This window comes from Tardiphaga sp. 841_E9_N1_2 (assembly GCF_051811065.1).
Lineage (GTDB): Bacteria > Pseudomonadota > Alphaproteobacteria > Rhizobiales > Xanthobacteraceae > Tardiphaga > Tardiphaga robiniae.
This window is the reverse complement of record NZ_JBPWQC010000001.1, coordinates 5408029-5861256: the sequence shown is the minus strand read 5'-3', so window position 1 is coordinate 5861256 and position 453228 is coordinate 5408029. Positions and strand designations below refer to the sequence as shown.

At 62.0% G+C, this 453228-nt stretch carries 441 protein-coding genes, 1 tRNA gene, 1 pseudogene and 1 riboswitch (2 of these 444 cut by a window edge); of the genes and pseudogenes, 200 read left to right on the top strand and 243 right to left on the bottom strand.

All coding sequences use genetic code 11. The features are described from left to right. Together AB8A50_RS28105 and AB8A50_RS28100 are read left to right on the top strand one after the other, a co-directional pair. Positions 1 to 672, top strand: partial view of a leucyl aminopeptidase family protein gene (locus AB8A50_RS28105; protein ID WP_439079641.1) — the final stretch only. 711 nt of this gene lie to the left of the window's left edge; only the last 672 of its 1383 coding nucleotides appear in the window; its start codon lies beyond the left edge, outside the window; it ends in the stop codon at positions 670 to 672. After that, on the top strand, positions 665 to 1516 hold the full coding sequence (locus AB8A50_RS28100; protein ID WP_439079640.1) for a C40 family peptidase: 852 nt from the start codon (positions 665 to 667) through the stop codon (positions 1514 to 1516). Before AB8A50_RS28105 ends, AB8A50_RS28100 begins: the two co-directional genes overlap by 8 nt. Here AB8A50_RS28100 and AB8A50_RS28095 read toward each other — a convergent pair. From AB8A50_RS28095 to AB8A50_RS28065, 7 genes are all read right to left on the bottom strand, one after another. Continuing rightward, entirely contained in the window at positions 1500 to 2156 is a 657-nt protein-coding gene (locus AB8A50_RS28095; RefSeq protein WP_439079639.1) for an NUDIX domain-containing protein, read from the bottom strand. The genes AB8A50_RS28100 and AB8A50_RS28095 overlap by 17 nt on opposite strands. Before the next feature lie 6 nt (positions 2157 to 2162). Further along, positions 2163 to 3800 carry an ABC transporter ATP-binding protein gene (locus tag AB8A50_RS28090; protein WP_439079638.1) on the bottom strand — a complete coding sequence of 546 codons (1638 nt, stop codon included), beginning with the start codon at positions 3798 to 3800 and terminating at the stop codon, positions 2163 to 2165. A 9-nt stretch (positions 3801 to 3809) separates the two neighbouring features. Further along, positions 3810 to 4988 (bottom strand): ABC transporter permease, encoded by a 1179-nt coding sequence (locus tag AB8A50_RS28085; protein WP_439073907.1) that lies wholly within the window; start codon positions 4986 to 4988, stop codon positions 3810 to 3812. Next, positions 4988 to 6094, bottom strand: a complete 1107-nt coding sequence (locus tag AB8A50_RS28080) for a microcin C ABC transporter permease YejB (RefSeq protein ID WP_068736211.1) — start codon at positions 6092 to 6094, stop codon at positions 4988 to 4990. The genes AB8A50_RS28085 and AB8A50_RS28080 overlap by 1 nt, the downstream gene beginning before the upstream one ends. Position 6095: 1 nt before the next feature. Further along, positions 6096 to 7952 carry an extracellular solute-binding protein gene (locus AB8A50_RS28075; RefSeq protein WP_439079637.1) on the bottom strand — a complete coding sequence of 619 codons (1857 nt, stop codon included), beginning with the start codon at positions 7950 to 7952 and terminating at the stop codon, positions 6096 to 6098. A gap of 14 nt (positions 7953 to 7966) precedes the next feature. Further along, positions 7967 to 9868, bottom strand: a complete 1902-nt coding sequence (locus AB8A50_RS28070) for an extracellular solute-binding protein (protein ID WP_439073909.1) — start codon at positions 9866 to 9868, stop codon at positions 7967 to 7969. A 234-nt stretch (positions 9869 to 10102) separates the two neighbouring features. After that, positions 10103 to 10651 carry a c-type cytochrome gene (locus AB8A50_RS28065; RefSeq protein WP_068736206.1) on the bottom strand — a complete coding sequence of 183 codons (549 nt, stop codon included), beginning with the start codon at positions 10649 to 10651 and terminating at the stop codon, positions 10103 to 10105. Between the two features lie 208 nt (positions 10652 to 10859). On the opposite strand from AB8A50_RS28065, the gene AB8A50_RS28060 reads away from it, so the two are divergent. Both AB8A50_RS28060 and AB8A50_RS28055 read left to right on the top strand, forming a co-directional pair. Beyond that, positions 10860 to 11600 carry a 3-deoxy-manno-octulosonate cytidylyltransferase gene (locus AB8A50_RS28060; protein WP_439073910.1) on the top strand — a complete coding sequence of 247 codons (741 nt, stop codon included), beginning with the start codon at positions 10860 to 10862 and terminating at the stop codon, positions 11598 to 11600. Positions 11601 to 11645: 45 nt separating this feature from the next. Continuing rightward, entirely contained in the window at positions 11646 to 12494 is an 849-nt protein-coding gene (locus AB8A50_RS28055; protein WP_068736325.1) for a prephenate dehydratase, read from the top strand. Positions 12495 to 12503: 9 nt separating this feature from the next. Here AB8A50_RS28055 and AB8A50_RS28050 read toward each other — a convergent pair whose 3' ends face one another. The 3 genes from AB8A50_RS28050 to AB8A50_RS28040 form a co-directional block, all read right to left on the bottom strand. Beyond that, positions 12504 to 12914 carry a YciI family protein gene (locus AB8A50_RS28050; protein WP_093759237.1) on the bottom strand — a complete coding sequence of 137 codons (411 nt, stop codon included), beginning with the start codon at positions 12912 to 12914 and terminating at the stop codon, positions 12504 to 12506. 78 nt (positions 12915 to 12992) lie between these two features. Next, positions 12993 to 13436, bottom strand: coding sequence for a VOC family protein (locus AB8A50_RS28045; RefSeq protein WP_170849736.1), 444 nt, complete (start codon positions 13434 to 13436; stop codon positions 12993 to 12995). Between the two features lie 42 nt (positions 13437 to 13478). Continuing rightward, positions 13479 to 14495 (bottom strand): LLM class flavin-dependent oxidoreductase, encoded by a 1017-nt coding sequence (locus AB8A50_RS28040; RefSeq protein WP_439073911.1) that lies wholly within the window; start codon positions 14493 to 14495, stop codon positions 13479 to 13481. A gap of 411 nt (positions 14496 to 14906) precedes the next feature. Between AB8A50_RS28040 and metF the strand changes: the two genes are divergently transcribed. From metF to AB8A50_RS28025, 3 genes are all read left to right on the top strand, one after another. Further along, complete coding sequence (gene metF, locus AB8A50_RS28035) at positions 14907 to 15806, top strand: methylenetetrahydrofolate reductase [NAD(P)H] (RefSeq protein ID WP_175365661.1); 900 nt, start codon at positions 14907 to 14909, stop codon at positions 15804 to 15806. A 4-nt stretch (positions 15807 to 15810) separates the two neighbouring features. Continuing rightward, complete coding sequence (metH, locus tag AB8A50_RS28030) at positions 15811 to 19656, top strand: methionine synthase (protein ID WP_439079636.1); 3846 nt, start codon at positions 15811 to 15813, stop codon at positions 19654 to 19656. Between the two features lie 634 nt (positions 19657 to 20290). After that, positions 20291 to 20539: a hypothetical protein gene (locus AB8A50_RS28025; protein ID WP_089261574.1), complete on the top strand. Its 249-nt coding sequence runs from the start codon at positions 20291 to 20293 to the stop codon at positions 20537 to 20539. 86 nt (positions 20540 to 20625) lie between these two features. Here the strand turns inward: AB8A50_RS28025 and glpK are convergent, their stop codons facing one another. From glpK to AB8A50_RS27985, 8 genes are all read right to left on the bottom strand, one after another. Beyond that, positions 20626 to 22125 carry a glycerol kinase GlpK gene (gene glpK / locus AB8A50_RS28020; RefSeq protein WP_439079635.1) on the bottom strand — a complete coding sequence of 500 codons (1500 nt, stop codon included), beginning with the start codon at positions 22123 to 22125 and terminating at the stop codon, positions 20626 to 20628. 91 nt (positions 22126 to 22216) lie between these two features. Then, positions 22217 to 23398 (bottom strand): FAD-dependent oxidoreductase, encoded by a 1182-nt coding sequence (locus AB8A50_RS28015; RefSeq protein WP_439080048.1) that lies wholly within the window; start codon positions 23396 to 23398, stop codon positions 22217 to 22219. Between the two features lie 362 nt (positions 23399 to 23760). Beyond that, positions 23761 to 24531, bottom strand: a complete 771-nt coding sequence (locus AB8A50_RS28010) for an SDR family NAD(P)-dependent oxidoreductase (protein WP_309947373.1) — start codon at positions 24529 to 24531, stop codon at positions 23761 to 23763. A gap of 208 nt (positions 24532 to 24739) precedes the next feature. Further along, the gene (gene pimD, locus AB8A50_RS28005) at positions 24740 to 25882 is read right to left on the bottom strand and encodes a pimeloyl-CoA dehydrogenase small subunit (RefSeq protein ID WP_089261584.1); all 1143 of its coding nucleotides are present in this window, start codon (positions 25880 to 25882) and stop codon (positions 24740 to 24742) included. Positions 25883 to 26095: 213 nt separating this feature from the next. Beyond that, positions 26096 to 27283, bottom strand: coding sequence for a pimeloyl-CoA dehydrogenase large subunit (pimC, locus tag AB8A50_RS28000; RefSeq protein ID WP_089261586.1), 1188 nt, complete (start codon positions 27281 to 27283; stop codon positions 26096 to 26098). Between the two features lie 28 nt (positions 27284 to 27311). Further along, positions 27312 to 28499, bottom strand: coding sequence for an acetyl-CoA C-acyltransferase (locus AB8A50_RS27995; RefSeq protein WP_089261588.1), 1188 nt, complete (start codon positions 28497 to 28499; stop codon positions 27312 to 27314). After that, positions 28496 to 30199 carry a dicarboxylate--CoA ligase PimA gene (gene pimA, locus AB8A50_RS27990; RefSeq protein ID WP_120288680.1) on the bottom strand — a complete coding sequence of 568 codons (1704 nt, stop codon included), beginning with the start codon at positions 30197 to 30199 and terminating at the stop codon, positions 28496 to 28498. Before pimA ends, AB8A50_RS27995 begins: the two co-directional genes overlap by 4 nt. 166 nt (positions 30200 to 30365) lie before the next feature. Then, positions 30366 to 32450, bottom strand: a complete 2085-nt coding sequence (locus tag AB8A50_RS27985) for a 3-hydroxyacyl-CoA dehydrogenase NAD-binding domain-containing protein (protein WP_120288679.1) — start codon at positions 32448 to 32450, stop codon at positions 30366 to 30368. Between the two features lie 161 nt (positions 32451 to 32611). Between AB8A50_RS27985 and AB8A50_RS27980 the strand changes: the two genes are divergently transcribed. The 7 genes from AB8A50_RS27980 to AB8A50_RS27950 all read left to right on the top strand — a co-directional run bounded on the left by AB8A50_RS27980 (position 32612) and on the right by AB8A50_RS27950 (position 39770). Further along, entirely contained in the window at positions 32612 to 33478 is an 867-nt protein-coding gene (locus AB8A50_RS27980; protein ID WP_093759245.1) for an IclR family transcriptional regulator, read from the top strand. Between the two features lie 63 nt (positions 33479 to 33541). Beyond that, positions 33542 to 34354: an ABC transporter ATP-binding protein gene (locus AB8A50_RS27975; protein WP_093759246.1), complete on the top strand. Its 813-nt coding sequence runs from the start codon at positions 33542 to 33544 to the stop codon at positions 34352 to 34354. Further along, entirely contained in the window at positions 34351 to 35064 is a 714-nt protein-coding gene (locus tag AB8A50_RS27970; protein ID WP_116663743.1) for an ABC transporter ATP-binding protein, read from the top strand. Before AB8A50_RS27975 ends, AB8A50_RS27970 begins: the two co-directional genes overlap by 4 nt. Positions 35065 to 35074: 10 nt before the next feature. Next, positions 35075 to 35953 (top strand): branched-chain amino acid ABC transporter permease, encoded by an 879-nt coding sequence (locus tag AB8A50_RS27965; RefSeq protein WP_439079634.1) that lies wholly within the window; start codon positions 35075 to 35077, stop codon positions 35951 to 35953. A gap of 2 nt (positions 35954 to 35955) precedes the next feature. Beyond that, positions 35956 to 36984, top strand: a complete 1029-nt coding sequence (locus AB8A50_RS27960; protein ID WP_089261602.1) for a branched-chain amino acid ABC transporter permease — start codon at positions 35956 to 35958, stop codon at positions 36982 to 36984. Between the two features lie 6 nt (positions 36985 to 36990). Continuing rightward, entirely contained in the window at positions 36991 to 38220 is a 1230-nt protein-coding gene (locus AB8A50_RS27955) for an ABC transporter substrate-binding protein (RefSeq protein WP_184513957.1), read from the top strand. Positions 38221 to 38564: 344 nt separating this feature from the next. After that, positions 38565 to 39770: an ABC transporter substrate-binding protein gene (locus tag AB8A50_RS27950; RefSeq protein ID WP_231081190.1), complete on the top strand. Its 1206-nt coding sequence runs from the start codon at positions 38565 to 38567 to the stop codon at positions 39768 to 39770. Positions 39771 to 39828: 58 nt separating this feature from the next. On the opposite strand, the gene AB8A50_RS27945 is transcribed toward AB8A50_RS27950, so the two are convergent. From AB8A50_RS27945 to AB8A50_RS27905, 9 genes are all read right to left on the bottom strand, one after another. Continuing rightward, positions 39829 to 40302 carry a hypothetical protein gene (locus AB8A50_RS27945; RefSeq protein ID WP_439079633.1) on the bottom strand — a complete coding sequence of 158 codons (474 nt, stop codon included), beginning with the start codon at positions 40300 to 40302 and terminating at the stop codon, positions 39829 to 39831. A 135-nt stretch (positions 40303 to 40437) separates the two neighbouring features. Beyond that, positions 40438 to 40755 (bottom strand): hypothetical protein, encoded by a 318-nt coding sequence (locus tag AB8A50_RS27940; protein ID WP_439079632.1) that lies wholly within the window; start codon positions 40753 to 40755, stop codon positions 40438 to 40440. Positions 40756 to 41365: 610 nt separating this feature from the next. Further along, positions 41366 to 42364: a M23 family metallopeptidase gene (locus AB8A50_RS27935; protein WP_439079631.1), complete on the bottom strand. Its 999-nt coding sequence runs from the start codon at positions 42362 to 42364 to the stop codon at positions 41366 to 41368. Between the two features lie 46 nt (positions 42365 to 42410). Next, a complete protein-coding gene (locus AB8A50_RS27930) occupies positions 42411 to 43547 on the bottom strand; it encodes a helix-turn-helix transcriptional regulator (RefSeq protein WP_439079630.1) in 1137 nt (378 codons plus the stop codon). A gap of 45 nt (positions 43548 to 43592) precedes the next feature. Continuing rightward, complete coding sequence (locus AB8A50_RS27925) at positions 43593 to 44939, bottom strand: HlyD family type I secretion periplasmic adaptor subunit (RefSeq protein WP_231077868.1); 1347 nt, start codon at positions 44937 to 44939, stop codon at positions 43593 to 43595. 11 nt (positions 44940 to 44950) lie between these two features. After that, positions 44951 to 46621, bottom strand: coding sequence for a type I secretion system permease/ATPase (locus AB8A50_RS27920; protein WP_184513951.1), 1671 nt, complete (start codon positions 46619 to 46621; stop codon positions 44951 to 44953). A gap of 128 nt (positions 46622 to 46749) precedes the next feature. Continuing rightward, on the bottom strand, positions 46750 to 48159 hold the full coding sequence (locus AB8A50_RS27915) for a calcium-binding protein (RefSeq protein WP_120288671.1): 1410 nt from the start codon (positions 48157 to 48159) through the stop codon (positions 46750 to 46752). A 549-nt stretch (positions 48160 to 48708) separates the two neighbouring features. Next, positions 48709 to 49050 carry a hypothetical protein gene (locus AB8A50_RS27910; protein ID WP_439079629.1) on the bottom strand — a complete coding sequence of 114 codons (342 nt, stop codon included), beginning with the start codon at positions 49048 to 49050 and terminating at the stop codon, positions 48709 to 48711. A 31-nt stretch (positions 49051 to 49081) separates the two neighbouring features. Next, positions 49082 to 50143, bottom strand: coding sequence for a class I SAM-dependent methyltransferase (locus AB8A50_RS27905; protein WP_439080047.1), 1062 nt, complete (start codon positions 50141 to 50143; stop codon positions 49082 to 49084). Positions 50144 to 50355: 212 nt separating this feature from the next. Here AB8A50_RS27905 and AB8A50_RS27900 point away from each other — a divergent pair, with 212 nt between their 5' ends. Further along, complete coding sequence (locus AB8A50_RS27900; protein ID WP_439079628.1) at positions 50356 to 51276, top strand: alpha/beta hydrolase; 921 nt, start codon at positions 50356 to 50358, stop codon at positions 51274 to 51276. Between the two features lie 7 nt (positions 51277 to 51283). On the opposite strand, the pseudogene AB8A50_RS27895 reads toward AB8A50_RS27900, so the two are convergent. After that, positions 51284 to 51909, bottom strand: a pseudogene (locus tag AB8A50_RS27895) (IS5 family transposase); the annotation flags it as partial. Positions 51910 to 52106: 197 nt separating this feature from the next. Here AB8A50_RS27895 and AB8A50_RS27890 point away from each other — a divergent pair. Continuing rightward, positions 52107 to 53504 (top strand): DUF1254 domain-containing protein, encoded by a 1398-nt coding sequence (locus tag AB8A50_RS27890; protein ID WP_439079627.1) that lies wholly within the window; start codon positions 52107 to 52109, stop codon positions 53502 to 53504. A gap of 369 nt (positions 53505 to 53873) precedes the next feature. Here the strand turns inward: AB8A50_RS27890 and AB8A50_RS27885 are convergent, their stop codons facing one another. Continuing rightward, positions 53874 to 54059 (bottom strand): hypothetical protein, encoded by a 186-nt coding sequence (locus tag AB8A50_RS27885; RefSeq protein WP_170849737.1) that lies wholly within the window; start codon positions 54057 to 54059, stop codon positions 53874 to 53876. Positions 54060 to 54096: 37 nt separating this feature from the next. Between AB8A50_RS27885 and AB8A50_RS27880 the strand changes: the two genes are divergently transcribed. The 9 genes from AB8A50_RS27880 (at position 54097) to AB8A50_RS27840 (ending at position 60304) form a co-directional block, all read left to right on the top strand. After that, positions 54097 to 54297, top strand: coding sequence for a hypothetical protein (locus AB8A50_RS27880; RefSeq protein WP_439079626.1), 201 nt, complete (start codon positions 54097 to 54099; stop codon positions 54295 to 54297). 61 nt (positions 54298 to 54358) lie between these two features. Beyond that, on the top strand, positions 54359 to 55159 hold the full coding sequence (locus AB8A50_RS27875) for a FadR/GntR family transcriptional regulator (RefSeq protein WP_439079625.1): 801 nt from the start codon (positions 54359 to 54361) through the stop codon (positions 55157 to 55159). Next, positions 55149 to 55646, top strand: coding sequence for a 2,4'-dihydroxyacetophenone dioxygenase family protein (locus AB8A50_RS27870; protein WP_439079624.1), 498 nt, complete (start codon positions 55149 to 55151; stop codon positions 55644 to 55646). Before AB8A50_RS27875 ends, AB8A50_RS27870 begins: the two co-directional genes overlap by 11 nt. Next, positions 55646 to 56422 carry an SDR family NAD(P)-dependent oxidoreductase gene (locus AB8A50_RS27865; RefSeq protein ID WP_439079623.1) on the top strand — a complete coding sequence of 259 codons (777 nt, stop codon included), beginning with the start codon at positions 55646 to 55648 and terminating at the stop codon, positions 56420 to 56422. Before AB8A50_RS27870 ends, AB8A50_RS27865 begins: the two co-directional genes overlap by 1 nt. A gap of 115 nt (positions 56423 to 56537) precedes the next feature. After that, positions 56538 to 57359, top strand: coding sequence for an ABC transporter permease (locus tag AB8A50_RS27860; RefSeq protein WP_439079622.1), 822 nt, complete (start codon positions 56538 to 56540; stop codon positions 57357 to 57359). After that, complete coding sequence (locus tag AB8A50_RS27855) at positions 57356 to 58162, top strand: ABC transporter permease (protein ID WP_439079621.1); 807 nt, start codon at positions 57356 to 57358, stop codon at positions 58160 to 58162. The genes AB8A50_RS27860 and AB8A50_RS27855 overlap by 4 nt, the downstream gene beginning before the upstream one ends. Continuing rightward, complete coding sequence (locus AB8A50_RS27850) at positions 58159 to 58917, top strand: ABC transporter ATP-binding protein (protein WP_439079620.1); 759 nt, start codon at positions 58159 to 58161, stop codon at positions 58915 to 58917. The genes AB8A50_RS27855 and AB8A50_RS27850 overlap by 4 nt, the downstream gene beginning before the upstream one ends. After that, positions 58914 to 59246, top strand: a complete 333-nt coding sequence (locus tag AB8A50_RS27845) for a hypothetical protein (protein ID WP_439079619.1) — start codon at positions 58914 to 58916, stop codon at positions 59244 to 59246. The genes AB8A50_RS27850 and AB8A50_RS27845 overlap by 4 nt, the downstream gene beginning before the upstream one ends. Before the next feature lie 2 nt (positions 59247 to 59248). Then, complete coding sequence (locus tag AB8A50_RS27840) at positions 59249 to 60304, top strand: ABC transporter substrate-binding protein (RefSeq protein WP_093759258.1); 1056 nt, start codon at positions 59249 to 59251, stop codon at positions 60302 to 60304. 122 nt (positions 60305 to 60426) lie between these two features. Here the strand turns inward: AB8A50_RS27840 and AB8A50_RS27835 are convergent, their stop codons facing one another. The 5 genes from AB8A50_RS27835 to AB8A50_RS27815 all read right to left on the bottom strand — a co-directional run bounded on the left by AB8A50_RS27835 (position 60427) and on the right by AB8A50_RS27815 (position 65070). Next, the gene (locus tag AB8A50_RS27835) at positions 60427 to 61173 is read right to left on the bottom strand and encodes an SDR family NAD(P)-dependent oxidoreductase (protein ID WP_439079618.1); all 747 of its coding nucleotides are present in this window, start codon (positions 61171 to 61173) and stop codon (positions 60427 to 60429) included. A gap of 136 nt (positions 61174 to 61309) precedes the next feature. Further along, on the bottom strand, positions 61310 to 62227 hold the full coding sequence (locus tag AB8A50_RS27830; RefSeq protein WP_439080046.1) for an MBL fold metallo-hydrolase: 918 nt from the start codon (positions 62225 to 62227) through the stop codon (positions 61310 to 61312). 139 nt (positions 62228 to 62366) lie between these two features. Further along, positions 62367 to 63572, bottom strand: coding sequence for an NAD(P)/FAD-dependent oxidoreductase (locus AB8A50_RS27825; RefSeq protein WP_439079617.1), 1206 nt, complete (start codon positions 63570 to 63572; stop codon positions 62367 to 62369). Between the two features lie 122 nt (positions 63573 to 63694). Next, positions 63695 to 64024: a hypothetical protein gene (locus AB8A50_RS27820; protein ID WP_139285859.1), complete on the bottom strand. Its 330-nt coding sequence runs from the start codon at positions 64022 to 64024 to the stop codon at positions 63695 to 63697. Positions 64025 to 64125: 101 nt separating this feature from the next. After that, entirely contained in the window at positions 64126 to 65070 is a 945-nt protein-coding gene (locus AB8A50_RS27815; RefSeq protein ID WP_439079616.1) for a helix-turn-helix domain-containing protein, read from the bottom strand. 479 nt (positions 65071 to 65549) lie between these two features. Here AB8A50_RS27815 and AB8A50_RS27810 point away from each other — a divergent pair, with 479 nt between their 5' ends. Together AB8A50_RS27810 and AB8A50_RS27805 are read left to right on the top strand one after the other, a co-directional pair. Beyond that, positions 65550 to 66395 (top strand): tetratricopeptide repeat protein, encoded by an 846-nt coding sequence (locus AB8A50_RS27810; RefSeq protein WP_439079615.1) that lies wholly within the window; start codon positions 65550 to 65552, stop codon positions 66393 to 66395. 85 nt (positions 66396 to 66480) lie between these two features. After that, positions 66481 to 66912 carry a hypothetical protein gene (locus AB8A50_RS27805; RefSeq protein WP_439079614.1) on the top strand — a complete coding sequence of 144 codons (432 nt, stop codon included), beginning with the start codon at positions 66481 to 66483 and terminating at the stop codon, positions 66910 to 66912. A 116-nt stretch (positions 66913 to 67028) separates the two neighbouring features. On the opposite strand, the gene AB8A50_RS27800 is transcribed toward AB8A50_RS27805, so the two are convergent. Then, positions 67029 to 67403 (bottom strand): Imm63 family immunity protein, encoded by a 375-nt coding sequence (locus AB8A50_RS27800; protein WP_309947340.1) that lies wholly within the window; start codon positions 67401 to 67403, stop codon positions 67029 to 67031. A gap of 186 nt (positions 67404 to 67589) precedes the next feature. Here AB8A50_RS27800 and AB8A50_RS27795 point away from each other — a divergent pair, with 186 nt between their 5' ends. Next, on the top strand, positions 67590 to 67823 hold the full coding sequence (locus AB8A50_RS27795) for a hypothetical protein (RefSeq protein ID WP_439079613.1): 234 nt from the start codon (positions 67590 to 67592) through the stop codon (positions 67821 to 67823). Here the strand turns inward: AB8A50_RS27795 and AB8A50_RS27790 are convergent. Then, positions 67820 to 68287 carry a low molecular weight phosphatase family protein gene (locus AB8A50_RS27790; protein ID WP_439079612.1) on the bottom strand — a complete coding sequence of 156 codons (468 nt, stop codon included), beginning with the start codon at positions 68285 to 68287 and terminating at the stop codon, positions 67820 to 67822. The two genes, AB8A50_RS27795 and AB8A50_RS27790, sit on opposite strands and share 4 nt — an antisense overlap. Positions 68288 to 68437: 150 nt before the next feature. Here AB8A50_RS27790 and AB8A50_RS27785 point away from each other — a divergent pair, with 150 nt between their 5' ends. From AB8A50_RS27785 to AB8A50_RS27770, 4 genes are all read left to right on the top strand, one after another. Next, entirely contained in the window at positions 68438 to 68875 is a 438-nt protein-coding gene (locus tag AB8A50_RS27785; RefSeq protein ID WP_231077876.1) for a hypothetical protein, read from the top strand. Positions 68876 to 68985: 110 nt separating this feature from the next. Then, the gene (locus AB8A50_RS27780; RefSeq protein WP_439079611.1) at positions 68986 to 69150 is read left to right on the top strand and encodes a hypothetical protein; all 165 of its coding nucleotides are present in this window, start codon (positions 68986 to 68988) and stop codon (positions 69148 to 69150) included. A 120-nt stretch (positions 69151 to 69270) separates the two neighbouring features. Then, a complete protein-coding gene (locus tag AB8A50_RS27775; protein ID WP_068731389.1) occupies positions 69271 to 69489 on the top strand; it encodes a hypothetical protein in 219 nt (72 codons plus the stop codon). A gap of 122 nt (positions 69490 to 69611) precedes the next feature. Next, positions 69612 to 69800: a hypothetical protein gene (locus tag AB8A50_RS27770; RefSeq protein WP_068731284.1), complete on the top strand. Its 189-nt coding sequence runs from the start codon at positions 69612 to 69614 to the stop codon at positions 69798 to 69800. A 44-nt stretch (positions 69801 to 69844) separates the two neighbouring features. Here AB8A50_RS27770 and AB8A50_RS27765 read toward each other — a convergent pair whose 3' ends face one another. After that, positions 69845 to 70819 (bottom strand): VOC family protein, encoded by a 975-nt coding sequence (locus AB8A50_RS27765; RefSeq protein ID WP_439079610.1) that lies wholly within the window; start codon positions 70817 to 70819, stop codon positions 69845 to 69847. Between the two features lie 208 nt (positions 70820 to 71027). Here AB8A50_RS27765 and AB8A50_RS27760 point away from each other — a divergent pair, with 208 nt between their 5' ends. Further along, the gene (locus AB8A50_RS27760) at positions 71028 to 72890 is read left to right on the top strand and encodes a tannase/feruloyl esterase family alpha/beta hydrolase (RefSeq protein WP_439079609.1); all 1863 of its coding nucleotides are present in this window, start codon (positions 71028 to 71030) and stop codon (positions 72888 to 72890) included. Between the two features lie 157 nt (positions 72891 to 73047). On the opposite strand, the gene AB8A50_RS27755 is transcribed toward AB8A50_RS27760, so the two are convergent. Both AB8A50_RS27755 and AB8A50_RS27750 read right to left on the bottom strand, forming a co-directional pair. Then, positions 73048 to 74667: a hypothetical protein gene (locus AB8A50_RS27755; protein ID WP_439079608.1), complete on the bottom strand. Its 1620-nt coding sequence runs from the start codon at positions 74665 to 74667 to the stop codon at positions 73048 to 73050. Positions 74668 to 74720: 53 nt separating this feature from the next. Then, entirely contained in the window at positions 74721 to 76013 is a 1293-nt protein-coding gene (locus tag AB8A50_RS27750; protein ID WP_089261652.1) for an adenylosuccinate synthase, read from the bottom strand. 473 nt (positions 76014 to 76486) lie between these two features. Here AB8A50_RS27750 and AB8A50_RS27745 point away from each other — a divergent pair, with 473 nt between their 5' ends. The 4 genes from AB8A50_RS27745 (at position 76487) to AB8A50_RS27730 (ending at position 80893) form a co-directional block, all read left to right on the top strand. Continuing rightward, on the top strand, positions 76487 to 77008 hold the full coding sequence (locus AB8A50_RS27745) for a FecR domain-containing protein (protein ID WP_439062394.1): 522 nt from the start codon (positions 76487 to 76489) through the stop codon (positions 77006 to 77008). A 37-nt stretch (positions 77009 to 77045) separates the two neighbouring features. Further along, the gene (locus AB8A50_RS27740; protein WP_439079607.1) at positions 77046 to 78935 is read left to right on the top strand and encodes a CHASE2 domain-containing protein; all 1890 of its coding nucleotides are present in this window, start codon (positions 77046 to 77048) and stop codon (positions 78933 to 78935) included. A gap of 201 nt (positions 78936 to 79136) precedes the next feature. Continuing rightward, on the top strand, positions 79137 to 80489 hold the full coding sequence (locus tag AB8A50_RS27735; RefSeq protein WP_439079606.1) for an HWE histidine kinase domain-containing protein: 1353 nt from the start codon (positions 79137 to 79139) through the stop codon (positions 80487 to 80489). An 11-nt stretch (positions 80490 to 80500) separates the two neighbouring features. Further along, positions 80501 to 80893: a response regulator gene (locus AB8A50_RS27730; protein ID WP_231077883.1), complete on the top strand. Its 393-nt coding sequence runs from the start codon at positions 80501 to 80503 to the stop codon at positions 80891 to 80893. An 8-nt stretch (positions 80894 to 80901) separates the two neighbouring features. On the opposite strand, the gene AB8A50_RS27725 is transcribed toward AB8A50_RS27730, so the two are convergent. Then, positions 80902 to 81093, bottom strand: coding sequence for a hypothetical protein (locus tag AB8A50_RS27725; RefSeq protein WP_439057403.1), 192 nt, complete (start codon positions 81091 to 81093; stop codon positions 80902 to 80904). Positions 81094 to 81267: 174 nt separating this feature from the next. Then, on the bottom strand, positions 81268 to 81477 hold the full coding sequence (locus AB8A50_RS27720; protein ID WP_068731259.1) for a cold-shock protein: 210 nt from the start codon (positions 81475 to 81477) through the stop codon (positions 81268 to 81270). Positions 81478 to 81745: 268 nt separating this feature from the next. Here AB8A50_RS27720 and AB8A50_RS27715 point away from each other — a divergent pair, with 268 nt between their 5' ends. Continuing rightward, positions 81746 to 82447, top strand: a complete 702-nt coding sequence (locus AB8A50_RS27715; protein ID WP_439079605.1) for a class I SAM-dependent methyltransferase — start codon at positions 81746 to 81748, stop codon at positions 82445 to 82447. 6 nt (positions 82448 to 82453) lie between these two features. Here the strand turns inward: AB8A50_RS27715 and AB8A50_RS27710 are convergent, their stop codons facing one another. Beyond that, on the bottom strand, positions 82454 to 83365 hold the full coding sequence (locus AB8A50_RS27710) for a PhzF family phenazine biosynthesis protein (RefSeq protein ID WP_439079604.1): 912 nt from the start codon (positions 83363 to 83365) through the stop codon (positions 82454 to 82456). A gap of 269 nt (positions 83366 to 83634) precedes the next feature. Here AB8A50_RS27710 and AB8A50_RS27705 point away from each other — a divergent pair, with 269 nt between their 5' ends. Together AB8A50_RS27705 and AB8A50_RS27700 are read left to right on the top strand one after the other, a co-directional pair. Continuing rightward, complete coding sequence (locus AB8A50_RS27705; RefSeq protein WP_439079603.1) at positions 83635 to 84414, top strand: alpha/beta fold hydrolase; 780 nt, start codon at positions 83635 to 83637, stop codon at positions 84412 to 84414. A gap of 107 nt (positions 84415 to 84521) precedes the next feature. Continuing rightward, positions 84522 to 85769: a cupin domain-containing protein gene (locus AB8A50_RS27700; RefSeq protein WP_439079602.1), complete on the top strand. Its 1248-nt coding sequence runs from the start codon at positions 84522 to 84524 to the stop codon at positions 85767 to 85769. 50 nt (positions 85770 to 85819) lie between these two features. On the opposite strand, the gene AB8A50_RS27695 is transcribed toward AB8A50_RS27700, so the two are convergent. Together AB8A50_RS27695 and AB8A50_RS27690 are read right to left on the bottom strand one after the other, a co-directional pair. After that, entirely contained in the window at positions 85820 to 87379 is a 1560-nt protein-coding gene (locus AB8A50_RS27695; protein ID WP_439079601.1) for a serine hydrolase domain-containing protein, read from the bottom strand. 111 nt (positions 87380 to 87490) lie between these two features. Continuing rightward, the gene (locus tag AB8A50_RS27690) at positions 87491 to 88612 is read right to left on the bottom strand and encodes an HPP family protein (RefSeq protein ID WP_184513896.1); all 1122 of its coding nucleotides are present in this window, start codon (positions 88610 to 88612) and stop codon (positions 87491 to 87493) included. 203 nt (positions 88613 to 88815) lie between these two features. On the opposite strand from AB8A50_RS27690, the gene AB8A50_RS27685 reads away from it, so the two are divergent. The 3 genes from AB8A50_RS27685 to AB8A50_RS27675 all read left to right on the top strand — a co-directional run bounded on the left by AB8A50_RS27685 (position 88816) and on the right by AB8A50_RS27675 (position 90258). After that, the gene (locus tag AB8A50_RS27685) at positions 88816 to 89340 is read left to right on the top strand and encodes a carboxymuconolactone decarboxylase family protein (RefSeq protein ID WP_184513895.1); all 525 of its coding nucleotides are present in this window, start codon (positions 88816 to 88818) and stop codon (positions 89338 to 89340) included. Positions 89341 to 89363: 23 nt separating this feature from the next. Beyond that, positions 89364 to 89837, top strand: a complete 474-nt coding sequence (gene ybaK, locus AB8A50_RS27680) for a Cys-tRNA(Pro) deacylase (RefSeq protein WP_439073958.1) — start codon at positions 89364 to 89366, stop codon at positions 89835 to 89837. Positions 89838 to 89955: 118 nt separating this feature from the next. Then, positions 89956 to 90258, top strand: a complete 303-nt coding sequence (locus AB8A50_RS27675) for a DUF3551 domain-containing protein (RefSeq protein ID WP_175367561.1) — start codon at positions 89956 to 89958, stop codon at positions 90256 to 90258. Positions 90259 to 90363: 105 nt separating this feature from the next. Here AB8A50_RS27675 and AB8A50_RS27670 read toward each other — a convergent pair whose 3' ends face one another. The 4 genes from AB8A50_RS27670 to AB8A50_RS27655 all read right to left on the bottom strand — a co-directional run bounded on the left by AB8A50_RS27670 (position 90364) and on the right by AB8A50_RS27655 (position 96132). After that, complete coding sequence (locus AB8A50_RS27670) at positions 90364 to 90549, bottom strand: hypothetical protein (protein ID WP_120288642.1); 186 nt, start codon at positions 90547 to 90549, stop codon at positions 90364 to 90366. After that, on the bottom strand, positions 90546 to 91658 hold the full coding sequence (locus tag AB8A50_RS27665) for a PepSY-associated TM helix domain-containing protein (protein WP_439080045.1): 1113 nt from the start codon (positions 91656 to 91658) through the stop codon (positions 90546 to 90548). Before AB8A50_RS27665 ends, AB8A50_RS27670 begins: the two co-directional genes overlap by 4 nt. Positions 91659 to 91844: 186 nt before the next feature. Continuing rightward, the gene (locus AB8A50_RS27660; protein ID WP_439079600.1) at positions 91845 to 94148 is read right to left on the bottom strand and encodes a TonB-dependent siderophore receptor; all 2304 of its coding nucleotides are present in this window, start codon (positions 94146 to 94148) and stop codon (positions 91845 to 91847) included. A gap of 274 nt (positions 94149 to 94422) precedes the next feature. Beyond that, positions 94423 to 96132, bottom strand: coding sequence for a methyl-accepting chemotaxis protein (locus AB8A50_RS27655; protein WP_439079599.1), 1710 nt, complete (start codon positions 96130 to 96132; stop codon positions 94423 to 94425). A 367-nt stretch (positions 96133 to 96499) separates the two neighbouring features. Between AB8A50_RS27655 and AB8A50_RS27650 the strand changes: the two genes are divergently transcribed. Beyond that, positions 96500 to 97414 carry a DMT family transporter gene (locus tag AB8A50_RS27650; protein ID WP_439080044.1) on the top strand — a complete coding sequence of 305 codons (915 nt, stop codon included), beginning with the start codon at positions 96500 to 96502 and terminating at the stop codon, positions 97412 to 97414. A 48-nt stretch (positions 97415 to 97462) separates the two neighbouring features. After that, on the top strand, positions 97463 to 98266 hold the full coding sequence (locus AB8A50_RS27645; protein ID WP_439079598.1) for a sugar phosphate isomerase/epimerase family protein: 804 nt from the start codon (positions 97463 to 97465) through the stop codon (positions 98264 to 98266). Positions 98267 to 98328: 62 nt separating this feature from the next. Here the strand turns inward: AB8A50_RS27645 and AB8A50_RS27640 are convergent, their stop codons facing one another. Together AB8A50_RS27640 and mbfA are read right to left on the bottom strand one after the other, a co-directional pair. Beyond that, a complete protein-coding gene (locus AB8A50_RS27640; RefSeq protein WP_089263582.1) occupies positions 98329 to 98622 on the bottom strand; it encodes an antibiotic biosynthesis monooxygenase in 294 nt (97 codons plus the stop codon). A 153-nt stretch (positions 98623 to 98775) separates the two neighbouring features. Further along, complete coding sequence (gene mbfA, locus AB8A50_RS27635; RefSeq protein ID WP_439079597.1) at positions 98776 to 99747, bottom strand: iron exporter MbfA; 972 nt, start codon at positions 99745 to 99747, stop codon at positions 98776 to 98778. A gap of 407 nt (positions 99748 to 100154) precedes the next feature. On the opposite strand from mbfA, the gene AB8A50_RS27630 reads away from it, so the two are divergent. Together AB8A50_RS27630 and AB8A50_RS27625 are read left to right on the top strand one after the other, a co-directional pair. Continuing rightward, complete coding sequence (locus tag AB8A50_RS27630) at positions 100155 to 101141, top strand: Bug family tripartite tricarboxylate transporter substrate binding protein (RefSeq protein ID WP_439079596.1); 987 nt, start codon at positions 100155 to 100157, stop codon at positions 101139 to 101141. A 309-nt stretch (positions 101142 to 101450) separates the two neighbouring features. Beyond that, positions 101451 to 102806 carry an esterase-like activity of phytase family protein gene (locus AB8A50_RS27625; protein WP_439079595.1) on the top strand — a complete coding sequence of 452 codons (1356 nt, stop codon included), beginning with the start codon at positions 101451 to 101453 and terminating at the stop codon, positions 102804 to 102806. A gap of 242 nt (positions 102807 to 103048) precedes the next feature. On the opposite strand, the gene AB8A50_RS27620 is transcribed toward AB8A50_RS27625, so the two are convergent. The 6 genes from AB8A50_RS27620 to AB8A50_RS27595 form a co-directional block, all read right to left on the bottom strand. Next, complete coding sequence (locus AB8A50_RS27620; protein ID WP_093759290.1) at positions 103049 to 104734, bottom strand: methyl-accepting chemotaxis protein; 1686 nt, start codon at positions 104732 to 104734, stop codon at positions 103049 to 103051. A 179-nt stretch (positions 104735 to 104913) separates the two neighbouring features. Beyond that, positions 104914 to 106602 (bottom strand): methyl-accepting chemotaxis protein, encoded by a 1689-nt coding sequence (locus AB8A50_RS27615; RefSeq protein WP_439079594.1) that lies wholly within the window; start codon positions 106600 to 106602, stop codon positions 104914 to 104916. Positions 106603 to 106894: 292 nt separating this feature from the next. After that, on the bottom strand, positions 106895 to 108574 hold the full coding sequence (locus tag AB8A50_RS27610) for a methyl-accepting chemotaxis protein (protein ID WP_120288635.1): 1680 nt from the start codon (positions 108572 to 108574) through the stop codon (positions 106895 to 106897). 201 nt (positions 108575 to 108775) lie between these two features. Beyond that, positions 108776 to 110365: a phosphoglycerate dehydrogenase gene (serA, locus tag AB8A50_RS27605; RefSeq protein ID WP_089261694.1), complete on the bottom strand. Its 1590-nt coding sequence runs from the start codon at positions 110363 to 110365 to the stop codon at positions 108776 to 108778. Between the two features lie 190 nt (positions 110366 to 110555). Then, on the bottom strand, positions 110556 to 111728 hold the full coding sequence (locus AB8A50_RS27600; protein WP_439079593.1) for a phosphoserine transaminase: 1173 nt from the start codon (positions 111726 to 111728) through the stop codon (positions 110556 to 110558). A 105-nt stretch (positions 111729 to 111833) separates the two neighbouring features. After that, on the bottom strand, positions 111834 to 112076 hold the full coding sequence (locus AB8A50_RS27595) for a hypothetical protein (RefSeq protein WP_439079592.1): 243 nt from the start codon (positions 112074 to 112076) through the stop codon (positions 111834 to 111836). 385 nt (positions 112077 to 112461) lie between these two features. On the opposite strand from AB8A50_RS27595, the gene AB8A50_RS27590 reads away from it, so the two are divergent. Then, on the top strand, positions 112462 to 112707 hold the full coding sequence (locus tag AB8A50_RS27590; protein WP_439079591.1) for a hypothetical protein: 246 nt from the start codon (positions 112462 to 112464) through the stop codon (positions 112705 to 112707). 11 nt (positions 112708 to 112718) lie between these two features. Here the strand turns inward: AB8A50_RS27590 and AB8A50_RS27585 are convergent, their stop codons facing one another. The 6 genes from AB8A50_RS27585 to AB8A50_RS27560 all read right to left on the bottom strand — a co-directional run bounded on the left by AB8A50_RS27585 (position 112719) and on the right by AB8A50_RS27560 (position 117991). Further along, positions 112719 to 113183, bottom strand: a complete 465-nt coding sequence (locus tag AB8A50_RS27585; RefSeq protein WP_439079590.1) for a GNAT family N-acetyltransferase — start codon at positions 113181 to 113183, stop codon at positions 112719 to 112721. After that, entirely contained in the window at positions 113180 to 113761 is a 582-nt protein-coding gene (locus AB8A50_RS27580; protein ID WP_093759296.1) for a glutathione S-transferase family protein, read from the bottom strand. The genes AB8A50_RS27585 and AB8A50_RS27580 overlap by 4 nt, the downstream gene beginning before the upstream one ends. Positions 113762 to 113866: 105 nt before the next feature. Then, complete coding sequence (locus AB8A50_RS27575) at positions 113867 to 114703, bottom strand: outer membrane protein (protein ID WP_184513871.1); 837 nt, start codon at positions 114701 to 114703, stop codon at positions 113867 to 113869. Between the two features lie 153 nt (positions 114704 to 114856). Then, entirely contained in the window at positions 114857 to 115726 is an 870-nt protein-coding gene (locus AB8A50_RS27570) for an outer membrane protein (protein ID WP_068731233.1), read from the bottom strand. A gap of 470 nt (positions 115727 to 116196) precedes the next feature. Continuing rightward, positions 116197 to 117543 (bottom strand): phosphoglucosamine mutase, encoded by a 1347-nt coding sequence (gene glmM / locus AB8A50_RS27565; RefSeq protein ID WP_089261706.1) that lies wholly within the window; start codon positions 117541 to 117543, stop codon positions 116197 to 116199. 250 nt (positions 117544 to 117793) lie between these two features. Then, the gene (locus AB8A50_RS27560; protein ID WP_439079589.1) at positions 117794 to 117991 is read right to left on the bottom strand and encodes a hypothetical protein; all 198 of its coding nucleotides are present in this window, start codon (positions 117989 to 117991) and stop codon (positions 117794 to 117796) included. 123 nt (positions 117992 to 118114) lie between these two features. Between AB8A50_RS27560 and AB8A50_RS27555 the strand changes: the two genes are divergently transcribed. After that, positions 118115 to 119254, top strand: a complete 1140-nt coding sequence (locus AB8A50_RS27555) for an alpha-hydroxy acid oxidase (protein ID WP_184513869.1) — start codon at positions 118115 to 118117, stop codon at positions 119252 to 119254. 7 nt (positions 119255 to 119261) lie between these two features. Here the strand turns inward: AB8A50_RS27555 and AB8A50_RS27550 are convergent, their stop codons facing one another. The 10 genes from AB8A50_RS27550 to AB8A50_RS27505 form a co-directional block, all read right to left on the bottom strand. Then, positions 119262 to 120065, bottom strand: a complete 804-nt coding sequence (locus AB8A50_RS27550) for an alpha/beta hydrolase (RefSeq protein ID WP_439079588.1) — start codon at positions 120063 to 120065, stop codon at positions 119262 to 119264. Between the two features lie 25 nt (positions 120066 to 120090). Then, complete coding sequence (locus AB8A50_RS27545; protein WP_175367570.1) at positions 120091 to 120720, bottom strand: hypothetical protein; 630 nt, start codon at positions 120718 to 120720, stop codon at positions 120091 to 120093. Between the two features lie 72 nt (positions 120721 to 120792). After that, a complete protein-coding gene (locus tag AB8A50_RS27540) occupies positions 120793 to 121638 on the bottom strand; it encodes a shikimate dehydrogenase (RefSeq protein ID WP_184513865.1) in 846 nt (281 codons plus the stop codon). Positions 121639 to 121780: 142 nt separating this feature from the next. Next, complete coding sequence (locus AB8A50_RS27535; protein WP_089261716.1) at positions 121781 to 123520, bottom strand: SulP family inorganic anion transporter; 1740 nt, start codon at positions 123518 to 123520, stop codon at positions 121781 to 121783. 55 nt (positions 123521 to 123575) lie between these two features. Next, positions 123576 to 123863 carry a helix-turn-helix domain-containing protein gene (locus AB8A50_RS27530; RefSeq protein WP_439079587.1) on the bottom strand — a complete coding sequence of 96 codons (288 nt, stop codon included), beginning with the start codon at positions 123861 to 123863 and terminating at the stop codon, positions 123576 to 123578. A gap of 64 nt (positions 123864 to 123927) precedes the next feature. Beyond that, positions 123928 to 124437, bottom strand: a complete 510-nt coding sequence (locus AB8A50_RS27525; RefSeq protein ID WP_439079586.1) for a hypothetical protein — start codon at positions 124435 to 124437, stop codon at positions 123928 to 123930. Positions 124438 to 124448: 11 nt separating this feature from the next. Next, complete coding sequence (locus tag AB8A50_RS27520; RefSeq protein ID WP_439079585.1) at positions 124449 to 126512, bottom strand: elongation factor G; 2064 nt, start codon at positions 126510 to 126512, stop codon at positions 124449 to 124451. A gap of 184 nt (positions 126513 to 126696) precedes the next feature. After that, positions 126697 to 127173, bottom strand: coding sequence for a DUF992 domain-containing protein (locus AB8A50_RS27515; RefSeq protein WP_068731211.1), 477 nt, complete (start codon positions 127171 to 127173; stop codon positions 126697 to 126699). 179 nt (positions 127174 to 127352) lie between these two features. Next, positions 127353 to 127883, bottom strand: a complete 531-nt coding sequence (locus tag AB8A50_RS27510) for a DUF992 domain-containing protein (protein ID WP_068731210.1) — start codon at positions 127881 to 127883, stop codon at positions 127353 to 127355. A 119-nt stretch (positions 127884 to 128002) separates the two neighbouring features. After that, positions 128003 to 129205, bottom strand: coding sequence for a pyridoxal phosphate-dependent aminotransferase (locus AB8A50_RS27505; RefSeq protein ID WP_068731379.1), 1203 nt, complete (start codon positions 129203 to 129205; stop codon positions 128003 to 128005). A gap of 217 nt (positions 129206 to 129422) precedes the next feature. Between AB8A50_RS27505 and AB8A50_RS27500 the strand changes: the two genes are divergently transcribed. From AB8A50_RS27500 to AB8A50_RS27485, 4 genes are all read left to right on the top strand, one after another. After that, positions 129423 to 130649 carry a glycosyltransferase family 87 protein gene (locus tag AB8A50_RS27500; RefSeq protein WP_439079584.1) on the top strand — a complete coding sequence of 409 codons (1227 nt, stop codon included), beginning with the start codon at positions 129423 to 129425 and terminating at the stop codon, positions 130647 to 130649. 181 nt (positions 130650 to 130830) lie between these two features. Next, entirely contained in the window at positions 130831 to 131484 is a 654-nt protein-coding gene (locus tag AB8A50_RS27495; protein WP_439079583.1) for a glutathione S-transferase family protein, read from the top strand. 140 nt (positions 131485 to 131624) lie between these two features. Next, positions 131625 to 131798 (top strand): hypothetical protein, encoded by a 174-nt coding sequence (locus AB8A50_RS27490; RefSeq protein WP_175367576.1) that lies wholly within the window; start codon positions 131625 to 131627, stop codon positions 131796 to 131798. Between the two features lie 82 nt (positions 131799 to 131880). Next, positions 131881 to 133044 carry a PQQ-dependent sugar dehydrogenase gene (locus tag AB8A50_RS27485; protein ID WP_439079582.1) on the top strand — a complete coding sequence of 388 codons (1164 nt, stop codon included), beginning with the start codon at positions 131881 to 131883 and terminating at the stop codon, positions 133042 to 133044. A gap of 10 nt (positions 133045 to 133054) precedes the next feature. Here the strand turns inward: AB8A50_RS27485 and AB8A50_RS27480 are convergent, their stop codons facing one another. Next, positions 133055 to 133411 carry a DMT family protein gene (locus AB8A50_RS27480; RefSeq protein ID WP_068731204.1) on the bottom strand — a complete coding sequence of 119 codons (357 nt, stop codon included), beginning with the start codon at positions 133409 to 133411 and terminating at the stop codon, positions 133055 to 133057. 207 nt (positions 133412 to 133618) lie between these two features. On the opposite strand from AB8A50_RS27480, the gene AB8A50_RS27475 reads away from it, so the two are divergent. The 3 genes from AB8A50_RS27475 (at position 133619) to AB8A50_RS27465 (ending at position 136331) form a co-directional block, all read left to right on the top strand. Continuing rightward, the gene (locus AB8A50_RS27475) at positions 133619 to 134215 is read left to right on the top strand and encodes a PAS-domain containing protein (protein ID WP_439079581.1); all 597 of its coding nucleotides are present in this window, start codon (positions 133619 to 133621) and stop codon (positions 134213 to 134215) included. A gap of 223 nt (positions 134216 to 134438) precedes the next feature. Further along, positions 134439 to 135293, top strand: a complete 855-nt coding sequence (locus tag AB8A50_RS27470) for a lysophospholipid acyltransferase family protein (RefSeq protein ID WP_439079580.1) — start codon at positions 134439 to 134441, stop codon at positions 135291 to 135293. A 96-nt stretch (positions 135294 to 135389) separates the two neighbouring features. Further along, complete coding sequence (locus AB8A50_RS27465) at positions 135390 to 136331, top strand: aldo/keto reductase (protein ID WP_439079579.1); 942 nt, start codon at positions 135390 to 135392, stop codon at positions 136329 to 136331. 217 nt (positions 136332 to 136548) lie between these two features. Here the strand turns inward: AB8A50_RS27465 and AB8A50_RS27460 are convergent, their stop codons facing one another. Continuing rightward, positions 136549 to 137775 (bottom strand): DUF1501 domain-containing protein, encoded by a 1227-nt coding sequence (locus tag AB8A50_RS27460; RefSeq protein WP_439079578.1) that lies wholly within the window; start codon positions 137773 to 137775, stop codon positions 136549 to 136551. Continuing rightward, positions 137772 to 139265, bottom strand: coding sequence for a DUF1800 domain-containing protein (locus tag AB8A50_RS27455; protein WP_439079577.1), 1494 nt, complete (start codon positions 139263 to 139265; stop codon positions 137772 to 137774). Before AB8A50_RS27455 ends, AB8A50_RS27460 begins: the two co-directional genes overlap by 4 nt. A 122-nt stretch (positions 139266 to 139387) precedes the next feature. Between AB8A50_RS27455 and AB8A50_RS27450 the strand changes: the two genes are divergently transcribed. Then, positions 139388 to 139591 carry a cysteine-rich CWC family protein gene (locus tag AB8A50_RS27450; protein ID WP_439079576.1) on the top strand — a complete coding sequence of 68 codons (204 nt, stop codon included), beginning with the start codon at positions 139388 to 139390 and terminating at the stop codon, positions 139589 to 139591. 53 nt (positions 139592 to 139644) lie between these two features. Here the strand turns inward: AB8A50_RS27450 and AB8A50_RS27445 are convergent, their stop codons facing one another. The 3 genes from AB8A50_RS27445 to AB8A50_RS27435 form a co-directional block, all read right to left on the bottom strand. Beyond that, positions 139645 to 141117, bottom strand: coding sequence for a diguanylate cyclase domain-containing protein (locus AB8A50_RS27445; protein WP_439062361.1), 1473 nt, complete (start codon positions 141115 to 141117; stop codon positions 139645 to 139647). Between the two features lie 171 nt (positions 141118 to 141288). After that, positions 141289 to 141984 (bottom strand): glutathione S-transferase family protein, encoded by a 696-nt coding sequence (locus tag AB8A50_RS27440; RefSeq protein ID WP_439079575.1) that lies wholly within the window; start codon positions 141982 to 141984, stop codon positions 141289 to 141291. A gap of 22 nt (positions 141985 to 142006) precedes the next feature. Continuing rightward, positions 142007 to 142717: a glutathione binding-like protein gene (locus AB8A50_RS27435; RefSeq protein ID WP_439079574.1), complete on the bottom strand. Its 711-nt coding sequence runs from the start codon at positions 142715 to 142717 to the stop codon at positions 142007 to 142009. A gap of 214 nt (positions 142718 to 142931) precedes the next feature. Here AB8A50_RS27435 and AB8A50_RS27430 point away from each other — a divergent pair, with 214 nt between their 5' ends. Together AB8A50_RS27430 and AB8A50_RS27425 are read left to right on the top strand one after the other, a co-directional pair. Continuing rightward, complete coding sequence (locus tag AB8A50_RS27430) at positions 142932 to 144044, top strand: MBL fold metallo-hydrolase (RefSeq protein ID WP_439079573.1); 1113 nt, start codon at positions 142932 to 142934, stop codon at positions 144042 to 144044. Between the two features lie 47 nt (positions 144045 to 144091). Then, entirely contained in the window at positions 144092 to 144688 is a 597-nt protein-coding gene (locus tag AB8A50_RS27425; RefSeq protein ID WP_439080043.1) for an SCO family protein, read from the top strand. A gap of 53 nt (positions 144689 to 144741) precedes the next feature. On the opposite strand, the gene AB8A50_RS27420 is transcribed toward AB8A50_RS27425, so the two are convergent. Next, on the bottom strand, positions 144742 to 145518 hold the full coding sequence (locus AB8A50_RS27420) for a DUF4394 domain-containing protein (protein WP_439079572.1): 777 nt from the start codon (positions 145516 to 145518) through the stop codon (positions 144742 to 144744). Positions 145519 to 145671: 153 nt separating this feature from the next. On the opposite strand from AB8A50_RS27420, the gene AB8A50_RS27415 reads away from it, so the two are divergent. Beyond that, positions 145672 to 146250, top strand: coding sequence for a sigma-70 family RNA polymerase sigma factor (locus AB8A50_RS27415; RefSeq protein WP_231077916.1), 579 nt, complete (start codon positions 145672 to 145674; stop codon positions 146248 to 146250). After that, positions 146247 to 147011: an anti-sigma factor gene (locus tag AB8A50_RS27410; RefSeq protein ID WP_439079571.1), complete on the top strand. Its 765-nt coding sequence runs from the start codon at positions 146247 to 146249 to the stop codon at positions 147009 to 147011. The genes AB8A50_RS27415 and AB8A50_RS27410 overlap by 4 nt, the downstream gene beginning before the upstream one ends. 68 nt (positions 147012 to 147079) lie before the next feature. Here AB8A50_RS27410 and AB8A50_RS27405 read toward each other — a convergent pair whose 3' ends face one another. Continuing rightward, complete coding sequence (locus tag AB8A50_RS27405; RefSeq protein ID WP_439062355.1) at positions 147080 to 148450, bottom strand: hypothetical protein; 1371 nt, start codon at positions 148448 to 148450, stop codon at positions 147080 to 147082. Next, positions 148411 to 148713, bottom strand: a complete 303-nt coding sequence (locus AB8A50_RS27400; protein ID WP_439079570.1) for a hypothetical protein — start codon at positions 148711 to 148713, stop codon at positions 148411 to 148413. The genes AB8A50_RS27405 and AB8A50_RS27400 overlap by 40 nt, the downstream gene beginning before the upstream one ends. A 145-nt stretch (positions 148714 to 148858) precedes the next feature. Here AB8A50_RS27400 and AB8A50_RS27395 point away from each other — a divergent pair, with 145 nt between their 5' ends. From AB8A50_RS27395 to uvrB, 3 genes are all read left to right on the top strand, one after another. Beyond that, a complete protein-coding gene (locus AB8A50_RS27395; RefSeq protein ID WP_439079569.1) occupies positions 148859 to 149902 on the top strand; it encodes a hypothetical protein in 1044 nt (347 codons plus the stop codon). A 120-nt stretch (positions 149903 to 150022) separates the two neighbouring features. Then, entirely contained in the window at positions 150023 to 150412 is a 390-nt protein-coding gene (locus tag AB8A50_RS27390; RefSeq protein WP_439079568.1) for an EF-hand domain-containing protein, read from the top strand. Between the two features lie 40 nt (positions 150413 to 150452). After that, on the top strand, positions 150453 to 153473 hold the full coding sequence (gene uvrB / locus AB8A50_RS27385) for an excinuclease ABC subunit UvrB (RefSeq protein ID WP_439079567.1): 3021 nt from the start codon (positions 150453 to 150455) through the stop codon (positions 153471 to 153473). Between the two features lie 98 nt (positions 153474 to 153571). On the opposite strand, the gene AB8A50_RS27380 is transcribed toward uvrB, so the two are convergent. Both AB8A50_RS27380 and AB8A50_RS27375 read right to left on the bottom strand, forming a co-directional pair. Continuing rightward, a complete protein-coding gene (locus tag AB8A50_RS27380) occupies positions 153572 to 154930 on the bottom strand; it encodes a hypothetical protein (protein WP_439079566.1) in 1359 nt (452 codons plus the stop codon). Positions 154931 to 155495: 565 nt separating this feature from the next. Then, the gene (locus AB8A50_RS27375; protein WP_439079565.1) at positions 155496 to 156320 is read right to left on the bottom strand and encodes a transporter substrate-binding domain-containing protein; all 825 of its coding nucleotides are present in this window, start codon (positions 156318 to 156320) and stop codon (positions 155496 to 155498) included. Positions 156321 to 156533: 213 nt separating this feature from the next. Between AB8A50_RS27375 and AB8A50_RS27370 the strand changes: the two genes are divergently transcribed. Further along, a complete protein-coding gene (locus AB8A50_RS27370; RefSeq protein WP_439079564.1) occupies positions 156534 to 157238 on the top strand; it encodes a GrlR family regulatory protein in 705 nt (234 codons plus the stop codon). Between the two features lie 106 nt (positions 157239 to 157344). Here AB8A50_RS27370 and AB8A50_RS27365 read toward each other — a convergent pair whose 3' ends face one another. Further along, the gene (locus AB8A50_RS27365) at positions 157345 to 158367 is read right to left on the bottom strand and encodes a S1C family serine protease (RefSeq protein ID WP_439062347.1); all 1023 of its coding nucleotides are present in this window, start codon (positions 158365 to 158367) and stop codon (positions 157345 to 157347) included. A 197-nt stretch (positions 158368 to 158564) separates the two neighbouring features. Here AB8A50_RS27365 and AB8A50_RS27360 point away from each other — a divergent pair, with 197 nt between their 5' ends. Beyond that, on the top strand, positions 158565 to 159887 hold the full coding sequence (locus AB8A50_RS27360) for a dicarboxylate/amino acid:cation symporter (RefSeq protein WP_120288607.1): 1323 nt from the start codon (positions 158565 to 158567) through the stop codon (positions 159885 to 159887). 9 nt (positions 159888 to 159896) lie between these two features. On the opposite strand, the gene AB8A50_RS27355 is transcribed toward AB8A50_RS27360, so the two are convergent. Continuing rightward, positions 159897 to 160142, bottom strand: a complete 246-nt coding sequence (locus AB8A50_RS27355) for a (2Fe-2S) ferredoxin domain-containing protein (protein ID WP_439079563.1) — start codon at positions 160140 to 160142, stop codon at positions 159897 to 159899. A gap of 103 nt (positions 160143 to 160245) precedes the next feature. Next, positions 160246 to 160425: a hypothetical protein gene (locus AB8A50_RS27350; protein WP_089261775.1), complete on the bottom strand. Its 180-nt coding sequence runs from the start codon at positions 160423 to 160425 to the stop codon at positions 160246 to 160248. A 144-nt stretch (positions 160426 to 160569) separates the two neighbouring features. Here AB8A50_RS27350 and AB8A50_RS27345 point away from each other — a divergent pair, with 144 nt between their 5' ends. The 4 genes from AB8A50_RS27345 to AB8A50_RS27330 all read left to right on the top strand — a co-directional run bounded on the left by AB8A50_RS27345 (position 160570) and on the right by AB8A50_RS27330 (position 163100). Continuing rightward, the gene (locus AB8A50_RS27345) at positions 160570 to 160845 is read left to right on the top strand and encodes a hypothetical protein (protein WP_089261777.1); all 276 of its coding nucleotides are present in this window, start codon (positions 160570 to 160572) and stop codon (positions 160843 to 160845) included. A gap of 193 nt (positions 160846 to 161038) precedes the next feature. Further along, positions 161039 to 161470 carry a nuclear transport factor 2 family protein gene (locus AB8A50_RS27340; RefSeq protein ID WP_439079562.1) on the top strand — a complete coding sequence of 144 codons (432 nt, stop codon included), beginning with the start codon at positions 161039 to 161041 and terminating at the stop codon, positions 161468 to 161470. 121 nt (positions 161471 to 161591) lie between these two features. Next, positions 161592 to 162488: a hypothetical protein gene (locus AB8A50_RS27335; protein WP_439079561.1), complete on the top strand. Its 897-nt coding sequence runs from the start codon at positions 161592 to 161594 to the stop codon at positions 162486 to 162488. 171 nt (positions 162489 to 162659) lie between these two features. Then, positions 162660 to 163100, top strand: coding sequence for a hypothetical protein (locus AB8A50_RS27330; protein ID WP_089261783.1), 441 nt, complete (start codon positions 162660 to 162662; stop codon positions 163098 to 163100). Between the two features lie 354 nt (positions 163101 to 163454). Here the strand turns inward: AB8A50_RS27330 and AB8A50_RS27325 are convergent, their stop codons facing one another. The 3 genes from AB8A50_RS27325 to AB8A50_RS27315 all read right to left on the bottom strand — a co-directional run bounded on the left by AB8A50_RS27325 (position 163455) and on the right by AB8A50_RS27315 (position 164674). Continuing rightward, on the bottom strand, positions 163455 to 163598 hold the full coding sequence (locus tag AB8A50_RS27325; protein WP_170849743.1) for a hypothetical protein: 144 nt from the start codon (positions 163596 to 163598) through the stop codon (positions 163455 to 163457). Positions 163599 to 163723: 125 nt separating this feature from the next. Beyond that, positions 163724 to 164206 carry a MaoC family dehydratase gene (locus tag AB8A50_RS27320; protein ID WP_320447013.1) on the bottom strand — a complete coding sequence of 161 codons (483 nt, stop codon included), beginning with the start codon at positions 164204 to 164206 and terminating at the stop codon, positions 163724 to 163726. Between the two features lie 9 nt (positions 164207 to 164215). Further along, complete coding sequence (locus AB8A50_RS27315; protein WP_439079560.1) at positions 164216 to 164674, bottom strand: MaoC family dehydratase; 459 nt, start codon at positions 164672 to 164674, stop codon at positions 164216 to 164218. Positions 164675 to 164853: 179 nt separating this feature from the next. On the opposite strand from AB8A50_RS27315, the gene AB8A50_RS27310 reads away from it, so the two are divergent. Beyond that, the gene (locus AB8A50_RS27310; protein ID WP_068731168.1) at positions 164854 to 165177 is read left to right on the top strand and encodes a DUF4282 domain-containing protein; all 324 of its coding nucleotides are present in this window, start codon (positions 164854 to 164856) and stop codon (positions 165175 to 165177) included. A gap of 128 nt (positions 165178 to 165305) precedes the next feature. On the opposite strand, the gene ychF is transcribed toward AB8A50_RS27310, so the two are convergent. From ychF to AB8A50_RS27290, 4 genes are all read right to left on the bottom strand, one after another. Further along, on the bottom strand, positions 165306 to 166403 hold the full coding sequence (ychF, locus tag AB8A50_RS27305; protein ID WP_439079559.1) for a redox-regulated ATPase YchF: 1098 nt from the start codon (positions 166401 to 166403) through the stop codon (positions 165306 to 165308). A 9-nt stretch (positions 166404 to 166412) separates the two neighbouring features. Then, positions 166413 to 167036 carry an aminoacyl-tRNA hydrolase gene (gene pth, locus AB8A50_RS27300; RefSeq protein WP_439079558.1) on the bottom strand — a complete coding sequence of 208 codons (624 nt, stop codon included), beginning with the start codon at positions 167034 to 167036 and terminating at the stop codon, positions 166413 to 166415. Positions 167037 to 167057: 21 nt separating this feature from the next. Further along, complete coding sequence (locus AB8A50_RS27295) at positions 167058 to 167768, bottom strand: 50S ribosomal protein L25/general stress protein Ctc (protein ID WP_068731165.1); 711 nt, start codon at positions 167766 to 167768, stop codon at positions 167058 to 167060. A 241-nt stretch (positions 167769 to 168009) separates the two neighbouring features. Further along, positions 168010 to 168261 (bottom strand): accessory factor UbiK family protein, encoded by a 252-nt coding sequence (locus AB8A50_RS27290; RefSeq protein WP_089261793.1) that lies wholly within the window; start codon positions 168259 to 168261, stop codon positions 168010 to 168012. Positions 168262 to 168437: 176 nt separating this feature from the next. On the opposite strand from AB8A50_RS27290, the gene lgt reads away from it, so the two are divergent. The 5 genes from lgt (at position 168438) to AB8A50_RS27265 (ending at position 173106) form a co-directional block, all read left to right on the top strand. Continuing rightward, positions 168438 to 169289: a prolipoprotein diacylglyceryl transferase gene (lgt, locus tag AB8A50_RS27285; RefSeq protein ID WP_439079557.1), complete on the top strand. Its 852-nt coding sequence runs from the start codon at positions 168438 to 168440 to the stop codon at positions 169287 to 169289. 1 nt (position 169290) lies between these two features. Further along, complete coding sequence (locus AB8A50_RS27280) at positions 169291 to 170415, top strand: class I SAM-dependent methyltransferase (protein ID WP_439079556.1); 1125 nt, start codon at positions 169291 to 169293, stop codon at positions 170413 to 170415. Beyond that, positions 170412 to 171179 carry a peptidoglycan editing factor PgeF gene (gene pgeF, locus AB8A50_RS27275; RefSeq protein WP_439079555.1) on the top strand — a complete coding sequence of 256 codons (768 nt, stop codon included), beginning with the start codon at positions 170412 to 170414 and terminating at the stop codon, positions 171177 to 171179. The genes AB8A50_RS27280 and pgeF overlap by 4 nt, the downstream gene beginning before the upstream one ends. Positions 171180 to 171377: 198 nt before the next feature. Beyond that, complete coding sequence (locus AB8A50_RS27270) at positions 171378 to 171986, top strand: hypothetical protein (protein WP_439079554.1); 609 nt, start codon at positions 171378 to 171380, stop codon at positions 171984 to 171986. Positions 171987 to 172152: 166 nt separating this feature from the next. After that, on the top strand, positions 172153 to 173106 hold the full coding sequence (locus AB8A50_RS27265) for a ribose-phosphate pyrophosphokinase (RefSeq protein WP_089263589.1): 954 nt from the start codon (positions 172153 to 172155) through the stop codon (positions 173104 to 173106). A gap of 11 nt (positions 173107 to 173117) precedes the next feature. On the opposite strand, the gene AB8A50_RS27260 is transcribed toward AB8A50_RS27265, so the two are convergent. Further along, positions 173118 to 173630 carry a 6,7-dimethyl-8-ribityllumazine synthase gene (locus AB8A50_RS27260; protein ID WP_089261803.1) on the bottom strand — a complete coding sequence of 171 codons (513 nt, stop codon included), beginning with the start codon at positions 173628 to 173630 and terminating at the stop codon, positions 173118 to 173120. Between the two features lie 422 nt (positions 173631 to 174052). Here AB8A50_RS27260 and AB8A50_RS27255 point away from each other — a divergent pair, with 422 nt between their 5' ends. From AB8A50_RS27255 to proC, 3 genes are all read left to right on the top strand, one after another. Beyond that, a complete protein-coding gene (locus AB8A50_RS27255) occupies positions 174053 to 174553 on the top strand; it encodes a YbjN domain-containing protein (protein WP_439079553.1) in 501 nt (166 codons plus the stop codon). Beyond that, the gene (locus AB8A50_RS27250; protein WP_439079552.1) at positions 174550 to 174981 is read left to right on the top strand and encodes a GNAT family N-acetyltransferase; all 432 of its coding nucleotides are present in this window, start codon (positions 174550 to 174552) and stop codon (positions 174979 to 174981) included. Before AB8A50_RS27255 ends, AB8A50_RS27250 begins: the two co-directional genes overlap by 4 nt. Positions 174982 to 175051: 70 nt before the next feature. After that, the gene (gene proC / locus AB8A50_RS27245) at positions 175052 to 175885 is read left to right on the top strand and encodes a pyrroline-5-carboxylate reductase (protein ID WP_439079551.1); all 834 of its coding nucleotides are present in this window, start codon (positions 175052 to 175054) and stop codon (positions 175883 to 175885) included. On the opposite strand, the gene AB8A50_RS27240 is transcribed toward proC, so the two are convergent. From AB8A50_RS27240 to AB8A50_RS27230, 3 genes are read right to left on the bottom strand one after another with little or no spacing between them, the layout of a single operon-like run. Beyond that, the gene (locus AB8A50_RS27240) at positions 175886 to 177274 is read right to left on the bottom strand and encodes an ATP-binding protein (RefSeq protein ID WP_089261811.1); all 1389 of its coding nucleotides are present in this window, start codon (positions 177272 to 177274) and stop codon (positions 175886 to 175888) included. Positions 177275 to 177292: 18 nt separating this feature from the next. After that, positions 177293 to 178018, bottom strand: a complete 726-nt coding sequence (locus tag AB8A50_RS27235) for a response regulator (RefSeq protein WP_089261813.1) — start codon at positions 178016 to 178018, stop codon at positions 177293 to 177295. Continuing rightward, positions 178015 to 178581: a MarR family winged helix-turn-helix transcriptional regulator gene (locus tag AB8A50_RS27230; RefSeq protein WP_089261815.1), complete on the bottom strand. Its 567-nt coding sequence runs from the start codon at positions 178579 to 178581 to the stop codon at positions 178015 to 178017. The genes AB8A50_RS27235 and AB8A50_RS27230 overlap by 4 nt, the downstream gene beginning before the upstream one ends. Positions 178582 to 178818: 237 nt before the next feature. On the opposite strand from AB8A50_RS27230, the gene AB8A50_RS27225 reads away from it, so the two are divergent. Further along, positions 178819 to 179931, top strand: coding sequence for a branched-chain amino acid aminotransferase (locus tag AB8A50_RS27225; protein ID WP_439079550.1), 1113 nt, complete (start codon positions 178819 to 178821; stop codon positions 179929 to 179931). Positions 179932 to 179989: 58 nt separating this feature from the next. Here the strand turns inward: AB8A50_RS27225 and AB8A50_RS27220 are convergent, their stop codons facing one another. From AB8A50_RS27220 to uvrC, 6 genes are all read right to left on the bottom strand, one after another. Next, entirely contained in the window at positions 179990 to 181387 is a 1398-nt protein-coding gene (locus AB8A50_RS27220) for an MATE family efflux transporter (protein WP_439079549.1), read from the bottom strand. A gap of 145 nt (positions 181388 to 181532) precedes the next feature. Next, on the bottom strand, positions 181533 to 182570 hold the full coding sequence (gene prmB, locus AB8A50_RS27215; protein ID WP_439079548.1) for a 50S ribosomal protein L3 N(5)-glutamine methyltransferase: 1038 nt from the start codon (positions 182568 to 182570) through the stop codon (positions 181533 to 181535). Then, a complete protein-coding gene (locus AB8A50_RS27210; protein WP_439079547.1) occupies positions 182570 to 183052 on the bottom strand; it encodes a molybdenum cofactor biosynthesis protein MoaE in 483 nt (160 codons plus the stop codon). The genes prmB and AB8A50_RS27210 overlap by 1 nt, the downstream gene beginning before the upstream one ends. A 24-nt stretch (positions 183053 to 183076) precedes the next feature. Beyond that, on the bottom strand, positions 183077 to 183328 hold the full coding sequence (moaD, locus tag AB8A50_RS27205) for a molybdopterin converting factor subunit 1 (protein WP_068731149.1): 252 nt from the start codon (positions 183326 to 183328) through the stop codon (positions 183077 to 183079). Then, positions 183325 to 183936, bottom strand: a complete 612-nt coding sequence (gene pgsA / locus AB8A50_RS27200; RefSeq protein WP_089261825.1) for a CDP-diacylglycerol--glycerol-3-phosphate 3-phosphatidyltransferase — start codon at positions 183934 to 183936, stop codon at positions 183325 to 183327. The genes moaD and pgsA overlap by 4 nt, the downstream gene beginning before the upstream one ends. A gap of 121 nt (positions 183937 to 184057) precedes the next feature. Continuing rightward, positions 184058 to 186151 (bottom strand): excinuclease ABC subunit UvrC, encoded by a 2094-nt coding sequence (gene uvrC, locus AB8A50_RS27195; protein WP_439079546.1) that lies wholly within the window; start codon positions 186149 to 186151, stop codon positions 184058 to 184060. A 319-nt stretch (positions 186152 to 186470) separates the two neighbouring features. On the opposite strand from uvrC, the gene AB8A50_RS27190 reads away from it, so the two are divergent. Further along, a complete protein-coding gene (locus AB8A50_RS27190; RefSeq protein WP_068731146.1) occupies positions 186471 to 187091 on the top strand; it encodes an outer membrane protein in 621 nt (206 codons plus the stop codon). 151 nt (positions 187092 to 187242) lie between these two features. Here the strand turns inward: AB8A50_RS27190 and AB8A50_RS27185 are convergent, their stop codons facing one another. From AB8A50_RS27185 to AB8A50_RS27170, 4 genes are all read right to left on the bottom strand, one after another. Then, positions 187243 to 187458 carry a cold-shock protein gene (locus tag AB8A50_RS27185; protein WP_068731145.1) on the bottom strand — a complete coding sequence of 72 codons (216 nt, stop codon included), beginning with the start codon at positions 187456 to 187458 and terminating at the stop codon, positions 187243 to 187245. A gap of 253 nt (positions 187459 to 187711) precedes the next feature. Beyond that, positions 187712 to 188572 (bottom strand): 23S rRNA (adenine(2030)-N(6))-methyltransferase RlmJ, encoded by an 861-nt coding sequence (locus AB8A50_RS27180; protein WP_439079545.1) that lies wholly within the window; start codon positions 188570 to 188572, stop codon positions 187712 to 187714. A gap of 32 nt (positions 188573 to 188604) precedes the next feature. Further along, positions 188605 to 189291: a ribonuclease T2 family protein gene (locus tag AB8A50_RS27175; protein ID WP_439079544.1), complete on the bottom strand. Its 687-nt coding sequence runs from the start codon at positions 189289 to 189291 to the stop codon at positions 188605 to 188607. Between the two features lie 86 nt (positions 189292 to 189377). Then, positions 189378 to 189848 (bottom strand): hypothetical protein, encoded by a 471-nt coding sequence (locus AB8A50_RS27170; RefSeq protein ID WP_439079543.1) that lies wholly within the window; start codon positions 189846 to 189848, stop codon positions 189378 to 189380. 167 nt (positions 189849 to 190015) lie between these two features. Between AB8A50_RS27170 and AB8A50_RS27165 the strand changes: the two genes are divergently transcribed. From AB8A50_RS27165 to AB8A50_RS27155, 3 genes are all read left to right on the top strand, one after another. Next, positions 190016 to 190309 (top strand): hypothetical protein, encoded by a 294-nt coding sequence (locus tag AB8A50_RS27165; protein ID WP_068731365.1) that lies wholly within the window; start codon positions 190016 to 190018, stop codon positions 190307 to 190309. 47 nt (positions 190310 to 190356) lie between these two features. Beyond that, the gene (locus AB8A50_RS27160) at positions 190357 to 190902 is read left to right on the top strand and encodes a DUF3617 domain-containing protein (protein ID WP_439079542.1); all 546 of its coding nucleotides are present in this window, start codon (positions 190357 to 190359) and stop codon (positions 190900 to 190902) included. Between the two features lie 115 nt (positions 190903 to 191017). Next, on the top strand, positions 191018 to 191809 hold the full coding sequence (locus tag AB8A50_RS27155) for a thioesterase family protein (RefSeq protein WP_439057342.1): 792 nt from the start codon (positions 191018 to 191020) through the stop codon (positions 191807 to 191809). Positions 191810 to 191813: 4 nt separating this feature from the next. Here the strand turns inward: AB8A50_RS27155 and AB8A50_RS27150 are convergent, their stop codons facing one another. Continuing rightward, the gene (locus AB8A50_RS27150) at positions 191814 to 192020 is read right to left on the bottom strand and encodes a tautomerase family protein (RefSeq protein ID WP_093759344.1); all 207 of its coding nucleotides are present in this window, start codon (positions 192018 to 192020) and stop codon (positions 191814 to 191816) included. A gap of 39 nt (positions 192021 to 192059) precedes the next feature. Continuing rightward, the gene (gene hisS / locus AB8A50_RS27145; protein WP_439079541.1) at positions 192060 to 193565 is read right to left on the bottom strand and encodes a histidine--tRNA ligase; all 1506 of its coding nucleotides are present in this window, start codon (positions 193563 to 193565) and stop codon (positions 192060 to 192062) included. A gap of 184 nt (positions 193566 to 193749) precedes the next feature. On the opposite strand from hisS, the gene AB8A50_RS27140 reads away from it, so the two are divergent. From AB8A50_RS27140 to AB8A50_RS27125, 4 genes are all read left to right on the top strand, one after another. After that, positions 193750 to 194343, top strand: a complete 594-nt coding sequence (locus AB8A50_RS27140) for a phage holin family protein (protein WP_439079540.1) — start codon at positions 193750 to 193752, stop codon at positions 194341 to 194343. Next, positions 194343 to 195470, top strand: coding sequence for a YihY/virulence factor BrkB family protein (locus tag AB8A50_RS27135; RefSeq protein ID WP_439079539.1), 1128 nt, complete (start codon positions 194343 to 194345; stop codon positions 195468 to 195470). The genes AB8A50_RS27140 and AB8A50_RS27135 overlap by 1 nt, the downstream gene beginning before the upstream one ends. A gap of 153 nt (positions 195471 to 195623) precedes the next feature. After that, positions 195624 to 197099, top strand: coding sequence for an EAL domain-containing protein (locus tag AB8A50_RS27130; RefSeq protein WP_439079538.1), 1476 nt, complete (start codon positions 195624 to 195626; stop codon positions 197097 to 197099). A 14-nt stretch (positions 197100 to 197113) separates the two neighbouring features. Beyond that, positions 197114 to 197968 carry a TIGR01459 family HAD-type hydrolase gene (locus AB8A50_RS27125; RefSeq protein WP_439079537.1) on the top strand — a complete coding sequence of 285 codons (855 nt, stop codon included), beginning with the start codon at positions 197114 to 197116 and terminating at the stop codon, positions 197966 to 197968. Between the two features lie 1171 nt (positions 197969 to 199139). On the opposite strand, the gene AB8A50_RS27120 is transcribed toward AB8A50_RS27125, so the two are convergent. Further along, positions 199140 to 199535: a response regulator gene (locus AB8A50_RS27120; RefSeq protein ID WP_089263591.1), complete on the bottom strand. Its 396-nt coding sequence runs from the start codon at positions 199533 to 199535 to the stop codon at positions 199140 to 199142. Between the two features lie 260 nt (positions 199536 to 199795). Here AB8A50_RS27120 and AB8A50_RS27115 point away from each other — a divergent pair, with 260 nt between their 5' ends. The 8 genes from AB8A50_RS27115 (at position 199796) to AB8A50_RS27080 (ending at position 209626) form a co-directional block, all read left to right on the top strand. Next, complete coding sequence (locus AB8A50_RS27115; protein ID WP_093759349.1) at positions 199796 to 200767, top strand: bifunctional riboflavin kinase/FAD synthetase; 972 nt, start codon at positions 199796 to 199798, stop codon at positions 200765 to 200767. Continuing rightward, positions 200764 to 201324 carry a sugar O-acetyltransferase gene (locus AB8A50_RS27110; protein ID WP_439080042.1) on the top strand — a complete coding sequence of 187 codons (561 nt, stop codon included), beginning with the start codon at positions 200764 to 200766 and terminating at the stop codon, positions 201322 to 201324. The genes AB8A50_RS27115 and AB8A50_RS27110 overlap by 4 nt, the downstream gene beginning before the upstream one ends. 179 nt (positions 201325 to 201503) lie before the next feature. Continuing rightward, a complete protein-coding gene (ileS, locus tag AB8A50_RS27105) occupies positions 201504 to 204500 on the top strand; it encodes an isoleucine--tRNA ligase (RefSeq protein WP_439079536.1) in 2997 nt (998 codons plus the stop codon). Continuing rightward, positions 204473 to 204994, top strand: coding sequence for a signal peptidase II (gene lspA / locus AB8A50_RS27100; protein WP_089261855.1), 522 nt, complete (start codon positions 204473 to 204475; stop codon positions 204992 to 204994). Before ileS ends, lspA begins: the two co-directional genes overlap by 28 nt. A 100-nt stretch (positions 204995 to 205094) precedes the next feature. Next, a complete protein-coding gene (locus AB8A50_RS27095) occupies positions 205095 to 205808 on the top strand; it encodes a hypothetical protein (RefSeq protein WP_089263592.1) in 714 nt (237 codons plus the stop codon). A gap of 144 nt (positions 205809 to 205952) precedes the next feature. Next, complete coding sequence (locus AB8A50_RS27090) at positions 205953 to 207350, top strand: M16 family metallopeptidase (RefSeq protein WP_439079535.1); 1398 nt, start codon at positions 205953 to 205955, stop codon at positions 207348 to 207350. 29 nt (positions 207351 to 207379) lie between these two features. Beyond that, complete coding sequence (locus AB8A50_RS27085; protein ID WP_439080041.1) at positions 207380 to 208714, top strand: M16 family metallopeptidase; 1335 nt, start codon at positions 207380 to 207382, stop codon at positions 208712 to 208714. A gap of 9 nt (positions 208715 to 208723) precedes the next feature. After that, positions 208724 to 209626, top strand: coding sequence for a ketopantoate reductase family protein (locus tag AB8A50_RS27080; protein ID WP_439079534.1), 903 nt, complete (start codon positions 208724 to 208726; stop codon positions 209624 to 209626). Here AB8A50_RS27080 and AB8A50_RS27075 read toward each other — a convergent pair. Beyond that, on the bottom strand, positions 209623 to 210306 hold the full coding sequence (locus AB8A50_RS27075; protein ID WP_439079533.1) for an ROK family protein: 684 nt from the start codon (positions 210304 to 210306) through the stop codon (positions 209623 to 209625). The genes AB8A50_RS27080 and AB8A50_RS27075 overlap by 4 nt on opposite strands. Before the next feature lie 155 nt (positions 210307 to 210461). On the opposite strand from AB8A50_RS27075, the gene arfB reads away from it, so the two are divergent. From arfB to mutL, 3 genes are all read left to right on the top strand, one after another. Then, positions 210462 to 210878: an alternative ribosome rescue aminoacyl-tRNA hydrolase ArfB gene (arfB, locus tag AB8A50_RS27070; protein WP_089263593.1), complete on the top strand. Its 417-nt coding sequence runs from the start codon at positions 210462 to 210464 to the stop codon at positions 210876 to 210878. Positions 210879 to 210926: 48 nt separating this feature from the next. Continuing rightward, a complete protein-coding gene (locus tag AB8A50_RS27065) occupies positions 210927 to 211322 on the top strand; it encodes a VOC family protein (RefSeq protein WP_439079532.1) in 396 nt (131 codons plus the stop codon). Between the two features lie 104 nt (positions 211323 to 211426). Continuing rightward, complete coding sequence (gene mutL, locus AB8A50_RS27060) at positions 211427 to 213247, top strand: DNA mismatch repair endonuclease MutL (RefSeq protein ID WP_439079531.1); 1821 nt, start codon at positions 211427 to 211429, stop codon at positions 213245 to 213247. Between the two features lie 111 nt (positions 213248 to 213358). Here mutL and AB8A50_RS27055 read toward each other — a convergent pair whose 3' ends face one another. The 3 genes from AB8A50_RS27055 to AB8A50_RS27045 form a co-directional block, all read right to left on the bottom strand. Next, positions 213359 to 213748 carry a VOC family protein gene (locus AB8A50_RS27055; protein ID WP_089261869.1) on the bottom strand — a complete coding sequence of 130 codons (390 nt, stop codon included), beginning with the start codon at positions 213746 to 213748 and terminating at the stop codon, positions 213359 to 213361. 23 nt (positions 213749 to 213771) lie between these two features. Then, positions 213772 to 214326: a 16S rRNA (guanine(966)-N(2))-methyltransferase RsmD gene (gene rsmD / locus AB8A50_RS27050; RefSeq protein ID WP_439079530.1), complete on the bottom strand. Its 555-nt coding sequence runs from the start codon at positions 214324 to 214326 to the stop codon at positions 213772 to 213774. A 209-nt stretch (positions 214327 to 214535) separates the two neighbouring features. After that, a complete protein-coding gene (locus tag AB8A50_RS27045) occupies positions 214536 to 216878 on the bottom strand; it encodes a pseudouridine synthase (RefSeq protein WP_439079529.1) in 2343 nt (780 codons plus the stop codon). A gap of 160 nt (positions 216879 to 217038) precedes the next feature. Here AB8A50_RS27045 and AB8A50_RS27040 point away from each other — a divergent pair, with 160 nt between their 5' ends. Next, positions 217039 to 217485: a nucleoside deaminase gene (locus AB8A50_RS27040; RefSeq protein WP_439079528.1), complete on the top strand. Its 447-nt coding sequence runs from the start codon at positions 217039 to 217041 to the stop codon at positions 217483 to 217485. Here the strand turns inward: AB8A50_RS27040 and AB8A50_RS27035 are convergent. The 6 genes from AB8A50_RS27035 to AB8A50_RS27010 form a co-directional block, all read right to left on the bottom strand. Further along, positions 217456 to 217710 carry a DUF6894 family protein gene (locus tag AB8A50_RS27035; RefSeq protein ID WP_093759362.1) on the bottom strand — a complete coding sequence of 85 codons (255 nt, stop codon included), beginning with the start codon at positions 217708 to 217710 and terminating at the stop codon, positions 217456 to 217458. The two genes, AB8A50_RS27040 and AB8A50_RS27035, sit on opposite strands and share 30 nt — an antisense overlap. A gap of 68 nt (positions 217711 to 217778) precedes the next feature. Next, complete coding sequence (gene purD, locus AB8A50_RS27030) at positions 217779 to 219062, bottom strand: phosphoribosylamine--glycine ligase (protein WP_439079527.1); 1284 nt, start codon at positions 219060 to 219062, stop codon at positions 217779 to 217781. 103 nt (positions 219063 to 219165) lie between these two features. After that, positions 219166 to 219669: a DUF6622 family protein gene (locus AB8A50_RS27025; protein WP_439079526.1), complete on the bottom strand. Its 504-nt coding sequence runs from the start codon at positions 219667 to 219669 to the stop codon at positions 219166 to 219168. Positions 219670 to 219690: 21 nt separating this feature from the next. Then, positions 219691 to 219993: a winged helix-turn-helix domain-containing protein gene (locus AB8A50_RS27020; protein ID WP_120288568.1), complete on the bottom strand. Its 303-nt coding sequence runs from the start codon at positions 219991 to 219993 to the stop codon at positions 219691 to 219693. A gap of 1 nt (position 219994) precedes the next feature. After that, a complete protein-coding gene (locus tag AB8A50_RS27015) occupies positions 219995 to 220546 on the bottom strand; it encodes a hypothetical protein (protein ID WP_244528355.1) in 552 nt (183 codons plus the stop codon). A gap of 4 nt (positions 220547 to 220550) precedes the next feature. Further along, positions 220551 to 221537: an alpha/beta fold hydrolase gene (locus AB8A50_RS27010; RefSeq protein ID WP_093759366.1), complete on the bottom strand. Its 987-nt coding sequence runs from the start codon at positions 221535 to 221537 to the stop codon at positions 220551 to 220553. A 122-nt stretch (positions 221538 to 221659) separates the two neighbouring features. On the opposite strand from AB8A50_RS27010, the gene xseA reads away from it, so the two are divergent. Together xseA and AB8A50_RS27000 are read left to right on the top strand one after the other, a co-directional pair. Next, positions 221660 to 223258, top strand: coding sequence for an exodeoxyribonuclease VII large subunit (gene xseA / locus AB8A50_RS27005; protein WP_439079525.1), 1599 nt, complete (start codon positions 221660 to 221662; stop codon positions 223256 to 223258). A gap of 121 nt (positions 223259 to 223379) precedes the next feature. After that, positions 223380 to 223607 carry a DUF2093 domain-containing protein gene (locus AB8A50_RS27000; RefSeq protein ID WP_439079524.1) on the top strand — a complete coding sequence of 76 codons (228 nt, stop codon included), beginning with the start codon at positions 223380 to 223382 and terminating at the stop codon, positions 223605 to 223607. A 118-nt stretch (positions 223608 to 223725) separates the two neighbouring features. Here the strand turns inward: AB8A50_RS27000 and lpxK are convergent, their stop codons facing one another. The 6 genes from lpxK to AB8A50_RS26970 form a co-directional block, all read right to left on the bottom strand. Then, positions 223726 to 224736: a tetraacyldisaccharide 4'-kinase gene (gene lpxK / locus AB8A50_RS26995; RefSeq protein ID WP_439079523.1), complete on the bottom strand. Its 1011-nt coding sequence runs from the start codon at positions 224734 to 224736 to the stop codon at positions 223726 to 223728. Continuing rightward, positions 224729 to 226033, bottom strand: a complete 1305-nt coding sequence (locus AB8A50_RS26990; protein WP_439079522.1) for a 3-deoxy-D-manno-octulosonic acid transferase — start codon at positions 226031 to 226033, stop codon at positions 224729 to 224731. Before AB8A50_RS26990 ends, lpxK begins: the two co-directional genes overlap by 8 nt. Continuing rightward, positions 226026 to 226739, bottom strand: a complete 714-nt coding sequence (locus AB8A50_RS26985; protein ID WP_089261893.1) for a lysophospholipid acyltransferase family protein — start codon at positions 226737 to 226739, stop codon at positions 226026 to 226028. The genes AB8A50_RS26990 and AB8A50_RS26985 overlap by 8 nt, the downstream gene beginning before the upstream one ends. Beyond that, complete coding sequence (locus AB8A50_RS26980; RefSeq protein WP_068733639.1) at positions 226736 to 226981, bottom strand: DUF4170 domain-containing protein; 246 nt, start codon at positions 226979 to 226981, stop codon at positions 226736 to 226738. Before AB8A50_RS26980 ends, AB8A50_RS26985 begins: the two co-directional genes overlap by 4 nt. A 61-nt stretch (positions 226982 to 227042) precedes the next feature. Beyond that, the gene (locus AB8A50_RS26975) at positions 227043 to 227852 is read right to left on the bottom strand and encodes a 3'(2'),5'-bisphosphate nucleotidase CysQ (protein ID WP_439079521.1); all 810 of its coding nucleotides are present in this window, start codon (positions 227850 to 227852) and stop codon (positions 227043 to 227045) included. Beyond that, positions 227839 to 229239: a TldD/PmbA family protein gene (locus AB8A50_RS26970; RefSeq protein ID WP_439079520.1), complete on the bottom strand. Its 1401-nt coding sequence runs from the start codon at positions 229237 to 229239 to the stop codon at positions 227839 to 227841. The genes AB8A50_RS26975 and AB8A50_RS26970 overlap by 14 nt, the downstream gene beginning before the upstream one ends. 285 nt (positions 229240 to 229524) lie before the next feature. On the opposite strand from AB8A50_RS26970, the gene AB8A50_RS26965 reads away from it, so the two are divergent. Next, complete coding sequence (locus AB8A50_RS26965; RefSeq protein ID WP_439079519.1) at positions 229525 to 230049, top strand: DUF6101 family protein; 525 nt, start codon at positions 229525 to 229527, stop codon at positions 230047 to 230049. A gap of 27 nt (positions 230050 to 230076) precedes the next feature. Here AB8A50_RS26965 and AB8A50_RS26960 read toward each other — a convergent pair whose 3' ends face one another. From AB8A50_RS26960 to AB8A50_RS26930, 7 genes are all read right to left on the bottom strand, one after another. Continuing rightward, the gene (locus tag AB8A50_RS26960) at positions 230077 to 231519 is read right to left on the bottom strand and encodes an FAD-binding oxidoreductase (protein ID WP_439079518.1); all 1443 of its coding nucleotides are present in this window, start codon (positions 231517 to 231519) and stop codon (positions 230077 to 230079) included. A 20-nt stretch (positions 231520 to 231539) separates the two neighbouring features. Continuing rightward, positions 231540 to 232535, bottom strand: coding sequence for a Bug family tripartite tricarboxylate transporter substrate binding protein (locus AB8A50_RS26955; RefSeq protein ID WP_439057289.1), 996 nt, complete (start codon positions 232533 to 232535; stop codon positions 231540 to 231542). A 115-nt stretch (positions 232536 to 232650) separates the two neighbouring features. Then, the gene (locus AB8A50_RS26950; RefSeq protein WP_439057287.1) at positions 232651 to 233247 is read right to left on the bottom strand and encodes a thiamine pyrophosphate-dependent enzyme; all 597 of its coding nucleotides are present in this window, start codon (positions 233245 to 233247) and stop codon (positions 232651 to 232653) included. After that, on the bottom strand, positions 233235 to 233777 hold the full coding sequence (locus tag AB8A50_RS26945; RefSeq protein WP_092139105.1) for a thiamine pyrophosphate-binding protein: 543 nt from the start codon (positions 233775 to 233777) through the stop codon (positions 233235 to 233237). Before AB8A50_RS26945 ends, AB8A50_RS26950 begins: the two co-directional genes overlap by 13 nt. A gap of 147 nt (positions 233778 to 233924) precedes the next feature. Next, positions 233925 to 234863 carry a LysR substrate-binding domain-containing protein gene (locus AB8A50_RS26940; RefSeq protein WP_439079517.1) on the bottom strand — a complete coding sequence of 313 codons (939 nt, stop codon included), beginning with the start codon at positions 234861 to 234863 and terminating at the stop codon, positions 233925 to 233927. Positions 234864 to 234896: 33 nt separating this feature from the next. Then, on the bottom strand, positions 234897 to 235829 hold the full coding sequence (ubiA, locus tag AB8A50_RS26935; RefSeq protein WP_439079516.1) for a 4-hydroxybenzoate octaprenyltransferase: 933 nt from the start codon (positions 235827 to 235829) through the stop codon (positions 234897 to 234899). A 25-nt stretch (positions 235830 to 235854) separates the two neighbouring features. After that, entirely contained in the window at positions 235855 to 236565 is a 711-nt protein-coding gene (locus AB8A50_RS26930) for a hypothetical protein (RefSeq protein WP_374725691.1), read from the bottom strand. A gap of 202 nt (positions 236566 to 236767) precedes the next feature. On the opposite strand from AB8A50_RS26930, the gene AB8A50_RS26925 reads away from it, so the two are divergent. The 5 genes from AB8A50_RS26925 to AB8A50_RS26905 all read left to right on the top strand — a co-directional run bounded on the left by AB8A50_RS26925 (position 236768) and on the right by AB8A50_RS26905 (position 241762). Further along, positions 236768 to 237529 carry a 16S rRNA (uracil(1498)-N(3))-methyltransferase gene (locus tag AB8A50_RS26925; RefSeq protein ID WP_439079515.1) on the top strand — a complete coding sequence of 254 codons (762 nt, stop codon included), beginning with the start codon at positions 236768 to 236770 and terminating at the stop codon, positions 237527 to 237529. A 113-nt stretch (positions 237530 to 237642) separates the two neighbouring features. Next, positions 237643 to 238809, top strand: coding sequence for an ATP phosphoribosyltransferase regulatory subunit (locus AB8A50_RS26920; protein ID WP_439079514.1), 1167 nt, complete (start codon positions 237643 to 237645; stop codon positions 238807 to 238809). Further along, complete coding sequence (gene hisG / locus AB8A50_RS26915; protein WP_439079513.1) at positions 238806 to 239783, top strand: ATP phosphoribosyltransferase; 978 nt, start codon at positions 238806 to 238808, stop codon at positions 239781 to 239783. Before AB8A50_RS26920 ends, hisG begins: the two co-directional genes overlap by 4 nt. 93 nt (positions 239784 to 239876) lie before the next feature. Further along, a complete protein-coding gene (locus tag AB8A50_RS26910; protein ID WP_439080040.1) occupies positions 239877 to 240920 on the top strand; it encodes a glycosyltransferase family 2 protein in 1044 nt (347 codons plus the stop codon). Next, on the top strand, positions 240917 to 241762 hold the full coding sequence (locus tag AB8A50_RS26905; protein WP_439079512.1) for a ChbG/HpnK family deacetylase: 846 nt from the start codon (positions 240917 to 240919) through the stop codon (positions 241760 to 241762). Before AB8A50_RS26910 ends, AB8A50_RS26905 begins: the two co-directional genes overlap by 4 nt. Here the strand turns inward: AB8A50_RS26905 and AB8A50_RS26900 are convergent. Further along, positions 241759 to 242727: a tripartite tricarboxylate transporter substrate-binding protein gene (locus AB8A50_RS26900; RefSeq protein WP_093759382.1), complete on the bottom strand. Its 969-nt coding sequence runs from the start codon at positions 242725 to 242727 to the stop codon at positions 241759 to 241761. The genes AB8A50_RS26905 and AB8A50_RS26900 overlap by 4 nt on opposite strands. A 75-nt stretch (positions 242728 to 242802) precedes the next feature. Further along, positions 242803 to 243876: a tartrate dehydrogenase gene (locus AB8A50_RS26895; RefSeq protein ID WP_439079511.1), complete on the bottom strand. Its 1074-nt coding sequence runs from the start codon at positions 243874 to 243876 to the stop codon at positions 242803 to 242805. A gap of 134 nt (positions 243877 to 244010) precedes the next feature. Here AB8A50_RS26895 and AB8A50_RS26890 point away from each other — a divergent pair, with 134 nt between their 5' ends. Together AB8A50_RS26890 and AB8A50_RS26885 are read left to right on the top strand one after the other, a co-directional pair. Beyond that, positions 244011 to 244916, top strand: a complete 906-nt coding sequence (locus AB8A50_RS26890; RefSeq protein WP_439079510.1) for a LysR family transcriptional regulator — start codon at positions 244011 to 244013, stop codon at positions 244914 to 244916. 136 nt (positions 244917 to 245052) lie between these two features. Next, entirely contained in the window at positions 245053 to 245859 is an 807-nt protein-coding gene (locus AB8A50_RS26885) for a DUF2076 domain-containing protein (protein WP_439079509.1), read from the top strand. A 261-nt stretch (positions 245860 to 246120) separates the two neighbouring features. Here AB8A50_RS26885 and AB8A50_RS26880 read toward each other — a convergent pair whose 3' ends face one another. Beyond that, positions 246121 to 246912, bottom strand: coding sequence for a L,D-transpeptidase (locus tag AB8A50_RS26880; protein WP_439062890.1), 792 nt, complete (start codon positions 246910 to 246912; stop codon positions 246121 to 246123). 296 nt (positions 246913 to 247208) lie between these two features. Between AB8A50_RS26880 and AB8A50_RS26875 the strand changes: the two genes are divergently transcribed. Next, positions 247209 to 247982, top strand: coding sequence for a protein phosphatase CheZ (locus AB8A50_RS26875; RefSeq protein WP_439062889.1), 774 nt, complete (start codon positions 247209 to 247211; stop codon positions 247980 to 247982). 29 nt (positions 247983 to 248011) lie between these two features. Here AB8A50_RS26875 and AB8A50_RS26870 read toward each other — a convergent pair whose 3' ends face one another. Next, positions 248012 to 249220 carry an MFS transporter gene (locus AB8A50_RS26870; protein WP_439079508.1) on the bottom strand — a complete coding sequence of 403 codons (1209 nt, stop codon included), beginning with the start codon at positions 249218 to 249220 and terminating at the stop codon, positions 248012 to 248014. Positions 249221 to 249282: 62 nt separating this feature from the next. Continuing rightward, positions 249283 to 249810 (bottom strand): hypothetical protein, encoded by a 528-nt coding sequence (locus tag AB8A50_RS26865; protein ID WP_068733601.1) that lies wholly within the window; start codon positions 249808 to 249810, stop codon positions 249283 to 249285. 311 nt (positions 249811 to 250121) lie between these two features. Here AB8A50_RS26865 and AB8A50_RS26860 point away from each other — a divergent pair, with 311 nt between their 5' ends. The 3 genes from AB8A50_RS26860 to AB8A50_RS26850 all read left to right on the top strand — a co-directional run bounded on the left by AB8A50_RS26860 (position 250122) and on the right by AB8A50_RS26850 (position 253633). Then, positions 250122 to 250418 (top strand): co-chaperone GroES, encoded by a 297-nt coding sequence (locus tag AB8A50_RS26860; RefSeq protein ID WP_089261928.1) that lies wholly within the window; start codon positions 250122 to 250124, stop codon positions 250416 to 250418. Between the two features lie 150 nt (positions 250419 to 250568). Continuing rightward, positions 250569 to 252224: a chaperonin GroEL gene (gene groL / locus AB8A50_RS26855; RefSeq protein ID WP_068733597.1), complete on the top strand. Its 1656-nt coding sequence runs from the start codon at positions 250569 to 250571 to the stop codon at positions 252222 to 252224. A 200-nt stretch (positions 252225 to 252424) separates the two neighbouring features. After that, positions 252425 to 253633: a hypothetical protein gene (locus AB8A50_RS26850; RefSeq protein WP_439079507.1), complete on the top strand. Its 1209-nt coding sequence runs from the start codon at positions 252425 to 252427 to the stop codon at positions 253631 to 253633. 194 nt (positions 253634 to 253827) lie between these two features. On the opposite strand, the gene AB8A50_RS26845 is transcribed toward AB8A50_RS26850, so the two are convergent. Together AB8A50_RS26845 and AB8A50_RS26840 are read right to left on the bottom strand one after the other, a co-directional pair. Then, on the bottom strand, positions 253828 to 254223 hold the full coding sequence (locus AB8A50_RS26845) for an META domain-containing protein (RefSeq protein WP_374725702.1): 396 nt from the start codon (positions 254221 to 254223) through the stop codon (positions 253828 to 253830). Positions 254224 to 254390: 167 nt separating this feature from the next. Beyond that, positions 254391 to 256058, bottom strand: a complete 1668-nt coding sequence (locus AB8A50_RS26840; RefSeq protein WP_089261934.1) for an L-lactate permease — start codon at positions 256056 to 256058, stop codon at positions 254391 to 254393. 277 nt (positions 256059 to 256335) lie between these two features. Here AB8A50_RS26840 and AB8A50_RS26835 point away from each other — a divergent pair, with 277 nt between their 5' ends. Beyond that, on the top strand, positions 256336 to 258081 hold the full coding sequence (locus AB8A50_RS26835; protein ID WP_439079506.1) for an ABC transporter ATP-binding protein/permease: 1746 nt from the start codon (positions 256336 to 256338) through the stop codon (positions 258079 to 258081). A 16-nt stretch (positions 258082 to 258097) separates the two neighbouring features. Here AB8A50_RS26835 and AB8A50_RS26830 read toward each other — a convergent pair whose 3' ends face one another. The 6 genes from AB8A50_RS26830 to AB8A50_RS26805 form a co-directional block, all read right to left on the bottom strand. Next, entirely contained in the window at positions 258098 to 258610 is a 513-nt protein-coding gene (locus AB8A50_RS26830; RefSeq protein WP_439079505.1) for an HPP family protein, read from the bottom strand. Positions 258611 to 258679: 69 nt separating this feature from the next. Continuing rightward, positions 258680 to 259672 (bottom strand): TorF family putative porin, encoded by a 993-nt coding sequence (locus AB8A50_RS26825; protein ID WP_439079504.1) that lies wholly within the window; start codon positions 259670 to 259672, stop codon positions 258680 to 258682. Positions 259673 to 260140: 468 nt separating this feature from the next. Continuing rightward, on the bottom strand, positions 260141 to 260722 hold the full coding sequence (locus AB8A50_RS26820) for a hypothetical protein (protein WP_439079503.1): 582 nt from the start codon (positions 260720 to 260722) through the stop codon (positions 260141 to 260143). A 100-nt stretch (positions 260723 to 260822) separates the two neighbouring features. After that, positions 260823 to 262136 (bottom strand): glycolate oxidase subunit GlcF, encoded by a 1314-nt coding sequence (gene glcF, locus AB8A50_RS26815; RefSeq protein ID WP_439079502.1) that lies wholly within the window; start codon positions 262134 to 262136, stop codon positions 260823 to 260825. 12 nt (positions 262137 to 262148) lie between these two features. Beyond that, positions 262149 to 263387, bottom strand: coding sequence for an FAD-binding protein (locus AB8A50_RS26810; RefSeq protein ID WP_439079501.1), 1239 nt, complete (start codon positions 263385 to 263387; stop codon positions 262149 to 262151). A gap of 208 nt (positions 263388 to 263595) precedes the next feature. Then, positions 263596 to 265089 (bottom strand): FAD-linked oxidase C-terminal domain-containing protein, encoded by a 1494-nt coding sequence (locus AB8A50_RS26805; protein WP_439079500.1) that lies wholly within the window; start codon positions 265087 to 265089, stop codon positions 263596 to 263598. A 203-nt stretch (positions 265090 to 265292) separates the two neighbouring features. Here AB8A50_RS26805 and cycA point away from each other — a divergent pair, with 203 nt between their 5' ends. Beyond that, complete coding sequence (gene cycA, locus AB8A50_RS26800; protein WP_115034028.1) at positions 265293 to 265688, top strand: cytochrome c-550 CycA; 396 nt, start codon at positions 265293 to 265295, stop codon at positions 265686 to 265688. 68 nt (positions 265689 to 265756) lie between these two features. Here cycA and AB8A50_RS26795 read toward each other — a convergent pair whose 3' ends face one another. From AB8A50_RS26795 to AB8A50_RS26775, 5 genes are all read right to left on the bottom strand, one after another. Further along, positions 265757 to 266431, bottom strand: coding sequence for a TetR/AcrR family transcriptional regulator (locus AB8A50_RS26795; protein WP_092139147.1), 675 nt, complete (start codon positions 266429 to 266431; stop codon positions 265757 to 265759). A gap of 171 nt (positions 266432 to 266602) precedes the next feature. Continuing rightward, positions 266603 to 266920, bottom strand: coding sequence for an AzlD family protein (locus AB8A50_RS26790; protein ID WP_439079499.1), 318 nt, complete (start codon positions 266918 to 266920; stop codon positions 266603 to 266605). Next, positions 266917 to 267666 (bottom strand): AzlC family ABC transporter permease, encoded by a 750-nt coding sequence (locus AB8A50_RS26785; protein WP_439079498.1) that lies wholly within the window; start codon positions 267664 to 267666, stop codon positions 266917 to 266919. Before AB8A50_RS26785 ends, AB8A50_RS26790 begins: the two co-directional genes overlap by 4 nt. A gap of 111 nt (positions 267667 to 267777) precedes the next feature. Then, positions 267778 to 268902, bottom strand: coding sequence for a ribonucleotide-diphosphate reductase subunit beta (locus AB8A50_RS26780; RefSeq protein WP_439079497.1), 1125 nt, complete (start codon positions 268900 to 268902; stop codon positions 267778 to 267780). 144 nt (positions 268903 to 269046) lie between these two features. Next, the gene (locus tag AB8A50_RS26775) at positions 269047 to 271977 is read right to left on the bottom strand and encodes a ribonucleoside-diphosphate reductase subunit alpha (protein WP_439079496.1); all 2931 of its coding nucleotides are present in this window, start codon (positions 271975 to 271977) and stop codon (positions 269047 to 269049) included. 119 nt (positions 271978 to 272096) lie between these two features. Beyond that, positions 272097 to 272311, bottom strand: a riboswitch (cobalamin riboswitch). Positions 272312 to 272500: 189 nt separating this feature from the next. Between AB8A50_RS26775 and AB8A50_RS26770 the strand changes: the two genes are divergently transcribed. Further along, a complete protein-coding gene (locus AB8A50_RS26770; protein ID WP_139212495.1) occupies positions 272501 to 272686 on the top strand; it encodes a hypothetical protein in 186 nt (61 codons plus the stop codon). 5 nt (positions 272687 to 272691) lie between these two features. Here AB8A50_RS26770 and AB8A50_RS26765 read toward each other — a convergent pair whose 3' ends face one another. Beyond that, complete coding sequence (locus tag AB8A50_RS26765) at positions 272692 to 273657, bottom strand: GlxA family transcriptional regulator (RefSeq protein ID WP_439074036.1); 966 nt, start codon at positions 273655 to 273657, stop codon at positions 272692 to 272694. A gap of 166 nt (positions 273658 to 273823) precedes the next feature. Here AB8A50_RS26765 and AB8A50_RS26760 point away from each other — a divergent pair, with 166 nt between their 5' ends. After that, positions 273824 to 274465, top strand: coding sequence for an HD domain-containing protein (locus AB8A50_RS26760; RefSeq protein ID WP_439079495.1), 642 nt, complete (start codon positions 273824 to 273826; stop codon positions 274463 to 274465). Here AB8A50_RS26760 and AB8A50_RS26755 read toward each other — a convergent pair. From AB8A50_RS26755 to AB8A50_RS26680, 16 genes are all read right to left on the bottom strand, one after another. Further along, positions 274437 to 275633 (bottom strand): glycosyltransferase family 87 protein, encoded by a 1197-nt coding sequence (locus tag AB8A50_RS26755; protein WP_439079494.1) that lies wholly within the window; start codon positions 275631 to 275633, stop codon positions 274437 to 274439. The genes AB8A50_RS26760 and AB8A50_RS26755 overlap by 29 nt on opposite strands. A gap of 166 nt (positions 275634 to 275799) precedes the next feature. After that, positions 275800 to 277716 (bottom strand): ATP-dependent zinc metalloprotease FtsH, encoded by a 1917-nt coding sequence (ftsH, locus tag AB8A50_RS26750; protein ID WP_093759402.1) that lies wholly within the window; start codon positions 277714 to 277716, stop codon positions 275800 to 275802. A gap of 233 nt (positions 277717 to 277949) precedes the next feature. Beyond that, on the bottom strand, positions 277950 to 278981 hold the full coding sequence (tilS, locus tag AB8A50_RS26745) for a tRNA lysidine(34) synthetase TilS (protein ID WP_439079493.1): 1032 nt from the start codon (positions 278979 to 278981) through the stop codon (positions 277950 to 277952). A gap of 98 nt (positions 278982 to 279079) precedes the next feature. After that, positions 279080 to 280087, bottom strand: coding sequence for a tol-pal system protein YbgF (gene ybgF / locus AB8A50_RS26740; RefSeq protein ID WP_439079492.1), 1008 nt, complete (start codon positions 280085 to 280087; stop codon positions 279080 to 279082). Positions 280088 to 280251: 164 nt separating this feature from the next. Beyond that, entirely contained in the window at positions 280252 to 280746 is a 495-nt protein-coding gene (gene pal / locus AB8A50_RS26735; protein ID WP_068733555.1) for a peptidoglycan-associated lipoprotein Pal, read from the bottom strand. A gap of 264 nt (positions 280747 to 281010) precedes the next feature. Further along, positions 281011 to 281751 carry an N-acyl amino acid synthase FeeM domain-containing protein gene (locus tag AB8A50_RS26730; protein WP_374725695.1) on the bottom strand — a complete coding sequence of 247 codons (741 nt, stop codon included), beginning with the start codon at positions 281749 to 281751 and terminating at the stop codon, positions 281011 to 281013. Positions 281752 to 281912: 161 nt separating this feature from the next. Beyond that, positions 281913 to 284240 carry a putative bifunctional diguanylate cyclase/phosphodiesterase gene (locus tag AB8A50_RS26725; RefSeq protein WP_089261975.1) on the bottom strand — a complete coding sequence of 776 codons (2328 nt, stop codon included), beginning with the start codon at positions 284238 to 284240 and terminating at the stop codon, positions 281913 to 281915. A gap of 186 nt (positions 284241 to 284426) precedes the next feature. After that, positions 284427 to 285776 carry a Tol-Pal system beta propeller repeat protein TolB gene (gene tolB / locus AB8A50_RS26720; protein WP_439079491.1) on the bottom strand — a complete coding sequence of 450 codons (1350 nt, stop codon included), beginning with the start codon at positions 285774 to 285776 and terminating at the stop codon, positions 284427 to 284429. A gap of 44 nt (positions 285777 to 285820) precedes the next feature. After that, entirely contained in the window at positions 285821 to 286852 is a 1032-nt protein-coding gene (gene tolA, locus AB8A50_RS26715) for a cell envelope integrity protein TolA (RefSeq protein WP_439073096.1), read from the bottom strand. A gap of 52 nt (positions 286853 to 286904) precedes the next feature. Beyond that, positions 286905 to 287378, bottom strand: a complete 474-nt coding sequence (locus AB8A50_RS26710; protein WP_093759405.1) for a biopolymer transporter ExbD — start codon at positions 287376 to 287378, stop codon at positions 286905 to 286907. Between the two features lie 37 nt (positions 287379 to 287415). Further along, a complete protein-coding gene (gene tolQ / locus AB8A50_RS26705) occupies positions 287416 to 288129 on the bottom strand; it encodes a protein TolQ (protein WP_089261977.1) in 714 nt (237 codons plus the stop codon). A 385-nt stretch (positions 288130 to 288514) separates the two neighbouring features. Further along, positions 288515 to 288994, bottom strand: coding sequence for a DUF2852 domain-containing protein (locus AB8A50_RS26700; RefSeq protein ID WP_089263604.1), 480 nt, complete (start codon positions 288992 to 288994; stop codon positions 288515 to 288517). Positions 288995 to 289101: 107 nt separating this feature from the next. Next, positions 289102 to 289806, bottom strand: coding sequence for a TetR/AcrR family transcriptional regulator (locus AB8A50_RS26695; protein ID WP_439079490.1), 705 nt, complete (start codon positions 289804 to 289806; stop codon positions 289102 to 289104). Positions 289807 to 289968: 162 nt separating this feature from the next. After that, a complete protein-coding gene (locus tag AB8A50_RS26690) occupies positions 289969 to 290394 on the bottom strand; it encodes a YciI family protein (protein WP_439079489.1) in 426 nt (141 codons plus the stop codon). Positions 290395 to 290421: 27 nt separating this feature from the next. Continuing rightward, the gene (locus tag AB8A50_RS26685) at positions 290422 to 290838 is read right to left on the bottom strand and encodes a YciI family protein (RefSeq protein WP_439079488.1); all 417 of its coding nucleotides are present in this window, start codon (positions 290836 to 290838) and stop codon (positions 290422 to 290424) included. A gap of 265 nt (positions 290839 to 291103) precedes the next feature. Continuing rightward, positions 291104 to 292090: a LysR family transcriptional regulator gene (locus AB8A50_RS26680; RefSeq protein ID WP_244528360.1), complete on the bottom strand. Its 987-nt coding sequence runs from the start codon at positions 292088 to 292090 to the stop codon at positions 291104 to 291106. A gap of 31 nt (positions 292091 to 292121) precedes the next feature. Between AB8A50_RS26680 and AB8A50_RS26675 the strand changes: the two genes are divergently transcribed. Next, a complete protein-coding gene (locus AB8A50_RS26675) occupies positions 292122 to 292715 on the top strand; it encodes an isochorismatase family protein (protein ID WP_093759408.1) in 594 nt (197 codons plus the stop codon). A gap of 136 nt (positions 292716 to 292851) precedes the next feature. Further along, positions 292852 to 293613 carry a pirin family protein gene (locus tag AB8A50_RS26670; protein WP_093759409.1) on the top strand — a complete coding sequence of 254 codons (762 nt, stop codon included), beginning with the start codon at positions 292852 to 292854 and terminating at the stop codon, positions 293611 to 293613. A gap of 47 nt (positions 293614 to 293660) precedes the next feature. On the opposite strand, the gene AB8A50_RS26665 is transcribed toward AB8A50_RS26670, so the two are convergent. Together AB8A50_RS26665 and AB8A50_RS26660 are read right to left on the bottom strand one after the other, a co-directional pair. After that, on the bottom strand, positions 293661 to 294026 hold the full coding sequence (locus tag AB8A50_RS26665) for a nuclear transport factor 2 family protein (RefSeq protein WP_092139185.1): 366 nt from the start codon (positions 294024 to 294026) through the stop codon (positions 293661 to 293663). 5 nt (positions 294027 to 294031) lie between these two features. Further along, entirely contained in the window at positions 294032 to 294679 is a 648-nt protein-coding gene (locus AB8A50_RS26660) for a glutathione S-transferase family protein (RefSeq protein ID WP_439079487.1), read from the bottom strand. A gap of 331 nt (positions 294680 to 295010) precedes the next feature. On the opposite strand from AB8A50_RS26660, the gene AB8A50_RS26655 reads away from it, so the two are divergent. The 3 genes from AB8A50_RS26655 (at position 295011) to AB8A50_RS26645 (ending at position 300520) form a co-directional block, all read left to right on the top strand. After that, a complete protein-coding gene (locus AB8A50_RS26655) occupies positions 295011 to 297191 on the top strand; it encodes a TonB-dependent siderophore receptor (RefSeq protein ID WP_439079486.1) in 2181 nt (726 codons plus the stop codon). Between the two features lie 71 nt (positions 297192 to 297262). Further along, a complete protein-coding gene (locus AB8A50_RS26650; protein ID WP_439079485.1) occupies positions 297263 to 298090 on the top strand; it encodes an SDR family NAD(P)-dependent oxidoreductase in 828 nt (275 codons plus the stop codon). A gap of 180 nt (positions 298091 to 298270) precedes the next feature. Next, on the top strand, positions 298271 to 300520 hold the full coding sequence (locus tag AB8A50_RS26645; RefSeq protein WP_439079484.1) for a TonB-dependent siderophore receptor: 2250 nt from the start codon (positions 298271 to 298273) through the stop codon (positions 300518 to 300520). A gap of 32 nt (positions 300521 to 300552) precedes the next feature. Here the strand turns inward: AB8A50_RS26645 and AB8A50_RS26640 are convergent, their stop codons facing one another. The 7 genes from AB8A50_RS26640 to AB8A50_RS26610 all read right to left on the bottom strand — a co-directional run bounded on the left by AB8A50_RS26640 (position 300553) and on the right by AB8A50_RS26610 (position 305977). Further along, positions 300553 to 301035 (bottom strand): anthrone oxygenase family protein, encoded by a 483-nt coding sequence (locus tag AB8A50_RS26640; RefSeq protein WP_120288527.1) that lies wholly within the window; start codon positions 301033 to 301035, stop codon positions 300553 to 300555. Between the two features lie 40 nt (positions 301036 to 301075). Then, entirely contained in the window at positions 301076 to 302275 is a 1200-nt protein-coding gene (locus AB8A50_RS26635; RefSeq protein ID WP_439079483.1) for a multidrug effflux MFS transporter, read from the bottom strand. A 254-nt stretch (positions 302276 to 302529) separates the two neighbouring features. Further along, positions 302530 to 302937, bottom strand: coding sequence for a VOC family protein (locus AB8A50_RS26630; RefSeq protein WP_068733526.1), 408 nt, complete (start codon positions 302935 to 302937; stop codon positions 302530 to 302532). A gap of 15 nt (positions 302938 to 302952) precedes the next feature. Next, positions 302953 to 303354, bottom strand: coding sequence for a DoxX family protein (locus AB8A50_RS26625; protein ID WP_439062269.1), 402 nt, complete (start codon positions 303352 to 303354; stop codon positions 302953 to 302955). 173 nt (positions 303355 to 303527) lie between these two features. Beyond that, positions 303528 to 304862, bottom strand: coding sequence for an RNA polymerase sigma factor (locus AB8A50_RS26620; RefSeq protein WP_439079482.1), 1335 nt, complete (start codon positions 304860 to 304862; stop codon positions 303528 to 303530). Continuing rightward, complete coding sequence (locus AB8A50_RS26615) at positions 304859 to 305224, bottom strand: YciI family protein (RefSeq protein ID WP_439079481.1); 366 nt, start codon at positions 305222 to 305224, stop codon at positions 304859 to 304861. The genes AB8A50_RS26620 and AB8A50_RS26615 overlap by 4 nt, the downstream gene beginning before the upstream one ends. Positions 305225 to 305314: 90 nt before the next feature. After that, positions 305315 to 305977, bottom strand: a complete 663-nt coding sequence (locus AB8A50_RS26610) for a TetR/AcrR family transcriptional regulator (protein WP_439079480.1) — start codon at positions 305975 to 305977, stop codon at positions 305315 to 305317. Between the two features lie 99 nt (positions 305978 to 306076). Between AB8A50_RS26610 and AB8A50_RS26605 the strand changes: the two genes are divergently transcribed. Beyond that, on the top strand, positions 306077 to 306727 hold the full coding sequence (locus AB8A50_RS26605) for a glutathione binding-like protein (RefSeq protein WP_231077995.1): 651 nt from the start codon (positions 306077 to 306079) through the stop codon (positions 306725 to 306727). Here AB8A50_RS26605 and phnE (AB8A50_RS26600) read toward each other — a convergent pair whose 3' ends face one another. The 4 genes from phnE (AB8A50_RS26600) to phnC form a co-directional block, all read right to left on the bottom strand. Next, on the bottom strand, positions 306728 to 307576 hold the full coding sequence (gene phnE / locus AB8A50_RS26600; protein ID WP_439079479.1) for a phosphonate ABC transporter, permease protein PhnE: 849 nt from the start codon (positions 307574 to 307576) through the stop codon (positions 306728 to 306730). After that, positions 307573 to 308457: a phosphonate ABC transporter, permease protein PhnE gene (gene phnE, locus AB8A50_RS26595; protein ID WP_439079478.1), complete on the bottom strand. Its 885-nt coding sequence runs from the start codon at positions 308455 to 308457 to the stop codon at positions 307573 to 307575. The genes phnE (AB8A50_RS26600) and phnE (AB8A50_RS26595) overlap by 4 nt, the downstream gene beginning before the upstream one ends. A gap of 80 nt (positions 308458 to 308537) precedes the next feature. After that, the gene (gene phnD / locus AB8A50_RS26590; protein ID WP_439079477.1) at positions 308538 to 309476 is read right to left on the bottom strand and encodes a phosphonate ABC transporter substrate-binding protein; all 939 of its coding nucleotides are present in this window, start codon (positions 309474 to 309476) and stop codon (positions 308538 to 308540) included. Between the two features lie 113 nt (positions 309477 to 309589). Then, entirely contained in the window at positions 309590 to 310399 is an 810-nt protein-coding gene (gene phnC / locus AB8A50_RS26585) for a phosphonate ABC transporter ATP-binding protein (protein WP_089262019.1), read from the bottom strand. Positions 310400 to 310623: 224 nt separating this feature from the next. Here phnC and AB8A50_RS26580 point away from each other — a divergent pair, with 224 nt between their 5' ends. The 3 genes from AB8A50_RS26580 to AB8A50_RS26570 are packed head-to-tail and all read left to right on the top strand — an operon-like array spanning position 310624 to position 313180. After that, positions 310624 to 311274: a chloramphenicol acetyltransferase gene (locus AB8A50_RS26580; protein WP_439079476.1), complete on the top strand. Its 651-nt coding sequence runs from the start codon at positions 310624 to 310626 to the stop codon at positions 311272 to 311274. Then, positions 311271 to 312458 (top strand): alpha-D-ribose 1-methylphosphonate 5-triphosphate diphosphatase, encoded by a 1188-nt coding sequence (locus AB8A50_RS26575; protein ID WP_439079475.1) that lies wholly within the window; start codon positions 311271 to 311273, stop codon positions 312456 to 312458. Before AB8A50_RS26580 ends, AB8A50_RS26575 begins: the two co-directional genes overlap by 4 nt. Positions 312459 to 312478: 20 nt before the next feature. Next, positions 312479 to 313180 carry a DUF1045 domain-containing protein gene (locus tag AB8A50_RS26570; protein ID WP_439079474.1) on the top strand — a complete coding sequence of 234 codons (702 nt, stop codon included), beginning with the start codon at positions 312479 to 312481 and terminating at the stop codon, positions 313178 to 313180. 4 nt (positions 313181 to 313184) lie between these two features. Here the strand turns inward: AB8A50_RS26570 and zigA are convergent, their stop codons facing one another. The 10 genes from zigA to AB8A50_RS26520 form a co-directional block, all read right to left on the bottom strand. Further along, on the bottom strand, positions 313185 to 314396 hold the full coding sequence (gene zigA / locus AB8A50_RS26565) for a zinc metallochaperone GTPase ZigA (RefSeq protein ID WP_439079473.1): 1212 nt from the start codon (positions 314394 to 314396) through the stop codon (positions 313185 to 313187). A gap of 181 nt (positions 314397 to 314577) precedes the next feature. Continuing rightward, positions 314578 to 315726 carry a GGDEF domain-containing protein gene (locus tag AB8A50_RS26560; protein WP_089262027.1) on the bottom strand — a complete coding sequence of 383 codons (1149 nt, stop codon included), beginning with the start codon at positions 315724 to 315726 and terminating at the stop codon, positions 314578 to 314580. 235 nt (positions 315727 to 315961) lie between these two features. Further along, complete coding sequence (locus tag AB8A50_RS26555; RefSeq protein ID WP_439079472.1) at positions 315962 to 317539, bottom strand: gamma-glutamyltransferase family protein; 1578 nt, start codon at positions 317537 to 317539, stop codon at positions 315962 to 315964. Between the two features lie 9 nt (positions 317540 to 317548). Further along, positions 317549 to 317851, bottom strand: a complete 303-nt coding sequence (locus tag AB8A50_RS26550) for a hypothetical protein (RefSeq protein ID WP_439079471.1) — start codon at positions 317849 to 317851, stop codon at positions 317549 to 317551. 24 nt (positions 317852 to 317875) lie between these two features. Further along, positions 317876 to 319903, bottom strand: a complete 2028-nt coding sequence (locus tag AB8A50_RS26545; protein WP_439079470.1) for a primary-amine oxidase — start codon at positions 319901 to 319903, stop codon at positions 317876 to 317878. Between the two features lie 64 nt (positions 319904 to 319967). Further along, the gene (locus AB8A50_RS26540) at positions 319968 to 321578 is read right to left on the bottom strand and encodes a dipeptide ABC transporter ATP-binding protein (RefSeq protein WP_439079469.1); all 1611 of its coding nucleotides are present in this window, start codon (positions 321576 to 321578) and stop codon (positions 319968 to 319970) included. Next, entirely contained in the window at positions 321575 to 322465 is an 891-nt protein-coding gene (locus AB8A50_RS26535; RefSeq protein ID WP_439079468.1) for an ABC transporter permease, read from the bottom strand. Before AB8A50_RS26535 ends, AB8A50_RS26540 begins: the two co-directional genes overlap by 4 nt. Continuing rightward, positions 322462 to 323406, bottom strand: a complete 945-nt coding sequence (locus AB8A50_RS26530; protein WP_439080039.1) for an ABC transporter permease — start codon at positions 323404 to 323406, stop codon at positions 322462 to 322464. The genes AB8A50_RS26535 and AB8A50_RS26530 overlap by 4 nt, the downstream gene beginning before the upstream one ends. A gap of 10 nt (positions 323407 to 323416) precedes the next feature. Continuing rightward, positions 323417 to 325009: an ABC transporter substrate-binding protein gene (locus AB8A50_RS26525; RefSeq protein ID WP_439079467.1), complete on the bottom strand. Its 1593-nt coding sequence runs from the start codon at positions 325007 to 325009 to the stop codon at positions 323417 to 323419. Positions 325010 to 325044: 35 nt separating this feature from the next. Further along, positions 325045 to 326244, bottom strand: coding sequence for a serine hydrolase domain-containing protein (locus AB8A50_RS26520; RefSeq protein ID WP_439079466.1), 1200 nt, complete (start codon positions 326242 to 326244; stop codon positions 325045 to 325047). A gap of 210 nt (positions 326245 to 326454) precedes the next feature. On the opposite strand from AB8A50_RS26520, the gene AB8A50_RS26515 reads away from it, so the two are divergent. Next, a complete protein-coding gene (locus AB8A50_RS26515; RefSeq protein WP_439079465.1) occupies positions 326455 to 327462 on the top strand; it encodes a helix-turn-helix domain-containing protein in 1008 nt (335 codons plus the stop codon). Between the two features lie 4 nt (positions 327463 to 327466). On the opposite strand, the gene AB8A50_RS26510 is transcribed toward AB8A50_RS26515, so the two are convergent. From AB8A50_RS26510 to AB8A50_RS26500, 3 genes are all read right to left on the bottom strand, one after another. After that, complete coding sequence (locus tag AB8A50_RS26510; RefSeq protein ID WP_439079464.1) at positions 327467 to 328480, bottom strand: NAD(P)H-dependent flavin oxidoreductase; 1014 nt, start codon at positions 328478 to 328480, stop codon at positions 327467 to 327469. A gap of 88 nt (positions 328481 to 328568) precedes the next feature. Next, positions 328569 to 331721, bottom strand: a complete 3153-nt coding sequence (locus AB8A50_RS26505) for an efflux RND transporter permease subunit (protein WP_439079463.1) — start codon at positions 331719 to 331721, stop codon at positions 328569 to 328571. Between the two features lie 5 nt (positions 331722 to 331726). Continuing rightward, a complete protein-coding gene (locus AB8A50_RS26500) occupies positions 331727 to 332935 on the bottom strand; it encodes an efflux RND transporter periplasmic adaptor subunit (protein WP_439079462.1) in 1209 nt (402 codons plus the stop codon). A 199-nt stretch (positions 332936 to 333134) separates the two neighbouring features. Between AB8A50_RS26500 and AB8A50_RS26495 the strand changes: the two genes are divergently transcribed. Together AB8A50_RS26495 and AB8A50_RS26490 are read left to right on the top strand one after the other, a co-directional pair. Beyond that, a complete protein-coding gene (locus AB8A50_RS26495) occupies positions 333135 to 333815 on the top strand; it encodes a TetR/AcrR family transcriptional regulator (protein WP_439079461.1) in 681 nt (226 codons plus the stop codon). Positions 333816 to 333910: 95 nt separating this feature from the next. Beyond that, positions 333911 to 334333, top strand: coding sequence for a hypothetical protein (locus AB8A50_RS26490; RefSeq protein ID WP_439079460.1), 423 nt, complete (start codon positions 333911 to 333913; stop codon positions 334331 to 334333). Between the two features lie 10 nt (positions 334334 to 334343). Here the strand turns inward: AB8A50_RS26490 and AB8A50_RS26485 are convergent, their stop codons facing one another. Next, complete coding sequence (locus AB8A50_RS26485) at positions 334344 to 335555, bottom strand: glycosyltransferase (protein WP_439079459.1); 1212 nt, start codon at positions 335553 to 335555, stop codon at positions 334344 to 334346. A gap of 260 nt (positions 335556 to 335815) precedes the next feature. Between AB8A50_RS26485 and AB8A50_RS26480 the strand changes: the two genes are divergently transcribed. The 9 genes from AB8A50_RS26480 (at position 335816) to AB8A50_RS26440 (ending at position 345401) form a co-directional block, all read left to right on the top strand. Then, the gene (locus AB8A50_RS26480) at positions 335816 to 336754 is read left to right on the top strand and encodes a LysR family transcriptional regulator (RefSeq protein WP_068733475.1); all 939 of its coding nucleotides are present in this window, start codon (positions 335816 to 335818) and stop codon (positions 336752 to 336754) included. Between the two features lie 104 nt (positions 336755 to 336858). Further along, positions 336859 to 337749, top strand: coding sequence for a shikimate dehydrogenase (locus AB8A50_RS26475; RefSeq protein ID WP_439062249.1), 891 nt, complete (start codon positions 336859 to 336861; stop codon positions 337747 to 337749). Between the two features lie 60 nt (positions 337750 to 337809). Then, complete coding sequence (locus AB8A50_RS26470) at positions 337810 to 338952, top strand: ABC transporter substrate-binding protein (protein ID WP_439079458.1); 1143 nt, start codon at positions 337810 to 337812, stop codon at positions 338950 to 338952. A gap of 183 nt (positions 338953 to 339135) precedes the next feature. Beyond that, positions 339136 to 340011, top strand: coding sequence for a branched-chain amino acid ABC transporter permease (locus AB8A50_RS26465; RefSeq protein ID WP_093759434.1), 876 nt, complete (start codon positions 339136 to 339138; stop codon positions 340009 to 340011). Then, positions 340008 to 341003, top strand: a complete 996-nt coding sequence (locus AB8A50_RS26460; RefSeq protein WP_089262043.1) for a branched-chain amino acid ABC transporter permease — start codon at positions 340008 to 340010, stop codon at positions 341001 to 341003. Before AB8A50_RS26465 ends, AB8A50_RS26460 begins: the two co-directional genes overlap by 4 nt. Further along, positions 341000 to 341743, top strand: a complete 744-nt coding sequence (locus AB8A50_RS26455; protein WP_439057239.1) for an ABC transporter ATP-binding protein — start codon at positions 341000 to 341002, stop codon at positions 341741 to 341743. The genes AB8A50_RS26460 and AB8A50_RS26455 overlap by 4 nt, the downstream gene beginning before the upstream one ends. Positions 341744 to 341755: 12 nt before the next feature. Next, positions 341756 to 342496, top strand: a complete 741-nt coding sequence (locus tag AB8A50_RS26450) for an ABC transporter ATP-binding protein (RefSeq protein ID WP_439057238.1) — start codon at positions 341756 to 341758, stop codon at positions 342494 to 342496. Continuing rightward, entirely contained in the window at positions 342493 to 343545 is a 1053-nt protein-coding gene (locus tag AB8A50_RS26445) for a Gfo/Idh/MocA family protein (protein ID WP_439079457.1), read from the top strand. The genes AB8A50_RS26450 and AB8A50_RS26445 overlap by 4 nt, the downstream gene beginning before the upstream one ends. Further along, positions 343542 to 345401, top strand: coding sequence for a bifunctional sugar phosphate isomerase/epimerase/4-hydroxyphenylpyruvate dioxygenase family protein (locus AB8A50_RS26440; RefSeq protein ID WP_439079456.1), 1860 nt, complete (start codon positions 343542 to 343544; stop codon positions 345399 to 345401). The genes AB8A50_RS26445 and AB8A50_RS26440 overlap by 4 nt, the downstream gene beginning before the upstream one ends. Before the next feature lie 15 nt (positions 345402 to 345416). Here AB8A50_RS26440 and AB8A50_RS26435 read toward each other — a convergent pair whose 3' ends face one another. Genes AB8A50_RS26435 through mnmA form a run of 3 tightly spaced genes read right to left on the bottom strand, consistent with a single transcriptional unit; the run spans position 345417 to position 347692 of the window. After that, complete coding sequence (locus tag AB8A50_RS26435) at positions 345417 to 345788, bottom strand: hypothetical protein (protein WP_439079455.1); 372 nt, start codon at positions 345786 to 345788, stop codon at positions 345417 to 345419. Positions 345789 to 345839: 51 nt separating this feature from the next. Further along, entirely contained in the window at positions 345840 to 346478 is a 639-nt protein-coding gene (locus AB8A50_RS26430; protein WP_089262053.1) for a class I SAM-dependent methyltransferase, read from the bottom strand. 17 nt (positions 346479 to 346495) lie between these two features. Then, complete coding sequence (gene mnmA / locus AB8A50_RS26425; RefSeq protein WP_439080038.1) at positions 346496 to 347692, bottom strand: tRNA 2-thiouridine(34) synthase MnmA; 1197 nt, start codon at positions 347690 to 347692, stop codon at positions 346496 to 346498. A 320-nt stretch (positions 347693 to 348012) separates the two neighbouring features. Here mnmA and AB8A50_RS26420 point away from each other — a divergent pair, with 320 nt between their 5' ends. The 8 genes from AB8A50_RS26420 to flbD all read left to right on the top strand — a co-directional run bounded on the left by AB8A50_RS26420 (position 348013) and on the right by flbD (position 355992). After that, positions 348013 to 349536 (top strand): flagellar hook-length control protein FliK, encoded by a 1524-nt coding sequence (locus AB8A50_RS26420; protein ID WP_439079454.1) that lies wholly within the window; start codon positions 348013 to 348015, stop codon positions 349534 to 349536. 10 nt (positions 349537 to 349546) lie between these two features. Next, positions 349547 to 350263, top strand: coding sequence for a flagellar hook assembly protein FlgD (locus AB8A50_RS26415; RefSeq protein ID WP_184513616.1), 717 nt, complete (start codon positions 349547 to 349549; stop codon positions 350261 to 350263). 146 nt (positions 350264 to 350409) lie between these two features. After that, positions 350410 to 350685 carry a CtrA inhibitor SciP gene (gene sciP / locus AB8A50_RS26410; RefSeq protein ID WP_002714638.1) on the top strand — a complete coding sequence of 92 codons (276 nt, stop codon included), beginning with the start codon at positions 350410 to 350412 and terminating at the stop codon, positions 350683 to 350685. A gap of 171 nt (positions 350686 to 350856) precedes the next feature. Continuing rightward, entirely contained in the window at positions 350857 to 352470 is a 1614-nt protein-coding gene (gene fliF / locus AB8A50_RS26405) for a flagellar basal-body MS-ring/collar protein FliF (protein WP_120289119.1), read from the top strand. Positions 352471 to 352475: 5 nt separating this feature from the next. Continuing rightward, a complete protein-coding gene (gene fliG, locus AB8A50_RS26400) occupies positions 352476 to 353567 on the top strand; it encodes a flagellar motor switch protein FliG (RefSeq protein ID WP_089262059.1) in 1092 nt (363 codons plus the stop codon). Continuing rightward, the gene (locus AB8A50_RS26395; protein ID WP_175366387.1) at positions 353567 to 354187 is read left to right on the top strand and encodes a FliH/SctL family protein; all 621 of its coding nucleotides are present in this window, start codon (positions 353567 to 353569) and stop codon (positions 354185 to 354187) included. The genes fliG and AB8A50_RS26395 overlap by 1 nt, the downstream gene beginning before the upstream one ends. A 21-nt stretch (positions 354188 to 354208) precedes the next feature. Next, on the top strand, positions 354209 to 354553 hold the full coding sequence (fliN, locus tag AB8A50_RS26390; RefSeq protein ID WP_089262063.1) for a flagellar motor switch protein FliN: 345 nt from the start codon (positions 354209 to 354211) through the stop codon (positions 354551 to 354553). Positions 354554 to 354606: 53 nt separating this feature from the next. After that, complete coding sequence (gene flbD, locus AB8A50_RS26385; protein WP_068733445.1) at positions 354607 to 355992, top strand: sigma-54-dependent transcriptional regulator FlbD; 1386 nt, start codon at positions 354607 to 354609, stop codon at positions 355990 to 355992. Here flbD and AB8A50_RS26380 read toward each other — a convergent pair whose 3' ends face one another. Both AB8A50_RS26380 and AB8A50_RS26375 read right to left on the bottom strand, forming a co-directional pair. Next, a complete protein-coding gene (locus AB8A50_RS26380; RefSeq protein WP_093759441.1) occupies positions 355993 to 356175 on the bottom strand; it encodes a hypothetical protein in 183 nt (60 codons plus the stop codon). It lies immediately after the preceding gene. Next, positions 356172 to 356558, bottom strand: coding sequence for a DUF4345 domain-containing protein (locus AB8A50_RS26375; protein ID WP_439079453.1), 387 nt, complete (start codon positions 356556 to 356558; stop codon positions 356172 to 356174). Before AB8A50_RS26375 ends, AB8A50_RS26380 begins: the two co-directional genes overlap by 4 nt. A gap of 174 nt (positions 356559 to 356732) precedes the next feature. On the opposite strand from AB8A50_RS26375, the gene AB8A50_RS26370 reads away from it, so the two are divergent. From AB8A50_RS26370 to AB8A50_RS26345, 6 genes are all read left to right on the top strand, one after another. After that, a complete protein-coding gene (locus AB8A50_RS26370) occupies positions 356733 to 357842 on the top strand; it encodes an ATP-dependent DNA helicase (RefSeq protein ID WP_068733440.1) in 1110 nt (369 codons plus the stop codon). 117 nt (positions 357843 to 357959) lie between these two features. Then, the gene (locus AB8A50_RS26365; RefSeq protein WP_439079452.1) at positions 357960 to 358349 is read left to right on the top strand and encodes a BA14K family protein; all 390 of its coding nucleotides are present in this window, start codon (positions 357960 to 357962) and stop codon (positions 358347 to 358349) included. A gap of 215 nt (positions 358350 to 358564) precedes the next feature. Continuing rightward, a complete protein-coding gene (gene msrA / locus AB8A50_RS26360) occupies positions 358565 to 359281 on the top strand; it encodes a peptide-methionine (S)-S-oxide reductase MsrA (RefSeq protein ID WP_120288505.1) in 717 nt (238 codons plus the stop codon). A 41-nt stretch (positions 359282 to 359322) separates the two neighbouring features. Further along, positions 359323 to 359736, top strand: coding sequence for a peptide-methionine (R)-S-oxide reductase MsrB (msrB, locus tag AB8A50_RS26355; RefSeq protein ID WP_439079451.1), 414 nt, complete (start codon positions 359323 to 359325; stop codon positions 359734 to 359736). Positions 359737 to 359901: 165 nt separating this feature from the next. Beyond that, positions 359902 to 360282 carry a hypothetical protein gene (locus AB8A50_RS26350; protein ID WP_139285870.1) on the top strand — a complete coding sequence of 127 codons (381 nt, stop codon included), beginning with the start codon at positions 359902 to 359904 and terminating at the stop codon, positions 360280 to 360282. Positions 360283 to 360528: 246 nt separating this feature from the next. After that, positions 360529 to 360813 carry a hypothetical protein gene (locus AB8A50_RS26345; RefSeq protein ID WP_068733430.1) on the top strand — a complete coding sequence of 95 codons (285 nt, stop codon included), beginning with the start codon at positions 360529 to 360531 and terminating at the stop codon, positions 360811 to 360813. Between the two features lie 38 nt (positions 360814 to 360851). Here AB8A50_RS26345 and AB8A50_RS26340 read toward each other — a convergent pair whose 3' ends face one another. Then, positions 360852 to 361373, bottom strand: a complete 522-nt coding sequence (locus AB8A50_RS26340; protein WP_439080037.1) for a DUF4112 domain-containing protein — start codon at positions 361371 to 361373, stop codon at positions 360852 to 360854. A gap of 170 nt (positions 361374 to 361543) precedes the next feature. Between AB8A50_RS26340 and AB8A50_RS26335 the strand changes: the two genes are divergently transcribed. Further along, positions 361544 to 362056, top strand: coding sequence for a PAS domain-containing protein (locus AB8A50_RS26335; protein ID WP_089262075.1), 513 nt, complete (start codon positions 361544 to 361546; stop codon positions 362054 to 362056). Positions 362057 to 362061: 5 nt separating this feature from the next. Here the strand turns inward: AB8A50_RS26335 and AB8A50_RS26330 are convergent, their stop codons facing one another. Together AB8A50_RS26330 and AB8A50_RS26325 are read right to left on the bottom strand one after the other, a co-directional pair. Continuing rightward, positions 362062 to 363291, bottom strand: coding sequence for a GGDEF domain-containing protein (locus AB8A50_RS26330; protein WP_439079450.1), 1230 nt, complete (start codon positions 363289 to 363291; stop codon positions 362062 to 362064). 275 nt (positions 363292 to 363566) lie between these two features. Continuing rightward, on the bottom strand, positions 363567 to 364394 hold the full coding sequence (locus tag AB8A50_RS26325) for a lytic murein transglycosylase (protein ID WP_170849748.1): 828 nt from the start codon (positions 364392 to 364394) through the stop codon (positions 363567 to 363569). 909 nt (positions 364395 to 365303) lie between these two features. Between AB8A50_RS26325 and AB8A50_RS26320 the strand changes: the two genes are divergently transcribed. Both AB8A50_RS26320 and AB8A50_RS26315 read left to right on the top strand, forming a co-directional pair. Next, positions 365304 to 365540 carry a hypothetical protein gene (locus AB8A50_RS26320; protein WP_068733419.1) on the top strand — a complete coding sequence of 79 codons (237 nt, stop codon included), beginning with the start codon at positions 365304 to 365306 and terminating at the stop codon, positions 365538 to 365540. A gap of 110 nt (positions 365541 to 365650) precedes the next feature. Further along, positions 365651 to 366277 carry a P-loop NTPase fold protein gene (locus AB8A50_RS26315; protein ID WP_439079449.1) on the top strand — a complete coding sequence of 209 codons (627 nt, stop codon included), beginning with the start codon at positions 365651 to 365653 and terminating at the stop codon, positions 366275 to 366277. Positions 366278 to 366462: 185 nt separating this feature from the next. On the opposite strand, the gene AB8A50_RS26310 is transcribed toward AB8A50_RS26315, so the two are convergent. Together AB8A50_RS26310 and AB8A50_RS26305 are read right to left on the bottom strand one after the other, a co-directional pair. Then, positions 366463 to 367410: a restriction endonuclease gene (locus AB8A50_RS26310; RefSeq protein ID WP_439079448.1), complete on the bottom strand. Its 948-nt coding sequence runs from the start codon at positions 367408 to 367410 to the stop codon at positions 366463 to 366465. Between the two features lie 138 nt (positions 367411 to 367548). After that, positions 367549 to 367956, bottom strand: coding sequence for a DUF4345 domain-containing protein (locus AB8A50_RS26305; RefSeq protein ID WP_439079447.1), 408 nt, complete (start codon positions 367954 to 367956; stop codon positions 367549 to 367551). Between the two features lie 171 nt (positions 367957 to 368127). On the opposite strand from AB8A50_RS26305, the gene AB8A50_RS26300 reads away from it, so the two are divergent. Beyond that, positions 368128 to 368754, top strand: a complete 627-nt coding sequence (locus AB8A50_RS26300) for a hypothetical protein (RefSeq protein WP_439079446.1) — start codon at positions 368128 to 368130, stop codon at positions 368752 to 368754. A gap of 261 nt (positions 368755 to 369015) precedes the next feature. Here AB8A50_RS26300 and AB8A50_RS26295 read toward each other — a convergent pair whose 3' ends face one another. The 3 genes from AB8A50_RS26295 to AB8A50_RS26285 all read right to left on the bottom strand — a co-directional run bounded on the left by AB8A50_RS26295 (position 369016) and on the right by AB8A50_RS26285 (position 371456). After that, positions 369016 to 369363: a hypothetical protein gene (locus AB8A50_RS26295; protein ID WP_439079445.1), complete on the bottom strand. Its 348-nt coding sequence runs from the start codon at positions 369361 to 369363 to the stop codon at positions 369016 to 369018. Next, positions 369360 to 370289 carry a Ku protein gene (locus AB8A50_RS26290; RefSeq protein ID WP_439079444.1) on the bottom strand — a complete coding sequence of 310 codons (930 nt, stop codon included), beginning with the start codon at positions 370287 to 370289 and terminating at the stop codon, positions 369360 to 369362. The genes AB8A50_RS26295 and AB8A50_RS26290 overlap by 4 nt, the downstream gene beginning before the upstream one ends. Positions 370290 to 370484: 195 nt before the next feature. After that, a complete protein-coding gene (locus AB8A50_RS26285; protein ID WP_439079443.1) occupies positions 370485 to 371456 on the bottom strand; it encodes an alpha/beta hydrolase family protein in 972 nt (323 codons plus the stop codon). 120 nt (positions 371457 to 371576) lie between these two features. On the opposite strand from AB8A50_RS26285, the gene AB8A50_RS26280 reads away from it, so the two are divergent. After that, positions 371577 to 372401 carry a LytTR family DNA-binding domain-containing protein gene (locus AB8A50_RS26280; RefSeq protein ID WP_439079442.1) on the top strand — a complete coding sequence of 275 codons (825 nt, stop codon included), beginning with the start codon at positions 371577 to 371579 and terminating at the stop codon, positions 372399 to 372401. Positions 372402 to 372587: 186 nt separating this feature from the next. Here the strand turns inward: AB8A50_RS26280 and rpoD are convergent, their stop codons facing one another. Together rpoD and dnaG are read right to left on the bottom strand one after the other, a co-directional pair. Beyond that, on the bottom strand, positions 372588 to 374717 hold the full coding sequence (rpoD, locus tag AB8A50_RS26275; protein WP_089262093.1) for an RNA polymerase sigma factor RpoD: 2130 nt from the start codon (positions 374715 to 374717) through the stop codon (positions 372588 to 372590). 280 nt (positions 374718 to 374997) lie between these two features. Further along, positions 374998 to 377028, bottom strand: a complete 2031-nt coding sequence (gene dnaG, locus AB8A50_RS26270; protein WP_089262095.1) for a DNA primase — start codon at positions 377026 to 377028, stop codon at positions 374998 to 375000. A gap of 365 nt (positions 377029 to 377393) precedes the next feature. Here dnaG and AB8A50_RS26265 point away from each other — a divergent pair, with 365 nt between their 5' ends. From AB8A50_RS26265 to AB8A50_RS26250, 4 genes are all read left to right on the top strand, one after another. After that, positions 377394 to 377948 carry a chlorite dismutase family protein gene (locus AB8A50_RS26265; protein ID WP_320446877.1) on the top strand — a complete coding sequence of 185 codons (555 nt, stop codon included), beginning with the start codon at positions 377394 to 377396 and terminating at the stop codon, positions 377946 to 377948. Between the two features lie 101 nt (positions 377949 to 378049). After that, positions 378050 to 378349: a BrnT family toxin gene (locus AB8A50_RS26260; protein ID WP_439080036.1), complete on the top strand. Its 300-nt coding sequence runs from the start codon at positions 378050 to 378052 to the stop codon at positions 378347 to 378349. Then, entirely contained in the window at positions 378318 to 378638 is a 321-nt protein-coding gene (locus tag AB8A50_RS26255) for a BrnA antitoxin family protein (protein WP_439079441.1), read from the top strand. Before AB8A50_RS26260 ends, AB8A50_RS26255 begins: the two co-directional genes overlap by 32 nt. Positions 378639 to 378794: 156 nt before the next feature. Further along, positions 378795 to 380012 (top strand): MFS transporter, encoded by a 1218-nt coding sequence (locus AB8A50_RS26250; RefSeq protein WP_439079440.1) that lies wholly within the window; start codon positions 378795 to 378797, stop codon positions 380010 to 380012. On the opposite strand, the gene AB8A50_RS26245 is transcribed toward AB8A50_RS26250, so the two are convergent. Continuing rightward, the gene (locus AB8A50_RS26245) at positions 380009 to 380404 is read right to left on the bottom strand and encodes a gamma-glutamylcyclotransferase family protein (protein ID WP_439079439.1); all 396 of its coding nucleotides are present in this window, start codon (positions 380402 to 380404) and stop codon (positions 380009 to 380011) included. The genes AB8A50_RS26250 and AB8A50_RS26245 overlap by 4 nt on opposite strands. Before the next feature lie 8 nt (positions 380405 to 380412). After that, positions 380413 to 381321, bottom strand: a complete 909-nt coding sequence (locus AB8A50_RS26240) for a transglutaminase family protein (protein WP_309948006.1) — start codon at positions 381319 to 381321, stop codon at positions 380413 to 380415. Between the two features lie 126 nt (positions 381322 to 381447). Between AB8A50_RS26240 and AB8A50_RS26235 the strand changes: the two genes are divergently transcribed. Continuing rightward, positions 381448 to 382251 (top strand): N-formylglutamate amidohydrolase, encoded by an 804-nt coding sequence (locus AB8A50_RS26235; RefSeq protein ID WP_439079438.1) that lies wholly within the window; start codon positions 381448 to 381450, stop codon positions 382249 to 382251. A gap of 39 nt (positions 382252 to 382290) precedes the next feature. On the opposite strand, the gene AB8A50_RS26230 is transcribed toward AB8A50_RS26235, so the two are convergent. After that, positions 382291 to 383265 (bottom strand): DUF3592 domain-containing protein, encoded by a 975-nt coding sequence (locus tag AB8A50_RS26230; RefSeq protein WP_439079437.1) that lies wholly within the window; start codon positions 383263 to 383265, stop codon positions 382291 to 382293. 80 nt (positions 383266 to 383345) lie between these two features. Beyond that, positions 383346 to 383963, bottom strand: coding sequence for a LysE family translocator (locus AB8A50_RS26225; RefSeq protein ID WP_175368816.1), 618 nt, complete (start codon positions 383961 to 383963; stop codon positions 383346 to 383348). Positions 383964 to 384180: 217 nt separating this feature from the next. Between AB8A50_RS26225 and AB8A50_RS26220 the strand changes: the two genes are divergently transcribed. Continuing rightward, complete coding sequence (locus AB8A50_RS26220) at positions 384181 to 384702, top strand: SRPBCC family protein (RefSeq protein ID WP_439079436.1); 522 nt, start codon at positions 384181 to 384183, stop codon at positions 384700 to 384702. A gap of 234 nt (positions 384703 to 384936) precedes the next feature. On the opposite strand, the gene AB8A50_RS26215 is transcribed toward AB8A50_RS26220, so the two are convergent. Continuing rightward, positions 384937 to 386547 carry an acyl-CoA synthetase gene (locus AB8A50_RS26215; protein ID WP_439079435.1) on the bottom strand — a complete coding sequence of 537 codons (1611 nt, stop codon included), beginning with the start codon at positions 386545 to 386547 and terminating at the stop codon, positions 384937 to 384939. A 200-nt stretch (positions 386548 to 386747) separates the two neighbouring features. On the opposite strand from AB8A50_RS26215, the gene AB8A50_RS26210 reads away from it, so the two are divergent. Next, positions 386748 to 387593: a DUF1499 domain-containing protein gene (locus tag AB8A50_RS26210; RefSeq protein WP_439079434.1), complete on the top strand. Its 846-nt coding sequence runs from the start codon at positions 386748 to 386750 to the stop codon at positions 387591 to 387593. A 24-nt stretch (positions 387594 to 387617) separates the two neighbouring features. Here AB8A50_RS26210 and AB8A50_RS26205 read toward each other — a convergent pair whose 3' ends face one another. Further along, on the bottom strand, positions 387618 to 388859 hold the full coding sequence (locus AB8A50_RS26205; protein ID WP_439079433.1) for a PLP-dependent aminotransferase family protein: 1242 nt from the start codon (positions 388857 to 388859) through the stop codon (positions 387618 to 387620). 159 nt (positions 388860 to 389018) lie between these two features. On the opposite strand from AB8A50_RS26205, the gene AB8A50_RS26200 reads away from it, so the two are divergent. From AB8A50_RS26200 to AB8A50_RS26185, 4 genes are all read left to right on the top strand, one after another. Next, the gene (locus AB8A50_RS26200; RefSeq protein WP_439079432.1) at positions 389019 to 390746 is read left to right on the top strand and encodes a cation:proton antiporter; all 1728 of its coding nucleotides are present in this window, start codon (positions 389019 to 389021) and stop codon (positions 390744 to 390746) included. A 272-nt stretch (positions 390747 to 391018) separates the two neighbouring features. Continuing rightward, complete coding sequence (gene ribB / locus AB8A50_RS26195) at positions 391019 to 392110, top strand: 3,4-dihydroxy-2-butanone-4-phosphate synthase (RefSeq protein WP_089263618.1); 1092 nt, start codon at positions 391019 to 391021, stop codon at positions 392108 to 392110. Positions 392111 to 392234: 124 nt separating this feature from the next. Beyond that, positions 392235 to 393449, top strand: a complete 1215-nt coding sequence (locus AB8A50_RS26190) for an acyl-CoA dehydrogenase (RefSeq protein ID WP_120288483.1) — start codon at positions 392235 to 392237, stop codon at positions 393447 to 393449. A gap of 261 nt (positions 393450 to 393710) precedes the next feature. Next, the gene (locus AB8A50_RS26185) at positions 393711 to 394646 is read left to right on the top strand and encodes an MBL fold metallo-hydrolase (protein WP_439079431.1); all 936 of its coding nucleotides are present in this window, start codon (positions 393711 to 393713) and stop codon (positions 394644 to 394646) included. Between the two features lie 215 nt (positions 394647 to 394861). On the opposite strand, the gene AB8A50_RS26180 is transcribed toward AB8A50_RS26185, so the two are convergent. Together AB8A50_RS26180 and AB8A50_RS26175 are read right to left on the bottom strand one after the other, a co-directional pair. Beyond that, positions 394862 to 396013, bottom strand: a complete 1152-nt coding sequence (locus tag AB8A50_RS26180) for a lactonase family protein (protein WP_439079430.1) — start codon at positions 396011 to 396013, stop codon at positions 394862 to 394864. Between the two features lie 92 nt (positions 396014 to 396105). Continuing rightward, the gene (locus tag AB8A50_RS26175; RefSeq protein WP_439079429.1) at positions 396106 to 398403 is read right to left on the bottom strand and encodes a TonB-dependent receptor domain-containing protein; all 2298 of its coding nucleotides are present in this window, start codon (positions 398401 to 398403) and stop codon (positions 396106 to 396108) included. A gap of 95 nt (positions 398404 to 398498) precedes the next feature. Between AB8A50_RS26175 and nikR the strand changes: the two genes are divergently transcribed. Beyond that, a complete protein-coding gene (gene nikR / locus AB8A50_RS26170; RefSeq protein ID WP_439079428.1) occupies positions 398499 to 398939 on the top strand; it encodes a nickel-responsive transcriptional regulator NikR in 441 nt (146 codons plus the stop codon). A 213-nt stretch (positions 398940 to 399152) separates the two neighbouring features. On the opposite strand, the gene AB8A50_RS26165 is transcribed toward nikR, so the two are convergent. Then, on the bottom strand, positions 399153 to 399971 hold the full coding sequence (locus AB8A50_RS26165) for an aldo/keto reductase (RefSeq protein ID WP_439079427.1): 819 nt from the start codon (positions 399969 to 399971) through the stop codon (positions 399153 to 399155). 125 nt (positions 399972 to 400096) lie between these two features. Here AB8A50_RS26165 and AB8A50_RS26160 point away from each other — a divergent pair, with 125 nt between their 5' ends. The 5 genes from AB8A50_RS26160 (at position 400097) to AB8A50_RS26140 (ending at position 405383) form a co-directional block, all read left to right on the top strand. Further along, positions 400097 to 400222, top strand: coding sequence for a hypothetical protein (locus AB8A50_RS26160; protein WP_256461202.1), 126 nt, complete (start codon positions 400097 to 400099; stop codon positions 400220 to 400222). 109 nt (positions 400223 to 400331) lie between these two features. Beyond that, positions 400332 to 401582 (top strand): sarcosine oxidase subunit beta family protein, encoded by a 1251-nt coding sequence (locus AB8A50_RS26155; protein ID WP_439079426.1) that lies wholly within the window; start codon positions 400332 to 400334, stop codon positions 401580 to 401582. Positions 401583 to 401588: 6 nt separating this feature from the next. Next, positions 401589 to 401849, top strand: a complete 261-nt coding sequence (locus tag AB8A50_RS26150) for a sarcosine oxidase subunit delta (protein WP_439079425.1) — start codon at positions 401589 to 401591, stop codon at positions 401847 to 401849. After that, positions 401846 to 404812 (top strand): sarcosine oxidase subunit alpha family protein, encoded by a 2967-nt coding sequence (locus AB8A50_RS26145; RefSeq protein WP_439079424.1) that lies wholly within the window; start codon positions 401846 to 401848, stop codon positions 404810 to 404812. The genes AB8A50_RS26150 and AB8A50_RS26145 overlap by 4 nt, the downstream gene beginning before the upstream one ends. After that, complete coding sequence (locus AB8A50_RS26140) at positions 404805 to 405383, top strand: sarcosine oxidase subunit gamma (protein ID WP_439079423.1); 579 nt, start codon at positions 404805 to 404807, stop codon at positions 405381 to 405383. The genes AB8A50_RS26145 and AB8A50_RS26140 overlap by 8 nt, the downstream gene beginning before the upstream one ends. 168 nt (positions 405384 to 405551) lie before the next feature. On the opposite strand, the gene AB8A50_RS26135 is transcribed toward AB8A50_RS26140, so the two are convergent. The 6 genes from AB8A50_RS26135 to AB8A50_RS26110 all read right to left on the bottom strand — a co-directional run bounded on the left by AB8A50_RS26135 (position 405552) and on the right by AB8A50_RS26110 (position 412408). After that, on the bottom strand, positions 405552 to 406490 hold the full coding sequence (locus AB8A50_RS26135) for a 2-hydroxyacid dehydrogenase (RefSeq protein WP_439079422.1): 939 nt from the start codon (positions 406488 to 406490) through the stop codon (positions 405552 to 405554). A 19-nt stretch (positions 406491 to 406509) separates the two neighbouring features. Next, a complete protein-coding gene (locus tag AB8A50_RS26130; RefSeq protein ID WP_439079421.1) occupies positions 406510 to 408129 on the bottom strand; it encodes an ABC transporter ATP-binding protein in 1620 nt (539 codons plus the stop codon). Next, on the bottom strand, positions 408129 to 408968 hold the full coding sequence (locus tag AB8A50_RS26125) for an ABC transporter permease (RefSeq protein ID WP_093759485.1): 840 nt from the start codon (positions 408966 to 408968) through the stop codon (positions 408129 to 408131). The genes AB8A50_RS26130 and AB8A50_RS26125 overlap by 1 nt, the downstream gene beginning before the upstream one ends. After that, positions 408965 to 409936 (bottom strand): ABC transporter permease, encoded by a 972-nt coding sequence (locus AB8A50_RS26120; RefSeq protein ID WP_439079420.1) that lies wholly within the window; start codon positions 409934 to 409936, stop codon positions 408965 to 408967. The genes AB8A50_RS26125 and AB8A50_RS26120 overlap by 4 nt, the downstream gene beginning before the upstream one ends. A gap of 84 nt (positions 409937 to 410020) precedes the next feature. Beyond that, positions 410021 to 411568, bottom strand: a complete 1548-nt coding sequence (locus tag AB8A50_RS26115; protein ID WP_439079419.1) for an ABC transporter substrate-binding protein — start codon at positions 411566 to 411568, stop codon at positions 410021 to 410023. A 66-nt stretch (positions 411569 to 411634) separates the two neighbouring features. Then, positions 411635 to 412408, bottom strand: a complete 774-nt coding sequence (locus AB8A50_RS26110; RefSeq protein ID WP_439062705.1) for a class II aldolase/adducin family protein — start codon at positions 412406 to 412408, stop codon at positions 411635 to 411637. Positions 412409 to 412546: 138 nt separating this feature from the next. Between AB8A50_RS26110 and AB8A50_RS26105 the strand changes: the two genes are divergently transcribed. The 4 genes from AB8A50_RS26105 (at position 412547) to AB8A50_RS26090 (ending at position 417133) form a co-directional block, all read left to right on the top strand. After that, positions 412547 to 413245, top strand: coding sequence for a GntR family transcriptional regulator (locus tag AB8A50_RS26105; protein WP_439079418.1), 699 nt, complete (start codon positions 412547 to 412549; stop codon positions 413243 to 413245). Next, on the top strand, positions 413242 to 414267 hold the full coding sequence (locus tag AB8A50_RS26100) for a histone deacetylase family protein (RefSeq protein WP_120288468.1): 1026 nt from the start codon (positions 413242 to 413244) through the stop codon (positions 414265 to 414267). The genes AB8A50_RS26105 and AB8A50_RS26100 overlap by 4 nt, the downstream gene beginning before the upstream one ends. Before the next feature lie 270 nt (positions 414268 to 414537). After that, a complete protein-coding gene (gene gabT / locus AB8A50_RS26095; RefSeq protein ID WP_439079417.1) occupies positions 414538 to 415815 on the top strand; it encodes a 4-aminobutyrate--2-oxoglutarate transaminase in 1278 nt (425 codons plus the stop codon). 28 nt (positions 415816 to 415843) lie between these two features. After that, on the top strand, positions 415844 to 417133 hold the full coding sequence (locus AB8A50_RS26090) for an ArgE/DapE family deacylase (RefSeq protein WP_439079416.1): 1290 nt from the start codon (positions 415844 to 415846) through the stop codon (positions 417131 to 417133). A 229-nt stretch (positions 417134 to 417362) separates the two neighbouring features. On the opposite strand, the gene AB8A50_RS26085 is transcribed toward AB8A50_RS26090, so the two are convergent. Then, positions 417363 to 417752, bottom strand: a complete 390-nt coding sequence (locus tag AB8A50_RS26085; RefSeq protein WP_439079415.1) for a hypothetical protein — start codon at positions 417750 to 417752, stop codon at positions 417363 to 417365. A 228-nt stretch (positions 417753 to 417980) separates the two neighbouring features. Between AB8A50_RS26085 and AB8A50_RS26080 the strand changes: the two genes are divergently transcribed. Beyond that, positions 417981 to 418388 (top strand): hypothetical protein, encoded by a 408-nt coding sequence (locus AB8A50_RS26080; RefSeq protein WP_439057197.1) that lies wholly within the window; start codon positions 417981 to 417983, stop codon positions 418386 to 418388. Between the two features lie 290 nt (positions 418389 to 418678). Here the strand turns inward: AB8A50_RS26080 and AB8A50_RS26075 are convergent, their stop codons facing one another. Further along, positions 418679 to 419116, bottom strand: a complete 438-nt coding sequence (locus AB8A50_RS26075; protein WP_439079414.1) for a VOC family protein — start codon at positions 419114 to 419116, stop codon at positions 418679 to 418681. Positions 419117 to 419382: 266 nt separating this feature from the next. Between AB8A50_RS26075 and AB8A50_RS26070 the strand changes: the two genes are divergently transcribed. The 5 genes from AB8A50_RS26070 to AB8A50_RS26050 all read left to right on the top strand — a co-directional run bounded on the left by AB8A50_RS26070 (position 419383) and on the right by AB8A50_RS26050 (position 424005). Next, entirely contained in the window at positions 419383 to 420606 is a 1224-nt protein-coding gene (locus AB8A50_RS26070) for an ABC transporter substrate-binding protein (protein WP_175368796.1), read from the top strand. Positions 420607 to 420785: 179 nt separating this feature from the next. After that, a complete protein-coding gene (locus AB8A50_RS26065; RefSeq protein ID WP_068733337.1) occupies positions 420786 to 421640 on the top strand; it encodes a branched-chain amino acid ABC transporter permease in 855 nt (284 codons plus the stop codon). A gap of 1 nt (position 421641) precedes the next feature. Then, positions 421642 to 422571: a branched-chain amino acid ABC transporter permease gene (locus AB8A50_RS26060; protein ID WP_089262167.1), complete on the top strand. Its 930-nt coding sequence runs from the start codon at positions 421642 to 421644 to the stop codon at positions 422569 to 422571. After that, positions 422568 to 423311 (top strand): ABC transporter ATP-binding protein, encoded by a 744-nt coding sequence (locus tag AB8A50_RS26055; RefSeq protein ID WP_184513545.1) that lies wholly within the window; start codon positions 422568 to 422570, stop codon positions 423309 to 423311. Before AB8A50_RS26060 ends, AB8A50_RS26055 begins: the two co-directional genes overlap by 4 nt. Continuing rightward, positions 423298 to 424005, top strand: a complete 708-nt coding sequence (locus AB8A50_RS26050) for an ABC transporter ATP-binding protein (RefSeq protein ID WP_439079413.1) — start codon at positions 423298 to 423300, stop codon at positions 424003 to 424005. The genes AB8A50_RS26055 and AB8A50_RS26050 overlap by 14 nt, the downstream gene beginning before the upstream one ends. Before the next feature lie 160 nt (positions 424006 to 424165). Here the strand turns inward: AB8A50_RS26050 and AB8A50_RS26045 are convergent, their stop codons facing one another. Next, positions 424166 to 425374: a DUF3419 family protein gene (locus AB8A50_RS26045; RefSeq protein ID WP_439079412.1), complete on the bottom strand. Its 1209-nt coding sequence runs from the start codon at positions 425372 to 425374 to the stop codon at positions 424166 to 424168. A gap of 169 nt (positions 425375 to 425543) precedes the next feature. Here AB8A50_RS26045 and AB8A50_RS26040 point away from each other — a divergent pair, with 169 nt between their 5' ends. After that, positions 425544 to 426236, top strand: coding sequence for a class I SAM-dependent methyltransferase (locus tag AB8A50_RS26040; RefSeq protein ID WP_439079411.1), 693 nt, complete (start codon positions 425544 to 425546; stop codon positions 426234 to 426236). 1 nt (position 426237) lies between these two features. Here AB8A50_RS26040 and AB8A50_RS26035 read toward each other — a convergent pair whose 3' ends face one another. Beyond that, complete coding sequence (locus AB8A50_RS26035) at positions 426238 to 427116, bottom strand: lysylphosphatidylglycerol synthase transmembrane domain-containing protein (RefSeq protein ID WP_439079410.1); 879 nt, start codon at positions 427114 to 427116, stop codon at positions 426238 to 426240. A gap of 320 nt (positions 427117 to 427436) precedes the next feature. Between AB8A50_RS26035 and AB8A50_RS26030 the strand changes: the two genes are divergently transcribed. Beyond that, positions 427437 to 427658 carry a hypothetical protein gene (locus AB8A50_RS26030; RefSeq protein WP_092139391.1) on the top strand — a complete coding sequence of 74 codons (222 nt, stop codon included), beginning with the start codon at positions 427437 to 427439 and terminating at the stop codon, positions 427656 to 427658. A gap of 16 nt (positions 427659 to 427674) precedes the next feature. Here AB8A50_RS26030 and AB8A50_RS26025 read toward each other — a convergent pair whose 3' ends face one another. The 6 genes from AB8A50_RS26025 to AB8A50_RS26000 form a co-directional block, all read right to left on the bottom strand. Then, positions 427675 to 428502, bottom strand: a complete 828-nt coding sequence (locus tag AB8A50_RS26025; protein ID WP_439057191.1) for an NAD-dependent protein deacetylase — start codon at positions 428500 to 428502, stop codon at positions 427675 to 427677. Between the two features lie 419 nt (positions 428503 to 428921). Then, positions 428922 to 429308 (bottom strand): hypothetical protein, encoded by a 387-nt coding sequence (locus AB8A50_RS26020; protein ID WP_439079409.1) that lies wholly within the window; start codon positions 429306 to 429308, stop codon positions 428922 to 428924. A 215-nt stretch (positions 429309 to 429523) separates the two neighbouring features. Next, entirely contained in the window at positions 429524 to 430324 is an 801-nt protein-coding gene (locus tag AB8A50_RS26015; RefSeq protein WP_244628390.1) for an ABC transporter permease, read from the bottom strand. Positions 430325 to 430345: 21 nt separating this feature from the next. After that, positions 430346 to 431230, bottom strand: a complete 885-nt coding sequence (locus AB8A50_RS26010; RefSeq protein ID WP_093759510.1) for an ABC transporter permease — start codon at positions 431228 to 431230, stop codon at positions 430346 to 430348. Positions 431231 to 431241: 11 nt separating this feature from the next. Beyond that, complete coding sequence (locus tag AB8A50_RS26005; RefSeq protein ID WP_439073180.1) at positions 431242 to 432297, bottom strand: ABC transporter ATP-binding protein; 1056 nt, start codon at positions 432295 to 432297, stop codon at positions 431242 to 431244. Positions 432298 to 432394: 97 nt separating this feature from the next. Continuing rightward, positions 432395 to 433558: an ABC transporter substrate-binding protein gene (locus tag AB8A50_RS26000; RefSeq protein ID WP_176454477.1), complete on the bottom strand. Its 1164-nt coding sequence runs from the start codon at positions 433556 to 433558 to the stop codon at positions 432395 to 432397. A gap of 255 nt (positions 433559 to 433813) precedes the next feature. Between AB8A50_RS26000 and AB8A50_RS25995 the strand changes: the two genes are divergently transcribed. Next, positions 433814 to 434824 carry a Gfo/Idh/MocA family protein gene (locus AB8A50_RS25995; RefSeq protein ID WP_439079408.1) on the top strand — a complete coding sequence of 337 codons (1011 nt, stop codon included), beginning with the start codon at positions 433814 to 433816 and terminating at the stop codon, positions 434822 to 434824. A gap of 112 nt (positions 434825 to 434936) precedes the next feature. Continuing rightward, positions 434937 to 435662: a FadR/GntR family transcriptional regulator gene (locus AB8A50_RS25990; protein ID WP_439079407.1), complete on the top strand. Its 726-nt coding sequence runs from the start codon at positions 434937 to 434939 to the stop codon at positions 435660 to 435662. A 1635-nt stretch (positions 435663 to 437297) separates the two neighbouring features. Here AB8A50_RS25990 and AB8A50_RS25985 read toward each other — a convergent pair. Together AB8A50_RS25985 and AB8A50_RS25980 are read right to left on the bottom strand one after the other, a co-directional pair. Next, complete coding sequence (locus AB8A50_RS25985) at positions 437298 to 438197, bottom strand: hypothetical protein (protein WP_439079406.1); 900 nt, start codon at positions 438195 to 438197, stop codon at positions 437298 to 437300. A gap of 78 nt (positions 438198 to 438275) precedes the next feature. Continuing rightward, positions 438276 to 438352, bottom strand: a tRNA-Pro gene (locus tag AB8A50_RS25980). 93 nt (positions 438353 to 438445) lie between these two features. Here AB8A50_RS25980 and AB8A50_RS25975 point away from each other — a divergent pair. The 3 genes from AB8A50_RS25975 to AB8A50_RS25965 are packed head-to-tail and all read left to right on the top strand — an operon-like array spanning position 438446 to position 441363. Further along, entirely contained in the window at positions 438446 to 439429 is a 984-nt protein-coding gene (locus AB8A50_RS25975; protein WP_439079405.1) for an L-threonylcarbamoyladenylate synthase, read from the top strand. A 51-nt stretch (positions 439430 to 439480) separates the two neighbouring features. Continuing rightward, entirely contained in the window at positions 439481 to 440938 is a 1458-nt protein-coding gene (locus AB8A50_RS25970; RefSeq protein WP_439079404.1) for an FAD-binding oxidoreductase, read from the top strand. Next, a complete protein-coding gene (locus AB8A50_RS25965; RefSeq protein WP_089262327.1) occupies positions 440935 to 441363 on the top strand; it encodes a GNAT family acetyltransferase in 429 nt (142 codons plus the stop codon). Before AB8A50_RS25970 ends, AB8A50_RS25965 begins: the two co-directional genes overlap by 4 nt. 1 nt (position 441364) lies before the next feature. Here the strand turns inward: AB8A50_RS25965 and AB8A50_RS25960 are convergent, their stop codons facing one another. Beyond that, on the bottom strand, positions 441365 to 442120 hold the full coding sequence (locus tag AB8A50_RS25960; RefSeq protein WP_439073185.1) for an SOS response-associated peptidase: 756 nt from the start codon (positions 442118 to 442120) through the stop codon (positions 441365 to 441367). Positions 442121 to 442181: 61 nt separating this feature from the next. Between AB8A50_RS25960 and AB8A50_RS25955 the strand changes: the two genes are divergently transcribed. The 4 genes from AB8A50_RS25955 to AB8A50_RS25940 all read left to right on the top strand — a co-directional run bounded on the left by AB8A50_RS25955 (position 442182) and on the right by AB8A50_RS25940 (position 444230). Further along, positions 442182 to 442697: a hypothetical protein gene (locus AB8A50_RS25955; protein WP_068733299.1), complete on the top strand. Its 516-nt coding sequence runs from the start codon at positions 442182 to 442184 to the stop codon at positions 442695 to 442697. Next, positions 442651 to 443124 carry an NUDIX hydrolase gene (locus AB8A50_RS25950; RefSeq protein ID WP_439079403.1) on the top strand — a complete coding sequence of 158 codons (474 nt, stop codon included), beginning with the start codon at positions 442651 to 442653 and terminating at the stop codon, positions 443122 to 443124. The genes AB8A50_RS25955 and AB8A50_RS25950 overlap by 47 nt, the downstream gene beginning before the upstream one ends. An 80-nt stretch (positions 443125 to 443204) precedes the next feature. Further along, positions 443205 to 443579, top strand: coding sequence for a TIGR02301 family protein (locus AB8A50_RS25945; RefSeq protein ID WP_439079402.1), 375 nt, complete (start codon positions 443205 to 443207; stop codon positions 443577 to 443579). Between the two features lie 15 nt (positions 443580 to 443594). Further along, positions 443595 to 444230: an HAD family hydrolase gene (locus tag AB8A50_RS25940; RefSeq protein WP_439080035.1), complete on the top strand. Its 636-nt coding sequence runs from the start codon at positions 443595 to 443597 to the stop codon at positions 444228 to 444230. Positions 444231 to 444348: 118 nt separating this feature from the next. Here the strand turns inward: AB8A50_RS25940 and AB8A50_RS25935 are convergent, their stop codons facing one another. Then, the gene (locus AB8A50_RS25935) at positions 444349 to 445623 is read right to left on the bottom strand and encodes an acyl-CoA dehydrogenase family protein (protein ID WP_439079401.1); all 1275 of its coding nucleotides are present in this window, start codon (positions 445621 to 445623) and stop codon (positions 444349 to 444351) included. 146 nt (positions 445624 to 445769) lie between these two features. On the opposite strand from AB8A50_RS25935, the gene AB8A50_RS25930 reads away from it, so the two are divergent. Then, complete coding sequence (locus AB8A50_RS25930) at positions 445770 to 446549, top strand: enoyl-CoA hydratase-related protein (RefSeq protein WP_320446737.1); 780 nt, start codon at positions 445770 to 445772, stop codon at positions 446547 to 446549. An 11-nt stretch (positions 446550 to 446560) separates the two neighbouring features. Here AB8A50_RS25930 and AB8A50_RS25925 read toward each other — a convergent pair whose 3' ends face one another. From AB8A50_RS25925 to AB8A50_RS25915, 3 genes are read right to left on the bottom strand one after another with little or no spacing between them, the layout of a single operon-like run. Beyond that, on the bottom strand, positions 446561 to 446935 hold the full coding sequence (locus AB8A50_RS25925) for a DUF6285 domain-containing protein (protein WP_093759524.1): 375 nt from the start codon (positions 446933 to 446935) through the stop codon (positions 446561 to 446563). 58 nt (positions 446936 to 446993) lie between these two features. Beyond that, positions 446994 to 447992 carry a phosphotransferase family protein gene (locus AB8A50_RS25920; RefSeq protein ID WP_439079400.1) on the bottom strand — a complete coding sequence of 333 codons (999 nt, stop codon included), beginning with the start codon at positions 447990 to 447992 and terminating at the stop codon, positions 446994 to 446996. Between the two features lie 3 nt (positions 447993 to 447995). After that, the gene (locus tag AB8A50_RS25915) at positions 447996 to 448790 is read right to left on the bottom strand and encodes an enoyl-CoA hydratase/isomerase (protein ID WP_068733289.1); all 795 of its coding nucleotides are present in this window, start codon (positions 448788 to 448790) and stop codon (positions 447996 to 447998) included. Between the two features lie 218 nt (positions 448791 to 449008). Here AB8A50_RS25915 and AB8A50_RS25910 point away from each other — a divergent pair, with 218 nt between their 5' ends. Beyond that, on the top strand, positions 449009 to 449800 hold the full coding sequence (locus AB8A50_RS25910; protein ID WP_439062187.1) for an SDR family NAD(P)-dependent oxidoreductase: 792 nt from the start codon (positions 449009 to 449011) through the stop codon (positions 449798 to 449800). 125 nt (positions 449801 to 449925) lie between these two features. Here the strand turns inward: AB8A50_RS25910 and AB8A50_RS25905 are convergent, their stop codons facing one another. Continuing rightward, positions 449926 to 451587, bottom strand: coding sequence for a flavin-containing monooxygenase (locus tag AB8A50_RS25905; protein WP_439079399.1), 1662 nt, complete (start codon positions 451585 to 451587; stop codon positions 449926 to 449928). A gap of 211 nt (positions 451588 to 451798) precedes the next feature. Between AB8A50_RS25905 and AB8A50_RS25900 the strand changes: the two genes are divergently transcribed. Continuing rightward, on the top strand, positions 451799 to 452932 hold the full coding sequence (locus AB8A50_RS25900) for a nitronate monooxygenase (RefSeq protein WP_439079398.1): 1134 nt from the start codon (positions 451799 to 451801) through the stop codon (positions 452930 to 452932). Positions 452933 to 452949: 17 nt separating this feature from the next. Next, positions 452950 to 453228, top strand: the beginning of a protein-coding gene (locus AB8A50_RS25895) for an acetyl-CoA acetyltransferase (RefSeq protein ID WP_439079397.1). 1239 nt of this gene lie beyond the right edge of the window; 279 of the gene's 1518 nt are visible here — the first part of the coding sequence; it begins with the start codon at positions 452950 to 452952; its stop codon lies beyond the right edge, outside the window.

Sequence of the window (453228 nt, the reverse complement as noted above, 5' to 3'; positions counted from 1 at the left end):
GATCTCAAGCCATCGAGCGGCATGCTGATCATGAAGAAGGATATGGGCGGCGCCGCCAATGTCCTGGCGCTGGCGCTGATGGTAATGGACGCCAAGCTGAAAGTGCGGTTGCGCGTGCTGATCCCTGCTGTCGAGAACGCCGTGGCCGGCAATGCTTTTCGTCCGCTCGATATTTTCAAATCGCGCAAGGGTCCGACGGTCGAAATCGGAAACACAGACGCCGAAGGTCGCCTGGTGCTGGCCGATGCGCTGGCCTATGCCGATGAGGAGAAACCGGACCTGCTGGTCGATCTGGGCACACTGACCGGCGCTGCACGCGTAGCGCTTGGTCCAGATTTGCCGCCCTACTACACCAATGACGAAACGCTGGCGCTCGACGTTGCGCGCTGTGCGAAGGAGCAGAACGATCCGCTCTGGCGACTGCCGCTCTGGGCGCCCTACGATGCCTGGCTCGACTCCAAGGTCGCCAATATCAACAACGCACCATCCGGCGGTTTTGCCGGCTCGATCACCTGCGCGCTGTTTCTGCAGCGTTTCGTCGAAGCCGCGAAGAGCTGGCTGCATGTTGATATCTATGGCTGGACGCCATCGGCGAAACCGGCGCGCCCCGAAGGGGGCGAGTGCCAGGCCGCACGCGCAATCTATCAGCTCTTGAGCCAACGCTATGGATAAACGAGATCCCAGGCTCACACCCGCGCGACCAGACGTGGCGGCGCGATATCTTGAAGGTCAAGTCGAGGCCGCGCGCTTCGTCGACGGCGAAGAATTCGAGGTTGCCGATGGCGTCGCCTCCATGCGGCTCCAACCATTCTCCGGCGCAGAAATGAATACGCAGGCCTTGAAGGGCGAGCGCTTCACCATCTACGACCGCAACGACGAAGGCTGGGCCTGGGGCCAACTCAATGGCGACGGCTATGTCGGCTGGCTCTCGGATCTCGCACTCTATCCACCCGGGCCGACGCCAACACACAAAGTGACCGCGCTCCGGACGTTCCTTTTTCCTGGGCCCTCGATCAAGCTGCCGCCGACAGATACGCTGCCGCTGGGCGCGCGCCTGGCCATCGTCAAGATGACCGACGCATTTGCCATGACGAGCGCCGGACATTGCGTGCCAAAGCAGCATATCGCGGAGATCGATGCGTTCGAGACCGACTTCGTTGCCGTGGCCGAGCGCTTCATCGGCACGCCCTATCTCTGGGGCGGCAAGAGCAGCCTCGGTATCGATTGCTCCGGCCTGGTGCAAATCGCACTAACCGCCGCGGGAACCGGATGCCCCCGCGACAGCGACATGCAGGAGAGTGGCCTCGGCCGCGCCTTGTCAAACGCCGAGATGCAACATCTGAAGCGCGGCGATATGATCTTCTGGAAAGGGCACGTCGCCATCGTTCGCGATGCCGACACCATCGTGCATGCCAATGCGCATCACATGGCGACGGCCATTGAAGACACGAAAGGCGCCATTGCGCGGATCAAGGCGGCAGGCAGCGACGTGACCAGCATCAGACGACTGGGCTAGGCACCGCGCGCTCGTAGTAATCCCGCAGTCGGTCACGATGCAGCGCCAGCCATTGCAGGGCGCTAACCATCAAGCCGTTGTAAACTGCGCCGCTATCCAGCGCCGCGATCGCCTCGTCGATGGAGACCACGAAAGGCCGGGTATCCTCCGTCTCTCCGACGAGGCCGCCCCGAACAGGCACCTTGCTGCTGTCGACGAAGCCGAGAAAGAACGTGATATATTCGTCGGTACAGCCTGGCGTCGGTAGCACGCTATAGAGTTCAAACAAACGCTGCGGCGTTACGCCGATCTCTTCCGCGCATTCTCGCGCAGCGGCAGCGAGCGGCGTTTCATCGCCATCGATCAGCCCGGCGACGATCTCGACCATCTCGCCACGCCCCGTGGCTAGATGCGCCGGCAAACGGAACTGGTGGATCAGTACGATCTTGCCGCGCTCCAGATCGATGGGAATTACTGCTGCCACCTTGCTCGCACGCAGCACGTCGCGCTGCTGCCGCAACGTCTCATCGTCCGCGCGAATGATCGCGATATCGTACCGTTCGTAGGTCATGAAGCCGCGTCCGACCACCGTCGGGGCCGAGACAGCGACATCGGCAGCACGGTCCGTAATGGTGGGACGGTGATCGTTGTCTTTCGTCATCGTGTCCTACTGCGCAGCATCCCCGCCCGGTGCCGTTTCGATCCTGAACGCTGCGGCAAACAGCGCGCGGGTGTAATCGCTCTTCGGGTTCTTGAACAGCTCGGCCGCCGGCCCTTCCTCGACCACCTTGCCATGGCGCATCACGATGAGATGGCTGGCCAGCGACGCGACCACGCGCAGGTCATGCGAGATGAACATATAAGTGAGATCGCGCTTGCGCTGCAGCTCGCGCAGGAGGTCCACCATCTGCGCCTGGAACAACATGTCGAGCGCGCTGGTCGGCTCGTCCAGCACAACGAAGCTCGGCTCCAGCACGGCTGCGCGCGCGATGCTGATGCGTTGGCGCTGGCCGCCGGAGAACTCATGCGGATAGCGGAACCGCGTCTTGGGATCGAGCCCGACATCCTGCAGCGCCTTGATAACACGCGCCTCGCGGTCTTCCACAGAGAGAGAGGGCTGATGCACGCTGAGCCCCTCGGCGACGATATCGCCGACTGACATACGCGGCGACAGCGCCCCGAACGGATCCTGAAACACAATCTGCATGTCACGCCGGATCGGCCGCATATCCTTGAACTGCAGTCCCTGGATATCCTTGCTCAGGAACACGATCGGTCCTTGCGAGGAGATCAGCCGCAGCAACGCGAGCCCCAACGTCGTCTTGCCCGAGCCGGACTCGCCGACCACCCCCAGCGTTTCGCCCTGCCGTACCTTCAGACTGACGCCGTCCACGGCCTTCACGTGACCCACCGTCTTGCGCAGCAATCCACGCTTGATCGGAAACCAGACCTTGAGATCGTCCGTGGACATCACCACCGGCGCTTCCGGCCGCGGCGGCGCGGGGTCGGGCTTCGGTTCGGCCGCAAGGAGTGCCCTGGTATAGGGATGCTGCGGCGCCGTGAACACCTGCTCCACCGGCCCCTGCTCGACGATCTTGCCGTTGTTCATCACGCACACCGTATCAGCGATACGGCGGACGATGCCGAGATCGTGGGTGATGAAGAGGAGACTCATGCCGAGCCGCTGACGAATGTCAGCCAGCAATGCGAGAATCTGCGCCTGCACCGTGACGTCCAGCGCGGTGGTCGGCTCATCGGCGATCAGCAGATCGGGCTCGTTCGCGAGCGCCATCGCGATCATGACGCGCTGGCGCTGACCGCCAGACAGCTGATGCGGATAGCTGGCGAGACGCGTTTCCGGATCGGGAATGCCGACTTGCGTCAGCAATTCCAGCGTTCGTTCGCGCGCCTTGCTGCCGCGGATGCCGTTATGGAGTTGCAGGATCTCGCCGATCTGCGCACCGATCGTGTGCAGCGGGTTCAGCGAGGTCATCGGTTCCTGGAAGATGATGGAGATATCGTTGCCCCGGATGCCGCGGATCTCGCGCTCTGACATGCTCAGGAGCTCATGGCCCTTGAAACGAATATGGCCGGACGGATGTGACGCCGTCGGATAGGGCAGCAGCCGCAGGATCGACATGGCGCTGACGGATTTGCCCGAGCCGGACTCGCCCACAAGCGCAACGCACTCGCCCCGTTTGATCTCGAACGACACCCTGTCGACAGCGACCGACGTATTGCCGCCATGGTGGAAGGCGACCGAAAGATCGCGCACATCGAGCAGCGGCTGGTTGATGGCATCCATGCTGCGGCCCTACCTGAACGTCTTGCGCGGATCGAAGGCATCGCGCACGCCCTCGCCGATGAAGATCAACAGCGACAACATGATCGCCACCGCGAAGAAGCCGGTGAAGCCGAGCCACGGCGCCTGCACATTGGCCTTGCCTTGCGACAGCAGCTCGCCGAGCGACGGCGAGCCTGGCGGCAGGCCGAAGCCCAGGAAATCCAGCGCGGTCAGCGTCATCACCGAGGACGAGACGATGAACGGCAGGAAGGTCATCGTGGCAACCATGGCATTGGGCAGCAGATGCCGGATCATGATCTTGGCGTTGGATACGCCGAGCGCCCGCGCCGCCATGATATATTCGAAGTTGCGCCCGCGGAGGAATTCGGCGCGCACGAGACCTACGAGCGATACCCATGAGAACAGCAGCAGGATCCCAAGCAGCACGAAGAAGCCAGGCACCAGCACGGACGACAGGATCAGCAGCAGATAGAGTGACGGGATCGCACTCCAGATTTCGATGAAGCGCTGGAAGGCCAGATCGACCCAGCCGCCGAAATAGCCCTGCACACCGCCTGCCGCGATGCCGATAATCGACGAAACGATCGTGAGCGCGAGACCGAATAGCACCGAGATGCGGAAGCCGTAAATTAGCCGCGCGACGACATCGCGGCCCTGATCGTCCGTACCGAGCCAATTATATTCGAGATCGCGGCAGCTCTTGAGGCCTTTCTTCTCGACCACCGACTTGCACTGTTCTTCGGTCAGCATCCATGTCGGCTTTGACGGCGCCGGCGTCGGCAAATCGAGATTGTGGGTATCGTAGGAATAGCGGATCAGCGGCCAGAGGATGGTGCCGTTCTTCTCGGCGATCAGCTTCTGCAGGAAGGGATCGCGATAGTCCGCAGCCGTCTCGAAATCACCGCCGAAGGTCGTCTCCGAATAGGTGACGAAAGCCGGGAAATACATCTTGCCGTCGAACTTGATGAAGAACGGCCGGTCATTGGCGATCACCTCGGCGAACAGCGAGATGAAGAACAGGAACAAGAAAATCCAGAACGACCAGTAGCCACGGCGATTGGACTTGAAGTTCTGCCAGCGACGCTGGTTGAGCGGCGAGATGCCGAGCGGGTGACGCGACGGTGGCACGGCTTCGCCGAGCGGCGACAGCGTGGTGGTTTCGACGGGCACGGGCGCGGTGATGGTCATCAGACTTCTCGCGCCTCAAAGTCGATCCGCGGATCGATCCACATATAGGCCAGATCGGACAGGAGGTTCACGACAAGACCGACCAGCGAAAAGATAAACAGCGTGCCGAACACCACGGGATAATCGCGGTTGAGCACGCTCTCGAAGCCGAGGAGACCGAGGCCGTCGAGCGAGAAGATGGTTTCGATCAGCAGCGAGCCCGAGAAGAACGCGTGAATGAACGCGCCCGGGAAACCGGCGATGACGATCAGCATGGCGTTACGGAAAATGTGATTGTAGAGCACCTGCCGCTCATTGCAGCCCTTGGCGCGCGCGGTCATCACATATTGCTTGCGGATTTCATCGAGGAACGAGTTCTTGGTCAGTAGCGTCATGGTGGCGAAGGCACCGAGCACCATCGAGATCAGTGGCAGCGTCATGTGCCAGAAATAATCGATGATCTTCCAGTACCACGGGAACTGGCTCCAGCCGTCCGAAGTCAGGCCGCGCAGCGGGAAGATGCTCCAGAACGATCCGCCGGAAAACAGGATGATCAGCAGGATCGCGAACAGGAAGCCGGGGATGGCGAAACCGACAATGATGACGGCCGAGGTCCAGGTGTCGAAGCGCGAGCCGTCCTGCACCGCCTTGCGGATGCCGAGCGGGATCGAGATCAGGTAGGTGATTAGCATCATCCAGATGCCGAGCGACATCGAGACCGGCAGCTTCTCCTTGATCAGTTGCAGCACTGTCGTGTCACGGAAGTAACTCTTGCCGAAATCGAAGCGGGCGAAGTTCCACAGCATCAGCGCGAAACGTTCCGGCGCAGGCTTGTCGAAGCCGAACTGCTTTTCCAGGCTCTTGACGAAATCCGGATCGAGCCCCTGCGCGCCGCGATATTTCGAGTTCACCGCATCGCCTGCGGCGCCCGGCTGCGCACGGTTACCGAAGTCACCACCAGATGAACCGGAAACGCGCGACGCGCCTGTATCGGCGCCGCTGAGTTGCGCGATCACGCGTTCGACGGGACCACCGGGCGCAAATTGCACCACGACAAAGGACACGAACAGGATTCCCAGCAGCGTGGGAAACATCAGCAGCACGCGCCGTGCGATATATGCGCCCATGCTATTTAGCCTGCTCGCTTGAAGGTTTTGCGGACGCCCACCACAGATCGGGCGCACCGACGCCGATATATTTCGGCAGATTGGCGGGATGGCCGAACACATCCCAATAGGCCACGCGATGTGAGGCCGCATACCATTGCGGCACCCAGTAGCGCCCGGCACGGATGACACGATCCAGCGCTCGCGCCGCGAAAACCAGCTTGGGCCGCGTATCGGCGGCGATGACTTCGTTCATCAGGGCATCGACGACAGGATCGGAAATGCCGGCTAGATTGTTCGACCCCTTGGTGGCTGCCGACTGCATCGAGAAGAACGAACGCAGGGAATCGCCGGGAATGGTGGAAAAGCTGAAACGTTCGATGGCTGAGTCGAAGTCGAAATCGTCGCGGCGTGCGCGGAATTGCACGGGATCGACAAGGCGTACACTGGCCTCGATACCCAGCGTGCCGAGATTCTTGATATAGGGCATGTGATGCGCCTGGAAAGCAGGCTCATCGAGCAGAAACTCGATCTTGAACGGCTCACCCTGCGCCGTCATGCGCTTGCCGTCCTTCATTGCGCAACCTGCGTCGTTCAGGAGCTGGATGGCCTTGCGCAGCAGCGCACGGTCCTGACCTGATCCATCCGATGTCGGTGGCAGATAGGGCGCTCCGAAAACCTCGGCCGGCACCTTGTCGCGGAATGGCTCCAGCAATGCGATCTCTTCCGGCGACGGCGCGCCGGTCGCCATCAGGTCAGAGTTCTGGAACGGCGACACCGTGCGCACATAGGCGCCATACATGATGGTCTTGTTGGTCCATTCGAAATCGAATGCATTGCCCAGCGCCTCGCGCACGCGCGGATCCTTGAACTTGGCGCGGCGTGTGTTGAGGAACCAGCCCTGCGCACCGGACGGTGTGTCGTCGGGCAGCATCTCCTGCTTGACCCGGCCATCCTTCACCGCCGGGAAATCGTAACGCGTGTTCCAGATGCGCGAGGTGAACTCCTCGCGATACAGATAATTGCGACCGGTGAAACCTTCGAAGGCCACGTCGCGGTCGCGATAGAAATCGAACCGCACTGTATCGAAATTATAGCTGCCGCGATTGACCGGAAGGTCCGCGGCCCACCAGTCCTTCACACGGTCGAATTCGATATAGCGCCCGACCTCGAAGCGGCCGACCTTGTAGGGACCGCTGCCGAGCGGCGCCTCCAGCGAGGACTCGTCGAATGCGCGCTTGTCGTAATAGGCCTGCGAGAAGATCGGCATGCCTGCAACGAACAACGGCACGTCGCGGCCGCGCTTCTCGGCAAATGTCACCACCAGCGTCAGGTCGTCCGCAGCCTCGGCCTTGACCATGTCACGCATCTGCTGCGTGATGATGGGATGGCCCTTGGTCTTGAGAGCCGTCAACGAGAATGCCGCGTCACGTGCAGTGAGTTTGCTGCCGTCGTGGAAGCGCGCTTCCGGTCGCAGCGTAAAACGATAAGTCAGACCATCGGCAGAGATCTGCACGGACTTCGCCACCAGCCCGTACATCGCGTCTGGCTCGTCGCCCGCACGCACCATCAGCGGGGCGAAGGTCATACCCATGCCCTGCGCGCCGTCGCCCTTCAGAACATAGGCGTTCAGCGAATTGAAGGTCTGGAACGACTGGTTGAATGCACGGCTCGACGGCACCGTCGAGAAGGCGCCGCCCTTCGGCGCCTTGACGTTGACGTAGTCGAAATTCGGAAAATCGGCCGGGTATTTCAGATCGCCAAAGGCGGAGATGCCGTGGGCTTCGCTCGGCGCTTGCGCCAAAGCGGGGCTGAAGCGTGACGCCGCGATAGCGCCGATCCCGAGACCCAGCACGTGCCGACGATTGAGCTGCGCCATGCGCGATGTGCTCCTCAAGAGCGCTTGCCGATCTTGGCGGCCTTGTCGACGTCGTACCACCAGATGGCGGGGAAACCCGACTGCCCGTATTTCGGCGGCTCAGGCGGACGACCGAAGCGATCCCAGCGCGCCGTGCGGACCTTGTTGTAGGTCCATTGCGGCACCACGAAGTTGTTCCACAGCAGCACGCGATCCAGCGCCTTGGTCGCAGCGACGAGATCGTTGCGGTCCTTGGTGAAGATCACGCGATCGATCAGCTTGTCGATCGCAGGATTCTTGATGCCGACGATATTGCGGGAGCCGGCCATATCGGCGGCTTGCGAACCCCAGAATTCACGCTGCTCGTTACCGGGCGACAGCGACTCCGGCCAGGACGACACGACGATGTCAAAATCCCAGGTCCGCAGCCGGTTCTCATATTGCGTGGCATCGATGGTGCGGACCGACACGCCGATGCCGAGACGTTCGAGCGATGGCTTGAAGAACAGCATCACGCGCTCGAAGGAGGGATCTTCGCCGAGCAATTCCAGCTCAAACGGCGCACCGGTCTTGGCATTGACCAGTTTGCGATCACGGACTTCGTAGCCCGCTTCCTTGAACAGTTGTAGCGCTTCGCGAAGATTGCCGCGCACATTTTCAGCACTGCCACCGACCGGATTCGTATAGGGCTTGGTGAAAACCTCCGGCGGCACTTCGGCACGCACCGTCTCCAGAATCTCCAGCTCCTTGCCTTCCGGCAGGCCTGACGATGCCAGTTCGGTGCCGTCGAAATAGCTGGAGATGCGCTTGTACTGGCCGAAGAAGATCTGCTTATTCATCTCCTCGAAGTCGAACGCATAATTCAGCGCGCGACGGACGCGCGGATCCTTGAACTTATCGCGGCGAATGTTGAGCGCGAAGCCCTGCATGATGCCCGACGAGCGATTGAGGAATTCCTCGAGAACAACGCGCTTCTCGGCCACCGCCGGAAAGTCATAGGCCGTCGCCCAGTTCTTCGCGCTATTTTCGGTGCGCCAATCCACCTGGTCGCCCTTGAAGGCTTCGAGCGCAACGGTACCGTCGCGGAAATATTCGTAGCGCAGCTCGTCGAAATTATTGCGACCGACATTCACGTTGAGGTCGCGCCCCCAATAGTCCTTCACACGCTCCACCGACACCGAACGGCCCGGCACGAAATCCCTGATGCGATAGGCGGCACTGCCGAGCGGCACTTCCAGCGTCGTGCTACCGATGTCGCGCTTGGCGCCGGAAGCGTTCGTGCCCTCCCACCAATGCTTGGGCAACACCGTGAGCTGGCCGACGATCTGCGGCAATTCGCGATTGCCGGGCGCATCGAAGGTGAACTTGATTTCGCGCTCGCCGACCTTCTCTGCCTTCACCACATGGCGGTAATAGGCAGAATATTGCGGGTGATATTTCTTGAACGACTCCAGCGAGAAGATCACATCCTCCGGGGTCACCGGCTTGCCATCATGCCACCTGGCATTCGCACGCAACCGATAGGACACCCAGGAGTAATCCTCGGGATGGCTGACGGCTTCCGCGAGCAGGCCATATTCAGTCGAGACCTCGTCCAGCGATCCTGTCGTAAGGGACTCGTAGATCAGTCCGACTGCACCGGCGATGTTGCCCTTCACGCCGGCCACCGCGATGTTGAAATTGTCGAAGGTGCCGATGGCGATCTGGCGGACGGTGCCGCCCTTGGGAGCTTCCGGATTGACGTAGTCGAAGCGCTTGAACTCCGCCGGATACTTGATCTCCCCGAACAGGGACAGCGCATGGCGCCATTCTGCACCTTTTGCCGCAGACTGGGCACTTGCTGCATCGATGACGGAGAGGCTGCCCGTACCACCGATGACAGGGGCAAGTGCGGCGAAGGCGCTGGTCTGGAGAAGGCGGCGTCGGGAAATCGTCAATGTGCTGAATCCTGTGAACCGAAGCAGTCTATTAGAACGGTCATATAAGGCGAGGGTTCGACCAATTATGCCGGCTTTTCCGCAGGATACCACCCGTCACGCTGGTTGCATCCTAACGCGTTGCGGCCAAACGTCCCGCTTAAGCTTTGGTAATGCAGATACGAAAACGGCCAGGCTGAGCCTGGCCGTTTAATCGATGATAAATTACCAAGGAACAGCGTTACGACACCGTCCTCATTTCGCTGCAGTGGGCAGCGGCACCGGCTTATCGGCGAGAGTTGCCAGATAGGCGATCACGTCGGCGCGCTCGCTATCCTTTTGAATGCCGGCGAAGCCCATGGCCGTGCCCGGCACGGTGCCCTTCGGATTGGCGATGAACTTGTTCAGCTCCTCGAAGGTCCAGGTGCCGCCCTTGGCCTTCATGCCCGCCGAGAAGTTGAACCCGGCCTTGCCTTCGCCCACCTTCTCATTGACGACGCCGAACAGGTTCGGGCCAACGCGGTTCGGGCCGCCCTTTTCGAAAGTATGGCAGGCGGCGCACTTCTTGGCTGCGGTTGAGCCCTTCTCGACCGAAGCGGTCTGCAGCAGCTTTTCGATCGGTTCGGACGGCGCTGCAGCAGCCTTGGCACCACCGGCAGCCTCTTCCTTCACGGCAATATCAAAGCCGGGCTTTTCCATATGCTTCGGTGAAAACACGGCCTGGGCGGTGAAATTCGTCACCATCAGAACCAGGCAGGTGCCGAGAATGGCGCCCATAATCTTGTTGAGTTCGAAGGAGTCCATAGTCGAAAAGCCCCACGCCGTTTTAGGTCATTGGAAGGCCGCTCCAACGGCCTCGACACACTCAGGAATCACGTTCCTGCGGCCCTCGGGCCTGCCGTTTTGAGATAACGGTTTGCCCATCCTCTGGCAACCCGTATAAACGCCGCGCCCTTTGATGTGCATCATACTTTTCGGGGGGAAGATCACTGGAATCCAAGCCGATTTTGACATGACAGACACACGCACCCTGGTGCTCATTCCCGCCCGCATGGCCGCGACCCGCCTGCCCGGCAAGCCGCTGCTCGATATTGGCGGGCTGCCGATGATCGTGCATGTGGCGCGACGCGCCAAAGAGGCCGGTCTGGGCCGTGTCGCCATCGCCACCGATACGGCCGACATCGCGGACGCCGTTAAAGCCCACGGTTTCGAGGCGGTCATGACCTCCCCGGACCATCCATCAGGGTCCGACCGGATATTTGAGGCCCTGTGCAAACTGGACCCGGCCGGACACGTCCAGACCATCGTCAACGTCCAGGGCGACCTCCCCACTATTCCGCCGGGCGACATTAGCGCCGCGGTCCGCCTGCTCGACAACCCCGCGGTCGACATCGCGACCCTGGCGACCGAGATCCACAAGGATGACGAACATACCAATCCGAGCGTGGTGAAGCTGATCGGCTCGCCAGCCGGGCCTGACCGGCTGCGTGCGCTGTATTTCACTCGCGCCACGGCGCCCTATGGCGACGGGCCCCGCTACCATCACATCGGGCTTTATGCCTATCGGCGCGCCGCACTCGAGGCCTTCGTCAAACTCGCCCCCTCCACGCTGGAGCTCCGCGAAAAGCTCGAACAGCTGCGCGCGCTCGAAGCCGGCATGCGGATCGACGCCGCCATCGTCGATAGCGTCCCGCTGGGCGTCGATACGCCCGCGGATCTCGAAACCGCCCGCCGGCTACTGGCAAAAACCTGAGTGACTGATACAAGGCCCGCCATGACCATTCCCAAAAATCAGATCATGAAGATCGCATTCCAGGGCGAGCCCGGCGCCAATTCCCATATCGCCATTGTCGAGGCGTTTCCGAATGCCGAGCCGCTGCCCTGCGCCACTTTCGAGGATGCGCTGGCCGCGATCACCTCGGGCGAGGCCGATCTAGGCATGATTCCGATCGAGAACTCGATCGCCGGCCGCGTCGCCGACATCCACCATCTGCTGCCGCAGTCAGGCCTGCATATCGTCGGTGAGTGGTTTCTGCCCATTCACCACCAGATGATGGCGCTGCCCGGTGCGAAGCTCACCGACATCAAGACGGTGGAAAGCCACGTCCACGCGCTCGGCCAGTGCCGCCGCATCATCCGCAAGCTGGGGATCAAGGCCATCGTCGCCGCCGATACCGCCGGCTCGGCCCGCGCGATTGCCGAACGCGGCGACAAGAGCTGCGCCTCGCTGGCCTCGCGGCTCGCGGCAGATATCTACGGGCTCGAAATTCTCGCCGAGGACGTCGAGGACGAGGATCACAACACCACGCGTTTCGTCATCCTTTCCAAAGACGCCAAATGGGCGCCGCAGGGCTCCGAACCGCTGGTCACCAGTTTTGTTTTCCGCGTCCGCAACCTTCCTGCGGCGCTCTACAAGGCACTCGGCGGCTTCGCTACCAACGGCGTCAACATGACCAAGCTGGAAAGCTACATGGTCGACGGCGAGTTCTTCGCCACGCAGTTCTACGCCGATGTCGACGGTCATCCGGATGACCGCAACCTCGCTTTCGCACTCGAAGAACTGAAGTTCTTCTCACGCGAATTCAGGATCGTCGGCGTCTATCCGGCGCACCCTTTCCGCGCGACCTTCGGCGAACCGACCTCGTAACCAGCAAGTTCAGGACGACGCCGGCCGGACGTGATCGGTCAGCGCATGCGTCGCCGCCATAGGCGAACCGGGCAGAAATAGCTGAACCGGACGGATTTCATAGACCGCAGTCGGATTGACGCGGCGCAGATCGCGCGCGGTTGCGACGGCGTCCTCACGGGTCGCACAATCGACCACATAGAAGCCGAGCAACTGCTCCTTGGTCTCAGCAAAGGGGCCGTCGATGACCACGCCAGCGCCGGGTCCGCGCAGGGTGAATGCACCCTTAGTGCCGCCCAGCCGCGCAGCCGGCCCCATCCGGCCGTCGGCCGTCAGCTTCTCGTGAAGCTCATGAAGATTGGCCATCACCGCAGTGTCTTCGTCGGCCGTCCACGACACGACGACGTCTTCGACGTGATAGGCCAGGATTGCATAGAGCATAGGTTTTACCTCGTGTGGTGACGGCGCCGATCCAAGGACGTTTCGGTAGTCCCGATCCCGACATTGCCTTTCGAAACTTTACGACGCCTCGCAAATTGACGCATCCACCGCAACCAACTCGACGATATTGCCGTCCGGATCGGTGACGTAAATGGAGCGCCAGCCGATCCATCGGTGTTCGTAGGTGTTCGGCTTGAAACCCGCCTTCGTCAGGGCATCGAGAGCAGGCTGATAGTCCGATAACGCAATCTCCAGCGCAAGGTGATGCAGAGTGGGTGCCCGCAAATCGGGAGCAGACCATTTCGTGTCGTCACGATTGGACGGCTGATCGGCCCTGAAAAGACCGATAATCCGGTGATGGCCTTCAAAGCCATCTTCCACTTTGAGAAATACAATCCGATCGTCGAAGGCGCGCAGCACACTGAGGCCAAGGACATCTCGATAGAAACTGACCGCGCGCGGCATATCGCTGACACGCAGAACAACTTCGCCAAGGCCACGCGGTGTTACCAGAGGCGCCATCATCCCCTCCCATTGTCGCGGCGCTCGCAAAGCTCGCTGCGCCTAGGCTGCTGCTCTCTGCAATTGAAATACATCCGCCAACAGATCATAGGACCGCTTCCGCGCCTCATGATCATACATCGCGGTAATGACCATCAACTCATCGGCCTGGCATTCGCTAATGAGCGGCTGCAGCTTTTCCATGACTGTCGACGGGCTGCCGACGAACAGTCGCGAACGGTTGCGTGCGACCTTCATCTTCTCGCTGTCGCTATAGGGATAGGCCAGCGCCTCCTCTACGCTTGGCAGCGGCGCATATTCGCCGCGGTCGCGGCGCAGGCGATTGAGATCGGCTGACGAGGCCAGCCGCTCGGCCTCGGCATCCGTCTCCGCACAAATCACTGCGACGGCGAGAATCGCATGCGGCACCTGTCGCCAGCCGGATGATTTGAAGCGCGCGCGGTAATGCACCATCGCATCCGCCGCATCATGGGATGCGAAATGATGCGCGAAAGCGAAGCCCATGCCAACCTGCGCGGCCAGATCCGAACTGTAGTCGCTGGAGCCGAGCAGCCAGAGTGGCGGCAGCGGGACGTCATTGGGCATCGCCACGACGTTGTTATAGGGATGATCTGCCGGGAATTGCCGCGTCTCCCACAGTACCAGTTCGCTCAGCCGCTCGAGGAAATCATCGCCCTCGCGGCCGGCAAGACGGTTGCGCAACGCATAAGCTGTGGCACCATCGGTCCCCGGCGCACGGCCAAGGCCGAGATCGATCCGGCCGGGAAACAGCGCCTCCAGCATCTTGAAGCGCTCGGCCACCATCAGCGGCGCATGGTTCGGCAACATCACGCCGCCGGAGCCGACGCGGATATGCTGCGTTACCGCCGCGATCTGCCCGATCATGATCTCCGGCGCCGGACTCGCGACCGATGCCAAATTGTGGTGCTCGGCCAGCCAGTAGCGGACATAGCCGAGGCGATCGGCATGTTTGGCCAGATCGATGCTGTTGCGGAGCGCGCCCGCGGGCGGCGTGCCTGACGTGACGACCGAGAGGTCGAGAATGGACAATGGGATCATGGCGCCAAGCTAGTGCCTGCGCCGGAGAGGGCAAAGAGCGTTTTGGGCCACCGACGCCTCCCCCAAACGCCGACGGCAACGAGGGCCGGCACTCGTGGGACAAATTCCGATATAAGAATAATTACACGACATTTGCCCACATACACCGTCCATAGATCGAAGTGGCTACATTGGCTATTTAAAGCCATATTCTGGTAGTTTTGCGGGAAACCGGCGCTGCCCACTTATATTCCAACGAGGGAAATTACGCGGAGATATCTGCCCTTAGTTGGGCCAATTCCCACCCTAAAACCGCTCCAGATGGGCTATTTCAGTCACCGACCATAGCCTATCTTTGTGCAGTGCAGCCAAAGTCCCCGGGCTTGGCGCCAGAGACAACCGGTACCGCTTCATGCGGTGGAGTTCGACGCGATGACCGAGATCAACCCGGCCACCCCCACCAAGCTTCCCAATATCTCCTTCGAGTTCTTCCCGCCGAAGACCGAGGAGATGGACCGCACCCTGTGGGACACCATTGAGCGCCTGGCGCCGCTGAACCCGTCCTTCGTGTCGGTGACCTATGGCGCCGGTGGGTCGACCCGCGAGCGCACCCACGCCACCATCGTCCGTCTGCTCAAGGAGACCGCCCTCACCCCGGCGGCGCATCTGACCTGCGTCGGCGCGCCGAAAAGCGAAATCGACGATGTCGTGACCCGCTATCATGAGGCGGGCGTCCGCCACATCGTGGCCCTGCGCGGCGATCCGACCACGGGCATCGGTACGGAATATATACCTCACCCCGACGGTTACAAGACCTCCGCCGATCTGGTCGCCAGCATCCGCAACCGCTATCCCGATATCGACGTCACCGTCTCCGCCTATCCGGAGAAGCATCCCGAGAGCGCCGACTTCGATGCTGACATCGATACGCTAAAGGCGAAAGTCGATGCCGGCGCGACTCGCGCCATCACCCAGGTGTTCTTCGATAACGACCTGTATTTCCGCTACCTCGACAAGGTCCGCGCCCGCGGCATCGATATCCCGGTGCTGCCCGGCATCATGCCGATGCATAATTTCAAGCAGGCGAGAGCCTTCGTCACCCGTGCTGGCACCACAGTGCCCGACTGGCTCGCCGCCAAGTTCGACGGCCTCGATAACGACGCCGAGACACGCAAACTGGTAGCCACCACCGTGGCCGCCGGCCAGGTGCAGAAGCTCGCCAAGCAGGGCGTCTCCGATTTCCATTTCTACACGATGAACCGCGCCGATCTCGTTTTCGCCATTAGTCACCTGTTGGGCTTCCGGCCGAACGGCGCGCAGAAAGCTGCCTGATCTCATGTCCGTACCCGTTTCGCCGAAGCGTACCGAACTGCTTGCCGCCGCTGCCGAGCGCATTCTCGTGCTCGACGGTGCCATGGGCACTATGATCCAGGGCCTGCAATTCGACGAGGCCGCATTCCGCGGTGAGCGCTACAAGAATTTCCACCGCGACCTCCGCGGCAACAACGACCTGTTGATCCTGACGCAGGCCGACGCCATCGAGGACATCCACGCGCAATATCTGCGCGCCGGTGCCGACATCGTCGCCACCAACACCTTCTCCTCGACCTCGATCGCGCAGGCCGATTACGACCTGCAGGACATCGCCTATGAGATGAGCCGCGAAGGCGCGCGCCTCGCCAAGAACGCCGCGATCACCGTCGCTGCCGAGGACGGCAAGCCGCGCTTCGTCGCCGGCGCCATCGGCCCGACCAACCGCACCGCCTCGATCTCGCCGGATGTCGCCAATCCCGGCTATCGTGCGGTGACCTTCGACGATCTGCGCATCGCCTATAGCGAGCAGATCAACGGTTTGCTTGACGGCGGCGCCGACTTGCTGCTGGTCGAAACCATCTTCGACACGCTGAACGCCAAGGCGGCGCTCTATGCCATTGCCGAAATCTGCGAGGCGCGCGGCATCGACGTGCCGGTGATGATCTCCGGAACCATCACCGACAAGTCCGGACGCCTGCTGTCCGGCCAGATGCCCGAAGCGTTCTGGAATTCGGTGAAGCACGCCAGGCCCGCGACCATCGGCTTCAACTGCGCGCTCGGCGCCGAAGACCTGCGCGCGCATATCGCCGATATCGGCCGCGTCGCCGATACCCTCGTCTGCGCCTATCCGAATGCCGGCCTGCCCAACGAATTCGGCCAGTATGACGAGAGCCCCGAATTTATGGCGGGGCTGATCGGCGAATTCGCCGCCAGCGGCCTCGTCAATGTGGTCGGCGGCTGCTGCGGCACCACGCCGGACCATATCGCGGCCATCGCCAAGGCCGTCGCGCCGCACAAGCCGCGCGTTGTACCGGAGATCGCACCGCTCCTGCGCCTGTCAGGTCTGGAGCCATTCGAACTGACGTCGGCGATTCCCTTCGTGAATGTCGGCGAGCGCACCAACGTCACGGGCTCCGCGAAATTCCGCAAGCTGATCACCGCCGGCGACTACACCGCCGCGCTGCAGGTGGCGCGCGACCAGGTCGAGAACGGCGCACAAGTCATCGACGTCAATATGGACGAAGGCCTGCTGGATTCCGAGGCGGCGATGGTCGAGTTCCTCCATCTCGTCGCCTCCGAGCCGGACATCGCCCGCGTCCCGGTGATGGTCGACTCGTCGAAATTCAACGTCATCGAAGCCGGCCTGAAATGCGTTCAGGGCAAGCCGATCGTCAATTCGATCTCGATGAAGGAAGGCGTGGAGAAGTTCATCCATGAGGCCAAGATCGCGCAGCGCCATGGCGCCGCCGTGGTCGTGATGGCCTTCGACGAGGTCGGCCAGGCCGACACATTCGCGCGCAAGACCGAGATCTGCAAACGCGCTTACGACATTCTGGTGGGTGAGCTGAACTTCCCGCCGGAAGACATCATCTTCGATCCGAACATCTTCGCCATCGCGACCGGCCTCGAAGAGCACAACAATTACGGCGTCGACTTCATCGAAGCAACACGCTGGATCCGCCAGAACCTGCCGCATGCGCATATTTCCGGCGGCGTCTCCAACTTGTCCTTCTCGTTCCGCGGCAACGAGCCGGTGCGCGAGGCGATGCATTCGGTGTTCCTGTATCACGCCATCAAGGCGGGCATGGACATGGGCATCGTCAATGCCGGCCAGATGATCGTCTATGACGACATCGATCCCGAGCTGCGCCAGGTCTGCGAGGACGTCATCCTCAACCGCGATCCCGGCGCCTCCGAACGGCTGCTCGAACTCGCCGAAAAATTCCGCGGCCAGACCAAGCAGGCCAAGGAACAGGATCTCACCTGGCGCGAATGGCCGGTGGAGAAGCGGCTGAGCCACGCGCTGGTGCACGGCATCACCCAATATATCGACGAGGACACCGAAGCCGCGCGCCTGACCGTGGCGCGCCCGCTGCATGTCATCGAGGGCCCACTGATGGCCGGCATGAATATCGTCGGCGACCTGTTCGGCGACGGAAAGATGTTCCTGCCGCAGGTGGTGAAGTCGGCCCGCGTGATGAAGCAGGCGGTGGCTTACCTGATGCCGTTCATGGAGCAGGAGAAGGCCGACAATCTCGCCGCAGGTATCACCGGCGATGGCCGCAAGAATGCCGGCAAGATCGTGCTCGCCACGGTGAAGGGCGACGTTCACGACATCGGCAAGAACATTGTCGGCATCGTGCTCCAGTGCAACAATTTCGAGGTCATCGATCTCGGCGTCATGGTGCCGGCCTCGAAGATCATCGATACCGCCAAGGCCGAAGGCGCCGACATTATCGGTCTGTCCGGCCTGATCACGCCGTCATTGGACGAGATGACGTTCCTGGCCGGCGAGATGGAACGGCAGGGTCTGAAAATGCCGCTGCTGATCGGCGGCGCGACGACCAGCCGCGTGCATACCGCGGTGAAGATCGATCCGAACTACCGCGCCGGCGCCGTGGTGCATGTCAACGATGCCAGCCGCGCCGTGGGCGTCGCCTCGTCGCTGCTGTCGCCTGAGAAGAGCGTCGCCTATGCGGCCGAGGTGCGCGCCGATTATGCGAAGATCTCCGCGGCGCATTTCCGCGCCCAGCAGGACAAGAAGCGGCTGTCGCTCATCGCAGCGCGCGCCAATGCGCATGTCGCGGACTTCAGCAAGACGGTGCGCAAGCCGACCTTCCTGGGCATCCGGACCTTCAGCGATTATTCGCTCGAAGAGCTTGCTGCCTATATCGACTGGACGCCGTTCTTCCAGACCTGGGAACTGTCCGGCCGTTTCCCCGGCATCCTCACCGACAGCGTGGTCGGCGAAGTCGCGACGTCGCTCTATGCCGATGCGCAGAAGATGCTCAAGCAGATCGTCGAGGAGAAGTGGTTCACGGCGAAGGCAACCATCGGCTTCTGGCCGGCCAATGCCGTGGGCGACGATATCCGCCTCTATGCGGATGACACCCGCTCAACCGAGATTGCGACGCTCTACACGTTGCGCCAGCAGCTCGAGAAGCGCGAGGGTCGCTTCAACGCCGCGCTCTCCGACTTCATCGCGCCGAAGACCTCGAATGTGCCGGATTATATCGGCGGCTTCGTCGTCACCGCGGGCATCGGCGAGGATATTATCGCCGATCGCTTCAAGAACGCCAATGACGACTACTCGTCGATCCTGTGCAAGGCACTGGCCGACCGTCTCGCCGAAGCCTTTGCAGAACGCATGCATGAGCGCGTGCGCAAGGAGTTCTGGGCCTATGCGCCGGACGAGAACATCTCGACCGACGATCTGATCCTTGAAAAGTATCAAGGCATCCGCCCTGCTCCCGGCTATCCCGCACAACCCGATCACACCGAGAAGGCGACGATCTTCAAATTGCTCGATGCGGAGAACACTGCGGGCGTAACACTCACCGAAAGCTACGCCATGTGGCCGGGCTCGTCGGTGTCCGGGCTCTATTTCAGCCATCCCGAGAGCTATTATTTCGGCGTCGGCAAGATCGAGCGCGATCAGGTCGAGGAATATGCCGCGCGCAAGAACATGAGCGTGGCCGAGGTGGAACGTTGGCTGGCGCCGGTGCTGAACTACATTCCGGGTGCCGGTGCCGAGCCTGCGCCGGTCGCCGTACCCGCGCCTGCCAATGACGAACTCGCGACCCATCCGCCGGGATGTAACTGCGCGGTGCATCTGATGTATCGCGGCAAGAAGGTCGGAGCGAAGTAGCGCTTTGCAAGTCGCAGGATGTGCTTGTCAAACAGCCACGCTCTCGCATTCTCGCGGCGCTTGCGCGTCCGAGGTGTGAGCAGTCCCCCTCAAACGATGAGGGGCGGCAGCGCGCCTGACGACGCGAAATGGTGGTAATTTTCGCGATCCGCTCCGCCGGAACGCCGGCAAGCTGCAACCGCGCAACGCCATCCGGCGCGCCACCGCGGCGATTTCTGTCCCCGGGACCGTTCTTCCGGGCAAAGGCGCAGAGCTCCGCACTCCGCTGATCCCGACGGTTTCCCGCCGTTCACCAATGCCACGTCCAGCCAGCATCAGTGGCAGACCCCCGTAGTGGGGCCGGACGGTGACCCAAGGCCTCCCGAGTGCGCAGGGTACGTCACCCCACACCCGCAGGCGCCGCATCCCAGTCCCACTTCAAGACGCCTCTAGAAGCGCCCCTCGCGAACGGGATAAAAGGCATATAGACCCATATAGGATTTTCGTCAATAGAGCGCGAGGGATTATTTTCTCTCTACCACTGCCGCGACGAATTCCGGTCCCGGCAAAGTTATCGTTTCAATCCCGTGGCGACGGAACGATCAGGAAGGCCGCAGCTTGTCGTATGCGCAATATTTGCTTTTGGAGGGTTGAAATGAAACGTACCATGATCGCGACGGCAGCCGCGGCACTCCTGGGTCTGGGCCTGATGCTTCCAGCGAACGCCATGCCGGTCGGTGGGCTTGCACCTGCGAGCACCGCCAGCGACATCATCCAGATTCGTGGCCATGGCGGCGGACATCACGGCATGCACCGCGGCGGGCGTGGACATCATTACGGCTGGGGCCGCGGACGCGGCCATCATTATGGCTGGTCGCGCGGACGGCATCGCGGCTGGCGCTAACAACCAACAACAGGCACGGTCAGCCTGACATGACCATTATAGGAGCCGCCCGCACAGGCGGCTCTTTCTGTTTGGTGAGCAAGCTTTCAATCTTTCCCCGGATCGCTCGCCAATACGCCCTTCACTGCCTGCGCCCAGCCCTTCAGTTTTCGTGTCCGTGTGGCTTCGCTCATGGCCGGCTTGAAGCGGTGTTCGAGCCGCCAGTTGTCGGCGAATTTGGCAGGCTCCGGAAATACGCCGGCCGTGAGACCGGCGAGATAGGCAGCACCCAGCGCGGTGGTTTCCTGGATCATCGGGCGATCGACTGGTGCATTCAGGAGATCGGCGAGACGCTGCATGGTCCAGTCCGATGCGGTCATGCCGCCATCGACGCGCAGCACGACAGTCGCAGCGGAGACATCGGGCCAGTCAGCACGCATCGCCGCGTAGAGATCGCGCGTCTGATAGCAGACGCTTTCCAGCGCGGCATGGGCGAGTTCGGCCGGGCCGGTGTTGCGCGTCAGTCCGAACAGCGCTCCGCGCACATCGGGATTCCAGTAAGGCGCGCCGAGGCCAACGAAAGCCGGAACCAGATAGACCGACTGCGAGGAATCGTTCTGATCCGCGAGCGGCCCGCTTTCGGCAGCGCTCTTGATGATGCCGAGCCCGTCGCGCAGCCACTGCACGGCGGAGCCGGCAACGAAGATCGAACCTTCCAGCGCATAGGTGCGCACGCCGTTGAGTTGATACGCCACGGTTGTGAGCAGCTTGTTCTTCGATTGCACCGGCGTCGTGCCGGTGTTGAGCAGCGCAAAACAGCCGGTGCCATAAGTCGACTTGATCATGCCGGGCGCGAAACAGGCCTGCCCGATGGTTGCTGCCTGCTGATCCCCGGCAATACCGCCGATCATGATCGTGCCACCAAACAGATCGGTGCTGCCGAAATCGGACGATGAATCCTGCACCCTGGGCAGCATCGCCTTGGGCACGCGCAGCAGCTTGAGCAGCTCATCGTCCCATTCACCGGTGTGGATGTTGAAGAGCTGCGTGCGCGAGGCATTGGTGGCGTCGGTGGCATGCACCTTCCCCGCCGTCAGCCGCCACAGCAGATAGCAATCGACAGTGCCGAACAACAATTCGCCGCGCTCGGCGCGGTCGCGCGCGCCAGGGACATGATCGAGAATCCACGCCACTTTGGTGCCGGAGAAATACGGGTCGATGATCAGACCTGTCTTTTGCGTGATCAACGGCTCATGGCCGTCGGCCTTCATCTGGGCGCAGATCTCCGCGGTGCGGCGGTCCTGCCAGACGATGGCACGGTGCACGGCCTGCCCGGTGACGCGATCCCACACCACCACGGTCTCGCGCTGATTGGTGATGCCGATCGCGGCAATATCCTTCGCGGTAACGTCGGCCTTCTTCATCGCCTCGCGGCAAACGGCCAGCGTCGAGGTCCAGATATCCTCCGGCTCATGCTCGACCCAGCCGGAGGCCGGGAAATGCTGCGGGAATTCCTGCTGCGCGGAGGCCGCGATCGAGATGTCGGCGCGAAAGATCATCGCGCGCGAGGATGTGGTGCCCTGATCGATGGCCATCACGAAAGACATGACGTTTCTTCCCGAAAGATTGTGGTCGCGTTATGTTGGGAGGCGCAGGCAACCGGATTAGCGCGGGCGCGTCAAGCGGCAGCGCCGGCGGTCAGGTCGCCGAGTCGATCATCATGACCAGAGCGGACGCGACCATCGCCAGTTCGCGCGGCAGCGTCTCGCGGGCCCGCCGCACCATGCCCTCGCCCAGCCGGCCGAAGAAACGTGCCCAGCGCTGTGTGCGCCAATACAGCGAATTCTCGACAGTGACTGAGCGCAACTTGAACGCCTTGCCGGTGGCCCAGGCGTCGCATTCCAGCTTCAACGGATCGGCGTAATATTGCGCGATCTTGCTCGCGCCCATGCCTGAAGTCGCGAGCCAGTTCGGGATATGCACGCTGCAGAGCTGCGCCACATCGGTGAACACCTTGTCGGTGCCGGTGCCGCTGCCCGGGCACGGCGAGGCAAAGGCATCGCCCACCAGCACGACACCGGGCTGGACCACGTTGTCGCTCTCATAGAGATCGATGGGGCGGATCCTGATATCGCCGGATATCTTGTAGTCGCCGATCAGCGCACGCAGTTTCGGCAGGCAGGCATCCAATGCTGCCTCCGGCGTGCGCCGCATCTGGCGAATCCAGGGATCGTCGGTCTCGCGATAGACGAACAGGTTGCCGCGCATGGTCTTGCCAATGGGAAACAGCGTGACATAGGCGGTGCGATGAACCGTCGTTTCCGCGAAATAAGTGAGCGCCGGAAAGGCAAAACGTTCACGGCTGACGGGCGCGATATCGAAACCCACCGAGATCGAATGATTGGCCGAGATGACCGGGCGGCCGATATTGAGCTGATTGCGCAGGCTGACACTGGCGCCGTTGGCGAGCACAACGAGACGCGCGGAAATCTCCTCGCCATTGGACAGGCCGATGGTCTGACGGTCATCCGATGTGGCGATCGACGTCGCCTTGGCGTGAATGGTCTCGACAGATGACGGGATCTGGCCACGCACGGTATTGACCAGCGTGTCGTAGAGAAAGCCGTGCTGCTGACTGGGGCGCTTGTCGATCACGCGGCCGAAACGCGCGATCCAGATCTCGTCGTCATGGGTGGCGGCACCGAGCACCGCATCGACGAGACCCGTCTTGCGGAGCCGCTCGAGCTGGACGCCGCCGCTGATCTTCTCGCAGCGGAGTTCGGGCGGATGGACCTGATGCGGCTCGATCAGGATTGCAGACACACCGGCGCGACCGAGCATCGCCGCAGCCGTCGACCCGGCGAGGCCGCCACCAATGATCGCGATATCCGTCTGCCGGGAACTCTCCAGCTGCGGCTATCCGTGCGCCCTAAGTGTTAAAAAACGGGAAAGGATTGAGGCAGGCGGTGGGGAGTTACCGCGGGAGAATTGTTTCGAGCGACTTCACGTGCCGTAGTCGGGACGGAGCGCAGCATTCACGTCCGTCATTCCGGGGCGCGGCCGGCGCGAGCCGGACGCGAACCCGGAATCCCTGAGTGGCTTGGCTCGACGGAGACTCCGATGTCGAGATTCCCCGCCATTCCAAGTGGAATGGCTGAGGTTCGCGATCGCCTAACGGCGCTCGCGCCCTCAGCCGCTCCAATTGGAGCGGCGGGGAATGACGAACGTGGGTCGGGCGATACTTACACGGACGCCGTCGTCACGCCGCCATCGATAACGATGGTCTGGCCGGTCATGAAGGTGGAGGAATCCGAGCCGAGATAGGCGACGGCGCCGGCGATCTCGTGGGGCTCGCCGATCCGGCGCAGCGGCGTGGTCGCGGTGCGGCGCTTGAGATTGGCCTCGTCTTCCCACAGCGCCTTAGCGAAATCCGTCTTCACCAGCCCAGGCGCGATGCAGTTGACGCGCACGCCCTTCGGTCCCCATTCGCCGGCGAGGCTGCGACACAGGGAGAAGTCGGCAGCCTTGGAGATGCCGTAGGCGCCAATCACCGTGGACCCGCGCAGACCGCCGATGGATGAGATGATGACCACCGAGCCCTTGCCGCGCTCGGCCATGGCCGGGATCGCCTTGGCGCAGAGCCAGATGTTGCTCTTGACGTTGGATCCCATGATCTTGTCGAAGGCTTCATCGGCGATATCGAGCAGCGGACCGTAATAGGGATTCACTGCGGCGTTGCAGACGAGAATGTCGATCGGGCCGTAGTGTTTCACGGTGCCGTCGATCAAAGCTTCGACCTCGTCGCGGCGCGAGATGTTGCAGGGAATGACATGGGCATCACCGCCACTGGCCTTGATGCCATCGACCACAGCCTGACAGGCATCGGCCTTGCGGCTGGAGACGACGACCTTGGCGCCGAGTTGCGCCAGCAGTTCCGCGGAGGCCTTGCCGATGCCGCGGCTGGACCCGGTGATGACGGCGACCTTACCGGTGAGATCGAATGGATTTTTCACGGGCGGTCTCCTTGTTGTTGATTGATTTTAGCGACGGCGCATTCCTTCTCCCCGCATGCGGGGAGAAGGTGGCTCGAATGCGCGTAGCGCGTTCGAGTCGGATGAGGGGGACTCTCCACGAGTTCATGAGCGCGTGGAGAGTCCCCCTCACCCGGATTGCTTCGCAATCCGACCTCTCCCCGCAAGCGGGGAGAGGTTAAGAGCAGAGTTACTCCGTGATCCCGCCCGCCTGCGCGACGCGGCGGAGGTGATAATCGGCGTCGCCGAACTGCTGCTCGATCATGGTCAGCCGCTTGAAGTAGTGGCCGATCTTGTACTCCATGGTCACGCCGACGCCGCCATGCAGCTGCACGCCGCCCTGGCCGACGAAGCGCGCGGAACGGCCGATCTGCACCTTGGCAGCGGCGACCGTCTTGGTGCGTTCGTCGAGATCGGTGAAGCTTGATGCCATCGAGGCCAGGAACGACATGCTGCGCGCGGTCTCCAGCGCGGTGAACATGTCGGCCGCACGGTGCTGCAGCGCCTGGAACGAGCCGATGGCGACGCCGAACTGCTTGCGCTCCTTGATGTATTCGACGGAGATCTTCAGCGCTTCTTCCATCGCGCCGACCGCTTCGGCGCACAGTGCGATGCGCGCGTCATCGACGACCTGATTGACGATCGACAAGCCATCCTCGGCATTGCCGATCGCGGCGTCAGCGCCGACTTCGACATTGTTCAGCTTGATATCGGCGGCGCGGCTGCCGTCCTGCGTCTCATAGCCCTTGATGTCGACGCCCTTGGCATTGGCGGGCACCAGGAACACGCCGACGCCCTTGGCGTCGCGCTGGCCACCGGCGGTGCGCGCGGTGACGATCAGCGTATCGGCAGTATCGCCGTGACCGACGACGAACTTCTCGCCGGACAACGTGTAGCCCGAACCGCTCTTCTTGGCCGACGTCTTGATGTCCCCGAGGTCATAGCGTGAATCACGCTCGACCTGTGCGAAAGCCATGGTCTTGGAGCCGTCGATGATCCCGGGCAGATGCGCAGCACGCTGCTCCGCCGAGGCGCGGCGCAGGAAACCGCCGCCGAGCACCACCGTGTCGAGATAGGGCTCGACCACGAGATTACGGCCCAGCGCTTCCATCACGATCATGGTCTCGATCGGACCGGCGCCGAAGCCGCCATCGTCCTCGGAGAACGGCAGGCCGAGCAGGCCCTGTTCGGCAAACTTGCCCCAGACGTCGCGGCTCCAGCCACCCTTCTCGGCGCGATACTTCTTGCGAGCCTCGAATTCGTAGGACGATTTCAGCAGGCCGTCGACGCTGTCCTTGAGGAGGCGTTGCTCCTCCGACAAATCAAAATCCATGGTCTTTCTCTCTCGGATCGCGCGTAACGCGCGTGTGAATGTGTTTAAGCTCCCTAACCTCTCCCCGCTTGCGGGGAGAGGTTAGGGCGAGCGAAGCGGAGCCTTCGGGTAAGGGGGACTATCCGCGGGCCCCGAGCCGGCGGAGGCTCCCCCTCATCCGTCGCGGACTACGTCCGCGCCACCTTCTCCCCGCGCGCGGGGAGAAGGTAAAACTTACAGCCCCAGCACCGCTTTCGCGATGATGTTGCGCTGGATCTCGTTGGAGCCGCCATAGATCGACACCTTGCGGTAGTTGAAATAGGTCGGCGCGATCGGCGAGGCCCAGTCGCCCTCCTCGTTCTGCCCCTCACCTTCCGGCATGAACGGCAATGCGAACGGGCCGGTGACTTCGAGCAGCAGCTCGGTGAGCGTCTGCTGGATTTCCGAACCCTTGATCTTGAGGATCGACGAGGCCGGATCCGGCTTGCCCTTGCCGTGCTTGCCTTCGGCCGCGACGACGCGCATCTGCGTCAGTTCGAGCGCCTTGAGCTCGATCTCGGTAGCCGCGAGCTTCTGGCGGAACTGCGGATCCTCGATCAGCGGCTTGTCACCGGACATGACGCTGGACGCCAGCTCCTTGATGCGGCGGATGCGCTCCTTCGACATGCCGACGCGCGCGATGTTGACGCGCTCGTTGCCGAGCAGGAATTTCGCGTAGTCCCAGCCCTTGTTCTCTTCACCAACCAGATTCTCGGCCGGCACCACGACCTCATCGAAGAACACTTCGTTGACTTCGACGCCGCCATCGATGGTCTGGATCGGGCGGACGGTGATGCCCTTCGACTTCATGTCGATGAGGATGAAGGAGATGCCCGACTGCTTCTTCGCATCGGGATCGGTGCGACAAAGGCAGAAGATCCAGTCGGCATGTTGCGCGAGCGTGGTCCAGGTCTTCTGGCCGTTGACGATATAGGTATCGCCCTTCTTCTTCGCCGTGGTCTTCAGCGAGGCGAGGTCCGAACCCGAGCCCGGCTCCGAGAAGCCCTGGCACCACCAATCGTCCATATTGGCGATGCGCGGCAGGAAGTGCTTTTTCTGCTGCTCATTGCCGAAAGTGTAGATCACCGGACCGACCATGTTGACGCCGAACGGCAGCGGCGGCGGCGCCGGGGTCTTCTGCAGCTCTTCCAGGAAGATGTACTGCTTCGCGGCGCTCCAGCCGGTGCCGCCATATTCCTGCGGCCAATGCGGGACGGCCCATCCCTTCTTGTTGAGCGTGCGCTGCCAGTTCACCAGATCGTCTTTGCTGGTGTGATGACCTTCCTGCAGTTTCTTGCGCACCGCCGGGTCGAGGCTTTCGCGGAAAAAGGTGCGCACCTCGTCGCGGAATGCTGTTTCTTCTTTGCTGAAGCTCAGATCCATCGGATCCTCCTTGTGAGCAGATGTGTAATTACTGAACGATTTCGAGCAGGCCGGCGGAGCCCATGCCGCCGCCGACGCACATGGTGACAACGGCATACTTCGCCTTGCGGCGACGGCCTTCGATCAGTGCGTGACCGGCGAGACGTGCGCCCGACATGCCATAGGGATGGCCGACCGAGATCGCGCCACCATTGACGTTGAGCTTTTCCGGATCGATGCCGAGCTTGTCGCGGCAATACAGAACCTGCACGGCGAAGGCTTCATTGAGCTCCCAGAGATCGATGTCCTCGATCTTGAGACCATGGCGCTTCAGAAGGCGCGGCACGGCGAACACCGGACCGATGCCCATCTCGTCCGGCTCGCAGCCGGCAGAGACGAAGCCGCGGAAGATGCCGAGCGGCTTGAGGCCCTTCTGTGCGGCGAGCTTGTCGCTCATGATCACGGTGGCGCTGGCGCCGTCCGAGAGCTGCGACGCATTGCCGGCGGTGATGGTGAAGCCATCGCCGCGCACAGCCTTCAGGCCGGCGAGACCTTCAGCGGTGGTTTCCGGACGCGGGCCTTCATCCTTGGACAGCGTGATATCCTTGAACGAGACTTCGCCGGTCGCCTTGTCGACGACGCCCATCCTGGTCGCGATTGGCGCCAGTTCGTCGTTGAACTTGCCGCCCTGCTGCGCGGCCGCGGTGCGGCGCTGGCTCTCCAGCGAATATTCGTCCTGGCGTTCGCGCGAGATGTTGTAGCGCTTGGCCACCGTCTCGGCGGTGTCAAGCATCGGCATATAGACGTCGCCCTTGATCTTCATCAGTTCGGGATCGACGGTGTGGAACTTGTTGGCGTGCTCGTTCTGCACCAGCGAGATCGACTCGCCGCCGCCGCCGACCGCGATCTCGACGCCGTCGAAGATCACCGAACGCGCAGCCAGTGCAATCGCCTGCAGGCCCGAAGCGCACTGACGATCGATGGTGGTGCCGCCAACCGTGACCGGCAGACCGGCGCGGAGCAGCGCCTTGCGTGCGATGTTGCCGCCGGTCGCGCCCTGCTGCAGGGCTGCGCCCATCACGACGTCCTCAACTTCCTTGGGATCGATGCCGGCGCGCTTGACGGCATGCTCGATCGCATGGCCGAGCAGCGTCGCGCCTTCGGTGGCATTGAGGGCGCCGCGAAAGGCCTTGCCGATCGGCGTACGGGCGGTGGAAACGATAACGGCTTCGGTCATGGGCGGGGTCCTCCAGAGGCGGTTTGTTGTTGCGAGGTTGTTTCTTGGTTCATGATGGGCGTGGGTTGCAACCCGCGCAAGGCGTGGCGCGAGAGTTTTCCGACCGCGGTGCGCGGCAAGTCGTCGACGAAGTCCAAAGCTGCCGGCAGTTCATGCTTGCCGAGCTTGCCGGTGAGAAACGCGCGCAGCTCGTCGATGGTGAACGGCGCTGCGCCATTGCGCAGCCTGATAAAGGCCTTGGCCGCCTCGCCGCGATACTGATCGGTGACACCGATCACGATCACTTCCTGTACGGAGGGATGTTCGTAAATCGCCTGCTCGATCATCTGCGGATAGACGTTGAAACCGCCGGAGATGATCATGTCCTTCTTGCGATCGACCAGATAGAAGAATCCGTCTTCATCCATGTAGCCGATATCGCCGGTGAGGAAGCGATCGCCGACGAATGACTCGGCACTCTCCTGCGCGCGGTTCCAGTAGCCTTTGGTGACGTTCGGCCCCTTGATGCGAATTTCGCCGGTCTCGTTGACACCGAGCACCCTGGTCGGGTCATCGAGCGACACCACGTCAATCTCGATCCCCGGCAGCATCAGGCCGATCGAGCCCGGCTTGTCGAGACCGCCGGGCGGATGGCTGGTGCCGGGCGAGCAGGTTTCGGTCATGCCCCAGCCGCTCTTCAGCGACAGGCCCGTTTTACGTTCGAACAGACGCGCCACTTCATCGGGCAGCGGCGCACCGCCGGAGGCCGCCGACACCAACGACGACAGATCGCGCGTCTCAAGCGACGGATCGGCCGCGATGGCGATCCACATAGTGGGCACGCCGGGAAATACGGTGGCTTTCTTTTTCTCGATATCGTCGAGCACGCGGCTAACATCGAAACGCTGATGCAGCGAAATGGTGTCGCCGAGGCTGATGCGGCTCAGCAGGATCACGGTCAGTGCATAGATGTGAAACAACGGCAAAACACAGATGACGCGCTCGATCCGATTGCGCCCGGCGCGTGCCGGCGCGCCCCATAGATTATAGATCGAGACCGCCGAGGTCAGATTGCCGTGGCTGAGCATCGCGCCCTTGGGCAGGCCGGTGGTGCCGCCGGTATATTGCAGCAGCGCCACATCATCCGCTGAAATCTCGGGCCACTGCGTCGGCGGCGTGGCGCCTGCGGTAAAATTGCGGAAAGTGACGATGGCGGGATTTTCCGGCAGCGGCAGCTGCGGATTGTTGACGGGGCCCCAGTCGTCATCCTCGCAGACGATCAGGCGATCGAGCAGGCCTTTGTCGAGAAACTTCAGTGCCATCGGCAGCAACGCCGCGAGGTTGCTCGTCACCAGCACGCGTGCGCCGGAATCCTTGAGCTTGTGCGACAGCGCGATCTCGCCATCGAGCGGCGACAGATGCACGAGCCGCGCGCCGGCCTTGAGACCGCCGAAGAAATGCACCGGATGATCCGGCGTATTGCCGAGGAAGATGCCGATGGAGGAGCCCTTGCCATAGCCGGCGCGCATCAGCGCGGCAGCGACGATATCGACGCGCGCCTGCAGATCATTGAACGAGATCGGCTGATCCCGAAATTCGATGGCGGTGCGGTCGCCATGTTTTGCAACGGAGTCGGCAAGCAGACCCGGCAGCGACCCACGCGCAATCGGCGCGTCCCAGGTAACGCCCGGTGGGTAGTGCTGTTCGCCCGGATGGGTCATGGCGTGGCCTGCTTACATAAGGAGCGCACGGCGCCAATATTCCCTCCCCCCTTGCGGGGGAGGGTCAGGGAGGGGGGTAAGCCACAAGTGACGTCGCCCGGGGACCCCCGCCCCCGGCCCCTCCCCGCAAGGGGGAGGAGAGCACATCGTGCTCGCGTCACCACAACTAGCCCTTCGCCAGTGACGCAAACGTCTTGCCTTCATCCGCCAGCTTCTTCAGCAGCGCAGCCGGCTCCAGCGACGGATCGTTGGTCTGCTTGGCATAGAACTGCAGGCGCTCGACGATCTGCTTGAGACCGACCTGATCGGCATAGAACATCGGGCCGCCGCGATAGATCGGCCAGCCATAGCCATAGAGCCAGATCACGTCGATATCGCTCGGGCGCGAGGCGACCTTCTCTTCGAGGATGCGGGCACCCTCGTTGATCATCGGATACATCATGCGTTCCAGAATTTCCTGGTCGCTGACGGCGCGACGGGTCAGGCCCAGGCTCCGGCAGGTATCGTCGATGAGCTTCTCGACTTCCGGATCCGGCACCGGCGCGCGGGAGCCGGCTTCATACTTGTAATAGCCCTTGCCGGTCTTCTGACCGAAGCGGCCGGCTTCGCAGAGCGCGTCGGCGATTGGCGAGGTGATGCCGCGATCCTTGCGCGAGCGCCAGCCGATATCGAGGCCAGCGAGATCGCCCATGGCGAACGGACCCATCGGCATGCCGAACTTGGTGACGACGGCATCGACCTGCTGCGGCAGCGCGCCCTCGAACAGCAACTTCTCGGACTGCTTGGAGCGGGCCGCTAGCATGCGGTTGCCGACGAAGCCGTCGGAGACGCCGACCACGGCCGGCACCTTGGCGATCTTGCGGGCGACAGCGACAGCGGTGACGAGCGCATCCGGCGCGGTCTTGTCGGCGCGGACGATTTCGCACAGCTTCATGACATTGGCTGGCGAGAAGAAGTGCATGCCGAGCACGTCCTGCGGACGCTTGGTGACAGCTGCGATCTCGTCGATGTTCAGATACGAGGTGTTACTGGCGAGGATGGCGCCCGGCTTGGCATAGGCATCCAGCGCGGTGAACACTTCCTTCTTGATCGCCATGGTTTCGAACACGGCCTCGATCACCAGATCGACATCCTTGACGTTCTCAAGGCCAACGACGCCGTTGATCAGCGCCATGCGCTTGGCCGGCGCATCGGCAGGAATGCCGCCGCGCGCTGCAGTCGCCTCGTAATTCTTCTGCATGATACCGAGACCACGCTTGAGCTGCTCCTCGCCGGTCTCGATCAGCGTGACGGGAATACCGGCATTGGCGAAGGACATCGCAATACCGCCGCCCATGGTGCCGGCGCCGATGATGGCGACGCGCTCGACCGGACGCGGCTTGACGCCTTCCGGCACGTTCTGGACCTTGGCAGCTTCTCGTTCTGAGAAGAACGCGTAACGCTGTGCCTTGGACTGGTCGTCGGCGACCAGCTTGAGGAACATCTCGCGCTCCTTCTTGAGCGCCTCGTCGAACGGCACATCGAGCGTCCAGCTGACGGCTTCGGCGCAGGCCAGCGGCGCATTCATGCCGCGGTTCTTCTTGTTGGCGGCTGCGGCGGCGTTGGTGAAGATGGTGCGATCGGCGCGAGCGGCGGCGAGCTTGGAATCGTCGTTACGCAGCAGGCGCAGCGGACGCTTTTCGGCGATCACCTTGCGCGCGAAGGCTTCTGCGCCCGAGGCCGGACCTTCGACGATCTCTTCGATCAGACCGTTCTTCAAGGCTTCAGCAGCGCTGATCGGATCGCCGGTGACGACCATCTTGACGCCGAGTTCAGGACCGACTGCGCGCGGCAGGCGCTGCGTTCCGCCGGCACCCGGCAGGAGGCCGAGCTTCACTTCGGGCAGACCGAGCTTGGCTTCTTTTGTCGCCACGCGGAAATGACAGCCGAGTGTGAGCTCGAGGCCGCCGCCGAGCGCGGTGCCATGGATCGCGGCGATCACCGGTTTGGAACAATTCTCGATTTCCGAGATGACTTCGCTCAATCCGGGCGACTGCGGCGGCTTGCCGAATTCGGTGATGTCAGCGCCGGCAACGAAGGTACGGCCTGCGCATGCGATGACGATCGCCTTCACGGCAGGATCGGCAGCGGCCGTTTTGACGTTCTCAAAAATGCCGCGGCGAACCGCCGCACTCAGCGCATTTACAGGGGGAGAGTTGATCGTGACGATGGCGACTTCATCATGACGTTCAAGCTTTACGACATCGCTCACGGCATTCTCCTTGGCTACGTTTACCGGTCTGATTTTCTTAGTTTCGCACTGCGAAATTTAATTCCACATCTTGACACGGAGGGTTATTTTGAAGAGCGTCCCTTGTCAACGAGGGCCGTGGTGCAATCGTATGAAACTGACAAAACCAAATTTCGGGAAGCATGAAACGTCCAGCGAAGAATGTGGCGACAGATCGCAATTTCGTCGTCGCATTGGCTCGCGGCCTGGATGTCTTGCGTGCATTTCGCCCCAATGACGGGCTTCTCGGCAATCAGGAGATTGCCGCCCGCACCAAATTGCCGAAGCCAACCATCTCGCGATTGACTTACACACTCACGAAGTTGGGCTACCTTACACCCGTGCCACGCTTCGAGAAGTATCAACTCGCGCCAGCAGCCATGGCCCTGGGGTATGCTGCACTTGCGAACTTAGGCGTTAAGCATCTCTCGGAATCATTTCGCGACGAATTGATGCGGCAGACCGGCGGTGCCTGCGCAGTAGGCGCGCGCGATCGATTGAGCATGATCTATTTCGGGCAGAGCCGTTCCAGTCTCACTGTCGGCGTTCAACTCGACGTCGGCTCGCGCATTCCCATTGCAACCACGGCGATGGGCCGCGCTTATTTCTGGGCATTGCCTGCGGAAGAACGTGCCCAATTATTGCGCGAATTTCGCGAACATTACGGACATCGCTGGTCGAAGATGCGTGATGGACTCGAACGTGCGGGCGAAATGGTCGCACGCCACGGCTTCGTCATCTCGGCTGGCGAGTGGCAGGACGATGTGCACGCTGCCGGTGTTGCGATGACATTGAATGACGGCACCGGTCCTTATGCCTTTAATTGCGGCGCGCCCGCGTTCCGTTTCACGGAAGAGCGCTTGCTCAACGATATTGGACCTCGGCTATTGGCGATGGTAAGAAACATCGAAGCGGCGCTCGGGGGAACAGCTGCACCACAATCCAAAAAACTCGACAGCAAAAAAATCAAATCAGGAGGGAAAGTTGCACGCATTGTTGAAGGGCTCTGACAGCCTTCATCGTCGTGACCTGCGCAAGACTTCGCCGCAGCCGACGATCGAGGATCACCGCACATGACACAGGCACAACTCGCAGAGCGCGCGCCCGTCGCATCGACGGCGCCGCTGCTTTCGGTTCGCGACGTCAGCGTTGTGTTCGGTGGCATCATCGCGTTGAACGGCGTCTCGTTCGACATGCAGAAGGGTCACATCCTCGGCCTCATCGGACCGAACGGCGCCGGCAAGACCACGCTGTTCAATTGTCTCAGCCGGCTCTACCAGCCGAGCAAGGGCGATATCCTGATGGACGGCCAGACGATCCTGAATCGTCCGGCCCACAAGATTTCCGAGATCGGCATCGGCCGCACCTTCCAGAACGTCGCGCTGTTTCCGAACCTGACCGTGCGTGACAATGTCCGCGTCGGCAAACATGCGCGCACCAACAGCGACATCATCAGCGACTCGCTGAAGCTGCCATGGGTTCGATCAGGCGAAGCTGCGATCAACAAGGACGTCAACGACATCCTTGATTATCTCGATCTGCACAGCGTTGCCGATACGATCGTCAGCGGTCTTCCGTTCGGCACGCAGAAGCGCGTCGAACTCGCGCGTGCGCTCGCCGCCGAACCGAAGATCCTGCTGCTCGACGAGCCCGCAGGCGGTCTCAACCATGAGGAAGTCTACATTCTTGGCGACCTGATCCGCCGCATCCGCGACGATCGCGGCGTGACGGTGCTCCTGGTCGAGCATCACATGGGTCTCGTGATGTCGATCGCCGACCATGTCGTCGCATTGAATTTCGGCAAGAAGCTCGCTGAAGGCACACCTGCTGCCGTCCAGAAAGACCCTGCTGTGATCAAGGCCTATCTGGGAGACAAAGACTCATGACCGCGATGCTTCACGTAAAAGACCTGCGTGCGTATTACGGCCAGGTCCAGGCACTGCACGGCCTCGAATTCGAACTGCAGGAAGGCAGCCTCACCACCCTGCTCGGCGCCAACGGTGCCGGCAAGACCACCACGCTGCGCTCGATCTGCAACATGATCCGCTCCACAGGCTCGATCGAGTTCGAGGGCAAGAAGCTCGACAACAAGTCGACCGAAAGCATCGTGCGGCTGGGCATCGCCCATGTGCCGCAGGGCCGCGGCACCTTCACCACCATGACGGTGGAAGAGAACCTGCAGCTCGGCGCGATCAGTCGCAAGGATACCAAGGCGATCGGTGACGACATCGAGCGAATGTATGCCCACTTCCCGGTGCTCAAGCAGCGCCATACCCAGCAGGCCGGCACGCTGTCCGGCGGTGAACAGCAGATGCTCGCGGTCGCCCGCGCGCTGATGCTGCGTCCCCGCCTGATGCTGCTGGACGAGCCGTCCTTCGGCCTTGCGCCCCTGATCGTGCGGGATCTGTTCAAGATCCTCGGCAAGATCAACCGCGAGGACAAGGTCAGCATTCTTGTCGTCGAACAGAACGCGCAGCTCGCGCTCGAGCTCGCCGACAAGGCCTATGTCATCGAAACAGGACGCATCGTGATGTCCGGCACCGCCGACGAGATCGCGAACAATGAAGACGTCCGTAAATCGTATCTGGGATATTGAGGGGGCGGCCATGGAACTCTTTACCAACCAAGTCCTGGCTGGCATCGCCACCGGCGCGATCTACGCCTGTATGGCGCTCGCCGTGGTCATGATCTACCAGGCGATCGACCACCTGAACTTCGCCCAGGGCGAAATGGCGATGTTCTCGACCTTCGTCGCCTGGCAGATGATGCAGTGGGGCATACCCTATTGGGGCGCATTCGCGCTGACGCTGATTTTCTCCTTTGTCGGCGGCATCGTCATCGAGCGGGCTTTGTTCAAGCCCCTCGCCAAGGCGCCGGTGCTGACCCACGTCGCCGGTTTCATCGCGCTGTTCGCCATCATCAACAGCGTCGCGGGCCTGACCTGGGACTTCACCATCAAGCAGTTTCCCTCGCCGTTCGGCTCGTCGCCCTTCCTGGGCAGCCAGCTGATCTCGACGCATCAGGCCGGCATGATCGGCGTGACGATCATCCTGCTCGCCCTGCTGTTCATCTTCTTCCGCTACACCCGCGTGGGCCTCGCGATGCGGGCAGCTGCGTCGATGCCTGAATCGGCGCGGCTGGTCGGCATCAACACGTCATGGATGATTGCACTCGGCTGGGGCATGGCGGCCGCGATCGGTTCGATCGCCGGTATGCTGATCGCCCCCGTCGTGTTCCTCGAGCCCAACATGATGGGCGGCGTGCTGATCTACGGATTTGCCGCGGCCGTCGTGGGCGGGCTCACGAGCCCACTGGGTGCTGTCATCGGTGGCTTCCTCGTCGGCGTCTTCGAGAACCTCGTCGGCACCTATATCCCGGGTGTCGGCAATGAGCTGAAACTGCCCATCGCCCTGGCGCTGATCATCACCGTGCTGGTCGTCAAACCCAATGGCCTGTTCGGCCGTGCCATCGTGAAGCGAGTTTGATCATGAGCACCGTTCAAGACGTCTCCGCCGCTCCCGCGGTCGCTGCCGTTCCCAAAAAGGCAATGGCGCTCGGCCCGCTGGCATCGCTGATCATCCTGGCGCTGCTCATCGTCACACCACTGTTCGTGAAGAACTTCATCATCTTCCAGATGACGATGTGGCTGATCTACGCCATCGCGGTTCTCGCGCTGAACATCCTGACCGGCGCCAGCGGCCAGTTCTCGCTCGGCCAGAGCGCGTTCTACGCCCTCGGCGCCTATACGTCGGCCATCCTGATGGAACATGCCGGCGTCAATTACGCGCTGACGCTCCCTGTGGCCGGTCTGGTCTGCTTCATCGCCGGCTTCCTGTTCGGCCTGCCGGCGCTTCGGCTCTCCGGCATCTACCTCGCGCTGGCGACCTTCGCCCTCGCGGTGGCGATGCCGCAGCTCCTGAAGCTCGGCGTGTTCGAACACTGGACCGGCGGCGTGCAGGGCCTTGTCGTCACCAAGCCTGATGCACCGGAAATCCTGGCCTCGCTGGGTCTGAAAGTGTCGCAGGACATGTGGCTGTACTTCTTCACCCTCGCGGTCACGATCCTGATCTACATCCTCTCGGTCAACCTGCTGAAGTCGCGGTCGGGCCGAGCCATGATGGCGATCCGTGACAACGAGATCGCCGCCTCGGCGATGGGTGTGGACGTCTCGCTCTACAAGACGCTGGCTTTCGGCGTTAGCGCCGGCATCACCGGCGTTGCTGGCGGTCTCGGTGCCATCGCTGTGCAGTTCGTCGCGCCCGATGGCTATACCATCCAGCTCGCTATTGCGCTGTTCCTGGGCATGGTCGTCGGCGGCGTTGGTTGGCTGCCGGGCTCGCTGGCCGGCGCGGCTTTCATCGTCTTCGTTCCGAATATTGCGGAACACGTCTCGAAGGGTCTGTCTGGCGCCGTGTTCGGCGTCATCCTGATCATCATCATCTTCCTGCTCCCGAACGGGGCCAGGCAACTCGCCTATTTGGCACAGGGCTTGATAGGCAAACTACGTAAACACTGAGGACCTATGAACTGCAGAAACTTTCTGCGCACCGCCGCGCTCTCGAGCGCGGCGTTTGCGTTTCTCGCCTTCTCAACTTCCGCGAATGCCCAGAAGAAATACGATACCGGGGCGAGCGATACCGAGATCAAGATCGGCAACATCATTCCCTATAGCGGCCCGGCTTCGGCCTACGGCATCATCGGGAAGATGGAAGAAGCCTACTTCAAGATGATCAACGATCAGGGCGGCATCAACGGCCGCAAGATCACCTTCGTCAGCTATGACGACGCCTACAGCCCGGCCAAGGCCGTGGAACAGACCCGCAAGCTGGTCGAATCCGACGAAGTTCTGTTCGTGTTCGGTCCGCTCGGCACGCCGTCGAACACGGCGATCCTGAAGTATCTGAACGCCAAGAAGGTGCCGCAGCTGTTCGTCGCCACCGGCGCGACCAAGTTCGGCGAATACAAGACCGCGCCATGGACGATGGGCTGGCAGCCGGCCTATCAGAGCGAAGGCCGCATCTTCGCGCAATACGCGATCACCGAGAAGCCGAACGGCAAGATCGCCGTGTTCTACCAGAACGACGACCTCGGCAAAGACATGCTGAAGGGCCTCAAGGACGGTCTCGGCGAGAAGGCTTCGATGATCGTGGCTGAAGACAGCTATGAAGTGTCCGAGCCGACCATCGACTCGCACATCGTCAAGATGAAGGCCTCGGGCGCCGACATCTTCGTCTCGATCTCGACGCCGAAATTCGCGGCGCAGGCGATCAAGAAGGTGGCCGAGATCGGCTGGAAGCCGATGTTTTTCCAGAGCAATGTCGGCTCCTCGGTCGGCGCAGTGATGCGTCCGGCGGGTATCGACAACGCGCAGGGCGTGCTGTCGCTGGCCTATGCCAAGGATGCCATCGATCCGCAGTGGAAGGACGATGAGGGCATGAAGAAGTATCTCGACTTCCTGGCCAAATACGCCCCCTTCGCCAATCCGGCCGAAAGCTCGGCTGCCTATGGCTACGGCCAGGCGCAAACCGTGGTGCAGGTGCTCAAGCAGGCCGGCGACGACCTGACGCGTGCGAACATCATGAAACAGGCCGCCAGCCTGAAGGACTTCGCACCCGACACGCTGCTGCCGGGCGTCAAGATCAACACCTCGGCGACCGACTTCTACCCGATCGAGCAACTGCGCATGATGCGCTTCACCGGCGAGAAGTGGGACGTGTTCGGCCCGCCGATCGACAGCAAGCTCGGCGGGTAATCGTTCACAAAAATGCGACCGTCTTACGCTCCGTCATGGCCGGGCTTGTCCCGGCCATCCACGCCTTCTTAGCTTGTAGCCAAGACGTGGATGCCCGGGACAAGCCCGGGCATGACGACTGGGAAGACAGCGACAAAGCGCGCTGCAACAACTCGCGCTGGAACATTAAAACTGCTTAATAAAACAGCCCCTTACGACGAAAGTCGTGAGGGGCTTTTTCTTGCTAGTTGCAGCGGAAAAGTATTCAATCCGACGCGCCGCAGCATTCAACAAAAAACAAGAATACGCGCGGCTTCATCAAATGATCAGGGAGATCAGAAATGCCTTCATTCAGCTCGCGTGCAATGACGTTCACGGTTGCCGCAGCCCTCAGTGCGGCCCTTGGCGGTACTGCCTTCGCCCAGAAAAAATACGACACCGGCGCCAGCGATACCGAGATCAAGATCGGCAACATCATGCCCTATAGCGGGCCCGCCTCCGCCTATGGCGTGATCGGCAAGATGGAAGAAGCTTATTTCAAGATGATCAACGATCAGGGCGGCATCAACGGCCGCAAGATCAATTACATCACCTATGACGACGGCTACTCGCCGCCGAAGGCCGTGGAGCAGGCCCGCAAGCTCGTCGAATCCGACGAAGTGCTGTTCATCGCCAGCTCGCTCGGAACCCCGTCGAACTCTGCCATTCAGAAATACATGAATGCCAAGAAAGTGCCACAGCTGTTCGTGGCCACCGGCGCGACCAAGTTCGGCGACTACAAGGACTTCCCCTGGACCATGGGCTGGCAGCCTGCCTATCAGAGCGAGTCCAGGATCTATGCAGCCTATCTGCTGAGGGAAAAGCCTGACGCCAAGATCGCGGTCATGTATCAGAACGACGATTTCGGCAAAGACATGCTGAAGGGTCTGAAGGATGGTCTCGGCGCCAAGGCGGCATCGATGATCGTCGCCGAGGAAAGCTATGAAGTGTCGGAACCGACCATCGAGTCCCACATCGTCAAGCTGAAGTCGACCAATGCCGACACCTTTGTCAGCTTCACCACGCCGAAATTCGCTGCGCAGGCGATCAAGAAAGTGGCGGAGCTCAGCTGGAAACCAACCTTCATCCAGAGCAATGTCGGCTCTTCGGTCGGCGGCGTGATGAAGCCGGCGGGTTACGAGATCGCCCAGGGCATCCTGTCGGCGAACTACGCCAAGGACGGCGCCGATTCCAGCTGGGACAATGACGAGGGCATGAAGAAATTCTACGCCTTCCTCGCCAAATATGCACCCACCATGGACAGGAGCGACGGCTCGGTCGTCTATGGCTATGGCCAGGCGCAGACCATCGTTCAGGTGCTCAAGCAGGCCGGTGACAACCTGACTCGCGCGAACATCATGAAGGAAGCAGCCAACCTCAAGGAATTCGCGCCCGACACATTGCTGCCCGGCGTGACCATCTCGACCTCGGCGACCGACTTCTACCCGATCGAGCAGCTGCAGATGCAGCGCTTCAAGGGCGAGAAGTGGGAGCTGTTCGGCCCGATCATCGCGGGCAAGATCGACGGTTGATGTTCTGATCTCTCCCCGCCGGTCGAAGCCAAGCTTCGCCAGGCGGGGGGGATCGAGATCAGTAATAATCCCGGAACGCATCCGCGAGACTGTCGGGCTGCCAGTCGATCTGGTCCGACGCGATCGGATCGTCCGAGAGCAGCGCACTCGCCTGCGTCTTGTAGTCCGGCGCCACATAGTCCGCCTGCGGCAGGCCACGGCGCACGATATCCTGATAGTTGAGATAGTTGTCGCGATTGCCGACGAAGGTGCACATGCATTTGGCGGGATCGGCATAGAGATAGCGCGGCCCGTTCGGCGTATTGTGGACGACGAAGCGATAGGCCGGCAATTTGCTTAAGGCCGCCTTCCCTGCGGCATCGTTGACGAAGCGCGCCTTGAAGCCGGCGGACTCCATGTCGAATCCGACCTTCTGCAGCACTGGCACGCTCGGCAATTCGCGCGCCGCCAGCAGCGTCACATCGAGCAGCGCCAGCACCGCGATGACAGCGAGCGCAATACTGCGCGGGCGCAAAGGAGAAAGCGTCGTCATCGTTACTGCGCGCATGTCGCGAAACCCCGGCTATGAGCGCGCATCGCCACGCTCTGTTGCGGGCGACACTAACGGACCCCGCAAGCGGTGTCACGGTAGCGCTGCCGCAGCGCGCGATGCCGGTTAACAAATCCATCACGCCGCCTCGCTGGCGATGAGCGCCTCCAGGACGCGCCAATACATTTCGTCCAGCATCGCTTGCTGCTGCTCTGCATTCAGAACCCGCCGTCGTTGAAACAGAAGACAGATCGGCCGGCTGCCTGTGCAATGGTGTGCACGATGACAGGCCTTGATAATGCAAGTGCGATGGGTGCGCAGGATGTTCGCATTACCGCGCTCGATCTCTTCGATGCAGGCGGCGACGATCATGTCCGACAGCCGCTTGGCCGCCAGGTCGCTCTTGTCCCTGGCGCGCTGCGCGAGATGCCAGGCGTCGTGTTGCGAGATGATCATGTGAACTCCCGTTGTGACGATGATGACTGGATATGAGTGACTTGGGTGACGGTCACGCGCCGTCCTTGCCCGCGCCTGTGCGCGTGCGTGGCGGTCCCGGTGGTCTCCCTCGAAAATGAGGGAGATGAAGCGCCGAAAGGCGCAACTTGGTAACAGTGCCGCAGCGTAGTGTCCCGGATCGCCGGACAGCAGAGGCCGCGGAAACGCCTTTCGACGCTCCATCGTGGCGATTTCTGTCCCCGGGACCGTTCTTCCGGGCAAAGGCGCAGACCTCCGCAGTCCGCTTATCCCGACGGTTTCCCGCCATTCACCGATGCCACGTCCAGCCAGCATGAGTGGCAGACCCCCGTAGTGGGGCCGGACGGTGACCCAAGGCCTCCCGAGTGCGTGAGGGAACGTCTCCCTCCCGCCCGCAGGCGCCACATCCCGCCCCGCGCTAACAAGCGTCCCTGGCAACGCCCCTCAAAGTGGGACGGGATGCAGGAGAATATAATCTCCTCGAAACAGCGTCAAGGATTATTTTCAGAATTCTTCGGAGGCACCCGCCACCTCCTGAGAGAGCGACGCAGATGTACAGATGAATATAGAGGCGTGATAGAAAACGGACCCGCTAACGCAGATCATGACGAAATACCTGGTTCAACATCGGCGCGCCGTTACGCCCGACGATATATGTCGCGGAATATACTCCGCCTGGCCAAGGTTCGGTGGACCGCTTTTTTCCGATGAAGAGAAGCGTCTGGGCCTGATTTTGCGCAACTGCAACTGGACCCTTCTCGGCGATGATCCTGCCGTCGGGATCGCGCAGCGTCAGTGACTGTTCGTCGCCCGTCTTCAAGCCAATTGTCCGAACATAAACGACAAGGGCTTCAGATTTCGTAGTTGGCTTGCGCTGAGAGACAGCGTCAACCTCGATCATATCGTTCGTGACCGCTTCGGTAGCGAATCCGAAGTTCAAGACTGCGCGCGGTGAATAGGCCAGACGAACCCGAGCATCGTCCGTCCATTCACTTTCAGTATGACTGCCGCAAGCGCCAGGCATCAAGCCTGTTCCAAAGGGATCGATGACCTTCCCTTCTCGCCGCACAATAAAGTGTAGATGCGGATACTCAGTTAGCCCCGACATGCCGACGGCACCGAGAACTTGGCCAGCGCGGACTGTATCTCCAGCTCTTACCAAGATGCTGTCTTTGGCCATATGGCAGTACTGGGTTTCGCGATCTCCGGAATGTCTGACAACAACGCCATTGCCGCATTCATTTCCTTTGGCTGCATTGCGCCTGTCGCCTTTCACAGGGCTGTCCGCTAGGCCATCGCGAGTTCGCAGCACCGTGCCCTCGGCGGCTACGACGACGTGAACCGGCTTCTGCTGTCTGCCATGTAACGTTAATCGAAAATCGACGCCGTTATGGCCGTCATAGGTCAATGTCCCGCACATGTAGTCCTTGGCCGAGGGACTATCGTCGATGTCTACGTAATTCTGGATGAAACACGTGCGACCAATGTCGCACGATAACGGTATGATCAAATCTCCAGCAGTCGCCGCGTGCGATATTCCTATAACGAGGGGCAGCGCTAACAATATCCCAATCTGTTGCCGATGCGCCATCTGATCACGTCTGGATGCCCGCGGGAACTCCACGATTTTACATGGATTAAGATGTGGTGATGTAGGGTGCCCCGGGCTGTCGCAACTTGAACGGTGAGAATGTTCGACTGTGCAGAACGAAAAATTCCGATTGGCGATTGATTCCAACTTTCAGCATGACGCGTTTGATGTAAGTCCGTACGGTTTCTTCCGTGAAACCAAGTTCCAATCCGATGGCGCGTGGACAGCGCCCGCGGAGAATACAGCGAACAATCCGCGCCTCCACCCAACTCAAGCCAAACGCGAGAGCAATGCGCTGGGCACCGGCCTCCTCATTGAATTGAGGAACGTAGATGAGAGCAAGATTGGGATCGGTATTTCCAGGGATTGAACCGATCACAGCAAACAAAAATCGCTGCTCCTCTTGCGAGATGAGCACGGTCGATCCGACGTTCTTTTGGTTTGGATCCGGAATGATAGCGGCTCGAACAGCGTCCCTGAGCTGGGTGGTGATGAGGGGGGTCGATCCCGAGAGTGTACCACCATCGAGAGTGATGACACCTTCGCCGACAAGTCGCCGAAACCCGCTGTTCATGCTCCGAACGATCAGATTTTCGTCAATGGTCAGGGCGGGTGACTCAATGTCATCCAGCCACATTTGATGAGACTGCAGTGTGGTCTTTGTCAGATCAGCGACCGCATCCCATAGGAGCTCGATCGCGCGCCTAGCGGTAGCGAATTCTGCATCAGGAATCTGCACCTGCCACCATCCCGCAATAAAGATGGCAGTATCCCCAGAGACCGTACATACACGTCCAATGACCGAGTGGTGCCCGTAGACCGGGCGCGTTCCGATCAGCCGGCGTGCAAACCCGTTTGGCGACGTAGACGACTGATATATGAAATTGCCGTCTCCGTTGAAAGTCTCCGAGATGGATCTCGCCAACGCTTCCGATGCGGGACTGGGCGCGGGTAATCCAACTGAAGTCTGATCGAGTAGATCTCCTTCTGGAGACAAGAACGCAGCGTAGCAGCGTTTGCATTCGAGCAGTCGGGCTAAGGATCGCGCAAACCACAGGTTTTGTGGCGCACTGGAGTTGCGGCTGGAGCGGGGCAATGGATTCGCCGGAGTAGCTCGAAGCCTGAAGGCCAGTGAGCCGATGGTGTCAGAGCGGTCGTTTTCCTGTTGGTATCCTTGCTGCATAAATGCCTCCCAAAGAATTTGTGTGTTCAATATTCCGCCAAGGCGTCAACTCTCCCGGAAGGCACGGTGGACGCGTAGGCGCAGCGGCTGAATTAAGTACTCCGCAAATGTTCTTATGCCTGTTTCAACAAAGACTTCGACCGGAAGGCCGGGCTTCAAAGTCGTGAGATGAGGTTCGACCTCCGGTGATCGCTGCAAATCAATTTCTGCCATGTAGGATGTGACGCCGCTCTTCGTGTCAGTGAACGCATCCGCCGCGACAGCAGTCACCTGGCCTTCCAGCATGGGTCGGCGGCGAATGTTGAGGGCAATGATGCGGATACGAGCGTTCTGCCCCGCCATGACTTCCTCGCGATCCTGCGGCCGCAGGGATGCCTCGATGACGAGGCGATCCTCGATGGGCACGATCTCCATGAGTGTCTCTCGAGGCGCTAACACAGTGTTCAATTCCCTGCTGTTGAGGCGAACAACCCGTCCCGACTCCGGTGCGCGTAAATCAGTCCGCGCCAGTTGTTCACGCAATGCGCCAATCCGATGTCTGAGATCGCCGATCGATTCTCGCGTTGCGTGACTCTGTTTTGCGATATCCTGACTTTGGTTGAGACCCAGCTGTTTTCCACGATCGACGAGTTCTGCGATTTTCCCGCGTGTTTCTGCTTGCTGGGTCAGATTGCGCGTGAGTTGGGCCTGCATGTCCGCTTCCGCCCTCTTCAACGCAAGTACGCGTGGCTTTCGTGCGAGCCCTTTTTCCAATAGCGATGCTGTATCTCGTATTTCTTCCTGAAGAAACTGAAGTTGCTCTTGCAGGCTTGTCCTGCTGTTTTCGAGGCCATGGGCCGTTTCCATGAGTTGTCGGGTCTGCTGATCGATCAATTTCCGCTCGCCGGTCAATGCACTTGATCGCGTCGCGAACTCCGTCTCCTGGGTCTGAATTGCCGTCTTTGCTTCGGGGCGAGGAGAATTCCGTAATTCGTCAGGAAATGAAATAGCGGTGGACTGCATTTGTTCAGCGAGTAACCGTGCATCCAGCGAGAGATCAGCAAACAATTTTGTCTCTAATACGCCAAGGCTTCCCTCAACTTGGGTCGTATCGAGTTTTGCAACGATCTGACCGGCCTCGACTTGCTCGTTCTCGCGGACATAAATGGTCTTCAATATCCCACCGTCGAAATGTTGCACCGCCTTCCGCTTAGATTGGACCTTTATGATACCGGGAGCGATGACGGCGCTGCGCAGCGGGACGAATGTAGCCCAAAGGCCGAATCCGCCGAATTGAATCGCTAAAAGGAAGGCTCCCCATTTTATGAGTCGTCGGGCATCGGACCTGGGTTTCTCCAGGATTTCGTGGCTGCTCGTTGCACCGAGTAAAAGTTCGTGGACGTGAGTTGTCACAATTCCTGCTCCTAGCCAGATAGCAGTTGCGGGCGGTCGGGCTGACGCGGACCCCGGCGTGAAGGGAGCCCCGCTGTGTTGCTGGGTAGAACTTCCGAAACGGGACCGAAGGCGACCTGCGTGCCGTCGCGGAGCAGCAATACGTGATCCGCAATCGTCAGGAGGCGTGGCCGGTGGGTCACGATCAGGAAGGTTGCGCCCTGCGATCGTGCGCTCAATATCGCAGTGCACAGCGCTGCCTCGCCATCCGGATCGAGATTTGCGTTGGGCTCGTCGAGCAGTATCAGTTTACGGTTGCCGAAGAAGGCTCGTGCCAAGCCAATGCGCTGTCGCTGGCCACCAGAGAGGCGATGACCGTCGCGACCGATCTGCGTTTGATACCCGGCCGGCAGTGCCAGAATCATCTGATGCGCGCCAGCCAGAGTTGCTGCCATGACGATATCTTCGTCGCGCGGACTCTCCTCAAATCCCGAGATCGCTTCAGCAACGGTACCGGCGAGCAATTCGACATCCTGAGGAAGATAGCCGATGTAGCTTCCGAGCTGATCGGGGTGCCAGCTCTCCAGCAACGCGTTGTCGAGCCGGATTTCACCGACGCTGGGCTTCTCCAAGGCGGCCGCCATCCGCAAGAGAGTGGACTTGCCCGCGCCGGTCGGACCAACGACCACGACGATCTCGCTGGGCCTGCATCGGAAGGCAATACCTCTCAGGATCGAACGTCTCGCCTGCGGAATGGTGAAGCCGACACCATTGAGTTCCAGTAAGCCATTTGGGGCAGTGAGGCGGGTCCGATGAGGTTGCTTCAACACCCATGTCGCCGCGGCGCTGACGCGCTTCCATGCCTCCTGCGCCGCGGTCACCCCGCGCCAGGCAGAGATAAGGCTCTCCATCGGTTGCAGGGTTCGGCTGACCATGATCGAGCTCGCGATCAGGCTGCCGGCGAGTACCTCGTTTTGCAGTACAAGCCAGGCACCACATCCGATAGATAGAACTTGCAGGGTAGACCTCACCATGCGTGCCGCCGACGCGATCGCGGCGACCCGTTCGCTGGCGCGAACGACAGGAGATAACGCCTCATCATTGGCGCGCATGAAGGCGCGGATGGCGCCTCCAGTCCAGCCCATGGCCCTGATGAAGTTGCCGTGTCGAACGATGCCATCCATTAGCATCTGACAACGTGCGGCTGCACCGCTCGCTTCATTGACCTCCGCCCGGGCAATACAGCTACTCACATATCCCATGATCGACAGAACGACCGCGCCAGTCAGCGCAATAGCGCCGTAGTAGGGATGGATGAGAAAGAGGATAAGTATGAAGACGGGAAGAAACGGGGCATCGACCAACGTAATGACAGCGCCGCCTGAAAAGAAGTTCCGTAGCTCCCGAACTTTCACCAGATCATGCGTCGAGCCTTCGCGGCGTCGCGCCGGATCGGCAATGGTTGCCTCCAGGATGAGCGGTGCGACGCGCTGTTCGAAGGTGACGGCGAACCGGCTGAGCAATCGAAATCGAATGACGTCGAAGAAGGCGCTGAAGATCAACGCCGCAATTCCGAGGGAGGTCAGGCCGATGAGAGTCTCGATGCTTCCGCTGCTGATGACCCGGTCGAAGACCTCGATGGAGTAGAAGGGTAACACAAGCAGAAGGATGTTGGCCGACACGCTGAAGACGACGACCCACACGAGCGTGGTTCGCCCTGGAACGGCGCTGACAACAGATTCTGCTCGGGCCGAGTGAGCCAGACGCATAGTGACTGCCTAATTGCGCAGAATGCGTAGGGCGGCAACGTGCCGCCCTACGTCGTCAATAATCAGACAACTTCGATAGCCGTGTAACCCGCTGCGTTATTTATGTCCTCGATCGAGGCATAGGGGGTTCCTCCGCCCGTAATGCCATCGAGGGTGATGGTTCCGAAGCCGAAATCCAGCGTGGTATTGGTACCATCGTCGTCGACGACCACCGTTGTCGGGTCATAGCCAGGCGCCGCATCGATGCTGATGGTGTCACCGTCAGCGAAACTAAGATCGGTAACTTCGTCATCACCGAAGTCCGCGCCCGTACCATCGCCAGCGTTGATCGCGTCGGTTCCGGCGCCTCCTGTAAGCACGTCATCACCGATACCGCCGTTCATCGCGTCAGCGCCGTTACCGCCGCTCAGCTCATCGTCGCCCGCTGCGCCGTTGAGCGTGTCATTTCCTGCACCGCCGGCCAGCGTATCGTCACCGTCGCCGCCTTCAAGCGCATCCGCTCCATTGCCGCCGGCAAGCGTATCGTCGCCTGCATCGCCGTTTAACGTATCGACGCCGGTGCCGCCGGACAGTTCGTCTGCCCCGTCGCCACCATTAGCGACGTCATCGCCAGCGCCGCCTTCGATTGTGTCGTCACCAGCGTCACCTGCCAGCAGGTCGTTACCCGCACCGCCATCCATGACGTCGTCGCCCGCTCCACCATTAAGTGTGTCGTTTCCGGCGTCGCCGTTCATGATATCGTTCCCGTCATCGCCATTGAGGGTATCGATACCATCGCCTCCGTTCATGGTGTCGTTACCGGCACCGCCATTCAGTGTGTCATCACCGAGACCGCCATTCACCGTATCATCACCTAGGCCGCCACTGGCGGTATCATTGCCGTCGCCGCCTTCCAGCGTGTCATTGCCGAGCCCGCCGGTCAGGGTATCGTCGCCGGCATCACCATTGATGGTATCATCGCCCACCCCGCCAGACAGGACGTCAGCACCATCACCACCATTCAATGTGTCATCGCCAGCAGCGCCTGCGAGTGTATCATCGCCTGCGCCCCCCGAGAGAACGTCATTTCCAGCACCGCCGTCGACGTTGTCATTTCCGTCGCCGCCATCGATCGTATCCGCCCCGGCGTTGCCGGAGAGATCATCATTCCCTGAGCCGCCATTGATCGTATCGTCCCCCGCGTCGCCGCTAGCCGTATCATCTCCAGCGCCACCGTCGATCGTATCAATGCCAGCGCCGCCACTGATCTGGTCGTTTCCGTCTCCTCCGAGAATGGAGTCGTCTCCCGCGTTGCCGTTCAAGGTGTCGTTGTCGACGCCACCATCGATCGAGTCGTTACCGGCTCCACCGTTGATCGTGTCATCACCGCCGAGGCCTGAGAGAGTGTCATTACCCGGGAGCCCATTGATCGTATCCGCAACTGGGGTTCCGTCCAGAATGTCGTCACCTGGTGTACCATTGATCAGTGCCATGATTGCCACTCCATGATGATGTCGCGCTTCTAACGCGACTACGCTTCGCGCTGAACATAGATGCATGATCCTAGCTATCCCCTCGACAACCGGAGATCGCTGACACCGAGCGTGTCGATCGAGCGAATTTTGCGCAATCCCCATGTGGGGACAAAATGCAGCGCGTGATAGGGAAAGCTATTGCGTAAATGTTCGCTCAGGATTCATCTGAAGGACAGCCCTGCTGCCGTAACTCAAGTTCGACAATAATGCTCTGAGGCCATGATTAAGCGCGTCGAGCGTGCAATCTGAAGATGAAGGGCAGAGCAGAACTCTAACTATACGGTATTCTTACGGATTACAGAGTGCTCTCGCGCGTGGCTCGTGACGACTGCTCCATCGAGCCGAGAGCCTTCGTCTACTTCAGCCATAATCTCGTTAATCGTCTCAATAGGTCTTGCAGAAAGGAAGGATGACGCGAAGCTCATGTGCGTGAAACTGGCTTAACGCCAACAATGTGCAACGCCCGTCCCAAGTATATTATCCTGGAATCGATTTATCCTACGAGTGTCACATGTAATCGGCATCGTGTCGCACATCGACGAGCTGCTCGACCGCAACATCGGTGCCGGGTATCCAATTGGTCGATTTGAAGCCGCTCACGCATGCGGCAATCCCTTGCGACATTAAGATAGCTCGCGTCCGCTTCTTGCGCCAAACCGACAATCGGTAACGGACGATGTCGGCCGCTTGCCATGAGCGAGACAAGACCTTCGTGGCGGTCAACTTACTCTGAACTACACTTTCGAGAGATTTTTGCAGCGGCTCCTTTTCGAATCTGCAGCGCTCCTGTCGACAGGTGACATCAATCCAGAGCGACGCAGCCCCTAGAAGCCGCATTTCCCGCGGCATCCGGGTCGCTCCGCACCGTTGATCTGATCGATCAGGAACGCACTTCGAAGATCATATTGAAGGGCGTCTCAGTCGCGCGGCGGAAGCGCTTGAATCCTGCCTCAGTCGCGACCTGACGCAATTTGCTTTCACCTGCCTGGGCACCGAGCCCCAAGCCCACCTCCTGAGAGAGCGACGCAGGTGTACAAATGAATGTCGAGGCGTGATAGAAAATGGACCCGATCGGGTTGAGATTATCCTTGAGATTGTCATGAGCAAATGGCTCGACGATCATCCACGACCCGTCTTTGGCCAGTGTTTCCTTGACATGCTTGCCCGCACCAACGGGGTCGCCCATGTCATGCAGGCAATCGAAGAAAGCGACGAGATCGTAGTCTTTTGCCGGAAAATCCTTGGCACTGGCCTGCGCGAATTCAATTCGGTCTCCGACCCCCGCTTCCTGGGCCAGGACCTTCGCGCGATCGATCGAAGGCTTGTGGTAATCAAACCCGAAGAACCTGGATTTGGGATACGCCTGGGCCATCACGATGGTCGAGGCGCCGTGGCCGCATCCGACATCGGCCACCTTGGCGCCCGCTTTCAGCTTGGCTTCGACGCCTTCGAGCGTCGGAATCCAGTTTGAGACCAGATTGGCGTTATAGCCCGGCCTGAAGAAGCGTTCGGTGCCCGAGAAAAGGCACTTCGAATGCTCATGCCAACCGACGCCCTTTCCTGTTCGAAATGCTTCGGCGACCTTGGGTTCGTCGAGATAGGTGGACTGCACGACATCGAATGCACCGGCGAAGAAAGCTGGCGACCCCTCCTCGGCGAATGCCATCGCTTGTTCGGCCGAGAGCGAGAACGCGTTCTTTTCAGGGTGGTAATCGATGTAACCAGAGGCGGCCTGGCCGGAGAGCCACTCGCGGACATAACGCTCATGCAGACCGGTCTTCTTGGCAAGCGCTGAAGGCGTGAAGATATCTCCATCCGCCATTGCCTTGTAGAGGCCAAGACGATCGCCGAGCAGTATACTGGCACCGCCCAGTGAAATGCCGAGGTCGTTGACCAGCTTTCCTACGAGTGCGTTCAGCTTTTCAGGATTTGGTTCACGCATTGCAGCATCCTCCACTTTGTGAAGAACAGCCCTCGTTCTAGTTAAGCACGACTGGCGAATTACAAGTGGGAGCCGAGCGCCACGCGATGTCAGATTCAGAATTATGCGGAATTGTCCGCTGCTGGCGCAATCCCCGCGTTCCCTCTAGACTTGCTTCTGCGAAGTTTTGAAATTGCCGCTCAATTTTCACGAATTTTCGGGGGAAAGTATCCTTGGCCGAAAGTGGGATTGCGAATATTCGCGCGGTACTGTTGTCAAAGCCCCGCCCGGTCGGGTGGGATCAGCGCCGGCAGCGACTTGATGAAGTCGGGTCGATCTGGCCGGTGGCCGACGATGTCGCGTTGCGGACTGTCGATTGCGGAAATGTCGCGGGGGAATGGTCCTTCTCACCGGGGGCAGATACGACGAGCGTGCTTCTGTATTTTCATGGCGGCGGTTTTTGTTCGGGATCAATCCTCAGTCATCGACGCCTCGTGACAGAGGCAGGGCGGGCTGCTGGCATAAGCACCCTGGCGATTGACTATCGGCTCGCGCCGGAAAACCCGTTTCCTGCCGCTCACGACGACGCGATGAGCGCTTGGCGATATCTGCGCCAGCAGGGCATAGACGCCGGCAATATAGTAGTTGCCGGTGACAGCGCTGGCGGCAATCTTACAATTACCCTGATCAACGCCTTGCGCGGAGCCAATGAAGAGTCGCCGGCATGCGCTTGGCTTATTTCGCCCTGGACCGATCTTTCAATGTCCGGGACGACGCTGCAAAGCAAGGATCAGATCGATCCGATCATCCACCGTGGCTACCTCGAGGAACTGGCTGACGCCTTTGCTCCGGCATCGCTCGACCGCAGGAGCCCGTTTCTGTCTCCGCTGTTCTCGGACCTCATCGGATTTCCACCAACACTCATTCAGGTCGGGTCAGCCGAAACTTTGCTCGCAGACTCGACGCGTTTCGCGGAGGCTGCCGCGATAGCCGACGTCGCGACGACGTTGGAGGTATGGCCCGACATGATCCATGCATGGCCTCTGTGGAATGGCGGTCTTACAGACGCAAGGTTGGCGCTCAGGTCAGCTGGACAATTCATCAAGCATCGATTGTCTGATCTAGGACGTGGACTCATAAAGGCGCAGCCATAGCCTAATTGACCCGGTTGCGGGCGCGATAGAGGTAGAGGCTGAAGCCGATCGGATCGGTGCGATTGCTCTTCGGCGGGATGTGGCCCACGCGCCCTTTTTCGTGGCAAGCTCTCTGATCCAAACCGCATCATAGCCACGGTCAGCAAGCAGCATTGAGCCGCATTTCAGTCGAGACAGCAGTTTTCTGGGAAGTCTAACGTCGTGCGCTTCAGCGGGGCTCAACGCCAGCGACACCGGCAGACCATTGCTATCGACCAATGCGTGAATCTTGCTCGTCAAGCCGCCACGAGACCTTCCTATCGATTAACGCCGGTTCCGGTTGATGCAGGCTCCATGCTAATGCACGCGGACGATGGAGGTGTCGATCATCTGGACAGCGGCATCGTGAGCAGCGGCCAGCCCGTCTATGATACGGCCCCAGACGCCAGCTCGCCGCCACCTGACGAAGCGGCTATAACAAGTGGTGTACGGGCCAAACGCTTTCGGCAGATCACGCCAAGGTGCTCCTGATCGCAAAACCCAGAAGATGCCATCGAGGACGCGGCGGTCGTTCAACCGCGGAACGCCTCGTGGCTTATTCGGCAGCATCGGCTTAATGGCGGTCCATTCATAGTTGGCGAGTTCGTAGCGCATGATTCGTCCCCCCAGTTTTGGAGTTGAATCACGGCGATCTGGCCCAGTGCAACGCCGGCCCCTGCTGCGGCGCTTACGGACGGAAGCGGGCATCAACCATCTGGGCATCCCCGCCCAAATCGTCGAAAATGCCCCAAACCGGACGTTGACCTGCCGCACAATTCACCTACGTTTTACGTCAAAACGGGAGCATTCCCATGCGACAGTTGGCAATCTCGGCCCTCCTTTTCCATTGCCTTTTGACGGTTCCCGCTCTTGCACAAACTCCACCAAATAAAATGCCAGCCGATCAAGCGCGCGAAGAGCACGCTTACGCTATCGGTATTCAAACAGCGATCTGGGGGCGTCCTTTCGTAGACAACGTCCACACGCTCTATGCTGGGCTCAAGGCTGGCGCTGTCGGGCTAAACTACTTCCGCAAGTTCCCAAATCTGAAGACCGCCGCCGACAAGTTTGTCAACACGCCAAACAATGTCTCAATCGACGGCTATGCCTGTGCTGATCTCGGCAGCGAACCGGTTGTCATTCGCGTTCCTACTCTCAGCCAGAGCCGCTGGTACATCGTCCAGATCGGCGACTACTATGATCAGGTCGTCTACAACATCGGCGGCAGTAAAGGACCGGAACCCGGGTTGTTTCTCCTCACTGGGCCGGACTTCCACGGCGCAATACCTTCGGGCATTAAGCAGATCAAGGTCCGTACGCAACTGGGCGTGATCGCCAACCGTGTGTTCGTCAATGGTGACGCCGACCTACCTGCGGCTCGCGAGGTTCAGGCAGGTTTCCTGGCGCTGCCGCTATCGGTGTTCGAGAAGCAGGGCCTGCGATTTGAAGTCCCGAACCAATACGAGTACGCGCGTTTTGAGCTCAAGCCAACGGCCCCCGAAGCTCTTCGCATGTTCGAGACGATTGGCTTCGGCATGAAGACGTTTCTGTCGCGCAGTGACGACTTCGGCGACGCCGATGTTGCCGCTGCTCACCGGATCGGCCTCAGTGTCGCAAACGGATTTGATTGGCAGAGTCTCGACGAGCCAACCAAGCGTGGTCTCGCACGAGCAGCGACGACAGCAACGGCGATCATCGAGGACACCTACGCGAATGCGGCTGAGAACGTCAGGGGCTGGCGCTACACGATGGGTGGGGGTCGAGCCGGTTTCGACTACGCCTTGCGTGCAGCCATGGCGGCGAACCTGACGGGGGCAAACGTACCAGAGGAAATTCTCTATCCAAACACCCGCGTAGACGATCAGGGCGCTGCGCTCTCTGGCGCGAACAAATACGTCCTTCAGTTCGACAAAGACAAAATCCCGCCAGTGTCGGTGTTCTGGAACCTCAACATGTACGACGAGAAGGAGTTCTTCATCGAGAATGAATTCAAGCGCTACAGCATTGGCAGCACGACTGATGGATTGAAGAAGGGGGGCGACGGTTCGATTACAATCTACATCCAAAAAGATAATCCCGGCCCGGACAAGCAATCGAACTGGCTACCTGCTCCCGCTGTCAACTTCAATTTGACGATGCGGCTGTACGGGGCACAAACCCCCATCTTGGACGGTTCGTACCGACTGCCGGGAGTAAAGCGAGTACCGTAAGTCTGCTATCGGCCCAGCGCGTCATCTGCTGCGGCTGCACAAAGCGGTCGCTATCAGCGCAAAGCGGACATCGCCAGCGTTCATGAGTATGCGCCCTAGTTCCGTAGGGGCTGCGCAAGGATTGCGACCCAGTCGTCTGCGTTCGTAAATATCAGGGTACGATAACGACCGGCAACAAAGCCGTCCGCCTTTGGCGCAAAGCGGTCGTTGGCCAAGCTTGCTTATTATTTGTCCAATGATAGCTACGCACGTGTGGGCTTTTTCTTATCGACGATCGGTGGCGCTGCGATGAGCAGAACCGTTCATTCTGTTTTGCCGCCACGACGCTACGGACGGTACCACGCGCATTTGCAAGGCGGCGTCGCAACCTCAGCTCTGATGCGGACCTTGCATGATCTTCATGGCATCCTTCACGTGGCGCCACTCGTTGGCTTCTTCCACCTGACCTTTTTGCTCGCATGTCAGTGCATTCTGAGCGGCATGAGCGATGGCCACGGCGCCGTGCCGATCAAGCATCTGCCGAGCGATGGTGTGGACTTGAGTTTCGGACATCATTTGCTCTCTCCTGATTTACCCGAGCCAAGGAGAACCGGTGCTGCTGGAACAGAACCGGCCCGGTGTCTCTGAAAACGGTGGAACAGCCAATCTCGTTCCCGGAAAAAACAACCGGCCGCGCGCTGGCATGGGCCGGCCATCTATCGCCACCGCTTTGCCACGAATTTCAAACTCGAATTGCGATCGGGCAAAGCATTGTGCACCGCAAATCAATCATCCGATGTTAAACATCGGATGATTGCATTCGCTCTGAAAACGTGAGATAGGCCACTGAGCAAACAAGCGGGGAAAGAACACTCGTGGCACGAAGTCCTACAAAATCGCTGGAGCGGGGAAGCAAGCCAGGTCGTATCAATTCGGTCTTGACCACGCTCGGCTGCGAAATCGCGCAGGACATTATCCCGATTGGCGCGACCCTCCCCCCCGAGCCGGAATTGGAGGCGCGCTTCGGTGTCGGGCGCGGCGTCATCCGGGAAGCGATCAAGACCCTTGCTGCGAAAGGAATGGTCAGCGTGCGTCCGCGTTACGGTACGCACGTCTTGCCGCGCCGCGACTGGAGCCTGCTCGATCGCGATGTGCTGGGATGGCTGGTCGGCGGCGGCGAACCGGACCGCGATCTTCTGATGGCCATTCAGGAAGTCCGCCTGATCATCGAGCCGGCGGCAGCCGCGCTCGCGGCAACGCGGAGCACCAAGCGGGACAGGTTGCGCATCGAAGCCGCGCTGGTCGGCATGGAAACCTCGCACGATCAGGAAAGCGCCATCAAGGCAGACAAGGCATTCCACCTCGCCATTCTGGATGCGACGCATAACCCCGTGTTGCAGGGTTTTCGCGGCGCCATCGATACCATTCTGAGCGCGGTATTTCTTGTCGCGGTCGGCAGCCCCGGCTGGTTCGAAGACAATCTGCCAAACCACGCGGCCGCTGCGCGCGCGATTTCCGCGGGCGATGCAAAGAAGGCCAAGACCGCCATGGAACAGGTGCTTGGCTACACGCAATTCAAACTCTCGAAGCGTCGCGCGACTGCGACGCCTGAAGGCATAACGCGGGTCTCAACCGCGACGGCGAAAAAAAGAAAGAGGAAGCCCCATGTATCGTGACATGATTGGATCGACGCACGTCCTTGCATCACCGGAAATCGCCGTCGTCGCTATTCCCGAGGATGAGTGCGTCTGGGTGCCGCAGGCTCCGGATGTCTGGTTTCGTCCGCTGATGCTGAACACACGACAAGGGCAGTGGTGTAATCTGCTGCGCGTGCGACGCGCCGGCGTATTATCGCGGCATCTGCATCCCAATCCGGTGCATGGCTTCGTGTTGCGCGGCAAGTGGTTCTACCGCGAACACCAGTGGGTGGCGACGGAAGGTTCCTACGTGTTCGAGCCTCCGGGTGAGATCCACACGCTGGTCGTCCCAGAGGACGTTTCCGAGATGATCACCTTCTTCAACATCCAGGGATCGATGCTGTATCTCGATGAGAACAACAAGCACGTCGGTTATGAGGACGTCTTCACCAAGATCGATATGTGCCGCGCCCACTACGAGTCCGTCGGCCTTGGCCGTGACTACGTCGATCAGTTCGTGCGCTGATGGCAGACGGTGCCAACATGATCGAGGAGATGCCGTCGGCCGCATGGGCGTCGATCTGGTACGCGGGAAAACGCGTGCTGGTGACGGGCGGAACGTCAGGGATCGGCGCGGGCCTCGCGCGCGGCTTCGTTGAGGCCGGCGCGGAGGTCATCGCGACTGGCGTGAATGCTACGGAGATCGAGCGGGCACGTTCGGATTCGGTGCTGCGCGAGGCTCAGTCGCATCAGCTCGACGTCCGCGACGACAGCGCGATCAAGTCCCTTGTCGGCTCGCTCGGCGAACTCGACGTGATCGTCAATTGCGCCGGCGTCATTCGTCGCAGCGAAGAACTCGACCCCGCGGTTTTCCAGTCGGTGGTCGATATCAATCTCAACGGCACCATGCGGATTTGCGCCGCCGCGAGGCCGCTGCTGGCACGCTCCAAGGGTGCGATCGTCAATCTGGCATCCATGCTGTCGTTCTTCGGCGGCGGTCTCGTTCCCGGTTATGCCGCCAGCAAAGGCGGTATTGCACAACTGACGAAATCGCTGGCGATCGCCTATGCGAATGACGGCATTCGCGTCAACGCGATCGCGCCAGGCTGGATCGCCACGCCGTTGACGACCGATCTGCAAGCCAGCCCGGAACGTAGCCAGGTCATTTTGGGACGCACGCCGTTGGGCCGTTGGGGCAAGCCGTCGGACCTTCTGGGGGGCGTGCTCTATCTGTGCTCGCCGACGGCTTCTTTCGTGACGGGGACGATCCTCGTCATCGACGGCGGATATGCCGTGACGTGATCAGGCGGCGGCGAAGTGCCGCCGTTCGCAGACGAGATTTGAGTACTAAACTGCGTAGCCGAGAGCCTCGCAGATAAAAACAAAGCGGCCAGAACGCTGGTCAAAGGGAGGTCGCGTGCTCGTTGCGCCCGGTCAAAAAGTGCGGTCCCGCGTCGCCTGGCGCGGCATGAACTCGCTGGTGGGCGCAGCCTTGTTCGTGGCGCCCTTGCTGGTGCTCGTCGCCATCTGGGCGATCGTGGTCCCGCTGTTCAACGTCAATCCGCGGATTTTCCCGTCGGTCGGCTCGGTGGCCGAAGCAGCGGTTGCGGCGATCGGCGATGGCTCACTCATCCACCATATCGGCGCGAGCATGCTGCGTGTCGGATTGGGCACGTTTCTCGGCGTACTCGTCGCTGTTCCGCTTGGCGTCGCCATGGGCGTGAGCCCTGCGGTCTCGGCGTTCCTGACGCCGCTGTTTCGCTTCTTCTCGGTGCTTGCCGGCATCGCCTGGATACCGATCGCAACGTTGTGGTTCGGCTACGGCTTCGGCGCCATCATCTTCGTGATCTTCAACGCCGTCTTCTTTGTGGTCGCCTACAACACGCTGCTCGGTGTCTCCACCACTCCGATGACGATCCGCAATGCCGCCGCCTCGCTCGGTGCCGGACGATGGGCCTTGCTCACCGAAGTGCTGCTGCCGGGTGCGCTACCCAATATCGTGACGGGCGTGCGCACCGGGCTCGGCTTCGCGTGGCGCGGCCTGATCGCGGCGGAGATGATCGCGACCAATGTCGGGCTTGGCTACATGCTGTTCGTCGCCCGTGACTTCTATCGCACCGAAGTGATCGTGCTCGGCATGATCGTCATCGGCGTGTTGTGGCTATTCATCGACCGGTTGCTGCTCGTTCCGCTGGAACGCGCGACGATCGAGCGATGGGGACTGGTGAGGCGCGCATGAACATTGCACTGAAATTCTGGAGCGGTTACGTGCGCACGACGCATCGGTGGCCAATTATCGCGACCATCGTGCCGTTTATTCCCGTGGTGGCGATCTGGAGCATTGTCGCCAATTCAGGCATGTTTCCGCGCGCCTTCTTCCCGGCGCCGGTGGATGTGATACGGTCGTTCATCTCCCTCACCTACAAGGGAATTTTGCCGGACTATCTGCAGGACAGTCTGATCCGGCTGCTGTTCGGCGCAACCATCGGCGTCGCGCTGGGCATTCCGCTCGGCATCCTGATCGGCTCCAGCCGCCTCGCGCATCGCATCTGCTGGCCGGTGCTGCTGTTCTTTCAAGCCATCGGCGATATTGCGTGGCTGCCGATCCTGCTGATCTGGTTCGGCTTCGGCCTCACCACCATGACCTTTGTCATCGTCTACACCGTGCTGTTTCCGATCGTGCTGAGCACCGTGCTCGGCGTGCAGTCGGTCCATCGCGATCTGGCCCGTGCGGCGCAGAGCCTCGGCGCTTCGCCGATGCGAGTGTTGTGGGAGGTGACGCTGCCCGGTGCGTTGCCGAATATCATTACCGGCCTGCGCAACGGCCTCGGCTATGGCTGGCGCGCGCTGATCGCGGTGGAGATCATCGTCGGCACCAGCGGCATCGGATTCATGATGTTCGATGCACGTCGTGCCGGCTCAACGGTCGAGATCCTGCTCGGCATGATCGTTCTCGGCACTCTTTGGTGCATCGTCGATGCCTGGATCCTTGCGCCGATCGAGCGCGCAACGGGCCAGCGGTGGGGATTGGTTACGTCATGAAAACGCTGTCGCTCAAAAATCTTCGCAAGACCTATTTCGATCCCTATGCGGGATCGCAGGTCACCGCCGTTCAGGATGTCTCGCTTGATGTCGAGCAGGGTGAATTCGTCTCCGTCGTTGGTCCCTCCGGCTGCGGCAAAACAACGATCCTGAACATGATCGCGGGCTTCATCCCCTATACGGGCGGTGAAATCCTGATTGACGGCAATCTCGTCAAGGGACCGGGTCCAGATCGCGGCGTGGTTTTCCAGTCGTTCGCCCTCTTCCCGTGGAAGACGGTGCTGGAGAATGTCGGCTTCGGCCCGAAGATGCGGGGCGTACCAAAGGACGAGCGCGACCGCACTGCCCGGCAATATCTCGCGCTCGCCGGTCTCTCGCATGCCGCGGATCGCTACCCGAACGAATTGTCCGGCGGCATGCAGCAGCGCGTCGGCGTCGTCCGCGCGCTGGCCAACAATCCGGCCGTGCTGCTAATGGACGAGCCGTTCGCCAGCGTCGATGCGCAGACCCGCATGACACTGCAGGAGGAGCTGACGCGTATCTGGCAGGAGCGCAAGCCGACCGTCATTTTCATCACACATGATGTGGCCGAGGCCGTGTTTCTTGCGAACCGCGTTGTCGTGCTGTCCAAGGGCCGCGTGCTCGATCAGATCAAGGTCGATCTTCCGCGTCCGCGCGTCTGGGATCAACTGATCGAAGATGAAACGTTCAAGCGTCTGTCGGCGCAGGTTCTGCAAATGGTGCGGGCCGCATGAGCATCGCGCGAGATGTCATTCGTTCGACACGCGGGCGTGTGGTGCTCGCTGTCGTTGTCGTGTGGGCCGCGTTTCAGGGCTGGCTGAGCATCGAGGCGCCGAGCAAGATTTCCAAGGAGCTCGCCGGCGCGTCCGACAAGGTCAATATCCAGATCGATATGCCGTTTACGCCGGAGCGTTTTCACGTTCTGGCGTTTCAGAAGTATGGGCGGATCGCCGGAGCCGACGATCATTCCATCGGACTAAGGGGTGTGAAACGAACGGACCTCAACGCGGTTGCCCGGCCTTACTGGGTCACGAGCGTGGGGCCAATCAAGGAGGAGGACTGATTTTGAAACGCATATTATGGGCTTTAACTGCCGTGATGCTGGCCTGCGTGCCCGCACAATCGCAGACATTGACGAAACTGAATGTCGGCATGGTCAGCGCCATCGACATGCTGGCGATCCCGGTGGCGCTGGAGCGCGGTTACTTCGAGAAGCAGGGTCTCGATGTCACCATTGCGCGCCCCTACGCAACCGGCGTTGATGCGCTGAACGCGCTGCAGGCTGGCGAGACGGAGATCCTGCAGGTCGGCGTTCCGATGATCGGCGCCGTGCTACGCGGCATGGATCTCGTGGCGCTCGGCAATTACAGCGGCAGCGCCACCAAGTCCGGTTCGGACGCGACCATGGCGATCATTGCCCGTGAGGGATCGGGCATCGTCAAGGGCGACCTCAAGAGCCTCAAGGGCAAGAAGATTGCGACCTCCTTCGGCACCATCAACCATCTCTATATCCTGGCCCTGCTGGAAAAGGCCGGGCTCAAGCCCGACGACGTCCAACTGGTCAACACGCCGCCGCCGGATATGACGGTCGCGCTGCTCGCCAAGGGCATCGATGCGTTTTCCGGCTGGGATCCGTGGCCGATCATCGCGCAGAAGGACGTCCCCGGTGCCTTCGAAGTGATCCGCGGCGGCGATGTCATCGCCTATCTCGGCTATGTCGTCTCGCTTCGGTCCTGGGTCGAGAAAAATCCGGAATCGACGGAGAAATTCCTGGCCGCGACCTCACAGGCCGACCAGTGGATGCGCAAAAATCCCAAGGCCGCCGCGCAGATCGGCACCCGCTGGATTCCCGGCCTGAAGCCAGAGATCGCCGAAGCCGCGATGGAATTCAATGTCCAGCAACTTGATCGACGTCTTTCGGCAAATAGCTACAAGGCACTCTGGAGCGCGCAGGACCGGCTTCAGCGGCTGGGCGTGCTGAAGGCGACATTCGACGTCAACAAGAACATCGACGCCAAGCCGATGCTGAACGTCATGAAGAAGCATCCCGAACTATTCGCCGATCTACCACCCATTCCGGCGGACGTCGCGCTCGGACCGGACTTCACGTTCAAGCCATGAATAAAGGAGGCGGTCTGCCCAATTGTGGACCGCCTTTTCTCATCGATGCATCATTCGAAAACACTAGCTAGCAGCGTCGTGCTTTGCGACTGGCTCACTTTTACCCGCAACGTCAACGGCAACTAAGCCAGTCCCAGGCCGCCATCAACAGCAACAACCTGGCCCGTCATCCATTCCGAAGCGGGACTTGAAAGCCTCACGACCCATTCCGCCAGGTCGTCAGGAACGCCGCGCCGCCCGAGCGGTATGCGCGCCCGCTCCTGTTCCTTGATTGCCGCAGCCTGTTCCAGGGAGAGCCCCATCATGCCCGTCAGCGCGCCCGATTCCGTAGGTCCTGCCGCCACGGCGTTCACGCGTATGCCGAGTGGTGCAAGCTCCAGCGCCCAGCAGCGGGTCAAATGCTCCAAAGCCGCCTTGCTGGCGGCGTAATGAGACAGTCCAGCCACCGGCTTGTGACCGAAAGTGCTCGAGACATTAACGATCGTGCCCCGTGTTGCCTTTAGGTGAGGAAGCACAGCGGCGGCAAGGAGACTTGGGCCGAGCACATTGACGGAGAAAATGTCCATGATCCGATCGGCTGTCGCATCTGCCAGCGGAAGGATGGCACCTGCGCCCGCGTTGTTGACCAGGGCATCAACCCTGCCCCAAAGATCGACCGTCTTGGCGATTGTGCGCTTGGCATCTTCGGCGGAGGCTGCATCCGCCACCATGCCGGCTATGTTCGCATGCTCGGCAATCGTTTCTTCGATAGGGCCGGGACGGCGGCCGGTCACGAATACCTTGTTGCCTTCCCTTGCGAAGCGCAGCGCCGCCGCCTTCCCTATGCCGGAGCTGCCGCCCGTTACAATCACGACCTTTTCACTCTGCATTTTCAATCTCCTTCTTGCCAAGATGACGCGGCTTGGCCCCACTACTCTGCAGTCCATCTGAATCCGCACTGCTATAACCGGGGCGCGCGCGCATGAACGCCACGCGGGCGCGCCCCGGTCCTCATCCGACTAGCGATCAGTAGTCCCAGACGATCGGAACCCAGCGAAACGCGTCGCCATCGATCGCCACGTGGCCGGCGGACGGGAATGGCAGATGAGTCGCGACCAACAATTCGCCTGTTGCCGCCAGCTCCCGCAACAGACGGGTCCGAACGCGCGCTGCCTCCTCGGGGTCGTGCTCGAAACCGTTGTGCCAATCGGGTTGGTCAAACCCGACCGTGAACACGGCGTCGCCGGCGAAGGTTAGCGCGTCACCGCCGGATGCCAGGCGGACAACACTGTGTCCGGGCGTGTGGCCGCCGGTCCGACGCACGATGACTCCCGGCGCCAGTTCGTGCTCGTCCGTGAATGTCCGAAAATGCTTTCCATATTCGGCCATAAACCGCTTGGCGGTTGCCCGCAGCGCGTCCGGGAATCCCGGCGGCATTTGGGTGTGAGAGAAATCGGGCGCTTTCCAGAATTCGACCTCGGCGGCAGCGACGTGGATCCGCAGATCCGAACGTAGTTGATCCTTCACCCCTTCGACGAGAAGTCCGCCGATATGGTCCATATGCAAGTGCGTCAGCACGATATCGGTGACGCATGCAAGATCGATCTCGGCAGCGGCCAATCGCTGGATCAGTTGTCCGGCCCGCGGCAAATGCAGGTCCGGGTCCAATCCCAGCCCGGCGTCGACAAGAATGGTCTGCTCGCCGCTCTGCACCACGACCACGTTCAGTGGCCAGTCGAAAGCGTCCGGCGGCAGGAACATGTCGCGCATCCAGGCGGCCCGGACGGCGGGGTCTGCGTTATGTCCCAACATGGAGGTTGGGAGTGGCAACACGCCATCGCTGACCACCAGCACGTCGATGTCGCCGATCTTCACTGCATAGCGCGAGGGGACCAGTTCGTTACGCCCCGACTTGACGGGGGCTGATGTCGTATCAAGGTTCATGTGTTTCTCCTTCTGGGTATTTTGCTGGGTATTTTTCCGAGCGGCTTGAATCGTCTGTGTCATCTGTGGGTCCTCCTGGTTGATCGTGAGAGCTGGCCGCGCTCCTGCATGGAGCGCGGTTCTTTCTTGTGTGGAGCGGCTAGACTTCGGTCACATGCTCCGGATCGGCCGAGGCGAGAGCGGCGGCACGCTCGGGCTTCGGCGGATAAATCCAGACGGTGTTGATTTCCTTCTTGGTCTTCTTGGCGACGTCGCCAACCATCTCGACCTTGCGATCCCAGCCGCGCGTGAACAGTGCGCCGGCTTCGCCGAGGTCGAGACAGGTGACGTAGCCCTTCTGGTGATATGGCCTGGTCGCCATGCGCAATAATTCGGCGGCGGCATTGTTGCCGGCAAAGGCGCCCATCCGCGTCGCATGCTGGCACGACATCAGCGCGTAGTTACCGACATCGTCGCTGGCCGCTCTGGCGGCATCGCCCGTGGCAAAGACGCCCGGCACCGAGGGTACGCGCAAATCGCGGTCAACCAGCAGCCGGCCGAAATTGTCGCGCTCGGCGGGGATCTGCGTGGTCAGCGGCGCGGCGCGAATGCCTGCTGCCCAGATCACCGTCTCGGTTTCGATACGTTCGCCGTCGGACAGTGTGATCCCGGATGCATCCAGCGAGGCAACACCGGCACCGAGTCTTGTCTCCACACCGAGCTTGCGCAGCGCTTCCTCGATGATGGGACGTGGACCCTCGCCCATATCGGGGGCGATCGCACTGTTTCGTTCGACAATGATGACGCGCGGCCGGGCGTCCTTGCCGAGGATCGCGCGAAGGCGTGCCGGGATTTCGGTCGCGGCTTCGATTCCCGTGAAGCCGCCGCCGGCTACGACGATGGTGTCGCGTCCGTTCGATGCCGGCCGATCGGCCAGGCCATGCAGATGCTTGTCGAGCGCGATCGCATCGTCGAGATTGTCGACGCTGAAACCATGCTCCGCGAGGCCGGGAATATTCGGACGGAACAACCGGCTTCCGGTCGCCACGACCAGCCGATCATAGGAGAGCGACTGTCGCTTATTGTTGGCGGTCGCGACCTGCACGATGCGGGATGCGGTGTCGATCGTCTCGGCGCTGCCTTTGATATAGACGACGTCGACGGCCTTGAGGACATCCAGCAAAGGCGCCGTCAAGGTTTCGGGCTTCGGCTCATAGAGCCGCGGCCGAATGACCAGTGTCGGCTCGGGTGCGACCAGTGCGATCTCGAGCTCTTCGGGCGAAACGCCCTTGATGTCGCGCAGGCGGGCTGCGGACAATGCGGCGTACATGCCGGCGAAGCCGGCGCCTATGATGACTATTCGCATGTGATGTTCTCCTTGGGTTTAAGTTGCTCGGCAGTACGCGCGTCACCGCCGCCGCTTCTCACCTGCGGCAAATTTGTTGCGATCAACGATGACGCGAAGACGGGAAACGACGAGGTGAGCCCCTATGGAGGGGTACAGTCCAGCATCGACGCCAGTTGCATGGGACGTTCACATTCGGCGCGGCAGATTCGCGGAACCAGCGGCCGGTCACGATGAAAGATGATCGGCTGTGCGAACGTCAGCGGCCGGTCGTTCAAAGCCTGGATGTCATCGCTCACGATGATGGACAACGAGGGGGTGCTGTCTTGGGCGGGCTGCGCTGGCTTCTCGGCCTCTTCGCCCGTCGATGTCGTCAGTCGAATGGTCAGTGAAAGTCCATATATCAGAGAGCTCGTGACGACCCTCCGTCGCGGTATCATTGCAAGTGGGTCGACGAAGGTCTTCCAGGCCATTGTCTGTCTCCGTCCGTTATTGGCGTGGGCACGGTGATGATCTAGCCGATCGGATCTGCAACTGCCCCAGAGCGATTGACGTACCTGTCGAGAGATTGCGGCTAACGCGTCCGTCGGCGCCAATCGCTTGGACTTTCGCCGGTCAGCTTCCTGAACGCCGCTGCGAAGGCTGTCTGCGAGGCATAGCCAAGCGCCGCTGCCACCGACACGACCGATGCGTCGGTGTCGCGCAGCATGTTCATGGCCTGCTCGAGCCGGTGTTGGCGCAACCAGGCATGTGGCGAAAGCCCGGTGCTTTCCTTGAAAGCGCGGCAGAAGTGAAAGCGCGACAGGCCGGCATCCGAGGCCAGGGCGGAAAGAGAGACGTCCGTATCGCTGTCCGAGCGCAAACGTTCGATGGCACGTAGCAGCGTCTTCGGCGCCAGCCCGCCCATGGTCTGCTGGAACGTGGTTGGCGCGCCGGTGTGCGCAGCCAGTAGGCGCGTGGCCAGAAGATCCGTCACTTGCTGCCTGAACAGGGCATCCAGGGCCGCATTGCCCTCCAGGACGTCCGCCGCACTTATGAGCAACCGCGATGTGATGGGATCGGGATGCGCCGTTCGCTCCAGAAGGTCGCCAGGAGCGGCGATGTCGGCTTCGTGGGCAACGCGCTCGAGTATTCTGTGCGGAAGATAGAGCTGAACGACATCAACAGGTTTCGGAATATCCCATCGGGAGCTTGATCCTTCTGGAATGATGATCACAACACCGGGGCGAAACGTTCCAATCGCAACCGATCTTCCCGACCGCCGCTCCATGCGCTGCATCGAACCGTTGTAAGCCATGATGACGTGATGGGTCATGGGCTCGACGACGTCGTGCAATGGCTCATGTTTCCAGTGGGTGATTCCGGCACCGGAGGAATCCAAAGCCATATGAAATGGTGTGGTCCCGAGCACGCGGGACATCTCCGCACCGGCAGAAGGCCGCTCGGCATGGGACGGAGTTTCCTGGGGCGCCTCTGATGCGGCTGCCGGGTTATTCGGACGATCGTGACGCTTGGTCATGGACGTGCACCCGCAGCAAGGGTTCGTGTGCGTCCGATGAGACCCGTACCGCCCATGACGATAATCCTCATGACTTTCCTCCGATTGTTCGGGCCATCCGTGGCCTTGCTCCTGAAAGCACTGCCAGAATGCGCGCGGACGGGCCGGAAAGCCTTGTAGGCACCTTGAATTGCCGTTGAGTTTTCCTTGGCTTCTTGTGCAATCGACACGCGTACGTGCAGTTTTCATTCAAAAATGATTGCCTGGACGCCGATCAGCCCGAGCTCAAGCGAGGCGCCCGAACTCGTCGCTGCTGGACCGAAGCCGTTCGATCTGCTGCTCTTTCCGGTCTCGAACAATGACCCGAAGCGGAAACCGAGGATCCAATCATCGCTGATGAACTATTTGATCTGCGACCCCGACCAAGGGACAAATGAGCGTCCGAGGAATGGCGGTCGGGTATCCCGGCTGCTCCGGACAACGTGCGGAGACCACATGCGATGCAGATGCGCTTCTCAACATACCGGTTGTTCGCCTGCATGGCCGTGGTGCTTCTCGCCGGGTCGCCGCGCGTGGCTGCCGCAGACGAGTGGGATTCCTGCGTAAAGCTATCAGATGACCTCGCGGTCGCGGGGTGCTCGCGCGCCATCGACTCGCGCCAATACACGGGGCGAAGCCTCGCGCGGGTCTATGCGCGTCGCGGCGGGGCGTACCGGGCACAGGGCGACCTCACCCGCGCCATGGCGGATTACAACGAGTCGATGCGGATCGATCCGACCTATCCGTCTGCCTACAACAGTCGCGGCAACGCTTGGTACCACAGCGGAAAATTCGATCGGGCCATCGCAGACTATAACCAAGCGATCCGGCTCGATCCGAAATATGGCTACGCCTACGCCAACCGCGGCAGCGCCTGGGGCGCCAAGGGCGACTTCGACCGGGCCATCGTGGACTTCGACCAGGCGATCCAACTCGATCCGAAAGATGCTGAAGCCTACTACAACCGCGGCAGCGCCTGGAGGGGCAAAAGTGACCTCGATCGGGCCATCGCGGACTACGATCAGGCGATCCAGCTCGATCCGAAATATGGGGCTGCCTACGTCAACCGCGGCAACGCCTGGGGCGCCAAAGGCGATTTCGACCGGGCCATCGCGGACTTCAACCAGGCGATCCAGCTCGATCCGAAAGATACCAAAGCCTATTACAACCGCGGCATGGCGCGGGAGATGAAACGCAGTCTGAAAGAGGCATTGGCTGACTTCAAGATGCACGCTCAACTCGCTCCGTCCGATCCGGACGGCCAGAAGGCTCTGAAGCGCGTATCGAAAGAATTGAGCGCAATATGACGGGGCGGCGCTGACATGGCTTGATGTCTGAAAGCGGCACATTCCAAGCGTCATGCCTCCGACGTCTCCCATTCCCGCACCACCGATGTCCCGCGTCTCGCGATGCCTGATCGACATCGGGCGCATGATCGTCGGCCTGATCGCGGCGATTATCATCGCGCCTTTGGCCATGGGAATTCTGCTGCAGCTCAGCCTTCGGCCCACCGGCGGAATCGCCGCGCATCTCGGCGCGGTCGTCACGACGGCTCTGCTGACTCTCGTTTTCGGCGTGGCGGGTTCATTCAAGGCCACCGTTTTCATCGCCCTGCCCGGAATCCTCTTTGCGCGATGGGTCGGGATCATGTCGCCCGCGATGTGCATGATCGGCGGCGCCATCACCGGCGGCGGCTTCTTCGGCATCAGCGCCTCCGTTGGCTCCTCACTGCCGACCGAATGGGGGCTGATCGGCGCAGCGGCGTGCGGCGGAAGCGTTGCCGCGCTCGCTTACTGGTGGCTCGCGGAGCGTCACATCCGGTGACCCTCGCGGCACCGCCAATGAGAACAATTGGCCTGTTTTGGGATCAACCGACATAGCGAAGCCTGACGTGCCGCCTATTGCTCACATCACATCTGCTTCCGAGCGATGCATGCCGATCAACGCCCGTCGACATAAGGATGACGCGAGAGGATATCATCGAGTCCGGCGCGGCAGCGATCCGCCCATGCAGGATCAAGCCGGCCCAGCAATGCGAGCTGATGCGCAAAACGCAGGCGCCTGATATCGCCGGCGTTGGAATTGCGGTGCATGAGTTCATAGGTTCCGGCCATCGCCGAGGTGATGGTCTCGAAAGTCCAGTACATCAGCTCATCTAGATCATCGGTGGTCCGCATGTCGTATCGCTCGCCGCGTTCGACGAACATGTAGTGGAAGTGCCCGTCATGCTCGATCAGCGCACGGCCGGAATCGACATGCCGATACCCCGGCAGCAGCTCTTCGGGCGCATGGATGCGTGCGGCAAGCACGCGCATGCGGTGATCGACTTGCTCAAGGGGTGTCAAGGCAGCGGCCTCGTGATTAGCCAATGCGGCCGTGGGACGGTGGCGATAAGTCGGGATAACTGCGCACCAGGTTCACGCAACAAGGCGCCAAGCGGCCGCAATACGGCTGAACCCGATCGTCGCGCTCGCCGACATATTGGACGAGGAGCCACATCGATGTCCGAGCCAAGTCCCCTTCTGGAATTCATCATGCAGGCGCTGGCATCAAAGCCGGAGGAGCGTGGCGGCCTGTTCTACGCCGTGCTGACACTCACCGTCGGCATCGCCATTGCTGTTACATGGCCATTTGGCGGCACGCCGGCCGACGTCCTGACCGGCTACGGGATCGTGGTGGCGGCGGTCGGCAGCGGCATGTTGCTGGTGAAGTGGTTCTTTCACAGTATCAATTAAGTAGTACCGGCACAGCTGCCCTCTCGCACATTCGCAAGCCGTTGCACCAAGGCCGCTACGAGCGCCTTCAGCTCGCCCAGCGCGACGTCGGGAGGCGCCACGTCGATGTCATGCACGTGCCAATAGGTCACGCGATCTTCCCAACCCGGAAAGCGCGTCGCCAGCAAGGTGCGGTGCTCGGCTTCCTTCACGGCCACGACCATATCGGACGCTTCCAGTGCATCATGCGTGCAGGGTGCCGGCATCCGCGACGCGCCAAGGGGCGAGATGCCATCGACGGTCAGTGCGTCGATGGTCTGCCGCGCCATCGGGCCGACATTGTCCTTGCCCCGCTCGATGGCCAGGGCGTGAGACGTCGCCTCCCAGTCCAGACCGGCACGGCGCGCCAGGTGATTGAAGAGTTCTTCCGCATAGCGGCTGCGATAGTAGTTGCCGGTGCAGAGGAAGAGGACGGTCCTGGCCATGGCCGAGTGTGTTTGGTGGGGCCTGCATTTGTCAATTGCAGCGCCCTCGCCGCCCGCGCAGCGCCGAAGGCCCATGGACCCCGCGGCCATTTTGCTGAATTGTGCCGGCCTCGCCTTGCGCCAACGAATCATCCCTCGGAGGACACCCCCATGTCGCGCTCGCTTTTCCGCACCACCCTCGTCGTCGCCCTCGCCTTGATCGGCGCAAGCCTGTCCTCCGCAGCTTTCGCCGATAGCGGCACGATCCGCATCAATGTGCTGAAGGGCGGCTGGTTCATCGGCGCGTCGGGCGGTTCGGGCACGCTGACCTTTCGCGGGCGGACCTATCCGCTGTCGATCGGCGGCTTGAGCGCGGGTCTCGTCTTCGGCGCGTCGCAGACCTATCTGTCCGGCCGCGTCAGCCGCATCAACAGCCCGGGCGATGTGGCCGGCGTCTATGGCGCAGGCGGCGCGGGTGCTGCCGTCGGCCGCGGCGTCAGCGCCATCGTGCTCACCAACGAAAAGGGCGCGCTGCTGGAATTGAGCGGCCGCCAGACCGGATTGATGGTCAATGCCGATCTCTCGGGCCTCGCCATCTCGCTGAGGTAAGCGGCGAGCCCATAAGCAGAGCACGGACGCCTTGCTGCAAGGCGCCCGTGCAAACACATATCCGCGAACCGACGCCCCGGCGCGCGATAGGCCGCATTCGGGAATGGCGCTTGATCAAGCCCCCATTCAGCGAAATGGCAGGGGGGTCATCGATCGCGCGAATGTGCACGCGACGTCATCGCGGCTTCACACTTGCTAAAGATTTTATCGATCTTTTTTTGCGCGCTGGTGTGCAGCGCAGTGCGCGCGACGCGATGTCGCGCAACACCGCGTGAAGGTTCACGCCCGCACTTCAAAACAATGTCACCAGCCGTCATCCACGTTTCATCGCACGGGCCAAGATACGCCCCAATGCGCCAGCATGGTCCGCGCAGCTCGAGACGACGGAGTGTAGCATGACAACCGACCCGACACCGAAGTTCGACGCAAACTATGTGGCCACGCTGCGCCAGGTGCTGGATATCGCTGTGCAGCAGATCGCCGTGCAGCATCGTACACCGGCGACGAAGGCGATGATGGCGGAGACCATCGTGCGCCATGCGGCCGGCGGCATCACCGATGCTCATGCGCTCGTGTCGCACGCCGTGACCGCAGGCGCCAACGGCGCGCCGTAACGTTGCTGCGCAATCTTTCGCAACGCGAAAAGCGGGACCTGCCACGTATTTGATGGCATGCCGCCACGTCTTCGCCAAACCGGACAGCGAAGTTCCATCGAAGCCGATGGAAAACGATACCGATGATTATGTCAGAAAATTATTTCAGAGACCGCGCGGACGATTGCAACCGCCTCGCCCGCGAGGAGAGCGATCTGGAGATGCGCGGCATGCTCTGCGATCTCGAACTGGATTATCGCGCCAAGGCGCTCCATGCCGCAGCCCATGGCTGGCGCGACGCGCCGCGGTATTTCGAATTGGCTGAGGCGTAGGCCTGTCGCGCGCGACAGCAGACTGGCCGAAATCTTTCTCGACCTTACGCTTTCACGAGCCGCACCTGAGTGCCCCAGGGATCGGCAATCGCAACGCCATCTGCGATCGACTCGCCTGACAGGCCCGCTGCCGCAAGGCGGCGCTTGCGATCGGCCATCACGGCATCATCGGCAATACGGAGCGAGAACCAGGCCAGCCCGGTCTCCTGCGCATTGCGCGGACCGCTGCCCGCGCTCTGCCATGTGTTGATGCCGATGTGATGGTGATAGCGACCTGACGACAGGAATGCGACACCCGGCCGCCCGAGCCGCGTCGGCTCCATGCCGATCAGCCCCTCATAAAAACTGCGCCCGCGCGCGACGTCGCCGACGCGCAGATGCATGTGACCGATGCGCAGCGCCTTCGGCGCGGTGTGATACTGATCGCGGGTCGTGTCCGTCTGCGCCACGATATTGTCGATATCGAGCTGGTCGGTCCCCATGGTGACCATATCGCCGGTCCATTTCCACGCCGACGGCGGCCGGTCCGAATAGACCTCGATGCCGTTGCCCTCGGGATCGGTGAGATAGGAGGCTTCGCTGACGTGATGATCGGCAAAGCCATCGAACGGCGTGCGCGCCAGCGCGGCATGGACCAGCCACCGCGCGAAGTCGGCACGGCTCGGCATCAGGAACGCGGTGTGAAACAGCCCGGCGGTGGTCTGCGCCTCCAGCGGTGCATCGGGCCGATGGAGCAGATGCAGCAGCGCCACGCCATCGACGCCGAGCACGACCTCGGTTTTGTCCGCGCGGATAGTGTCGAGCTTCAGCAGGTCTGTGTAATAGGTCCGCATCTTGCCGAGGTCGCGGACGCGTAGCGCCGCGGCGCCGATACGCATCGGCGTCTGCTGCGCGAAGGGGAGCCGTGACGACGCGGCCGCGCCGAGATCGACTCCACCCTCGGCACGCACCGCGCCCATCAGCGCGGTCTGGCTGGCAGCAAAGGCGGCGAGCTTCATCACCTGTCGACGCGTGGTCATGCGGGGGTCCATGGCGGCAGAAGGGGTTCAAGAGCGGATCATTGTGGATAGCAGGCGACCGCACGGGGTCAAATCACATCGCTGTAGGCCCAATCCACGGGGCATTTTTAACATAATGTTACGTTCCGACATCGTTTTGGTAGTTGATCGCAGAGGCGAAGTGAGGAGAACTCACCCCAACTCAAAAATAAAACAGACGGGAAACGCCATGTCGACAGCCCCCCACATCATCCATGATGACAGCCGCACGCGTGCCATCGTGACGGCGATGGCCTTGTTTGCTGCGCTATGCGGCGGCACCGCGCCCGCTTCCGCACAGCAGCTCGCCTGCGACGACGGTATCAAGACTGCATTTCATCCGGATGAGGCTACCACCGTGGTGGCCGTGCGGGCGATCAAAAAGGGCGAGGACCTGGTCGCACAGGATTCGCCCCGCCCGATCACCATGGCGGCGGACATGTGCCTTGTGAAGCTTCTGGTGGGGCCAGGCTTCACGGCGGAAAAGGACAAGACTGCACGCTCCTGGTCCGAGGGCATCGGCATCGAGGTCTGGCTGCCGACACCGGCGAACTGGAATACGCGCATCCGGAACTACGGCGGCGGCGGCTGGGTCGGCGGTGGCCATCGCATCGCCGACAAGATCGGCAGCAAGGTGCCCGCCCTCGTCAACGCCAATATGGGTTATGCCTCGGGCACCACCGATGCCGGCCAGCCCTGGTATCAGGACGGCTCCTTCACGTTCCTCTCCGACGGCAAGGTCAATACCGAAGGGTTTCGCGACTTCTCGGTCCGCGCCATGGTAGAGCAGGCCGTCAAGACCAGGGCGCTCGCCACGCTCTATTACGGCAAGGCGCCGGCTTACGCTTACTACGATGGCCATTCGCAGGGCGGCCGGCAGGGCATGAAGATCGCCCAAGACTATCCCGAGCTCTATGACGGCTACATGATCGCTCAGCCGGCGCTCAACATCCCGCAATTCGGCACGGCCGCGCTGTATCCGCAGATCGTGATGAAGACCGAACTCGGCTTCACAGCGCTCGACAAGCCGAAAGCCACCGCCTTCGCCGCCAAGATCGACGCCGCCAACAAACGTGCCCTCGCCGCGTGCGACAAAGCCGGGATCGGCTTCCTGCTCGATCCGTTCGTCTGCGATTACGATCCCGCGCGCGATGCCGCAGCTCTCTGCAGCGGCGAGGCTGGCCAGGGCGTCACCGGCAGCAATGCCGATGCGGCAACCTGCATGAGCCTGAAGGAAGCGATGGCGCTCGACAGGATCTGGTTCGGCGCAACGCCCGATGGCAGCTATGACGCCGCGCAAAGCTCCGACCGCCGCAGTGGCAAGGTGCTCGGCACGAAACAGGTGTGGTGGGCCTTCACCAGGACCACGGCGATCGGCAGCCAGATCACCGGTACAGCCGCCGGCAGCGTGGCCCTGGCCCTGCAGGACGTCCGCTACGCCGCCGATGCCAGCGCCACCAACCCGTCGGACATTCCGTTCAACAACGGCTCGACCACCGAACGCAACAAGTGGCAGGAGCTCAGCTATGCCGACCTGGCCGATACGGTGAACAAGAACCTTGCCTTGCAGCCAACCCTGTTCAGCAATCTCGGCACCGACAAGGCGGATCTCGGCAAGTTGCGCGATCTCGGTCGCAAGATCATCGTCTATAGCGGCCTTGTCGACGACGCGATCCCGCCCGCCGGCAATGTCAACTATCACGAGCGCGTCGCGGTGCAGATGGGCGGCCACGCGGAGGTGCAGAAGTTCATGCGGATGTATCTGCTGCCCGGCTCGGCCCACAGCTCGCAGGGCCGGGCCTATACGGTCAGCGGACAGAACGATTCCGTGCCGCTGCCGAAACTGCCGGGGAATGCCAACCAGACGCCGACGCGCGAGCAGGATCAGTTCTTCACCGCGCTGACGGACTGGGTCGAGAAAGGTGTGGCTCCCGGCGAGATCGCACTGACGTCGCGCGACAGCAAGTTAAGCTATCCGGCTTGCGTCTATCCGTTGCGGACAGTGTGGAATGGTGGAGCAGTGACACAGGCGGGGAGTTTCGGCTGCAAGTAGCTCCGTCCAGACGACGCACTATCATCCGTCATGGCCGGGCTTGACCCGGCCATCCACGCCTTCGCCTGTGACAAGACGTGGATGCCCGGCTCAAGGCCGGGCATGACGTGGAGAGATCGGTGCAGATCACGAGCGGTTGACCAGCGCGCTTGATCTGTTACTCGCCCCAGGCCGCGAAGGCGTCGTTGAAGGCACGCTCGCCGGGCGAGCCCTTCTCGATAGCGATGATGGCGCGGCGCTGGTTGGCATAGACCAGCGGGATATCGAACCATGACCGCTCCTTCAGGAGCTGCAGGTTGCGCGCGCGATCGCTTTCGACATTGCTGAGACCGACCAGGAAGAAACCGTCGGTGACCTTGACCGCGAGGCCCGCCAGTGGCGTGCCCCTCGCCTGCTCGTTCGACTTCATCAGCACGCCCGGGACATTGGCGATGCCGCCGCCGGCGAAATCGGGCGGCAGCACGAAAGTGAGTTCGGCCGTGTGGCTGGCCGGCAGCGACGTGTCGGTGTTGCGCCGGAACGACATGGTCATCTTGAACTTGCGTTCCGGAATCTCGATGTCCGCGCGCACGGCGATGTCACCAGGCTTGCCGCCGGTGCCCTTGATCTGCTCGGTGCGCCAGACCACCGTGCCGACATATTGCCGGCCCTTCGGCTCAGCCGGATCCTCGTCATACAGAACGACGCGCTGCGCGACCGGCGCGATCTGATCCGACGACGACGGCTGACCGACGCGATCGGCGATTTTCGGCCGCGGCGCCAGCGGCGCATCCTTGTTGTCGGTGACGACGGGCGCCGAACCGCCAGCGAAACCGCGCACCATCTTGTTGATCGTCGGCCATCCCAGAATCACGGCGCCGATCAGGATCATCACGATGCCGATGAGAAGCGCGGTCTTGAACGGGAAACCGCCGCTGACGCGCTTTGGCTTCGGCGGCTTGGGCGGCTTCGCCTTCTTGCCCTTGGAATCCTTGATGCGCGACGGCGGCATCTGCGACTCGTCGCCGTCCTGGTCGTCGTAAGCCGTCTCGTCGTAGCCGAACGCCTCGCTCCGCGCTTCCATGCTGGGTTCGAGACGATCGAATTCCGGCGTCGGAGACGGCACGTTGGCGTAAGTCTTGCGCGCCGCGCGGTTGGCCTGGGCGGCGGCACGGCCGAGATCGTCCACATCGGCGGTGACGTCGCGGAAACCGCGCATCGCGGCATCGCCTTGGTCGCCGCGATCATTGCGGGCGGGCGGCGGTGCTGCCGGATTGTTCTCGAAGCGGCGCGGCGTGCCTGATCGTTCGCGGGTTGGCGGACCGTTCGGATCCTGCACGCCGGCATTGGGCGACTGCTGCTTCGGAATCGGCGGCGGATCGACGCGCAAGGTGCGCGGCGGGCGCGGCTCTTCCGGCCCGCGGGGAGACGCCGGCGTCGGCGTAATCGGCTGGCGGCCGCGCGGCGACGGCTCGGCCGGCGTGGCACCGGCACGCGGCCCGGCATTGCGGAAAGCATCGCCGGCGCGCGGCTTGCCGTCGCCCGTCGTTCCAGCGCCGGCCGGACGCGAAGCGTCGCGAGCGCGCTGGGCCGCTTCGGATTCGACCTTGCGAACGGCCTCTTCGAGCGACAGCCGCTCCCTAGTGATCTCTGACTCGCTGAGCGGCGGCTCAACACTGCGCAACTGGGCAATCAGAGCCGTGCGGGCGCGCTCATAGAGCGCGCGCCGCTGCTCACCGGGAGCACTGGGGTCCAGTCCGGCGATGGCACGGGCGATCAACGGGTAGTAATCAGCCATCTCGACTCAATGTTGCGGGTGCATCAATTTGGAGGCTATCCGGTAACAGTCCGTTAAGCCTCGAACGGGTTTTGCACCAGAATAGTATCTTCGCGTTCCGGGCTCGTGGAAAGCAAAGCAATCGGACAGCCAACCAGTTCCTCGATCCGGCGCACGTATTTAATCGCCTGCGCCGGCAGATCGGCCCATGAACGGGCGTTCGCGGTCGGCTCTTTCCAGCCTTCGATGGTCTCGTAGATCGGCTCGATCCGGGCCTGGGCGCCCTCGCCGGCCGGCAGATAGTCGATTTCCTTGCCGTCGAGCTTGTAGCCGACGCAAACCTCGATGGTGTCGAAGCCATCGAGGATGTCGAGCTTGGTCAGCGCCAGACCATTGATGCCGCAGGTGCGGACAGTCTGTCGCACCAGCACCGCATCGAACCAGCCGCAGCGGCGCTTGCGCCCGGTATTGACGCCGAATTCCTTGCCGCGGCGGCCGATCTCTTCACCGATCTCGTTGAGCAGTTCGGTCGGGAACGGACCCTGGCCGACGCGCGTGGTGTAGGCCTTGCAGATGCCGAGCACATAGCCGACCGCGCCCGGGCCCATGCCGGTGCCGGTCGCTGCCTGCGCAGCAACCGTGTTGGACGAGGTGACATAGGGATAGGTGCCGTGATCGACATCGAGCAGCGCGCCCTGCGCACCTTCGAACAGGATCCGCTTGCCTTCGCGGCGCTTGCTGTCAAGCAGCCGCCAGACGGCCTCAGCGTAGGGCAGCAGCACCGGCGCGAATGCGGAGAGCTCCTTCACGATGTCAGCCGTGTTGAATTCTGCGAGGCCGAGACCGCGGCGCAGCGCATTGTGATGCGTCAGCAGGCGATCAACCTTGTGTGGCAGCGTGGCGAGATCGGCGAGATCCATCAGACGGATGGCACGGCGGCCGACCTTGTCTTCATAGGCCGGGCCGATGCCGCGCTGGGTGGTGCCGATGGCGGTGGCCTTGTTGGCATTCTCGCGGAGCGCATCGAGCTCGCGGTGCAGCGGTAGGATCAGCGTGACGTTTTCGGCGACGCGCAGATTGTGCGGGCCGACATCGACGCCCTGGCCGCGGAGCTTGGCGACTTCATCGACGAAGGCCTGCGGGTCGAACACCACGCCATTGCCGATCACCGAGAGCTTGGACTGGCGCACGACGCCGGACGGCAGCAGCGCCAGCTTGTAGGTCTGACCATTGATGACCAGCGTATGACCGGCATTGTGGCCGCCCTGATAGCGGGCGACGACATCAGCCTGATCCGACAACCAGTCAACGATCTTGCCCTTACCCTCGTCGCCCCACTGGGCGCCGACGACGACAACATTGGCCATTTGGCGCTAGTCCTCTGAAAATACACGCGTCGAAGCGTGATCAGCGCGGAAAACGGTCTGCCGTTTGCCGGATCACGCCCAGGCATCCGCCTAAACGCGGCCAATGATCTTGGTTACCCAAGTCTTCCAGGACGCTGTCTGCGATGCAAAACGGGAATAAAGGAAGCGCGGGGGGAAAACAAGCACGAACGCCCCGAAAATGGCCTCGTTAGCCTCATGCAAACCTTTGATATCCCCTGAAAATCCGGGGCGATGTGGCGAGATTGCGGCAGCGCTCGCGGCCCGATTACTGAGAATGCTTCTCAATCTCACATGGTCGTGAGATCGGCCATCCCGGGTGGATCTGCCCTCGTTGTGCCGCGGCGTCGCCCTATATGGGTACCTCCGAGCGTTAATCACGCCGCTCGCCCGCTGACGTTGAACGGAATCGCCCGCCGGCCGCCTTACCGATGTGGCGTTCAGGAGTAACCAACATGACCCATTCAATCAGGCTGGCGGCGGCCATCGTCGCTGCGGCGTGCCTGTATGGCAGCGCTGCATCGGCGCAGCAGGCCGGCCCCGGCTGCACATCGAGCCAACGGGTCGGCGGCCCACAAACCCTGCACTGCGGCGGCGTGACGATCATTGCTGAAAACGGCGCGCGTTTCACGCTGCTCGACCGCGACCGCAACGGCCGTGTCGACGGCGTCGACCTGCAAAGCAAGGCCATTTTCATCAAGGCCCCCAAACAGAAGGCAGGCAAAACCTTCGAGGTGATGACACCGCAAGCGATCGCCGCGGTGCGTGGCACCAAATGGGCGGTGGACGCCGAGGGCAGCAAGACCTCCGTCTTCGTCGAGACCGGTCGTGTCAGCGTCAGGCGTGTGACCGGCCCCGGCAGCGTGAGCCTCGGCCCCGGTGAAGGCGTCGATGTCGATGCATCAGCGACACCACTCGACATCAAGCGCTGGCCGGCGCCGCGCGTCGCCGCATTGATGGCAAGGCTTGGTCGTTAGCAAGGCTTGGACGTTAAAGAGGCCTGGATACGCGACGATGATGAAGGCCAGCAGATTGCAGACACCGCTCGCCATGGTCCTTGCGGGCGTGTGGGCAGCGGCGCTAGCCTTTGGACATAACCGCGGCGATGTCGGCTTTCTCGACCGGTTAGAGGCGACGCTGACCGACCTGCGCATCCAGATCCGCGGCGTGAAGAAACCGCCCGATCTCGTCACCATCATCGCGATCGACGATCGGGTCGCACGCGAACAAGGCAGCTATCCGCTGCCCCGCGCCACGCTGACGACGATCATCGAGGAGATCGCACGCTACAAACCGAAAGTGCTCGCTCTCGATCTGCTGCTGGTCGATGCCGGCGCTGCGGAAAGCGATGCCGCACTGGCACAGGCGCTCGGCAAAACCAACACCGTCATTGCCGCGGCGGCGCTGTTCAGCGAGTCCAAACAGACCGTGGCCACCAAGGAGTCCGGGCCGCTTGCGGATCTGCCGGTGGCGTCGGGATTTCTGCTGCCGCTGAAAGTCTTCGCCGATCAGGCCACGGTCGGCGTGGTCAATCTCAATACCGACAGCAGCGGCGTACCGCGCTCGATGCCGATGCTGATGCGCTCGGCCGACCGCGTGATGGTGTCGATGCCGCTGCGCGTCGCATCCGCCGCCTCGCGCGACGATGCCCAGATCGGCGAGTATAATTTCTCCCTCGCCGGCACCCATGTCCCGACCGATGTCGGCCATTTGCTCCCGATGTCTTTCTATGGGCCGCGCGGCACGATCAGGACGATCAGCGCATCGGAGGTTCTGGCGGGCAAACTCCGCCGCGCCGATGTCGAGGACCGCGTCGTCGCCATCGGCGTCACCGTCAGCGGCGGCGGCGATTTCTTCTCGACGCCGTTCGATCCGGTGATGCCCGGCGTCGAAGTCGTGTCCACCGCAATCACGCATCTGCTCGCCAAGGACACCTTGCTGCGCAATACATCCATCCGGCTGTTCGATGCCGGCTTTGCGATCGTCCTGGCGATGCTGTGCATCGCCCTGCTCGCCTGGCGGCGCAATGCCGTCGGCCTCATTGCGATTGTCGCCGTCGTCGCATTGTGGGCTGTGATCAACACCGTCGCCTATGCCCATGGCATCTGGATGAGCGCTGCATTGCCGCTGGCCGCGGCCGTACCGCCAGCCATGGCGTTCGGCGCGCTGCAGATCTGGAGCAGCCGGCGCAGCGTGCAGCATTTCGCCGCCCGCAGCGATCTGCTGCGCCAGTTCCAGGCGCCGGGCCTGCGCGACTGGCTGATCAAGGATCCGGACTATCTGCTGCAGCCGGTGCATCAGCATGCCGCCGTCATCTTCATCGATATCTCGCGCTTCACCGCACTCAGTGAGACACGCGACGCAGATGCGGTGCGCGAATTGCTGAAGTCCTTCCACGCCATGATCGATCAGGTGACCCTCGCCCATGGCGGTGTGGTGACAACCTTCATGGGTGACGGCGCGATGATCCTGTTCGGATTGCCTGTGGTCGCCGATGACGATGCCGCCCGTGCCGTGCGCTGCTGTATCGAACTGACGACGCGCACTGGCACATGGATCGCCGGTCTTCCGCCTGAGATCGCCAGCCAGATCGGATTCAAGATCGGCGCACATTTCGGCGATATCGTCGCATCGCGTCTCGGCGGCGCCAGCTACCAGCACATCACCGCGACCGGCGATACCGTCAATGTCGCCAGCCGGCTCATGGAGGTCGCCGCGAGCCACGGCGCCAAGGTGGCCCTGAGCGACGACCTGCTGCGCGCAGCGGGGGCTGATTGTGCGGTGCGCGCGACGGGGGCGCTGAGCGGCCCGACCGAAGTCCAGATCCGCGGCCGCAGTGGCGCGGTCAGCGCGTGGCTCTGGCACGACGGCAGCGCAGCGGAGGCTATATCGACCTCAGCGTAAATCGACGCACGCGGCATCGCCGCGATTGAGCCGGAACCCGGTCTGGTCTGGCACGTTTGCTCGAAGACCTGTTAGCGTAAATCCGCAACCGTATCTGTTTGCGGTCGTATTTCGTTGCAGCGTATTTTTGCGATCGGAGCCGCAGCTCCCGGGGTATTCGTGGATCAATCGTTAGGACCTATTCAGGACGCCAATTCATTCTTGCGAAGTTTGCTCGAAGCATCGGGCGACTGCATCAAGGTTCTCGATTTCGACGGCAACCTCATCTTCATGACCGACGGCGGCCAGCGCATCATGGAGGTCACGGACTTCGGCGCGATCAAGGGCTGCCCATGGCCTGACTTCTGGCAGGATCAGGGCAATATCGACGCCAAGGCGGCTGTTAGAGCCGCTCAGCTTGGGCGTACCGGACACTTCCAGGGTTTCGCCACCACGATGGCCGGTACGCCGAAATGGTGGGATGTCACCGTCACTGCCATTCCCGGCCCCGATGGGAAACCGCATCAGCTGCTTTCGGTGTCGCGCGATATCACTGCATCGCGTGCCGTGGATGTGGCGCTGCAGGCCAGCGAAAGCCAGCTACGACTTGCACTCGACGCCGCCGACACTGGAACCTGGGATCTCGACCCGCGTACCGGCGTGCTACAATGGGACCGGCGCTGCTACGAATTGTTCGGTCTCACCTTCGGCAAGCCGATCTCCTTCGACGTCTTCCTGCAAGGGCTTCATCCCGACGATCGCGACGTCACTGAGAAGGCGTGCCTGAACGCCATGAAGCTGGACGGACCGCAGGTCTATGACATCGAATATCGCACCATCGGCCTCGATGACGGCATCGAGCGCTGGTGTTCCGCCAAAGGCAGGGCTGAATTCGAGAACGACGTCGTTACGCGCTTCATCGGCACTATTCGCGACGTCGGTAAACTGAAACGTGCCGAGACACAGCAGCAATTACTGACGCGCGAACTCGAACATCGCATGAAGAACACCATGGCCATGGTCGGCGCCATCGCCAGTCAGACGTTCCGTACCGCAGCGACCAAGGAAGAGGCGCGGACCATTTTCGATGCGCGTCTGGCCGCGCTCAACCAGGCGCATGACATCCTCACGCAATCGAGCTGGACCAGCGCGTCGATGCCCACGGTGATCGCTGGCGCCCTGGCGCCGCATCGAACGGGCGAAGGTCGCATCCGCGTTTCCGGCCCCGAAGTGGAACTTACCGCCAAGCAGGCACTGTCGCTGGCGCTCGCGCTGCATGAACTCGCAACCAATGCCACAAAGTATGGTGCATTGTCCGTTCCGGACGGAACGATCACTATCGACTGGGCTTGTCACACCGGCAGCGACGGGCCGGCGTTAGGTTTCGCGTGGCGCGAATCCGGCGGCCCCGTCGTGGCGCCGCCGACGCGACGTGGATTTGGCTCACGACTGATCGAAGGCACGCTGTCAGCCGACTTCGGCAGTTCCGTCAAAATCGAATTCTTGCCCGAAGGGCTCACATGTCGGTTCGAAACCAGATTGAGCGATCTGGCTTCGGTGCCCGACGAAAGGTGACACCAATTTTCATGGCATCACTCCAAGAACTCAATGCACGTGACATGCAGCGGCCCGCCGTCCTCATCGTCGAGGACGAGCCTCTGCTCCGTATTCACGCGGCCGACATCGTCGAGGAAGCCGGGTTCTTCGCCATCGAGGCCAACAATGCCGACGAGGCCGTGCGAATTCTGGAAACGCGCGACGACATCGTTCTGCTGTTCACCGACGTACAGATGCCTGGAAGCATGGACGGGTTGAAACTGGCCCACGCGGTACGCAACCGCTGGCCACCGATCAAGATCGTGATCGTTTCCGGCCATTTGCAGGTCGCCAAGAACGATCTGCCCGACGACAGCCGCTTCTTCGGCAAGCCGTTCGAGACGACGAAGATGATCGCGGAACTACGCGCGCTGATCGGCTAGAGCCGGCGCTATTGGACGGATTGCTCGCCGACGATGGCGCGATCGATCGCGTCGACCACGTTCTGCATCTCGACAAACTTCATGCGAGCCCGTTCCGCATTATCGCGATTGAAGGGCGCCGCCAGCACTTTCGCGTGCGCATCACGTTCCTCGATCATGCGCATACGCGCCGCCTTGAGCGTATCCAGACGTTCAATCATCTTGATCGATCCTCATATGGGACGCTGAAATCGGGCGTACGATCATGCGTATAGCATGAAGCCCGCCGGTGATGATCACCGGCGGGCTTCAGTCATTCAAAATCTATCAGACGAGGCAAAACTTGTCGGTCGAGAAATCCCAGTACATCCGTGGAAATTTCAGGACCTTCAAGCTCAGATCGCGCGGAGATCTTCCGCGCTGGTCTTGCCGCGCATCTTGTCAGCCTTGGCTTCGAAAGAAACCTTCTGGCCTTCATTGAGCGAACCCAATCCAGCGCGCTCGACTGCACTGATGTGAACGAACACATCCTGGCCGCCGTCATCAGGCTGAATGAAACCGAAACCCTTGGTCGCGTTGAACCACTTAACTGTACCGACTGCCATAACTATTCTCCAAGATGTGCGAATGCGCGAGCCCTACGCGACATCGCGTGAGCTCGATCCGATTTCAACGATGTCTTGGGGAATGGAGCCGATTACGGCGCGGTCAACAAGCCAGAGCATATATTCGAATAACTGCAATATAGACGATTTCAGCCGAATTACAAGAACAATGATTCCAGAGCGTGTTTAACGAGCATTTACAACGCTGAACTTCAGATCGAAGCTGGCTACGGAACTCTGATTTACCGTTGCTGCAGCGGGCACGCGAATGGACAGATCGAGGCGACGCACACCGGTTCTGGCCGAAATTCGCTTCGCCGAGCGGCGCTGCGAATTCGACGGGCTCGATCTCACCACGCGTTTCGAGCTGATCTATCGCACCAATCTGTGGGGCGCTGAAAAATCGCAATCCGGCCTCGGCTCCGAACTCGACGCAACAATGTCACTCCGCCGCGACCTCACGCAATTGCTGCGGCGATTGCGGGTGCAATCGATCCTCGATCTGCCCTGCGGCGATTTCACCTGGATGGCGCAGATGGACCTCGGCGGTATCCGCTATCTCGGCGCCGATATCGTTCCGGATATCGTGGCAGCCAATGCCGCGCACTATGGCCATGCAGGCCATATCGATTTTGCCCGACTCGATCTCGTCAGCGATACGCTGCCCGCTGCCGATCTGGTGTTGTGCCGCGACTGCCTTGTGCATCTGTCATTCGCCAACATCCACCGCGCCATCGCCAATCTGAAACGCTCCGGCACCCACTGGCTGCTGACCACGACATTTCCCGACGCATCAGCCAATCGCGATATCGAGGACGGTGACTGGCGCGTACTCAATCTGCAGCACGCACCGTTCCTGTTTCCTGCTCCCCTAGCCGTGATCAACGAAGGCTGTACGGAAGCTGGCGGCGACTATGCCGACAAGTCGCTGGCCCTGTGGCGTGTGGGAGATCTGCCGGACGGGGCGTGATTCAGCTTACACCTCGATACGGCCCTGCATCACCGGCACGCAACGGCCGGAAATACGAACGCTCTCGACATGTCCATCACGCTTCCGCACCTCGACCTCAATGAGGCTGCGGCGCCCCATCTCAACGCCCTGCTCGATGGTGATGCCACAGACCGCATCGCGGCGCGGGTCGAGCGTGACGAGATAGGCCGCGAGCGCCGCCGAGGCGCTGCCGGTGGCGGGATCTTCGGGCACGTTGCTGAGCGGCGCGAACATGCGGGCGCGCAAATGATCGATGCCGTCGCCGGTGCGGACATAGATGAAGGCCGAGAAGCGATCGTCGCGGTGCCAGTATGTCTTTCCCGCTACCTCAAAGGCAGATGTATTCGGACGCGCGGAGGCCAGTGCATCGAGACCCGACAGTTCAGCGACAGCGAAAGGCAGGCCGACGGAGACGATGCGCGGCGGATGCGTGTGTGACACGACCGCATCCGGCGGCAGCGAGATGCAGCCGGCCAGCGTCGCTACATCGACTGCGTCACCGATCTGAACGGATTGCGGCGCGACAAAGCCGGCGCCGATGACCTCCCCACCATCGCGCAACAGATCGAGATGGACGAGGCCCGCCTTCTCTTCGAACACCATGCGATCGCCGACAGGCTTGCCGAAGGCCGTGCGCTGACGGCCAAGCACGAATGCAGTGCCGACATTGGGATGACCGGCGAACGGAATCTCATCGGTCGGCGTGAAAATGCGAACGCGTGCGGTATGCGCGGGATCATCCGGGGGAAACACGAAGGTCGTTTCTGAATAATTGAACTCGGTGGCGATCTTCTGCAGCAGCGTATCGTCGATGCCACGCGCATCCGGAACGACTGCCAGCGGATTGCCGCCGAAGCGGGTATCCGTGAACACATCCACGGTGACGTAGTCGATCATACTGCAGCCCTCACCATTCCGTTACCGCTGGGTTCGCCGACGTAACAGTCGGCGCCGGCCCTGCGTATTCGTAGCCATAAACCTAGGTATGCCGGCTGCACACCACCGTCCGATTCACCGCGGCCTCGCCATCCCATAGACCAGATAATGTCATGCCGATCCGCTCCCGTTCGAGCTGACCGGCGCGAACTCGTCAAGTGCAACATCCATGCTTCCTTCATCCCTCCGGCGAGGACAATCGCCGGCAACCGAATGGTGATACCATGTTGATGAACTCCCTTTCCAAGACGACTCTGCGTGCGATGCTGACAGTGGCCATGTGTGTGCTGACGGCGCCGATGGCGCAGGCCGCAACGGCAGCGCCCGTAAGGGCGAAGAATGTGGTTCTGGTGCACGGCGCCTGGGCCGACGGATCGAGCTGGGCCGGGGTCATTCCGCTGCTGCAGAAGGCAGGCCTCCATGTAACGGCCGTGCAAAATCCGCTGAGCTCGCTGGACGACTCCAATGCCGCGACCCGCCGCGCGCTCGCCTTGCAGGATGGCCCGACCGTGCTGGTCGCCCATTCCTGGGCCGGCACCGTGATCAGCGACGTCGGCACCGATCCGAAGGTCTCGGCGCTGGTCTATGTCGCGGCCCGTGCGCCGGACGCCAATGAGGATTTCGTGGCGCTGTCCGGCAAATTTCCGACGGGCGAGGTGCGCGCCGGAATCCAGACCCATGATGGCTACACCCAGCTCTCCGAAGACTCGTTCCTGAAATATTTCGCCAATGGCGTTCCGCGCAAGCAGGCCGAAGTGCTCTATGCCGTGCAGGGCTCGACCGCCGCATCGATCTTCGCAGGCCGCACCACCGCAGCCGCGTGGCATGACAAGCCGTCATTCTATGCCGTGTCGAAAGAGGACAAGACGATCAATCCCGATCTCGAACGCTTCCTCGCCAAGCGCATGAATGCGACCACGATCGAGCTCAATGCAGGACATCTCTCGCTGGTCTCGCATCCCAAGGAAGTCGCCGACCTGATCCTCGCTGCGGCGGGCGTCAAGAAGTAGAGCTGTTTCTTTCTCCCTGACAGCGCGCGTCGGGATACCCGGCGCGCACCGCTTTCATCGATCCGACAATCATGACGCAGATCTGCGTCGCAACAGGAGGACGTCCCATGTTCTCACGGAGAGATCTCATGGCAGCCACAGCATCGGGCATCGTGATGAGCGCCGCCGCATCGGCACAGGCCGCCACATTCGGCAATCCGGATCTGCCGCCGCAGGGCGCGATCAACGCCAAGGGGCCGAATAATCTGAGCGATCCCGGCCCGCAAAATCCCATCATCGCCGGCCAGTTCCCATCCTCGCAATTGCCGCCGGCGACCGATATTGGCGGCATGGCGCTACCATGGGCGACGTTCAACAATGCACCGCGGCGCATCCAGAACGGCGGCTGGGCACGGCAGGTGACGCAAGCAGACTTTGCGATCTCGACCACGATCTCCGGCGTCAATATGCGGCTCACCGCCGGTGGCATCCGCGAGATGCATTGGCACCAGGCCGGCGAATGGGCGATCATGACCTACGGCTCGTGCCGGGTGACCGTGCTCGACAATCAGGGCCGGCCTTATGTCGCTGACGTCAGCGCGGGCGATCTCTGGTACTTCCCGTCCGGCGCGCCGCATTCGCTGCAGGGCCTCGGCCCCGATGGCTGCGAATTCGTGATCTGCTTCGATGACGGTCAGGCCAACGAGTTCAATACGCTGCTGCTGTCGGACTGGATCGCGCATACGCCGCCGGAAATCCTCGCCAAGAATTTCGGCGTGCCGGTCGAAAGCTTCGCGAAAATCCCGCTGCAAAATCTGTGGATCTTCCAGGGCACGGTTCCCGGTTCGCTCGCGGCCGATCAGGCCTCGTCCTATCGCGATGCGGATGTTGCGCTCTATCCGTTCACCTATTCGCTGGGATCGTCCAAGCCGGTCAAATCGACACGCAACGGCGAGATCCGGATTGCCGATACCAGCAACTTCACCGCTTCGGCGACGATTGCGGTGGCGCTGGTGACGGTGAAGCCCGGCGGCATGCGCGAGATGCACTGGCACCCGAATGCCGACGAGTGGCAGTATTATCTTACGGGCCGCGCGCGGATGACGCTGTTCAATTCCGGCCCGAACGCCACCACCATCGACTTCACGCCGGGCGATGTCGGCTACGTCAAACGCAACTTCGGCCACTATATCGAGAACACCGGCGACACCGACCTGCAATTCATCGAGGTGTTCCGCGCGGCGCATTACGAGGAAGTGTCGCTGTCCGACTGGTTGACGCACACGCCGCCGGCTCTCGTCGCACAACATCTCAACGTCGCGCCGGAAGTCATCGCCAAATGGCCGCGTCAGGCACCGGGCATCATGCCGGTATGACGCTGCGAGACCGCACGGGAGGTCCCAGGACTTCCCGTGCCTTTCGGCGATCAACCGCCCGACTGCCCGTCGATTGCGACATCGACACCTTCATAGTTCTTACCGCGAAGACTGACCTTGTCGCCGTCGAACGACAACGTCCATTTCCGCGATAGCTCGCTCGCGCCGATATTGATGCGCTCGACTTCGAATGCATGATCATCCAGCCACCGCCCCTTCACCGCAAGCGGCCCATAGGGCGTATCCTTTCCCTTGCGATACAGCCCGTCGAGCCCGATGGGGCCGCTGATCATCTCGGGCGGCCGTGCCGAATTGCGGCTGTAGAGTTCGAAATCATAATGCGGGTTCGGGCCGACCAGTGTCAGCGTCAGCGATTTCACGCCCAGCGGATTGCGGGCGAACGCATAGGTCTTGCCAGAGATCGTCGATGCGATCTCTGGCGTCGGTCCGACCTCTGACGGCTTCTCTGTCGATATGGCGCGGAGGGCGCTCGCCAGTAGTTCTGTGCCGGCCGTGTCCGGCTGTATTGCAGTCTCGGATTTGATAGATGCCGCGATGGACGGCAGGAGAGTCGTCACGGCGCAGCCGTTTCTGCCTGTGGTCACCGCCACGAGATCCAGCGCTGGATAGACCACGATCAACTGACAATGATAGCCACTCGCCCAATAGACGTTGCTGTCGGGAAGAGCCCAGAAGAAATTCGAATAACGCCATGCCGGAGCAAATGAGAGGTGCATGCCCACCGTGGCGTGGTTCACCTTGTCGATCCAGTCCCGCGGCACCAGCGGTTTACCCTCCCACTCGCCATTGCGCAGGTAGAGATAGCCGAACTTCGCCATATCGCGTGGGTGCAGCGCCAGACCGTATCCGCCGGTCGAGATGCCCTGCGGATCGCGACGCCATTTCCATGCCGTGATACCCAGCGGGCCGAACAGCCGCGCCTTGGCGTAATCCTCCGCGCTCATCCCCGTTACTTTGGTGAGGATCGCGGACAGCAGATGCGGATTGCCGCTATTGTAATTGAAGCCGTCTCCGGGCGTGGCGGCCATCTGTCGATTGAGGATGAACTCGATCCAGTTCCGGCTTCGCTCCATGTCGATCACCGACAGCGGTGGTCCTTCGCCGAGCCCTTCTTCCCACATCAGTCCGGAGGTCATGTCCAGCAGACCTTGAAGCGTGATGGCTTTCTTTCTGTCATCGAGGTTGAGGATGCTGCGCTCGCCAAAGAATGGCAGCACCGGCTGATCGGTGCCCGTCAGCAGACTATCCTTCAAGGCGAATGACGTCAGCGTGCCGATCACGGCCTTGGTGACGGAGTTGACCACGTGAGGCATGTCCGCGCTGTACGGTGCGTAATAGGCATCCAGTACGATCTTGCCGTGGCGCACGATCAGAATGCTGTCCATGCTTTGACGAGCACCGGACTCAACCAGCCTGGCGAGCGCTGCCGGGTCCACGCCCTGCTCTTCCGGCGTGGATGTCTGCCAGCCCTGGGTCGGCCACACGACGGCCCGTCCCTCCTCTGCGATGACGCCCGCACTGCAAAACGCGGCGGCGAACATGCCCAGGCCGAGCACAAACTTCAGAACGGGAATTCGTGAAGATCGCATGACAGCCTCGCTGTGAGTTTTAACGCTGCGCGAGGACCATATCTCCAGCTACAGATTGTTCAACCGAATTGCAGCTTCATTTCGCCCGCGGACTTGCAGGTGCGCGATCACCTACACGGCAACAGGAACAAGCTTCGCGACGGCGCTGAGCAAATCGGTCTGGGTGATCAGCCCCTGAATCATGCGGTCCTGATCAACGATGATGACGGCGTGTGTTCGTCCATCGGTCAGCGTCGGCAGCAAGGTCACCGCGGGCGTCTGCATCGTCGCCGTCGCTGCGGGCGACATGGATTTTCCGACATCGCCCGATTCTTTCATCAGCTCGCGGAGGCCGACCGTTCCGACGAGCTGTCCCTGCTTGCCCAGGACGGGAAGCGTGCGGACATTGTGCAGGAGCAGCCGCGAGCGGGCCAGCTCGGCACTATCCCGCAATCCGACCGTGACGACATCGCGCGACATGATGTCTCCGCACAGGATTGTGCCGTGCGAGCGCAACATGGCTTGCAGTTCGACCTGCCGCAGCAGCGTTTCGAGATCGTCGGGGCTGATATCGAAAGTCTCGCTGAGCGCTTCCAGCGCCTTGTCGATATCCTCGGCGCGAAAGCCAACCCGGAGCTCCGGGCTGATGTCCGATGTCTGATGCGGATTTGCTGATGGCACCGGCGCCCTGTGCGGATAGGTTCGCCGCGAGATCTTGTGGAACAGATAGCCCAGCCCGACCAGAAGCACCGAGTTCAGGCCAACGGGCACGAATGGAAACAGATATCCCGATGCGGTCACGATGGGCCCGCCGATGATGGCCGTCAGCGCCGTGGCGCCGCCGGGCGGATGCAGGCAGCGCGCAAAGGACATCGCGGCGATGGCGAGTGATACGCCGAAGCCGATCGCCAGAATCTGATCGGGCACCACATGCGCAACAGCAACACCGATCAAAGCCGAGATGGTGTTACCGCCAATGATCGCCCAAGGCTGGGCCAGCGGACTGGTCGGGACTGCAAAGAGGAGCACAGCGGAAGCGCCCAGCGGCGCCACGATCAGCGGCAGGCTGGAGCTGTCACCCAGCACAGATCGGCAGATCAATCCCGTGAGCACGATGCCCAGCAGTGCACCCAGGCAAGCAATCATACGCTCGCCAAGCCGCGCCCCCGCCAGGATGGGGACGAACAGTCGAATACCTGACCTGCGAGGAGAAACGTCGCTCGAAACGTCCTTTGGGTCTTTTCTTTTTGTCATTGAATCGGGACCAACGCGCAGCTCTGCCAGAATGGCGGACGCCCTTTTGACCACTATGCGCAAGCGCCTGCAATGTTGAATACGACACGCAGGCCTGACGATCGCGATCTGGCAGAGCTATCCCTGCTCGGCTACAACGGCACGGCCATTCGCCCGAACGCGCCCCATCAGGAGGGCGCGACGGCGATCTCAAGGGAGGACCCATGGCCCGCATCGACTACAGCGATCCCGCCGCAGCCAGCGAACGCACCCGCGAGATCCTCGGCAAGAACCGCAATGCCAACATCTTCCGCATGATGGCGCATTCGCCCAGCTATCTCGAACAATATTGCCGGCTCGGCGGCGCCATCCGCAACAAGGGTGAGCTGGATCCCGTCATCCGCGAACTGGCGATCACCCGCACCGGCATTCTCTGCGAGGCGCCTTATGAAGTCGCCGCGCACAAGCGCATCGGCGGCTATGTAGGGGTGTCAGACGAACAGAACGCCGCGCTGGAGAACTGGCAGACAGCGAGCTGCTTCACCGGCGTGCAGCGGGCGGCGCTGGCCTTCACCGATGAGATCGTTGCGCTACATCGCCCAACCGACGCGACCTTCAAGGCGATCGCAGCAAAGCTGACACCCGGCGCGCTGGTGGAATTGCAGTTGTCAGTCGGCTTCTACATCATGACCTCGAAATTCCTCGAAAGTTTTGCTATCGACATGCAGCCCGTGTCCGAGGTCGTCTGAATTCACCACTGCTTGAGCACTCCATGTCGAAAACCACCCGCGCCACGCAGACGCTGAGCAAGCTCGGCGCCGCGTTCACCCTGCATACCTACGACTACGATCCCGACGCCGAGAGCATAGGCCTACAAGCAGCGGAGGCACTCGGCATTGCGCCGCAGCGCATGTTGAAGACGCTGATGGCCGAGGTGGATGGCAAGCCGGTTTGTGTCGTCGTGCCCTCCGACAAGGAGGTCAGCATGAAGAAGCTGGCCGCGGCCTTTCGCGGCAAGAGCGCGAAGATGATGCGCCCGGCCGACGCCGAACGCATGACCGGCTATCACGTCGGTGGCATCAGCCCGTTCGGACAGAAGAAGCGCGTGCCGGTCGCCATGGAGCAGGCGGCATTGTCGGAAAATACCATCTATCTCAATGGCGGCCAGCGCGGGCTGCAAATCGAGATTGCGCCGGAGGCCGCACGGGCAGCGCTGGATGCGATGGCAGCCACACTGACGGACTGATGCGCATCACCGCGGTTTGAAGTCCCGGTAGGACGGAGTGATAACGACGCGCTGTCGCAGGTGGGAACGGCGATGTAAGCTGCGCATTATCGATTTCAGACCTCAAGGGAGAATCGACATGCGCTCAATCCTGGCAGCAACTGCACTTCTGGTCGTGATGGGCGCCACGCCCTCCATGGCCCGCGAATATCCATGGTGCTCGCGCACCTCGGCCACCGGCTTCAATCCGAGCTGTACGTTCACCTCCTATAACCAGTGCATGGCCACCGTGAGCGGCCAGCGCGGCGACTGCATGCAGAACCCGATGCTGGCCTATGGCGACCAGCGCCGCGGCCAGAGCCGCGCGATACGCGGTCAGCAGGACGGTTGGGACAATGGATGGAACAACGGCTGGAACAATAACTGGGATCGGCGCTGGTAGCCTCATAGGCCAATAACAGATTGGCCGAAGGCGTAATCCGTCGCAGGCGTTACGATGTCGGAGACGTGGCGGATTGCGCTTCGCTGATCCGCCACGCTTTCTCAGTCACTTCCGGCAATACGCCCATGCCGCAATCGCGATCGGCAGCCCGACGCCGAACCACGCAAAATAGCGGCCGGGATCGCCCGCGAGCAGCGCCGACAACAAGCCTGCCAGCGATAAGACGCCAATGACGATCGGCGCGCCGAACACGCGCCACCAGCTAGCTCTGTGCTGCGGCACCTCGCTCATGACGATGGCCCGATCGCTGCCGTCACGCCGGCAGACAGCCGCGCGCCGCGCCTGACCTTGCTGCGCTTCACCGTCCACAGATACAGCCCGCTGCCGAGCACGATGATCGTGAAGACTGTGAGCAGCGCCCAGATGATCTTCAGCGGCATGCCGCCATAGTCGCCGAAATGCAGCGGCTGCGAGACCAGCACGGCTTTCAGATAGGTCGGCAGCTCGCTGGTGTCGGACACCTCGCCGGTCTCGCCATCGAGCAGCACGGGTTTCACCAACCGCGATGTCAAAGGCGTGTCGCCGCGCAGAAAAACGGCGAAGTGATGCGTCGATGTGAACGGCGTGCCGGGGAATGCGATGAAGGCCGGATCCATGCCGGGCGTCGTCTTCATGGCATTGCCGACGACCTTGTCCAGCGACGCGAGCTGCGTCGGCGTGGGCTTGCCGGCATAGGGTGCGGCCATGGCCGCCAGCTCATTGCGCTGCCAGATGCCGAGCATGACTTCGGCATAGGCGTTGATGACACCGGTGCCGCCGACCACCAGCGCCCAGACGATGGTGACCACGCCAAGCAGATTGTGCCAGTCGAGCCACAACACCCGGCGCGATTTCTGTTTGCGGATCGCCGCGAAATTCAGACGGCGCGTGAACGGCCAGTACAGCACCACGCCGGAGATGATGGCGATCATGAAGAGGAAGCCCATGACGCCCATGAACCATTTGCCGGAAAGCCCGAGATACATGTCGGTATGCAGCCGCAACATCACCAGCATCGGGCCGGTGCCGATCAGACCCACCGGCTTCGCCGTATAGGCATCGAATGCCTTCACCACCGTGGTCTGCGGATCGGAGGTCACCGACGTGTTGGTGAAGGTCGAGACCATGCCGGGCTCGTCCTTGTCCCAGGCCATATAGAGCAACACACTGCCGGGATGATCCGCGATTGCCGCGCGGCCGATGGCATCGAGGCTGAGCTTCGGCGCGCCGGGCACATGCACATCCATCTTCGGCGCATAGCCGAGCGCCTCGTCGATCTCGTGATGAAAGATCAACGGCAGGCCGGTGAGGCACAGCAGCAGCAGAAAGACGGTCGAGACAAGGCTGGTCCATTTGTGGATCAGCGACCAGATGCGGGCCGTACGCGCTTTCAGGGGATCGATCCTTCTTTATTCACCAGGCCGAAATAGCCAATGTCGTCCCCGGCAAGCCGGAGACGACATTGGCTGATCATTTTGACGTGGCGACCGTGCGGCGAGCGTGACGTACAGCGACCTATTGTCGTGCCGTCTCGCTCATCCGCCGCACTACCACTTATAGCCGATGCTGCCCGTGATGCGGCGCCGGTCGCCATAGAAGCAGGCATTCGCAGTCGAACAGTTCGCGACGTAGATCTCGTCGGTGACGTTCGCAGCGTTAACCGCAAAGCGCCAATTCTGCCAATCGTAGTGCACGGCGAGATCGCCAAGAACCCGCGACGGAACCGAGAGCGTATTGGCCTGATCGGCGAAGGAGGAACCGACATAGCGCACGCCGCCGCCGAAGCCAAAGCCGCGCAGAACGCCATCCTGGAACGTGTAGTCAGCCCAGCCGGAAGCGAGCTGGCGCGGCGTGTTGGTCGGCACGAGACCGACCAGCGCAGGGTTGGCATCCGCGCTCGTGAACAGATTGTAGCTCGTGAACGAACCCACAACCTTGAAGCCCGGCGATAGATTCGCAACGGCTTCCAGTTCGATGCCCCGCGAAGTGACCTCGCCGGTCTGAAGAGCCGTCAGCGGGAACAGCGGATTGGTGGTCGGGACGTTCTTGCGCTTGAGGTCGAACAAAGCGACCCCGAACTGGGCATTGATACCGAGTGGCTGGAGCTTGACGCCGACTTCGGTCTGCTCACCCGTTTCCGACAACAGCAATTGGCCCGCGGCGTTGACGCCGATGATCGGATTGTAGCTGGTCGCATAGGAGACATATGGCGCAAGACCGTTGTCGAAGTTGTAGATCAGGCCGGCACGGCCACTGAACTTGCTCTCGTCACGGCTGAGCGAAGATGCGCCGAAGGCCTGATCGAAGCGTGAATTACTGACCCAATCGTTGCGACCACTGAGCACGAGGGTGAAACGATCCAACTTGATCTGGTCCTGCAGATACACGCCAAGCTGATTCTGCGTCTGGTTTCCGTCACGGTAGTTGGCGAAACCGGCCGACGATCGGATCTGCGGTAATGACGAATAAACCGGGTTCACCGCATTAATGTTCGGATAGACCGAGTTCATGCCCTGCGTATCGCTGATGGAATAGGTCTTCAGGTCGAGGCCGAACAGCGCGGTGTGACTCAGGATGCCAGTCGCAAACCGATACTCCACCTGACTGTCCAGCGTTCCCTGGTCTGCGATGCCGCGCGTGGCGAAGCCGTAGCGCTTCAGGTCGCCGGTCGCCGCGTTCGCATAGCTGTTGCCGAACGTCACGCCGTCTCCGACAGTGATGCCAGTATAGTTCACGTCGACATGCGCATAGCGAGCGTTCTGGCGGAACGTGACGTTGTCCGACATGTGATGCTCGAACTGATATCCAAGCATTTCCTGCTCTCGCTTGAAGCTATCGGTGCTCGGATCGCCGCCATAGAAGCTGGTGGAAATTCGCCCGAACGGCGCATTCGTCACCGAGCCAACGTAAGGCAGAAAATTCTCCGGGCGCGTCTCGTTATACGAGGCTGAGGCAAGCACCGTCAGCGTCGTGTCGATGTTCGGCTTCCATGTCAGCGACGGCGCGATGAAATAGTTGTTGTTCGGCGTGAAGTCGGTCTGGGTGCCGCCGTTCTGAACCTGACCGACGATGCGGGTGTAGAGTTCGCCATTGCCGGGCGCCAGCTTGATCGGCGTATTAATGTCGAAGCCGAAATAGGCGTTGCCATAATTATCGACGCCGGTTTCGACGTAACGGATCGGCTGGGCTTGCGGCATCTTGCTGACGACATTGACGAGGCCGCTGGGGCTGGAGCCGCCATACAGGATCGCCGACGGACCGCGCAGGATCTCGACGCGCTCCATATTGAACGGCTGCAGCTTCCAGCTCGCATACGACGTGTAGAACAGTTGCATGCCGTCGAGGAAGACGCTGTTGTCATCGGACTTGAAGCCGCGGATTAGGAACCAGTCGTTGCGGAAGTCGGCGCCGAAGGTGCCGGCCGCCACACCAGGTGCGTAACGCAGAATCTCGTCGAGCTTCGTGGGCTTCTGATCTCTAATCTGCTCGGCACCGATCACCGAGATCGCCTGCGGCGTTTCATTGATCGGCGTATTGGTCTTGGTGCCCGTCGAGCTACGATTGGCAACGTAGCCCTGGATCGGACCGCGCGGGCTTTCCACGAACACGTTGCTGCGCGGGGGCTGCGCCACCGGGCGCGGCGCGACGGCGGTGCGGGCGCGGGGCGTGCGGCTTGGAGCCGCCGTCGCACGGCGACGCTGCTGCGGTTGATTAACGACCACGGGTGGCAGCGGCTGCGCCCCGGTCTGCGTGGAACTGGACTGCGCCAGCGACGTATCGAGCGTGACGACGCTGAGCGCGCAGACCGACGACAGAAGCGCGAGACGCGACAGACGAATGGTGTTGTTCAAGGCGATCCCCAAATCTCATCCGCATCGACATATTCGATGATGGATGCCCTCATGTGATGGATCGGGGTTAGAGGGACCGCCGCGTCATCGCCAATAGAAGCGTTCCAAACAACAAGCATTCTGCGGCAGTGTGACATCACTGCCGCAGATTTTAATGGTTCTAAATTCAGCGGGTATTTTTCTCAGCAAGATGCGGTCCAGGCGCGACGGTTATGTCTGCCCGCAAATAGTTGTAGCGCCGTCGCGCGCGATTCTTGTCTTTCCCGGTGGATAGTTACGCGGCGCGCACCGAGCGCAGGAAGTTGCCGACCTCCTGCTTCAGTCGCGTGCTTTCGCTGGACAGCGACTGTGCCGCGGACAGAACCTGCGATGACGCCGAGCCTGCTTCTTCGACGCCGCGCTGCACGTCGGTGATGTTCGCGCTCACCTGCATCGTGCCTGCTGCGGCCTGCTGCACGTTGCGCGAAATCTCCTGTGTGGTGGCGCCCTGCTCTTCAACGGCCGATGCGATGGCGGACGCGATCTCCGACATCTGACCGATAGTCATGGAGATCTCCTTGATGGCCGAGACCGAATCCTCGGTCGCCTTCTGGATGCCGCTGACCTGCTGGCTGATCTCGCCAGTCGCCTTCGCGGTCTGCTCGGCCAGCGCTTTCACTTCGGCGGCAACCACCGCAAAGCCGCGACCGGCTTCGCCGGCACGCGCCGCTTCGATGGTGGCGTTGAGCGCCAGCAGATTGGTCTGCCCCGCGATATTGTTGATCAGCTCGACCACATCGCCGATGCGTGCCGCGGCCGTCGCCAGTTCGCTGACGCGGTTGTTGGTATTGTCGGCCTGCGCAACAGCCTCGCTGGCGATGCGCGCGGCGCCCTGCACCTGGCGGCTGATCTCGTGCACGGACGACGACATTTCCTCTGTGGCGGATGCGACCGACTGCACATTGGTGGCAGCTTCTTCCGATGCCGCCGACACCGCGATCGCCAAAGCCTGCGAGCGATCCGATGTTGCCGTCAATGTGGTGGCCGAACCTTCCAGCTCTTTCGAAGCAGACGATACGGTCTCGACGATCTGCCCGACAGCGCCCTCGAAATCGGCGGCAAGCTTCATCATATCCGCCTTGCGCTGTTCGGCGGTGCGGCCCTCCGTGGCGATCTGCTCGGCCTTCATGCGCTCGACCTCGAGGCCATTGGCCTTGAACACGCCGAGTGCCGTCGTGATCTCGCCGATCTCGTCGGCGCGCTTGCTTGCCGGAACGTCGACGGTGAGGTCTCCTTTGGCGAGCTTGTTCATCGTGGTGATGCTGGCCTTCAGCGGACGCACGATGGTGCCGCGCGCCACGAAATAGCTGAGTACGATCGCCAGCAGCATGACCGCAACGGTCGCATAGACGATGGTCCACAGCGTGTCATTGGCCGTCTCGAGGAAGTCGACCTTTTTAATGCCCACATAGAGAATGCCGATCACGTTGCGGCTGGCGTCGAAGATCGGATCATAGACGGTCATATAAGGCTCGCCGAGGATGGCCACTTCACCACGGAACGCGGTCTTGCCATTGAAGACCGCGTCATAGGCCGGCCCTTTCGCCAGCTGCGTGCCGATGGCACGGGTGCCATCCGGCTTCATCACATTGGTGGAGATGCGGGTATCATTCATGAAGATCGTTGCGGTGCCGCCGACCAACGTCTTGATCTTGTCGACCGCTGCGAAATTGCCGTTCAGCGGCTTGCCGTCCGCCAGCAGCTTGCCATCCGCGATACTGTACTTGTCGCCGCTCTCACGCAGCACGTTCCAGGCGACGCGCATGTTGGTCTCGACCCGCTCCGTCGCGGATTTGGCGGCGCCCTGTTCGAGCACATATTTGGCGACCAGCGTGATGCAGACACCGAGGATGAGAATGCCGGAGACCGTCATCAACATGATGCGCGGGCCAAGACCGAGACCCCGGCGGCGGCCGGGTTTGGGTTGGGAGGCGGACAATGGCATTGCGATCTCCTGTCGCGCCGACCCCTCGGTCGTGCGCTCAAAGCCGAACGGCTCCAGACACACTCACTGCACAACGTCGACGAGGTATCCGGACCCGCAATTCAAGAAACAAGTTCCATCATTGTGATTCAGTTCTATCGGTTAGCGGTTCGAAAGCGGTTAATGTTCGCCTGGCGGAAAAGGTATAATTGTCTGATTTTGCGTGTTTTTCGGCATCTAAATACCTGAATCGAGGCTCATTCCTGGCGTCCATTCGACGCATCTACCGATGCGCGCTCCGCCGCCGCGCATGGTGCCCGCGCGCCAGCGTGACTTGTGCCACCCGGCGAACTGCCGCCTATGGAAAGCTGCATTGACCATCGAGCCGATGACCCCTTCCGCTCCGCCGCGACAAACAATCGTCGGCTGGTTCGCCAACCAGCCTTATCTCCTGCTCAGCCTCACCTCGCTGTTCTGGGCCGGGAATATCGTGCTCGGCCGCTATGTCGCCGGCCACGTCCCGCCGGTGACACTGGCCTGCGTGCGCTGGATCGGAGCCTTTTTCCTGTTGCTGCCCTTCGCCTGGACGCATCTGCGCGCGGACTGGCCGGTCCTCCGCGCGCAGCTTTCTCTCATGACCATGCTGGCGCTGACCGGCTTCGCCGCCAATACGGTGCTAGCCTATTGGGGCCTGAAATACACGCAGGCCCTGAATGCGCTGCTGATCCAGTCGTCGGGCCCTCTCTGCGTCGCGCTGTGGACGCTGATCCTGTTCGGCGTGCGGCTGACGCTGGCGCAACTGCTCGGCATTGTGGTCTCCATGGCCGGCGTGCTGATCATCATCCTGCGCGGCGATCTCACCGCACTGGCCAGTATCCAGATCAACAAGGGCGATGCGATGCTGTTCGCAGCGCTCCTGGTGTTCGGCATCTATTCGGCGCTGATGCTGCGGCGACCGGTGACGCATCCGATGTCGCTGATTGCTTTCACCACCGCCGGCGGCGCGATCCTGACCCTGCCAGTCAGCATCTGGGAACTCAATTCCGGTTCACCGCTGATCTTCGACACCGTAACGCTGCTGACGCTCGCCTATGCCATGATCTTTCCGTCCGCGCTGGCCTATCTGTTCTTCAATCGCGGCATCGCACTGATCGGCCCGAATCGGGCGGCACCATTTCTGCATCTCATGCCGGTGTTCGGCTCGGTATTGGCCATCGCGTTTCTCGGCGAACAGCCGCAACTGTTTCACTTTATCGGCTACGTGCTGGTGCTGTCGGGCGTATTCATCGCATCACGGCGATAGACCGAACATCCGCTCCGGCCAGCCTGACATCGGGAGTAGAAACATCACATGACCGTTTTCTCGCTCGCTCACCTCACCGTGCTATCGCTGGCGCCGCCAGAGATGATCGACGTTGCCGCGCGCTGCGGCTACCGGAGTGTCGGACTGAGACTGATCGCCGTGACCGAGGAAAGCCCTGGCTACCCGCTGATGAACGACAAGGCGATGATGCGGCAAACCAAGGCGCGTCTCGCCGATACCGGACTGCACGTGCTCGATATTGAACTCGTCAAGATCATGCCCGGGATCGACGTCGCGGCGCTTGAGCCGATACTCACCGCCGGCGCGGAGCTCGGAGCCCGCCATGTCATCGTCGCGCCCTATGATCCCGACTTGTCCCGCCTCGCCGACCGACTGGCGGCCATCGCCGATCTTGCGGCGCGATACGGCATCATGCCGGTGATGGAGTTCTTTCCCTGGACCAATGTGTCGAACCTGCGCAAGGCGCGCGCCATCGTCGAGACCGCAGGCCGCGCCAATGCGGGTATCCTTGTCGATACGCTGCATTTCGACCGCTCCGACAGCAGCCTCGCCGAACTCGACGACATGCCATCGCGCTTGCTGCCGTTTTTCCATTTTTGCGATGCTCCGGCGGAGAAGCCTGGCACGGTGGAAGGACTGCTGCACACCGCGCGCGCTGAACGGCTGCCACCCGGCGACGGCGGCATCGACCTCTGCGCCATCGCCGCGCACCTGCCGAAGCATATTCCGGTCGCGCTCGAAGTGCCGATGGATGCGCTGACCCGGGAGCGCGGCCCCGAAGAAGTCGCGCGCCGCGCAATCGCCGGCGCGAAGCGCCTGCTGGGAGATTGAGAATCTAGCGAGTAATCTACGCGCACATGCCACCGCCCGGCATAGCACCTGTCCCGCGCGCGTTATGCCAACGTATGAACGATAACCGGCCCGGCTATCGCTGTGGCTGGTCCAATCAGCAAGGGCGCCAGATTCTGTTCGCTCCACGCGAGCCCGCGTCGGTTCGACTCCTCGGCGCCCGCGAAATTGTTGAAGATGCTGATCGCCGTCACCGTATCGTCGGACGCATAGACCACATAATAGGCCATGAAACCTTCGACATCACTGATGATCGGAATGGCACCTTCCTTGATCCTGCGCGTCAGTTCCTCAGCCATGCCGGTCTTTGCCTTGCTCTGACGAATGGCAGCATACATGGGACGCTCCTTCACCCGTAAGCTGCCCGCGATCGCACCTGCCGCGATCATGCATCGCACACACTCATCATCGGCGGGACGAGCAGCAGGGTTTCCCGCGCATAGAACCTACGCCATCCCGCGCTACGACGCCATCTGACGCCCCCCCACCCACTACGCGCCTCCGATCAATATTCCCACCGCCAGAACGATGACGCCGCCAAGCACCACCTGAAAGACGGCCTGCAGGAACGGCGTATCCATATAGCGCGCCCTGATATAGGCGATGGCCCAGAGTTCGAAAAAAACGACAACACCCGCGATGGCCGTCGCGATCCAGAATGCATTCGGCCAGCTGTCCGGCACGAGATAAGGCAGAGTATGGCCGAGACCGCCCAGCGTCGTCATCAGCCCACAGATGCCGCCACGTAGCCACGGCGAGCCGCGTCCGGTCATGGAGCCATCGTCCGACAGTGCTTCGGCGAAACCCATGCTAATGCCGGCGCCGATCGACGCGGCGAGGCCAACAAGGAATGTCTGCCAGTTGTGATGTGTTGCAAACGCGGCCGCAAACAGCGGCGCCAGCGTCGATACGGAGCCGTCCATCAAGCCCGCAAGACCTGGCTGGACATACTGCAGGACGAACATCCGGTGGCGGGTGTTGTCCTCCACCGTACGAACGTCGGACGTCAGGATGGCATCCGATAATTTGGCCGCGAGATGCTCGTGTCCTTTTTCCAGCTCGGCCAGATCGCCCAGCAACTTGCGAACGCCGACATCCGTCGCCTGCTCGGCGGCCCTGGCGTAAAAGCGCTCGGCCTCGAACTCCATCCTCTCGGCCTCCTTGCGGATGGTTTCGAGCGACAGGTTACGCGTGAGCCAGATTGGTCGGCGGCGGATGAAGCCCTTGACGTCTTCGCGCCGGATCGGCGGAAGGTTCGGTCCGAAGCGCTCCTCATACATCTGCAACAGCAGATGTCGATGGCCCTTTTCCTCTTCGGCCATCTCGCTGAAGACTTTCGCGGAATCGGGATAGCGCTCTGCCAGATCCTCGGCGAAGCTGAGATAGATCCGGCTGTCCTCTTCCTCGCTGGAGATCGCAACCGCCAGCACCTCGCGTTCGGTAAGCTCCGAAAACGCCTTCATATCAATGCCTTGCTTAGTTTAGAACTATTCTAATTTATATAAGAGCTGCTGTGCATTTGTCAAAGAGCTTTGCGCCTGCGCGGCGCTGAACCTGTCGCTGGTCGGGAAGCAGTAGCGGCGACGAGAAGGATCGCGACGAACCGACCGTGCGTGCTCCGGAGGTCGCCCCGGCATTCGCACCGACCCCGACGTGGAGATGCTGCGGAGATCAGCGGCCGTCTGCAGGTGCTGTCGCTCACGAACGCGATAAGGTCGACCCGGTGCAGCAGAAGTCGATGCATGGCCTACACCATCGACAGCGCGCTCACCTGAACTGCATACCTTTCCGCTTCCGTGCGTCACCGACCTCCGCTAGTTTGCCCGCAACAAATGTGGGCTACCAAAGCCGATTCAGGGAGAAAAGCGGAATGCACGGACTTTCAGTTCTTCGCGGTGTGGCGAGCGCATCGTTTATCGGAGCGCTGCTGTTGGCGAGCCCGGATGCCATCGCACAAACCGCGAATTATCCAAACCGGGCGATCACGCTGGTGCTCCCTTTCGCCGCCGGCAGCGGCACCGACACCACGACGCGCCTGATCGCCAAGGAACTCGGCACCGCACTGAACGCCAACACCGTGATCGACAACAAGGCCGGCGCCAATGGTTCGATCGCCGCCAGTTTCGTCGCTCGCGCCCCCGCCGACGGTTACACGCTGTTCGTCACGACCAACACGACGCATTCGGCCAATCCTTTTCTGCTCAAGACCATGAGCTATGATCCGATCAAGGATTTCACGCCGATCGCGCGCACCGGCGACCTGCCCTTCATGCTGGTGATCAATCCCGAGATTCCCGCCAACTCCGTGGAAGAGCTGATCGCGCTCGCCAAGAAAGAGCCGGGCAAGTACTCCTACGCATCGGGCAGTTCGTCGGCAATCGTCTCGGGCGCGACCTTTGCCCGCCTCGCCAAGCTCGATCTCCTGCACGTGCCTTACAAGAGCTCACCGCCGGCGCTCACGGATGTCATCGCCGGCCGTGTCAGCATGATGTTCGTCGACGTTCCGACCGGCCTGCCGCATGTCAACGCCAAGGCGTTGAAGTCGCTCGCGGTGACCACCAAGTATCGCTCCAAGCTCCTGCCCGACCTTCCGACCATGGACGAGGCCGGCGTGAAGGGCTTCGACATTACGTCGTGGCAGGGCTATCTCGGCCCGGCCAACATGCCGAAGGACATCGTCGTCAAGCTCAACGCCGAAATCCGCAAGATCGTCGAACGCCCCGAGATCCAGAAAGACCTCGCCAACCGCGGCATGGAAGCCTTCTCCGGTACGCCGGAAGAATTCGACGCCTTCCTGAAGGATCAACTCAAGGTGTGGGAGAAGCTGATCACGGATGCGGGGATCGAGAAGCAGTAGGCGCATTTCAGATAGAACCGCACGGCAGGTATGTTCGTCATGCCCGGCGAATGCCGAGTATCCACGTCTCGGCCACAAAGAAGACGTGGATGGCCGGGACATCCAGCGAAGCCGCGCTTCGCGCTTTGCCCGAGCATGACGATGGTTTTGCGTGGGTTGAATGAAGAGGAACCGCGCCTAACCCGCAGACTCGGCGACTGCATGTCGCAGGGTTTTCCCCTCTCGTCATTTTCTTGTCACGGAACTGTCAGCGCAGCGTAACGCCTGCCCCCCAGAACACCGCGCATGGTCACCACAAAGGAGACAACCATGCGCAGCACATTCCTCTGCTCCGTCGCTTCCCTCGTCATGTTCACCTCCGCCGCTTTCGCCCAGACCGAAGGTGAATTCCCCGCCAAGCTCGCCGGCCATGCCGTGCTACCGGCGACGTCGACCATCGAGGCGCCTGCGGATGCGCCGAACGACCTAAAGACCTCGGGCAAATACACCACCGGCAAGCGCGTCGACGCGCTCGGCACCGTGATGGGCAAGTCCTATGAGCGCGCCACCGGCATCTCGCTGCCGATGAAGGGCCAGCCGCTGCAGGGCCATTCCGGCATCAAGGTGATGCCCGACGGTTCGTTCTGGGTGCTGACCGACAATGGCGCCGGCTCGCGCTACAATTCGGCCGACTACATGATCTATCTCAATCATCACAAGATCGACTGGAAGAACGGCAAGGTCGAGCGTCAGGCCACCGTGTTCCTGCACGATCCCGACAAGAAGGTGCCGTTCCGCATCGTCCATGAAGACACCGCCAAGCGCTATCTGACCGGCGCCGATGTCGACACCGAAGGCTTCCAGATCGTCGGCGACAATTTCTGGATCGGCGAGGAATTCGGCCCCTACATCATCAAGGCCGACAAGACCGGCAAGGTTCTGGCTGTGTTCGACACCGTCGCCGACGGCAAGCCGGTGCGTTCGCCCGACCATTGGTCGGTGCAGTCGCCGGGTGCGCCGGGCGCCACCTACACCACGGTCAACCTGCGCCGCTCCAAGGGCTATGAAGGCTTCGCCTCCTCCAAGGATGGCAAGTTCCTCTACGGCCTGCTCGAAGGCCCGATCTGGGATGCCGAGAAGAAGGACTGGGAAAAGGTCGACGGCAAGGAAGCTTCGCGCATCCTGGAATTCGACGTCGCCAACGAGAAGTTCACCGGTCGCTACTGGCAGTACGTGTTCGAACAGAACGGCAATGCCATCGGCGACTTCAACATGATCACCGCCGACAACGGCCTGATCATCGAGCGCGACAACGGCGAAGGCACCAAGGACAAGGCCTGCGCCGACGGCAAGCGCGGTGAAGACTGCTTCCCGGATCTCGCCAAGTTCAAGAAGGTCTACAAGATCGAACTGAACGACGCCAATGTCGGCAAGCCCGTGCGCAAGATCGGCTTCATCGACCTGATGAAAATCCAGGACCCGAACAAGCTGGCCCGCAAGCCGCTGAATGACGGCGTTCTGACCTTCCCGTTCTTCACCATCGAGAACGTCGACCAGGTTGACGCCACCCACATCATCGTCGGCAACGACAACAACCTGCCGTTCTCGTCGAGCCGCGAGCCGAACAAGGCCGACGACAACGAGTTCGTGCTGCTCGAAGTCGCCGACTTCCTGAAGGCGAAGTAAGCAACGCGAGCAGGCCCCCGCCTGAAACGACGAAAGCCCTCCCGCAAGGGAGGGCTTTTCTGTTGAGCGCGGCTCTCTGACTTCCCCTCTCCCCCAGCACAGCGTAGCTGCGCGCAGTGGGAGAGGGTGCCTGAGCGAAGCGAAGGCGGGAGAGGGGTATGGCCAGTCGCGGGCCCTCTCCCGTCTCGAACCCGCTTCGCGTGTTCGATCCACCCTCCCCCGCAAGGGGGGAGGGAAAGAAATTAAGCAGCACGCACCTTGGTCAGGAACTCGTCCACAGCCGTTCGCAACATGCCGGACTGGGTGTCGAGCTCCCTGGCATTCGACAGAACCTGCGAGGCCGCCGTTCCGGTCGCTTCCGCTGCGCTGCTGACGCCACCGATATGTTCGCTGATCTCACTGGAGCCTGCCGCAACCGACTGAATGTTGCGCGCGATTTCCCGCGTGGCCTCGCCCTGCTCCTGGACGGCTGTGGAGATGCTGGTGGTGATCTCGCTCATCTGCGCAATGGTGCCGGTAATGGCGCTGATCGAAAGCACGGCTTCGCTGGTGGACGCCTGCATGGCGGCGACCTGGGCGGAGATCTCTTCGGTAGCCTTGGCGGTCTGGCTCGCCAATGCCTTCACTTCAGAGGCGACGACCGCAAAGCCGCGGCCGGACTCGCCGGCGCGCGCCGCTTCGATGGTTGCATTCAGCGCGAGCAGATTGGTCTGGGAGGCGATGCTGTGGATCAACTGAACCACTTCGCCGATCTTCTCCGCGCCGCTGGACAGCAGCTGAACGGTCGCATTGGTGCGCTCCGCATCGCCGACTGCCTTGCTGGCAATTTGGCTCGACTGCGAGACCTGCCGCAAGACTTCGCTGACCGAAGCCGACAATTCCTCGGCAGCGGCTGCAACCGTGCTGACATTGTCCGACGACCGCTCCGACGCGGCTCCGACCGTCGATGCACGCGAACTCGCATCGCTGGCGGTCGCCGTCATGGATTGCGCGGTGGTCTGCATCCCTGCCGCCGCGGTCGATACCGAGCGGACAATCCCGTTGACGCTGCGTTCGAAATCATCGGCGATGCTCTCCATGGTCGAACGACGCTCGGCAGACGCGCGCGCCTGCGTCTCGGCTTCGATCTTGTCGAGCCCGCGGATCCGGACCGCATTGTCCTTGAAGACCTGAACGGTCGATGCCATCGCACCGATCTCATCGCCGCGCCCGGTCCCGGGAATGTCGTCTTCAAGCGCACCATCGGCCAGCGTGCGCATCCGCGCACCGAGCTGACCGAGCGGGCGGCTGATGCTGCGACCGATCATCCAGGCGATGCCGCCTGCGACCGCACCGATCGCAAGGATCGCCAAACCGAGCGCCCAGACGATCGGCTTCAACCTGGCATCGAGATCTTCCAGATAGGCCCCGGCGCCCACATACATATTCCATCCCGGGATCGCTGCGGCATAAGCAACCTTACGCAGCGGCTCCGTCTGGCCAGGTTTGACGTAGTCGTAGAACATCGTGTGCTCGCCCTTGGCAGCAACACTGTCGCGCCACTCGCGACCGATCGCCTTGCCATTGGTCACCACATCGAGACGGTTCTGACCGATCTGCTTGGCATCCGGCGACAACACCGTCACGCCGTCCATCATGGAGCCGAACAGGTAGCCCGCGCCGTTGTCGTAGGTCATCGTGTTTGCACGACGACCGAATTCAGCCATCGCGGCTTCCTTGGTGAGCTGGCCGGCGTCGACTTGTTTTTGCAATCCGATCGCCACGCTGCGCGCGGCATCGACGAAGTGGCGAAGCTCCTCGATCCTTGAGGTCATCATCTCGCGCTGAACGAAATATCCCGCGAGAACGCCAGACGCGCACAGACCAAGCAACATGACACCCACCAGAATACCTAGCTTGGGCGTGATCGTCAGATTACTTATCTTCACAATGAGTTCTCCAAAAAAGGTCGCGGGTGCAAATACCAATTGAGGAGAAGAATACCGAACAGACCTTTTTTTGTTCTTTACAAACCAAACCCGCAAATCATCGAGCCTGTGATACTTGATGACGAGCAACGATTGCAGCGCTACAAGAGCTCGCTCTCCGCGAGAGAGGAGGAAGGGCCTTACGCTGCGCGAACCTTCGCGAGGAATTCATCCACCGCCTTGCGCAGGATGCTCGACTGGCCGTCCAGCTCTTTCGCATTCGACAGCACCATGCCTGCCGCCTGCCCCGTTGCTTCCGCAGCTGCGCTGACGCCGCCGATATGAGCGCTGACTTCGCTCGAGCCTGCGGCAACCGATTGGATGTTGCGCGCGATCTCCTGCGTAGCCGAACCTTGCTCTTCCACTGCCGCCGAGATCGTCGTGGTGATCTGGCTCATCTGCGCGATCGTGCCGGTGATGGCGTTGATCGAGTTGACAGCCTCCTGTGTCGACGCCTGCATCGCCGCTACCTGCGCCGAGATTTCCTCGGTGGCCTTGGCCGTCTGGCTCGCCAGTGCCTTCACTTCCGACGCGACGACCGCAAAGCCACGGCCGGATTCACCGGCGCGTGCCGCTTCGATGGTTGCGTTCAGCGCAAGCAGATTGGTCTGCGAGGCGATGTTGTGGATCAGCTGCACGACCTCGCCAATCTTCTCGGCGCCGCTGGAGAGCTGCTGCACCGTCGCATTGGTGCGCTCCGCATCGCCCACGGCCTTGCTGGCGATATCGCTGGAGGCTGCGACCTGACGCAGCACTTCGCTGACCGATGCCGACAGTTCTTCAGCCGCGGCGGCAACCGTGCTGACATTGTCAGATGAACGCGCCGATGCCGCACCGACCGTCGATGCGCGCGAGCTCGCGTCGCTTGCCGTCGCCGTCATCGACTGTGCAGTGCTCTGCATGCCGGCCGCGGCGGTGGAGACGGAACGCACGATGCCGTTGACGCTGCGTTCGAAATCATCGGCGAGGCTTTCCATAGCCGCACGGCGTTCGGCAGCAGCACGGGCCTGCGATTCCACCTCGATCTTGTCGAGCCCGCGAATGCGCACCGCGTTGTCCTTGAACACCTGAACCGTTGCGGCCATGGCGCCGATCTCGTCGCCGCGATCGACGTCGGGGATCGCTTCATCCAGCGCGCCATCGGCGAGACCGCGCATGCGCGCGCCGAGCCGGCGAAGCGGGATGGTGATGCTGCGGCCAATCATCCAGGCAAGCGCGCCGAGAATGACAATGACCGCGAGTGCCGCGATCATCACGGTGCGCGCACTCTCCCAGAGCTGTACCTGCAAGTCGTCGATATAGACGCCGGTGCCGATCACCCAGCCCCAAGGCTCGAAACCAACGACATAAGACAGCTTCGGCTGCGGTGCGTCCTTGCCAGGCTTGGGCCACAGATAGTCGACGAAGCCGGCCTTCTGCTTCTTCACGACATCGGCGAATTCGACAAACAGCCGCTTTCCGTTCGGGTCCTTGTTGCCGGAGAGATCGCTGCCGTTCATCTCGGGCTTGATCGGATGCATCACCATGCGCGGCTGCAGGTCGTTGATCCAGAAGTAATCGCCATTGCCGTAGCGCAGTTTGCCGATACGCACCGCTGCGGTCTTGCGCGCGGCCTCGTCCGACACACCGCTACGCTGGATCGTCGCGTATTCTTCCTGCGCGATGCCGAGCGCCAGCTCCGTGAGATGGGTCAATTCGCTCTGGCGCTGCTGCTTGAGGGAGTCGCCGAGGGTATTCAGCTGCATCCAGGCCAGCCCGGCGAGGCCAAGAAAGCTCAAGCCAATGATGCTGTAGAGGCGAAGGCCGATCGAAATTTTCAAACGATTCATGGGAAGTATCCCTGTAAGGCACGCTGAAATAAGCGAGTCACCATCGCAGGGTGTAGTTTCGAGTTCGTGAAGTGGTGTGTAGTTCCGTTTTTGCAACCGCGGTTATAGGTTACCTCGAATGCACCAAAAGTCGCGCTACAGGTAGCTGCGCACCACTATGAACTATCATTGCGCAGATTTAAATTCGGTGGTGCAGCGATACGACGCAGCGGCCGAAACTCAATAGTTCAGGCAAGTCCCAGCCCGGTAGCTCCCCGAGCGCAGCTAAGCCGCGCTCGGGGAAGGATTTGACTCAGGCTGCTCTCACCTTGGCGAGGAATTCATCCACGGCGGTGCGCAGCATGCCGGACTGGCTCTCCAGCTCCTTTGCATTCGACAGCACCTGTGACGCCGCGGAGCCGGTGGCCTCGGCTGCGCTGCTGACGCCGCCGATATGATTGCTGATCTCATTCGCGCCGGCCGACACCGACTGAATGTTGCGCGCGATTTCCTGCGTCGCCGTGCCCTGCTGCTCCACCGCCACAGAGATCGTGTTGGTGATCTGGCTCATCTGGGCGATGGTGCCGGTGATGGCACCGATCGATGCAACGGCCTCGCTGGTCGATGCCTGCATGGCGGCGACCTGCGCCGAAATTTCCTCGGTGGCCTTGGCGGTCTGGCTGGCCAGCGCCTTCACTTCGGATGCCACCACCGCGAAACCGCGACCGGACTCGCCGGCACGTGCGGCTTCGATGGTCGCGTTCAGCGCCAGCAGATTGGTCTGGGAGGCAATGCTGTGGATTAGCTGTACCACTTCGCCGATCTTCTCAGCGCCGCTCGACAGGATCTGAACAGTCGCATTGGTGCGCTCGGCATCGCCCACCGCCTTGCTGGCGATCTCGCTGGAAGCCGATACCTGACGCAGCACTTCACTGACTGACGCCGACAATTCCTCCGCAGCCGCCGCAACCGTGCTGACATTATCGGACGAGCGCGTCGAAGCTGCGCTGACCGTCGCGGCGCGCGAGCTTGCATCGCTTGCCGTCGCCGTCATCGACTGCGCAGTGCTCTGCATGCCGACCGCGGCGGTCGAGACCGAGCGGACGATACCCGTCACGCTACGCTCGAAATCCGTGGCCATCGCCTCCATGGCGGCGCGGCGCTCCGCGGCGATACGGCCCTGCGCATCCGCCTCGACCTGTTCCAGCGAGCGAATACGCAGCGCATTATCCTTGAACACCTGAACCGTCTTGGCCATCGCACCGACTTCATCGCTACGGCCAACGCCGGGAATTTCCTCATCCAGCGCGCCATTGGCGAGCGACTCCATCCGCGATCCCAGCATGCCGAGCGGCTTGGTGATGCTACGGCCGATCAGCCACGCGATCGCACCCGCCACTGCGGCAATGGCCAGCATGGCCAGGCCGAGCGCCCAGATGATCGGTTTCAGATGAGCGTCGAGGTCATCGAGATAGGCGCCGGTGGCAATGAACATGTTCCAGCCGGGAAGCGCCGCGGCATAACCCATCTTGCGCGACGGGACCTGCTCATTGGGCTTCTGGAATTCATAGGTCAGAATCTTCGTGCCGTTGGCTGCGACGCCGTCGCGGAATTCACGTGTAATGGCTACGCCGCTAACCTTGACGTCGAGCCGGTTGGATCCCGCCTTGAAGCCCGGCAGATGAACCACTTCACCGTCCATCGTGTAGATGAACAGATAGTTGCCATTGTCATAGGTCATCGGCTCGATGCGGCGTACCAACTCGGCGGTCGCGGCTTCCTTGGTGAGCTTGCCTGCTGCGACATCCTTCTGGATGCTGGCCGCTACATTGGTTCCGATTTCGACGATCGACTTCAGCTGCTCGGTTCGCGCAGAGAGCATCTCGCTCTTGACCATATAGGCGGCCAGGATGCCCGCGGCGCAGAGGCCGATCATGGTGACGGCCACCAGAACGACGAGCTTGTACGTAATACGGATATTGGCGAGCTTCACGGCTGTATTCCCCCGGGCGTGCGATTTTCGATCGCTGATTCCTCGGAGTAAAATGTATCGGGGTAGTGTTCCCAAATCCTTACACGTGCGGGGCGGGGGCAAACCTGCCGCGCCGACCTGAATGTGAACATTTTCCGCAAAACGAAAAATCCCCGCCTTTCGGACGGGGATTTCGGCAATGTCAGTTCGGGTAAGAGACACTCAGAATGTCAGCGCCTTGGCCTGTTTCACCTGCGGCAGCGCCTGCACCTTGCTCAGCACATCGGCCGGCACAACGCCGTCGATCTCCACCAGCGCGATGGCGTCACCGCCCTGTTCGTTGCGGCCGAGATGGAAGGTTGCGATGTTGACCTTGGCGTCGCCGAGCAGCGAGGCGAACTTTCCGATGAAGCCCGGCTTGTCCTCGTTGGTGACATAGATCATCGACTTCCCGAATTCGGCATCGACGCGGATACCCTTGATATCAACCAGCCGCGGCTTGCCGTCATGATAGACAGTGCCGGACACCGAGCGTTCCTGCCGTTCGGTGATAACCGTAACGGTGATCAGGCTTTCGTAATCGCTCTGCGCCGCGCGCACCACTTCATCGACTACCATGCCGCGCTCCTTGGCAACGGCCGGCGCGGAGACGACGTTGACGTCGCCGAGCATCGGCCGCAGCAACCCGCTCAGTGCTGCAGAGGTCAAGGCCTTGATCTTCATTTCGGCCACCGCGCCTTCATAGGTGATCTGCACCTTGGCAATGCCGGTCTCGGTGAGCTGGCCCGCGAACGAGCCGAGCTTCTCGGCGAGTTCGATGAACGGCTTCAGCTTCGGCGCTTCTTCCGCGGTGATCGACGGGAAGTTGACCGCGTTGGAGATCGCGCCCGACAGCAGATAATCCGACATCTGCTCGGCGACCTGCAGCGCGACATTCTCCTGCGCTTCGGTGGTCGATGCGCCCAAATGCGGCGTGCAGATCACATTGGGATGGCCGAACAGCACGTTCTTGGTGGCCGGCTCCTCGACGAACACGTCGAAGGCAGCGCCGGCGACATGCTTGCTATTCAGCGCATCGACCAGCGCTTGCTCATCGACCAGACCGCCGCGGGCACAGTTGATGATGCGCACGCCGGGCTTCATCTTGGCGATGGCAGCGGCATCGATGATGTTCTTCGTCTTCTCGGTGAGCGGCGTGTGCAGCGTGATGAAGTCGGCACGCTTGAGGAGGTCGTCGAGTTCGACCTTCTCGACGCCGATATCCTTGGCGCGCTCCGGCGACAGGAACGGATCGAAGGCGATGACCTTCATGCGCAGGCCAAGCGCGCGGTCAGCCGCGATGGCGCCGATATTGCCGCAACCGATCACGCCCAGCGTCTTGCCGGTGATCTCGACGCCCATGAAGCGGTTCTTCTCCCACTTGCCGGCCTGCGTCGACGCATCGGCCTGCGGGATCTCGCGGGCGAGCGAGAGCATCAGTGTGATCGCATGTTCGGCGGTCGTGATCGAATTGCCGAACGGCGTGTTCATCACGATGATGCCCTTGGCGGTCGCCGCGGGAATTTCGACATTGTCGACGCCGATGCCGGCGCGGCCGATCACCTTCAGGCGCGTCGCCTTTTCGAGGATCTTCGCGGTCGCCTTGGTGGCCGAGCGGATGGCGAGGCCGTCATAGTTGCCGATGATCTCGGCGAGCTTGTCCTTGTCCTTGCCGAGGTTCGGCTGGAAGTCGACGTCGATGCCGCGATCCCGAAAGATCTGTACGGCGGCGGGAGAGAGAGCGTCGGAAATGAGAACTTTGGGGGCGGTCATGATGAGGCTCCTTCACCCTCCCCTTGAGGGGGAGGGTCGGCGCGAAGCGCCGGGGTGGGGTGAAGCAACGGGCTGATCATTGAATGAGAGGACGGGGAGAGGATGTCACCCCACCCCGCCGAATCCTGACGACGCTGCGCGTCGCCAGTCCTCGTCGACCCTCCCCTCCAGGGGAGGGTAAGAAGCCGCCTTACGCCGCTTTAGCGAGCGAAGCCTTGGTTTCAGCGAAGGCCCAGTCGATCCACTGCGTGAGGATCTCCACGTCCTTGGCTTCGACCGTAGCACCACACCAGATGCGCAGACCGGCCGGCGCATCGCGATAATGCGCGAAGTCGAAACCGGCATTTTCCTTCTCGACGGCTGCGACCAGCTTCTTGGCGAAGTCAGCCTGCGCGTCCAGCGAGAGCGCGGTGATCGCGGGATCGATCACCTTCATGCACACCGACGTGTTGGAGCGGATCGCGGGATCGGCCGCGAGGAAGTCGATCCACGGCGTCTTCGCTTTCCAGTCGGCGAGCGCCTTGGTGTTGGCATCGGCACGCGCGATCAGCGCCTTGAGACCGCCGACCGACTTGGCCCAGCCGAGCGCATCGAGATAGTCCTCGACGCACAGCATCGACGGCGTGTTGATGGTCTCGCCGACGAAGATGCCTTCGTTGAGCTTGCCGCCCTTGGTCATGCGGAAGATCTTCGGCAGCGGCCATGGCGGCGTGTAGCTCTCCAGACGCGCCACGGCGCGCGGCGACAGCACGAGCATGCCATGTGCGGCTTCGCCGCCGAGCGCCTTCTGCCAGGAGAAGGTGACGACATCGAGCTTCGCCCAGTCGAGCGGCTGCGCGAAAGCGGCCGAGGTCGCGTCGCAAATGGTCAGGCCTTCGCGGTCAGCCTTGATCCAGTCGGCATTCGGTACGCGCACGCCGGAAGTGGTACCGTTCCAGGTGAAGACGATGTCCGAGTTCGGATCGGCCTTCGACAGGTCGGGGAGTTCGCCATAGCCGGCATGCAGCTTGGTGACGTCCTTGAGCTTCAGCTCCTTGACGATGTCGGAGACCCAGCCCTCGCCGAAGGATTCCCAGGCGATGGTGGTGACGGGACGCGGCCCGAGCAGCGACCACAGCGCCATCTCGACAGCGCCCGTATCCGATGCCGGCACGATACCGATGCGGTAATCTGCAGGCACTTCAAGCACTTCACGCGTCAGATCGATCGCGAGTTTGAGCTTGTTCTTGCCGATCTTCGCACGGTGCGAACGGCCAAGGGCTGCGTCGGTGAGTTTTTCGGGGGTCCAGCCGGGGCGCTTGGCGCAGGGGCCAGAGGAGAAATGCGGCACGTTAGGCCGCGAAGCGGGCTTCGCTGCAGTCATAATCTATCCTTCCAGATAGCTAGCCTCCCGTTGGGGGGAGGTGTCCCGCTGGCGTGGATATGGGAACCGACCCGGAGCGTCAAGCGACTTCCGGGCTATCACGCGTCATTGATCTTGGGTGACATCGCCCGCCGGGTCGTGATCCTTCACAGACGATGCATCACTAGGCATCGCGAGGTCACCGGACGATGCAGCGTCATCGGGTACCAGGGGCACGTCGTTCAGCAATTCCGACGCATAGACCACGAGCTGCGCGGCACGGCGGCGGCTGCCGACTTTCATGACGCTTTGATCGTCGACCTTCACGACATAGTCGCTGCCGACCTTCTCAATCGAATAATTGCTCATGAGTCCTTCCAACGTCCCCGCGTATATGGATACGTCGCTCGTCCCCGCACGTTCCGAAACAAATCCCATCAGCGCTTCGCTGGTTTACGGGTCATTAACCGGAACACCGACACCCACAGCCGCATGATACCGGCCCTCTTCGTCATTTCCCGCTGACGAAACGAACATGCGCGGTCAACGAAAAGGGCAGCGATGACCATCGCTGCCCTTACGTTTGAGGTTGCGTCTTACTCGCTCTCACGAGTGAAACGCCTATCGTCCGGCCTTGCCAGGAAAGCCCGGTGCATTCGGATTATCCCCAGGTAAACCGCTCGGCGACGCGCCGGTGCCGATCCGTCCCGGCGTCGTCGAGTTCGGCGCGCCCGGCTGACTCGTGCCGCCGCCCATGCCTGTCGTCGAATGCGTTGAGGGAGGCGACGTAGCGCTGGGGCTCGGCATCTGTGTCACCGGAGCGCCCGTGACACCGTCCGTGCCGGCGCCCTGGGCTGAAGCGAATGTGGTCGGGGCCAATAAAAGCGAGGCGGCAATGATGGCGGAAAAGCCAAATCGGGATTGCATGGGCGGCTCCATCGTTGATGACGATGGGCAACCACCGGTCCTGTTCGACGTTCCCGACCGCACGGCATGGTGATCGCGCGTGGCCTAGAAGCGGAACGTCATGCCCACATGACTGTCAGCGAAACAGAGCCGTTTGTAGAAGCGCTGGGCATCGACCCGGGTCTGATGCGTCAGCAGCTCGACGAGTTTGCATCCCCTCGCCTGTGCCTCGCCAATGGCCCATCGCACCAGTTGTTCGCCGATGCCCTGGCTGCGCAGCGTCGTCGACACACGAACATCCTCGATAAGCGCACGCGAAGCGCCCTGCGAGCTCAAGCCCGGCAGGATGCAGAGCTGCAGGCATCCGACCACGCTGCCATCGCCGCCTTCTGCAACCATCAACCGGATATTTGGATCATGCGTGACCTTATCGAAGGCCTCGTAATAAGATTGCGGCAGCGGATCCTCGATACGCTCGCGGCCACGGCCGAGCGCATCATCGGCCAACATTGCCGCGATCGCTGCGACGTCCTCGCGCTGCGCCGGCCGCAATACGATCTTCGTGCTCATACGAGGCCCAATGCCTTCTCGCTGTCGGCGATCCAGCGCCTGATCGACGCGTAACCGTCGAGATGGAAGCCCCCCTCATGGGCGACGCGCGTATAGGCCAGCAACGACGCGTCGGCCAGCGAGACGTGATCTCCGACAAGGAAACGCGATGTCGTCAGGTGATGCTCCATGCGCACCAGCGCGAAATAGCCGCGCTTCAGCTTTTCGGGATCGAGATCCGAAATCGCCTTGCCAAGATAGACGATCTGATAGCGGCACACCGCGATATAGGGCTCGTGGCTGTATTGTTCCCAGAACAGCCATTCGTCCATCTTGGCGGCGTCATAGGCATCGGTCGGGATCAGATCGCTGCCACGCGCGAGATAGCGGATGATGGCATTGGACTGCGCGAGCGGGCGACCGTCATCGAGCACAACGGTCGGCACCTGGCCGGCGCCGTTAAGCGCCAGAAACTCCGGCGTCCGGCTCTCGCCCTTGCTCGTGTCGATATCAATCCACGTATAGGGAAGTTTGAGGTGATCGCTCACCCACTTCACCTTCAGGCAATTGCCGGAATTCAGATCGCCGTAGATTTTCATGATGACTGCCCCGCCGCGATGGACGGGGTAAAAGCATCACCTGCATCGAGACATGTCAACAGCGAGACGTCCCGTAACGAGGAGGCCGCGCCGCGACGTGTCAGATCAGAACCGATAGCCTACACCGGCGCGTACGGTGTTGATGGTGGTATCAACCGCGGATGTGAAGCGGATGTATTCCCACTCACCGCGCAGGAACAGACCGCCGACGAGATTGACGTCAACGCCGAGGCCTGCAGTGTATCCATAGATCAGGCGGCTATATTGCCCATTCACTTGCGTGAGCGGCGTCTTCGGGCCCAGAAGGCTCGCTGGTGTCGTCGATGTGGGGCCCGCAATTTCCGTTTCGCGAATCGATACTGTTCTCACAGTATCGGCCTGGCCGAGCGCGAGACCGCCAAACATATAGGGCATGAAGCCGCCCCAGACGTAGCCGGCGCGTGCCCGGAAGGTTCCGATGTCACTGATGGCGATGGAGCTTGATGCCGATGACGTGACGGCATGATAGTCCCCGTCCGACAACAGCATGTAGCGGCTCATGCTGCCTGACGAGGCGCCACCGAACTTGCCGTGCAAGTAGCTCATTTCAAGGCCGATCACGACGTCGTCCCACTGGGAATTGTAACCGGCAAAGGCGCCATAGCCGTGACCGTGAGCGGACTGCTTCGTAAAGCTGAGCGGCCAACTCGACACGCCCATTTCGCTCTCGATCAATGTGTTGGAGAGCAGGCCTGCAGTCATTGCTGAATTTGAGCCCGTGAACTTCTCGTCGGAAGTGCCGTATCCGGCCTGTCCGCCGACATAGAAGCCTTCCCATGTCGGACGGTCGCGGCTCAGTCCCTCAGGGAACGAACCGCGCAGCGCCGGGAACTCCGGCATGTCGGCGGCTTGAGCGGTTTGCACTGCGCCCAGCAGCGCTGCAGCGATCAGAAGTCTACGCATCACGACAATTCCTCAACTCACCGAACTGTCCCGATCATCCGCTGTTAACCTTAATCATTGGTTGCGATGATACTACCCGTGCAAAACAAAACGGCGCGGGAAGCTCCCGCGCCGTTAAGGTCTCTTAAGATAGTTGAGGCAATCCGCTTAGCTTTAGCCCTTGCGGATCAACGGCGGCGGCGCATAGGCCGGCGGGCTGTCGAGGTTCCAGCGCACGCCGAGCTTCAGGTCATGCGAGGTGATGTCCTTGAACTGCATCGCCACGCCGCGGGTGAAGCCGTCATAGGTCGAGACCGGCCCGGTCTGGCCATCGCCGAGATTCATGTAGCTGTAGCCGAGTTCGACGGTCATTGCCGGATTGACCTTGTAAGCCAGGCCCGTGTGCAGGGCCCATGCGAAATTCCACTTCGATGCAGCAGGTGCACTTGCGTAGCTCGGGAACGGGCCACCGATGAAGGGCACGCCGCCGGCGGAACCGACATTGATCGCACCGTTATCCGTGTAGTTCCCGATATTGACGCGAGCCATACCGACGCCGGCGCCGACGAACGGTGTCACGCACCACCAGGTGCCGAGATCGACGTAACCATTGGCCATCACCACCCATTCGGACTTGGTGGCGTTGTAGTTGTTCACGCCGGTACCAACGAGGCCGCTCGACGGGAACGTCACGTGATCGGTGCCCTTGAAATTCGAATTGCCGCGATACTGGCCGGTGATGTCACCGCGGAACCAGTTGTTGAACTGATAACCGACGCCGAGCTGGAAGATGCCAGCCGTATCGAAGGCAGTGGTCTGCTGAAGCGAGAGCAGATTGGCGTTGCGACCATCACCCATCTCGATGTTCTTGACGCGCTGGTTGCTGAAACCGATATCGCCGCGCAGGTACCAACCGCCGAAGTCTTCAACCGGCGGCGGCGCATACATCTGAGGCGGTGGAGCAATGGGCATGTCGGCAGCGAGAACGGCGGTCGACATCAGGGAAGCCGCGCCCGCGGCCAGAATGAATTTAACGCTACGCATTGGCTTCGTCCTTTTGGGCCAAAGAGGCAACTAATGGAGGCCTCACACTCGGAAACTCACAGACGGACGATGACACCAACTCCTTAAGCGGCGCTTAACCCTAACTTTTAAGGTTGATATTTGGTGACGAAAATGCACGCAAATTCCATCACGCCACTGCGTCGCCACAGTTACTAACAATGTCTTGCTATCAAACCGCGCTGCAATGCGCCGCGGCATCGCCAGGTGTTAACGAGGACTTACCTGCCCGGAGCCTTCGGCTCTGACCGGATCAAAACCAGGCTCCAGCTTTTTGTTGACGCGTTTCCTTGATGCGAACCGGTGCCCACTTCGCTCCAAAGCGCTCCAACGCGAACTATCAAAACGCAAAAGAGCCGCCTCGCCCGATCAAATTCGGACAAGACAGCTCTTCATGTCAATTCGCAGGCATCGCGCGCTGGCGCCTTGGCCAGGGCGAACGAACAGGAAGCTTACGCCGCGGCTGCGTGGCCCAGCGCGTCAACGATGGAATCCACCACTTCCTCGACCATCACGCGGTCATCGCCCTCTCCCATTACGCGGATGACTGGCTCCGTACCCGACGGGCGGATCAGGAGACGACCATGACCATTGAGGCGCTGTTCGCCGGCAGCGATGGTGGATTTCACTTCTGCATCATCAAGCGGCTTGCCGCTGCGATAACGCACATTCTTCAGAATCTGCGGCAACGGATCGAACAGGTGGCAAACTTCCGACACCGGCCGACCGAGCTTGGTCACCACGGCCAGCACCTGCAGCGCGGCTACGAAACCGTCGCCTGTCGTCGCATGGTCCGACATGATGATATGGCCGGAGGGTTCGCCGCCGACATTGTAGCCGTGCTGCAGCATCTGCTCGAGCACATAGCGATCACCCACTGCCGTGCGGATGAGATCGATGCCCTGCCCCTTCAGGAAGCGCTCCAGACCGAGATTTGACATCACGGTGGAGACAATGCCTGGCTTGGCAAGCCGCCCGTCTTCCTTCCAGCTCTGCGCGATAACGGCGAGCAACTGATCGCCATCGACCAGATGGCCACGCTCGTCGACCATGATCAGCCGATCGGCGTCGCCATCCAGCGCAATGCCAATATCGGCGCGCATCTCGCGCACCTTGCGACTGAGCGCTTCCGGTGCGGTCGATCCGCATTCCTTGTTGATGTTGAAACCATCCGGCTCGACGCCGATGGAGATGACGTCCGCGCCGAGTTCCCAGAGCGCCTCCGGCGCCACCTTGTAGGCGGCGCCATGGGCGCAATCGATGACGACGCGCAAGCCATCGAGGCTGAGATTTCGCGGCAGCGTGCGTTTGGCAAATTCGATGTAACGATCATGCACCCCGTCGATGCGGCGCGCCCGACCGAGGCTGGCGCTCTGCGACAGTCTCTTGTCGAGATTCTCGTCGAGCAATTCCTCGATCTGCTTCTCGACATCGTCCGACAGCTTGTAGCCGAGCGGTCCGAACAGCTTGATGCCGTTGTCCTCGAACAGATTGTGCGATGCGGAAATCATCACGCCGAGATCGGCGCGCATCGACTTGGTCAGCATCGCCACGGCGGGCGTCGGCATCGGCCCGACCAGCAGCACATCCATGCCGACCGACGTGAAGCCTGCCACCATGGCATTTTCGATCATGTAGCCGGACAACCGGGTGTCCTTGCCGATCACGACACGATGACGGTGTTCGCCGCGCTGAAACACAAGACCTGCGGCCTGCCCAACCTTCAGTGCCAGTTCCGGCGTGATCAGACCATTGGCGCGGCCGCGAATGCCGTCTGTCCCGAAATATTTACGGCTCATGGTAACCCCCAATGTCCTCGCGCTTCGCGCGAGGGCTCAAAACCCTGTCTCAGGCGACTGACCCATTGGCAGCGCCATATATGTGACGGACTTATAAGGCTCGGGCCCCTAAAATCGCTTCAAAAAATATGATGAATCATTACCAAGGCCCGGAACACGTAATTAACGACAAGCCATTGATATTACTTATATACCTTACCTTTCACGTAATGCCTTCGATGGAGCATCGGCTAACCGGAACCCGGCCCGCTCAGCCCTTTCGCTTGATATGCGCGTCAGCCTTTGAATGGGCAGGCTGGGTTACACTGACCGGATCGGAGCCCGGAAAAGTCTCCTCCAACCCTTCGTCCAGCGCAACTTCCAGCTGTCGCTTTTCGTCGTCCGCGGCTGCCTTGCCGGGAGCCTTACCGGCCCCGTGGTCTGCTGGATTTGTCTTGGAGCCGGACATTCTGGCCTCCTTCAATTTCGACGACATCCCGATGACAAGGATGATATGGCGGACCGCCTAACCATGCTAGATGACACCGAAACAAGCAAATACAAGCAAAGACAAGAACGGCTGGGACATCTCATGAAGCATATCACCTGCATCGAAGATCTTCGCCTCGAGCATAAGCGCAACGTGCCGAAGGCGTTCTTCGATTACGTCGACCATGGCTCCTATAGCGAAGATACATTCCGCGCGAATTGCGAGGATCTGCAGAAGCTGAAGTTCCGCCAGCGTATTCTGGTCGACATCGCCAATCGCGACACCTCGACGACCATCCTCGGTGAGAAGGCCACCATGCCGCTGATCTGCGCGCCGGTCGGCTCAACCGGCTTGCAATATGGCGACGGTGAAATTCACGCCTGCCGGGCGGCGCAGGCGGCGGGCATTCCCTATACGCTCTCGACGATGTCGATCAATTCCATCGAAGACGTCGCCGAGAATGTCGAAAAACCGTTCTGGTTTCAGCTCTATGTCATGAAGGATCGAGGCTTCATCAAGGAACTGATCGAGCGCGCCATCAAGGCGAAGTGTAGCGCGCTGGTGCTGACCGTCGATCTGCAGGTGATCGGCCAGCGTCATGCCGACATCAAGAATGGCCTGTCGGTGCCGCCTCAGATCTTGAATGTGAAGAACCTGATCGATTTCATGAGCAAGCCCGGCTGGCTGGTGCGCACGCTGAAAGCCAAGCGGCGCAACTTCGGCAACATCGCAGGCTTCGTGAAGAACACCGACGATCTCGGCTCCGTCGCGCAGTGGACAGCATCGCAATTCGATGCGTCGTTGAACTGGAAGGATCTCGACTGGATCCGCAGCATCTGGCCCGGCAAGATCGTGATCAAGGGCATTCACGATATCGAGGATGCCCGCGAAGCCGTAAAGGTCGGCGCGCAGGCGATGGTCGTGTCCAACCACGGCGGACGTCAGCTCGACGGCGCGCCGTCGTCGATCTCGGTATTGCCGGGGATCGCCGATGCGGTCGGCTCGGAGATCGAAGTGATGTTCGACAGCGGCATCCGCTCGGGGCAGGACGTGATGCGTGCGCTCGCCCTCGGCGCCAAGTCCTGCATGATCGGCCGCGCCTATATCTACGGCCTCGGTGCCTATGGCGGCCCCGGCGTGACCAAGGCGCTGGACATCCTGCGCAACGAACTCAGCGTGACCATGGGCCTGTGCGGCGTGAATTCGATCGCCGAGATCGACAGGCACGTTTTGGTGCAGTGAGGCCTCGTCAGATCGCCGCGTCGATCCATGCGGCGATCGTATCGACGACTTTTTGCTCGATGCCGTAATAGCCGTGCGGAGACAGCGATCCGCAATCCGTGGACGAGCGCTGATCTCCGCCACTGACCCTGATGACCTTGACGCGCGGCGCGCCACTCATCGCTGCTGCGATCCTGTCGGCGTCTTCCGGCGGTGCGACATTGCAGCGATCGTCTGAATTGGCAACGACGAGTGCGGGCACATTGACTCGTTCAGGATGCGCATCGAACACCGTCTCGTGGCTGCCACCAAGGCGCGACACCGACTCAGTGAGCACGATACCTGCGATCTGACCGTCACGCAGATTCGCTGCGCCGTTCATCGCCGCAATCGAGCCTTGGCTGGTCCCGAGCAGGAAGACCGGTCCCGGCGCCTGCGCGTGAGCCGCAGCGACGAGATCGCCCACAAGTGCTGCATATTGCGGCGAGCTGCGCAGCCCGCGCAAGTTCTGACTATCGACGGCGTCGGGGATCAGCACCGCGAAACCCGCAGCATTCCAGAGCAGGCGCGAACGGACGACGAAGTTGTTACCGTGAGCTATTTCGCCATCCCGGGCGATGCCTACATCGCCTGCTCCGCCGGGCAGCATCACGATGGTCGCGCGTGGATGCGATGGACTGGCGTAGAGCGCGCGCTGCCGATCGCCGCCATGAACAGGCAGGTTCAGCACCCGCTCCGTCGTGGAGGGCGCTGTCTGCGCAGCAGCGAAGTGCGGCGCAGACAACAACAAAGATGCGAGGATGAGGCACGGTGCGAGCAATGGTCTGCGCAAGAGCTTCTCCGCTGTTTCGAATTTCTCACATCGGCGGCGTCAACCCATCCAGCCCAACATTGACCCGCGCCGTCTCGAAGGTGCCATCATCCTTCTTGGTAGCGCCCATGATGATGATCTTGGCGCCAGGCTTGAGTTCATCCTTGTTGCCCGGCACGAATGTCACGATCGGCGTGTCAGGCGTCACGGTCACTTTCTTTTCCCCGTCCTTGTACTTCACCGTCACCGTCTGGCCATCGGAGGCCTGGACCTTCTGATCGACGGTGGCGTTGGTCATGCTGCTGTTGGGGCGCAGATCCCAGGGGCGCGAGCCTTCGCCGGTGCCGCGCATCGCTTCCGGAAAGATATGGATCGCGATGGCCTTCTGCGACCCATCGGCCTGCGGCATGCCGGTCACGCCGATATAGGAGCCGGGCTTCACCTCGGCCATCGTCGTTCTGGCAATGCCTGTCACGGTGACATTGTCCGTCATCTTCACTTTGCGCTCGTCGCCTTCACGCGTCTTGATCGTCAGCACCGCGCCGTCGACGGCTTCGATGGCACCACGGATGCGCAGGGGTTGCGGCTGCTGCGCCGATGCGGCGGAAATCAGCAATGAACCAGCAAGAAGTGAGCCCGCGAACAAGCGAGCCGAAGTCGATACGATCTGAACCATAGGGGAATTTCCTTTGACGACAGCGCCCACCGCTGCAGATGGAAACCCCAAGGCCAAATAGCTATTCCTCGCTCACGCCACTGTGAGGTCGGCCTCGACGAGGCGACGCAGTTCCGGCGTCACATCGGGGCGCTGCCCGAACCAGAGCTCGAAGCCGCGCACAGCCTGATACAACAGCATGCCGAGACCGTCCGCGGTGCGGAGGCCCCGCGCCCGGGCGCCGGCGAGCAGCGGAGTGTCGAGCGGCACGTAAACTAGATCGGCGACGACCGCCTGGTCAGGCAACAGATCGAGGTCGATGATCAATGGCGGCTGGCCGCCCATGCCGAGCGACGTGGTGTTCACCAGCAAGGATGCGCGCGGCAACATGCTGGCGACATTCTCCCACGCCAGCGGCACCACCTGCGAGCCGAATTGCGCGGCCATCGCCTCGGCGCGATCGAGACTACGATTGGCGACGTAGACATGTTTGATTCCGCGTTCGAGCAATCCGAACACCACTGCACGCGACGAACCGCCCGCGCCGAGCACCAGTGCATCGTCCGTGTGGTCCCAATCGTGAGCCGCATGATCGAGATTGTCGATGAAGCCTTCTATATCCGTATTGGTCGCGCGCAGCGTGCCGTGGTCGTACCATAGCGTGTTGGCGGCGCCGACTGCGCGCGCGCGGCGATCCGGTGAGGTCAGCTTCAGCACACGCTCCTTGTGCGGGATCGTGACATTGGCGCCGATGTAACCGTGCTTGGAGAGGTTCATCACGAATTCGGCCACGCCTTCCGGCGGGATCGACTCGATGCTGTAACCGCCCGGAATATCCATGCTGCGCAGCCAGTGATGGTGGATCAGCGGCGAGCGCGAATGCGCGGCAGGCCAGCCGATCAAACAGGCGGCGCGGGGCGTGGTCTCGTTCGGCATCATTCATCCTTCGCTTCAGGCGGAAGCGTGCGTAGCATAAAAATCATGCAGGGGCTCTTAATCATCAGACAGTTTTGCGGCGCACAGCAAGTCCGGCAACCATGCAGACGATCAATACTGCAGCTGCGAGCAACTGCCGATGCCATCAGCTCGACGTCTCCTGGATCGCTGCAGCGCGTCGGATCTTGATCTCGCTGACGGCCACTGCAACATCAGCACGGTATTTGACCAGTGGCGGTCGCGCGCCGTGGGTCAGCAGCGCCCGGCGCACGCCCTGCGAGGTGCCGGTGAGAATGACGCGGACGCCCTGTCGCTTTGCCTTCTCGGCAATGCCCTTGATCGCATTCGCAGCAGTCGAATCCAGGAAGGGGACCGCGGCAAAATCGATCACGAAAGCCTTGTGGCGATCCGAGAAGCCCTCGAGCACAGATCCGATGGTGGAGGCCGCGCCGAAGAAAAATGCGCCGGTGATGCGATAGACAACGACGTCGGGATCGGCAGCGAGACCGGGATCATAGGGTTTTCGGTCGCCATTGGCGTCGTCGGCCTTGTCGGCCACCACCAGCGGCTTATCCGCCTCAATGCCGGTTGTTTGCGCCATGCGGTTGATGAACAGAATCGCGCCAAGCGCGAAGCCGACCACAATGCCCTCGGTAAGATCGCGGAAGATCGTTAGCAGGAAAGTCGCCGACAGCACGGCAGCATCGCCCCATGATGACCGCAGTAACGTCGCGAATTCATGCTTCTCCGCCATGTTCCAGGCAACCACGGCAAGCACCGCGGCGAGCGCCGCCAGCGGAATGTAACTTGCCAATGGCGCCGCGACGAGAATGAATACCAGCAGGAATACCGCATGCAGCATGCCCGAGATCGGGCCGTGCGCGCCGGCGCGGACATTGGTGGCGGTTCGCGCGATGGTGCCGGTCACGCAGATTCCACCGAACAGCGCCGAGCCGATATTGGCGATGCCCTGCGCCACCAGTTCGCAATTGGAGCGATGCCGCCGGCCGGTCATGCCGTCAGCGACGACAGCTGAGAGCAAAGATTCAATCGCGCCCAGCAGCGCAAAGGAGATGGCGTCCGGCAGAATGGCCTGCAGCTTTGCCAGGGAAATCGCGGGAAGCGACGGCAGCGGAAAGGATTGCGGAATGCCGCCGAACTTGGTGCCGATGGTTTCAACCGGCAGCGCAAAGAACCATGCCGCGACCGCGCTTGCGGCAACCGCGATCAGAATGCCCGGCCAGGAAGGCCGCAGCTTCTTGAGCAGAAGGATGATCGCAATGGTCGCGATGGTGATCGCGGCGGCCGACAGGTTGACGGTGTGGATCGCACTTCCGAGCACCTGCAGCTTCGGGATCAGTTCGCCAGGCTCCTTGCCGGTGAGTGTGAGCCCGAGGAGATCCCTGATCTGGCTGGCGAAAATAATGACGGCAATACCGGCGGTAAATCCCACCGTGACCGGATAGGGAATGAACTTGATGTAAGTGCCGAGCTTCAAATAGCCCGCCACCATCAGGAACACGCCAGAGAGCATGGTCGCGAGGATCAGTCCGTCGATGCCATGGCGGCTCACGGTGGCAGCCACCAGCACGATGAAGGCGCCGGCTGGACCGCCGATCTGAAAGCGGCTTCCACCCAGCGCAGACACGAGGAAGCCGCCGATCACAGCGGTGATGAGGCCACGATCCGGCGACGTCCCCGAGGCTATGGCAATCGCCATGGACAACGGAAGCGCGACGATTGCCACCGTCAAGCCGGACAAGATGTCGGCGCGCAGATCGGCGATGCCGTAGCCTTCGCGCAACACCGTGATCAATTTCGGCGTGAACAGTTCGGCGAAGGTCGGCTGATGCGGCCCCCACGCGCGATTTCTGGACATGTCCATTCCCGACTCGCCCCTGTCACCTGCCGCGGATCTCGATCGAGGCCGCGGCCCGTTCTCAATCCGTCAGCCTTGGCTCTTCAAGTTTCGGTGGTGGACCGGGCTGTTTCAGCCTCACCCCTCGTCCGCCGGAATCGCTGCGGACGTTCTCGCCGATCAAATCGACGCCCGAGCGATCGAGGGCATCGACAACCTTGATCAGCGAATCCACCACGCCCCTGACATTGCCTTCGCTCGCTTCCATGCGCTGGATGGTCGGTAGCGACACGCCGGCCATTTCGGCCAGCCGTTTTTGATCGATACCCAGCAGCGCACGGGCGGCCCGCATCTGAAACGATGTAATCAAGGGCGGTTTCCAGTTTCACGAGTCTTATATCATATGTGAGATATCTTCAATGATGTATAAAACATCACTCGATCGGCGAAGCCGCCATGGTCGCCATGAACTGGGCGACAGCGGCGCGCGATGTCAGGCGTCGTTTGACGCCGCCGAAGTCGTCGAACAGCGCCAGGTGGCCAGCGAACGAACTCGACGTTTTGCGCTGCCAGTAGGCCTCGGCCCAAGCCAGAAAATCTGCATGTTCCTCGGCCGTCGCGCCACCCCAGGGGCCCCGGAGAGCGAGGCTATCACGACAAACCTCCGGGCTCATGTCGAGCCAAATCAATGCTGTGGCGCGCGGCAATGCCGCTTCGACCAGCCAGCCGTAAACGCCTTCGATGATCCAGTTCGACTTCACGGCAAGGGCGGCCACCAGTTCTTTGGCCTGCCCCTCGTCGCGCTTCACACCGACCCTGTCCAGCCAATGGATATGATCGAGATCTGTGCGTTCGCCGCCGACGCGGCTTTCAAGCTGCCGCGCCAGCGTGCTCTTGCCCGAGCCGCTATTGCCAATGATTACAACCCGCGGTCCAAGCGTCATGGGCCACTGTACTAAGCCGCCACCCGATGCGCCGCAACGATCTGGTCGGCGGCGCGGCCCGAGACTTCGGCCATGTGGTCGAAGCTGCGGGTGAAACTGCCGGCACCCGCGGTGGCCGAACGCAACTCGACGATCAGGTCGCCGATCTCCGCTTCCGGCAACATCGCGCGCACCGTGTCCCAGCCCGGCCAGTTGTCACGGGTATCGAAGCCGAGGATCTGGCCGCGCCGTCCTGACAGGATGGCGTTGACCTTGGCCGTGGCCTCGGTGGGACAGACGATCTCCACCGTATGGATCGGCTCCAGCAGCACCGGCTGGCATTGCGGCAGCGCCTCGGTGAAACCGATGCGGGCAGCGGTCCGGAACGCCTGATCGGATGAATCGACGCTGTGATACGACCCATCGGTGAGCGTCACCTGCACGTCGATGACAGGAAAACCGAGCGGACCACGCTGCAACCCGTCGACGACGCCCTCCTGCACCGCGGGAATGTAGTTGCGCGGCACCGCGCCGCCGACCACCTTTTCCTGGAATGCAAAGCCCTCGCCGCGCGGCAACGGGCCTATCTCCAGCACAACGTCGCCAAACTGGCCGTGACCGCCGGACTGCTTCTTGTGCCTGCCGCGCTGGGTGATCGGTTTACGGATGGTCTCCTGATAGCCGATCACCGGCGCATGCGATTTGACGTTGATGCCGAAGCGTTCGTGCAGGCGCTCCATCGCCACGCGCAGATGCATCTCGCCCTGCCCCCACAACACCACGTCATGGGTCTGCGCGTTATTGACCACCGCAAGCGACGGATCTTCTTCGGTCAGCCGCAACAGCGCCTGGCCGAGCTTGACGTCGTCCTTGCGATCGGCGGACGCTAGCGCCATCGCCAGCACGGGCGATGCGACCACGACATTCACCAGAGACGCTGGCACGGTCTTGCCGGTCGAGATCGTGTCGCCGGTCCTGACATGATCGAGCTTGCCGAGCGCGACGGTCTCGCCCGCTTCGGCCGATGCGCGCTTGCTGTCATGCCCGCCGCTCGCCGCAAGAATGCCAGAGACACGCCCGCTTTCGCCCGACGAGGACAGCAATGTTGCGCCATCATCAAGATGACCACTCAGCACGCGCGCGTAAGACAGCTTGCCGCCATGCTGTAGATGGCTGCTCTTGAACACGTAACCGATCGCATCCTTGCTATCAGGCACGCCGAGGCGCTTGGCCGTCTCGGCCACGCCGGGTGCCTCGTGGCGTAGCGCCTTCATCAGCCGCAGCACGCCGTTCTCACGCATCGCCGAGCCCAGCAACACCGGACAGATCAGGCCTTCGCGCAATTCGCGCGCGAGATCGTCGAACACGGCGTCGGCCGGCGGCGCGATGTCGTCAAGCAACTGCTCCATCAGCGCGTCGTCATGATCCGCAAGCTTCTCCAGCATGGAGAAACGCGCCTCCTTCTCCCGATCGAGATCGCCGCCTTCGAGCTTGATGACTTCGGACGCCTTGTGCTCGCGATAGACGAAAGCGCGCTCCAGCGCGAGATCGACGAAGCCGGCGACAAGGTCGCCGTTCCAGATCGGGATCTGTCGCAGCACCAGCGGCACGCGCGAGGCCGGCTGCAACGTCGCCAACGTCTCGCGCACGCGCTTGTGGGCGCGGTCGATCTTGTTGAGAAACAGAAATCTGGGAATGCCGAGGTCTTCGAGTTCGCGCAGGATCAATTGCAGCTGCGGCAATTTTCGCGCATCCGCCTCGCAAACCACGATGGCTGCATCGACGGCGGGTAATGCCGCGCGCATGTCATGCACGAATTCCACCGAGCCCGGACAGTCGATGAATGTGTAGCTGTCGCCCATGAAGGTGGTGGTCGCAGCCGTCAGGCCGACGCCCATCTTGTGGGCTCTGGCTTCCGCATTGGCATCGCCGATGCTTGTCCCATTGTCGACGCTGCCGGCCCGCGGGATCGCCCCGGTGCGGGCCATGATCGCTTCAAGCAGTGTGGTTTTTCCGCTCTGGAAAGGGCCCACCAGCGCAATGCACTTTGCGGCATTGCCTTGTGGACCGCGGGGACTTCTCAGGTCTTGTCCCATTGCCGCCTCCTCATGTGGAGCTCGGCCCATGATTGGGTCGGCGGTCAATGCTCCGCCCGGTCCGGATATTTGGCAAGATGGAAAAGTTGCTGCGCTGCGATGAACGTGATCGGATTGCGCCATAAAAAATCCGGCTCCGCCATGGGCGAAGCCGGATGAATTTGTGCGAGCGATCGCCGCGGGATCAGCGACCGGGGCGCAACTCCAGGCTCTGCAGGCCGGCGGCGACATTCAGTCCCACCGACCCCTGCAGACTGAGCGGCTGCAGGGAGAAGGCGTTTTGCGAACCGCCAACCAGGACATTCGCGCCGACGCCGACACCAACCGACGCGCTGCCCTGCGCGCCCGCATAGTTGCCGGACAGATCGCCGGGACCGCTATAGTTCACCGGCACGAACACGGCCCAGGATAGCGCGGTCTGTTCGGTAATACCGAGATCGATGCCCACCTTGCGGATCGTGGCGACATAAGGCTGATCCGGACGACCGGTACCGGTGAGCACGCAGCCGAGATTGGTCACCGAGCCCACGACGAATCCGACGCTGGCTCCGCCCCGGCAATTCAAGACACCGACCTGCACGCCTTGCTGCGACTGCGCTTGCGATGCAGTGAAAAAGGCGGCGGCAGCGATACCGAGAACAAGCGATGAGAGGCGGACCATCAGGAATCTCCGGGTGATGAACGGAAGTAAGGATGTGGATCGACTATTCATAGCTAATGATACCGCCCAATGACAGCGGCGCACGCGCAGCGCGCGCAACAAAAAAGGCCCGCTCGCGCGGGCCTTTTCGTTAACCTTGCCGGATCGCTTACGCGATCACAGCGATCGCTGGCGATCGCTTAGCGATGGCTGCGATGACGGCGCTTCTTGTTGTAGCGATGACCGCTGACCGGACCGGTCGCTTCCAGTTCGAGCTGAACGATGCCGCTGGCGACGTTCAAGCCGGTCTGGCCCTGCACCGAGATCGGCTGCAGCGAATAGGTGTTGCCCGGACCGCCAACGAGGAAGTTGCCGCCGAAACCGAGGCCAACCGATGCGTTGGTACCGACGCCGCCGTAGCTGCCGGCCAGTGCGCCGCGCGGCACGCGGGTGGTCGGAGCGAATGCAGCCCACTGCACCGTGGTGTTTTCGGTGAAGCCGAGATCAAGGCCGAAACGGCGGATGTTGGCGACGTAACCTTCGGCGCGGCCACCGGCGCTCTGGAAGACGCAGTTGAGGTGCGCATTCGAACCGACCACGTAGCCGACGTTCTGGCCGCCACGGCACTCCAGCACGCCAACCTGAACGCTGCCAGGCTGCTGTGCATTTGCGGTCGCAACCGACGCCGCAAAGGCCACGGCCGTCAGGCCGAACATCTTGGAAAGTCGCATAGTGTTACTCCACCTTGGGGATTTTGATAGCGAGGGGACAAGAAGGAAGCGCCGTGTCGAAAACAAGGCGCTTCCCGGAATAAGCCCCGAAACCGTCAAAAGTTTCGGAGCGGGTTTTGTTACCGAAGATTTCCGCAGAAGCGCTGGATGCGCTTGCAGGCATCTTCGAGATCGGACGTCTTCGTCGCGTAGGAGATGCGGAATGCCGGGCCAAGGCCGAAGGCCGAACCCTGCACCACCGCCACGCCTTCGGTTTCCAACAGTTCTGTGACGAAGTCTTCGTCATTGGCAATAACCTTGCCCGAAGGCGCAGTCTTGCCGATGGTGCCGGCGCAGGACGGATAGACGTAGAACGCGCCTTCCGGACGCGGGCAGTTGATGCCCGAGGCCTGATTCAGCATTGCCACCACGAGATCGCGGCGCTCCTTGAACACGGCATTGTTCTTCGGGATGAAATCCTGCGGACCGTTCAAGGCTTCCACCGCCGCCCACTGCGCGATCGACGACGGGTTCGAGGTCGACTGCGACTGGATCGTCGCCATTGCCTTGATGAGCTCGGCGGGACCACCGGCGTAACCGATGCGCCAGCCGGTCATGCAGTAAGCCTTGGAGACGCCGTTCACGGTCAGCGTGCGATTGAACAGGGACGGTTCGATCTGTGCCGGCGTGGTGAACTCGAAGTCGTCATAGACGAGGTGCTCATACATATCGTCGGTCATCACCCAAACGTGAGGATGCTTCACGAGGACATCGGTGAGCGCCTTGAGCTCCGACTTCTTGTAGGCGGCGCCCGTCGGGTTCGACGGCGAGCACAGGATGATCCACTTAGTCTTCGGCGTGATCGCTGCTTCCAGCGCGGAAGCCTGCAGCTTGAAGCCGAATTCTGCGGTGCAGACCACGGACACGGGCGTGCCGCCGGCCAGCGCCACCATTTCCGGATAGCTCACCCAATACGGCGCCGGGATGATGACTTCGTCACCCGGGTTCAACGTCGCCATCAGCGCGTTGTAGAGCACCTGCTTGCCGCCGGTGCCGACGATGATCTGGTTCGGCTTGTAAGTCAGGCCATTCTCGCGCTGAAACTTGCCGATAATGGCTTCCTTCAGTTCGGGAATACCGTCCACGGCGGTGTACTTGGTCTTGCCGGCCTCGATGGCGTGAATCGCTGCCAGCTTGATGTTCGCCGGGGTGTCGAAATCGGGCTCGCCCGAACCAAGACCGATGACGTTGCGGCCGGCTGCTTTCAGCGCACGTGCTTTATCCGTCACCGCGATCGTCGCGGACGGCTTCACACGGTCGAGCGCAGCGGACAAAAACGACATCATCTTCTCCTGAGAAAGGTCGCGGACCCGCGGTCGGCGACGTCAAAATGGCTGATCCTGCTGGGATCGGCGCACCCTAGTGCGTGCGACGTTGCATCGCAAGAAGCTTGGGCAAAAACACATCTGGAAGTGATGCAATTCAGCAAGCGTTAAACGGGGGACGGTAGCGTCAACCGCACGTCGCAATCGACGATTTGGGCCAAAATGCACCCTTAAAATGATCTGGATCTGGCAGCACATTGAAAGCGGCGCATGGCTGACCCTCGAACGCGTGCGGGCTTACAGCCTGATCGTGCTCGCTTTGGGCACATTGGCCTTCGCCGGCTGGATTGCGGTCTCGGACGGCGTGATCGACCGCAATGGCAAGCCGATCGGGACCGACTTTTCCAACATCTATGCGGCGGGCCGGCTCACCCTCGAAGGCAAACCCGCCGACGCGTATGATCCCGCCCTGCAACACGCCGCGGAACAGCGGGTGTTCGGCCGCGACGTGCCGTTCTACGGCTGGCACTATCCGCCGTTCTTTCTCGGAATTGCCGCGCTGGTGGCCACGGTACCCTATGGATGGGGGCTCGGTCTGTGGCTCGTCGCCAGCTTCGCCGCCTACCTCGCCGCGATCCGCACGATCCTGCCCCGCCGGGAAACGCTGCTGGTGGCCGCCGCCTTTCCTGCCGTCTTCATCAATGTCGGTCACGGCCATAACGGATTTCTAACCACCGCACTGCTGGGCGGCGCATTGCTTCTGCTACATCGCCGGCCGTGGCTGGCCGGCGTGTTGATCGGGCTATTGGCCTACAAGCCGCAATTCGGTGTGCTGATTCCTCTCGCCCTGCTCGCCGATAGACGCTGGATCACGATGGTATCGGCCGCGCTCACCGTCGCTGTCCTCATCGTATTGAGCACGGGGTTGTTCGGCGCCGGCATCTGGCAGGCCTTTGCCGACTCCACTGCTTTCACTCGCGATGTCGTACTCGAACAAGGCGGCACCGGGTGGCAGAAAATCCAGTCGATCTTCGCCGCGACACGGATGTGGGGCGCCGGTCTTCCTGTCGCTTATGCCGCACAGTTCAGTCTCGCAGCCGGCATTGCCATCAGTCTGATGTGGATATGGCGCAGCCATGCAGCGTTCGAACTCAAGGCAACAGCGCTCGCGGTCGGCAGTCTGCTGGCGACGCCCTATGTGCTCGACTACGATCTCATGGTGCTCGCCATCGCCATCGCCTTCTTCGCGCGGCATGGACTCGATCGTGGCTTTCGCGCGGGCGAGATCAGCCTGCTCGCATTGACCTGGATCATGCCGCTGCTGACGCGCAGCATCGCTGGCGCCATCGAACTGCCGCTCGGCTTTCTGGTGATGGTCGCTTTCTATATCATCGTGCTGCGGCGCGCACTCGCTGATAACAGCACATCGCGGCACCTTCACACACAGATCGCGGCAGCGTGATCTTCCATTGCCGAATGCTGCCTGACATACATTTTTCTCAATCCAGACTGCCGCAGCCGTTTTCGACTTTTTCCATTCCTTGGGCCTTGCGACAGGCTCGCATCAGCATCATTGTCTAACCGCGATCTGCGCTGGCCAATCGCGCAGTTGCCTTGACCTGAAATGAATTGAACATCTGCGAATGTACAAACTCTATTCGATGCAGCGCTCTGGCAATAGCTACAAGGTTCGCCTTGCGCTGGCGTTCCTGGACGCGCCTTATCGCGCCATCGAAGTGGACATTCTGCGCGGCGAGAGCCGTACCCCGGAATTTCTGGCCAAGAACCCCAGTGGTCAGGTGCCGCTGCTCGAGATCGCCGAAGGCCGCTATCTCGCCGAATCCAACGCCATCCTCTGGTATGTTGCCATCGGTACATCTCTGGCGCCGGAATCGCGGATGGACCGTGCCGAAGCCATGCAGTGGATGTTCTTCGAGCAGCACGCGCTGGAGCCGAATCTCGGTGCTGCCTATTTCTGGCTATGCTTGGTGCGCGGAGGCCGCGACCTGCAGACCCATGCGCTGGAAGACTGGATGGAGCGGGGCTACGCCGCGCTGCAGGTGATGGAGAATCACCTCAAGACCCATGACTTCTTCGCCGCGGACCAGCTGACCATCGCCGACATCGCGCTATACGGTTACACCCACGTCGCCGAGAAGTGCGATTTCGATCTGTCCAGCTTTCCGTCGATCCGCCGCTGGCTGCGTCTGGTGGAAACCCAGCCGGGCTTTATCTCCATGGACTGGCACCCGACGTCGTCGGAATATGATACTTTGGACGTGGTTGCAGACGCTTAAGTCCTGAAATAGCGGGCATAAGCGCTGTGAATGCCATTTTCCCGCCATAGTTACGGCCAATCCCGCCCAAATCTCGCCTGCCGCAGCTGCGAATTTGTAGCACGCGGGTGATTCGCCCGCGATTTGAAGGATTTACGGCCATGATACGGTCGCTTCGCGTGGGTGCAGGATTTCAGGCGCGCCCCACGTCCATCGCATCCACCCGGTTGACCCACGCCGTCGCGGCGTCGCTCGCGGTTGGCTGTCTGTCGCTCTGCGTCATCCTCGCCCTCACCGTGATGTCGATCCCGGTGGCGAGTGCGATGCCGCTCTGACGGTCCCCACAACTCATAAACACTCAGCCGCGATGCCGCGCATCGCTTATGCAACCTGCGACTCCGTGATGGAGCCATACCGATGAAAAGGCCCGTGATCTGGGTCACTGTCACGTTGACGGCGGCTATCGTCGTGACCGCGACCCTTCTGATCGCCACGACCACCCGCGGCGAAAACACCTCGTTCGGCTCGTCGGCCGGCAGGCTCGAAGTACAGACCGTCGCCTCCGGTCTCGCTTATCCATGGGCATTGGCCTTCCTGCCCGAGGGCCGCATGCTGGTCACCGAACGGCCCGGCCGCATCCGTATCGTCTCGCCGCAGGGACGGTTGTCGCCTGCGGTGAAAGGCGTGCCCGAGGTGATGGCCGGCGGCCAGGGCGGTTTGCTCGATGTCATCACCGACAAGGACTACGCGCAGAATACCACGATCTACTTCTGCTACTCGGAACGTTCGGGCAGCGGCGGTCGCACCGCCGTGGCGCGCGGCAAGCTCATCGACGGCAATACGCCGCGTCTCGACGACATGAAGGTGATCTTTCGCCAGGACGGCCCACTGTCGTCGGGCAATCACCACGGCTGCCGTATTGTTCAGGCGCCTGACAGCAACCTGTTCGTCACGCTCGGCGAGCACTATAGCGGCCGCGATCAGGCACAGAGTCTCGACAATCATCTCGGCAAGCTGATCCGCATCGCGCCGGATGGCTCGGTACCGAAGGACAATCCGTTTGTCGGCCGCGACGGCGCCAGGCCGGAGATCTGGAGCTACGGTCATCGCAACCAGCAAGGCCTCGCCATTAATCCGGCGACCGGTGAGTTGTGGGAGACCGAGCACGGGCCGCGCGGCGGCGATGAAGTGAACATCATCGGCAAGGGCAAGAATTACGGCTGGCCTGTGATCGGCTACGGCATCGACTATTCCGGCGCGAAGATCCACGAAACCACGTCGAAGGCAGGTATGGAGCAGCCGGTGAAATACTGGGTGCCGTCGATCGCCCTGTCCGGCATGACGTTCTATACCGGCGATCTCTTCCCGCGCTGGCGGGGCAGCCTGTTCACCGGCGCGCTGGCAGGCCAGATGCTGGTGCGGCTACAGCTCAACGGAAACACGGTCACGTCCGAAGAGCGCGTCCTGCAAAATCTCAACGAACGCATCCGCGACGTCCGGCAAGGACCGGACGGCGCACTGTGGCTGCTGACGGATAGTTCGGCAGGACGAATCTTGCGGATTACGCCAGCCGGGAAGTAAGCGGTCGCTGCTACGACCACTTGTGGAAAATGAAGAACGCCCCGAGCGCGATGAAGGCAAAGCCCAGCGCGTGATTCCAGCCGAGCGGCTCCTTCAGATACAGCACCGAAAATGCAGCAAACACGACCAGCGTGATGACTTCCTGCATCGTCTTGAGCTGGGCGGCATTGTAGACTTCGCTGCCCCAGCGATTGGCGGGCACCGCCAGCCAATATTCGAAGAAGGCAATGCCCCAGCTCACCATGATGACGAGGGGCAACGAGTGATCCTTGAATTTGAGATGGCCATACCATGCGAAGGTCATGAAGATATTCGAGGCCAGCAGCATCAAAATCGGCAGCAGCAGCGGCGGAATGGTGAAGGGCATTCGATCGGGGTCCTTTTTAAATCCCGGCGCTAACATTCAGGGGCCGGCGCCGGTTCCGGTGGCATCGATAGCATTTGAAGCGAACAAGAGGAAAATGATGCCGGACTCTTCACGCGCCGTTAGCTATACCGCCGGGAAATTGTGGGCCTTTTTGCAACCAGAGGCCAACCTGCGTTTCTTACCTTTGTACGGACACAGGTACAGCCGATGCAGTACGATTGGCGACTGATTCTCGATCCGGGAATTGAAACGGCGATCATTGTGATCGCAGCCGTCGGGATTACTTTGGCAATCCGCCTCTTCCGGCTGCGACGCGCGGCCCGGGCCCGCGAGAACGAGCAGCACGCCACTGCCCAGCGCCTTTCGGCTGCACTTGACCAGATCGATATCGGTGTCGTGCTTCTCAATGCCGACACCCGCGCCGAATTCATCAACCGCGCCTTCCGCGACTACTTCACGCTCCCCGACGAGAAGGCTGACAGCAAGCCGCCGCTGATCGCGCTGATGTATCACGCGCGCGATATCCACGCTTACGCCCTCCCCGACGACGAGGTCGACAGCTTCATCGCCAGGCGCGTCGAGATGATCCGCGCCGGCACTTCCACGCCGACGACGTTGCGCCTCGCCAATGGCCGGGTGCTGCGGCTGAGTTGCGCCGTGCTGCCCGATGGCGGACGGATGCTGAGCTACACTCCGGTGACCGACCTCATCCGTCACACTGACGACCTCTCGGAGCGCGACTATTATCTGGCGCTGCGTGAGGGCGACGTGTTCGGCTCCCACCGGCTGGATGCAGCCGAATAGCCGGCAATACTATCTGTGGATATCCCGGGTTGTCATGGCGATGTCACTCGCCCCGGCTAGGCTCCTCATGCAGCCGGTTGCTTCCCCCCGTCGCCAATCGGGTGCTTCCCCAGCGGTCTCCGTCAGTTGCCGCGCTGACCGGGACCGCTTCTTTTTGCCGTGGTTTCTCTTAATTCATGCAACTGACTTTGCCTGCTGAAGTCGGCCCCGGTATAATAAACCCATGATCCGTTTCGCCGCCGTCCTGATCTCCTTGACCATGCTGACGCTGCTGCTGGCGCCGTTTCAGCTGATCGCACTGGCCTTCGGCCTGCGCTGGCAGCAGAGTATTCCGCATCTGTTTCACCGCGTCCTTTGCGCATTGATTGGGGTGCGCATTCACGAAGTCGGCAAGCGGACGACGGACACGCCGGTACTGATCCTCTCCAATCACGTCTCATGGCTCGACATCATCATCATCGGCGCCAGGGCGCCCGTGGTGTTCGTCGCCAAGAGCGAAGTTGCCAAATGGCCCGTGTTCGGCTGGCTCGCCAAACTGCAGCGCACGATTTTTGTCGAGCGCGAACGCCGGCAGAAGACCGGCACGACGGCGCAGGAAATCGGCGACCGCATGCTGTCCGGCGACGCGGTGGTCCTGTTCGCGGAGGGTACCTCCAGCGACGGCATGCGCGTGCTGCCGTTCCGCTCGGCGCTGGTCGGCTCGGTGCATCACGCGCTCGGCGATTCTACGCATCACAAAGAGATCACGGTGCAGCCGATGTCGATCGCCTATGTCGGCTTCGGTGGATTGCCGGTCGGCCGCGCCTTTCGCGAAAACGTGGCATGGTATGGCGACATCGATCTGATCCCGCATTTCATCGGTATCCTGTCGTCGGGCGCCATCGACGTCGTCGTAAGCTGGGGCGAGGCCGTCGCCTATGACATGTCCGCTGATCGCAAGACCATCACGCGTAACGCGGAAAACGCCGTACGGCGCATGACATCCGCCGCCCTGCGCGCCGGCCCGCCGCGGAAGACCCCGACCGCCCTGCCCGCGCCCGAAGCTCAACCGCCCGAGTCCGCTTCCGCCATCGCCTGAGCGCCCGCGCGACTCCCATGATGCAGCGCGTCTTGCTGCGCGACGAGGCGCGCGCCATAACCTTGGTCCGCGCTTCCCTCACAAGGCACACTCATCATGGAAATCCGCAATCTCGGCCGCTCCGGCCTTCGCGTCTCCGCCGTCGGTCTCGGCTGCAACAATTTCGGCCAGCGCACCGATCTGGAGACCGCGCGCAAGGTCATCCACAAGGCGATCGATCTCGGCATCACGCTGTTCGACACCGCCGACATCTATGCCGGCATGGGTGGTTCCGAGACGGTGCTGGGCGAAGTGCTGGGCGATCGCCGCAAGGACATCGTGCTGGCGACGAAATACGGCAAGCCAATGAGCAATGACGGCAGCAAGCAGGGCGCCTCGCGCCGCTACATCATGAGCGCCGTCGAGGCCAGCCTGAAGCGGTTGAAGACCGACTATATCGATCTGTATCAGCAGCACGATTACGATGCGCTGACGCCCATCGAGGAGACGCTGCGCACGCTCGACGACCTCGTCCGCCAGGGCAAGGTGCGCTATATCGGCAATTCCAACTTCCCGGCTTGGCGCATCGCCGAAGCCGAGATGGCCGCGCGCCAGATGGGCGTTGCGCCCTTCGTGTCGTGCCAGGACGAATACAGTCTCGTCGTCCGCGACATCGAGAAGGACCTGCTGCCGGCCGCGCAGCATTTCAATCTCGGCCTGCTGCCGTTCTTCCCGCTCGCCGGCGGCATGCTGACCGGTAAATATGCCGGCCTGAAGAACGTCCCCGCCGATACGCGCTTCGGCAAGACCCCCTATATGCAGGAGCGCTATCTGAACCCGCGCAACATCGCCTTGGTCGATCAACTGCAGGCCTTTGTCAGCGCGCGCGGCCATTCGATGCTTGAGCTCGCCTTCTCGTGGCTCGCCGCCCGCCCGCAAGTCTCCAGCGTCATCGCCGGCGCATCATCGCCCGAGCAGATCGAGCAAAATGTGAAGGCGGCGCAGTGGAAGCTGACGGCGGAGGAGATGACGGAGATCGACGGGATCACGCTGGGGTAATTAACGCGCAGATTCTTCCCCTCTCCCCCAGCGCGGCAAAGCCGCGCGCCGCGGGAGAGGGTAGATCGACCGCGACAGCGGTCGAGACGGGAGAGGGTCTATCGCGCTTACGGCAGACCCTCTCCCGCCTTCGCTTCACTCAGGCACCCTCTCCCACTGCGCGGAGCTTCGCTCCGCTGGGGGAGAGGGGAAAGTAAGAGCTCCCTCTAGCCGTCGGTTAAGCCACCAATCCTTTCGCCGGCTTCACCAGCACACTGTCAGGAAACACCTGCTCGGCCAGTGCACGTTCGCTGATGCCGAGGTGATCGTGGAGCACGCCCTTGAAGATCGCGCGCAGGTCGGTCGTCGGGGCGAGATCGCGGGCTTCATAGAGCTTGCCATTCGCGAGGCCCGGCCAGTCCGCAATCACGCGGCCGCCCTTGACCGCACCACCCGCAAGCAACGCAATCGTGCCGGTACCGTGGTCGGTGCCGGCAGTGCCGTTGATCTTGGCGGTGCGGCCGAACTCCGTGGCCACCACTACCACCGTGTCGCGCCAATGCGGCCCAAGCCCGCTCTCGAATTCCGACAGTGCGCCATCGAGACCGCCGAGCAATTGCGCGAGGCGCCCGACCGGCCCGCCTTCCTGCGCATGGGTGTCCCATCCATCGAAGGCGAGCGCCGCGATGCGCGGGCCATCATCGGCGGCCATCAGCTTCGCCGCGCCGCGTGCGACCTGGCGCATCGCCGCTACGGCATTCCCGCCGCCCTTCGGTTTCATGTCATCGCCGACGGCGATCTTGTCGAGCTTCAGGCCCTGCGACAGGGCCGTCGCCAAAGCGGGATCGCGGTCCTGATAGAGTTGCATCAGCCGCATCGCTGTATCATCGGCCGCATTGGGCAGATTGACCGGCGCCCATCCGACGGTCGGCGCGGCGCCGCGGAGCACCAGCGGCGTGGTCGGTCCGATCGCAAGACCGGACGGGACGCGTTCGCCACGCGGCAACGATTCAATGGCGCGATTGAGCCAGCCCGACTGCACGCGGCCGGGGCCGGCATAGCCGCTCTCCAGCACGTCCTGGCCGTCGAAATGCGAACGTTCGCGATAGGACGTCGCCACCGCATGGACCACGGCAGCTTTCTTGTCGCCATACATCCGCGCAAATTCCGGCATCGCTGGATGCATGCCGAAGAACGAGTCCAGCACGATGGCTGCGTTCGGGCCATCCTTCGCCAGCGCAATCGAGCCGTGCAGACCGGCATAATCGGGATCGCCGAGCGGCGCGACGGTGGCCAGACCATCGAGCGCGCCGCGCAGGATCACCACGATCAGGCGCGGATCGCGCGCGTCGGCGGCCCTAGCGAATTTCGGCAGATAGGCCCAGGCGGCAAAGGCCGCGCCTGATAACAGAAGCGAGCGGCGTGTGGGGCCGAGCATGCGGCTTTCACAGCAGTCCATCGTCATCTCCTCTGAAATTCCGGCGACATCAGCAGCAGCGTCAGTGCCTGCTGCCGCGTCTCCGCGCGCGCGATCGTCTGTCGTGTTTCGGACGAGGCCGCCTCGCCGGCGACCACGTCGAGCATCTCGCGCGGATCGATACTGTCGGGGATGCGCGACGAAACCTGTGCTGCGAGATCGAGCCGCAGCTTCATGCCTTCGGGGACGGCCCAGGCGGCATTGCCGTCCGGAAAGCCGTTCGGCCCCGGCGGTGTCCACAGCGGCTGACCAAGCGTCTGCAGCCCCGCAAAGTAACGGCCGGGATCTTCCGGGATACGCGCCAGCAGGCGGCCGGTGGAGATCAGATATTCATAGGGCGTGCGCAGCTTGGCCATCGGCATCTGCCAGGCTTCATTGGAGTCGAGCAGCGCCAGCGCCAGCGCCTTCAGATCGCCGTCGGTCTTTTTGAACACGCCTTCCAGCCGCGCCAGCAGTGCCGGCGGCGGCGCATCAGCCACGAAATGCTGCGCGAATTTCCTGGCGATGAATGTCGCCGTCGATGGCTGCCGCGCAAGATCGGCGAGCGCGGCTTCGCCTTGCGCGACGCCGTTGTCGTCATAAGTCTTGCCCAGCAATTGCTGCGGCCCCGGTTCATGCGCATTGGCGTTGAAGGCGAAGCTGCCGGGCGTGCCGATCTTTCCTTCGCGGCCGGCAAAGGTCCAGCCGGTGATGATGCGCGCCAGCGACGTCACATCGGCCTGCGTGTAACCGCCGCCGACGCCGAGCGTATGCAGCTCCATGATCTCGCGTGCGAGATTTTCATTGAGGCCGCGCTTGCCCCTCTCACCGGCTTTCGAATTCGGGCCGATCGATTGCTGGTTGTCGAGAAAGAACAGCATCGCCGGATGCTGTTCGACGGCTTTCAGCATGTCGGCAAATTTGCCCAGCACATAGGGGCGGATCGCCTCGCGTTCGAAAGAGCCAGCCCACATCCGCGCCGGGTCGCCCTTGCTGGCCGAGATGCAGAAATGGTTCGACCAGAACACGACGAGGCGTTCGACAAAGCCACCCTCGGTAATGGTCGCGCGCTGGATCCGCGCCAGCGCTTCTGCACGATAGGTCTTCTGCACCACATTCGGCGGCAGCGCGACGGCCGGCGGCGGCTTCGGTGCGTCAGGCTGCACTGTCATGGTGGTGTTGCCGGTCATCGCGGGAGCTTCCGGCTTCCTGTCCATCGCAGCCGGCGGCGCTTCAACCGGCACCAGCCCCGGCGTCTTCAGCGCCGCCTCGCGTGCCGTTTTCACTTCGAGCTGATAGGCGAACATCGCCTGCCCCAGCTCGGTCGTGGATTGCAGGCCCGGTAATTCCAGCAGCGCCGCGTTGGGGCGCGCCAGCTCGGCCTTCACGAAGCCGCGGGGATCGGAGGCCGCATTGACGATGTCGCCGGAAGCGCCACCCCGCGCGCCGAAGCCGAATCGGTTCAGCGCGATCAGCGCACCTTGCGGGTCGCGGGCCATCGGGTTTCCCTCACTCTGCCTTCGTCCTATGATGCATTGGAACATCAAAGGCGACACCCCAGATATACGGGTGGAACAGATGAACCCGGCATGAAAATCGCGCTGAAATTTGGGCTGCTTTCATGAATTATCGGACAGAAAGCTTAAAGCCGCTCAGCCGCAGCCTCACCTGCTCGGACTGCGGGACTGAATTCGGCTGCGACCTGTCGGGCAATTGCTGGTGCGCCGAGGAGACCGTGAAACTGCCGATGCCGACCACAGGCGGCGATTGCCTGTGCCGCGACTGCCTGCGCGCGAAGGCAGCGGCAGCGCACGCCACGACCTGACGGACGTGCTGATCCGCATGGCGCGCGATTGCGCATCGGCTCCCGCAGCCTGCTTACACCATGCCCGCACTGCGCCGGTCACGATCGGGTTGCGCATAGTAGCTGCGCTTGGCTTGCAGCATTTCCATATCGGCGCGCTTGACCACGGCTTCGAGCCGCTCGCCGGTCCGGCTGGTGGCAATCCCGGTGGAGAGGCTCAGCGTCAGATCAGGATAGTACTGATTGTTGACCTCGATCAGTCGCGCCAGCGAGGCAAGCACAGCTTCGCCGCCGGCAGCATCGACTCCGGGCAGCAAGATGGCGAATTCGTCGCCGCCGATGCGCGACACCGTCGCCGGCTTTTCGACCAGTTCGCCAAACACCTCGCCGGCACGGCGCAGCAACCCGTCACCTGCGGCATGGCCAAGATCGTCATTGGCAGCTTTCAGCGCGTTGAGATCGGCAATGATCACGGTGACCGGTTGCGATCCCTTGCGTTCGAGCCGGTTGAGTTCGTCCACGAAGAACGAGCGGTTCGTGGTGCGCGTCAATACGTCGTGGGTGCCGAGATATTCCAGATAGGCTTCCGCCTTCTTGCGCGCGGTGATGTCGGTCAGCGCGACCTGCACCTGTGACCAGTCGCGCTCATGCCCGGGCAATACCGAGAACTGCAGCAGCAGATGCAGCTTGGTGCCGTCGAGCGCGTAGTTGACGACCTCACGCTGCTGGAACAGCTTGCCCTCCCAGAGGTCGATCAACTGTTCGCGGAAATGCGGCTCCATCTCGTCGCGAAACACATCCGACAACTGACGGAGCAACGTGTCCTTGTCGGGCGCGCCGAACAGTTCGAGCGTGCGGCTGTTGACGTCGAGCACACGGATCTCGCTCATGCAGCGCAAAACGAATTCCTCGTGCACATCCGTGAACACGCGAAAATCCTCGATGCCGCGCGCGCGGACGTCGTCCACCAGGCGCTTGACGCCGCTGAAATCCTCGACCCACAGCGACACCGGCGAATGCGCGAACAGGCCGAACGCATAATTCTCGCTCTCCGCGAGGCGACGACGCGCGCCTTCGCGTTCGGTCACATCCTCGATGGCGATCATCACGCGATCCCAGCGCTCTTCATGCCCGGGAAGAACAATGCCGTGCAGCTGGATGTCGAGGCGCTCGCCCTTCAGCGTGTAGTTGACCGTATGGCTGGAAAAATGATTCCGGCCGCTCCAGAGCTGGGCCAGTTCCGACACATGGCTCTTGAACGTATCGTCACGCATCACCAGACCGAGACTGAGCGTCAGGTGAGACAGGTCGCGCGCGCCGAACAGTGACAGCGTCTTGCGATTGACCTTGAGAATGCGGATGTGCTGCGAGCACTCACGGACCCGCTCGGGATTGGCGAGCAGGAATGTCTCGATGTCGTCGACGCCCTGCGCCTGCCACTGTTCGAACAGCCCCTTCACATCGCTGTAGTCCTCGATCCAGAGCGAGACCGGGGCAAGATCGAACATCACGGCATCGTCGGCGAGATTGGTAGGCGGAACGGACATAGAGACCTTGGCGCGTGAGACAGCGTGAATCGTTGAGGTATTCCCTTATAGCGAGAGTTACAGGGAATATCCTCGGATTTTCACGAAGGCACCAAGCACCATCGAGAACAACGCTGGTATGCGGACATGAATACCAGCGTTGCTCAATTCATCGCCCATAGAGAGTGGAACTCAGACCGGATAGCCCGCCGAGTTCCGCGCCATGCCGTTAAAAGCATCAAGCATTCTTTCGCGCCATGCATAGATCGCGTCGTCTTCCGCCAGCAGCTTGAACGGCGAGATCGCACGCGCCCACTGGAACGGGCCGAACACGATGTAGTCGGCATAGTTTGGTGCGACCCCGCCAAGGAACGGCTGCGTCTTCAGCGTGAGGCGCATCGGATCGAGCGACTTGCGGAAGGCATCGACGCCCGTGTCGCGATTGGATGCGACCTCTTCCAGCGACTTCTTGAACCGCGCTTCGCGGCTCTCGCGGAAATAGACCTGATCGACCGGACGCAGATGACCATGAATATCCGCGACGATGAATGGAAACATGCCGGCAACCACGACCGTGTCGCCCCACCAGTTCAGCATCCGCCCCAGGGCGCGGCCGCCCTCGCCGCCGAACAGTGACGGGCGATCCGGATAGGTGTCCTCGAGATAATTGGCGATCGCCCAGGAGTCGTTGACCGCGCGCTCACCATCGAGCAGCACCGGCACCTTGTCGGATTTGTGCTTATTGATCGCGTCCTTCTCGGTGAAGCGCCACGGGATCGATGTGGCGTCGAGGCCCTTATGTGCCAGCGCCATCCGGATGCGCCAGCAGAACGGGCTGAAGGGACGATCTTCTTCGGTGCCGACCAGTTCGAACAGTTGCAGCGCCATGATTGCTTCTCGTAATTCTGAGCTAACTCTTCACCACAGCCGAGGTCTGGCCGAACAGCAGCCTGCGCTCTTCGTCGGTGCGGATCGGCGGCTGGCCGAAATTCGGATTGACCTCTTTGGCGATCTCGTAAGCCCGCTTGACCGCCGGCCGCTCGGCGATGGTTTCGAGCCAGCGCTTGAGATGCGGGAAGTCGTTGATGTCCTGGCCCTGGTTCTTGTAGGGCACGATCCAGGGATAGCTCGCCATATCGGCAATCGAATAGTCGCCGGCGATGAATTTGCGATCCGCGAGGCGCTTGTTGAGCACGCCATAGAGCCGGTTGGTCTCGTTCACATAGCGATCGATGGCGTAAGTGATCTTTTCCTGCGCGTAGTTGCGGAAGTGATGGTTCTGTCCGGCCATCGGGCCGAGGCCGCCCATCTGCCAGAACACCCACTGGATCGCATCATAGCGCACAGCGAGATCATCGGACAGGAACTTCCCGGTCTTCTCGGCGAGATACAGCAGCATCGCGCCGGACTCGAACACCGAGATCGGTTTCGAGCCGCTCTTGGGCGCATGATCGAGCAGCGCCGGAATGCGATTGTTCGGCGCGATGGCCAAAAACTCGTCCCTGAACTGGTCACCCTTGCTGATATTCACCGGAATGATCTTGTAGGGGAGCCCCGTCTCCTCAAGAAAGATCGTGATCTTGTGGCCGTTCGGCGTGCTCCAGTAATAGAGATCGATCATCGTTCAATCCGTTTTGCGTGATGAGGCAACCCGCAAACCCGACCGAAGGCCGATTGAATGCGACTGCATGAAATGTTGCCGGATCATCGGATCAAGTCAATGCAATTTGCTCCGCCTCCGATGATCTTCGAAAGATCATTCCCTGCCAGTGGCGCATCCGGTCTGTTATCAAACGGAAACTCCGCACAGGCGGATGATTTCCGGGAGACATGCCATGACCGCAGATATCCGCCGCCGCGACTTTCTCAAGACCTCGGCAGCCTTTGCTGGCATGGCTGCGGCCGGATTTTCCTGCGTGGAGGTTGCCAACGCGGCGCCGATCCAGGTGCCGACGGTCGATCGGCTCTCGATCCGCGTGCTCGTCGATCAGCAGCACGATCAATTCCTGCGCGGCAGCACGGTGAATGGCGTCGTGCATGAGGGGCCGGGGCCGGCCCGCAGCGCCGATGCGCGCAACGTACTGCACAATGAGTGGGGCCTGTCGCTGTTTCTGGAATCGCAGCGTGAGCAGGACAAGCGTAATATCCTGCTCGACTTCGGCTACACCTCGCCGGCGATCATCAACAATATCGGGTTGCTCAAGGTCGATCCGGCCTCGCTCAACGCGCTGATCGTCAGTCACGGACATATCGATCATTACGGCGGACTGATCGGCTTCCTCGAGCAATATCGCAACGTCTTGCCGCCCGACATCAAACTCTACGCCGGCGGCGAGGATAATTTCTGCCACCGCGTCAGCCGCGCATCGACCGGCCAGTTCGGCGAAGGCGGCATCCTCGACCGCAAGCAGATCGCCGCGCAGAAGGTGCAGACCGTTCTCTGCGAAACCCCGACGGTGATCGAGGGCCATGCCTTCACCACAGGCAAGATCAAGCGCAACAGCGTGGAGCGCGTGCTGCCAAACACCTTCGTGGACTACAAGCCAGACAGCGCAGGCTGCGACTATGGCCACTACACCGCTGCCGAACTGCAGGGCAATTTTGCGCCGGACGAGCACGTCCACGAACACGCCACCTGCTTCAACATCCGCGGCAAGGGGCTCGTGGTGATCAGCTCCTGCGGCCATGTCGGCATCGTCAATTCGGTGCGGCAGGCGCAGGAGATATCGGGTGTGCAGAAGGTGCATGCCGTCGTCGGCGGCTTTCACCTCGGCCCTGCCCCTGCCGACTACCTCAAGCAGATCGTCGGCGAGATCAAGAAGCTCGAGCCCGATGTGGTCATCCCGATGCATTGCAGCGGCCTGAACTTCCTGCTCGAGGCGCGCGCGCAGATGCCGGACAACGTCATTAACGTCTCGACCGGCAGCCGCCTGACCTTCAGCGCGTGACCTCGCGCGCCGCACGCGCCTTCTGGTGCCGGACCGGCATAGCCGCCATGGCTGCGCTGTGGCTCGGGTGCTGGAGTGCGGCGCCCGCCTCAGCGCAGGGGTCGTCCCGTTCCGCAGCCGAATTGATGGACGCAGTGATGTGGAGTCGCGAGCCGATCGGCGGCGCGTTCCAGCTTATCGACCAGTCGGGTCAAGCCCGCAGCGAGCGCGACTATCGCGGCCAGCTGTTGCTGGTGTATTTCGGCTTCACCTATTGTCCGGACATCTGCCCGACCGACCTGCAGGCCATCGGACTGGCGATGGACCGGCTTGGCGCTGACGCCGCTCATGTGCAGCCGCTCTTCATCACTCTGGATCCCGAGCGCGACACCCGGGAGCAACTGGCGCAATATGTGCCGATGTTTCACCCGAAGCTGATCGGCCTGACCGGCAGCACTACCGCGATTCATGCCGCCGCCGAAGCCTATCGCGTCTACTACAAGCGCGTCGATTTCCACGACAGACCGGGCGACTACACCGTCGATCACTCCGCCTTCGTCTATCTGATGGACCGCGACGGAAAATATCTCGGCTTCTTTCCGCCCGGCACCTCGGCCGAAAAGATGGTCGACATGATCCGGCCGTATCTGGGAATCGGAAAATAGAGATGCCGCGCCCTTGCGAGCGCAGCATCGTGATAGAAGCGATCGACTGAAGCTTACATGCCCATGATCGCGATATCCGTCACCTTGCCGGTGACGCCCGAGATCTTGGCGGCTTCGGTCGCCTTGCCGGTGGCGAGATCGACCGAGTAGAGCGTGCCGTCAGCCATCAGCCAGGCTTCATTTTTGGTGCCATCCGACCAGATATCGAAGGCGACAGCCGCCGGCTTGATGCCGAGTTTGCCGACCGCGCCGAGGATGCCGTCATTCGGCGGCGCCTGCTTGACCAGCGCACCGATGGTGCCGTCGATGTTGAACAGCGCGGTCTCCTTGGTGCCCTTCACCGAATTGGTATAGGCGCCGGCAATGACGTTGGGCTTCTCGCCCTTGTGCATGTCGGTCTCGGCATATTTGTGATCGCCGTCCTTCGTCACCTTGCCGTCGTCGACATTGGCGCGCAGGCTCATGCCATCCGAGCCCATCACGCGCAGACGATCCGCGACCGGGTTGAAGTCAACGGTGGCGGCAACGCCCTTGGCCAGCATGGTGTCGAGCTTCGACTTCACCGTCGCCTTGCCGTCCGCAGCGATGGTGACGATCGTGCCGTCATCGACCAGTCCATAGAGCATGCCGTCGGCCGGACGGACGTCGATGCCGACCAGCGCACCGGATATACCAGTGACCTTGACGGACCCGGTCGCCTTCTTCTGTGCGGTATCGACCGTCGCAATGGTGTCGCCACCGACCAGGGCTGCGACCTGGGCGGCATTGGCGGCGGCCGCGGGGATCAGCAGCAATGCTGCGGAGGCGGCGAAAAGCGAACGAAATGACATAAGTGGCTCCCTGTGTTTCCGCGGTCCCCTCGGGACCGACACAGGGACTACCGGCGGGCCCTGCCGACTGGATGCACGCCCCTGAAAATAAATTCATTTGGGTGCATCCAATTGCGCGCGGCAAAGGTAGACTGACCATGCAAGGGCATGGACATGACTGGGAATGGCACCATCACCGAGACCCGGCGCGACGAAGCGGGCCTCGACCACGCGCGCGAGGCACAGCTGTCGGCTGCGCTGGCGCGATGCGCCGCCGGCGACCGGGCGGCTCTGCAGATGATCTACAACAGCGAAGCCCCGAAGATGATCGGCGTCGCCCGCCGCATCCTGTTCCGGCAGGATCTGGCGGAGGAAGCCGTGCACGATGCCTTCGTGCGAATCTGGGGCGCGGCCGCCTCGTTCGATCCGCATCGCGGCAGCGCCCGCGGCTGGCTCTATGCTGTCGTGCGCAACCGCGCGCTCAGCATTCACCGCAACGAGCATCGCTATGACGCGTCCGACGACAGCGCGCTCGATATCGACTGCGAGGCGACCGTGACGCGGATGCCCGAGACATCCGCGCTGCGCAAATGCCTAGAGCGCATCGACCGGCCGCGCCGCGATGTCGTGGTGCTGGCCTATGTCCACGGCATGAGCCATGGCGAACTGGCCGGCCGGCTGAAGGTGCCCTTGGGCACCGTGAAGAGCTGGGTCCGCCGCAGTCTGTTCGCACTGCAGGAGTGCATGGGATGAGCATGCACGACGACAACACGCATTCCACCGACGATCTCGCCGCCGACTATGTGATGGGCCTGCTCGAAGGCACCGAGCTCGCCGCTGCCGAAGCGCGCATGACCGACGATACCGATTTCGCCAGGGCCGTCAGCACCTGGCGCGAGCGATTGGCCGATCTCGACGCCACAGCCGAAGCGCTCGCCCCCAGCGCCGCACTATGGGACCGCATCGCCGACTCCACAAAGGTCAAACCCGCCATCCCGCTGCCCGGCGCCCGCGCCGCGCTGCGCGGCGCAACACTGTGGGACAATATCGGCTTCTGGCGCGGCACCGGGATCGGCGGGGTGTTCGCGGCCTTGATGCTGGTGGTGATCCTGATCGGCGCACTCGCAACGTCGCGCCAGCTCCGCCGCGAACTGATCGCGCTGGCGCAGCGCAAGCCGATCTATGTCGCCGTGCTGGTCAACGACGCTACCAGGGAAACCGGCGCCATCGTCAACACCTTCTCCGACGGCCGCGTCGAACTGATCCCGCTGCGCCCGATCGACGTGCCCGCCGGCCGCACGCTGCAGGTCTGGACCCTGTGGGATCGCGACATCGGCCCGAAGTCCATCGCCGTCACCAGCCAGTCCCGCACCCTGCAGCTCGATCTCGAAGCGCTGCCGGAAACCGTCCCGGATCAGCTGTTCGAGATCACGCTGGAGCCAGAAGGCGGCTCGCCGATCGGTCGTCCGACCGGGCCGATTTTGTTCAAGGGGAATGCGGCAAGGGCCTTGTAGAGGTAGCCGAATATTAGGGCGCAACAAAAAATTAGGCCGGTAAAGGTCATGTCCCTAGACCAACCGCCTCAACGCTGAGGTAGCGTCTCTGGGGCAGGCGGCCTTCCAATCGAACCAGTCGAATCAGGGCCAGCTGAAACAGGAGCGGAACCGACAGACCTTAGTGGAGCATGGCTGGTGCCGCCCCCCGAAGGATTGCCAGCTAGCGAGCGGCGTGGGCGAAGCTGCACCATTCGCGCGCCGGGTAAGGGAAGTGAGACAGTCATCCACCGACCTGGAGTGGGCGGTCCTCCCGAATTAATCAAGCTGCCAGTAGCGTTGTCTGCGTTGAACGCAGCTTTTTCCAAGGCATCAGTTAAGACTTGCTCACACCTCTTGGGCTTCTGCCCGTCGGACAGGACGCTTCGACATGACCTCACGAGCAGTTGTGATATCAAGAAGAAGTGGGGCCGATACGCCTCAACCGGCAGCGTTTTTGAGAAGTCTCCCTCGTATTCCGCACTGATCTGCTTAAGGAAGTCCCGCCATATTTTCGGATTCCCATTTCCCTTTCGAAGTGCCGCGATTGCGCTAACTAGCCCTGCACATTCTGGAGCCGCATCAAGTACAGTTGCCGATCCGGCAATGATGGCGTCGTAGGTTTGGGGCCAATACTCTTTACAAGACAACGCAAAGTAATCCGTCACGACCCACATGTTGAGCTCTAATGAGTCTCGATAGACTGGGAGCAACGCAAGTACAGGTCCAGCGCTTGTAAACGCGACGTTAAGCAAATCGTCGATGATAGACGTGATCTGGTTGGCAGCCTTATTGACGTGGATGGCAGCGGTTACGGTATCCGATATGACTGGAATTCTGCCTATGAGCTTTGCTTGGATATCTGCCAACGACTGTCGACTTTCTCCATTGAATAGAGTCACTGCCGCAAGTCGAAAAAGCGCGTAGTCGAGCCGAGACATCTTCTCATCGAAGAACTGACACCAACGCGGCTGCTGTGCTGGCTTCGTTACACTGACAAGACGCCCTTCTGACGTCCACATCGTAATTTCATCAGGGCCGCCAATTGAATTTCGAGATTTCAGTTTTGACGGATCGACCGGAAATGACGCCGCGTCGTCGGTTCGCTCATATAGGCCCGGATAAAGGCACATATACGCCTCATTGGCTATCGCAAGGGCGCCTTCCAGAGCTCCCGCAATCGCCGTACTATCAATATCGTTGTGTCCCTGGCGGCGCGCGACGGTCAGAAGAACTGTGGCGAGAAGATAGGACCGTAGTAGTCGATGCGTTTTTGTATCAGCTCGAAACAGAACCGCATCTTCGATTTGATCGATGTAGCCACCCTTGCGATCGATCTCCGCACACCCCGTCAGCATTGACGCCACCAGAACAAGCGCCGTCATTCGCGCAGTAAAGCGCGTCGCGAATCCTGAAAACATGATCGCCCCCAAGCAAATCTTTGATTTGTAATGAGGTGAAGCTCGCCAGATTCGCGGCACATCCCGTAGTTGATATTTATCAGGGCATTTCTTTTGATTGATTTATCCACATCAATCGCTTTGGGGTTGAGTGTCCATTCGCGCAGCTGGCGCAGCACGGCGGCGGCCGTCGCTTCGTCGAGGTCCCGACTGTCGCCGGAAATCGTCGCCGACCAGCTGTTGGAGATCACCCTGGAGCCGAAGTCGACTCGCCGACCGACCATCCGACCGGGCCTGTATCATTCAAGGGCAATGCCGCGCGGGCGTTGTCGTCTCGCGGCGATAGGTTTTGGCACTTGAACGCTTCGGCCCGTGTAAGCGACAAAGGGCCAGTGTTCGGCGTCGAATGGCGCGTTGCGGAGAGAGTGCATGCGATATTCGACCGATGATCTGCGCGCGGCTGTCACAGCCGGCGAGCTTCCTTCCACGCAGCTCGATGCCCTGCTGGCTTTCCTCACGGCGCGTGTGCCGGAGCAGCCGGCGGCCGGGCCCAGATTCGATGTCGTGCATTTGCTCTGGTACGCCGGCGCGCTGGTGGTGATATCAGCGATGGGACTGTTCTCGACGCTGGCGTTTTCGCAGATGGGCGGACCGGCGCTGACCGCCACTGCCCTGGTCTATGCCGGCCTGTTCACCGCAGCCGGTCACTATCTCTGGACCGTCAAGAAACTGCGCACGCCGGGCGGACTGCTGATTGCGGTGGCCGTGGCAATGACGCCGCTGGCCGTGTTCGGCATACAGGATGCTTACGGTGCATGGACCGAATTCGGCAAGCCGGCGGCGATGCGGGATTTCTATGTCTGGATCAAAGGCAGCTTCGTCTTCATGGAGCTGGCGACCATCGCCGCGGCGATCGTGGCACTGCAATTCTATCGCTTTCCCTTCATCGTCTTCATCATGGCGGTTGCGCTATGGTTCCTGTCGATGGATGTCGTGCCCTGGATCGCCGGCGCGAGCTACGGCAACTGGGAGCTATCGCGCAAGGTGTCCATCTGGTTTGGCCTTGGCATTCTGGTTGCTGCGGTGATCGTCAACCTGCGCCAGCGCAGCGGCGATTTCGCATTCTGGCTTTATCTGTTCGGCGTGCTGACATTCTGGGGCGGCATCACCGCCACGTCGAACGGCACCAATCTCGACAAGGCGCTATACTGCCTGCTGAACGTCGGTTTCCTGCTGATCGCGGTCGCGCTGTCGCGACGGGTGTTCGCGGTGTTCGGCACCATCGGCATTGCGATCTATCTCGGCGATCTCGCCGAGAAGATCTTCAAGGATTCGATGCTGTTCCCGTTCGCCCTGTCGCTGATCGGCATCGGCATCATTGCACTAGGGCTGTATGTCCATCGCCACCAGCGCGACATCGGCACCTGGGTCGATGCGCGCCTGCCCGAATCGCTCAAGCGCCTGCGAGCGTAACCGGTCGCCGGACAGGCGTGATGAAGCCGGCCCCCTGCAGGACACCAAGTCTTGTCCCTTGAATGGACTATCCCCTTCAGGCATCCTTGCAATCAAGGATAGTATTCAAGGGAGGCTGCCATGGCGTTGTCGCGTCGGACCGTTCTGTTGTCGCTCGCCCTGTCGCTCGCCGCTGTGCCAGCGTGGTCGGCCTCTTTCCTGGCGCAGCTCGATCCCGACAAGGATGGCACCGTCGACCTCGCCGAAGCCAAGAACGCCGCCGGCAAACTGTTCGACAAGCTCGACCGCGACAAGGACGGCACGCTGGACGCCCGGGAGCTGCGTGGCCGCATGAGCAAGGGCGAATTCGCTGCCGCCAATCCGGACAATGACGGCACGCTCGACAGAGCGGAATATCTCGCCGTGGTGGAAACCCGGTTCCGCGCGGCAAACCCCGATAATGACGGCACCCTCGACGCCAGAGAATTCGCCACGCCGGCCGGCAAGAAGCTGTTGAAGCTGCTGAAATAGGGCCCTTTTATCGCCACCGGACTCGCCCCATATTCCGCCCATGGCGAAGAAACCCGACTCTCCGAAAAAGCCCGCAAAATCAATCAAGACACCCGCCGCCAAGCCTGGCGCCGGCCGTCCCGACGTCAAGCCGATCGGGCCTGCCCTGGCGGAACTGCTGAATCCCGCGATCAATCGCGGCGATGCCGGCATGGGCTCGGGCACCGGGTTGCAGCCGCCACCGAGTAATTCCTTCGAGCGCCGCTCCGGCGGCGAGGCCGCGGTACATCGCGCGCGCAAATCGACGCCTAAGAAGTTCGAGGGCGACGATTTAGCAAGGTCTTCGGGCATGCGTCCGACGCCGCTGCAGCCGTTTCCCCAGCCCGTCGTTGCGCCCTATGCGCCGCGGCTGAGCGAGCAGAAGGGTCTCGAGGAAGCGCCGCAGGCCAATTACAACACCTCGGCCTCGATCCCGACGCTGGATCCGGAACTGGCCAAGCAGCTCGGCTTCACCACCGAGGAAGAAGACGCCGAGGCACTGACGGCGCGCCCGCCACGCAACAAGATGGAAGCCCTCGGCGTGCAGGCCACAGCCGATGCGCTGGAAGCGCTGGTGCGCGATGGCCGCCCGGAGTTCAAGGACCAGAAGGTGTGGACGCCGCACCGTCCGCCGCGTCCGGAGAAATCCGAAGGCGGCGTGCGCTTCGAGCTGAAGTCGGAATACGAGCCGAAAGGCGACCAGCCCACCGCGATCAAGGAACTGGTCGAAGGCATCGACCGCAACGACCGGACCCAGGTGCTGCTCGGCGTCACCGGCTCCGGCAAGACCTACACCATGGCCAAGGTGATCGAGGCGACGCAGCGCCCGGCCATCATCCTCGCGCCGAACAAGACGCTGGCCGCGCAGCTCTATGGCGAGTTCAAGAACTTCTTCCCCGACAACGCCGTCGAATATTTCGTCAGCTATTACGACTACTACCAGCCGGAAGCCTACGTCCCGCGCACCGACACCTATATCGAGAAAGACTCGTCCATCAACGAGCAGATCGACCGCATGCGCCATTCGGCGACGCGCGCGCTGCTGGAGCGCGACGACGTCATCATCGTGGCATCGGTGTCGTGCATCTACGGTATCGGTTCGGTGGAAACCTATACCGCCATGACCTTCGCGCTGAAGAAGGACGAGCGCATCGACCAGCGCCAGCTCATCGCCGACCTCGTCGCCTTGCAATACAAGCGCACCCAGCACGACTTCACCCGCGGCACCTTCCGCGTGCGCGGCGACGTCATCGACATCTTCCCGGCCCACTATGAAGACCGCGCCTGGCGCGTGAACTTGTTCGGCGACACCGTGGAGAGCATCGAGGAATTCGACCCGCTCACCGGCCACAAGCAGGACGAGCTCGAATTCATCAAGATCTACGCCAATTCGCATTACGTGACGCCGCGGCCGACGCTGATCCAGGCGATGAAATCGATCAAGGAAGAGCTGAAGTGGCGGCTCGACCAGCTGCACAATCAGGGCCGCCTGCTCGAAGCGCAGCGGCTGGAGCAGCGCACCACCTTCGATCTCGAAATGATGGAAGCCACGGGGAGCTGCGCCGGCATCGAGAACTATTCGCGCTATCTCACCGGCCGCCGGCCGGGCGAGCCGCCGCCGACTTTGTTTGAATATGTGCCGGACAATGCGCTGGTCTTCGCCGACGAAAGCCACGTCTCGGTGCCGCAGATCGGCGCCATGTTCAAAGGCGACTTCCGCCGCAAGGCGACGCTGGCGGAATACGGTTTCCGCCTGCCCTCCTGCATGGACAACCGCCCGCTGCGTTTCGAGGAATGGGACATGATGCGCCCGCAATCGATCGCGGTGTCCGCCACGCCGTCCGGCTGGGAGCTGCAGGAATCCGGCGGCGTGTTCGTCGAGCAGGTCATTCGCCCGACCGGCCTGATCGATCCGCCGATCAACATTCGCCCGGCCCGCACCCAGGTCGACGATCTCTTGGGCGAGGTCCGCGCCACCGCGGCCCAGGGCTATCGTTCGCTGATCACCGTGCTGACCAAGCGCATGGCCGAAGACCTGACGGAGTTCCTGCATGAGCAGGGCATTCGCGTGCGCTACATGCACAGCGACATCGACACCATCGAGCGCATCGAGATCATCCGCGATCTTCGCTTGGGCGCCTTCGACGCGCTGGTCGGCATCAATCTCCTCCGCGAAGGTCTCGACATTCCCGAATGCGCGCTGGTAGCCGTGCTCGACGCCGACAAGGAAGGCTTTTTGCGTTCGGAGACCTCGCTGATCCAGACCATCGGCCGCGCCGCGCGCAATGTCGACGGCCGCGTCATTCTCTATGCCGACCAGATGACCGGCTCGATGACCCGCGCCATCGCCGAGACCGATCGCCGCCGCGAGAAGCAGGTCGAATACAACACGCTGCACGGCATCACGCCGGAGAGCGTGAAGAAGTCGATCGGCGACATCATGAACTCGGTCTATGAAGGCGACCGCGTGCTGGTGGATATCGGCGGCGGCATGGCCGAGGACGCCATCACCATCGGGCATAATTTCGAAGCCGTGCTGGCCGATCTGGAAGTGCGGATGCGCGAGGCCGCGGCCGACCTGAACTTCGAGGAAGCCGCGCGCCTGCGCGACGAGGTCAAGCGCCTGCGCGCCACCGAACTCGCCGTCGTCGACGACCCCACCGTCAAGCAGCGCGGCGTGGCCGCGCGCGGCGGCGCCTATAAAGGCGAGAAGAAATATGGCGACGCCGCCAATCTTCCCGCGCGTCTCGACAAGGCCGCGCAAGGCAAGGCGCGTGGCAAATACGGCAAGAGCGGTGCGTCGTCGAAAGTGCACAAGCCCGGGCTCGACGAGATGGGCATCGCGAACTGGCATGAAGTAAAGCCCGCCCGCGGCAAGGACGTCGAACGTCCGCGCAAGCCAACGCTGGACGAAATGGGACCGGGCACCGAGAGCAAGATCTTCCAGCCGAAGAACAGCCGCGAGTCCGGACCGGAGTTTGGGCCGGCGCCAAGATCAACCGGCGGTGCGCCGGGGCATCGGGGTGGGTGGAAGAAGCGGTAAGCGACGCGGTAAGCCGTTGCTGACGTCGTGGAGCGTGGGGTATGGGAGTGAAATGCTATAGTTAATTGACTAAGGATGAACGAGAGAGCGGGCGCTATTTAAGTTCCACCCGCGCCCTCGGCAAGAGCATCATCGCGCGCCTTCGCCGGAGCATTCAGGCACTGGACAATAAAATCCGACAACCAATCCCACAACGCACGGAGGTGATCTGAGGATGGTGCAAAATTGGGAGAGTGGACATAGCGATTGAGAGTGTCTGCCGACAACAGCACATCATTCTGCGGAAACTTACTGAGAAGCTCAAAGTACTTTTGATCAATCTTTGCCCCGCGTCTCAGATCCTCTGCCACCCTCAGAACGCGACGCGCCAAATTATCATTGCTGCTAACGGTCGCCAATCTGGTTTGAGAAATGTAATTCTCGACAGATAGCTCAACGAGCACCCTAAACAAGACAGAGATTGCGTTGGCGTGGTCATCCAAATTCAGATGAAACTGTAACTCCTCCCAGATCGCTTTGTGGCGATGAAGACGTCCTGCCCAAGCGATCGAGTAATTTACGTTTGGGATTAGGCCAGTTCTTTTTTGGGGTCGAGAGACCTTTGTGGGAACAGGCCGCCTGGCTGCGGGAGCTTCCTCATTCTGATCTGTTGCCTTACTAGCGAGCGAATTTACCGCAGTAGGTAGCACTCCTTCGCTCTCAAGTCCGTCGAGATAAGAACGCTTCCCATCGATATCCCAGATGTCGCCGAGAACGAAATTTCTATTCGCGAAATCATCCGCGATTCGACGAAGCGCTCGAAGAACCACAGGCTCATCGTGCGTAAATTCGAATTTTCCTTTTGCGCCCGTGAAACCGACCCGGTTTCGAAACGATTCGCCCGACAATAAACGATTTATGTTCGAACGCGGCAGCTTCTTCGCGGGCAGCATGCCCGCTACTGCCAAACGCCTCTCGATTTCATCGGCAGCGTTAAATCCGTTTCCCCTGCCTGTACGATTGATGAAGTTTGACTTCATCCTATCGTCCCAAGTCGATTGACCAACGCCGCCTTGCGAACCCGTATGTCTGCGAAACAGAATATCGTCTATACGATCTCGATCATGTTCGACTTGGCACTGAACAGTAGTTGGGAAATCTCCCTTCCATTTTGATCGTTGTTCTGTGAAAAAATCTTGCAACTCTGTCGTTGGCGCTCTTCTCGGCTGAAGTAGGAGCTTCAAGCAGGTCATCCGACGATTACCGTCGAACAAAATGAAATTCTCCCCTTCCGGAAAAACCAGGGGAGGTTCAAAAACTTGACCGCTGGAAACCAGATCCTTGGTGAGGTTGCGCATGTGCGTTTCAAAATTATGGAAGAGCCATGCAATCGCGGCGGTCTCATTCTCAAGCTCACCATGCCTATCGTTGGCACGATTGACGAGCAAAGCGTCTAACCTAATCGGTCTGTAACTCATTGCTAATCCCCCCTGTCGAAGCATAGCGCAAATCTACCCCTAGCTGTAAACATCACCTCCGGTTGTTGACATAATTCCCATAAGACTATATACCCCTACCCGTCCTGTTCGCGAGGGGCGCTTCTCGAGGGCGCTTTCGGAGTGGAGCAGGATACGGCGCCTGCGGACGTGCCTCGCAAGCACGGACTCGGGAGGTCCGGGGTCACCGTCCTGGCCCACTACGGGGCTGCGCCGGAAACGGCTGGACGGGTGCGGGTGAAGGCAGGCGAAAGCCTGTCCGGAACGGAGGGCTTTCATTAGCCCTGCCCAGTACCCGGAAGCACGGTCCCTGGAACAGAAATCGCCGTGATGGAGCGCCGCAAGGCGTTGCGCTGTGGACGGAACGGTGTCGCAACCGGACTGGACGCAGCGACTGATTATCAAGGTGCGCCTTGCGGCGCTCCATTCCCCTCAGTTTCGAGGGGAGAACGACAGCTCACCTCGGGGCTTTCGCCCGCGAGAACGATGTCATGTGGCTGTTTGACATGTACATCCGAGCGAACGACGGCGGGCTTCTCCCGCGTCGTTACTTCCCCGCCGGCGGCGCGACGTCGGCGACCTGGCCGCTGCGCTTGAGGGCGTCGGCGACGAAGCCCGAGGCCTTCATCTCCTCGACGAAGGCGGCAAGATAGACAACGCCAGCCGTGCGCGGCTTGTCGGCAATGCGCGGCATAGCCATCGCCTGCTGGATCTCCTGGAAATGCCCGGACATCACGCGCATCTCCGGATGGTCCTTGGCATAGGCATCGAGCTGCTGGCGCACGGCGGCGGCGGCATCGAGCTTCTCGTCGAGAAACTTCCGGATCATTGCGCTGCCGCCGCCGGCATCGGCGCGCAGCACGGTGGCGTGCTTGATGGTGCGGGTGAGATAGAGGTCATAGGCCGAGCCGAGGCCGACCGACATTTTGATGCCGTCCTTATCGACGTCGTCGACGGTCTTCAGCGGCGAATGCGCGGGGACCATATAGGTGCCCTCGATGATCACATAGGGCGCGGTGAAGACGATCTCCTGCGCGCGCACCGGCTCGATGGCGATGAAGCCGACATCCCAGGCGCCGGCCTTGGCGCCTTCGAACACTTTTCCCGCTGCTTCATAGGGCACGTAGTCCACGGTCACGCCGAGACGCTTGGCCAGTTCGGCAGCGAGATCCGCTGAGACGCCGCGCGGCGCGCCGTCGGGGCCCTTCTGGGCCAAGACGCTGTTGCCGTAATTGATCGCGGCGCGGAGCTTTCCGGTGGGGGCGAGATCGCGCAGCACCTCGGGCGATGCCTGAACGGATTGGGCCGCGGGCTGGGCGAAAGCCTGAAGTGCAGCACTCATGAACAGCACCATCCATCGTAAAATACGCATCATAGGCCTCCCCGATTTCGGCGCGACCATGCCCGCAAACCCGCCGCGCGACAATCGGCGACCCGGGGCTTGGACGAGAGCGTGATCGGCCCGGCGCGACCAACCTTCGTTCGTCACGCGGACGGGATGGCTGATATGCCCGGCCGGGAATGCCTGTTATCGCACTGCGCGAACGTCTACACTGGTGCCCGTTGGCGCAGTGGGTGGCTTTAAGTGTTCGACGGTTTCTACAAATGTGACTACCGGGCGGGCGACGTGGTCGGCCGCAGCGTCATGTATTGCAAGGACGGCCGCATGCTGGGCGGCAACACCGCCTTCGCCCATATCGGCACTTATGAGGAAGCCGACGACGGCATCCATGCGGTGATCCACGGCCAGCGCCATCATGTCGGCTCGCAGTTTCGCACGCTCTATGGCGACGACGACGGCTCGATCCGCGTCCGTGGCATCCATGACGGCAAGAACTACAGGTTCACGGGCGGCGACGCGCAGGGCAAGGGACCGGCCTTCGAATCCGTGATGACGCGGCTCGACGAAGAGGATTTCCCGGACACCGGCACCGTGGGCAATGGCGGCATCGCCAACGGACTGTATTCGCTGCACATGAAAACCCTCGACGGCGTCGAGGACGGGCTGACCGGCGTGATGCTGTTGTTCGACGGCCGCATCCTCGGCGGCGACGCGCGGTTCTATTATCTCGGCGCCTATGGTTCGGCCGGCGGCCGCTGGAAGGGCGAGATCGTCAATCAGGAACACACGCCCGCAGCCGGCGGGAGTTCGCTGTTCGCCGGCTATGAAGTGGGCATCGGCTTTTCCGGCAGCTGCAGCGACGGCTGCGCGACATTCGAAGCCACCGCCCTCGCCGGCAAACGCAGCCTGCGCCTGAAGGCCGAGCTGTCGCTGCTGCACAAGGCCTGACGCGGAGCCATTTCCGTTCCGATTGAATCGGAACGGGGCTCCTGCTTCTTGTTTTACGCGTTTTCTTAACGCGAACCGGTAACCACTTCGCTCGAAAACGCTTTCGTTATGCGCGCGCCAGCACCTTGCGTTCGACGGGATGAATGTCGATGGCGCGCAGGCGGCCCATCCGCAGCACGTCAATCTCGATGGTCCGATCGATACGGTCGCGATCAAGAATGCGGATCAGATCGTCGACGCCATTTACCGGCACGTGATCGAGACTGACGACGACATCGCCAGGCAACAGGCCAGCCTTGAACGCCGGACCGTCGGGATCGATCTGATCGAGCAGCGCGCCCATGGTGTTCTCGATGCCGGCGAGCACCGCATGGCGGCGCGGGATCGGCGCGGTCTGGCCGGACACGCCGATGAAGGCGCGGCGGACATAGCCGTGACGGATGATCTCCGACAGCACGAATTGCGCGGTGTTGCTGGCGACCGCAAAGCAGATGCCCTGCGCGCCCTGGATGATGGCGGTGTTGATGCCGATCACCTCGCCGCGCGACGACACCAGCGCGCCGCCGGAATTGCCGGGATTGAGCGCGGCATCGGTCTGGATCACGTCCTCGATATTGCGCCCGCTCACCGAGCGGATCGAGCGGCCGAGTGCCGAGACGACACCGGCGGTGACCGTGGATTCGAAGCCGAGCGGATTGCCGATGGCGACCACGAGCTGGCCGCGCTTCAGGTTCTTGGAATTGCCGAGACCCGCATAGCGCAGGTCGCGCGCATTATCGGCCCGCAGCAAAGCGAGATCGGTATCGGGATCGGCGCCGAGCACGCGAGCATCGGTGACGACGCCTTCGGTGTCGCGCAGGCGAATATGCCTGGAATCGCCGACGACATGGCTGTTGGTCAGGACAAGGCCGTCCGGCGAGATGACGATGCCGGAGCCCAGCCCGCCGCGTTCGCGGGCATTCGGCGTCCTCGCTCCGGTCTCGACCCGCACGACCGCGGGGCCGACGCGTTCGGTGACATCGATGACAGCGTTCGAATAGGCATCGAGCAGCGCAGCATCGTTCGGCACTGCGGCAACGGCGGGTGTCGCGGAATCGTCATTTAAGGGATGTGCGGTGATATCAAGCATGGCGATGCTTCCTTTGAGATTTAAATGGCCCCGGCGCGCACCACTGCAAGTGCAGCATGCGCGGGAGACATGGCCGGGCTGCGCCGCGCTTTAACCTCAGGTCTGTTCAAAGCGTGACTTTACGCCGCAGCTCAGCGCACCTATGTTTTGCGCGCGGCTGTCGATGGTGATGAGCGCTTTCAAGGGACGAAACCACGATGGCCAAGCAACCCTGGTATCGCATTCTCTATATCCAGGTGCTGATCGCGATCGCGATCGGCGTCACCGTCGGCTACTTCTATCCGGATGCCGGCAAGGCCCTGAAGCCGCTCGGCGACGGCTTCATTGCCCTGATCAAGATGATGATCGCACCGGCGATCTTCTGCACCGTGGTGCACGGCATCGCCTCGATCGGCGACATGAGCAAGGTCGGCCGCATCGGCGGCAAGACGCTGCTGTATTTCGAGACGGTCTCGACCCTGGCGCTGCTGATCGGCCTCCTGGTCGGCCACTTCCTGCAACCCGGCGCCGGCTTCAATATCGATCCCTCCACATTGGACGCAAAATCCGTCGCCAGCTATGTCAGCCGCGCCAAGGAGGAAAGCTTCGTCACCCATCTGATGGGAATCATTCCGACGTCCTATTTCGACTCGCTGGCCAAAGGCGATCTGCTGCAGGTGCTGCTGGTGGCGATCCTCTCCGGCTTCGCGATCTCACATATGGGCAAGCCCGGCGAAAAGATCGCCGAAGGCGTTGATCTCGCCGGCAAGATGTTCTTCCGCATCATCGGCATGATCGTGCAGCTCGCGCCCATCGGCGCCTTTGGCGCGATGGCTTTCACCATCGGCTCGTTCGGCCTCGGCGCCCTCGTCAATCTCGGCTATCTCATCTTCACCTTCTATCTGGCGTCGCTGCTGTTCGTGCTGCTGGTGCTCGGCGGCATCGCGCGCGCCTTCGGCTTCTCGATCCTGCGCTTCATCGGCTATATCAAGGACGAGCTGCTGATCGTGCTTGGCACCTCGTCGTCCGAGACCGTGCTGCCGCGTATGATCACCAAGATGGAAGCGCTGGGCGCATCGAAGCCGGTGGTCGGCCTCGTGATCCCGACCGGCTACAGCTTCAATCTCGACGGCACCAATATCTATATGACGCTCGCCACGCTGTTTCTGGCGCAGGCCACCAACACGCATCTCACCTTCGGCCAGATGGCCGCGGTGCTCGGCGTGGCGATGCTGACATCGAAGGGCGCATCGGGCGTCACCGGCGCGGGCTTCGTGACGCTGGCCGCGACGCTGTCGATCATCCCCGATATTCCGATCACCGCACTGGCCATCATCGTCGGCATCGACAAGTTCATGAGCGAATGCCGCGCGCTCACCAATCTGATCGGCAACGGCGTCGCCACCATCGTCATCAGCCGCTGGGAAGGCGAACTCGATCGCCATCAGCTCCACGAGGCGCTGCTGCATCCGATCGATTTCGGCGAAGAGATGGAACGCCGCCCGCTGGGAGGAGAACTGCCGGAGAAATCGGCCGCCTGATCGCTCTATTTAGGGCACGCGATCCGGCATCAGCATCGCCGCCGCCTCTGCGCTGGCGTCCGCACCTGACAGCAACAGATACTGCCCGTTCTGTAACGTCGCGGCGCTGGCCACGACGACGGCGCGCTTTGGGCAGATGCCAAGGCAACCCGTCAGCACCACGCGTGGACTTTTCACGTCCTGCTTGGCGCTGCGGCGTTTCAAATCCGACTTGAGCGATTTGCGCAGTGCCTTGCCGTCATCAATGCGACCCAAGCATTTCTTGCAGACAAGAACGGGTGACGCGCGGCGCAAGCGGGCGGTGACGACGGGTTTACTGGCCATTCCTGTTATATAGACACCGCCTGCTGCATTGCGATCACCCCGACCGGCGGTTGCTGGTGTTCTGCGTGAGATTGCCGTGCGCCGCCTGCTCACGAATATTGTGCTTCTCGTCGTCGCGATGACCCTTGGTATTATCGAGCGTCACCTTCGGCGCGCTGCCAGGTCCCTTGTCGCTGCAGTTATCTTCGGGAACGGGCTGGATGTGCTTGGTCATCGGGAATCTCCCTTGCAGGTCGGGAGAAAACGCAGCCGCTCAAACTGCGTTCCTTACCCGGGCTCCCGCACATGAAATCGCTGCCCGCCGTTGAACCTTCTGGCGCCGTTGTTTGACGCATAAAACATTGAGTGGGGGCGCTGCATGAAAATCGCGTTGCTGATCTTGCTGGGTCTGGTTCTGGGGTTGCTCGGTGGAGCGGCCGTGGGGATCGGCGCCGGCGTTGCCTGGGTCGAATTGTTCAAGACCAGCAATTTCGAGGGCTATAGCGCCATGCTGGTGTTTTTCACCTTCATGCCCATTGGCGCACTCCTCGGCGCCGTCGGCGGGGCCCTCCTGTTCGGCGTCATGGCTGCCCGCAATGGCGATGTCGCCATGGAACCGCTCCCCGTGCAGGACCACGAGCAGACATACCGGTAAGGTTATGCCGACGCCGCAATGCAGCTTAACGTTTTGGTGAGCAGCTCCTCACCATGAACATTTGTGCATTGCAAAATAAACCGTTGAATTTTAGCGAAATTATATTACTTCAGCTATCAAGCAATTTGTGCAGACCGCCCGGGCAACGTTGCCCCGGCGCGCAAGTGTTTCAACCATTTTCAGGACTATCCCAATGACAGAGCACAGCCTCTGGCGTTTCTCGCGCGCGTTGCATCGCGCCATCAACGAACGCCAGCTCGACCACCTCACTGACATCATCGACGACAATATCGAGTGGGCGGTCTACGGGCCGATTGATATGTTTCCGTTTCTCGGCGCACGCCACGGCAAGGCTGCCGTGCTCGATGTCTGCAAGCAGATCGCGGACAATGTGCGGGTGCATCGCTTCGAGCGGGAGTCGATGATCCTTGGTGATGAATCTGGCTCCGCAATGATGCGCTTCTCGCTGACCGCGCTGGATTCGAACCGCCCTATCAGCCTGCGACTGGCGCAATTCGCGCAGTTCAAGGCCGGGCGTCTGATCAGCATGCGCGTGGTCGTGGATACGTTCGACCTGGTCGAACAGGCATTGGGCCGGCCTATCCATCTGCCGAAGATCGCCTGAGCAGCACGGCGATTGCCAATCGCCGAGTTCATCCCCAGCGAAATGTTGCGACGCCACAATTCTGCCGGGCCTGATGGTATTATGTGCCAATCGATCCGCGATCTTGCTGGGCAGTGGCACGATGGCTTCAATCAAACCGACATATTGGGCGCTTGTCGCAGCACTCGGCGGAACCGCGTTTGCCTTTCCGGCTCACGCGCAGAATCCGTGGCGCGGCCTCGTCGATGTTGCGCCGCCTCCCGGTGAAATAGAGCAGGTCGACACGGCAGCCACTCCTCCTGCCGACGCCCCGGAACCCGACTGGAGCCTCTTGAATACCGACGATTCGCCGACGGCGAAGGCATCGCTCCGCGAGAAGCGCTCGTCGCTGATCGTCGGCAGCCCGTCGTCCAGCTGGACTTCCAACGACAGCAACGGCGCGTCCGCACTCTCGGTCAAGCAGTCGGTTACGCCGTTCTGGGATACCCGCGTCGGCGCCGACATCAATGTCGCGCGGCAAAACGCGCCGCGCAGCGCAGCCGATGCCTACCGCAACCAATTCGGCGACGGCACGGCGCAGGCCCAATCGGGCGGCGCAGCCTGGGCGGCCGCGACTGCTCCCGGCGTGGGTTCGATCTGGGACAAGACGGCGATCGAAGCGCGCGTCGATCCGGGCGCGGATCAAACCAAACTGGGCACGTCGCTCAGCAAGTCGGTACCCATTGCCGGCGATCAGTATTCGCTGACGCTGCAGAGCGGCTACAACGTGATCCAGCAAGGCAGCATTCCAGCCATTGGTTACAACGGTCGCCCCACGCGAAGCTACGAGACCGACCAGCTCGCGCGTTTCAACATCACTGATACCGGCACCAGCTTCATCGCCGGACAATCGCTCGCCACCACCGATGACAAATGGCTGCGCAAGTTCGGCGCCGAGCAGAAGCTGTTTGGCGGCGTCAACGTCTCCGGATCGATTAGCGAGACTGTCCAGGGCGTGACCAATAAGACGTTCTCGGCCGGCTTCAAGCATAGTTGGTGAATTAAGTTTTAATACACTTTGCCAGACGATTGCCGGCAAAGATCGGCGCCCTGCCGCATATTCGCCGCTATCTCGTCAAAATCCACTGCGCAGATGTACACGTAAATTTGTCATGCGGGGGACCGCGCTCGCTCATTGTGAAGTCCGCTTCACACAAACAAGGAAGAGCTGATGAGTGCCATTCGTTCAGAACAGACAGAAGCCAAAGATGACGACAGCAACCTCGCCGCTGTGTCTGAAGTCGAAGCGGGTATCCGCGACTTCGTGCGCAACGATATCGCTTACCTCCGTCGTCCGGTGCCTGGCATGGTGAACAATTCAAGTGAAACCACCACCGGCACCGAAGCGCCGCTGGAAGCGACGACCGAAGCGACCGTCAACAGCGTCAATTCGCTGATCCAGCGCGTCGCCGGTACCTCGCTCGGCGAGATCGAGAAACTGGTTTCCGAACTCGAGAGCCTGCGCGACCTGCTCCACGCCGAAGGCCAGCGCGTTCAGCGCGAGATCTCGGGCTACGCCCAGCTCAGCCAGGCCGCGATGAAGTCGACCCGCCTGATCGCCGACAATGTTGCGCAGTGGAAGCGTACCGCTGACGGCCTGCGTCACGACTGATCGGCACTAGACCACCCGAATCAAAAGCCGCTGCCCGAAAGGGTGGCGGCTTTTTCATGAGCCCGTTCAATTGAACTTTATTCGTTTTGTTCCCGACCAACGGTTACGCAGCACCTGCGAACTGCTTTTGGGGGAATCGATCCGTGGAGACCATTCGGCCGAACAACACCGATCCCATTCCGGCGCGCAGCAACGCGCCCAGGATGGGGACCATTATCTTGCGTTTTGTCGGATTGCTGTTGGTGGCCGTGGCATTGCTCGCCTGGGCCTGGAGTCGCTGAGGTCGCCATCATCGACCCCACTCACGAAAAAACCCGCGCAGTTCGGCGCGGGTCTGGTTAGCAACTCGTAAAATTACTCGCTGACGACCGCGCTGCTCTCGAGCGTATAGGCGCCATCGGCATAACCCTTGACCACCATGCAAGTGGCCAGCATCACCGCAAGCGTCACGCTCGCGAAGATGAAGCCCACAAATTTCAATCCGGTGCGGTCAGCCATTGTCGTCCCCAAAATCGTCCTACGAAGTGTCGTCTCGGTCGTCATACCTGTAAGTCGCAGATCACGCTCACAAGGTTCAGAACCCCTTAACAGAGCTAGGGTTCCATCGATAAAGTTTGAAATGGTTAAGCCGCGTCGCCCCGTTGCGGCAGGAAGACCGAACCAAGGAAGCTGTAGACCTCCTCGCCGCGCTGATTAACGGCAACGTTCTTCGACTGCAAGATCCCCCAACCCGGACGCGTCGCGGTCGCGCGCACGGAAACAACCTCGCTGCTATAGGTCAGGGTATCGCCGGCGAGAACAGGCCGGGTCCAGCGCAAATCACGAAAACCGGGAGATGGACCGCCGACTGGAGGCTCTTCGCCACGCGCCTCTGCCTCCGCCTTTGCGCGCTGGCCATCGGCGACCAGCAACTTCATGCACACCGACGCCACGTGCCAGCCCGACGCAGCGAGACCACCGAATAGCGATTTGCGGCCGGCCTCTTCATCGAGATGGAACGGTTGCGGATCGAATTGCCTGGCAAACGCCTTGATCGACTCCGCCGTGAACGTGAACGAGCCGAGCTCACGGCGCATACCGATTTGGATGTCTTCCAGATAGCGCATGCTGCGACCCTAGTTCCCGGAGGCGGGTTCACGCACCCCGATCATGATCGGGGTGATCATCTCGGAAATCGTCTGCCCCTTGGCATTGCGTGTGCTGAACTTGAATTTGACGATGCCCAAGGTCGGCCGGCTTTGCGAAGCACGTGCCTCGATCACTTCGACATCCAGCGTCAGATCGTCGCCGGGGCGAAACGGCGCGAGCCATCGCATCTGATCCACACCCGGTGAGCCCATCGATGCGGTCTTGTGCAGAAACCCGTCATAGATCATCCGCATCATCAGCGAGCACATGTGCCAGCCGGAGCCGGAAAGTCCTTTGAGCATCGATGCGCTTGCGGCAACTTCATCGAGATGCATCGGCTGCGGATCGTATTCTTTCGCATAGGCGATAATCTCGTCGCGCGTAATATGGCGCGGCCCGAAGGTCCCGAAGTGGCCGGGCTTAAAATCTTCAAATGTCAGGGTCATAATGGGGAATGCCGTCGAGGAAGCCTGATTGTGGCCGTTATTTGCAGCAATCTCAACCCGGTCGCTTGCATGGCTTTCCCGCGATCCTGCCCGTCAATGTGGTCGGGCCGGGGATATTTGAAGCCGTTTCTCAATGCAATTGAATTTGTCACTCATCTACACGGCGGGGGATTTCACCGATGTTCGAATTTCGCGATCTGTTTCAGTGGGACCGTTTCATCACGCCCACCATCATCAAGACGTTCTATTGGCTGGTGATCGCACTGATCATTCTTTTCGGCATTTCCGGGATCTTTTCGGGTCTCGCCGCAATGGCCATCAGCCCGTTCGGCGGTTTCGTCCTCGTGATGTCGAGCCTCGCCAGCGTCATCGTCGGCATCATCTTCGCGCGCATTGCGGCTGAGTTCGTTCTGATCGTGTTCCGCATCAACGAACACCTCGGCGCGCTACGGGATCAGGGGCAAAACCTCGGGCAGGATCACGGCCACGGCCAGCAGTACTGAGAACTACCGCGCTCTCAACCGTCATTGCGAGGAGCTCTTGCGACGAAGCAATCCAGTCTTCGCTTGTGGCTCCTGGATTGCCGCGTCGCTTCGCTCCTCGCAATGACGGGGAGAGGATTGAGAATATCTTACGTGTTGAAGCGGAAATGCAGCACGTCGCCGTCAGCGACGACATATTCCTTGCCTTCCAGCCGCAACTTGCCGCCGTCGCGCGCCCCGGCTTCGCCGCCGAGCCTGACATAGTCGTCATAGCCAATGGTTTCCGCGCGGATGAAGCCCTTCTCGAAATCCGTGTGGATCACGGCTGCAGCCTGCGGTGCCTTGGTGCCCTTGGTGATGGTCCAGGCACGGGCTTCCTTGGGGCCGACGGTGAAGTAGGTGATGAGGTGCAGCAGCGAATAGCCTGCACGGATCAGGCGATCGAGGCCCGCTTCTTCAAGCCCGAGCGTATCGAGGAATTCCACGCGTTCGGCACGTGACAGCGTCGCGATTTCGGATTCGATCTTGGCCGAGATGGCGACCGCAACAGCGCCCTCCTTCGCAGCATGTTCTGCAACCCGCTTCGAGTATTCGTTGCCTTCGCCCGCCGCGCCTTCTTCGACGTTGCAGACATAGAGAACAGGCTTGGAGGTCAGCAGGCCGAGCATGCCAAACGCGCGCTCTTCCTCAGGCTTGCGCTCGAGAAAGCGTGTCGGCTTGCCGTCGCGCAGCAGCACCAAAGCGCGCTGGACCAGATCGAGCTGTTCCTTGGCGTCCTTGTCGTTGCCCTTGGCCTTCTTGGTCAGGTTATCGATGCGCTTCTCGCAGGAATCCAGATCCGCGAGCATCAGCTCGGTCTCGATGATCTCGATATCGGCGAGCGGATCGATCTTGCCTTCGACATGGGTGATGTCGTCATCGATGAAGCAACGCACCACATGGGCGACGGCATCGACTTCGCGGATCGTGGCGAGGAACTGGTTGCCAAGGCCTTCGCCCTTCGACGCGCCTTTCACCAGGCCCGCGATGTCCACGAAGGTCAGGCGCGTCGGGATGATCTGCTGCGACTTGCCGATCTCGGACAATTTGTCGAGCCGCTTGTCCGGCACCGCGACTTCACCGACATTCGGCTCGATGGTGCAGAACGGATAGTTCGCAGCCTGCGCCGCGGCAGTTTCGGTGAGCGCATTGAACAGCGTCGATTTGCCGACATTCGGCAGTCCGACGATCCCGCATTTGAATCCCATGACCCTGTCCTAATTCTTCGACGGCTTCTCAGCGGAGCCGTTGTCGTCCTTCGACGTGAAACCCTTGGCCTGCATCGTCAGATGCACCTTGTTCTGAAACGACGAGTCCTGACCACCGACCAGCAGGCCGACATGGTCCGACACCGCATCGTTGAACGCTTCGAGCTGAGGCCGTTCGGCCTTGGCGAAATCGCTCAGCACGTGATTATGGACCAGCTCCTTGGCACCGGGATGTCCGATGCCGAGGCGCACGCGCCGATAGTCGTTGCCGACATGCGCGGAGATCGAGCGCAGACCGTTATGTCCCGCAATGCCGCCGCCGACCTTCACGCGCACCTTGGAGAATGGCAGTTCGAGCTCGTCGTGAAACACGGCGATGTCGCCGAGTGAAATCTTCAAATAGGCGGACGCTTCCTGAACTGAGCGGCCGGACTCGTTCATGAAGGTCATCGGCTTCAGCAGGATGACGCGCTCGCCGTCCAGCGTGCCTTCGGAGGTCTCGCCCTGAAAGCGACGGCGCCACGGTCCAAAACCGTGACGCCGCGCGATATCATCGAGAACCATGAACCCGATATTGTGCCGGTTGCCCTGGTATTTGGCACCAGGGTTTCCGAGTCCAACAAAGAGAAGCATGACGCGGAGCTCCGCGCCGGATTACTTCTTCTTCGCCGGAGCGGCGGCAGCAGCCGGAGCCTTCGCGCCAGCGGCGGGGGCCTTGGCGCCGGCAGCCGGAGCCTTGGCACCAGCAGCGGCGGGAGCCGCAGCAGCGGCCGCAGGGGTCGCAGCTTCTTCACCGTAGCCCGACGGCGGCACGATGGTGACCAGCGTCAGGTCGGCATCGCGAGCCAGCGTCTTCACGCCCTTCGGCAGAACAACGTCGGTGATGTGCAGCGACGTGCCGATATCGAGCTGGCCGACATCAACTTCGAGGAACTGCGGAATGCTCTCGGCTTCGGCTTCCAGTTCGATCGTGTGGGTCACGATGTTGATGGTGCCGCCACGCTTCACGCCCGGAGCGCCTTCAGCGCCCTTGATGTGCAGCGGAACGCTGACGCGGATGGTCGCGCCTTCGCCGAGGCGGAGGAAGTCGACGTGGAGCGGGAAGTCCTTGACCGGGTCGAGGTGGAAGTCGCGCGGAATCACGCGGTGCTTCTTGCCCTCAAGCTCGATGTCGTAAATCGTGGTGAGGAACCGGCCTGCCAGAATGCGCTGACGCAGTTCGGCATCATTCACCGAAATCGCCACCGGGGGCTTGTTGTCACCATAGATCACTCCGGGCACTCGGCCGGCGCGACGCTCTGCCCGTGCGGCCCCCTTGCCGCCGACCGGACGTGAGGTCGCCTTCAATTCCTTGACGGTCGCCATCGTTTAAGTCCTTGTTTTCTAAAAGTTAAAGGCCGCAATGCGGCCCGTTTTCACGCTGCAGCAAGCCTCCAGGGGTGCGGGGGCTGCGGACGTGGGCGGCTTCTACCGCCGAAACGCCAAAAAGACAAGGAAATGACAGGCTTTTTCTTCGTCGGCGGGCCCCTTCCAGGGGCTTATTTTGGCCGTCCATGCACGGGTAGCCGATGTCCGGCGCGCCGTGCAGGCCACCGCAGGCTTCCACTCAGCCGCCGAGCTTGGCTTCCAGCGCTGCGATCCGGGCCTTCAGCGCCTCGTTCTCCTCGCGGGCGAGCCGGGCCATATCCTTGACCGCCTCGAACTCCTCACGCTTCACGATATCGAGGTCACGCAGGATCTTCTCAGCCTGGTTGCGCACCACCGTATCGACCTCACGCTTGACGCCCTGGGCCGCGCCGGCGGCATCGTTCATCAGGCGGCCGATCTCGTCGAAGAACCGATTGTTGGTCTGGGTCATGGCAAGAACTCCGGTCGGATGAACAAACACGCGGGATTAAGTTGTAGATCGACAATGGCGATCCCGGCCGCGCAGTTCAAGTATCGCCTGCTTTTGGCGTTCACAACTGCAGAAGTCCCTTAATTCGTCACATGCCAATGCTTTACTGGCGCCATCGGGAGCCGTAAGCCCACCACATGCCATTCCTGACCATCGCCTTCCCCGTTTTCGATCCGGTCGCCATCGCGCTCGGCCCCATCGTCATTCGCTGGTACGCGCTGGCCTATATCGGCGGCATCGTGCTCGGCTGGATCTATGCGCGCGCGCTGATCAAGAGCACGAAACTGTGGGGCGGCCCCTCACCGATCTCCCTGCTGGATTTCGACGACTTCATCCTCTGGGTGACGATCGGCATCATTGTCGGCGGCCGCACCGGCTATGTGCTGTTCTACAATCTAGACTTCTTCATCGCCCATCCCGCCGAGATCTTCGAGCTATGGAAGGGCGGCATGTCGTTCCATGGCGGCTTCTTGGGCTGCGTCTTTGCCGTGTTTCTGTTCTGCTGGAAGCGCGGATTGTCGGTCCTGTCGCTCGGCGACATCACCTGCGCAGTCGGCCCGATCGGCCTGCTGCTCGGACGCCTCGCCAATTTCATCAACAGTGAATTGTGGGGCCGTCACGCCGACGCCAGCGTGCCTTGGGCGATGGTGTTCCCCAATGGCGGGCCGCTGCCCCGCCACCCCAGCCAGCTCTATGAAGCTGGCCTCGAAGGCATCGGGCTCTTTCTCATTCTCGCCCTGATGATCCGGGCCGGTGCGCTGAAGCGGCCTGGCCTGATCCTCGGCGCCTTCATCTTTTTTTATGCGCTGGCGCGTATTACGGGAGAATTCTTCCGCGAGCCGGACCCGCAACTCGGATTTCTGTGGGGTGGGCTCACCATGGGCATGCTGCTCTCCGTGCCGATGATATTTGTGGGACTCGTTTTGATGGTGCGCGCCTGGCGAAAGCCGCAGGCATCGCTCGAATTGAGCCCAGGCAAGAAGGCCTGATGTGACCGACCAATCGCCGCTGCAGGATGAAATCAAGCGCCTGATCAAGTCCACCGGACCCATGCCGGTGTGGCGCTACATGCAGCTGTGCCTGACCCATCCGCAACACGGCTACTACATTTCCCGCGATCCGCTCGGTCGCGAGGGTGACTTCACCACGTCGCCCGAAGTCAGCCAGATGTTCGGCGAGCTGCTCGGCCTGTGGTCGGCTTCGGTCTGGCGCGCGATCGGCGCGCCGCCTTTTGTACACCTGATCGAGCTTGGCCCCGGCCGCGGCACCATGATGGCCGACGCGCTCCGCGCCCTACGCGTGCTGCCGCCGCTGTATCAGGCGCTCAACGTGCATCTCGTCGAAATCAATCCGGTGCTGCGCGAGAAGCAGAAGGCGACGTTATCCGGCACCCGCAACATCACCTGGCATGACAGTATCGAAACCGTCCCCGCGGGCCCGTCGATCATCCTTGCCAATGAATATTTCGACGTGCTGCCGATCCATCAGGCCGTGAAGCGCGAAGGCGGCTGGCACGAGCGCATGGTGGATATCGACAGCGACGGCCAGCTGATGTTCAGCGCGTCAACCGATCCGCTGCTGCGTTTCGATGTGCTGCTGCCACCGCTGGTGCGTGCAGCCCCTGTCGGCGCGGTGTTCGAATGGCGCCCCGATACCGAAATGATGAAGATTGCCAGCCGCGTCCGCGACGAAGGCGGCGCAGCTCTGATCATCGATTACGGTCATGTCCGTAGCGATGCCGGCGACACCCTGCAGGCCATCGCGCAGCACAGCTATGCCGATCCGCTGAAGAATCCCGGCCAGGCCGATATCACCGCGCATGTGGATTTCCAGGCACTCGGCCGCGCAGCAGAGGATGTTGGCGCACGCGTGCACGGGCCGGTGACGCAGGGCGAATTCCTCAAGCGCCTCGGCATCGAGACGCGCGCGCTGACCCTGATGGCCAAAGCCACGCCGGAAGTTTCCGAAACCGTCTCCGGCGCACTGAAACGCCTGATCGACAGCGGCCGCGGCGGCATGGGCTCGATGTTCAAGGTGGTCGGCATCTCCGATCCCAATATCGACACGCTGGTGGCGCTGAGCGACGACACCGGCATCGAGGCCCCGACATCATGACTTTCACATCGCCTTTGCTGTCAGCCATTCCCGGCCTGCGCCACGCGTTCTTCACGCGCGACGGCGGCGTCTCCGAAGGCATCTATGCCGGCCTCAATGGCGGACTCGGATCGAACGACGATCCCGCGCATGTGGCGGAGAATCGCCGGCGCATGGCAGTGGAGATGGGCGTCGCCCCCCTGCACTTCCTCACCGCCTATCAGGTCCATTCGCCCGATGTCGCCGTCGCCACGGCACCGTGGAATGGAGATTCACGGCCGCGCGTCGATGCCATGGTGACGAAGGTCGAGGGCCTGGCGCTCGGCGTCACGACGGCCGATTGCGGACCGGTGCTGTTTGCCGATCCCAAGGCCCGCGTCATCGGTGCCGCCCATGCCGGCTGGAAGGGCGCCTTCACCGGCGTGCTCGAGGCCACCATCGCGGAGATGGAAAAACTCGGCGCGGATCGTTCCGACATTGTGGTCGCGATTGGTCCGCTGATCCGCCAGCCAAGCTATGAGGTCGGGGCCGAATTCGTCGAGCGTTTCACGCAGGCCGATGCCGGTTTTGCGCGGTTCTTCATTCCCTCGACCCGCGCCGGTCATGCCATGTTCGATCTCGGCGGCTTCATCCGGATGCGGCTGGAACGGGCCGGCATTGCCATTATCGATGACACCGGCATCGACACCTATCCCGACAACAACCTGTTCAGCTATCGCCGGTCGGTGCATCGGAAAGAGCCGGATTACGGACGCCAGATCCACGCCATCGTGCTTGAGCGGTAACTCGCGCGTTGACGCGCCGTTATCCTTAACGCGGCCGAACTGCCTCAAACTGAACGCGAATTGTCGGGGCGCGGTGACCGTTTCGGTCACCCTGGAAAGACCTGTGGCCGCGCTGCCCTAGACCTTAACGCATTTTAACGATATCGCTCGACCTGTCCGGTGCCGCTTGCGGCAAACGGACGGAAGTCGGGACGCCCTATGCGATTTTCTGCCCTTACGACCGATCGAGCCAGACCACGGCTAATCCAGGCCGCGCTGTCGCTGACCGTAGCGTTTGGGCTTGCCGGCTGCGCCAATGTCCCCAATTCCGGCGGCGCCATGAACGCGCAGGCCAGCCTTTCCACCGCCTCCGGCCCAACGGTCGCATTCGAGTCCATCGACGGGCCGCCGCCGCAGGTCTTCGATCGCATGGTCAACCTTCTGGATAGTGAAGCGCGCCTGCGCAACCTTGCGGTTGTATCCCGCAAGGACAGCGCCGCTTTCCGGGTCCGCAGTTATCTCGCTGCCCAGGTTCGCGGCGGTCAGACCTCGATCGCCTGGGTCTGGGACGTCTATGACCGCGACCAGAATCGTGCTTTGCGCCTGAGCGGCGAGGAACAGGTCGGCAAAGGCGGCCGCGACGCCTGGGCTACTGCCGACGACCTTGTCTTGCGGCGGATCGCGCAGGCGGGGCTCACCGGCCTCAACGGCATGATCAACGGCACCACGCCCGGCGAGCAGCCGCCTGCGCCACGTGGCAACGGACCCGCCATCGCCAGTACCGATGAATTGCCCGTGCAGGCCACCGCATTTGCCGAGACACACTGACTTCAGTTCACGTTAAGCAGAGGCCCGTTTTTACGCAGGAAAACAGCGGCCCACGGGTTGCCAGCGGACGGCCGTCCTTGATATCACCTCGCTCAGCTAGACGAGTTCTTGTGGGTAATCCGATATGCTGAACGTTGTATCCACCAAGCCGCGGGGAGACGCGTCGATGTCGGCCAAGAACGGTTCGATCAAACTGGTCGCCGGTAATTCCAATCCTGTCCTCGCGCAGGAAATCGCGACCTCGCTGAATATCCCGCTGACCAAGGCCAGCGTCCGGCGCTTCGCCGATATGGAAATCTTCGTCGAGATCCAGGAAAACGTCCGCGGCTCCGACGTCTTCATTCTTCAATCCACGTCGTTCCCGACCAACGACCATCTGATGGAATTGCTGATCATCACCGATGCGCTGCGCCGCGCTTCCGCGCGCCGCATCACCGCGGTGATCCCCTATTTCGGCTACGCTCGCCAGGACCGCAAGGCCGGTGGCCGCACCCCGATCTCGGCCAAGCTGGTGGCCAACATGATCACCCATGCCGGCGCCGACCGCGTCATGACACTCGACCTGCATGCCGGCCAGATCCAGGGCTTCTTCGATATCCCGACCGACAACCTCTATGCCGCGCCGCTGATGGTGCGTGACATCAAGGAGAAGTTCGATCTCGCCAATGTGATGGTGGTTTCGCCCGACGTCGGCGGCGTCGCCCGTGCCCGCGGCCTTGCCAAACGCATCAACGCGCCACTCGCCATCGTCGACAAGCGCCGCGAACGCCCCGGTGAATCCGAAGTGATGAACGTGATTGGCGACGTCGCCGGCTACACCTGCATCCTGATCGACGACATCGTCGACTCCGGCGGCACGCTGGTGAACGCCGCCGATGCGCTACTCAAATACGGCGCCAAGGACGTCTCCGCCTATCTCACCCATGGCGTCTTGAGCGGCGGCGCCGCCGCGCGCATCGCCAATTCCAAGCTCAAGGAATTAGTGATCACTGACTCGATCCAGCCCACGGAAGCCGTCAGCAAATCGCCGAACATCCGCGTGCTCTCGGTTGCCTCGCTGATCGCCGAAGCGATCGGCCGCACCGCATCGGAAGAGTCGGTATCGAGCCTGTTCGACTAAGGCTCGCGCCTCTACACGATCCCGGCCGCGACCTGACCGCGCAGACGCTCCAGACTGAGCAGCGTCTCGGCGCAGGCTGCCGCGACCTTGAGGCCGCTCTCCGCAAAGTGCTTGCGGAAGAATGCCGCCCGCTCTTCAGTCTCGTGAAAATCCTCCGGCGCCGTCACGGCCGAGAACACTGGGATCTCGGTGCGTAGCTGCACATCCATGAGCGCACGGATGACCGTGTCAGCCACGAAGCCGCGGGTGCCGCTGTCGATCACGAGGCCGGCCGCGACGATCGCCGTGTAGCGCCGCGTCTTGGCAAGAACCTGCACATGCAGGGGGATCTCGAACGAGCCAGGCACTTCGAACAGATCGACCTGCGACGGGCCGATATGACGCGCCTCGATCTCGCTCAGAAACGATTCCCAACACGGTGCAACGATGTCCCGATGCCAGGACGACTGCACGAAGGCGACGCGTTGCGGCTTGGCAAAGCGCGGATGCTGGACTGCGGATGACTCGGAGGTGGTGTCGTTCATGGCCTGATACTTTCGTTACGGCCAAACTATGCCGAAACCGAACCAGCCCAGCAAGGCCGTCCACAGGCTGTATCGGGGTCCAACAGGACTCCTGCGAAGCCGGGAAAGCTTGCGGGCCGCACGGAAGAATCAATAGTTACCACCCCAACCGGACTCGCGGCGCGCGAGGGCGCACCGCACAGACTCGCAATCCGGGAATCCGATTCCGGTTTGTTCTCATTGCGGCGAGATGACCTGTGGATGAGGGCCGGTTTGTCTGTGGATGGATTCGCGGTGCCGTTGCGCAGATTCAGCAAATCACATCACTTCAAACTCGCAAGGTCTGGACGAATAGAACTTGCAGCCTGCAGCGACGCTCCGACATTTTCGCGTACCGGCCAGCTGTTTGCATCATCACATTTCAAGAGCAAGGTCGCGACGGCATGTCACTCCTCGAAGGTACTATCGATTCACGGCTCAACCCGCTCGCCGTTGTCGAGGATATTGCTGCCGATCATAACTGGGTGTTCGAGCGCTCCGGCGAAGACGAAGTCACAATTGTTTCCAAAGGTGACTGGATCGATTACCAGCTCTCCTTCACCTGGATGAACGAGATCGAGGCCCTGCATCTGGCTTGCGCCTTCGACATGAAGATTCCACCCGCTCGCCGCGCGGAAGTGCAGCGCCTGATCGCCGCGATCAACGAACAGATGTGGGTCGGCCATTTCGATATCTGGACTCACTCAGGCATGGTGATGTACCGGCAGGCACTGGTGCTGCCCGATGGCCTCACCGCAACGACCGCGCAATGCGAAGCGATGCTCGTCTCGGCGATCCATTCCTGCGAGCGCTACTATCCGGCATTGCAGTTCGTAGTGTGGGCCGGCAAGACCGCAGCCGAAGCGATGTCTGCTGCGATGTTCGACACTGCCGGCGAAGCATGACCGACGCGCCGGTCATCACCGTGCCGGATGCGCCCGGCGAGGCCGAACGGCTGGTGGTCGCAAATGCGTTGCTGGCCTACAATACCAAGACCGTTGGCCCCAACAATCACCAGCCGCTCTCGATCCTGATCCACGATCCTGTGACCGGTGAGCCGATCGGCGGCATCTGGGGCAAGACAGCGTTCAACTGGTGTTTCGTCGAGCTGTTCGTCGTGCCCGAACAATTTCGCGGCCAGGACATCGGCTCGAAAGTTCTCGCCAAGGCCGAAGAGATCGCGCGGGAACGCGGCTGCATCGGTCTGTGGCTCGATACCTACTGGTTTCAGGCGCGCAGCTTCTACGAGAAGCAGGGCTATGAAGTGTTTGGCGAAATCCCGGACTATCCGCGCGGCGGTCCGCGCTACTTCCTGAAAAAAAGCTTCGTCTAGGTCCGTTCGGGCTGTGCGGCCTGCCCCGCAATGTTATGGTCCCGGCCATTCTGACAGCCGGGATTTTGCGATGACCTCCTCCACGACCTCACGCGCGCTCAACACCATCGACGGCCATATCGTGCTGGCCGGCGCCGGCAAGATGGGCGGCGCAATGCTGACGGGCTGGATCGCCGGCGGCCTCGATCCCAAACGCGCCATCGTGATCGATCCGTATGTCTCCGACGAGATCAAGGCGCTCGCAGCCAAAGGCGTCCGCCTCAATCCGGATGTGAAGGACATCGGCGCCGTCGCCGCACTGGTCCTCGCCGTGAAACCACAGATGTTCGCCGAGGTCGGGCCGACACTGCGCACAATCGCGAGATCATCCCTCGTGGTCTCGATCATGGCCGGCACCACCATCGCCGGCATCGCCAAGGCCTGCGGCGGCAACGTGGTTCGCGCGATGCCGAATACGCCGGCCGCCATCGGCCGCGGTATCACCGTGGCGGTTGCCGCGAGCGACGTATCGCCGGAGCAACGCGGCCTAACCGACGCGCTCTTGCGCGCCACCGGATCGGTCGAGTGGGTCGAGGACGAGAGCCTGATCGACGCCGTCACCGCCGTCTCCGGCTCAGGGCCTGCTTATGTGTTTCTGCTGGCCGAAGAAATGGCTCGCGCCGGCATTGCTGCGGGCTTGCCGCCCGAACTCGCGATGAAGCTTGCTCGCGAGACAGTGTCCGGTTCGGGCGAGCTCCTCCGCCAGTCCAATCTCGACGCGGCGACGCTGCGCAAGAACGTCACCTCGCCCGGCGGGACCACTGCAGCCGCGCTCAGCGTATTGATGGCCGATAATGGTTTCGAGCCGCTGCTGACTCGCGCGATTGCTGCGGCAACGGCGCGGTCTAAGGAACTGGCGAAGTAACTAGACGGGCACCCGCACCACCGCCCTCAATCCGCCCATCGGACTCTCGGCCAGCGTGATATCGCCGCCATGGGAGCGCGCTATATCGCGGGCGATGGCGAGGCCAAGACCCGTGCCGCCTTCGTCCTGATTGCGGGCGTCGTCGAGCCGCAGGAACGGTTTGAACACTTCCTCGCGCATGTCGGCGGGGATGCCGGGGCCGTCATCATCCACCGTGACCGTGAGATAGCGATGATCGCGGTGTCCAGTGATGGCGATGTCATTGGCATGGCGCGCGGCGTTGGAGACGAGATTCCCGAGGCAACGCTTGAACGCGGCTGGCTTCACCGTGACGATCGGCAGGCCGTGGAACGTGACCGTCGCCTTATGGCCGTTGCGCTCGGCATCGCTGCGCAATTCTTCCAGCGCCGCAGCCATGTCCGTCGGCTGCGCCTGCTCGCCGCTGTCGCCGCGCGCAAAGGCGAGATAAGCCTCGAGCATGCCCGACATCTCATCGATATCCTTGCGCATGCCATCGACTTCCGGACCGTCCTCGATCAGCGCCAGTTCGAGCTTGAAGCGCGTCAGGATCGTGCGCAGGTCATGCGAGACGCCGGCGAGCATGGCCGTGCGCTGCTCCATCGCGCGTTCGATACGCGCCTTCATCTCGATAAAGGCATTGGCGGCACGACGGACCTCGCGTGCGCCGCGCGGCCGAAAATTCGGCGCTTCACGGCCTTTGCCGAAACTTTCGGCCGCGTCAGCGAGTTTGAGGATCGGGCGGATCTGGTTACGCAGGAACAGGATCGCGACGATCAGCAGGATCGAGGACGTCCCCACCATCCAGAACAGGAAGATTTCCGAATTCGATGCATAGGCCGCGCTGCGCTGGGCGAAGATGCGCATCACGGCATCATCGAGCTGGATGCGGATTTCCACGAGATTGGAGCGGCCCACGGTGTCGATCCAGAACGGCCGCGTGATCTGCCGGCCGATCTGAACCGACAGCGCCTGATCGAGCAGTGAGAAGAACGGCTTCGGACCGGGCGGTGGCATGTCGCCGAGCGGCAGAAAATCCACCACGAGGCCAAGGCGCTGCTGGGCGATGGCCTTGATCTGCGTGCGGTCCTTGTCCTGGGGATAGACCTTGTAGACGTCGATCAGCGTCGCGATGTCCTGCACCACTGCCTGTGACAGACGGCGCGTCACCGTGTTCCAGTGCCGCTCCATGAACACGAAGGCGACCACCGACTGCAGCAGCACCATTGGCACGATCATGATCAGCAGTGTGCGGGCATAGAGCCCCGTGGGCATCACGCTCTTGAAGCGCCGGCCCATCAGACTGTGCGCCGCAGAGACGCGGCCCGCCGCAGAGCGGAGGATGGTGATGCCGGTGTCGAGTGTGGTCATCGTGCAAACTTCATCGAACTATGGCGACGCGACGAGGCGATAGCCGATGCCACGCACGGCCTGCAGAAACAACGGATTGGCCGGATCGGTCTCGATCTTGCGACGCAGGCGATTGATCTGCACGTCCACCGCACGCTCGTTCACGGTGCCACCGCCGCCGGTGAGTTCACCGCGCGGCACGGTCTCGCCGGGCGCCGCAGCCAGCACACGCAGCATGTCACGCTCGCGGTCAGTGAGATGGATGATCTCGTCGCCTTGGCGTAGTTCGCCGCGCGCGAGGTGATACACATAAGGCCCGAACTGCAGCGACTCCGCGCGCTCGACCGGGACCGGCGCACTACGCTTCAGGATGTTTGCGATGCGCAGCACCAGTTCGCGCGGCTCGAACGGCTTGGCCACATAGTCGTCGGCGCCGATCTGCAATCCCTCGATCCGGCTTTCCGCCTCGTGCCGCGCCGTCAGCATGATGATCGGCACGGCCGAGGACGTCCGAATGAAGCGCGCGAGCTCGAAGCCGGTCTCGCCTGGCATCATCACATCGAGGATCAGGAGATCGAAATGCAGACCGAGCAGCTTGGCGCGCGCTTCCTTGGCGCTCGGCGCCGTGGTGACGCGGTAGCCTTCGCCCGAGAGAAAGCGCGAGAGGAGATCGCGGATACGGCGGTCGTCATCGACCAGCAACAGATGCGGCGCATCGTCGGCCAATGGCACCGGCATACGTTTGGCGGCCTGAGCTAACATCATGTCTTGTTTGTCCTGCCGTCAGTTTTGGCGGATGCCTGGCCCAAGATGACCTGCAGCACCTTGTCGGGATCATTGCGGTCGATCATCGCCGAGAGAAACCTGCCGATCGCTTCAATTTCGACCGGCGTAAAATCCTTGAGCGCGCGGTTGATGCGATCGGTCTGCAAACCCGCGAGCTGCGCAACGAGAGCTTCGCCCTTGGCCGTGGCGAAAAGAAGCCGTTGCCGCCGATCGGCCTCGCCGGATTTCTGAACGATATACCCTTCATCGAGCAATTGCTTGAGGACACGGCCCAACGACTGCTTCGTAATACGCAAGACATCGAGCAGATCGGCAACCTTCAGGCCGGGATAGCGATGCACAAAGTGTACGACCCGGTGATGGGCGCGCCCGAAACCGAACTGATCGAGCACATCGTCGGGATCGCCCACAAAGTCGCGATAGGCAAAGAACAACAGCTCGATGATGTCCCAGCGGGGCGGTTTCGCAGGATCGCCGCTGGATTGCCGCTGGATCGTCTCAAGCGATCGTGACGCCGCGTCCTTGGAATTTACGTCAACCATATTGACATATCTTGGGTTCAATCTTACAAAACTGACCATCGCGACGAAACATTAGAACTCTCGCCGCATGGCCCAATAGGGCCGATCTGAGAACCATACCGGACTTCGGCATGGCGCTAAAGCCTGTCCTCGGTCATCCCCCGGGGCCGGAAACGCTTTTGCCGTGGGTCCGCTTGACGTAGAACAACATCGACGCTGCCGCCCCCAGGAGCTGCGCCGTAAGCAGGAGTGAGGTCCATGGGAGTTTCGTTTGATAAAATCGATGGCGCAGCTTTGCTGAAATTCGACATTCACCCCGCGGCGAACGCGGTGTCCGAGGCGGACCGCGCAGCGAAGCTCAAGGATCCGGGCTTCGGACGGGTTTTCACCGATCACATGGCCATCGTCCGCTACAACCAGACGGATGGCTGGCACGGCGCGCGCGTCGAATCCCGCGCGAATTTCCCGCTCGATCCAGCTGCCGCCGTGCTGCATTACGCGCAGGAGATTTTCGAAGGGCTCAAGGCCTATGTGCGTGAAGACGGCGGCGTGAATCTGTTCCGCCCCGATGCCAATGCAAGGCGCTTCCGGAATTCTGCCGATCGAATGGCCATGGCCCCGCTGCCCGAGCCCGTGTTCATCGAAGCGATCGAGCAACTCGTGCGCATCGACCGCGCCTGGATTCCATCAGGCGAAGGCAGCCTCTACCTGCGCCCCTTCATGGTTGCAAGCGAGATCTTCCTCGGCGTGAAGCCGTCCGCGGAATACATTTTCGCTGTCATCGCCTCGCCGGTTGGCTCCTATTTCAAGGGCGGACCCGCCCCGGTGTCGATCTGGGTGTCGGAGAACTACACACGCGCCGCGATCGGCGGCACCGGCGCCGTCAAATGCGGTGGCAACTACGCCGCAAGCCTCCGTGCGCAGGCCGAGGCCATCAGTCACGGCTGCGATCAGGTCGTGTTCCTCGATGCGGTCGAGCGCCGTTACATCGAAGAACTTGGCGGCATGAACATTTTCTTCGTGTTCGAGGACGGCTCGCTGCTGACACCGCCGCTCGGCACGATCCTGCCGGGCATCACGCGCGATTCGATCATCGCGCTGGCGAAGGACAAGGGCACGCAGGTGCGCGAAGAGCCCTATACGCTCGACCAATGGCGTGCCGATGCTGCCAGCGGCAAGCTGAAGGAGGCTTTTGCCTGCGGCACGGCGGCGGTCATCTCGCCGATCGGCCAGGTGCGCTCTGCGAGCGGTGATTTTACCATCAATGGCGGCGCAGCAGGCCCCGTTGCGATGGGACTGCGCAAACAGTTGGTCGACATTCAGTACGGCCGCGCGCCAGACCAGCACAACTGGATCCGCAAGGTTCTGTAAGCGCAGGCGCTTCAAGGCGACAAATGCCGCAGCCTTTCGAGGCTGCGGCATTTTTGTTTTAAGTCGCCGGTACGAGCCCGAGTTGCTCGCGCCGGGTCCACCGCCAGAGCATGACCGGTGCAACGACCGCGAGACCCGCTGCCAGCCCAATCCAGATGCCGACGCCGCCGAAACCCAGCTTGAATGCGAACAGCAGGCTGAGGCCCATGCCGAAGCCCCAATAGCCCAATGCGGCAAAGATCATCGGCACCCGCGTATCCTGCAATCCGCGCAGCATCCCTGCAGCCACCGACTGCGCGCCGTCCGCAATCTGGAATACCGCCGCGCAAAACAGAAACGACATTGCCGTGTCGATGACGACGGCATTGGCGGGATTACTCAGATCGATGAAGGCACCAATCAGGACACGCGGCGCAGCCAGCAACAGCATGCTCATCGACGCCATGAATGCCACCGCAAGGCCGAAGGCGGTCCATCCTGCTCGCGTGATGCCATCGCGATCCACGGCGCCTTTGGCCAATCCAACGCGGACAGTTGCCGCCTGGCTTAGTCCCATTGGCACCATGAACGAGATCGATGCGATCTGGATCGCAATCGCATGCGCCGCGATGGCGGCCGTTCCAAACTGCCCCATCAGGAACACCGCCGCATTAAAGACTGTAATTTCGAATGCGAGCGTCGCGCCGATCGGCAGACCGATGCGCCATAGCTTTGCGAGGCGTGGCCAATCGGTGCGCCACCAGTTGCCGAACAAATGATAACGCCGGAACTTCGGATGCCATGCGACGACGAGCGCAAAGACTGCGAACAGAAAGATGTTCGACAGAGTGGTCGCAAGGCCGGAACCGCGCAGACCCATCTCCGGAAATCCGAGATGGCCGAACACCAGAACCCAGTTTGCAGCAGCATTGAACAGAATGGTGACGCCGGTCACCACCAGTGCCCAGAGTGGGCGCTGCACGGCGGCAACGAATGAGCGCAGCACGATAAAGCCTAGCGCGGGCAGGAAGCCCCATTGCAGCATATGCACGAAGCTCTGGGCGTCGGCAGCCGCCTGTGCCTCCTGACCGAACAGCAACAGGATCGCTTCTGTATGCCAGAGGACGATCCATGCCGGCACCGAGACGATGAGCGCCGTCCACAAACCCTGCCGAAACGTCCGCCTGACATCGCGCACCGCATGCAACTTGCGACCTATCGCCTCCGCCATCATCGGCGATGTCGCAGTAACGAGACCGATGGCGAAAATCAGAAACGCGAAATAGAGATTTACGCCCAGCGCCGACGCAGCCAAAGCCTCCGCGCTCACGCGGCCGAGAATGATTACGTCGGTCGTGGTGAGTGCGATCTGTGCCAGATTGGTCAGGATCAGCGGCCAACCGAGCGCCAGCGTCGCTCGCAATTCGGCGAGCCACAGATTGCGCGTTGGCGCTTTCCGACCGACAGCCAGCAGCATGGGATCCTTCACTCGATTTGAGTGACGCGGCTGCAAGGGCTGTCGCGTCGAAATCCGTCCGACAACAATGTCGGACATTCACACATCAAAATGCGCGTGAAGATGCCGTGATAAACGCTACGGGCGTGTTTGGCCAGATGCCGAACTAGCCGGCGCCGCGACCTTGCAGCGCAGCAGCCGACACCCAGAACACCTCGCCCTCGGAGTCTTCGGTGTCCAGCCAGATCAACGGCAGATCGGGAAAGGCTTCATCGACATTGGCGCGGCCGCGACCGATTTCACACAACAAACCGCCGTGTGGATTCAGATGATCGCCAGCCTGTTCAATGATCTTCCTGACGATGTCGAGCCCGTCATCGCCGCCATCGAAAGCCATAGCCGGTTCGGCCAGGCATTCATCCGGCAAATCCGCCATGCCCTGCGCATCGACGTAAGGCGGATTGGTGATGATGAGATCGTAACGGGTATCCCCGAGCGGTTCGAACAGATCGCCCTTGTAAAGCGTCAGCCGCTCGTCGAGCCCGTAATCGATGACATTGCGCATAGCGACGGCAAGCGCCGCAGGCGAGAGATCGACGGCATCGACCTGCGCGTTGGGGAATGACTGGGTGGCCAGGATCGCGATGCAGCCGGAGCCGGTGCAGAGGTCCAGCACGCTTTCAACGTCCATGGGATCGTCGATCAGCGAGCCGCCTTCACCGTCATCGCCGCTGAAATGAGAATCCAGCAATTCGCCGATGAAAGACCGCGGCACAATGGTGCGCTCGTCCACATAGAACGGTAGGCCGCGCATATAGATCTTGTTGAGCAGATAGGCCGCCGGTTTGCGCGTCGTCACGCGGCGATGAATGATGTCGAGGATCTGCTTGCCTTCAGCCGCAGTTACCCGCGCCATGGCGAAACTCTCGAACTGGTCGGGATGCAGATGCAGGACTTCGCAGACGATGAAGGCGGCTTCGGCCACGGGATCGGTGGTGCCGTGCGCAAAAGAGAGCCGGGCCTCGATGAAACGGCTGGTGGCGTAGCGCACATAGTCGAGCAATGTCGCAAGCTCGCCCGCACCAACCTTCGGCAGAGTCGCCGTTGCGATCTTCTTCACGGAAGTCTTTGCCTTTGCAGAAGCCTTGCTCGCCGATTTCCTGACCACCTTCTTCGCGATTGTCTTCACAGTCTTCTTTGCCATCAGTTTTTATCCCAGCGCGCCGCGGCGTCGTCATCGTCGGTCTTCGCAGCAATCCAGCTGCTGCCACCGGCGGTTTCCTCGCGCTTCCAGAACGGAGCATGCGCCTTGAGGTAATCCATTAGAAACTCGGCGGCCTGAAACGCCGCCTGGCGGTGCGCCGACGCGGTCAGCACCACCATGATATTCTCGCCGGGCAGGATGCGGCCGACGCGGTGAACGATTGTCAATCCCGTGAGCGGCCAGCGGTTCATCGCCTCATCGGCATGACGCGCAATCTCTGCCTCGGCCATGCCGGGATAATGCTCCAGCGTCAGCGCCGTGGTTGCGTCGCCGCTGCCACTTAAGTTTTCTTGGCCGCCACGGCAGATACCACTGAACGTAACGACCGCGCCGATGTCCGTACGGCTTGCCGTCAGCGCCGCGATTTCGCTGGAAACGTCGAAATCGGCACCCTGGATGCGGATGGTCACGTTGGAGGTCATGAGATCAACGCAGTCGTTGGTAAATCAACCGCCGGTCATCGGCGGGAAGAATGCAATCTCGCGGGCGCCAGCAATCACGGTGTCCGGCCGCACATGGGTATGGTCGATGGCAGCGCGGATCACTTTCGGCGTTTCGAACGCATAGGCATATTCGTCGCCGCGCGTGCTCAGCCATCCGATCAGATCGCCGACTGTGCGCACGGCTGCTGGCGGCTCGACCGTCTCTTCGGCCTTGCCGATGCGCTCGCGCACCCAGGCGAAGTAGACGACCTTCATGCATCCTCCGCAATGAGGTGGTGAATGCCAGCCCTGAAATAGTCGTAGCCCGTATAAATGGTGACGAGCGCGGAAATCCACAGCAGCAACAGGCCGAGCTGCGTCGTGATCGGGATCACCTGATCGCCGGCCTCACCGGCCAGCAGGAAGCCGATGGCGATCAACTGGGCCGTCGTCTTCCACTTCGCCACCCTGGAGACCGGGACGCTGACACGGAGTGCGGCGAGATATTCACGCAGGCCCGAGACCAGAATTTCGCGGCACAGGATCACGATGGCGGCCCACAGGGTCCAGCCATGGATGATGCCATCGGCCGCCAGCATCAGCAGGCAAGAGGCCACCAGCAGCTTGTCGGCGATCGGATCAAGCATCCGGCCGAAGGCCGACTGCTGATTCCAAATCCGGGCGTAATAGCCATCGAGAAAATCCGTGACCGCGGCGCCGATAAAGACGGCCAGCGCGACCCAGCGCAGCCATAGCGGGCCATCCATGATCGACTGCGAATAGATGCAGCCGACCACCACCGGAATGGCGGCAATGCGGGCCATGGTCAGGATATTTGGCAGGGACATCGCGGAATTCGCGGCCCGTCTCGTGGTCACTGTCATCCGTCTTACCAATACTGCCAGAGCGCAGAGGTCAACCGCCAGCGAAGCGGCGCGGCTTAGTTTACCGCAAAACTGCCCCAAGGCATGCGACAGCCAGATTACGTCTCGTCCATCTTTGCGGTCATCTGGCCACTGGCTGGGGGTGAAAAAAGTCGAAAATCTTGCGGGCGCTCTCGGCCGAGATGCCGGGAACCTTGCCGAGGTCGCCTACGGAGGCCCGCTCGATCTCTTTCAGCGTTCCGAAATGGTGCAGGAGTGCCCGCTTGCGGGTTGGGCCGATCCCCGGGATTTCCTGCAATCCGGCCTCGCGGATGTCCTTCTTGCGCAGTGTGCGGTGCGATCCGATGACGAACCGATGCGCCTCGTCGCGCAGCCGCTGGATAAAATACAGAACGGGGTCCCGGGGCTCCAATTTGATGGCATCGCGGCCAGGAATGAACATGGTCTCACGGCCGGCGTCACGATCCGGCCCCTTGGCCACAGCCATCAGGGTCACATCGGTCAGCTTCAGCTCGTCGAAGATCTCCTTGACTGCATTGAGCTGGCCGCGGCCGCCATCGATGATGACGAGATCGGGCCATAGCGGCACGTCATCGTCCTTTGGCTTGACCACCTCGCCCTCAACCGGCGGCACCAGCAGACGCTTGAAACGGCGCTGCAGCACCTCCTTCATCATCCCGTAGTCGTCACCGGGCGTGAGCCCTTCCGACTTGATGTTGAACTTGCGGTACTGGTTCTTGATGAAGCCATCCGGCCCCGCCACGATCATGGCACCGACCGCGTTGGTGCCCTGGATATGGCTATTGTCATAGACTTCGATGCGCTTCGGCACCGTGGCCATGCCCGCCATCTTCGACATGCCTTCCAGCAGACGCGTCTGCGTCGCCGTGTCGGCGAGCTTGCGGCCAAGCGCTTCGCGGGCATTGGTCAGCGCGTGGACGACCAGCTCCTTCTTTTCGCCGCGCTGCGGTGTCAGCACCTCGACCTTGAAACCTGCCTTGACGCCGAGCGCGCTGGCCAGCAGCTCGCTTTCCTCGATGGCATGCGACAGCAGCACCATCTTCGGCGGCGGCTTGTCCTCGTAGAACTGCGCCAGAAACGAGCCGAGCACTTCCTCCGGCGTGTATGATTTTTCGGCCTTGGGGAAATAGGCGCGGTTGCCCCAGTTCTGGCCGGTACGGAAGAAGAACACCTCGACGCAGGAATAACCGCCTTCCTGATGGATGGCGAAGACGTCGGCCTCCTCCACGGTGCGCGGATTGATGCCTTGCTGCGACTGGATGGCAGACAGGGCTGCAAGGCGGTCGCGATACAGCGCGGCGCGCTCGAAGGCGAGTTCTTCCGACGCTTTCTCCATTTCGCCGGCCAATAGCTGCTTCACCGCCCGGCTGCGGCCGGACAGGAAGTCCTTCGCCTCACGCACCAGCTCGGTATAGCCGGGAAAATCGATCTCGCCGGTGCAGGGGCCAGAGCAGCGGCGGATTTGATACAGCAGACACGGGCGCGTGCGGCTCTCGAAAAAGGAATCCGTGCACGACCGCACCAGGAACGCGCGCTGCAGTGCCGTGATGGTGCGGTTGACCGCGCCCACCGACGCGAATGGACCGAAATAGCGGCCGGGCCGCGACTGCGCGCCACGATGCTTCAGAATCTGGGGCGCCCAGTGATCGCCTGAGATCAGAATATACGGAAAAGACTTGTCGTCGCGGAGCTGCACGTTGAATCGCGGGCGCAGCTGCTTGATGAGATTGGCCTCAAGCAACAATGCTTCGGTCTCGGTCGCGGTCGAGATGATTTCCACCACCACGGTCGCCGCGATCATGCGTGCGATGCGCATCACCTGCCCGGTCGGCCTTGCATAGGACGACAACCGCTTCTTCACGTTCTTGGCCTTGCCGACATACAGCACGTCGTTGGCCGCATTCAGCATCCGGTAGACGCCGGGCGAAGTCGGGGCGTGGCGTACCGCATGTTCGATGGCCGCGCGGCCGAGCGCCAGCGGGCCCTCAGCGACCACGTCGCCGGAATCGTCATCGCCAGTATCCGGGAGCGCGCCGTCTTCCTCGTCGTCGGCCGCCGCGGGTTCCGGTTCGAGGTCGGGTGGCGCCTGCAAGGTGGACTGGGTGGCCTGCCCGGAACTAGGGCTGTCGGAACCTGGCTCTGCTGCGGGCTCGGATGATGTCTCGTGCCGCGGCTCGGTGGGGTCTTGAATCATGAGGTCAATTTAAGCGCTGTAGCGGGTCATCGCTAGCATTCGTGCGACCGGAAATGCCCTCGCAACGGCCGGTTTTCCGGCTGCTCGCGGCAGGCCACAGGATTTTGGCCGCCCGCCCCAGGAAATTCGCGGATTGCCAAAAGTAAGACTCTTTTAACGCCAATACGGCGCCGCAGCGGCCCGTTAAGGACCGCTTAATCTAAAACTCTCGATAAATCGTCTCGATAAAAGATGGAATTCCGTAACCCTAAGGCTTCGTTCGGCAGATCCCGAGCGCGCTCCCATGGGCCGGCAGTAACGCGTATTTTGGAGAGTTGAGATGAGTAAGTTTGCGTTCGCAGCAGTCGCCCTCGTGGCTGCAGGTGCGACAACAGCACATGCGGCGGACATGCCTTACCGGTCGCGCGCCCCCTATACCGTCGCCCAGCCGCTCAACGCCTATAGCTGGGCCGGCCCATATCTTGGCGCCACTCTCGGTTACGAATGGGGGAGCGTCTCCAACACCGGCGCGAAGCCCTCGGGCATCGCCGGCGGCGTGACCGGCGGTTACAACTGGCAGAGCGGCAACATCGTGTTCGGTCTCGAAGGCGATCTTCAGGGCACAGGCGCGGATGACCGCTTCGCCACCTACAAGTTCTCGAACCCCTGGTTCGGCACCGCGCGCGGCCGCATCGGCTACGCCTTCAACAACGTATTGCTCTACGGCACCGCCGGTCTCTCCTTCGGCAGCCTCGAAGCCGAGCTGAACGGCCTGCAGCAGTCGCAGACTTCGGTCGGCTGGACCGCCGGCGTCGGCGCCGAAGTCGGCATCTACCAGAACTGGACCGCCAAGATCGAATATCTCTATGTCGATCTGTCCAAGAACACCTACACGCTCACTGGCACCGACAGCGCGCTCAGCTTCGGCACTGTGCGCATCGGCGTGAACTATCACTTCTAAGTCCGGCTCCCGACGCCTCGCGTCCGGACTTCGTCTTCAAGTACTTCGTCTCCAGATACGTCGACTCCAAGTACAAGAAACCATCGCCATCCACTCCCGGCCGCACTGCGGCCGGGATTTTTTATGGCCCACTCCCAAGCTGGATCCGCCGCTATCCTGTGATGACCAGATTGACCGCTTTGGGGCCCTTGCCCTTCTTGTCGGGCTCGACCTCGAAGGTGATCCGCTGTCCTTCGATCAGGTCCTTCAGGCCAGCGCGCTCGACTGCGGTAATGTGCACAAACACGTCCCGGCCGCCATCGTCCGGCTTGATGAAGCCGTAGCCACGCTCGCCATTGAAAAACTTGACCGTACCGCTCATGCCCATCGGGTCCCTCCCCGCAATGCTCCGCCGCGGCGCTTTCGCGCTGCGACCGACCGGACATTCACTCCACGGAAGCTAGGCCTTGTTTCAATATCGATTTGGGCCACGTCACTCCGCCGCAACCATTCGCGGAAGCGGAACGTAAAGCCAGTCATAATGCCAGCAGCTTAATACGGTTCCGCCGGGATTGACTACCGTTTTTGGCGGCGCCGTTTGATAGTTGGAGTTTGCGTAGTTCAGCGCAGGCCGTGCGACGTCAGGGTTTGGCCGTCTCGAGCCGGAAGCGTCCGGCGCCGCCAAGGCCAAGCGGCTTCTCGAGTTGCGGCAGGATTTCCTTGAGCTCCGTAGTGAGCTTCCACGGCGGATTGACGATCAAAAGTCCCGTCGAGGTCAGCGGGCCATCCGCCGTTTGCGGTGCAACGCTGAATTCGAGGCGCAGGCATTTACCAGGTGTGGCAGATGCAGCAGCCGTCGCGGCGACGTGCTGCGCCAGCTCATCGGTGGCGCGGCGGCTCTTGGCGGGATACCACAGCATGTAAATGCCGGTCGCCCATTTGGCATAGACCTGCTCGAACACTGCAGCCATCCGCGCGAATTCGTTCTTATCCTCATAGGGCGGATCGATCAGCACCACGCCGCGTCGTTCCTTCGGCGGCACATAGGCCGGCAGACCGATCCAGCCATCGATATCGACCACGCGCGCCTGCTCGTCCCTGCGTAGCGCGGAGATCAGCTTCTTGCGCGCCTGCGGCTCGACCTCGCAGCACACCATGCTGTCCTGCGGCCGCATTAAGGCGCGCGCGATCAGCGGCGAGCCGGGATAGGCTTTGAGTTCGCGCGGCGCATTGAATGACCGGACGATGTCGAGATAGGGCGCGACCAGCGGCGCACTGGCTTCGCTGAACCGCGCCTGCAGGGCGCGCGCGATGCCGGTGGTCCATTCGCCGGAGCGTGTGGCTTCATCGCCGGTCAGGTCATAGAGCCCGGCGCCGGCATGACTGTCGATGACGCGGAACGGCGCCGGCTTCTCCTGCAGATGGGTCAGGATGCGGACCAGCACGATATGCTTGATGACATCGGCAAAGTTGCCGGCGTGAAAGGCGTGTCGATAATTCATGCGCCAGCAGTACGCTAGGAATGCCGGTTGAGCTAGCCGCCTCGCATCGGCGGCATCACCACCTGATCGCGGCGGCAGGCGCGGCGATCGATCTCCTCGCAAGCGCGGAACTGGAGATCCTTGCTCATGCAGACCCGGACCTCGGTCAGGCGGTTACGATCGCAGGTCACGGCGATGGCCGAATTACTGAGGCCCGGATTGACCTTGATGAAGGCTTCCTCGATTGCGTCCGGCGCAATCGTCTTGGCCTGCTGCAGATCGAGAAATTCGTCGGGAATTTTGATACCGGCGCGCGCCTTGCGGATGGCTTCGAAATAGGCGCGCTGGCCGAGGCCGGAGCAGGTGCCGTGCTTGTCCCATTCATTGAAGATCAGGCCGGGCGCGGGCATCAGGTCGAGCATCGACTGCATGATATTGCGTGCCAGCCGCGGGGCCGGACGCTCGCAGTAATTCGGGAAGCCGCGGTCATATTGCGGCCACAGGCCATGAACCACGAAAGAGTAAGGCCGGCCGCCGCATTGCATCTGGGCTGAGCGGTTGTTGCCGCCGCGCTCCTGGGCCACCTCGCAGAAACTCGGCGACCACGACAGCGACAATACGTAAAAATCGAATTCGCCCGGCGCATTCTGCCGGCGATCCTGGGCGGAGGCCGGATCGACGCTCAGCGCCGCGAGCGCGAGAAACCCAAGCGAAACGACAAATCGAAATGCCTGAAACATGACGCGCCCCACCCCTGAGAAGGGCAAACCTAATCAGGCATCAAGAACAATTCAAGAACAAAATGGGTTGGATCCGCAAACGAAGCTTAGTGCTTCGCCGCCCGGCAACGCGGGTTATAGGCCCAGTCGCGGTCGAGACCGACGACGCACCATTCCACGCCCTGGCCGTAGCCGGCAAAGCCGCCATCCTCGATGATCGAGTAATGCACCTGGCGCGTCTTGCCATCGGTCAGCATCGCGTCGGCGGTGCAGTAGCGGCGCGGGATGTTGTCGGAGGTCCAGGGGCGGAATGCCGTCTCATGGACGCGGCTGAAGCCGGTGATCTGCAGCGCCGAATTCCAGAAGGTGCTTTCCTTGTCCTGGAACTGCGACGAAATCGTCGAGAGACCAGCTTCGCAATCCGCCAGACGGCCCTCGTAGTTCGGCCCGGACAGCCAGAAGTTCAGCTCGAGCAGGTTCGCAGCCTGTGCGCCGGGAGCCAGGGTCATAAGCCCGAAAACGGCGCCGGTAACGGCAGCCAGGACGGCTTTCTTCCAGGATGAAATGAGGTCGCGCATGGGGAATCCGCCGTCTGATGATTGTTCCCGGAACGTGCCGCGAAGCCCGTGCAGGGTCAAGTGCATCGCGGCCACACCCAGCGCACAACTCTGTCAGAACCTGGACGGCGTTCTTTTCAGCGTCGCCGATGCCCTCTAAGGTGCCCATAACGACGATGGAGACGGTGATGCGAATGATTCGGTTGGCGATTTTGGCTGCAGGTCTGAGCGGTGCGATCATGAGCAGCGCGGCCAAGGCCGACTGGGTGCCGCCATTCAAGGGCAACGACACCGGCGGCATCATCTCCACATCCCTGATCAGCCAGACCGACATTCGCGCCCTGGCGATTGATCATTGCGCGCGTTACGGCAAGGTCGTGAAGTTCCTGAGCGCCCCGCAGGAATATGGCGCCTACGTCTCGTTCGCCTGCCGCTGGGTGCCCTATGGCGCCTCCGATCGGCCGCTCCGCGTTCGCTACTGAACCTTTTTACGCGACACAGCGTCTCATCGGCTTGGGGAGAACCAGGCATGATGCGACGCTATGTTTCACTGTTGAATATTTCCGTTTTGAGCGCGACTGCGATGTTGTGGGCAATCCCCGCCATCGCCGATCCCATCGAGTTGCCGGCACGCAAGGCTGGGCTTTGGGAAATGAAGATGCAGGGCAGCGCCGGGATGCCCGACATGACGATGCAGCACTGCACGGACGAGACCACCGACAAGTTCATGAACACGACCTTCTCGCCGATGGCGAAGGATATGTGTTCGAAGAACGAGATGAAGAAGACCGCGACGGGCTATATCACGGATTCGGTCTGCAATATCGGTGGCACCACCAGCACATCGCATGCCGAGATCACCGGCGATTTCAACTCTGCCTATACGATGAAGATCACGTCGCAGAGCACTGGCGGCGCCAAGGCTAATACTGGTGACAACACCACGCAGCTGGAAGCCAAATGGCTCGGCGCCTGCAAGCCGGACCAGAAGCCCGGTGACATCATGATGCCCGGCGGCATGAAGATGAATGTCAAAGACATCGAGAAGATGAAGGGCATGCACCGGTCGCAATAGAGCCGCGCGCCCGCTGACTGGATGTTTCCCACCGCTGCGTTCCCCGCTATAGATGATGCTAATCATCCCAATGGCGCGTTACGACGCCGGCGACAGGAAACATCAGGAACACGGAATGACCGAATTCACCGCATTGATGTCGTCCATGACGCGCTCCGGCGACGGCTGGGCCGTCAGCGTCAGCGACGACTGGCTACAGGGCCGTACCGTCTATGGCGGTCTGGCCGCGGCACTGTGCATGCAGGCTGCGCTCAATGAATTCGGCGCCGTGCCGCCGCTTCGCTCGGCGCAGATCGCCTTCGTCGGCCCGGCTCCCGGTCCATTGCAGTTGCGCACCAGCGTTCTGCGCAAGGGCAAATCGACACTGTTCGCCAGCGTCGATCTTGTCGGCGAAGCAGGCCTCGCGACCCGCGCCATGTTCTGCTTCGGCGCCGCGCGTGAATCGGCTTTTGCCCATGTGGAGACCGGGACGCCGGAACTGAAAGCACCGGAGCATTGCCCGGACTTCTTTCGCCTTGCGCCTCCGACGCTGCGTTTCCTGGAGCATATCGAAGGCCGGCATATGGGGGGCTCGATGCCGTTCAGCGGCAGCGAGGATCCGCAGATGATGCTGTGGCTGCGCCACCGCGAGCCCGGCATCCAGCCGTCGCTGGTGGCGTTGCTGGCCTTGGCCGACGCGCCGCCGCCGGCAGCTTCCGTTCGATCCACAACGCCGTCGCCGATCAGCACCATGACCTGGTCGATCGACATGCTCACCGACGAGATCACCACCGATGACGGCTGGTGGCTGATCCGCAATGTCGCCGAGCAGATCGCCGGCGGTTATTCCAGCCAGGCGATGACGCTGTGGAATCGAAACGGCCGGCCCATCATGGCCAGCCGTCAGAATATTGCAGTGTTTGGATAGACGCTTATTTCTTCGCCGCGGCGGCTGCGCGCTCGACGAAGGTCTGGCCACCCTTCATCTTGTTGTTGAGCGGCGCTTCGTTGATCTGGATGACGACGGCATCGGCGGTGACGCCGAGATTCTTCACCAGCGCCTGGGTGATGTCGAGCATCATACCCTTCTTCTGCTCGTCGGTGCGGCCGGCCGCCAGGTTGATCGTGATCTCAGGCATTGAAGTCTCCCATTGCTCTACCAATTGTTGGCGCGTGGATTAATTCCACTTCACGCCGTGCTTGTCGAGAATCTTACGGACCGCGCTGACGAGATCGTTTTCCGCGATCTTGGTCTGCGCATCTGCCTGCTTCTGCAGATAGGCCTCGCGATCGCCTTCCAGATCCGACAGTCCGGCACCGAGGATCAGATCCTTCAGCATCACCTCGCCGGTCGCCTTTTCGTCGGAGCCTTGAATGATCACACAGGGTGAATTGCGCCTGTCGGCATATTTCAGCTGGTTGCCCATGCTCTTGGGATTGCCGAGATAGAGTTCGGCGCGGATGCCGGCATTGCGCAGGCTCGCAACCATCTTCTGATAATCGGCGACACGGTCGCGATCAAACACGGTGACGACGACCGGGCCGAAATCCGGCGTGGTGTCGATCTTGCCGAGCAGCGTCAGCGCCGCCTGCAGGCGCGAGACGCCGATGGAGAAACCGGTAGCGGGCACCGGCTCGCCACGGAAGCGCGAGACGAGACCATCGTAACGACCACCGCCGCCGACGGATCCGAAGCGAACGGGGCGGCCCTTTTCGTCTTTGGTTTCAAGCGTGAGTTCAACTTCATAGACGGGGCCGGTATAGTATTCGAGGCCGCGCACGACAGACGGATCGATCTTGATGCGATCGGTTTGATAGCCCGCCGCAGTGATCAGCTTTTCGATCTCGGCAAGCTCGGCGCGTCCCTGCTTGTATGCATCGGAGCTATCGAGCTTCGCAGTCGGCTCGCTCGCAGCGTCGAGGCTACGCAACACGGTTTCGGAATCGTCCGGCGAGAGTCCCGCACCTTTGGTAAAATCACCCTTGCCTTCCTCGCCGCCATCCCAGCGGCCGGGGCCGAGCAGCTTCTTGATCTCGTCGACCGGAAACTTGTCCATCTTGTCGATGGCGCGCAGCACCGTGAGGCGACGTCCGACGTTCTCGTCGCCGCCGAGGCCGATGCTCTCCATCACGCCGTCGAGCACCTTGCGGTTGTTGACGCGCACCACATAGCTGCCACGCGGAATGCCGAGCGCTTCCATCGCATCGGCCGCCATCATGCACATTTCGGCATCCGCCGCCGGCGAGCCTGAGCCGACGGTGTCGGCGTCGAACTGCATGAACTGGCGGAAGCGACCGGGGCCCGGCTTCTCGTTGCGATAGACGTAACCTGCACGGTAGCTGCGATACGGCTTCGGCAGCGCGTCCCAATGCTCGGCGACGTAGCGCGCCAATGGCGCGGTCAGGTCGTAGCGCAGCGAGATCCACTGCTCGTCATCGTCCTGAAACGAGAACACGCCTTCATTGGGCCGGTCCTGATCGGGCAGGAACTTGCCGAGCGCATCGGTGAATTCCATGGTCGGGGTCTCGACCGGCTCGAAGCCGTAGCGCTCATAGACCTCGCGGATGGTGTCGGTCATCCGCCGGGTCGCGGCGATATCGGCCGGTCCGCGGTCGCCAAGGCCGCGCGGCAAGCGCGCGCGCAGTTTCTGGGGTTTTTTGGGCTTTTCAGACTTTTCGCTCATAGCGGCGTGGTACCAGCGCAGGCAGGAACCGGCAAGCGTTCGGCCCCGCGATCACTTGAGGTTGGCCATGCGCGACGCCACAAGGTTCGCCACGGCGGAACCTTCGTCATGCCTCCCCGTTCAATTTCAAATGCCGGTCGCCGCAACATTCATATTTTGGCCGGCGCAGAACGAGGCTTTCCATATGCCACCGCTCGCAAGCGCCCTGGTGCGAACAGGGCTCGCGCTCAAGCTCAATCAGGTCAAGCGCGCCACATCGTCCTATATCCGTGACCGCAGTGAGCAGACCCAGGGCATCGCGGTCTCTTATGCGGTCGCTGCCGGACTTTATGCTGCCGCAGGCATCTTTCTGATCGCCACCTTGCTGGTGGGCGCCGCCGCGCTGTTTCGCTGGATCGAACTGCGCTACGGGCTGTTTCAGGCCTTTGGCGCAACCGGCGGATTGCTGCTGGTGCTCGCTGTCCTCTTTGCTGTCCTTGCGGCGAGCCGGCTGAAACGTCCATCGAAGCAGTTTCCCAGTTTCGGCAGCCGACTGCGCGTCGCAATCAATGCGAACCCCGCCAAGCATGAGCAGGTCACATCGGCCGCACCACATCGCGCGGCCGCGCCCAATGAATTCAGGCCGAGCACGCGCCCAGCTCAGCCCCTGCCAAACAATGGCCCCGTCAAAGCCGGCCTCGTTCTGGCCGCGACGCTTGCCGGCTGGGCTTTCGCCCGGCGCCGCAGCCTTGCGCAGCCAGCCCCTGCCCGCAGACCCGCGAGCAAAGCGAACGCCTGATGGCCGTCCGCCGATCCGACACGGACAGTCTGCTGCTTGTCGCAGCGACAACCTTTGCCGTGCTCGCGTTGCAGAGCTTTTTCTCGACACGCAATACCGAGAGGTCCGTGGCAGATGAGCCGCAACCGATCGGCGACACCGACGTCCCGCCACCAGCGACATTCACCCGCGAACTCGCCCAGTCCGGACGCGGCCGCCATTCGTCCAGTCCGCTGCAGATTCCATGGACCGGCTGGAAGGACGTGCTGTGGCGGACCTATGAGCAGATCAACGAGGATCGGCTGCTGGCGATAGCGGCCGGGGTCGTGTTCTTCGGCCTGCTCGCGGTGTTTCCGGCGATCACTGCGCTGGTCTCCTGCTACGGGCTGTTCGCCGATGCCTCGACGATCTCCGACAATCTGCAGACGCTGGCGCTGATGCTACCGGATGGCTCGTTCCAGATTGTGCAGGACCAGATCGCGCGCGTGCTCGCCAATGGTCAGGCCAAACTCGGCCTCACCTTCCTGTTCGGCCTTGCGCTGGCGCTGTGGAGCGCCAATGCCGGTGTAAAGGCCGTGATCGATGCGCTCAATGTCGTCTATGGCGAGCGCGAGAAGCGCAGCTTCATCAAGCTCAATATGCTCTCGCTCACTTTCACCGCTGGTGCCATCGCCGCGCTCCTTCTCATGGTGAGCGCCGTCGTTGCGCTGCCGCTGACGCTGGACCGGATCGGTCTCGCCACCGACAGCAAGACGATCATCAGCCTCTCCCGCTGGCCGCTTCTGCTGCTCGTGGTCGTGCTGGCGCTCGGCATTCTCTACCGCTTTGGTCCAAGCCGCCCCGGCGCGCGCTGGGAATGGCTCAGCATCGGCACCCTCGCTGCGGCACTGCTCTGGCTTGCCGGCTCGGCGCTGCTGTCTTGGTACCTGTCAAATTTCGGCAATTACAGCGCCACTTACGGCTCGCTCGGGGCCGCCATCGGCCTGATGATGTGGATGTGGATGTCCGCGATCATCGTTCTGTGCGGGGCCGAGCTGAATTCCGAGATCGAGCACCAGACCGCCGTGGATACCACCGTCGGACCTGAACAACCGATGGGCGCACGTGGCGCCGCCATGGCCGATACGCTCGGCCGCGCTAGCACCTGAGGTGCAAAAGCACCGGTGGGCAAGTTCTCCCAGCCCTGCTTTCCGAATCAACAATAATGCTAAGGTTGGCCGGGTACTTAGCGCCGGGAGCGCTCGCGGCCGGATCTTTGTCGTGCCGTGCAGGAGTTGGGATTTGAGGATGTTGCGCGCGTTATGATCCGCATCTCCACGATTTTTGTCGGCATTTGCATGGTGCTGGTCTCAGCCTCGCTTGGCCTGGTGCTGTATGCGATCGCCGGCATCAGCGGCTACGAATCGGCCATCGTCGCACTGACGGCGCTGACCGTGATGATCCTCTACAACGCGGTGTCGATGCGCATCAAAGACCGCAACGAATCCACCGGTCAGATCACCGATCTGTCGCGCGGCACCGCCGACCTCGCCCGGCAGGTCGCCGAATTCGGCCGCCGCCTCGCCGTGGTCGAGAGCAAGATCGCATCCGCCGGCACAGCCAATCAGGACCGTATCCAGACCGTCGCCGGCGAGATCGGCGAATTGGGCGCGCTGGTGAAGCAACTCGCCACATCGGTCGCCACCCACGAAGACATGCTGACAGCGATGCCTGCGCCGGCGACTGTTTCTGCGGCGATCGCGCCGCCATCGCCACCGGTCAAACCCGCGACCGCTGCCGATGTGCCGCTCGCCGTCGAGGTCGCCGAAGACACCGTGACGCCGACAGCGCCCGCCATCGTCGTCAAACCGGAGGCAAAGCCGGCGCGCGACAATGCGCAGTTCACCGCCATGGTGAAGGATGCCATCGCCGATAACCGCATCGACATCTATCTGCAGCCGATGGTCACGCTGCCGCAGCGCAAGGTGCGCTTCTACGAGGCGATGACGCGGCTGCGCGACGACAAGGATCAGGTGATCACCGCCGACGAGTTCATCGGTCCCGCAGAAGCCGCAGGCCTGATGGGCCAGATCGACCACATCGTGCTGCTGCGCTGCATGCAGGTGCTGCGCCGCCTGATGGTGCGCAACAAGGATGTCGGCGTGTTCTGCAACATGGCTGGCGCGACCCTGTCGAATGCCGAGACCTTTGCGCAATGCATCGACTTCCTCGAAGCCAACCGCGCGCTGGCGCCGTCCTTCGTGCTGGAATTCAAGCAGAACGTGTTCCGCAATCTCGGCCCGATCGAAAGCGAGCATCTCGCCGCCCTCGCCCAGCGCGGCTACCGCTTCTCCATCGATCACGTCACGGATTTGCGGATCGAGCCGCGCGACCTCGCCGATCGCGGCGTGCGCTTTATCAAGGTACCGGCAGCACTCCTGCTCGACCCCAAGCAGACGTCGAATTCCGACATTCATCCGGCCGATCTCTCCGACCTGCTCGGCCGGTTCGGAATCGACCTGATCGCCGAGCGAATCGAGGGCGAACGGGCCGTGGTCGACCTGCTCGACTTCGACGTCCGGTTCGGGCAAGGCTTCCTGTTCGCGGCGCCCCGCCCGCTCAGGCCGGAAACGCCGGCCAATGGCGGTGCGCCAAATCCCTCCGCCAAGGACCCCGCAAAGGCGCCCACGGACCCCAATGGCCTAGCGAGATCCGCCCCAACCACGCCTGCGCGGCCTGAGCCGCCGCGCACCACCGGCAATGCCGCGCTGGCGCGCCGCGCCACCGGCCCGAACTGATCGGCACTCAATTTATGACCACACTGCGTTTCGTCGAGCGCTTGCGCGACCTCACCGGACATGTCGACGTCGTCCTCAGCGACATCTGGGGCGTCGTCCATAACGGCCTCGAGTCGTTCCCCGAAGCCTGCGAGGCGTTGCATACGTTTCGCGCCAATGGCGGCACGGTGATCATGATCACCAATGCGCCGCGCCCCGCCGACTCCGTGCAGCGGCAGCTCCGCAAGCTCGGCGTCGCTGACGACACCTATGACGCCATCGTCTCGTCCGGCGACCTCACGCGCAATTTCGTCGCCGGCCGGCCGGGTCAGGCGATGTATCTGATCGGACCGGACCGCGACAGTTCGATCCATCGCGGCCTCGATGTGAAGCTCACCCCGCTCGAACAGGCCGACTACATCGTCTGCAGCGGATTGTTCGACGACGAGACCGAATCCGCCGACGACTATCGCGACATGATGAGCCAGGCGCTGGCGCGCAAGCTGACGCTCGTATGCGCCAATCCCGACATCATCGTCGAGCGCGGTGACCGCTTGATCTACTGCGCCGGTGCGGTCGCCGAACTCTATCGCGAGATGGGCGGCGAGGTGATCTTCTACGGCAAGCCGCATCGGCCGATCTACGATCAGGCCATGGCGCTGGCCAAGGCGAAGCGCGGCAAGGACACGGCGCTGGATCGCGTGCTGGCGATCGGCGATTCCGTGCGCACCGATCTCACCGGCGCGCACGCCTATGGCATCGACCTGCTGTTCGTCACCCGCGGCATCCATGCCGGCGACTTCGAAGGCATCGAACAGATGGGCGCCTCGGAAGTGAAGGAACTGTTCGGCCATCCACCGAAGGCGCTGATGCGTGAATTGAAGTGGTGAGCTGACGTAAGGTGCGATCGTAGGATGGGTAGAGCGCAGCGAAACCCATCGCTTTCTTCGTCTGCAATTGATGGGTTTCGCTCCGGCGCAAGCGCGCCTGCGCTCTACCCATCCTATGATACTCATCACTCTCCACCGTCATGGCCGGACTTGTTCCGGCCATCCACGCCTTCCTTTGTCGCCAAGACGTGGATACCCGGCATGCGCCGGGCATGACGGCAGTGTTTGGGACGTCCACGTCGCGCCATCGCAGATTCAACTGTCAAACAGCCACTACCCTTCAGACATGCGTCATCGCCCCCATTGTTTGCGGCGCGGGGGCGCCGTCGTGTCTCGCATTCCCGCCCCTTGTGAGAGGGCGTGCGGAACGCCGGGTGCCCGTTGCACCCTTGGGCCTGATGCGAATGCGGTCTTCCGCAGGTTAGTGTGCATCAGGACTTTCGGAGGCGCCGAGCGATTGCCCGGCGTTCCGCATGCGGTGTTTTTTCGGTTGCTTGCACATCTGCCATGGCGAACGGTCCCATCACCAAAATTAATGTCCCAGGGCGGAGGGACAGGGTAGCCTCAAGCGACTGGGCCGAACGCGTTTCGATTTGGTCGTCCGTCACACTGTCCAGGGGTTTGTCCATCCGAAGATCGGCCGTCTCCTTGCCAGTGGCAGTGCTGGCGCAGATCCGTCCTGCCCGAAGACAGACGTCCCCCGTGAACCGCGTAACGCCGCATCTCCGGCGTCCACCGCATCCTGCCCCGCGAACGTGACGATCGCGATCGCCCCTCTCGGTGGGGCAGGACGGAGGGGAATATAAACCTGATGGGGATACTGTCAATGAGAGATAGGAAAAAATGTTCGGGTACCCTACACTGTCATTCCGGGGCGCGAGGAGGCGCCGAAGGCGGCGTATCGCGAACCCGGAATCCCGACATGTTCAGCGCAAAACACTCTGAGATTCCGGGTTCGCACTTCAGCGGCTCTGCCGCTTACGTGCGCCCCGGAATGACGAGTGTGGATCGAGATTCCCCGCCACTCGAATTGGAGTGGCTGAAGTTCGCCTGCGCGTGACGTCGTCGCATTCCAACGCCCCGGAATGACCGGGCGAGCCGAAACGCAAAATGCCCGGCACGAGGCCGGGCATTGCGAAACTCAAAAGCTCTGACGAAAGAAGTTCGTCGGTTACGCCGGGACGGTGTCCGGGAACACGGCTTCGATCTTGGTCTTCAGCGTCGCCGCGTTGAACGGCTTGACGATGTAGTTGTTCACGCCGGCCTTCTTGGCGGCAATCACGTTCTCGGTCTTGGATTCTGCCGTGATCATGATGAACGGGGTCTGCGACAGGTTCGGGTCGGCGCGGACTTCCTTGAGCAGGTCGTAGCCCGTCATCGGCTCCATGTTCCAGTCGGAAATCACCAGGCCATACTTCTTGGTACGCATCTTTTCCAGCGCCATCGAACCATCGCTGGCATCGTCGATGTGTTCGAAACCAAGCTGCTTCAGAAGATTGCGAATGATGCGGATCATGGTGTTGTAATCGTCCACCACCAGCACCGTCATCGACAAATCAACCGCCATCTTCATTCCCCCTGAGGCACGATACGCAAATGCAAAAAATGATATTTGCCGTCAGGCAAACCGTTCCAACCGGGATTGGCGAGTATTGCTGTCCGCGGCCCGGAGCCAGAATTAGCAGGGTGGGTTAAATTTCCAGTTAACCGCCCCATGGCGCGAAATTCGTCAAATTCGAGAAGAAAGCCGATTTTACCTTCGCTTGACTTCGACGTGGTGGGCGCGCCACGGTCCCTTACCCGCCAGAACCACCAACGAATCCAATCATGACGACTGCTTTCAGCGTGATCCGCGACACAACGCCCGCCAATGCCATCCCGCGCGGATGCGTCGTGGCAATGGGTAATTTCGACGGCGTCCATCTCGGCCACCGCGCCGTCATCGGTGCTGCGTTACGCATGGCGGAACTGCATAAAACAAGCGCTTTGGCGGTGACCTTCGAGCCGCATCCGCGCAGTTTCTTCAGCCCGAACACGCCGCAGTTCCGGCTCTCCGACGAAGCCGCCAAGCTGCGCCTGCTGGCGGGAACCGGCCTGGCCGGCGCCGTCGTCATGACCTTCGACAAGGGACGCGCCAGCACCACGGCGCAAGACTTCATTCACCACGATCTCATTGAGCGTCTCGGCATCAGCGGCATCGCCGTCGGCTACGACTTTCATTTCGGCAAAGGCCGCGTCGGTTCGCCCAGCCTGCTGGCCAACGAAGCGCCGCGCCTCGGCATCGAGGTCGACATCCAGCCGCATGTCGATATCGATGAGCGCCCGGTGTCTTCGACGGCCATCCGCATGGCCTTGGCTGAGGGCCAGGTGACCGAGGCCACGGAGATGCTGAACGGGCCGTGGTTCATCACCGGCGAAGTGATCCACGGCAAAAAGCTCGGCCGCGACCTTGGCTATCCCACCGCCAATATCCGCCTGAATAACAATTGCGGCCTCAAGCACGGCATCTACGCCGTGCGGGTCGGCCGCGGAAACGAGCGCTTCGACGGCGTTGCATCCTTTGGCCGCCGCCCGACCTTCGATAACGGCGCGCCTTTGCTCGAAGTCTTCCTGTTCGACTTCAAGGGCGACCTTTACGGCCAGGCACTGGACGTCGCCTTCATTGCCTTCATCCGCGATGAAATGAAATTCGAGGGCATCGAACCCCTGATCCGCCAGATGGACGACGACAGCGCCAAAGCGCGGGCCGCGCTGGCGGCCGCGCCGGATGCATTTCCGAAACTGGGAGACATCGACTGACCAGGACCGAAAAGCAGAAAATGCTGGCGGGCGAACTCTATCGCCCTGGCAGCCCCGAGCTGGTCTCTGACGAGAAGGCCAACAAGGCCTGGCTCGCGAAATACAACGCGCAGCTGGACCGGCCCGTGGCCGAACGACGGACGTTGCTCGCCGAGCATTTCGGCAAGGTCGGCGCCGACTGCGTGATCCGGCCGCCGTTCTTCTGCGACTACGGCTACAACATCCATCTCGGCGACAACGTTTTCCTGAATTTCAACTGCGTGATCCTGGACATCGTCGCGGTCTCCATCGGCGACCGGACGCAAATCGGCCCGGCCGTGCAGATCTACGCCGCCGACCATCCTCGCGACGCCGAGACCCGCCGCAACGGACTGGAATTCGGCCGGCCGGTCAAAATCGGCGCCGATGTCTGGATCGGCGGCGGGGCCATTATCGTGCCCGGCGTCACCATCGGTGACGGCGCCGTGATCGGCGCCGGCAGTGTCGTGACCCGGGACGTTCCGGACGGCGCCACCGTGGCAGGCAATCCGGCCCGGGTGATTGGCAAACGGGGCTAATCCGACCCTTTGCGATCGTCTCCCCGGCTGCTATTGAGTGCCGGATGTCTGCACGGCGCCCCATCATAAGCATTATCGGCCCGGCTTCCGCCTGAGCTTCGCTCGGCGCAAGACCGGGACCGTCCAGTTTCATCGCGTTTTCACGCGTTTCAGCGCCATTCGAGCAAGCCAGAGCCATTATGTCCGACAAGCCCGCCAAATCTGATACCCACGACTATTCCAAGACCCTCTATTTGCCGCAGACCGAATTTCCGATGCGCGCAGGCCTGCCGACCAGCGAGCCGAAAATGCTGGCGCGGTGGAACGAGATCGACCTCTACGGCAAGCTCCGCGAGACCGCCAAGGGCAAGCCGAAATTCGTGCTGCATGACGGCCCGCCCTACGCCAATGGCAACATCCATATCGGGCATGCGCTCAACAAGATCCTCAAGGACGTGGTGACCAAGAGCCAGCAGATGCTGGGCTTCGACTCGAACTACGTGCCGGGCTGGGACTGCCATGGCCTGCCGATCGAGTGGAAGATCGAGGAAGAGAACTACCGCTCCAAGGGCAAGACCAAGCCGAACTTCAAGGACGGCGCGGCGATGATCGCGTTCCGCCAGGAATGCCGTGCCTATGCCAACAAGTGGCTCGATATCCAGCGCGAGGAATTCAAGCGACTCGGCATCATCGGCGACTGGGCCGGCCGCTACGCCACCATGGACTATTTCGCCGAGGCGCAGATCGCGCGCGAGCTGATGAAGTTCGCGGCCAATGGCACGCTGTATCGCGGATCGAAGCCTGTGATGTGGAGCGTGGTCGAGAAGACCGCGCTGGCCGAAGCCGAAGTCGAGTATGAGGACTACACGTCGGATGCGGTCTGGGTGAAATTCCCGGTCGCCGCCGAGTTCGGCCGGCTTGCCAAGGCTGCGGTGGTGATCTGGACCACCACGCCGTGGACGCTGCCGGCCAACCGCGCCATCTCGTTCTCCAGCAAGATCGCTTACGGCCTCTATGAAGTCACCGAGGCGCCGGAGGATAACTGGCTGAAGACCGGCGATCTGCTGATCCTCGCCGACGCGCTGGCCGAGAGCGTGTTCAAACAGGCGCGCGTCACGTCATGGAAGAAGAGCAGCGAGCTGTCGTCCGACATCCTCGAGGATCTGGAATGCCGTCATCCGCTCAAGGGTCTCGCCGGCGGCTATGACTTCATCGTGCCGCTGCTCGACGGCGATCACGTCACCGACGATACCGGCACCGGCTTCGTGCATACCGCACCAAGCCACGGCCGCGACGACTTCGATATCTGGACGTCGAATGGCCGCCAGCTCACCGAGCGCGGCATCGCGACCACGATCCCCTACACGGTTGATGAGAACGGTGCGCTGACCGAACAGGCACCGGGCTTCGCCGGCACCCGCGTAATCAACGACAAGGGCGAGAAGGGCGACGCCAACGAAGCCGTCATCAAGGCGCTGGTCGAGCGGGGCATGTTGGTGGCGCGCTCACGCCTCAAGCATCAGTACCCGCATTCGTGGCGCTCCAAGAAGCCTGTGATCTATCGCAACACGCCGCAATGGTTCATCGCGATGGACAAGGACATTGTAGACGATGGCGCGGCGAAGTCCGGCGACACGCTGCGTCACCGTGCCCTCGAAGCCATCAAGGTCACGCAATGGGTGCCGGCCACCGGCCAGAACCGCATCAACGGCATGATCAACACCAAGCCCGACTGGGTGATCTCGCGCCAGCGCGCCTGGGGCGTGCCGATCGCGGTATTCGTGCGCGAGAAAGGCGACGGCTCCGCAGAGATCCTGCAGGACGAGGCCGTCAACAAGCGCATTTCCGACGCCTTCGAGAAGGAAGGCGCCGACGCATGGTATGCCGAAGGCGCGCGTGAACATTTCCTCGGCTCGCTTGCCAATGAGGAGTGGAAGAAAGTCGACGACATCTGCGACGTCTGGTTCGACTCAGGCTCCACACACGCCTTCGTGCTCGAAGACCCCGTGCACTTCCCCGGCCTTGCCGGCATCAAGCGCAAGGCCCAGGGCGGCGCGGACACCGTCATGTATCTGGAAGGCTCCGACCAGCACCGCGGCTGGTTCCAGTCGTCACTGCTGGAGAGCAGCGGCACCCGCGGCCGCGCGCCCTTCGACGTCGTGCTGACCCACGGCTTCACGCTCGACGAGAACGGCCGCAAGATGTCGAAATCGATCGGCAACACCATCGAGCCGCAGAAGATCATCAAGGACTCCGGCGCCGACATCCTGCGCCTGTGGGTCTGCGCCACCGATTATGCCGACGACCAGCGCATCGGCCCGGAGATCATCAAGAACACCATCGAGACCTATCGCAAGCTGCGCAACAGCGTGCGCTGGATGCTCGGCAGCCTCGCGCATTTCCACGACGAGGATCGCATCAAGGCCGACGATATGCCGGAGCTCGAGCGGCTGATGCTGCATCGTCTCGCCGAAGTCGACGGTGTCGTGCGGCAGGCCTATGCCGATTTCGACTACAAGACGGTGGTGGCCACACTCGCCGCCTTCATGAACACCGAACTGTCGGCGTTCTATTTCGACATCCGCAAGGACACGCTGTATTGCGATGCGCCGTCGTCGGTAACACGCAAGGCGTCGCTGACCGTGATCGATTACCTGTTCCGTTCGATCGTGACCTGGTTCGCACCCATTCTGAGCTTCACCGCCGAAGAAGCATGGCTGTCGCGCTATGGCAGCAGCTCCGTGTCGGTGCATCTCGAAACTTTCCAGAAGACGCTGCCGGCATGGCGTAACGAGGCGCTCGCCGCGAAGTGGGACACCATCCGCAATGTCCGCCGCGTCGTCACCGGCGCGCTGGAAGTGGAACGTGCTGCCAAGAACATCGGCTCGTCGCTTGAGGCCTCGCCGCTGATCCATGTCACCGACAAGGCGATCTTCGCCATTCTGGCCGACGTCGATCTGGCCGAAATCTGCATCACCTCGAATGCGATGCTGACCAATGCCGAAGCGCCCGCAGACGCCTTCGCGCTGAACGACGTGCCCGGCGTAGCCGTTGTGGTCGAAAAGGCTGTCGGCACCAAATGTGCGCGGTCGTGGAAGATCCTGCCGACGGTCGGTGAGGACAAGGAGTATCCCGACGTCACCCCGCGCGATGCGCAGGCGCTGCGGGAATGGAAGGCGCTGGGAGTGGCTGTTTGAAACCAGCCGTCCGCTCCGGGCTGATCGCAGCCATCGCCGTCCTGATCATCGATCAGGCGACGAAGCTGTGGCTGCTCTATGGCTTCGATCTCGGCCATCGCGGCCTGGTCAGGATCACGCCGTTCTTCGATCTCGTCCTGGCCTGGAATACCGGCATCAGCTACGGCTGGTTCTCCGATTCCGGCCCCACCGGTCAGGTCGTGCTGGTGGCCATCAAGGCGATCGCGGTGGTGGCGCTGGCCGTCTGGATGGCGAAATCGGAGACCAGACTGGCCACGATCGGGCTGGGACTGATCATCGGGGGCGCGATCGGCAATGCCATCGACCGGTTCGCCTATGGCGCCGTGGTCGATTTCGCCCTCCTGCACGTGGAAATCGCCGGCAAGACCTACAACTGGTACGTGTTTAACCTTGCCGATGTCGCCATTGTTGCCGGTGTAGCGGCCCTGCTGTATGACTCTTTCTTCACGGTACCCGCCGCAAAAGCGCCCTGATCCCAGCCGATACGCAAGGCCAAGGGCGATACCAGCGGAACCGCACCAGGATTCTTCGGATTCTTGCCGATCCGCCAGATATTTGAACAGGATGAACACGATGCGCGAGACCGAAACCGGTTGGGCTCTGCACACTTCATCGGGCGCCTGGATGCGCGCCCTGCGCCTCACCGCCGTTGCCCTTAGCGTTGGTCTCGTGATGTCCGCAGGGGCCGCACGCGCCCAGGATGCCGAGGAAGAAGACCAGCCGTTCGAGCAGAAGGTCATCAAGCAGATCATGACCGGTCTCGGCGGTACCAACATGGAAAACACCGGGATCGATTATCGTGAGCGCTCGCCGCTAGTGGTGCCGCCGAAGATCGACCTGCCGCCACCGGATGCCAAGGGCCCCGCACCTGTCGCGAACTGGCCGAAGGATCCCGACGTGCAGCAGCGCCGCGCAGCCGCCGCCAACGCCAAGACCGGACGTCCGGAAGAAGTGCTGGAAGCCGCGCGTCCGTTGACCCCGCGCGAGATGGCGCCGAAGCGCGCACGTGGCGCCTCGTCCGCCGTGGACAATTCCTCGCCAGGCGACCCGAACAAGAACATCGTGCTGAGCCCAAAGCAGCTCGGCTATGAGGGTGGCCTGTTCAAGAACATGTTCGGCAGCAACAAGGGCGAGACCGCCGAATTCAAGGGCGAGCCGACACGCGAGTCGCTGACCCAGCCGCCGGCCGGTTACCAGACGCCTGCCTCGGGCTATGCCTATGGCACCGGGCCGAAGGAAACCATGAAGAACGATTACAACATCAACCCGATGACGGGTAAGTTCTGATCGCAGCGCTCCCTTTGCGCTGCCATTCCAAAGACGTCCTTTCACTGCGATCAGCCTGCACGCGCGGATGTGTCCCGCGCGATGGCTTGGTCATGCCTTTCTCTTTGCTTTCTTCCCCCATGCTTTGGAGCTGTTAGCCCCGCCATGACCTCTTCATTCCGACTTGCCGTACGATCCGTCGCAGTCGTCGCTGTGCTGCTGGCTCCCGCCCTCGCCATATCGGGCGCCCGCGCACAGACGGTGACGGCGAAACCGCCAACCACGTTCAAGCTCGATAACGGCATGCAGGTCGTGGTGATCGAGGATCACCGCACGCCCGTCGTGACGCAGATGATCTGGTACAAGGTCGGCTCGGCCGATGAGACGCCGGGCAAGTCAGGCTTGGCGCATTTCCTCGAACATCTGATGTTCAAGGGCACCGCGAAACATCCGGTCGGTGAGTTCTCGCAGACCGTGCAGCGCGTCGGCGGCGAGGAGAACGCTTTCACCTCGACCGACTATACCGGCTACTATCAGCGCATCAGCAAGGACCAGCTGGGCAAGATGATGGAATTCGAGGCCGATCGCATGACCGGCCTGGTGCTGAAGGACGAGAACGTGCTGCCCGAGCGCGACGTCGTGCTGGAAGAATACAACATGCGCGTCGCCAACAGCCCGGATGCAAGGCTGTCAGAGCAGATCATGGCTGCGCTCTATCTCAACCATCCCTATGGCCGCCCGATCATCGGCTGGCATCAGGAGATCGAGAAGTTGGACCGCGAGGACGCGCTCGCCTTCTACAAGCGCTTCTACGCCCCTAACAATGCGACGCTGATCATCGCCGGCGATGTCGACCCGCAGGAGATCCGCCCGATGGTGGAGCGCACCTATGGCGTGGTCCCGGCACAGCCGGCGATCCCCGAACGCCGCATGCGCCCACAGGAGCCGACGCCCGCCGCGCCGCGCACGGTCACGCTCTCCGATCCGCGTGTCGAACAGACAAGCCTGCGCCGCTATTATCTGGTGCCGTCGGCAACCACCGCTGCGGCCGGCGAGAGCCAGGCACTCGATGTGCTCGGCCAGTTGATCGGCGGCGGCGCGAACTCATATCTCTACCGCGCCCTCGTCATCGACAAACAGCTCGCGATCAATGCCGGTGCCGGCTACCAGGGCACCGCGCTCGACAGCGCACAGTTCATGATTTCAGCCTCGCCGAAGCCGGGCACCGAATTCGCCGATATCGAAAAGACCATCGACGCCGTGATCGCCGACCTCGCGACCAACCCGGTGCCGGCTGCCGACCTCGAACGCGTCAAGACGCAGCTCGTCGCCGAAGCCACCTATGCGCAGGACAGCCAGGCCTCGCTGGCGCGCTGGTATGGCGCGGCACTCACCACGGGCCTCAGCGTCGAGGACATCCGTAGCTGGCCCGACCGCATCAAGGCGGTCACCGCCGAACAGGTGCGCGCAGCCGCCCAGACCTGGCTCGACAAGAAGCGCTCGGTCACCGGCTATCTGGTCAAGGATACATCTGCGCCGAAGCGCGAGGAGAAGCGGTCGTGAGCATCATCTTCAACGCGGGCCGCCTCGGCATTGCCGTCGCCACCGCCTTCTCACTCGTCACACTGACGGTGACGCCATCTTTCGCCGCCGCCAAGGTGCAGCGGCTCGTGACGCCAGGCGGCATCGAAGCCTGGTTCGTGCAGGATGCAACCGTTCCCCTGATCGCCATGGAATATGCGTTCGGCGGCGGTGCGGCACAGGATCCGAAGGATAAATCCGGCACCGCCAACATGGTGGCCAGCCTGATGGACGAAGGCGCGGGCGATCTCGATTCCACGACCTTCCGCGATCGCATGGAACGCCGCGCCATCGAGCTCAACTTCAACGCCCAGCGCGATTATCTGCGTGGCTCGCTGCGCATGCTCAAGGAGCATCGTGACGAGGCGTTCGACCTCGCCCGCCTCGCTTTGACGTCGCCACGCTTCGACGCCCCCGATGTCGAGCGCATCCGCGCGCAGATCCTGTCCGGCCTGCGCCGCGAAACCTCGAACCCGAACTCGCTGGCGACGCGCAAGTTTCTGCAGATGGCATTCGGCGACCATCCCTATAGCCGGCCGTCCAACGGCAGCCTGACCGACGTGCCGACCATCAATGTCGACGACATCAAGGCCTACAAGCAACGCATCGTCGCGAAGGACACGCTGAAGATTGCCGTGGTCGGCGACGTCGATTCCGATACGCTCGCGACATTGCTGGACAAGACCTTCGGTGGCCTGCCCGCCAAGGCGACGCTGACGCCTATCCCGGAAGTCACTGCGACCAAGCCGCCGCAGAAGGAATCCGTGACGCTGGACGTGCCGCAGACGGTCATCACCTTCGGCAGCCCCGGCGTCAAACGCGACGATCCGAACTTCATGGCTGCCTATATCGTCAATCACATCCTCGGCGGCGGCACGCTATCGTCGCGGCTGTATCACGAAGTGCGCGAGAAGCGCGGCCTGGTCTATTCCGTCAGTGGCTCGCTGCTGTGGATGCAGCATTCCGGCATCTATATCGGCAGCACCGCGACTCGCGCCGACCGCGCCACCGAGACGGTCGATACCGTGACCAGCGAAGTGAAACGCATGGCCGAGCAGGGTCCGACCCAGCGTGAGCTGGACGAGGCCAAATCCTATCTCAAGGGTTCGCAGATGCTGGCGCTCGACACCTCGTCGAAACTGGCCGGTGCGCTGCTGCAATACCAGCTCGACAGACTGCCGATTGATTACATCGAGAAGCGCAATGCCGTGGTCGATGCCGTGACGCTGGACCAGGCCAAGGCGGCAGCGAAGAAGCTGTGGGCAGATGGCCTGCTGACCGTCGTCGTCGGCCGCGCGCCGCAGGCGGCCGCAGCGCCGGTAGCCCCGGCACCGAAGGCCAACTGAGGCGCCGCCGTGCGGATCGCGGTGATCGGTGCCGGCGCGGTTGGCTGCTACTACGGCGCCAAGCTGCTGCGCGCCGGCCATGACGTGACATTGGTCGGACGCCAGATCCATGTCGATGCCATCAATGCGCACGGCCTTCGGTTCGAGAGTGCCGAGTTCGACGGTTTCATTCCGGCGAAGGCGGTGACGCAGATCACCGATCTCGCGCCGCCAGATCTCGTTCTGTTCGCCGTGAAGTCCGGCGATACGGACAGCTCGGCAACAGCGCTGAAGCCTGTGCTCAAGCCCAACTCCATCGTGCTGAGCCTGCAGAACGGCGTCGACAATCCCGAGCGCCTGCGCGCCATCCTCAGCCAGCCGGTGATCGCTGCAGCCGTCTATGTGGCCTCCGAGATGCCGGCCGCCGGTCATGTGAAGCACAATGGCCGCGGCGAGTTGATCATCGGCGCATCGCCCGAGAGCGAAAGGCTGGCGAAGCTGCTGTGCGACGCCGGCGTGCCGACCACCGTCGCCGGCGACATCGACGCGGTGCAGTGGTCGAAGCTCATCAACAATTGCGCCTATAATGCATTATCGGCGGTGGCCGGGATTGCCTATGGCGAGATGTTCAAGGTCGAGGGCGTGCCTGACATCGTGACCGATGCCGTCGTGGAATGCATGGCGGTGGCGCGCGCCTGCGGCGTGTCGCTGCCGGCCGACCTTCTGGAGAAGACGCTCGGCCTCGCGGCCAGCATGCCGTTTCAGCAATCGTCGACATCGCAGGATCTCGCGCGTGGCAAACCGTCGGAAATCGACTTCCTCAACGGCTTCATTGTCCGCAAGGGCCTGGAGCATGGGATTCCGACGCCGACGAACCATGCGCTGCAGGTCATGGTGAAGCTGGTCGAACGCAGTGGGTCACGGCGGTCCTAGCGGCGCTTCGCTGGCTTCGGTGGATCCCAGAGCCGGAAGCCGCCTTTGAACGCATTCGCGTTGTCGCCGCGCCGGGTCTTGCGCGGGAGTTTGTCGAGCATCTCCACATTGCCACCGCCGAGCACCGTATAGTCGGGCTCGAGCGCAGCCGTCAGATCAGCAACGACATCAGCCACGCGCTGCCGCCACTTCTTCTTGCCCAGCCGCTTCAGGCCGGCTGCGCCGACATAATCCTCGAATGTCTTGTGACGATAGGGTAGATGACCGAGCTCCATCGGCTCGGACAGACCATCGATGATCATGGCCGCACCCAGTCCGGTGCCGAGGCCGAGAAACAGCATCCGGCCGCCATCATAGCTGCCGACCGCTTGCATCATGGCGTCGTTCACAAGCTTCGTGGGCTTGCGGAATGCCCGTTCGAAATCGAAACCCTTCCAGCCCGTGCCGAGATTGTGTGGCTCCTTGAGCGGACGATTGCCGGCCACCGGGCCGGGATAGCCGGCTGAGACGACGTCATAGCGCAAGTCTTTAGTCAGCGCCTTGACCTTGCGCACCATTTCCTTCGCGGACAGGTCCGGACCGGATTCGAATTCGCGTTTGATCCCTTCACGGCTGGTCATCACCTTCACATGGGTACCGCCGATATCGATGGTGAGAATATTGCGGGGGGTCTTGGTCATGAGACGTCCGGATTGACTGATGGTGCAACGATAAGCCTCGGCAGGGCGCCAGTTCCAGCATTGCCGCTATGTCCCGGGCATATCTTTGCGATCTGCGATCAAGCGCACGGGTGCACCAAGCAAAACGCGGTATCCTGTGCTACGGAGACAGAATGCTGCTCCGGATCACCCGCTCCATCGCCATCGACGAAGACGATATCGATATCGTCTTCGTCCGCGCGTCCGGACCTGGCGGACAGAACGTCAACAAGGTTTCCACCGCCGCGCAATTGCGCTTCGACAGCCGCAAGCTGGCGCTGCCGGAGGATACCGCAATCCGGCTGCGCACCCTCGCCGGCCAGCGCATGACCAAGGACGGCGTGATCGTGATCCACGCCCAGCGTTTCCGCACCCAGGAGCGCAACAAGGCCGACGCCATCGAGCGGCTGGTGGAGCTGATGCAGGAAGCCGCCTTCCGGCAGGCGCCGCGGCGGGCCACCAAACCGACGCTGGGCTCGAAGATGCGCCGCCTCGACGGCAAGAAGCGCCGCAGCGACGTCAAGGCCGGCCGCGGCGGGCGTTTCGACGACTGAGCCGCGCCCCACACAACAAGCCAGACCACTTTTTCCAGGAATTTCCCGATGGCCAAACCCGTTCATTCGATGATCCGCGTGCTGGACGAAGCGCGCGCACTGGACTTCTACAAGCGCGCCTTTGGCCTCGAGATTGCCGAGCGCTTTGCATTTCCCGATTTTGCGCTGATCTATCTGCGCCATCCCTCCTCGCCCTTCGAGCTCGAACTGACGGTGAACTTCGACCGCACTGAGCCCTATGTGCTCGGTGACGGTTACGGCCATCTCGCGGTCGTCGTGGATGACGTCGCTGCCGAACATGGCCGGTTCGAGCGCGAGAATCTGGCCCCCGGGCCGCTGCGGGATTTCAAACATGAGGGCCGCACGCTGGCGCAGTTTTTCTTCGCCACCGACCCGGATGGCTACAAGATCGAGGTCATCGAGAAAGGCGGCCGATTCGCATAAAGCGGGGAAAACAGGCTCCGGCGGGGACATCGGGCGCCCGGGGCCATAGAATGGCGCTCCCGGTTTCCTACATAACCCCGACCCATCCATACGCCCCGAGATCCATGCCCGTTCGCCAACTGCCAGAAACCATCGTCAACCGCATCGCCGCCGGCGAGGTGGTGGAGCGTCCGGCCAGCGTGGTGAAGGAGCTGGTGGAGAATGCCATCGATGCCGGCGCCTCCAGGGTCGAGATTTTCACCGATGGCGGTGGACGGCGAAAGATCGCCATCACCGATGACGGCGGCGGTATGACTCATGCCGACCTGGAACTGGCCGTGGACCGGCACGCCACCTCGAAGCTCGATGACGAGGACCTGCTGCAGATCCGCACCCTCGGTTTTCGCGGCGAAGCCCTGCCCTCCATCGGCTCGGTGGCGCGGCTGAGCATCACCACGCGCCACGCCTCGGAGCCGCATGCCTGGTCGCGCACCGTCGATGGCGGCGAGAAGTCGCCGATCGCGCCCGCAGCGCTGTCGCAGGGCACCCGCGTCGAGGTCGCCGATCTCTTTTATGCGACCCCTGCCCGGCTGAAATTTCTCAAGACCGACCGCACTGAGGCCGAAGCGATCCGCGAAGTGGTGCGCCGCCTTGCGATGGCGCGGCCGGATATCGCCTTCACCATGGCCGGCGAGGAACGCGCGCCGGTGACGTGGGCGGCTGCGCTGCCCGGTCCGGCCGGACAGTTGACGCGGCTCGGCGATATTCTCGGACCCGAGTTTCGTCTCAGTGCCATTGAAGTGCGCAGCGAGCGCGAAGGCGTGGTGGTCGAAGGTTTTGCCGCCGCGCCATCGCTGACCCGCGCAAATGCGCTTGGACAGTATCTGTTCGTCAATGGCCGTCCGGTTCGCGACAAGCTCATCATTGGTGCGGTGCGCGCGGCCTATTCCGATTATCTGCCCCGCGACCGCCATCCGGTCGTCGCGCTGTTCGTCACGCTCGACCCAACGGAGGTCGATGCCAATGTGCATCCGGCCAAGACCGAGGTGCGTTTCCGCAATGCCGGGCTGGTACGCGGGCTGATCGTGCATGCCCTGAAGGAAGGCCTCGCCCGCGAAGGACGACGCACGGCGGCCAATAGCGACGGCGCCGTGCTGGACTCGTTCCGCCCCAACTTCGCACCCAATTTCGCGCCGCGCGCAAATGCGAACTGGGACTGGCAGCGCTCGCCGGCCTATCCCGTCAATCCAATGCCGGGCTTCGATGGTTCGGCGGCGTTTGCCGAACCCAGCCAGGCGGCTTTCGATGTCGGCACGCCCACGGCCGATGTGCGTTTTGAAGAGACGCCGCAGACCGATCTGATCGACCGGCCACTCGGTGCCGCGCGTGCACAGGTGCATGAGAACTACATCATTGCGCAGACCCGCGACGGCATGATCGTGGTCGATCAGCACGCCGCGCATGAACGTATCGTCTATGAGCGGCTGAAGGCATCACTGGCCGCCAATGGCGTGCAGCGACAGATCCTGCTGATCCCCGAGATCGTCGAAATGGACGAGGCCATCGTGGAGAAACTGTTCGATCGCGCCGAGGAACTCGCAAGCTATGGCCTCGCCATCGACAGTTTCGGCCCCGGCGCCATTGCCGTGCGCGAGACACCGTCGCTGCTCGGCAAGACCAATGCCGCGTCGCTGCTGCGCGATCTCGCGGAACATATGGCCGAATGGGACGAGGCGCTGCCGCTGGAGCGCCGGCTGCTGCATGTGGCCGCGACCATGGCCTGCCACGGCTCGGTGCGCTCAGGCCGGCGGCTGCGACCCGAGGAAATGAACGCCCTGCTGCGCGAAATGGAAGACACGCCAAATTCCGGCCAGTGCAATCACGGCCGGCCGACTTATGTCGAGCTGAAGCTCAGCGATATCGAGAAGCTGTTCGGGCGACGATAGACCCCTCAGCCGTCATTGCGAGCGCAGCGAAGCAATCCAGAGCCGCAAGCGAAGACTGGATTGCCGCGTCGCTTCGCTCCTCGCAATGACGTGGACGGGCTGGTGCTCGACTCACGTATATTTCGGATCGCGCTCGAGCAGCTCGATCGACACGCCCTGCGGCGCGCGGATGAAGCAGATGCGCAGGCCGGGCTTAAGCGTATGCGGCTCCTTGGTGAACTCGACGCCCTTGGCCTTCAGCGACGCGGCCACCGCATCGATGTCCTTCACCTTCAGGCCGAAATGGTCGAGGCCCTGATAGGGCGTGACCGGCGGCGGGTTGACGCCCATCTCCGGCGTCACGGGGGCGAGGAAGATCATGCCGCCGCCAAGCCTGATATCGATGCGGCCAGGGGCACGCAGGATCTCGGCGCCGAGCATATCGGCAAACCACTGCGCGGTCGCTTCGGTGTCCGGCGTGCGGATATGGACATGATCCCAGGTGTATTCGATCGCAGACATCGGCGGCTCCTTTTGACGTCTTCTTACACAGATCGCAGAAACGTAAACTCGGTGTCGTCATAGGCGCGGCGCTCGAGTTCTTCAAACCCCTCCGGTGCCGCGAACGCAGCATCCTTCGCCTCTTCCACCGCCAGCAGAGCGCCCGGCGTCAGCCAGCCACCATCGCGTAGCGAGGCCAGCGCCTTTTCGGCAAGCTTCATGCGATAGGGCGGATCGAGGAACACCAGCGAGAACGGCTCGACCGGATGGGCGGGGCCGAGATCGGCGGCATCCCGGCGATACACTTTGGTGACGCCGCCGAGGCCGAGCGCCTCGACATTGTTGCGGAGCAGTGCGCGCGCCTCTGACCCGTTGTCGACGAACAGCGTGAACTTTGCGCCGCGCGATACGGCCTCGATGCCGAGCGCGCCGGTGCCGGCAAACAGATCAAGCACGCGCGCGTCCGCGATTGGACTTTCGTAAGCGTGGATCAGGATGTTGAACAGTGCCTCGCGCAGTCGATCCGCCGTGGGACGGATCGCCTGCGTCGTGGGCGACGCGATGTTGCGGCCCTTCAGCCGGCCACCGACGACACGCATCAGATGCCTCGTTTGAAAAGTGGCAAAGCCACCGCAGGTGTAGCGTGGTCCCCTCCCCCCTTGCGGGGGAGGGTGGCGCGAAGCGCCGGGAGGGGGGTGAGCCACAAACGCCGGAGCTCCGGGTTACCCCCCTCCCCGACCCTCCCCCGCAAGGGGGGAGGGAGCACAACTGCCGTCGCGATGTACATCGTATTTCTCTTTGACTTCTCTTACGCGTCCCGCGGCTTCAGATCGCGCTTGCCGTGATAACCGCGCTTCGGCTTCTTCGGGGGACCGCCGAAGGTGGCTGCGTCCTCGTTGCGGGCACGCGACTCTTCCGAGCCGGCGCGCTGCACGAGAATGCGACGGCCCTTGCGGTCTTCCACCGTCGAGCGCTTCAGAACCGGCTTCTTGACGATCACCGGATCGAGCGAGACATCGCCCTTGCTCGGCAGTTGCCGACCGAAATCGGCACCCGAGGCATCCGCGATCTTCTCGCCGAGCTGCTCGCGCAGCACGCGGGTCTTCACCTCGTCGACCTGGCCTTCCTCGATCTCGCCGAGCTGGAACGGACCGTAGGAGATGCGGATCAGCCGGTTCACCTCGAGGCCCAGATGCGCCAGCACGTTACGCACTTCGCGGTTCTTGCCTTCGCGGATTGCGAACACGATCCAGACATTGGCGCTCTTGTCGCGTTCCAGCGTCGCATCGATCGAGCCGTATTTGACGCCATCGACCTCGACGCCGTTCTTGAGCTCGTTGAGCTGCGCCTGCGTGACTTCGCCATGGGCGCGAACGCGATAGCGGCGCAGCCAGCCGGTCTCCGGCAGTTCGAGCGTGCGCGCGAGGCCGCCGTCATTGGTGAGCAACAGCAGGCCTTCGGTGTTGAAATCGAGCCGGCCGATGGAGATCAGGCGCGGCAGGCCTTCGGGCAGATGATCGAACACCGTCGGCCGTCCCTCGGGGTCGGCATGGGTCGTCATCAGGCCGCGTGGCTTGTGATACAGGAACAGCCGCGTGCGCTCCGGCGCCGGCAACGGCTTGCCGTCGACGGTGATCACGTCGTTGGTCGAGACATCGAGCGCCGGCGAGTTGATGACGCGGCCGTTGACGGCGACGCGGCCCTGCGTGACCCATTCCTCGGCATCGCGGCGCGAGCACAGGCCCGCGCGCGACACAACCTTGGCGATACGCTCGCCGGCCTTCTTGGCCGCGGGAACGCGCGCCGGGCGGCGCGCTTCCGGATCGCGTTCGCGATATTCACCGCGACCACCGAAGGCGGGACGCTTGGCGAAAATCCTGCTGTCGTCCTCGTTCTCACGACGCGGACGCTCGTCGCCGTCGCGAGCCTCGCTGCGACCATGCTCCTGCCAATCGGTGCGGCCACGCGGCTCGCGCGGACGATCGAAGCTCGGACGGTCCTCACGCGGACGCGAGAAACGCGGACGTTCGCTGTCGCCGCGCTCCGGACGATCTTCACGCGGGCGTTCGAATTTCGGCCTGTCGAATTTCGGACGATCGAAATTGCGCGCGCCATCGCGCGGCGGACGCGCACTGCGGCTGCCGCGATCATCCGCCCCGCCTTCACGCTTCTGCCAAGGCTTTTGCTCGCTGCGATCAGGGCCGCGCTCGAAATCACGCCCACCGCGATCATTGCGATCGGGACGATCGTTGCGATCGCCAAAGCTCTTGCGCGGGCCGCCGCGATCCGGCGCACCACGGGAGAATTTCTTGTCGCCGCCAAACTTCTTCTCGGCGCTGAAGGGCCGGTCGCCGCGCGGACGATCGCCGTCGCGTGAGGGGCGCGGACTGAACGGTCGATCGCCATCACGCGACGGGCGCGGGCTGTAGGGGCGGTCGCCCTGCGGGCGCTCGTTGCGATCACGCTGTGGCCGATCGTTGCGATCGCCTTGCGGCCGATCGAAGCGCGGACGCGGACGGTCACCATCGCCACCGCGGAAACCTTCGCCACGCGGCGTATAGGGGCGCTTCTCGCCACCACCATCACGCGATGCATATGGCTTCTTGTCACCGAACTTCTTGTCGGAGAAACGTCCGGCCGGACGCGCATCGCCGCGGTCGCCACGCGGGGCGCGGTCATCCCTGTTGAAATTCGGACGGTCGCCGCGCGGTGCCTCTCCGCGCGGGCTGTAGGGACGCTTGTCGCCGCCACCGGCGCGCGGTGCATAGGGCCGCTTCTCGCGGTCACCGAAATCCTTGCGCGGACCGCGATCGGGGCGATCACCACCGCCGCTGCGCGCGGGACGGTCGTCGCGGTTGAAGCGAGCCGGCCGCGGCGCATCGCCATAGTCGCGGCGCGGCGCGCGGTCGTCATCGCGTTTGCCGGCGTAGGGCTTGGCGCCAAAAGACTTGCCGCCAGAAGGCTTGCCACCGAAAGATCGCTTCTCACCGCCGCCAGCACCGGGCGGCTTCGGGGTGTATGTGCCGTCGCGCTTGGCGAATTTCTTGTCGGGTCCACGTGCGGCGCCGGAGCGGCCCTTGCCGGCTCCGCCTTTGCCACCGGGTGGCCGGCCGCGCGAGGGGCCGTTGTTTTTGTCGTTGTCGCGGGGCATGAAGGGTCTCACTGCAGCGGAAGCTGAATTGGGTTGAGCGGTGCGGAAACGGTTCGCGGGCCGAAAATGCGCGCTCATTGGGGCGCATTCTCACGCAAAACCAGTATCCACTTTTGCTGAATGCAACTCCGTAGCAGAGTTTTGCGCAGGAAACGAGCCGTTGACCGCACCTTCTTTCATGGATCTGGCGCTGAAAGCGGCCGAAAGCGCCGGAAATGCCGGTGAAGTCCCCATCGGCTGCGTCATCGTCGGGAATAACGAGGTGATCGCCACAGCCGGCAACCGCACCGTCCGGGACCGCGACCCGACCGCCCATGCCGAAGTCCTGGCGATCCGGGAGGCGGCCGCCAGGCTCGGCAGCGAGCGGCTGGTCGACTGCGACCTGTATGTGACCCTGGAGCCCTGCACCATGTGCGCGGGCGCAATCTCCTTCGCCCGGATCCGGCGGCTGTATTACGGCGCAGCTGATCCCAAGGGCGGCGGGGTCGATTCCGGCGTGCGCTTCTTCGCTTCGCCGACCTGCCACCACGCGCCGGAGGTCTATCCGTCGGTGGGCGAAACCCAGTCCGCCACGCTGTTACGAGAGTTTTTTAAAGCGCGGCGCTGAGGCTTTGCTGGCAGCTATATCGACGGGAACACGGGTTACTTCGTGCCCGTCTTCGTGAATGACGCAGACATGGCGCTCATGATCCTGATGCGTCACCGGCCGTGCGCTGACTTCGTCAGCGATCACATAAGCCTGTGCAATCGCTTCGGCGTCACTGCGCAGTTCCCGACCAGCGTGGTCGCGCTGCGTCGTGCCGTTCTTGAGGTCGAAATAATAGTGCGTCATGGGTACCTCACAGCCCCATCAACGCGCCATACAACCTTCGGTTCCCCAAACGGAACCCCTGAATACCTTTATTTGCCCTTGCGTTCCCGCGCCACTGCCTGCCAGCCGATATCGCGGCGGCAGAAACCTTCGGGCCAGTTGATCAGGCCGATGGCTTCATAGGCACGGCGCTGGGCCTCAGCGACGGTCTTGGCGGACGCCGTCACGTTGAGGACGCGCCCGCCATTGGCAAGAATCCAGTCGCCGGACGCCTTGGTGCCAGCGTGAAACACCTCGACGCCGTCGATCTTCTCGGCGCGATCGAGCCCGGCAATCCGGGTGCCCTTCTCATAGTCGCCGGGATAGCCCTTGGCGGCCATGACCACGGTGAGTGCGGGATCAGGGAACCAGCGCAGGTCGAAATTCTTGAGCTGCCCGTCGCAGGAGGCGATCAGGGCCGGCAGCAAATCCGACATCAGGCGGACCATCAGCACCTGGGTCTCGGGATCGCCGAAGCGCGCATTGTATTCAATCAGCTTCGGGCCTTCGTCCGTGATCATCAGGCCGGCAAACAGCACGCCCTTGTAGGGATTGCCCATCGCCTTCATGGCGCGCAGCGTTGGATAAATGATCTCGTTCATCGTGCGATCGCGGATCGCATCGGTAAACACAGGTGCCGGCGAATAGGCGCCCATGCCGCCGGTGTTCGGCCCCTTGTCGCCGTCGAAGGCGCGCTTGTGATCCTGCGCCGCGACCAGCGGCAGTGCATGCTCGCCGTCGCACAGCACGAAGAACGAGGCTTCCTCGCCGGTCATGAATTCCTCGACCACGGCTTCCGCACCGGCTGCGCCGAAGCCGCCGCCCAGCATCATGTCGATGGCGTCTTCCGCTTCCTTCAGCGTCATCGCAACGACCACGCCCTTGCCGGCGGCAAGACCATCGGCCTTGATCACGATCGGCGCGCCCTGCGCGCGGATATAGGCCTTGGCGGTATCCGCATCGCTGAAGCGCTCATAGGCCGCGGTCGGGATGTTGTTGGCCTTGCAGAGATCCTTGGTGAAGCCCTTGGAGCCTTCGAGCCGGGCGGCGGCCTTGCTTGGTCCGAACGACTTGATACCGGCAGCAGCCAGATCGTCGACGATGCCCGCCGCCAGCGGCGCCTCGGGGCCGACCACGACGAAATCGACCTTGTTGGTCCGGCAGAACGCAATCACGGCGGCATGGTCGGCGACATCCAGCGCGATACATTCCGCCTCTTTGGCGATGCCGGCATTACCTGGCGCGCACCAGAGCTTGGTCAGCAGCGGCGACGCGGCGAGTTTCCACGCCAGCGCGTGTTCGCGACCACCGGAACCGATGAGGAGAATGTTCATAACCAGCCAGACCAATTGCAATCAAACACGCCCACCGTTTAGCACGGCGCGTCGGGACAGCAATCAGTGGTCTGAGTAATCAACCGGCCAGGCCGCCACCCCGTCAAGCGACGGCGACATGTGTTTCCGCGCGATAGCGGCGGATCAAGCCCACCGTCCAGCCAAGGAAATAGCCGGCGCACGCCCCGGACACCAATTGGCCGATCAGCGGGACGGCAGCACCCGAACCCAGCTTCATCGCGGTTGCGACCGCCACGGCATATTGCAGGAGAAAGACCGACAGGTTGCGGATCAGCGGCAGCCAGCTCCCGGGGCGCAGAATGGTGCCGTCCTTTCGATCGACGGTCATCTCGCCGGGACCGATCCACAGAGCGACGGCCGCCATCACGATGGCCGCTGCCAGCCAGGCTCCGATCAGATGCGTTTGGCCGCCGGCAAAGATCAGCCGCGACAGCCCCATCAGGAGAAACACTATCGGAACGATCAGCAAGCGGCGCAGCTCTGTCTTTCGCGGCCGGAGCGACAGGCTTCCGAGCCAGATCAGCAATGCGAGCAACGCGAACACCCAGATCGGCGTGTTGGTCAGAATGCGCCACGCGACGTCCATGACAATCTCCCAGGCTTTGCTCTACTTGCCTTCCGCAGTTGCAATGATCTCACGCAACGTCGCGACGTGCCGCGCAAAGGCGCCACGTCCGGTCGCGGTGGCCGTCACCGTTGTCTGCGGCTTCTTGCCGACAAAGGCCTTTTCGACGCTGACATAACCGGCTTTCGCCAGTGTCTCGATATGAGCGCCGAGATTGCCATCGGTGGCGCCGGTCAGTTTCTTCAATCGCGGGAAATCCAGCCCCTGTGTCGGATGCAGAGCGTTCAGCGCCGCCATGATCTTGAGCCGCAGAGGCTGATGGATGATGTCGTCGAGTTCGGCCATGTCAGCTGCGCCGCATCCAGAGGCCACCGAGCAACAGGCCGCCACCATTGACGACAGCCATCCAGAGCGTGAACCACGGTCCGGCGAAGAAGTAACCGAGCAGCGTCAGCGCGATCACGCTCATGCCGATCACGACAAAGACGCGGCCGAACCAGAACCCTGTCATCACGTAAGGCAACATGAAGTAGGTCGTCCAGAACGCGCCGATCTGCCGCGGCGCCATGTTCCCGAAAACGATGCTCCACAGACAGCCGAAAGCCACGAACGCGATAAACGCTGCCGTTGCACGGGCATCGAAGGTACTGACGCCTTCGCGCTTCTTGTTGAGGGCCCCGATGATGATCGCGCAGATAACACCCGCGAGAATGACGACCGACCAGATGACGGGAGCCGCAGCAGGCGCAAAGAACGAGAGCAGATAACCGATAAAAGTCGCAACGCCCCATAGAATGAGCATCGTGCTGGCGTGCCGATAGAACACCGACTGCCGGACCAGCCGACTGAGGCTCTCGATCTCCATCAACGCAGCGCTGGCTTCCTGGCTGTTGATCACGGTGTCACCTCGTTGCGAGATCGTCGGCGACGACGGCGATGAAACTTGCCGTGCTGACGACGTCCATGTGATTTGCGTCGTCGAGGACGCGCACGTCGATATTGGCTTTCGACTGCATCGCCTCGCGATATTTGTCGGCGAACATCAGCTCGTCATTGCGCCCGGCGATGACCGATATGGGCCCGTTCGCCGGATCGAGATCCAGGCGGTAGTCGCGATGCGTGCCGAAATTCTGCAGCAGCCGAAACGAATATTCGGACGTCAGAATGCGGGTCGACCCCGGTTGCACGGCAAAGGCAACCACCGGGAGCTGCGAACAGCATGTCACGCCGAACGATTGCAGTAGGCTGAGCGCGATGATGCGCGGCACATTCGGACTGGCCCATCCGCCTGCGTTCTCGCGTGTGGAGGGCGACTTCAGGCCGAGATAGGGGGACAGCAGAACGGTGCGTGCGAAAAGCCCCTGATTGACGGACCCTGCTACGCGCAGCGCAAACCCGCCGCCCGACGAATGCCCGGCGAGCGTCAGTGGCGACGCCAGCCCCTGCCCGCGCACATGGCCGACGAGATCTGCGAGATCATCGTCGAGCTGACCGAGATAGGCGATATCGCCGCGGGTCCCCGACGCACCATGGCCGCGCATGTCGGGAGCGATGCTTTCGACGCCCCGCGCGGCAAGCGCTTTCGCGAGAGCGTGCACCGCGATGCTCGATCCCGACGAACCATGAATGAGCAGTGCGGCACGGTTCACGGATGGTCCGGATGGCGTGTAGCGCCGGTAGGCCAGATTCGAGCCGTCTCTCGCTTGGAAATACTGCAGTGGCGGCACATCCCCGCGATACGCACTGCGCGCCGTGTCCGCAATGGAGGCCAGTGCCTTGGGCCGGGAAACCGGCACCGCAATCATGCCGGCCAGCACCAGGGCCGCCAGACCCACCGCAGCAAGGAGCCAAACGATGCCACGGACCGCGAAGGTCAATATCGACGCCATAATACCCGCCATTCTCTGAATACAGATTACTCTGTATAACAGAGTTATCTGTAAATCAATATCTGATTGGCGTTTTGCGACCGACATCCCTACTTTGCGACCATCCTGAAAGCCGAGATTCGATGCCCAAAGCCGCCGCCCCCCTCACCAATTCCCCCGAATTCACCGTCTCCGAGCTGTCCTCAGCCCTGAAACGGACGGTGGAAGACACATACGGGAACGTGCGGGTGCGCGGCGAAATCTCGGGTTTTCGCGGGCCGCATTCGTCCGGCCACTGCTATTTCTCGCTCAAGGACGAGAGCGCCAAGATCGAGGCGGTGATCTGGAAGGGCGTCCATGGCCGGATGCGGTTCAAGCCGCAGGAAGGCCTCGAAGTCATCGCCACCGGCAAGCTGACCACCTATCCAGGCTCGTCGAAATACCAGATCGTCATCGAGGCCATCGAACCCGCGGGCGTCGGCGCGCTGATGGCGCTGATGGAAGAGCGCAAGCGCAAGCTTGGCGCCGAAGGCCTGTTCGACGAAGCGCGCAAGCAGCTGCTGCCATGGCTGCCGGAAGTCATCGGCGTAGTGACATCGCCCACCGGCGCTGTCATCCGCGACATCCTGCATCGGCTGGAAGACCGCTTCCCGCGCCGCGTGCTGGTCTGGCCCGTGAAAGTTCAGGGCGAAGGCTCGGCCGAACAGGTCGCCGCCGCGATCCATGGCTTCAATGCGCTGCCGGTGGGCGGCGCCATTCCGCGGCCGGATCTGCTGATCGTCGCGCGCGGCGGCGGCTCGCTGGAAGACCTGTGGTCGTTCAACGAAGAAATCGTGGTGCGTGCTGCCGCCGAGAGCATAATCCCGCTGATCTCGGCCGTGGGCCACGAGACCGACATCACGCTGATCGATTTCGCCGCCGACAAGCGCGCGCCGACGCCGACAGCCGCTGCCGAAATGGCGGTGCCCGTGCGCGCCGAACTGATGGTGGAGATATCCGGCTTCGAGCGCCGCATGATGCTGTGCTGGCAGCGCGGCCAGGAATCCCGCCGCAACGAACTACGCGCCGCAGCGCGTGCTCTGCCGGATCTCAGCGAACTGCTCGCGATTCCGCGCCAGCGTCTCGATGGCGCAACCGCATCGCTGCCGCGTGCGTTGAAGGCCAATACCCACGCGCATCATCGCCGCTTCGCGCAGGCCAGCGCCGGGCTGACGCTGCGCGTCCTGCGCGCACAGATCGCCCATGCCACGCAGCGACTGACGGTATCGGGTGAACGCTTGAGCCTCTCCGCGCGCGCACTGCTTCGGCAGCGCCGCGATCGCTTCACTGGCCTTGAAGCACGATTGAAGGCTTCCAAGCTCGCCAATGCGCAGGCGCAGCGCAATGCCATCACGCGCGATCGGGAGCGCGCTCTGCGCCTTGCCGAACGCGCGCGCCGTGCATTGACGACACTGGTGCAGCGCCAGCAGGCGCGCGTACAGGCGTCGAGCCAGTTGCTCGGTGCCCTCTCCTATCGCAGCGTGCTGGCCCGCGGCTTTGCGCTGGTGCGCGACGAGCAAGGCGCCGCGCTGCATGCCGCCGCCAACATCGGAGCGGGCGCGCGCCTGAGCATCGAATTCGCCGATGGCCGCGTCGGCGTGACCGCCGATGGCGACCGCCCGGCCGCTGTGCGTGAAGCAAAGCCTGCGGCACCGGCCGCGCCGAAAAAGGCGACGAAAATCGATCAGGGCAGCCTGTTCTAGAGGCCGCGCGGACAGCCTTTATTGGGCGACGCCGCGGCCCTATTTATGCTACGAGATGACGACATTCAGGGCCGGTGAGCGATCCGGCAAGACGACTTAGTGACGATCCAGGAGACAAGCCGTGCTGAACAAATTTGGCCCCTCGGGCCACGGCGAAGCCCAGTTGCAATATCTCGACGGCGATTTCCGCGTGGTGTCGCCCGGCACCTATGTAACTTGCGCCATCACAGGCGAGCGCATTCCGCTGGATGAGCTGAAATACTGGAGCGTCGATCGGCAGGAAGCCTATGCGGTGCCGAACGCGGTGCTGGCGCGGCATTTTCCGGACGCCGTGAAGGGTCAGAAGTAAGGCCGTAGGATGGGTAGCGCGTCTTCGCGAAACCCATCATCTCCCCGCACGAAAGGTGATGGGTTTCGCGGAGTTTATCATCGGGCGCGCTTCGCGCGACCCGTTGGCTCTACCCATCCTACCTTCCGAGTGTCTTCACTCTTGCCCGATTGAGCTTCTCGACCACGAAAGCCTGCAGCGCCGCCTTGTCTTCGAAGGCCAGCGTGACGGCGAATGGTACGATCTCCGCCGCGGCCGGCATGCTGCTGAGCTTGACGATGTCCTTCTCTGTCGTCACCAGCACTAGCCCATCACGCTTCGCTTGCAGGGTCAGCGCGTCGATCTCCCCAGACGTATAGGGGTGGTGATCGGCAAAGGCTTTCTCCGCAGCCACGTCCACACCTGCATGACGCAACGTCCGGAAGAAGCGTTGAGGATCGCCGATTCCCGCAAAGGCCAGCACGCGCTTGCCGCGCAAGGCTGCCACTGACGCCTCATCCGGCACAAGGCGCGCCGTCAACACCGGACCGCCCCGGCCCGCGACCAGCGCCGCCACGCCCGTCGCTGCAACACCATCGCCAATCACGACGAGCGCATCGGTGCGTGCGATCTGCAGATCGAGCGGCGCGCGCAAAGGTCCCGCGGGCAGCACGCGCCCGTTGCCGAGACCGCGATTGCTGTCGATCACAATGAACGACGCATCCTTGGCGATGGCCGGATTCTGAAAGCCGTCATCCATCACGATCACGCTGGCGCCGGTCGAGCGCGCCAGCGCGGCGCCTGCGACGCGATCCCCTGAGATCACCACCGGTACCTGTCGTGCCATCATCAACGGTTCGTCGCCAACATCTGCCGCCACGTGCCTCGACGGATCGACTTTCACCGGGCCGCGCAACTTGCCGCCATAGCCGCGGCTGAGCACCACCGGCGTCTCGCCGAGATCGCGCAGCACGTGTACCAGTGCTAACGTGGTCGGTGTCTTGCCGGCACCGCCGACGTGATAATTGCCGACGCAAAGAACGGGAATGCCGACATCGACGCCCTTGCGGGCCATGCGGCTGCCTGCGACTTCGCCATAGATGGCGCCAAGCGGCATCAGCAGACGCGACAACCATGTCGATGGCGGCCGCCAGAACGCCGGCTCACGCATCCTGCGCTCCCGCTTCGAGCCGGAGCTGCATCAAATAAGGCTCCAGCGCATGCAGGGTGCGGTCGAGCGCGCCGCCAAGCCGTTCAACCACGCGATGCCCAGACTCGATTGCGGCCTCGCGTGCCGTCTCGTTACCGAGCATCTGGCCGAGCTGTTTCACCAATTGCTCGGAGGAGTCGGCGAGCTTCGCGCCGCCAGCTCCATCCAGTGCCTCATAGACGTCGGTGAAATTGAAGACATGCGGACCATGCACCACGGACGCACCGAGCTTCACGGCTTCAATCGGATTCTGCCCACCATGCGGCACCAGCGAGCCGCCGATGAACACCACCGGTGACAGGCGATAGAACAGGCCGAGCTCGCCCATGGTGTCGGCGACATAGATATCAGTGCCTGCATGCGGCAACTCCTCGCGCGAGCGCAAGGCAACCTGCGCACCTGCCACCGTGATCATCTGCGCGATATCCGCCCCGCGATGGGCGTGGCGCGGCACGATGACCGTCAGCAATTTCGGGAAGAAACTTGTCAGCGTCTTGTGGGTCTCAAGGATTATCTCTTCTTCACCGGGATGCGTCGAGGATGCGACGATGATGGGGCGACCGCGCGTCACCGCCATGAGCTTGTCCAGCTTCACGGCGTCGCTGGGCGGCGCCTGCACATCGAGCTTCAGATTGCCTGTCACGACGACGCTGCGCGACCCCAAGGCGCTGAAGCGCTCGGCGTCGGTTTCGGACTGCGCCAGGCAGATCTCGAAACGGCCGAGCAACGCGCCGATGGTCGCCGAGAATTTCTGCCAGCGCGGAAACGAGCGCTGCGACATGCGCGCATTGATCAGCACCATCGGCAACCGACGCTTGGCGGCGGAGATGATCAGGTTCGGCCAGAGATCGCTCTCGATGAACAGTGCCAGGCTCGGCTTCCAGTGATCGAGGAAGCGCGCCACGAAGCGCGGTGAATCATAGGGGATGTATTGATGGATGATATCGGTCGGGAATCGCTTGGCGATGATTTCGGCCGAGGTGACCGTGCCCGACGTCAGCAGAATGCGCATACCCAGCGCGCGCAGCCGCTCGATCAGCGCCGCCGCCGCCAGCACTTCGCCGACGCTGGCGCCGTGAATCCAGACCAGCGGCCCGGCGGGGCGCTCGATCTGCGAGATGCCGCAACGCTCGTCGAGGCGCGCGGGATCTTCCTTGTTCTTTTTCAGCCGTTGCCTGATCAGGACCGGCGCAAGCGGCGTCAGCGCCGCCGACAATCTGCGATAGACGCGCAGCGTGATCGGCAGCGCGTTAGGCACGACGCGCGCCTTCCGGCCGACCTACCGCGTCATAGGCACGCTGCGTGGCCTCGTTCAGCGTGGCTTCGAGCTGCAGGCGCAGCGCCTCCATCGTGGCAGCGTCGGCATCGGCAGGAACGCTCAGCGGTTCACCGCCGACCAGCACGCCGCGACCGAAAGGCAGATTGATCGTGGTGCGGTCCCAGTTGTTGAGCTGGACGTAGCGGCTGGTGGCCATGGCAAACGGCATGATCGGCCGGCCGCTCTCACGCGCCAGCATGATGATGCCCATGCCGGCGACACGCGAGCGCTTCGGCACGTCGGCCGTCAGCGCCATATTGATACCGCGCTCCAGCACCCGCACCATCTCCTTGAACGCACCGACACCGCCCTTGCGGTGAAACGCGCCGCCATGATCGCCGGAGCCGCGAACGGTGGCGATGCCAAGGCGCTCGGCGGCCAGCGCATTGAACTCGCCGTCGCGATGCTTCGAGATCAGCACCGCGCCGCGATAGTCCTTCTGCCGGATGAACGGCGTCATGAAGTGCTGGCCATGCCAGAACGCCAGGATGACCGGCATCTGCGGCTCGACGATGTCATAGACATCGACGGGATCGAAGGTGAAGGTATTGGTCTTCCAGACCAGACGCAAAAATTCGGCCGCGAGAAACCCCGCGGCGCGCTGAACCCAGCTGCTGCGCAGCGTGTTTCGGAGCAGTCGTTTCAAGCGGTCGGCTTCGCGTCTTGACCCGGATCGAGCAGCCGATGGAGATGGACGATGAAGTAGCGCATGTGGGCGTTGTCGACGGTCTGCTGCGCCTTGGCCTTCCAGGCGACAAATGCCGTCGCGTAATTCGGATAGACGCCGACGACTTCAACCTGGCTGAGATCCTTGAACGTCGTCTCTTTCAGGTTGGTCAGCTCGCCCCCGATGACCAGATGAAGCAGTTGCTGTGGTGTGTCAGACATGAATCCTGTTCCTGCAGCGACCGGCTGCGATCCGATAAGTCAAAGATAGTGGTGCAGCCGGTTAAACCCGGCGGTTCTGGAATTGCTCGACGATGTAAGCATGGCGATCGGCCCCCGCTGCCACCAGCAACCCGTGCGTGACTTCCCGGCGATTATAGAGGATGGGATCGCCCGAAAGCTCGGTCATCCTACCATTCGCTTCGTGCACGATCAAATCTGCGGCGGCCAGATCCCAGTCCCGGCTCTGCCCCCCGGCAAAGGCTGCATCCAGCCGGCCATTGGCGATCCAGCACAATCGCAGCGCCAGCGAGCCGATTCGCGGATAGAGGGTAATGTCCTGCCGGGGATGGACCATCCGCTCGACCAGAGGCTTCGGCCCCGCCACGCGCGAAAAGTCCATTGCGGAACCGGTCGTGGCCCGAACCGGAATGCCGTTGCAGGTGGTGCCCTGCCCGTGGATCGCCAGGAAAAATTCATCTGTGGATGGCGCAAATACCGCGGCCATCACCGGCCGGGCGTCCTCGACCAGCGCGACACAGACACACCAATCCTCGCGACCGGCGAGATAGCTGCGGGTGCCGTCAATCGGATCAATGATCCAGGTCAGGCGTTTGCCGAGGCGAGATTCGTCATCGGCGCTCTCCTCCGAAAGCCAGCCGTAATCGGGCGTCGCCGCGCGAAGCCGCTTCTCGATCAGATCGTTGACGGCGATATCCGCTTCGGAGACCGGGGAGGATTCGCCCTTGGTCCATTTCTTGAGTTCTGTACCGAACATTGCGAGGCCGAGCTCGCCGGCCGCCCGCACTGTGTCCGCCATCAGGGCAACATCGTGCGCGAGCCGTTTGTCTGTGTCGAGATCAGCGTCCGGCAATCGTCAGTCCCTCGACGCGCACGGTCGGCGCGTTGACGCCGTATTTGAACGTAAGGTCGTTGGCCGGGATCATCGACTTGAAAATCTCGAACAGATGACCGGCGATGGTGATCTCGCTGACGGCGTAGGTCAGCTTGCCGTTCTCGATCCAGAATCCGCCGGCGCCGCGGCTATAGTCGCCGGTCACGCCATTGACGCCCGAGCCGATCAGATCGGTGACGTAAAAACCTTCCTTGATATCGGCGATCAGGTCTTCGGGGCTCACGTCGCCCGCTTCCATATGCAGGTTATAGGCGCCGGGCGATGGCGACGACGACACGCCACGATGCGCGTGGCCTGTCGTGGTCATGCCGAGTTCGCGCGCGGTCGCGCAATCCAGCAGCCAGGTCGTGAGCACGCCGCCATCGATGATGGCCTGCTGCTTCGTCGCAACGCCTTCGGCATCGAAGGACTGCGAGCGCAGGCCGCGCACGCGCAGGGGATCGTCGATGATGCGGATATTGCTGCTGAACAGCTGCTTGCCGAGACTGTCCTTGAGGAACGTGGTCTTGCGCGCGACGGACGCGCCATTGGCGGCACCGATGACATGACCGACCAGCGAGTTCGAGACGCGCGGGTCGTACACCACCGGCACCTTGCAGGTCGGCACCTTGCGCGGATTGGCCCGCGCCACCGTGCGCTCGCCCGCGAGTTTGCCAACACTCGATGGAGAGTCGAGATCAGACGCATGCAGCGCCGAGGTGAAGGCGTAGTCGCGCTCCATCTTGGTGCCGTCGCCGACGATCGCCGTCATCGAGACGCCCTGGCTGGATCGCAGATAGGAGCCATGGAAACCGGTAGAGGTCACCAGCACCATGCCGCCGATGCCGGTCGAGGCGGATGCGCCGCCCGACTTGGTCACGCCGTTCACCGCGAGCGCTGCCGCTTCGGCTTCCACCGCACGGCGCTCGAGTTCGCTCACCGACGGAACAACGGGATCGAGCAGATCGAGATTTGCAAAGTCGCGCGCAAGCAGCGCTGGGTCCGCAAGACCGACATATTGATCATCGGGCGCCACGCGCGCCATCGCGACAGCACGTTCGGCCAGTTGCGCGACATTGTCGCCGGACATGTCATTGGTGGAGATCACCGCCTGACGGCGGCCGACGAACACGCGCAGCCCCATGTCGTCGCCTTCCGAACGCTCGGAGGCTTCGACCTTGCCGTCACGCACTTCGACGCCATGCGACACGCCGCGCACCGCGACCGCATCCGCGGCATCCGCACCGGCCTTCTTCGCGGCTTCGACGAGCCGCTGTGCCAGCGTCGAAAGCGCGGACTGGTCGAGCAGATCGGAATTGTCGGATTTCGTGGAGGCGGACGACGACGCGTTTGGTGAAGAATTCACGAACAAAATCCCAACATTGAGAGACGATTTTCGACCGGTCCGAAGCGGTGATGGCCGCTGCTAGAGATGTGCCTATTTCGCAGGGACTTCAAGCATTTGCCGTGCGGAAAAGGAGAGAATTTCAGGGCTTTCGCAAGGACTCGTCAATCATGCCTGCCAAGCTTCTGTCAATCATGAAGGGCAGTCGGATTCGATTAACCAGCCTTTTTAAGCCGATTCCGAACCGGCTCTGGCAAGGTCTCCCCATCGACCGGGAACATAATTCCGGCGGGGAGATAAAAAGCCGTGAGGCATCAAACAGCGACAGGTGGGGCCCATGCCCCGGGATCGGGCAGCGCATTGCGGCTCGATCCCCATTCACTTCCGGTTCGTTTCGAGGCGCATGACACCCGCGCCGACGGAGCGATCCGCCATATCGAACTGCATCGCACCCGCGTCGTCCTGCATCGTGCCGTCGGCGGCATGCGCATGGCGATCAATGTGCGCGTCAGCGATTTTCTCGGCGTCACCTTGCGCGGTCTCGACGACGGCAAGATGCTGATGCTCGCGCATCGCGATCCTTCACTGTCGATTCCATTGCTGGTCAGTTCGGATCGCGAAGAAATCGACATGGCCTGGCAGATGTGGAGCGAGATCTTCGCGCTTCCGCAATTGCCGGAAGAGAAGACTTACGAACCGTCTCAGCGCCGCCGTCGCCGCAATGCGATTCGCGAGCGCCGCCCGAAATTCCTGGTGCGTCGTCGTCCGGGCGGATTGCTCGGCGAAGCCGGTGTCTACAAGGATGAGCGCGAAATCATCGCGCGACACTAAGAAGACAGGCAGGAGCCTCCTGCCGTCTTACTCTCCCGGCAGTCGCAACACCTTGACCGGATTCATCATCCGGTCGGGATCGAGCGCGAGCTTCACACGCCGCATCAGATCGAGCTCGACCTCCGACGTGTAGAGCGGAAGCCGATCGATATGCATGCGGCCGATGCCATGTTCTGCACTGATGCTGCCGCCACAAGCCACGCTTTCCTGATGCACAATGGTGTTGGCCTCGTGCGCCGCAGCCTCGCGCACCTGCGCATCGCCGATGTCGTAGGGAAACACGACGATCACATGCACATTGCCATCGCCGACATGCCCGCAATGCGCGACCTGCGCATTGGGCAGTTCGCGCTGCAGCCGACGCGTGACGCGGTCGATGAATTCCGGCAGCGCCGAGATCGGCACCGACGTATCGTTCGACACCGTAAAACCCTCGCGCTTGTTGGATTCCGAAATCGTGTGACGCAGGTTCCAGATCCGCTCGGCCTTGGCCTGATCGGTCGCAATCACCGCATCGCCGATGAGCCCTTCCTCCATCGCTGCGGCCAGTGCCGTCTCCAAGCTTTCCACGGCGTTCCAGTCCGCGGCGCTGTCCGCCAGTTCGAGCAGCACATACCATGGCGCCTCACCCGCCATCGGACTGCCGCTCGCAGAACCATGACGCAGCACGATCTGCAATTGGCTCTGCGACATCAGTTCAAAGGCCTCGACACGACCGCCCGTCGTGCGCTGCAGATACTGCAATAGCGCAATCGCCTGGCCGACCTCGTCCATCGACACCATTGCCGTCGCTGACACCATGAGCTTCGGATACAGTTTCAGCACAGCGGCAGTGACGATGCCGAGCGTGCCCTCAGCGCCGATGAAGAGCTGTTTCAGGTCGTAGCCGGTATTGTCCTTGCGCAGCGCCTTGAGGCCATTCCAGATGCGACCGTCTGCCAGCACCACTTCCAGCCCGAGCACCTGCTCGCGCATATTGCCGTAACGCAGCACACCGGTGCCGCCGGCATTAGTAGATATCAGCCCGCCGACCTCGCAACTGCCGACGCTGCCGAGCAGCACGGGAAACTGCCGGTCATGCTGGTCAGCCAGCGCACGCACATCCGCCAGAATGCAGCCGGCTTCCAGCGTCACCGCATTGTTGAGTGGATCGAGATGACGCACACGGTTGAGCCGCGAGACATTGACGATCAGACAGTCCAGTCCATCCGGCGCAATGGCACCGCCGGTGAGCCCGGTATTGCCGGCTTGCGGCACGACCGCCACACCGAAGCTGCGGCAGACGCCCATCAGTGCCGCAACTTCCTCCGTATTTCCCGGCAGGGCTACAGCGACAGCAGCCCCGCGATAACGGGCGCGCCAGTCTTGCTGATAGGAATCGGCATCCGCACCAGTACGCACATATTTGCCGCCAATGACTGCGGCCACGGCAGCAAGAAATGCAGCAGGATCAGCTTTCAGAGACGTCAACACGCTATCCTTCCGCAGAGCTACTCAGCCTTCAGACCGGCGGCCTGGATGATCGGACCCCACTTCACGCCCTCGGCCTTGACCTGCGCCTCGAGCTCGGCGCCGGTCGAGCCCACCGGATCGCCGCTCAGCTCGCGCAACTGCTTCGCCACGTCCGGATCGGCGACGGCCTTGCGGAACTCCGAACTCAACCGCTCTGCCAGCGCAGGTGCCATACCGGGCGGGCCGAACACCGCGTTCCAAGTATAGGTCTCGTAGTCAGGCAGGCCGGACTCTGCAATGGTCGGGATGTCCGGGAAGGACGGCGACCGCTTCTTGGTGGTGACGGCGAGCGTGCGGATTGAGCCCGCCTTGATGAACGGTGCCGCACCACTCAGCACGTCGAACAGAACCGGGATCTGTCCGCCCATCAGGTCGTTCATGGCCGGTGCACCGCCGCGATAAGGCACGTGCTCCATCTTCACGCCCGCCTGCACCTTGAACAGTTCTCCCGACAGATTCGGCGGCGTCCCAACGCCGGACGATCCATAGCTGTATTTGGTCGGATCGGCCTTGAGCAGCGCGATAAGCTCGCCGACGGTAGTCGCCTTCACCTGCTTGGACACCATCAACACATTGGGCACCGTCACCAGCATCGAAATCGCGGTGAAATCCTTGACCGGATCGTAAGGCGGCACCTTCGCCATCAACGGATTGATCGTGTGGGTGGAGATCGTGCCCATCAACAATGTCAGCCCATCGGGCTTCGCGCGCGCGACCCGCGTGGCACCAACCACACCGCCTGCGCCGCCGACATTTTCGATGAGGATCGTTTGCCCGATCTGATCGGAGACCTTCTTGGCCACATGCCGGCTGACGATGTCGGTGGCCCCGCCGGCTGCGAAAGGCACGACCAGCGTGATCGGGCTTTTCGGCAGGTCCGCCTGGGCCCAGACACTGGTACCTGGAATCATCATGCTGGACGCCGTAACGGCTGCCGAGCGGCAGAACGTGCGGCGCGTGATCTTGCTCGCCATTGTTTCCCTACCCTTGATGATGTTTTTATTTCCCACACTGGTTTTCCAGCATTGGGTCTCCCAGCGATCGTCAGAAGGGCGCCGCATCCATGTGGATGAGCGCCCTTCCGTCTGTTCAGAGCGGCGCGTGGCCCAGCGCTGCACGGAATCGGTTCTTCACATAGACACCATCGCGGGGCGGCAGCACGCGGGGCGGATTTTCCGCTTTCACCTTGATGGTCGCAAGCTTGACGCCATCGCGCGACGACAGCCGACCGCGCAGATCCTCCACACCGGCCATGTCGCGAATCTCGCGCGTCCAGCCGAAGCCGCAGGCTTGCGCCACGCGATCGAGATTGACGCCGAGCCCGGCATGGCTGACCTGCATGCCGGTCTCGCCGAAATGCCCGTTGTCGAGGATGGCGATGGTGAGATTGGCAGGTTTGCGCGTGGCAATGGTGGCAAGCCCGCCCATGCCCATCAGCATCTCGCCATCGCCGGTGATGACCAGCACCGAATGGTCGGGCTTCGCCGCCGCCAACCCAAGCCCGACCATGGCGGCGCTGCCCATCGCCGCCCAGAGATAGTAGTTGTTGTCGTGGTCGCCGGCAGCCATCACGTCATAAGACGGTGAGCCGAGGCCGGTGACCACGAGCAGATCCTTGCGGCCGGCCAGCAGCTTCTGCACGACCTCGCGGCGATCGAGCGCGCCAGTTTCGTTTACTTGACCCACTGCTTCTCTCCGATCAAACGCTGCCCCAGGAGCAATGCGCAGGCTGCATCGCCATTGAATGCCATCGATGCGGCGCCATGCAACAGCGGCGCAACATCCTGCGGCTCATCGGCGCGCCAGGTCAGCACGCCCATCAGGTTGAGCGCCTTCTCGGTCGCCTGCCCCATCGGATTCTGCCACGCATTGAACTCGGCCCAGTCGCCGCGCATGGTCACGACCATCAGAAGCGGGAAGCGCGTGCAGGCCTGCAGCGCCAGCGTGTTGATACAATTTCCGACACCGCTGGACTGCATCAGCAGCGCGCCGCGCTCGCCACCGAGCCAGGCACCCGCGAGATAGCCGATGCCTTCTTCCTCGGTCGTCAGCACCACGGAATTGATCGCATTGTCCTCGTCGGCGAGACGGATCGCCGTGGAATGGCCGGCATCGGGCACATAGACGACGTGCTTGACGTCGGCCTCCTTCAGGATGCGGAACACATCGTGCCGCCAATCCACCTGTGAACCGGGCGTGGGCCCTGCATCTGACATTCCAGTCTCCGTTGCTTGCAGCATAGCGCTGACTCACGCTTAGCCCAAAGCAGACAGCCCGACGCATACCGATTTGCTCGAAGAGATATGCCGAGATTTGATCTCTGGCGTTGCAGCACGCGACAGCGCGCGCATGGTGCGACGCAGCTACGTTTTCCTGGGATCGATCATGTGTCCAACCCAGATATTCCGGGCGACAAGATCGGCGGCGATCTCCGTGAATGTATCGCCGACGAAGCGCGCCGCCGCGCTGACCGAACGGTCCGCCGGATAGGCCAGCACCAGCTTGCGCGCCGGCGTGGGATCGACCAGCGGCGCCGCACAGAGCACGCCGCTCTCGACCAGCGCATGGATCGGCGCGAGCGGCAAAGCAGTGGAGCCGACACCGTTGCGCACCAGATCGATCATCGCACCGAAGGAGTCCGCTTCGACACTGCCACGCAACTGGATGCCCGCCTGCCGCGCGCATTCCTCCATGATCCCGCGCAAGCCATGGCGAAGGCTCGGCAGAACCAGCTCTTCATGGGCCAGCGCCGCGAACGGAACGGGACGGTCCATCCGCAATCCCTTGCTGCCCGCGCTGACGAACAGCAGGTTCTCCATCATCACCGGCACGATGCGCAGTGAACGCAGCGGCTGCGGATCATAGGACACGGCGAGTTCGAGCTCGCCGCGCTGCAGCCAGTCGAGCAGATGGCCCGTGAAGGCCGATGACAGCCGGATCGAGAGTTGCGGATGCACTTCCTTGATCTTCTTCACCAGGGGAACGGTGACGATCTCGGCCACGGTCGGCGTCGTGCCGATGGAGACAAGCCCCTTGAACGACGCGCTCTCCTCCGAGGTGACATTGCGAATGGCATCGAGCTCGGTCATCACGCGGGTGGCGTGGTTGAGAACGTCGCGGCCGATCTCGGTGATGACCATGCCGCGCCCATGCCGTTCGAACAGCACGGCGCCAAGTTCCTTTTCAAGCAATCTGATCTGCCGGCTCAAGGCCGGCTGCGCGATGCGCAGGCGATCGGCGGCCTTGCTCAGGCTTCCCAGTTCAGCCACGTGGATGAGTGTCTTGAGCTGAGCGACGTCCATCTCTGTGTTCCACCAGTGCTTAGGAAGGCGCGATTACGCCGCCCGCATGATGGCATCCACAAGCAATCCTGCAAACAGCAGCAGTCCCGCATCGCGGTTGGATTTGAACAGCCGCAGGCACAGTGCGGAGTCGCTGATATCGATGCGCGTGATCTGCCAGGACAGATGCACCGCAAATGCTGCAAGGCCGAGCCATGCCGGCCAGCGCGCGCCAGCCAGTGCTAGCGCCGCGCCGATCAGCAACACGGCAAGCCCGTAGAACAGCATCAGCGCCTGGCGCGTACGTTCACCGAACAGCAGCGCCGTCGACTTCACGCCGATCAGCGCGTCGTCCTCGGTGTCCTGATGAGCGTAGAGCGTGTCATAGGCGATCACCCAGCAGATCGAACCCGCGTACAAAGCCAAAGCCGTTGCATCGATGCGGCCGAACACGACAGCAAAGCCCATCAGCGCGCCCCACGAGAAGGCGAGGCCCAGCACGCTCTGTGGCCAGTAGGTGATGCGCTTCATGAAGGGATAGGCGGCAACGATGCCAAGCGAGGCGATGCCGGTGGCAATGGCGAAAGTGTTGAACTGAAGCAGCACCACGAGACCGATCAGCGCCTGCAGCACTAGAAATGCAAAAGCCTGTTTCGCCGTGACCTGCCCGGCCGGAATCGGCCGCGAGCGTGTGCGCTCCACCTTGGCGTCGAGGTCGCGATCGGTGATGTCGTTCCAGGTGCAGCCGGCGCCGCGCATGACGAAGGCGCCGATAAAGAACAGCGCGATCATCTTGGGCAATTGATGGATATCGTGCGCCATGCCGGAGGCGAGCGCCGCCGACCACCAGCACGGCATCAGCAGCAACCATGAGCCGATCGGACGATCGAAGCGCGACAGCCGCAGATAGGGTCGCGACCACAACGGCGCCGAGCGATCGACCCAGTTGCCGGTCGCATCCGCAACGCGGGCGGCCGCGTCGCTCATCGGAACAGAATGATCTGCCACCCGATCATCGGGTGAGCACGTTGCCGTTCAGCGTATCGAAGGTGGTGCCGCCGCTCTTGCGCGCATTGTTCGCTTCCGGCAGCGATGCCGAGGAGCCCAGCACGTCGCTGAGGCGCGGCGCTGCCACCGGGCCGCCACCACCGCCACCCCGTTGCTGCTGCGCGACGCTGCACACCTTCTGCCGCATGCCTTCGGTGTTCTTGTGGCCGGTCTTCATCTGTTCGCCGACATTGGGCGGGATGCCGCACTTCTGCGCATTCGCCTCGATGTATTTGATCATCTTGACTTCGGTCTGCGAGAAAGAGGTGATCAGCTTGCAGGCCTCGTCCGGAGGCGCGCGACGCTCGCTCGCAGCCTTGATCGCAGCGCCCTTCTTTTCGGCGTCCTGACGCAGGGGCAGAAAGCCCTTCATGCAATCTTCGCCGCCGGGCGGGCCCGCCTGTTGCTGCGGAGGAGCGCCGAAGCCGCCACCACCGATCGGCGCAGCGCCATTGGAGGGAAACGCGCTGGGCGCAGCCGCCGCACCATTGACCGGCGGAAATGGCGATGCGCTGGCAGGCGCACCGTTCACCGGCGGAAACGGCGACGAACTCGCAGGCGCAGCCGAGCTGTTGCCCGGCAGCGGCGCGGGAAACGCGCCCTGGGCATGAACTTCGATAGCCTGCATGGCGAACACGGCCATGGACAGCGGCACAATCAAACGACGGATGATCACAGATATTCCTCCGGCAGCTCAGTGCCCCGATTGATCGGGGGCGAAGCCCATCCTGATTCAGGACTTTCTACGATTCCTGCCAAGCCTTAACAACCCACCAACAGCACGCGGATTCGGGCGGCAGCGCGGCGCAAACCCGCGTTCTCGCATGATAATTCGTCGCAGTTGGGCTAAAGCTCGCCCTCTGAATGGAACATGAACGATGCCGCAAGCCGATTTCCGCAGTCCCCGCCTGTTTGTCGATGCGCCTTTTGCAGCCGACGCAACCATTTCGCTCGACCGCAACCAGAGCAATTACCTCGGCAATGTGCTGCGGCTGGGCTCCGGCGCCTCGGTGCTGGTGTTCAACGGCAAGGACGGCGAATGGCAGGCCGCCATTTCCGGCGGCAAGCGGGCAGACCGCCTGACCCTGCTGACCCAGGTCCGGCCACAGGATACCCTGCCCGACGTGACATACGTGTTTGCACCGCTGAAACACGCCCGGCTCGACTACATGGTCCAGAAGGCCATCGAAATGGGCGCGGCGGCGCTGCAGCCGGTGATGACGCGCTTTACCCAAGCCAGCCGGGTGAATACCGAGCGGATGCGCGCCAACGTGGTCGAGGCGGCCGAACAATGCGGAATTCTGAGCGTGGCCAGCGTCGCCGAGCCGCTGAACCTGCCCAAATATCTCGACCAGCGGGATGCCAAACGGCTGCTGATCTTCTGCGACGAAGCCGCCGAGGCGGCCGATCCCATGACCGCGCTGATTGGCGCCCGGGCCGCCTCAGCCGGAATCGATGTGCTGATCGGCCCGGAAGGCGGCTTTGCCGAGGAAGAACGGGCTTTGCTGCTGAAACAGGCCAATATTCTCCGGCTGGCACTGGGTCCGCGGATCATGCGCGCCGATACGGCGGCGGTGGCTGCGCTGGCGCTCGTGCAGACTGCCCTTGGTGACTGGAATGGTAACCAAGTAGGCAAATAGCCCGCTGCCATGACCCGACATTAAGGCCACCGGGCGATGGTGGTCGAAACGTCGCAACCGCCATGCTATGGGCTGCGCCAACGACCACTCTGTTGAGATTGCTGGACTTCGAGATGACCAAACCCGCCGCCCCTCGCGCGACCGGATCCGCCGCCTGGGCGGATGCGCTGCTGTTGTCGTTTGCCGAGGCCGGCTACGCCCATGCCGAGCCGGCGATCCTGCAGCCGGCCGATCCGTTCCTCGATATGTCCGGCGAAGACATCCGCAAAAGCCTTTACTTGACGACTGACGCCTCGGGCGAAGAGCTATGCCTGCGGCCGGATCTCACGATCCCCGTGGCGCGCGATTATCTCTCCTCGCCGCAGGCCGGCCAGCCCGCGGGCTTCAGCTATCTCGGCCCGGTGTTCCGCTATCGTCAGGGCACGCCCAGCGAATTCCAGCAGGCCGGCATCGAATCCTTCGGCCGTCAGGATCGCGCCGCCGCCGATGCCGAAATGCTGGCGCTCGGCCTGGAGGCAACGGCCGCCTTTGGCCTCAGCGATATCGAAATCCGCACCGGCGACGTCGCGCTGTTCGCGGCGCTGATCGAGGCGCTCGACCTCTATCCGGTATGGAAGCGCCGGCTGATGAAGGATTTCAACCGCAAGATCAGCCTGACCCACGACCTCGACCGGCTCACCCTCGCCGAGTCGCCGGTGCGTAACGAATATGAAGGCGTACTCGCCGCGCTGGCAGGCTCCGACCGCAAGGCAGCGCTGGCACTGGTCACCGACCTGATGTCGATCGCCGGTGCCACCAATGTCGGCGGCCGTTCGGTGGCGGAAATCGCCGATCGCTTCCTCGAACAGTCGACGCTGAAAGGCGGCGCACTGCCGCGCGATGCGCTGGTGCTGATCAAGCGCTTCCTCGCAATCTCAGGCGATCCCGACGATGCCCTGCAGCAACTGCGCAAGCTCGCCTCCGATGCCAAACTCAATATCACGGCCGCCATCGACGAATTTGAAAGCCGCATCGGCTTCATGGCGGCGCGCGGTATCGATACCACCAGGACACGTTTCTCGACCTCATTCGGCCGCGGCGTCGACTATTACACCGGCTTCGAATTCGAACTGCACCGCAAGGGCAACGGCACCGAGCCGCTGGTCGCCGGCGGCCGTTATGATGGACTGCTGACGCAGCTCGGCTCCGCTACGCCGATTCCTGCGGTCGGCTTCTCGATCTGGATCGAAGCCCTCACTCACAACGCGTCCTCGGCGCTGGTTTCCGGGAGCGCGTCATGACCGCACCATTCGTCCTTGCCGTTCCCTCCAAGGGCCGGCTGCAGGAAAACGCCGAAGCCTTCTTCACCCGCGCCGGTCTGACGCTGGCGAAGCCGGGCGGCGTGCGCGATTACCGCGGCACCATTGCCGGATTCGACAATGTCGAAATCGCCTATCTCTCGGCCAGCGAGATCGCCTCGAACCTGGCGCGCGGCGCCGTGCATCTCGGCATCACCGGCGAAGATCTGCTGCGCGAGAGCATCCCCGACGCCGACAAGAAGGTCGCTTTGATCGATGGCCTGGGCTTTGGCAGCGCCAATGTGGTCGTTGCCGTGCCTCAGGCCTGGATCGACGTCCGCACCATGGCCGATCTCGATGACGTCACCACCGGCTTCCGCGCGCAGCACAATCGCCGCATGCGCGTCGCCACGAAGTATATCAACCTGACGCGCAACTTCTTCGCGTCTCACGGCGTGGTCGACTATCGCATCGTCGAAAGCGCCGGCGCCACCGAGGGCGCACCGGCCACCGGCACGGCCGAACTGATCGTCGACATCACCACCACCGGCGCGACCCTCGTCGCCAACGGCCTCAAGGTACTCGATGACGGCGTCATCCTGCGCAGCCAGGCCAATCTCGTCGCCTCGCGCGCCGCCGACTGGTCGGCGCAGTCCCTGGAAACTGCGCGCATCATTCTCGACCACATTGCCGCGCGCGCCCGCGCCAGCAAATACAAGGAAGTGCGCACCCGCTTCGCCGGCTGCAATCAGGCGCTCCTCACCGAGGCCCACAACCGCTTCGGCGTGGTGTCGCCGTTCGGCGGCCCGACCTCGTCGGGCATGATCACGCTGCACTGCCCGCCGGCGCAGCTTTACGCGCTGAGCAGCTTTCTACGTGCACACGGCGCAGATACCGTCTCGGTCGCCTCGCTCGACTATGTGATGGATCGCGAGAATCCGCTGTTCGCCAAACTTGAGGCGTTCTTGCGGCAGTAACGCGCAGCGCGGCGTTTCGCCTTGCTGGCGGACGCACTGGCTGATTACCATATGATTCATGGGCATATTTTGGATATCGGAATCTGATCGATGATGCTGGGCAGCGACGTATCGAGCCTGTCGACCGATGCCGCGACCGCCGCGGCACAAGGCCTGTCGATCGTTGTGCCTGTTTACAACGAGGCGCCCGGCCTTGCTTTGTTTCATGAACGGCTGGCGACGCTTGCGACGACACTGAAAGAACGCCACGGCCTCGCCTGCGAAGTCGTCTATATCGATGACGGCAGCGCCGATGGCACGCTGGCGGTTGCGCGCAGCCTGCAAGCCACGTCGCTCGACGTTCAGGTCGTGTCGCTGTCGCGCAATTTCGGCAAGGAAGCCGCGCTGATGGCGGGGCTCGACCATGTTACCAAGGGCGCGGTGCTGTTCATGGATGGCGACGGCCAGCATCCGCCGTCACTGGTCGAACAGCTGGTGCGGCACTGGATCGTCGAAGGTTATGACGTCGTCTATACCGCCAAAGCCCATCGCGACAACGAGTCCTTCCTGCGCCGCCAGGCCGTGCGCGGCTTCTATGCGCTGATCAACTGGGGAGCGCGGCAGAAGATCCCGGAAGATGCCGGCGACTTCCGTTTGCTGTCCCCGCGCGCGGCGGCGGCGCTGCGCCAGCTGCCGGAGCGCAACCGGTTCTTCAAGGGACTGGCCACCTGGATCGGCTTCCGTCAGCTCCGCGTCGACTATGAGCCGGCGGCGCGCGAACATGGCGTGACATCGTTCAATCCGAAGCAGTTGATCGGCCTGTCGATCGAGGGCCTGACCTCGTTCTCGGTGGCACCGCTGCGTTTCGCCAGCCTGCTCGGGTTGTTGCTCGCCTTCGGCGCGTTCCTATTCGGCCTGTCGATCCTGTGGGAGACATGGGTCTCCGGCAAGTCGGTACCGGGCTATCCATCGCTGGTCGTCGGCCTGATGACCCTCGGCGGCGTGCAGCTCATCATGATCGGCGTGCTCGGCGAATATATCGGCAAGATCCTGTCCGAGCTGAAGGCGCGGCCGATCTATTTCGTCGCCGAGCACAGCGTGAAGCGCAACACCCCCGATAGCGTGGCGCAAACCACCGACCGGACCGCCGCCGAATGACCGGCGCAGCCCTGCGCCGCATCACGCTCTGCGCCGACGATTATGGCATCAGCCCCGGCGTCAATCAGGGCATCCGCGAACTGATCGCGCTTGGACGCCTCAACGCCACATCCGTGATGGTGGTCGGTCCCGCGATTTCGCGCGATGACGTGAACGCATTACAGGAAGTGGTCGCGAAGAACCCGAACTGCGAGATCGGGCTCCACGCGACGCTGACCGCGCCGTTTCATCCACTGACGATGCATTACCGCCCGCTGCTCGATGAACTGTTCCTGCCGCTTGGCAAGATGCTGCGCTTCAGCCTGTTGCGAAAACTCGATCGCGAGGCGATCGAAACCGAGCTGACGACGCAGATCGCGAAGTTTGTGGCCCTGTTTGGGCGCGCGCCCGACTATGTCGACGGGCACCAGCACGTGCAAACGTTCCCGCAGGTGCGCGATGCCCTCCTCGCCGCAGTGAAGAAAAATGCGCCGACGGCCTGGGTCCGCCAATCCGGCCGTGTGTTGCCGTTAGGCCAACGCATCGATAATCCGAAGGCGCTGTTGCTCGACACGCTCAGCGCCACGTTCCGCCGACGTGCGACGCGCGCCGGCGTGACGTTCAATCCGGGCTTCGCCGGCGCCTATGATTTCACCAAGCACGCCGACTTCGGCACGCTCATGGCAGGTTTCCTCAACGACCTTCCGGATGGCGGACTGGTGATGTGCCATCCCGGCCATGTCGATGACGTCCTGATCGACCTCGATCCGTTCACCGACCAGCGCGAGCGCGAATATCAATATCTGGCAAGCGATGCCTTCGCGCAGTTGCTGGTGGCAAATAACGTCACGCTCGCACGCTAGTCCGCGAACTGTCCGCTCGCCTTGATGATCGGCGCCCAGCGATCGACCTCGCTGTCGAGCTGCTTCTTCAATGCCTGCGGCGTCGCCTGATCCTGTGGCACCGGATCGGTGTTGATGTCGTTGAAGCGCTTGATCAGTTCGGGATCGCGCAACGAATCCTGCAGCACCTTCGCCAGTTTCTGAACGATATCGTCAGGAGTCCCTTTTGGCGCGTAGATGCCGTGCCAGGCGCCAGCCTCGAAACCCTTCAATCCAGCTTCGTCCGCAGTGGGCAGATCCGGCATCGACGACAGGCGCGTCTTGGTGGTGATGGCATAGCTCTTCACCAGCTTGGCTGCGATCGGGCCGGTGGTGTTGGTGGTCTGGTCACAAGTGAGATCGATCTGGCCGGCGATCAGATCGTTCATCACCGGGCCGTTGCCCTTGTAGGGCACCGACAGGATCTGCTTGTCGATGGCATTCATGAACATCAGGCCGCACAGCTGCGAGGCCGCGCCGAGGCCCGCATTGCCGAAGGTCATCTTGTCGCCGTTGGCCTTGATATAGGTGATCAGCTCGGCGAGCGTGTTCGGCGGCAGGTTCGGCCGGGAGATGATGGTCATCGGCGCATTGGTGACGAGGCCGATCGGCGCGAAGGCGGTCTTGGTGTCGTAAGGCAGTTTGCGATACAGCGTCGCAGCCGTAGAAATTCCGATGTGATGGATCAGGATCGTATAGCCGTCCGGCTCGGCACGGGCCGCGCGGGCCGCCGCGATGGTGCCGCCGGCGCCTGTGGCGTTTTCGATGATGATGGTCTGGCCGAGCAATTTTGACATGGTCGCCGCGGTGACGCGCGCAACGGTGTCGGTGGCACCGCCGGCCGCGAACGGCACCAGCATGGTGATCGGTCTGTTGGGATAGCCCTGCGCGAAGGCAGCGGAGCTTGCCAGCGTAATCGCAAACGCAAGTGTAGCTGTGGCTTTCATGAGATCCTCCCTGAATATTGTTTTGATTTATTGAAGACGAACGCCCCGGTGAGGCCGGGGCGTTCGGAAATCGTGTCAGACGTTCGAACTATGGATCGCATCCACCACAGCGTCGGTCACTTCTTTCGTCGTGGCCTTGCCGCCGACATCCGGTGTGATGATGCCCGCTTCGCAGACCTTCTCCACCGCACGCATCAACCGCGCCGATGCATCCGGCTCACCAAGATGATCGAGCATCTGCGCAGCGGTCCAGAAACTGGCGACAGGATTGGCGATGCCCTTGCCGGTGATGTCGAAGGCCGAGCCGTGGATCGGCTCGAACATCGAGGGGAAACGGCGCTCTGGATCGATATTCGCCGTCGGTGCGACACCGAGGCTGCCGGCCAGCGCGCCAGCGAGGTCGGAGAGAATGTCGGCGTGAAGGTTGGTCGCCACGATGGTGTCGAGGCTCTGCGGCTTCAGCGTCATGCGCACGGTCATGGCGTCGACCAGCATCTTGTCCCAGGTGACGTCGGCGAAATCTTTCGACACTTCGTCGGCGATCTCGTCCCACATCACCATGCCGTGGCGCTGGGCATTCGACTTGGTGACCACGGTGAGCAGCTTGCGCGGGCGTGACTGCGCGAGCTTGAACGCGTAGCGCATGATCCTGACCACGCCGACGCGCGTGAACACCGACACTTCGGTGCCGACTTCCTCCGGCAGCCCGCGATGTACGCGACCGCCGCAACCGGCATATTCGCCTTCGGAATTCTCGCGCACGATCACCCAGTCGAGATCGCCGGTTTCGACACCGCGCAGTGGCGAGGTGATGCCGGGCAGGATCTTGGTCGGGCGCACATTGGCGTATTGATCGAAACCCTGGCAGATCGGAAGCCGCAGGCCCCATAGCGTGATGTGGTCGGGGACATCGGGCGCGCCCACCGCACCGAAATAGATGGCATCGAATTTCTTGAGTTTGGGCAGACCGTCGGCCGGCATCATCACGCCGTGCTTGCGGTAATAGGCCGAACCCCAGTCGAAGGTCTCGACATTGAAGGTGACGTCACCGACGCGCTTCTGCAGCGCTTCCAGCACACGGGTGCCGGCGGCGATGACTTCGGGACCGATCCCGTCGGCCGGGATGGCCGCGATGGAATATTCACGCATGGTCGGGTCTCTGCTGGTTGAGTTGGCTGCCCCCACCGTGCAGGCGAGCCACGCTCGGCTCAATCGCGGTTGTTTATACAAATAAATGATATAATAACTCCCCAGGCGACCCAAAGGCGCCATCGGGAGGCTTGATGGATCTGCACCAGTTGCGCTGTTTCGTGACGGCGGCGGACGAACTGCATTTCGGCCGCGCAGCGCAACGGCTCGAGATGATGCCGTCGGCACTCGGCCGCTACATCCGCCTCCTCGAGGACGATCTCGGCACGCGCCTGCTGACGCGCACGACACGCAGCGTCGCCCTGACCGATGACGGCGTCGAGTTTCTGAAACAGGCACGCGACCTGCTCGCCCGCGCGGATCAGATTGCGTCGTCCTTCCGCGCCCGCGTGCGAGCGCGCGCAGCCACGATCCGGGTCGGCGCAATCGACAGTGCCGCCGCGGGACTTCTGCCGGCGCTGCTGCACGACCTTCGCGAGCGCGCCCCTGACCTTGCCATCAAGCTGGATGAGGACAAGACGATCCGGCTGCTGCCGCGCTTGCTGTCGGGCCGGCTCGATCTCGCTTTCGTCCGGCCGCCCGAGAGTGCCGACAAGCGGTTGGAATTCATGTTTCTGTTTCACGAGACAGCCGTCGTGGCCGTCTCCGAACGCCATCCGCTGGCGTCGCGCGCGCATCTGACGATCTCCGATATCGCCGAAGAGCCTCTGATCGTGCCGGAGCGACGGTCGCGGCCGCACAGTCACGACCTGACGATGAAGCTGTTTGCGGAATCCAGGTTACAGGCCAATGTCGTTCAGATCGCCGACGAGAAGCAGACCATCGTCAATCTCGTCGCCGCCGAGATCGGGCTGGCGATCGTACCGCGCTGGACCTCCCGCATGCCCGCGCGCGGCGTTCGCTATGTGCCACTGGGCATGTCGGCCATGAACCGGCTTCCGCTCGCCGCAGCCTGGGTCAGAGGGACCCGCGATCCGGCACGGGATCAGATTCTCGACATGCTGAAGGCCAATCTGGCGCGCTACGCGCTGGAAGCATGACAAGAGGAAGCACGACAAGGCTTGCCGGTCGTTTTGTCGCATAACTAAATTTAATCCCGGCGGCACTTATTGCGACACAAAGCGTCACTACATCTTCAGCGCGCAAAGCAAGCGCGCTTTGAAGACAGAGGACGCCATGACACCGCAAGAACGCCAACTGGTTGACGATCTCTTTGACCGGCTCAGCAAGGTCGAAGGCGCGCCACGCGATCCAGACGCGCTCGACGCCATTGCGCAGGGCCAGCGCCGCGCACCCAATGCGGTCTATGCGCTGGTGCAGACCGTATTGCTGCAGGACGAAGCGCTGAAGCGCGCCCATGAGCGCATCCAGCAACTGGAAGGCAACGGCGCCCCCGAACAGGCCGCTCAGGGCGGTTTCCTCGATTCGATGCGGGACGCCCTGTTCGGTCAGGGTCAGAACCCGAACCAGCCGCGCGGCTCGGTGCCGAGCGTTCGCCCGCCCGAGCCGAGCCGTCCTGCCTGGAACACCGGGCAGGTCATCGGCCAGCCACAACCGCAGGGCGGCTATGGTCAGGGCGGATACGGCCAGGGTCCGGGACCAGGCCAGTTCGGCCAGCAACAACCGCAAGCCGGTGGTGGCGGTTCGTTCCTGGGTACAGCGGCTGCGGCAGCAGCCGGCGTGGTCGGCGGGTCACTCTTGCTTGGCAGCATCCGTTCGATGATGGGCGGCAGCCATCAGCAAGGTTTTGGCGACGCCGCCAATGCCAGCGAGAGCAAGAGCCCGTGGAGCTCCGGTTCGGATTCGTCCGGTGGCAACCTGGGCAATCAGGCCGGCGTCAATGATATCGGTTCATCCAGCGGCTCCCGCGCCGGCTCGTTCGATCAGGCGCAAGCCGATGCCGACCAGGACCAGGATCAAGACCAGGACGACGGCGATTACGACGCAATGGACATGGATTCCGACGACAGCGATTTCGCATAATTGTCGGGCGACGCAGCCTTAACCTCTCCCCGTTTTTTACGGGGAGAGGTCGGCCGGCGAAGCCGGACGGGTGAGGGGCATCGCGCGATATGAGCCTCGGTCGCTCAACTATCGGATCGGATTTTAGCAGCAAAAGATGGCCGGCCGCGTAACGGTGGGATTCGACAGTCCCTTCGTGATGAGAGCGCATGCCCCGCCCCTCACCCGGCGCTGCGCGCCGACCTCTCCCCGCACAGCGGGGAGAGGTTAAGTAAGATCAGATCAGATCACGACGACCCGGGCGCCGACGCCGACGCGGCCATAGAGATCGATGACGTCCTCGTTGCGCATGCGGATGCAGCCTGAGGAAACGTTGGTACCGATCGTCCATGGCTCGTTGGAGCCGTGAATACGATATAGGGTCGAACCGAGATACATCGCGCGAGCACCGAGCGGATTCTCCGGACCGCCTTCCATGTAACGCGGCAGGTCAGGACGGCGCGCCAGCATTTCCTTTGGCGGCGTCCACGACGGCCATTCCTTCTTCGCCGTGATCGTCTTTACGCCGGACCAGGTGAAGCCCGGCCGGCCGACGCCGATGCCATAGCGCATCGCCTTGCCACCGCCCTGCACCAGAAACAGGAACTTGTTCGGCGTATCGACGACGATGGTGCCGGCGCTTTCGCTGCCCTGATATTCGACCATCTGCGGTTGATACTTGGGATCCAGCGCGGGGCGCGCGGCATCTGCCGTCTCCTCCTGCTGATAGACGCGCTGTTGCGGATCCATCGGCGGCAGCAGCGAGCGGCGCTGCTCGTAAGAGTAGTCCGGCTGTTGCTGGTAACGCTGGCCCTGCTGCGCCGGACCATCACTGAACAGAAACTCGATGAAGCCGCCGCCCATGCGCGAGCGTTCGGCATAGGCCGTGCGCTGCATCGGGCGCTGCGGCTGCTGCGCATACACCACTGGAGGCTCGGCGAATTGCGCCGCGGCTTCCACCGCAAGCGCCTGATGCGATCCAGCGGCGATGAAAGATGCGCTGGCAAGAAGCGTGAGAGAGAACTTTCTGAACATCGACGTACTCTGTACTGTTTCGTCGTGCGCATTCTCACCTGAGAAGCGCTTTGCACACTCCGACTTAAGGTTAAAATCGCCTCGGTTTGGTAAACACAATCGCCGTTTGGATTCACCACGTCATCAAACGGCGCAGTTCTATTTAGTAGCGTTTATTTTGAATGAACGTGAAAGCCCCATGGTTAACTAACAGTTTGCGCAGCGATTATCGGCTATCGGTGCGATGTTCCCGCGTGAACTTCACGTTAAACTCATGAGTATACGAATGGGGGATTGATTGAACGTTGGGGGACCTGATGTCTGTTCGTCGCAAGCGATTTCGCATTGAAGAAGTTTTCGGTACTGCACCTATGCCCAATGAAGTGGTGGGCAGCAGCGAGCCGATGCCGATGCATCGCGAAATCATGGCTGAGCTCCGCGCGATCCGCGCGCAGATGGGAGCGCCGGCCCGCAACGCCGTGACAGATCAGGTCGGCGCCGCCGCCGATCAGCAGGTTGCGGAAGCACAGGCGCTGCTCGCCACCTATCGCGCACAGATCGAGCAGTGCGAAAAGCTCAAGATCGAACTCGATCTGATCCACGACGCCATTACCCGCACCAAGATGGAAATCGCAGTTCTTCACGGCAAGAGCTTCGAAGGCGACGAAATGGCGAAGGTCAACGGTGAACTCGGCGCTGTCGTCGGCGGCACCGAAGAAGCCACGCAGCAGATTCTCGCCGCAGCCGAAGCCATCGATAATGCATCGACAGCGCTCGGCAAGGTGACCTCACCCGATCAGCAGAAGCAGATGCTGGAAGAGATCGGCGATAACGTCGTCGCGATCTTCGAAGCCTGTAACTTCCAGGACCTCACCGGCCAGCGCATCAGCAAGGTGATGACCACGATGAAGTTCATCGAAAACCGCATTACTGCGATGATGGACATCTGGGGTGGCGTCGATGAGATCAAGGCGCATGCGCCGGCCAAGGTCGACGACCGTAGCGAAGACGACAAGCTGCTGAATGGTCCGAAACTGGACGGCGATATCGGCCATGCTTCGCAGGACGATATCGACGCGCTGTTCGGCTAAGATAATTTTCGACCACAGTTAGAGATCGTTTAACGCCGGGCAGCAATGCCCGGCGTTTTTATCATCACGAAACAGAGCAGCACCGCGAGTGCCAGCACGGTCCCAAGCAGCAGCACCATGCGGTCGGACAGCGTCTCGACTGCGGACGCCACCACGAATGGCGCGAAGGCCTGCACGAACAAAGCCGGCCGCGCGATACGGCCGATGACGCGGCCATACCCCATCGGGCCAAACATCAGAAGCGGCAGCGCGCCGCGCGCGATGGTCATGACGCCATTGGCGGCGCCGAAAGCAACCGCGAACAGCGCCGCGAGCGGAAATGAAATCCCGGCCAATGCCAGCATCGCGAAGGCCGACACCACCAGCACCACCGCCCCGCGCGCGATCCACAGCGGATGGGTGCGCCCCGCCAGCATGAAGTCTGCCAGCCGCGATGCCACCTGCGCCGGACCGAACATCGCACCGATGGTCACCGCCGTTGCAGCACTGAGCCCGCCGCGCTCCAGCAGCGCGAGCAGGTTCGAGGTCACGCCCGACAGAATGAAGCTGTAAAGCGAGAACGCCGCCGCCAGCAGGATGAACAGCCAGCCTTCCGGGCGCAGGGTTGCCTGCGGGGGAACGACAACGGCGTCCACCACGGGCAGAGGCGCGACGGCGACGTGGCGCGGCAATGCAAAAGCATGAAGCGGCGCAACGACAAATGCGAAGATCGCTGCGAAGGTCAGATACGTCCCGCGCCAGCCGACGGCCTCAAGCAGAAGATGGGTCGCCGGCCAGCCAACCGTCGAGGCGAAGCCGCCTGCAAAGGTCACGAAGGTGATCTGCCGCCGCGCCGAGGCACCGAAGATACGCGTCAGCGTGGCGAAGGCGGGATCGTAGAGCGACGCAGACATTGCAGCGCCGAGCAACACCCAGCAGGCCAGATAGGTCGCGGGATGATCGGCGACTGAAAACAGAGCGAGACCCAAGGCACCGGCCAATGCGCCCGATGCCATGACGACATTGCCGCCGTGGCGGTCGATCAATCCACCAACCACCGGCGACAGCAGTCCCGATACGATCAGCCCCAGCGAAAAGCCCGCCATGCCGAAGGCCAGCGACCAGCCATGTGCCGCCGTGACATGCGGCATGGTCAGCACCGGTGGATAGATCAGGATGCCCCAGGTCAGGATCTGGGTGAATGCCAGCACGAGGACCGCGCGGCCCGGTCCGAAAACGAGGTCGCGCAATCGGTGCATGGGCTCACGTCTTCAAGGGAGTGGCGGGACCCGCCTTACACCTCAGGTCAGGCCTTGTCAGGTCAGGCCTTGGGTGCGCAACGGACATAGACCATGTTGCCGTAGCGAACCGCAGCGTCCTTGTCGATGAAGCGCGTGACGAGAATCCGACCGTCGAAGGAGACGATCTCGCGATCCTTCTCACCACCGGCGGGACCGGGCGGGCCGATATAGTTCTTGCCGCTCGGCGAGCCCTTGAGGCGCAGTTCCTGCGGCGTCGCCTCGTCGGCGAGATGCATGATGACGCCGCCGGTGGCGCCCTGGCCGATGATATAGGGCTGCTTGCACTGGCCGCGCGCGGCATTCTCGGTGCGAACGCGATCGTTGGGATTCATGTAGGACGCCAGACCCCAGCGGCCGACGAGTTCTTCCGAGCGGATCGAGGCTGGCAGTTCCGGCGCCGGCGGGGGCTCCGGCGGCGGTGTCGGCTGCGAGTTCCCAAAGCTGAACCCGCCCAATCCACCAGACGTGCCGCACCCGCCCAATGACAGCGCCAAAGTTGAAACGATCGCCAGATGGGCAACCGTGCGGGCGTAGCGTGACCTGATCATATCATCCCCTAGAGCAAATTCCCCGGCTGCCCGTCCCGGCAGCCAAGCGCAAAACACCTGACGGCGCAATGAGGTCGGCAGAATTACGCCGACTCTCCATTATGGTTTCCAGATCATCCTATATTGGCCTCACCAAGGCCTTAAGGCCTCGCTTGACTCAAAAAGCGTCTGGCCATATTTCCCGGACGCTCAATTAGCACTCCCGGAGCGCGATTGCTAAGGGAATGAGCCGGCCGCCCTGAGCGTTCCGGCTGGATTCCCGCCCGCCTCCGAGATGGCAACGAAATCGCAAACCCTAAAGGGACACTCCCATGGCCAAGACCAAATTCCGCCCGCTGCACGACCGCGTCGTCGTCAAGCGCATCGTCGCCGACGAGAAGACCAAGGGCGGCATCATCATCCCGGACAGCGCCAAGGAAAAGCCGTCTGAAGGCGAAGTCGTCGGTGTCGGCCCTGGCGGCCGCGACGAAGCCGGCAAGCTGATCCCGATCGACATCAAGGTCGGCGACAAGGTTCTGTTCGGCAAGTGGTCGGGCACCGAGATCAAACTCGACGGCGAAGAACTCCTCATCATGAAGGAGTCGGACATCATGGGCGTGATCGCTTAAAGGCGGTCCGCTCTCCAAACACTCGGACGTCTTGCCCGGACTTGATCCGGGCATCCATCTGGCTTCTTCGCAGGAAGATGGATGGCCGGGTCAAGCCCGGCCATGACAGCGTTTTAATTTCAAATTCCCATCACTTGGAGCACCATCAACATGGCAGCCAAAGACGTTAAATTCTCCGGAGACGCGCGCGATCGCATGCTGCGCGGCGTCGACATTCTCGCCAACGCCGTCAAGGTCACGCTCGGTCCGAAGGGCCGCAATGTCGTGATCGAGAAGTCGTTCGGCGCTCCGCGTATCACCAAGGACGGCGTCACCGTCGCCAAGGAGATCGAGCTCGAGGACAAGTTCGAGAACATGGGCGCGCAGATGCTGCGCGAAGTCGCCTCGAAGACCAACGACACCGCAGGCGACGGCACCACCACCGCCACCGTGCTGGCCCAGGCCATCGTCCGTGAAGGCGCCAAGTCGGTTGCTGCCGGCATGAACCCGATGGACCTCAAGCGCGGCATCGATATCGCCGTCGCCGCCGTCATCAAGGACATCACCAAGCGCGCCAAGCCGGTTGCGTCTTCGGCTGAAGTCGCTCAGGTCGGCACCATCTCCGCCAACGGCGACGCCGCCATCGGCAAGATGATCGCCCAGGCGATGCAGAAGGTCGGCAACGAAGGCGTCATCACGGTTGAAGAGAACAAGTCGCTCGAGACCGAAGTCGACATCGTCGAGGGCATGAAGTTCGATCGCGGCTACCTGTCGCCCTACTTCGTCACCAATGCCGAGAAGATGACCGCCGAGCTCGAGGACGTGTATGTCCTGCTCGTCGAGAAGAAGATCTCCAGCCTGCAGGCCATGCTGCCGGTGCTCGAAGCCGTGGTGCAGTCGGGCAAGCCGCTGCTGATCATCGCTGAAGACGTCGAAGGCGAAGCCCTCGCCACCCTCGTCGTCAACCGCCTGCGCGGTGGCCTCAAGGTTGCTGCCGTCAAGGCACCGGGCTTCGGCGATCGCCGCAAGGCGATGCTGGAAGACCTTGCGATCCTGACCGGCGGTCAGCTCGTCTCGGAAGATCTCGGCATGAAGCTGGAAAGCGTCACGCTCGCCATGCTCGGCCGCGCCAAGAAGGTCGTGATCGACAAGGAAAACACCACCGTCGTCAACGGCGCTGGCAAGAAGCCGGCCATTGAGGCCCGCGTCAACCAGATCAAGGCACAGATCGAGGAAACCACCTCGGACTACGACCGTGAGAAGCTGCAGGAGCGTCTGGCCAAGCTGGCTGGCGGCGTTGCCGTCATCCGCGTCGGCGGCGCGACCGAAGTCGAAGTGAAGGAAAAGAAGGATCGCGTGGATGACGCGCTGAACGCCACCCGCGCGGCCGTTCAGGAAGGCATCGTCCCCGGTGGCGGTACTGCGCTTCTGCGCGCCAAGAAGGCCGTCGGCCGTCTCACCAACGAGAACGCCGATGTGCAGGCCGGTATCAACATCGTGCTGAAGGCGCTGGAAGCTCCGATCCGCCAGATCGCCGAAAACGCCGGCGTTGAAGGTTCGATCGTGGTCGGCAAGATCCTGGACGAGAAGTCCGAGACCTTCGGCTTCGACGCGCAGACCGAAACCTATGTCGACATGGTCGCCAAGGGCATCATCGATCCGGCCAAGGTGGTGCGTACTGCACTGCAGGACGCCGCCTCGGTTGCCGGCCTGCTGGTCACCACCGAAGCCATGGTCGCCGAACTGCCGAAGGAAGCTGCACCGGCGATGCCGGGCGGTGGCGGCGGTATGGGTGGCATGGGCGGAATGGGAGGCATGGGCTTCTAAGCCCTGCTTTCACGCTCAACTGCATTGTGATCGAAGGCCGCCTCCGGGCGGCCTTCTTTTTTGCCCTGATACAATGCGCCCGCGACTTATGGCCTTTCGCCTTGGTCGCGGTTCTGATTCAATCCCGTGATTAATCTCGCATGGGCGGAATCAGATAAATCCGCCCGGAGACACGTCGATAACGTCCAGGGACTTTTGAAATGCGCGCGCTTCATCTTTGTCTGCTCGGCCTTACGGTCACCGCCTCGGTTGGGACCGTCCACCACGCCTTCGCGCAGGTGAAAGCCGCGCCGAAGAGCCAGCCGGCAGGCCCCGAGACGCGCTATTTCACCTCGATCGACGGCGTCATGAACGGCAATGCCGACGTGATCCTCCGGGAGACGCGGCAGGGCAAGGCCGTCACGGCCGCGACGCTTGATGTCTGCTATCCCGCCGAGAAGGGCAGCGACCGCAAGGATCGCTTCGTCGCCAATCTCACGGTCAGCGGGTCGACGCTGACCGGCGCAACGCAGACCCAGGTCGACAAGCTGCCGGTGACCATCAAGCTGAACCGCCGGCCGACCGGCGACACGTTCGAATTCAAGGGACAGATCTCGGTCGGCCAGACCAACAACAACGTGACGTCTTCGGACAATTCGGATCAGAGCGAGAAGGAATTCCAGGACAATCAGTCCACCGACGACAATATCGCGCCCGCGCCGAAGGATTTCACCGAAGTCTCTCCAGAAGCCATCGCGGTGAAGATCAAGCTCGAAGCCGCACTCGATTTCGTCCGCACGCTGCGCGGGCAGAATGTCGAAGTCGCGTTGAACAGCCTGGCCGTATCGTGCGATGCACTGCGCGCCGGCGAGCAGGTCATCAGCCTCGCCATCGATCCGGAACGCGCCGCGGCTTTCGTCGCCAAAACCAAGACCTATCCCGGCGTCGTCAATGTCGGCTGGACCACGGGCGCTATCGACATGGATCGTACCGTACGCTTTGCGGCAGCCGACTGGCGCGATGGCGACAAGATCAATCGCGACAAGGTTGCTACGGCGCTGGCGAATGTGCTCGCCAGGACCATGTCGGGCAAACCTGCCACCACGTCATGGGACGACGAGACCGGAAAGCTCAAGCTGACCTTCAAGCGCCCGAGTCAGGTTCTGCCCGCGCTCGAATTGACGGAGACGGTCGAGGTCAACGCGATCATCGCTCCCGACAAGCCCGGCACGACGGATAAGCTGATCCTGTGGGTCAGCACGCCGTCAGTAACAACCGCGGATGAGAACTCGGGCGCGAAGCTGGCTCTCGCGGATTCGCCGACGGCCGATGAAGAGAGCGATCCGCGCGACGACAACGGCGCGGTTGCAGCTGTCGCGGCGGAGTTCAAGGCACAGCGTTGGGATGCGGACAATTCGAACTGGAAGTGAGCGCCGCTACCTCCCCTCTCCCCTTGTGGGAGAGGGTGCCTGAGCGAAGCGAAGGCGGGAGAGGGGTAGCAGCAAAACTCAGCGCCTGTGGCACCCCTCTCCCGTCTCGAACGCACTTCGTGCGTTCGATCCACCCTCTCCCGCAAGGGGAGAGGGAAAGGAAGAAAGCTTCGCTACCAACGCAGCTTAAGCTATCAATTCGTATTCAGCCGAAACCGCAGCGACTTCGGCCCAACGAACGTCACTGCATCACCGCGCCGCTGCCAGTTGGTGGCCGCGCCGAGATCGGCGATCAACTGATCGTCCATCGCGGCCTGTGCGTCCGAGCAACTGCGGTTCTCCATCGCGCCGGCGACGAAGACGACGGTGTTGCCAGCGACCGAGAACTGCCCCTTGCCGCCCTTGCACCACAACTCCACCCGCGCCTCGCCGGCCTCGCCGATTTCCAGATTGGGAATCCGCTTCGAGCCGGGCTGACGCTGTGCATCCAGAGTCATTTCCATGCCGAATGGAAACTCTTCGGCGGCATGCGCAGGGACGGCAATCAGAAACGCAGCGCCGGCAAGAGCGGCCCGCAGCAAAGTGGTCATGGCAGTCATATGAATTCTCGGCGTGATGGGATCGGCGACAATGGCCGCGGTTCTACGCGCGGCCGCGACGGTTGACCAGAACCGTCGGGAAACAATATGGCGCGACAACGAAAAATCCCCGCGGCCTTGCAGCCGCGGGGATTCGTCATTGATTCCTTGCGTGCGCCCTACGGCGCCAGGACCATCAGCGTGAACGGATAGACATAGGCCTGCAGCATCACGAACAGGCCGACCATGCAGGCCAGCACGATCGAGTGCCAGAACACGAAGCGCAGGATCGTGCCCTCATGCCCGAACCAGTTGGTTGCGGTGGAGGCCACAACGATCGATTGCGCGTCGATCATCTTGCCCATCACGCCGCCGGACGAGTTCGCCGCGCTCATAAGGATCGGCGACAGACCGAGCTGTTCGGACGTGATCCTCTGCAGGTTGCCAAACAGCACGTTCGATGCGGTATCGGAACCGGTGAGCGCCACACCGAGCCAGCCAAGCAGTGTGCCGAAGAACGGGTACAGCACGCCGGTGGCAGCGAAGGCCAGACCGAGCGTCGCATCGACGCCCGACAGGCGCGTGAGCGTGCCGATGGCCAGCATCGCCGAGATGGTGATCAGCGAATAGGCGCAGATCTTGATGGTGCGGCCATATTCCACAATCATCTTCGCAGGCGAGAAGCCCATGATGAAGCCGGAGATGATCGCAGCCAGCAACATGCCGCTGCCGGTATAGGAAACGTAAGTGAACGCGAACACCGCGCCTTCCGGCGTCGGCTTAGCGGCCACCGGTGGCACCTTGTTGATCATGTTGTGCAGCTCAGGCACTGGAAAATTCCAGGAGAAGATCGGGTTGACGATCCCCTTGAACCAGTTGGTGCCCCAGACCAGCAGGATGACGCAGAGGATGATCCATGGCGTCAGCGCGCTCCAGACTTGAGCCGAGGTCAGCTTCTCCGTGCTCATCGGCTTCACCGGTGGCACGGTCGACGCCGAGTCGTCATGCTGGCGCAGCGCGGCCGAGGTCCAGATCGTCTTGGGCTGCCAGACCTTCAGGAACAGGATCAACGCGCCCATCGAGATCAGCGAGGCGCCGATGTCGACGATCCACGGATTGATGAAGTTCGAGATCACGAATTGCGGGATCGCGAAGGAGAGCGCGGTAACGAGAATAGCAGGCCAGACTTCCTTCATGCCCTTCCAGCCGGCAAAGGCCCAGACCACCCAGAATGGAACGATCATGGAGAAGATCGGCAACTGCCGGCCGACCATCGCGCCCAGGATGAAGGGGTCGAAGCCGGTGACGGTGGCGAGGCCCTGGATTGGCGTGCCGAGCGCGCCATAAGCGACGGGCGCGGTGTTCGCGATCAGCGACAGGCCCGATGCTGCCAGCGGCGAGAAGCCGAGGCCGATCAGCACGGCGCCGGTGACGGCCACCGGCGTACCGAAGCCCGACGCTCCCTCGAAGAATGCGCCGAACGAAAACGCGATCAGCAGGATCTGCAGACGCCGATCATTGGTCACGCCGCCGATGGCGCGTTGCAGTACCTCGAAGCGGCCGCTGTCCACCGTGAGGCGATACATGAAGATGACGTTGAGGACGATCCAGCCAATCGGGAAGAAACCGGTCACGACGCCGAGTGCCGATGCGCGAAGCGACATGTTGGCGGGCATCGTGAATGCGTAGATCGCCACAAGATTGGCCAGCACCAGCGCAATGATCGCTGCGATATGCGCCTTGACCTTGTTGGTCGCGATCAGCACCAGCAGGACGACCACCGGTATCGCGGCTACAAGCGTCGAGATCGTGGAGCTGTTGAATGGATTGTAGACCTGGTTCCACATGGTCGTTCTCCCCCTTTATATTATTGCAGCGGCTCGATCGTTATCGATCGGCAAATTGCTGATTGTTCACTTGCGAGGACATCCACGATCGGTCAAAGCCGATAGCGCCCATAGGCTACGCGAAGGCGAGGCCCCCATGCCTCGCTTTTGGTCATGCTAGGGTGAATCACAGTTTCGCGACAAGGTGCCGCAGGCCATCAAACCAGCTACTTTAGTCTAAACGCTGGAATTCATTTTTGATCTTAAGGGCTTAGGGCCCTCCTCCCGGAGACGACCTGTGAATAACATCCGCTCCACGCTCGCGACCGTCTGGCGGATCGCGGTTCCTTATTTTCGTTCCGAGGACAAATGGGCAGGACTCGGACTCCTCACGGCGGTGATCGCCATCGAGCTGGCGGTGGTCGGTCTCAGCGTTTTGTTCAATCGCTGGAACAACACCTTCTACAACGCACTGCAGGACAGAAACCTCGACGTCTTCACCTATCAGCTCGCTTACTTCAGCGTGCTTGCGGCGATCAACATCGCACTCAAGGTCTATCAGCTCTACCTCAACCAGTGGCTCCAGATCCGCTGGCGGCGCTGGATGACCGAGCGCTATCTCGGCAACTGGCTCGCCGACGCCAACCACTATCGCATGCAGCTGCAGGGCGACGCTGCTGACAACCCGGATCAGCGCATTGCCGAAGACGTGAAGCTGTTCGTGGAGAAGACGCTCGACATCGGCATCGGCCTGTTGAGTTCGGTCGTCACACTGTTCTCCTTCGTGATCATCCTGTGGGGCCTGTCCGACGCGGCGCCGCTGCATGTGTTCGGTCGGGATATCCCGATCCCCGGCTATCTCGTCTGGGGCGCGCTTGTTTACGCCGTGATCGGCACCGCGCTGACCCACTATATCGGCGCCCCATTGATGGCACTGAACTTCCAGCAGCAGCGCTATGAAGCGGACTTCCGCTTCAATCTGGTGCGTGCGCGCGAAAATGCCGAGCAGATCGCTCTGCTGCGCGGCGAACCGGTTGAGCGCCAGCGACTCTCGACCCGCTTCCAGCTCGTCGTCGGCAACTGGATCGACATCATGCGCCGCACCAAGAAGCTGACATCCTTCACGGTCAGCTATCAGCAGATCGCGATCATCCTGCCCTATGTTCTGGTCGCGCCGGCCTATTTTGCGGAGAAGGTCCAGCTCGGCGCCGTGATGCAGACTGCGGATGCGTTCGGCACCGTGCAGGGTGCGCTTTCATTCTTCGTCACCGCCTATCGCACACTGGCGGAATGGCAGTCCGGCGTGATGCGCCTTGATGGCTTCGAGACAGCCATTGCCAACGTACAGGCGCTGACGACCAAGGCCGATATCGTTCACGCCACCGAGACCCGCACCAGTGACATCGCGCTGAGCGATCTGACGCTCACCCTCCCCAATGGCGCTCCCATGGTGCAGACGCCGGGCTTCAGCTTCCGCCGCGGGGAACGCACGCTGTTTACGGGCCCATCGGGCTCCGGAAAATCCACGCTGTTTCGCGCCATCGCCGGCATCTGGCCATTCGGCAAAGGCAAGATCTCGATCCCCGCGGATGCGGCGATCATGATGCTGCCGCAGCGGCCGTACTTCCCGGTCGGTACATTGCAGGATGCGGTGGCTTATCCTGCCGGGACCGACGCGTTCAGCCAACAGGAGGTCGCCGATGCCGTCAGGGCCGTGGGTCTGCCTGCGCTGGCGACCCGGCTTGATGAAGATGGCCACTGGAATCGCATGCTGTCGCTCGGTGAACAGCAGCGCCTCGGCGTCGCCCGCGCGCTGCTGCAAAAGCCGCAATACCTCTTCCTTGACGAGGCGACCGCATCGCTCGACGAGCCCTCGGAAGAAGCACTTTATCGGCTGCTCGAAGACAAGCTGCCTGGCACGACCATCGTGTCGATCGGCCACCGCAACACGCTCGATGACTTGCATCAGCGCAAGGTGTCGCTAACGCGGTCCGGCGATCACTTCGCGCTGGGAGATGCAAAGGCCAGGACGGAAACCGCCTGAGGCGTGACACGCCCCGCTAAAGCCAGTGCCGCGGCCAGTCGCGGCCTGCCGCATAGCGATGCCAGACAAACGTGAAGCTCGCGAGCAGCAGCGCGCCGACCAGCACCGGCGCCAGCAGGAACGTCCACGGTAGTGCGTGAGACACCACCAGCAACGGGTTGATCCCGGCAGGCGGGTGGAATGTGCCGGTCACATACATCGCCAGCACGGCGAGGCCGACTGCCATGGCGGCGGCCCAGGCATGGGGGCCGGTCAGCTTGAGCACCGCGAGCCCTACCAGCGTCGCGACGATGTGTCCGCCGACCAACGCGCGCGGCTGCGCCGGCTCGGCTTCGGGTGAGCCGATCACGAGGACGATCGAGGTCGCAAAGGGGATGATGACCAGCGGATAATGCGCAACGGCCGAGAAGAACTCCATCACACCGATGGCAATCCCCGCCCCCAGCCCGGCAACGGCGCCGGCCAGCGCATTGCGATGATTGTTGCGACGGATCGTGTTCGCTGCGCGCCGCAACCAGTCCCGATTCATGGAAGCTCTATCCCAAAAGAAAAGGGGCGGCAGATTGCTCTGCCGCCCCTTCGATCTCAGTCGAAGTTCTTACTTCAGGTTGGTCATCGCGGTCAGGTCAGCCGACAGCTTGACGATGCCGGTGGCGCCGCACCAGCTCGAGCCAGCGCCCGACGGGTTGATCGCGGTGACGTTGTTGGTGCCCGAAGCAGTGAAGTCCGAGGTGAAGGCGTTGCAATCACCCTTAGACAGGTTGGTGTCCGAGTAGCGCAGGTCCAGCGTGAAGACCTTGTAGGTGAAGCCGATGCCAATGTTCCAGGTGTTGTAGTCGGCGTACTTGATGCCATTCGGGAACTGAGCGGTACCGTAGAAGGCATCCGAGGTGCCCAGCCACTGACGACCGAACTCACCCGAGACGTAGGAGCCGATGCCGGTCGAACCGAACCAGGTCGACGGCGCGATCACCTTACCGGTGATCGAAGCGTAGGTGCCATCAGCGCCGGTGTTCAGGAAGTTCGGCGAGTAGAAAGCGTTACCGCCGAGCGAGAAGTAGTCGTTGAAGGTGTAGTTCACCTTCGCGTAACCCTCGTAGAAGCTGACGTTCTTCTTCATGACGTTGAAGGCAGGACCAGCAACGTTCGAGCCGACCGGGCACACGCCGCCGCCGCCAACGACGGAGTCGATGCACTGGCCACCCGGATAACCGTAGTACCAGAAGCCGAAGTCGAACGCGGCTGCGCCCCAGGTCGGGCGGATACCGAAGTAGCCGTCGAGCTCCATGGAAGCGCGGTTGGTGAACGAGATGCTCTCACCGGCGACACCAGCGTAGATCTGGACGTCCTTGGTGATGTTGTAGCGCGGCTCGAAGTAAGCTGCGACTGAGCCCTTCTGGCCGTTGGACTGGGTGATACCACGGAACACGTAGTTGCTCATGATCGCGCTGCCGAACGCGATGTCCCAAGGATCGTAGGCAGCCACGATCGGCGGCGCCTTCTTGTACATCTTCGCGCCCAGATCGGCTGCGGAAGCCGAGCTCATCCCCATGGCGAGCACCGCAGCAGAGGCGACAACAATTTTCTTCATGACATTCCCCATCACTTTTGAAACCAGAGGCAGTTCCGTGTCCGAAAGACGGCGAGACCGCGAAATTCATCGACTGAACGCAACTTTGAGGCGCAAAGCCGCAGTGGTGAAGGAAAAAAAACGAGCAAGTGCCGCCTAAATAGGCGTTCTGACGTTTCCGTGAGAGGTTGTGGCGCGGTGTTGCAAAAGCACAACGTTTTTGGAGGGATTCCAGCCCGAAAATACCACCACGGGGAATTACCACTGACTAGGAATTGTGGATTGCCGTCCGTGGAGCGGTTAACAGCTGCCCGTCAGGGCCTCCGGGCCGCGACGATCACTCGAATCGCCTGCAAATTCAGGACACCCGGGCATCGGTTGAAATACGCATGCGCGACAGAGCCTGACCAAGCAAAAACCGCAGCGGCGAGCGCTGCGGTTTTCCGAAGTTTATTGGCGAGTCAGGAACGCGGACTTAATCCGGTTCGACTATCTGGTTTCGTCGTGATCGGGCGACGTATCGCCAGGAGATTCGATTGCCGTCGTCTCGCCTGAAGAATGCCCTTCGACCGGTGACGGATCAGGCTCCGGCGTCGCCCAGCTCGGTGTCTCAGCGATTGCCGGTGCGACCGGCTTGGGCTTGGGAGCACGCGGCTTGCGCGGCGGCTTCGGCGGCAGCGCGACCGGCGCTGGAGCTTCTGTCACAGCGGGCGCGGGCGCCGTGCTCGACAACAGCGTAGAAGGAACCTTCACGGACTTCTTGGCAGCTTTCTTCGGTGTTGCTTTCTTGGCGGCCTTTTTCGGCGCAGCCTTCTTCACTGCCTTCTTGGCGGGAGCTTTCTTCGGCGCCTTCTTCGCAGACTTCTTCGCGGCCTTCTTGGTGGCTTTCTTGGCCGCCTTCTTCACCGTCTTCTTGGCTGATTTCTTCGCAGCCTTCTTGGCCGCTTTCTTCACAGCCTTCTTCGCGGATTTCTTGACTGACTTCTTGGAGGACTTCTTCGCGGGTTTCGCCGCCGTCAAAAGCTTCTTCTGCTTTTTCTTGTCCTTCTTCGACTTCTTGCCTTTAGCCATCGTGGTCCTCCTGTTGGCGCCGATCCAAAAGGGACCGGCGTTTCAAGTCTTCCGCGCCAGCGCGGGGCCAGTTTAACGCGGGGCCGTTGTCACAATTAGATCAGTTCAATCCTGGCCTGGGACCGCCTGTCGCCCAATCGAGTAGCTCAATCGTATGTACGACCGGGACTGACGTCCCTCCGGCGATCTGAACCATGCAGCCGATGTTGCCGGCAGCGATGATATCCGGCTTGACCATCGCGATGTTGGCGACCTTTCGATCGCGCAACCGGCTCGCAATATCAGGCTGGAGAATGTTGTACGTCCCCGCCGAACCGCAACACAAATGGCTCTCTGGGATATCTTTCACCACGAATCCATTCTTGGAAAGCAATTCTTTGGGAGCCTGTGTGATTTTCTGCCCATGCTGCAGCGAACACGCCGAGTGATAGGCGACGACAAGGTCGCTTTGTTTGTCAGGCTTCGGCAGATCCATGGCGCTGACATACTCGCTGATATCCTTCGCCAGCGCAGAGACCCTGGCGGCCGGCGCGGCGAACTCAGGGTCCTCGCGCAGCATGAAGCCATAGTCCTTGATAACGGTTCCACAGCCGGACGCCGTGACCAGGATGGCGTCGAGACCGCCCCGGTCTGCCTCCCCCAGCCAGACGCCGATATTGGCCTTGGCCCGCGCCAGCGCATCCCCGTCGCGGCCGAGATGATGGGTCAGCGCACCGCAGCACTGTTCGTCCCGGACCAGCACGACCTCGACGCCATGTCGGGTCAAAAGGCTGATGGCGGCCTGGTTGATCCGCGGCGCCAGCACCTGCTGGGCGCAGCCCTGCAGGAGTGCGACCCGGCCACGGCGAGCGCCGATCGCGGGAAAGACGCTGCCACCAGACGGACCGGCGGCGGGTAACTGCTTCGGCGCCATCGTCAGCATCGCCTTCACGCGGCTAAGCAGGTTCGGGTTGGATTGCTTGCTGGTCGAGGGCAGCAGCGGCGCCAGCGGCCGCGCCAGCCGGGCCATGGTCATGCTCAGGCGAAACAGACCGGGGCGTGGCAGTACCCAGGCCAGCACGTCACGCAGCAATCGCTCGGAGAGCGGCCGGGTGTAGTCCTTCTCGATCTTGGCCCGCGCCTGATCGACCAGATGCATGTAGTTCACGCCGGACGGGCAGGTCGTCATGCAGGCCAGACACGACAGGCAGCGGTCGATATGCTTGACCACCTCCTGCGTCGGCTTCTGATCTTTCTCCAGCATCTCCTTGATCAGGTAGATGCGGCCGCGCGGACTATCGAGTTCGTCGCCGAGCAGCACATAGGTCGGACAGGTCGCCGTGCAGAATCCGCAATGCACGCATTTGCGCAGGATCTTGTCGGCCTCGGCAACATCCGGATCGGCCAGCTGGGTCGGGGTGAATTCGGTTTTCATGTCGCAAGTCTTTCAAGTACCAAGGCCACGCGACATCCGGCCGCGATTGAGAATGGTCTTCGGATCGAAACTGTGACGCACACGCTCGCCGAGCGCCGCGATGCCTTTGGGCTGCGGATGAAACACATCAACGGCACGGCGCACATCTTCCGGCGCGCGGATCAGCGTCGCATGGCCACCGGCTGCATTGACCAGCTTGCGGAGCTGCGCTGCCTGCGCATCGGCCGATGGCGGTAGTGCCGCCCAGATTAACCCGCCGCCCCAGTCATAGATCACCTCGCCTTGCGAGCCCTTGGCGATGGCTTGGCCAAGTGCACCGCCGGATGCCGGCGGCGTCACGATGCGCCATACCGGCCACATCGCGCGCGGACCGCTGGCTGCGAATGGCGTCACGTCACGGACAGCCGCCCACAGCACCGCGGATGCAGTGTCTTCAAGTATCTCGGCCACGCCGAATGACTTCAGCGTCGTGCTCAGTGACACCGCACGCTGCGACGCAGACGCGGTGATGCCTTCAAGGCGGATCAGCGTCGCCGACTGGTCGGGCGACGCGATCTCGCCAAGCGCCCCCTGCGTGGTGCGTAACGCCGAGCCCGGCAGATGCGCGGCACCTGAGACATCGAAGGGCGACCCCAACGCCGCGGTCATCGCCTTGTTGGCTGCGATATCATCGAGCCCGCGCAGCACCAGGGTGCGTTCGCTCTCTGCCCGCGGCATGACCTTGAGGGTCACCTCCGTCATCACGGACAGCGTGCCCCACGCGCCGGCGAGCAGCTTGCAGACATCGTAGCCGGTGACATTCTTCACCACCCGGCCGCCGGCCTTGTAGCTGTCGCCGAAGCCGGAAACCGCATGCACGCCGAGCAAATGATCGCGCGCACCGCCGGCCTGAATGCGCCGTGGCCCGGCGAGCCCGGCGGAAATCATGCCGCCGATGGTGCCGATATCCGGCGTGCCCAGGAGCTGTGACGTGTTCATCGGCTCAAACGAAAACTGCTGATTCTTGGAATCGATCAGCGACAGCACGTCGGCCATCGGCGCACCGGCCTGTACGGTGAGGATCAATTCGTTCGGCTCATAGGACGTCACCGCATTCAGCGCCGACAGATCGAGCACCGCATTGGTCGCAATGGGCTGGCCGACCATGCGCTTGCTGCCATGACCGATGATTTCCAGCGGCTGCTCGCTTGCAATTGCCGCGCGCACCGCCTGCTCGACGTCCTGAGCGTCGCGTACTTTCAAAATGTCCACGATAGATGCCCTACACGCTGTAGATTCCCTCCCCCCTTGCGGGGGAGGGTTAGGGAGGGGGGTAGCCACACGCTCCGGAGATTGGGGTTCCCCCCCTCCCCGACCCTCCCCCCTAGCGAAGCTTTGCTTCGCGCGGAGGGGGGCGGGAGCACTTTGTCCGCGCGTGCTGCAAAAGCAGATGGCACTACTAACTTCACAGTTCTCATCATCAAAACCGCGGCAGATCGGGAAACGCCAGCTTGCCGCCATGCACATGTACGCGGCCAAGTTCGGCGCAGCGATGCAGCGTCGGAAACACCTTGCCGGGATTGAGCAGACCCTGCGAGTCGAAAGCGCATTTGATACGCTGCTGCTGATTGAGATCGACCTCGCTGAACATCTCCGGCATCAGGTCGCGCTTCTCGATGCCGACGCCGTGCTCGCCGGTCAGCACGCCGCCGACCTCGACGCACAGCCTCAGAATATCTGCGCCGAAGTCTTCCGCGAGCTGCAACTCGCCGGGCTTGTTCGCATCGTACAGAATCAGCGGGTGCAGATTGCCATCGCCGGCATGAAACACATTGGCGACGCCGAGGCCGTATTTGGCAGACATCTCCTTCATGCGACGCAGGACGAGTGGCAATGCCGCACGCGGAATGGTGCCGTCCATGCAGAGATAGTCCGGCGAGATGCGGCCCACCGCGGGGAAGGCTGCCTTGCGGCCAGACCAGAATAGCAGGCGTTCCTGTTCGGAGGTCGATACCTGGCAGGTGGTCGAGCCGCAGCCGAGCGCTATCTTCTCGACGCGCTTGATGAGTTCGTCGACTTCGACGCTTGGGCCGTCGAGCTCGATGATGAGCAAGGCTTCGACGTCCAGCGGATAACCGGCATGCACGAAGGCTTCGGCCGCATGGATCGCCGGCTTGTCCATCATCTCCATGCCGCCGGGGATGATGCCGGCGCTGATGACATCGGCAACGCATTGGCCGGCCTGCTCGACCTCAGCAAAGCCGATCATCAGCGCACGCGCCGTTTCCGGCTTCTGCAGGATACGCACGGTGATTTCGGTGATGACACCCAGCAGACCTTCGGAGCCGGTTATGATCCCCATTAGGTCGTAGCCCGATGTCTCTGCGGTCTTGCCTCCAACGCGAATGACTTCGCCCGACATCAGCACGATCTCGCAGCCGAGCAGGTTGTTGGTGGTCATGCCGTATTTGAGGCTGTGCACGCCGCCGGAATTCTCCGCGACATTGCCGCCGATCGAACAGGCGATCTGGGACGACGGATCCGGCGCGTAGTAGAAGCCGGCATGCGCCACCGCCTGGCTGATGGCGAGATTGGTGACGCCGGGCTCGACAACAACGGCGCGATTGTCGAAATCGATCTCGCGCACGCGCTTGAACTTGCCGAGACCAAGCAGTACCGCGTCGGCCAGCGGCAGCGCGCCACCAGACAGCGACGTGCCCGAGCCGCGCGGCACCACCTTGATGCCGTTCTCGTGACAATATTTCAGAACTTTTGAGACTTGTTCAGTCGTATCGGGCAACACGACGACCATCGGCGGCTGGCGATAGGCCATCAGCCCATCCGACTCATAGGGCAGCATTTCCGCAGCGCTGGAGATCACGCCCTCGCCCGGCACCAGCTTGTGCAGCGCAGCGACAATGGCCTCGCGCCTTGCGAGGACAGCCTGATCCGGCGCGGGCATCATGATGGTCATTGAACGCGCACTCCCGAAGATCGCAGCGATAACTCGGCTGCTTTGCCATGAATCAACCACGTCCATGCGGCTTTGGGTAGCTTACCAAAGCATGACGCGTCGCGTGGTGCCGGGACGCGCGGCAGCCGCCATCGCACTTGTGGACTACTCGGAGCGTGTGCAACAAACTAAGCTGGAAAGCCAACCAACAAAAAGAGCCATCCATGAAGTCTGTCACTTTCGGCGCCCTGATCGTTCTTGCCGCCTCGACCGCCTCCTCCTTCGCACTTGCACAGGACGTCGCCGCCGGGAAATCCTCCTTCAACAAATGCCTCGCCTGCCACGCCGTCGGCGAAAACGCCAAGAACAAGGTCGGTCCGGAACTCAACGGGTTGAACGGCCGCAAATCTGGAACCGCCGAGGGCTATTCCTATTCGGACGCCAACAAGAATTCCGGCATCACCTGGGATGAAGCGACGTTCAAGGAATACATCAAGGACCCGAAGGCCAAGATCCCGGGCACCAAGATGGCCTTTGCCGGCATCAAGAAGGAGTCCGAGGTCAACGACCTCTGGGCCTTCCTCGCGCAGTTCGACAAGGACGGCAAAATCAAGCCGTAAGCGCTGAAGCCTTTTGGTTTGGCGCGTTTTCTTGATGCGAACCGGTGCCCACTGCGCTTGAAAACGCGCTAGGCGCCGGCCGCCATCTTGGTCGGCAGCACGGCCTGCACCACAAGCCCGCGTGCGCGGGCATCCATCACGCCGACGGCGCGCAGCGCCAGCAGCGTGACGGTCTGCACCGCGTCGCGCAGCTTGGCTTGATCTTCGAGATTGTCAGGCGCCATCGGCCCGACCAGCGCTTCATGCAACGCGCCGAGCAGTGCGGCGGCTGCGAGCGCCGTGTCCTGCGCTGGCAAATGACCGGCGCGAATAGCGGCCGCAATGCGGGATTCGATCTCACCGGCGATCTCACGGCGACTGGCCAGCCGCGATTCCGTCACATCGACCTCGACTGGCTCGGCCAGGATGCCCCACGACAATTTGCGGTGTGACACGACATGCACAGCCACCGTGGTCACCGCAGCAGCCAGCGCCGATGACGGTCCCGGCGCAGCATCCGCAGCCCGTCGAATCGCGGCGAGTTCGTCGCGCGAGACGTCGGCGATGAGTTCGGAAATCAGGTCGGCCTTGGACGGGAAATACCGATAAACCGTGCCCGCCGCGACATTGGCGCGAACCGCAACCGGCGCAATCTGAACCGCCGCCATGCCACCTTCGGCACAGGTTTCGCGTGCCGCCGCCAGAATGGCGCTGCGCCGCGCCGCAAGCCGCTTCACGACTTGATGGGTCCGTCGGTAAACCATGAGCGTCTCATCCCCGGCACCCCTTGGCCAACCTGACGGCTGTCACAAATAAGGCGCGTAACTTCAAGGTTTTGAGCGACCTCCGAGGTGCTCGCGATAAGAACTGAACACTAGTTCAGACTCGTTGACAAGGCATTTTGTGCATAGCGGGATTCAACTTTTCGGGTAGATCTAGCCGCCAAAACCGAGCGCCCGGGCGGCCGCGGCGACCGCCATCCCGGTGATGACGGCAACGAAGTCGTTGCGGCGGATGATGGTCACGGCCATCGCGGCGAGGATCGCGAAAACCACCACCGGCCCGCCATTGACGGCCACGGGCAGCGCGGCGGCGACGATGATCGAGCCCGGCAATGCGTCGAGCATCCGGCGCACCCGCGGCGTGACGTTGACGTAGCCCATCAGCCAGTAGCCGCCGAGGCGCGAGGCCACTGTGACCGCCGTCATGACAGCAAAAGCGACCATCACATCGCTGCGCAAAAATTCCGTCATGCGGACACGCCCGCCGGATGTTGCGGTTCGGGTTCGTCCATGAGCCCGGCACTGATCGCTCCCGATAGCGCGCCGGCGATGATGAACCACCAGCCCGGCACCAACCAATGCACCGCGAGGGCAACGACGCCCGACACGACCCAAGGGATGGCACGGCGGGGGCCCTTCCATGCGGGCACCAGCATCGCGGCATAGAAGGCCGGCATCACCAGATCGACACCATACTTTCTCGGGTCAGTGAGCTGTTCGGCCAGCAGGAAGCCCGGGATCGCCGAGAACAGCCAAGTAAAATACAGCACGATACCGCCACCGAGATAGAACGACGCATCGGCCCCGCCATGATCGCGATAGCGCATTGCTGCGAGCCAGCCGCCATCAGTGACCAAGAGCATCGACGGATAGGCCTGCCACGCGGGCAACGTGCCGAACCACGGGCGCAATGTCGCGCTCATCAGGAAGAAGCGGATGTTCACGGTGAGCGTCAGCAGCGCCAGCGTCGCGATCGCGCCCGGCGTCAAAACATAAGGCCATGACTGCACCGCAACAAACTGTGACAAGCCGCCATAGACCGTCGCCATCATCACCTCGACTTCGGCAAGCGTGAGGTTCTTCTGCGCACACAGCGCACCGAATGCCATGCCGAAAGCGAGCGTGCCGGGCAGCATCGGGCCGATGGCAATGATGCCGGGCACGATAGCGGCCTTCGACCAATAGGCTGGCGCTTTCGGGATGTGGCTGGAATGCATCGACTGATCCGCGTGACGCCCGCAGGCCAATCATGCCTGCGGGCATCACGCGATCAGGTCAAGCGATGCGGATTCATATGCGCCATGCAGCGGCGGATATGAGACCAAAGACTACTCCCAGTTCAGCGCGCCACCATTCTGGTATTCGATCACCCGGGTCTCAAAGAAGTTCTTCTCCTTCTTCAGGTCCATGGCTTCCGACATCCACGGGAACGGATTTTCCGTCTCAACGAACACCGGCGCGAGACCGATCTGGGCGCAGCGGCGGTTGGCGATGAAGCGCATATAGGTCTCGCACAGTGCCGCATTCAGTCCAAGGAAGCCGCGCGGCATGGTGTCCCGCCCGTAGGCCGCCTCGAGCTCGGCCGCGGTGCGGATCATGTCGCGGATTTCCTCCTGGAACGCTTTGGTCCAGAGGTGCGGATTCTCGATCTTGATCTGGTTGATGACGTCGATGCCGAAATTCAGGTGGATCGATTCATCGCGCAGGATGTACTGATACTGTTCGGCGATCCCGACCATCTTGTTGCGGCGGCCGAGCGACAGGATCTGCGCAAAGCCCGTATAAAACCACATGCCTTCGAAGATCACATAGAACGCCACGAGATCGCGCATGAAGGCCTGATCGGTCTCCGGCGTGCCGGTCTTGAAGTCGGGATCGTCGAGATGCTGGGTGTGCTTAAGCGCCCAGGCGGCTTTCTCGGTGATCGAGGGCACCTCGCGATACATGTTGAACAGCTCGCCCTCATCGAGGCCGAGACTCTCGACGATGTACTGGAAGGTGTGCGTATGCACCGCCTCCTCGAACGACTGCCGCAGCAGATACTGCCGGCATTCCGGATTGGTCAGATGGCGATAGATTGCCAGCACGATATTGTTGGCGACGAGCGACTCCGACGCGGCGAAGAAGCCGAGATTGCGCTTGATGGCGCGGCGTTCGTCTTCAGTAAGACCGTCGCGCGACTTCCACAGCGCGATATCCGCCTGCATCGAGACTTCGGTTGGCATCCAGTGATTGTTGCAGCCGGCGAGATACTTCTCCCACGCCCACTTGTATTTCAGCGGCAGCAGTTGGTTGACGTCAGCGCGGCAGTTGATCATCCGCTTCTCGTCCACCGAGACACGGCCGCCGGAGCGATCGATGGTGCCGAGACCCGTGGCGTCGGCCGGAGATTGCGGGATCGGGATGAAGGCGGGGGTTTTGGGAGCGGATGAGGTATCGGACCAGTCGAGCATGGGTGTTCCTTGCGTATTTGTTCGGCCCTCATGGTGAGGAGCCCGCTCTTCAGCGGGCGTCTCGAACCATGAGCGTGGGGCCATCCTTCGAGACGCGGCCAAGAAGCCGCTCCTCAGGATGAGGTCAGTGTGTTTGGCGCACCCTTACTGGCACGCCTCGCATTCGGGGTTGTCGATCGAGCATGCCATCGCGACATTCAGCTCCGGCGCCGTGACGGAAGACTGAACGAGGATCGGCGCGCCTGCCACCTTCGCCGCAGCGACTGTTGCTGACACGGCATTGAGCTTGCCGTCCGTGCCCTTCAGCGTCGACTTCTCCACATGCGTGGCACTGCGCGAGCGCAGGTAGTAGGTCGTCTTCAACCCCAGCGTCCAGGCCAGGCGATAGAGCTGGTCGAGCTTCTTGCCGGATGGATTGGCGATATAGAGATTGAGCGACTGCGCCTGATCGATCCACTTCTGACGGCGCGAGGCTGCCTCGATCAGCCACGCGCTGTCGATCTCGAACGAGGTCGCATACAGCGCCTTGAGATCGTCAGGCACGCGATCGATCGATCCGACGCTGCCGTCGAAATATTTGAGGTCAGAGACCATCACGTCGTCCCACAACCCGCGCTTCTTCAGATCGCGCACGAGGAAAGCATTCACCACTGTGAAATCGCCTGACATGTTCGATTTGACATACAGGTTCTGATAGGCCGGCTCGATCGACTGCGCGACGCCGCAGATATTGGAGATCGTCGCTGTCGGCGCGATCGCCATCACGTTGGAATTACGCATACCGGTGGACTTCACACGGTCACGCAGGCCGTTCCAGTCGAGCGTGGTCGAGCGATCCATCTGCACGCCACCGCGGGCTTCCGCGAGTATCTCGATGGAGTCGATCGGCAGGATGCCGCGGCTCCACAGCGATCCATCGAAGGACGGATAACGGCCGCGCTCGGCGGCGAGATCTACCGATGCGGAGATCGAGTGGAAGGCAATCGCTTCCATGCTGGTGTCGGCAAACGCCACGGCCGCATCCGACGCCATCGCGATACCCTGCACCTGCAGTGCATCCTGAAAGCCCATCAGACCGAGACCGACCGGGCGATGCTTGAGGTTGGAACGCCGCGCTTCCGGGATGGTATAGAAGTTGATGTCGATGACATTGTCGAGCATCCGCATCGCCGTGGTCACGGTGCGTTTGAGCCTGATGTGATCGAGACCGTCCTTGCCGATATGATTGAGCAGGTTGACGGAGCCGAGATTGCAGACGGCCACTTCGTCGTCCGAGGTGTTCAGCGTGATCTCCGTGCAGAGATTCGATGAATGGATCACGCCGGCATGCTGCTGCGGCGAGCGCAGGTTGCACGGGTCCTTGAAGGTGATCCAGGGGTGGCCGGTCTCGAACACCATGGTCAGCATGCGGCGCCACAGGTCAGTTGCGCGCACTTTCTTGAACACGCGGATTTCTCCACGCGCGGCCTTTTCTTCGTAAGCCGCGTAACGCTCCGCGAATGGCTTGCCATAGAGATCATGCAGCTCAGGCGTTTCGTCCGGCGAGAACAGCGTCCATTCGCCGTCGGCTTCGACGCGCTGCATGAACAGGTCCGGCACCCAGTTGGCCGTGTTCATGTCGTGGGTGCGGCGGCGGTCGTCGCCGGTGTTCTTGCGGAGATCGAGGAATTCTTCGATGTCGATGTGCCAGGTTTCCAAGTAAGCGCAGACCGCGCCCTTGCGCTTGCCGCCCTGATTGACGGCGATGGCCGTATCATTGGCAACCTTGAGGAACGGCACCACGCCCTGGCTCTCGCCATTGGTGCCCTTGATATGGGCGCCCAAGCCACGCACGCGGGTCCAGTCATTGCCGAGACCACCGGAATATTTCGCCAGCAGCGCATTGTCCTTCACCGACTTGAAGATGCCATCGAGATCGTCGGCCACGGTGGTGAGGAAGCAGGACGACAGTTGTGGGCGCAGCGTGCCGGAATTGAACAAAGTCGGCGTCGAGGCCATGAAGTCGAACGACGACAGCAGATTGTAGAATTCGATGGCGCGGGCTTCGCGGTCGATCTCGCGCAGCGCGAGGCCCATGGCAACGCGCATGAAGAAGGCCTGGGGCAGTTCGATGCGATTGCCCTGCACATGCAGGAAGTAGCGGTCATAGAGCGTCTGCAATCCCAGGAACTGGAACTGAAGGTCCCCTTCCGGCTTCAGCGCGGCAGCGATTCGCTTCAGGTCGAAGCGCGCGAGTTCGGGATCGAGCAGCTCGGCTGCAATGCCGGTCTTGATATAGGCGCCGAAATATTCGGCGTAGCGCGTGGTCATGTCGGCCTGCGACGCGTGGGTCGGCGAGCCCCCGACAAAGGACAGGACTTCGGTGCGCAGTTTGTCGAGCAGCAGGCGGGCGCTGACGAAGGTGTAATTCGGCTCCTGCTCCACCAGCGTGCGCGCGGCCATGATGCCGGCCAGCGCCAATTCGTCCAGCGTGATGCCGTCATAGAGATTGCGGCGGGTTTCCTCGAGCACCGGAGCCGCATCGACGCCGTCGAGACCGGTGCAGGCCTCGTTGACGATCAGCGCGAGACGCGCCGAATCGAGCTGCGCGCGTGTGCCGTTGGCGAGGGTGACGTGCAGCACCGGTGCGGTGGAAACCAGCGCGGGCTTGGCTGCCAGTTCCTCGGCGCGGGTGCGCGCGCGCTCCTCGCGATACAGCACATAGGCGCGGGCCACCTTGTGGTGCTCGCTGCGCATCAGCGCCAGCTCGACCTGATCCTGGACGTCCTCGATATGGAAGGTGCGGCCTTCACCGACGCGGCGCGTCAGCGCAGCCACGACGTCGCCGGTCAGCTGTTCTACCGCCTCATGCACGCGGCGCGACGCCGCTGCCGTGTGGCCCTCGACCGCGAGGAAAGCCTTGGTCATGGCCACGGAAATCTTGCTGCCGTCGAAGGGAGATACGGTGCCGTTGCGCCGGATGATCTGCATCGAGGGTTCGCGCGCAGGCGCAGCGAGCGTTTCCGGCGACAGTTGAATCAGCGGCGCATGAGCCGCATCGCGTCCGTTGGACAAAACAGAAGATGAAGTAGGCATCGGCAAGACCCCGTGTGATGCATCAAGCAATGGGGGCTGGGGCCGAAAGGACGCTGCAAAATACACGGCGGAAATCCGCCAGCATTGCCTGCAAGCGACCGCTGGGACACCCCGCCCATGGACGTTCTGGTGTCGCGGCAGGTCTCCTGGCTCGCAGGTCAATGTCTGTTTCAGCCTTCCCGATGCTTGCGCATCAGTGACTTCAATCGAAACAGACTCACTGCTTACAGTTGCGGGGGCAGCGCCGGAATATGACGCAAAACAGCGTCTTTACCGGCTTCCCTCTTAGCCACCAAGTCTTGCGACCAGGCGGACCGTGACATCTACATTTGGTGTGACCCGCGGTGAAGTGTCAAGCGAGCATTGGCGCCGAACGCAACAAATTCGGTAGGGCTGTTGGTTCAGTGGACAACCGCTTGCGTGGCTGAAACCGCGGGATCGTTGGCGGTTTCTGCACGATGCGATTCGTTGTCCGAAAGGACCGTGAGGCGCAGAAGAGCCACATCAATCGATGGAGGATGCCATGCGGAACCTGGCAACGAGCACTGAGAGAACCGAGTTCAACGCTTTCGTGGGGCACGCAGGCGCGGTCACGGCGTTCGAGACGACGGAGCAGATCGCCCGCCTTCGCCTCGACGACATGCTCAACGACGCGTTGATGGACAGCTTTCCTGCGAGCGATCCGATTTCTTCGTTGCAACTCGCCTGAGCGGATCAGACCGCGCGAAAGCTGGCCCGATACTGGCTGGGCGTCAGGCCAAGCCGCCGCACGAAGACCTGACGCATATGTTCGGCGGTGGTGAAACCGGATTCATAAGCCACCACCTTCAGCGGCAGATCGCTGCCTTCGAGGCGGTTGCGTGCCGTGTCGATCCGGGCGCCCTCCACAAAATCTGCCGGCGTCATTTTGGTCTCGAGCTTGAACACCCGCGCGAAGGTGCGCGCGCTCATGCCCGCCACATCGGCCAATTCATCCACGCTGTGTGCGTCACGCAGATGCGCCATCACATGGGCATGGACTCGCGCGATCGGCGAGTCCGGCTCGGCCGGCGGTACCAGATACGGACTGAATTGCGACTGGCCACCCTGGCGCTGCGCCACCACGACCAGACGCTTGGCCACAGCCAACGCAACGTCCGCACCATGATCTTCCTGGACCAGCGCGAGACCCAGATCGATGCCTGCGGTGACGCCGGCTGACGTCACCAGCGCACCGTCACGACTGTAGATGCGATCGAACTCCACATGCGCTTTGGGAAAACGCAGCGCCAATAGCGGCGCGTTCTGCCAGTGCGTCGTCACCGTCTTGTCGTCAAGCAAGCCTGCATGGCCGAGCGCGAATGCCCCGGTGCAGACCGAGCCATAACGCTCCGCATGGAGCGCCGCATTGGCCAGCCACTCTGTAAGCTGCGGATCCGCCTCTGCCGTCGGCAGCCCAGGCCCGCCGGCCACCAGAACCAGATCCCAGGGTTTGTTCGCATCACTGAACGCCAGATCGGCAGATATCCGCAGGCCGTTCGATGCACGCAGCGGCGCGCAGTCTGCAGCGACAAGTGTAATGTCGTAGCCGTCGCCCGGTGCAACGAAGCCATTGGCCTCCATGAACACATCAAGCGGACCGGCTACGTCCAGCGACTGGACGCCCGGAAAGATCGCAAGAGCAACGGTCTTCATGGTGATGCTTCATTCCGACGGCGAGGACAGGCCCAAGTCATTCTGAATAGATAGTCGTCTTGCGGCAGGAAATCACGGGCGAATGGCAGCTTTGCAGGGCGCGGCGCGATTGCGAGGACACCGCCCGCCGGCGACAACGGATGCATCACAACACCCCCGCAAGGAGCATCTCATGAGCAAGACCATTGCCGGCATCAAAGTCCCCGACAGCGCCCTCGCCCGCCAGGTCGATCAGCTGGTGCGCGATACCGAAAGCGATCTTCTGTATCATCATTCCAATCGGGTTTTCCTGTTCGGCGCGCTCGCCGGGCAACGCAAGGGTCTCAAGGTCGATTCCGAATTGCTCTATGTTGGCGCGATGTTTCACGACATGGGCCTGCAGGCGCCCTATGCGAGCAAGGATGAACGTTTCGAAGTCGATGGCGCAAATGCTGCCGCGGACTTTCTGCGCAGCCACAGTATCGATGAGCGCGACATCGACGATGTCTGGGACGCCATCGCGCTTCACACGACACCGGGCATTCCCAAGCACAAACGGCCTGTCGTCGCGCTGGTGACCGCAGGCGTCGAGATGGACGTCCTGGGTCTGGACTACGATGCCTTCACCGAACATCAGCGCCAAGAAGTATGCACGTGCCATCCGCGCGGCCATGACTTCAAGAACGGGATCATCGATGCGTTCGCTGCAGGGACGATCCACAAGCCGGAGACCACCTTCGGCAACGTCAAGGCCGACGTGCTCGACCTCCGCGACCCCACCTACAAGCGCGCGAATTTCTGCAGCATCATCCTGAACTCGGCGTGGAGCGAATAGACTCCCGGACGCGCATGGCGATCAACGCTGCCACCAGCAGCGTTGCGCCAAAACCCGTGGGGGCGCCGAGGAACGGATAGGCGATCAGGAGCACAGCAGCAAGGCCGAGGACCGGCAGTTCGTGGCTGCGAAAGCCTTCGGCGAGACCGATACGGGCGATGAAGCCGATGGCAATCGCAAGCACCATCACGTCGTACAGGAAAAGGTAGGGCGTCGTGAGCAAGGCGCCGACTGCCAGCGCAGCGGCTTTCAGTTCATAGCGCGCGCTGCTGCGCCACAACGGCACCAGCACCGCTACGACGGCACCAATCATGATCCACTGGAACGTCCAGGCCAGCGGCTCGCTGCCGTCGAAATAGCGCACCAGTGCGAAGACGCTCTGCATCTTGCCCCATGGCGCGCGGCCTTCGGTGAGGAAGGCCTGCGAGAACATCGGCATCCAGTGAATGAAGGCCTGCCAGCTCTCGGTGCCAAAAGCGAGCCACGACACCGCGGCCAGCAGCACGGTTGTGATGCCCGCGCTGACGAAGGCCTTCCATTGTGACGCTGCGATCAGCATCAGCGGAAACAGGAAACCATATTGCGGCTTGTAGCTGAGCAGGCCCAGACAGATCCCCGACAGGATCGGCCGCGTCGGCAGCAGCACCAGCATGCCGCCGATCAGCGCCGCTGTCAGAAATCCATTCTGCCCGACAAGGCCGTTGGTCATCACCACCGGAAAAGCCGCAGCCAGTAAAAGGCCGAAGGGACGACCGACGATCGCACGCATCGCCGCCAGATACGGCACGAAGCTGACGGCAGCCCAGCCAGCAAAGGCCACGGCATAAGGCAGCTTTGCGAGCAGTGCCGCGATGAACAGGAACGGTGGCGGATAATGCCAGGCGAAATTGCCGGAATAGCTCTGACCGAGAACCGCTATCTGGACCTTTTTCTGGATGTCCCAGTCATAGGCCCAGGCCGGATGACCATCGAGCACCAATCTCCCGGCAGACCACACATTGACGAAGTCGGTGGGCGAGCCGAGGCCGTCTTCATAGATCCAGCCGCGACCGTAGAAGGTCGGAAAGAAGGCGAGATGCAGCATCGTCAGGATCGTGCAGACGATCAGCAGCGCCGGCGGAACAGGCCCACGCTCAGGTATCGAAGTCATGATGAGCGGCGCTGGCATAGGGTCCCCAATGCGCATCAAGGGCGCCGGGCGACAGTGCCGAGGGAAGTTTGAGGAAGGTTTAAGTGGGACGTGGTCCCCAGATCGGGCCTCGCTCCATTTGAGCTACAGATAACAAAAAACGCGGCCTTTCGGCCGCGTTTTGCATATTTGCGTGTGAACGACTTTACGCCTGCGGCTGCGGCTCCAGGCCACCGTCCGGACGCGGGCGCGGCTTGCCAGCGGGCGGCACAGCCGAGGTGCGCGGGCCCGACGGCTCCAGCACCGACTCGCGGTTCGGCTTCTTGCCATTCAGCAAATCCGTGATCTCGTCGCCCGAGAGGGTTTCGAATTCGAGCAAGCCCTTGGCCAGCGTTTCGAGGTCATCGCGCTTCTCGGTGAGGATCTTGGTCGCTTCGTCATAGCCTTCGGCGACCAGACGCTTCACTTCGGAGTCGATCTTCTGCGCCGTGGATTCCGAGACCGCCTGGGTGCGGTTCATCTGCATGCCAAGGAAGACTTCGTCGTTGTTCTCGCCATACGACACCGTACCGAGTTCTTCCGACAGGCCCCAGCGCGTCACCATCATGCGAGCCAGCCGCGTGGCCTGCTCGATATCCGAGGACGCACCCGAGGTGACCTTGTTGCGGCCGAAGATCAATTCTTCAGCAACGCGGCCACCCATCATGATGGCGAGGCGCGAGGTCATCTGCTCCAGGGACATCGACATCTTGTCGCGTTCCGGCAGCTGCATGACCATGCCGAGCGCACGGCCGCGCGGAATGATAGTCGCCTTGTGGATCGGGTCGGTGGCGACGACGTTGAGGCCGACGATGGCGTGGCCGCCCTCGTGATAGGCCGTCAGCATCTTCTCTTCCTCGGACATCACCAGCGACTTGCGCTCGGCGCCCATCATCACCTTATCCTTGGCCTCTTCGAACTCGCTCTGCGTCACCATGCGCTTGTTACGGCGCGCGGCAGTCAGTGCGGCCTCGTTGACAAGATTCATCAGGTCCGCGCCGGAGAAACCGGGCGTGCCGCGGGCAATGGTCTTGAGGTTGATATCCGGCGCCAGCGGCACCTTGCGGACATGGACCTTGAGGATCTGCTCGCGACCGACGACGTCCGGATTCGGTACCACGACCTGACGGTCGAAACGGCCGGGACGCAGCAGCGCGGGATCCAGCACGTCCGGACGGTTGGTGGCGGCGATCAGGATCACGCCTTCATTGGCCTCGAAGCCGTCCATCTCGACCAGCAACTGGTTGAGGGTCTGTTCGCGCTCGTCATTGCCGCCGCCGAGACCGGCGCCACGATGACGACCGACGGCGTCGATTTCGTCGATGAAGATGATGCAGGGCGCATTCTTCTTGGCCTGCTCGAACATGTCACGCACACGGGATGCGCCGACGCCGACGAACATTTCGACGAAGTCCGAACCCGAAATGGTGAAGAACGGCACATTGGCTTCGCCCGCGACCGCACGCGCGATCAGTGTCTTACCGGTGCCGGGAGGGCCAACCAGCAGCACGCCGCGCGGGATACGTCCGCCGAGGCGCTGATACTTGCCGGGGTCGCGCAGGAATTCGACGATTTCCTGCAGGTCCTGCTTGGCCTCATCGACACCGGCGACGTCCTCGAAGGTGACGCGGCCATGCGCTTCCGTCAGCATCTTGGCGCGCGACTTGCCGAAGCCCATCGCCTTGCCGGCGCCGCCCTGCATCTGGCGCGACAGGAAGATCCACACGCCGATCAGCGCGATGAACGGCAGCCATGAGACGAGCAGCGACACGAACCACGGCACGTTGTCGCCCGGAGCCTTCGCGGTGATCGAGACCTTGGCGTCATACAGACGCTTGATCAGGGTCGGGTCGCTCGGGGCATAGGTCTGGAAGCTGGAGCCGTTGGTGAAGGTGCCGTGAATCTCGGGACCCTGGATTACGACATCGCGGACGTGATTTTGATCAACTTCGGTGAGGAGCTGCGAGAACGAAATGTCTTGCGAGGCGGTGCGCTGACCAGGATTCTGGAAAAGCGTGAACAGCGCCAGCAGCAACAAAACGATAATGACCCAGAGGGCAAAATTGCGCAGGTTCGCGTTCATCGATCTTCCTTCGTCGCCGCGCGAAATCGCGGCCTTATTCCCTTGTGGGTCGCCACAAGGGTTCACCCTGGGTCGGTCGGATACAATCTAGGTGCGACCGAGGGCGCTGCCAAGGGAACTGGGATGGACTATTTAACGCATCTACGCGCATTTCCGGTTCAAATAATGGCAGTGCTGACAGGGTTTTCCCACGGTGGTTAAGGTACTGTGGGGCCACAGGTAGCTCTTTGCACTCAATCGGCGCGGCGACGCCTGGGCGGCGCCGGAACGATTCTCAGGCGGTCCTGCGTCAGCGTGATCATGGCACCGGCGAGCGTCTGCTTCAGCAGAGTACCTTTCCCGCCCGATCGCGTGGCCTGAGCCATGGCGAATACCAGCGTTTCGACCTTACCGAGCTCGGCCGGCCCTTCGTGCCCGACCTGATCGATCATCCGCAGCAACAACCGAACGCGAATTTCCTCCGCGAGCCCCGCAAATGCTCCCGCATCGATGGCTTCAGGCACCCTGCCCGGGCTGTGCAGTGCCAGAAACCGCTCTGCCCCGTCGACCATCAGCTCCAGCGCGGCATCGGCACGCCGGAGCCGCGTCGCCAGCCGGGCGAGGTTACGCGAATCGAAGCCCTCGGACGCCAGCGCTGGCATCAGAGCCCGCAGCCGCGGACGGGTGTAGCTCGGATCGGAGTTACTCGGATCGGTCGCGAAGTCGATTTTCGCTTTGGTCAGCGTCGCAACAAGTTGCACTTTCGCGATGTGCAAAAAGGGACGCGCGAGCTGGATGCCGTCACGCTCGGTCAGCCGCGCCATGCCTGCGAGCCCGGCGATGCCGCTGCCGCGCGCCATCCGCATCAGCAGGGTCTCGGCCTGATCGTCGCGGGTGTGGGCAGTCAGTACATGGAATGCTCCGACGCTGCGCGCGGCCTTAGCCAGCAGCAGATAGCGCGCATCGCGGGCCGCGGCAGGCAGTCCGGTTTTCGGCTTGGCGCCAGTCCAGCGGAGAGTGCGGTGAGGAATATCGAGAGATGCCGCGAGCCGCTTCACGTCGCGGGCCTCGCGGGCCGCTTCAGGCCGCAAACCATGGTCGATGGTCACCGCAATAAGGTCGGGGCCGCGTTTGAGCGCACGCCGCCAACGCGCGGCGAGCCACATCAGAGCGACGGAATCAGGACCGCCGGACACGGCAAGGACCAATGCTGGCGCGGACGCCCAGTCAGCGAATAGCTGTTTCGCCATCTGGGCCGAAATCGGCGACTGGTCGTCGTCGGACATGCGCGTCGGAACCGGTTGCGACCCGGCTCATCGTCCGGGTCGATTTGCCAGGGCGTGATCTTGTCCGAAAACCGGGCTCCACTTTTCGGGATCACGCCTTAGCACTTAACGCGTTTTTGCTCGCGGTCCACGCCCTGTTTCACGCCGGCCGAGGCGCGGGGATATTTCCGTGTCACTTCACCGAAGGCGGCACAGGCCGCTTCCTTTTCCTTCAGCGCGGCCAGCGACTGGCCGAGCCGTAGCAACGCATCGGGCGCCTTGGCAGAGGTGTCGTATTTCGTGGTCACGCCCAGGAATGTCTCGGCGGCATCGCGATATTTCTGGCGCTGGAAGAAGCTCTCGCCGAGCCAATACTGCGAATCCGCAATCATTGGATCACCGGGATATTTCTGGGCGAAGTTGCGCATGGTCTCTTCGGCCAGCGCGTAATCACGACGCTGCATATAGCCGATGCCGAGATCGAACTCGTCCTTCGGGGTCGCGCCCGGCGGCAAGGTCGTCAGTGCTGGCGCAGCTCCGCCTTGGGCGGCATTGCCCAGCGGGAGCGGCTCGCCGGCCCCACGACCGCCCTGTGCACCGACCGGCGCGTTTGCGGGCATCGGCTGCTGCCCGCCGCCCAGCGCGCGCGGCACGCCCGGCGCATTGGGGTTCGCATTGGGATCGAACGCATCGTTACGACGGCCAGCGCGAGGAGCCGGCGCGGGATCCTGAGCAATTGGTGCAGGTGCCGCGATCTGCGGCTGTTGCTGATTGTAACCGGGCTGCGGTGCCTGCTGCACCGGGGCGGCAGCGATATTGGGCCGGCCGCCGGCAGCACCGGGAGGCGCACCGGCCGGGGCGCCGCCGGCCTGCAGCTGCCGAAGCTGATCCTCGAGCTGGCGGTTACGGAACTGCAGCTCCTCATTCTGGCCGGTGAGCTGCCGCAGCTGGTTCTGCAACCGCTCGATCTGCAAGCCCTGATCGGCATCGTCGTCGCCCGACTGCTGGCCGTAGCCCTGCTGACGGGGAGCCGGTTGACCGAACAACTGCGCCCAAACCGGCGAAGCCGTGACGAGCAGTATGGAGACGAGTGCAGCGCCGGCGAGCGAATGAGATCTGGATGACATTTGAGCCTGAAAATGACCGGTTTCGCGCCCCATCGGCGCGCATCACGATGAGGATTTCACTACGCCAAAAATGTGACTTTCGACAGCGACAAAGGCGCCCGTTGAAAACAAAAACGGCGCCTGCCCCGGGGGCAGACGCCGTTTTGTTTGATATCAGACGTCGCTTACGCGCCGGCGTTCAGCACGGTGACCGCACGGCGGTTCTGCGACCAGCACGAGATGTCGTTACACACCGCGACCGGACGTTCCTTGCCGTAGGAGATGGTGCGCATCCGGCTGGCATCGATCCCGCGCGACGCCAGGAAGGTGCGAACCGACTGGGCACGGCGGGCGCCGAGCGCAATATTGTATTCGCGGGTGCCGCGCTCGTCCGCATGACCTTCGATGGTGAAGGAATAGCGGTTGTACTGCTGCAGCCACTGCGCCTGCTTGTCCAGGGTCGCGATCGCCTGCGGCGACAGTTCGGTCTGATCGCTCTCGAAGAACACGCGATCGCCGACATTGACGACGAAGTCCTGCTGGCTGCCCGGCGTGGCGGCATTGGCCATCGCGCCATCGGCACCCAAACCATTCTTGTTGGCGCAGGCGCCCATCGACAGCGCCACGGCCAGCACTGCAGCCAGTTTTAATCCCTGGAGGATACGCATCTGATGCTTCATTCCCGGAGCCTCCACGCTCACGCTTTACCCAACTGTCATTCGGTCTACAGGGCGTTGGTTAAGCGAACGTTCCGTCAACCTTGATGAGGTGTTGCCAAAACCGATCAAAAGCCACAGGCCGCGAAAAAGCAACGACGTGGTTAATGGTTGGCAAATGTGGCGCGACGGTGAAGGTTCTGAGAAAGCAGCTGGTTTTAGGCAGAATCCCGCTGCAGGGACTGCTGAGAAAGTCAACAATGACCGACGACGGGACTGTCGCCCCCTTCAGGTGCGGGGCAACACCGCGGCCTGGGCGATATGGAACTCGGATGAATGGAGATCCGGCGCCAGGGGCTCGCTCTTGCGCTCGAACAGAGCCCGCTGCTCGAAGAGACTGGAGCGGAAATGTGGGTAGCGCATGAAAATGCGTTCGCGCACCGCGGCGTAGTCGGCCGCCATCAGGCATAGCGGCTTGGTCAGCGTCGGATAGGGCCGCGGCTCGCACATCGGCGTCTGCAGGAAAACCTTGCGATAGAATGCGCGATGCTCGGCGCGCACGGTCGCCGTCCCGATATCAGCCTTGAAATAGCCGCAGGCGACATAGCCCAGCCGAACCGTCATATAGGGCAGTTCAGGAAACTTGGTGCGGTTGTTCGGGTCGGCCACGAAGCGGTTCGGGTCGACGATGATCTTCCCTTTGTCCAGCTCGGGACGCAACAGGTCTCCGAATGCATCGACGGCAGGCGTTTCCGGATTGTCCGGCGTCGCTACGCTGACGCGCAGCGAACTGGCGAGCTCGCCATCAACGAATATCCCGAAAGTCCATGAATTCGGCAAATCGTCGAAACGGTCGGCGAGACGGCGATCCGCGCGAGGCTCGATGGCCCCCTCATGGAGATAGGCTCTATAGCGCAGGCTATAGATCGCCTCTTTCTCAGCTTCGGTTTCGGCAAGACGGTAGTCAACCCGGTCGAGAATATCGCTGCGCTTCGAAGCTTCAGTCGCTTGATCGGCCGAAGCCATCATTCCGTCTCCTACGCACCAACGCCATGACTACGCGAGTAAGGAAAGGTTAAAGCTTTCTTAAAAGTTGTCAAAGGTTCTGCCACAATGTGGTTAACCCTTTTGGCCTATTCGGCGTGCGAAACGAATGGAAATGGAAATTCGAGAGTGTGGCCCGCGGCTGGTCAGGCCGGCGCGCGCGTGGCCTCGACATTGGCGCCGGGCTCGATCACGCGACGTCCGTGGGATGCGTCCAGGAGCTGCCTGATCCGGGTCGCAGGCACCGGGCGGCTGAACAGATAGCCCTGCGCCTCGCTGATCGTGCCGTCGGCACTGATCAACTCGAGTTGCTCGTTGGTCTCGATGCCTTCGACGACAACCGTCATTCCCAGATCGGCACTGAGGCGCGCAACGCCGCGCAGCAGCGTCAACGGACGGTCCGTATCGATCCCTTCGAGGAATGAGCGATCGATCTTCACCTTCTGCAGCGGGAAATTGTGCAGATAGCTCAGGCTCGAATAGCCGGTACCGAAATCGTCGAGCGAAATCCGGCAACCTGCAGCGTGAAGCTGCGCGAGGGCATCGTGGGTCCACTGCGTATTACGCAGCAGCGACGATTCGGTGATCTCGATCTCAAGACGACGCGCCGGCAACCCGGACACATCGAGGGCGTAGCGTACCTCGCTCAACACATCGCGCTGATGAAACTGCTGCGACGAGAAGTTGACGGCGACGCTGACCGCGTCCGGCCACTTCATGCATTCGATACAGGCCTTGCGCAGAATCCAGCGGCCAAGATCGACGATCAGGCCCATGTCTTCTGCGACGGGAATGATATCGACCGGCGAAACAGTGCCGCGAACCGGATGATTCCAGCGCAGCAGCGCTTCGCAGGTCGAGATGCGTCCCGACTTCAGATTGACCAGTGGCTGGTAGTAAATCTCGAATTCTTCATTGGCGAGCGCCTGGCGCAGATCCAATTCGAGCACGCGGCGCGCCTCGACCGTCTGGGCCATCTCGTCGCGGAAGAAGCAGAAGGTGCCACGGCCGGAGGCCTTCGCACGATACAACGCCATATCGGCGTTCTTCAAAAGGTTGTCTGCACTGACATCGGGTTCCGTCAAGGCGATGCCGACGCTGGCGCCGATCTCGACCTGATGATTGTCGACCTCGTAGCGCTCACTGAGCCGTTCGACGATGCGACGCGCCAGATCGGCTGCATCATGATTTGTCTTGATGGCACGTTGGAACACGACAAATTCGTCACCGCCAAAACGAGCCACGAAGTCATCCGCGCGCAACATTTCGCGCAGCCGATCGGCGACCATGCACAACAGCTGATCACCGCATGGATGACCAAGCGTATCGTTGACCTGCTTGAACTGATCGAGATCGACGAACAGCAGGGCCGACAGCGTGGATTGGTCCGAGCTCTTCAGCATGCGGCCGATTTCGTTCCGGAAACTGACCCGGTTCGGCAGCCCCGTCAATTCGTCGAAACGCGCCATGTGGCTGATACGCGCTTCGGAATTGCGGCGCTCGGTAATATCTTCAAGCAGAACGACCGTGCCGCCGCCGACCATCGGCTGAAACTTCCACGACAATGCACGTTCACTCTCGTGGGCATGATCAAGGGTCGTGATTTCGGCTGCCTTCGAGCTTTCAATCTCGGTGATGATGGTCATCGCGCTGGCCGATGACACTGTCCCTGCATTGACGCAGAGCGAGACGACTTCGCGAGCAGTCACGCCGCGCTGCACGAGATCCTCTGAAATCTCCATCATCGCGGTAAAGCGATTGTTGAGCACCGCCAACCGACCATCGGCGCCGAACATGCACAGGCCGTTGGGCATATTGTTCAGCGCCGTATCGAACTGGCCGGCGATGGAGCCGACCCGCTCGGTGGCCAGCAGCGCCTTGACGTAGACGTCATGCAGACGAAGCGTGATCCGGCGCAGGCCGACAAAGAACAGGACGTTCAGAAACGCAAAGCCGATATAGTAGAAGTCACCGTGGATAATCAGCGCCAGCGCCATCGGACCGCACGCCAGCAGCACCTGCAACTGCGCGATCTTCGGACGGCCATAGGTTCGGCCGGCACCGGCCGCGATATAAGCGACGGTCACTGCCGTACCCAGCATATGCGCGACCGGATCATCGCTGCCGAGCAGAACGACCCAACACCACAGGCCCAACGCGGCTGCATAGAGCGAGCCGCCAACCATGTAATTGAATTCCCAGCGGATCGCCTCGTCAGGCGTCAGCGCGGTCTCGCGCTTTTCATAGCGGCTAAGCTGAAGGGCCCGCAAAGCGCCAATGACGATGATCAGGGCGGCGCATGGCCACAGCAAAGGGTTGCCGGTCTTCACCGCAGTCATGACTGCGCCGGTCCCGGCGCAGACCGCACCGGCCAGCATCGGAATCGGGTTTTCGAACAAGGAATCGACGAGCGCCGTGTAGATCGACGGCGACATCGATTTGCTGTTCGTCCGGTTGTGGTCGGCGAGCTGCATCGGGCGTAAATGCGTCCTGTTCAGGCGCACATTGGTACCGGGTCCTGATGAAGTCTTTCTGAGGGAACATCGTTAGCGAACTGTTTACGCATTCGCATAAACAGCAAATCTGCTCGTGATTTCAGCGCGGTGGGCAAAGTTTGCCGGGAATAGCCGGTAATCCGCCCGTCACCGCCAATCGTTTGTTTACGATAGTAATGGCGACCAGGCCGGGTCGGACGCGAAGCCGGGCGTCGGGACCTTGAGTTCGTTACGACCCGAAACGTCGACCGTAAACAGGGACGGGCCCCCGCCCGTATCGCGGAAGAACATGATCACGCGGCCATTGGGCGCGAAGGTCGGACCCTCATTATGATAGCCGGAAGTCAGCAGCCGTTCGCCGGAGCCATCGGGCTTCATGATGCCGATCGAGAACTGCCCGCCGCCCTGCTTGGTGAAGGCGATATAGTCGCCGCGCGGCGACCAGACCGGGGTCGAATAGCTGCCTTCCCCGAACGAGATGCGCTGGGCACCGCCGCCGGTGGCCGCCATCGTATAGATCTGCGGTTTGCCGCCGCGATCGGATTCGAAACAGATCCGTGCCCCGTCCGGCGAATAGGACGGCGAGGTATCGATCGCCGGCGTATCGGTGAGCCGCGTCGTGGACTTCGACCGCAGGTCCATGACGAAGAGGTTGGAATTGCCGCCCTGCTGCAGGCTCATGATGACGCGCTGGCCATCCGGCGAGAAACGCGGCGAGAACGACATGCCCGGGAAGTTGCCGACAACCTCGCGCTGGCCTGTCTCGATATTGAAGAGATAGACCTTGGGATCACCCTGACCGAATTCCATATAGGTGATCTCTTGCGTCGACGGCGAGAACCGCGGCGTCAGCACCAGATCCGCCCCGCGCGTCAGGTAACGCACATTGGCACCGTCCTGATCCATCAGCGCCAGTCGCTTGACGCGGCGCTCCTTGGAGCCCGTTTCGTCAACGAAGACCACGCGGCTATCGAAATAGCCCTTCTCGCCGGTCAGGCGCTCGTAGATCTGGTCGGAAATGATATGGGCGATACGACGCCAGTATTCCGGCGAGGTGAAATATTGCTGGCCTGCCAATTGCTGACCGGTGGCGATGTCCCACAGACGAAATTCGGCTTTCAGGCGACCATCGCCCTGACGGGTCATGCGGCCGGTGACCAGCGCCTGTGCATTCACGGTCTTCCAGTTCACGAAGTTCGGCGGCGCGTCGATGTTGACGGCCTTCTCGACGAAGGCGGCCGGATCGATCGGCGCGAACAGGCCGCTGCGCTTGAGATTGTTAGTGATCACCTGCGAAACGCCGACGCTGACTTCGTTGTCGGCGCCGGTGCCGGCATTGAAATTCGGAATCGCGATCTGCATGGGCGCAACGTCACCGCCGGTGATCGTCACGCGGGCTTGACCGAAAGCGGCGCGTTGACCGCCGATGATCAAACCGGCCGACGCGGCGCCGGCAATGAACTGGCGGCGGCTGGGCCGCAGCAGCGACCCTTCGAGTTCATTTTTAAAAATCATTTGTACCGGGCTTTTCATGTTGCGGTCTTCGTTGCAGCGCGAAGTCACGTTATTTTTTCAGTGAAATAAGGATTGAACGACTTCCATTCGTCGAACATCTGCGGCGGCAGCTTGTAGGGCTGGCAATCGATGATCGCACGCAGACCGCTCTCCTGATAGACCCGTTGATAAGGCGTGGTCGGCCGTCCGATCGCCACCGGAGTCGCCTCCAGCGTGCCGTCCTTCTTCAGTGCGATGCTGAACTCCGCTTCGACCTGCTGGGCTTCGATGCCGCCATACGGCTTCTTCCAGCAGCGATCCACCTGCTGCTTGAACATGGCGCCCCAGGTGGCGACGTTGCTGCCGGCTTTGCCTTTTGACGTGCCGAGCGCCTCGTTCGGATTAAGGTCCGAGCCCGTCATCGAATTGCGGGTCGGATCGCGCTTGTCGATCAGTGCTGCGATTTTCGACTGGTCAAACACACGCTCAGCCTTCTTGGTCTCTTCGGCCTTGGCTTTTGCTTCAGCCTTGGCTTTTGCTTCGGCGTCAGCCTTGGCTTTGGCCTCAGCCTTCGCTTTGGCTTCGGCTTTCGCCTTGGCCTGCGCTTCGGCTTTTGCCTTGGCTTCCGCCTGCGCCTTGGCGTCAGCTTCCGCTTTCGCTTCAGCTTCCGCCTTGGCGTCGGCGACTGCCGCGGCTTTCGCCTCCGCCTTGGCCTTGGCATCGGCCGCGGCTTTGGCTGCGGCTTCGGCTTTTGCGGCTGCCTCCGCCTTTGCTGCTTCGGCAGCGGCCTTTTCGTCGGTCTTGGGCTGTTCCTTCGGCGCCGTCTCGGTGATCACCGGCGGCTTCTTGTCGTCAATCTTGCCGACAGTGTCTTCGGCCGGTGGCTTGGCCTCGGCGATCTTCTCCACCTTCGGCTTCGTCGTTTCCTTCTTGCCAGTCTTCTGCCCGGCCATGGCCTGGCTTTCAACGCTGATATCGACGCCGACGGAATCCTCCGGCATCACTTCCAATGCCTTGGAAGAAAACGTGAGAAGTCCCCACCCGATCACGATGACGTGCAGGGCTACCGATGCGATGAGTGTCTTGTCGACCTTCACGATCAGATTTCCAATCCTGCTCCTGCCCAGATCAACCGGCTGTTCCACGAGCTTACGTCCCCTGCTCCGGCAGGATCACGATATTGGCCTTGAATCCGGCAGAGCGAACAGTGCCGAGCAATTTCATCATGTCCGTGTAACAGACGTCCTTGTCACCACGGAGAAACACGGTGTTGTCTGTTTCCGAACGCGTCGCCCGGATCGCCTTGATCTTGGCGTCGAGCTCACTCACCGGCACGAGGGCGTCGCCGACATACATTTCGACCGCCGAATTACAGCCGCCGCCGGTGCGCTTCACCGACACGGTGAGCGGCGGAGCATTCTGCGATATCGACTTGCCGCCGCTCGCGATCGGCAGGTCGATATCGATGGTCGAGGTCATCAGCGGCGCCGACACCATGAAGATGATCATCAACACGAGCATGACGTCGACCATCGGGGTGACGTTGATCTCGGCCATGACGGCAGCACGCCGGCGCCCGCGCCGACCTCCGCCACCACCGCCCGAGCCCATATTCATCCCCATGACAGGGTGCTCACTTCAAGGTTCAATTCGTCACCCATCAGACGCGCTCGTCGATCTGGCGCGACAGGATCGCTGAAAATTCGTCGGCAAACCCCTCCAGGCGCTGGGCCTGTTTGTTCACTTCTGACGTGAATTTGTTGTAGAAAATAGTCGCCGGGATGGCGGCGATAAGGCCGATGGCCGTGGCGAACAGCGCTTCGGCGATACCAGGCGCGACCACGGCGAGCGATGTGTTCTTGGACGCCGCAATCGCCTGGAAGCTCGACATGATGCCCCAGACGGTGCCGAACAGGCCAACGAAGGGGCCGGCCGAACCGACCGTTGCCAGCACCAGAAGCCGGCGCTCGAGCCGCTCGACCTCGCGGGCGATGGAGACGTTCATCACCTTGTCGATGCGCATCTGCAGACCGGTGAAGGAGCGCGCCTGGCTTTCGAAAGACCGCTTCCACTCGCGCATCGCCGCGACGAAACACGCCGCCATCGACTGCGTCGGCTTGGCGGAGAGCGCGCGGTACAGATCCTCGATGGACTCGCCGGACCAGAAGGCCTGCTCGAACCGGTCCATCGCGCGGCGTGTGCGCGCATACAGGAACATCTTGTCGATCGCGATCGCCCAAACCCACACCGAACAGCCCAGCAGTCCCAGCATGACCGCTTTCACGATCCAGTGGGCCTGCAGGAACAGCGCGATCAGCGAAACGTCGGATGAAGCCAGCGGCAGGGCTGACTGCGCCACATCGGCCGGATTCATGAACGGTATCCTCTCAACGCAAAAATCCTCAATTTGCCAGCGACTTGCTCATCGCTGCCGCGGCCACGCATCGCGCGCGGCGCGGAACGCCAGTGCAATGTTCTTGTTGTGTCGCATGGAGGGCTTGTCCGAAGCCGAGCCCTAAATTCCCTGCCAACATGTCAAAACAAGGGCTTGCACGCGTTTCTGCGGCTTTTACCAGACGCCAGTCATGGTTAATGCGGAGTTACCAAAGCGTGTTTTGGCGGAGAAATGAAGCGGTATTCGCTTGTTCGTGAAGGGCGCGTGACAAAGCAAAACCGCCCGCCTGAATGATCAGACGGGCGGCGATGTCGGCATCGGGCGAAGGGGGCGCTACCGCCTGACGCCTATCAGTTCCGGGCTGTTAGCCCTGCGGCTGATTGTTATCCGATGGCGGGGTCGGCTTCGGGCGGTGCTGCGCCATGAACTGGTCAAACTCTTCCTTGTCCTTGGCGTGACGCAGACGATCGAGGAAGTTCTTGAACTCGTGCTGTTCTTCCTCAAGGCGGCGCAGGGTTTCGACGCGATATTCGTCGAAGGCGCGGTTGCCCGAGGTCGGCGGGCCGAAGCCGAAGCCCGATCCGAAGCCTGAGCGCTCCATGCGGTTGCGCATCCGCTCCATCTTGTACTGCATCCGTTCCATCTTGTTCTCGAAACGGCCGTTACGATCCCAGCAACCCATTTTTCTGCTCCCGAGTGTGAAGAAGAGAAGTGCGAGGCCAACCGGCCACCAGATGATAAAACCAAGCACGATCAATACGATGTGCCATGGTGAGCGCATCTGGTAGGACACCCGATCATCGGCGGGTGGACCCCATCGATTGTAATCTGCAGCGTTGGCCATTTTCCTCTCCATCAGCGGCACCATGCCGCTTGTGAATGTAAATAACATTTACATACGTAGCTCACGGCCGGATTTTGTCAAGGCGACCGCAAGGGGAGCGCCGCGAATTATTTTGGGGCGGTTCCCCAAGGACCCGATTTGGGCGCTGTAGATGTGTCGGACTTGTGGACGTTTTGGTCGGTTGGAAAGCCCAGTCCGCGCAAATAAATCAGCGCGCCGGCCTCCAGCAGGTCGTCCGGCGACATCGGCAGCTTGCGCCGTGCGGCATCGCCGCGGCCGAACAGCGAGGCCACGCCATGCGCCAGCGACCAGATATGCAGCGCCATCATCATCGCCGGTGGACGCGTCACACCGGGCGGCGTCAAGGCGGCCAAACGTTCTGCCGCCGCACGGATCACACCGAAGGCACGTTCTCCCGCCGCGGCCAGTTCAGGACTGGAATCTACGGGGATTCCGGATTCGAACATCGCCGAATAGAAGGCCGGTTCAGTGCGGGCGAAAGCGAGATACGCCTTGCCGATCCGCTCGAAAGCCGTGACCGTATTCGGACGGCCATCATCCCACGCCGCCGTCAGCACCTGCTCGAACTGCTCGAAGCCACGCTGCGCGATGCTGGCGAGGAGATCGTCGCGATCACGGAAATGGCGATAGGGCGCGGCCGCGCTGACGCCGGCCGTGCGCGCGGCATCGGCGAAGGTGAAGCCCGCAGGCCCCTTCTCCGCAATCAGCCCCAGTGCCGCCTGCAGCAGGGCCTCTTTCAGATTTCCGTGGTGATAACCGCGCTCGCCGCGGCTGTCTTTGCGCCAGCTCATGTGAAGGGCTTTAACATGAGCCGGGCCAAAAGGTCACACCAAAACGGTGTGACCGGCGCAAATTCCCTCAACAAATCAACGCCCGCCGCATGCGGAAATCCTGCGGCAGGCATGCGGCTGTGTTGCGACACGACCGTTTCATGCCCGTCACAGTGATTTGCCTCAGCCGAGCCGCTTCGCGGTGGTCTGCATCTCCTCGAATCCCGAGGCGACGGCCTGCACGTCCTCCGGATAATCGGCCATTTCCTGCACCTGGCGGATCTCGATCACCTCGTTGGGCGTCGCCGGGCAGCGACTGGCCCAGGCGATGGCCTCATCGCGCGAGGCGACGTCGATCATCCAGTAGCCGCCGAGCACTTCCTTGGACTCCGCGAACGGCCCATCGGTCACCACCGGCTTGCCGGATGGAAAGGACACCCGCGCACCCATCGATGGCGGGTGCAGTCCATCGCAGGTGATCAGCACGCCGGCATCCAGCAGCGCCTTGTTATAGGCCATCATCGCGGCGACGCGCTCGACGTCCTCCGGCACGGTGCCCGGCGCCGCAGTCTCATAGCCGCCGGGGATCATCAGCATCATGAATCGCATGGTCACTATCCCTATTGATCTCGTCGCTTATTTCTTCGCGGCTTGCGCGCGCAGACGCTCTTCCTTCTCGCGCAATTCGGGTGTGAGGGCGTCGCCGAAATCCTCGGCCGCAAACACCTGACGGATCTCGATCTCGTCGCCGGCCGCGAACGGCGCCCGCTTCATCCACGCGATCGCCTCGTCCTTCGAGGCGACGTCGATCAGCCAGAAGCCCGCTATCAGATCGCGCGTCACATCGAACGGCCCCTGCTTCACCACTGGCTCACTGCCGGTAAAGGTGATGCGCGCGCCTTTCGACGTCGGGTGCAGCCCCTCGCCGGCCTGCATCACGCCGGCATTGCACATCTCCTCATTGAACTTGTCCATCGCGGTCAGCAGTTCCGTCGTCGGCATCACGCCGGCTTCGGTGTCCTTGTTCGCATGCACGATCACCATGAAACGCATCGGTCTCTCTCCGTTGGAAGGTTCGACTGCAAGGATGACGAAGCAGCTTTTGCCAGTCCGACATGACCGGTGAAATTATTTCAGACGTCATGACCAATAGATTTTTTCCTTCAACCATGGTCAGCGGCAATCCCGCTGCGAAATTGGGCTATGATGCTGCCCAATCGGCCTGGTCCAGGCTTCTACAATTACCGGATCACAACTGGCCGCCCGTGTGGCTCTCCCGGAAACGCAATCATCGCTCAACAGCATTTCGAATGATCGACTAGCGCGACGCCCGATCATCTTTCAGCGCATCTGCGAATTCGGTCACGATTGCCTTTATCAGGCGGCCGCTGAATCTATCCTTTTGCCACAGCGCCGTCATCTCGACAGGAGATGGCTCCCACCCCGTCAGGACGCGAACAAGCGCACCGGATGTCAGTGCGGCTTCAACCAAAAAGAATGGCAGGTTGGCAATCCCGAGGCCCGCAATTGCTGCGTCCACCAATATCGTCTGCCGGTTGATCGCAAAGCCGATTTTGGGATGGACAGTTGCAGTCACGCCTTTGTCGTTTCGCAGGTCCCATTCGACCAGATCGCGACGGATCGCAAGCGCGGGAATTTCCCTGAGGTCCTGCGGCTCGTTCAAACTGGAGTGCGCCGATAAAAAGTCCGGGCTGGCGACCAGCACTCTCGGCAAGGTGGCAATTCTCCTGAAGACCAGTTCGGAGTCCGCGACCGGCCCCATCCGAACCACCAAGTCATATCCTTCCTCAATCAGCGACACTCTGCGATCGGCAAGCGTTATCTCAATCGTGACATCGGGATGTCTGACTCCGAACCGGATCAACGCAGGCGCAAGCACTGCAGTGGCGATATCGGGCGGCAAGGAAAGACGAATGTTGCCCGACAGGGCTGCGCGCTCGTCCTGAACCTCGGCTACGGCCTCTTCAGCGAGCGAGAAGGCCGCACGGCTTCGTTCGAAAAGTTGCTGCCCCTGCTCTGTGAGCACGACGCCCTTTTTCGTCCGCCGGACGAGTCGGACGTTCAAGGTATTTTCCAGCACCGACAGTCGCCGGGACAGCGTCGCTTTCGGAATGCCCGTCGCACGCTCGGCCGCCGCGAGCCCTCCCGCCTGGACGATGCGGGTGAATAGCGCAAGGCCGTCGAAATCTCCGAAGATTGTCATGTTCCATTTATGAAACATGATGAGGTCATTTTTCAAGTCTGCCGCAGGCTTTGTTTCATTTCTACCCTTATGGGCGAGCAATGACGCTCTTTGAGCCAAACGAGGTCAGATCATGCCCAAGTACTTCACCCCGGAAAATTCCGCGCTTCTGCTCATCGATCATCAGATCGGCACGATGCAGTTGATCAAGAACATCGACGTCGCCCGGGCCAAGCGCATGTCGCTGGCACTGGCGAAAACAGCGAGCATCCTGAACATTCCAACCGTCCTGACGTCGAGCCAGGAAGATCGCCTGCAGGGGCCGCTGTTGCCGGAGCTGCAGGAGATCCTGCCAGACGCCTTCAAAGCGCGCGTCAAGCGCGAAGGCATCGTCAATGCCTGGACCGACGTCAACTTCAAGGCAGCGGTGGAAGCGACGGGACGAAAGAACCTGATCATGGCCGGCGTCACGACCGACGTCTGCCTCGTCTTCCCGGCGATCGATGCGGTGACCGAAGGCTACAGCGTCCAGGCAGTCATGGACGCTTCCGGGTCTCCATTCGAGCTCTCCGAGGATATGTCCCGCCGGCGCATGCAGGATGCTGGCGTTGTTTTAACAGCAACCAACACGATGATCGCCGAGCTCGCTCAGAACTGGGGCACGCCCAATGGGCAAAAGCTCATCCAGTTGCTGTTCACCGAGGTCCTTCCGCCGATCAATCCGTAACGACATCGCGCCCGCCGAAGCTGGAGCCTCATTGGTTCTGATTGAAGCAGAACCGGGCTCCAGCTTTTTGTTTGACGCGTTTTCTTGACGCGAACCGGCATCCACTTCGCTCGAAAACGCGATAAGGAGAAAAAACATGACCTCAGCACCAACCATCGCAGGGATCGGTGTCGTCTCGCCCGAAAGCCATCAGGTCCGGTCGCAAGGGCCATTCCAGTTGCGTCGAATCCATCCCGGTATCTCTCTGGGACAGCCAAATGACGCAGGCTTCGGCGGGCTTGGCGTTATCGACCACGCCCGGCTGCAACCCGGCCTCGTCGTGAGGATGCACGAGCATCGCAATGACGAGATCATAAGCTACATGCGCGCAGGCCGCATGCAACACACCGACTCCGCCGGAAAGAGTGAACTTATATCGCCCGACCGGTTGATGGTGATGAACGCAGGCCGCGGTTTTCATCATGAAGAACGAGTTGTCGGAGACGACCAGATCGAAATGCTGCAGATTTTCGTTCGGCCTGAGGCCGCAGACGAAGAGCCAATCGTTCAATTTGTCCAACTCGATGAGATCAAGCGAAACGATCAATGGCGGTTGCTGACCGGACCGAAAGGATCCGACGCCCCGACCTTCGTACGTCAGGCCGTCTATTTGTACGATACCCACTTATCGGCAGGTCAAAGTATCGACCTCCCGTCCAAACCCGGGTTCGATCGTTGGCTATATGTTTTTCAGGGCAGAATATCTGCGGGACAGCACGACGTCGGAACACATACCGCGCTGATGCTTGCCGCGGATCAGGCCGAGATGAACGTTACCGCCGTCCAGGAAACGGACCTCGTTGTTTTCCTCGTCGATCGGAACGCGAAGTTCTCGCGTGGAGGAACTATCAGCGGCTGATCCGAATGGATGGTTCGGATCTTGTCCGCGCTCATATGATTGCGACCTTACGACGCCTGCTTCTGGAATACCCCATCCCTGTATGTCGCGCCGAAATACACATCGATCGACCGGATGAGATCGCCCTCGAAGCCGAAGACTTCGGTATTGCGAAAGCTCTTGCCGTCCTTCGCCACGCAACGATAGGTCACGAAAGCCGTATCGCCATCGACGGCGATACGCTCAAGATCATGCTGCGCGATCCAGTCGGCGACACGCCAGCAGCGGGCGAAATAGGTCGCCTTGTCGATCCCGTCATCGAACGGGCTCGTAAAGGTGAAGTCGTCCGTGAACGCATCTTCGACGGCCTTGCGGTCATTGCGCAGATAGGCTGCAAACAAGTCTCGGATGATCCTGGCCTTGTCGGCACTCATGATGCTCACTCCTCCGGAAACATGTGTGCGTACGGCTCCGCCTCCTTCACCACCCGTGCGAATGATGGACGCGCCAGCAACCGGCCGAGATAGGCGGAGACGTTGCGATGCGCGTCTCCGAACGAATGCACCTTGTTCGCGTAATAGAGCGCCGGCGCAGCCGCGCAGTCGGCGAGCGTGAACGCTGTGCCCATCGCCCACACGTTCGTCGCCATCTGCCTGTTGATCATGCCGTAGGACGTGGTGAGCTGGGCCCGCGCCATGGCGACGCCATGCGGATCCTTCTTGTCAGCCGGCACCAGACGGTCGCCGACGATCTTCTGCGTCGGCGTGTGCACATAGAGATCATAGAAGCGGTCGCGTAACCGCATCTGCAGGCCGGCGTCGCCATCGGGGATGAAACGCGTGCGGCCGGGAAAATGCCGGTCGAGAAACTCGATGACGATGGAGGACTCCGGCACGATCGCGCCGCGCTCATCATCTTCCAGCACGGGGAATTTGCCGATCGGCCACAGTTGCAACAGCGCCGCGCGCTCGGCTTCGTCGCCGAGATTGACCATATGCGGCGTAAACGGTGTGTCGTTCTCGTACAGAGCGACCAGCGTCTTCCAGCAATAGGACGACAGCGGATGGAAATGCAGTGTGAGGGACAAGGGAACCTCCTGTCAGGATGGATGAAATACATCGCCGCTGCATGAGCCTGGCGAATGACGTCAACCAAGGACGAATGGGCTCGACGCGTCCCGACAAGTATCGGCCTATTTTCGCGACAGGGGAGCCAAAATCCTTCCATGCGGGCCTTGGACATATTCAGAGCTCGAAAAGTAGAACGATACTAAGCTGGCAGCCTGTGGAAATGGCCATTTGCCGTTCACACCGCTTCACGCGCGCGTTACCGACTTAGCTGAAAATTAGCTAAGGAGCGTAAGCGTGGCCATTTCCCAAACCTCACAGCGACTCTTCGGAGCGTCTATCGCAGTTCTTATGACCTTCGCGATCGAAGCTCCGGCGCAGGCGCAGAGCCAGCTTCCTCCCGTCGTTGTCGAGCAGGCCAAACCGCGTGCCACGCCGGCACGTCCGCAGCGGTCACAAGCGGCGCACTCCGCCGCCAGCCGTCGAACTGCAGCGCGGGGGTCGACGGCGCCGGCCGCGACCGCCGCTCCGGCTGCTGCGGCTTTCGAATCCGGCACGGGTCCGGTCCAGGGTTATCTCGCCGGGCAGAGCACCACCGGCATGAAGACCGACACGCCGCTGCGCGAGACCGCACAATCGATCTCGGTGGTGACCGCCGACCGCATGACCGATCAAGGGGTCACGAATGTTCAGGAAGCCATACGCTATGTGCCCGGCGTGCTCGCCGACCCCTATGGCATGGACTCGCGCGGCGACTATCCGCGCGTCCGCGGTCAGGACCCCAACATCTTCCTCGATGGCACCCGCGTCGTGAACACCTTCAAGTTCGGCGAATGGCGGCAAGACCCCTATATGCTGGAGCGCGTCGAGGTGTTTCGCGGCCCTTCCGTGCTGTATGGCGACACCTCGGTGGCAGGCCTGATCAACCTGATCTCGAAACGGCCGCGAGCAGAAGGCTTCAATGAGATCGGCGTGCAGTTCGACAACTTCGGACGCAAGCAGATCCAGTTGGACACGACCGGCAAGCTGACCAAAGACGGCGACTGGCTCTATCGTTTCGTCGGCGTGTTCCGGGACGGTCACTTGCAGACCGATTTCACGCCGGATGACCGCATCCTGCTCGCCCCGTCGCTGACCTGGCGACCGACCACCAACACCAACTGGACCATTCAGGGCTTCTACCAGAAGGACAAGTCGAGCACGGGGACCGGTTTCATGCCGCATGAAGGCATGCTCTATCCCGGCCCGAACGGCCTCATTCCCATCACCCGTTTCACCGGCTATCCCGGCTACGATCTGTACCAGGTCGAAACCTCCGGCATCGGAAGCATCTTCGAGCATTCCTTCAACGACGCGGTGAAGTTCACGCAGAACCTGCGCTACACTCATATCGAGAGCATCTATCGCACCGGTTATTCGGACAGCTTCTCGAACCCCGCCAACCCCTACCTCGATCCCGATCGCCGGACGGTTGCGCGGTTCCTGGACAATCAGGAGACAACCCGCGACCAGATCACCATGGACAACAATCTGCAGTTCAAGTTCCTCACCGGCCCGGTCAGCCACAAGGTGCTGGTGGGCGCCGACTATCGCGAGATCAATGAACGCAGCCGCACCGGGAGCGCCTTCGATCCGACTCCGTTCGATCTCTATGCGCCGGTCTACACGACGACGATCGCGCCCGAACTGTTCGACGATCCGCGCGTCCGGCAGAACCAGCTCGGCCTCTACGCGCAGGACCAGCTCCGCGCGGGTCCATGGCTCGCAACCCTCGGCATCCGGCAGGATTTCGTCGGCAATCGCGTTGTCGGCAGCCCCGACGAGGACACGCGGGCAACCACCGGCCGCGCCAGCCTGATGTATGAGACGCCGTTTGGCTTCAATCCCTATGTGACCTATGCGACGTCATTCAATCCGGTATTCGGTGCCAATGTCTGCGCCGGTATCTGCAAGGCGCAGCGCGGCGAGATCTACGAGGTCGGTTTCAAATACAATCCGTTCCCGGGCACCGCGATCAATGGCGCGATCTTCGACACTGTCGAGAAGAACCGGCTCGCCTCGGACCCCACCAATCCATTGCTGTCCATCCAGACCGGTCAGGTCCGCATCCGCGGCGCCGAGCTGGAAGTCATCACCAAGGTGACGCCGGACCTCAACCTGATCGGCGCCTATACTTATCTCGATGCCAAGGTCGAGAGCGGCGACAATGCCGGCAAACACGTCGAGATCGTGCCAGAGCAGCAGGCGTCACTGTGGGGCACCTATCGGCTGTCCGCGCTCGGCCTGCGCGAGGTCACCATCGGCAGCGGCGTGCGCTACATTGGCGTTTCCTGGGATGGCACCGACACGCTGCAGACGCCGGATTACACGCTGTTCGATGCCATGATCAAATACGAGACCGGTCCGTGGCGGCTGCAGATCAATGCCAGCAACCTCGCCGACAAGCGCCACATGACCACCTGCCTCGCCCGCGGCGACTGCTTCCCGGGCATGGGGCGGACGGTGCTGGGCTCGGCGACCTATCGGTTCTGAACTCCGCACGTCATCTGATCGAAGAGCGGCCGGGCTTGTCCCGGCCGTTGTCGTTCTCTAAACAGCCTGCAATGATCAAGACGATAGGGCAGGACATGACCAAGGCTGACGGCAAGGAACAGATTCGCAGGGTTGCACTCGTCACCGGCGCCGCGCGCGGCATCGGCCTTGCCGTGGCCAAGCGTTTTCTTGGCGAAGGCTATCGTGTCGCGCTGCTGGATATCGAGCGCGAGCTGCTCGACGCCAGCGTCAAGGCGCTGAACGATCCCGACAACACGCTGGCGCTGCATACGGATGTCTCCGACGCCGCTGCTGTCGACAAGGCCTTTGCCGCCACGCAGGCCCGCTTCGGCCGGCTCGATGCACTGGTCAACAATGCCGGCATCGCGAATTTCAAGCCTCTGCTCGAGACGACGCTGGAGGAATGGGAACGCATCATGGCCGTGAACCTCACCGGCCCGTTCCTGTGCACCAAGGCGGCGGCCCCGCTGATGCGCGAGCATGGCGGCGGCGCCATCGTCAACATCGCCTCGATCTCGGCGCTACGCGCGTCCACCCTGCGCGTTGCCTACGGCACCAGCAAGGCCGGCATCATTCACTTCACCAAACAGTCCGCCGTCGAGCTCGCGCTGCTCGGCATCCGCGTTAATGCGGTGGCGCCGGGCCCGGTGGAAACCGCGATGGCCAAGGCCGTGCATACGCCGGCAATCCGCGCCGATTATCACGATGCGATTCCGCTCAATCGCTACGGCGGCGAGGACGAACTCGCCGACGCGATCTTCTTCCTGTGCAGCGACCGGTCGAGCTATATCACCGGCCAGATGCTGGCGGTCGACGGCGGTTTTGACGCCACAGGCATCGGCCTGCCGACGCTGCGGCGCGAGGGCATCAACGGCTAGCGAAAGTCAGTGCCCGGATGACGCGCAGCATCATCCGATTACACGACTTCCGGTTTCGCGCACCTCCGCCAGCTTAGAGAGATACTAATTCCAGACTAATTGTATGACACCCCGGACGTCTTTCGGCTGTGTCGCTGCGTGATAAGTCGCCTGCATCACTTGGTAATGGGGTGCGGGCAAATGACATTCAAATCTTCCACACATCTGGGATGGCTGGTCGGGACGGCACTGCCGATGCTGGCGTTGATCACGACGCCATCGCAGGCGCAATCGCCGCAAGGCAGCACGGCATTGCCGGCCGTTGTGGTGGATCAACCCGTTCGACCGGCCGCGCGTGCGCGCGCGACCCGCCCATCGACCGCACGCGCGCGTGCAACGCGCCAGGCTGCGGCACGCAACAATGCGCCGGTTGCGGCTGCCATCGCGGCTCCCGGCGTTCGTGCCGAGACCGCCACCGGCCCGGTGCAGGGCTATCTCGCCAATCGCGGCATGGGCGGCACCAAGACCGACACGCCACTGCGCGAGACGCCGCAGTCGATCTCGGTCGTGACCGCCGATCGCATCACCGACCAGGGCGGCCTGTCCGTGCAGGAAACCCTGCGCTATGTGCCCGGCGTGACCGCCGATCCGTTCGGCGGTGATGCCCGCGGCGACTACACATTGATCCGCGGCCAGGAGCCGAGCCGCTATCTCGACGGCATGCAGGGCTCGCGGCTCAGCCAGGTGCTGGAATGGCGCCGCGATCCCTATGCGCTGGAGCGCATCGAGGTACTGCGCGGGCCGTCGTCCGTGCTGTATGGCGGCTCGTCCACCGGCGGTGTGCTCAACGAAGTGTCGAAGCGCCCGCAGGCCGAATCCCGTAACGAGATCGGCGTGCAATATGGCTCCTTCGACCGCAAGCAATTGCAGATGGACTCCACCGGCAAGCTGACCAAGGATGGCGAGTGGCTGTATCGCTTCGTCGGCGTGTTGCGCGACTCCAACTCGCAGGTCGACTACGTGCCGAACGACCGCATCCTGCTGGCGCCGTCGCTGACCTGGCGCCCGACCAACGACATCTCCTGGACCGTGCTCGGCAACTACCAGAAGGACAGTTCCAGCTCGTTCAGCGCCTTCCTGCCCATCGAAGGCGTGCTGAAGCCTGGCCCGAACGGCTTCATCCCGGTCAACCGCTTTGCCGGCGAGCCGAATTACGATCGCTACAACATCACCACCGGCGGCGTCACCAGCCTCTACGAGCAGAGCTTCGGCGATGTGCTGAAGATCAAGCAGAGCTTCCGCTACAGCCACACCGACGGCGATTACGCCATCATGTATCCGGACCTGTATTCCAACCCGACGAATCCATTCCTGGATGCCGGCCGGCGTACCGTGCAGCGGATCTACTACGCCCGTCAGGCCGCGAAGGACGCCTTCACCTCCGACAGCAATGCCGAGATCAAGCTGCAGACCGGCGCGGTGTCGCACAAGGTGCTGGTCGGCATCGACTATCTCGGCCTGCACGAGAAAACCCGCAGCGGCACCGGCCTCGATCCGCGGCCATTCGATCTGTATGCGCCGGTCTATAGTAGTTTCTCCGCGTCGCTGACCGACGATCCCCAGGCACAGCAGGGCCAGACCGGCTTCTATGCGCAGGACCAGATGCGGCTGGGACCATGGCTCGCACTGCTCGGCGTGCGGCAGGACTATGTCAGCTATAGTATCGAGGGACTGCCCACCCAGAACGACAGGGCCACCACCGGCCGCGCTGCGCTGATGTACGAATTGCCCTTCGGCGTGACGCCCTATGTGTCCTGGGCGCAATCGTTCAATCCGATTTTCGGCGCCGGCACCTGCGCCACGTTCTGCAAGCCGGTTCGCGGCGAGCAGTATGAGGTCGGCGTCAAGTACAATCCGTTCGCCGGCACAGCGATCAATGTCGGATTTTACGATACCACCGAGAAGAACCGACTGTCCGGCGACCCGTCCAATCCGATCTTCTCGATCCAGACCGGCCAGGTGCGGATCAAGGGCGCCGAACTGGAAGTGCTGACCAGCGTCACACCCAATCTCGACCTGATCGGCGCCTATGCCTATACCGACGCGCGGATCGAGTCCGGTGACAATGCCGGCAAGCGCGTCGCCAGCGTGCCGCAGCAGCAGGCATCATTGTGGGGAAAATATCGCCTGGCATCGCTCGGCCTGCCTGAGGTCACCGTCGGCGCCGGCGTACGTTACATCGGCGAATCCTGGGACGGCATCGACGTGCTGCGCACGCCGGACTACACGCTGTTCGATGCCGTGGTGCGCTGGGACAACGGCCCGTGGCGGCTGCAGTTCAATGCGACCAATATTGCCGACACCCGCAACATCGCCACCTGTCTGTCGTTCGGCGACTGCTTCTACGGCATGGGCCGCACGCTGCTGAGCACCGCGACCTACCGGTTCTGAGGCGAACCGGTACCCACTTCGCTCGAAAACGCTCAGAGAACGCGGAGCCCCAGCATAAAAAAGGCCAGCGCGCCGGTGGATGCCGCCGTGCGCACGTGGTTCCAGCCGGTCCAGACCGACAGATAGCGCGTCCACAGACTTGCAGTCTCGGCGCTGTCGGCGGGCGCGGCAGCGAGCGCGTCGTTCAGCGGCACGTTGAAGACAACGGTGACGAGGAAGGTACCGACGGTATAGAGCAGCGCACCCGTGACGAGATAGGGTGACGCCGGATGCGACCAGTTCAGCACCGCGATCACAGCGATGACGACGCAGAGCAGCACCGTGCCCATGAAAGCGGTGAGGAACAGCGGGCTGAGAATCGTGCTGTTGATCGACTGCATCGCGGCAATACCGGCCGGTGCCGGCAGCTTGCCGAGCGCGGTCATCACCGTGACCGAGAATACGAAGAACAGCCCGGCCATCAGGCCGGAGCCTATCGCTGCCGCAAATGTCAGGCCGAACGACATTCGTCCCATCCTCACCTCGACCCCGTCGGCGCGCAGCCTAGCAGTTTTACTACTCCGCGAGCTGCGGCGAAAGTTCGCGCGGGCGTAGCGTGGCGATACTGACGGCAAGCGCACCAACCGCCGTGCAGGCGATGGTCGCCACCATCGGCAGCGAGGTGCCGTCGAAGAACAGGCCGGACACGCCGATCATCACGCCGCCACTGACCATCTGCAGCGTACCGCCCAAGGCGGAGGCGATGCCGGCGATGGGGCCGTGGTTCTCCAGCGACAGCACCATGGTGGACGGGATCACCAGACCGAGGAAGGCGAAGGACACGAACAGCAGCGGAATCAGCACGGCAAGGCTGGTGAAACCGGCCAGCGTGAGCGCCAGCAGCACGACTGCGAAAAACGCATAGGCCGACACCGCCGCCATCACCACGCGGCCCATGCCGAAGCGGCCACCGAGATAGCCCGCGAATTGCGAGGCGCCGATGAAGCCGATGGCGTTGACCGAGAAAGCCAGGCTGTATTGCGTCGGCGTCAGGCCATAGTGCCCGATATAGACGAAGGACGACGTCGCCAGGAACGCAAAGAAGCTCGCCATGCCGAGACCACCGATGAAGGTGAGCCCGAGGAAGTGCCAGTCGCGCAAAAGCTCGCCGAAGCTGCCGAGCACATTGCGCACGCTGCCCGAGATGCGCTCATGCGCGGGGCGCGTCTCCGGCAGCAGCGAGGCCACCAGCACAAGGGCAATGACGGCTGCGATGGTCGTTGCGACGAACACCGCACGCCAGCCGAACGGCACGATCAACGCGCTGCCGCCGAGCGGCGCGAGAATCGGTGATACCGAGAATACCAGCATCACCAGCGCCATCAGTTTCGTCGCCTCAGGGCCGGTGTGCAGATCGCGAATGATGGCGCGCGGGATCACGCCCATAGCGGCGGCGCCGAGACCCTGGATAAAGCGGAACGCAATCAGCCAAGCCACACCCGGCGCCAGCGCGCAACCGATCGAGCCGGCGATGAACAGCGTCAGCCCCGCATAAAGCGGCGCCTTGCGGCCATAGACGTCGGACAGCGGGCCATAAGCGATCTGGCACAGGCCGAAAGCAATGAAGAACGCAATCAGCGTCATCTGCGTCGCCGAGGTCGTGGTGTGCAGGTCGGCGGTGATCGCGGGCAGCGCCGGCAGATACATGTCGATGGCAAAGGGACCGACGGCGGAGAGCAGGCCGAGCACGACGGCGTTGCGGGTAAAGGCGGACATGGGATTTTCTTTTCTTGTTCAACGTGGCCGCGACGCATCTTCGATCGCTGATCGTGACACGCCGGCTGGGATGAGGAGCAAGGCACAGCCTCTCACAACACCAATGATCTGACGGGGCGCCTTGTAGCGGAAGCGAGCCCTACACGCCAATCAAGCGGTTGGCATCGTGCCCCGCCCCTCACCCGCCGCGAAGACGCGGCGGCCTCTCCCCGCGCAGGTGCGGGGAGAGGTAAGAAAGCGGCGTACGCCTCATATCACTCCATCGCGCAGTTGATCATCCAGGGCGCACCGAATTTGTCGACACACATACCAAATCCCTTTGACCAGAACGTGGCGCCGAACGGCATCTTGATGGTGCCGCCCTCGGACAATGCCGCGAAGACCTTGGCGCCATCTGCAGGATCCTGGATCTGCAGACAGACCGACATGCCCTGCATCTTCTCGAAATAATCCGGCGGCGCGTCCGAGGCCATGATGACCTCGCCATCGACCGAGATCTGGCCATGCAGCACCTTCTTGGCCATCGACGGCGGCATCTGTTCCGCCGCGGGCGAGCCTTCCACATGCATGATGACGTCGATCTTGGCCCCGATTGCCTTCACATAGAAATTGAGGGCCTCTTCGCAATTGCCGTTGTAGTGAAGATAGGGATTGACCTGCATCGCTCTTTCCTCCGGTTAAAGACTTTGGGGTCGGATCGGGATCATCGCGCGCATAGCGGGATCGCGCAGGTACAGCCCACCCCATGCCATCACGCCGATGTAAAAGCCAAACAACAGATGCGTGAACAGCGGGCTGTCGACGCGCAGATGTGTCGCCATCGCGCCACCGAGCAGCCCGGTGAGCAGAATGGCGCCGAAAACGGACGTGCGCGGGATCGCGTAAAACAATGCGCAGAGCAGCGTGAGAACGCCAAGGCCGCGCGCCTGCGCCATACTGCCGCTATAGCCGAGCTGCTGCATGGTCTCGGTAACCTCCTTGATCGGCACCAGCTTGATCCCGCCATCCATCACAAGAAAGAGAATGACGAGGCCGCTGAGAATGCGGCCGATCCAGAGCGCGGTACGGGAGACGGGCATGAAATGGGTCCTGTGGTTCGAATAGCTGCCGATGTCTCAAAGACGAGCGGCATCGACGTAATCCGACACCGCCATAGAAATTATTCGCGGTGTGCTTTCTTCCCTCCCCCCTTTGCGGGGGAGGGTGGCGCGCAGCGCCGGGAGGGGGGTGCCACACACGCCATCGCTTGTGGTTACCCCCCTCCCCGGCCCTCCCCCGCAAGGGGGGAGGGAGCAGAAAGCGTCTCGCCCGTCTTTCGTTTGCGGCTACTGTTCGGCGGCTTGCTCTCCAGCATCAGCCGGTCGAGATGCATCCGGATGTGATCGGCCTCCGCCGACGTATTGGCCAGCGCGATGGCGCGGTTGAAGCTTTCTCGCGCTTCATCGTTGCGGCCGAGCTGCATCAGATAGGCGCCTTGCACCCCGAAGAAGTGGAAATAGTTCGAGAGCTTTGCGGCCAATGGCGCGATCATCTCCAGCGCGGCTTCGGGACCGCGCACTTTCGAAACCGCCACCGAGCGGTTGAGCGTGATCACCGGCGACGGCTGCAGGATTTCCAGCGAGCCATAAAGCAGGTCGATCTGTGCCCAGTCGGTGTGTTCCGGTTTCGCCGCGCGGGCATGCAACGCGGCAATGGCCGCCTGGATCTGATAGGCGCCGGTGCGGCGATGGCGCATCGCCTTGTCGATCAACGCCAGGCCTTCGGCGATCATCTTGCCGTTCCACAGCGTGCGGTCCTGATCGTCGAGCAACACCAGCGCGCCATTGGCATCGAAGCGCGCCGCCGAACGGGCATATTGCAGCAGCATGAGCGCTGCGAGGCCCATGATCTCCGGCTCAGCCGGAAACAGCTTGAGCAGCAGCCGTCCCAGGCGGATCGCCTCCTCGCATAATGGCGCGCGCAGATCGATACTTTCGCCTGACGCCGAATAACCCTCGTTGAAGATCAGATAGAGCATGGCGGCCACGGCAGCGAGACGCTCGCTGCGCTCCGGCGCGCCGGGCGTCTCGAACGGCACATTGGCCTTGGCGACGGCAGATTTGGCGCGGGTGATGCGCTGTTCCATCGCGGCATCCGAGACGAGGAACGCGCGGGCGATCTGCTTCACCGTCAGGCCCGAGACGATCCGCAGTGCCAGCGCAATCTGCTGCGTCGCCGGGAGTTGCGGATGGCAGCAGATGAACAGCAGCCGCAGAATGTCGTCGCGATAATGCGAGCCATCGAGACGCTCGGCGAGTTCGCTCTCGGCGTCATCCAGATCGGATATCGCGTGGTCGTCCTCCGGCAGCGGCTGCTGCTTCGCGCCACGGCGGATATCGTCGATAGCGACGTTGCGACCGACCATGATTAGCCAGGCCGCGGCATCGCGCGGCGGCCCATTTTGCGGCCAGGTCTTCAGCGCGCGCAGGCAGGCGTTCTGGAACGCCTCCTCCGCGGTGTCGAGGTTACGGAAATAGCGCAGCAACGCACCGAGCGCCTGGGGACGCGCCGAGGTCAGCGCCGCATCGATCCAGGCGACATCGGTCATGGCTGGAACGCTCCGTGGAAGACGCCGATCGGGCGAATTTCATAGGCGCCGCCGGGATTGGCGCGGCCGAGTTCCCCGGCAATCTCCAGCGCGCCGTCGAGATTTTCTGCCTCGACGACATAGAAGCCGAGCAACTGTTCCTTGGTTTCAGCGAAGGGGCCGTCCAGCACCACCGGCGGCTCGTCCTTGCGCAGCGTTGTCGCCGCGGTGGTCGGCAGCAGTCGCGCCACGGGACCGAGCCGGCCCTGCTGCGCGAGCTTGCCGTGCACAACGGCAAGCCTCGCCATCACGGCGTCGTCTTCGTCCTTCGACCAGCCGCCGACAACGGCTTCATCATGGTAGCAGAGGATGGCGTAAAGCATGGGGTCTCCTTGGATGAAAGACGGTCGGCATCGTGCGATCCCGACAGGTTAGCGGAAATTATTGTTGGGAGCGCGGCGACGTGGAACACGTCATGCGGAGGACCGGCATAACAGGCCGACCGCCTTCAGCAGGAACGCCTCCAGCTCTGCGCGCGGAACACCGGCACGGGACCGGATCGAGAGCATATTCAGTATCCCGGACGCCATCTGCGACAGCGTGGGAACATCGATCGTCTCCGGCAATTCGCCGCGCGCGACGGCGGTCTTGAAACACCAGCCAAAGGCGTCATCGAGCTCGACAAAATTTTCGCGCATCATCGCGCCGATCTCCGGATCGGCGATAGCGTCGGACGCCACCGTCATGACAGCAAAACAGCCGCGCGGCGCGGTATCGCCTGTGGTGTAGATGTCGAGTGCCGCATCGAAGAACCGGCGCAGCCGCTCCCGGATGTCGATATCGGCCTTGAAGATCTCGATGACCCGGACGGTGTAGTCGTCGCGATAGCGCTGGTAGCTCTTGATATAAAGCGCGCGCTTGTCGCCGAAGGCGCCGTAGAGCGACGGCCGGTTCATGCCGGTCACTTCGCTGAGATCGTCGAGCGACGTCGCCGCATAACCGCCTTTGCGAAACAGCGCCAGCGCCTGCCCGATCGCCACATCGGGCTCATAGGCGCGTGGCCGGCCGCGGCGCTTCGGCTCGGTGGCCACCTCCGGCTTCGCCACGACGACGGGCTTTTTCTTTTTTTGTACCATTTCGCATTAAATCCCTTGACCGAATTTATATTATGCGAGACGGTACGAAAATCAACCGGCGGACAGGTCGTAACAGTCCGCTATCTCAAGGAGGCTTCCATGGATCTGTATTTCTCCCCGATGGCCTGTTCGATGGCCACTCGCATCGCGCTGTATGAGGCCGAAGCCGGCGCCGATGCTCGGTTCTTCGAGGTCGATCCACTGAACAAGGAGGTGCGCAACGACGGTTCGGATTTCCGCGACGTGAATCCGCTCGGTCTGGTGCCGACGCTGCGCACCGACGATGGCGTCATCCTCACCGAGAATGCTGCGATCCTGCAGCATGTCGCCGACTGGTTTCCGCACTCCCCCATCGCCGCGGGTTCGGGCATCGACCGCAGCCGGCTGCAACAGTGGCTATGTTTCATCGGCACCGAGCTGCACAAGGGCCTGTTCGTTCCACTGCTGGCCAAGAAGGCCCCCCCGGAGATGAAGGCCTATGCACTACAAAGCGGGTTGTCGCGGCTGACCTATCTCGAAAACCATCTCACCGGACGCGACTTCCTGCTCGACAGGTTCAGCGTCGCCGACGCCTATCTTGTCACGGTGCTGAACTGGACGATGGTGTTGCCGGAGATCGATCTGAACAATTGGCCGGCGATCAAGGCCTATCACAAGCGCCTGCGCGAACGGCCGAGCATCGTGCGCGCGGTGACTGAAGAGTTCGAACTGTTCAAGGCCGAACAGGAACGCCACAAAGCGGCGGCGTGATCACGCCACCGCGCGGCGGCCGATAATTGCAAAGCGCAGTCGGCTGGAAATCCAGTCGATTGCCGCCACGGCGACCAGGATCATCAGGATCAGAAACGAGACCTTCTGCCATTCCAGCACGCGGATCTGCTCGGCGAGCTGAAGACCGATGCCGCCCGCGCCGACGATACCGATGATGGTGGCGGAGCGGGTGTTGGACTCGATGAAATACAGCACCTGACCGGCAATCACCGGCAGCACTTGCGGCATCAGACCGAAGCGAATTTCATGCAGCGGGCTGCCACCGGAGGCGCGGATGCCCTCGACCTGCTTCTTGTCGGCGGCTTCGATGGCCTCCGAAAACAATTTGCCGAACGCGCCGAAATCCGAAATCGCGATCGCCAGCACGCCGGCAAACGGGCCGAGACCGACGACGTTGATCCAGACCAGCGCCCAGATCAGCGTATCGACGCCGCGGATCGAATCCAGAAACCGCCTGACCGGAAAGCGTAGCCATGCCGACGGAATGACATTGCGTGCCGCGAGCAGGCTGACCGGCAGCGCGAACACCGCGGCCAAAGTCGTGCCTAGCAAGGCGATCGACAGCGTCTCGCCCATCGCCTGCAGATAGGCAGGCAGCGACGAGCCGGGATCCGGCGGGATCATCATCATGGTGATCCAGCCGAGTTCGCGCAGGCCGGTCCACATCCGCGCCGGCGAGAAATCGAGTTCATTGAGCCCGAAGATGAAAAGCGCCAGCGCCGCGACCAGGATGGCGGGCACGCCAGCGCGCGAGGCCATCGGGCGGTTGAAGACATCGGGATAGCGCCCGCGCAATGCGGGGGTATTGATGTCAGGCTGCCTGTTCATGATCTGGCTTCCTTGCCGAACAGACGGCCGCGCAGCCAGCCCGTGCCGATGTCGATGACGAAGACCGTGACGATGATCATCAGCAGGATCGCACTGACGTCGGAATAATAGAACTTTCTGACAGCAACGACGAGTTCCTGGCCGATGCCGCCGGCGCCGACGAAGCCCATCACGGAGGCACCACGCACATTGATCTCGAAGCGCAGCAGCGTGTAGCTCGCAAAGCCCGCCGCGACCTGCGGCAACACGGCAAAGCGCATGCAGTCGACCCAGCCCGCACCGGTCGAGCGAATGCCTTCCACCGGCTTCATGTCGATATTCTCGACGATCTCGCCATAGAGCTTGCCGAGCGCCCCAACGCAGTGGATCGCAATGGCCAACACGCCGGCCATCGGGCCAAGGCCAAAGGCGATGACGAAGATCAGCGCGAACACGATATCCGGCACGGTCCGGCAGAATTCCATGAAGCGGCGCACGGCAAAGCGCAGCGGCACTGAGGGCGCAGTGTTCTCGGCCGCGAGAAAATTGAGCCCGAAGGCCAGCACAGCACCGATCAGCGTGCCGACATAGCTGATCAGCACGGTCTCGCCGAGCAGCGACAGCCACTTCTTCCAACCCCAGAACCATTCATTGACGTCTGTCCAGACCCGGGTGCCGGCTTCGAGCGTGAAGATGCGATCGAAATAGCTGCCGAAGTTACCGATCTTCTCGATGAAGGTCCTGAGATTAACCTCGGCGCCCAGCGCCGCGACGAACAGCGCTGCAAAGCAGGCCACCACGACGAACAGCGTGCGCAACCGCCGGCGCGCAACCGCCTTGCGGTAGGCATCGTTCAGCGCAGCGAGCTGCGGAGCCGGAAGGATGGAAACGGCGGCGGACATGATGTGCGGGCCTATCTAGGATCAAACACAGAAAAGGAGCCGGACCATTGCTGATCCGGCTCCCTTCAATGCTCAGGCGATCAGGACGCCTTCTTCTTACGAAGCGCGTCGACGAACTTGATCAGGTCGATGGTCGCGTCCCAATCCTTGGTGGTCGCGGCATGGAAGCCCTTCTTCTGGCCGTCCGACAGGCGATCAAAAGCCGCCTTGTCCTTGGTCGGTGCATCGACGAAGGCCTTGGCGATGGCGACCTTGAGCTCTTCGGGCAGGTCGGAGCTATAGGCATAGGGGCCGTTGATGATCGGGGCCGACTTGTGGATGATGCGGAAGTCTTCCTTCTTCATCGCCGAGCCGTCGGCATTCTTCAGCATGCCCTTGGTCAGCATCTGCTGCAGCGTCGAGTCGTTGTCGTTGGTCCACTGGTTGGCGGCGACATCGACGGTGCCCTGCGACAGCGCCAGCAGCGCATTTTCGTGGCTGCCGGTGAACACGACCTTGCTGAAATAGGTGTCGGCATCGGAGATGCCCATCTTGTCCAGCTCGAAGCGCGGCACGTTGTTGCCGGAGGTTGAATTCGGATCGACCAGACCGAGATTCTTGCCCTTCAGATTGTCGATGGTCTTGTAAGCGCTGTTCGCCTTGACGAAGAACACCGAGTAATAGCCCGTCGAGCCATCGATGTTGATGTCGTTGGCAAAGGCATCGGTCTTCACGCCGGTGAGGCGGGCGCGCGCGAACGAGGCCGAGCCGTAGCTGGCGATGTGGATGTTGCCGGAGCGCTGGCCTTCGATGACGGCTGCGTAGTCATTGGCGATGCGCAAATTGACCTTCACGCCGAGTTCTTTCGACAGATAGGCGACGAAGGGTGCCCAACGCTCGGTGACGCCCGAGGCGTTTTCTGCCGGGATGATGGCGAAGGTCAGTTCCGGATACTTGGCCTTGTAATCCTGGGCCGAGGCCGAGGTGGCGGCGAAAGCCAGCGCCGCGGCGCTGAGCAGAATGGAGCGGCGGTTGATCATGACAGTCCCTGTTTTGATCTGAGGTGAAACGTTTTTTCTTGGTAGAAGGCGCGTCTATCGCGGCGATGCCATCGTTACGATGACGTCACCGCGATAATTTCAACGCACTGCAATCACGCGACGGCAGCAACACCGTATTCGGGAACGCGGACAGGCGTCGGCATATGCGCCGATCCCATCACCTCATCGGCTTCGAGATCGTAGAGTTCACGGGCGATATGCTCGGTGAGCGCGGACGGCGCGCCATCGAACACGACGCGGCCGGCGGACATGCCGATCAGGCGATCGCAATAGGTCCGCGCCAGATCGAGCGAATGCAGGTTGCACATCACGGTGATGCCGAAGTGCTTGTTGATGCGCAGCAGTGCATCCATGACGATGCGGGTATTGCGCGGGTCCAATGATGCGATCGGCTCGTCCGCAAGTATGATGTCGGGCTGCTGTACGAGGGCGCGGGCAATGGCGACGCGTTGCTGCTGGCCGCCGGAGAGCTGATCGGCGCGTTGCGAGGCGTATTGCGCCATGTCGAACTGCTCCAGCGCCGACATCGCCAGCGCACGGTCGTCCTCGGGCCACATCTGGGTCAGCGAGCGCCACTGCGGCATCTCGGCCAGGCGGCCCATCAGCACATTGGTCAGCACGTCGAGACGGCCGACGAGATTGAACTGCTGGAAGATCATCGCCGAGCGCGCGCGCCACTTGCGCAGATCGCGGCCCTTGAGCGCGGTGACATCCACGCCATCAAATACGATACGGCCTTCGGTCGGCTCGCACAGGCGATTGATCATGCGCAGCATGGTCGACTTGCCGGCACCGGAACGGCCGATCACGCCGACGAAAGCGCCCGGCTTGATCTCGAACGACGCGTTATCGACGGCAGCCTTGGCGCCGAAACGGCACGTCAGCTTATCCACCACCAGCATGAGGCACTCCAATGACAATAGACATCGCCACCGGTAACGCCCGCGTTTAACAATGATGTGACATGTGCCCTGCGCATACGGGTTATCGTCGTTGCGGGAAAAGGACGCCCGAATTCATGTGAACGTCACGACACCGTCACGAAACCGACCGAAGAGGTGCCCGCGCGCCAGCGCACACTCTAATATATCACCCACCGATTCCTCTTCCGTCGCACGAGCGTCACATGGCCGGAAAACAACTCTCGCTCACGCCAGCGGTCGATCCCACCGCGAAACTCGTCGATACCGAGCTCGGCGCCTATACCGAAGTCGGCGCGCGCACGATCCTCAACGAAGTGGCGATGGGCGACTATTCATATGTCGTGAATGACGGCCAGATCACCTACACGACGATCGGAAAGTTCTGCTCGATTGCGGCGATGACGCGGATCAATCCCGGCAATCACCCGATGCACCGGGCGACGCAAGCCCACTTCACCTATCGCGCCAGCGCCTATTTCCCCGGTGAGAGCGACGACGCCGACTTCTTCGCCTGGCGCCGCGCGCATCACTGCACTATCGGCCATGACGTCTGGCTCGGTCATGGCGCCATCGTGCTGCCCGGCCGCAAGATTGGCACTGGTTCTGTGATCGCCGCCGGCGCCATCGTGACCAAGGACGTCGCCCCCTATACGATCGTTGCCGGCAATCCGGCGCGGCCGGTGCGGCGGCGGTTTTCCGAAACTGTGGAAGATGGGCTGATGGAGCTCGCCTGGTGGGACTGGGAGCACGAGATGCTACGACAGGCATTGCCGGATTTCCGCAAGCTCCCGGTCGAGGATTTCCTGAGCAAGTATAAAGGCGTCAAGGCGCCCAGGCAGATGGCAGTGACATGACGGATATCTTTATCGACGGCGGACGCACTTTGCTCGGCCAGGACATGGCCGAGACCTCACTGCAGATTGGGGATGGCGTGATTGCGGACATCGGATCGGATGCACACCATGGCGCGCTCGGCCTCGATGCCTCCGATCTGCTGGTGCTGCCGGGAATCGTCGATCTGCATGGCGACGCCTTCGAGCGGCAGTTGATGCCGCGCCCCGGCGTCGACTTCCCGGTCGATGTTGCCTTGATTGACAGCGACCGCCAGGCCATCGCCAATGGCATCACCACGGTGTTCCACGGCACCACGTGGTCCTGGGAGCCAGGCCTGCGCGGCGCGGAGAACGCCCGCAAGCTGCTGGATGCCATCGAGACGCTGCGGCCGAAGCTCGCCTCCGACACGCGCTTCCATCTGCGGCAGGAGACGTTCAATCTCGACGCCGAAGATGAGATCGTCGGCTGGCTGCAGGCCGGCCGCATCGATCTGCTCGCCTTCAACGATCATATGGACATCGCCGGCATCTCAAAGCCGGCAAAGCGCGCGCGGATGGTCGAACGTACCGGGCTCAGCAGCGATGCCTTCGACCAGCTGGTCGATCGCGTGCTGTCGCGCACCGATGAGGTGCCTGCCTCGATTGCCCGCCTCGCCAAAGCGGCGAGCGCTGCCGGCGTGCCGACGCTCTCGCATGATGACGCAACGCCTACGATGCGCGATGACTTCCGCAGGCTCGGCGTCAATATTGCGGAATTCCCGATCAACGAAGAGACCGCGAAGGCCGCGGCGGCGGCCGGCGATTTCATCGTGTTCGGCGCGCCCAATGTGGTGCGCGGCGGCAGCCATACCGGCTGGACCAAGGCGTCCGACATGATCGCCAAGGGCCTCTGCTCGATCCTCGCATCGGACTATTATTATCCCGCGCAATTGCTGGCCGCATTCCGACTGGTCGAGGATGGTATCCTGTCACTGCCGCAAGCCTGGGCGCTGATCTCGTCCGCGCCCGCAAAGGCCGCCGGACTTATCGATCGCGGCGAGATCGCAGGCGGGCGCCGTGCCGATCTCCTGCTCGTCGATGACAGTGCCGCGCTGCGGCCGCGCATCGTCGCCGTCATCGCACAAGGCAAGCTCGTGCATCTGACCGATGCCGCGCGGCTGCAGCCGGCGCGTGCCATGCAACGTAAAGCTATTGCCGCAGCGTAACGCGGCTTTATGGTGCGGCCATGAATGAATTCCCGCGCTACGCGATCTATTATGCCCCCGACGCCAACAGTGCCCTCTCCCACTTCGGCGCCGAAATCCTTGGTTATGATCCCTTCACCGGCAATGACGTGCTGGTGCCCGGCGATCTCATCATGCAAGCGCCGGACTGGCCGGCTGTCATCAAGGACCCACGCAAATACGGCTTTCACGCCACGCTGAAGGCACCGTTCTCGCTGACGTCGGAAGCCACCGAAGCCGACCTGATCGCGGCCTTCGATGAATTCGCCCGGATGCCCCGCGCCATCCCGGAAATCTCGCCTGTGGTTGGTATCATCAGCGGCTTCACGGCTGTGGTGCCGGATGCGCCCTCGACTGAGCTCGCCGCATTGGCGCAGACCTGTGTCGAAGGATTCGAGGTGTTCCGCGCACCGATGACGCCGGAGGATCGCGCACGGCGCAAACCGGAGAACCTGACGCCGCGGCAGGTCGAGCAGCTGGATCGTTTCGGCTATCCCTATGTGCGCGACGACTTCCGCTTTCACATGACGCTGACCGGACGGCTTGCACCCGAGCGCAGCGCCGCGGTACTGGCGATGCTGCAGCAGCGGTTCGCGACACTTGATCTCACCTCACTGCGGATCGACCGCATCGGCCTGTTCCACCAGACATCTGCGACGTCGCGCTTCCAGGTGCTGCGTCACGCGCCGCTGACGGCGACTTGACGCGTCACGAGGATGCCATCTCGTCGGCCCGTTTCCAGGCCGGAAACGGATCGGCGAGCTTGGCCCAACCGGCGATATCCATGCCGGGCTTGCCAGGCACGAGACAGGCATCGAGCCGACGACGGATATCGCTTTCATCCATGTCGGAACCGATGAAGACGATCTCCTGTCGCCGGTCGCCATAAATCTCGTTCCAGTTCTTCTTCAGCGACTGCCGCCAATAAGGATCGTCCGGCCAGCGATCGACGGGGACATTGGCCCACCAGAATCCCATGCCCTCGGTGCGCACGATGGCACCGGCCTGGCTGAGCTCCCCGACCCATTGTGGCCGCGTTGCCAGCCAGAAATGCCCCTTGCTACGGATCACGCCGGCCCAGCTCTCGCGCAGGAAGGCCTGAAACTTCACGGGATCGAACGGCCGTCGCGCGCGATAGACGAAGTTCGTCACGCCATATTCTTCAGTCTCGGGCACGTGGTCGGCAAAACCATAGAGCTCCTTGTGCCAGAGCGGATGCTGCTGCGCCTTTTCAAAATCAAAACGGCCGGTATCGAGCACGCGGTCGAACGGCACATCGGCAAAGTTTGCCTCGATGATATCGGCATCGGGATTGAGCGCACAGATGATCTTGCGCGCGCTGTTGCATTGCTCAAGCGTGGCGTCATTGACCTTGTTGAGCACCACGACATCCGCGAATTCGATCTGCTCCACCAGCAGATCCACCAGCGTCCGCTTGTCACCGTCGAGGGCCTCGCCGCGGTCCTGCAGGAAGTCGGTCGAGGAATAGTCCTTCAACAGGTTCACCGCATCGACCACCGTCACCATGGTGTCGAGCTGCGCCACGTCCGACAGGCTGTCGCCATTCTCGTCGCGGAAGTCGAAGGTCGCGGCCACCGGCAGCGGCTCTGCAATTCCGGTGGATTCGATCAGCAGATAATCGAACCGCCGGCTTTCGGCGAGCGCCCGCACTTCCTTGAGCAGATCGTCGCGCAGCGTGCAGCAGATGCAGCCATTGGTCATCTCGACCAGCTTCTCATCCGTCCGCGACAGGTTGGCACCGCCATCGCGAACCAGGGCCGCATCGATGTTCACCTCGCTCATGTCGTTCACAATCACCGCCACCTTCAGGCCGTGACGGTTGTTCAGCACATGGTTCAGCAAAGTTGTCTTTCCAGCCCCGAGGAAGCCGGACAAGACTGTGACGGGGAGTTTTTGCATCGAGATCGAACAGTCTTTTGAGGGTACGGGACATCAGGCTCTTCTTATTTGTAATGTTATAACATTACAATCTTCATGCCTGTCAACCCCGCGCCCACCGATCCCGTTGGTGCGCTGTCAGCTTTTCTGATGTGCCGGAAATTCATCTGGCGCGGGTCAGCCCACGCTCATTGCCTCGACGTTAGCCTGCCCGCGCGATTGTCTCGGCATCCACCGGCTTGGCAAAGGTCACGCGGTTTCGGCCGCTGGCTTTCGAGGCGTAAAGTGCCCTGTCGGCAGCAGGTGTGAGATCGCAGGGATCGTCACCCTCGCGGCCGATGGCTATACCGACACTGGCGCCAACGGTCAGTTCCAGGCCATCGATGATGAACGGCTCCGAGAGCGTCCGAATGATGCGGCGGCCCAGCAACATTGCCTCCTCGCGATTGCCGACGACGGATTGCACCACAACGAATTCGTCACCGCCCATGCGCACCGCGAAGTCGCCGTCGCGCAAAATTCCGCTGAGCCGGCTCGCGACCGCCTGCAGCAGCGCATCGCCTACCGGATGGCCATGCACGTCGTTGACCTCCTTGAACCGATCAAGGTCGACGCTGTGAACGGCAATGAGACAGCCCACCGCCCTGGCGCGCGCGGCGATGATCGCGAGGCGCTCCTGAAAGCCAAGCCGATTGGCCAGGCCCGTCAGCGCATCGTGCCGCGCGAGGGTCGAGAATTCGTGCTTGAGCGAGATCTGCTCGATATTCTGCCGATAGATAAAACGCACGGTCTCGAAGCTGCCGAGCAGGAACGCGATCAGGATCACCGCATAGAAAGCCAGATTGCTATCGACGCGGGCGAGCGCCGCGAATGCCGTCGGCAAGGCGACCAGCATCAAGGCAGGCAATGCGATCCCCGGCCGGACGGAAATCCGACAGACGATGCCGGCCGCATAGCCGAAGACCAGCGCCGTTGCGAGGAGTTGATGCGCAGGATTCTTCGCCCAGAAAGTCGCTGCGCCAAGCAGGCCGATCAATCCTGCAAAGACGTAGCTGCTCCACGCGTAAAGCCGCTCCCATCGCTCGGCCGCGGCGATGGTGAAGCTGCGTTGACCTTTGCTGCGATGATAGACGCCCTCGGTGGCCACGCGGAAGATCGTGACGATCACTCCGGCTGCGCTCAACCCGTAGAACCATGGATTTGCAGAACTAATGGCGACGTGACACGAGACAATGGCCAGTGTGAAGCCGGCGATCGAAAGCGGCACACGCGTCTGGAAGAGCATGTCGATGAGTTCGATCCGGACATGGTCCGGAACGCCTACGAAAATTGATCTCCAGAATTTGACCACGTCGCTTCTCCCCGAAGCACCCGATACCGCCAAAGTCTGAAATTTTCATCGGCGAACTCGGTCAAAATCTAACTGAGTTAACCGGCAGTTACCAATCGCACGCTTGTCCGCCAGGCGCAGAGCCTCTTCCGCTGAATGCAGAGAATTCGAGCTTATCGGTAGAAGACTGGCGAACTCCGGACCAGTCACGGCGCGATGGGACCTGAAGCTCGCCATCGCGCCTTGTCCTGATCGATCAGAAGCCGAGCGCGAGGCCGTCCTTGCGGTGGTCCGAGGCGCCGAGCAGCACGCCACGCTCGTAATCGATCTGGATGGCCTGGCAGCCACCGATGCCGGTATCCATCATCTGCAGCGTATGGCCGCGGGCGGCCAGATCGTTGCGCACCGCTTCCGGGATGGTCTTTTCAAGCTGCAGCAGGTTGTTGGTCGCGAACGAGCGCGGCGCCTCGGCAGCGGCCTGGATGTCCATCTTGCGGTCGATCACATCGGATATGAACTGGGCATGGCCGGTGGCCTGATAATGGCCGCCCATCACGCCGAACGGCATCACCGCGCGACCGTCTTTCATCAGCATGCCCGGGATGATCGTGTGCATCGGCCGCTTGCGCGGGCCAAGCGAATTCACGTGGCCGGGCTTGGCGCGGAAACTCCAGCCGCGGTGATGCAGCAGAACGCCGGACTTCTTCGCATAGATGCCGCTACCGAACGGGCCGAACAGCGAATTGATCAGTGACACGGCGTTGAGATCGCGGTCGACCACGGTCAGATAGACCGTGTCCTTGTGGATGACCGAGTCCCAATGCTCTTCCGGCGAAGCGTGCTTCATGTCGATCTTGGCGCGGAGGTCGCCGATGAACTTGTCCGACAGGAAGCGCTCGACATCGACCTGGCCATAGGCCGGATCGCAGAAATACGCATCGCGTGTGCGATAGGCCGCCTTGGTCGCCTCGGCGAGAACATGGATGCGGTCGGCATCGCTCAGATTGGCCATGTCGTAGCCGGCCAGCACGCGCAGAATCATCAGTGCGGCGAGTCCCTGGCCGTTTGGCGGGCATTCGGCGACATCATAGCCGTGATGATTAGCCGAGATCGGTGTCACATAGTCGGAGCGCTGCTCGTTGAAATCATCGGCCTCGTGCGCGCCGCCAACGGCACGCAGCGTGGTGATAATGTCGTCGGCCACCTGGCCTTGGTAGAAGCCGTTACGGCCCTCGCGCGCGACCCGGCGCAGCGTGGCAGCGAGCGCCGGCTGGACGCGCTTGTCGCCGATCGCGGGGGCATGGCCGCCCGGCAGGTACTGCGCGGTCGCGTCGGGATGCAGTTCCAGCTTGCGGCGCCATTTGGCCCAGTCGGCGGACACGCGCGGCGTGATGAGGAAGCCATTCTCGGCGGCGTCGATGGCGGCGGCAAACACGTCGGCCAGCGGCTTCGAGCCGTGATCCTTGCTCAGCGTGCACCAGGCATCGATGGCGCCGGGCACGGTGACGGTCTCGACACAGGTCTCGGGAATGTCGCGGTCACCGGACGCCGCATATTTCTCGGAATCGATCTTGGCCGGCGTACGGCCGGAGCCGTTCAGCGCGATCGGCGCGCCGCCCTTCGGCGAATAGAGGGCGAAACAATCCCCGCCGATGCCCGTCATCGCAGGATCGGCCACGCATTGCACGGCGACCGCCGCCAGCGCCGCATCGATGGCATTGCCGCCTGATTTCAGCATCTCCACTGCAGCCAGCGTCGCCAGCGGATGCGAGGTTGCGGCCATCCCGTGCTCGGCAACGGCGACGGAACGGGCAACGGCCATGAAATCACGCATGAGAGTCCTCTATCGGTACGAAGCCGCCTGGCGCAGATCGCGCGATGAGGCGGGAGAGATGCGGTCGAGCGCCGAGCAGATCGGCCCCCAGGCGCGCGGGGATGGCGTGTGGTTTAGCGTGTGAATCGGCAGTGCGGTAGCCGTTATGACAACAATGAGACTGGCAGCCGCTACCGCGAATACGATATCGCGCCGCAACCCAGCCGTGCAAATTTGAACGTAATGCGCGCGTGCCCCACGACCGGCCTTCAAGCGCCGGATCAGCGCAACGCCGGGCAATGCCGCGAGCAGGGCCAGGAGGCAGCAAATCATGATGCGTGCCTCCCGGTTATCACCTCAGGATTTGTGGCAGCAGGAGTTGGCGGGAGTCCCCGTCGGCGCCTCGGTGCTGAGCACGCTCCGGCCATTGCGCTCCGGCGCGATATCCTGCGCCGGATTGGCGGCAAAGAAGCCGTTCGGCTTCAGCATGAAGCCAGCATATTCCACCGGCATCACCGGGAAGTCCTCGGGCTTGCAGACATGGGTGTGACCGAATGAGTGCCACAGCACGATGTCGGTATTCTCGATATTGCGGTTCTGCTCGATGTAGCGCGGCAGGCCATCGCCGCCGGCATGGACGTTCGGGTAGTCGCCGCTGGCGTATTTCTCCATGGGATCATAAGCGGTGACCCAGACATGTTTCGTGGCGAAGCCGCCGCGCTTGCGCACGAAGCTGCCTTCCTGCGCCAGCATCAGCGGGCTCGGCATCACGGAGAGCTTGTAACCCGTGGGATTGCCGACGCTGTTCTTGCTGTTCGGGTTGGTGACCTTCCAGTAACGGCCGCTCTGCCCGTCCGCGATCGCCGCCGCGTCCCGCTCTCGCGACAGTGTGCGGCTCTTGAGATCGAACGCATTGCCATGCGGATTGTCAGTACCCCACGGGCGTTGCGCGAACTCGTGCTCGGTGACGGTGTTACCGCCGCCATCGAGATCCATATGCATGCGGACATTGAAAAAGTGCTGATGCGTCGGGCCGCCCAAATTCTCGTCGACCATGCCGCCCCAGGCATATTTCTGGCCCGGCGCAACTGCCGCCGTCTGGATGATGCCGGTGAGCTTGGCCTCGAGTTGGATGGTCCCGTCCTGGTAGAGGTACCAGTAGAATCCGTAGTCGTAGTTTCCAACAGTCGCGAAGAAGCTAATGACGAGGCGCCGCGAGCGGCGCACTTCGAACAGCCCGTTGCGGAATTCGTAGTGCTTCCAGAGGATGCCGTAATCCTCTTCATGCATGCAGACCGCATTCTTCATGGTGAACGGCTTGCCCTGTTCATCGGCCGCCGGGATATCGAAATAATGGATGTTGCCGAGGCAATCGCAGCCGAGCTCCAGCGCGTTGGCGAGCATACCCAGGCCATATTCGCCGGCATCGAAAGCTGACTTCCAGTAATGATTGGCCGTCGGATCGGCGTAAGGCACCACCATTTCGGTGACGCTTGCGCGGTGGATGATGGAGCGTTTCCTGTCGCCGTCCTGATAGGCGAGCTGGTTCAGCACCAGACCTTCACGCGGCGTGAAACCAACGCGAAAACTCCACTTCTGCCACTCCACATTCCAGCCATCGACCTTGAAGCTCGGCCCTTCCGGCTGCTCGATATTCAGCGGCTTGATGTCGGTGCGCGGATTGGCGTTCTCGTGGGCGCCGTAATTGCGCTTCTTCTTCGGGATCGGAATCACGACCTCGTCGTCGAGCAGATCGACCACTTTCTGGTGGATCAGATCGACAACGGCCACGACACCCTCGACCGGATGCGCATAGGCATTGTCCTTGATGTCCTCGCGGAAAAATGTGACGGCCCGCACGATGCGGCGGCCACGCTCGAAATCGCGATCGAAGAAGCCCGACGAAAACGGATCGACCTGCGCCATCTCCATATCCTTGTCGGACATGCCACGGCGGCGCATGGCATTGCGCCAGCCCTCATCGGACTTGACGATCTGCTCGCACAGCATGAACTCGCCGATCATCACGGGCGGCTGGCCGTAAGGCGCTTCGGAATTCGGCAGCAACTTGGTATCGACGATCTTGCTGGCCGTGAGATCGACGATGTATTCGGTCGATGCGCCGGTTGCGGAGTCCAGCACCACGATGAAGGCGAGTCGCGGAAGCGGCGTGCCACTGGCATAGGCGCGCAGATCAGCCTTGCTGGGCTCCTCCAGCCGCACGATTGGGAAGCGCGCGCGCACCGATAGCTTGACATCACTCTTCACGAGATCGCAGGCCGCACCGATTTCATCCAGCGACAGCGGATTGAGCGGATGGAACGGCACTGGCGCAGGCGTTGGCTGAACGGTCGCATCGCTCTCGATCTTGGTCACGACCGTCATAGGCAGAACTCCTGAAGGCGCTTGGCGCCGCGAGGGATTGGAAAGCGTCGAGAGCTAAGGGCTCTCATTGGAGGCGCTCGCGACCGGGAGCTGCCGAAAACAAGGCCTGTGTGTAGGGATGCTGCGGATTGTCGAAGATGTCGGCGGTCGGGCCGCTTTCGACGATCTCGCCGGACTTCATCACCATGATGCGGTCGCACAACTCACCGGCAACGCGGAGATCATGGGTGATGAACAGCATGGCGAGGCCAAGCCGGCTGCGCAGATCGGCGAACAGTTGGAGAACCTGCGCTTGCACGGTGACGTCGAGCGCCGAGACGGCTTCATCGGCAATCAGAATCTGCGGTTCGGAGGCCAGTGCGCGCGCAATGCAGATGCGCTGGCGCTGACCGCCAGAGAATTCGTGTGGAAAGCGATCGAGGATCTGCGTATCCATGCCGACAAGCTCCAGCAGTGTCGCGACCCTGGCGCGTGCGACTTCGGGTGTCGCTCCAAAATTGACGACTCCTTCGATCAACGATCGTCCGACCGACAGGCGCGGATTGAGCGACCGATAGGGATCCTGAAACACGACCTGAATGTAGCGGCGATGCGGACGCAGCGTCTCGTTGGATGCGCGCGCGATATCGGTGCCAAGCAGGCTGATCTCGCCCGATGTGGGTTTCATCAGCCGCGACACGCAGCGCGCCAGCGTCGACTTGCCGGAACCGGACTCACCGACCACGCCGAGGATTTCGCCGCGGCCCAAAGTGAATGCGGCCTCCTTGACCGCCTGCGTCACCCGGCCCCGGCCAAAGAAACCGCGATGGCCATAGGTCATCTTCAGTGCCTTGACCTCCAGCACCGACGGCGACGGGTCACGAATCTCGGCGGACTTGCGAATGCCCTTGGGCACGGAATCGATCAGCAGACGTGTGTAAGGCTGCGTAGGATTCTTGAGGACAGCGTCGGCGCTGCCGCTCTCCACGACCACGCCCTTCTGCATCACCACGACCTGATCGGCGATATCGGCAACGACGCCGAAATCGTGGGTGATGAAGAGCACGCCGATATTCTTGCGTTTCACCAGATCCTTGATCAGCACCAGGATCTGCTTCTGCGTCGTGACATCGAGCGCCGTGGTCGGCTCGTCGGCGATCAGCAGGATCGGTTCGAGCAGCATCGCCATGGCGATCATCACGCGCTGGCGCTGACCACCGGAGAGCTGATGCGGATAGGCCTGCATCATCTGCGCGGCATTGGGCAGCAGCATGTCTTCCAGCGCCGCGATAACGCGCTTGTCGACTTCGGCCTTGGGATGCCGCTTTTCGGAATGCCATTCGATCAGCTCCGCAAGCTGCTCACGCACGGTCATCACCGGATTGAGCGCCGTCATCGGTTCCTGAAAGATCATGCCGATGCGGCTGCCGCGTAGTTCACGCATCCGGTCGTCGGCGGCCCCGATCAGCTCTTCGCCGAGCAGCTTGATCGAGCCGGCGACGGGCTTCAGCCCTTCCGGGAGCAGGCCCATGACACTGAAGGTCGTGACCGACTTGCCGGAACCGGATTCACCGACGACGCAGACGATCTGCCCGAGCGGCACGGTGACATTGATATCTCGGACGATGCGGCGTGCCTCGGCATCATGCGTCAGCCCGACAGCGAGACCCGCGACTTCCAGGACGGCCTCGCTCATTTGACGCCTCCCACCGAACGCGCCAACCGGGGATCGAGCATATCACGCAGGCCGTCGCCGAGCCGATTGATGCCGAGCACGGTGAGCGCAATGCAGATACCGGGGAATAGCATCAAGCCGGGCCTGATCTGAAAGTACAGCCGCGCATCGGCCATCATGTTGCCCCAGCTCGGAATCTCGTCGGGCATGCCGATGCCGAGGAAGGATAACGAGGCCTCGATCAAAATCGCCGATGAGGCAATATAGGTGGCCTGCACGATCAGAGGCGCAAGAATATTGGGAACGATATGTCTGATAACCAGCACTGGCAGCCGCGTGCCCATGCTGACGGCGGCCTCGACATAGGCCTCCTCGCGTACCGTCAACACGACGCTACGTACCATGCGTGCCACACGCGGGATTTCGGGAATGGCGATGGCGATGCAGATGGTGACGAGATTGGCACCGAGCCCGCCGATCAGCGCAATGGCCAGCAGGATCGCGGGGATCGCCATCATGCCGTCCATCATGCGCATCAGCACATTGTCGATCCAGCGCACCATCCCCGCGATCAGGCCGAGTGCACTCCCGGCGACGACAGCAATGATCGCCACCACCGCACCGACGATCAGCGACACACGGCTTCCATAGATCAGCCGGCTCCAGATATCACGGCCGAGATTGTCGGTGCCGAGCCAGTTGGCCGCGCTCAGCGGGCGCAGTCGCAACCGCGGCTTGAGCGCAGCCGGATCCACAGTCCACAACGCGCTGGCGAAAACTGCGACCAAAGCGAGCAGGATGAGAACACCGAGGCCGAACAGGATCGCCCGGTTACGCAGCAGCTTGCGGGCGAAGGTCCACACATCGACGGGCGAAGATGCGGGCGCGATGACGGTGGTGGCGGTCATTGCGCGCTGATCCTCGGGTCAAAGAATGTGTAACTGATATCGACCAGGAGATTGATCGCCACATAGGCGCCGCCGAACACCATGATGATGCCCTGGATCACCGGATAGTCACGCGCCAGAACCGAGTCGACGGTGAGACGACCGAGGCCGGGCAGATTGAATACGCTCTCGGTGACGACAACGCCGCCGATCAGCAGCGCCACGCCTATACCGACGATGGAAACGATGGGCACCGCGGCATTGCGCAGCGCATGTTTGAACACCACGATGCGCTCCGGCAGGCCCTTGGCACGAGCGGTGCGGACGAAATCCTCGTTCAGAACTTCGAGCAGGCTGGTACGTGCGACGCGGGCGATGAGCGCGACATAGACGAGGCTGAGCGTCAGCGTCGGCAGCGCGAGGTGCCAGAAGAACCGGCCAATTCCTTCGGACAGCGGTGCATAGCCCTGTACGGGAAAAAGGCCGAGCTGCATCGACAGCAGATAGATCCAGAAATAACCGATGGCAAAGGTCGGGACAGCGAAGCCGGTCACCGAGGTCCACATAGCGAAACGATCGAACCAGCCACCGCGACGCCATGCCGCGAGTACACCGATCGGCACGCCAACGAGCACCGAGAAAATGATGGTGGTGAGCGAGACGGCAAATGTCGGACCGACGCGCTGGGCTATCAGCGTCGAGACCGGCTGATTGGAGACGATGGAGATGCCGAGATCACCCTGAAGAAGCCGCCACAGCCAGTGCAGGAATTGCACCGGCAATGGTTGATCGAGGCCGAGCCGCGCTCGGATCGCGGCGATCGCTGCCGGATCGGCATTGTCGCCGGCAAGCTGCGCCACGGGATCGCCGGACGAGAAGCGCAAAAGAAGGAACGCAATCAGCGCGACCACCACGAGCACGGGGACGACTGATACGGATCGCTTCAGGAGGACACCGGCGATCGCCATGACGTTATGCCGTTTTCTCGACGTTCCAGAACAGCGGCGCCGGCGCCCTCACGATGTCCTTGAGAGCTTTGCTGTGTGACACCGGCTGACGGAACTGGCCGCCCGGAATATGCGTCATCACATCATAGGCGCGCTTCTGGATCGCCTCGGCGACGGACTTCTGGGCGGCGGCTTCAGGCTCCAGCGCAAATTTGTTGCGCAGGCTTTCGATCTCGGTGTCTTCCGGCCAGCCGAAGAAACCGCCATTCTTCCCGCGGGTGTCAAGCACCGTGCTAGCAAGCGGGTTCATCAGTTCAGTCGTGGTCGTAACCCAATGGGTCATCGACCAGCCGCCATTGGCGGTCGAATCCTGCTTGACGCGGCGCGCCAGCAGCGAGCCCCAGTCCATGGTCTGTACCTCGACATTCATGCCGATGGCACGGAGCTTCTGCGCGGTGACGGTGCTGGAGCCGGACAGCAACGGCGAGTCCGTGCCCTGTAGCATCACGACCTTCTCCCCCTTGTAGCCACCCTTCTTAAGGAGGTCCTTGGCGCGCGCAAGATCCGGTTTGGTGTTCCAGCCAACCTCGCTTGCCAGCGGCGTGGTGACGCCGAACATTGCAGCGGAAGCCTGATAATATTCGGGATTGCCGACCTGCGCATCGAGCCAGTCGGCCTGGTCGCTCGCATACATTACGGCCTGCCGGATTTCCTGCTTGTTGAACGGCTCCGTGAGCCAGTTCATGCGCACTACCGACATGAATCCGAGTGGATTGTAGTCGGCGACGGTAACGTCCTTTGCGGCAATCAGCGACGGTAGGATGTCGTGCGGCGCGGCTTCGAGAAAATCGATCTCCTTGTTGATCAGCGCATTCGCCGCCGTCTGGAAGTCCGGCATGCTGATCCATTCATAGCGATCGATCTTGACGATCTTGCCGCCGGCGAGGCCATCGGACGGCTCGTCGCGCGAGACATAATCCGCGTTGCGCTCATAGACGGCGCGGTTGCCCGGGCGAAACTCCGACGCGATGAAGCGGAACGGGCCGGAACCGACAAACTCCGTCACCGGCTGATCCGGCGCCTGCGCCGCTAGGCGCGCCGGCATAATGAAGGGCATGATGCTGGACGGCTTGGCCAGTGTCTGCAGGACCTGACCATAGGGGGACTTCAGCACCATCTGGAAGGTCCGCCCGTCGACAAGCTTCAGCTCCGCGACGAAACCCATCATCCGCGAGCCCATGGTGTCACGCTTGGCCCAGCGCTGCAGCGACGGGATCACATCGGCCGACGTCACCGGCGCGCCGTCGTGGAATTTCAGGCCGGAGCGCAGCTTGAACGTATAGGTCAGCTTGTCGGCCGATATCTCATAGGCCTCGACCATCTGCGGTCGGATCTGGAATTTCGAGTCGGTGGAGAACAGCGTGTCATAGATGTTCAGGCCGTGGTTGCGGCCGGTCCATGCGGTGTTGATCAAGGGATCGGTGGCACGCAGCGGCGCGTGCATGACAGCGCGGATGACCTTGCTTGATTGCGCGCGCGCGATACGCGGCATCATGCCTGCGGCAAGAGCGGCGGCGCTGGCCTTGAGCAACGAACGACGGCTGAAATCATTGAACATGGCGGTCTCCAGGCAATGAGAGTGATGCGAAAACGTCAGACGGGAGATTCGGACAGCGCTTCGCCGATGGCGCGGAACGCCGCGAGCCAGCGATGATCGATGGCGATATCCATCGGCTTTGGTTGTGCCGCGACCTTGACGATCACTGTATCGGTGGTGGGATCGATGTAGATCCACTGGCCATGGATGCCGACGGCCGCCAGATCGAGCCGTGCGGAATCGATGGTGTACCAGCAGGCGCGATAGCGACCGCTCGGAAATACGAAAGCGAGATCGCCATTGGCGAAAGCCTGCGTATCGCCATTGAGATGGATGTCATCGACCCAGCTGACCGGTACCACCTGCGTTCCATTGGCGAGGCCGCGATTACGGATCATCTCGCCGAACCGGGCGAGATCGCGCAACGTCGCACAGATGCCACCTGCGGAGCGCGACGCACCGTGTGTATCGAGCGTGATATAGGCGTCGTCTTCCGCACCCATCGGCGCCCAGATATATTCTGAAAGAATCTGCGCATAGGGCTTGCCGCAGGCCTTCTCATAGACCCAGCCCAGCACGTCGGTATTGGTGGACACGTAGTGAAACACCTTGCCGTGCGGCCCGCCATTCGGCCGCAGCGTCGCAAGGAAGCTGCGCTGGTCGCCCTGCGCAGTACCATTCGGCAGAACATCCCAGCCGTTGCAGAGGCGATATTTGACGACATCTCCTTCCGGATCGTCGTAGTCCTCGTCGAATTTGATCGCGACCGTCATATCGAGCAGGTTGCGGACCGTGCAGCTGCCATAGACCGACTCCGCGACTTCCGGAATGTAGTGGGTGATCGGCTTATCGGGATCGAGCAGACCGCGCTCGACCAGCACGCCTCCCAGCGTGCCGCAAATCGATTTGCTGACCGAGCACACCAGATGAGGCGTATGCGGGGTCATGCCCTCGCCGTACCATTCGCTGACTATCTTGCCGTGCTGCATCACCAGCAATCCGTCCGCGTAGGTCTGCGCCAGCGTTTCGGCGACCGTTGTCTGCTTTCCGTCGGCAACAAAGGCCACCGTGGTGAGATCGCGAACCGACGACGTCAGTGCGCTCGGCGTTGAGGAGCGTCGGATATCCGCCGTCGGCAGCACCTGCCGCGTATTGCGGAAGCTCCACTGGCTGTAGGGGTATTTCCGCCAGTTGAATCGGGTCACCAGCGCCTCGGTCAACGGAGGCGCACCCTTCATGACGTCACTTGGCTTCATCTCGACCTCGTATGGCACTGCAGCATGATGGCGAACCAACCGACCCGGCGGGCAGTTCGGACGTGGGATCATCTGCGGAGGTCGGTTCGGCCGTTATCAAGAATCGGCAAATCTTCCGAAAATCAGCCCATGCCTTTCCGGCGGGACTGGCATAGGCTTTGCTTAGATTAACATCTGCACCCTGATTGAGCGGCCAAGAGTGGATCCGGCATGTTGTTGTCTCCTGATGTCTCTGCTGGTGGAAGCTCCGGAATAGCTGCGGATTCCTGGCTATTCGACACCGCGAGCGATGACGTCGATACGCATTGCGCCAATCTCGGCCGCTGGCGGCTGGATTACGATCAGATCAGTTGCGGCGCTTTTCGCGGCACTTTCACAGAGGTACGGCTGCCCGGACTTCAGGTGTTCAGGGAAACCACAAGCCAGAAAGTGCGCCAATACGGACTACTCGGCTCCGACAGCTTCGGCATCGCGCTACCGTGGAATACCCAGACCGACATCAATTTCAACGGCGCCTGCATGTCGCCGGGCAACGTCATCACGTGCTTCGATGCAGAAGTCGACATGTGCACACCGCCGGAGTTCGAGTTGCGTGGCGTAGTGATGGACGCGGCGCTGATGGAAAAGACACTGGCTGCTTTGCAGATCGAACTGCCCGAGGGTCTCTGGCATCAGTTGAGGGAATTGAAGACGGACCCGGATGCGATCGACCGCGTCCGGCAGTTGCTGGTCTATGCGCACCAGATCGTCGCGCAGACACCGCAAATTCTGGACGACATTGCCGCCCGTCAGCATCTCGAAGACAATTTGCTATCAGAGATCATCGATCTGTTGCCGACGCTGCAGCCCTGCGACGACCTACGCGGCGGCAATGCGCGCAAGCGTCTGGTCGAACGCGCCTGCGCCTTGATGCTCGCGCGGCCGGACGAGCCGATGTCGATCCTCGATGTCTGCAAGGGCGTCGGCGCCAGCCGCCGCAAGCTGAACTACTGTTTTCAGGACGTGCTCGGCAGCAATCCGATCCACTATCTCCGAGCGGTGCGGCTCAACCGCGTCCGCCGCGAACTCAAGCAATGCAGCGATGAGCAGATCGGTGTGTACGATATCGCGGTGAAGTGGGGTTTCTGGCACTTCAGCCAGTTCTCGCTCGACTACAAGCGCCACTTTGCGGAATTGCCGTCCGAAACCCTGCGCCGAGCGCGAATGCTTCACTCCTAGCTCGTTAGTTCCCGAGCGGACGGCGTGCCGTTACCCGCGCAGTCTCATATTCATCGCGCGTGCGGGCGACCAGCGTCGCTACGGGCTCGATTGCAGCAACACCAGAGACAGAGTGGCCTGCGCTCCAGACGTCGCGCCATCGCTTGACCCCGGACGTCGCCTGCCGGCCATAGAGCGCATCGGCGCGTTCTTTGGTCATGTCCGTCGGCAGATCTTTCGGATCAAGGCCCGCGGCGACAATCGAGGGAACCAGCGTATTGGTTTCCAGGCCGGTGAAAGCCCGTGACAGCAGGACATCGTCGAGCTCGGACGTGACGAGCATCCGCTTGTACTCGTCCACTGCCATGCTCTCCTCAGTGGCAATGAACTTGGTACCCATATAGCTGAGATCGCAGCCGAGCACCTCGGCGGCAAACACCGCCTGCCCGTCCGACACACCGCCGGCCAGCACGACCGGCCCCTCCCAGAACGAGCGAACCGCACGCACGAACGAAAAACCGTTGACCCAGCCGGTCTGCCCGCCGGCACCCGCCGTTAGCAAGACGAGCCCATCGACTCCCGCTGCAATGGCTTTCTTCGCATGCCGGATCGAAGCGACATCGGCAAACACCATACAGCCTGCCTCATGCAGCGGACCGACGACCGCATCCGGCGGTCCGACGCTGGTGATCACCATCTCGCAGCCATGCCGGATCACCGTGGCAAGATCATCCTGCAAGCTCTCACGGCGGATGATGAGATTCGGACAGAACGGCGCGTCGTCCGGCCCGAGCGCGCCGAGAATACGCGCTATCCAGCAATCGAGTTCATCGTCGGTTCGGCAATTGGCCGTCGGAAACGAACCGATCACGCCAGCCTTGCACGCGGCAATAACGAGTTCCGGGCCTGACACGCGAAACATCGGCGCTGCGACCAAAGGCACCGACAGCCGCGGCCGAATTGTTTCCGCAAACCGCGCGGCACTCGCTTTGCCGCTGAGGTCGTCGATCCCGTGGCGGTCGCCCGAAGACAGCGGCATCTTTTTCCATCCCTCTCATTTTTCGGGAGGATAGCCGGAATTCCCCGGTGACCGCTATAAGCCGGGCGGAATGTCCGGCATGACGCGGCTACTCCGCGGGCGATGCCACTGCGTGCTCCTGTGCGCGGCCCTTCTCGTCCTTCTTGCGGCCCGGAAACAGGCGCTGCACCAACACATAAAGCACCGGCACGAAGAAGATGCCGAGCGCCGTCGCGGTGACCATACCGCCCGCAACGCCGATGCCGATGGCATTCTGGCTGGCCGAACCTGCGCCGGTCGCCATCGCCAGGGGCAGCACGCCGAGAACAAAGGCCAACGAAGTCATCAGGATCGGGCGCAGACGCTGCCTTGCTGCGTGCAACGTCGCCTCGACCAGCGACTTGCCCGCCGCTTGTTGCTCGATAGCAAACTCCACGATCAGAATCGCGTTTTTCGCGGACAGGCCTATCGTCGTGAGTAGACCGACCTGGAAATAGACATCGTTGGCCTGCCCGAACATCGTGGCCGCCGCCAGCGCTCCAAGGATGCCGATCGGCACGGACAGCATCACGGCGAAGGGGATCGACCAGCTCTCATAGAGGGCCGCGAGGCAGAGGAACACGATCAGAACCGAAATCGCATAGAGATAAAGCGTCTGGCTGCCGGTCAGCCGCTCCTGAAACGACAGTCCGGTCCATTCATGCGTATAGCCGGCCGGCAGTTTCTTCACCTGCTCATCGACCGCTGTCATCGCGGTGCCCGAACTGGTGCCGGGTGCCGCCTGTCCCTGGATCTGCACGGCTGCCACGCCATTGTAACGCTCGAGGCGCGGCGAGCCGTAGCTCCATCTCTCGCTCGCGAAAGCTGTGAACGGCACCATCGAGCCCGACCCGTTGCGCACATACCATCTTCCGATATCGGTCGTCCCCATCCGGAACGGCGCGTCGCCCTGCACGTAGACCTGTTTCACGCGGCCGCGGTCGATGAAGTCGTTGACATAAGAGCCGCCCCACGCCGCCGAGAGCGTCGTGTTGAGGTCGGTCAGGTTGATGCCAAGCGCCGTGGCTTTCGGCTGATCGATATCGAGATTGAATTGCGGCGTATCATCCTGTCCGTTCGGCCGCGACTGCGCGACACGCTTGTCGCCTGCAAGCTGTCCGAGCAATTGATTGCGGGTCTTTAGCAGCTCCTCGTGGCCGGCACCGCCGGAGTCCTGCAGATAGAAGTCGAAGCCACTGGCATTGCCGAAGCCCGGCAGCGACGGCGGCAACACGGTGAAGGCCATCGCGTCACGAATCTTCGAGAACACTGCCATTGCACGCCCGGCAATGGCCTGCGCCGACTTCGCGTGATCAGCACGTTCCGCAAACGGCTTCAGGCTGATGAATGCGAGACCGACATTCTGGCCTTGCCCGGCGAAGCTGAAGCCGCGCACCGCAAACACGCCCTGCACCGTATCCTTCTCATTCTCCATGAACTGGTGCTCGACCTGCTTGATCACGTCGAGCGTGCGGCCGGCGGTGGCGCCCACCGGCAGCTGGATCAGCGAGATGAGCGTGCCTTGGTCTTCGTCGGGAAGGAACGAGCTCGGCAACCGGACGAATAGCAGCACCATGCCGGCGACAACGGCGACGAAAGCGATCAAGGCAGCGGCGGGCCGCCGTACCACAGCGCCCGTGGTCTTTTCATAGCCACTCGCAGTGCGATCGAAAGTGCGATTGAACCAGCCGAAGAAACCGCGCTTCTGGCCATGACTCTTCTCGGGCTTTTTCAGAATCGTCGCGCACAACGCCGGCGTCAGGATCATCGCCACCAGCACCGATAGCACCATGGCCGACACGATGGTGAGCGCGAATTGGCGATAGATGATGCCGACAGAGCCGCTGAAAAAGGCCATCGGAATGAACACCGCTGACAGCACGACACCGATGCCGACCAGTGCACCGGTGATCTCGTGCATCGACTTCTCGGTCGCCTCGCGCGGCGACAGGCCCTCTTCCTCCATCACGCGCTCGACGTTCTCCACCACGACGATGGCGTCGTCGACAAGCAGGCCGATGGCGAGCACCATCGCGAACATGGTCAGCGTGTTGATGGAATATCCGGCAATCGACAGCACGCCGAAAGTGCCGAGCAGAACCACCGGCACGGCAATGGTCGGGATGATGGTCGCCCGCCAGCTCTGCAGGAATACAAACATCACGATGAAGACGAGCACGATCGCTTCGAACAGCGTGTGCACGACCTTCTCGATCGACAGTTTCACGAATGGCGTCGTGTCATAGGGATAGATCACCTTCAGCCCGGGCGGCATATTCACCGTGAGCTGATTGATGCGTGCCTTCACGCCCTCCGACGTCGCCACCGCATTGGCGCCGGTCGCCAGACTGATGCCCATACCCGCCGCCGGCTTGCCATTGTAGCGCGCCACGGCATCATAACTCTTGGAGCCGAGCTCAACCCGGGCGACGTCCTTGATACGGACTGTCTGGCCCGACGTGCTGGTCCGCAGTATGACGTCGTTGAATTGTTCGATCGTCTGCAACCGGCTCTGCGACGTGATCGTCGCATTGAGCTGCTGTCCATCGACTGCCGGGAGACCGCCGAGCTGGCCGGCTGTCACCTGAGTATTCTGTGCCTGAATGGCTGCAGTGACATCACCCGGCATCAGATTGTATTTCGCGAGCTTGTCGGCATCGAGCCAGATCCGCATGGCATATTCGGCGCCGAACAATTGCACCTGGCCCACACCGGAGACGCGGCTGATCGGCTCGTTGATCGAACTCGCCACATAATCCGCGATGTCGCTGGCGGTCATGCTGCCGTCTTCGGAGACGAAGCCGAGAACCATCAGGAAGCTCGACGACGACTTCACCACGCGCAGGCCCTGCTGCTGCACGACCTGCGGCAGAAGCGGCATCGCAAGCTGCAGCTTGTTCTGCACCTGCACCTGCGCGATGTCGGGATTGGCGTCGTTGCTGAAGGTGATCGAGATCTGCACGGTGCCGGTCGAGGTCGAGTAGGACGACATATATTGCAGATAGTCGACGCCAGTCATGTTCTGCTCGATGACCTTGGTCACCGAGTTCTCCGCCGTTTGCGCATTGGCGCCCGGATAGGTCGCGGAGATCGTGATCACCGTCGGTGCGATCTGCGGGTACTGGGCGATCGGCAGCCCGAGAATGGCCAGCAGGCCACCGAACATGATCAGGATCGCAAGGACCCAGGCAAAGATCGGCCGTTTGATGAAGAAATGCGACATGCCCGTTATTCCTTGCGGGCCGCGGGCGCAGCGTCGGGGCCCGCGTCAGCCTGCTTGCCGGGATTGAGGGTCAGGCCGGTGGCGGGATCGACGGTCACCTCGACAGTCCGGGCATTGGCGCCCGGCTTGACCTTCTGCAATCCGTCGATGATCACGCGATCGCCCGAGGCAGCGCCGCGTTCGACAAGCCAGTTGTTGCCGATCGCCTGAGCGACTTCGATAATGCGCTGCTCGACCTTGCCGTCCTTGTCGACGAACATGGCGGTCGCTTGCCCGAGCGGATTACGCGACACCGCACGCTGCGGGATCATGATCGCAGTGGGATCGACACCGGCTACAACGCGCGCACGCACATACATGCCAGGCAATAGCGCCCGGTTTGGATTTGCGAAGATGGCGCGGGTGCTGACCGAACCGGTCGCCTCATTCACGCTGGAATCGGTGAAGCTGTATTTGCCCTTCTGGTCGTAAGTCTTGCTGTTCTCCAGCAACAGCTCGATCTGGACTTGGCCATCCGGCTGCTTCAACCGGCCGCTCTGAAGCTGCGAGCGCAGCCGCTCCATTTCCGAGGTCGATTGATCGAGATCCACATAGATCGGATCGAGTTGCTGGATCGTAGTCAACGCACTGGCCTGGCTCGCGGTGACCAAGGCCCCCGGCGTGATCGACGACTTTCCGATGCGACCTGAGATCGAGGCGGTCACCTTCGTGCGGTCGAGCGCGATCGCTGCGGTATCACGATTGGCCTCGGCAGCCTTCAGATCGGCTTCGCCCTGCTTGAAGGTGGCGACGGCATCGTCGACATCCTGCTGACTGGCGGCATTGGTCTTGAGCAACTGCGTCTTGCGCTCGGCCTTGAGCCGCACGCTCACGAGATTGGCTTGCGCCTTCAGAACTGCAGCCTCCGCGCTTTCGAGCGCAGCCTGATATTGAACCGGGTCGATCTCATAGAGAAGATCGCCTGCTTTCACTTCCGAACCTTCGACAAAGTTTCGCTTCTGCAGGATTCCCGTAACCTGCGGCCGCACTTCCGAGACCTGATAGGCATTGACCCGGCCGGGAAGCACGGTGGAGACCGGCGCCTCCCGCGTCTTCAGAACCAGGACGCCAACTTCAGGCGCCGGCGGAGTCGCAGCTTCCTTCTTCGCTTCGCCACATCCCGCGAGCGCCAGCAGGCCAACCAGGGCGAAAGGGCGCACAAATCCAAGACTCATCATCAGTTCACCAATGCAAAACGGCGTCCGGCATCCACGCAAATCGCGGACGACGTCGCCGTTGGAAATATGTGGAAACTCTTCGGTTTCCGTACAGGAAACTTGGTAGTTTCCTTTCGGGAAGTCAAGCGCTATACTGCGTGGGAAGTCGCTGCTCAAGCGTTTGTGAGACGGCCTCGGTTAACAGGATCGATGCGCAATGGTTGCACCAGCAAGTGCGAGGAAGAATCGCGATGGCACTTTGTCGCAGGCAACGCGTCTGCCGCCGGCGAGTCCTGCCGCATCGAGCACTTCGGCTTCGCGGTCCGACGAACGCACCGAGCATCTGCTCACGGTCGCCAAAGCAACCTTCACGTTGAAGGGCTTCGCGGCGACCACCATGGATGACATCGCTGGCGCCGCCGGCATGTCGAAGAAAACGCTCTACAAGATGTTCGCCAGCAAGAGCGAGCTGTTCCGCGCGATGCTGCTGGGCAGCCTGCCGCAGGTTCGTTTCAGTCACGTAGAAACCAAGGGCACGCCGATCGACCGGTTAAGGTTATCCCTGAAGCACATCGTCGATATCGCGCTAGCACCCGACGAAATAGCACTGCATCGGCTGATCATCAGCGAGCGCCTGCTCTCCCCGGATATCGCCGGCATCTTCGCCGAGGTCATCTTCGAACTGGGCGCCAAGGACGTGGTAGAGGCCCTTAAGCGCGTGACGCTCCGGTCCGAGCTGCGCGATCAGCCCATCAAGCAGGTCTCCGAAATGCTGCTCGGAATCGTGTTCGCCAATGATCACTTCAGGCTGATGGCGGATAACAGCTATCGCCTCAACCGGCGCATGCTCAACACGCGGATCGAGTTGGCGATCGCGATGTTCTGCAAGCCTGCCTGATCAGGTATCCGATTTCTTAACCGATTGATCACCATAATCGGCCAAGCTGCGCCATTGCGCGGCATACCGCCGCGCGCGCTTGGACCGGATACGGCATGTTCCAGATGTTCCTGCGGGCCCGTGCCCGGAACTATCTTCGCAGCCTTGTCGGCGAGCGTGAGTTCAGGGCGCGTTCGGCTGAACGCGATGCCGAAACTGATCGCGAGCGGCTGGATTACGTCCTTTCGGCCCTCGATAGCGCACTCAGCAATGCCGAAGCCGAGCAGGCCGGCCTCACCCGCCGCGTCGACGATGTGCTGGCGCGCGCGGCTGTAACCTTCGGCAATGGGGACGATGAGTATCTGACCCGGGAGAAGCTCGACAGCGATCACCTGGACCTGTTCGAGACCGAAATTTCAAACGGCCAGCGCCGGTTGCGCGACCTTGCTGTCAGCATCTCGCACTTCAAGTTCCTGAAGACCGCCATGCTGTCGCGGTTTCCGGATTACAAAGGCCCCGCGTCGCGGGCGTCATCGTAACGGCAGATGCCTATTCGCTTCGGGCGGAATCCTTGGCATCGCTCCAACGCCGCTTGAAGCCCGCCGCATCCGGCGAACTGCCATCGCGATTGCGCCGCCGCTCACCGCTGAATGTCCGCATGTGGTCGTTCACAAATGACATCAGTTCGTTGCGGAAACGCTCAGCCGAGAATTTCTCGGCCTGCATCCGGCAGTCAGCACGCAAAAATGAGCTTTCATTCGCTACAAAGGCACGGACGCATTCCGCAATCGCCTTCGGCTCGTTGGAATCGAAAAACATGCCGGTGCGCAATTCCGGAGAGGCAGAGACCGTCTCGCGCGCGCCGCCGCGGCCGAACGCCAGAACCGGCGCACCTTCGGATTCCGCTTCGACAACGATGATCCCGAAGTCTTCCTCGGCGGCAAAGACGAAGGCACGCGCCGTCGCCATCAATTCGCGCAGCTTCTCATCACTGACGAAGCCGACGAATGTCACGTTCGGGCCGGCGATTGCCTTTAACCGCTCCGCATCCGGGCCGTCGCCTGCAACGATCAGCTTCTGATCCGGCAGTTCGGCAAAGGCCTGGATCACGGCTTCGATCTTCTTGTAGGGCACCAGACGACTTGCCGCGAGGAAGTGGTCTCCGGTAGGCAGATCAGGCGGCAGCTTCGACATGGTCACCGGCGGGTAGATGACCTTGGCGTCGCGGCCATAGACCTTCTTGATCCGCTTGGCGACGAAATTGGAATTCGCCAGCATGGCGTCCGGCCCATGGGCCGTACGCACGTCCCAGATCCGGATCCGGTGCAGCAGCGCCCGTGCCAACGCGCTCTTGATGCCAGCGGTGTAACCGCTTTCATTCAGATAAGCGTGCTGCAGATCCCACGCATAACGCATCGGCGAATGCACATAGGACACGTGAAGCTGGTTCGGGCCGGTGATCACGCCCTTGGCCACCGCATAGCTGCTGGAAATAACCAGGTCGTAACCTGACAGATCGAACTGCTCGATCGCGATCGGCATGAGTGGCAAATATGACCGATGACGTTTGCGGATGAACGGCATCTTCTGCAGGAAGCTGGTACGCGCCTTCTTAAAGCCAATCTTGGCGCGATCTTCCGGCGTCAGCACATCGAACAGCGTGAACACATCCGCTTCCGGATAGCACTGCAATATCTCGCGCAGCACCTGCTCGGCACCGCCCAGCGTGTAGAGCCAATCGTGGACGACAGCGACGCGCATAGGACCTCAACGGCGGAACGACGAATGTGGGCTGACCTGAAAATAGACCAATGCGCCCCTTCTACAATCCACTCCTACAACTTGCGTTAATTCGATTGCGAACTGTCGGTAAAAATTGAATCAATTCAGATGTGTTCTGATAACCTCTGGAAAATGCTACCGGGTTCGCGGACGCGGACGGCACCATATCCATCCAGGGCAGACGAGCGCGCATTCTGGCGCACCATCCGCGCCATTCAGCATAACGAGAGTTCTTGCGCATGATGACGTTACGCCAGGTTGAAGTGATCCGCGCCGTCATGGTGACGGGCACCATTGGCGGCGCTGCCAAACTCCTGAATGTGTCCGCGCCAGGCATCAGCCGCCTGGTCAAATACACCGAGAAGTCGCTCGGCATCCGCTTCTTCCAGCGTCAGAACGGACGCTACTTCCCGACGCCTGAAGCGCAGAATATTTTCGAGCAGATCAACGGTGTTTACAAGAAAGTCGACGATCTCACCGAGATCATCTCGAAGATCGGCCACGGAACACTGTCGGAATTGCGCATCGGATCGGTTCCCAGTATCTCGCAGGTGATGGTGCCACGTGCCATCGAGCAGGTGCGGCGGCGTTATCCCGGTCTGCGGATCGACATCAACATTCTCAAGCTTGAGGAGGCGATCGACTATCTGCTGCTCGGTCGCGGCGACTGCGTCGCCATGAGCTATCGGCTCGAACATCCCGGGCTCGACTTCATGCCGCTGGCGTCCGGCGAATTGTTCTGCATCGTGCCGGAGGGACACGAACTCGCAGGTCGCAAGCAGGTGTCGGCCAAGGAGATCATCCGGTATCCCCTCATCGGCATCGACCCCAACGACCCCTACGGTCGGATCATGGCCGAGATCTTCGCCCGCAATAAACTCAAATACGACATCACCATCCGGGCGAGATTTGGCACCACGGTCTGCGCCCTGGTGAAGGCAGGATTGGGCATCGCGGTCATCGACCAGTTCACGGTGGCCCATGGCGGCTATCCCGGCGTCGAGGTGATCCGCATCGTCGAGCCGACCCGGTTCGATACCTATGTCGCCGTGAAACGCGGCGCGCCGCTGTCACTGCATATCGAGCATTTTATCGACTGCCTGCGCACCGAGATGCGCGCAGTCGGCTCTCACAAAATTGCCGCAGCAAAGCCGGCCTCGCGCGTCCGTAAAAAATAACATCATGTTATGTTTGTTGTATAACGGGGTAATTGTGTTAGATCGCCGCCGCGCTATCTTCTGTCCTGTTTCTGATGATGATTGACAGTATTGGCCATCCGTTCATGACCTCTTCGACGCCCCATACCCCGGCGACGGGCCAACGTTTCCTCACCGGCCTGCTCGGCGCGCCGATCGCGCATTCAGCGTCACCGGCGATGCACGAGCGGGCCGCCGAGGCCATGGGCGCCCGCTGTCACTATCAGCTGATCGAAATCGCCGGTGCCGACCGCGGCGATTTGCGCGCCGTTCTGGACGGCGTCCGTCGCCTCGGTTTTGCCGGCATAAACGTGACCTTCCCCTATAAGGAAGCCGTGGTCGATCTGCTCGACGAGCTCTCGCCCGGGGCCGAGGCCATCGGCGCCGTCAACACGGTCGTGGTCCGCGACGGCAGGCTGACTGGCCACAACACCGACACCACGGGCTTTGCACGGGCCGCCAGGCAACTGGTCGCCAATTCCAACCACGGCCCGGTCGCGGTCATCGGCACCGGCGGCGTCGGCAAGGCCATCGCCTTTGCGCTGGCTGATCTCGGCGTTTCCGAGATCAGGATCTTCGATACGGACGCGGCCAAGGCCCGGCATCTCGTTTCGCTGCTCCATAACAAGCAAAGCATCCGCGTGGCGGACAGCGTCGATGACGCCGTTCGCGGCGCGGTCGGCATCGTCAACGGCACACCGATCGGCATGTTGCCCAACCGCGGCACGCCAGTGCCCGATGCGCTGCTGCATGCGGAAGCGTGGGTTGCGGATGCCGTGTATTCCCCGCTGTGGACGCCGCTGCTCAACGCGGCCAAGGCAAAAGGCGCGCCGGTCATGACCGGCCGCGATCTGGCGATCTACCAAGCCGCCGATGCCTTTGAGTTGTTTACAGGATTTGCGCCTTCACCGACTGAAATGGGAATTGCTTTCGACGCCGTCATGGTCAAAAGGTACCCGACACCAAACGCAGCCTGAATGAAGCGGCCGCTCATAAGGCCGCGCCCACAAACACAACAATAGCAACAGGAGGATTCCATGAAGCCAGTGTTTTTGGCGAGCGCCCTGCTCGCGACTGTATTGACCGGTGCTGCCATCGCGCAGTCCGGAGCCCCTATTAAACTCGCCAATGTCGCCGAATTGTCCGGCGGCGGCGCCACCGTCGGCACCAACTGGAAGAACGGCATCGATCTCGCGATCGAGGAGATCAACTCCAAGGGCGGCGTGCTCGGCCGCAAGCTGGAAGTGACCCACGCAGACTCGCAATCGAACCCCGGTGTCGCCCGCGCACAGGTTCAGAAGGCACTGGACGCCGAACCTTATGTGCTGCTCGGGCCCGGCTATTCCGGTTCGGTGAAGGTCACTGCGCCGCTCGCCGCCGAAGCCGGCATCGCGCAGATCATGGGCGGCGAAGCCGCTGAACTCACGACAGCCGGCAACAAGTTTCTGTTCCGGACGTCGTTTGGCCAGCAGTCGTCGATGCCCAAGGTCGCCAAATACATCAACGACGAATTGAAGGCGAAGTCGGTCGCCATCGTTTGGGTTAACAATGACTTCGGCAAGGGCGGGCGCGATTCCATCAGCAAGGAATTCGCCAAATACAATATCAAGGTCGCGGCCGATCTCTCCACCGAAGCCGGCCAGGCCGACTTCGCGGCCGATGTCAGCAAGATCAAGTCGGCAGCGCCGGATGCAGTCTTCGTTTACGTCAACGAAGAAGAGAGCGCGCGCATACTCAAGGAGCTGAAACGCCAGGGCATCAATGTGCCGCTAGTCGGCGAAACCACGCTGGTCGGACAGAAGGTCGTCGAACTCGCCGGCGACGCGGCCAATGGCGCGCGCGGCCATGTCGGCCTCACCACCGACGCGCCGGTCGAACTGATCAAGGCGTTCCGCGACAAGTTCGTGAAGAAGTACAACTACGTCCCAGACCATAACGGCCTCAAGGGCTGGCTCGCGATCTACATGATCAAGGCCACCACCGAGAAGATGGGCAAGGTCGATTCCAAGGGCTTCGCCGATGCCCTGCACGGCTTCACAATCACCGCCGCCAAGGAGCCGGGCATCCTGATGGACGCGACCTTCGACGCCAATGGCGACATCGATAGACAGGGTTTCCTCGTCGAGATCGTCGAGGGCAAGCAGGTCGTCAAGCAGGTGCTGCCAAAGCTCGGCAACTGAGGCCTCGCGTACTTAAGCTCTCCCCGCTTGCGGGGAGAGGTCGGAGCCGAGCGGAAGCGAGGCTTCGGGTGAGGGGGAGCGAGTGTTTTACTTGCAAGAACCCCTCACCCCAGCCCTCTCCCCGCAAGCGGGGCGAGGGAGCGCGCGGCCGGTGCTTTAGCTGCCGGCCATTTGGAGAACCACATGTCCAACCTTCTCGATCTCCTCATCGCAGGTCTTGCCACCGGGGCGATCTACGCCATCGTCGCCGTCGGCTTCACGCTGCTGTGGCAGACCTCGCAGACCATCAATTTCGCACAGGGCGAATTCGTCATGTTACCGGCCTTCCTGATGCTGGCGGTGATGCATGCTGGCGCACCGTTCTGGCTGGCGATCCTGATCGGCATTGCGCTATCGCTGCTGCTGCTCGGGCTTGGCTTCAAGATGCTGCTGGTCGATCCGATGCTACGCCATGGCGTGCTGCCGCTGGCGATTGCGACCATGGCCCTGGCCATCGGCATCAAGGAAGCCGCCAAGCAATTCTGGAGTGCCGAAGCCTCGCCATTTCCATCGATCATCCCGGGCGGTGACGTCACGATTTTCGGCCGCGTCGTCGCCTTGCAGAGCATTGGCGTGCTGGTGCTGGCGATTCTCGCCGTGCTCGGCCTGACAACGCTGCTGAACCGCACCTCCATCGGTCACCAGATGCAGGCTGCCGCGCAAAACCCTACCGTCGCGCGCATCATCGGCGTGCCCGTTGAACGCATGATCCTGCTGACCTTCCTGATCAACGCGTTTCTGGTCGCGCTGGCTTCACTCCTCATCACTCCGATCTATCTCGCTAAATTCTCCAACGGCGAAGTGCTTGGCCAGGCCGCATTCATCGCCGCCATTGTCGGCGGCTTCAACCAGGTCCGCGGCGCCATTGCCGGCGGCCTGCTGATCGGCGTCGTCGACAATCTGTCAGCCGCCTATGTCTCCACCCAGTATCGTGCCGCCGTGCCATTGGTTCTGCTGATCGCGATCATTCTGTTTCGGCCACAGGGCATGCTCGGCCGGCCCGAGGAGCGCACCGTATGACCGCGGCGAAGACCCTCAAGATCGGCTTCGGCATCGTTGTCATTGCCGCGCTGATCATCGTCCCGATGAATTTCAACCGCTACGGTCTGTTCATCCTGAGCCAGTGGGCGGTGATGACCATCGCCGCCATGGGGCTTAACCTCACGCTCGGCTATGCCGGGCAGGTTTCGCTGGCGCAGGGCGCCTTTGTCGGCATCGGCGCTTATACGGCTGCGATCATGACATCGAATGGTCTGCCGCTCATCGGAGCGCTCGGCGTTGCCATCGTGCTGTGCTTCGCCATCGGCTGGATTCTCGGTTACCCCGCGCTCCGTGTACAGCATCACTATCTGGCTTTTGTCACCCTCGCCTTTTCGACGCTCGCTTTTCTCGTGTTTCGGAACGAGGATTGGCTGACCAAGGGCATCTACGGCATCAGCAACATCCCTCGCCCGGAGATTTTCGGCTATCCGACGCGGCGGCCGTTGCCGTTCTATTATGTCTGTCTGGGATCGCTCGGCATCGTCTCACTGGCCGTCTGGTGGCTGATCCGTTCGCCGTGGGGCCGCGCTTTCATTGCGCTGCGCGAAAATCCCGTTCGTGCGCTCTCGCTCGGCATCGACACAAGGCGCTATACGCTGATGGCCTTTGCGATCGGCTCCGCGCTCGGCGGTGTCGCCGGCACGCTCTATGCGCCGTTGACCCAATATGTCGATCCCGTACCGTTCCACCTGTCGCTGTCGCTCGATCTCTTGATGATGGTGATCGTCGGCGGCTCCGGCTTCTTCTTCGGGCCGTTCCTTGGCGCGATGATCGCCGTGCTGTTGCCTGAATGGCTGCGCTTCACGCAGGGTTACTATCTGATGCTCTATGCCATCGCAGTGATCCTGCTGCTGATCTACTCACCCACCGGTATTCTCGGCATTCTCGATCGTTACATCTCCGAACGCCGCACCAAGGCAGCGTCCGCATTACGTGCGGTCGCCAAAGCGAAACTGGAAACAGCGCCATGACCGCGGTTCTCGAAGTCAGCAATATCCGCAAGAGCTTTGGCGGCATCACCGCCGTCAACGGCGTCTCGTTCGATGTGCAGGAAGGCGAAATCCTCGGCCTGATCGGGCCGAACGGCTGCGGCAAGTCCACTTTGTTCAACTGCATCCTCGGCCAGCTCACGCCAAGCGCCGGCGAAGTGAAGGTCGACGGCAAGGTGGTCACCGGCATGCGGCCGTCAGAGCTGAACGGCCTCGGTGTCAGCCGCACGTTTCAATTGCTGCAGGTATTCCCGAAGCTGTCGGTGCGCGAAAACCTGATCCTTGCCGGTCAGGAGCACCAGGGTAACATGTTCTCGCGCCTGCTCGGCCCATCCGATGCCGGACTGACCGAGGCGGCCAACCAGATGATCGGCTTCTTCAAGCTCGACCATCTCGCCGACGAGCCCGCCGGCGGCCTCTCTTATGGCCAGCAGAAACTGCTCGATGCCGCGATGGCCTTCATGGGCGGACCGCGCCTCGTGCTGCTCGACGAGCCTGCCGGCGGCGTCAACCTGACCATGCTCGCGGATCTCAAGGATCGCCTCGCGGCGATCAACCGGGAGAAGCGCGCCACTTTCGTTGTCATCGAGCACAACATGGAATTCGTGATGTCGCTCTGCACACGCGTGATGGTGATGGCCGAAGGCAAGGTTCTTGCGGTGGGGCGACCGGACGAAATCCGCGCCAATCCTGCCGTGATCGAAGCCTATTTGGGACATTGAGGATATAACGCTATGAGCGATGCAATCCTGGACGTTCAGAACCTTGTCGGCGGCTACGGCAAGATGACGATCTTGAATGGCACCACCTTCTCGGTGCCGGGTGGGTCGATCACCACCGTCATCGGGCCAAACGGCGCCGGCAAGTCCACGGTGTTCAAGGCGATCTTCGGTCTGCTGAAGTTGCGCGAAGGTAAAGTCATATTCAAAGGCAAGGATGTCACCGGTCTCAGCCAGCGCGCACTGCTGACGGCAGGCATCTGCTATGTCCCGCAGGGCCGCAACATCTTCCCGGAACTCACGGTCCGTCACAATATCGAGCTTGGTGCCGTCGCCGCCGGCCGCGACATCACCGATCTGCCGGCTCGTATCGAGGCCGCTCTCGATAAATTCCCCGTGCTGCGCACCAAGGCGAAGCAACAGGCCTCGACGCTATCCGGCGGCGAGCAGAAGCAGCTCGAAATCGCTCGCGGCCTGCTGCTCAATCCACAGCTGGTGCTGATCGATGAACCTTCCATTGGGCTGTCGCCGCTGATGGTGCTGCAGACCTTCAACATCCTGAAGGAGTTGCGTGACCGCGGCGTCTCGATCCTGATGATCGAGCAGAATGCACGCTCGGCCCTGGAGATTTCCGATTTCGGCATCGTGCTCGAACTCGGCCAGACCCGCTTGATGGACAAGGCCGACCGTGTGCTCAACGATCCGCGCATCGGACAGTTGTTCCTCGGCGGCGCCATGACGGAGACCGCGGCATGAACACGATGCAGATCGGCGTGGCGGGCGCAGGCGCGATCGGCCGCAGGCATGTCCAGCTGATCGAGGCCTCAAGGGATTGCGTCGTCGCGGGGATCGCCGACCCCTCGCCCGAAGCGAAAGCATTCGCGTCGGCGCGCGGCATCGACTGGTATGCCGACCATCGCGAACTGCTTGAAGAAGCGCAGCCCGACGGCCTGATTGTCGCTTCCCCGAACGCGCTGCATCTGGCGATGGCGCTGGACTGCATCGAACACGGCATCCCGGCGCTGGTGGAAAAGCCGGTCACCGACACCGTGATGGCCGCGCAGGAGTTGCTTCGGGCTACCAAGCGTTCCGGCGTACCGGTGCTGGTCGGCCATCATCGCCGTCACAATCCACGCATCAAGGCGATACGTGACGCGATTGCTGCCGGGCAGATCGGTCAACTCACCGCCGTGGTCGGGCTGTGGCTGCTGAAGAAGCCTGACGATTATTTCGACGTCGCATGGCGACGCGAGCCGGGTGGCGGTCCGGTCCTGATCAACCTGGTGCATGACCTCGACAATCTACGCTTCATCTGCGGCGAGATCGTCCACGTGCAGGCGCTGACCTCGAACAAAGCGCGCGGCTTCGCGGTCGAAGATACTGCGGCGCTGCTGCGATTCGCCAATGGCGCGCTCGGCACGGTGACGGTGTCCGATGCCACACCGGCGCCATGGAGCTGGGAATTGTCGTCCGGCGAAAACACCGCCTACGCCCGCGAAAACCAGCCCTGCTATCTGTTTGCCGGCACGAAGGGCTCGCTCTCCGTGCCGACCATGGAGCTGTGGTCCTATCCCGATGCCAGCGGCTGGTTCACGCCGCTCGCCCGCACCGATCTTGTCGCGGCGAATGACGATCCGCTGGCCGAACAGCTCCGGCATTTCCTCGCCGTCATCGCCCGTCGCGAAGCGCCCTTTATTACTGTCGAGGATGCCATGGGTACGCTCGCTGTTGTTGAAGCCGTACAGCAAGCAGCGCGCACCGGCATGTGCGTCTCGCCCGGCCAGATCGTGGAGCAGGCTGCATGACCAAGCTCTCAATCGCCACCGTCTCGCTATCAGGCGCACTGGACGAAAAACTCCGCGCCATCGCTGCTGCCGGCTTCGACGAGGTCGAGATCTTTGAAGCGGACCTTCTGTCCTTCAATGGAAGCCCAAGGGACGTCGGCCAGATGTGCCGCGATCTCGGCCTGACCATCTGCGCCTTCCAGCCGTTCCGCGACTTCGAGGGCATGCCGGAGCCGCAGCGCAGCCGCAACTTCGCGCGCGCGGCGCGCAAGTTCGACCTGATGAAAGAGTTGCAGACGGACTTGATGCTGATCTGCAGCAACATCTCGCCGGCCTCGCTTGGCGGTATCGACCGAGCCGCAGCGGATTTTCGCGAGCTTGGGGACCTCGCCGCGAAGCATGGCATGCGTGTCGGCTTCGAAGCGCTCGCATGGGGCGCTCATGTCAACGACTATCGCGATGCCTGGGAGATCGTGCGCCGCGCCAATCACCCGTCCATCGGCGTGATCCTCGACAGCTTCCATGCACTGGCTCCGGCATTTCCCGTCAGCGCCATTGCATCCATCCCGGCCGATAAAATCTTTCTGGTGCAACTCGCCGACGCGCCGAAGCTGGGCCTCGATGTCTTGTCCTGGAGCCGGCACTTCCGCTGCTTCCCCGGTCAGGGCGACCTGCCCGTGGCTGAGTTCATGGAAGCGGTGCAAGCCACCGGCTATAGCGGCGCGTGGTCGCTCGAGATTTTCAACGATCAGTTCCGCGCAGGCTCTGCCGTTCGCACCGCCACTGACGGATTGCGCTCGCTGATCCTGTTGCAGGATCAACTGGCAAAGACACCCGCCGACGCCCTGCAGCCAAAGACATCCACCCGCGGCGTCGGCTTCATCGAATTCGCTGTCAACGAGACCAAGGCCGCGGACCTCGCAACGCTGCTTGGCCAGCTCGGGTTTCGCAAGACCGGCGCTCATCGCAGCAAGGACGTCGAACGCTGGTCGCAGGGCACCATCGAACTCGTGATCAATTCAGAGCCGGACGGTTTCGCGCATTCGCATTACGTGACGCATGGCCCCGGCGTGTGCGCCATCGCACTGCACGTCGGCAATACCAAGCAGGCCATGGCGCGCGCTGAAGCGTTGCAGGCGCGGACATTCTATCAGCCAGTCGGACCGGGCGAACTGGAAATCCCGGCGATCCACGGCGTCGGCGGAAGTCTTCTCTATTTCCTGGAAGCGGCCGGCAAGAACTGGGACGTAGATTTCGAGCCGCTGCAGAGCAATGCCGGTACAGACCATCTCTCCGTCGTCGATCACATCTCGCAATCGATGCCCTATGACGAGATGCTGTCGTGGCTTCTGTTTTACACGGGCATTCTCGACCTGCAGCGCCTGCCGCAGATGGAAATTCCTGACCCGGTCGGCCTCGTGCAAAGCCAGGCGCTGATATCAGCCAATCAGTCGCTGCGCGTCATCCTGAACGGATCATCCGCAACGCGTACGCTGTCGAACCGCTTCATCTCGGAGTTCTTCGGTTCCGGCGTGCAACATATCGCGTTCTTGTGCGACAATATCTTTGCTGCTGTGGCCGATATGCGCAAACGCGGCGCCAAATTCCTGCGCATTCCCGACAATTATTACGATGACGTGGAAGCCAAATATGGGCTCGATGCCGAGCTGATGGCTGCGCTACGCGACAACCAGATCCTGTATGATCGCGAAGGCGACGGCGAATTCTTCCAGATCTACACGCCGAGCTTCGATGAGCGCTTCTTCTTCGAGATTGTCGAGCGCCGCAACTATCAGGGATTTGGTGCGGCCAATGCAGGCATCCGGCTCGCCGCGCAAACGCGTGACGCGCGGCCTGTTTCGATGCCGCGCGCCTGACGAACTCGTTAAGGCTTACTTCGGCCGAACGCTTTGATCGCCACCGGGACTGCCGGGCGGGGGAATCACCGGCGTATTGCTACTATCTGAATTCGGCGCGCGTGCCCGCATCGCGGGATCGACATTGCTCGGCGGACACAAAACGCCATCCGATTTTGCGAGCTTGTCGCCCAACGGCTCCGGGCTCTGGCCGGTCGTCGTACCGCTCGGAGCAATCGTCCCCTGCGGGGTCGTTTGTGTCGGCGCACAATTGGCATTTGTACGCTCGGCCGCCGGTGGCGCGGTCTGTGCGGGAGGCGTGGCAGGCGTCGGCGGCGCCTGCGCGAAGGCAGCGCTGGAACCGGCGACGACAAGAGCTGCGATGACAAGCGACTGTTTGATCTGCATCCGGAGCAAACCGCGGGCGCGAATGGAGGTTCCGGCCTCGCGCTGCAACAGTCAGGATTTAATGTAGCGGATCAGCGAAAAATGCCCCATCGGCGGCATCGGCCGCCGCTCGGCCAGTGTGATCCCGCCGTGGACCGTTGCCCAGTCCACCAGCCGCTTCCACGGAAATTCCGGTCGCCAGCCGAGCCGGCGGGCCAGCGGCGCAAAGGCCAGTTCGAAAATCTTGCGCGGACCGCTTTCGGCGCCGATGTGATTGACGAGAATGAGCTCGCCGCCTGGTTTCAACACACGGATGAAATCGTCCAGCGTCGCTTCCGGATCGGGTACGGCAGTGATGACATATTGCGCCACGACGGCATCGAAATGATTGTCGGGAAATGCGAGGTTCTTCGCATCCATGACCGCCAGCGTTTCGACATTGGTGAGATTGTGGGTGCGGACGCGCTCATGCGCCTTGCGCAGCATCGGCTCGGAAATATCGACGCCGCAAATCTTCGTGGTGCGGGCGTAATCGACCAGCGACAGACCCGTGCCGACGCCGACATCAAGGATGCGGCCGCCGATGCGATCGGCCTCGATAATCGTCGATTGCCGACCGCTATCGAACACCTTGCCAAAAACGAGATCGTAAATCGGCGCCCAGCGCCCGTAAGCCTTCGCGACCCCCGCGCGGTCGATATCGCCAGCCATGCCCCTACCCTGAACTCTTACACACGCATCGCTGCGACGGCGGGGACATTAGCATCGCGGGGGGAGGTGCTGACAGGGCTTTTCGCCGCAGCGCTCTTGATGAAGCCGCCGCCGAGCACGCGGGCCTGACCGTCCGGCGCGTCGTAGAACACACAGGCCTGACCGGGCGACACGCCCTCCTCGCCGCCGACCAGTTCGATCTCGTAGCCGCCATTCACAGCACGCAACCAGGCCGGCTGTGGTCCACGGGTCGAGCGCACCTTGACGAACAGCTCGAGGCCATTGCCAACAGCGCTATCGAGCGTCCCGCCGCCGATCCAGTTAACGTCGCGCAGCACAATGCGGTGCATCCGCAAGGCCTCGCGCGGGCCGACGACCACGCGCCGGGTGACGGCGTCGAGTTTGATCACATAGAGCGGCGCGCTCGCTGCAATACCGAGGCCGCGGCGTTGACCGATGGTGAAGTGGATAATGCCGTCGTGGCGGCCGATGACATGGCCATCCATATCGACGATCTCGCCCGGTTCAAGCGCATTCGGCTTCAGACGCTCAATCACGTCGGTGTAGCGGCCGGACGGCACGAAGCAGATGTCCTGGCTGTCCTGCTTGTCGGCGACCGACAGATCGAACTGCCGAGCCAATTCGCGGGTCTGCGGCTTGCTCATGTCGCCGAGCGGAAAGCGAAGATAATCGAGCTGATCCTGCGTGGTGGCGAACAGGAAATAGCTCTGGTCGCGATCGGCATCGGCAGCGCAGACCATGGCGCGCGAGCCGTCAGCAAGGCGGCGTGAGGCCACGTAATGCCCGGTCGCCAGCGCCTGTGCGCCGAGATCGCGCGCGGTCGCCAGCAGGTCGCGGAACTTGACGGAACGATTGCACTCGATGCACGGCACCGGCGTTTCGCCGGAGGCATAGCTCGCGGCGAAATTGTCGATGACGGACTCGCGGAACCGGCTTTCGTAATCCAGCACATAATGCGGGATCCCGATCCGCTCGGCGACGTCGCGGGCATCATGGATGTCACGGCCGGCGCAGCAGGCGCCCTTGCGATGGGTGGCGGCGCCGTGATCGTAGAGTTGTAGCGTAATACCGACGACGTCGTAGCCCTGCGACTTCAACAGCGCAGCCGTCGCCGAGGAGTCGACGCCGCCGGACATGGCGACCACGACCCTGGTGTCCTGCGGACGGCCTTCGAGATCGAGACTGTTGAGCATGGTTTCGGTCACTGATGCGACCGCGCTGGCTGCAAACCGTCGCGATCAGGAAAACGGAGCCAAATCCCGGAACTTAAGGTCGGTCCGACAATGGGTTGGGATATGGCACTTTAATATAGGCCGCCTTGCGCTCAATCAATCACGGCGCCTCGCCGGAAACGGCAATTCTTGCCGCCGGGCAGAAAAGATAATGCCGCGACGGTCCCCACGGAGGTTCCACCCGAATTACAACATACTGATTTATATAGATATTTTTATAAAACGAGAGGTGGCCCGGTCCTTGCTGAAAGGAGGATAGAACTCTTCTGGAAAGGCCGCCCGTGGTTAGCGTCACGTCCGATATCGTCTCAAACGTCTCGTTTCAGAACGCGCGATCGAATTCGTCTCGCGACGATCAGCGGTCGGACGCCGACAGCTTCGGCTCGCTGGTCGACAGCAACACCGTTGCCAGCGCCAATAGCGACCGCGCAGCCGCCGCCCAGCCTGATCTGCCAGCACCCGCACGACGCGACGACACGCGCTCCTCGAGCAATGACCGCACACGGCAGTCCGACGATCGCGCCGACAACGCGGCCGCCAATGCACGTGACCGCGACACCCAGGCAGCCGATACCGCGCAGGACTCCCGCAAGGCGAAGAAGAGCGACCCGAACGACACGAAGGTCGATTCCAAGGCCGACGCGAAGACGGGCGACAAGACCGACACCAAGGACGCCCCGTCCAAGGATACCGACAAGAGCGCAACGACCGACGCCGACGCAACGGCCTCAACCGAGAAACCCGTCGCGGTTGCCGCCGTCGCCGTTGCGATCCCCGTGCCTGCGGCCACGACCGATGTTGCAGTAGCTCCAACAGCGCCCGAAACCACCGGCGTTGCACAGCCTCTCGCCATCGCTGCAGCCGTTTTGAAAGCCCAGACGGCAGTGACCGAAGCCGCAACGGTTGACGCCGAAGCGGCGCCTGCATCGACGGCCCCGGAAGCCGAAGCGAATTTCGCGGCACTTATCGCATCCGCGACACCCGCGGGCGGCAAAGCCGGCGCGAAGAAGACCAGCGCAGCCGATGCCGCAACGGCATCAACGGCTGAGGTCAAATCAGAAGACAAGACCAAGACCACCGAGACGACGTCCACGCAGCCAGTCGACGCGGCCGCAGCGGCAACAGTCGGCAAGGACGCCAAGCCGGGCGACAAACCCGTCGATGGCGTAGCAACCGACCCGACCGCCGTTGCACCGGAAGCTGCAAAGCCTGCGGCTGGCGCTGCCCATGAGCGTCGTACCGAACACACCGCCCAGGCTGCAATACCGGATGTAGCTGCGCCGACCACCAATAGCTTGCAGCAGCAACCGTTGCAGACCACACCGACGCCGATTGCCGCTGCGAGCCCGCAATTGACCGCCACGATCGCGACCAACGCTCCCGTGCCTTTGAACGGCGTCGCTGTCGAGATCGCCCAGAACGCCAAATCGGGCAAGAGCAGCTTCGACATCCGGCTCGACCCTGCCGAGCTTGGCCGTATCGATGTCCGCCTCGAAGTCGACAAGCATGGCAATGTCACCTCGCATCTCACCGTCGAGAAGCCGGAAACCCTGACCATGTTGCGCCAGGATGCACCGCAACTGCAGCGCGCACTCGAACAGGCCGGCCTCAAGACCAACGACAGCGGACTACAATTCAGCCTGCGCGATCAGTCGCAAGGCCAGCAACAGAACAGTGGCGAGAATTCGGGCCGCAACGCCCAGCGCCTTGTGATCCACGAAGACGAGTCCGTGCCTGCGATCGCTGCGGGCCGCGGTTATGGCCGCATGCTGGGATCCAGCAGCGGCGTCGACATCAGTATTTGAGGAGCGAACCATGGCAGTTGACGCAACGACTCCACCCCCTGTCGTATCCGGTACCACACCGGTATCGAACTCGAGCAGCAGCTCCGGCTCGACGACGACCGGCATTGCGGATAATTTCCAGACGTTCCTGACATTGCTGACAACGCAGTTGCAGAATCAGAACCCGCTCGATCCGCTCGATACCAACCAGTTCACGCAGCAGCTGGTGCAGTTCGCGGGCGTCGAACAGCAACTCAAGTCGAACGATCAGTTGAAAGCCCTGGTCGATCTTGGCAAAGCTACGGAAGCGACACAGGCGCTTATCTATGTCGGCAACAACGTCGCCGTCGATGGCAGCACGGCGCAATTCAAGACGTCGGCGACATGGAATCTGCTCGCCGACAAAGACTCTACAGCCACTGTCAACATTACGAATTCAGCTGGTAACGTTGTCTACACCGGCAAGTATACGTTGAAGTCCGGCAACGGCACTTTCGTATGGGATGGCAAAGGCAATGACGGCGTTCAGTATCCCGAAGGGGCCTATACGCTGACGGCAACGGGCAAGGACGACAACGGTCGCGACGTCGCCATCTCCACGGAAGTCCAGGGCGTTGTCGATTCCGTCGATCTGTCAGCGAGCCCCGCCCTGCTCTCGATCAATGGCACCAACTATACCGTCGACAAGATCAAGCGTGTGGTGCGTCCGACGACGCCGACGACGCCGCCAACCACACAGACAACCTGACGCTGCGCCGCATCATCTCCTCGTGACGATTATTTCGAACCAAATCCAGTTCTATTCGCATTGGAGTTGTAGGCTTAGGCAAATTTTAAGTCGCTGGGCGTAGATTGTTGAAGTGAGTTCAGTGGTTGAGAGTTTGTGAGTACGCCATGACAGAACCCCATCGCCCGAGGGTCAAATACGTCATCGGGCCTGACGGCAGTCCGTTAACAATTGCGGATCTGCCCGCGCCCGGAACCAAACGGTGGGTCATCCGCCGCAAAGCCGAAGTTGTCGCCGCCGTCCGCGGTGGCCTTCTGTCTCTTGAGGAAGCCTGCAGCCGCTATACGCTGACAGTCGACGAATTCCTCTCCTGGCAGTTCTCGATCGACCAGCACGGTCTGGCAGGACTGCGGACCACCCGCATCCAGCAGTATCGTCAGTAAACGAATCGTTAATATCTCCAATTCGATGAAAACCGGCTCCCTCATGGGAAGCCGGTTTTCGTCATTTGGCCATATTTTTGCCACCCGTTAACCGCCGTTAACCATATCGAAACCATACCCCGGCAAAATTTGCCCAGTCGGTCTTTGAGGCCGAATCTCAGGGGCTGGTTCGTGCAGAGTCTTCTAAGTTTCCTTAAGGGTCTCGGCGCGGCGCGCCTGATGGCGATGGTTGCGGTGACCGCCGCACTCATCGGCTTCTTTGCTTTCGTCATCATGCGGGTCACCACACCGCAGATGACCACCCTGTTCACGGACCTGAGCGTCGAGGACTCCTCGGCGATCATCAAGGACCTGGAACGCCAGGCCATCCCCTATGAGCTGAAGAACGACGGTGCCGCCATCATGGTGCCGAAGGACAAGGTGACTCGCCTGCGCATGAAGCTGGCCGAAGGCGGCCTGCCCAAGGGTGGCGGCGTCGGCTACGAGATCTTCGACAAGTCGGACGCTCTCGGAACAACAAGCTTTGTCCAAAATATCAATCACTTACGCGCCCTCGAAGGCGAATTGGCGCGAACGATCCGGGCGATCGACCGGGTACAGTTCGCCCGCGTTCACCTCGTCCTGCCGGAACGCCCCCTGTTCTCCCGCGAAGCTCCCGAGCCTTCGGCCTCGATCGTCGTCCGCGTCCGCGGCGCCCTCGACCCGCAGCAGGTCCGGGCGATCCGCCATGTCGTCGCCTCGGCCGTCAACGGCCTGAAGCCGGCCCGGGTTTCGATCGTCGACGAAGCGGGACAACTGCTCGCCGACGGTGCCGCCGACGCGACCATGGAAGGCGCCACCGGCGACGAACGCCGCGCCGGCTTCGAAAAGCGGATGCGGAGCCAGGTCGAAGCGATCGTTTCCTCGGTGGTGGGCGCAGGCCGGGCCCGGGTCCAGCTCACAGCCGACTTCGACTACAACAAGGTCACGCAGACCTCCGACAAATTCGACCCGGAAGGCCGGGTCTTGCGCTCCAGCCAGAGCCGCGAAGAATCCTCCGCCGTCGGCGAGCGGGATGGCCAAGTCACCGTCAACAACGAACTGCCAGGCAATCAGGCGGCCGGCAACACGGGGACGGCGAAGGATCAAAGCAAGAAGTCGGAAGAAACCAACAACTACGAAATCTCCCGCATCACCAAGACCGAAGTGACCGAAGCAGGCCGTGTCAATCGCATCTCGGTCGCGGTACTGGTCGACGGCAGCTACAGCAAGAACGAGAAGGGCGAGCAGGTCTACGCCCAACGCCCCAAGGAAGAACTCGATCGCATCGCAGCGCTGGTCCGTTCGGCCATTGGCTTCGACCAGAAGCGCGGCGATCAGGTCGAGGTCGTCAACCTGAAATTCGCCGAGGGCCCAACTGTCGTTCCGACGCCGGAGCCGACCGGTCTGCTCGGCATGATGCAATTCACCAAGGATGACGTGATGCACGTCATCGAACTCGCGGTCATGATGCTGCTCGGTCTGGTCGTGATGTTCATGGTCATCCGCCCGCTCGTCCGCCGCGTCCTCGCCTCTGAGCCCGTGCCGGCGCTCCCTGCAGCCAACGCTCTCGTTCTTCCCGACGGTGTCGCCCTCAGCGCTGACGGACAGACCGTCATTCCCGCCAGCGGCCCCAACATGATCGACGTCGCCACCATCCAGGGTCAGGTCCACGCGCAATCCGTGCATCGCGTGGGCGAACTGGCCGATCGTAACCCCAACGAAACCGCAGCCATTGTTCGCGCATGGCTGCAGGAACCGGCGTGATCTGAATGGCATCCGTTCCGCAAACCACCGGCGACAACAGCAGCGACATCGCCAGCGTCGTCGCTTCGCTCGCACAGCGCCAGGGCGGCCGCGCGCCCGCGAAGCCGCTCAGCGGCCCGAAGCGTGCAGCCATCCTGATGCTGGCGCTGGGCGAACAGTATGGCGGCAAGGTGTGGGCGCAGCTCGACGACGACGAAGTGCGTGAGCTTTCACTTCACATGTCGTCGCTCGGAACCATCGAGCCGGAGACGGTCGAAGATCTGCTGCTCGAATTCGTATCGCGGATGTCCGCCTCCGGCGCCCTGATGGGCACTTTCGATGCCACCGAGCGTCTGCTGACCCAGTATCTGCCGTCCGAGCGCGTCAGCGGTATCATGGAAGAAATCCGCGGCCCCGCCGGCCGCAACATGTGGGAAAAACTCTCGAACGTGCAGGAAGAGGTTCTCGCGAACTACCTGAAGAACGAATATCCGCAGACCGTCGCTGTGGTGCTGTCGAAGCTGAAGCCGGAGCATGCGGCACGCGTGCTCGGCATCCTGCCCGAGGATCTTGCGCTCGACGTCATCAACCGCATGCTCAAGATGGAAGCGGTGCAGAAGGAAGTCATCGAGCGCGTCGAACAGACGCTGCGCGTCGAATTCATGTCGAACCTCTCGCAGACCCGTCGCCGCGACGCGCACGAAGTCATGGCGGAAATCTTCAACAATTTCGACCGCCAGACCGAGACGCGCTTCATCACCTCGCTGGAAGAAGACAATCGCGAGGCGGCCGAGCGCATCAAGGCGCTGATGTTTACCTTCGACGACCTGATCAAGCTGGATGCCGGCTCCGCACAGACCCTGATGCGCAGCATCGACAAGGACAAACTGGGTATCGCACTGAAGAGCGCCAACGAGGAAGTGCGCGCCTTCTTCATGGGCAACATGTCGTCCCGCGCCGCCAAGATGCTGACCGACGATATGGCCGCGCTCGGCCCGGTCCGTCTGCGCGATGTCGACGAGGCACAGGCACTGCTGGTGAATTTGGCCAAGGATCTCGCCGCCAAGGGCGAAATCGTGCTGACCAAGAACCGCGCCGACGACGAGCTGGTGTATTGATGGCCGCCCCCGCAAAATTTCTGTTCGATATGGACTTCGCAGCGCCCGACAAGACGCGTGCGCCCGCGATCACGCCGGCCGAGATTGCGGAGAAGGTCGCCAACGCCGAAGCTCAGGCCTATCGCGCAGGCTTCGATGCGGCCCAGCGCGAGGCGAAGGCCGAAAGCGACCGTCGCGCCGCATTGGCGCTGGAACAGATCGGCGTTGCGATTTCCTCGATCTCGTCGCGCTTCGGGGCCATCGAAGAAAAGATGGAAACCGAAGCTGTCGATGTCGCGGTGTCGGTGGCACGCAAACTCTGCAGTGAATTGATCGCCGTTGAGCCACTCACCGAAGTCATGGCCCTGGTCCACGACTGTTTCAAGAATCTGGTGTCGACACCGCATCTCGTGGTGCGCATCAACGACCAGCTCTACGACGAAGCACGCGAACGCATCGAGAAACAGGCCAAACAAAGCGGCTTCGCCGGTCGCCTCGTCATCCTCGCCGAGCCGGATATCGAGAACGGCGACTGCAAAATCGAATGGGCGGATGGCGGCGTCGTGCTCGAACGCTCAACCATCGACGCCAAGATCAACGAACTCGTCGGACGCTACATGGCGTCGCGCAATCAGGCCTGACAGGGCTGTGAGGACTAGAATATGAGCGATCCACAGGTGCCGCTTCCCGATCTCAATGCCACCGATCCCGGCGCAATGGGGGACGTGGGCTATGCTGACGAAGAACAGGTCACGCGTATTGCCGCCGATCTCGAAGCGGTCTTCGACGTTCCAGTCCAGGTCTCGGCCGTGCTCGGCCGCTCCAAGATGGGTGTGGGCGAATTGCTGAAGCTCGGGCCCGGCACCGTGCTCGAACTCGACCGCCGCGTTGGCGAAGCGATCGACATCTACGTGAACAACCGCCTGGTGGCGCGCGGCGAAGTCGTCCTCGTCGAAGAAAAGCTCGGCGTCACCATGACTGAAATCATCAAGGCTGAACGCAGCTAATTCGAGACAAACGGCGCCTCAAGGGCGCGACCAGGATATAACAGGAGATCACCATGCGGCTTCTCATCGTTGGTACCCTCAAGGGCCAACTCACCACCGCCACCAAGATCGCCATGGATAACGGCGCCTCCGTGGTTCATGCCGAAGGCCACGATCAGGCGATGGGCGTGTTGCGCGGCGGCAAGGGCGCGGATCTCCTGCTGGTGGATGTCGCCCTCGACATCCGCGACCTCGTGATGCGGCTGGAAGCCGAACACATCCATGTACCGATCGTCGCCTGCGGCATCACCACCGATGCCCGCGCTGCGGTGGCGGCGATCCATGCCGGCGCCAAAGAATACATCCCGCTGCCGCCAGATCCGGAACTGATCGCCGCCGTTCTGGCCGCCGTCGCCAACGACTCCCGCGACCTGATCTATCGCGACGAGATGATGGGCAAGGTGGTCAAGCTGGCGCAGCAGATCGCCGGCTCCGATGCGTCGGTGATGATCACGGGCGAATCGGGCACCGGCAAGGAAGTGCTGGCGCGCTATGTCCATACCCGCTCCAACCGCGCCAAGAAGCCGTTCATCAGCATTAACTGCGCTGCGATCCCCGAGCATCTCCTGGAGTCCGAACTGTTCGGCCACGAAAAGGGCGCCTTCACCGGCGCGATCGCACGCCGCATCGGCAAATTCGAGGAAGCCACCGGCGGCACGCTCTTGCTCGACGAAATCTCGGAAATGGACGTGCGGCTGCAGTCGAAGCTGCTGCGCGCCATTCAGGAGCGCGTCATCGACCGCGTCGGCGGCACCAAGCCGGTGCCGGTGGACATTCGCATCATCGCAACCTCGAACCGCAACCTGTCCGACGCCGTACGCGAAGGCACGTTCCGCGAAGATCTGCTGTTCCGCCTCAACGTCGTGAACCTGAAGATCCCGCCGCTGCGCGATCGCCCGGCCGACATTCTCGAACTGGCGCAACATTTCGCCAAGAAATATGCCGACGCCAATGGCGTGCCGGTGCGTCCTATCTCCGCCGAGGCGCGGCGCGTACTCACCGCCAATCGCTGGCAGGGCAACGTCCGTGAACTCGAAAACACGATCCACCGTTCGGTGCTGATGGCCAACGGCGACGAGATCGGCGCGGATGCCATCCTGACCCCGGATGGCGATCGTCTCGATCTCGCCAAGACCCCGCCGGCCGTGGCGCATGCAACCATGGCGGCAGAAACCGTGACCCGCGCACTGGTCGGCCGTACCGTAGCCGATGTCGAGCGCGATCTGATCCTGGAGACGCTGAAGCACTGCCTCGGCAACCGCACCCATGCGGCCAACATTCTTGGCATCTCGATCCGCACGCTGCGCAACAAGCTCAACGAATATGCCGATGGCGGGTTGCCGATCACACCGGCCGGAGCAGGCGCCGGCGACTATCGTGCTGCCATGGGCGCGATGTAATTACGCGAAGAACGACAACGACGCGCCCTGCGAATAGCTCGGCGCGTCCTGCTTGCGAAAAATCTTGATCGGATCGCCCGGCGTCAGCTCCTGCCGGGTGAACATCGCATAGGCGTAGAGCGCGAGATAACCGATCGAAATCGCGCCGATCACATAGACGATCCCAATGCCGATCCGCTTCATGCGACCGCACCCCGGCGCACGAGATGGCGGAGCCACAGCCAGATCATCGGGACGACCACGAGTTCGCCGATCAGACTGATCAGGAGTCCCACGGTCGGAAAGCCATGACTGAGCACGGCCAGTAGACGCGCGGCAGCGCCGAACACGAGGATGAAGGTCACGATCGAAATCCGCTCAAAGCGTTTTTCGATCTGCGGGATCGCCGACCAGTAGATCAGCCCCACCGCCACCAGCACACCCTTGATGAAGCGCACATAGGCCTCCATCGTCACGCCGAGCCTGACGCCCGACAGGCTGGTGCCGAACAGCACGCCGGTCAGGCCGAACAGGATGGCCACGAGGCCGACAATCGCCAGTGCGATCTGAAGCAGTCTGCGTTCCAAATTGGGCTCCCTAGGCTCAAGCAGCCTAATAACTGCGTCATGGAACGACAATGAGCAACCGGCCACGTTGGCGCACACGACTTGGGGGTCTCCGGCTTGCGTCAGACGCCTGAATGGTTAGCTTTCCCCGCTGAGTCGCGGCAAAATGGCCGTGCACCGCTTTCCAGAGACGAAATGCCGACCTTTACCCCGCATCAGGATGCCGCGCTGAAAGCTGTCGACGACTGGCTGAAGGCGAAGCCAGGTCGCAACGGCACACCACAGGTGTTCCGGCTGTTCGGCTTTGCCGGTACCGGCAAGACGACATTGGCGCGGCACGTCGCCGACAATGTGGACGGCGAGGTGAAATTCGCAGCCTTCACCGGCAAGGCTGCGCTGGTGATGCGCAACAAGGGCTGCGACGGCGCCTCCACGATTCACTCGCTGATCTATCGCGCCCGTGAGAGCGGCGAGGAGCAGCCGAATTTCGAATTGTGGGATGACGCACCGGCCTCAAAGGCCAAGCTGATCGTCATTGACGAATGCTCCATGGTGGACGCCGAACTCGGCCGCGACCTCCTGTCATTCGACTGCCCTCTGCTGGTGCTCGGCGATCCCGCGCAGTTGCCGCCGATCCAGGGTGGCGGCTTCTTCACCGAGACCGAGCCCGACGTGATGCTGACCGAAGTGCATCGTCAGGCCGAACACGATCCGATCGTGCGCATGTCGATGGATGTCCGCGAGGGGCGGTCGCTGCAGCCCGGGCAATACGGCCTCAGCGAAATCGTGTCGCGCAAGGCACTCGATCCGGATCGCGTGATGTCCGCCGATCAGGTACTGGTTGGCCGCAACAACACGCGCCGCGCCTACAATATGCGTGTCCGGCAGAAACTTGGCATCGAGGACCTGCTGCCGGTGGCCAATGACAAGCTGGTCTGCCTGCGCAACAACCGCAAGAAGGTGCTGTTCAACGGCGGTCTGTGGCGCGTGAAGGCGCGCGCTGCCTCGAAGTCGCAGATCATCACCATGCGAATTTCGCCGGATGAGGATTTTGGCGGCAAGGTCACCAAGGTATCTGTGCGCGCGGACTGTTTCTCGGGCGGTGTTGAGACGCTGCCGTGGGAGCAACGCAAGCCTTACGACGAATTCGACTATGGCTACGTGCTGACCGTGCACAAAAGCCAGGGCTCGCAATGGGACGACGTCGTTCTGTTCGACGAGAGCTTTGCATTTCAGGAGAGCCGCGCCCGCTGGCTCTACACCGGCATCACCCGCGCCGCGAAGCGCTTGAGCATCGTGGTTTAACGCGCGTATTTTGCAATCAATCGCATGCGCTGATCTGACGCGTCTGGCTCCTAGGCATCGTGGAACAAGATGCCCGCCCGAACGTTTCGGCCACTTGCGCTTAATAAGGAGCTCGATATGCATCCCGCGAAAATCTTGACGATGGCTACGATGATCGGCGCAAGCGCGCTGGCGTTTTCGGCGCCGGCAACATCAGCGCCACTGCTGAGTCAGCCCAGCCTCGCCAGTGCCGTACCCTCGGCCACCGAGAACGTGCAGTATTATCGCCGCTACGGTTATGGCCCACGCTACGGCTACGGTCCTGGCTACTATCGCCGCGGACCCAGCGCTGGCGCCGTCGTCGGCGGCCTCGCGGCGGGCGCCATCATCGGCGGCGCGATTGCGGCTAGCCAGGCCAACGCGGCAGCCCAGCAGAACGCAGCCTATTGCGCGCAGCGCTATCGTTCCTACGATCCGGCGTCAGGCACTTATCTGAACAACGACGGCAATCGTTATCCCTGCCCTTAAGCGGTTAGCGTCATAGTCAATCAGAAAGCCGCGGGACGCATGTTCCGCGGCTTTTTCCTGCCATCCAGATCCTCACGAACTCGTGTCCGGTATCGCGTAACAAGCGAGATCCTTCTCCGTATCTCCGATACGCCGCCCGGAAATGCCGATTGCGAACCACGGGCTCCGGTCTAGACTGCCGGTCATCCGGCCATCGATCACCAAGAGGACCTGCTATGCGCCGCTCCCTGTTCAGCCGCCTCTCGCTCTGCGCCTTTGCCGGCGCATTGGCGATTTCGACCGCCCTCGTGGCTCCTACTTTTGCCGCGGAAGAGGCTGTCATCATTCCCGCACCCGCAGCGGATACGCCGGCCGCGACCGGCATTCAGACTGCGGTGATTGCGGGTGGGTGCTTCTGGGGCGTCCAGGGCGTATTCCAGCACACGGCAGGCGTCGTCAACGCTGTGTCCGGCTATGCCGGCGGCTCGAAGAGCTCGGCCAATTACACAGCGGTGAGCACCGGCTCGACCGGACACGCCGAAGCGGTCGAGATCAAATACGATCCGCAAAAGATCAGCTACGGCAAGATCCTGCAGATCTATTTCTCGGTGGCACACGACCCGACCCAGCTGAATCGCCAGGGCCCGGATTCGGGTACGCAATATCGGTCGGAAATTTTCGCGACGACGCCGGAGCAGAAGAAAGTGGCGGAAGCCTATATCGCCCAACTCAACGCTGCGAAGGTCTACAAGAAGCCGATCGTCACCAAGCTCGGCATGCTCGAAGCCTTCTATCCGGCGGAAGCTTATCATCAGGACTACCTGACGCTGCACCCGAACCAGCCCTATATTGCCTATAACGATATTCCGAAGGTCGAGAACCTGAAGAAGATCTTTGCCCAGAACTATATCGAGAAGCCGACGCTGGTGAGCGCGTCGAAGGTCACAAACTGACCTGAGCGCTCACAGCCACGGTCAATCGGGAAGGAGAAAGAATGACCGATACCAAGACCACACCTGGCAAGGTCGAAAAGAGCGAAGCCGAATGGCGCCGCGAACTGACCCCGATGCAGTATGCGGTACTGCGCGAAAAGGCGACGGAGCGTCCGTTCACCGGCGAGTACGAACATGACCATACGCCGGGCACCTTCGTCTGCGCCGGCTGCGGCCAGACGCTATTCGAGTCCGATGCCAAGTTCGATTCCGGCTGCGGCTGGCCCAGCTTCACGCAGCCTTCACGAGAAAGTCATATCGACGAAGAGCGCGATATGACCCACGGCATGATCCGCACGGAAGTGCTGTGCTCCAAGTGCAATGGTCATCTCGGACATGTGTTCGATGACGGCCCCGGCCCCACGGGATTGCGATACTGCATCAACTCTGCGGCCTTGAAACTTCAGCCTAAATAAATACGTATCCCATATCGAACTGTTTCCATGCCCCGTGCGACTCATCGAAGTCTCGCGGGGCATTTCTGTCCAATACTTGTCCGTAAGCGGCTTCGCCCATTGCCTGTTACTTGAACATGCCTCAGCGGCATGCACGTTTGCGAAGAAGAATAAGAAAGTACCAAGATGTCTACCCGTTCAAACCGTTTGTTGCTCGGTATTGCCCTTGCGGGTCTCATTCTCGAAAGCTTGGTGTCCCACCCCGCACTGGCGACCGACAAGGTGTCGCTGTTCAAGGTGATCACGGCCAAGGACGAGATCATCATCGGCATTAACGATGATCAGCTCTCCACTTTCGAAGCCAAGAATGCCGGCGGTGTCGCCAAGCATCTGGTCCAGAAGGGTACGTTGACGGCCTGGCAATACGCCGTGCGCAAGGCTGAGGCCGGGGCGCTGGAGCAGGCGCCTTTGCGGCAGGTGGGGCTTATGTCGACTGAGGCACTGCGGGTCGAGCCCTATACCACCCCCCTGAAAATCGTGCCGCTGCCGGACGTGACCGGACAATAGGCAAATATTGCGCCGCGCGCGCCGCTGCCCATGCCTTGGGCGAGCGCTAAGCTCTTTAAATCACAAAGCTATTACGGCAATACCGTCTGGGCGCTGCGATTCATCATGCTGTATCGCAGGTGTCGCAATCGGCCAAAACGTGCTTATATTGGGGTCTGTCCTGAAATGATGTTCTGCGCGCCGCCGGATCGGCTGCATTGCGAATGAAGCGTCGTTTCGTTGCGTATTCAGATGAGGTCCCCGACCATGGCAGCTTTCAGCTACAACACCGCAGCCGAACTCTTCCCCGCCGCGATCCGCAAGAAAAAGCGCGCCGGTTTCGCCTATCGTCGTTTCGATACGGCCGCCGCCGCCGTCCAGTTCGCGATCGAGGAGCTGCCGGCTGACTCGCTGAACGGTGCCTATCTGCAGGTCGAGGAAGCGCGTTTCGACCAGAGCGGCATTCGCTCGCTCTATGAGAGCCAGGACTTCCCGCTGGAGCGCCGCGTGCGCGCCGAAGAGCCTGCGACCGACGACGCCGACGCTGCTTGAGCTTTACGAATTGAGACGATCGCAGCCCGGACTCTGAACTAGAGTCTGGGCTGTTTTTCGAGCCACTTGCGCAGCATTCTGACGTTGCGGACATTGGCCCGGAACATCACGTCGAACGCATCGCCGATAAACGGCACGATGCCGACAGCACCGTCCACCGCAACATTGCCCAGCATGCGCGCCGTGAGATGCCACGGCGCACCGAGCGCCCGTGCCTCGCGCACCACCCATAGCGAGATCGCCGTGGTGATGATGTCGCCCACGATCGGAATCAAGCCGATCAGACCATCGATGCCGTAGCGGATCTTCGTGCCCGGTACGATGAAGGCGACGTCGAGCAGTTTCGCCAGCGCATCCAGCCGCGCCAGCCGTTGCTCGCGCGTGAGATTGGCAAACGGATTGGCGCCCGCTCCGAAGTCGAACTGAAAGCCTTTCAGATCCGGCCGAAGTTGCTCGGGCCGAACCTCAAAACCATCCTGATCGATGATCGGACCATGCGCGGACGCCGCCTTGCGCGGGCGGCCGGCGTCGTAAGTGGTTGATTGACCTGTGCTCATCATGGCCATGACATGGGGGACAGGCGCAGACTCTGCAAGCGGCATCGCGTCACGCCTCATCGGGCGATCCACCGCGATCCCCATATTTGCCGCGCAGAAATTCTCCAACCACCGGTTGAATTGCAAGGAGCCCGCTATATTCTGGCCCCGCCGGGAACGGGCGGGGATGAGCGATGCGACGACCCTTGGGTGACGTGTGCCTCGATATTGCAAGCTTCGCCCGGGAGCGGAAGCACGAATTTCTCTCCTACATCCTGCGGCTCGCGGCAGCAGAGGCCTACCAGACCACGGCCGAGGACGACGCGTTCGAGATGCCAATGCCGCGCCGGCTCGCCGCCCGTGAACTGATCGCCGGTTTCTGGGACTGGGACATCAGCAACGACCGCAACTATCTCGATGCCGGGGCTGCCCGCTTCTTCAATGTCGATCCCGAAACGGCCGCGCGCGGTCTGCCGAACATGGCCTATCTCGCAGCGGTCCATCCCGATGACGTTGACCGGGTGCATGCGGCGGTCGCGGCCGCGATGCGATCAGGCGGCATCTTTGAGTGCGAGTGTCGTCTGATCAAGAACGACCGGATCAGTTGGGTTCTCGCGCGCGGCAGTTGCACGCTGGACGGACATGGCCGCCCCGTCCGCCTGCCCGGCGCGATCATCGACATCACCCACGACAAGACGATGAACTGAGGCGATCAGGCCAGCTTGCGGGCGCGGTCGATGGCTTCATCCATGTTGAGAGCCGGCACCATCGACGGCGCTTCGAGATCGCATAGGGCGAAGCGGTTCTTGCCGTCGTGCTTGGCGGCATAGAGCGCCTGGTCGGCAGCCGCGATCAGTCGCTCCGGATACTGCCCGACCTGCGGGTGCCACTGCGCCACGCCGATGGACGCCGCAATCGGAATCTCGCCGGGCGCACAGCCTGCGGCGTCGATGCGGCACACATCCAGAATGCGGCGCGCGATGTTTGCCGCTTCGTGCAACGTCGTCGCCGGCAGGATGATGCTGAACTCGTCGCCGCCGGAACGCGCGAGCAGATCGCCGGGGCGCAGTTTGCTCTGGGTCATCAGCGTGAAGTGACGCAGGCAATCGTCGCCGGCCGCGTGGCCGTGGCCGTCATTGATTTCCTTGAAGCCGTCGAGATCGATCGCCAGCAGCGCGAACGGCTTTTGCGTGCGACGCGCCAGCGCGCATTCCTCGGTGAGGCGCTGCACCAGATGACGACGATTGGCGACGCCGGTGAGATCGTCGACCAGTGCGAGTTCGGCAACTTCGCCGCGCAGGCGATCGATGGCCATCAGGAGGAATCCGAAATTCCACGACATCGCCAGGAACACCAGCACCAGCACCATCATGGCCTGGAGATTGTTGAAATCGGCAAAGGTCATATTGCCGCCGATATTCGCCAGCGCCGCGGCCGAGCGCACGGCATGCGCAGCAACGAGCGTGATGGCGAGCGAGCCGGCGAGACGGGCGCCGGCATTGCCGCCGCCATCCTTGCGCGACCACAACAGCGGCACGGTCATGACAACGGTGATCGACTGGCCAGCGGAATAGATCAGCACGCGCATCGTCATGTTGTCGTGCCACAGCGTGAACAGCAGCAGGCCGGCAAGGCTGGCGGCGATGATGACGGCTTGCGCGCGCCAGCCCGCCGGGCGGCCGTAAAACTGATTCATGCCGATGGCGGCGAGGCTGGTGGCCAGCAGCAGCAGGCCGTTGCCCAGCACGATGGCGATCAGCGGATCGACGCCGACGCCGCGCAGCACCGAGATGCTGTTGCCGAGCGCCGCGGCGAACGCGGCGGCTGTCCAGTAACGCGCCGCGTGCAGATTGGGATAGCTGGTGGCCACATAGGCCCAGACCACACCGAGGGCCAAAAAGTTGACGGTGAACACCGTGAACAGCGTGCCGACGTTCAACATCGGCGACACCCGCCACGTTGTGCGTCGCGCTTCTGCGCGCTGCTGTCGATCCCCGCCATCACTCTCACCACTCGTTCCCAGCAGGTGGTAAAATGCGTCGGCGACGCTTAACGGAATCTGACTCGCGGCGGATAATCCCCAGTGTGGTTTTGAAAGAGTGAAAGGGAATGAGTTAATCCGACTTTCACCATCGGGGTTCCCCAAGTTCGCCCGGCGGCCGCGCGGCTTAACACAAGCTTAAAACCGCGCGCGCCCTCGCCCTATCGTCCCCTCGCCTATCGGCCGGCCGCCAGCCGATCGGCGAAATAGCCGATGGTCTTGCGATAGATCGTGGCCCTGTTCCACTCGCGCATCGCCTCGAAATTCGCCGTCCCCTCGCCGTAGGGCTGGCCGCCCTTGAAGCCTGCGGTCTTGAGCAGGTTCGCGGTCGAGGCCAGCACGTCCGGCACCGAATGCCTGAGATCGACATGGCCGTTGCCGTCGAAATCGACGCCGTATTTGATGTAGCTCGACGGCAGGAATTGCGTCTGGCCGAGCTCGCCGGCATAGGCGCCGATCAGGTCGCGCTGCGGCAGGTCGCCGCGCTGCAGGATCTTCAGCGCCGCGATCAGCTCGCCCTGAAACAGTTCGGTGCGGCGGCAGTCATGCGCCATGGTGGAGAGCGTGCGGATCACCGGCATCTTGCCGATATCGCCCTTGCCGAAATCCGACTCGAGGCCCCAGATCGCCACCACGATTTCAGGCGGCACGCCGAAGCGTTGCTCGATGCGCGACAGCAGCGAGGCGTGACGCTGCATCATCTGCAGGCCCATGGAGATGCGGCCCTGGCCGACGCGGGTCGAGACATATTGCTCGAAACTCTTGTTGAAGGTGCCGCGCTGGCGGCGATCGAACGACAGCACCGCGGGGTCCTGCGTCACGCCGGCAAAGGCCTGCGAGATCACGCCCTGCGACACGCCGGCGGCGGCCGCCTCCTGCGACATGGCCGCGATGAAACTCTGGAAGTCGCCGCCGCATTTGGCGGCCTGCGAGGCGGTGGCCGTCAGCGCAACCGAGACGAAGGACACAGCGGCAATGGCAATGGCGGTGATACGATTGGTCATGAAAAACCTGTTAGGTTGGCGATACCGGAGTGTGGCATGACCGGTGTGTCCGAACAACGGCGCGCCTTGTTCTCGTCATTCCGGGGCGCGCGCGACGCCGAAGGCGGCAAGCGTGAACCCGGAATCCCGACATGGCCTAGCGCTATCTGAGCCTCCCATGTCGGGATTCCGGGCTCGCGTCCGGCAAGCGCCGGCCGCGCCCCGGAATGACGTGCGTGGGATCTTCAGACATGCGTCATCACCCCTGTTGTTTGCGGCGCGGGGGCGCCGTCGTCTGTCGCATTCCCACCCTCCTGAGAGAGGGCGTGCGGAACGCCAGGTGCCCGTTGCACCCGTGGGCCTGATGCGAATGCGGTCTTCCGCAATTGTGAGTGCATCAGGACTTTCGGAGGCGCCGAGCAAGTGCCCGACGTTCCGCATACGGTGTTTTTTCGGTTGCTTGCACATCTGCCATGGCGAACGGTCCCATCACCAAAATTAATGTCCCAGGGCGGAGGGACAGGGTAGCCTCAAGCGAGTAAGCCGAACGCGTTTCGATTTGGTCGTCCGTCACACTGTCCAGGGGTCTTTCCATCTCAAGGTCGACCGTGTCCTTGCCAGTGGCAGTGCTGGCGCAGATCCGTCCTGCCCGAAGACAGACGTTCCCCATGAACCGCGTGACGCCGCATCTCCGGCGTCCACCGCATCCTGCCCCGCGAACGTGACGATCGCGATCGCCCCTCTCGGTGGGGCAGGACGGAGGGATAATAATCCTTATTCCCGAAACGTCAAGAACAAATCATGAACTTTTGGACGCAGGCCGCGCGGCGCGTCCCGCCGGTAACCACTGCCCGCTTTTGCCCACAGATGCATGCACGCTTTGCGCGCTAAGGCTTTGACTTCGCCTGCGCCATCCCCCACTTAACCGCCATGGCCAAAAAACCCGGTACCAATCCCAAAGGCGAATTCGCCTTCTTCAACGTCTTCTATGAAGACGGCTCGCAGCGCTCCAACCGCCGCGTGCCCTCCGAATTGCTTGGGGGACTCGACGGCGACGAGCCGGCCAAAGCCGCCATCGCCGAGCAGGACCGCGAGATCGCCGAAAAGTCCGGCCGTCCGGCGCTGGAGATCAAGAGCGTCGAGCGCGTGGGCGCGAAGAAGAAGTAGGCGTCCCCGTAAAACAGCCGATTTCTGTGTATGGCAAGCAATCATCAGAACACACCTATAAATTGAGTGATAGATAACGCCTCGCGGTGAATATTTGCGAGAAACGTTATATGAAGCACAGTGATCGTCCAGTCACACGCCCAAGTGATGACTTGCTGGGGCGGTCGAGGTTTTCACTCGCACTGGCCCGCTCGATCGATACGCTGCTGCTGGCAAAAGATGGCTTTGTGATCGCAGTGATCGGCGATTGGGGGGCTGGCAAGAGTAGCGTTATTGAAATGACGTTACGTCACTTGACTCACATTGAAATGGAGCGCGTCGCAGCTCTTGCCTCCGAAGAACCACAGACCTTGGACGCATTGGAGAAGCTAGCAGACGTCTACGACATCATTCGCGATCGTGTGGACGTATACGATGTATCGGGCTTCAATTTTTCAAACACAAGATTTGATTACAGAGTTGACCAATTCAAAAAGTGGCTCGAGTCAGAAGAGGAAGCAAAAAAAGCAGACACCTATTGGAAGCTTCTTCAAACGACCGAGGGCCAGAGGCGAACAATCCAAGTCAGATTTTCACCTTGGTTGATAGCAGGACGATCAGAGCTCGCTACCGCTCTTCTGAGCGAACTAGCCAGGGCACTCGGAGAGAAATTAGGTCCGGGAATCCAAAAGGCTTTTGCATCACTACTAGGTCGACTTGGAGAACTCGCCCCTATACAGAGGATTAGCTCAGCGTAATCCGCCATCCAATTTTCGAAGAATTACGCTTCGCTAACCCCCACCCGTCATCTGCCTGTTCGTCATCACCTGCGCCGCGATGATGATCCACGGGATCACTAGCTCCGGCACCAGATAGGTGATCTACAGTGCCTGCGGTTCGGGCAGGCCCGGCCTGTCGTGTTCGCCAAGCTCATGCTAAATTTCTAAAACGTCGGGGCAGCAATATGCCACTGCAAAAGCATATCAATATCGACTAGCTCCACTTTCTCCGAGAGCGCTGCCGACGATATTGCTTCCTCCGTAAATTTTGACGTGGTGACGATATAACCGCGCCACGCATTGTGCTCCTCGATGACGCCCTTGAATTGCTGGACCGTGGGGCGTCCCACCTTGTTTTCACTTCCGTTTCGCTTGCATTGAACAACGATCGGACCGTTATCGTGAACAGCAATGCCATCGGCTCCGAGATCATTCGACTTTGGCGTAACGAGCGATTCCAAACCCGCCGTCTTGAAAAAATTCATTATGTACTTCTCGAAGTCGAATGGGTCCATCTCCAATAGATATTCTCGCCTTGCCACTTCCTCGTCAGGCATCGCGAAAGGCGCGGGATCAACTGGTTGATCCCTCATTGCCGCTTTCATGGCCGCACTCGCGCGCCGCATCCGCTCGTCATTGATAATAACTTCAATGATCTCGGCGATATGCGGCCTCACACCCGGACTCGTTACGACTGTTTCAATAATCGAGGTGATACCAGCCGCACCGAGAAAGATCAGGAGCAGCACGGGCACACCGAGAGCGCCCCCGAATGCGGCTATGCCTGCAGCCTGTCCTCCGAACATCGGGATCGCAGCAAGCGTTGCCGGCAGAGCTATTTTCATCGACCAAGGAAGACTCGAACTCCGATAGTTCGAGACAGATTCAGAAACGCTCCCGGCGACTGCCTTGATCGCAGCACGCGAGTTAATCAGCTCATTAAGTTTCTTGAACTTCTCGACTGGTCGCAGATCGCTGGCCACTACCTCACGCGATTGGCCCAGCCATTGGATGGCGATCACACGATCTTCCGGCCGGGTCATATGCTTAATGGCTGAGGCGAAGACGCCCACCAGCCATTTTTTGATACCTTCTGTGACGGAATTGAACATTTCTTATCAGACGGCCCTTCAAGCAAGTGACTTCAAAGTTTGAAATAGCAACCAGCCGTAAGACGCAATAGCGTAGCGTATTGCACCGCCTCGACGTGTATTTGGCAGATTACACTTCGCTAACCCACCCTACAGCCCTCACCCAGCCCCACCCGCCATCTGCCTGTTCGTCATCACCTGCGCCGCGATGATGATCCACGGGATCACCAGCTCCGGCACGAGATAGGTGATCCACACGGCATGCGGTTCGGGCAGGCCGACCTTTGATATCGACAGCACACGGCCGAGGCCGCCGACGAACACCGTCGCCGCCATCAGGACAACCAGCGTGTTGTGCTCGCGAATGGTCGATGCCGCCCACAGGCCCATGACGCCCGACATCAGATAGATGCCGCCCATGAAGCGATGCACGTTGTCGAGCCGCGGCGCGGTCTCGGGCTGGCCCAGATACATCTGCAGCGAGCCGCCGAAGATGGCGATGGCGCCGACCAGAAACAGGCAGACCTGGGCAACGCGCTGACTGAGCAGCATCGGTTCGGCGGGCATGGCAATATCCCTTTTGAAAATGTGCAACGGCAATGCCCGACGCTAGCGCGCGGCCGGGAACAATCATAGGGTGTGCTGCAGTGATCCTGTGGAGCGGCGTTTGCTGCTGGCGAAGGCCGGGGATGTATCAAAGCTGCCGGTGATCGCCGGCTGCCTGAGCTGAGTGAATGCATGGACGCGCGAAAGCTTCCGGGACAGCGGATCTTCGACCTCTATCTCCTCGCCGACACATGGCATGCCGACTTCAACGCGAAGGACCGGGGCGTCGGCCTGAGTGACGATTCCATCGCCTGGATCGTCGGAAGCAAGACGGAAACAATGCCGCTGGCGCAGATCGTCAGCGTTCGCCTGCAATATATGCCTGAGAACGAAGACAAGCGCGCACACCGGACCTGCACGATCGATTTCGGCGCGCACCGGCAGCTCATTGTCACCGATCGCCATGGCCGGTGGGGGCAGAAGACGGCGCCTGACTATCGCGCCTTCGTGCACGATCTGCACAACCGACTAGTCGCCTATGGCTCGCCATCGGTGCGCTACTTGGCAGGAAAGTCTCCGCGGCAAGCCCGCATAGAGCGCGTGATACTCGGCGCATTCCTGCTGTTGTTCGGACTCGTCTCGCTGCTGTCCGATCCCGTTCCGAAGAGCGCGCTAGGCCTTCTGTTCATCGTGCTTGCTGCAGTCGCCTTTCTGTCGGCGATGGGCATGGACATGTCCAAGGTCACCGAATACGACCCGACGGAGCTGCCGGAAGCGCTGATCGTACCGGATGAAGGGCGGCTTGCGAGAACGCGCTAGCGGGGTATGGGCGCGACAATGAGGCGGCGGCGTGTGTGGCGCCCCCCATCTCCGCGCTCCCGCGCACAGCGAGTGTGACCCGAAAGGTGGAGATCGAGGCTGCGTCGGTGACGGCCCCTCACCCGACCGGCTCCGCCGGTCGACCTCTCCTCGCATTGCGGGGAGAGGTTAAGAGCGCGCACGATAAAAAGGCGGACCTTGCGGTCCGCCTTTTTTATTCGGTCACCCCGCTCGTCGCGGAAAAGTATTGCAGGCCCCGCGTCACGCCAGCCTGAGCGTGAGCTGCCGTTCGCGGCCGGCGTGGCGCAGGACGAAGTCGTCGAGCGACGAGGTGACGTCCTCGTAATTGCGGTCGGCGCGGCGGCGGATCTCGCGGGCGACGTCTTCCGACACGTCGTCGGCCCAGCGCTCGGCCGTGTTGAAGGCGATCACGCGCTGCGGATCGTTGTACTGGCCGGACATCAGGTCGGCGATGACGGTTTCGAGATCGGTCGCCGCGACATCGGCCTCGCGCCAGGCGCAGCCGGCGCGGTCGAAACAATCCAGCACGAGATAGACGGTCTGCTCGCCGGCATCCGGCACCAGCGACGGGGTCCAGGCGCGCGTCATCCCGCCCTCCTGCCCTTGGTTACGCCTTTGGCCACCGGCCGCGCCGCCTTCTTCGCCGGCGCGGGCTCCTTCTTGCCGGTGATCGGCAGCAGCATTTCCTTCTGGCCGGCGACGCGCTTCGGCGGCTTCTTCGGCTTCGGCGCGGCGCCGCCGCCCTTGAGGCTCTGCTGCAGAGCAGTCATCAGATCGACCACATTGGTGCCGGGCCGCGCCTTGCCATGCGGCTTGAGGGCGACGCCGCTGCGCTTCTGGTTGACGAGATCGACCAATGCGGACTCGTAGCGATCCTCGAATTTGCCGGGCTCGAATTCGGCGGCCTTCTGCTCCACGATATGCCGCGCCAGATCGAGCATATCCTTGGTGACCTTGACGTCCTGGATGTCGTCGAAATACTCCGCCTCGTCGCGCACCTCATAGGGATAGCGCAGCAGCGTGCCCATCAGCCCGTTCTTCAACGGCTCCAGCGCGATGATGTGCTCGCGATTGGTGAGCACGAGCCGGCCGATGGCCACCTTGCCCATGTCGCGGATGGTCTCGCGGATCACCGCATAGGCGTCGTGGCCTATCTTGCCATCGGGCACGAGGTAATAGGGACGGATGGCGTAGCGCGGGTCGATATCGGCCTTCGGCACGAATTCGTCGATCTCGATGGTCCGGGTGGAGTCCAGCGCGATGTTGTCGAGTTCGTCTTTCGACACCTCGACATAGGTATCGGTATCGACCTTGAAGCCCTTCATGATGTCGTCCGCCGCCACCTCCTCGCCGGTATCCGCGTCGACCTTGAGATATTTGATGCGATGGCCGGTGTTGCGGTTGATCTGGTTGAAGCTGATCTTCTCGGAATCCGACGTGGCGGGAAACAGCGCGACCGGACAGCTCACGAGGGACAGGCGCAAAAAGCCCTTCCAATTGGCACGCGGGGCCATGGCAATACTCCAACTCACACGACGCGACACAATCCCGACTCAAGCGGGACCCGCCCGATTTGTTCCCGGCGCCGGAACCAGTTCGGCCAGGCCGACCTTCGAACAGCACGCGGCCGAGGCCGCCGACGCGCACCGCAGGTGCGCGCGCCCATCTCGATGAAGAGAGCTGTCGGGCTGACCAAATCCAGGCCGCGACTACAGCGCCCACGTAAAGAACGCGACGATGTCGCGATCGAAGCGCTCATGAAATGCAGCGCGGTCGAACCCCGGTCTGCTGGTGCAGATCGCCGGCACGCGTGTTGCCAGTTGCGCGGAGCATGGCGTCAAGAAATCGTAGTGCCCGGCATTCGCCACGACATGCGCCTCGGGCAACGTCGGCAAAGCGAGGCGGACGGCCTCCGCATAATAGGGATGTGGCAGGACCTGGTCGTCCTCGGCCCGCCAAAGCTGGACCGGCTGACGGACCGCCGCCAGGCCCTTGCGACCGAAGGCAAAACCAAGGGCGGGCGCCGCGGAGACGACCGCCTTGATGCGCAGATCGTGGGCCCAGACGATATCGGCATCCAGCGGAAGCGGGTGCCGTTCGACGATCTGGCAATCTTCGAAAGCGGGATGCGCCCTGCAGTGATCCCCGAGAGTCCGCAGGTCCGGCTCGCCACCGGCCACCGCGAGCACCGTGAAACCGCCGGCCGAGAAGCCGAAGGCGCCGACGCGCGTCGCATCGATACGCCCATGGTCCCCCCATGCGTCCAGCATATAATCCGTGACCAGCTTGAATTGGCGCGGCCGTTCCCAGATCGCGGTGGGGTTGCCCGGGTCGCGCCAGCTATCGCCGTTATGCGTGAGGGCGGCGACGACGAAACCTGCATTGGCCAAGGCCATGGCGGTGTCGAGATGCCCGGCATAGGAGCCCCCGTGACCATGGGATATGACCACCAGCGGCAGGCGGTCACCCGCGACCGCCGCATCGCGGGCAACCATCTGTTGATCGGACTCAATCGCCTGCAGCTTCGGCGCAGCGCCGGTGGGATACCAAACGCCGACCTCGATGGGTGGCCCTTGTGGATCGCTGATGCTGAAATGCTGGAAGCCGACCGCGGCGTCGGCCTGGCTGGCGGCGGCGATAGCGATGAATGCGACGAAAACCTGTGCGATGATGCTGCGCATGGAACCTCCTGCGGATTGGGATGACACCCGAGTTCTGCAAAGGGCGACGCCCTGCGCCAGCCGTTGTTCGCCAATGGGCGAACGGGTTCGCCGGTGGGCGGACCGCTGCGATGAGACGTCATGAGCAACGCTTGGCAACGTGATTTTCTGCGGGATTGGGCCGTCGACCTGGCGATCGCGACCGTCTGCGCCATCTTCCTCGGCCTGATCGGACCATTCGGCAGCTATCTGAATGGACCGGCATGGCAGCGCGTGGCGTTTCAGCTTGCCTGCTTCTGGTCGGGAATCCTGCTGTATGGGTCCCTGATCCGCGTGGTGCTGCGATTCCAGTTGAGGCCGTGGATGACGTGGACGGCCATCGTCCTCGGCGTCGCCATCCTGACCGTCCCATTTCAGATCTGGACCGCGTGGATCGGCGTATCGATATGGCCGTTCCTGAGAAGGCTGGGCCCGCTCGACTGGTATGTGCAAGGACTGATCACCGCCCTGCCTGTCGTGCTCGGCTTCACCCTGTTGCTTCAGGCGCGACGACACAAGCAGCACCAGGCCAAGGAAGCCGACGACGCGCCACCAACGGCTTTCGGCCTGCTCGGTGCGCCGCCCTTCGCGGTGCTTTGCCTGCAGATGGAAGATCACTATGTCCGCGTCCACCATATCGCCGGCCACTCCCGGTTGGTGCTGGCAACGCTCAATCAGGCCATGACGGCTCTCGGCACCGCTGACGGCCTGCAGGTGCACCGGTCATGGTGGGTCGCGAGGAAGGCCGTTGTGCGCGTCGTGACCGAGGGCCGCAATCTGCGCCTGCAACTCGTCAACGGGATCACCGCCCCTGTCTCCCGCTCGGCCGTGGCCATGGTGCGCGAGGCCGGCTGGCTCACGACAGAGACCGCGCCGGACAATCGCGGCGTCGAACCAGCGCGCGCAGGACCGATTGGCGACACGTAGTCCGCCATCCGCTCCGCGGCGGGTGACACGCGCGACACAAAGCCTCTTGACGAAAAGAACAAATCATGAACATATTTGCAGCCACGTACCCCGGCAACGAGCGCGTGAAAGCACGGCACGCACATACGAAAATGCCCGGCGCGAGGCCGGGCATCATCAGAAGGATCGAGTGATCGACAGCGACCGTTAGTTATCCAGGAACGACCGCAGCTTGCGCGACCGCGACGGGTGCTTGAGCTTGCGCAGCGCCTTGGCTTCGATCTGACGGATACGTTCGCGGGTCACCGAGAACTGCTGTCCGACTTCTTCCAGCGTGTGGTCGGTGTTCATGCCGATGCCGAAGCGCATGCGCAGCACGCGCTCTTCGCGCGGGGTGAGCGAGGCCAGCACGCGCGTGGTGGTTTCGCGCAGGTTGGACTGGATCGCCGCGTCGATGGGGAGGATCGCGTTCTTGTCCTCGATGAAATCGCCGAGATGCGAGTCTTCCTCGTCACCCACGGGGGTTTCGAGCGACAGCGGCTCCTTGGCGATCTTCAGAACCTTGCGCACTTTCTCCAGCGGCATGCCGAGCTTTTCGGCGAGCTCTTCCGGGGTCGGCTCGCGGCCGATCTCGTTGAGCATCTGACGCGAGGTGCGCACGATCTTGTTGATCGTCTCGATCATGTGCACGGGAATGCGGATGGTGCGGGCCTGATCAGCGATCGAACGGGTGATCGCCTGCCGGATCCACCAGGTCGCATAGGTCGAGAACTTGTAGCCGCGGCGATATTCGAACTTATCGACGGCCTTCATCAGGCCGATATTGCCTTCCTGGATCAGATCCAGGAACTGCAGGCCGCGATTGGTATACTTCTTGGCGATCGAGATCACGAGACGGAGGTTGGCTTCCACCATCTCCTTCTTGGCCTGACGGGCTTCGCGCTCGCCCTTCTGCACGCCGTGCACGATCTTGCGGAATTCGCCGATCTCAAGGCCCGTGAGGGCCGCGAGCTGCTGGATTTCGCCGCGCAGTTCCTTGATGCGGTCCTTCTCGATGGCGACGAAGTTCTTCCAGCCCTTGGCCGAGAGTTTCGAGACGCGGTTGAGCCAGCGCGGATCGAGCTCCGAGCCCTGATAGTTGCGCAGGAAGTCCTCGCGCGCGACGCCGTGGCTGTCGCCGAGACGCAGCAGGCGGCCTTCGAACGACACGAGGCGCTTGTTGATGTCGTAGAGCTGCTCGACGAGTGAATCGATACGCGCCTGGTTGAGGCGCAGCGACTTCACCTCGACGATGATCTCGTCCTTGAGCTTCTTGTACTTGCGCTCCTGCGACGGCGAAAGCGAGGGGCCCTGCGAGGCGCTCTCGAGCTGGTTCGCAATGTCCTGTTCCTGCAGCTTGCGCAGCTTCTTGTAGCTGTCGGCGATCTTGTCGAAGGTCTCGACCACCTTCGGCTTCAGCTCGGCCTCGATGGCGGCGAGCGACATCTGGTTCTCGAACTCGTCGTCGTCCATGTCGCCGTCGGCAGCGCCTTCCGACGTGCTTTCGCCGGCGGGAGCAGCGGCAGGCGCCGAACGCGGCGGCGCCGGACGGAACGGCGTGGCGGACGGCGGCGCAGCCGGCGGTGCGGCCACGGCTTCGGCGCCTTCGGCCACAGCTTCGCCATCGCCTGTGGGCGGGGCGATCAGCGCCGGGTTCATGTTGTTCTTGGCGTCGGGGCCAGCGTAAGTCGCTTCGAGATCGATGATGTCGCGAAGGAAGATCTTTCCTTCGTTGAGTTCATCGCGCCAGATGATGATGGCCTGGAAGGTCAGCGGGCTTTCGCAGAGGCCTGCGATCATCGCCTCGCGGCCGGCCTCGATGCGCTTCGCAATGGCGATTTCGCCTTCGCGCGACAACAGCTCGACGGTGCCCATCTCGCGCAGATACATGCGGACGGGATCGTCGGTGCGCTCGCCGGGCTCCGACTTCTTGACTTCGGTGACGGCCTTCTGCGTGACTTCGACGAGTTCGTTGTCGGTATCGTCGTCCTCGTCCTTGCTCTCTTCCTCGCCGTCGCTGTCTTCGTTTTCGGAAACGTTGATGCCCATGTCGGAGAGCATCGACATGATGTCTTCGATCTGTTCAGGAGAGGTGGTATCGGATGGCAAGACGTCGTTGAGCTGATCGAAGGTCACGAAGCCGCGCTTCTTGGCCTGCTTGATCATCTTCTTGACGGCAGCGTCGGACAGGTCGAGCAAAGGTGACGGCGCGTCTGCGGAGTCCTTCTCCGGCGTGTCAGCTGCCTTGTCGTCTTTTTCCTTGTCCTTGGTCTGCAGCGTCTTTGCCTTGGTGGCCATTCAATGCTCCTGAAACGCGCTCACGCCGGGGGCGTCACCGCCCCACTATCAATCCAGGGGGCGCAAGCGCCCCGATCCAATCATCGTCACCGCTTGACGCACAAAGGGCGGCGCATATCCATCGCCACCCCCGACGTCGTCTTCGCGGTTTTCACTACTTAAGCCCAGACCCTTAACGTGGAGAGCCTTAAGCCCGGATTAACCCTGTTTTTGCAGCCAAACCATGGGTTTGGCGAGTCTTTTCGCGGTTTGCCCGGGCACCATCCGCAGCAAAGTTGCTTCACGAACTGCGCTGGAACCGCCCCGAGGATTCTCCGAACCCCTCGATCAGCGCCTCGATCCCGTCGACCTCAGCCAACCGGGCCTTCACATCGCGCAACCAGCCGTAGTTCGTTTCACTCGCTTCTGCGCCCAGAGCAAGCTCCGCGTCTTTAAGCTCCCTAAGTAATGAGTGCCACTGGCGATGCAAGGCAACGAGCTGCGTCCAGGTGGAAAGAACATCCTCGCGGGCCGCACCAGGCCGCGCCGCCCACACCGCCTGAGTGGTAACTGCCTGCTCAACATGCTGTAATTGCTCAGAATATCCGGCTTTAACCAGATCTGAACGCATTTGTTCACTTTGCTCGGCCTCATCGCCGTGATGATGCTCATGGGCAAAGGCCGCGATGATCCCGGCACGCAACCGGTGCATCTCGGGATGGGCGAGTTCCAGTGCCGCCACCTCCTCCAGCCGGTCATGCAGCAGCCAGGGATGGTTGATCAGCGACTGCACGATCAGCGCCTCGCGCCTCGAAATGGCGCTGCGCTGGCCGCGCATGATCGACGAGGTCGCAAGCTGTGGACTAACCACCTGATAGGGCCCGCGCTGGATGGTTTGCGGCCCGGCATTGGCCCCGCCGCGTCCGCCGCCACTGATTCGCCCGGCTGGACCGGGGGTAAACGGACGCGGGGAACGGGCAAAACCGCCGCCTCCGCCACCCTGCTGGAAGCCGCCGCGGCCACCGTTGTTACCGCCATAGTTACCGCCGTAGTTTTTTGGGCCGGTGCCGAAGGCGCGCTGCAGCCTCTCGGTCATGTCCTGGCGGTAGTATTTCTTCACGACATCGTCGCGGATGCCGTTCGACAATTCGTTGATGCGCGCCTCCAGCGCCGCACGGCGCTCCGGCGTCGCAAACGTGCCGCCGGCGATCTCGCGTGCCCAGATCAGATCCGACAGCGTGCCCGCCGCCGCCATCACGTCCTCGATCGCCGCGCGCCCGCCGGAGCGCGCGAGGTCGTCGGGATCCTGTCCTTCGGGCAGCAGCGCAAATCGCAAACTCTTGCCGGGCTTGAGATGCGGCAGCGCCAGCTCCGCCGCGCGCCATGCCGCTTTCTGCCCGGCCTTGTCGCCGTCGAAACACAGGATCGGCTCGTCGGCCATCTTCCAGAGCAGCTGCAACTGGTTCTCGGTCAGCGCCGTGCCGAGCGGCGCGACCGCACCGGGAAAGCCGACGCCGACCATGGCGATGACGTCGACATAGCCTTCGACCACCACCAAAGGCGCGCCGTCGTGGGCAGCCTTTCGCGCCATCGGCAGGTTGTAGAGATTGTCGCCCTTGTGAAACAGCGGTGTTTCCGGCGAGTTCAGATATTTCGCCGGCGCATCCTTCTTCAGCGCGCGGCCGCCAAAGGCGATGATGCGTCCGCGCACATCGGAAATCGGAAACATCACGCGATCGCGAAAGCGATCATAGGGCACCGGGATGTCTTCGCCGCCGATCAGCAATCCGGCCTCGACCATGTCTGGCACGGGCACGCCGGCGGCGCCGAGATATTCCTTCAGCGCGAACCGATCTTCGGATGCGAAGCCCATGCGGAACTGGAGCTGCACCGCGGGCGTGATACCGCGATCGGCGAGATAGCCGCGCGCGCGGGCGCCTTCGCGCCCCACCAGCGTGTCCGCGAAGAATTTTGCGGCGAGATCCATGACGTCATAGAGCGTCTTGCGGCGCTGCTCGTGGCGCGCGGCATCCGGCGTCGCCGCCGGCAGCGCCACCCCCGCCATCTGCGCCAGCCGCTCCACCGCCTCGACGAAACTCGCGCCGTCGGTCTCCATCACGAAATTGATGATGTCGCCATGCTTGCCGCTGGAGAAGTCGTGGTAAAATCCCTTCTCGTCATTGACGAAAAACGACGGCGACTTCTCTTGCTGGAACGGCGACAGCCCTTTCCACTCCCGCCCCGCCTTCTTCAACTTGACGCGCTTGCTCACGACTTCCGAAACCGGAAGCCGGGCGCGCAGATCGTCGAGGAATTGGGGCGTGAAGCGCATGGGGCAGTTATCGTGCGATCGGGTTAGGTAAGTGTTGCGGGCTCGGATGTGAGCCTTTTGGGCTTTAGCCCATGAGCCTTGGCCCAGCCGACCATGGATATAGGTTTTCCGGGAGCAGATTTGAACCTGCGGTTCTTGCGCCCGCTATTCACAGGCGAAAATAAAGCTCGTCATTCCGGGGCGCGCGCGCATCTTTTGCGCGGGCGAACCCGGAATCCCGTTGTGTTCATCGCGACTGGACACCGGGAAGCGAGCGACGATGAACATCTCTGACGTTCGCGTGCGGCTGTCGCCGCGCGCGCCCCGGAATGACGAGTTTGTGTCAATTTGCTTGAACTCACCCCGGTTCCACGATCACATATTCCATGTTCACGACATTCCGCGGCGGAAATACCGGTGCATGGCAGGTGATCTCGATCTCGCCCGTCAAGGGCGAGACGCTCAAACCCGTTGCGGCGCTGTCCATCACCCATGCCGACGCGATCTCGCTGCCGCTGCTGCCGTCGCAGACATCGTGGCGCCTCGCCGGCGTCGCCAGCCATGTCCGCTATGTCGAGCGGACCGAGAAGATCGCACTGGTTGCGGCACAGGCCGGCCTTGGCCGACCCGAGGCAACCCATGGCGCGCTGATCCCGATCAGGAAGAACGCGGCGTGGTGGGACATGACCCAGAACGAGCGCCGCCGCATTTTCGAGGACAAATCCCGCCACATCGCCGACAGCCTGAAATACCTGCCCGCCATCGCGCGGCAGCTCTATCATTCCCGCGACCTCGGCGAGCCCTTCGATTTCCTCACCTGGTTCGAATATGCGCCGGAGCACGCGCAGGAGTTCGAGGATCTCGTCGGCGGCCTGCGCGAGACGGAAGAATGGAGCTATGTGGAGCGCGAGGTCGACGTGCGGGTGGTGAAGGCGGCTTGACCAGCAGCATATACAATCGTATATACAACGACACCTAACTCTTGCGTAGCAAACTCCCAGCTCAGCACCCTATAGTTGCTGGCGTTGATCGGGGCTTTGCGATGACAGAGAACCTTGCGGATTTGTTCGTCGGCATTTCCGAGTTCGGCTGGAATCCGGCCAAGCGCGAAAGCAATCTGATCGATCACAAGATCGACTTTGCTCACGTTCGACAAATCTTTGACGGCTACATTTTCGTCCGGAGATCGGATCGTCATGGCGAAATCAGGTACCAAATCTTCGGCTATCTCGAAGGGCGAGAAGTCGCCGTCGCGTGCACGATCCGCGGCACATTCTGCCACATCATCTCGGCGCGCCGCGCGCGAAAAGATGAGCGAAGAAAACATTACGATCGTCTCTAGATACGAACCTATTCGAGGCAGGACCGATTGGGCCGCACTCGACGCACTGACCGACGAACAGATCGAAGAAGCGGTTCGCAATGATCCCGACGCCGTGCCTCTCGATATCGACTGGTCGGATGGCGTCGTCGTCATGCCCGCCAGGAAGAGAGCCATCTCCATCCGCATCGACGAAGACGTTCTGGATTTCTTCAAGAACGAGGGCGATGGCTATCAGGGCCGGATGAACGCGGTACTGCGGTCTTATATGCTGCAGAAGGCCAAGCCGAAGACCAAGAAACGGGCATAGTTCTCCCGTCATTCCCCGCCGCTCCATAGGAGCGGCTGAGGGCGGGACCGGCGCCGAACATCCACCCTGCATGGCTCCCATTCAAGACGCCGCACTTCTGGCATGGCATCACATGCGCCATATCTCTCCCACCGCCCCGCCCGCCTGAAAGCCTCCATGTCCTCATCGTCCGAACATCTCGCCCGCGACTCCGGTCCCGGCGGCTGGCTGATTTTTTCCTTTGCCGTCGCCTGCGGCGTCACCGTCGCCAATATCTATTACGCGCAGCCGCTGGTGGGACCGATCAGCGAGAGCTTCGGGCTCGACCTGTCGTCGGCCGGCATCATGCTCACCATGGTGATGTTCGGCTATGTGCTGGGCCTGCTGTTCCTGGTGCCGCTCGGCGATCTCGTCGAGAACAAGCGGCTGATCCTGATCACGCTGGGCGGCCTGATCGTGAGCCTGCTGATCGCCGCAGCCGCACCCACTGCAGCGATCTTCATCGCCTCGACCTTGCTGCTCGGTATCGCCGCCGTGGGCACGCAGATGATCCTGCCGGTGGTGGCACATCTGGCGCCGGAGCAACGGCGCGGGCAGATCGTCGGCACCGTGATGAGCGGGCTCTTGTTCGGCATCCTGCTGTCGCGGCCGCTGGCCACCATGGTGGCCGGCTCGTTCGGCTGGCGCGCGGTGTTCGTGATGTCCGCAGTGCTGATGTGCGGGGTATTCGTGCTGATGGTGATCGCGCTGCCGCGCCGGCAGCCGAAACATGAGTTGACCTATGCGACGCTGATCCACTCGCTGTGGGACCTGATGCTGACCACGCGGGTGCTGCAACAGCGCTCGGCCTATCAATGCCTGCTTTACGGCTCGTTCAGCCTGTTCTGGACGGCGATGCCGCTGGTGCTGGACCAGCCGCCATTTTCGTTCGGCCATATCGCCATGTCGGCCTTCCTGCTGTCGGGCGCCGGCGGCGCATTGGTGGCGCCGCTGGCGGGACGCCTCGCCGATCGCGGCCGCGGCGATCTCGTGACCGTCACTGCGATGCTGCTGGTGCTGGTGAGTTTCGTGCTGACCTGGATCGGCGGCCACACCGGCGGCGCGACGGCCGTGACGCTGTTCGTGATCGCGGGCATCCTGATCGATGCCGGCACGCAGGGTAATGTCGTTGCCGGACAACGCGCGATCTATGCCCTCGCCGGCCATATCCGCAGCCGGCTCAACGCGCTGTTTCTCGCTTGCGCCTTCTTCGGCGGCGCAGTCGGCTCGGGCTTTAGCGGATTTGCGGTGGCATCAGGCGGCACGTCGATGATCGCACTGATCGGCATCGGTGCATCGCTGATTGCGCTGGCGCTGTTCTGCCTTGAGGTCGCCAGCAGACGCAAGGTGAGCTAGGGCGCGAGGAAACGCCCTGACATGATGCGCTTCGTTTCATCGACCGGCTTGTTGTAGATATAGGTCCAGGCTTCGCTCACGCTGCCATTGGCCAGCATCACCGCAATCCGCTCACGCAGATACAGATTCGGCTGCGGATGGCCCGGACCGACGCTCTCATAGTCGTCGAGCGCGGCCATCAGTTCATCCACATTCCGCAGCCGGAACAGCTCTCCAAACACGACATCATTGGCCTCGTCGGAATGCAGCAGGCCGGGATAATGCGCGACCATGTACAGCCTGCCGCAGCAGGAGGCTTCACCAAGGAAATCGGCACCGGACGAGAGCAGCTTCGACATCGGATGATCGAAGCCGCGCATCAGCGTGCCGTAGACGAAAACGCGATCGGGCATGATCTAAGTCAGACTTTCTCGGCCAGCGCCGCGGCGACATCGTCGCCCGCGGACACCACATTGATACTCACATCCATGCCAAGAAACGCATCGGCCGAGCCCATATAGGTGCCGTGCAGCGGCACCGCCTGACGCGGATCGCGCGCGACCGCGACGCGAATGAGATCCTTGCTGCCGATGATGCCATTGGTCGGGTCGAATTCGATCCAGCCTGCGGCCGGCAGATAGACCTGCACCCAGGCATGGGTCGAGCCGCCGCCCACATAATTGTGCTCGCGGTCGCCATGGATGAACAGATAGCCCGACACGAAACGCGCGGCGATGCCGAGCCGGCGCAGCGCCTCGATCATGAACAGCGCGAAATCGCGGCAGGTGCCGGATTTGGTCTGCAGCGTATCGAGCGGATGCTGGGTGCCGTGCTCGTAGCGCTTGCGATAGGCGAACTGCTTGCGGATGCCGAGCGTCATGCCGGTCAGAATATTGACGGTCGGCGTGCGGCCCTGCGGATCGAGAAATCCGCGCGCCCATGCGGCGAGTTCGCCATCGGGATCGCCATATTGCGGCCGGATGAATTCCTGCAGATCGGGCAGCTCCTCGGCGTCATAGAGGAACGGATAGAAATAGGCCTTGTCGTCGGCGGTCAGCGCGAACTCATCCGATGGCAGATGTTCGATGGTTGCGGTGGATACGAAGGTGAGTTTGCGCGCGTGCTCATCGAAAGTGGCGATAGCTACCGAATTGCCGAACACGTCATGGATCCAGCGCAGCGACGCCGGCTCGGGCGTGATCTCAAGCTTGCCGTTGAGCATGCGCAGATCATGGCCGTCGCGCGGCCGCAGCATGATCCGGTGTTCGCCGAATGCGACGGGATGCGCGTAGCGATATTCGGTCTTGTGATGAATCGTGAGCAAGGGCATCAATGGTTCGTTCATGCGTGATTTGTCCCGTGTAATTTATACGGAAGCCTGCAGAATCACAGGCCGGGATGCCGCATCGTTAGGCAATATCGGGAAAAAGCCTTGGACAGAATCTTGGACAGAGCCTTGGATAGCGATCAAGACACATCCCTACGTCTCGGCCCCCAGGAGGTTCCGCCCGTTCTGGAACTCAATACCGCCGGCACATCCCCTTTTCTCCTGACCTGCGATCATTACGGCCGGCTGATTCCCGACATGCTCGGCGATCTCGGCCTGCCCGAGAGCGAGCTCGTCCGCCACATCGCCTGGGATGTCGGCATCGCCGGCGTCGCCGAGCAGATGGCTCGGGCGCTCGATGCGCATCTCGTGGCCCAGCGCTATTCGCGGCTCGTCATCGACTGCAACCGCCCGCCGGACGCCGTAAGCGCGATTCCGCTGATCAGCGAGGCGACCACCGTGCCCGGCAATGACGGTCTCACGTCCGATGCGAAGGCGCGCCGGCGCGAGCTGATCTTCGATCCGTATCACCGGCGCATCGACGAGGTGATCGATGCAAGGCTGGCAAAGGGCCAGCCGACAGTGCTGGTGTCGCTGCACAGTTTCACGCCTATCTATGCCGGCATTCAACGCCCCTGGCATATCGGCACGCTCTATCAGCACGACAGCAAACTGCCACCCTTGTTGCTGCAGCTGTTGCGCGCCGAAGCCGATCTGGTGGTGGGCGACAACGAACCCTATGCGGTGTCCGATGCCACCGACTACACGATCCCCGTGCATGGCGAGAAGCGCGGACTGATGAATACGGGCATCGAGATCCGGCAGGATCTGATCACCGACCCAAGCGGCCAGACGGAGTGGGCGGAGCGGCTGACGCGCATTTTTACGGAGATCGAGGCGACGCTGATCACGCCGCGCGCATCGCATCTCTAGCTCTTGATGCTGCCAATGCACCCGCGCGGCGTGAGGTGCCTAGCCGTGCGTCCCGATGAAATAAGCCACCACCACAAATCCCGCCGCGACCGCCCACAGGAAATACGCCGCGCGGCCACCAGGGCTCAGCGTCGAGTCAGACGGATTGTCCGGATTGACGAAGACCTTCACCGCGTCACCGTTCTTGTAGTCCATCCCGAACAGCCGCAACTGCCATTGCGGCGGGTTCGGGTTGCTCATGCTCAAGCTGCCGGCGGATCCGATATAGGCGACGTGCTTGAAGCGATAGTTGTATTGCACGTTCCGGGTCTGCATCACCGGCCCACTGCGACCGGTGTCGCTGTCACGGCTCACATAGGTCTCGGGCGCGCCCAGTTTGACGATGCCGGGCACCACCGGCCACTTCTTGGCCAGAGACCCCTGCCGGTGTAGCGCCAGGCCGAACAAAGCAACAAGGAAGCCGAACCCGCAGAGCGCCGTCACAATCGGCGATCGTTTCGGATCGGCAAGATGGTCTGCAATGAATTCGTTGATGCGGACGCCGCCAAAGATGCCGCCGACCACGATCGCCAGCACGATAACTGCAGCGATGCCAAGGCAACCGCCAATGCCCTTCGGCATCTCGCGATCGAGCACGGCGTCGCGCGGGTGCCGCGGGTTGTAATAGACCATCACCGCGGTGCCGACCGGATAGCGCGCGATCGTTTCCGCGACCTCGAAATTGCCGCGGTCCTCGCCGATGCTGACGCGATTGTTGGTGAGCTTCTGTCCGCTAACGGTGTATTCGTAGACGATATTCGCAAAGTTGCGTTGCTCGGTGCGCTTGCGCTCCTCGCGCGTGTCGTCGAGCACCTTGACGTCTCGTGCTTCGGAGGTCGAGACGATCACCTTGCCGAAGGTGGACGGCCAGTCGCTGGCAGCCCGGACCTGCAGATATTTATAGCCGGCGGCGACCAGGATCAGGCCGAACGGCGCCAGCAGCATGGCATAGACGAACCAGGGAATGTCGGGCACGGCGAAACCTCATGGCACGGCGCGGCGCGCCCCGAAGTTTGACGTGACGATGCGGCGAAAGGTTCAGCGCGACAAAAGATTCACCGCGCTCGGGTCAGCGCCAGCCAGACCCCGCCGCCGATCATGAAGCCGCCGGAGATGCGCGACAGCAACCGCGTGCGCCGTGCCGAGAAGAATTGTCGCGCACGGCCCGCGGCCACCGCATACACGATATCGGTGAGCGCGGCCGTCACCATGAAAGTCGCACCAAGGATGCCGACCTGCAGGATGTGGTTCTTCTCCATATCAACGAATTGCGGAATGAAGGCGCCGAAGAACACCAGCACTTTCGGATTGCTGAGCAGCACCATCATGCCCTGCAGGAAGAAGCCGCCGCGCGGCGGCGCCGGCGGCGTATCCGCATCGATACCCTCGACCGGCGCGCGGACCATCTTGATGCCGAGCCACACCAGATAGGCGGCGCCGGCAAAGCGCACCCAGTCGAACCAATAGCCCATGGTGGCCATCAGCGTTGCCAGTCCGAGCGCGACGATGCCTATGACCACGGCAAGCCCCGCTTGCGTTCCGGCGATGCTGATCATCGCCGCGCGCGTGCCGTAGCGCAGCCCGTTGGCAATCACCAGCGTGACGTTCGGACCGGGTAGCAGCGCCAGCGCGATGCAGGCGACGACAAAGGCGAGATAGACTTGCAGCGACATCGGCACGCTCCTATTCCGATTTTATCTACGTCATGGCCGGGCTTGTCCCGACCATCCACGCCTTCACTGCAGGCTAAGACGTGGATGCCCGGCACAAGGCCGGGCATGACGACGGTGTGTTGTCTTAACACTAGCACTCGTATTGCTCGCAGCAAAACACACTTGCCCGGCAGGGCGCCATCTGGTTGCCTGTCACCGCACGCATGGAGCAACGGCCATGATCGATATCAACAGGTTCCGGCCCGCGATCGTCTACACGATCTACATTGCCGCCACGCCCGAAAAAGTGTGGCTAGCACTGACCTCGGCGGAGTTCAGCCGGCAGTATTTTTCCGGCTTCGCGGTCGAGCTCGAACAGAAGATCGGCGGCGCGTTCAAGGTTCTCGCGCCGGATGGATCGTTGCATGTTTCGGGCGAGGTGATCGAACACGATCCGCCGCGCAAACTTGTCATCACCTGGGACGTCAACTGGCCCGGACTTGTCGAAGCGCTCGGCTCGACACTCGTCACCTATGATCTCATGCCGTCGGCCGAGACGGTGAAGCTGACGATGACGCAGGCGCATGATCGCCAACTCAGTGACGACATCCTGTCCGGCGGACGCGCAGGCTGGCCGGCGATCCTGTCGGGCTTGAAGAGCCTGCTGGAAACGGGCAAGGTCCCCGCAATCCAGATGGAGCCGCCACTGAAGCTGCTGGCGGCGCTGAAGGAGATGGGAATCAAGGTGCCCGGGATGTGAGCGACGCTACGCCGGCGGCGCGCTCCCTCTCCCCGCTCTGCGCGGGGAGAGGGTCGGGGTGAGGGGCAAGGGCACGTCGATGCACCAATTTTCTTCTATCGGGTCGGTGCGATCCGGTAGTTTCTCGATTGTTGTGAATGAGTGCCATGCCCCTCACCCGCCGCGAAGACGCGGCGACCTCTCCCCGTAAAGAACGGGGAGAGGTTAGCGGAGTGCCGCTGCTATCTTCTCGCCCTACCCCAGCGCCCGCAATTCCCGCCTGAGTACCTTGCCCGTCGCTGTCATCGGCAGTGACTCCGCAAACTGCACATGGCGCGGATATTCATGGGCGGCGAGTTGCGATTTCACAAAGTCCTGCAACTCGCGCGCCAGTGCATCGCTGGGCACGAAGCCCGGGCGCAGCACGATCCAGGCTTTCACGGCTTCGGTGCGGATCGGATCGGGAATGCCGACCACTGCCGACAGCGCGACCGCGGGATGCTTCAGCAGCGTATGCTCGATCTCCGATGGGCCGATGCGATAGCCGGCCGAGGTGATCACGTCGTCTTCGCGCGAGACGTACCAGAAGTAACCGTCATCATCCTGAATGCCGAGATCGCCGGTGAGCAGGAATTCGCCGGCGAATTTCTTGGCGGTGCCTTCGGGGTTCTGCCAATAGCCGAGCATGGTGCAGGGATTGGGCTGTCTGATACCAACAATGCCGCGTTCGCCGCGCGGCAATTCTTCGCCCTGCTCATTGACGATACGCACATCGAAGCCCGGCGTCGGCTTGCCCATGGAGCCTGGCCGGATTGGAAACAGATCGGCATTGTTGCCGACCACGAGATTGCATTCGGTCTGGCCGTAGATCTCATGTGCGTCGATGCCGAACGTATTGCGCACCCAGTCGAGCAATTCCGAACCGAGCGACTCGCCGCCAGTCAGCATGCTGCGCAGCTTGACGTCGGGATGTTTCACGTTTGCCTGCCGCATCAGCTTCAGCGCCGTCGGCGGCAGGAACACATTGCGTATCTTGTGATCGGCCATCAGCTGCATCGCGGCGTCAGGTTCGAATTTCCTGGCGCGATAGCCAACGATCGGCACGCCGTGATACCAGGCCGGAAACAGCGCATCGAACAGCCCGCCGATCCAGGCCCAGTCGGCCGGCGTCCAGTAGACGTCGCCCGGCTTCGGAAAGAAGCCGTGCACCATCTCCACATTGGGCAGATGGCCGAGCAGCACGCGATGGGCATGCAGCGCGCCCTTGGGATTTCCCGTGGTGCCCGAGGTGTAGATGATGATGGCGGGATCGTCGCAGGACGTATCGACCGTGGTGAAGTCTTCGGACGCCGCCTCGATCGCCGACCAGAACGATTTGGCGCCGGCATGCGGTGCACTGTCCGTGACGTAGATATCTTGTAAATGAGGCAGCCGCTCGCGGATTTTCGACAACTTGTCCCAGCCGCTCGCGTCGGTGACGATGGCCTTGGCCCCGGAATTGGCAAGGCGGAATTCCAACGCGTCCTCGCCGAACAGCGTGAACAGCGGCACCGACACCAGCCCGGACCGGAATGCCGCGAGATGCGCCACCGGCAATTCCACCGATTGCGACAAAAACACCGCAATGCGGTCGCCGCGCTGCAGGCCATCCGTCTTCAGCACATTGGCGAAGCTGCGCGAGAAAGCCTGCATCTCGTCGAAGGAGAAACGATGCGTGCCGCGGTCCTCGTCCACATAGATCAGCGCCAGCCGCCCGCTACCGTCGGCATGACGGTCGCAGGCCACCGTCGCGATGTTGAATCGCTCCGGCACATCCCAGCGGAAATTGCGGGCGAGCGTCTCATAATCCGTGGTTTCGACCAGCATGGCAGGCGCTCCCTGCGGCCTCGTTTGCTTCTTCTCGTTATTCCAGGGGAGAAGTCTGAACGGCCGCGGCCCCATTCTTAAACGAGGAGTCCCGTCCGCCAAAGTGCCTTGAAATTCCCGGCCCGGCATGGTCTCAAGCACCCTATTCGGAATCCGGCGCTATCAGCGCCTTCGCAAGCTCAATCCGGCAGAAATTCCCCATGGCACGCAGGTTTTCGGCCGCTTACCAGTCGGAGCCAGTATCCAGCCTGGCGCTGTGGGCGCGGCGCCTCGCGGTTTTCGCCGCCATTGCCGCCCTCACCTCGATCATCATCGTCCGCTTCGGGTTCCTCGAAGTGAAACCGGCACTGATGACCTTCTTCGGCGCGTTGGGATTCGCCGGCCTGTCGATCCTGGTGGCGCTCGCCGGCTTTGCCGCGATCTGGCAGAACGGCTCGCGGGGCATGAGCGTGATCATGGTGGCGCTGATGCTCGACGTCGTGATCCTGGCGTATCCCGGCTACCTTGCGTACCAGTATCGCAAATTGCCGAAGATCCACGACATCACCACCGACCCCGTCGACCCACCGCGCTTCGAGGCGCTGGCGCGGCTGCGGACCGGCGACGGCACCAATTCAGCCGTCTATTCCGGCCTCTACTCCGCGGAGCAGCAGCGCACGGCCTATCCGGATATCGAGCCGGTGGAGCTGGAGGTGCCTGTACAACGCGCCTATGACGTGACGCGCGCTTTGGTGGAAAAGCGCAAGTGGATCGTCATCGACGAGCGTCCGCCGCAGCCCCCGCGCCGCATTGGCCGCATCGAGGCGGTGGCGCGCACCCCTATCATGGGGTTTCGCGAGGACGTCTCGATCCGCTTCACACCCGACGGCGAAGGCTCGCGCGTCGATATTCGCTCGTCGTCACGCTATTTCAAAGGCGATCTCGGCAGCAACGCCGCGCGCATCACCAAGCTGATCGACGACATCAACACCGCCGTCGACAGCGCGCCGGCACCGAAGAAGGCAGCGACGCCGGCAAAGGCCGCGGCCAAGGGCGTGAAGAAATAGGCCGCTGCCCTCCTCAACGAGAATTCACCCCCGCGCGCGTTTCTCCACATTCGCGATCCGCTCTGGCACGCCGAACTGCTGCCGGCAGACATCAGCGAGCACCGCAATCCCTTCGCGGATTTCCTGATGAGTCGGACTGGCGAAGCAGATGCGAATGTGGCTGTGCGCATAGGCCTTGTCGACAGACCACTCCGGGCCGGGATTGATCGACACGCCGGCCTTGAGCGCGGCCTGATAGAGCTTCATCGCATCGACATTGGCGGGCAGTTTCACCCACAGAAAAATGCCGCCTTTGGGTTCGTCGAATTCCGCCGCCGTGCCGAACTGCTCGTTGAGCGCATCCATCAGCGTCTCCAGCTTGGCGCGTAGTCCGCGTGTCGCCTTCGGCACATGGGTGGCGAAATGCGGCACGCAATATTCGGCGAGGACCATCTGCTCCAGTGCGCCTGAGCCGGCATCGGTCTTCAGCGCCAGCATGCGCGACATGATTTCCCAGGGCGCGACGATGTAGCCGACGCGGAGAGCAGGCGCGATCGACTTGGAGAACGAGCCGATATGGATCACGCTGCCGCTTGTATCCATCGCGTGAATCGCCGGCGGACGCTCGCCGTTCCAGATCAGATCGGCATAGCAATCGTCCTCGAAGATGGGAACGCCATATCTGGCCGACAGCGCCAGCAGCTCGCGGCGACGGCTTTCCGGCATGATGGTGGCGGTCGGGTTCTGCACGGTCGGGATCGTATAGATATATTTCGGCCGGATGCCCTTCGCCTTCAGATCTTCCAATGCTGAGGCCAGCGCGTCCATCCGCATGCCGTCGTCATCCAAGGGGATGCCGACGATATTGACGCCGAGACGGGTGAGCCGGTTGATGGAGCCTTGATAGCAGTCGCGCTCGATGATGACGGTGTCGCCCTTGGCCAGCAGGCTGTGATTGACGAGGTCGAGCGCCTGCAGCGAACCGGAGACGACCAGGATGTCATCAGCCGTACAATCGATGCTTGCGTCGCGCTTCAGCTTGCCGGCGATGAAGGTGCGCAGCGGCAGATAGCCCTGCGGACCGCTCGCCAGACCGTAGGTTGCCAGCGTGCGTCCCTCGCGCAGCATGACGGCATTGGCGGCGGCAGTCAGGCCCTCCACCGGTACCTGGTCCATATCGTTGTTCCCGCCGACGAAGCTGTATTTGGCGAGACCGGTCCATTTTGCCGCAGCCGCGGGCAGGCCCGGAGGCAGCAATGGCGCGTAGTCGAACCGTGTGGTGGTCATGAACGTCGTCTCCCTGAAGCTTTTTATGATGAAGGCTGCCTCGTTGGACCGCCCCCCCCCCCGCGTGTATCGCGCGCCGAATGCCGGATATTACCCCTTTGCCCTCACGCGGCGCACCATTAGAGTGCCGCCGAAATGTAAGGCTTTTCCGGCAGGGGCATGCACGACTTAATCCGCGATATCACGCTGTGTATCCTGTTTGCGTGGGGCATCGGGCTTATTGCGCATTTCACCCGTCAGCCGTTGATTCTTGCTTATCTGATTGCCGGCTTCATCATTGGGCCATTCGGCATCGGCTGGGTCAAGTCGGACGAATCCATCAGCACGATCTCCGAACTCGGCCTGATCTTCATGCTGTTCATGATCGGTCTCGAGATCGATCTGAAGAAGATCATCCGCGCCGGCAAGGTCATCCTGTTCGCCGCGGGCGGCCAGTTGATCGCAGGCTGCGTGCTCGGCGCCGCCTTCTTCATGGCGCTCGGGCTCAAGCTCGGCGGCGGCGGGTTCGACGCGCTGTATCTCAGCGTCGCCTGTGCGCTCTCCTCCACGGTGGTCATCGTCAAGGTGCTCTACGAGAAGCGCGAGCTCGACACCCTGCCCGGCCGCATCACGCTCGGCATCCTGGTGCTGCAGGATATCTTCGCAATCCTGTTTCTGGCGGTGCAGCCGAGCCTCGCCGATCTGCAGGTCAGCGTCATCGCTTTGTCCATCGCCCGCGTCGGCGTGCTGGTCGCCACCGCGCTGATCCTGAGCCGTTATGTGCTGCCGGCGCTGTTCCATCAGATCGCGCGGCGGCCGGAGCTGGTGTTGCTGGGTGCGCTGGCCTGGTGCTTCCTGATCGGCGAGATCGCCGAGCGGCTGCATCTGTCGCGCGAGATGGGCTCGCTGGTGGCTGGCGTATCGCTGTCGACCTTCCCCTACGCGCTCGACGTCACTGCCAAGGTGACGACGCTGCGGGATTTCTTCATCACGCTGTTCTTCGTCGCCGTCGGCATGACGATCCCGATCCCGAACGGCGCGACCATCGGCCTCGCCCTGATCATCGCCGTGTTCACCGTGATCAGCCGCATGCTCACGACCTTCACGCCGCTGTATCTGATGAAGCAGGGGCTGCGCGCCAGCCTGCTGCCGGCGCTCAATCTGGCGCAGATCAGCGAATTCTCGCTGGTGGTGCTCCAAACGGGCATCGCTGCCGGCCATATCACCACGCAGACCTCCAGCGCAGCGTCCTTCGCCTTCGTGATCCTCGCGGTGCTCTCCACCTTCGCGATGATGCGCAGCGACCAGATCACGCGCCTCTTGATCGGCCCGATGAAGCGCATCGGGCTGCGCGACCTCGATCACGGCCAGGGCCGCGAGGGCGATCATGCCGAGGGCCATGGCGACGCCCGCCGCATCGTCATTCTCGGCTTCTTCCGCACCGCGTCCGCCCTGCTTGCCGAGATCGAGCGCCAGAACGCGTCGCTGCTCGACCAGATCAGCGTCGTCGACTTCAATCCGAACGTCTTCCGCACTTTGGTCGGGCGCGGCCAGCACGTGATCTATGGCGACATCAGCAATGTCGACACGCTGGTGCATGCCGGCGTCGGCAAGGCCGAGATCATCATCCTCAGCGTGCCGGACTCGCTCCTGAAGGGCGCGAATAACGAGAAGCTGGTCCGCCATGTCCGCTCGATCAACCCAACCGCCAAGATCATCTCGACGGCGGACGTGCTCGGCGACGTGAGCGATATTTACGCGGCCGGCGCCGACTACGTCACCGTGCCCCGGCTCAGCGACGCCCATGCGCTGTATGAGGTGATCGAGGCCGCCGATCAGGGCCTGCTGGACGATAAACGCGCCGAAATGGACACGCAGCTGGCGGAGCGGCGGGAAGTGCTGCCTTGACCTCTCCCCGCTTCGGGGAGAGGTCGCCGCGTCTTCGCGGCGGGTGAGGGGGACTTTCCATCCACTCATCAGTTCGTGGAACGTCCCCCTCATCCGACCCGATCATGCTTCGCAAGCTCGGGCCACCTTCTCCCCGCAAGCGGGGAGAAGGCAAACTCCCCATTCCGCACTGCGAACCCGCATACCGCCCCCCATTTCCGCGGGTTGCACCGCCCCCCGCTCTGCGCCATATGGACTTCACACAGAGCAAGAGTGCATCCGAGGCGAATTTTATGGCCGACCCGATTTCAGACGTTCTGCAAGCCTTTGCCGCCGGCGAAATGGTCGTGGTGACCGACGATGACGACCGCGAGGGCGAAGGCGACCTCATCGTCGCCGCGTCGTTCTGTACCGCCGAGAAGATGGCCTTCATCATCCGGCACACCTCCGGCATCGTCTGCGCGCCGATCACCACCGAGGATGCGCGCCGCTTGCGGCTCGATCCGATGGTCGTCAACAACGATAGCAACCACACCACCGCCTTTACCGTCTCCATCGACTACAAACCCGATGGCGGTACCGGTATTTCAGCCGATGAGCGCGCCTCCTGCTGCCGCGCACTGGCCAATCCGAATGCAGGCGCCAATGACTTCGCCCGTCCCGGTCATATCTTCCCGCTGATCGCGCGCGAGGGTGGCGTGCTGATGCGCTCCGGCCATACCGAAGCCGCCGTCGATCTCTGCAAGCTGGCCAATCTCGCGCCCGTCGGCGTCATCAGCGAATTGATGAACGACGATGGCTCGGTGATGAAGGGCCAGCAGGTCGTCGACTTCGCGGCCAAGCACAAGCTCAAGCATGTCACGATCGCTGACATGATCGCCTATCGTCAGGCCCGCGAGAAGCTGATCGAGCGCGTCTCGACCTTCACCACCGACAGTCCGATCGGCCCGCTGCACGGCTATTCCTATCGCTCGCCGTTCGATCCGATCCACCATGTTGCCTTCGTTTACGGCAGCGTCGGCGACGGCAAGAACGTGCTGACGCGCTTCCACAAGCCCAACATTGTGCGCGACGTGTTTTTCGGCCCGGCCAAGATGCAGCCCGTGCTGGAACGCTTCAAGAAGAACGGCAGCGGCGTGCTGGTCTATCTGCGCGATGGCGCCGCGGGCGTGCCCGTCGAGCCGCTCGATGCGCCGAAGTCGGCGGAAGCCGACCGCAACCGGCAGTGGCGTGAAATCGGCGTCGGTGCACAGATCCTGCGCGATCTCGGCGTCACCTCGATCCGCCATCTGACCTCGTCGACCCATGACTACAAGGGCCTGTCGGGTTTCGGCATCGAGATCGCCTGCAACGAACAGCTTGATGGCGATAGTTCAAAGACCTAAAATGCCGTAGCACGCAATGCGCGGGTGCCGCCTGAGACGGCACCCTGTTGAGCGAAACAGCGCTTGCGACCAGAACACGCGCAGCCAATGCGCATTACTCAGCCATGATGTGAAAGGGATTTCGATGAGCGTTGCCCCCAAGGCAAAGGACAAGCCGGCCGCTGCAAGTTTCCAGTGGGACGATGCGTTCCTGCTCGATAGCCAGCTCACCGAAGACGAGCGCATGATCCGCGACACCGCGCGCGCTTACGCCCAGGACAAGCTGCTGCCGCGCGTCAACGACGCTTATCTCAATGAGCATACCGACCGCGAAATCTTCAACGAGATGGGCGAGCTCGGCCTGATCGGCATCACGCTGCCGGAAGACTATGGCTGCGCCAATGCCAGCTATGTCGCCTACGGCCTCGTCGCCCGCGAAATCGAGCGCGTCGACTCGGGCTACCGCTCGATGAACTCGGTGCAGTCGTCGCTGGTGATGTATCCGATCTACGCTTACGGCGACGAGAACCAGCGCAAGAAGTACCTGCCCAAGCTCGCCACCGGCGAGTGGGTCGGCTGCTTCGGCCTGACCGAGCCCGATGCCGGCTCCGATCCCGGCGGCATGAAGACCCGCGCCGAGAAGGTGTCGGACGGCTACAAGCTCTCGGGCTCCAAGATGTGGATCTCGAACGCCCCGATCGCCGACGTGTTCGTGGTGTGGGCGAAGTCCGCCGCGCATGACAACCAGATCCGTGGCTTCATTCTCGAGAAGGGCATGAAGGGCCTCACGGCGCCGAAGATTGGCGGCAAGCTGTCGCTGCGCGCCTCGATCACCGGCGAAATCGTCATGGACGGCGTGATCGTGCCGGAAGAGAATCTGCTGCCCAACGTGTCGGGCCTCAAGGGTCCGTTCGGCTGCCTCAACCGCGCCCGCTACGGCATCTCCTGGGGCGTGCTCGGCGCCGCCGAGGACTGCATGGCCCGCGCCCGCCAGTACACGCTGGACCGCAAGCAGTTCAACCGCCCGCTCGCTGCTACCCAGCTGGTGCAGAAGAAGCTCGCCGACATGCTGACCGAGATCTCGCTCGGCTTGCAGGGCAGCTTACGCGTCGGCCGCCTGATGGACGAAGGCAATTTCCATCCGGACATGATCTCGGTGGTCAAGCGCAACAATTGCGGCAAGTCGCTCGATATCGCCCGCATGGCCCGCGACATGCACGGCGGCAACGGCATCCAGGCCGAATACCATGTGATGCGCCACGCGCAGAACCTGGAGACCGTGAACACCTATGAGGGCACGCATGACGTCCACGCGCTGATCCTGGGACGCGCCATCACGGGTATCCAGGCGTTCGGTTAAGCGTCTACGCTTCAGGTTTCAAAGCTTCGAAATGCCCGGCCTCGCGCCGGGCATTTTTCGTTTGAAGGCGCAGAGCTCTCATTTGTCGTGCCCGGGCTTGACCCGGGCACCCATCTTTGGATCTAGCAAGGCAAGATGGATGGCCGGGTCAAGCCCGGCCATGACGGAGTGTTGCATATCAGCCGCGACCCGCCGCCGTTTGCTTTCCCCGCTCCCCTTGCTAGTCATCACAGGCGAAGAACACCCTGGGAAGGATCGACCATGAGCGACAAGGATAACGGCGCCAACGACGACGTTCCGTTCAATCGCGATTATCCGCTGAAGCCCGGCGTCGTCGATCAGGTCCGCCCAAACGTGCGCCGGGTTCTCTGCAACAACCCCTCACCTTTCACCTTTACCGGAACCAACAGTTATATCGTGGGCACCGGCAAGGTTGCGATCATCGATCCGGGCCCGGCCAATGATGCCCATCTGCAGGCGCTGCTCGATGCCGTGAAGGGCGAGACCGTGACGCATATTTTCGTCACCCATACCCATAGTGACCATTCGCCGAACACCGCAGCGCTCAAGGCTGCCACCGGCGCCACGGTCTATGCAGAAGGCCCGCACCGCGCCTCGCGGCCGCGCTTCGAGAGCGAGAAACATTCGCCGGAGTCAGGCGCCGACCGGGACTTCAAGCCGGACGTGCTGGTCGCCGACGGCGAGGTGATCGAAGGCGACGGCTGGGCACTGGAAGGCGTGGCGACGCCGGGCCACACCGCCAACCACATGGCCTTTGCCTGGCGCGAGAAAAAATATCTCTTTGTCGCCGATCATGTGATGGGCTGGTCGACCTCCATCGTCGCGCCGCCCGATGGATCGATGATCGACTATATGGCCTCACTCGACAAACTCGCCGCGCGTAACGAGGACCTGTATTTCTCCGGCCACGGCCCGGACATTCCGGATGCGCAGCGCTATGTCCGCTTTCTCATTCGCCACCGCCGCGCCCGCGAAGCCTCGATCCTGCATCGTCTCGGCAAGGGCGAAGCGGATATCCCCACCATCGTGCGCGCGATCTATATCGGCCTCGACCCGCGCCTGACGGGTGCCGCCGGCTATTCCGTGCTGGCGCATCTGGAAGATCTCGTCGCCCGCGGCCTGGTGCTGACGGACGGCGACCCGGTCATCGGCGGAAGCTATCGGATGGCTGCTTAACCTCTCCCCGCATTGCGGGGAGAGGTCGCCGCGTCTTCGCGGCGGGTGAGGGGCAGGACACGCACTCACAACAATCAAGCGACGATTGGATCGCGCCGACACGAGAGAAAAGCTCTGCGGCATCGACGTGCCCACGCCCCTCACCCCACCCCTCTCCCCGCATTGCGGGGAGAGGGAGCGAGAGGACTGTGCGTCGGCTCGAAGTGAGACAGTCCTTACGGCAGATTCACGATCTCGACCCAGTTCGGATTCTTGCCCACGGGTGTTTCACCCAACTTGGTCAGCGCCCCCGTCGCCTTGTCGATGGCATAGGTCGTCATGCTGTTCGACAATTGCCCAACCGCCAGTAGATAGCGGCCCGACGGATCGATGTTGAATCCGCGCGGCTGCTTTTCCGTGGCCGTGGAGCCAAGCGATGTCAGCGCGCCGGTCTTGGGATCGATACGAAATGCCGCGATCGTGTTACTGGTGCGCTCCGACGCATAGAGAAACTTGCCGTCCGGCGTCAGATGGATATCCGCCGCCCAGGGCTTGCCGTCGAATCCCTTGGGCAAGGCAGAGGCGACCTGCGTTTCTTTCTTCAACGTCCCGGTCGCCGCGTCCCACGGAAACACATAGATCGCGGCATCGAGCTCGTTGAGCAGATAGACGAACTTCTTGTCCGGCGAGAACACCAGATGACGCGGGCCACCTTTCGCCTTCACGCTCACGGTCGGCGGATCGTTGGGCGTCAGCTTTCCCGCCTTGGCATCGAATTTCTGCTGATAGATGACATCGCCGCCGAGGCTCGTATGCAGCACATAGCGATTGGTGGGGTCGACGATAATGCAGTGGGCGTTCGGTTCGGTGGCGACGACCTGCTGTGCCGGCGCGATCACGCCATTCGGCCCGATGGCGTTCACCGTCACCTTGTTGCCGCCATAGGAGGCGCTCAGCAGAAATCGCCCGGTGCGGTCGACCGCGATATAGGCCATGGAATCGGCCAGCGGCCCTGGGCCAACCAGTTTCAGTTTTCCAGTTTTGGCATCGATATCGAAGGTCACCGCCGTGTAGGGCTCGTTGCGGAGGCCAGCATAGAGCCGGTGCTTCTCGGGACTGATGGCCAGCGGCAGCGAGCCGCCGGGCTTTGCCGGCCCCGGCACCGCCACGGTGTCGATCGCAGCGAGACTGCCATTCGCCTTCAGTTCGAGGATGCTGATGCTCTGGCTGTCGGCATTGCCGACATAGACATAGGTGGCGGCACTGGCCGATGACATGATGAGCCCTGTTGCTAACGGGAGCGAGACGATCGCCAGCAGCGCCTTCAAACCGGCGTTGGCACGCGTGAATGGCCAACGGCGCGAAACGGAACAAACCCGTGCGAGCATCAACACCTCCCTGCCTCTTTCCATTGGGAGGGATGATGCTACCGCCTTCTGGAATAGGCAAGCTGCGCTGCGGCAAAGTCAGAACCGCGAGATCAGAACCGGCCGGCCACCGTCACCCGCAAGGCCAGCGGTTCGACCGGATGCAGCACGCGATCCATGATGCCGGTCTGGCACACCGCGGCAGGCGCCGTCGGCGCCGCGCCACCCGCCGGGAAACACGCAGCGAACAGCGAGTCCGTTTTCAGCAGCGAGCCATAGGCATAGGTGATCTGGTCGGACTTGCTGTCGAGCATGTTGAAGGCATCGAGCTGGATGCGCCAGCCATTGTCGAAGCGGTAACCAACCTGGCCGTTCAGCAATCCCGTCGCCGGCGAAATGAAGGCCGCGTCTTCCGTCAGCGGACGCGGGCCGAAATAGCGATAGCGCAAGGCGCCAAACCAGCCGGTGGCCTCGCCCAGCCTGATGCCAGCCGAGGCGATCATGTTGGGCGCGCCGGGAATGAAATTGCCGGGCGCGTTGCCAATCTGCGAGGCCGGATAACCATCGAGCTCCGCATAGGCCGCCGCCTGATCGGCATTGCTGCCGCGGAAGCGCGCGCGCGTCATTGCGAGGTCGGCTTCAAGACTCAGCCACGACGTCGGTTTGTAGTCGTTGGTCCATTCGAAGCCGACGCGGCGGCTGGGGCGGCTGGCTTCAGTATCGCCGGCATCGCCGACGAACAGGATTTCGGAGGCGGAATCCAGCATGAAGAGCGCGATCGAACTGGTCAGCCCTGGAATGAGTTTGGTACGCAGCCCGACTTCGGCGCCCTTTGTCTTGACCAGGAACGGCGAGCTATCGACCGGCGAACCGTCCGACGGCGATTCCTTGATGGTCACACCGCGCGCATCGTTGCTGTGAAAACCCTCGCCGGCATTCAGGAACAGCTCGGTCTTCGCAAAGGGACCAATCACCAGACCTGCCTTGGGGCTGCCGATGGTCGCCGTGGCATTGCCGGAATTGACCGGATTGAAGAACGAATTGACCGTGGTGTCGTAATAGTCGCCGCGCCAGCCGATATTGGTGCGGAGCCAATCAGTCCAGAACGTCGTGTTCTGCACGAACAGGCCGACGCTGCCTTCCTTCACGCCGTCGCTACGCGTGGTGGAGAGATATTGCCGCTTGATGGTGTTGCCGAGGCTGACATTGATATCGTCATAGCGGCTCTGGATGCCGACCTCGGTCTCGTTGCGGAAGCCTGCGATATTGTACTTGAATGTATGCGAGGCATTGATGCCGCCGAGCACGCGGTCGTCATATTGGTGAAACTGATCGCCATTGACCGGATCGCTCAGGAAGAACGTGAAGTTGTTCCACAGATTGAGCTTGCTCTTGACGACGTAGAAATCGAGTTTGGTTGCGCTGTCGAGATCGGTTTGCCGGAGACGGCCGGACAGCGAGAAACGCTCCGAATTGCCACCATCGCTGGGATCGAGCGCGCCATAGCGGCCGATCTCGCCGGAAGTGATCGCGCGTAGCGGCACCTGATCGGTGGAATTCCACTTGTTGCCATAGGCCATGCCGGTCAGCGACAGGCCGTTGTCGGCCGTGCCCTGGCTGTAGCGGATCACGCCATTCAGCTTCTGGAGCCTGTCGGGATTGTCCCACGGGCCGTTATAGATATTGGCCTCGGCGGCCACCAAGAGCGTGCCTTCGCCAACTTTGCCGGAGGTGACGCCGAAGGCGCGGTTGTAGCCGAAACTGCCAGATGTGATCGACGCCATGGTGCGCGCGACGCTGTCGATCAGGCTGACATGGATCGCACCCACGGACGAGAAGTCGCCTTCATCGGCGAAATACGGCCCCTTGCGGACATTCACCGAACTGATCAGTTCGAGGATGAGGAAGTTGGTATCGGCATAGCCCTGGCCGTGACCATGGGTGCGCATGTTCACCGGCATGCCGTCGATGGAGATGGCGAGATCGGTGCCGTGATCGAGATTCACGCCGCGCAGGAAATACTGGTTGGCTTTGCCCTCGCCGGAATGCTGGGTGATGATCAGGCCGGGCGCGACTTCGAGCGCTTCGGCCGGGCGCGACAGCGGCCGCGCATTGACCTCGGTGCCGCTGACAGTCTTCTCGCTGGCAGAGGCGACCGGCGCCTGCGCTGCACTGGCGCCGGGCGTGACACTCATGCCGCCGCCACCCAAGGTCGGTGCGGCAACATGGCGTGCCGCCGGGCGGCCCGCCTCATTCCCGCTGCGCGGTACGCGTGGCTTGGCTGCATGCCGCGGCGGTGCCTCGACTTCGACCGGGGACAACACCGTCGCCGGCTGCGCGGCTGAGGGCGTGACGGCTGCAAGCAACGAAGCCAGCGAGAGTCCGGCCGATGAAAAGAGAGAGCGATGCATCGGTCAGTCGGCCGGGCTATGCTGGGTTCAACCGGAACACACTGACATGCCAAGTATGACAAAGTCAAAGATTCGTCATACTTTTGAGAGGACCGATGCAGCGCATTACGATCACGCTCGATGACGACCTGATGGAAGAGCTGGATGCGATGATCGCCGAACACGGCTATCAGAACCGCTCCGAAGCGATCCGCGATTTCGCCCGTGCCGGCATGCAGCAGGCCGCGCAGGAGAAGGGCAAGGCCGGCGAATGCGTGGCCGCCCTGGTCTATGTCTATGATCACGCCCAGCGCGATCTGTCACGCCGGCTGGTCGACACCTATCACCATCACCACGACCTCTCGCTGGCGACGCTGCATGTGCATCTCGACGGTGACAACTGCATGGAAGTCACCGCACTACGCGGCTCCGGCAGCGAAGTGCAGCACTTTGCCGATCACATCATTGCGGAGCGCGGCGTGAAATATGGCCGCGTGGTGATGATGCCGACGGGTAAGAAGGTGGAGGGGAAGAAGAAGGGGCACAGCCACGGGTAGCGGAGCGCTTGCCTTCCCCCTCTCCCCCAGCGCTGCGAAGCTGCGCGCAGCGGGAGAGGGTGCCTGAGCGAAGCGAAGGCGGGAGAGGGATAGCCGAGAAGCACGGAGCTTGTGGCGCCCCCTCTCCCGTCTCGAACCGCTTCGCGGTTCGATCCACCCTCTCCCATCTAGCGAAGCTGCGCTTCGCATGGGGGAGAGGGGAAGCAAGAAAGATCAATCCCAATCCGGCGCAAAACCCGGATTCACCAGCCGCTGCGTCTTCGGCAGTGCCGCGATCGCCTTGCGGTCGTCGTCGTCCAGCGTGACCTTCAGCGCATCGAGATTGGCCTGCTGACTTTCCTTGCGCGACGCCTTGGGGATCGCCGCGACGCCGTCCTGATCGAGCAGCCATTTCAATGCGACCTGCGCCGCTGACACGCCGTGCTTGGCGGCGATCTTTTTCATCACATCGTTGTCGGCCAGGCGGCCTTGGCCGAGCGGGCAATAGGCCACCAGCGGGATCGACTTCGAGCGGAGATAGGTCAGCAGCTTCGTCTGGTCGAGCAGCGCATGGTATTCGACCTGATTGCAGGCGACCGGCGCGCCGATCTCCTCCACCGCCTGCTTCATCAGCTTGACCGGGAAATTCGCGACACCGATGGCGCGGACCCGGCCTTCGTCCTTGAGCTTCAGCAGCGTCTCGAAGATCGCCGGCAGGTCCATGCCCTTCGAAGGCCAATGCACCAGATAGAGATCGATGACATCGAGACTGAGTTTCTTCATGCTGGTGTCGAAGGCGCGCTTGATGGCATCCGGCGCGAGATTCTCATGCCAGACCTTGGTGGTGACATGCAGATCCTTGCGGGCGATGCCCGAGGCCTTGATGCCGGCGCCGACTTCGGCCTCGTTGCCATACATTTCGGCGGTGTCGATGTGCCGATAACCGAGGCCGATAGCGCTTTCCACGCCGGCGACGCAGCCCTCACCCGTGAGCTTGAACGTGCCGAGGCCGAGCTTCGGCACCTTGATGCCCTGGGTATTCAGATTGTCCATGTCACTTCCTCAAGCATGTCAATTCTTCAATATGGCGAAACCGTCCGAGACGACGGCGCCTGAAGTGTTTGATACGGTGCCAGCCTGCAACGATAAACTCAAATCACCGGGAGAGTTTCAGCACCATGGAAAAGGCATTACGCGGATGGCTCGACTCCCACGGCCTGCTGGCCATCACTGCGGCCGTGCTCGGGGTCATCAGCCTGCTGGCCATGATCCTGGTGGTGGGCGGCTTCTGGCTGGCGCGCTAAACGACATCATCTCACGATGTCGCTGATGGGCTTCTGAATGTCGCGCATGGACTGGTGCCGATCCCCGAAATACGCGACACTCCGGGCCTGATCGCCACCCGGATTCTCCATGCGCTATTCGCTGACGTCGCTGCTCAGGCAAACCCTCACCGGCCATAAAGGCTGGACGCCGCAATGGCGTGATGCTGCGCCGAAGCCCGAATACGACATTGTCATTGTTGGCGGCGGCGGCCATGGGCTGGCGACGGCCTATTATCTGGCGAAAGAGTACGGCCTCAAGAACATCGCCGTCCTTGAAAAGAGCTGGATCGGGTCAGGCAATATCGGCCGCAACACCACCATCATCCGTTCCAACTATCTGCTCTCCGAGAATATATCGCTCTATGAGCTATCGCTGAAACTGTGGGAAGGCCTCGAGCAGGACTTCAACTACAACGCCATGGTCAGCCAGCGCGGCGTGCTGAACCTGTATCATTCCGACGGCCAGCGCGACGCCTATGCACGGCGCGGCAACATGATGCGGCTGAACGGCGCCGATTCCGAACTGCTGGACCGCGAGGGCGTGCGCAAACTCTATCCGTTCTTGAATTTCGACAATGCACGCTTCCCGATCCAGGGCGGCCTCTTGCAGAAGCGCGGCGGCACCGTGCGCCATGATGCGGTGGCGTGGGGCTACGCCCGCGGCGCCAGCGATCGCGGCGTCGACGTGATCCAGAATTGCGAAGTGACAGGGATCGACATCGTCGACGGTCGCACGGTGGGCGTGCAGACCTCGCGCGGCGCGATCAAGGCCAAGAAGATCGGCCTTGCCGTCGCCGGATCGTCGTCGCGCGTTGCGGCGATGGCCGGGATGCGGCTCCCGATCGAGAGCCACGTGCTGCAGGCCTTCGTCTCCGAAGGATTGAAGCCTGTCATTCCCGGGGTCATCACCTTCGGGGCCGGGCATTTTTATATCAGCCAGTCCGACAAGGGCGGACTCGTGTTCGGCGGCGATATCGACGGCTACAACTCCTATGCCCAGCGCGGCAATCTGCCTGTCGTCGAGGATGTCTGCGAAGGCGGCATGGCCCTGATGCCGGCGATCGGCCGCGCACGCATGCTGCGCAACTGGGGCGGCCTCGTCGACATGTCGATGGACGGCTCGCCGATCATCGACCGCACCCACGTCAAAGGACTCTATCTCAATGCCGGCTGGTGCTATGGCGGCTTCAAGGCGACGCCGGGCTCGGGCTTCGTCTTCGCGCATCTGCTGGCGAAGGACGAGCCGCATCCCGCTGCCAATCGTCTGCTGCTGGGTCGCTTCCGTAGCGGCCATGTCGTCGATGAAAAGGGCCAGGGCGCCCAACCGAAACTGCACTGAGGCCCCATGCGCATCCCCTGCCCTTATTGCGGATCCCGCGACGCCTCGGAGTTTTCCTATTCCGGCGATGCCACGCTGACACGGCCCGCGCCCGATAATGCCGATGCAATGTTCGACTATGTCTATCTGCGCGACAATCCAGTCGGCGTTCACAGGGAATATTGGTATCACGCCGCCGGCTGCCACGCCTGGCTGAAGGTGACGCGCAACGTCTCGACGCATGAGGTAATCGACGCCGTGCTGGCCCATGATGAGGCTGCGTCATGAGCATCTCGCGTCGTCTCGCATCCGGTGGTCTGATCGACCGGTCCAAGCCGGTCAGCTTCAGTTTCGATGGCAAATCCTATGGCGGCTATGCCGGCGATACGCTGGCTTCGGCGCTGCTCGCCAATGACACGATGCTGGTCGGCCGCTCGTTCAAATATCACCGGCCGCGCGGCATCTTCTCCGCCGGGCCGGAAGAGCCGAATGCGCTGGTGACGCTGCGCTCGGGCGCGCGCGCCGAACCAAACACCAAGGCAACCACAGTCGAGCTGTTTGATGGCCTCGCCGCATCGAGCCAGAATCGCTGGCCGTCGCCGAATTTCGACCTGCGCGCCGTGCATCAGCTCGCCGGGCCGCTGCTCAATGCCGGCTTCTACTACAAGACCTTCATGTGGCCGGCGGCGTTCTGGGAGAAATTCTACGAGCCGGCCATCCGTGCCTCGGCAGGTCTGGGCGCGCTCAGCGGTCTCGACGATCCCGACACTTATGAGAAGTCTCACGCTTTCTGCGATCTGCTGGTGATCGGCGCCGGCCCGGCAGGCCTCGCCGCTGCGCTTGCGGCCGGGCGCGCCGGTGCGCGCGTGATCCTCGCCGAAGAAGACTTCGTTCTGGGAGGTCGTCTGCTCAGCGACACCGCACAGATCGACGGCGTCTCGGCGGTCTCATGGGCGGCGCTGGCGGAGGCCGAACTCGGCACGCTGCCGAACGTCCGCATCCTCAAGCGCACCGCCGTATTCGGCGCCTATGACGGCGAATATGGCGCCATCGAGCGCGTCAGCGATCACCTGCCGGTGCCACTTCCTCACATGCCGCGTCAACGGCTGTGGAAGATCGTTGCGAAACAATGCGTGCTCGCCGCTGGCGCGCAGGAACGACCGCTTGTATTTCCCGGCAATGACAGGCCCGGCATCATGCTGGCCTCGGCTTTGCGCACTTATGCCAATCGCTTTGGCGTGGTGCCGGGCCAACGCGTTGCGATCTTCACGACATCGGATGATGGCTGGCGCAGTGCGTTCGACTTGCAGAAGGCCGGTGCTGAAATCGCGGTTGTGGTCGATGCACGGACAGACGTTTCGCCAGAGGTGCGCAAACTCGCAGGCAACGCACCTCAATTCCTCGACGCGCATGTCTCGGACACATCGGGCTATCGCCGGCTGACCACGATCGAGATCACCGACAGTGCGGGCAAGACCCGCAGCGTAGCTGTGGACACGCTTGGCGTTTCCGGCGGCTGGTCGCCGAGCATCGGCATCGCCACGCATCTCGGTGGCAAGGGCAACTGGTCGGAGGAGAAATCGGCATTTCTCTGCAGCGACACGCCACCGGGCATGCAGATCGCGGGCGCTGCAGCGGCGCAATGGACGCTGACGCAGGCATTGGAGAACGGCGCGCTGGCCGGCGCAAAAGCTGCCTCGCATGTCGGTCTCGGGTTGCAGGCGCAGAAGCCGATCCTCGCAAGCGATGAAGCCTCCTGTAACAACCCGGTCTGGCTGTTCGCGGGATCGCGCCGCAAGGCCTTCGTCGACCTGCAGAACGATGTCACCGCGACCGACGTCGCCCTTGCCGCGCAGGAAGGCTTCCGCTCGGTCGAGCAGCTCAAGCGCTACACGACTTTGGGCATGGCGACCGATCAAGGCAAGACGTCCAACGTCAACGGCCTCGCAATCCTCGCCGGCGAAATCAAAAAGACCATCGCCGAGACCGGCGCAACGCGGGCACGCCCACCGCATGTCCCGGTCGCCATCGGTGCTTTCGCGGGCCTGCACAGCGGCAAGCATTTCAAGCCGACACGGCTGACGGCGAGCCACGCGGCCTCCGCAGCGGCCAATGCCACCTTCGTGGAAGCTGGCCAATGGATGCGCGCGCAGTGGTTCAATTTGCCCGGCGAGAATGACTGGCTCACGAGCGTCACCCGCGAGGTGAAGGCTGTGCGCTCCAGCGTCGGCATCTGCGATGTCTCGACGCTCGGGAAGATCGCGCTGTGCGGGTCCGATGTCGGCACCTTCCTCGACCGCGTCTATATCAACACCTTCTCGACGCTGCCCGTCGGCAAGGTGCGCTATGGCGTGATGCTGCGCGAGGACGGTTTCGTCATGGATGACGGCACCACCGCGCGGCTCTCCGCCGATCACTATGTGATGACCACCACCACGGTGAATGCCGGCAAGGTGATGCAGCATCTCGAATACTGCCATCAGGTGCTGTGGCCCGAACTCGACGTGCAGATGGTCTCGGTGACCGAACAATGGGCGCAATATGCGGTCGCGGGGCCGAAATCGCGCGACCTGCTGCAGGCGCTGCTCGGCGACGCCTTTGACGTCTCGAACGAGGCCTTTCCGTACATGGCCTGTGCCGAATTCCATGTCGGCAACATTCCGCTGCGGTTGTTCCGCGTCTCGTTCTCCGGCGAGCTCGCTTATGAGATCGCTGCGCCCGCGGGCTATGGCGAAGCGCTGTTCAACGCATTGATGCAAGCCGGCAAGGCCTTCGACGTCACACCCTATGGCACCGAGGCGCTGTCGGTGATGCGGATCGAAAAGGGCCATGTCGCCGGCTCCGAACTCAACGGCCAGACCGTGGCGCGCGATCTCGGGCTCGGACGGATGATGTCGGTAAAGAAGGACTATATCGGCCGCACCATGGCGGCGCGCGAGGCGCTGATCGATCCGGATCGGCCGACGCTGGTCGGCCTGCGCCCCGTCGATCGCAGCCAGCGCCTCCGCAACGGATCGCTGCTGTTCGCGCGCGGCGTGACGCCTGCGCCGGACAACAATGCCGGCTTCATCACCTCGACGGCGTTCAGCCCTGGCAACAATCACTGGATCGGGCTTGGCCTGCTGGCGCGCGGACCGGAGCGGCACGGCGAGATCATCCGCGCCTGGGATCCGGTACGCTCCGGCGACTATGAGCTCGAAGTCGTAGATCCCGTCTTCGTCGATACAGAAGGAGCGCGGCTGCGTGCTTGATCTCGCTCACATCTCCGCCTTTGCTGAGTTGCGCTCCATGGGCGATGGCCGCGGTGTCATCGCGCGCGAGCGTCGCGGCATCGCCATTGCTACCGTCATGGCCCGCAAGGGCCAGAGTGCCGCGCTCGCTGCTGTCGTGAAGGAACAGTTCGATATCAACCTGCCACTGGGACCGCACGGTTCCGGCAGCGATGCCACGTCATTTCTCGGCACCGGTCCCGGCCGCTGGCTGGTGACTCACGATGCGGGCAAGCCGCGTTTCGTGGATAGGCTTGCGCAGCAGCTCGACGGCCTCGCCTCGGTGGTCGATCAGTCCGACAGCGTCGGCCTGCTCCGGCTATCCGGTCCGGCCCTGCTCGATACGCTCGCCAAGGGCGTCGCCATCGATCTTAGCGCCGCGGCGTTTCCAGCCGGCAGCGTTGCGGTCACGCAGATCGCGCATATGGGCGTGACGCTGTGGAAGGTCGATGAGACGCCGACTTTCCACATCGCGGTCGCGCGCAGCATGGCCGGTAGTTTCCTACACTGGCTGGAAGCATCGGCGGCCGTGACAGGACTGGCCGTGGAGTAGTCTACGTCTGCCCTCTCAGGTGTCATCCCCGCGAAGGCGGGGATCCATAAACGCCGAAGAACTAAGCCAAACGTGCTCGTTGTAGCTCTGCTATTTTATTACACGCATCGTGGTTATGGGTCCCCGCCTTCGCGGGGACGACAACCGAGAGAGACGATCTCGCCGCGCTCAATATCCCCGTCCGCGATCCACCGAATCCTTCGGCTGCACACCCAGCTTCACGGCTTCGGCCGTCGCCAAAATCGTATCGCCGATCGCGGTCATGGTGACCTCGCAGGCGTCATGCGGCGTCAGCACGATCTGCGGATGCGACCAGAACGGATGGTCCTTGGGCAGCGGTTCGGTGTGGAATACATCGAGCGTCGCGCCGGAGAGCTGCCCGCTGGCGAGCGCATCGAGAATATCCTGCTCGACCGAGTGCTCGCCGCGGCCGACCTGAATGAGATAGCTACCACGCGGCATCCTGGCGAACAGGCTTGCATCGAGGATGCCGCGGGTTTCCTCGGTCAGCGGCAGCAGGTTCACCAGCACCTCAGAGCCCGCGAGCATCGCGTCGAGCCCGTCGCTGCCGTGGAAGCCGGTCACACCCGGCGTCGTCGGCTTGGCCGAGCGGCTCCAGACTCGGACGGGAAAGCCGAGCATCGCCAGATCGGACGCGACGCGCGCGCCGATGGCGCCGTAGCCGAGAATGCCGATCGCAACCTCGGACGGGCGGCGTCCGCCGCCGAGGCGCTTCCACACGTGATCACGCTGGTTCTGCAGATAGGTCCCGAACTGGCGCTGGTGATAGATCACGTTCCAGATCACGAAGCCGGACATCATCTGCGCCTGTGCCGGCTCGACCACGCGCACCACGTCGATGCCATCGCGCAGGCTCGGACAGTTCAGGATGCTGTCGGCGCCGGCGCCGATAGAACACGCCGCCTTCAGGTTCGGATAGTGATCGAACGCATCCGCATGGGGATGCCAGCTCACCGCCATGTCGATTTTAGCGGGATCGGTGCCGTCGAGATGGTCGACAAAATTCACCTTGCCGTCGAGCCGGGCGATTTCGTTGGTCAGGTATTTGCGCAGGTTGATGGTCCTGCTCAGGAAAACGCAAGTCACGGGAGACGTCGGCATAAGGTCAGGCGGCCTGGGATGGCGAACTCTGGCCGGGGACGGCGCCGAGCAATTCGCGGGTGTAGGGATGTTCCGGCGCCGCAAACAGTTGCGCCGTCGGCTTCAGCTCGACGATCACACCGCGCTGCATCACCGCGATGCGATCGCAGATCTGTGCGGCGACACGAAGGTCGTGGGTGATGAACAGCATCGAGAGACCAAGGCGGGCCTTGAGGTCTTCCAGCAGCTTCAGCACCTGCGCCTGCACGGAGACGTCGAGCGCGGAGACGGCTTCGTCGGCGACGATGATCTCCGGATCCATCGCAAGCGCGCGGGCGATGCCGAGACGCTGGCGCTGGCCGCCGGAGAATTCATGCGGATAGCGGTCGAGCGAACCGGCATCGAGGCCGACCATCCCCAGCAGATCACGCGCACGCTGCATCGCGACCTTCGGATCGGTGCCGCGGGCGATCGGGCCATCGGTGATGATCTGGCCGACCCGGCGACGCGGATTGAGCGAGGCGAACGGGTCCTGAAAGATCATCTGGATGCGGTGGCGCTGCGCGCGCAGCGCCTTGCCTTCGAGTGCCGTAAGATCGACATCGCCGATACGGACGGTGCCGCGATCGGCCTCGATCAGCCGCATCACCAGACGCGCCACTGACGATTTGCCCGAACCGGACTCGCCGACCAGGCCAACGGTCTCGCCCTGCATGATGGAGAACGTGACTTCGTTCGCCGCCTGCACGCGGCGATCCGGCTTGAACCAGCCGCCCGAGGTCACATAGGTCTTGTCGAGGCCGATGACCTCGACAGCCTTCGCATTTTCATCCAGCGACGCGCGCACCGGCGGGTGCATCGAAGGCACGGCAGCCAGCAGAGCCTTGGTGTAATCGTGCTGCGGATTCCTGAAGACGGCGTCGATCGAGCCTTCTTCCACGATCTTGCCATGGCGCAAGACCACGACGCGGTCAGCGATATCGGCGACGACGCCGAAGTCGTGGGTGATGAACATCACCGCCATGTTGCGGCTGCGCTGCAGATTGCGGATCAGCTTGAGGATCTGCGCCTGGGTGGTGACGTCGAGTGCCGTGGTCGGCTCGTCGGCGACAAGCACCGATGGTTCGAGCGCAAGCGCCATGGCGATCATCGCGCGCTGGCGCTGGCCGCCGGAGAGCTGGTGCGGATAGGCGCGGATGATGCGCTCCGGATCGGGCAGACCGACTTCCTTAGCGAGGCTGAGGGCCTTGGCGCGGCGCTCCTTCGGCGTCAAAAGATTATGCGCCTCGAACATTTCCATCATCTGCTCGCCAATCCGCATCAAGGGATTGAGCGCGGTCATCGGCTCCTGGAACACCATGGCGATGCCGCGGCCGCGCACTTCGCGCCAGCCGCTCTCGTCGAGCTTCAGAAGATTCCGGCCCTCGAACAGAACTTCGCCGGTCTCGGTCTTCACCGTATCCGGCAACAGTCCCATCAGCGCATGGGCGCACATGGACTTGCCGGAACCGGATTCGCCGACGACGCAGACGATCTCGCCGGGAATGAGATCGATGGACACGCCATCGACCGCATAAGGGCGTTCGGCGCTCTTCGGCAGGGCGATCTTGAGATTCTTGATGGAGACGGCGGGGGTAGCGGTCATCAGCGGCTATCCTTCGCCAGGCGCGGATTGAGCGCGTCGTTGAGGCCTTCGCCGATCAGGTTCATGCCGAGCACCGAAATCAGGATGGCGACCCCGGGGAAGACCGTGATCCACCAGGCCTGACGGATCACCGTCCGGCCCGCGCCGACCATATAGCCCCAGGACATCAGGTTGGGATCGCCAAGGCCGAGGAACGACAGCGAGGATTCCAGCAGAATCGCATTGGCCACCATCAGCGACGCCAGCACGATCACCGGCGACAGCGCGTTCGGCAAAATCTCGCGCGAAATGATCCAGGTATTGCTCTGGCCGGTCACAATGGCCGCCTGAACATATTCGCGGGTGCGCAGCGACAACACCTCGCCGCGCACCAGGCGCGCCACCGGCGGCCACGAGACGATGGCGATGGAACCGACGATGGAATAGATCGACGGCTGCAGGATCGCCACCAGCACAATGGCCAGCGGGAAGCTCGGAATGGTCTGGAAAAACTCGGTGAAGCGCATCAGGGCGTCGTCGACCTTGCCGCCGAAATAGCCGGCGATGGCGCCGAGCGGCACGCCAATGGTCAGCGCCACGGTGGTCGAAACGAGACCGACCAGCAACGACACGCGGGCGCCGTAGATCAGGCCGGCGAACACGTCGCGGCCCAGCGCATCGGTGCCGAGGGTCACCATGGGATTGGTGAAGGGCGGCAGGAACGGCCGCTGCACCATGCGCCAGGGCGAGGTCGGGAAGATCATCTGCCCGAACAGCGCGACGAAAATCGCAAGCGTGATGATGACCAGACCGATAACGCCGCCGGGATTGCGCAGCATCAATTTCCAGAACTTCTTCATGATGCAAACTCGATGCGTGGATCGACCAGTCGATAAACGAGGTCGGTGACGAGGTTGAAGATCAGGACCATCGCCGAGCAGACCACAAAGACGCCGAGCAGAAGGTTATAATCGCGTTGCAAGAGCGCCTCATAGAGCAACCTGCCAATGCCGGGCCATGCAAACACCGTCTCGGTGAGCACGGCGCCGCCGACCAACGTACCGGAATGGATGCCGGCCAGCGTCACCACCGGCAGCAGCGCGTTGCGCAGCACGTGGCGGCGCTGGATGATGTTGTCGCGCAGGCCCTTGGCGCGGGCGGTCTTGACGAAATCCAGCCGCTTGACCTCAAGCATCGAGGCGCGCGTCATGCGCGTATAGGTCGCCATGAAGAACAGGCCGATGGTCATCGCCGGCATCACCAGATGCAGAGCCACGTCTTTCACATGCGCCCATCCGGTAAAGTTTCCACCGACGGTCTCGTAGCCGAAGCTCGGCAGCCAGCCGAGATAGACGGAGAAAAGCAGGATCGACATCAGCGCGACCCAGAAGATCGGCGTGGCATAGAACAGCAGCGCCGAGACAGTGATGGCGGTGTCCGCCCATGTCCCCGCAAATCTCGCGGCCAGCGTACCGAATGTGATGCCCAGCAACAGCGATATGCCGAACGCTGTCAGCGTCAGCAGCAGCGTCGCCGGCAGACGCTCGGCGATCAGCTTCGCGACCGGCATCTGCTGGCGGAACGAGAAACCGAGGTCGAGGGTGACGACACCCTTCACGTAAATGAACAGCTGCTCCGGCAGCGGTTTGTCCAGTGAGAACTTTTCGCGCAGCTGCTGGACGAATTGCTCATCGCTAGCGCCGGCCTCACCGGCCATCACCGCTGCGGGATCGCCGGGCGCAAGGCGGATCAGGAAGAAGTTCATCACGATGATCGCAAGCAGGACGAACACGCCCTTCACGATCCTCTGGGCAACGAATGACAGCATCAGAGGTCCATCGTTTTCAGGTCAGAGTACACAAAGAAAACCCGTGACGATCACAGGGATCGTCACGGGCATCAGGCTGAAAGCTTACTTGTCGATCCAGGCGTCGCGGAAGCCATCGTTGACGCCGATACCTGTGGTTATCAGGTTCTTGATCTTGCAGTTCGAGATGGTCGGGAACTGCAGCTCAAGCTGCCAGGCAACAGGCACGTCCTCGACGAGGATTTTCTGGACCTTCTCGTAGATCTCCTTGCGCTTCGAATCCGGCGTCGCGACGGCGCCCTCTTCGAACAGCTTGTCGACCTCGGGATTGGAGTATCCCTCGAGATTGTTGAACAGCTGGCCCTTCTGGATCGCGCTCGTCACGTAATTGCGGCCAACGCCGAGCGCCGGATCGCCGTATTGATAGAGATAGGTGAAGGAGATATCGTAATCCCACTCCATGTTCTTCTGGTTCGAACCAGGCACGTCGGTGGCGATGGTCTCGATATTCATGCCGACGTCGACGAGATTCTGCTTCACAGCTTCACCCCAGCGCGACCACGTCTCGCCGTAAGGCAGCGGCATCAGGCGGACCTTCTCGCCCTTGTAGCCGGCTTCCTTCAGCAGCGCCTTGGCCTTGGCCGGATCGTACGGATATTTCGGCACGTTGTCGGTGTAGAACTTGATCGCCGACGACGATGGGCCGGTGGCCACCTTGCCGAGACCGTTCCAGATCACGTCCTTGGCGAATTCGCGGTCTACCGCATACATGATCGCCTGACGAACCTTCTTGTTGGCGAGCACGGGGGAGCGGTTGTTGAGCCACATCCAGGCCATCGGCGAGAAGAATTCCCAGCCATCGCCGGTGACGCAGGTGTTCGGCAGCTTGCTGACGCGGGGCACGTCGAAGTTCTCGATCGAACCGCCGGGCAGAACATCGACCTTACCGGTCTCGTAGGCCACCGAACGCGCAGCGGCGTCCGGAATGATCTGCCAGTAGATGCCGTCGATATAGGGCTTGCCCTGGACGTGGTAGTTGGGGTTCTTCACCAGCTGGATGAACGAGCCCTTCTTCCATTCCTTGAACATGAACGGGCCGGTACCGATCGGCGTATTGTTCGCCGGATTGGTCTTGACGTCCGTGCCTTCATAGATGTGCTTCGGGATGATCGGCATCGAGCCGACTTCGAAGATGCCGATGAAGGGGCCAAAGGGCTGCTTCAACGTGAAGACGACGGTGTAATCATCCGGCGCTTCGACCTTGTCGAGCTGCACGAGGTTGTTGCGGGCGCGGGCATGGGTGACCTTCAGCGTCTCGATGGAGAACAGCACGTCGGCCGCGGTGAACGGCTTGCCGTCGTGCCAGGTCACGCCCTGCTTGAGCTTGAACGTGTAGGTCTTCGCATCCGGACTGATGGTCCAGCTCTCGGCGAGACCCGGCTGCGGCTCCAGCGTCTTGCTGTAGCGCAGCAGGCCTTCATAGATGTTGCCCGAGACCATCTGCGTCGGGCCGTTCTGAACCAGTGCGAGCATCAGGCCCGGCGGTTCAGGCTGGATCACCGCATTGATGGTGCCGCCCATCTTCGGCTCCTGCGCGAGCGCCATTGTACTCACGGTGCTCAGTGCCAAAGCCAATACAAATTTCTTCAACATATCTTTCCCCTTAGTGCCGGCAGGCACGTAACCCAGATCAGTTGACGATGTGTAGCGGAAGTCGGATCAATTCTTGTAATCGGCGTCCGTGCGATCGAGCATGCGCTTGAAGGCCTCCCACTCGCTGTCCGGCTTGCCGCCTTCGGTGCCATGCACCTTGTCGTAACCGCGGTCATACTGGCCGGCGGTGTGTGCGGCAATGGCGTGGGACGGGCGAATGACTTCTGCGCCGGTTGAAAGAATCGCGAGCTGCGCGCGGCAGGAGCGCTCCATGTTGAACATCAGCTTGAAGGCCTCACCAACCGAGCGGCCGCAGGTGAGCAGGCCGTGGTTGCGCAGGATGAGAACCATCTTGTCACCGAGATCGGCGACCAGACGCTCGCGCTCCGACAGGTCCAGCGCGATGCCTTCGAAGTCATGATAGGCGATACGGTCGGTAAACTGCATCGACCACTGGTTCAGCGGCTGCAGACCGTCCTTGAGGCACGACACCGCGACACCGGCAACGGTATGCGTGTGCAGCACGCACTGCGCGTCGTGGCGCGCGGCGTGAACGGCGCTGTGAATGGTGAAACCGGCCGGGTTGATACCAAGGCCGAGCGGATCGTCGACAACTTTACCATCGACGTCGACGGTGACGAGGTTACCCGCCGTCACTTCCTCAAAGCGCATGCCATAGGGATTGATCAGGAAGCGGTCCTGCGTACCGGGGACGCGCACCGAAATATGTGTGTAAATGCTGTCATCGAGGCCGAGGCGGTGGATCAGACGATAGGCGGCGGCGAGGTCGATACGGACCTGCTTGGCGGCATCGAGAGTCGGCGTAATGTTTGCATGCATATTCACAGGCGCGGTTCCCGGCTTTTTTTAAGGTGCGGGCAGGAAACACAATCGCATGGCAGCTCGCAAGATTAAACTGTCGACAATCGACGATTAATTCTTGTACAGGGGAAGAAACGGGTCCCCCGCATGCGTTTGATGTCTCCTCCAGTTGGTCTGACCGCCCTCGCCGACACCGATCTTGTCGGGCAGGTCGCACGCATCCTGACTCAGGCCATCATCAAGGGGCAGCTGCTGCCTGGCGCCAAAGTCGTCGAAGCCGGCATCGCCCGCGAACTCGGCGTCAGCCGCGCGCCTGTCCGTGAAGCTGCACGGCTGCTCGAGCAACAGGGCCTGTTGGTCTCGCATCCGCGCCGCGGCTTCTTCGTCCGCAAGCTTGAAGCAACGGATATCGACGAGGTCTACGACCTGCGCATCTGCGTCGAATGTCACGCCGGCGTGCTCGCCTCGAAGAACATGACGCCTGCCAATCGCGACATGCTGCGCCGGCAGATCGACGTCATGCATGAGACCGCCGGCATCGATGATCATGCCCGGCAGATCGAGGAAGACTACAAATTTCACCGCATGATCTGCGAAATCGCCGGCAGCAAACGCCTGTTGCGATTGTTCGATGACCTCGCTTCGGAACTGCGGATGACGATCGGCCTGATCGGCCGGCTCTATGACGATCCGCACCGTATTGCGCAGACCCATGAAGCGCTGCTCGAAGTCCTCGAACAGGGGCATCCCGATATCATCACCGCGCGGATCGACTATCACATCGGCGCTGCCTGGCGCGAAGTCGGCAAGCTGGTCCGCGAACTTCCCTCCTCAACGAATGGAGCCGCCACGTGAAGGCAGTGTATTCCGACAAGCACAAGAGCCATGATCCGCAGTTCTTTCTGGTGCGCGGTCAGGTCCGTAAAACCACCGAGCAGCCGGAGCGCGCCGAGCGCCTGCTGAAGGGCCTCGCCGACGGCAAGCACACGATCGTCGCGCCGACCGAATTCGGCCAGGGCCCACGCGCCCGCGTGCACTCGCCGGAATATCTGCGCTTCCTCGAAGGCGCCTGGGAGGAATGGATCAAGCTGCCGGATTACGGCCCGGAGATGATCGCCAATATCCACCCGAACCGCGTGGCGGGCAGCTATCCGACCCACATCACCGGCAAGCTCGGCTGGCACACCGCCGATACCGCAGCGCCGATCGGTCCAGGCACGTGGCTTGGTGCCTGCGCCTCCACCGACGTTGCGGTGACCGCGGCGCAGATGGTGATGGACGGTGAGGATGCCGTCTATGCCCTGTGCCGCCCGCCCGGCCATCACGCCTATCGCGACATGGCCGGCGGCTTCTGCTTCATGAACAATTCGGCCATCGCCGCCGAGCATCTGCGCACCAAGCATGAGCGCGTTGCGATCCTCGATGTCGACGTGCATCACGGCAACGGCACCCAGGGCATCTTCTATGCGCGTCCGGACGTGCTGACGGTGTCGATCCATGCCGATCCCGTCGGTTACTACCCCTTCGTCTGGGGCTATGCCCATGAGAAGGGTGAAGGCAACGGTCTCGGCACCAATCTCAACATTCCGCTTGCGCTCGGCACCGGCGATGACGGCTTCATCGATGCGCTCGCAGTCGCCGAGAAGACCATCAAGTCGTTCGCACCGACGGCGCTCGTGCTCGCACTCGGCCTCGATGCATCCGAGCACGATCCGCTGGCTGCCCTGAAAGTCACCACCCCGGGCTTCAAGCGCATCGGTGAAGCCGTTGCGCGCATGGGCCTGCCCACCGTTCTCGTTCAGGAAGGCGGATATCTCTCCGACATCCTCGGCGCCAACCTCACCTCGACCCTCGCCGGTTTCGAAGCCGCGCGGTGATTGGACTTATCGAGTGAACACCAGCACGCCGCCCTCTCTTAACCTCTCCCCGCTCTGCGCGGGGAGAGGTCGCCGCGTCTTCGCGGCGGGTGAGGGGCATGGCACGGCGCTCATCGCACGCACTGCACTTGCGGATCGCAAGAGCCCCTCACCCCACCCCTCTCCCCGCAAGAGCGGGGCGAGGGAGCCTACAGCGCCCGGCGCAGCAGCCTGCTCCATCCACTGATCCACACCCAACAACATCCAAGAAAACTCGAAGGACAAACTCGCATGCCAACCAATGCAGAAATCTTCGCACGCCGCGAAGCCGCTGTTCCCCGCGGCATCGGCCATTCCACTCCGATCTCAGCGCAGCGCGCGCTGAATGCGGAAGTCTGGGACGTCGAAGGCAAGCGCTACGTCGACTTCGCCGGCGGCATCGCCGTGCTCAACACCGGCCACTGCCATCCGACCATCATGGCCGCCGTGCGTGCGCAGATGGAGAACTTCACCCACACCTGCTTCCAGGTGCTGCTGTATGAATCCTACGTGACCCTCGCCGAGCGCCTGAACAAGCTGGCGCCGATCGACGGCGCCACCAAGACCGCATTCTTCACCACCGGCGCCGAAGCCACCGAGAACGCCATCAAGATGGCCCGCGCCGCTACCGGCCGCGCCGGCGTGATCGCCTTCACCGGCGGCTTCCATGGCCGCACCCACATGACCATGACCATGACGGGCAAGGTGTTCCCCTACAAGAAGGGCTTTGGCGGCGCCATGCCGGAAGTCTGGCACGTGCCGTTCCCGGCCGCGCCGCTCGATGTCACCGTTGAGGAATCGCTGAAGTATCTCAGCTTCCTGTTCAAGGCCGACATCGATCCAGCCCGCGTCGCGGCCATCATCATCGAACCCGTGCAGGGCGAAGGCGGCTTCCATCAGGCCCCGCCGGAACTGATGCGCGCACTGCGCAAGATCTGCGACGAGAATGGAATCGTCTTCATCGCCGACGAAGTGCAGACCGGTTACGGCCGCACCGGCAAGATGTTCGCGATGGAACATTACGACGTGAAGCCCGACCTCATCACCGTGGCGAAGAGCCTCGCCGGCGGCTTCCCGCTGTCGGGCGTGATCGGCAAGCAGGGGATCATGGACGCTGCCGATCCGGGCGGCCTCGGGGGCACCTATGCCGGTAACCCGCTGGCGATTGCCGCAGCGATGGCGGTGCTCGACGTGTTCGAGAAAGAGAAGCTGATCGACCGCGCCAACCATATCGGCGAGCGCATCACCACGCGCCTGAAGAAGATGCAGCAGCGAAACGACCTCGTGCCGATCGCCAGCATCCGCAATGTCGGCGCCATGATCGCCTTCGACATCGTCAAGGAGCGCGGCTCTGATACGCCGGACGCCGAAGTGACCAAGAAGGTGACGCAGAAGGCCACCGAGGAAGGCCTAATCCTGCTGTCCTGCGGCGTTAACTTCAACACCATCCGCGTGCTCGTTCCGCTGACCGCCCAGGACGAAATCCTCGACGAAGGCATGGAAAAGCTCGAGCGCGCGCTGACCGCCTGAGCCCTCTCACAAGAAAAGGAAAAACAACATGGCTCTCGATTCCGCCCTCCGCGACAAGATCATCGCCGCCGTCGACAAGGGCTTCGATGCCCAGGTCAAGTTCACCCAGGACATGGTGCGCCACGTCTCGACCCGCGGCAACGAACACACAATGCAGGACTTCATGTTCCGCGCCATGAAAACGCGCGGCTACAAGATGGAGCGCTTCGAGATGGATCGCGCCGCGCTCGGCCATCATCCCGGCGCCGGCGCCTGGGACGACCTGCATTCGACTGCGCCGATCGTGGTCGGCACGCATTATCCGCGCGAGGAGAAAGGCCGCTCGCTGATCATGCAGGGCCATGTCGACGTGGTGCCGGAAGGTCCCCACGACATGTGGACCACGCCGCCTTACGACCCCGTGATCCAGGGCGACTGGATGCAGGGCCGCGGCGCCGGCGACATGAAGGCCGGCTGCGCCTCCAACATCTTCGCGCTCGATGCACTCAAGAGCCTCGGCCTGCAGCCAGCGGCAACGGTCTATCTGCAGTCGGTGGTGGAAGAGGAGTCCACCGGCGACGGCGCGCTGATGACGCATCTGCGCGGCTACAAGGCCGACGCCGTGGTGGTGTCGGAGCCGTCGCATGAGACGATCACGCGCGCCAATATCGGCGTGGTCTGGTTCCAGGTCGAGGTCCGCGGCGTGCCGGTGCATGTGCAGCGCATGGGCACCGGGGCCAACGCCATCGACGGCGCCTATCGCATCATCGGCGAATTGCGCAAGCTGGAAGCCAAGTGGAATGCGACCAAGGACCAGCACGAGCACTTCAAGAACATCGAGAAGCCGGTCAACCTGAACATCGGCAAGATCGCCGGCGGCGACTGGGCGTCATCGGTCCCGGCCTGGTGCAAGGTGGACTTCCGCATCTCGTTGCTGCCCGGCAAGACAGCCGAAGCAGCGAAGAAGGAGATCACCGACTGCGTCGCCGCCTTCGCACATCAGGATCCGTTCCTGTCGAACATCCCGCCGACCGTGACCTTCAACGGCTTCCAGGCCGAAGGCTACGAACTCAAGCCGGGATCTGATGCAGAAGCCACGCTGGCCGCGGCGCATGAAGCGGTGTTCGGCCAGAAGCCCAAGCCGGAAATCTCGCTCGCCTATCTCGACAGCCGCGTCTATGCGCTGTTCGACAATGTGCCGACGTTGAACTACGGCTGCATCTCGCGCGGCGTCCACGGCTTCGACGAAGGCGTCAACCTGCCCTCATTGAAGAAGACGACAACGGCGCTGGCGCTGTTCATCGCCGAATGGTGCGGCGTGGAAGAGATCAAGGCCTGAGACTGCTCCCTCTCCCCGCTCCCTGCGAAGCAAAGCTTCGCTAGGCGGGGAGAGGGTTGGGGTGAGGGGCCGGGTACGGCGTCTCGTCAAATTTCGGAGTGAGTAGGTCCGCGTATTTATCGACCCGATAACCCTCGTGTGTAGTTGGCGCCGTACAAGGCCCCTCACCCGGCGCTACGCGCCGACCTCTCCCCGTAAAGAACGGGGCGAGGTTAAGAAAGCAGGCGGCTCATTTCTGCCAACTGCAGATGCCGCCTGTGCGGCACGGCCAGACCTGCACCCGCGTGTCCGCCGCATTGGCGTTCAGCGGATTGCTGCGACGGGCAACCTTCTTCTGCGCAGCGGCGCGCTGCGCCACCGGCTTCGCAGACTGCGCGCGCACAAGACGCGGTGCTGCCTTCGCCGGATCGGCCTTCACATTTGCCTTCGCATCGGCCTTGGCCTGGATCTGCACCTGCTCGAATGACGCGGGCGGGCCCAGCAGTTTCGGCGACAGCACGGCCTTCTGCAGGTCGAGCAGCAAGAACTCGCCGGGCTTGTAGGTGTCAGCCTGTGCCGCACCGAAGCCGGCCAGCAGAGCAATACTCGCCGAGGCTGCTATCAGATGTCTCAAACGCATTTACGCCTCCTGAGGCCGGTTCCCGGCTTCTGGACTCACAATGTCTCTAAGTTAAGCACGGATAACGTTGAATCCAGCCCCGAGTTTCCCCGGAAAGTGCCTGCGGCGCAGGCATTTCTGGCGGTAAGACTAACCGTCCATGGCGCACCCGCCGATTGATCCAGCGCAATGCGACTCCGCGCTGCTGCGCAGACCCTTCGCTCAATCACTTCAGCAGCGGAGACCGCCATGACATCCGTCCAGCCCTATCCCGTCGTCAGCAATCTCATTGAACGCATTGGCGACTGGTTGATCCAGCGCCGCCAGCTCAACGAACTCGGTGCGCTCGACAGCGGCGAGTTCAGACGTATGGCCCATGAGCTTGGCCTTGCGCCAAGCGATCTCGATACGATCGTGCGCAGAGGCGTGAACGGTGCGGAGGAATTGCCGCAGATGCTCCGTGCGCTCGGTTTTGACGAGGCCGCCATTGCCAAGATCCGGCCGCCTGACATGATGGAGATGCGCCACGCCTGCGCCAGTTGCGCACACAAACGGGCCTGCGGCGCCGACCTCGCAGCCAAGACGGCGGCGGCGAATTACGAGAACTATTGCGCCAATGCCAACGACATCACGCTGCTGGCCCGGGCTGCGGAGTAGATTATTCTCCACCTTTACTAAAAATGCTCGAAAAGCCGGCCAGGTAAGCCTAATCGGTTAGGTTAAGATTTGGTTTAAGTTGCGACAAAACCCGGCTGGGATAGCGTCGATCGCGTCGCGCAGTGGGGTGCGGAAGTCGCTTTCCAACCCCGAATTTCAATGCACGGCACGGGACCGCCGTTATTACCTGCGTCGGCGGTCCCACCCCTTGGCCGACAATCCTGACCACCCAAACACGCAGCCGTTACCCATCACCCGACCTGCGTCATGCTGTGACTGCGTGCGTCCGATCACGTGCAGAGCATCGGTGGCACCTGGATATCAGCGAACACCTCCAGCAAATTCCCGTCGGGATCGCGAAAGAACAGCGTGCGATGTCCAAAGACCTGATCGGTCGGCGGTGACACGAGGCTGATACCTTTTCGCACTAATTCCTCGGCACACGCATCGACCTCCGCCACGGAAACCTTGAAGGCGAGCTGAAGTGCTGCACTGCCAACCGGGATCGGATGATCCGACGCGGTGCGGCTTGGTATCGCCAGAGCTAACGTGTTGCTACCGATACGAAATTCTATCCAGCCGGACGACAGCACGCGCTGCAGCGAAAAGCCGAGCAGCGTCTCGTAGAAGTGCCGCATCGCGTCCATGTCGCGGACGAAGATGACCGTGTAGTCGATGGCGCGAATGGCTTGAAAGGCTGACTTGGTGCCTGCGCCCTGTTCATCCATTCCGGCCTCTCCATGTTCATCCCGCGAGATGATTCATCAGCGTTAAGCCTCGCACAGCCGGCTGCGCGCCTACAACTGCAAGGCACATTGCGCCTGCGCGTCATCGCAACGCAACAGAAGTACACGTTGTGAATGCTCGCAATTTAATCCGCGACACAGTGTTGCTGTGCGCAATCTTCCTTGACTTGCTCTCGCCGCACTTGGCAGTCTGTGATCACACAAAAAAGCATCGGGCAACGACCCAGATGCCTCTAGGGAGAGACACCATGGACTCATTTCTGAGGCCGCTTGCGGCTGCGAGTATGATTGTTGCTGGCGCCCTTGCTTCCGCTGCTCCAGCATCTGCCCAGCAAGCGCCGATCAAGATCGGCATTCCGACGTCGGTCCAGCTGCAGGTCGGCCGCGATACGCAGAACGCCGCCAAGCTGGCCATCGAAGAGATCAACGCCAAGGGCGGATTGCTCGGCCGCAAACTCGAAATGGTTGTCGCCGACGAGACCGAGAATCCCGAACAGGGCATCGCTGCAATCAAGAAGCTCACCGCCGATGACAAGGTCAACGTGCTGATCGGCGGCTATACGTCAGGCGTCACACTGGCCCAGCTGCCGCATATTTCCAACGCCAAGACGATCTATATCGGCGTCGGCGCGGCCTCCCCGGCCATCACCGCAAAGGTGAAAACAGACTATGAGAACTACAAATATATCTTCCGCGCCTTCCCCATCAACGCGGCGCATCAGGCGCGCGCGCTGGTCGACTTCATCAACGGCAAGCTGAAAGGTGAGATGGGCCTGAAGAAGATCGCCATTGTCGGCGAGAACGCCAAATGGGTGCAGGATCTCGTTCCGATCCTGAAAAAGGGCGCGACCGACGGCGGCACCGACGTGACGCTGGCCGAATTCTTCGACACTTCGACCTCGGATTTCTCACCGCTGTTCGCCAAGGTGAAGAATTCCGGCGCGCAGTATCTGATCGTCGTGCTCTCGCATGCCTCGTCGGACATCTTCGTCAAGCAGTGGCATGACGCGCAGGTGCCGATCCCGATCGGCGGCATCGACGTGAAGAGCCAGGACGCCGACTTCTTCACCCGCGTCAGCGGCAAGGCCAATGCCGAAACCGTCGGCATGTTCGCCATCCGCGCGCCGCTGACCCCGAAGACCATTCCGTTCTGGGATGAATTCGTGAAGCGCTTCGGCACCGCACCTGTCTATACCGGCATCGGCGCTTACGACTCGGTCTACGTCTATGCAGACGCCGTCAAGCGCGCCAACTCCATCGAGCCCGATGCTGTCATCAAGGAGCTGGAGAAGACCGACCATGTCGGCATCGCCGGCAAGCTGGTGTTCGACGAAGTGCACGACGTGAAGACCGGTCCGGGACTGCAGAACCTGCTGTTCGTGCAGTGGCAGAAGGACGGCGCTCGCGTCGTGGTCTGGCCGAAGGAAGCCGCAACCGGCCCGATGATCGCGCCGCCCTGGATGAGCAACTAAAGCGTCGGACCAAGCCGTACCCTAACGGCCGTCATTGCGAGCCAGGGGAGGCCGTCCTTCGCGGCCTCCCCTGAGCGAAGCAATCCAGAAGCCACAAGCGAGAACTGGATTGCTTCGTCGCCAAGTGGCTCCTCGCAATGACGAGGAGCCTGTTGTCCGGTCCTCAACAGCGGGTTCTCATGCTTCAGATTCTGATCTACGGCGCGGTCTCCAGCGCCATCTATGCGATGCTGGCCGTTGGTTTCACCCTGATCTTCGGCGTCGCCCGCATCCTCAATCTCGCCCATGGCTCGTTCTACGCACTCGGCGCCTATGCGGCCTATGTCCTCACCTCGCTGCTCGGCGTTCCGCTCTTCATCGCCGCACCGCTAGCAGTATTGATCGTCGCAGGCTTCGGCGTGGTGATGGAGCGTTTTCTGGTGCGTCCGTTGCGCTCGTCCCAGCTCGCGGTGCTGATGATTACCCTCGCCGTTTCGCTCGCGGTCGAGCAGGCGCTGTTCATTACCTTCGGCTCCGAATATCGCAACGTGCCTTCCTTCGTGGCTGACAAGCTCTCCATCGGCGGCGTCGATATCTCTGGCCAGCGCTTGCTCGCCCTTGTCGCCGGTGTCCTCGTGCTGCTCGGCCTCTGGCTGTTCATCCAGCGCACGCGCCTCGGCGCCGCCATCCTCGCGGTATCGCAGGATCCGGAAGCCGCGCAATATATGGGCATCCCGACCAACCGCATTTTCTCCATCGTGATGGCGATCTCCGCCGGCACCGCGGCGCTCGCCGGCGTGCTGGTGTCGCCGTTCCTCACGGTACAGCCGACCATGGGCCTGCTGCCGATGGTGAAGGCCTTCGCCATCGTCATCGTCGGAGGGCTCGGATCGATCCCCGGCAGCATCATCGCGTCACTGATCCTCGGCTATTCCGAGACCATCGTCGCCTATCTGATCTCGACGTCATGGACGGAGCTGGTGTCGCTGGTCGCGGTCGTCGTCACGCTGATGATACGTCCGTCAGGACTTCTCGGGCGACGGGCGGCATTCTGACATGAAACGCATCGCCCCCATCGACATCGCAGGCGGCATCCTCGTCGTCGCCTTCCTCGCTTTGCTGCCCATGTTCGCCGCCAGCAACTATCTCACCGGCGTGCTCACGGTCTGCGTGATCTACGGCATCTGGGCCTCGAGCTGGGATTTCATGTCCGGCCTCACCGGGCGCGAGAACTTCGGCCACTCACTGTTCATCGGCGCCGGCGCCTATACCGCCGGCTTCCTGTCTTCGATCTGGTCGACAAATCCGTGGGTCAGCCTGCCGCTCGGCGTGGTGATCGCCATCGCCTTCAGCCTGCTGGTCGGCTTCCCGACATTGCGGTTGCGTGGGCCATATTTCGCGCTGGCGATGCTCTCCGCCTCGGCGATCCTGCAGCGGCTGTGTCTGATTTTCTGGGAATATACCGGCGGTGAGGAAGGCATCTACGGCCTCGATCCCCTCATGAAGAATCCGCTGCATTACTACTGGTTCGTACTGGCGATTCTCGCGGTCACCGTGATCGCGCTGACGCTGCTGGCCCAGTCGCATTGGGGCCTGCTGCTGCGCGCAATCCGCGGCGACGAGGCGACCTGTCAGGCTGCCGGCATCAATGTCACCTTCTACAAGATCGTGTCGCTGATGATCTCGGCCGGCTTTGCCGGTCTGGGGGGCGCGCTCTATGCGCATTACCAGCTGCAGGTGTCCCCGCCGCTGTTCTCGGTCGTCGTGTCGATCACGGTGATCATCATGGTCTATGTCGGCGGCATCGGCTCGATCTATGGCGCCGCCATTGCCGCGATCCTCCTGACGCTGCTCACCGAGATGCTGCGCGGCTTCGGCGAATACCGGCTGTGGATCTACACGCTGACCCTGATGCTGATCCTGTTCTTCCTGCCCAATGGACTGATCGCGCCGCTCTGGCGCCGGCTGACGGAGCGCCTGCGATGACTGACCTGCTCGAAGTCAACGGCGTGACCAAGCGCTTCGGCGGCCTCACCGCCGTCAAGAACGCGAGCTTCACGCTAAAGAAGGGCGAATTCACCGGCATCCTGGGTCCCAACGGTGCCGGCAAGACGACATTGTTCAACATCCTCACCGGCTTCATGCAGCCGACTACTGGCACCATTCACTTCAACGGCGATCTCGTCCGAGAACTCGCGCCCTACAAGGTCGTCAATCGCGGCATGGCGCGGACCTTCCAGCTCACGCGTCCCTTTGTCGGCATGAACCTGCTGGAAAACGTGCTGGTGGCCTGCATGTCGCCGCGCGCCAGTGAGGACAAGGACAAGGAGGCGCGCGCCAGCTATCTGCTGGGACAGGTCGGCCTCGGCGGCCGTGACAAGGAGCCGGTGGAGACGCTGCCTTACGGCGACCTGCGACGGCTCGAGATCGCGCGCGCATTGGCGACGCGCCCGGACCTGCTGCTGCTGGACGAGCCCTTCGCAGGGCTTGGCAGCAGCGAGATCGAACAACTGGCGCAACTGATCAGGCGTCTGCATCGCGAGGAGAACCTCACTATTTTGCTGATCGAACACAAGCTGCGCGAGTTCATGGCACTCGTATCGCGCGTGATCGCGATGAATTTCGGCGAGATCATCGCCGTCGGCCCTCCGGAAGAGATCGTGAAGAACGAGAAGGTGATCGAAGCCTATATCGGCAAGACGGAGGAAGCCCATGCCTCTGCTTGAAGTCGCCGATCTCAAGGTCAGTTATGGCAAAGCACTGGCGATCGAATCCGTCTCGATCAGGGTCGAGAAGGGCGAACTCATTGGCGTGCTCGGCCCCAACGGCGCCGGCAAGACCACGCTGCTGAAGGCCATCTCGCGCTCGATCGCTTCCCAGGGCACGCTGAATTTCAAGGATGCGTCGCTGCATCCGATCGAGCCATACAATGTCGTCGCCAAGGGCATCTGCCACTGTCCGGAGGGTCGAAAACTGTTCTCGGAATTGTCGGTGCTGAAGAACCTGCAGCTCGGCGCTTACCTCCGCAAGAACAATGCCGATGTCGAGAAAGACCTGGAGCGCGTCTTCTCACTATTCCCGGTGCTGCGCGAACGGCAATGGCAACAGTCCAGCACATTGTCCGGCGGCGAACAGCAGATGGTAGCCATCGGCCGCGCGCTGATGGGGCGTCCGGAATTGCTGCTGCTGGACGAGCCTTCGGTCGGCATCGCGCCGCGGCTGAAGGGGCTGATCTTCGACTCGATCCAGCAGATCAGAAGAGACGGCACCGCGATCCTGATCGTCGAACAGGACGCGACATCGACGCTGCGGATTGCGGATCGTGTCTATGTCCTCGAGCATGGGCGGACGATCCGCGAGGGAACGTCGGCGGAGATCGCCGGAGACAAGTATATCCAGCAGATTTATCTGGGGGTGTAGTTACGCTCGGATGTCGTCCCCGCGAAGGTGGGGATCCATAATCACGGTCGGCGTCGTTTAGGCGGCAGAGCTACGACTATCTTACTCAATCCAAAGCTCCAGCGTGTATGGGTCCCCGCCTACGCGGGGACGACATGTGGAGTTCGGCGAATAAGATCGCTTACGCCTTGCGCGTATACAGATGAAACCCACCATAAATGCCCGAGCGATCCGCAGCCAGACCTTCGGCACTGCGCGCCTCATCACGCTGCCACGTCTCACGCAGCGATGCATGTTCCGGATCGTCCAGCGGCGACTCGGCGCCGGCGGTGCGGAAGATCACGCGGATACCATCCTTGCCGGCACGGTCGATCGCGTCCCACAGCGCACGGATTTCATCCGGCGCCATCCAGTCCTGCGAATCCAAGAGCACAACCGCGTCGATCTGGCGGGCCGGAAGGCTCTCCAGGAACACGCGCAGATTGGCATGCACCGGCGTGACCAGAGCGGCGCGGCTGGCGGTGTCCGCGTAGCGGCTCTGCTGCAGATAAAGCGGCAAGCACTTGTCACCGGGGCCGACATAGCTGCGGCTCAGCGCCTGCCAGGCAAAATAGTTGTTGGCGTTCGGATGCACGTCGATCAGAGCGAGCAGACGCTGATGCAGCACTTCGTTGAGCGGCTGATTGCCGCCCAGCAATGTACGCTGCTGCGGCGGGATGCCGAGACTGAACAACAGCGCCGGCGTCTTCGTCATCATACGAGCGAGCCGGGAGTGGAACAGCCAGTGCAGGCGTTCCAGCGCGCGCTTGCGCGCCGGGGACTGCTTGTCCTCGTGCAACAACGCCTTGAGATCGATGCGGGCGAGCTTCGCCAGCGTATGCGCGAAGCCGATAAAGCGGCCGAGCGCGCCATGACGATAGAAGCCGTCACTGAAGTAACCGTAACGGGGGCGGCCCTGGATATCGCGCTCGTCCCAATAGCCGCGCGCTTCGGCATCGAGCAGCGGCCGCAGGCGCTCGCGATACAGGCCGACATTGGTATCCGAGGCGCCTTCGCCGAAGAATTTCCAGAAGTCCTGATAGTTCGGCAGCGCGCGCAGGCCGGCAAGCTTCAGCTTCAGCAGCGACAGATGCGCCTCGTTGAGATCGACTGCATAGACATGCTCGGGCTTCGCCGACAGATAGGACAGCGCGTTGCAGCCGCCGCTGGAGATCGTGACGATGGTCGAACCGGGCGCCAGTTGCAGCGCCGCCATGTCGGCCTCGGGATCTTCCCAGATCTGCGTATAGACCAGCCGGCGGAACCAGAAGGCGAACAGCCTGTCCCAGATCGTCGTTTCCTCGCGACCACGGCTATTGCGAACGGCGTCGGCGATCAGATGCGTATTCATCGGCTTCTTGGACCCTTCGAATCGACAATCTGAAATTTTTATCAAGTGCAGACTGCGGTTTTGCGACAGTCATTCTAAATTTCAGCCGATTCCCGCTACGAAACTACTGTCACACCGCTGTCGTGTTGCGATGAAATGGATCGCTCATCCGGATGCGACGAGGTGCGCCATGACGATTGTCTCCGAATACGAAGACGGCGGTCAGCCCGCATGGTCGAACGAAGCCACCCATCGCATGAACCGGATGTATCGCTGGCAGCGCTTCATCTATGACGCGACGCGCCGGTACTATCTGCTCGGGCGCGATCAGCTCATCGCAGAACTCGCGCCTGCGCCGGGCGCGACGGTGCTGGAGATCGGCTGCGGTACCGGCCGCAATCTCGTTCAGGCTGCTCGGAAATATCCACAGACGGTATTCTACGGCATCGATATTTCGACCGAGATGCTAACCACGGCCATCGCATCAATTGCGCGCAACGAGCTCACGGATACCGTCCGTGTCGCCCATGGCGATGCGACGAATTTCGATCCGGCGCGTATCTTTGCCATTCCGTCATTCGACCACGTCATGATTTCCTACAGTCTCTCGATGATCCCGAGCTGGCAGGATGTGCTCGATCACGCCGTGTCACAGCTCAAGCCTGGTGGGCGACTACACATCGTCGATTTCGGCCATCAGGAGCGGTTGCCAAAGATCGCGAGCAAGCTGCTGTTGCGCTGGCTGACGCTGTTCGACGTGACGCCGCGCCGCGAGCTTCTCGATGTGCTGAAGGCGCTCGCCGAGCGTCATCACGCCAATCTCGATTTCAATCGCCCGTTCCGCGGCTATGCGCAATCGGCAGTGCTGACACTGCCGACGTAATTCAGGCGAGCTTGCGTCTATTCACATTCCGGTAGGCTTCAACGGCGCCGAACAGCGTCAGCGACAGCACGAACGGAATCAGGTGATAGAACAGCCGGAATAGCAGCAGCACGGCCAGTAGCTGTTCGGTATGTTCGCCGCCAAGCCCGACGAGGATCGTGGCGTCGAACACGCCAATACCCGCGGGTGCGTGGCTGGCGAATCCCAACAGCGTCGCAGCGATGAAGACGACGATCACCTGCGCGACGCCGACATCCATCGTCTCGGGGATCAGTACATACATCGCCAGCGCCGCCGCTCCGAGATCGACGAGCCCGATGCCGATCTGGAAGAACACGTTGCGCCCGCTCGGAACCGGCACCGACCAGTTGCGGCCGCCGAGTGTCCGCATACCGTTCCACGTCCAGGCGACATAGGCGACGATACCCGCGAGAATTGCGACAGCGATAAAGCGGTTGATCTCCGGCGAGAGCTGATCGATCCGGCTGATGGCGCCTGGCTCGTGCAAGGTGCTGAGCGCCAGCGCGGTGAGATTGCCGAGCCAGAAGGTCAGGCCGGTGAGAAAGCAGATGCGGGCGACGCCGGCAGGACCGATGCCATGCGGTGCATAAATCCGGTAGCGTACCGCCGATGACACCAGCAGCACGGCGCCGGTTCCGTGCGAAATCGGATAGCTGGTGAAATTGGCCAGCGCTGCAATCCTGAAGGGAATATCCCGCCGCCCGATCATTTGCAGCGCCAGCCAGTCATACAGCGTCAGGCTGCCATAGGAGATCGCCACCAACACCAGCGCCAGCGCGATGCTGCCTGGCGGTACCATGTGCATGGCAGACAGCACATGGGCGAAATCCACGCCCTTGAGCGCCCTGGTCAGCGCCATAAACGCAATCGTAGCAATTGCTATGCTAAGGAGCGCGCCAAGCCACCTCCAGCTGAGGCGCGTACGCATCAGCTGCATGATATTTTTCAATGCGGGTGGCACATTGTTCTACTTTTCATTAGGTCTGAGCACGCCGTGATTCGCGCATGTGTTCGCGCGTTCTGTTGCACGTCCATGTGACAGCTGCGCAAAAGCAGCGTTTTGGCGTCATCCAACAATCCGGTGATTTCCAGATTTCGCCCCCGCCATGTCGCATCAAGGTCATGCGGGTTCCGTAAGCCATGCGCACTGAATGCACTGATTCATCCAAGCAGGACACCATGTCGACCGAGACCGAATATCAGCTCACCGAAAACCAGTGGGACACACTGCGGATGCTTCGCCCAGCGATCCTGCCACCGGCCAAGCTGAACCGTTACGTGCTCGATCAGCTGGTTGCGATGGGACTGGTTGCGCTATCGGACACTGATCCGGCGCTGACACCCACGGGCCGCGCCGTGGTTCTGCGCGGCTGTCCGCGACTGTGGGACCTGGCGGCCTGAGCCGAGGCATGCCGTTTTACGGCGCGTCCGCTGGCTGAAGCAGGAACGCGAGCGCGTCCTCGCAGCGATCTTCGACCTTGAAGCTGAGAAACTCGTCAGCACGCGTGCGGCCAAGATTGACCGCGGCGATGGGAATCTCCGCCCGCATAGCCGCCTGAACGAAGCGAAACCCGGAATAGACCATCAAAGACGAACCGGCGATCAGCATGGCGTCGGCCTTCTGCAGGTGGCCAAGCGCGGCATCGACGAAGTCGCGCGGCACGCTCTCGCCAAAGAACACGACATCCGGCTTGAGGACGCCGCCGCAGATCTCGCAGGCCGGCACGACAAAGGACGCGAAATCGACGTTCTCCAGATCGGCATCGCCATCGGGCGCAACAGCCGCGTCGAGATCCAGCCAACCTGTGTTCAAGCGGCCCATCTCGTGCTGGAATTCATCGCGCTGGATCCGGCGTTCACATCCCATGCAGCGCACGAGATCGAGCCGGCCGTGAAGGTCGATGACCTTCTTGCTGCCAGCGGCCTGATGCAGCCGGTCGACATTCTGGGTCAGCAGAACCTCGCATTTGCCGATCTGTTCGAGCCGCGCCAGCGCATGATGCGCATCGTTCGGCCGCGCTAGGCCGAACCGACGCCAGCCAATGAGACTGCGCGCCCAATAGCGCTGCCGCGTCAGTTCCTCGCCCATGAAGGCCTGAAAGGTCACAGGCTGCGTGCGCTTCCAGTTGCCGTCAGTGTCGCGATAGTCGGGAATGCCCGAATTGGTGCTGCACCCGGCACCGGTCAGGACAAACAGACGTTGATGGCGATCGACGAAGTCGCGAAGGACATTGGGTGGGGTCATAGGGGACGTTTATCTCTCGGCAGCAAATCATGCCAAACCGCGGCGGACGCGGCATCTAGGACTGTATATGTAGGGAGGGAATTCGGCGATTCCACCACTCGAGATCACGCCACAGCGTCGAACATCGCTGGCGAGGGGATGAACCGGTTTGTTCATGAGTGGAGACAAGGTGCTTGCGACAGTAGGAATGACTTATTTTATCTCTGCAATTGATCGACGTGAATTGCTCAAAACCTTTTTACCAAGACTTCAGACCCTGGCGGAAAACATTTCCCGAAGCGCCGCGGCGCTCAGGTAAATGAACCGCAACAGAAGCGATCGATTTTCCGCATCAGCCGCTCCCAGCGCCGGATTGAATCCGTCATACTGGCAATATCTATGTCGGCGGCTAACACGCGCGCTCCCTTGCCAAAACGAAATCAATGGATGCTCCGCTTGGCCCAACCATAGGCAACCATTGCATCGTGAAGTGCATTCCTAGCGTCAACAGTACTGACCGGATCTTCGCTCGCAGCAGCTAGCCTGCTGACGACGTCAACCCATTGAGGGGACGCGCGGGTTTCAGCTCCAACGTAGCGCTGGATCCATCTCAGCGCCGAAACAACCGACAACAGCTTCCGATCACCGGTCGGAGTCTGGCCAGGCGCATCAGCGGTTAAAGTGATCGGCACGAAGATGACCTGCACCGTTACCCCGTCGGTTGGTGGATTAAGTTCCAAGCCGGTGTAGCGCAAAGTACGACGTATCCGCAAAGTCACGAAATTCAATTTGGAAACAGGCGCCCGTAGGACCGCGCTGATGCCCATGAACCAATATGCGAACGAGAACCCAGCCGGCTGCTCGTCATTGGACTGTTCAACGTTCCATACATCGGCACGCCTCGAACGGCAGGTTCAAGATCGCGACAAAAGTCGATGCCAGTTGCTAGGTCCGACTCCATGCTTCGGCAGTGGTTCCTGTCCGCGCTGCGTCATGAGCCAACCTTGGCGATGACCAAACACGCGCCGCCTCAAATATGAATTTACTTGTCGAGCTTGAACACCATCTGTGTCGGGCGCACGAACCGCAATGCGATCAGAAGCAGCGTCATGACCATCACCATGTAGATCACGGCCATGGCATCGATGGAATAGACGGGGCGGACACCACCGGCAAACATGTTGTAGAATAGCGCGACGACGAGCGTCTGCGATCCACCGCCGCCGAGAAGAAATGCGAGCTCGAAATTCGATATCGTATTGACCAACACAAGGACGCCAGCGGTCAGTATTCCCGGTACCATCAGGGGAAATAGAATCCGCCTGAAAATCTGAGCCCGGCTTGCGCCAAGCATTGACCCGCTCCATTCCAGATTGACGCTGATCTGCTCGAAAAATGGCATCAACACGAAGACGGCCAACGGGACCATCGGCACCAGGACCGCTAGAATCACGCCGACGACGGATCCGCCGACCCCGTATCGGTAGAGAGTGGTCGCCAGCGGAATCCCGTAAGTCATCTGTGGGATGACCAGCGGCAGAAAATACAGCAGCAGGATGACCGATTTGAATCGGAAATTTCGTCGCGCAAGAATGTAAGCGGCCGGAAATCCAATGGCCAATGCAAGAAAGACGACAACGACTACGATTAGCAGCGTGACACCTAACACCTGCCCCAGATCGAAATTCTTCCACGCATAAGCAAACCAGTCCGTCGTATAGGCCGGCGGCAGCAGGCCGCCGAACCAACGCTTGGCGAACGAGCTCACGACAACGTGCGACACGATCCCGAGCATGTTGAGGATAAAACCCACAATGAACAGATAGAGCGAGAGCTTCCACATTCTGCTTCGCATTGTGCGGCCCTATCTCTTTCCGACGCCCATGGTCGCTGCCGGCGACAACCGGCGACGGAACAGGATGATGACCAGCAGTGCTGCCAGCTGACACAGGCCCATAACCACCGCGATCGCGGAAGCAGCCGACATGTCATATTGTTCGAAGGCCTTCTGATAGGCCGCAATAGAGATCGTGCGCGTGGTACCCGCCGGCTGCCCGAGCATGATGGCGGACGGAAAGACCGCGAAGCTCATGACGAACACCAGCGCGAATGCGATGGCAAGACCGGGCGCGATGAGCGGCAGCATCACACGCCGGAAGACGATCGAAGGTGTCGCACCCAGCATCCGCGCCGAGCGTTCAAGGCTGGGATCGATGCCGGATATGTATCCCAGCAGCATCAGGAAGCAGAACGGAAACTGCTGCATGAACAACGCCAGCATAACGCCAGCGTAGTTATGGGTCAGGATGAACGGCTCTTTGATAAGCCCTAGTCCGAGAAGGACCTGATTAAACCAACCCTGCGAACCATAGAAACCCAAGATACCTTCCGACAGCAGGATCACGCCAAGCGAAATAGGCATGATCAAAATCGTCGTCACGGTCCGTTCCATGAAAATGCCCCGGCGCATGCCGTAAGCCAGCCAAAGAGCGAGCAGAAGGACAACGATCGTAGTGGGAATCGCCAGACTGAAGGTGATCCAGATTGTACCATACTGATAGGGATCGCTGAAGAAGGTGAGATAGTTAGCGAGGCTGAAGCCGCCAACCTTTTGCGGCTGAAGGCTGAGATAGACACCATACAGAAACGGATAGACGAACATGCAGAGAACGTAAAGCAAGGACGGCAGCAAACAGAAGAATGCCAGCGCGTCGAATTCGCTCTTCTCATCGTTGGCTACGGCGCGCATTATTTTCTCGCCTATTCCGCAGGAAGCAAGACGACCTTGTCGATCGGAAACTGAAGGCCAATCGTGTCGGCGGTTCGTATCGCCTCCGCGGTGCGTAACCACACTCGCGTATTGTCATTGATGCGTATGGCGGCTTCCTGTTCCCGACCGAGATACTCGACCACTTCGACACGGCCACTGACATCCTCAGCGCCCGGCACGACTTCACCGCCCGCCCGGATATCGTCCGGGCGAATCGCCATGACCATATCGACATCCGCCCGCACATCGGCCGCTGCCCGCGCTCGAATTCGGATTCCGTCGCCGACACCTTCGGCGATTCCGTTGGACACTGACGCGATCCGGACCTTGAAGAAATTCCGGAAACCCATGAAGTCCGCCACGAAGACATTCTTGGGCCGGTCGTGGATTTCCTGTGGGGTGCCCGACTGCATCAGGACGCCATTGCGCAGCACCACTATCCTGTCCGACAGCGACAGTGCTTCGGCCTGGTCGTGAGTCACGTAGATCGACGTCAGCCCCAGCGCGGCGTGGATCTGCTTGATCTCCGCGCGCATCTCGACTCTCAGCTTCGCGTCGAGGTTCGAAAGCGGCTCGTCGAACAGCATCAGGCGCGGATGCAACACGAGGGCCCGCGCAATCGCAACGCGTTGCTGCTGACCGCCGGAGAGCTGGCCCGGATAGCGCTCCTCATAGCCGGTCAATTGCACCAGCTTGAGCATCGCATCGGTGCGCTTCTTGATCTCCTCCTTGGACAATGGCTTCAAGGTGAGCCCGAACGAAACGTTGTCGAAGACCGTCATGTGAGGAAACAGCGCGTAATTCTGGAACACCATTCCGAATGCGCGCTTCTCGGGCGGCAGATGATCGACCCGCGCTCCATTGAGCCTGATCTCGCCCTCGGTCGCCGCAATCAGGCCAGCGACGATCGACAAGGCCGTCGACTTTCCGCATCCACTCGGTCCGAGGAAGGTGACGAACTCGCCCTTTCGGATATCGAGTTCAAGGTTGTCCAGCACGGTCTTGTTGCCATAGCGCTTGGTGATTCCAAGCTTCAGCGAGTCCAACCTATCTCCCGGCCCGTTCATGTCGTCCCGTTTCTGAGTAAGAAGCAGCAAGGTCATCGGCGGGCCGCACACACGGACCCGCGCGCTCTCGAATTGATTACTTCTTGACCTGGTTTGCGCCCACTTCCCGGTCCCAACGATCCATCGCGTAGCTCAATTCCTTTACGCCGAGCGGCGGGGATACTTTCCACTTGGTTCCGACCTCGTCGTATTCCGGCCGCCAAAACTCTTTCACCAGTTCCTGGATCTCCTTGGGTGCCTTTTCCATGGTGGCTGCCGTGATAGTCGGCCCAATGAAGCCCGGCCAGGAAAGCACCTGCTGCTCTGGCCGGCGCATGAACTTCATGAGATCGAGAATGACGTCGACCTGCTCTTTCGGCACGCCTGTGGGGATGCACCAGTAATGTCCGTCGACCACGAAGGTCGTGTTCTGAAGGATGGTGATCTTGGAGTCCGGCGGGATGACGCTCTGGGCACGGGGCTTCATGTCCCATTCCATGATGCCGGCGATGATCCAGCGTTGCCCCTGGGCGAATTCCTTCAATGTGATCGCGGTGCCCGTCGGATAGTACTCGACGTATTGCCCAAGCTCCTTCAGATAGGCCCAGGTCTTGTCCCACCCTTTGTCGGGATCAAGTGGCTTTGAGTCATTTAGAATGTGCGCCATGCCCAGCACGATCGACCGGCCCGGTCCGCTATTCGCCGGACGCGCATACATCAGCCGGCCCGGATTTGCCTTTGCCCAGGCCAGCAATTCTTCGGCGGTTTTCGGCGGGTTGGGGACCTTGCTGGGATTGTAGACGAACACCGGCCCGCCGGCGTTGCCCACCGACGGCACCATATAATCGCGGCCTTCGTCGTACAGCGCCTTGCCGGCAGGCGTCATCTCATCGCGCGGAAACTGTTTCTCAAAATCGGGGATCTTGATCAATTGGTTGTTGGCCGCGAGAAACGCGCCGCCGTCCTGTCCGGTGAGCACAAGGTTGATGTCCAGCCGTCCGGCATCCTGCTGAGCCTTGATCTTGGCCGGCAACTCCGGCGCCGGCGCGCGCTGAATCCTGATCTCCTTGATCTTGTCGGGATTGGCCTTCTTGTAGTTCTCGATGATGACCTGGGTAGATGCGAGATCTCCGCCGGTATCGATGATCGAGAGAACGATGGGCTCGGCGGCCCTCAGTGGTTCACCAGCGAAGGCCGTCACGGCGAGGACAGCCACGGCGCCGGCAAACGGGCGCAATAATGCATTCGGACAGATCCGCATTTCCGATTCCTCCCTGGCATATGCACCCGCGTCGCGCGCGGTTGTCATTTATTTGTAAACACAGCATCGACGAGTTGGGCGACATCTGTCAAGCATTGGGAGATCGCAATCGGCCGATCATGAGCAGGACTTGCTGATGTCGCGATGTCGCACCTTGCCCGTCTTGCTCGTTCGCATATCAATCTGTGACGTCATAACCGACCCTAAGAGCCGACAAGTCGGCGCCTTGAGAAGGTCGGCCATCGGGAGAGACGCATGTCAATTGGAGTCGGCCTGATCGGGCTGGGAATGGCGGTGAAGCCGCATATTCTTTCGTTGCTTGAGCTGCAGGCGCAGGGACGGATCACAATCGTCGGCGGATTTGCGCCGTCAGCGGACCGCCGGTCAGCGTTTTCACAGCAGTGGGGCGTTCCGGTTTTCGATAGCCAAGAGGATTTGCTGTCGCGCTCCGATCTCGATCTCGTCCTGATACTGACGCCCCCTGGGACGCATCTGGCGACCGTGCAGGCTGCAGCCGCAGCAGGAAAGCACATTCTGGTGGAGAAGCCCGTCGAGATATCGGTTGCCAGGGGTGAGGAACTCGCGGCCGTCACGGAGGCTGCCGGCGTGCGGTGCGGCGTGTGCCTGCAACATCGCTTTCGTCCCGCAGCACTACGCCTGAAGGCGGCGCTGGATCAGGGAGATCTGGGCGATATCCTGTCGGCGAGTGCATCGATCCGCTGGTGGCGTGATGACACCTATTTCCGTCAACCGGGCCGCGGCATGAAGGCGCGCGACGGCGGCGGCGTATTGCTCACACAGGCCATCCATACGCTCGATCTGCTTCTGCATTTCGTGGGACCGCACAAGGACGTCGCCGGTTTTGCATCGACCTCACCGCTCCGAACGATCGATACTGAAGACGTGACCGCGGCCGCGGTCCGTTTCCAAAGCGGTGCCATCGGCGTGCTCGATGCCACCAGTGTTGCGCGGCCCGGCTATCCGGAGCGTATCGAAATCGCGGGCACGCGCGGTTCGGCCTATCTCGAGACGTTTCAATTGGTCATCCATCGTCACGAAGGTCCGCCAGAGACCGTCGGGACTGCGCAATCCGGCGGCGGAGGTGCCGATCCGATGGCATTCGATCACGGCCCGCATCGGGGCGTGATCACCGAGATGCTGGATGCAATCGAACAACGACGCGAGCCATCCAATGGCGTGCGCTCCGCCCTTCACGTGCAGCGGCTGATCGAAGCCTGGCTGTCAGACGCCGCCGCCCGCGCCTAAGCAGTTTGGCCAGCGCTGCAATCCCGGATTGTCAGCGGCAGCACGCCGACTTGTCAAAAAGATGTAATGTTGCCAAAGACTGGAGCATGTTCGGAGCAAGGACGGGGTGAACATGGGCTCAACGGTCAAACGGGACGACATTCCGGAGCGCCCGGCTGTGACGGGAAAGCTTAGCGACCGCGTCTACGACCATGTCCTCAGCCAGATCACGGTCGGAATCTATCCGGTCAATTCACGGCTTCCTCCTGAAACGCGCCTGGCAGATCAGCTTGGCGTGTCGCGCCCGGTCGTCCGTGAAGCGCTGATGCGGCTGCGCGATGACGGCGTCGTCGCATCGCGGCAGGGTGCCGGCTCATTCGTGATGCGACGTCCCGCGGCAGACGTTTACAACTACGCTCCCGTGGGAAGCATTGCCGATATCCAGCGCTGTTTCGTATTTCGGATCGGCATCGAAGGAGAAGCCGCCGCGCTTGCCGCGCGCGATCACGATCCGGAAGGTCTGCGCCGGATCCGCGATGCTGTCGCGGCACTGGATCAAGTGATCGCGGATGCCGCACTGGGCGTGGAGGAAGACATCGCGTTCCACCGCTCGGTCGCAGAGGCCACCGGCAATCGCTTCTTCGCCGCGACTCTCGCCGCGATCCAGTCTCAGGTGAGCGTGGGTATCACGCTCAATCGAAATCTCTCCTTGATCCAGCCTCGCGATCGACTTCTGCGTGGGCAAGAGGAGCACCGGGCCGTGCTCGATGCGATCGCCTCCAGAGACGAAGCCGGAGCTCGCGAAGCTATGCGGTCGCATATCGAGAATGCCCGCAAGCGCGTTTTTGAAGGCGGATAGCTGCGCGCAGCAGCGACTCGCCATCGGCAGCATCACTCGGACTTCCAGGAAGGGGCCGCAGAAGCGTTCAGCGGGCGACGATAGCCGAAGTCTGGTGACCAGTACGGCCGCCCCAAGCCGATGCACCACGAACTACACTCAAGGCGCTGAATGGGCGCAAAGCGATTTATCCACCGGGGGAGCCTTCGACGTCTGAGTCCCAGCGAACGCAATCCCGAGATGACAAAATAAAGTTGAGCTGTGAACAGTGGTTGCAGCTCGGATTCCGGACAGTTCTAGAAATATTTTGGACTTCCGAATCCATGAGGACTCACTGATACTTGGCGCCAATCGAGGCGCGTTCTGTACCCTTGGTTATCCACCCTTTCCACCATATTTAGTATTTGATTCAGGAACCCGGACTACTCCTTGCCGGGCGAGTATATTTCGCCTAGGTTTGTGTAGTTCGGCGCGGGTCGTTTTTTGTCCCGCTGGACGATCCCAAATGGGTTGCGAGCTGACCGCTTTATCGCTGCTAACGCAGTGACAAAGAATAAGGGCCTGCGTCTAATTTTTACGGATGCCAGAGGAGGTGCATCTAAACGTGGGGCCGAGATGCGGCCGCTTAATCGCGGACTTAACGCTTAGCGGTTATATTGAATCAGCGACTCACACGAATCGGCCATCGCCCCTTCTTCAAAGGTTTGGGCGTCGATTCGACCCCCAAGGGGCGGCGGCCTGGTCCGCTTTCGTGTGAAAGGAGGCTGCAATGCAGCTCTCGTGTCCGCTGACGATGCCCGTTCGCGTAATCGCTTATCTGCGATTCCGCTTCGGTCGTTGGGAGAGCGTTTGCTCTCACTGCCGTGGACTGCCGAACCGCTGATTGCACTCAGCGATCCGGCGATAGTCCACAATCCAAAAGGGTCGCCCACGGGCGGCCCTTCCCTTTTCCGGCGGACCGGAACTTCCATGAGAAAAACACGCCACTTCCCGTGACGGTTCTCTCAAATCTCGTGATGCAAAGGGCGCTCGAAGCTCGGCGACAGCTTCGGTCATGCCGGTAAACGCCTGATGAAGGCAGTTTAAGTAATGTCGTCTTTTCTGCCGCATTCGATTCGTGCGTGCTTTTTTCCCTTAACGCTAAGGGTATGCCAACTTGGCATTCGGTCAAGACCTCAGGGTGTGGACCGTTCATTCCTTATCGCAGTGTGGCAGGAATGTGGCAACTCCTTCGATAGACATGCGGCGACGTGATGGTAATCACCAAAGCCTGTCGCCATCGAAGGTCTCGTGCTTCGGCATCGGCCCAGAACTCCGCTCTCGGCAGGTTGTGGCCGAAGTCACCCAACGCGATGCCCTTAGCCGGCCGGCTCGGGGCAAGCAGGTGCACTTCATCATGCATCGTGCCGACGGCGAGCAGTATGCAGAGAAGATCAAGTCAGCCTGGGACAGCATCGTCGAGGACGCCAGCTCGGCGCCGATATTGTCCGCCATATCCCACGCCACACGGCAGCGACGTGGGTCATGCAGAAGGGCACGGATCCTTGGCAGGCCGCGGGCTCGCTAGGCATAACGCTTGAGCAGCTGCAGGAGAACTATGGCCATCACCATCCTGATTTTCAGGAAGAGGCGGCCGAGGCTTTCAGCGGGCGGCGATCATCGTAGCATTTCGGGCCGGCCAGTAGTGTCTATTCGCACTAACCTGACTGGGCGACCAACACCCTCTTCGGACGTATTGAGATTTGGATTGTCCGCACCCTGCTCTATCATATCCACGGCGAGAGCCTCCGCCTGGAGCGAAGTGACATCCTGAGTGAGGACCTGCTTAGACAGCAGGCTGCGCGTGTCGGCTCTAAGTCTTTGACTGCGGAATGTCGGCCAAACGAATTGAGCAAACTTGTCGGCCTCACCGAATAATCTGAAAGCGCTAGGTGTTGATGGGCTATATTGGTAAACAGCGCTGTCGCTGGAAAACACGGCGCCCGCAGCTGACCGGTTGATCCTGAAATCTCTGACGAGCGTCTCCCGAGATTTCGGATCGTATGAAACAAGGATGACGTTCATCAGCCCGTTTGGGGCCGGAGGCGGCGCAAGCTGTGGGTACGCCGCTATAAAGATTGCGAAACGCTCGACGCAGTGAGCAGCAAGACGATCAAGCGAAACATCTTTTGCTGATTTCGGTCCGTCCCCGCGAAGCCAGTCAAGGACCACGCTTTCCATGTCGAAAAGATGAGGTGCAGCAGTGACGAAGCTGCATAGATCAGGCTGCGTGACCACGCGCCCCTTTCCTACCAAAGCGGTCAGGTCATAAAACCGCGAACTGCCCGTCACAGCAACGACGAGGTTTTCGATGCCGTCTGGCGTGCGAATTTTCAGCCGCTGGTCGCAGTACAGACCAGAAATCGTTTCCCGGCTATCCGCCGCGACCATTGCACCCGTGCTGTAAGGCACCACAGCGACCAAGGTACCGCGACTGATTTCGATCGGCTGAACTTGCCCAGCATGTGCCGACACAACCCCAATTGCTACGACCATTGAAAAAACCACACCAGCCAAGCCGATGCTCGAGCAGGTGTGTAGAAGGGTCATTTCGTTGCCGGGTCGTCGAACGAAACGCCTAAGTCATTGAAATCATGGTCGGAGTGGCAGGATTCGAACCTGCGACCCCTGCGTCCCGAACGCAGTGCTCTACCGGGCTGAGCCACACTCCGACTAAGAGCGCGGCTTATAGCCTTGGGTTTCGCATCCTGCAAGAACCCCGGTAAAGAAGCCTGACCAATTTTGAAGACAAGGATCTGCCCTGCATGGCCGTAGGCCTGACCACCCGGATGAGCCCCGCCGACGCCGCGCATATTGCGGAGGCAGCGGGCTGCCTGCGCGCGGGCGGGCTGCTGGCGTTTCCGACCGAGACGGTCTACGGACTCGGCGCCGATGCGGCCAATCCACGAGCCGTGGCAGGGATCTATGAGGCCAAGGGCCGGCCGTCGTTCAATCCGCTGATCGCCCATGTGGCCGATCTCGCCGCTGCCCGGCGCATTGCCCGATTCGATGCGCGCGCGCTGGCGCTTGCTGAGACGTTCTGGCCGGGGCCGCTGACGCTGGTGCTGCCCAAGGCTGTTGACTGCCCGGTGGCCGATCTGGCCACCGCCGGCCTCGACACGATTGCCATTCGCGTGCCGGCGCATCCCGTGGCCCACGCGCTCCTGCAGGCCTTTGGCGGCGCCGTGGTGGCGCCATCGGCCAATATCTCCGGGCATGTCTCGCCGACCACCGCAGCCCATGTGCTGAGCGATCTGGATGGCCGGATCGACATGATTCTCGATGGCGGACCGGTTGAAGTGGGCGTTGAATCCACCATCGTCGGTTGTTTCGACACGCCAATGCTGCTCCGCCCCGGTGGCCTGCCGCGCGAAGCGATCGAGCGGGTGTTGGGCCAGCCGCTGGCGAGCCCGCCGGACGACCCCGCAAGCGATACAAACCAGCCGCTGGCGCCGGGCATGCTGGCCTCACATTATGCGCCGCGGACACGGGTGCGGCTGCTGGCCGAGGCCGTGAATCCCGGCGAGGCGCTACTGGCTTTCGGATCGGCCCCGATGCCGGGCATCGAGGCGGCCGCCGCTGTTCTGAATTTGTCCGAACAGGGCGATCTCGGGGAAGCCGCCACCAATCTTTTCGGCTATCTTCGCGCGCTCGACGCTAAAGGCGCGAGCGGCATCGCGGTGATGCCGGTGCCGAACCACGGGCTCGGCGAAGCCATCAATGACCGGTTGCGCCGCGCCGCCGTGTAACGCGAACACGAGACCAAGAAACGCGCCAAGAAAATATCCAAGGGAATAGTTATGAATATCGTCCAGCCGAAGCCGCCCACGCTTTCTCCCGAAACCATCGCGCGCTTCCGGGCCATCGTCGGCGACAAATACGCCATCACCGATCAGGCCGACGTGCACCAATACGTCACCGAGGATCGCAACCTGTTTTTCGGCACCTCGCCGCTGGTGCTGCGCCCGGGCTCGACCGCCGAAGTCGCCGCCATCTGCAAGCTCGCCACCGAGACGCGCACCGCGCTGGTGCCGCAAGGCGGCAATACTGGGCTCGTCGGCGGCCAGACGCCTTATGGCGGCGAGGTCGTGCTGTCGATGCGCCGGATGGACAAGGTGCGCAATCTGGACACCTCATCCAACACCATGACGGTGGAAGCCGGCCTCGTGCTGCAGGTCGCGCAGCAGCGCGCCGCCGAAGCCGACCGGCTGTTTCCGCTGTCACTGGGCTCCGAAGGTAGCTGCACCATCGGCGGCAATCTCTCCAGCAATGCCGGCGGCACCACCGCCCTCGCCTATGGCGTCGCGCGCGAAATGGCCCTCGGCCTCGAAGTCGTGCTGGCCGACGGCCGCATTCTCAATGGCCTGTCCAAGCTGAAGAAGGACAATACGGGCTACGATCTGCGCAATATCTTTATCGGCGCCGAAGGCTCGCTCGGCATCATCACCGCGGCGACGCTGAAGCTGTTTCCGAAGCCGCGCGCGGTCGAGACCGCCTTTGTCGGCCTGAAGTCGCCGGACGATGCGCTGAAGCTGCTCAGCATCTCCCGCTCCGAAGCTGGCGGTAACCTCACCAGTTTCGAACTGATCGCCGATATCGCCGTCGATTTCAGCGTCCGCCACGGCATCGGCATTCGCGACCCGCTCTCCAGCAAACACGCCTGGTATGTACTGATGGAATTGTCGTCGGGACGCGACGATGCCCGCGCGACATTGGAGGCGATTCTCGAACGCGGCTTTGAAGACGGCATCGTGGATGACGCCGTGATCGCCGAGAATATCGCCCACCGTCAGGCGTTCTGGAAACTGCGTGAGGAAATCTCGCCGGCGCAGAAGCCGGAAGGCGGATCGATCAAGCACGATATCTCGGTGCCGGTCGCTTCCGTGCCTGCCTTCATCACCGAAGCCAATGCGGCTGTCGTGAAGCTGATGCCCGGCGCACGTCCGGTGCCGTTCGGCCATCTCGGCGACGGCAACATCCACTACAATGTCACGCAGCCCAAGGAGACGCTCGGCGACAGCGACGGCCGCGAGAAATTCCTGGCGCGCTGGCACGACGTCAACGAAGTCGTCTTCGACGTCGTTCTGCGCATGGGCGGTTCGATCTCCGCCGAACATGGCATCGGCCAGATGAAGGCGGCTGAGCTGCCCTCGGTGAAGGACCCCGTCGCCATCGAACTGATGCGCAGCCTGAAGGCGATGCTGGATCCGCTGAACATCCTCAATCCCGGCAAAGTGCTGCTGCCGGTGCAACATTGAAAGTTGCCCGGCTCGTCGACACCGACATTCAAGCGGTCGTCCAGCTCTGGCTGCGCTGCGGACTGGTCCGGCCCTGGAACGATCCGGAGGCCGATATCAGGCTGGCGCGCGCAGGCACCAATGCTGATGTCCTGGTCGGTCGCAAGGGAAGGACCATTGTCGCCTCCGTGCTGGTCGGCCATGATGGCCATCGCGGCTGGGTCTATTACGTCTCGGTCGATCCCGAGCACCAGCGCCAGGATTTCGGCCGTGGCATCATGGGTGCAGCCGAAGACTGGCTGCGCGAGCGCGGCATCGAGAAGATGCAGCTCATGGTGCGCTCGGATAACACCAAGGTGCAGGCGTTCTACGAGTCGCTCGGCTACGGCGAACAGAAGCGCGTGATCTATGCCAAGTGGCTCGACGGACGGCCGCTGACGCCGTGAACTAGAACAACGAGCCCTGGCCGTCGTCCTCGCTCACCACAACCTTGCGCGGCGCCCTCGTCGGGTTCACCTGCTCCACGGCAGCTTCTTCCGCCGAGATCGGCAGGATCAGTTGCGCATCGTCATTGGCCACCTTGTTGACGGCCATCGCCACCGGATGCCAGGCGAAGGTGCCGTCTGCGGGCGCAGCGAGCATCGTCATCACATCGGACGCACTATCCGAACTGCAATCGAGCCACTGGCCGAAATGATCGGGTGCGATCGTCACCGGTACGCGATGGTGCAGAACCGACATGCCCGTGCTGGCTTCTGCGGTGATGAGCGCAACCGTGTCGACTTCTTCGCCGTTCGGTCCCATCCAGGTCTCGGCCAGGCCCGCAAAGCCCATCGGCCCGCCTGCGCTTGGGTGGATAAAATACGGCTGTTTGCGTTCACCGCGATTTTGCCATTCGTAATAGCCATCGGCCGGAATCAGACAGCGGCGTCGGCGAATCGCGTTTTTGAAGGCTGGCTTTTCTTGCACCGTCTCGGCGCGTGCATTAATCAGAAGCGTAAACTTCCGCGGGTCCTTGACCCAGGAGGGCAAAAGGCCCCATCGCATCAGACGGAAATGCCGGGATCCGTTTTCAACGATGACAACAGGAACCGGCTGCGTCGGCGCAATATTGTACCTCGCAGGAAAATTCGGTTGCTCGATATAACTGAATACCTGCCGTAACGCTTCCGGCGCTGATGTAATGACAAACCGCCCGCACATTCTCGATCCGCAATCCTGCCTCTTCAGGCGGTTTTAACCCAAAACACCAACAGTGCGACATATGACCCTGACGGCCATACAACCGGCGCAGCATGACCATCACGATCTGGCCAGTGCCGGTGCCGGCCCCGTCGCGTCAGCTGCCGAGCTGATGGCCGCCAATATCAATCCACGCACGGGTCTGGCGACCGACTATCTCAATCATTTCAATGAAGCCATCATGTTGCTCGAGCTGATCCCGGACATGCCGGACTGCTATGAGCTGTTCCTGGAATGGCAGCCGCTCAGCTATGCCGAGCACTTCATCAAATCCAACTTCAAGGCACGCGATCTCGCCATCGCATCCTATGAGGCTGCACGCCCGGCCATCCGTGCAGAATTCGATGCGCTGGTGGCGAACATGACGCAAATCCTGACAACTGTCGGCGAAGCCATGCGCACCGTGCAGCAGGACCGGACCCGCGCCATGCTGGCCGAACAGGCAGCCGGCTGGGTCAAGCCCATGGTCGGAACGGCCGGCGGCATCATCAATGGCCGTGATCAGGAATCCGACGTCGACAGCATCATGGCGCAATGACCTCGTGACCGACACGCCTCCTACCCATCCGCAGCTCGCCACCAGCGCCGCCATCTTCCGGGATGGCAAGGTGCTGCTGGTCCGCCGCGCCCGTTCGCCGGGAAAGGGCTTCTATTCACTCCCCGGCGGACGCGTGGAATTCGGCGAATCCCTCGCCGTAGCCCTTGCCCGCGAGGTGATGGAAGAAACCGGACTGACCATCGACATTGTAGGCCTGTCCGGCTTTCGCGAAGTCCTGCCCAACGACAAGGTCGCGGGGCATTACCTGATCATGGCCTTTGCCGCGCGCTGGGTGGCTGGCGAGCCCGAGCTAAATGACGAACATGACGATTTCCAGTGGGTCGCGCCGGACGATCTCGGCGCCTTCAAGACGACCGATGGCCTCGGCCCGATCCTCGCCATGGCAGAAGATCTGGTCGGACCATAAGTAGCACCTCGGCGTACCAGCAGCGCTGCCTTGCTTCAGACGCCTTGAAAAGGCATATCAGCCGGGTTCCGGGACCATTCATGTTGAAGCATCTGCTCATTATTCTGACGGTTGTGACGATCGGCACTGGCTCTGCCCGGGCGCAGGACGTGGCTGCGCCGTTCGACAATGACCTGCAGCGGATGTCGGAGATTCTCGGCGCGCTGCATTACCTGCGCGGCATCTGCGGCAACAACGAAGGCAACAAGTGGCGCAACGAAATGCAGGCGCTGGTCGATGCCGAGACGCCATCCGGCGAGCGCCGCACCCGCATGATCGCTGGCTTCAACCGTGGCTATAACGGCTTCCAGCAGACCTACCGGACCTGCACGCCTGCCGCCAGTATCGCAATCCGCCGCTATATCGACGAAGGCTCGCGGATCTCGCGCGACCTCACCGCAAGGTATGCGAACTAGATGAAATCACCTGCGATCGACACGGTCTTCTTCGACCTCGACGGGACGCTGACCGATCCCAAGATCGGCATCACGGGCTCGATCCAGTATGCGCTCGGCAAGCTCGGTCTTCCCGTCCCGACACAGGACGAACTGACCTGGTGCATCGGCCCGCCGCTGCGTGCCAGCTTCGTGGCACTGCTCGGCGGCGAGAAAGACGCCGATCGCGGCGTGGAGCTCTATCGCGAACGCTTCGGCACCATCGGCCTGTTCGAGAACACGCTTTATGATGGCATCACAGCGACGCTCGATACGTTGCACGCAACAGGCCGCCGGCTGTTTGTCGCCACAAGCAAGCCGCATGTCTTTGCGGACCGTATCGTCGACCACTTCGACCTGCGCAAGTATTTCACGCGCGTATTCGGCTCGGAACTCGACGGTACCCGCGTCGACAAGAGCGACCTGCTGCGCTACGCGCTCGATGAAACCTCCGCCGATCCCGCACGTGCGATCATGATCGGCGACCGCAAGCACGACATTATCGGCGCCGCGAATAACGGCATTCCGGGGATTGGCGCGCTCTATGGCTATGGCGGCCGTGAGGAGCTGACCTCCGCCGGTGCAAAGCATCTGGTGGCTTCGCCTGCGGAGATTCCGGGGTTTATCGACTGAGCTATCAACGTCATTGCGAGCGAAGCGAAGCAATCCAGTCTTCGCTTGTGACCTCTGGATTGCCACGTCGCTTCGCTCCTCGCAATGACGGCGGAAAGGGCGGCGTGTCGAAACTAGTTCAATGCTTCCCTGCGCCCATATAGCCAAACAGGAATCCCGCGACCTTGCGTTTTTGGATTTCTTCGCTGCCTTCGGTGATGCGGTAGCGGCGGTGATGGCGATAAATGTGCTCGAACGGCTTGTGCCGTGAATAGCCCATGCCGCCATGCACCTGCATCGCGCGATCGGCGGACTCGCAACACAGCCGGTTGGCCCAGTAGTTACACATCGACACCTTGTCGGACAGCGTGTGTTCGACCTGCGCCTGGGTGAGCTGGTCCATCTCCCACGCCGTCTTGCGGATCAGCAGCCGCAGCATCTCCGCCTGCGTCGCCAGCTCGACCAACGGAAACTGAATTCCCTGGTTGCGCGCCAGCTCCTCGCCGAACGGTTTTCGCTCGCGCGCATATTTCACGCTTTCATTGATGCAATAGACTGCGGCGCCGAGCGAGCTCGCCGCCTGCCGGATGCGGTTCTCATGCACGAAGCACTGCGCCAGTGACAAACCGCGACCGATCTCGCCGAACAGTGCATCATCCGGCACGAACACATCGGTGAATGACACGCGCGGATGGTCCGTGGGCATGTTGAAGGTCCACATATACTCTTCAATCTTCACGCCCGCAGCCTTGGCCGGCACCAGGAAACAGGTGATACCGCGCGCATCGCCATGGTTCCCCGACGTGCGCGCGAACAGCGCGCAATGCGTCGCCACATGCATGCCGGTCGTCCACATCTTCTCGCCGTTGATGACCCAGCCCTTGACGCCATCACGCGTCGCCTCGACGGCCGTCGTCTCCATATGCGTGGCATCAGAACCATGCTCGGGTTCGGTGAGGCCGAAGGTGATGCGATATTTGCCGGTGATCGAGCCCTCGATCATCTCCTTCTGGTCCTCGCGGCCGTAACGATCGAGCATCGTGACCAGCGGCAGATTACCGACGATGGAATGCTCATTCTGCAGATCGTTGTGCAGGCCGAGCCCTTTGGCTGCGAAATGTTCGCGGATCACAGCCATCCAGAGATTGCTGCCGTCCTTGCCGCCATAGCGCTTCGGGATTGCGAAGCGCAGATGGCCGGCGCCGTCGGCTAAGTTCTTCGCTTGGCGCAGCAGCGCTTCCCATTCATGTCGCGGGAGACCGCCATTATCGAAATCGGTGCGCGCCCATTCGCGGCGATGATCGAAGAAGCGAATATTGTCATCCCGCTCTTCGAGCGGCTTGATCTCGCGCAGGATGAATGAATCGAGTTCAGCGAGATAGGCGACCAGATCGGCCGGCAGGGAAAAATCCAAGGCGCTCTCCCGATTGTTTTCCGAGCTTTGTTGCTCTTGTTAATCGAGCGATTAAGATGGCATCGTCCGATCAAGTCAAGCGCGGCAAGTCAAGTACGCTTTGGCGTCATAAATTCTGCGTAACGAAAAACAAAAGGGAGGCCGCGATGGCTCTGCAATTCTCAACCGTGACCCGCAAGGGACCGATCACCATCGTGACGCTGTCGCGTCCGGAAGTTTACAACGCACTGCACACCGATGCGCATAACGAGCTGCACGAGGTGTTCAACGACTTCGCCAGTGATCCCGACCAATGGGTTGCGATCGTCACCGGCGCCGGCGACAAGGCGTTCTGCGCCGGCAACGATCTGAAATGGCAGGCCGCCGGCGGCAAGCGCGGCTGGAACACGTCGGGCTTCGCCGGCCTCACCGCGCGCTTCGATTGCGACAAGCCGATCATTGCTGCCGTGAACGGCGTCGCTATGGGTGGCGGCTTCGAGATTGCGCTGGCCTGCGACCTCATCATCGCGGCCGAGAATGCGACCTTTGCCCTGCCCGAGCCCCGCGTCGGCCTCGCCGCGCTCGCCGGCGGCCTGCAGCGGCTGCCGCGCCAGATCGGCATGAAGCGCGCCATGGGCATGATCCTCACCGCACGCCATGTGAAGCCGCAGGAAGGCTATGAGCTCGGCTTCGTCAACGAAGTGGTGCCGCAGGGCGAAGCCCTGAACGCCGCGCTGCGCTGGGCCGAGACCATCTGCCAGAATTCACCGATGTCGATCCGCGCCTCCAAGCAAGCGATCCAGAAGGGCATGGCGGTGTCGCTGGAACAGGCCATCACCGAGCAGCGCGAATATCCCGCGGTGAAGGCCATGGCAGCGTCGGAGGATTATGTGGAAGGGCCGAAGGCGTTTTCGGAGAAGCGCAAGCCGAACTGGAAGGGGAAGTAGCGCCGCGGCGCTTACTTCGGTTCCAGCTCGCGTTTGTACGCCGCGTAATTCGGCTGATCGACGGCGAGCTTCGCCAGTGTCGTCTGCCACAGATGCTCTTTCACACCGGGCGTCGTGAGATCGATGTCGCCTTGCGCGATGCGGTCGGCAAGATCCTGGTTCAACCCGTCGAGCGTGCCATGCACGCCGAGCAGCATCGTCAATCCATGCAGCTCGGCGGCATCGCTGTCGCCGGCAAGAGTGAGCTGCCGGGTCACCAGATCGAGCGCGTTGATCGCGACACGCAGCTTGAAGGCGGCATGGCCTGAGATCTGAGGCGCAATGTCGTTGCGGAGAAAATCCGCGACGGCCTTTACCAGTTCATCGGGCCTCGGTTCGTCCTGCATGTCATCACCTTGTTTTTGCGCATGATCTGATCCGAAAACCGGTCACCACTTTTCGGGATCATGCGCGCGGCGCCAATAGCCGTAACAGATCGATCTCCGTCTCCGACGAGCGCCGTCCGATCATCGCACGCTCCATCGAATGATCCGGCCCCAAACGAAATCGCTGCATCATGCCAACGCACATCACGCCCCAGCGTAGCGTGCCCATCACTTCCCAGAATTTCACGCGTGCCACATCGACGGCGATGCCGCTGGCCGCCTCATAACCCGAGAACAATTCCTCATAGGTGCCGAAACCGCCGACCGGCTTGTCGATGACGCCGAAGCGCCATGAATTGACGCAGATCCAGCCGAGATCTTCCATGGGATCGCCGAGATGCCCGAGCTCCCAGTCCAACACCGCGCGGACGCCATCGGGCCCGATCATCAGATTGCCGTGACGGAAATCACCATGCACCAAAGTGACGCGTTCTGACGGGCCGGGATCGTGATCGCGCAACCAGCGCAGCGCCAGCTGGAACACCGGGCGCGGCCAGCCAAAACCGTCGATCTCCCGCTGCAATTCGGCGATTTCTGCTGCGGCATTCATGCGGCGCAGTTGCGGCAGGCTTGCAGCGGACAGCCCGTGAATGCCAGCAAGAATCTCGCCGCATTGCCGGGCGAGTTTGGGCCGTGCGTCGGCGAATTCTTCGTCGCGCAAAATCTTGCGCGGGATGGTTTCGCCAGCGACTCGCTGCATGATGAAGCCCGTTCCCAGATCGTCATCCGGTCTGAGAACGTGCAGCACCTTCGGCGACGGTACGCCAGCATCATGCGCGAGTTGCATGAGTACCGCTTCCGCATCGAGACCCGCGGCACGGCCGGGCGCAGCGCCATAACCCGACGGTGCGCGGCGCAGGATGGCGCCGATGGCACCATCGGGATGCGTGATATCGAACGACCACGTCTCCTGGCTGGCGCCGCCGGACAGCCGTGCTGCGGATGTCACGCCCGCCGCACCGGGACACCACGCCGCCGCACTGCGCGCCAAAAGCTCCGCAACAGACGTCGTACTCAAGGCTTACTGGCCCGTGAACTTGGCCGGACGTTTTTCCAGGAACGCCGCGACGCCTTCCTTGAAGTCCGGCGAAGCACCGGCGGCGCGCTGCGATTTGACCTCGAGATTGATCTGGTCCTCGAAGGAATTCTCCGGGCTTTCCCAGTAGAGCTTGCGGATCAGCGACAGTGCGATGGTCGGGCCGTTGGCGAGTTCATGGGCGAGCTTCATGGCTTCATCCATCAGCGCCGCATCGTCATAGACGCGATTGACGAGGCCCCATTCCAGCGCCTTCTCGGCCGGCAGCTTTTCGCCAAGCAATGACAGTTCGACCGAACGTGCCTTGCCGATCAGGCGGGGCAAGATCCAGGTCGAGCCGCAATCCGGCACCAGGCCGATACGGCGGAACGCCTGCAGGAAATAGGACGAGCGTGCACACAAAATGAGATCGCCCATCAGCGCGAAGCTCATGCCGGCGCCGGCGGCGGGGCCATTCACCGCAGTAACGATCGGGCAATGCAGGTTCTGCAGCCGGCGCAGGAACGGATGGAAGGCGGTCTCCAGCGTCGCGCCGGCGTTGCTGCGCGCCTTGGTGAGCTGATTGTTGCGCCCCTGAAGATTGGCGCCCGTGCAGAAGGCACGGCCGGCACCGGTGAGGACCACGCAGCGCACGTCCGCCTTGCGATCATCGATCTCGTCCAGCGCTTCGCCGAGGCCGCCGAGCATATCGACCGAGACCGCGTTCATCACCTCCTGATGATCGAGCTTCAGGATGGCGACATTACCGTCGAAATCGAGCGTGACGTGTTTGAACTGCATGGTTTCCTCACGGGATGATCCGCGTGTTTATTCCGCGGTGTGGAAGCTTTGTCTGGGCATGATCTGATCCGAAAACCGGCATCCACTTTTCGGGATCATGCGATTGTATGTCAGGCGGCATATTTGATTTTTCGGACGCGCTTGTCCATGCTTCCTGGGGAACACCAGCCCACCAACGGACGCACGGCATAACGCGCGCCAAACATGGAAACGCTGACATGGCAACGTCTACACAGATATTCGACCTCAGCGGCCGCGTGGCCGTCATCACCGGCGGCAATGGCGGTATCGGCCTCGGCATCGCGCAGGCGCTGGCCACCGCTGGTTGCAACGTCTCGATCTGGGGCCGCAACGCCGAGAAGAACAAGGCCGCGGCTGCCACCATGGCGGACTGCACCGGCAAGGTCGACACGCTGGTCTGCGACGTCACCGACACCGCCTCGGTGAAATCGGCGATGGATGCCACGCTCAGGACATTCGGACGCGTCGATGGCTGCTTCGCCAATGCCGGCATCGGCGGCGGCGGCCGGCACAATTTCATCGACCGCACCGAAGAGCAGTGGCGCACCATGTTCGCGACCAATCTGGACGGCGTCTTTCATGCCTTCCAGGTTGCCGCGCGCCACATGACCGAACGCGCCGAAGCCGGTGACAAGTTCGGCCGGCTGGTTGCGACATCGAGTCTTGCCTCGATCTTCGGCACCGCGCGCAACGAGCACTATGCGGCGACCAAAGCGGCGATCAATGCGCTGGTGCGCGCGCTGGCCGTCGAACTGGCACGGCAGGGCGTGACAGCCAATGCGATCCTGCCGGGCTGGATCAAGAGCGACATGACGGCCGGGATCATGGGCAACGAGAAATTCGTCGCCAATGTCATGCCGCGCATTCCGGTGCGCCGTTTCGGCGAACCATCGGATTTCGGCGGCATCGCGGTCTATCTGATGAGCAAGGCGTCATCGTATCACACGGCGGATACGTTCGTGATCGATGGCGGGTATACGGCGTTCTAACCACAAATGCTGTCATGCCCGGACTTGATCCGGGCATCCATCTTTGCCCCTGCAGCCAATGAAGATGGATGGCCGGGTCAAGCCCGGCCATGACGACCGGGGGGACCTAGTTTCTCGGCCCACCTCTACGAGGCCACCGCCTCCTTTGGCCGCGCGCCCACCGTCATCGCAAATCCCTCATAGTCCTTCGCTGCCACATCGTTGCAAATCTGCCGGTAGACACCGACGCCGCCGATATAGGGCATGAATATCTGCGGCTTGCCGGGAATATTCGCACCCATGTACCAGGAATTGGCTTGGGGATAGAGCGTGCCAGCCGCCACCTCGTTGACATGAGCGACCCATTTGTCCTCGGCGGGACGCGTTGCCTCCATCACCTCGGCGCCACGGTCGCGCATATAGCTCAGGCAATCGGTAATCCAGTCGACATGCTGCTCGATGGACACGATCATATTTGACAGCACCGAGGGCGAGCCGGGACCGGTGACGATAAAGAGGTTCGGGAAGCCGGCACTCATCAGGCCGAGATAGGTTCGCGGGCCTTCCGCCCATTTGTCATTCAGCGTCTGGCCGCCGCGAGCGCGGATATCGATCTTGGCAACCGAGCCGGTCATCGCATCGAAACCGGTGGCGAGCACCAGCGCGTCGACCTCGTAATCCTTGCCGCCGGTGCGCACGGCATGCGGCAGAATCTGCTCGATCGGATGGGCCTTGATATCGACCAGCGTCACATGCGGGCGATTGAAGGTCGCATAGTAATCTGTGTCGACGCAGATACGCTTTGAACCAACCGGATGATCGGTCGGCTGCAGCAGCCTTGCCGTTTCGGGATCGCTGACGATCTCTGAAATTCTCTCGCGGATAAAATCGGCGGCGGTATCGTTGGCGCGCTGATCCAGGACCAGGTTATTGTAGACGCCCATGAAGGTAAGCCCGCCCGATGTCCATCGCGCATGATACTTCTCGCGCCTTTCATGCTCCGGATCGTCGAGCGCGCCGCGATCCGGAATCGGCTGCACGATGCCGTTCTTGAAATCCTCGCGCGCCTGCCTGCGAATCTCCGGATAGTTGTCGCGAAACGATTTGCGCTCATCATCGGTGAGCGGCGCGTTGCGCGCCGGCACGCTGAAATTTGCGGTGCGCTGGAACACAGTGAGCTGGCTCGCCTGTTCGGCGATCAGGGGGATCGACTGGATTGCTGACGAGCCGGTGCCGATGACGCCGACGCGCAGACCGGTGAAATCGACTGTCTCATGCGGCCAGTTGCCGGTGTGATAGACCTTGCCCTTGAAGTCCTTCATGCCACGGAATTCGGGCGTACGCGCATTCGACAGACAACCCGTCGCGAGCACGACATGCTGCGCGGTGGTGGTCTGGCCATCGGAAGTCGTCACCGTCCATCGATTGGCACGCTCATCGAAAACTGCGGATTTGACGGCCGTGTTGAACTGGATGTCCTTGCGCAGATCGTAGCGATCGGCGACGTGGCCGGCATAGCGCAGAATTTCGGGCTGCGGCGCGTAGCGCTCGCTCCAGTCCCATTCCTGCTGCAATTTGTTATCGAACGAGAACGAATACTGCATGCTCTCGACGTCGCAGCGCGCGCCGGGATAGCGGTTCCAGTACCAAGTGCCGCCGACATCGCCGCCCTGTTCGAAGACTTTCACATGGAGACCGAGGCCGCGCAGCTTGTGCAGCAGATAAAGCCCCGCGAACCCGGCGCCAACGACCACGACATCGATACGCGCGTTCTGATGCGAGACAGGTTGCGGCTGAGCAGCGGCCATGCGTTCACTCCCGTATTTTTTGCTTTGCTTGTTACAGGCAGCATTTCCCGCATAACGCGAAAGCGCAAGCAGGAAATCGGGAATCGTCGCCGCGGTATTTTGCCAGGCGGAATGCCGCTGGTCAGCTTGGCATCGCCCTTCCCCATACGCTAGCGTTCATCACGAACTCGCCACATGAAGCGGGTCACAAGGGATTCAGGGAGACACGCCGATGAAGTCGCCGATCTGCGAGATGCTGGGCATCGCGTTTCCATTACTCGCCTTTAGCCATTGCCGCGACGTGGTGGCGGCCGTCAGCCGTGCCGGCGGCTTCGGTGTGCTCGGCGCCACCGCGCATTCGCCGGAAACGCTGGAGCAGGAACTGAGGTGGATCGACGATCATGTCGATGGCAAGCCCTACGGCATCGACGTGCTGATCCCGGAGAACATCTCCACCGCAGGCGAGAAGGATGTCACCTGGAAGTCGCTGGAGCGCCGCATCACGCCGGAACATCGCGCTTTCACCAGGAGCCTGCTGAAGAAATACGGCGTCGATCTCAAGATCACCGAAGTCTCCTCCGATCAGCCGCAGCCATTCGATGGCGAGACTGCACTGCGGCTGCTCGACGTCTCCTTCAATCATCCGATCCGGCTGATCGCCAATGCACTCGGCGTGCCGCCGAAGGCGATGATCGAGATGGGCAAAGCCCATAGCGTCCCCGTGGCAGCTCTCGTCGGTGCCAAGGAACATGCGATCCGGCAGGTTGCGGCCGGCGTCGATATTCTCGTGGCGCAGGGCACCGAGGCCGGTGGCCATTGCGGCGAGGTCTCGACCATGGTGCTGGTACCGGAGGTGATCAAAGCCATCAAGCCGATGCGCGAGGTGCCGGTGCTGGCCGCCGGCGGCATCATGACCGGGCGGCAGATGGCCGGCTGTATGGCGATGGGCGCGGCAGGCGTCTGGACCGGTTCGGTGTGGCTCGCGACCACGGAATCTGAAACCTCCGAAATCTTTCGCGAGAAGATGATTGCCGCCTCGTCGCGCGATGCGATCCGCTCCAGGGGCCGTACCGGCAAGCCCGCACGGCAGTTGCGCTCGGTCTGGACCGATGCCTGGGATCGCAGCGAAGACAGCCCCGGCGCGCTGCCGATGCCACTGCAGAGCCTGATCAGCCGCGACGCCTTCGCCTCGATTGATCGTTCCGCAGCCGCGGGCAATGCGCAGGCACGGGATCTGGTCAGCTATTTCGTCGGCCAGGGCGTCGGCCTGATTGACAGCGTCAAGTCGGCAGGCGCAGTTGTGCAGGAATTCAAGGAGGACTTTGCCGAAGCGGCAGAGCACCTCACCATGCTGGTTTCCGAATAGAGGCAAGAGCAAGAACAATGGCAGTGTCGAACCAAGCTGAAGACCGCATCCCCGTCATCGTCGGCGTCGGCGAATTCTCGGATCATCCGAAGGAGCTCGCCGAAGGTCTCGAGCCGCTCGCGCTGATGATCGAAGCGCTGAAGCGCGCAGAGCAGGATTCCGGCGGCAAGCTGCTTGGGGATATCGACTCGCTCGACATCGTGAACTTCCTGAGCTGGCGTTACACCGCGCCGGAGAAGCAGCTCAGCGAGAAGCTCGGCATCGCGCCGAAACATGCCTATTACGGCCCGGTCGGC

Excerpts from the sequence above, each read along its gene's own strand:
- AB8A50_RS28100 (WP_439079640.1), top strand. The coding sequence starts at position 665 with ATGGATAAACGAGATCCCAGGCTCACACCCGCGCGACCAGACGTGGCG.
- AB8A50_RS28095 (WP_439079639.1), bottom strand. The coding sequence starts at position 2,156 with ATGACGAAAGACAACGATCACCGTCCCACCATTACGGACCGTGCTGCC.
- AB8A50_RS28090 (WP_439079638.1), bottom strand. The coding sequence starts at position 3,800 with ATGGATGCCATCAACCAGCCGCTGCTCGATGTGCGCGATCTTTCGGTC.
- AB8A50_RS28085 (WP_439073907.1), bottom strand. The coding sequence starts at position 4,988 with ATGACCATCACCGCGCCCGTGCCCGTCGAAACCACCACGCTGTCGCCG.
- AB8A50_RS28080 (WP_068736211.1), bottom strand. The coding sequence starts at position 6,094 with ATGGGCGCATATATCGCACGGCGCGTGCTGCTGATGTTTCCCACGCTG.
- AB8A50_RS28075 (WP_439079637.1), bottom strand. The coding sequence starts at position 7,952 with ATGGCGCAGCTCAATCGTCGGCACGTGCTGGGTCTCGGGATCGGCGCT.
- AB8A50_RS28065 (WP_068736206.1), bottom strand. The coding sequence starts at position 10,651 with ATGGACTCCTTCGAACTCAACAAGATTATGGGCGCCATTCTCGGCACC.
- AB8A50_RS28060 (WP_439073910.1), top strand. The coding sequence starts at position 10,860 with ATGACAGACACACGCACCCTGGTGCTCATTCCCGCCCGCATGGCCGCG.
- AB8A50_RS28055 (WP_068736325.1), top strand. The coding sequence starts at position 11,646 with ATGAAGATCGCATTCCAGGGCGAGCCCGGCGCCAATTCCCATATCGCC.
- AB8A50_RS28050 (WP_093759237.1), bottom strand. The coding sequence starts at position 12,914 with ATGCTCTATGCAATCCTGGCCTATCACGTCGAAGACGTCGTCGTGTCG.
- AB8A50_RS28045 (WP_170849736.1), bottom strand. The coding sequence starts at position 13,436 with ATGGCGCCTCTGGTAACACCGCGTGGCCTTGGCGAAGTTGTTCTGCGT.
- AB8A50_RS28040 (WP_439073911.1), bottom strand. The coding sequence starts at position 14,495 with ATGATCCCATTGTCCATTCTCGACCTCTCGGTCGTCACGTCAGGCACG.
- metF (WP_175365661.1), top strand. The coding sequence starts at position 14,907 with ATGACCGAGATCAACCCGGCCACCCCCACCAAGCTTCCCAATATCTCC.
- metH (WP_439079636.1), top strand. The coding sequence starts at position 15,811 with ATGTCCGTACCCGTTTCGCCGAAGCGTACCGAACTGCTTGCCGCCGCT.
- AB8A50_RS28025 (WP_089261574.1), top strand. The coding sequence starts at position 20,291 with ATGAAACGTACCATGATCGCGACGGCAGCCGCGGCACTCCTGGGTCTG.
- glpK (WP_439079635.1), bottom strand. The coding sequence starts at position 22,125 with ATGTCTTTCGTGATGGCCATCGATCAGGGCACCACATCCTCGCGCGCG.
- pimD (WP_089261584.1), bottom strand. The coding sequence starts at position 25,882 with ATGGATTTTGATTTGTCGGAGGAGCAACGCCTCCTCAAGGACAGCGTC.
- pimC (WP_089261586.1), bottom strand. The coding sequence starts at position 27,283 with ATGGATCTGAGCTTCAGCAAAGAAGAAACAGCATTCCGCGACGAGGTG.
- AB8A50_RS27995 (WP_089261588.1), bottom strand. The coding sequence starts at position 28,499 with ATGACCGAAGCCGTTATCGTTTCCACCGCCCGTACGCCGATCGGCAAG.
- pimA (WP_120288680.1), bottom strand. The coding sequence starts at position 30,199 with ATGACCCATCCGGGCGAACAGCACTACCCACCGGGCGTTACCTGGGAC.
- AB8A50_RS27980 (WP_093759245.1), top strand. The coding sequence starts at position 32,612 with ATGAAACGTCCAGCGAAGAATGTGGCGACAGATCGCAATTTCGTCGTC.
- AB8A50_RS27975 (WP_093759246.1), top strand. The coding sequence starts at position 33,542 with ATGACACAGGCACAACTCGCAGAGCGCGCGCCCGTCGCATCGACGGCG.
- AB8A50_RS27970 (WP_116663743.1), top strand. The coding sequence starts at position 34,351 with ATGACCGCGATGCTTCACGTAAAAGACCTGCGTGCGTATTACGGCCAG.
- AB8A50_RS27965 (WP_439079634.1), top strand. The coding sequence starts at position 35,075 with ATGGAACTCTTTACCAACCAAGTCCTGGCTGGCATCGCCACCGGCGCG.
- AB8A50_RS27960 (WP_089261602.1), top strand. The coding sequence starts at position 35,956 with ATGAGCACCGTTCAAGACGTCTCCGCCGCTCCCGCGGTCGCTGCCGTT.
- AB8A50_RS27955 (WP_184513957.1), top strand. The coding sequence starts at position 36,991 with ATGAACTGCAGAAACTTTCTGCGCACCGCCGCGCTCTCGAGCGCGGCG.
- AB8A50_RS27950 (WP_231081190.1), top strand. The coding sequence starts at position 38,565 with ATGACGTTCACGGTTGCCGCAGCCCTCAGTGCGGCCCTTGGCGGTACT.
- AB8A50_RS27945 (WP_439079633.1), bottom strand. The coding sequence starts at position 40,302 with ATGACGACGCTTTCTCCTTTGCGCCCGCGCAGTATTGCGCTCGCTGTC.
- AB8A50_RS27940 (WP_439079632.1), bottom strand. The coding sequence starts at position 40,755 with ATGATCATCTCGCAACACGACGCCTGGCATCTCGCGCAGCGCGCCAGG.
- AB8A50_RS27935 (WP_439079631.1), bottom strand. The coding sequence starts at position 42,364 with ATGGCGCATCGGCAACAGATTGGGATATTGTTAGCGCTGCCCCTCGTT.
- AB8A50_RS27930 (WP_439079630.1), bottom strand. The coding sequence starts at position 43,547 with ATGCAGCAAGGATACCAACAGGAAAACGACCGCTCTGACACCATCGGC.
- AB8A50_RS27915 (WP_120288671.1), bottom strand. The coding sequence starts at position 48,159 with ATGGCACTGATCAATGGTACACCAGGTGACGACATTCTGGACGGAACC.
- AB8A50_RS27910 (WP_439079629.1), bottom strand. The coding sequence starts at position 49,050 with ATGCCGCGGGAAATGCGGCTTCTAGGGGCTGCGTCGCTCTGGATTGAT.
- AB8A50_RS27905 (WP_439080047.1), bottom strand. The coding sequence starts at position 50,143 with ATGCGTGAACCAAATCCTGAAAAGCTGAACGCACTCGTAGGAAAGCTG.
- AB8A50_RS27890 (WP_439079627.1), top strand. The coding sequence starts at position 52,107 with ATGCGACAGTTGGCAATCTCGGCCCTCCTTTTCCATTGCCTTTTGACG.
- AB8A50_RS27885 (WP_170849737.1), bottom strand. The coding sequence starts at position 54,059 with ATGATGTCCGAAACTCAAGTCCACACCATCGCTCGGCAGATGCTTGAT.
- AB8A50_RS27870 (WP_439079624.1), top strand. The coding sequence starts at position 55,149 with ATGTATCGTGACATGATTGGATCGACGCACGTCCTTGCATCACCGGAA.
- AB8A50_RS27865 (WP_439079623.1), top strand. The coding sequence starts at position 55,646 with ATGGCAGACGGTGCCAACATGATCGAGGAGATGCCGTCGGCCGCATGG.
- AB8A50_RS27855 (WP_439079621.1), top strand. The coding sequence starts at position 57,356 with ATGAACATTGCACTGAAATTCTGGAGCGGTTACGTGCGCACGACGCAT.
- AB8A50_RS27850 (WP_439079620.1), top strand. The coding sequence starts at position 58,159 with ATGAAAACGCTGTCGCTCAAAAATCTTCGCAAGACCTATTTCGATCCC.
- AB8A50_RS27845 (WP_439079619.1), top strand. The coding sequence starts at position 58,914 with ATGAGCATCGCGCGAGATGTCATTCGTTCGACACGCGGGCGTGTGGTG.
- AB8A50_RS27835 (WP_439079618.1), bottom strand. The coding sequence starts at position 61,173 with ATGCAGAGTGAAAAGGTCGTGATTGTAACGGGCGGCAGCTCCGGCATA.
- AB8A50_RS27830 (WP_439080046.1), bottom strand. The coding sequence starts at position 62,227 with ATGAACCTTGATACGACATCAGCCCCCGTCAAGTCGGGGCGTAACGAA.
- AB8A50_RS27825 (WP_439079617.1), bottom strand. The coding sequence starts at position 63,572 with ATGCGAATAGTCATCATAGGCGCCGGCTTCGCCGGCATGTACGCCGCA.
- AB8A50_RS27820 (WP_139285859.1), bottom strand. The coding sequence starts at position 64,024 with ATGGCCTGGAAGACCTTCGTCGACCCACTTGCAATGATACCGCGACGG.
- AB8A50_RS27815 (WP_439079616.1), bottom strand. The coding sequence starts at position 65,070 with ATGACCAAGCGTCACGATCGTCCGAATAACCCGGCAGCCGCATCAGAG.
- AB8A50_RS27810 (WP_439079615.1), top strand. The coding sequence starts at position 65,550 with ATGCAGATGCGCTTCTCAACATACCGGTTGTTCGCCTGCATGGCCGTG.
- AB8A50_RS27805 (WP_439079614.1), top strand. The coding sequence starts at position 66,481 with ATGTCCCGCGTCTCGCGATGCCTGATCGACATCGGGCGCATGATCGTC.
- AB8A50_RS27800 (WP_309947340.1), bottom strand. The coding sequence starts at position 67,403 with ATGCGCGTGCTTGCCGCACGCATCCATGCGCCCGAAGAGCTGCTGCCG.
- AB8A50_RS27795 (WP_439079613.1), top strand. The coding sequence starts at position 67,590 with ATGTCCGAGCCAAGTCCCCTTCTGGAATTCATCATGCAGGCGCTGGCA.
- AB8A50_RS27790 (WP_439079612.1), bottom strand. The coding sequence starts at position 68,287 with ATGGCCAGGACCGTCCTCTTCCTCTGCACCGGCAACTACTATCGCAGC.
- AB8A50_RS27785 (WP_231077876.1), top strand. The coding sequence starts at position 68,438 with ATGTCGCGCTCGCTTTTCCGCACCACCCTCGTCGTCGCCCTCGCCTTG.
- AB8A50_RS27775 (WP_068731389.1), top strand. The coding sequence starts at position 69,271 with ATGACAACCGACCCGACACCGAAGTTCGACGCAAACTATGTGGCCACG.
- AB8A50_RS27770 (WP_068731284.1), top strand. The coding sequence starts at position 69,612 with ATGATTATGTCAGAAAATTATTTCAGAGACCGCGCGGACGATTGCAAC.
- AB8A50_RS27765 (WP_439079610.1), bottom strand. The coding sequence starts at position 70,819 with ATGACCACGCGTCGACAGGTGATGAAGCTCGCCGCCTTTGCTGCCAGC.
- AB8A50_RS27760 (WP_439079609.1), top strand. The coding sequence starts at position 71,028 with ATGTCGACAGCCCCCCACATCATCCATGATGACAGCCGCACGCGTGCC.
- AB8A50_RS27755 (WP_439079608.1), bottom strand. The coding sequence starts at position 74,667 with ATGGCTGATTACTACCCGTTGATCGCCCGTGCCATCGCCGGACTGGAC.
- AB8A50_RS27750 (WP_089261652.1), bottom strand. The coding sequence starts at position 76,013 with ATGGCCAATGTTGTCGTCGTCGGCGCCCAGTGGGGCGACGAGGGTAAG.
- AB8A50_RS27745 (WP_439062394.1), top strand. The coding sequence starts at position 76,487 with ATGACCCATTCAATCAGGCTGGCGGCGGCCATCGTCGCTGCGGCGTGC.
- AB8A50_RS27740 (WP_439079607.1), top strand. The coding sequence starts at position 77,046 with ATGATGAAGGCCAGCAGATTGCAGACACCGCTCGCCATGGTCCTTGCG.
- AB8A50_RS27730 (WP_231077883.1), top strand. The coding sequence starts at position 80,501 with ATGGCATCACTCCAAGAACTCAATGCACGTGACATGCAGCGGCCCGCC.
- AB8A50_RS27725 (WP_439057403.1), bottom strand. The coding sequence starts at position 81,093 with ATGATTGAACGTCTGGATACGCTCAAGGCGGCGCGTATGCGCATGATC.
- AB8A50_RS27720 (WP_068731259.1), bottom strand. The coding sequence starts at position 81,477 with ATGGCAGTCGGTACAGTTAAGTGGTTCAACGCGACCAAGGGTTTCGGT.
- AB8A50_RS27715 (WP_439079605.1), top strand. The coding sequence starts at position 81,746 with ATGGACAGATCGAGGCGACGCACACCGGTTCTGGCCGAAATTCGCTTC.
- AB8A50_RS27710 (WP_439079604.1), bottom strand. The coding sequence starts at position 83,365 with ATGATCGACTACGTCACCGTGGATGTGTTCACGGATACCCGCTTCGGC.
- AB8A50_RS27705 (WP_439079603.1), top strand. The coding sequence starts at position 83,635 with ATGAACTCCCTTTCCAAGACGACTCTGCGTGCGATGCTGACAGTGGCC.
- AB8A50_RS27700 (WP_439079602.1), top strand. The coding sequence starts at position 84,522 with ATGTTCTCACGGAGAGATCTCATGGCAGCCACAGCATCGGGCATCGTG.
- AB8A50_RS27695 (WP_439079601.1), bottom strand. The coding sequence starts at position 87,379 with ATGCGATCTTCACGAATTCCCGTTCTGAAGTTTGTGCTCGGCCTGGGC.
- AB8A50_RS27690 (WP_184513896.1), bottom strand. The coding sequence starts at position 88,612 with ATGACAAAAAGAAAAGACCCAAAGGACGTTTCGAGCGACGTTTCTCCT.
- AB8A50_RS27685 (WP_184513895.1), top strand. The coding sequence starts at position 88,816 with ATGGCCCGCATCGACTACAGCGATCCCGCCGCAGCCAGCGAACGCACC.
- ybaK (WP_439073958.1), top strand. The coding sequence starts at position 89,364 with ATGTCGAAAACCACCCGCGCCACGCAGACGCTGAGCAAGCTCGGCGCC.
- AB8A50_RS27675 (WP_175367561.1), top strand. The coding sequence starts at position 89,956 with ATGCGCTCAATCCTGGCAGCAACTGCACTTCTGGTCGTGATGGGCGCC.
- AB8A50_RS27670 (WP_120288642.1), bottom strand. The coding sequence starts at position 90,549 with ATGAGCGAGGTGCCGCAGCACAGAGCTAGCTGGTGGCGCGTGTTCGGC.
- AB8A50_RS27655 (WP_439079599.1), bottom strand. The coding sequence starts at position 96,132 with ATGCCATTGTCCGCCTCCCAACCCAAACCCGGCCGCCGCCGGGGTCTC.
- AB8A50_RS27650 (WP_439080044.1), top strand. The coding sequence starts at position 96,500 with ATGACCCCTTCCGCTCCGCCGCGACAAACAATCGTCGGCTGGTTCGCC.
- AB8A50_RS27645 (WP_439079598.1), top strand. The coding sequence starts at position 97,463 with ATGACCGTTTTCTCGCTCGCTCACCTCACCGTGCTATCGCTGGCGCCG.
- AB8A50_RS27640 (WP_089263582.1), bottom strand. The coding sequence starts at position 98,622 with ATGTATGCTGCCATTCGTCAGAGCAAGGCAAAGACCGGCATGGCTGAG.
- mbfA (WP_439079597.1), bottom strand. The coding sequence starts at position 99,747 with ATGAAGGCGTTTTCGGAGCTTACCGAACGCGAGGTGCTGGCGGTTGCG.
- AB8A50_RS27630 (WP_439079596.1), top strand. The coding sequence starts at position 100,155 with ATGCACGGACTTTCAGTTCTTCGCGGTGTGGCGAGCGCATCGTTTATC.
- AB8A50_RS27625 (WP_439079595.1), top strand. The coding sequence starts at position 101,451 with ATGCGCAGCACATTCCTCTGCTCCGTCGCTTCCCTCGTCATGTTCACC.
- AB8A50_RS27615 (WP_439079594.1), bottom strand. The coding sequence starts at position 106,602 with ATGAATCGTTTGAAAATTTCGATCGGCCTTCGCCTCTACAGCATCATT.
- serA (WP_089261694.1), bottom strand. The coding sequence starts at position 110,365 with ATGACCGCCCCCAAAGTTCTCATTTCCGACGCTCTCTCTCCCGCCGCC.
- AB8A50_RS27600 (WP_439079593.1), bottom strand. The coding sequence starts at position 111,728 with ATGACTGCAGCGAAGCCCGCTTCGCGGCCTAACGTGCCGCATTTCTCC.
- AB8A50_RS27595 (WP_439079592.1), bottom strand. The coding sequence starts at position 112,076 with ATGAGCAATTATTCGATTGAGAAGGTCGGCAGCGACTATGTCGTGAAG.
- AB8A50_RS27590 (WP_439079591.1), top strand. The coding sequence starts at position 112,462 with ATGCCTGTCGTCGAATGCGTTGAGGGAGGCGACGTAGCGCTGGGGCTC.
- AB8A50_RS27585 (WP_439079590.1), bottom strand. The coding sequence starts at position 113,183 with ATGAGCACGAAGATCGTATTGCGGCCGGCGCAGCGCGAGGACGTCGCA.
- AB8A50_RS27580 (WP_093759296.1), bottom strand. The coding sequence starts at position 113,761 with ATGAAAATCTACGGCGATCTGAATTCCGGCAATTGCCTGAAGGTGAAG.
- AB8A50_RS27575 (WP_184513871.1), bottom strand. The coding sequence starts at position 114,703 with ATGCGTAGACTTCTGATCGCTGCAGCGCTGCTGGGCGCAGTGCAAACC.
- AB8A50_RS27570 (WP_068731233.1), bottom strand. The coding sequence starts at position 115,726 with ATGCGTAGCGTTAAATTCATTCTGGCCGCGGGCGCGGCTTCCCTGATG.
- glmM (WP_089261706.1), bottom strand. The coding sequence starts at position 117,543 with ATGAGCCGTAAATATTTCGGGACAGACGGCATTCGCGGCCGCGCCAAT.
- AB8A50_RS27560 (WP_439079589.1), bottom strand. The coding sequence starts at position 117,991 with ATGTCCGGCTCCAAGACAAATCCAGCAGACCACGGGGCCGGTAAGGCT.
- AB8A50_RS27555 (WP_184513869.1), top strand. The coding sequence starts at position 118,115 with ATGAAGCATATCACCTGCATCGAAGATCTTCGCCTCGAGCATAAGCGC.
- AB8A50_RS27545 (WP_175367570.1), bottom strand. The coding sequence starts at position 120,720 with ATGGTTCAGATCGTATCGACTTCGGCTCGCTTGTTCGCGGGCTCACTT.
- AB8A50_RS27540 (WP_184513865.1), bottom strand. The coding sequence starts at position 121,638 with ATGATGCCGAACGAGACCACGCCCCGCGCCGCCTGTTTGATCGGCTGG.
- AB8A50_RS27535 (WP_089261716.1), bottom strand. The coding sequence starts at position 123,520 with ATGGACATGTCCAGAAATCGCGCGTGGGGGCCGCATCAGCCGACCTTC.
- AB8A50_RS27525 (WP_439079586.1), bottom strand. The coding sequence starts at position 124,437 with ATGACGCTTGGACCGCGGGTTGTAATCATTGGCAATAGCGGCTCGGGC.
- AB8A50_RS27520 (WP_439079585.1), bottom strand. The coding sequence starts at position 126,512 with ATGGGACAAGACCTGAGAAGTCCCCGCGGTCCACAAGGCAATGCCGCA.
- AB8A50_RS27515 (WP_068731211.1), bottom strand. The coding sequence starts at position 127,173 with ATGGTCCGCCTCTCATCGCTTGTTCTCGGTATCGCTGCCGCCGCCTTT.
- AB8A50_RS27510 (WP_068731210.1), bottom strand. The coding sequence starts at position 127,883 with ATGCGACTTTCCAAGATGTTCGGCCTGACGGCCGTGGCCTTTGCGGCG.
- AB8A50_RS27505 (WP_068731379.1), bottom strand. The coding sequence starts at position 129,205 with ATGTCGTTTTTGTCCGCTGCGCTCGACCGTGTGAAGCCGTCCGCGACG.
- AB8A50_RS27500 (WP_439079584.1), top strand. The coding sequence starts at position 129,423 with ATGATCTGGATCTGGCAGCACATTGAAAGCGGCGCATGGCTGACCCTC.
- AB8A50_RS27495 (WP_439079583.1), top strand. The coding sequence starts at position 130,831 with ATGTACAAACTCTATTCGATGCAGCGCTCTGGCAATAGCTACAAGGTT.
- AB8A50_RS27490 (WP_175367576.1), top strand. The coding sequence starts at position 131,625 with ATGATACGGTCGCTTCGCGTGGGTGCAGGATTTCAGGCGCGCCCCACG.
- AB8A50_RS27485 (WP_439079582.1), top strand. The coding sequence starts at position 131,881 with ATGAAAAGGCCCGTGATCTGGGTCACTGTCACGTTGACGGCGGCTATC.
- AB8A50_RS27480 (WP_068731204.1), bottom strand. The coding sequence starts at position 133,411 with ATGCCCTTCACCATTCCGCCGCTGCTGCTGCCGATTTTGATGCTGCTG.
- AB8A50_RS27475 (WP_439079581.1), top strand. The coding sequence starts at position 133,619 with ATGCAGTACGATTGGCGACTGATTCTCGATCCGGGAATTGAAACGGCG.
- AB8A50_RS27470 (WP_439079580.1), top strand. The coding sequence starts at position 134,439 with ATGATCCGTTTCGCCGCCGTCCTGATCTCCTTGACCATGCTGACGCTG.
- AB8A50_RS27465 (WP_439079579.1), top strand. The coding sequence starts at position 135,390 with ATGGAAATCCGCAATCTCGGCCGCTCCGGCCTTCGCGTCTCCGCCGTC.
- AB8A50_RS27460 (WP_439079578.1), bottom strand. The coding sequence starts at position 137,775 with ATGACGATGGACTGCTGTGAAAGCCGCATGCTCGGCCCCACACGCCGC.
- AB8A50_RS27455 (WP_439079577.1), bottom strand. The coding sequence starts at position 139,265 with ATGGCCCGCGACCCGCAAGGTGCGCTGATCGCGCTGAACCGATTCGGC.
- AB8A50_RS27450 (WP_439079576.1), top strand. The coding sequence starts at position 139,388 with ATGAATTATCGGACAGAAAGCTTAAAGCCGCTCAGCCGCAGCCTCACC.
- AB8A50_RS27445 (WP_439062361.1), bottom strand. The coding sequence starts at position 141,117 with ATGTCCGTTCCGCCTACCAATCTCGCCGACGATGCCGTGATGTTCGAT.
- AB8A50_RS27440 (WP_439079575.1), bottom strand. The coding sequence starts at position 141,984 with ATGGCGCTGCAACTGTTCGAACTGGTCGGCACCGAAGAAGATCGTCCC.
- AB8A50_RS27435 (WP_439079574.1), bottom strand. The coding sequence starts at position 142,717 with ATGATCGATCTCTATTACTGGAGCACGCCGAACGGCCACAAGATCACG.
- AB8A50_RS27430 (WP_439079573.1), top strand. The coding sequence starts at position 142,932 with ATGACCGCAGATATCCGCCGCCGCGACTTTCTCAAGACCTCGGCAGCC.
- AB8A50_RS27425 (WP_439080043.1), top strand. The coding sequence starts at position 144,092 with ATGGCTGCGCTGTGGCTCGGGTGCTGGAGTGCGGCGCCCGCCTCAGCG.
- AB8A50_RS27420 (WP_439079572.1), bottom strand. The coding sequence starts at position 145,518 with ATGTCATTTCGTTCGCTTTTCGCCGCCTCCGCAGCATTGCTGCTGATC.
- AB8A50_RS27415 (WP_231077916.1), top strand. The coding sequence starts at position 145,672 with ATGACTGGGAATGGCACCATCACCGAGACCCGGCGCGACGAAGCGGGC.
- AB8A50_RS27410 (WP_439079571.1), top strand. The coding sequence starts at position 146,247 with ATGAGCATGCACGACGACAACACGCATTCCACCGACGATCTCGCCGCC.
- AB8A50_RS27405 (WP_439062355.1), bottom strand. The coding sequence starts at position 148,450 with ATGTTTTCAGGATTCGCGACGCGCTTTACTGCGCGAATGACGGCGCTT.
- AB8A50_RS27400 (WP_439079570.1), bottom strand. The coding sequence starts at position 148,713 with ATGGTCGGTCGGCGAGTCGACTTCGGCTCCAGGGTGATCTCCAACAGC.
- AB8A50_RS27395 (WP_439079569.1), top strand. The coding sequence starts at position 148,859 with ATGCGATATTCGACCGATGATCTGCGCGCGGCTGTCACAGCCGGCGAG.
- AB8A50_RS27390 (WP_439079568.1), top strand. The coding sequence starts at position 150,023 with ATGGCGTTGTCGCGTCGGACCGTTCTGTTGTCGCTCGCCCTGTCGCTC.
- uvrB (WP_439079567.1), top strand. The coding sequence starts at position 150,453 with ATGGCGAAGAAACCCGACTCTCCGAAAAAGCCCGCAAAATCAATCAAG.
- AB8A50_RS27380 (WP_439079566.1), bottom strand. The coding sequence starts at position 154,930 with ATGAGTTACAGACCGATTAGGTTAGACGCTTTGCTCGTCAATCGTGCC.
- AB8A50_RS27375 (WP_439079565.1), bottom strand. The coding sequence starts at position 156,320 with ATGCGTATTTTACGATGGATGGTGCTGTTCATGAGTGCTGCACTTCAG.
- AB8A50_RS27365 (WP_439062347.1), bottom strand. The coding sequence starts at position 158,367 with ATGCTTGATATCACCGCACATCCCTTAAATGACGATTCCGCGACACCC.
- AB8A50_RS27360 (WP_120288607.1), top strand. The coding sequence starts at position 158,565 with ATGGCCAAGCAACCCTGGTATCGCATTCTCTATATCCAGGTGCTGATC.
- AB8A50_RS27350 (WP_089261775.1), bottom strand. The coding sequence starts at position 160,425 with ATGACCAAGCACATCCAGCCCGTTCCCGAAGATAACTGCAGCGACAAG.
- AB8A50_RS27345 (WP_089261777.1), top strand. The coding sequence starts at position 160,570 with ATGAAAATCGCGTTGCTGATCTTGCTGGGTCTGGTTCTGGGGTTGCTC.
- AB8A50_RS27340 (WP_439079562.1), top strand. The coding sequence starts at position 161,039 with ATGACAGAGCACAGCCTCTGGCGTTTCTCGCGCGCGTTGCATCGCGCC.
- AB8A50_RS27335 (WP_439079561.1), top strand. The coding sequence starts at position 161,592 with ATGGCTTCAATCAAACCGACATATTGGGCGCTTGTCGCAGCACTCGGC.
- AB8A50_RS27330 (WP_089261783.1), top strand. The coding sequence starts at position 162,660 with ATGAGTGCCATTCGTTCAGAACAGACAGAAGCCAAAGATGACGACAGC.
- AB8A50_RS27325 (WP_170849743.1), bottom strand. The coding sequence starts at position 163,598 with ATGGCTGACCGCACCGGATTGAAATTTGTGGGCTTCATCTTCGCGAGC.
- AB8A50_RS27320 (WP_320447013.1), bottom strand. The coding sequence starts at position 164,206 with ATGCGCTATCTGGAAGACATCCAAATCGGTATGCGCCGTGAGCTCGGC.
- AB8A50_RS27315 (WP_439079560.1), bottom strand. The coding sequence starts at position 164,674 with ATGACCCTGACATTTGAAGATTTTAAGCCCGGCCACTTCGGGACCTTC.
- AB8A50_RS27310 (WP_068731168.1), top strand. The coding sequence starts at position 164,854 with ATGTTCGAATTTCGCGATCTGTTTCAGTGGGACCGTTTCATCACGCCC.
- ychF (WP_439079559.1), bottom strand. The coding sequence starts at position 166,403 with ATGGGATTCAAATGCGGGATCGTCGGACTGCCGAATGTCGGCAAATCG.
- pth (WP_439079558.1), bottom strand. The coding sequence starts at position 167,036 with ATGCTTCTCTTTGTTGGACTCGGAAACCCTGGTGCCAAATACCAGGGC.
- AB8A50_RS27295 (WP_068731165.1), bottom strand. The coding sequence starts at position 167,768 with ATGGCGACCGTCAAGGAATTGAAGGCGACCTCACGTCCGGTCGGCGGC.
- AB8A50_RS27290 (WP_089261793.1), bottom strand. The coding sequence starts at position 168,261 with ATGACCCAGACCAACAATCGGTTCTTCGACGAGATCGGCCGCCTGATG.
- lgt (WP_439079557.1), top strand. The coding sequence starts at position 168,438 with ATGCCATTCCTGACCATCGCCTTCCCCGTTTTCGATCCGGTCGCCATC.
- pgeF (WP_439079555.1), top strand. The coding sequence starts at position 170,412 with ATGACTTTCACATCGCCTTTGCTGTCAGCCATTCCCGGCCTGCGCCAC.
- AB8A50_RS27270 (WP_439079554.1), top strand. The coding sequence starts at position 171,378 with ATGCGATTTTCTGCCCTTACGACCGATCGAGCCAGACCACGGCTAATC.
- AB8A50_RS27265 (WP_089263589.1), top strand. The coding sequence starts at position 172,153 with ATGTCGGCCAAGAACGGTTCGATCAAACTGGTCGCCGGTAATTCCAAT.
- AB8A50_RS27260 (WP_089261803.1), bottom strand. The coding sequence starts at position 173,630 with ATGAACGACACCACCTCCGAGTCATCCGCAGTCCAGCATCCGCGCTTT.
- AB8A50_RS27255 (WP_439079553.1), top strand. The coding sequence starts at position 174,053 with ATGTCACTCCTCGAAGGTACTATCGATTCACGGCTCAACCCGCTCGCC.
- AB8A50_RS27250 (WP_439079552.1), top strand. The coding sequence starts at position 174,550 with ATGACCGACGCGCCGGTCATCACCGTGCCGGATGCGCCCGGCGAGGCC.
- proC (WP_439079551.1), top strand. The coding sequence starts at position 175,052 with ATGACCTCCTCCACGACCTCACGCGCGCTCAACACCATCGACGGCCAT.
- AB8A50_RS27240 (WP_089261811.1), bottom strand. The coding sequence starts at position 177,274 with ATGACCACACTCGACACCGGCATCACCATCCTCCGCTCTGCGGCGGGC.
- AB8A50_RS27235 (WP_089261813.1), bottom strand. The coding sequence starts at position 178,018 with ATGATGTTAGCTCAGGCCGCCAAACGTATGCCGGTGCCATTGGCCGAC.
- AB8A50_RS27230 (WP_089261815.1), bottom strand. The coding sequence starts at position 178,581 with ATGGTTGACGTAAATTCCAAGGACGCGGCGTCACGATCGCTTGAGACG.
- AB8A50_RS27225 (WP_439079550.1), top strand. The coding sequence starts at position 178,819 with ATGGGAGTTTCGTTTGATAAAATCGATGGCGCAGCTTTGCTGAAATTC.
- AB8A50_RS27220 (WP_439079549.1), bottom strand. The coding sequence starts at position 181,387 with ATGCTGCTGGCTGTCGGTCGGAAAGCGCCAACGCGCAATCTGTGGCTC.
- prmB (WP_439079548.1), bottom strand. The coding sequence starts at position 182,570 with ATGGCAAAGAAGACTGTGAAGACAATCGCGAAGAAGGTGGTCAGGAAA.
- AB8A50_RS27210 (WP_439079547.1), bottom strand. The coding sequence starts at position 183,052 with ATGACCTCCAACGTGACCATCCGCATCCAGGGTGCCGATTTCGACGTT.
- moaD (WP_068731149.1), bottom strand. The coding sequence starts at position 183,328 with ATGAAGGTCGTCTACTTCGCCTGGGTGCGCGAGCGCATCGGCAAGGCC.
- pgsA (WP_089261825.1), bottom strand. The coding sequence starts at position 183,936 with ATGACAGTGACCACGAGACGGGCCGCGAATTCCGCGATGTCCCTGCCA.
- uvrC (WP_439079546.1), bottom strand. The coding sequence starts at position 186,151 with ATGATTCAAGACCCCACCGAGCCGCGGCACGAGACATCATCCGAGCCC.
- AB8A50_RS27190 (WP_068731146.1), top strand. The coding sequence starts at position 186,471 with ATGAGTAAGTTTGCGTTCGCAGCAGTCGCCCTCGTGGCTGCAGGTGCG.
- AB8A50_RS27185 (WP_068731145.1), bottom strand. The coding sequence starts at position 187,458 with ATGGGCATGAGCGGTACGGTCAAGTTTTTCAATGGCGAGCGTGGCTAC.
- AB8A50_RS27180 (WP_439079545.1), bottom strand. The coding sequence starts at position 188,572 with ATGAATTATCGACACGCCTTTCACGCCGGCAACTTTGCCGATGTCATC.
- AB8A50_RS27175 (WP_439079544.1), bottom strand. The coding sequence starts at position 189,291 with ATGTTTCAGGCATTTCGATTTGTCGTTTCGCTTGGGTTTCTCGCGCTC.
- AB8A50_RS27170 (WP_439079543.1), bottom strand. The coding sequence starts at position 189,848 with ATGCGCGACCTCATTTCATCCTGGAAGAAAGCCGTCCTGGCTGCCGTT.
- AB8A50_RS27165 (WP_068731365.1), top strand. The coding sequence starts at position 190,016 with ATGCGAATGATTCGGTTGGCGATTTTGGCTGCAGGTCTGAGCGGTGCG.
- AB8A50_RS27160 (WP_439079542.1), top strand. The coding sequence starts at position 190,357 with ATGATGCGACGCTATGTTTCACTGTTGAATATTTCCGTTTTGAGCGCG.
- AB8A50_RS27155 (WP_439057342.1), top strand. The coding sequence starts at position 191,018 with ATGACCGAATTCACCGCATTGATGTCGTCCATGACGCGCTCCGGCGAC.
- AB8A50_RS27150 (WP_093759344.1), bottom strand. The coding sequence starts at position 192,020 with ATGCCTGAGATCACGATCAACCTGGCGGCCGGCCGCACCGACGAGCAG.
- hisS (WP_439079541.1), bottom strand. The coding sequence starts at position 193,565 with ATGAGCGAAAAGTCTGAAAAGCCCAAAAAACCCCAGAAACTGCGCGCG.
- AB8A50_RS27140 (WP_439079540.1), top strand. The coding sequence starts at position 193,750 with ATGCCACCGCTCGCAAGCGCCCTGGTGCGAACAGGGCTCGCGCTCAAG.
- AB8A50_RS27135 (WP_439079539.1), top strand. The coding sequence starts at position 194,343 with ATGGCCGTCCGCCGATCCGACACGGACAGTCTGCTGCTTGTCGCAGCG.
- AB8A50_RS27130 (WP_439079538.1), top strand. The coding sequence starts at position 195,624 with ATGATCCGCATCTCCACGATTTTTGTCGGCATTTGCATGGTGCTGGTC.
- AB8A50_RS27125 (WP_439079537.1), top strand. The coding sequence starts at position 197,114 with ATGACCACACTGCGTTTCGTCGAGCGCTTGCGCGACCTCACCGGACAT.
- AB8A50_RS27120 (WP_089263591.1), bottom strand. The coding sequence starts at position 199,535 with ATGGCGGTTGATTTGTCGATGACGGTGCTGGTGGTGGACGATTACAAC.
- AB8A50_RS27115 (WP_093759349.1), top strand. The coding sequence starts at position 199,796 with ATGACGACTGCTTTCAGCGTGATCCGCGACACAACGCCCGCCAATGCC.
- ileS (WP_439079536.1), top strand. The coding sequence starts at position 201,504 with ATGTCCGACAAGCCCGCCAAATCTGATACCCACGACTATTCCAAGACC.
- lspA (WP_089261855.1), top strand. The coding sequence starts at position 204,473 with ATGGAAGGCGCTGGGAGTGGCTGTTTGAAACCAGCCGTCCGCTCCGGG.
- AB8A50_RS27095 (WP_089263592.1), top strand. The coding sequence starts at position 205,095 with ATGCGCGAGACCGAAACCGGTTGGGCTCTGCACACTTCATCGGGCGCC.
- AB8A50_RS27090 (WP_439079535.1), top strand. The coding sequence starts at position 205,953 with ATGACCTCTTCATTCCGACTTGCCGTACGATCCGTCGCAGTCGTCGCT.
- AB8A50_RS27075 (WP_439079533.1), bottom strand. The coding sequence starts at position 210,306 with ATGACCAAGACCCCCCGCAATATTCTCACCATCGATATCGGCGGTACC.
- AB8A50_RS27065 (WP_439079532.1), top strand. The coding sequence starts at position 210,927 with ATGGCCAAACCCGTTCATTCGATGATCCGCGTGCTGGACGAAGCGCGC.
- mutL (WP_439079531.1), top strand. The coding sequence starts at position 211,427 with ATGCCCGTTCGCCAACTGCCAGAAACCATCGTCAACCGCATCGCCGCC.
- AB8A50_RS27055 (WP_089261869.1), bottom strand. The coding sequence starts at position 213,748 with ATGTCTGCGATCGAATACACCTGGGATCATGTCCATATCCGCACGCCG.
- rsmD (WP_439079530.1), bottom strand. The coding sequence starts at position 214,326 with ATGCGTGTCGTCGGTGGCCGGCTGAAGGGCCGCAACATCGCGTCGCCC.
- AB8A50_RS27045 (WP_439079529.1), bottom strand. The coding sequence starts at position 216,878 with ATGCCCCGCGACAACGACAAAAACAACGGCCCCTCGCGCGGCCGGCCA.
- AB8A50_RS27035 (WP_093759362.1), bottom strand. The coding sequence starts at position 217,710 with ATGACGCACTATTATTTCGACCTCAAGAACGGCACGACGCAGCGCGAC.
- purD (WP_439079527.1), bottom strand. The coding sequence starts at position 219,062 with ATGAACATTCTCCTCATCGGTTCCGGTGGTCGCGAACACGCGCTGGCG.
- AB8A50_RS27025 (WP_439079526.1), bottom strand. The coding sequence starts at position 219,669 with ATGGACGTCGCGTGGCGCATTCTGACCAACACGCCGATCTGGGTGTTC.
- AB8A50_RS27020 (WP_120288568.1), bottom strand. The coding sequence starts at position 219,993 with ATGGCCGAACTCGACGACATCATCCATCAGCCTCTGCGGCTCAAGATC.
- AB8A50_RS27010 (WP_093759366.1), bottom strand. The coding sequence starts at position 221,537 with ATGGCGTCGATATTGACCTTCGCGGTCCGTGGCATCGTTTGGCTCCTT.
- xseA (WP_439079525.1), top strand. The coding sequence starts at position 221,660 with ATGCCCAAAGCCGCCGCCCCCCTCACCAATTCCCCCGAATTCACCGTC.
- lpxK (WP_439079523.1), bottom strand. The coding sequence starts at position 224,736 with ATGCGTGAGCCGGCGTTCTGGCGGCCGCCATCGACATGGTTGTCGCGT.
- AB8A50_RS26980 (WP_068733639.1), bottom strand. The coding sequence starts at position 226,981 with ATGTCTGACACACCACAGCAACTGCTTCATCTGGTCATCGGGGGCGAG.
- AB8A50_RS26955 (WP_439057289.1), bottom strand. The coding sequence starts at position 232,535 with ATGGCGAGCAAGATCACGCGCCGCACGTTCTGCCGCTCGGCAGCCGTT.
- AB8A50_RS26945 (WP_092139105.1), bottom strand. The coding sequence starts at position 233,777 with ATGTCAGATGCAGGGCCCACGCCCGGTTCACAGGTGGATTGGCGGCAC.
- AB8A50_RS26940 (WP_439079517.1), bottom strand. The coding sequence starts at position 234,863 with ATGGACGTCGCTCAGCTCAAGACACTCATCCACGTGGCTGAACTGGGA.
- ubiA (WP_439079516.1), bottom strand. The coding sequence starts at position 235,829 with ATGAGCGACGCGGCCGCCCGCGTTGCGGATGCGACCGGCAACTGGGTC.
- AB8A50_RS26925 (WP_439079515.1), top strand. The coding sequence starts at position 236,768 with ATGCCGCAAGCCGATTTCCGCAGTCCCCGCCTGTTTGTCGATGCGCCT.
- AB8A50_RS26920 (WP_439079514.1), top strand. The coding sequence starts at position 237,643 with ATGACCAAACCCGCCGCCCCTCGCGCGACCGGATCCGCCGCCTGGGCG.
- hisG (WP_439079513.1), top strand. The coding sequence starts at position 238,806 with ATGACCGCACCATTCGTCCTTGCCGTTCCCTCCAAGGGCCGGCTGCAG.
- AB8A50_RS26910 (WP_439080040.1), top strand. The coding sequence starts at position 239,877 with ATGCTGGGCAGCGACGTATCGAGCCTGTCGACCGATGCCGCGACCGCC.
- AB8A50_RS26905 (WP_439079512.1), top strand. The coding sequence starts at position 240,917 with ATGACCGGCGCAGCCCTGCGCCGCATCACGCTCTGCGCCGACGATTAT.
- AB8A50_RS26900 (WP_093759382.1), bottom strand. The coding sequence starts at position 242,727 with ATGAAAGCCACAGCTACACTTGCGTTTGCGATTACGCTGGCAAGCTCC.
- AB8A50_RS26895 (WP_439079511.1), bottom strand. The coding sequence starts at position 243,876 with ATGCGTGAATATTCCATCGCGGCCATCCCGGCCGACGGGATCGGTCCC.
- AB8A50_RS26890 (WP_439079510.1), top strand. The coding sequence starts at position 244,011 with ATGGATCTGCACCAGTTGCGCTGTTTCGTGACGGCGGCGGACGAACTG.
- AB8A50_RS26885 (WP_439079509.1), top strand. The coding sequence starts at position 245,053 with ATGACACCGCAAGAACGCCAACTGGTTGACGATCTCTTTGACCGGCTC.
- AB8A50_RS26880 (WP_439062890.1), bottom strand. The coding sequence starts at position 246,912 with ATGTTCAGAAAGTTCTCTCTCACGCTTCTTGCCAGCGCATCTTTCATC.
- AB8A50_RS26875 (WP_439062889.1), top strand. The coding sequence starts at position 247,209 with ATGTCTGTTCGTCGCAAGCGATTTCGCATTGAAGAAGTTTTCGGTACT.
- AB8A50_RS26870 (WP_439079508.1), bottom strand. The coding sequence starts at position 249,220 with ATGCACCGATTGCGCGACCTCGTTTTCGGACCGGGCCGCGCGGTCCTC.
- AB8A50_RS26865 (WP_068733601.1), bottom strand. The coding sequence starts at position 249,810 with ATGATCAGGTCACGCTACGCCCGCACGGTTGCCCATCTGGCGATCGTT.
- AB8A50_RS26860 (WP_089261928.1), top strand. The coding sequence starts at position 250,122 with ATGGCCAAGACCAAATTCCGCCCGCTGCACGACCGCGTCGTCGTCAAG.
- groL (WP_068733597.1), top strand. The coding sequence starts at position 250,569 with ATGGCAGCCAAAGACGTTAAATTCTCCGGAGACGCGCGCGATCGCATG.
- AB8A50_RS26850 (WP_439079507.1), top strand. The coding sequence starts at position 252,425 with ATGCGCGCGCTTCATCTTTGTCTGCTCGGCCTTACGGTCACCGCCTCG.
- AB8A50_RS26845 (WP_374725702.1), bottom strand. The coding sequence starts at position 254,223 with ATGACCACTTTGCTGCGGGCCGCTCTTGCCGGCGCTGCGTTTCTGATT.
- AB8A50_RS26840 (WP_089261934.1), bottom strand. The coding sequence starts at position 256,058 with ATGTGGAACCAGGTCTACAATCCATTCAACAGCTCCACGATCTCGACG.
- AB8A50_RS26830 (WP_439079505.1), bottom strand. The coding sequence starts at position 258,610 with ATGAATCGGGACTGGTTGCGGCGCGCAGCGAACACGATCCGTCGCAAC.
- AB8A50_RS26825 (WP_439079504.1), bottom strand. The coding sequence starts at position 259,672 with ATGAAGAAAATTGTTGTCGCCTCTGCTGCGGTGCTCGCCATGGGGATG.
- AB8A50_RS26820 (WP_439079503.1), bottom strand. The coding sequence starts at position 260,722 with ATGGCTAAAGGCAAGAAGTCGAAGAAGGACAAGAAAAAGCAGAAGAAG.
- glcF (WP_439079502.1), bottom strand. The coding sequence starts at position 262,136 with ATGAAAACCGAATTCACCCCGACCCAGCTGGCCGATCCGGATGTTGCC.
- AB8A50_RS26805 (WP_439079500.1), bottom strand. The coding sequence starts at position 265,089 with ATGACCATCATGATGCCCGCGCCGGATCAGGCTGTCCTCGCAAGGCGC.
- cycA (WP_115034028.1), top strand. The coding sequence starts at position 265,293 with ATGAAGTCTGTCACTTTCGGCGCCCTGATCGTTCTTGCCGCCTCGACC.
- AB8A50_RS26795 (WP_092139147.1), bottom strand. The coding sequence starts at position 266,431 with ATGGTTTACCGACGGACCCATCAAGTCGTGAAGCGGCTTGCGGCGCGG.
- AB8A50_RS26790 (WP_439079499.1), bottom strand. The coding sequence starts at position 266,920 with ATGACGGAATTTTTGCGCAGCGATGTGATGGTCGCTTTTGCTGTCATG.
- AB8A50_RS26785 (WP_439079498.1), bottom strand. The coding sequence starts at position 267,666 with ATGCATTCCAGCCACATCCCGAAAGCGCCAGCCTATTGGTCGAAGGCC.
- AB8A50_RS26780 (WP_439079497.1), bottom strand. The coding sequence starts at position 268,902 with ATGCTCGACTGGTCCGATACCTCATCCGCTCCCAAAACCCCCGCCTTC.
- AB8A50_RS26775 (WP_439079496.1), bottom strand. The coding sequence starts at position 271,977 with ATGCCTACTTCATCTTCTGTTTTGTCCAACGGACGCGATGCGGCTCAT.
- AB8A50_RS26770 (WP_139212495.1), top strand. The coding sequence starts at position 272,501 with ATGCGGAACCTGGCAACGAGCACTGAGAGAACCGAGTTCAACGCTTTC.
- AB8A50_RS26760 (WP_439079495.1), top strand. The coding sequence starts at position 273,824 with ATGAGCAAGACCATTGCCGGCATCAAAGTCCCCGACAGCGCCCTCGCC.
- AB8A50_RS26755 (WP_439079494.1), bottom strand. The coding sequence starts at position 275,633 with ATGCCAGCGCCGCTCATCATGACTTCGATACCTGAGCGTGGGCCTGTT.
- ftsH (WP_093759402.1), bottom strand. The coding sequence starts at position 277,716 with ATGAACGCGAACCTGCGCAATTTTGCCCTCTGGGTCATTATCGTTTTG.
- tilS (WP_439079493.1), bottom strand. The coding sequence starts at position 278,981 with ATGTCCGACGACGACCAGTCGCCGATTTCGGCCCAGATGGCGAAACAG.
- ybgF (WP_439079492.1), bottom strand. The coding sequence starts at position 280,087 with ATGTCATCCAGATCTCATTCGCTCGCCGGCGCTGCACTCGTCTCCATA.
- pal (WP_068733555.1), bottom strand. The coding sequence starts at position 280,746 with ATGAAGCATCAGATGCGTATCCTCCAGGGATTAAAACTGGCTGCAGTG.
- AB8A50_RS26730 (WP_374725695.1), bottom strand. The coding sequence starts at position 281,751 with ATGATGGCTTCGGCCGATCAAGCGACTGAAGCTTCGAAGCGCAGCGAT.
- AB8A50_RS26725 (WP_089261975.1), bottom strand. The coding sequence starts at position 284,240 with ATGCAGCTCGCCGACCACAACCGGACGAACAGCAAATCGATGTCGCCG.
- tolB (WP_439079491.1), bottom strand. The coding sequence starts at position 285,776 with ATGATTTTTAAAAATGAACTCGAAGGGTCGCTGCTGCGGCCCAGCCGC.
- AB8A50_RS26710 (WP_093759405.1), bottom strand. The coding sequence starts at position 287,378 with ATGGGGATGAATATGGGCTCGGGCGGTGGTGGCGGAGGTCGGCGCGGG.
- tolQ (WP_089261977.1), bottom strand. The coding sequence starts at position 288,129 with ATGAATCCGGCCGATGTGGCGCAGTCAGCCCTGCCGCTGGCTTCATCC.
- AB8A50_RS26700 (WP_089263604.1), bottom strand. The coding sequence starts at position 288,994 with ATGGCCAACGCTGCAGATTACAATCGATGGGGTCCACCCGCCGATGAT.
- AB8A50_RS26695 (WP_439079490.1), bottom strand. The coding sequence starts at position 289,806 with ATGAGCTGGCGCAAAGACAGCCGCGGCGAGCGCGGTTATCACCACGGA.
- AB8A50_RS26690 (WP_439079489.1), bottom strand. The coding sequence starts at position 290,394 with ATGCGATTCATGATGCTGATGATCCCCGGCGGCTATGAGACTGCGGCG.
- AB8A50_RS26685 (WP_439079488.1), bottom strand. The coding sequence starts at position 290,838 with ATGCGTTTCATGGTGATCGTGCATGCGAACAAGGACACCGAAGCCGGC.
- AB8A50_RS26675 (WP_093759408.1), top strand. The coding sequence starts at position 292,122 with ATGCCCAAGTACTTCACCCCGGAAAATTCCGCGCTTCTGCTCATCGAT.
- AB8A50_RS26670 (WP_093759409.1), top strand. The coding sequence starts at position 292,852 with ATGACCTCAGCACCAACCATCGCAGGGATCGGTGTCGTCTCGCCCGAA.
- AB8A50_RS26665 (WP_092139185.1), bottom strand. The coding sequence starts at position 294,026 with ATGAGTGCCGACAAGGCCAGGATCATCCGAGACTTGTTTGCAGCCTAT.
- AB8A50_RS26655 (WP_439079486.1), top strand. The coding sequence starts at position 295,011 with ATGACCTTCGCGATCGAAGCTCCGGCGCAGGCGCAGAGCCAGCTTCCT.
- AB8A50_RS26650 (WP_439079485.1), top strand. The coding sequence starts at position 297,263 with ATGATCAAGACGATAGGGCAGGACATGACCAAGGCTGACGGCAAGGAA.
- AB8A50_RS26645 (WP_439079484.1), top strand. The coding sequence starts at position 298,271 with ATGACATTCAAATCTTCCACACATCTGGGATGGCTGGTCGGGACGGCA.
- AB8A50_RS26640 (WP_120288527.1), bottom strand. The coding sequence starts at position 301,035 with ATGGGACGAATGTCGTTCGGCCTGACATTTGCGGCAGCGATAGGCTCC.
- AB8A50_RS26635 (WP_439079483.1), bottom strand. The coding sequence starts at position 302,275 with ATGTCCGCCTTTACCCGCAACGCCGTCGTGCTCGGCCTGCTCTCCGCC.
- AB8A50_RS26630 (WP_068733526.1), bottom strand. The coding sequence starts at position 302,937 with ATGCAGGTCAATCCCTATCTTCACTACAACGGCAATTGCGAAGAGGCC.
- AB8A50_RS26625 (WP_439062269.1), bottom strand. The coding sequence starts at position 303,354 with ATGCCCGTCTCCCGTACCGCGCTCTGGATCGGCCGCATTCTCAGCGGC.
- AB8A50_RS26620 (WP_439079482.1), bottom strand. The coding sequence starts at position 304,862 with ATGACCGATGTCGCCTGGATCGATGCGGCGCTGACCTCGGCGCGTCCC.
- AB8A50_RS26615 (WP_439079481.1), bottom strand. The coding sequence starts at position 305,224 with ATGCTTTACGCCATCCTCTGCTACCATGATGAAGCCGTTGTCGGCGGC.
- AB8A50_RS26610 (WP_439079480.1), bottom strand. The coding sequence starts at position 305,977 with ATGGTACAAAAAAAGAAAAAGCCCGTCGTCGTGGCGAAGCCGGAGGTG.
- AB8A50_RS26605 (WP_231077995.1), top strand. The coding sequence starts at position 306,077 with ATGGATCTGTATTTCTCCCCGATGGCCTGTTCGATGGCCACTCGCATC.
- phnE (WP_439079479.1), bottom strand. The coding sequence starts at position 307,576 with ATGAACAGGCAGCCTGACATCAATACCCCCGCATTGCGCGGGCGCTAT.
- phnE (WP_439079478.1), bottom strand. The coding sequence starts at position 308,457 with ATGTCCGCCGCCGTTTCCATCCTTCCGGCTCCGCAGCTCGCTGCGCTG.
- phnD (WP_439079477.1), bottom strand. The coding sequence starts at position 309,476 with ATGATCAACCGCCGCTCCATTCTGCTCAGCGCCGCGGCGCTGGCTTTC.
- phnC (WP_089262019.1), bottom strand. The coding sequence starts at position 310,399 with ATGCTGGTGGTGGATAAGCTGACGTGCCGTTTCGGCGCCAAGGCTGCC.
- AB8A50_RS26580 (WP_439079476.1), top strand. The coding sequence starts at position 310,624 with ATGGCCGGAAAACAACTCTCGCTCACGCCAGCGGTCGATCCCACCGCG.
- AB8A50_RS26575 (WP_439079475.1), top strand. The coding sequence starts at position 311,271 with ATGACGGATATCTTTATCGACGGCGGACGCACTTTGCTCGGCCAGGAC.
- AB8A50_RS26570 (WP_439079474.1), top strand. The coding sequence starts at position 312,479 with ATGAATGAATTCCCGCGCTACGCGATCTATTATGCCCCCGACGCCAAC.
- zigA (WP_439079473.1), bottom strand. The coding sequence starts at position 314,396 with ATGCAAAAACTCCCCGTCACAGTCTTGTCCGGCTTCCTCGGGGCTGGA.
- AB8A50_RS26555 (WP_439079472.1), bottom strand. The coding sequence starts at position 317,539 with ATGCGTGATTTCATGGCCGTTGCCCGTTCCGTCGCCGTTGCCGAGCAC.
- AB8A50_RS26550 (WP_439079471.1), bottom strand. The coding sequence starts at position 317,851 with ATGATTTGCTGCCTCCTGGCCCTGCTCGCGGCATTGCCCGGCGTTGCG.
- AB8A50_RS26545 (WP_439079470.1), bottom strand. The coding sequence starts at position 319,903 with ATGACGGTCGTGACCAAGATCGAGAGCGATGCGACCGTTCAGCCAACG.
- AB8A50_RS26540 (WP_439079469.1), bottom strand. The coding sequence starts at position 321,578 with ATGAGCGAGGCCGTCCTGGAAGTCGCGGGTCTCGCTGTCGGGCTGACG.
- AB8A50_RS26535 (WP_439079468.1), bottom strand. The coding sequence starts at position 322,465 with ATGACCGCCACCACCGTCATCGCGCCCGCATCTTCGCCCGTCGATGTG.
- AB8A50_RS26525 (WP_439079467.1), bottom strand. The coding sequence starts at position 325,009 with ATGTTCAATGATTTCAGCCGTCGTTCGTTGCTCAAGGCCAGCGCCGCC.
- AB8A50_RS26520 (WP_439079466.1), bottom strand. The coding sequence starts at position 326,244 with ATGAAGCCAAGTGACGTCATGAAGGGTGCGCCTCCGTTGACCGAGGCG.
- AB8A50_RS26515 (WP_439079465.1), top strand. The coding sequence starts at position 326,455 with ATGTTGTTGTCTCCTGATGTCTCTGCTGGTGGAAGCTCCGGAATAGCT.
- AB8A50_RS26510 (WP_439079464.1), bottom strand. The coding sequence starts at position 328,480 with ATGCCGCTGTCTTCGGGCGACCGCCACGGGATCGACGACCTCAGCGGC.
- AB8A50_RS26505 (WP_439079463.1), bottom strand. The coding sequence starts at position 331,721 with ATGTCGCATTTCTTCATCAAACGGCCGATCTTTGCCTGGGTCCTTGCG.
- AB8A50_RS26500 (WP_439079462.1), bottom strand. The coding sequence starts at position 332,935 with ATGAGTCTTGGATTTGTGCGCCCTTTCGCCCTGGTTGGCCTGCTGGCG.
- AB8A50_RS26495 (WP_439079461.1), top strand. The coding sequence starts at position 333,135 with ATGGTTGCACCAGCAAGTGCGAGGAAGAATCGCGATGGCACTTTGTCG.
- AB8A50_RS26490 (WP_439079460.1), top strand. The coding sequence starts at position 333,911 with ATGTTCCAGATGTTCCTGCGGGCCCGTGCCCGGAACTATCTTCGCAGC.
- AB8A50_RS26485 (WP_439079459.1), bottom strand. The coding sequence starts at position 335,555 with ATGCGCGTCGCTGTCGTCCACGATTGGCTCTACACGCTGGGCGGTGCC.
- AB8A50_RS26480 (WP_068733475.1), top strand. The coding sequence starts at position 335,816 with ATGATGACGTTACGCCAGGTTGAAGTGATCCGCGCCGTCATGGTGACG.
- AB8A50_RS26475 (WP_439062249.1), top strand. The coding sequence starts at position 336,859 with ATGACCTCTTCGACGCCCCATACCCCGGCGACGGGCCAACGTTTCCTC.
- AB8A50_RS26470 (WP_439079458.1), top strand. The coding sequence starts at position 337,810 with ATGAAGCCAGTGTTTTTGGCGAGCGCCCTGCTCGCGACTGTATTGACC.
- AB8A50_RS26465 (WP_093759434.1), top strand. The coding sequence starts at position 339,136 with ATGTCCAACCTTCTCGATCTCCTCATCGCAGGTCTTGCCACCGGGGCG.
- AB8A50_RS26460 (WP_089262043.1), top strand. The coding sequence starts at position 340,008 with ATGACCGCGGCGAAGACCCTCAAGATCGGCTTCGGCATCGTTGTCATT.
- AB8A50_RS26455 (WP_439057239.1), top strand. The coding sequence starts at position 341,000 with ATGACCGCGGTTCTCGAAGTCAGCAATATCCGCAAGAGCTTTGGCGGC.
- AB8A50_RS26450 (WP_439057238.1), top strand. The coding sequence starts at position 341,756 with ATGAGCGATGCAATCCTGGACGTTCAGAACCTTGTCGGCGGCTACGGC.
- AB8A50_RS26445 (WP_439079457.1), top strand. The coding sequence starts at position 342,493 with ATGAACACGATGCAGATCGGCGTGGCGGGCGCAGGCGCGATCGGCCGC.
- AB8A50_RS26440 (WP_439079456.1), top strand. The coding sequence starts at position 343,542 with ATGACCAAGCTCTCAATCGCCACCGTCTCGCTATCAGGCGCACTGGAC.
- AB8A50_RS26435 (WP_439079455.1), bottom strand. The coding sequence starts at position 345,788 with ATGCAGATCAAACAGTCGCTTGTCATCGCAGCTCTTGTCGTCGCCGGT.
- AB8A50_RS26430 (WP_089262053.1), bottom strand. The coding sequence starts at position 346,478 with ATGGCTGGCGATATCGACCGCGCGGGGGTCGCGAAGGCTTACGGGCGC.
- mnmA (WP_439080038.1), bottom strand. The coding sequence starts at position 347,692 with ATGCTCAACAGTCTCGATCTCGAAGGCCGTCCGCAGGACACCAGGGTC.
- AB8A50_RS26415 (WP_184513616.1), top strand. The coding sequence starts at position 349,547 with ATGGCAGTTGACGCAACGACTCCACCCCCTGTCGTATCCGGTACCACA.
- sciP (WP_002714638.1), top strand. The coding sequence starts at position 350,410 with ATGACAGAACCCCATCGCCCGAGGGTCAAATACGTCATCGGGCCTGAC.
- fliG (WP_089262059.1), top strand. The coding sequence starts at position 352,476 with ATGGCATCCGTTCCGCAAACCACCGGCGACAACAGCAGCGACATCGCC.
- AB8A50_RS26395 (WP_175366387.1), top strand. The coding sequence starts at position 353,567 with ATGGCCGCCCCCGCAAAATTTCTGTTCGATATGGACTTCGCAGCGCCC.
- fliN (WP_089262063.1), top strand. The coding sequence starts at position 354,209 with ATGAGCGATCCACAGGTGCCGCTTCCCGATCTCAATGCCACCGATCCC.
- flbD (WP_068733445.1), top strand. The coding sequence starts at position 354,607 with ATGCGGCTTCTCATCGTTGGTACCCTCAAGGGCCAACTCACCACCGCC.
- AB8A50_RS26380 (WP_093759441.1), bottom strand. The coding sequence starts at position 356,175 with ATGAAGCGGATCGGCATTGGGATCGTCTATGTGATCGGCGCGATTTCG.
- AB8A50_RS26370 (WP_068733440.1), top strand. The coding sequence starts at position 356,733 with ATGCCGACCTTTACCCCGCATCAGGATGCCGCGCTGAAAGCTGTCGAC.
- AB8A50_RS26365 (WP_439079452.1), top strand. The coding sequence starts at position 357,960 with ATGCATCCCGCGAAAATCTTGACGATGGCTACGATGATCGGCGCAAGC.
- msrA (WP_120288505.1), top strand. The coding sequence starts at position 358,565 with ATGCGCCGCTCCCTGTTCAGCCGCCTCTCGCTCTGCGCCTTTGCCGGC.
- msrB (WP_439079451.1), top strand. The coding sequence starts at position 359,323 with ATGACCGATACCAAGACCACACCTGGCAAGGTCGAAAAGAGCGAAGCC.
- AB8A50_RS26350 (WP_139285870.1), top strand. The coding sequence starts at position 359,902 with ATGTCTACCCGTTCAAACCGTTTGTTGCTCGGTATTGCCCTTGCGGGT.
- AB8A50_RS26345 (WP_068733430.1), top strand. The coding sequence starts at position 360,529 with ATGGCAGCTTTCAGCTACAACACCGCAGCCGAACTCTTCCCCGCCGCG.
- AB8A50_RS26340 (WP_439080037.1), bottom strand. The coding sequence starts at position 361,373 with ATGATGAGCACAGGTCAATCAACCACTTACGACGCCGGCCGCCCGCGC.
- AB8A50_RS26335 (WP_089262075.1), top strand. The coding sequence starts at position 361,544 with ATGCGACGACCCTTGGGTGACGTGTGCCTCGATATTGCAAGCTTCGCC.
- AB8A50_RS26330 (WP_439079450.1), bottom strand. The coding sequence starts at position 363,291 with ATGTTGAACGTCGGCACGCTGTTCACGGTGTTCACCGTCAACTTTTTG.
- AB8A50_RS26325 (WP_170849748.1), bottom strand. The coding sequence starts at position 364,394 with ATGACCAATCGTATCACCGCCATTGCCATTGCCGCTGTGTCCTTCGTC.
- AB8A50_RS26320 (WP_068733419.1), top strand. The coding sequence starts at position 365,304 with ATGGCCAAAAAACCCGGTACCAATCCCAAAGGCGAATTCGCCTTCTTC.
- AB8A50_RS26315 (WP_439079449.1), top strand. The coding sequence starts at position 365,651 with ATGAAGCACAGTGATCGTCCAGTCACACGCCCAAGTGATGACTTGCTG.
- AB8A50_RS26310 (WP_439079448.1), bottom strand. The coding sequence starts at position 367,410 with ATGTTCAATTCCGTCACAGAAGGTATCAAAAAATGGCTGGTGGGCGTC.
- AB8A50_RS26305 (WP_439079447.1), bottom strand. The coding sequence starts at position 367,956 with ATGCCCGCCGAACCGATGCTGCTCAGTCAGCGCGTTGCCCAGGTCTGC.
- AB8A50_RS26300 (WP_439079446.1), top strand. The coding sequence starts at position 368,128 with ATGGACGCGCGAAAGCTTCCGGGACAGCGGATCTTCGACCTCTATCTC.
- AB8A50_RS26295 (WP_439079445.1), bottom strand. The coding sequence starts at position 369,363 with ATGACGCGCGCCTGGACCCCGTCGCTGGTGCCGGATGCCGGCGAGCAG.
- AB8A50_RS26290 (WP_439079444.1), bottom strand. The coding sequence starts at position 370,289 with ATGGCCCCGCGTGCCAATTGGAAGGGCTTTTTGCGCCTGTCCCTCGTG.
- AB8A50_RS26285 (WP_439079443.1), bottom strand. The coding sequence starts at position 371,456 with ATGCGCAGCATCATCGCACAGGTTTTCGTCGCATTCATCGCTATCGCC.
- AB8A50_RS26280 (WP_439079442.1), top strand. The coding sequence starts at position 371,577 with ATGAGCAACGCTTGGCAACGTGATTTTCTGCGGGATTGGGCCGTCGAC.
- rpoD (WP_089262093.1), bottom strand. The coding sequence starts at position 374,717 with ATGGCCACCAAGGCAAAGACGCTGCAGACCAAGGACAAGGAAAAAGAC.
- dnaG (WP_089262095.1), bottom strand. The coding sequence starts at position 377,028 with ATGCGCTTCACGCCCCAATTCCTCGACGATCTGCGCGCCCGGCTTCCG.
- AB8A50_RS26265 (WP_320446877.1), top strand. The coding sequence starts at position 377,394 with ATGTTCACGACATTCCGCGGCGGAAATACCGGTGCATGGCAGGTGATC.
- AB8A50_RS26260 (WP_439080036.1), top strand. The coding sequence starts at position 378,050 with ATGACAGAGAACCTTGCGGATTTGTTCGTCGGCATTTCCGAGTTCGGC.
- AB8A50_RS26255 (WP_439079441.1), top strand. The coding sequence starts at position 378,318 with ATGAGCGAAGAAAACATTACGATCGTCTCTAGATACGAACCTATTCGA.
- AB8A50_RS26250 (WP_439079440.1), top strand. The coding sequence starts at position 378,795 with ATGTCCTCATCGTCCGAACATCTCGCCCGCGACTCCGGTCCCGGCGGC.
- AB8A50_RS26245 (WP_439079439.1), bottom strand. The coding sequence starts at position 380,404 with ATGCCCGATCGCGTTTTCGTCTACGGCACGCTGATGCGCGGCTTCGAT.
- AB8A50_RS26240 (WP_309948006.1), bottom strand. The coding sequence starts at position 381,321 with ATGCCCTTGCTCACGATTCATCACAAGACCGAATATCGCTACGCGCAT.
- AB8A50_RS26225 (WP_175368816.1), bottom strand. The coding sequence starts at position 383,963 with ATGTCGCTGCAAGTCTATCTCGCCTTTGTCGTCGCCTGCATCGCGCTG.
- AB8A50_RS26220 (WP_439079436.1), top strand. The coding sequence starts at position 384,181 with ATGATCGATATCAACAGGTTCCGGCCCGCGATCGTCTACACGATCTAC.
- AB8A50_RS26215 (WP_439079435.1), bottom strand. The coding sequence starts at position 386,547 with ATGCTGGTCGAAACCACGGATTATGAGACGCTCGCCCGCAATTTCCGC.
- AB8A50_RS26210 (WP_439079434.1), top strand. The coding sequence starts at position 386,748 with ATGGCACGCAGGTTTTCGGCCGCTTACCAGTCGGAGCCAGTATCCAGC.
- AB8A50_RS26205 (WP_439079433.1), bottom strand. The coding sequence starts at position 388,859 with ATGACCACCACACGGTTCGACTACGCGCCATTGCTGCCTCCGGGCCTG.
- AB8A50_RS26200 (WP_439079432.1), top strand. The coding sequence starts at position 389,019 with ATGCACGACTTAATCCGCGATATCACGCTGTGTATCCTGTTTGCGTGG.
- ribB (WP_089263618.1), top strand. The coding sequence starts at position 391,019 with ATGGCCGACCCGATTTCAGACGTTCTGCAAGCCTTTGCCGCCGGCGAA.
- AB8A50_RS26190 (WP_120288483.1), top strand. The coding sequence starts at position 392,235 with ATGAGCGTTGCCCCCAAGGCAAAGGACAAGCCGGCCGCTGCAAGTTTC.
- AB8A50_RS26185 (WP_439079431.1), top strand. The coding sequence starts at position 393,711 with ATGAGCGACAAGGATAACGGCGCCAACGACGACGTTCCGTTCAATCGC.
- AB8A50_RS26180 (WP_439079430.1), bottom strand. The coding sequence starts at position 396,013 with ATGCTCGCACGGGTTTGTTCCGTTTCGCGCCGTTGGCCATTCACGCGT.
- AB8A50_RS26175 (WP_439079429.1), bottom strand. The coding sequence starts at position 398,403 with ATGCATCGCTCTCTCTTTTCATCGGCCGGACTCTCGCTGGCTTCGTTG.
- nikR (WP_439079428.1), top strand. The coding sequence starts at position 398,499 with ATGCAGCGCATTACGATCACGCTCGATGACGACCTGATGGAAGAGCTG.
- AB8A50_RS26165 (WP_439079427.1), bottom strand. The coding sequence starts at position 399,971 with ATGGACAATCTGAATACCCAGGGCATCAAGGTGCCGAAGCTCGGCCTC.
- AB8A50_RS26160 (WP_256461202.1), top strand. The coding sequence starts at position 400,097 with ATGGAAAAGGCATTACGCGGATGGCTCGACTCCCACGGCCTGCTGGCC.
- AB8A50_RS26155 (WP_439079426.1), top strand. The coding sequence starts at position 400,332 with ATGCGCTATTCGCTGACGTCGCTGCTCAGGCAAACCCTCACCGGCCAT.
- AB8A50_RS26150 (WP_439079425.1), top strand. The coding sequence starts at position 401,589 with ATGCGCATCCCCTGCCCTTATTGCGGATCCCGCGACGCCTCGGAGTTT.
- AB8A50_RS26145 (WP_439079424.1), top strand. The coding sequence starts at position 401,846 with ATGAGCATCTCGCGTCGTCTCGCATCCGGTGGTCTGATCGACCGGTCC.
- AB8A50_RS26130 (WP_439079421.1), bottom strand. The coding sequence starts at position 408,129 with ATGACCGCTACCCCCGCCGTCTCCATCAAGAATCTCAAGATCGCCCTG.
- AB8A50_RS26125 (WP_093759485.1), bottom strand. The coding sequence starts at position 408,968 with ATGAAGAAGTTCTGGAAATTGATGCTGCGCAATCCCGGCGGCGTTATC.
- AB8A50_RS26120 (WP_439079420.1), bottom strand. The coding sequence starts at position 409,936 with ATGCTGTCATTCGTTGCCCAGAGGATCGTGAAGGGCGTGTTCGTCCTG.
- AB8A50_RS26115 (WP_439079419.1), bottom strand. The coding sequence starts at position 411,568 with ATGTTGAAGAAATTTGTATTGGCTTTGGCACTGAGCACCGTGAGTACA.
- AB8A50_RS26110 (WP_439062705.1), bottom strand. The coding sequence starts at position 412,408 with ATGCATGCAAACATTACGCCGACTCTCGATGCCGCCAAGCAGGTCCGT.
- AB8A50_RS26105 (WP_439079418.1), top strand. The coding sequence starts at position 412,547 with ATGTCTCCTCCAGTTGGTCTGACCGCCCTCGCCGACACCGATCTTGTC.
- gabT (WP_439079417.1), top strand. The coding sequence starts at position 414,538 with ATGCCAACCAATGCAGAAATCTTCGCACGCCGCGAAGCCGCTGTTCCC.
- AB8A50_RS26090 (WP_439079416.1), top strand. The coding sequence starts at position 415,844 with ATGGCTCTCGATTCCGCCCTCCGCGACAAGATCATCGCCGCCGTCGAC.
- AB8A50_RS26085 (WP_439079415.1), bottom strand. The coding sequence starts at position 417,752 with ATGCGTTTGAGACATCTGATAGCAGCCTCGGCGAGTATTGCTCTGCTG.
- AB8A50_RS26080 (WP_439057197.1), top strand. The coding sequence starts at position 417,981 with ATGACATCCGTCCAGCCCTATCCCGTCGTCAGCAATCTCATTGAACGC.
- AB8A50_RS26075 (WP_439079414.1), bottom strand. The coding sequence starts at position 419,116 with ATGGATGAACAGGGCGCAGGCACCAAGTCAGCCTTTCAAGCCATTCGC.
- AB8A50_RS26070 (WP_175368796.1), top strand. The coding sequence starts at position 419,383 with ATGGACTCATTTCTGAGGCCGCTTGCGGCTGCGAGTATGATTGTTGCT.
- AB8A50_RS26065 (WP_068733337.1), top strand. The coding sequence starts at position 420,786 with ATGCTTCAGATTCTGATCTACGGCGCGGTCTCCAGCGCCATCTATGCG.
- AB8A50_RS26060 (WP_089262167.1), top strand. The coding sequence starts at position 421,642 with ATGAAACGCATCGCCCCCATCGACATCGCAGGCGGCATCCTCGTCGTC.
- AB8A50_RS26055 (WP_184513545.1), top strand. The coding sequence starts at position 422,568 with ATGACTGACCTGCTCGAAGTCAACGGCGTGACCAAGCGCTTCGGCGGC.
- AB8A50_RS26050 (WP_439079413.1), top strand. The coding sequence starts at position 423,298 with ATGCCTCTGCTTGAAGTCGCCGATCTCAAGGTCAGTTATGGCAAAGCA.
- AB8A50_RS26045 (WP_439079412.1), bottom strand. The coding sequence starts at position 425,374 with ATGAATACGCATCTGATCGCCGACGCCGTTCGCAATAGCCGTGGTCGC.
- AB8A50_RS26040 (WP_439079411.1), top strand. The coding sequence starts at position 425,544 with ATGACGATTGTCTCCGAATACGAAGACGGCGGTCAGCCCGCATGGTCG.
- AB8A50_RS26035 (WP_439079410.1), bottom strand. The coding sequence starts at position 427,116 with ATGGCGCTGACCAGGGCGCTCAAGGGCGTGGATTTCGCCCATGTGCTG.
- AB8A50_RS26030 (WP_092139391.1), top strand. The coding sequence starts at position 427,437 with ATGTCGACCGAGACCGAATATCAGCTCACCGAAAACCAGTGGGACACA.
- AB8A50_RS26025 (WP_439057191.1), bottom strand. The coding sequence starts at position 428,502 with ATGACCCCACCCAATGTCCTTCGCGACTTCGTCGATCGCCATCAACGT.
- AB8A50_RS26020 (WP_439079409.1), bottom strand. The coding sequence starts at position 429,308 with ATGGGCATCAGCGCGGTCCTACGGGCGCCTGTTTCCAAATTGAATTTC.
- AB8A50_RS26015 (WP_244628390.1), bottom strand. The coding sequence starts at position 430,324 with ATGTGGAAGCTCTCGCTCTATCTGTTCATTGTGGGTTTTATCCTCAAC.
- AB8A50_RS26010 (WP_093759510.1), bottom strand. The coding sequence starts at position 431,230 with ATGCGCGCCGTAGCCAACGATGAGAAGAGCGAATTCGACGCGCTGGCA.
- AB8A50_RS26000 (WP_176454477.1), bottom strand. The coding sequence starts at position 433,558 with ATGCGGATCTGTCCGAATGCATTATTGCGCCCGTTTGCCGGCGCCGTG.
- AB8A50_RS25995 (WP_439079408.1), top strand. The coding sequence starts at position 433,814 with ATGTCAATTGGAGTCGGCCTGATCGGGCTGGGAATGGCGGTGAAGCCG.
- AB8A50_RS25990 (WP_439079407.1), top strand. The coding sequence starts at position 434,937 with ATGGGCTCAACGGTCAAACGGGACGACATTCCGGAGCGCCCGGCTGTG.
- AB8A50_RS25975 (WP_439079405.1), top strand. The coding sequence starts at position 438,446 with ATGGCCGTAGGCCTGACCACCCGGATGAGCCCCGCCGACGCCGCGCAT.
- AB8A50_RS25970 (WP_439079404.1), top strand. The coding sequence starts at position 439,481 with ATGAATATCGTCCAGCCGAAGCCGCCCACGCTTTCTCCCGAAACCATC.
- AB8A50_RS25960 (WP_439073185.1), bottom strand. The coding sequence starts at position 442,120 with ATGTGCGGGCGGTTTGTCATTACATCAGCGCCGGAAGCGTTACGGCAG.
- AB8A50_RS25955 (WP_068733299.1), top strand. The coding sequence starts at position 442,182 with ATGACCCTGACGGCCATACAACCGGCGCAGCATGACCATCACGATCTG.
- AB8A50_RS25950 (WP_439079403.1), top strand. The coding sequence starts at position 442,651 with ATGGCCGTGATCAGGAATCCGACGTCGACAGCATCATGGCGCAATGAC.
- AB8A50_RS25945 (WP_439079402.1), top strand. The coding sequence starts at position 443,205 with ATGTTGAAGCATCTGCTCATTATTCTGACGGTTGTGACGATCGGCACT.
- AB8A50_RS25930 (WP_320446737.1), top strand. The coding sequence starts at position 445,770 with ATGGCTCTGCAATTCTCAACCGTGACCCGCAAGGGACCGATCACCATC.
- AB8A50_RS25925 (WP_093759524.1), bottom strand. The coding sequence starts at position 446,935 with ATGCAGGACGAACCGAGGCCCGATGAACTGGTAAAGGCCGTCGCGGAT.
- AB8A50_RS25915 (WP_068733289.1), bottom strand. The coding sequence starts at position 448,790 with ATGCAGTTCAAACACGTCACGCTCGATTTCGACGGTAATGTCGCCATC.
- AB8A50_RS25910 (WP_439062187.1), top strand. The coding sequence starts at position 449,009 with ATGGCAACGTCTACACAGATATTCGACCTCAGCGGCCGCGTGGCCGTC.
- AB8A50_RS25905 (WP_439079399.1), bottom strand. The coding sequence starts at position 451,587 with ATGGCCGCTGCTCAGCCGCAACCTGTCTCGCATCAGAACGCGCGTATC.
- AB8A50_RS25900 (WP_439079398.1), top strand. The coding sequence starts at position 451,799 with ATGAAGTCGCCGATCTGCGAGATGCTGGGCATCGCGTTTCCATTACTC.